The following is a 461,373-nucleotide window of genomic DNA, read 5'->3' on the forward strand; positions in this document are numbered from 1 at the left end:
TCAGGCATGGTCAAAATCAAGCGATAGCCCTTAGCCGCAGCCACCATAGCTAAGGCAATTCCTGTATTACCCGAGGTTGGCTCTACCAAGATTGTTTTGGCAGGACTAATCAAGCCTTGCGCCTCTGCATCTTCAATCATCGCTAAACCGATACGATCCTTAACTGATGAAGAAGGATTAAGACTCTCCAATTTCAAAACAATTTTGGCAAGAGAACCATCTTTTTTCGGGATATTATTTAGGGCGACGAGGGGTGTACCACCGATGAGTTGCGTGATATTTTGAGCAATTTTCATAAAACTTTATTTAGGGTTGTTTGGGGTTGTTTGGGGTGAGGATACCGTAGAGAGCCAAAAGTGGAGATTAACAAAATACGGTAACTTCGCGGGAATACCGTACTTAGTAAGATACAATACTTTTCAACGTAATACAAATAAAATCTACTGTTTGTCGATAGGGTATGTGATGATTTATCTTGAAAAGACCACTGGCATTACCTATAAGCGTCGTGACATGCTGCCCCGCAAAACTAACTATCTCTGGAAAATTGATTCGGGGGTAGTGCGATCGCTCACATGGAATGAGGATGGTCAAGTAATTTGCTCAGGGTTATGGGCTGAGGGCGATCTCATTGGCAGTGAATTATCTAACTTGCATCCCTATGAAATGGAATGCTTAACTGATGTGCAGTTAACCGAAATCCCGCGATCGCAGTGGGGAGATCATGTCGATACAATCATTCGCCGCAATCAAACCAGTGAGTTTTTGTTAAAGATTTCCCATAGCAGAGCTAAGGATGAGGCTTTAAGGTTGTTATTAGCTTGGTTAACTGATCGCTTTGGTGAAGATGATCAACGGCATGGCAAGTTGATTAGTCTGCAACTAACCCATCAAGAAATCGCGGAATTAATTGGTTCTACTCGTGTCACGGTCACGCGCATTATTAATGATCTTGAGAAGATTGGTTTCTTATCTCGCAAAGGTCGCAAGCTCAGATTTTTGGCAGAGTCTACTGAACAATGGCACTATGAGATTTAAACAGGAAGAATGGCGCTCTACTCACTATTCTCAGATTGCCGTTCCACTGATCATAGCTGTACTCAGCCAAAATCAGGGAGAGTTGCGGCGCGAAGCGCTGCAACTCTCTGTTGTCATTACAGGGTTGGGATACTAATTTAGGGCAGTCTGTCTGTATCATTCCAATTCCCAAACATTTTATTAATTGCAGTTTTATTCACAAAATTCTGAAGTCTTCGCTCAAACTCAGTTCTATTTTTACGCACTTCTTCAATATAGCCAATACGCACCCGACGATATAGATCGGGAAATTTAAGAAAGTTAGACCAGACATCAGGGTTTTCTCTCAAGACTTCTAGGATATCTTCAGCGATAACAAACTCAGCATTTAGGTCTGGAAGTACTGCTCTTCCAGCCTCAGTCATCAATCCTAAATTAATCAGGCGGCGAGCGCGTGCTTTATTTAACTCTGTCCAGTTACTTCGTTTCTTTCGTGGGGTAAATCTTTGCGCAAGTTCATAAGATGAGAATCTTTTTTGGATGCCATCAATCCATCCAAAGCAAATCGCCTCTTCTACTGCGTCAAGATAGTTGACTGTTGGATGTTCGGGACGATTGTCGAATAATAACCAAATTTCTGTAAGGGATTGATGGTTTTTGTTCAACCAATCTCTCCACGTAGATCTGTCTTGTAACTTTATAGTTTTGGTAATTTCCATTCTTGCTAAACTATTTGCTGCATAAGTAGCTCAACTTAATTAAAACCCAAAACCGAGAAGTTTGTTCCGCCCGCTACGCGGGCGGAACAAACTTCTCGGTTTTTAGTTTACTTACTGATGTTACGTGGAAGAAATTCCTGTTATAGCAAAGGTCTAGGGCTGGCACGGGGGCCCAGCCCCTACAGTAACCTCTAAATTTTGAGGTAGGGGCAATGCCCCCGTGCTTGCCCTGCTTCGCTAGCAGCAAGAGGTCTACCATCTAAGTTCCACGTAACATCAGTTACTTATGTCTAGCTACTTAATACCAATTCACAAAAGAGTGTCAACACTTTTGTGAATTAGAAATCAAACCCGATAAAGATTTGAAGAACACACAATAGCTATGCCATTTTGTGTTTTAGTGCATGATAAGGTTCTGATCTGTTTAAGCAACTTCGGCAAAGATCTTAGTTTTTAGAGGTTTGACATAGACTTCTTTTTGAGGATAGAGGGAGAGGCTGTCAAAGCGATCACGCTCTAACTTCACGATTAACTTTTGGTTGTCAGGCAAAACTAATTCTGCTTGACCTTCCCAACCAAGATTAAAGGCATAGCTCACGGTTGCAGGGACAAAGGTTTCTGCTGGCTCAGATCTAATTGCAACATCATGAGGACGCAAGAATACTTGAAGATGATCGGCGATGTCCAGATCGGGGAAGTGGCGCTTGGCTCTGGAGATAACATTGGTTTCCCCGATAAAACGCATCACAAATTCGGATGCTGGTTGATCATAAATTTCAGCAGGTGTGCCAATCTGTTCCACTCTGCCATTGTTCATAATCACCACACGATCGGCAACTTCCATCGCTTCCTCTTGGTCATGGGTGACAAAAATAGTGGTCACATGGACTTGTTCATGAAGTTGACGGAGCCATGTGCGGAGTTCCTTACGAACTTTGGCATCTAACGCTCCGAAGGGTTCATCGAGTAGAAGCGTCTTGGGTTGGGCGGCTAGCGATCGCGCAAGGGCTACCCGTTGACGCTGACCGCCTGATAGCTGCGATGGATAGCGATCGCCTAATCCTCTCAGTTGGATTAAATCCAGCAATTCATCAACTTTTTGTTTAACTAAGGCTTTGGATGCTTTCCGAATGTTTAACCCGAAAGCAATATTGTCACGCACGGTCAAATGTTTAAACAAGGCATAGTGCTGGAAGACAAAACCGATCTGACGTTCTTGCACAGAGCGAAAAGTTGCGTCTTCATTTTCAATCCAAACCTGACCGCGATCGGGAGCCTCTAAACCAGCCATAATTCTCAAAAGAGTTGACTTACCTGAACCTGATGGTCCTAGCAAAGCCACCAGAGAATCACTCTCTACTTTCAGACTAACGTTATCAACTGCTAAAAAATCGCCAAACTGCTTGGTAATATCTTGAACCAGAATGCTCATTGTGACTCACAGCATCAAAATCATGGAACTTTAGCTGTAACCAGAAGATGAGTGGCGGCGCGAAGTGCCGCCACTCATCTTCTTCGTCCTAAGACAAATGCAGACAGCTATAAAACATTTCTAGCATTAAAAATACGTTATGTCTATGTATTTACCGTAGATTATACGGTAAACTACAGTGAATTAGCCCCGTTTCTACTAGATATTTGCTAAATATTTGCTAAATACCAACATGCAAACTCCTGAACAAACCCCTAAAATCTCCCCAAAACCATTGCAGCTTAATCAACAAATTAATCGTCAACGCGATCGCCAAGTTGCTGATTTTGCCATGTTTCAATTTGTGGCAGGACTTATGATCTTGACGGCATTCGTTTGTTGCTTTTTTGTGGTGATTAATGCAGGAGAGCGCGGGGTTTTGATGCAGTTTGGTCAAGTACAGCCACAGGTATTAGAGGAAGGGATTCATCCCATTATCCCGATCGCCCAAACCGTTAAGAAAATGAGTGTGCGCGTTCAAAAGCAAGAAATTACTGCCGAAGCGTCATCTAAGGATTTGCAAGAGGTTTTTACCGATGTGGCGCTAAATTGGCACATTTCACCGAATCACGCTAATACGATCTATCAACAAATTGGCGATAAGTTAGCAATCATCGATCGCATTATTGATCCTGCTGTCGAAGAGGTTTTGAAGGCAGTGATGGCGAAATATACTGCGGAAGAAATCATCACAAAACGTGGCAATGTCAAGGATGAAGTGGACACTTTGCTCACTAATCGGCTGTCGGGTTACAACATTACTGTTGATGATATTTCCCTAGTGCATGTGCATTTTTCGCCCAAGTTTCGTGATGCAGTCGAAGCGAAGCAAATTGCTGAACAGGAGGCAAAGCGGGCGGATTTTATTGCCCTGAAAGCGATCAAAGAAGCGGAAGCAAAGGTGAATCTCGCACGCGGTGAGGGAGAATCCCAGCGTATTTTGCGGGAGACGTTATCGCCTGAGTTATTACAAAAACAGGCGATCGATAAGTGGAATGGAACTCTCCCCTTAATCGTGGGAGAAAGCAATACTAAATTATTGGATATTAATCGCTTGATAGAAAGTAATCTTCCTAAAGGTTTGCCCTAAAAGAGAAGGTGGCGCGAAGCGCCACTTTCTCTTTTAACTGCCAAAGCTAAGTACAGGACAAAAAATTAATGGAGTTGAAAAAGTCAACAGAATTGAGGTGTAAGTCAAAGACGATAAGACGAAGGAAATCAAAACCAAGACGAAAAATACTCTTAGGTAAGCGACCATGCTTTTTAGGTTTGAGAGGATTGAGTAAGAATTGCCAAAGCCCAGAAGAAAAACACCAACACAAAGCAAGAGCAAGTAAAGCCATGAGTTTAGAAGGCTTCTCTGCGTCCTGAAGATGAGAGGATTCTAGACAAAAGCCACGGGATTTAAAACAACCAAACAAAGTCTCAATGCCCCAATGCTTAGCATAGTCAGCAATAGCAGTATAAGGAGCATGGTCAGTAGCTAAGATCAACAAATCACATCACCATCCTCTAGGCGCATTGCTGCAATATAAAGCCAATGTCCCCAAATTTGCCTACGTTTGCACAACAACCTAAATTCACCAATCTGGAGGTCTTGAAAACAAACTTCAGCCCGCAGTTGTTTTTGCCCATCGTCAAGCAAAGTGTTTTTACGAATGCGGATTCTAAATGGGGTACATGGCTCACACCGCAAATAGTCAAACCATTCTTCCCCCACAAATTCACGATCTGCGGTCAAAAAGTCGATTTTACGGTCTGCAAATATTTCTAGAAATCGATTCCACAGTTCACATCGTTCGCGGGTGTTAGAGTTGCCTTTTTTATCTAGCATTATCCATACCAATGAGAAAGCGATTCCATGATGCACTACTCCTAGAGTCAGCACGTTGAAAACTGTCTTGCCAAACTGCCAATTGGTGCGGTCAATTGAGATTACCCATGGTTCGGGTATCTGCATTACTTTAACGACAGTTACGGCAATGCTTTCATAATCCACTTCAAACTCGCGGAAGAATCTTTGTAGCCTTTTGTAGTGTGATGCAACTTTGGCTGTGCCGTTAAATCCTGTCGCGATTTCGGCTAGGTTTACTGTCCTTACTCGTATTAGCGCGATCAGGAATGTGCACACAAATGCCAGTCTTGCTGCATTCCATTGCAGATGCTGCTGCAACATTTCTCGGAATAGGTTAATCTCTTTGATAGGGGTTTTATGGTTGATGTGCTTATCTTTTATAAAAAACCTTTCTCTCTACTTTTGCAATTTTTTGTCCTGTACTTAGACAATTGATTAAAAAACACTATGAACGAAATCAACGAACCAGAATTAGTTTTTTCTTAAAACTTAGTCACTGTTTAAGTTGGGAAACAGGCGATTAGTCGTTGGGTAGGATTTTAGTTATATAGAGCCGATTCAAGGCTTATAGTCTTAAAATAGGAGAAGTTTTAAATTGGTTGACTAAACCCACAATGAATTTGACTTTTTCTTCATCACAGATATTGTTATACGGTATTGCGATCGCGGCGGGACTAGTATATTTGCCTTATATCCTTGTTGCCTACGGACGAGTGAGTGTTGGCTATGACGTAAACGCACCAAGAGCCATGTTCGATCGCTTACCTGATTATGCCAAACGCGCTACATGGGCGCACCAAAATTCCTTTGAAGTATTTGCCTTATTCGCGGCAGCGGCTCTCACTGCCTATGTTAGTAATGTGGCTTCCGATCAAACTTCGCTTTATGTATTTGTTTTTTTGGCAGCAAGATTTTTGTTTAGTTTGTTTTATGTTCTCGACTTGCCTTGGTTGCGATCGCCGATGTGGGCAGTTAGCATGGTCTGCATTGGTGGATTATTTTCCGCAAGCCTTTTCTAGATAAAATAAAAAAAGCTGCCCAATGGGCAGCTTTTTTTTATTTCTGGAATGCCGAAAGATCTAATCCGTCAACGGGTTGCAAGAAAGCGAATAATCGATTTGTAATCTTGGCAACGCCACCTTGAATATTCGATTCAATATTTAAAGGCATTACAGGATCATGTAATGAGAGTCGTAGTAGAAACCAGCCATTCTCATCATCATCAGTACAGGAAACACGAATACCTTCATAATTATTCGGTACGATCTGCCAATCGGTTTGGCTGGAGGAAAAGTCTTGTAAATCTTTAATGACCTTCTCTCCTAAAGATTTAAAATCCTCTACCAGCATTTTGATACGAAACTCTTCGCTTTCGACTGGCTCTTGTAAGTTGGCAATTAAATCGGTGAGCGATTTTCCTGCTAATTTGGATTTGGCTAATTCAATCAAGAGCTTACTTACCAAATAAGCGCCATCATCAAGGAAATAGTTCTCCTTCATTGCGCCATGCCCTGAAGTCTCGATCGCTAGCCAAGACCCTTGCCCTGACTGATTAAGACGGATTGACTCATTGATCACATTTTTGTACCCACGCTTGAAGCGATGATGCCCACCTTGCAAATCTTCGGTAATGAATTTAGCCAGTCCATCGGAAGTTATGGAATCAGTGACAATAGCTGAGTTAGGATGCTCCTTGAGGACGATCGCAGAAATAAGCGCAATCAAGCGATTACGATTTAGCTCTTTGCCAAATTGATCGACCGCCGCACTGCGATCGACATCAGTATCAAAAATAATTCCAAAATCTGCTTGATGTTTAATAACTGCTTCACAAATGGAAGCCATTGCGACTTTATCTTCAGGATTGGGAACATGATTGGGAAATGTACCATCGGGATCGAGAAATTGGCTGCCTGTAATATCTGCGCCGAGAGGCTCTAAGACTTTACTAGCATAGAATCCGCCAGCACCGTTACCTGCATCGACGATAATTCTTAAGCCCTGAAGTGGTTGTTCGTAATGGTCAGGATGATTGACCGCTTCACGAATTTTGGTGACAAATTGGTTTGCATAGACTGAGATAAAATCATGCTTGGTGATATTTCCTTGAGAGGTGGAAGTCGCAAATTCATTCTTCTCGGCAAGATTAAGAATATCCGTAATATCTTTTTTCTCTAAGCCACCCTGAGCCGTAAAAAACTTTAAGCCATTGCGATTGAAGGGTAGATGACTTGCCGTGAGCATAATTGCGCCATCACAGTTAAAGCCATCGGTAACTGTACTCATAAACATCGCTGGTGTCGATGCGATCGCAAAGTCATACACCTGACTGCCGAGGGAGGTTATTCCTTCCATTACTGCTTGCATTAACTCCGCGCCTGATAGCCGACTATCGCGCCCTACGGAAATAAGTAAGTCTGAGGTAGGTTTGTCTAGTTTCTGAGATAGCCAAATTGCAAAAGATTGTCCGAGGATTTTGGCAATGGCAGGAGTTAGGTTTACATCTTCATTGGGTACGCCTGCGATCGCTACGCCACGAATATCTGAGCCATTTTGCAGCTTTTTCCAATTGAAATCTTGCATCGTTATCTTGCTTTCATACGCTACTACTAAGTAGTTCAGCATAAGTAAACTAAAAACTTGCTTGTGTCGCCCACATAGTGGGCGACACAAGCTCTGTTTTTTTGTTTAACGATGCCGAACTAATTAAGTAGTCTAAGGTTCTAATCCCAAGACTATATAGATCGATATTATTTATCCATATTTCGAGCTAGCTTTAGCAATATGGGATTGTGTGCCCGCTTTGGGAATGTATTTAAGCCCCCTAAATTTCCCAATTCTGGGGGACTTTGAAAATTCTTGTTCCCCCAGAATTGGGGGCTAGGGGGCGATTAATTGTTGACTTAGTTAGGTTTTATGACTTGAGTGTCATAGCTTTATGGAGGTGGGGATGAGGGTTCCACGTAACGACAGTAGGAATTGTAGTGCGATCCGCTGTCATTCCTTAATTATAATATTACTAATCAAAATAGTTCTAATGAGAATCAAATGACCTCAACGCAGAATAAATCTGTTCAAGCTGCCCATGAAGCCTTTATCCCCACAATGCGCGAGTTAGTTAGAACCTATCAAGCATTGTCGGCTTATTCTGAAACACATATCCGCCAATTTGATCTTACGCCTGCTCAGTTTGATGTTATTGCTTCCCTTGGTAATACCAATGGCATGAATATGGGGGAGTTAGGCGAAAAAACTTTAATTACTAAAGGGACTTTGACTGGGGTAATCGATCGCCTAATTCAAAAAGAATTAGTAACCAGAGAAACACCCTTAGATAACCGTCGCTGTGTGAACGTGCAATTAACGACAAAGGGACAAGAGGTTTTCGAGCAGGTCTTTCCAGCTCATATTGCTCATATTAAAGAAAGGTTCGAGAAACTTGAACCTTCAGAACTAGAGTTACTTAAGGTTTTACTCAGTCGTCTTAGACAGGCTTTTTAAAGATGAGTTGCTGGGCGAAGTGCAGCAACTCATCTTTTTGAGCTATTGACAACCTAAATTACAGGCACTAATCTATGAATATAGTTCTAGCTAGAACTATTCTATATAAAACAAATATATGGATAGCTTACCCGCAATTTTCTTATCCCACGGTGCGCCAGATTTGCCGATTCGAGATGGTGCTGTTAGTGATTTTTTGCGATCGCTGCATCAGCAATTTCCAAAGCCCAAAGCAATTTTAGTGATCTCGGCACATTGGCACTCTGATCCCCCGATGGTGAGCGCTGCGACTCATCCTAGAACTATCTATGACTTTTCAGGATTTCCCAGTCAACTCTATGAATTGAGCTATCCTGCATTGGGATCGACCGAACTTAGCGATCGCGTAGTTACATTACTGACGCAAGCGGGTATTCCCTGTGCAACGCATCCCACAAGAGGCTTGGATCATGGAGCTTGGACTCCGTTGTTTCTTTCCTATCCAGCCGCCGATATTCCTGTGACGCAGCTATCGATGCAGTACTACCGCGATCCCCTCCATCATTGGCAAATAGGCAAAGCCCTAGAACCCTTACGCCATGAAGGTGTTCTTATTATTGGCAGTGGAAACGCCACTCACAATATGTATGCTTTTGGTGAATCCTACAATGCCGAACCTCCCGATTGGGTGCGTGTTTTTGATCAATGGCTTGCCCAAAACATTACTGAAGGAAATCAAGAAGCGTTACTGCAATATCGACAACGCGCTCCCTATGCCAAAGAAAACCACCCGACAGATGAGCATCTAATGCCTTTATTTGTGGTGATGGGGGCAGGAGGGACGAAAGGGAAGCAACTGCATAGTAGCTATATCTATGGCGTTTTCAGTATGGCAGCTTACGCATTTACAAATTAAAGTGCTTGTCTTGCAAGTACTTTACAGTGCTTTGCACTTACTTAAAACCCAGAAATATTTTTGAAAGCGGCGCAAAGCGCCGCTTTCAAAAATATTTCTGTACTACTCAAAGCCTCAACAGGCTGTAATACAAATTCAGGAGTAAATAAAATGGCGCTTGGTCAATTAGTCAATGGTAAATGGACAACGGAGTGGACAGAACGCAATGAGAAGGGGCAATTTCAGCGTATGTCCACGCAGTTCCGTCAATGGATTACAGCAGATGGCTCTAGTGGCTTTAAGGCAGAATCTGGACGCTATCATCTCTACATTTCCTTGGGATGTCCTTGGGCGCATCGCACGGTGTTGCTATGGAAGTTAAAGGGATTAGAGAATATCATTAGTCTCTCGATAGTCGATCCAGTGATTAGCGAGCAAGGTTGGCAATTCTCCGACTATGCAGGATCTATTCGCGATACTGTGAATAATGCCGATTATCTATGGCAAGTATATGTCAAGTCTAATCCAACCTACACAGGAAGGGTGACAGTGCCTATATTGTGGGATAAGCAGACCAATCAGATCGTCAACAATGAATCGCGGCAAATCATCCAAATGTTTAATTCTGAATTCAACGAATTCTTAGATTCAGAATTTCAGGATATAGATTTTTATGCACCACATCTGCGTGATGAGATCGATCGCATTATTGATGATATCTATCAGCCCATCAACAATGGTGTATATCGTTGCGGATTTGCCACTTCGCAAGTAGCCTATGATGAAGCTGTTACTGAGTTGTTTCAAGCCTTAGAAAAATATGAAGATCTCCTCGGACAACAGAAATATTTATGTGGCACGCAAATAACCCTTGCAGATTGGTGTTTATTTACAACGCTATTTCGATTTGACTTGGCTTATTATGGACTGTTCAAGTGTAATCTTAAGCGCTTAATAGACTTCCCAAATCTGTGGAACCATTGCTGCGATTTATACCAATATGCTGAGGCTCAATCCGTTTGCAGTATCGACCATGTGAAGCGGCTCTATTATGCGGGGCTACCCGAACTCAATCCATCTCGCATTGTTCCTAAAGGACCTGCGATCGCTTTTGGATAATTAATTGCATAAGGGAGTTACGATTAATTAAAGTACCTACGGCTTCGACTTCGCTCAGCCAACGTTGGCTGAGCGAAGTCGAAGCCATACAAACTCGGTGGTACCTTTTTTCTCGTCAAGTCTCTAATTGTCATTTGTAGCCTGCTGCTTGCAAAGAAAAAAGATGGGCATAGCGTCCATCGGTAGCCAATAACTGCTCATGACTGCCCTGCTCAATAATTATGCCATCAGCCATCACGATAATTTTATCTGCCATACGGACAGTGGAAAATCGATGGGAAATGAGAACTACCATCTGATCCTTGGTGAGCGAACGGAAATGATTGAAAATATTCATCTCTGCCTCCGCATCCATAGCCGCAGTTGGTTCATCAAGGACGAGTATATCCGCTTGCGATCGCATAAATGCTCTAGACAAAGCAATCTTTTGCCATTGACCTCCCGATAGCTCTTGACCACCCTTAAACCATTTGCCTAGCTGGGTACTAAATCCCTGCGGCATATTGTTTATAAAGGGTTTTGCCATGCCTTTCTCGGTGGCAACTTCCCATTCTTGATGCTCATTTAGCCGTTCTACATCACCGACACCGACGTTCTCTCCCACGGTAAACTGATACTGCACAAAGTTCTGAAAAATTACGCCAATTCTCTTTCGCAAAACATCAATATCCCAATCATTGAGATCAACGCCATCTAGTAAAATCCTGCCACTTGTAGGCACGTATAACCGCGTCAGGAGCTTAATCAAAGTAGTTTTGCCAGAACCATTTTCACCGACGATCGCTAGCTTTTCGCCATGTTGGAGATGCAGTGAAATATTCTTTAAAACTGGTTCTTGGCTTTCGGGATAGCAAAAAGACACATTTTCAAATCTAATGCCATCAGGCTCAATCCCTCTAGTAATGATCCCATCAGATTGGGGAATCGGTTGTTCGAGAAATTCATAGAGATTCGCCAAATAGAGATTGTCCTCGTACATGCCACCGATAGAGGTTAGCGCTGAGGCAAAAGTAGACTGACCTTGACGGAATACGACTAAATACATTGTCATTTCCCCTAAGCTGATTTTGCCAGCGATCGCCTCGATCACAATCCATGCATAGGCGGCATAAAATGCGCCCGTACTCAGCAACCCCAACAGGTAGCCCCAAAATCCCTTTTGAATTGTAAGATTGCGATCTTCGTCAAATAGGCGATCAAAAATATCGCGATAACGCTGTAGCAGCATTCCACCTAATTGATAAAGCTGAACTTCCTTTGCATAGTCTTCTCGCGCCAGTAATGTTTCTAGATAATGCTGCTGTCGTGTTTCAGGCGATCGCCATTTAAAGAGACGGAATGAATGCTCCGAAAACTTGGTTTCAGCAATAAAAGAAGGAATCGCCGCTAATACTAAGACAATCACAGCCCAAACCGAAAAATTTAGTAGCAAGCCGCTAAAGGTCAATAGAGTCAGCGCTGATTGACCTAAACCAAAGATACGACTGATCAGCGATAACGGACGACTAGAGGCTTGTGATCGCGCCTGAGACATCTTGTCATAAAATTCTGAATCCTCAAAATGTGCTAGGTCGAGGGTGAGCGCTTTTTCTAAAATCAAGACATTCACTCTTTGCCCAAGTAGCACGCGCAGCAAAGATTGAGATACAGTTAATCCCTTTTGTGCCGCCGCCAAAATCACAATCAAGATTGCTTCAAATCCCACATAACTAAGTGCCAAATTGCGATCGCTTAATAATCCATTCCGCGAAGCCAACACGACGCTATCGACAATCAACTTGCCCACATAGGCGATCGCTGCTGGTAATAGCCCACTCATGATCGTGAAGATCGCGATCGCCACAGTTAAAACTCGGCTAGTTGTCCACACAAGTCCTAGGGCTTTAATTCCGTAACGAAATATCGATAAAGACTTGCGTAAAGTCTTTTTTAGGGATCTACTTCCCTTTGATTCACTTTTTTTCTTTTTTGCCATATTGCCATTTTAAATACTTGTGCAAAATAAATTACCAAAACCCGTAAAGTTGCGCCCCTGCGGGGCGCAACTTTACGGGTTTTGGTTTGCAATTCATGAATTGTCTCTACCTATTGAAAGATCTTGTAATTGAGCGCCAGTAAGCGCCGATGGGAAACTGGGTGTAGTCGCGAGTAATTGATAGCAGCACAAATAAATGACCGCAAAATGTGGCGATCGCCCAAAACTTGGGAAACCATGCTAAGGGAACATCGGGTTCTGGTGCAAAAAAATAAGCCGCAAGGGATGCGATCGCAGTGGGGATGATTACTAACAAAATGCCTAAAATGCTCAACCAACGACTGTTATAAACCTGCACAGCGTTTGCATTTTCCCAACGCTTACCTGTCCAAGCCCATCGCAATGTGGAGATGGTATCTGCCATTCGTAAAAACTGCTGACGCTGATCCTCACTTTGCTCAAGCAGGAAAATATGACTACAAAAGTCGCAAGCCAGAGAGTCCATCATCGGCATGGGGGCAATCTGCCCACGCATACAGACAGGGCAAGGTGCAGCAGGCGAGTGCGAACTAAAATAACTCATGGCTTCAGCAATTAATGATAGAGGTGACACTTCGTGTCACCTCTATCATTATTCAACAGCAAAGGTAATCGCAACCACAGCCCGAATATCTTTGTCAATGGAGGTGGTGTTATAGGAGCCACTGTTGCTCACTTCGGTAGAATATCGCGCCGTAATTTGAAAGACATCGGTTTCCGCCTTGCGAATTGTGCCAAGACGACTACCAGAGACATTGACGATCGCATCACCTCTAGCCTTAGCATCTTTGGTCGCTTCCGAAATCATTTCCACCCGCAACTGGCTAAGCTGCGTATAGAGATATTCCGCAGGGTCTGAGGTGAAGGGAATACCTTCGTTAATCAAATCAGTGCTTGATTGGGCGATCGCACTAATACCATCAACATCCTTAGACCGAATCTCAAAGCGTTGTATTAGTCGATAGGCAATGGTTTTGCCTGTTTGCACCCCGTTACTATTGGTTTCAGGAATAGGCTGGGTTTCGATCGCACTCACGGTGATCGCGTCATCAGGAATATTTTTGCTCTTGAGGTAGGCACGCACGCGCTCGTTATAGCGTTTGAGTTCTTGGAAGGCAAGAGGCAATGTTGTCTGTTGACTAGAAACGGAGCTACGCCAGATCACAAAGTCAGCACGGATGGGACGGGTCGATGAACCAATTACGGTCAACACGTCGTTAGATCTAAGCGATCGCAGGGCATTGCCAGCGAGATAGGCACTACCGACAAGGGCGATGGATAGGGCAAGCATTCCGCTAAATAGTTGGGGAAATGGTGCGACTGGTTTGGGGAGGTTGGATTCTGGTTGCATGGCTTTGTGGGGAATGGAGGCTACATTAGCTGACGTAAAGTAGCTTGTGTAGTTACTGCTTGCAATAAAACGCAAAACTATAGCTAGCGATCACCTTTTTCATTTTTACTTCCAGCAAGCACAGGTTTTACATTTTGCTTTTTGGGGTGCAAGTGTTTGATAACTTCTTGCTGTACTGATACGAATAAGCTCTTGCGAAGAATATCCGATAAACCATCCCAATTTGGAAGGGAGCCTTGAGTAGGGGCAGTAGTTACAATCGCGATCGCGGAGTTGATGACAACTTTGTAGGCAAGGCGCTTGGTAAAGTTGCAAACAGCCTTTGTAGAGAATTTAGACATTTGAGAAACACATTGAAATCAATGAGTTAATTCAACAGGGTTTCCTCAAAGGCTTGTACCCAGGGATTTTCTAGCTTTGTCCTTATATTTCCTAATATTCCCGAAGTTGCCCTATTATTTCCTAGATTGCCCTTATCATTGAAATTAATGTTTTGCTAACGCTCTATAAAAACATAATTTTGCAAGATGAAATTAGCCGATCGCGATCTTGAAATCGTAAATGCAAATAGTACGGTGTTGTCTTGTGAAGAGGCGATCGCATTGTTGCAAGAACACCGTGAGGCGATCGCGCAGTTTCATGTTTCAGCTTTGTTTTTGTTTGGCTCGGTGAGTAGAAATGAGGCAAATGTCAAAAGTGATGTAGATTTGTTGGTGGAATTTGAGAAGCCTGTAGGTTTGTTTACATTTGCACGGTTGCAGCGTTATTTGGAAAGGGTTTTAGGGTGTGCGATCGATTTAGGGACACCAGATTCTTTGCAGCCATATTTGCGTGATATTGTGATGGGAGAAGCTAAGCGTGTCTTCTAATGTGATTGAGCAAATTCGTGAATATTGCCAAGATTGAAATAGGGTGAACTATGGAGTGGCGGGAGTTTTTAACACAACTTGCTGATGAGAATATTAGAAATCTTAAAGCTTTAAGCTCTAACGCACCTACAGAGTCAATTGTGCGAAAAACTTTTATTGAGTCATTCCCTGAACATCATGGAGTTGCAGATAATCCTTTTAAAGATAATAAGACTAAGGAAGCACAGCAAACCTTGGTTTATAAGTGTTTTGAGCAAGTTTGCCATGATTTGAAAGATAAGAGTAAAGGTAAGTGGCAAATTTTAAGAGATTGGCTTAATGATGAGTTTACAAAACTAAACTCACCTAAAAAGAAAGACAGATTTCGTGCTAATGAGCCTTTGCCTTCGATTCCAGTGTGGCATGGGCGGGAGGTGTTGCTCACTCAGTTACAAAATTTTCTAAAAGAGTCTACTTTGCGGGTGTTGGTGTTATTGGGGCAGGGGGGAATTGGCAAGACGAGTTTGGCGATCAAACTAATGGAAAAGATTGTGCCGCAGTATAAGCAAGTGTTTTATTTTCGGGTGCGGGAAGGGACGAGTTTTGATGATTTGGCGAATTTGTTATTGGGGAATTTACAAGCCAATTTCCCCAAGGTTGAGGACAAGATTTATGGGATATTGCAATGCTTGGAGAAAGAGCGGTGTTTGTTGGTGTTGGATAATTTAGAGGAAATTTTGCAGCCAGCTTGTGAAGACAATGGCTCTGGTAATGGGGGCAGTCAGCCCAGAAAGTCGCGATTAGAACCTGTGGGCGATTTGTTGAATGCGTTGGTTTATTGGCGACATAATTCCCATGTTTTGCTAACTAGTCGGGAGATGCCCTATGACTTGGCAGAACGGCGCAGTGATGGGGAAATCGATCCGCTTTTGGTGCGTGTGGAGAGGATAGTGGGGGTATCTCAGTCAAATAGTGTCCAAATCTTGAAGGATTTAAAGTCGCCAGATAGTGAGGCGGATTTGGCTTGGGTTGCGGAGCAGGTGGATGGTCATGTGTTGTTGCTCAAGCTATTGGTGGGGGCTAGCCAAGGAAGGCGAGGATATTTGCGGCAAAATCCCCAACTGGTGACGACAAAAGCAGCACCAATCCTACGGGAGCAAATAGGAAGGCTCAGTGAAGCGGCAAAGGAACTGTTGGTGAGGATGTGTGTGTTGCGGATGGGGATTGATGTGCATGGATTAACTTTTTTGCGTTTGTATACCGACAATTGGGAAAAGGATAATCGACTTGAGATGGCAGTAGAAATTGAGAAACCCGTGGAATTGACTTCTGCGGAACTTGAGGAAACGGAATTACTGATCGGTCAGTTGGTGGCGGCAAGTTTGTTACAGAGCCGTTATGATGAAACGTGCTATCGAGATTTTTACGATCTGCATTCTGTAATCATGCAGTTTTTGCAACGGGAATATGCGGACAAGATTCCTGAACTGATGAGGATTGTGTATAAGTTCTACTGTACTGGCAAAGCCCTAGACAATCCGAAAACTCTTGAAGACTTGCGCCCTGCTTTAGAAGCCCAGTATTTTGCCTTTCAGCTAGGTAATTATGATAAAGCTAATGATTTAATTTATCAAATAGAAAAATACTTGGAGTTTTGGGGTTATTGGTCGCTCCTATTGGAACTTTGCGAACAGGTTTTACCATATCTAGAAAAGTCTAGACAGCCTTATATTATGGGACGTATTGGCTCTAGACATAAAGCTTGGGGCAATTGGAATGAGGCAGAAAAATATTATCAAGATGGTTTATCTATTGCTAAGGAGCTAAACGATCAGAGGTTAATCGCAAATTTAACTGGACAATTGGGAGCCATCGAGCGTAATCGAGGTAACTGGGATGCGGCAGAATCTCTTATCAGGCTATGTTTAGCAGTTGAAGAAGAATTAGGTGATCGCACGGGTATGGCAAGTTCTTGGGGCGTATTGGGAGACATTGAGCGCAATCGAGGCAACTGGGATGGGGCGGAATCTCTCTACAAATTAAAACTTGAAACTTGCACTGAATTAGACGATAAGCAGGGAATGTCACAAGTTATCGGTACATTAGGAGACATCGAGCGCAATCGTGGTAACTGGGATGGGGCAAAATCTCTCTACAGGCAATCTTTGCAATTGCGTACTGAATTAGGCGATCACGCGGGTGTGGCTATGATTTGGGGTCAATGGGGAGGAATTGAGCAAATCCGTGGCAACTGGGATGCAGCGGAATCTCTTTACAGGCAATCTTTGCAATTAAGAACTGAATTAGGCGATCGCGCGGGTATGGCAAGGTCTATCGGTTCGCTGGGCGAAGTTGAATTAAGTAGAGAAAATCTGGATTTAGCAGAAACACTCTTAAATGATGCGTTACAACGTTTTACTGAGTTAGGGGATTTGCAATTTATGGCTGAATGCAATTTCCGATTAGCCCAAGTTTGGCAAAAGCGCGAAGACATCCCCCTTGCTCAGCAATACTACGACAAAGCCAAAACTGTCTATCAACAACTCGGCGCAATCAAAGACTTAGAACGTATGGAAAAAGAGTGGCTGATATAAAATAGAAACAAACCGAAATCATAAAATACAACATGCTCACCGCAATTAACCCCATCGAAACCATCTCGTTATTGCAACAAATTCAATGGGTCGCTGATCCTGTGGGTTACATGGAGAAAGCAGTACGAAAATATCCAGATATTTTTACAGCAAAAATTGTTGGTTTCGGCGGCTCGATTGTATTCGTGAACGAACCACAAGCCATACAGCAAATCCTCACCAACGATCGCAAACAATTTAGCGCCCCAGGGGAACTGAACGGGATTTTAAAACCAATATTAGGCGACGCATCGGTAATAATGCTAGACGGCGATCGCCACAAAAAGCGGCGACAACTAGTGATGCCCTCCTTTCATGGCTCACGGATGCAAAACTATGGACAGCTAGTCTTTGAAATAACCACCAAAGTATTCAAAAATTTAGATATCAATAAAACTCAAAATAGGAGCTTTACTGTCCGCGATGCAATGCAGGACATCTCGCTACAAATTATCCTCCAAGCAGTATTTGGTCTATATGAAGGCGATCGCTGTCAGCAACTAAAAAAACTGATGAGCCAAATGACCGAGCTATTCAACTCACCATTCACCTCAGCAGCCCTCTTCTTTCCATCTCTACAAAAAGATTTCGGTGCTTGGAGTCCTTGGGGCAACTTTGTCCGACAAAAAGAACAAATCGATAAATTAATCTATTTAGAAATCGCCGAACGTCGCGCTCATCCCGATCCAAGTCGCACTGATATTCTGGCAATGCTCCTATCCGCCAGTGACGAAGAAGGAAAGGGGATGACCGATCTGGAATTGCATGACGAACTACTTGCCTTGTTACTCGCAGGACATGAAACCACAGCAACAGCAATGTCTTGGGCTTTATATTGGATTCATCACTTGCCAGATATCAAAGAGAAACTATGGCAAGAGTTAAAGAGCGTCACCGATCCAACGGATTGGATGAGTATTTTTCGATTGCCATACCTGACCGCAGTTTGCAATGAAACTTTGCGAATTCATCCTGTAGCGATGCTAACCTTCCCTAGAGTTGTCCAAGAGCCTATGGAACTATTGGGGTACAAATTGGAGTCAAATACGATTGTGCTTGGTTGCATCTATCTCTTACATCATCGTGAAGAATTGTATCCTAATGCCGAACTATTTAAACCAGAGCGGTTTCTTGATCGCCAATTCTCTCCCTATGAGTTTATGCCCTTTGGTGGCGGTGTGCGTCGCTGTGTGGGTGAAGCTCTAGCCCAGTTTGAAATGAAGATTGTTTTAGCAACAATTCTTGCGAACTATGATTTGGAGTTAGCCGAGCATAAGCCAGTTAAGCCACAACGCCGAGGTGTTACCCTTGCCCCTGCTGGTGGCATTAAAATGAATTTAAAATAAAATCTTGGATGATAAGTCCCCTATCGGCTATAAGTCTGAGGAGTAGAACTAACATGACAACCACAGCTGTTCAGTTACCAATGGAACAAATTGTTGTATTTTGTCATAAGTGGCAAGTAACTGAGTTTGCCCTATTTGGTTCCGTTCTGCGCGATGACTTTCGCCACGATAGTGACATTGATGTATTGCTAACCATTTCCCCCTCTAGCAAACGTGGATTAACTGAAACTCTGCAAATGCGTGATGAACTGCAACACATATTTGGACGTAAAGTAGACATGATCATTAAATCTGCGATCGAACGGAGTGAAAATTGGCTCAGGCGTAAAAACATTTTAGAATCAGCAAAAACAATCTATGTCACGCGATCAAGAATCCCTAATTGATATTTCAACTGCTATCAAACGCATCCAGCGCTACACAGACAAAATAAGTCGGTTAGACCTAGAATCAAATGACGAAAAACTATCAGCAGTCCTTTACCAAATTGCAATTATTGGCGAAGCCACCAAACGGCTATCGCAAACTTTTCGTCAGCAGCATCCAGAAATTGCGTGGCGAGAAATGGCAGGGATGCGGGATGTAATTGTGCATGAATACGATCAGCTTGATTTTGATGTGGTATGGGATATCGTTGAAAATAAATTATCTTCACTTCAGTACCATATCGAACCTTTGCTTTAGGAGAAACATTCGCTAGAAATTGCTAAAATTGGAATATAGTAATCACAGATTGTACTGCTTACTACAAATCACTTAAGCCACAACGCTGAATAGGTAAATCAAAATTACTGCATAGAACTCTAAGAAAATTTGGGAGCAAACTCATATGCGATATTTTCTGTTATGGTTTCTTTCCTTGACGTTTGCGATATTGTCGTTGAGTATTCCCAAATCGGTGCGATCGCAATCTAATTATCCTTCTCGAGATCCCAACAATTCTGATAACCCTTCCAGAAATCCTTCTGGAAATGGCTTTAATCCATTAATACTTTTAAATCTGATCAATTCCTTAAGTCGTTCGGGCAATAGCGATCAACAGCAGGTTGACTTGTCCCCTGACATAGCAGAAATTCGTGGACAAATTGGGCGACTGTACTTCCTCTTAGCAAGACAATATGCAGCTCAAAATCAATTGCCAGAAGCTTGTAATGCCCTCGAAAAAGGATATAGCGCCGAACTAGAGGCTTATTTACACAAACGACTGCGATCACTTCATCCCGACAGTAATGACTGCTATGCCTCAGAAGTGGAGCGCATCTCAAAATTGACAGGTAGCCCGACCGCTCTAATTTATGTCACCACTTCTAAAGGTGGTTTAGAACTAATTGGCGTACCACCTTCCAGTCCCAATCGACCTGCGGGAATATTTTCACGGACTCGGATTGGTGCTAAATCCTTAGAGGAGAAAATGGGAATTCCGTTAGTTCAAAGCAATCAAGCTAGTGGAACTCCGTTTCGGAAAGTTGCCTATAACGTCACCTCCGAAGAAGTCGATCGCGTGATCATTGATTTTCGCAATAATTTACGTGATACCAGTTCCGAAGACTTTTTACCGCAGTCACAACAGCTTTATGATTGGGTAGTGCGCCCAATGGAACCTGAGCTAGAAAAAGCTCAAATAAAAACTCTCGTATTTGTGATGAATGGCAATTTGCGCGTCGTCCCACCAGCCGCATTCCATGATGGTAAGCGTTATTTAGTTGAGAAATATGCAGTCACGACGATTCCCTCATGGCAGTTAACAGAAGCCAACCATCCCGATCGCGCTCTGACTCCCCAAATCCTAGCGATGGGCTTATCTGAGTCCGTTGAAGGTTGGTCACCATTACCTGCTACCAAAGTAGAAGTTGAAACGATTTCCTCGCAGGTGTTAGTTGGCAAAAACTTTATGAACAGCGCCTTTACCAAGGATAATTTGCGATCGCAAACCAGTAGTCAAAATTTTGGAATTATCCATCTAGCTACCCATGCCAAATTTGTCAAACAGTCACCAGAGGAATCTTTTATTCAATTTTGGGGCGATCGCTTACAAATGAATCAAATCTCCAAAATGAATCTAGTGACGGATTTACTTACTCTTAGCGCTTGTGAAACCGCAGTGGGACAAAATCTCGGCTTAGCAGGTTTAGCAGTAGATTCAGGGGCGAAGAGTGTCTTAGCTTCTCTCTGGGCAGTCAGTGATGCAGGTACGGCTCCATTAATGATTCGTTTCTATCGTGGATTGTCCACAGCACCCAGTAAAGCGATCGCCCTGCAAGAAGCTCAATTAGCATTTTTGCGTGGTGAAGTAACTGTTAAGAATAACCAAATATTTGGTATCAAAGGATTTCCCAATATTCCATTCCAAGTCGATACTAGAGGCGTTGACCTAAAACATCCTTACTTTTGGTCTTCATTTATCTTGGTTGGCAATTGGCTGTAAGCAACAAACCCAAAAAGCTTTGGCGCACGCGCAGCGTACACCAAAGCTTTTGGAGTTTGCTGGAGACGGGCTTTTCGGTTTTAAAGCATGATTGTAAATCTACACGAAGTAAATTTTGCTGAAAACTAAGGTGATGGCATACTAGCGATCGCAAGTTTATTAGAGAGAACCATGCAAAAATCGGATTATGACGAGGGCTTAACTTGGACTGCCGAAGCAAAAGTCAAGTACAAAAATATTCCCTACTTTGTACGATCTCAGGCACGTCAAAGAATCGAGCAACTGGCTCAAGCCGCAGGTAGTGATACGATTACCGCAGAAATTGTCGAAAAAGCAAGAGTTGAGTTTGGACAGTGAATAGCCCCATAAATAGCCCCATAAACAATGCAGTGAACAGTGCAATGAACAATGGCGATCGCGGTTATTTGCTAACCGAGCAAGCAAATCCCCATAGCCAAAATTTGGATCGGCTCAGTGCTTTAGAAATTGTCGAACTGTTTAACCAAGAGGATGCTAAAGCAGTTGCCGCAGTCGGTATCGAAAAAGAAGCGATCGCCGCAGCAATTATGACTATTGCTTCAGCGATCGCCAGTGGTGGTCGATTGTTTTATGTTGGTGCTGGTACGAGTGGTCGGCTTGGTGTCCTCGATGCTGCTGAATGTCCACCCACTTTTTGCAGTGATCCTGATCTGATTCAAGGTATCTTGGCGGGTGGGATGAATGCTATGGTACGCAGTTCTGAAGCCCTCGAAGATCGCGAAGATGACGGCAAAGATGCGATCGCCGAAAGAAATATATGCGATCTCGATGTTGTCTTTGGCATTACCGCAGGCGGAACTACACCCTATGTCCATGGAGCGCTCAAGGAAGCCAATCATCGGGGTGCAAAAACAATCTTTTTTTGTTGTGTGCCACCTGATCAATTTCCTAGCCAATACGATATCGAGATCCGTCCGTTAGTGGGAGCCGAAGTTTTGACAGGATCAACCAGACTCAAGGCTGGGACAGCTACAAAACTTGTACTAAATACAATCTCGACTGGTGTGATGGTGCAGCTAGGAAAGGTTTATGGCAATCGAATGATCGATGTCGCTGTCACCAATAGCAAGCTCGAAGATCGTGCCATTCGGATTATTCGCGATCTCACATCAAGTAGTCGTGATGATGCCGCACAACTATTAGAGCGATCAGGTAAGCGGGTGAAACTAGCTTTGTTAATGCATTGGAAAAATTTAGATATGGCTACTGCCGAGAAATTATTGCAAGATGCTCAAGGTCATTTGGGTAAGGCGATGATGTAGGTTGTTTTTATAGCTATAGCTCAAAACCCAAATAGCGTGAGGCGGCGCGAAGCGCCGCCTCACGCTATTTGGGTTTTATATCCTAACAAGAATGGCGATAGCTATAAAACCCTTACTGGCTTTAGGTTCTAATTCACATAAGTGTGCCGACACTTTTGTGAATTGGTATAAGATGTTTTACAGCGCTTTGCGCTGTAAGCAAAAAAATGTAGAAACTATGACAGGCGCAGAACTCCGTCAGGCGATCGCCAATAAATGGGACTATTCCTATGACGTACAATTACGCAAAACACAGGGTAAAATTTTCTTGCAAGTAATGTGGCGCTATCAAGAGCAGCAATCCTTTTCGATGAACGAAGCCGAATTTATTCAACATCTGGACACGATCGCCTCCTATCTCAGTGATTGGGGCGTAGTCGAGCAAGTCCAAAAATTTATTGAAATCACGAAGGAACGTCCCAGACTTGGCAAAGCTGTGAGTATTCCTTTGCAAATCGGTGAGCGATCGCTAGAGTGGCTTATAGGTAATTAATCATCTAATAGCGTATGTTGTGGCGCTTTGCGCCACAACATACGCTATTAGACCAATTCACGAAAGTGTGACAACACTTTTGTGAATTAAACCCCAAACCCAGTCAGGGTTTTTAAAACTAAAAATGGCGTAGCCATTTTTAGTTTTGGTATTAGATGGGAAATAAATAAATGCTAAGTAGATGAAAGTGATTAACGTAATTAATTACAAACCCAAACCCATAAAGTTGCGACCCGCAGGGTCGCGACTTTATGGGTTTGGGTAATTTATTTTGGACAAGTGCTTATAAAAGTTAATAAAATCAATAAAAGTATGGCGTGTTGCTGACTTTCTAAGCTAAAGATTGTACGATTGTGTTGAAATACTTTTTATAATCTTAATTTCTAAAAATTTCCATTTTATTTCGCTACGTCGCTCTAACCATACCTAAGTCTAAAAACGTCAGGGCAAAAATATGAGTCAAGCAGGAGCTAACCCATGGGATCGCCAATTTGTTAACCTTGGGCGAATCATGCAGTTCTTGCGTGATGAGGACAGTATTGACAACCTATTGACTGCAACCCTCGATTATCTTCGAGACAATTTTGAGTACAAACTTCTCTGGATTGGGCTGTATGATGCAGAAAACCACCGACTAACAGGCAAAGGTGGGACGACACCTGCGGGTGAAATCAAATTCTTAAAAGAGAGATTTAATCTTAATGCAGGTGATCTGCTTGATCAGGTGATTTTGCAACGTAAGCCAGTCCCGATCGCCGATTTGCGTCAAGAGAAGCGTAGTGGCGAATGGCAAAAATTAGCCCAAAAATTTGATATTCAAGGCACATTGCTCTGGCCGATCTACCATCGCGATCGCAGTTTTGGCGTAGTTCTCTTAGGCTCAAACCTATGGAATGTTACACCACGTAACGAAGAAAGAGCTAGACTATCGGTTGTTCTTGGTAGTCTTGGTTCAACCCTCAGCCGTCTAGATGACGAATGGCATCATCACAATACCAAACGTCCTGACGAGCCATTACTGCAAATTCTCTCAAAAATCCGCAATATTCCTGCACTCAATGAGCGCCTTGAAGAGATTGTGCAGGAAACTCATAGCTTCGTCATGCCCGATCACACCAGCATCTATTGGTTTGAACGCGAGCATCAATATTTCTGGCGACGAATTGTCAATCGCCAGCCAGGTCCAAAATCTAAGCAAGCTGTTGACAATACGGCTGGAGTAACTGTCCAAAACGCGCCTACCCTTTATCAGGCTCTATCGAAAGATCAGATAGTGGTGGTAGTTGATGCGAAATCCATGACCAAGGGCGAAGTTAGCAATCGAGTCATGGAACAATTTGGAGCAGTTTCCATTATTATTGCGCCGATATTTTTTCAATCTGAACTCTTAGGCTTTTTGTCAGTAGAAGGTGATGAACCCCGACTCTGGACTGATGATGAGCGTAATTTTGTGCGCGGTGCGGCGCAACTCGCTGCCATTACCGCACCCCTAGAAGAAATGGAAGTCACTCTTGATCGTATTGCTTCCGATCAGATTCTCACCGCAGGGATTGCAAGGGCGATCTATTCAGATAATGATTGGCAGAGCGCTCTCGATCAAGCTGCTGAACAGCTATGTCAGCGCCTAGGGCTAGAACGCTTTTGGGTAGCAACCTATGACAAAGATAATGATGTATTTAAGATTGATTTTCAGTATCATCCTAAAAATCGTCGTCCGCTCCCTACGTTTTTACCAGGATTAGCTCCCGTTGATGTGCAGATGATGGAGCAGTCCCCCGATGCGGCTACAGTCGAGAATCTTGATAGCGATTTTAAATTTCTTTCATGGCGAACTCCCTTACTTGATCTAGATGTGCGATCGATGATTGTCAGTAGTACTTCGATTGGGAAGTCCCTCGAAGGTATTCTCGCTGTTGCCCACGAAGCACCACGCACATGGTCACGTCCAGAACGAGAAATGGTGCAAGCAGTTGCTCAACAGATTGGGTTAATTGTTCACCAAAATGAATTACAGCGCTTGTCCGATGAACGTCAAAAGTCGCATCAGGCCGTTCAGTTTGGTCTAGTTGCATTACAGCAATGTAATGCCCTTGAGAAACTGCATCATACCGCAACGCAGTTAATGGCTCAAGTTACACAGTCGCCGCTAGCTGTACTAGTAGTATGGCTTCCAGGTCGGCAAGGTGGACAGATCGCCTCAGTATTTGCGAGTCGTGACGAATATCAGCTCACAATTACTGAAACTCTGATCGCGATCGAAGAAGATCCACTTGCTCAATGGGCGATCCAAAGTGAAGGAATTCTGCCTCTGAGTATTCACGATTTACCAGAACAGACTAAAGCTTGGCTGAATGCACCTGCTCTTGGTCACTTGATGTTAACTGCATTGCGTACAACTCCTGATCACCAGCCTACAGGGATGATTTTGGTAGCCGATCGCGTGGGAAGACGTTGGATTGATCGCCAATTGCAAGCATTTAATATGTTGGCAAATCAGTTAGCTTGGTCACGCCGCCATTTATTACTAGTTGATCATCTCAAGCACAATCGTCAGGAATTGGAACGTCTCAACTGGTACAAGCATCGTCGTCTAGAAGATATCTATCGCACTGTTAGTACAGGAGTACAGCGCTTGTTAGATACTGATGCTCGTGCCAATGGAACTGGCGGCATCAATAACATTACTTTGCAAAGTTCTCTCAAGCAATTACAGGGTTCTCTATCGCCACTGCCACAAATTATCCGTAAGGAGCAATGGCGGTTACGTCCCAACTATGAGACTGCTCCCCTTGCAGGTATGCTCAAACGAGCTTTGGAGCGCGTTGATTCGTTGGTAAAACAACGTCAAATTTGGTCACAGGTACATAACCAAGCCAATGTGGTCGTGGGTGGTGACATCGCTAAGATGGAGATGATTTTAAACGAGTTGTTGTTGTTTGCTTGTGGGCGATCGGATGTTGGTGGTCGTATCGATCTTTGGTGTCGTCAGATTGACGAAAAGCTGCTAGAACTATCAATTACTGATTACGGTGTGGTTGATGCGTCTTTACTACAGGAGCTACATCAAGGCAGAGCGATCGATCCGCTTTCACCTTCGTTATTAGACCAGCCCCCTGGGTTACATCTGGCGATTTGTCAAAGTCTCATGCTAGAGGCGGGCGGTGAGCTATCTCTCTATCAACTAGAAGATAATCGTATTCTCAGTCGTCTTATCCTGCCTCTTTCTAGTTCATAAATGATGATACATCTGTATTGACCTTACAGTAATCTTCGATCAAATGAACTACAAGAAAAACCTTGAAAGTTTTTCTTGGCAAAACTTTCAAGGTTTTTCTTGGTTTGAGCTTGAGCGCAAATCGCGGTATCGAACTCACATTGAATTAACGTCAGTTCGACGAAAGCGAAAAATGGTAAGAATCGCTAAGCGATTCTTACCATTTTTCGCCATTTGCGTCGTGCGAAGCACGACGCAAATGGCGATATCGAACTCACGTTGAATTAATCAGCGTGTTTGAGAAGTTTTGCTCTAGCCCCCTAATTCTGGGGGCTAGGGGGGCAAAAACTACAATTCTTAAATGGATTTTTAGGCGATCGGGAGCGTCTCTGCAAAATGTCTCTTTGAAAACAAAAAAAGGATTTTGAGCAATGCTCAAAATCCTTTTTTTGTTTTCAAACAAGCTGCCAAGCAACTTATTAGAATTAACTACCGATATTACGTGAAAGGGATTCCTGCGATCCTCAAGATTGGTGGCTGGCACGGGGGCACAGCCCCTACAGATTCTAAAATTGTACAGGTAGGGGCAATGCCCCAGTGCTTGCCCTGTCACGCTAGCAGTAGGAGTTCATCATCTGCGTTCCGCGCAACATCAGTTAACTAGAACAAGCCTAAAGTCAAAGACTTGTCGATAGGCATGGTAGAGCCAATTCCCAACCAAAGAGTAACAGCAGTACCAAATAGAAATACAGCCATTGCTACAGGACGACGGAAAGGATTTTGGAACTTGTTTACATTCTCAATGAAAGGAATGAGAATCAAACCAACAGGAATCAAACTTTGAAGCAGTACGCCCAAAAGCTTGTTAGGAACAATCCGCAAAATTTGGAATGCAGGATAGAGGAACCACTCTGGCAAAATTTCCAAAGGAGTTGCGAAAGGATTAGCAGGTTCGCCGACCATTGTAGGGTCAAGCACTGCCAAACCAGTAATCAAAGCGATCGTGCCAGTAATTACTACAGGGAACATGTACAACAGATCATTTGGCCAAGCTGGTTCGCCATAGTAGTTGTGACCCATGTTCTTTTCCAACTTTGCACGCAAAATTGGATCATTTAAATCAGGGAGCTTTTCAGTCTTTGCCATGTTATTGCTTTATTTATTGCGTTATGGTTTTCTAAAATTATCTAATAGGAAAATCCTATACGAGTTTCTAAGATAAGAAACCTTACAAAGGACCAGAAATACCTTGCTTACGGATCATCAAGAAGTGAGCCAGCATGAATACGGCAATCAACCAAGGCAATACAAAGGTATGCAAGCTGTAGAAACGGGTAAGAGTTGCTTGACCAACGCTTTGTCCGCCACGCAATAGCTCAACCAAAGTTCCACCAACAACAGGAATTGCATCAGGTACACCAGATACAATCTTAACTGCCCAGTATCCAACTTGATCCCAAGGTAGGGAGTATCCAGTTACACCGAAGGTAACGGTGATCACAGCAAGAATGACACCAGTGATCCAAGTCAATTCGCGGGGCTTTTTGAAACCGCCAGTTAGATACACACGGAAAACGTGCAGGATCATCATCAAGACCATCATGCTTGCAGACCAACGGTGGACTGAGCGGATCAACCAACCGAAATTAACGTCGGTCATGATGTAGCGTACTGATTCAAATGCTTCAGTGACCGAGGGTTTGTAATAAAAGGTCATCGCGAAACCTGTCGCGAACTGAATTAGGAAGCAGGTGAGGGTGATGCCACCTAAACAATAAAAAATATTGACATGGGGGGGGACGTACTTACTCGTAACGTCCTCAGCGAGCGCCCCGACTTCAAGGCGATCGTTAAACCAATCGTAAACTTTACTCATGTAATTGAAAGACCCAAGATTGCTGAACTAGTTAACAATTTTTTGATAGCTGTAACTTATTTTAATACTTATGACCGAGTGTAGGCAAACCTAAAGACGGTTTTTAACAAGTTTCACTAAATTTATAGAAAAATATAGCAACCCTATTTCATTTATGAGATTAAATATGTTGTGAGAGTGCGCCCTAAAGGGTGCACTCTCACAACATATTTCTAGGATGCATGAAAATATATTTGCGTTTCAGATTAGCAGTTTTTGTGATTTCTCTGTCCAGTACTTGTGTAGCTCCTGTATTGGCTCAAGTTTGCCCCAAGGAATATTCGCTTCCAAATTTGGAAAATGCTCACGAAGAATATCCGCCGACACAGCGTGTTGCTTCTGTTCGTAGCGATCGCGACTTAACATTAGCTTGGGCTTTACCCGCAGAATTTACCGAAATCGAGCCATTTATAGGTAAAGAATATCAGCTTGCGGAGCATGAAGGGCTTGATTTTATTCATAGCAACCCGTTAATTGCCCAAGTACCTGTGCGATCGGTCGCCGATGGCACAGTTGTGTATATTCGTCGTGATTGTCCGCAATCAGGTTCATTTGCGCCAAATAGTTTACAGCGCGACTGTGGCGGTGATTGGGGAAACCATATTGTGATTCGGCATCCTAATGGACTATTCACCCGTTATGCTCATCTCTATCCCGATAGCATTCAAGTAAAAGTTGGGCAGAAAATCATTCGTGGTCAAGAGCTTGGCTATATGGGCAATTCAGGACGCAGTGATACTAGACATTTACATTTTGAGTTAGGCGTGGCAATTAAGATTAAGCCCTGTGCGCCTGCGCAATCTTTTCACTATGTTTACAATCCAGCTATTTATTTACAATGGGCTAATTTGCAATAGAGATTTACGAATTAAATCTCTATTGCAAATTACAGCTAAGCAACCTAGCAAAACTTAAATGTATGAATGATTTACCCGATAAATCTCTTGAGAAAGATAGCGATCGCGATCGCCAAGACACTAACAGTGTTGATATTCGAGAGATGAATATTGATGATATTGCGCCAATTTTTCACTTGGGTGAGCAATTATTTACCAGTGACTTATATCCATACCTCTATCGCACATGGGACGAGTGGGAAGTGATCGGGATGTACAACACTGATTCGGAATATTGCCTAGTTGCCGAAATCGATGATCAGCTTGCAGGCTTTATTCTCGGTACGATCATCAATAAAGCTTCATGGAAATATGGCTATATCACTTGGCTAGGCGTAAATCCCAATTTCCAACGGCGCGGAGTAGCCGATCGCCTAGTTGATAAGATCATTGAACGGATGATTGAAGATAATGTCCGCCTCATGCTGGTTGATACCGATCCCGCGAATACGCCCGCCATTAATTTCTTTAACCGCAAAGGCTTCGGCAATGCTAGAGAACACGTTTTTCTATCATTAAATCTTGCTAAGCATGAATATTACGGCAGATTGATTAATTACGAGCGTGACAAAGCTGAGCGGAATCGTCCACGCTTACGGCGGCGCACTTAAATACTTAAATATATTTAAGAGTTGCAACGATTTTTGTTAGACTAGGAAAAGTGTTTGAAGGCAATTGACAATAAATCTTCCAAACTACATCTAAAAAACTAATCACCCCATCTTTTGTCTCGGAGATAACCACACTATGGCTCGGATGTACTACGACACGGACGCAAATCTTGAATTTCTAGCAGGTAAGACAGTTGCAATTATCGGCTATGGTTCTCAGGGTCACGCCCATGCCCTTAACCTAAAAGAAAGCGGCGTGGATGTCATCGTGGGGTTATATCAAGGCAGTCCCTCATGGCAAAAAGCAGAATCTGAAGGTCTAACTGTTAAGACTGTTGCCGACGCATCGGCTGCTGCTGACCTAATTATGATTTTATTGCCTGACGAAACTCAAAAAGCAATCTACGCTACCGAAATTGCTCCAAATCTTAAAGCTGGAGATACTCTAGCTTTCGCCCATGGTTTCAATATTCACTTCGCACAAGTTGTTCCTCCTGCTGATGTCGATGTGATCATGGTCGCACCTAAAGGACCTGGACACTTGGTACGTCGTACCTATACTCAAGGGCAAGGCGTTCCTGCTTTATTTGCAGTTTATCAAGATGCTACTGGACACGCCCGCGATCGCGCGATGGCATATGCTAAGGGAATCGGCGGCACACGTGGCGGTATTCTCGAAACTACTTTCCGTGAAGAGACTGAAACTGACCTATTCGGTGAACAAGCGGTACTTTGCGGTGGTCTCTGCGCTCTCATCAAAGCAGGTTTTGAAACCCTTGTTGAAGCTGGCTATCAGCCCGAACTTGCCTACTTCGAGTGCTTGCATGAAGTAAAGCTAATTGTGGACTTAGTTGTTGAAGGTGGTATGTCGAATATGCGCTATAGCATCTCGAATACGGCTGAATATGGGGATTATACTCGTGGTCCTCGTGTGGTTAATGAGCAAACCAAAGCTGAAATGAAGAAAATTCTTTCAGAAATTCAATCTGGTCAATTTGCCCGTGAGTTTGTTCTTGAAAATCAAGCTGGCAAACCTGGATTCACCGCAATGCGTCGTCAAGAAGCAGAGCATCAAATCGAGTCAGTCGGTAAAGATCTCCGAGCTATGTTTAGCTGGTTGAAGAAAATCTAATTAAAAAAAGCGGTGCTTAGCACCGCTTTTTTTTAATTGTTAATCACAGGAACTGGTGGATTATTGGGTGAGTTGGGCTTATTTTTGATTTGCATATAGGCTTCGATCGTCTGCACTGCCAAAGGAGCAGCGATAGCACTACCACCGCCACCACCTGCATTTTCACCAAAAACGGTCACCACAATTTCTGGCTTTTCGTAGGGTGCATAGGCTGTAAACCATGCATGGTTTGGACGAGGTGGATCTTGAGCCGTACCAGACTTACCAGCCATGGCAATTTCCGCCGAATTTAGAGGCGCGGCTGTCCCATACTCAAATACAGATCGCAAAGACTTTTGCAGAGCTGCCAGATTTGTAGGCGAGATATTCAAAGACTGCCGCCACTCCCTTGCATCATTATCTTCTAGCAACAAATGTGGTCTAATCTTAAACCCACCATTGGCAACAGCAGCAGTCATCATTGAAACTTGAACAAGATTAGCTTGAACATCACCCTGTCCAATGGACATATTTAAAGTATTACCAACATACCAAGGTTCACCGATGACACGCTTTTTCCACTCTTCATCGGGAACAGTGCCTTTAGTTTCTTCCTCCTTAATTTCGATGCCTGAATATTCGCCATAGCCATATTTATGTGACCATAGGGCGAGATCTTTTTCCCCCACACGCATACCTACTTGTCCGAAGAAAGTATTACTGCTATAAGCCATCGCCTCAGAAAATCCAATCGTGCCAAATCCTGCCTTATTGTGATCCCAGAATTGAAAGCCACCCAAATCGAGATAGGGGTATGTCGCAAGGACATCATTGATACCAAATTTGTTGGTTTCTAAACCAGCGGTCATGGTTACAACCTTAAAGGTACTAGCGGGCGGATATACCTGCAAAACTCGATTTACAAAAGGATGGTCTTTTTCTTGTAACCGTTTCCATGTTGCCTCAGAAATCTTTCCCGAAAACAGGTTAGGATCAAAGGCGGGATGGCTAACCATAGCAAGGATTTCGCCATTATTAGGATTCATAGCAATAATCCCGCCTTGTTGATCACCTAAAATCTTTTCAACCGCTTTTTCTAGATCTAGGTCAATCGTCATTTTGACAGCATTGCCTGCTTTCGGTGGTTTTTGACCTAAAACTCGCAGTACCTTTCCGAAAGCATCGACCTCTACCTGCTGACCACCCCACTCACCACGCAACTGATTCTCAAAGGCATATTCCACACCAGCCTTGCCGATTACATCTCCTGGGCGATAACCTTTTTCGCGTAATTTAGGTAATTCTTCAGCAGTTAGCTCCCCTGTATATCCCAACACATGAGCCGCGATATCGCCATTGGGATAATAGCGCACAGCTTCAGGCTCTACCTTGACCCCTGGCAATTCGAGGCTATGCTCAGAAAGCACAGTTACTAGCTTGGGGCTAATTGATGTAGAGACTCTGACTAGGTTGGGCGAGTTGTAGCCTTCCTGTTCAAGTTTGTCTGTAATCGTTTGCGCTGAAACTCCGATTAACCCAGCTAAACGATTAATAATTGGTTCCCATTTGTCCTTAGTTTGAGCGATCGGCCAGAGATAAACCACATGTGCTAATCGGCTTGAGGCAAGAATGTTACCTTTGCGATCAAAAAGCCGTCCTCTTTCTGGAGGCTTAGCAATTAATCTAATCCGATTGTTTTCTGCAAGCTGTTGGTTGCGATCGCCTTCAATTAGCTGCAAATAAAAAAGCCGCCCACCTAAAATCCCGATTAATACCAATACGCTTAACAAAAATAAAATAGCGGCTCGCATCCCCTTCCCCATGGTGCGGGTGTTTTCAGTGGGATTAAAAGGGGAATTTTGTCGTTGCGTAAAAGTCATACTGCTTAGGAAAGATTTTAAGAAAGATTTTTTCGCTAGAATAATAGATATATCTATTGTATGGCGATCGTGAATTTAATTAATTCCATTGCATGTTTCGTGAATATCTTTACTGTTCACAAGGTACAAAAGCAAGCTACAGCAGTCTTTCAGAGGAGTTAAAAGTCCGTGATTGTGACCCCTGTGCGTTCAGTAGGACGAAAGTGGAGTAATCTCAGTTTTACTTCAACCCTCTATCTTGCCCCAGTATTAGACTTGTTGCTTGACGAAGTACCGTCAGAATGGCAGCCAGAGTTGAGATTGGGTTTGCAAGAAGCCTTAGTTAATGCCGTCAAACATGGCAATTCTCTCGACCCAAGCAAGCAAATTACTGTCAAGTTTTCGATTGTGTCACAAATGTACTGGTGGGTGATCACCGATCAGGGGAATGATTTGCAATCCTCTGGCGGCTCAAAAGACGATCCTACTCCCTGTCATGACTTGGAATGCGGTAGGGGATTTTATATATTGCGAAAAATTTTTGAACATGTGCATTGGGATGTTGCTACACATCGTTTGACTTTGTGCAAACGTATTGATCGATTTAGCAAGCCAATAATTGTTTGATGAATTAAACTTTAAAACCAACAAAAAAGGTGGTGCTTCGCGCCGCCTTTTTTGTTGGCGATCGCTATAATAGTGAGAATTAATCAAGATCAAACTAGCAACTTTTATTGCCGCATCTAATGCATAAAAAAACATCAAAATTTGTTTTCCTAGAGACAAAATCGCATATTTGACATATAAGTTTAAAATAAGATTATGGAAATCTTAACAACTATCTTTGCTAAGGCGAAATTAAACGTATGACTCCGATGACATTATTAGCTGAAGCTCCAGTAGAACGTGTAGGTCATATCGATGGTGAAATAGATTGTGAAAACTTGCAGCAATGTGATGCGATCGTAGATGCGTGGATTCCAGACTGGCTGAGAAGTAGTTGGGAGAAGTCGCAAAGGGGTGAAGATTTAGAGAATGAAGATATTGTTGGGCGGGCTTTAGACTTCGCCTATAAACTACATGATGGTCAATGCCGTGCGTCAGGGGAACCATATATACTGCATCCAATTGCGGTGGCGGCAATCCTAAAAGATTTAGGTGGCAGTAATGCGATGATCGCCGCAGGATTTCTACACGATGTCGTTGAGGACACTGATGTATCTTGCGATCAGATCGAAGAAATGTTTGGTAAAGAAGTTGGGCAATTGGTGGAAGGGGTAACCAAGTTATCGAAACTGAGTTTTGAGAGTAAGACTGAAAGTCAAGCCGAAAATTTTCGCCGCATGTTTCTGGCGATGGCTCAAGATATTCGCGTGATTATCGTCAAGCTTGCCGATCGCCTGCACAATATGCGAACGCTGCAACATCTGCGACCTGAGAAGCAAGTTCTAATTTCTAGAGAAACGAGAGAGATTTTTGCTCCTTTAGCAAACCGATTGGGGTTAGGGCAAATCAAATGGGAACTCGAAGATATTGCCTTTAAATATATTGAGCCAGAACAGTATCAAATGATGGAGTCTCTGGTTGCCGAGACCCATGAGAGTCGTCACGAGCAATTGGTAGAAGTGACGCGGGTATTAGCTGAACGACTAGAGACTATGGGTATTGATGATTTTGATATTAGTGGTAGACCCAAGCATTTGTATGGCATTTATCGCAAGATGGAACGCCAAAAGAAACAATACAACGAGATTTATGACATTCAAGCTGTCAGGGTGATCGTCAATACTAAAGAAGAATGTTATCGAGTTCTCGCAGTTGTTCACGATCATTTCTGCCCGATTCCTGGGCGCTTTAAAGACTACATTGGTCTGCCCAAACCTAATCGCTATCAATCGCTACATACGGCGGTAATTGGACCAAAAGGGCAACCTGTAGAAGTACAGATTCGCACATGGGAAATGCATCACATTGCTGACTATGGGATTGCAGCCCATTGGAAATACAAAGAAAGTAATTCGACTAGCAAGCCTCTCAAAGGCGACGATCAGAAATTTACTTGGTTGCGTCAGTTGGTGGAATGGCAACGTGAATTGAAAGATCCTCAAGAATATCTTGATAGCGTCAAAGAAGATTTATTTGATAGTGAAGTTTATGTATTTAGCCCCAAAGGGGATGTTTACTGTTTACCTCGTGGCGCAACACCTGTAGATTTTGCCTATCGTGTGCATACGGAAGTTGGTAATCACTGCTCAGGTGCATTGGTAAATAATGTGATGGTTCCTTTGCATCGTCCTCTCAAGCATGGTGATATTGTCACGATTCTCACCCAAAACAATGCCCATCCCAGTACCGATTGGATTAATTTTGTGGCAACAAGTTCGGCAAAAAGTCGGATTCGCCAATGGTTTAAGCGATCGCGTCGTGACGAAAACCTTGCCTTAGGACGCAGTGCCTTAGAACGTGAACTTGGTAAGAATGGTTTAGAGACACTGCTTAAATCCGATCAGATGCAGAAGCTAGCTGAGCGATGTAACTATCACAACGTTGAGGATCTGCTGGCAGGTATTGGCTATGGTGAAACTTCAGTCAATACCGTAGTTAATAAACTGCGTGAACATCAGCACCATGATCGTGATTTAAATCCTCAAAAGTATGAAGCACGACATGAACCTAACCATAGCAATAGCAATAGCTCCAAATCACCAATTTTGGGTTTAGAGGGAATGGTTTACTCGATCGCAGGTTGCTGTGCGCCTCTGCCTGGGGAACCAATTACGGGAGTTGTGGCGTTAGGCAGCAATCGTGGTATCACCATCCATCGCCATGATTGCCATAATTTAGCGAATATTCCTAGCGATCGCCTGTTGCATGTGGGCTGGAATCAGCAGAAAGAAAATGATCAGACTCAAACCTATCCTATTGATATTCGGGTGGAAGCGATTGATCGGGTTGGGATATTGCGCGATATTTTGACTCGTCTCTCCGACAACAAAATCAATGTGCGAAGGGCAAATGTGCAGACCAAAAAAGGTAAGGCAGCAATTATTGATTTAAGTATTGATATTAGCGATCGCCACCAGTTTGATCGCGTTTGCAGTCAAATCAACAAACTATGTGACACGCTTTCGGTTTCGCGCCTTGTTGCTGAATAGGAACAATTCACAAAAGTATAGATACACTTTCGTGAATTGCTGACTAACCATTGTAAGGGTTTTGAAAAGACAAAATAGCGTAGCTATTTTGTCTTTTGGTATTAGAGGTATTAGAGAAGGAGCAAAAATCATGAACTTTCAAACTATTGATCTTAGTCCAGTCATTACTCTAACTCGCGAAGAGTTCATCAAGCTCTGTGCAGCAAACCCTGAAATGAAACTTGAACGTACCGCTAAAGGAGAATTGATCGTTATGTCCCCAACGGGTGGTGAAAATGGTAGTTTTAATTCTGACCTCAATTATGAGCTATCTGCATGGAATCGCTCTTCTACAGAAAGAAAAATCATTGGCAAAACCTTCGATTCATCAACAGGGTTTAGTTTGCCGAAGGGTAGCGATCGCTCTCCCGATGCTGCATGGATATCTCTCGCAAAATGGGAATCGCTTACTCCTGAGCAACGCAAAGGTTTTTTGCCCCTCTGTCCTGACTTTCTGATTGAGCTTTTGTCTCCTAGCGATTCATGGAAACAAGGACAGTTGAAGATGGAAGAATATATGGACAATGGCTGTCTTTTGGCATGGTTGATCGATCCGAAACATAAGCATGTTGCCATCTATCGCCAAGGACGATCCGTTGAAATTTTGGATAATCCCAAAATACTCTCAGGGGAAGAAGTACTGCCAAATTTTGTTTTAGATGTTAGTAGCATATTTGGCTGGGGATAGAGTCTCAACCAAAACGCTAAAGAGAATTGTGTAATCTCCTGAAAATGAAAATCTATTAGGGCAGTTAGAAGTGAAGTCAATATTTGGGGAATCACTGTAAATTTATATTTATATCTCTTTACATTGACAATAGACCTCTTGCAGAACTGAAAATTAATCCAGAGCAGAGAAAGTTTTAGAAGCAACAAGAGCGACTTCAAAGTTATAAATGGCAGCAATCAAATTACAACGCAAACCAAAACGACGACGACGATTACGATAAGGTAAAGAGAGAATCTTAAAAATCTTCAAGCGACGATTAACATGCTCAATCGCAATACGTTGACGTGCAAGTTGGCGATTACAACGCTTATCTTCCTTGGATAATGAGCCATTTTGAGGCTTTTTGATAGGAATTTGCGAGTTAGGATGCAACTTTTGTAAGCCTTGATAACCCTTGTCTGCCAAACCTTGTGTCTGTGCGTGAAAATGAACTCCACTTGCCTTGAATAATGAGAAATCATGCTGCTTGCCCTTACCGTAAGCGGTACAAACTATCTTGAAATTAGTCAGATCGACCACCAATTGGGCTTTGAGGGCATGATGCTTTTTCTTACCGCTATAAAAATGTTTCTGGTGATATTTAGGGCGCTCAACCTTTGTCTCAGTTACATCAATGGCAATTATGGCTGGAGCCTTCTCCTGCCACAATGACTTTTTTCCTGCTAACCGAAACTTTTTCGATTTAATTAAGACATTTTCTACTTTTTTGACGATGCGGCAAATCGTCGATTCTGACACTTCCCAGTCGCTAGCAATATGAAAATAGGTGCGATATTCACGCCAATACTGCAAAGTAACCAATATTTGGTCTTCTAGACTTAGCTTTGGTTCTACACCACCTTGTCCTTTGCTTTGGGCTGCTTGTTGCATTAGCTCCGTCATTTGCGCAAATGTTTCTCTTCTTACCCCAAATAACCGTTTAAATTCTGTCGCTGATAGATTTTGACTGGCTTCGTATTTCATCGCTTAATTTGAGATCTGATAAAAAGCTTATAAATCTAACATGTTTTTGGTTCTGCAAGAGGTCTAATAGTTGTACAATTTTTCGTATTAGTAATTTTGTCATCTTTGTCAGCAGCTATGTCCCAAGTCGAAATGGTTTTGAATATGTTGCGCCCAGTCGTGGCTTCGATGTCGGCGGCTGATAAGTCTGATTTACTTGCAAAAGTAAGCCAATTGTTAGAAGGATCTGACGGCAAATCTGCGGCTTCAGGACAAAGCCAAAGCAACACTTTGAGCGGCATTAATTTTAGTGGTGGTGCTAATAACGCCCTCAACTTTGCACCTGTCCAAAATCAAGGCGGCAATGTCAATGTTTCGTCTAACTTTAATCAGAGTTATACGGTCAATCCAGAAGTCAAAAAGGTTCTGGAAGACCTGAGTCAACTTAAGGCAAGCATTGCTGAAAGCCCAGAAGTGAATCCTTTGTTAAAGGAACCCGTCACACAGCAAGTCCAAAAACTGGAAGAGGAATTGCAGAAACCTGAACCAGATCCCAGCTTTGTGGAAAGTACAGTTGCCACAATCAAAAAAGGCTTGGAAGGGGTGCTGACCTTAGCGGAGCCCACAGTGAAAATTGCTTCTTTTGTTGCCAAGCTATACGGCTTTCCTGTGCCATAGCATTTATCTAAAAAAGCGCGGCGAAGCCGCGCTTTTTTAATAGTGGGTTTATTTTTATAAATATCTGGAAATCAATGACTGAAAGCAAAGGAACCTATAACGTCTCTCAGAGCCAAGAAAATGTCCTGAAGGATATTAATATCCAAGGCAGCAGCAATATTATTACCTTCGCGCCTACTCAAAATACGGTTATTGAAACGCAAGTTATCCAAATTTCCGTCCAAAAGGTTACGCAACAACAACTGATTAAAGCATCTCCCTACAAAGGTTTAAATCGGTTTAATGCCGCCGATCGCGATCGCTTTTATGGGCGTGACAAGTTAATTAAGAGAATCTTAGAAGCGATTAATGCCAGTGGCTTAACCCTAGTTACAGGCGCATCGGGAAGTGGCAAATCTTCGGTGATCCGTGCAGGCGTAATTCCAGAGCTGAAGCAGTCTTTATCGAGTCAGGCGATTAAAGATTTCATTTTTACACCTAGCCAAGATCCCTTTGAATCTCTCTATCGATGCTTATTGAATGAAGAAAAGGATTATCAATTTAGTGAAAGTGATGCTCAAGTTGTCTTGACCAAAAAAGCAGAGGCGATCACACAGGTAATTGATCGCCTCAAGGACAAGGATGAACGCTGGTTATGGTTTATCGATCAGTTTGAAGAATTATTCACTAACTGCGGCGATGAGAATATTAGGCAGAATTTTATTGATGGTATCGTCAAAATCGTGAAGTCGGGCGATGGCTCCGTCAGGATTATTTTGGGAATGCGGGCAGATTTTCTAGAACAATTTAGCTTCTATCCTGCCTTGGGAACGATTTTAGACAAGGATAATATTCATCTGGTGACAGAGATGCACCCCGATGAATTGCGGCAAGCGATCGAGCAGCCCGCCGCTAAACATGGTGTGGTCTTTGAAACAGGGCTGGTTGAACAAATTATTCAGGATGTGCAAGGACAGAGGGGATACTTGCCTTTGTTGCAATATAGCCTAAATCTGCTCTGGGAAACGGAATGTAAAACCCTAGCCGCCGATGGTCGCGCAGAAATTGAAAATCGCGTTCTCAATATTTCCACCTATAACCTTTTGGAAGGTGTGAGAGGTGCTTTGCAAACCCGCGTTGACAAGCTTTATCGGAATCTATCTTCAGACCAGCGATCGCTAACTAAGCAAATATTTTTAAAATTAGTAAATATCGTTGATACCGATGGTGGAAGCCGTCCCGTTAGCCGTAGAGCCAATCAGAGTGAATTTGAAGGTAAAGACTTTGAGAAAGCGCTCCTAACCACCTTTGTAAAAGAGAATCTCTTAGTCAGCAGTACCGAATATCAAAATGAACAGGGGCTAGATTTTCAAGGTACTGCTGGCAAAAAACAATATGCAACGGTGGAGATCGCCCATGAAGTTCTCTTAAGTTCTTGGGATGAGCTAAAGCGTTGGCTAGAGGAAGAGAAGGAAACAATTATCTTAAAAAATTATCTGGCTGATGAAACTAATCGTTGGCAAAGGATTAGACAGGAAAGTAATGAGGCAAAGGCAAAAACGGAATTACTGAAAGGGGCACGGCTAGAGCAGTTATATACGCTCAGGGAGGCAAAGGCTTTTGATAAATTAGGCGGCTTGAGCAATTTAGAAAATGAATTTATTGATATCAGTTTTGCATGGAGCAAACAACAGGAAGCACAGGTCAAACGCCGCCGCCAGATTACTGTTGGTGCTCTCACATTCTTTTTGGCGATCGTGTCGGGATTAGCACTAATCGCTCAGAAAAATGCCGATGAAGCGAACCGAGCCAATGTCAATCAGAGCTTTATTTCCGCCAGTTACAAGATGACCTCACTGCTCTACGACAACCTTCAACTTGAGGCTTTAGTGGAAGCAGTGGAAACAGGCGATCGCTTACAACGTAGCCCTAATGATTCCCTTGCCTCTAGTGATGTCAAAATGCGCTTGGCGCTTGCTACAGGCGAAGTCATCTATAACGTTAAAGAAAAGAATCGCCTGATCGCTCACAGCCGCGATGTTTCGGCTGTTGCCTATTCTGCGGACGGAAAATATATCGCGTCAGGTAGCTATGACACCACCGTAAAACTTTGGGATGTCACGGGCAAAAAATTACATACCTTCTCAGGACATCGAGATGTCATCACTAGCATCGCTTTTTCCAAAGATAGTAAATTCCTCGCCTCATCCAGCATCGATCGCACCGTCAAGATTTGGAATATCGACAATAAGGAAGTCAAAAATCTCGATTTTGCTGAGGGTATTAATAGCGTTGCTTTCTCCCCTGATGGGAAGCAATTGGCGATCGCTAGTGGTAAAACCGCTACGATTATTGCCGTTGATAGTGGCGCGAAAGTGCAAATCCTGACTGGACACATCGGCGATGTCGTCAAAGTCGTTTTTTCGCCCGATGGCAAGCTCTTAGCTACCGCCAGTGCTGACCAGACCGTTAAAATTTGGAGTGAGGGCAAAGAATTACAAACCCTCAGAGGACATAGCGGTGCGATCGCCAGTGTGATTTTTTCGCCCGATGGTAAGTTCTTAGCCTCAGCGAGCGCAGATAGTACGGCTAAACTCTGGAGTATCGATGGGAAAGAACTGCAAACTCTAAGAGGGCATCGCAACAAGGTGACAGATATCGCTTTCTCCCCCGATGGCAAAAGTTTAGCAACTGCCAGTGATGATCGCACGATTAAGATCTGGACTATCGCAGGGCAAGAGATGGAAACTCTGCAAGGACATAGTGATATTGTGCGAAGTATTGCTTTTGCTAGTGACGGTAAAAGTTTGGCATCAGCAAGCGCGGATAAAACTATTAAAATCTGGAACTTGGAACGCTTGCAACGCTTAGTTCTCAGAGGTCATAGCAGTGGCATTCGCAGTATCGCCTTTTCTCCAGACAATCAAACAATTGCTTCAGCGAGTGCCGATAAAACGATCAAAATCTGGAATCTTGAGGGCAAAGAATTAAAAACTCTCTCTGGTCATGCCCAAGTCGTTACTTCGATCGCATTTTCACCAGATGGTAAGAAGATTGCATCGGGTAGTTCTGACGATACGATCAAAATTTGGGATAGTGAAGGGAAGGAATTGCAAACTCTCACAGGACATAACAGCATTGTCTATAGTGTGGCTTTCTCAACTGATGGTAAATATTTAGCCTCAGCCAGTTTAGATAAAACCGTCAAAATCTGGAGCGCCGAGGGGCAAGAATTACAGACAATTAGTGAAGGGATTGGCGAAGTTCTCAGTATTGCTTTCTCTCCCGATCGCAAACAATTGGCTCTGGCGAGTAGAGATAAAACGGTGAAACTCTGGAATATCGAAGCTAAAAAATTACAAACCCTTGGACAGCATACGGAGCAGGTTACTAGCGTTGTTTTTTCTCCCGATGGCAAATATATTGCCTCCGCTAGTAGCGATCGCACGATCAAAATTTGGAGCAGTGAGGGCAAGGAGTTGCGAACCCTTACAGGACATACTGACGCGATCTCCAGTGTCGCCTTTGCGCCCAATAGTCAGCAATTAGCTTCCGCTAGTGCCGATAGAATTATTAAAGTCTGGAGCATCACTGGTAACGAATTATTTACGCTCAAGGGAGGTCACCAAGATGCGATCTCCTCCGTTGCTTTTTCCCCTGATGGAAATTACTTAGGATCAGCAAGTAATGATCAAACAATTATTCTTTGGAATATTAATTTAGAGAATTTAAAGCAATTGGGTTGTCAATCACTTAATGATTACATTTTTACTCAAATTGATTTAGATCCAAAAAATTCCAATCTCAGGACAATTTGTAAATCATGATATAACTTAAAACTAGAGTTGGAGTTGTCCGCGTAGCGGACAACTCCAACTCTAGTTTTGGGTTTCAACTATATTGAATATGAAAATTAAAACAAGCATTACAAAACTTAGCCCCATTGCTCTCATCGCAACTTTGCTCATCAGTTGCGAATCGAAACCACCTGAAGCTAATGTCGCATCTAATGCAAGTCCCACACCAGCCGCCACTGTAAACAATAAGGGAGAAGCATCGCGATCAGGCAAGTTTGTGTCTGTTTCTAATCCCACTAGCGGTCAAGCAACACTCTCAACCAAGGGTGATAAAAATATTTTGGAACTTGACGAAAATTTTAAAACTGATGGTGGACCTGATCTAAGAATTGTTTTTCATAAAGCGCCTGATCTTTCCAGTATTGCGGCTCCTCCCAGCTTCGGTATAGATGCAGCCGATTACATTGTGATTGAAAAACTAAAAAGTACCAGTGGCAAGCAAGTTTATGAAATTCCTAAAGAGACGAAACTAACAAGTTTTAAATCGGTCGCTGTTTGGTGTGCCAAAATGAATAAAACCTATGGTTTTGCCATATTGCCATAACCCCATTTCATGAGTTGCTAGAGCGCCATAATGCAAGTCCCCCAATTAACCCTAAATCATTGGAAACGATCGCCACATTTGCTGGTAAATCAGTAGAAATTAATCGAGCATTACCACCGCCGATATAAAGTTTGTCGTAATTAAATAATTTATAGAGCGTGGCGATCGCCTCTAACAATCTTACATTCCACAATTCCACACCAATTTGATCTAGAGCTGCTTGTCCTAAACGATCTTCATAGGTTTCTCTGCCAACAAAAATATGTTGACCTAGTTCTAGATTTGGCAACAGCTTACCATTGAGAAAAAGTGATGATCCAAATCCAGTACCTAGAGTAACTACTAACTCTACCCCCTTACCTGCGATCGCCCCACATCCCTGCACATCTGCATCATTAGCAATTCTGATCGGCTTACCTAGTTGACTGTGCAGTACTTCCTCCAAAGGAAATCCATCCCAATCAGCATGTAAATTAATAGCCCCTCTTGTCACCCCATGCTCGACCACACTTGGAAATCCAATCGAAACATGATCGTATTCCCCCTGTTTGGCAATCAAGTCGATTAATGTCGCCACGATGACATCAGGAGTAGCTGGATGGGGAGTATGAATAAGTGATCGCTTAGAAATTGGAGTGCCATCATCTTGCAAGATGATCGCTTTGATACTACTTCCACCCACATCAATCGCTAATGTTAAAAAACTCACAGTAATAGACTTCTCGTATTAGATAATAAGTTAGTAATGATATGGCGAGCGCTAAGCGCTCACAACTAATAGAATTGATTAAAGCAATTTTTTGATAAAGTTGGCAAAGTAGGGTTTAAAAATATGGTTGCAGCCTTAATGCTAAGAGCGTCTTCCGATATCCTTAGCAAAGCACAGGAAGAACTCACGCTTAGAGAATACACGCCTTTGCAATTAGCAAGTGAGCTTAGTTTGGCTGTGCAACTAGTCGAAAACTTCTTGAATGGAGAAATAGTTGATCGCAATACCTATAACTTAGTTTGTGAAAAGCTAAATATTTCTATAAACACAATTCAGGATTTGACAATAGAAAAGTCGGTAGAGAGCAAAGATATCTCAACTCTTCAACCCTCTACTGTATCTACTAATAACAGTGTTGCCGATAATAAAACCGTAGCGATCACCAATTCAAATAATAATCTAACTATAGAGAACACCTTTCAAAGTTCAAGTGACAACTTGCCTACAAGTGTTGAATTTGGACTAGATGAATCATTACAGAGCATCCGAAAAAGCATCTCTTCTGCCTTGATCCGTCAATGCGATCGCCTCAGAGTAATTGATATAAATACACCACTCTATTTGCATAATTTATATACAGAGATTAATGTTTTTGCTACTTTGCCAAGCAGTCAGTATCTTGATTTAAATGAAGCTTTTGCCAATGTATCTCCTGAACAATACGATCGCTTTTACCTAGAAAAACTCCAACCCCCTACAATTCCAGCAAATCAGGCTCTAGAAGAATCCAAACAAATTTTGTTGGTCGGCGGTTTAGGAGCAGGCAAGACAACATTACTTAAATATTGGGCAATAGCATGTATCTCAGGCAATATTTTGCCTAAATATTTACCTGTGTTTTTGCCCTTGCGATCGCTGATTACGTTACATGATATTGGAGATCCAATTTTATGGTTAAAGCAACAACTGATTAACTATGGACTATCAGATGAATTTTTAGATCACAAAGTCGAGCAATTATTAAATCAAGGAAACTTGTTATTGATTTGGGATGAGTTAGATGATCTACCCGAAATACATCGTGCAGAAGTTGCTCAAAAAATCCTGAGGCTTAGCGATCGCTATCCCAAGAATCGTCTAGTAGTTGCTACACGCAATCCGATCTATGGTCATATCTTAGAGTCATTTTCGATAGTAGGAATAGCACCTTTTGAAGAATCTCAAATCACTACATTTGCTAGCAAATGGTTCCAAACTATTTGTGCTGACAAACCGAAAAAAAATGAAAAGTTTCAACAATTAATCACCACAAATAAACCATTAGCAGAAATAGCTAGCAACCCTCTATTGCTAACACATCTTTGTACTGTCTTTAACAGTTGTGAGTATCTTAAACCCAACTTTTATCAGGAAATATTAAATCTACTATTAACCAAATGGGAGCAGACTAAATGCTTGCCTAGTTTCTCGAATCAAACATTATCAACTGCTCAAAAACTAGATTTGCTGTCCTATGTGGCGATCGTGTCACTCGATCGCCATGGTTATGTGTGGCAAAACAACCAACTGGAGGAGGACTTTCAGGCTTGTATTGCAGCTAGTCACAACTTGTCCAAGTTGGCAATTAATTATGATCAGCTTTTTGAGATTTTCAAGTGGCAACATAGTCTATTGATTGAATGTGCGAAAGGGATTTACTCACTTGCCCACACCACATTGCACGATTATCTTGCAGCCTATCGAATTGCCAATAGTATGCCGAGTGCTGCTCAAAAATATTTGCTCGAACGTATATACCTCAACCGTTGGCATGGTGTCATCGTAATGACTGTAAGTATTTCCCAGCAAGCCGATAGTATGTTGAAGATGATGAAACGTAAAATTGATGACTTGGTGAGCCAAGATCCACAATTGCAGTCATTCTTGACATGGGTTAATCAACAGTCAATCCAAATCCAAACCCCTTACAAAGCCGTGACAATTCGGGCTTTATATTTAGATATTGATTTAGAAAATACGCGATCGCTTGATCGCGCTCGAGCCTTAGATATAGCTCATTCTCGGTCTTTAGAACGCGCTCGCACTAAAGCCTTGGGCAATGAAAACACAATGGAAACAGAGTTAGATATCGATTACACAATTAATCTGGCTCTCAATCTGGACTTGGCTTTATATTTTGCTAATCACCCTGTTTTAGAGTTGGCTTGCATACTTGAACCAGATCTCCAGAGAGGCTTACAGTTTTTACGTCAAAAATTTCCTGATCCTTCTAAAAATCGAGAAGCTTTTGCCAAGTGGTGGCAGTCTAAGGGGTTAGATTGGTCAAAAAAATTACGTAGCTTGATTGTTCAACACCGTAAAAGTTCGCAAGAGTGGCAATTCAGCGACAATCAACTCAAAGTATTGCGGACATATCATGATGCTAATAAGCTTTTGATCGAGTGCTTAAATAATGCTGAATATGTCAGCCCCTTAGTTAAGAGTCAAATAGAGTCTACATTGCTACTTCCTCAGGGCGAGTACAGCATATTACAGTACTAATACCAACATCCAAAATGGCGTAGCCATTTTGGATGTTGGTAAGTAGCTAGGCATAATTAATTACAAACCAAAACCCATAGAGTTGCGCCCCTGCGGGGCGCAACTCTATGGGTTTTGGTAATTTATTTTGCACAGGTACTTATATAGCAATCCTTGACAATCAAAACCCAAAAGAGTAATGGCGGCGCTTCACGCCGCCATTACTCTTTTGGGTTGGCTGTTTCTTCTTTGATGTTTTCTAATCGTGATTGCTATACTTTAAGCATTACTTTAAAGAGATAGATATTCTGTGCTAGAAGTTCGCAAAATCTGTAAATCTTATGGGAAGAAGCAAGTTTTACAGGACTTAAGTTTTGCTATTCAAGCAGGCGAAGTCTATGGGTTATTAGGTCCAAATGGTGCTGGAAAAACCACTACGATTAGTATTCTATGTGGTTTGATTCAAGCAGATCGCGGACTTGTCACAATGAATGGTCTACATGCATCAGGTGCAACGCGATCGCTGATTGGTGTGGCTCCTCAAGAAAATATTTTTTATAAGAGCTTAACCTGCGAAGAAAATTTGCGTTTTTTTGGGCAGCTTTATGGGCTGAGTAATGAAGCCTGTCGCAAGCAGGCTCAGTACTGCTTAGAACTAGTGGGGCTAGGCGATCGTTCAAAAAGTATTGCTGATACTCTCAGTGGTGGAATGCAGCGTCGGCTGAGCATGGCGATCGCCCTTGTGCATCAGCCACAATTGGTGGTACTTGATGAACCGACCACAGGACTAGATATTGAAGCTCGTTATGAAGTTTGGGAATTAATTCGTAAACTGAGAAGTCAAGATACAGCCATTTTGTTGACTACCCATATGCTCGACGAAGCCGAACGGCTCTGTCAGCGAATTGGTATTATCAAGCAAGGTAGTTTGCTGGCAGAAGGCAGTCTCGAAGAACTGAGTAAACATGTCCCTGCTAAAGAAATTGCGATTATTTGTACACCCACTGAAGATTTGGCGATCGCTAGAGCGATCGAATTGGGCTTTGACTATCGTTACTACGGACGTGATCTAGCTTTTTGGCTACCCAAGATTATGGAACTAAAAGAAATTTTGGAATGTTTTGAAGGCATCACAATTGACTCAATTATGCGTCAACCCGTCCGTCTTGAAAATATCTACGTAGAAGTTACTCAAGGCTCCAAATAGTCACAATAGTCGCAGGAGTAGCGGCGCAAAGCGCCGCCACTTACCTTTTGAGTAATTGTTAGCGCCGCAGACGCTAACAATGCTCAAAAGCATGAAAGCTTTTAGACTTGTATACTTTGAGCATGAGTAAAGACTGCATTAGTAAAAGCCAATAAATTTTGCTGCATTTGCTTAGAATCTGATGCGACAAGACGATCCAGTGATGTGTAATATGTCGCCGCTAGTTTGGGGCGACTACCAGTTTTGATCATCCATAGGCCATCGGCAAGACTGGCTCTAATCTCGACCATAATATGATTACTATCTGGTAGCGTAAAGCGATCAGAAATGCCATGAAAAGCCTGAATCTGAGTTTTTGCATCCCCCTTAATCCAAATTGTTGCGACAAGATAAGGACTCACAGATTGGAGATCACTATGACTTACAGATCTTGCAGCATAGATATAAAGCAATTGCAACCAAGGTAAAGGATAAATAACCTCTAAGGCACTATAACCACTTGGTTTTGCTTCAATCTTCATTTCTTGGAAATAATTGATTGTTTTAGCCCATTGCTGACTAAAAATTTTTGCCACATCAGGATTAATAAATAGCTCACCCCATTGACTATGCTGCCAAGGCTGCATATCCATGAAATGCATATATTCGGAAAACTCATGGGCAAGGCGATCATGCTTTTGAGCTACCAAAGCATATACATCTTGCCAACAAAAATATGGCATGGATGAATTAACTTCATCATGAGGCTTTAGATAATGCTGCTTTGCTGAATTACTATCTAAAATTTCAGGTTCGATTAGACAATAACTGTTACTAATTACTGCTATGTAAGTCTGTTTAGTTTGAGACTTAGCCAAAACAAATAATGAGTCTAAAGAAAGCTTGCTTAACTCACTTTCCAAACGATGATCGCAAAGAATATCAAAATCTTGACACTCTAAAATTATGTCAGGTTGGATATCTGACATAAAAGAAGGATAGCTAACAGCTTTAACAAAGGTTGAACTTGGCTTGCCCGATCGCTGTGTTAAAAAGTCAACAAAATCCTGACCTAAATCTTGAATATTTTCTAGCAAATATTCCCAAGAAGCAGCAAAACGCTCTTTCTTGTCTAGGTTTGGTGGCAGCAAAAAAATATTACTCATAGCTGGGCGCTATCTAGCCTTGTTTCATTACATTGTATAGGTTATCTATTAATCATCTCTATTAGTAAAGTAACGATTTTTATCTTTACCATCAAATTCAGCATATAGCAGTCCTATATCATTATGTAGATTTTTTTGTTTGTGGAAGGACACCCCGATGGGGTGTCCTTCCACAAAACATTTAGGATTACTATATTTAGAAATTCTAAATCATTTAGGGGCTCAAAGCTGAATTTAAGCTGTAAACATCAAGATTACCCCCATTTTTAAATTAGCCCGAACTGACGTTAAAATAGTGTTTCAAAGCATGAACTTTGCAGCTTTAGATCGGTAGCCATGGTAGAAGTATTGACTAATGAATCCCAGCAACAGATTATTCAGAGCAACGCTATTGTAGCGGATGGCTTGAGCAAGATTTATCGTACTGGCTTTTGGTTAAATCAAAAAATTAGTTCTTTACAGGATTTTTCATTAACCATTCGCCAAGGCGAAACCTTTGGTGTACTTGGTCCTAATGGAGCAGGCAAAACTACATTATTAAAGATTTTATTGGGTATCGTAAAACCCACATCGGGAACTGGTGAAATTTTAGGATATCCCCTTGGCGATCGCACGGCGAAGCAGTCAATCGGTTATTTACCTGAAAATGCTTACTATTACGACTACTTGACAGGCTGGGAACTGCTTGATTTTATTGGTAGTCTGTTTGGGGTTGCGCCATCTTTACGCCGCCAGCGCATTGCTGATTTGCTAGATCTTGTCGGTTTATCTCAATCCGTAGCAAGGAAAAAGCAATTGCGCCAATATTCTAAAGGTATGGTGCAGAGAATTGGGGTCGCCCAAGCTCTGATCAACGATCCCGAAATTGTGTTTCTCGATGAGCCAATGTCTGGACTTGATCCTGTTGGACGCTATCAGGTACGCGAAATTATTTTGATGCTCAAAAATCAGGGCAAAACCGTATTTTTTAACAGTCATATTTTGTCTGATGTGGAGCTAATTTGCGATCGCATTGGTATCCTCAACAAGGGGGAACTAGTGGCAATGGGGACATTAAATGAGTTACTGGGTACTGAGCAGTCCTATCAGGTCAGTGGACATGGCGGCTCTGAAGAAGAGTTGAAACCTTGGTTAGATCATTTAATTTTCCAGAATGATACTTGGCACGGTCAATTAGCCAAGGATCTGCCAGAATTTTTGACTTATATTGCTAGTATCGGGGCAAAGGCGATCACGATCGAGCTAGCCCGCCAAACTCTCGAAGAATTTTTTATCGATCAAATCAAGGCTTCACGCTACAAAGATTAAAGTCGTTATTGCCCCATTATATAAAAACCTATCAAGCCCCAATAATAGAAGAGCGGCGCGAAGCGCCGCTCTTCTATTATTGGATTCCCTAAATCTGAATCATGTTGCTATATTCCGTCAGCAGTTCATCGTAGGTGAGGCTATCAGTATCGGCTTGAGGACTCCATAGCAATTCAAACACTAACAAATGACTAGCTGGAATCGAAGCGATCGCCTCTAATGCTTGGCGTAATTCTTGGATATTTCTGATTTCACCAAACAGAGGTTGATCATGTTCAGTACCTATCAATAGAGTTACCACAATATAAGCAGATGGATCTTTATCTGGAGAGGCGATCGCCGTTGAGCGCTGGGTAACTCTACCACTGACATTAACCAAGGTTTCTTCGCTAAACTTAGTGCGCTCTTCTAATGAAAGTTTGTTAAAAACTTCTTCAGCTTGATCGCGATGGGCTGGTTGCGAACTGGCAGAAACATGTGTCCAATTTTCTGGGGTACGCATTAAAGCAAGCGCAGACTCTTGCATCAACGTCATTAACCCTTCTGGCGTGTCTGTATCAACTTCAAGAGTTAACTCAGTTAATCTGGTTTGCACCTCACGTGCCTGAGCCAAAAGCGCAACTTGTAGCTTGCTAACGGTAAATGTATCATTCTCCAAATCGTTCCCTGCCCCACTCTGTTTAGAGAGTATGATGAACGACCAAATAATAAAGTAGACAACCATCCCACCCGCCAGTAAGATAATCGCCCAAACATACCAAGGCACACCACTCGAAGATGCTGAAGTTGTAGTTTGGTAAGGATTTGATGGTGAGTTATTCGATGAATTGTTGATAATTACGGGAGCAACTATAGTTGAGTGGCTATTTGATGATGGTTGGCTAGGGCGAGATAATGAGTCGCGATCGCTAGAAGGGCTAGATGTTTTTGTGGGAGATGGGCTAGAAGGAGTTGATGATTTAGAAGGGGTTGATGATCTGGAACTACTAGAACTAGAAGGGGATGAACGGGTAAAAGAACCACCACTACTGCGACCAGCGCTACTTTTTGCGTAGGCTTGTTGATCTTTAAATAGAGACGTATTGAGTTGGCGATCGCTTTTGTAATCGCTAAAACCCAACTCGATCACCTGAACGCTCAAGAATGTGAGTAGAGATGCAGTAAAAAACTGAAATTTGGTTCTACGCATAAAATAACTAGCCAGATATTTCAATGTAGTCTCGATCTCCACCAGATTTTTGTGCATGGAGCAAAGAATGCTGAGCGAGGTCAACTAGATTGCTAAAACTAATGCTCTTGAACTGTTGATGCTGATTTTCTAAAGCTGCTACTACCCCGCCAATACTAATTGTTAATGGAAATAATAATCCTGAAGAAACCGCGATCGGATGCTTCCGAATACTGGTAAGCAAATTGAGAGATAGTTGGATACAACTATCAGTGTCATGATGGGGCGTAACACAAGCAAATGAAGCTGATCCATTGCGGTAAATCAAGCTATTAGCAGCACAAGCATGACTCAATCGCCCAGCGATCGCCTTAATTGTTTCATCTCCAATACTCGCGCCATAATCATTAACGATAGGCTGGAAATGGTCAATCTCAATGAACAGCACACTCAGAAAGCCAAAGCTTTTGTAAGTACCAAATTCACTGAATTGCTGCATGATATTTGGCATTACTCGATCAAAAGCTTGCTCACTTAAAACCCTAGTTAAAGGATCAGACAAGCTAAGTGCATCTAGTAATTCATTTTGGGATAGTAATCGCTGATTTGTCCAAGTTAGGGACTGCATCAAAGCAGTAAGACGCAGCCCTGTCCGCAGTCTTGTTTTGAGTTCAGCACTATCTATAGGACTAGTGAGAAATTCATCTACTCCCGTCTCTAGCGCTATTTGGCGTTGCTGAGAATTACTAGCTTTCACAATCAACATAAAGTAGGTTGCTACTAATTCGGGATGCTCAAGACTTGCCTTGCAACGATGACAAAGAGCTAGTCCTGATACATCTGGAATTGTCCAATCAGCGATAACCACTGCGGGTTTCTTTTGTTGGATTATTTCCCATGCTCTTTCACCACTGGTTTCTGTAATGAAATTATATTTATCGGTTGTTAAAACTTCAGCGATTGCCGATAGAATCTGGCGATCGCCACTAGTAACTAGAATCAGGGAGTGATGACGGTAGTATTTTAGTCTGCGGAAATCCAAGATAATTGCCTCGCCATGTCTTGAGTCTGCGGAAATCCAGTCTTAGCGAGAAATGCTAGGGACTACTTTTTACCCCAACCAAACAGCCCACCTTTTTTTTCTGGGGGCTTTTCTGGTGGTTTAGTTGCAGCACTTACCTGATTGATGTATTTCAGAGCTGTAGGTTCTTTAGGATCGAGTTTAAGTGCTTTTTGGAAGCTAGCCTTAGCGATCGCCGCTGCATTTTGGTTCATCTGCACTAAGCCTTTGAGTGCATAGACCTTGGCATTATTGGGATCGATTTTTTCAGCGCTGAGCAGTTCTTTGAGTGCATCAGTCCATTGCTTCTTACTGATAAATAGCTCAGCCATATTTAGATTACGCAGCGCAGGTGACTGGGCAGGTTTAGCCGCAGGCGTTGCCTCAGCGCTAGCAGTTGCATTGTTAGGCTGAAACTCAGATGCCGATGCCGCGCTACTACCCGAAGTAAAGGTAAGACTGGTTTGGGTAAGTAAATATACGAGATTTAACTCACTGAGAGTAGCGGTATATTCTAAGATTGAGTCGAGAGTTTCATACTGCTTTGGTGCAATTTGCTCGACATACTGCTTGTAGGTAATTTCATGGGGAATCCGATACAGTTTTTGAGCAATTTCAGAGCTGAGAGTCGGTAATTCTTCCTTTTGTTTTTTGTTTTGGGCAAACATTCTCAAAGTTGCTAGATATTCACCACGTTCGCGATCGCTATTTAGCAATTGATATGCTGGACTAACCATCTTTGAGAAATATTTGGTAGCTGTCTCTTTCTCTTCGGGAGTTCGACCAAACACGTCAGGATGCAAAATCTTTGCAAGCTTGAGAAATTTTTTGCGAATTTGCGCGGCATCAGTGGTCATTGGTAAACCGAGTATGGCGTAATGATCGCTAATACCGTAACTGGCAAGACCTTTGTTGATTTTAAAGTTTTCTGGCTTTCCCACAGGTTCCACCTCTTAAGTATCTGTTCGAGTTTACCCTCTTGACGCATCTCTGTTAAAGCCTTATCGACGGCTTTTTTGAGCGAGATATCATCTTTGTTGACGATCGCCACAAGGCGGATTGGAATTAACGGTTCCCCAACAATTATAAAGTTGGGATTGTTGCGTACTTGCCATACAGCCACGGGTTCATCAAGGATCATCGCATCAAGTTGGCGATCGCGTAATTGGATCACCATACGATCAAGATCCCGTGATGAAAAAAGGCGAATGGCGTTGCCTCTGTTTTTATTATAGGTTTCGGCGATCGCTGCGCCTCCACTATTTGCGACAACCCCAACGCGCTTGCCGATCATATCGCGCAAGGATTTGATTTGTGTCCCATCGGCTCTGATTAGCAAACGTTGAGTACTACGATAGTAAGGCGCAGTTTCAATAAATTTACCTTTGGTGTCGCCTGTTTCTAAGGCTCCTTCTTCCCTTGCACTGAGCAGGATATCGACCTGTCGCGAAGCTAAATTTTCAGGTTGGTTTGCCCAAGGGATATTAATGGGACGTGGCTCAATATTTAGTCTTGCGGCAATTTCTTGGATAATTTCTAGCTCAAACCCATCATAAAACTGGGTCTTGGCATTCCAAAACATGTAGGGACCACCGATCGCTGCATCGATGCCCACCCGCAAATGTCCGCGCCGCATGACAATACCAAGGCTGCTATCTTCAGCAAATACGGGTGAAGTGGTGGGTGATATGGTGCTAGCGATTCCTAGACACAGCCCTGTATAAATTGCTAAGCCAGCAAGTTTATGAGCAAACTTAAACATTTATTCTCTAATCAAGCGATCGCTATAAATATAGCAATATCTCCATCATTCTTGTATGGCGATCGATGATTGCAGTCCATTGTTAAAGACTTTTTTGTTATATAAAAGCTAAAAAATATCTGATATAGTTCATATAGAAATCCAAAACAATGAGGTATCAATGTCAAGTGGGTCAGGTGGAGTATTAATATTTAAGGGAATGAAGGTTTCTATCTTGGCTGGTGATCTGAGCATTGGGATAAGTGATAATGGAGAATTTAGCTCACATTGTATTCTGTCAACTTCATATAATGTTATTCCTATTTGGATGAAAATTGCTCATGACAACTTGAGGCAATCTAGAATAGCATCTGAAGCAATACTAGAAAAATGGAGTGAAGATGCTGATTTTCAAAAACAATTATTGATGGGTGAACTTGCTCCATCTATGCAGGTAATTGTAGCTTGTGGTATTGCTTTAGATGCGCTTTATGACACATTACGTCCTTATGCCAAAATTACGCCTGAAGAAATTGAAAGTTGGAAGAAAAACAAAACAGCAAGAGCCAAGCAAATTGTTGAGATTATAAAGAGAGCTTATAAGCTAAAGCCCGATATATTCAACAATTTTAAAGAATGTATTAGCGAGATTATTAAGTTAAGAGATAAAGCAGTACACCCATCGCTGGAATTGCAAAATGTATGTGGCAGATCTGATATAGATGTTGCTGTTGATTGGAAGTTTGCTGTATACCGATATGAGAATGCTAAAAGAGTTTTTATTAATACAGGCAACATAATTGCATATTTATACGAACATAAATCCAATATTAATGAGTTAGATGAAGCCTTATTTAATATTATTGAAGCATTAAAGGAATTAGGAATTATCTCATCTAAAAGCGATTGATATACCTTTAGTTGATTGATTTTCTTCAAATTTTTAAAGAAGAGTAGTAATTAAAACCACTATGCCTCCTCCACCACCAACCTCAACCCCAACGCGATCGCACCCCAATCACCCTCGATCAATACCTCGAATACACCCCTGAAAAACTAGAGCTAATGGATGGCTTCTATGACTACGGCGACCCAGAGGATTTCAAAGGCTTTTACCTTGCCATACTCACCAATATGGGACTACGCGCCGCCGTTAGCCATGTCCCGATCGCACAATGGTTAGCCGCCATCCAAGAGGTAGCATTGCAAAATCCCAAACTTGACGATGCTTTGCGCGATCGGCTAGTGCGTGCGATCGCTGAGTTGAATGCGATCGCTGAATGTTTAGATGAGAGATAAAGCGATCGCTGTTTAGCAATTTCTAAGAGACTTGCTGATGAACTAAATGTGGAAGTTTTGACCTATCACAGTTATCTTCGCTGGTGTTGCTCAGTGAGAAGGTAATTATGATGTGCGATCGGGATTTTCCACTAAGAATTTACAAGAGGTGGATCTTGGTTAATTGGAATTGTTTTCATAGAACTAGCGATCTTCAGCAACATTCGCAGAGCTTCATTAACAGAGGCAGAATCGCGAAATACACTTGCGACATCTGGATCGAGAACAATGGTGTTTTGAGGAATATTTTGAGCTTGTTTGTATGCCTCGTAATATTTACCTCGAACACCTCCTGAGAAATCATATTCAGGAAGCATTTCATCATTGTCTATTTGAGTTTCAGGATTCATATTCTTTCCTCTCTTGGCGAGTTGCTAATCGCACACTAATTAATCGAACTTGTCCATCTCTCTCTGTATGGGATACAACAACAAGTCGATAGCGATCGCTCATGCCAATAGTCAAAAAACGAAACTCTCGCTCTGAATGGACAGGATCGTTAATTGTCAATGCTAAAGGATCGCTAAACACAGTCATCCCTTCTTCAAAGGATACACCATGCTTTTGTAGGTTAGAAGTTGCTTTAACTGGATCGAAATCAAATTTCATGTAATTTCTAGGAGATAAATTTGGCTAAGAAAATCTCTCAGCAAATATCTTTAATACCTCATGTATTGACGGGTGATGTGGTGGGCGATATTGTGCTGACGAATCCTAGAATAGCCCTGTATAAATTGCTAAGCTAGCAAGTCTGTGAGCAAACTTAAACATTTATTCTCTAATCAAGCGATCGCTACAAATACACCAATATCTTCATCACTCATGATGCAGTCCATTGCGAAAAGCTCTCATTGCTTCTAATCTTGATGGCATCTGCACACAACTTACTAACAGATCAATATCGAGATCAGGTAAAAGTTGGCTACGGGGGACAAGATGGTATTCCGAAGAAATGAAAGCATACACTTGCAGTTGATTATTTTCCCAAAGCCAGACCTCAGGAATCTCAAAGCGACGATATTTCTCTAGCTTTTCCAAACTGCCGCTAGTCAAAATCACCTCGATCGCTAGATCAGGATTAGCTTTCTTCTCACCCAAATAATAAGACTCATCAGGCTCAAAGGATGTCCCCTTTTCTTCACCGCGACGAGTTGCACTGCCCACAGGTATAAACTCAATTCCTTGAATAATGAAATAGGCTTCTAACAAAATTGCTAGAGATTTCTTAATCAATTCGTGGGGTTCACCAACAGTCATCAGTTCAATCCAGCCATCAAGATAAGTAATGCGAAAGCCGCCTGTGGCTAACAGATTTTCTAACACCTCAAATTCTTGCCAACTGTAGATCCTTGGCAATAGTAACTTTTGCTCTAGCTGAATATGAGTTGATTTAGATAAAGTGGTGCTCATATGCTATGACTGCTAATACTTAGCAAATACTTAATAGCCATTTTACGCGCATGGCTCCGAAATTTATGAGATGTAAAGTACCTCTTCCCCAAAGTAATTATTTAACAGCTATAACTAACAAGTTGTCTTTTCGTACTTATCTCAGTAGTGCTTTTACAATTCTGATCTGTTCTTTGTCGAGTTTGGCAGTACCTAGCGATTTATTACGATTAGATGCGATCGCCCAAACTTGGCTAGTAGCACAATTTAACCGCACTAATTATGGATTGGGTTTACCGAAAACTGCAAGCACAGGGGGCGGAACACGCCTTTTTAATCCAGACTTCGGCACTATGAGATCAGTCCCTATCAATCCCCCCACAACGAGAGGTGGCGCTTCATCTGCCCCCATCGATAGTCAACAGCAACTATTGAGAGAGCAGCAACTACCTTTACTTATCTTGATTACACCTGAAGATGGCGCAAGAACTGCGGTTTCACAACCTACGCTTTATTGGCATTTACACGATCAAAATGCTCAAGCTTCTTCATCAGAAATTGATAACCTCGAAAATAATTCATCTAAAGTAAACGCGAAAAATACTTTTATAGGGAAGTTTAGCCTCACGACATCAAAGGAAGATAAATCGATTACGATTTTTCAAACTGATCTAAAAATGTCTAGCGGTTTATCGAGCTTCAAATTACCGATCGCTGCTTCTTTGCAACCCTCTAAAACCTATCGTTGGCAAATTACTGTGCAGGATAAACGTGCCAAGGAAGTTACAGCAAGCGGCTGGATTGTTTATACGCCCCCTGATGATAATCTCCAAAAATCCTTGGTGCGTGCCTTGACTATTCGCGATCGCGCCAAGATTTATGCTGAAGCAGGATATTGGTTTGAGGCGATCGATGGCTATACCCGTTGGCTAGACTTTAAACCCAAAGATCTAAAAGCTAGAACAGCCAGAAATGAAATTTTGAAATCAGGATTTGCCACTAATAAAAACCTTGATTTTGAAGATTTCATTGGGTTGCTAAATACTGATACACCAAAATCATCTGACTGATTTACTGTAAATATTAGCAAATAATAGAAAACAACATGAAGTTAAGTGATGGAACCCAGAATTTTTGGTCGCAAATGAGAGGATATGCTCTTTCTTCTGCCTTGACTATTGCTATTGCTTTTCACTTTTATGGATGGAAAATAGCTAGTATAATTGCTCTTTTTCTGTTTGTTTGTTTCATATGGTTACTGTCTGATATTAAGGAAAAGCTAATCAGAACCCAACCCGATCTATTTAATTATGAAACTACTACTATTGAAGATTATCCACTCTTAAATTTTAATTGGTTTCAAAATCAAACTGATCAATTAAAGCTTCTCGGATTTGTACAGATTATGGATTATAAAATCCCACAATCTCCAGGTTTTGCGAGATGTTTTGCTCATCCAGTCAATTATTGTTATGCAGAAGTAAACGAAGTTTTTAAAGCGACTGGAGAATCATTAGACCTCTTGCAGAACCAAAAACATGTTAGATTTATAAGCTTTTTATCAGATCTCAAATTAAGCGATGAAATACGAAGCCAGTCAAAATCTATCAGCGACAGAATTTAAACGGTTATTTGGGGTAAGAAGAGAAACATTTGCGCAAATGACGGAGCTAATGCAACAAGCAGCCCAAAGCAAAGGACAAGGTGGTGTAGAACCAAAGCTAAGTCTAGAAGACCAAATATTGGTTACTTTGCAGTATTGGCGTGAATATCGCACCTATTTTCATATTGCTAGCGACTGGGAAGTGTCAGAATCGACGATTTGCCGCATCGTCAAAAAAGTAGAAAATGTCTTAATTAAATCGAAAAAGTTTCGGTTAGCAGGAAAAAAGTCATTGTGGCAGGAGAAGGCTCCAGCCATAATTGCCATTGATGTAACTGAGACAAAGGTTGAGCGCCCTAAATATCACCAGAAACATTTTTATAGCGGTAAGAAAAAGCATCATGCCCTCAAAGCCCAATTGGTGGTCGATCTGACTAATTTCAAGATAGTTTGTACCGCTTACGGTAAGGGCAAGCAGCATGATTTCTCATTATTCAAGGCAAGTGGAGTTCATTTTCACGCACAGACACAAGGTTTGGCAGACAAGGGTTATCAAGGCTTACAAAAGTTGCATCCTAACTCGCAAATTCCTATCAAAAAGCCTCAAAATGGCTCATTATCCAAGGAAGATAAGCGTTGTAATCGCCAACTTGCACGTCAACGTATTGCGATTGAGCATGTTAATCGTCGCTTGAAGATTTTTAAGATTCTCTCTTTACCTTATCGTAATCGTCGTCGTCGTTTTGGTTTGCGTTGTAATTTGATTGCTGCCATTTATAACTTTGAAGTCGCTCTTGTTGCTTCTAAAACTTTCTCTGCTCTGGATTAATTTTCAGTTCTGCAAGAGGTCTATTTGCTAGAAACACCTCGATCACGAGTAGCCTAGAGCAAGACTGGATATTAAGTAGTATTAATCAGGAGGTAAATATTACAGCTAGTATTGCTTACGGTTTCTGGCGTAAACCTAGAAGTGTGCGTATTTATTATCCTACTCTAAGTCTAGAGGAACTGTTTCATAAGCATTTACAAATGAGACAGCAAATGATTACTAATATCGGTGTATCGGTATTAACAGATGTTTCTTGGGATAATTATGTGAACAAACAGCAGGAAGGAACTATCTACCGTAAAAAGGCGATGAAACAAAAATCATTGCTATTAGCAATGATAGAAGTGACGAAATTTGAGTTAAATCCTAAATCAGAATGGCTGGAAGATTATGCCAAATTTATCAGATAAGGCTAAACTTCTATCAGTAGTATAGCTGTCGCCATTTGTACTAGGACTAATCAAAACCCCGAAGGCGAGTTGCGGAGCTTCGCTCCGCAACTCGCCTTCGGGGTTTATGTCCTAACAAGACTGGCGACAACTTTAATTCTACTGGCTGATTTGCCTATGATTATATTGACACTAAACTAATCTTTTACAGCTTTCTGGACAATTCGATAAAAAGTAGTTTTACCTGGAAATTGATCAAAAGCTCCGTCAAAATTTGAGTTTGTTAGCCAAGAAAATTCTGATTTGAAAGGAGAGTTGGACAGCACCAAGCTGCAACCATCATTCATACAAATGCCTATATGCCAAAGTCCCTTTTCATAGTCTGTACCATTGGAAATGGCTATATCGCCTCGTACAGCTTGATTTTGGTCAATACGTTTGCCCTTACCCTTGTCTAGATCTTCGACCATAGAAGGTACATAAAGAGTATTTTGTCCCACCTGATAGCCCAAAGCACGATTGATCGCCATATTTACCATACGGGCACAAGCAAGCGTACCGTTACTTGTATAGGGTTCATAACGACTACTTCTACCTAAAATGTCAGGTAATAAAGCTGCCTGAAAAATTTTTTCGGAAATTGTTGAGCCATTAGTTGATAAGGTTTTCACAGATTTATTCGGCTGATTTGCTTCAATGCTCTGGAGTAATTCTTTATATTTGTTCTCACTAGCTGTTAGAACAGTGTTATTAGCCTGATAAGTATCATATTGAGCTTTAACCCAACGTGCTGAGGGTCTGGCAATAGCGGCGATTACTGCGAGAATTCCCAAGGTCACTAGAAATCCTCTATTTAGTATGGTTTTAGAGGTAGACTGAGATGCAGATTTATCCATGATAAAGCGGTCAACTGAAAATAACTAAATATAAGAAGATTTGCAGAATAGTTTATTAATTAAGCGATCAGCTTCATACAATCGCTTCATACAATCACCCAATAATGTATTCATAGATTATTGTTTTAAATTTATTGTTCCGTCTAAACAAGTATGAACAAAAAAATTTTGTTTGTTAGTTATACCGCAGTCTTAGGTGGGGGAGAGCTTTGTTTACTCGACTTTGCCCATGCTTATCGCGAGACTAGTCAAGTAGTGCTATTAACTGACGGGATCTTAAAAAATCGACTGGAAGATTTAGGCGTAAAGGTTGAGGTTTTACAAGCATCGCGATCGCTTGCCGAGGTGAAAGTATCAAGCGGGTTAGCTTCACTCAAATCTATTGGCGATCTATGGAGACTGGGTAGACAAGTTGCCAAAAAAAGCAAAGATTTTGATTTGATCCATGCCAATAACCAAAAAGGATTTGTGGTTGCGGCGATCGCTCGGTTATTTGGTGGTGCGCCTGTGGTTTGGCACTTGCACGATATCTTGACAGCGGATATTTTTAGCGCCACAAATCGCAAGATTGCCGTCACGTTGGCTAATTGGTTTGCCACTAGAGTCATCGTCAACTCTCAAGCCACAGGAGAAGCTTTTCTTGCCGCAGGAGGTAATCGTAAATTACTCCGCACGGTTTATAACGGATTTGATAGTGAAAAATTTGACCAAATTAATGATAATCAAGCAACTTTGCGTGAAGAATTAGGTATTCCCTGCGATCGCCCTTTGATTGGCATGTTTAGCCGTCTTTCCTATTGGAAAGGACAACATATCTTGCTAGAGGCTGCTAGTAGACTCCCCGATGTCCATGTGTTATTAGTTGGTGATGCACTCTTTGGGGAAGCAGAATATACTGAGAAGCTCAAAAATATTGCTGCCCAAGAAAGCCTCAAAGGTCGTGTCCATTGGCTCGGTTTTCGACAAGATATTCCCGCTTTGATGAAAGCTTGTGATGCGATCGCCCATTGCTCAACGGCTCCTGAACCCTTTGGTCGAGTCATTGTGGAGGCGCAATTATCCAAACGTCCTGCGATCGCGACCATTGGGGGTGGCACTAGCGAAATTATCGAAAATGGAGTTACAGGTTTACTGATTCCACCTAACGATCCGCAATTACTCGCTGATGCGATGCATCTAATTTTTAGCGATCTCCCTGCCACTCAGAGGATCGTTGAAACTGCCTATACTCAAGCACAAGCTAAGTTCTCAATTATCTCGGTTTGTCAGGCTTTTGAAATGGCGATCGCCTAAACAATTAAGGGTGTGTGACTAAGCCACACACCCTTAATTATTCTCTGCTGTGAAGACAGATAATCGTAAAAGTCATCAAATAACAATATGCAACCTAAATCGCTTATCTATTGGTGTATTTGAGGTTGTAAGGTTTATAAAAGTATTTTTTTTAAGAGTAGTCGAGGCGTTAAATGCTAACAGACAGCGATCGCGTTCAGGTTCTAAGTGAAGCTTTGCCCTACATGCAGCAATTCGCGGGGCGTACCATTGTCGTCAAGTACGGTGGCGCGGCAATGAAAGAAGAAAATCTTCGGCAGGACGTGATCCGCGATGTCGTTACGATGTCATTTATGGGATTGCGCCCAGTCTTAGTACATGGTGGGGGACCTGAAATCAATACATGGCTCACCAAACTGAACATCGAGCCACAATTTATCAATGGATTGCGGGTTACCGATGCCGCCACCATGGAAGTTGTGGAAATGGTGCTAGTTGGTCGCGTCAACAAGCAGATCGTAGAAATGATTAACCTTGCAGGTGGCTCTGGCGTAGGACTATGCGGTAAGGATGGCAATCTGATCCGTGCGCGTCCTCAAGGCAATGATGCGATCGGCTTTGTGGGTGAAGTCAGTGGCATTAATATCGGTCTGCTCTCAACCCTACTCGAAGCAGGACATATTCCCGTTGTATCCAGCGTAGCGACCGATGAAACAGGTCAATCTTACAACATCAATGCGGATACCGTCGCTGGTGAACTTGCCGCCGCCTTGGGTGCGGAGAAATTGATTCTCCTCACCGACATTGCAGGTATTCTCCATAATTACAAAGATCCCAGTACGCTCTATCGCAGTTTGACGATCAGCAAAGCTAGAGAACTGATGAATGAAAATGTCGTCAGTGGTGGCATGATTCCTAAAGTCCAATGCTGTGTGCGATCGCTGGCTCAAGGCGTAAAAGCAGCCCACATTGTTGATGGACGAGTCCCCCATTCACTACTGCTTGAAATTTTTACAAATAGTGGTGTAGGCTCAATGATTGTAGCCTCAGAAACATCCTTTTAGACAGTAGGGCTTGCTTTGTGCGCCCTATCATTTGTATGAAATTATGGCAGATACTGATGATGCAGAAAATCAAAGAATTGCGGCGGAGCAATCACCAAACACATCTGATCCGTCAAAATTTGATGCGAAAAAACCCAATACATTAAAGAGTCTAATCGCACCTAGATTCGGGAAAGTTAAATGGGGCTTACCTAAACTTGGCTTTCCCAAATTTAAGTTGAAAATACCAAAGTTGACTTTCAAAAAAATTCAACCTTTCTGGTTATGGGTGGCGGTGGCAATCATTCTGATCAGTTATGCTTCCATGGGATATTTAGTGTCCATATGGCTGAATATTCCTTGGAATTTAGAACTCGTAGGTCTCATCATCCTAGCTACAACTATTACAGTTATTATTGATTATCTACTCTGGCTACTGGAAGTCATTCTGATCAGCTATGCCTGTATGGGATATTTCCTGTCAGTACTGATAACCATCCCAGCCAGACGTGATTTAGCGATCGCAGGCTTCATCATATTGAGTCTATTACCAACTATTACCGCCTTTGCTGATTATGCCCTGATGAAATGGAGCTACTTAATCAGTGGTTTTTTAATTATTGGTGGTTTAGTTTTTTTTGTTCGATTGAAGCCTGATATGACGATTTTAGCGATAATTGTATGGGTAGGATTAACGGTGATCGCTTTTGTTGGTGATGTCCTAAGTAAAAGTCGTAAATTATGGATGGCGATTGCTATATTGACTGCCCCTTGTTTAATCGGATTAGGAATTGGTCATCAAATGTGGCGGCTAGCTGCATCATGGAGTTAAATTTGTATTACTTTTTCAGGATTTTCCACTTATTTACAAGAGAATTAAAGGTGATGCGCTAACGCAATGAGAGAAACTATATGCAAAGATTTGAATGGTCTGATTCCTTGAGTACTGGTGTGCCAATGATCGACAGCCAGCATCGTGAACTAATTGCGGCGACTAACGAAATTGGGGAAGCACTCGAAAAAGGCAATGGTACAAATGCTATTAAGAAATTGCTAGTATTTCTCAAGTTTTACGCAGAATGGCACTTTGGTAACGAAGAAACCTGTGCAGCAAAACATAATTGCCCAATGGCTGGAATCAATCAAGAAGCCCACAAGAAATTTATTGAGACCTTTGGCAACCTCCATGAGCAATATCGTCAGAGTGATGCAAGTGAAGAGATTGCGCTCAAAATTTATAATGAATTATGCGAATGGTTGGTCAGCCATATTTTAAAGATTGATACTCAGATTGGTACTTGTATCAAAGAAAGCCTAGCTCAATCAGCTTAAACAAACCATCAAAAAAGGCGAGCTTAGCTCGCCTTTTTTATTAAGATTACTCTTCAGTCTCAGCCTCTTCAGCCATTGGATAGACAAAACCATCATTTTTGCCTGAGAGGATGGACTTACCTAAGGAAATCGCTCTTTGGGCATGAACTGCGGCTTTCCGCTTCCATACAGCTTTACGGCTGTCTCTCTTAGATTTAGAAGTTTTCTTCTTGGGTACTGCCATGACGTGATCCCTATAATAAATACGATAATTTTCTAATTAGAAAAATTTTGACAACCTTTCTATCATATGCGAAATCACGGATATTGCGATCGCAATTTTCAGTTAAATCCGCAATTCTGATTATAAAATCGATTTTTGTGTTTCCAGCACCTTCGGTGCTGGAAACACAAAAATCGATTTCTTTGAAAGCACGCCAACGGCGTGCTTTCAAAGAAATCGATTTTTATAATGAGAATTACTGCTATCGTCGGCACTTCGTGCTAGCGACCGTGCGAATTGATATAACATTTTAGTCTAGCCGCCTATTTACGTCACGTTGCAAAACTATGCCCGAAGCCAGACTTTCCTTCGCCGAACATTACCACGAACGTACGAAGTATGCGCCTGCAACCCTTGCCAGCAAAAGTCAAGGACTAGACTGGAGTACCCAGCCGTCACCTTATAAAGATTATAAAATTGGCACGGTTTATGATCTCAAGCCTTTTCTAACTGAAGAAATTCAGTCCGATCGCGATGGATTATTGGCAAGTCGTTGGCGGCGGTTATCACGATTGCTATTTTGCAGCTATGGATTAACCGCAAGAGTCCCAACCGTAACGGGTGATGCTTTTTATCTAAGAGCTGCTCCTTCAGCAGGTGGGTTATATCCTGCGGAGTTATATCTGATTTCAGCAGGGACACCTCTTTTATCCGCAGGAATTTATAACTATCAAGTTCGTACTCATAGCTTGATTCATTTTTGGCAAGACAATCATGTTTGGTCTGGTTTGCAGCAGGCTTGTTTTAGTCATCCCACTTTGCAAAATACCCGTATGGCGATCGCGATTACGGCGGTATTTCATCGATCAGCTTGGCGATATCAAGATCGCGCTTATCGTCGCATTTTTCTAGATACTGGGCATTTATTAGGAAATATTGAGCTAGCAAGTTCGATTGAGGATTATCAAGCATCACTAATTGGTGGCTTTGCCGATGAGTCTATCAATGAACTGTTGTTTTTAGATAAAGAGGTCGAAGGGGCGATCGCGATCGTGCCAATTCTGGATTTACAAGACGAAGAGCGCATTGGTCGCGGGCAAGAATCAAGAGAACCAATGCAGCGATCGCTAAATATTTCTAGAGGAGTGATGACAGCACTACCTTCAGGAACTGTGCATAGTTACCCAAAACTTCCCGATGGTAAACTTTTGGAATATCTACATCAATCTACCCAGATTACTGAAAAGCCAAATATGCAGAAACTTTGGGAAAAGTTGGATGTCAAAAAATCCGATCAAACCGCAAACAATTCTGAACCAGATCTAGATAAGTACAACTTCCCATTCTGTACAAAAGTCAGTACCATCACCGAAAGCATTCATTGGGGTGATGATTTGGAACTGTTGGAGAATACCATTTTACAACGACGATCAACCCGTGAATATAGTGGAGCGAAGTTAGAGCTAGCAGAACTCAAAGCAATTCTTGATTTTACTTATCAGCCCCAAAACTATACCGATCAAGGCATTGATGGTAATCCCGATTATTTCGATCTCAGCTTAATCGAAACCTTTGTAGCCGTAACAGGGGTAGTGGGATTGGAAGAAGGATGTTATTACTACGCACCCAAATCACAAGAGCTACGTCAAATTCGCTTTAAGAACTTCCGTGATGAACTACATTATCTCTGTCTAGGACAAGAGCTTGGGCGTGATGCAGGAGCCGTAATTTTCCATACTGCCGATCTCCAAAAAGCTGTTGAGAAATATGGCGATCGCGTTTATCGCTATTTACATATGGACGCAGGACATTTAGGACAAAGGTTAAATCTCGCCGCGATCGGCTTAGGTGTGGGCGTAAGTGGCATCGCAGGCTTCTTTGATGACCTAGTCAATGATGTTCTCGGCATTCCTAATGATGAAGCAGTTTTATACATCACGACTTTAGGTCGCCCCCGTTAGGTAAATGTAAACGCAAGCCCTTAAAAGCGTTAGCTCACAACGCTTTTAAGGGCTTGCGCATTTAATCCTCAATTGACTACTGAGCTATACTTATAGCAAAAGTTTTGCTTAGGACATAACACCAGAAGATGAGTTGCGGTGCTTTGCGCCGCAACTCGCTTCTTGATTTTTGGGTTGTACTAGCTCTTTTTTTGCTATAGCCTAAGCAACAAAAAGTTAACTCAACGAAAGTGAATAGACTTGTGAATCAATCCGAAGCCAAAATATTACAGCCTCAGACAAAAATATCCAATCAACTATTCCAGCCAGCAGGTGCATGGATAAGCATCTTAGCTTTTTGTTTTTTAACAGTTTTAATGATTGCCCTTGGAGGATTTGGCTCAAGAATCCTTAATATTTTATTTCCATTGGGAGCATTAATCGTTGGTTGGATACTGTACTTTCGTTATCCTATTCTTTATAACGGATTTGTGTGGTGGCTATTTTTTGTCACTCCATTTATACGTCGAATTAGTGACTGGAGGATAGGTGCATTTACTGATCCTAAAAGTAGCTACATCATGCTAGCTCCATTTATAGCATGTATGATTTGTGCCCATACAATCCATCTCAAACTATTTAAGAGTCGCGACAAATATTCTTCGATTTTTATTTTGGCAATCAGTGCTGTTCTTTACAGCTATTTCATTGGCATGATTTACCGTGGCTTCTTACCATCAACCATTTCTCTATTGGAATGGATTACTCCTTTACTATTTGGTTATCACATGGCAATTAATTGGCAAAGATATCCCATGTATGCTGAGAATATAAAGCGAGTTTTCCTCTGGGGAGGACTAGTGATGGGAATATATGGAGTCTATCAGTTTATGGTTGCTCCTGAATGGGATCGGCTATGGATGATTGGTTCGGGAATGATTAGTAGTGGTGGTAGTCCAGTTCCTTTTGGAATGAGGATTTGGAGTACTATGAACTCTCAAGGACCCTTTGCAGACTACATCGTAACAAGTCTATTAATATTGCTCTGTAGCCAAGGTGCTTTAGTGATGCCTGCGGCAGGGTTTACTGCATTTAGCCTATTGCTAACCCTAGTACGAGTGGCTTGGATTGGATGGATATTGGCAATGCTATCTTTATTGACTTCCCTAACTCCAAAGCAAAAGTTTCGTTTGGTAGCGGCTGTGGTGATTATGGCAATAATTTTGATTCCATTAATCAATATGGAACCATTCTCAACTGTAATTTTTAAGCGGTTAGAAACACTAACTAACTTACAAAATGATGGCAGTGGTCAAGCTCGGCAGGGTACATATGCAGCTATCTTAGAAAATATTATAACTAATTTTCTGGGTGATGGTCTTGGCGCTCTTGAGGGAGATAGTGCACTTATCGTAATCGTTAACTTAGGATGGATAGGGGGAATCCCTTACGTGGGAAGCCTCATTTTTGGTACTCTTTTAGTGTTAATGGAACCTCATAAGAGTGATGATTTAATGATTTCTGTTATTCGGGGCATATTGATTAAATCTTTTATATTTCTGCTATCTAGCATAACCATTAAAGGAGCGCATGGAATGCTGATGTGGGGCTTTTTAGGGTTAGGTTTAGCAGGAATACATTATTATCGAGATTATCATTTACAGCAATTTTTGGTGATAAAGTCTAGGGATAAGCTGCCGACTAATTAGTTTTTCCTATGAAAATATGTATTATTACTTCTAATGTAAAAAAAGGTGATGGTCAAGCAAGAGTTAATTATGAAATTGTGAATCAAGCGATCGCCAGAAATCATCAAATCACTCTGGTAGTTAGGCATGTGGCTAATGAGATCGCCCAAAACAAACTAGTTAGCTGTGTTTATTTTGCTGTAGAAAAGATTCCAACTGAGCTAATGCGAGGTTTTGTATTTACCCGCAATAGCGATCGTTGGTTACAGAAACACAAACATGAGTTTGATGTAGTTATTTCTTGTGGAGCAGTAACATCTAGAGAAACTGATGTTAATGTAGTTCATTTTGTGCATAGTGCTTGGTTAAAGTCCCCATTTCACACTATCCGTATGGATAGGAATTTGTATGGTATTTATCAATGGACTTATAGCTTTCTAAATGCCTACTGGGAAAAATTTGCTTTTCAAAAAGCCAAAATCCTGATTGCCGTCTCAGAAACCATCAAAAGAGAACTAATTGAAATAGGAGTTCCTGAAAAGAGGATTCAGGTGATTGCTAACGGTGTTGATGTTGATGAGTTTCGTCCTGCTATTACCGTCAATCAATCGCGTCAGCAGTTTGGACTACCTGAAAAAGTTAGTCTAGCCCTATTTGTTGGTGAATTTAAAACCAATCGCAAAAATTTAGATACGGTACTCAAAGCTTTAGTTAATGTTCCTAGTTTACATTTAGCTGTAGTTGGAAGTATTGACAACAGTCCCTATCCAGAACTAGCCAAACAATTAGGTGTAAATGAAAGAGTGCATTTTTTAGGGTATCGTTCGGATATTGCCAAAATTATGCAGAATGTCGATTTTTTTGTGTTTCCATCACGCTATGAGCCATTTGGAATGGTGGTTAGTGAAGCTATGGCATCTGGGTTACCTGTAATTACTACAGCAGTTTCGGGAGTTGCCGCAATCATCACGCCTGAATGTGGGATCGTTTTGCCTGATTCAGAAGATATTTTGGCTGTGACTAATGCGATGATCTTTCTAGCCACTAATTTGGAGATGAGGAAGCAAATGGGGCAGGCTGCGAGAGCGATCGCTGAGCAACATAGCTGGACAAGTAAAGCGACAACTTATCTTGATCTATTTGAAAGCTTTGCCAGCGCCAAAGTCTAACACCAACTCAAGAAAGTGTTATTACACTTTCTTGAGTTAAAAACAAAGCCTAGCAATGGTTTTAAAAGCATAAAATGGCATAGCCATTTTGTACTTTGGTATAAGATAAGCATGACTTGAGATCATCCCAAAAAGTTTTACCAACATCTTGTAAGAGAAAATTGTAAGAGCAAAGTACATGTCAAAAATTGCAAAAGTTTTGTGCCTGAATACTGGCGGCGAGGGGAGTCTTGATTCTAGACGATCAAGAAGCCTTGGCTCGAAATTGCAAGCCGAAGTTACTTACCACGATCTGAATCTTAAAGTAGGTAAGATCGCTGCTAGTCAGGAAGTTTGGCAAATCATTTCTGCATCTAAATGGGATTTAATCTATCAAGAAGGTTCAGGCATTGCGGGTGGCATCAATTTGATTAGGGCAGCAAAATCTTGGCAACAGCCCTATGTGATCTCTACTGGTGACCCAATTGGTGGTTTTTTTCGGGTGACGAAGGGATTGTTGATCGGTAATATGATGGAGATCTATGAGCGATCGCTTTACAAGAATTGCACGGCTTTTTTGGGGTGGACTCCATATCTGACAGGTGCGGCGATTAAACTTGGCGCAAAGCGAGCAATTACCATTGAAGGAGGAGCGGACTTTGAGCTATTTCAGCCAAAATCTGCTGCTGAACGTCTTAGTTTCCGCAAAAAGTTTGGTATTCCTGAACATCATTTAGTCTGTGGCGTGGTAGGCAGTTTGTTGTGGAATAATCGTCAATCCTACAGCTATGGCTATGAATTGATTGAAGCTTTGAAACTGGTCAAACGTGATGATATTACAGTTTTAATCGTAGGAGATGGAAGTGCGAAAGAACGTCTTCGGTCTTTAGTTCCAGAAGCCTTGCGATCGCGGGTTATCTTTACAGGAAGATTGCTCCCAATGGAAGTTGTGGAGGCGATGAATGTGATGAATATTGGTTTTGTCACCCAAACCCTTGATGAGTTAGGAAGTTTTCGATTAACTACGAAATTACCCGAATATCTAGCCTGTGGTGTACCTGTTGCTATGAGTCCTATTCCTGGATTTTATGATTATGCCGCTTCCGCAGGTTGGGCTTTACCTGCATATCATCCTGCAAGTAAAGAGTTCCATCTTCGTTGTGCGCGGTGGTTAGACAATTTGCCATGGCAAGATCTTGAGGCAAAGGCAAAAATTGCCCCTGAGGTCGCGAAGAAACATTTTGACTATGATGTTATCAGCGATCGCTTTGCGGATTTTATGCATGAGCTATTGGAGATTGAAGGATATAAAAAACAATGAAGATCTCTGTGGTTGTTCCAACTTATCAACGTCCAGCAGACTTAGCCCGCTGCTTAGCTGCTCTCAAAGCACAAAGTCGTCCTGTCGATGAACTGTGGGTAATTGTGCGTGATACCGATCGCCAAACTTGGCAATTCTTAGAAACTTTTGATCGTGCAACTTTGCCTTTACATACAGCGACAGTGATAGCTTCTGGAGTAATTGCGGCGATGAATATCGGTCTAGAGTCAGTGACTGGTGATATTGTGGCTTTTACGGATGATGATGCTGCTCCCCATCCTGATTGGCTAGAAAGGATAGAAACTTACTATTTAGCTGATAAGCAAGTTGGTGGAGTTGGTGGACGTGATTGGGTCTATCACGGTACAAAATTGGAAGATGGCTCTCAGCCTGTAGTGGGTAAATTACAATGGTTTGGGCGCTTGATTGGCAATCATCATATTGGCATCGGCACAGGACGCGAAGTGGATGTTCTGAAGGGCGTGAATATGAGTTTTCGACGTGAGGCGATCGCGGATTTACGCTTCGATCAAAGAATGCGCGGAACAGGTGCACAGGTGCATTTTGAGGTAGTTTTTTCCTTGACTTTGAGGCAGCAGGGATGGAAATTAATTTACGATCCGCAAATTGCCGTAGATCACTTTCCTGCACAGCGTTTTGATGAGGATCAGCGCAATTCTTTTAATCCTCAAGCTTCGATTAATGCTGTGCATAATGAGACGGTAGCATTATTGGGATATTTGTCCCCTTTACAAAAATTGGTGTTTGCGATCTGGGCGATCGCGATCGGTACATCAGAAGCCTTTGGGTTATTGCAAGCTCTAAGATTTTTACCTAAAGATGGGAATGTGGCAAGACAAAAATTATGGGCTTGTTGGCTTGGGCGTTGGCAAGGATGGCAGACTTACAGACTCAGTAAATAATTAAGGGTGTGTGGTTTCACCACACACCCTTAAGCCATTCTTTTACTCCCTTCCCACTCAAGCAATATACATTAAACCCAAGAATTAGACATTGCGGCGCTTCGCGCCGCAATGTCTAATTCTTGGGTGGGAAGGGAGTAGGTGAAGCGGCGCTTCACCTAAAAAGAACGAAAATATGGATAACCCTTGGGTACGCCCAATTCCTTGTCTAATTCAAAGTTGATAATGCCCCAACGTGGTTCTTGCTCCTCTGGAGGGCTAAATTCTACGGTTAAGCCATACAAGCTTTGAACATTGGAAATAATAGATGTATTTTCAAGATAAGGTTTCACTAAATCCATGTAGCGCAGAGCGATAGTAACTTTAATCGCTCGATAGCCTTGGGTATAGAGACGATCAATACTTTCATGAATTTCAAACCGAATTCCATCGGGGTGAGTATGCTGCCGATACCATTCGTCGTTCCATAGCCGCCATTGGCGATCGGATTGCAGATGGACTAAATCTTTGCAATTGGGCTGAACTTCAAAAGCTCCATGACGCGGACAAAGATAAGTGTCAGTCAAAATCAAGGCAGGAATAACTTGCCGACAATGAGGGCATTTAATTTCAGAACCAAAAATCGGATATTGCTGCACCGAGGTGACTATCCTCATGATTTATGTAAATGGAAAGATCCTTACTGCTGATCTTAACATGCTCATACTATAGCAATCCTAAATGATTTGGGAGAGTTCACCCCTTCAGAATGAACTCCCCCAAATCATTTTTCTATGTGGCTTTTCAAGCCCAAAAACAAACCCAGAATCAAATTTGGTGCATCATTTAGCAATCTAATTAATCTTTTAGGACAAGAATTACTGTTTATGGTTCAGATAACACACTCTAAAAATCTGGAACCCGTTACAATCTTGGAGTTAAGTTTTAAAATTGTCAAAATAAGTAAGGTTAGGATGGCAAAAGCCAACCCAAAAGCCCAGTGGGGATCAGTTTTAAGCCGTGCAAACCATGCAGAAAAATATCTGCGGTGGTTCGTTGATTTTTGTCCTGTTCCGATCGCTATGTTCGATAGCAATCTCCATTACATATTGGTAAGTCAACCTTGGGTCAAAATGCTGGGTATCCCTCGCTTAAAGTTAGTTGGCACAAGTCTCTACGAATCATTGCCGAGAGCGATCGCCCATAGACATGGACTAGAGCGATGCTTAAGCGGTGGACAGATGCATTACACGGCAGAAATTGAGATTGCGGTTCGGGGTGAGACATCAAACAATTTTCAGTGGGATGTTCAACCTTGGTATACCGATGATGGATCAACGGGTGGAATCATTGTCTCTAGCCATGCTCTAGCTGAGCAGCAAACAAAACTGCTAAAGAGCCAGCTTGCCGAAGAAATTGCTGAACGTCAGTATCTTGAAGATGCTTTTACCAAAATTGGCACAGCAATTGAAAGTGCCAATGATGCAATTTGTATCACTGACGGGACTGGACAACCGATTTATATCAATCTTGCCTTTAGTGATCTATTTGCTTATAACTTATCTGCTTTACAGAAATCGACCAATTTACAGCCTCTATTTACAGATGTGCAAGCCGCTAAAGTAATCCATTCAGCAGTGATGCATGGGGGAACTTGGACAAGTGAATTGGAAATGCTTGATCACGATCAACAGCGTATCCCCATTTCCTTAAAAGTAAATCCAGTCAAAAGTCCATCGGGTGAAGTGATTGGCACAACTTATATTTGTACCAATATCCGCGATCGCAAAGCTGCTGAAGCCGAAATCAACAAAAGTTTTGCGGCACTTGGCGCGACCCTTGAAGCTACAGCCGATGGCATTTTGGTACTAGATGCGATCGGTAATATTATTATCTGCAATCAAAAATTTGTAGATCTATGGCGAATTCCTGATCGTATTTTTCGTTCCCATGATGACTCACATATCCTCCAATATGTAGCTAAGCGAATTAGCTCAGCAAAATATTTGCAGAACTTTGGCAAAGGACTCAGTACTGACGAAAATAGCTTTGAGATTGTCGAGTTAGATGATGGCAGAACTCTCGAATGTTATTCCCAGCCACAAAATGTTTTAGATAGTTGTGCAGGTCGGGTTTGGAGTTTACGCGACATTACCGAAAGACTTGCATCTGAGGCTCTAGTCCGTGCGTCCGAAGAAAAATATCGATTGCAAGCCGAAAAGCTCGAACAGGCTTTGCAAGAGCTAAAAAGTACACAGTCACAATTGATTCAGGCTGAAAAGATGTCGGGTTTGGGTCAGCTAGTAGCAGGCATAGCCCATGAAATTAACAATCCAGTGAATTTCATCTATGGAAATCTCTCCTATGCTGATACCTATACATCTGAGTTATTAAGTCTTGTGGAAATGTACCGCGCTTACTACCCAGAACCCGTTGAAGCAGTACAGGCAAAGCTAGAAGAAATCGACATTGATTTTCTCGCTAGTGATTTTGTGAAGTTGGTCGGTTCAATTCGGATTGGCGCAGAAAGAATACAAAAGATTGTGCAATCACTAAATAAATTTTCGCGCAGTGATGAAGAAGGATGTAAATCTGTCGATATCCACGAGGGAATTGATAGTACTTTGATGATTTTGCAAAGCCGCCTTAAGGCTACACCGTATCGTCCTGAGATTCAGATTGAAAAAAAATATGCAAAGCTTCCTGAAGTGGAATGCTATGCGGGACAGCTAAATCAGGTGTTTATGAATCTACTGACCAATGCGATCGATGCCCTTGAAGAAGATGCTCAAGCCAATGGAATTTGGCAGATCATAAATGAGAAACCGCAGTGGACTAGAAAAGATGGCAAAGTCTCTAAAATCTTGATTCAAACGGAAATTCTTAATGATGCACAAATCACGGATACGCAGAGAGGCGATCGCCTGATCATTAAAATTTCTGATAATGGCAATGGCATTCCCGACGAGTTACGCAATCGCTTGTTTGATTTGTTTTTCACTACTAAGCCTGTGGGTAAGGGTACAGGTTTAGGGCTATCGATCGCCTATCAGATCATCACAGAAAATCATGGTGGTAAGCTGTACTTTAGCTCAGAAGTGGGCAAAGGTACAGAGTTTACGATTGAGATTCCTTTGAACCAAACAAGATAGTAGCCCTGCACTCACGCTCTTGGCTCATTTTCGTAAGTTCTATATCTTTGGGATATACTTCAGTACAAAGTGCTGTGATAAAAGCTATGCGATCGCAATGGGAATGTTTGCTGCAAAACCTTGGCTGTTGGCAAGGTTCATTTACACGGTTATCAACAAAGGGTGAAATATTAGAAGATATTCCCAGCGAAACTAGTCTGGAACTTAAGTCTGACAATCAAACAGTCCGTCAAGTTGTGCGTCGTTTTTATGACGGTCAGCCCCAAGATTTAGTTTTGGAATATCGTACCCTCAATCGCAGCACCACCTTTTTTGAGAATGGTGCTTTTTCGCAGGGAGCATTGCAATTTGCACCCTATACAGAATTTGGGGCAGAGTTGGGCTTGATTTATGGCGATCGCCGTTTGCGTGTGGTTTTGCTCTATGACAAATCCAGTCAACTTGATCGCCTTACCTTCATTCGCGAACATTTACCCAATAGCACCACACCAGAACGACCAGCTTTGACTCTAAATGATTTGCTTGGCAAATGGGAAGGTGAGGCAATTACGATCGCTGCTGATTGGTTAGAACCAGAAGTCATATCAACAGTTACTGAATGGCAACAGGAAGGCGATCGCATAATCATGTCTTTACAAATGCAAACACCAATGGGAGCAAAGACGATTACCTCGATTGCGAGGATTAATCCATATAACCCCCAAATCCTCAACTTTGATCAGGATACTTTGCCAATCCAAACCTTGTTTTTACCAGATGGTGCGTCGATAACTTGTCCTGTGGCGATCTCTACTTGTCAGCAATTTCGCCTATCTATTTCTTGGCTACTAGAGCCAAACCTGCACCAGCGCATGATTCGCAGTTATGATCACAAAGGAGGATGGGCTAGTCTGACATTAGTGACTGAGCGCAAAGTGGGGTAGTCTGATTAGTGATTTGCTATGCAAATTATTACTCTCTACACGAAATTATATGGCAGACACCAGTCGCAAGCTTCTAATTAAGCGCATCATCATCATGCTGCTTTTTCTAACGCTTTTTATTGGCGCATTTTCGGGTGCACTCTACTTTTACCAAAATGATCGCACGCAGCGATCAGCGGATCTGTCATTTGGTGATGACAAAGAACCAAATCGGCTTGATGTTGAAATTAGTTTATTAGGGGTAGATCCGATTAAATCAGATATCAGTCTTAGGTTTGTTCCGATCCCACAAGGCACTTATGCCAAAGACGCACGCCTCACTAAAGATCTAAAATTCTTTACAGGTATCGAAAGTGGTAAAGCTGAAGTTACCCTTGAAAAAAATCGTATCCCTGATGCTGTGTCAGGCTCCTTATCTATAGCTAAAGGTCGAGTTAGTGACTATCCTTTTGATGTGCATAGTTCAGACTTCTATCTCTTTTTTACTAACCCTAAGGACGAGAAAGAAGAAATTCCTATGTCAGTTGATTTCTATGGAGCAATCTCTGGCTATAACATCGATGTCGATTACATTCCTAAAGCTGAATTTGAGTCCTCTGACAGTTATATTGGCTTGCGTGTAACAGTATCAAGATCGGTCATCACTAAGTCGTTCTCCATCTTTTTGATGGTAGCGATGTGGTTGATTGGCTTGGTAATCTTTACGATGACGATGATTGTGGTTTGGCAACCGCGTCCAATTGAATTTGGGATGTTTACTCTCATTGCAGGTATGTTGTTTGCCCTACCTGCGGTGCGAAATCTTCAGCCCAATGTCCCTCCCCTTGGTGGTTTGTCAGACTTCCTCTCATTTTTCTGGGCTGAGTCGCTAGTAGCTATATCAATGCCAATTCTCTTTTTTACATGGTTAACACGCTATAAAAAGCCGAGTTAGTAGCCATCAGTTATCAGCAATTTCTAAAAACTATTAGCTGATAAATAGATCATCAAAATAAACTTATAAATATGCAGATCCCCGACTTTTTTGTAAATTTACAAATTGTCTTTGCTTGCTTAGAAAAAGTCGGGGATCTTGGCCTGTGCTTTTTAAGTTTTCTTGTGCTTCGCTACTTAGCTGAAAGCCAATCACTAAACCCCAATCACCAATTACCAAGCACTAATCCTTATGACATTACCGCCAATCATTAAGCAAATGCTCTCGCCAGACTTTTACGAACATCCAGTCACAGAACCAATTCAACTTCTACAAACACATATTTCCTTTGTATTATTAACAGGGCAGTACGCTTACAAGGTCAAGAAACCAATGAACTTTGGATTCTTAGATTTCTCTACTTTAGAAAAGCGTAAATATTTCTGTGAAGAAGAACTACGGCTGAATCGTCGTCTAGCTCCTGATCTATATCTGTCGGTTTTGCCGATTATCGAAACAGAAGGCAAATACCATTTTGATCTGATAGGAACAGGGACACCCGTAGAATATGCGATCGCTATGCCAGAATTCTCGCAGGAGGATCTGCTCATTGAAATGTTTGGTTCGGGTCGATTAACCACCGATCATGTCAAACAAATTGGCGAACAATTGGCAGCTTTTCATCAACAGGCGTTAACTAACGAGCATATTAATACTTTTGGGACAGCCGAAGCCGTGCGAGCCGTTGCCAATGATAACTATGCTTCTACCGAGAAGTACATTGGGCTAGCGCAAACCGCCGAGTATTTCGAGCAAACTCGCGCCTATACTGAGAAATTCTTTGCCGAAAATGCTGACTTATTTAGCGATCGCATTGCTAAGGGCAAAGTCCGTGAATGTCATGGCGATGTCCATTTAAAAAATATTTGTCTCTATCAAGATAAAATCCAGATTTTTGATTGCATTGAATTTAATGAGCCATTTCGCAATAGCGATGTGCTGTACGATGCTGCCTTCCTATTGATGGATTTGCAATTTCGCGGCAGAAGCGATCTCGCTAATATCTTTTTGAATACCTATTTAGAACGTACTGGCGATTATGAAGGAGCTGTGCTATTACCTCTGCATTGCAGTATGCGTGCCTATGTGCGGGCAAAGGTAACATCCTTCCTTCTCGATGATCCAAATATTCCTGCGGATGTAAAAGCGAATGCCCAAACGGAAGCGGCGGCATATTACAAACTGGCGTGGGAATATACTCAACCTAAACATGGCAAAGTGATCATCATGTCTGGAGTATCTGGCTCTGGTAAAAGTACGACCGCTAAGGCGATCGCTTCGGAAAAGGATGCCATTTATCTGCGATCGGATGCCATTCGCAAGCAAATTGCAGGAATTGGCTTAATGGAACGGGGCAGTGACGACATTTACACTCCAGAGATGACTGCAAAAACCTACACCAAATTGGCGGAGTTAGGTTCTCTATTAGCTAGCAAAGGCTTTACGGTAATTCTCGATGCAAAGTACGATCACGTTAGTTTACGCAGTCAAGCGATCGCTGCTGCCCAAGCCCAAAACATCCCTGTAGAGATCATTTACTGTACTGCGCCTGTGGAAGTTTTGCAGCAACGTTTGCGCGATCGCGCTGCTGCTAACAATGACATTGCTGATGCGACGGTTGAGTTATTAGCCAGTCAGCAAGCCGCCTTTGAAGATTTCACGGCTGAGGAATTGGTCTTAGTGAAGAAAAGCTAGTTACGTTCACACAATTAAGATGTATATGCTGTAGGGGCTTAGCATTCCCGCCACAACTTATAAATCATCTGAATTTGGGAATGCTAAGCCCAAACCTCACAACGCAGGGACAATTTTTCTGTGAAAGCATAGAGGGCTTAGCATTTGCAGAGCGAGGTTGCTATGGTGAGTTTAAAATTGTGGCGCAAATGATAAGCCCCTACAAGCGCTATAAATTCTCTGCGATTTCAGTTCATTCAATCTTCTGTACTTATCGAACTATGGTGAAGACGAAATGCTCTAGCGATCGCAGGGGTAAGCAAAATGGCAAGGGCGATCGCACTGCCAAGAGCAATATATGGATTGAGAGTAATCAGACGAGAGGATGGCACTGAGGCATTTACACTAAAAACATCATCAAAAACTGTAGGGATTTCCAATAGCTTGTCCGCCGATGGCGGTGAAATCCAATGCAGAGAAGCAGCGATCGCAGGAAACATAATGGAACTAAAAAGACACAAACTCAGAAATCTTGCCCAAGATTTTAAATACCACAATCCGAGCGCCAATAAAATTGGCACGATGCTAAACCCTAGAAAAGCAATATCTGAAACTAATTGTAAATTAATAGAATTGCTATCGACTAAAGGAGTATTACTCTCCAATAAACGATAGATATAAAAATTAAGGATGCGATCGCAAATCAAAACAAGACTCATTCCCAACATCGTAGTTGCGAGGATAGTAATAGCGATCGGACGTTTGACAGTTCTAGATTTCATCATGCTCATAGTATGAATTTTAGATTGAGAAAGAACATCGTGTAGGAATGTCCTTTCTATTAAGGTTGACTGAGATAGCGAGGCAAATGACGAAACAACTTGCTAGATTGCATCATGCGGAATGTGTAATAACTAGCAGTTGGCAAAAAGATAATCATCGACCAGCCAAACTGATCGGGAACTTCTAGTTGAAAGAATGTCGGGAAAGTTAACATCAAAACTGCTGAAATGCCAACCGATAAAAAACCCAGAATCGCAGCTGTAGCATTTTTAAAAAGAGTATGCACTTTCCATATCGATATATTAGTAATACTCCAAAATACAAATAGACAGAAAAGCATTCCAATAAAAGTACTAACACATTGCGCTTGACCTCTAGCAATATCTTGAAAAGCTTCCGAATTAATCACAGTTGAACTATAGGGAACCTTGAGCAATGCCCAACCGCTAATGTAATAGGAAAAGACATAGCCTATCGTCATCGAGATCGCCCCAAAAATACCAGCAATGCAACTGTAGCCCAAGACATTGCGTAAGAAGTTCTCAAGTCTTACGGGCTTTAGCCAGCCAAAGGCAATCCAAATTGTCGGGAACCCCACTACTGCCATTGTTAAAACCGTCATATGGCGAGGCTCAACTGGAAATGGAAGTTGTACAAATCCTGCAAAAGAAATCGTCAGAATCACCATAATATTTTTGGTGAGATAGAGTAGTGCCGTAGAGAGAATCTTCTGTTTAATGTCATCTCCTGCAGTAAAAGCTTGCGGTAGAGCGGAGAGATTGTTATCCAACAACACGATATCCGCCACATCTTTACTGATCTGTGCGCCATCATTCATGGCGATCGCTAGTTGCGCTTCCTTAAAGGCTGGTACATCATTGACCCCATCACCGACCATCCCCACATAGCCACCACGCTTGACCATTGCCGAAATTAGGCGGCGCTTCATGTCGGGGGTAATTCTGCCAAAGACTGCGCCAGAAGCAGCGGCTCGGCTAAAGGTGGGTGCATCCATCGACTCTAAAGTCTTTTGGGTAAACACCGCATCGTCAGGAACCGCAATTCCTGCTTGACGTGCAATCGAGGCAACGGTTTCGACACTATCTCCTGAAATGACTTTGAGACGAATATTTTTGTTTTGTAGCTCGGCGATTGTTTCAATCACATCAGGACGCAGACTGTCTTCAAGTAAAACCAATCCGCGATCGCGTCGATTAGTTGGTAAGGCAGGATTTTTTTCAGAAGCATCAAAGCTATCTTCACTGGTAACCACAGCGATCGCCCGCAATCCCTGTCTTCCATATTGTTTAGCTTTTTCCTGCATTTCAGGACTGGTAAATAAGATTTCAGGCGCACCGACCATAATCGTTGTGCCGATATCGATCGCGATCGCGCCCCATTTGCGACCAGAGCTAAAGGGAACTTCGCTGACAAACTTGGCTGGCGATCTGGGCTTATCCGTAAAAGTTGCCATCGCCTTGGCACTGCTATTCTGAGAACCCATTAGATTTGTATAGAGTGCAATTAGCTCGCGAAGTGAATCTTCATCAGTATCACCTAAAGGCACAATCTCTTTGACGACAAGCTTATTTTGAGTCAGCGTTCCTGTTTTATCAGTACAGAGAATCCGCACACTATTCATCGAATCAACGGCATTGATCTTTTGAATCAAGGTACGCCGCTTACTGATTTCCACTGCCCCGATCGCAAAGGCTACGCTAATCGATAGGATTAAACCTGCTGGCACAAAGCTATTGATAATTACCGAAGCATAGCGAATCGTATCTACCATCGTTCGCCCAGAATTGAGACTAGATGCAACATGCAAAAAAGCAGCCACAATCAGCACCAGTACAAAAATCTCGACGAGAAGATCAATCTTTTTCTGTAAAGGTGTAAAGACTCGCTTATATACTCGTGATGACTGCGATAGTTTCACCGCATAGCTTTCATTGCCAATTTTGTCGGCGCGAAATACACAACTTCCTGCTAAACAGAAGGAACCTGATAGCACAATATCGTCAATTTGCTTTGCCACGGGATCAGATTCCCCTGTGAGCAGTGATTCATCCATTTCCACATTTTGGGATACCAACACTGCGCCATCCACAGGAGCGCGATCGCCTGGATTTAGTTCGATCAGGTCATCACGCACAACCTCACCCACAGGAATCTCGCGCGATTCCCCGTCACGCCGCACTTTTACCTTCTGCACTGACAACAGCGCTAGTTTATCCAGCGTCAGCTTGGCTTGAATTTCTTGGGCAACACCCACAAGAATATTCATAAATACCGAAAACCCTGAAAAGATCGCATCGGTAATTTGTCCAAGCGCCATCATCAAGATTAAGACCACCCCAAAGGTAACGTTAAATAATGTAAAAACGTTTTCTTGGAAAATATCTTTATAGGTGCGACTTGATCGCATCACCACGACATTGATATCACCACGCCGCTTTCGCTCAGCGACTTCAGCTTCACTCAGTCCTATTTCAGGATTTATTTCGACATTGGGCGAGGCGATCGCAGGCAAGTCTGGTGTATTGTCTGGTGTAGGTTGTGGCATAGACACACAGGTATCATTTTTAGTAAGCAGTATAAGATCTCTAAGTCAATATTGAAAATCAGAGTTTAAACTTAATATCTATGATTACGTTGCAAGTCAATGGTGACGATCGCACCTGTGAGTCAAATCTCACGATGATCGAATTACTAAAATATTTAGGAATGAATCCTCGTCTAGTAGCTGTGGAATATAACGGCGAGATTCTACATCGTCAACTTTGGGAAAATACGATTATCCAAAATAGCGATCGCTTAGAAATCGTCACCATTGTTGGCGGCGGTTAGAAGCCTCGACAAATTAAGAGCGCTATAATTTGGTCAGTACATCTTTAATTAATTAGCATCACAGGCAATTGGCATCGGCTATGATCGCAACATCACAAATTCCCGCTACTGTCCTTACAGGATTCCTCGGCGCAGGCAAAACTACATTACTTAATCACATCCTCACGGCTGAGCATGGCAAGAAAGTTGCCGTGATTGTCAATGAATTCGGCGAAGTAGGTATCGATCAGCAACTGGTAATCGGTGCTGATGAAGAAATTTTTGAGATGAATAATGGTTGCATTTGCTGCACAGTACGTGGCGATCTGATTCGGATTATCGGCAATCTGATGCGTCGCCGCAATAAATTCGATCATCTCCTAATCGAAACTACGGGATTAGCCGATCCTGGTCCTGTGATTCAGACTTTCTTTATGGATGAAGATATACATAAGCAAGTTGAGCTTGATGCCGTGGTGACAGTAGTTGATGCTAAGCATGTCCAACAACATTGGGGCGATCGCGAAGTTCTCGAACAAATCGGTTTTGCTGATGTGATTTTGCTGAATAAAACTGATTTGGTGACTGAAGCTGAATTAGTAGAATTGGAAGCAAAAATTAAACACCTCAATGTTTTGGCAAGAGTTGATCGTGTGCAGCTAAATCAAACCAATACTGAGAATATTGAGGGCAGCATCAATAAAGTTCTCAATGTCGGCGGCTTTGACCTCAATCGCATTCTTGAGAAGAATCCAGAATTCCTCGCGGCTCAGGTTAAGGAAGAACATGGTCATGACCACGATCACGATCATGACCATGCTCACGATCATCACGACCACGACCATGATCATCATGAGCACGAACATCATCACCATATCCATGATGAGGAAGTTGGCTCGGTCAGCATTTTAGAAGCAGGTGCAGTCAATCCTTACAAGTTCCAAGCATGGATTAGCGAGTTATTGAAAACTCAAGGTCAAGATATTTTTCGTTCCAAGGGAATTATTAATCTTTCTGGTTCTGAGGAACGCTTGGTATTTCAAGGCGTGCATATGCAGTTTGATGCAACTCGCGATCGCCCTTGGAAGGACAATGAACTCCGCAAGAATCAATTAGTCTTTATTGGTAGACATCTAGAGAGCGAGAAGCTACGCGAAGGTTTTATGGGTTGCTTGGTTTAAGCAATTATTTAAAAAGCCCTTGAAGTTGCGCCCCGCAGGGGCGCAACTTCAAGGGCTTTAGTAATTTATCTCCGTCTGGGACGACGAGCCGATCGCTTAACTGGTGGTTCATCTTCATAAGGCTTCTCGTAATTATTACCGTAGGACTTAGGGCGATCGCGCAGATCATCACGATAGTCATCACGAAAATCATCCTTATCCCAATCATCGAAGCCATCCACATCACCTTTGTAGACATTTCTAGGCGGATCTAAAGGCTCAGCATAGGGATCGTTGTAACTATCTTGATAAGACCGATTAAATTTACTGTCGCGATCAAAATTAAAATCTTGGGGTGGACGGGATTTGGTGCGGGGGCGGCGCTTAGGTTTGGGACGAGGAGCGCTATATTCATCTTCATATAAATCACGCTCTTGCCGACTTTGATAGAGCTTAGTTGCTTGTTGCCCTGCTTGGTTAAAGAGTTTGCCTAGCTTTTCATCGATCGCAAAGCCTTTACGGGTTTGAATGGAAATCGTGCCACTGATGCGATCGTGGAAGGCTTGACGCTTTTCATTATCGACGATCGCAAAGGCAGCATCGGCAACAAAGGGAATCCATGCAAAGACGATCAGGGTCGAGGTAATGGTCTTAATCAGAAAAATGGCGCAGATAAATACAAATATCTCGCGCTTCATAAATGCGCCGAGTCCAGCCGTTTTGCCATATTCCGCATCAATCACGCGAATGCTGATTAGCCATCTGCCAAAGCTCTGTCCCTGTGCGCGGGCGGCGATGAATACGCGAAAGACAAACCATGTCGAGATAAATATAAATAGATGCAGAGGATTAGCAGGGTCAATCGATAATATTGAGACGGTTAATTCGGAAATAAACCAACAACTTAAAAAGTCTACGATGAGCGCTCCGAGGCGTTGATTGACCGTAGCAAGGGGATAGCGGCTGTAGGCTGGCTCGAAGTCCATTGTAATTGCTTGATTCGTGATGAAGACACAGAGTTATATTCTATGCCTTTATAATTACACTTACAGTGCTTTGCGCTGAAGCAAAGTCCAAAGAAATTTTTGAAAGCGACGCTTTCAAAAATTTCTTTGGACTTTATAGCAAAGGAGCTAAATCAAAATGACACAGGCGATAACTCGTAAATCTCTCAATACTTCTCTATATGAGACAGACTTTTTGCTATGGACTGAAGAAACTGTAGCCAAGCTCAAGGCTAGGGATTTTGACCATGTAGACTTGGAAAATTTGATAGAGGAGATCGAATCATTGGGGCGTTCTGAAAAAAAGGAGGTTAGAAATCGGCTCAAAACTTTGCTAGAACATCTAATCAAGCGGATCTATGTTGATATGCCTCAAGAGTTCAATGGATGGGAACGAACTATTAGAGAACAACGTGCTGAAATTAGAGTCGAACTCAATGATATGCCAAGCCTAAAAAGTTTTTGGGATGAATTATTTGATGTGGCTTGGGGACTTGCATTGCTCAAAGTAAAGGGTGAGTATGAGCAAAAAGGCTATCAAATTCCTGTGCAATGGCAGTTTAGCCGCGACATTGAGGCGATGTTGAGCGTTAAGTTTTGGGATGAGTAATTTGTCTAATTACTTAGCGATCGCCATTGGCAACACCAGAATTAAGGCGGTTATTTTTGGTAGCGATCGCCAAATTTTTGAGGAATATGCCTTTACCCATGATCAATTACCAATTTTAGAAGCAAAGCTTGCGGATCGAGATTTTGCAAACATTGCGATCGCTTCAGTAGTTCCTGAATTGCTCACCAGTTGGCATGAGTTACCGCAAACCCAAATTATTAAGACTGCTGATGTGCCTTTGCATGGTTTGTACGCAACGATGGGATGCGATCGCGCTTTGGCGGCTTATGGTGCAGGGGAAGTCTATGGCTATCCTGTGTTAGTGATTGATGCGGGGACAGCGATTACTTTAACGGGAATTGATGCGGATAAGACTTTAGTTGGTGGGGCAATTGTGGCGGGATTGCGATCGCAGTTTTTAAGTTTGTATCAAAACACGTCAGCTTTGCCCGATGTGCATATTCCCGAAACATTGCCAAATCGTTGGGGCATGGATACTGCTAGCTCAATTCAAGCAGGAATTGCTCACATGTTTTTATCAGGTTTACAAGCTTATATCGCTGATTGGCGATCGCTATTTCCCGATAGCAAGGTGATAATTACTGGGGGAGATGGCGAACATTTAGTGAAATGGGGACTACAAGTAGATATAATTGATAAGAATCTAATTTTTTGGGGATTATGGCGCTGCTGTGAGTTTCAATCCAAAGCTTTGTCGCAATGAGAGCGAAGTCGAAAGTAAATTAATTGTCCAGTATCTTTTGCCTACACTTGGTTATGACGCAAGTAAATGGCATCAGGAAGTTGCTTTAGGGAGTATTCGTTTAGATTTTTTAGCACTGACTTCTCAAGTATTTCCGAGCATTACTGATGCTGCACCCAAGGTTTGTGTGGTGATGGAAGCGAAGCACCCAAAGCACAATCTTGATTCCCATGTGCGGCGGTTGAGTCGTTATTTAACGCGCTTACATGTTGTGTATGGAGTATTAACTAATGGTAAGGATTTTCGGATCTATGAGCTTGTAGGTGATCAGGTCAAGCTAAATTTTCAATGTCAAGGTGCAGAAATTACCGACAATATCGAAAAAATCAAGGATATTATTGGCAGAGACAAATTAGCTGAAATTAAACCTAAAAATGCTAATTCCGCAGATAAATCTAGTCCACCTCTAAAGCAATCAGTTGATATTACGCCGCCACAATCTCTACAAACTACAGTTAATATTCCTAACCCCAAAGTAAAAATCATGAAAACGATCGCGATCTATCACAACAAAGGTGGTGTAGGCAAAACCACGACCACCATTAATCTTGCTGCTGCTATTAGTCGCAAAGGCTTAAAAGTTCTCATTATTGATCTCGATAGTCAGGCAAATACTACCTATGCCGCAGGTTTAATGAAGTTTGATACCGAAGAAGAAGATACGCTCAAAGATAGTAATATTTACAATGTTGTCTTCTATCCCAAATCCAACTATATTCCTGAAATTGCACTCAAGAGTACCTTCACTTATCCCCCAGTCGATGTCATTCCCGCACACATTAATTTGATTTGGCAAGAAGCAAGATTGGTTGATAAAGATAGCTCTAAAACACATCTAGTCAAGAAATTAGAACTGGTAAAAGATGACTATGATGTGGTGTTGATCGATACACCGCCATCTCTGAATCTCTACGCCAAAATTGCGCTAATTGCCTGTGATTATTTAATTATTCCCTCTGACCTCAAGCCTTTTGCTAATGAAGGCTTACGCAATGTCAAAAACTTTATTGAGGAAATTGATGAGTTTCGTACTTTCATCAATAAACCTGCGATTGAGGTTTTAGGTGTATTACCTTCCAAAATCTTGACCAATGCCAATTACATCAAAGCAACTTTGCCTAAACAAGAAAAAGTTGTTGAAGAGCGCTATGGATTTCCTGTGTTGGAAACCAGAATCTTCCAACGTGAAGACTTATCAAGAGCAATTGATAATTTTATATTTGAAGGCGATCTCCAAATTCCTGATCCTAAGTCTATTTTTGACTTTAAACCAGATTCCATATCTGCTGCCGAGTTTGAAGAATTAGCTAATGAAGTTCTTGAAAAAGTAGGATTAAGTGCATGAGTTTATTAACTTCTTCCATTGACCTAGATACAATCACGCCGCCAGCAATATCTAATTCTCAGTTTCCGTCTCATCAAGTTGAGAACCTTGCGAATTTATTTTTAAAAGCAGGTGATACCGTTAGTCCGATCCTTGTGCGCAAAATCTCACCGATCGCCTTTGAAGTTTTAGAAGGGCATTTTGAATATTACGCCGCAATTAAAGCTCAGGAAATTGATGAGCAATTCACAGCAATCCGAGCTTACGTTGTGCCACCTGATTTAGAATCCACAATTCTTGAACAGTATCAATTTTTGCGATCGCATTCTGCGCCAACACCTATTCCCAATCCTCCACCAGTGAATTATGAAACTCCTCTAGATTTAGCCAATATCGAAGAAGCGATCGCCAATCGATTAGAGCAAAAACTAACTGCGGCGATTGTGAAAACCATTGAAGAACGAATCAGTGCTAGTTTGCAAACAATTGTAGGTCAAGTGACCAAACAACTGGATGCTCATTTAACCGATTTTCGTCAGTCATTATCCCTAGTTCCTATTCATACAGTCCTTGGCACTAATAATCAACCTACTAATCTAGTTCCAGAACCGTTACCAGAAAAAATTAGTAAATCTAAGACCACACCCAAATCTAAAACTACTCCTAAAACTAATAAACCCAAGACCGAGACTTCTAAAACAACAAGTAAAGCTAAAAATATTGACAATACCGATCCAAAAGTCTTACAGGTACTTGATGACTTGAATAACCTTAATTTTGCTGAATTGCAGAATAAGTTAGCAAAATCCGCGAAAACTAACATCAAGTTTGCTCGTCCTATTGATGAACTAAGATTACAGCAACCAAATCAGAAATTTCTGTCAATTCAAGATGTAATTATTAATGTTCAGGGGCTTGCGGAAAAGACTATGCAGAAAATTGTTGATGCATGGTAGCTAAATCAAAAAAAGAGACTACTGTGCAAAACACAGTAGTCTCTTTTTTTGATTTAGAAAGTATTGCTTCGCAATACTCTTGATCGTAAACCGATCTTATGAAGTGGGGGTAAAGGGACTTGAACCCTTACGACCTTACGATCAACGGATTTTAAGTCCGTAGCGTCTACCATTCCGCCATACCCCCAAAGGGCTTTGATATTCTAACGCGAAATGGGTGAATTTATGATCATAATTTTAAAATTATTGCGATCGCTCAAAAAACTACAGCCAGCAACTAGTTGCTGGCTGTAGTTTTTTGAGCAATTACCAATCAAACAAATCATGAAATTTTTTAAAAGGCTTGCAAAGCAAGCCTTTTAAAAAATTTCATGATTTGTTTGTGAGCGCAAAGCGCCATAAGATTTACTCGGTTTCCTCGTCATCCCATTTTTCAGGGGTATAGCCAAGCTCTGTGGCGGCTGCTTGTTCTTCACTGGTCAGATCTTCCCAGAGTTTTTCGGCTGATTCAGGAATGTCATCTTCTCCTTCCCAGCTAGCCTGACTCCAACCGAGGATACCCCACAATTTTTTATCTTCGCTAGACAAGTCATCCCATTCAGGAAAATCCTCATCATCATCCCAGCTTTCCTCAGTCCAGCCTAATTGAGTCCAAATTGCTTGCTCGTCACTGGTGAGATCAGCCCAGCTTAGTTCACTCCAAAATTCATTTGGGTCACCTGTTACTTCACGAATATCAGCCATGGAAATTTTCTCGCAAATTAGAACTTATATAGATTTCATCATAGGTTTGTCTAGGTTTGAGAAGCAACAGCTAAAATTTAACCTTTCAAAAGCCAAATAAAAGCGGTGCAATGCACCGCTTTTATTTGATTAAGTCTATACCGCCTTTCAAGTAAGCGAGGTACAAAGGTTTGTTTCTCCACCTTCGGTGGAGAAACAAACCTTTGTACCTCATTTCATATTTATTCTTAAGAGAATTTTTTTGCCTATTATTGAGAGTCTATGTCTTATTCTTAGACTCAATAAAAGACAGGATATCTCACTACTAGACTAGTTTTGCTGTCAGGACAGACAAAAAATCTTGTTTTTAGGCTTGATTATAAATACCGTAGTGTTAAAGTTAAATTAAAGCTTACGAATTTACTTAAAATCCTTGCTGGATAGGTGTGCTTACGATAATGGTTATTTACGCAAGCAAAGGCAATTTCGTAACCTAATTCTCAATAGTAAAAGTCACCTTTACTCACATGCAAAACATCAGACCTTTGTATAGTCCATGTTTTACCAGTAACCTCGTTTGACACTTCGATCGCATCACCATCAATCTTATTGACAATTCCCGCCCCTTTTTTGCCTCTTTTCAGCGCAAAAATGACATGAACGCCCACTTTTATCTCAAGCTTTTCTGCTTCTGAGTTTACGATAATGGGGTTGTTTTTTGAGTTGGCATTAGATAGCTCACAAGCTGCACTCAGCAAGGCATCTGAGAGATGCTTAAGAATTATCACAGCAATTTCCTTAAGCTCACTCATTTAGTAACCTCCAACTGGTCAAGCTTAAAATGCTGCTCTACAGCCCAGTCATCCCCACCAACTACAGCGAACTCATTGCCAAGTCGCAAAACCGCCCCTTTTTTGCCAGCAAGAAAGTGGGGAGATTTTATCCGAACACGATCGCCAACTTTTAAAGAAAAGACTTTGGGAGGCGTTTTTGGTGTCTCTGGTGTCACTGCCTGCCCTGTAGCGCTCTCCTGATATGGCTTAGATGCCAGTGACACATCATTATTAGCATGTGTCACTGTATTTGGTGTCACTGAAGAATTTACAAATTGAGAATTAGTGCCACCAATTAAAGGTGTCTCTGTGGTGTCACTGGAGGTGTCACTGTTATTTGATCCTTCTGTAGTGTCACTTTTATTATTATTTTTATCAAAAGTGACACTTAGACACCATAAAACCTTGCCATTAGTTTTCTTTCTTGTATATTTTAAGACGCGCAAAATATCACCGATTCGCATTTGGTCGGCTTTGCCTTGTTTTGATAGCTCCAACTTGATAACGTTGGTCATGATTTCCGATACTGAAACCTGATTACGCCCTTCGCAATAAAATTCGATCGCATCTTTCCAAGGATCTTCGCGTTGGAATTGGGCGTTAATGATGGCGCGTTCTACTTCTTCCTCACGGGATAATTCCCATGATTGTTTTTGGTTGTATAGAGCAACAGCCGCCGCCCAAATTGCATCACGGTCTGCTTGCAATAGGTCTGTGTCAATTCTTTTCTGGATAGGGATAATCCAATAACGGCGATCGCCTGTCGCATCATTGAGAAAGTCATCACGATTACTTGACCCAACAATGATCGAGTGTCTGGGATAAGATTCGACTGTTTTCCCCCAAGGTCTGCGATACATATCGCTGGTAGAAGTCAGAAATGACTTGATCGAGCTTGCGTCACGTTGGTTAAAAATTCGCTCTAGTTCTCCCCACTCTAGAAACCATGCAGCACTTAGTTTCATTTTTTCATTTGGATCGGCAACGTTTGAGCCAAGGTCATCGTTAAACCAATCACCTGCTAATACTTTGAAAAATGTTGATTTTCGGTAACCCTGTCCACCATGCAAAATCAAAACCGTATCCACTTTGCATCCAGGGTTAAATGCTCTGGCGACTGCTGATATCAACGTCTTTCTGAGCATGGCATCGTAAATCGGATCGGTTGTGCCTAAATATTTCTGAGATGGTTTATCAAGTAGATGGGTTGTGGTTGCTCCAAATTTATCAAGACATTTTGATAAATACGTAGTGAGGGGATTGTATTGGTTCTCGCTGGCAAATTTGGCGACGCAATCAATCACAAAATCCTTTGATGAAATAATGCCGTATTGCATCAAGTCTAGGTACAGATAATCAGGTGTGAGCTTTACCCCGTCCAGTTCTACATCCTTGGACATGGTGTTGAGCCTTAATCGTGCTTGCCACATTTTGCGGATGTGGTTAAGGACTGCTGGTTTAGATACGATCGGCTTGAGATCTTCAAACTCAGCCCCCGCATCTTGCAGTTGAAATAAGGCATCGTCAGGGTCAATATTTTTCTCAACTGGTAGCCTGTCCCAGCTTTTTACCTGTTTATCTTTACTTTCTGGTGTGCCATCACAGAAAGGGCTGTAATTTTTGTATCCCCAATCATACCAAGCTCGATATAGATCGCCGCATTGTTTGAGGCATGAGCCGATGTGAGCAAAAGTATCGCTTTTGTGACAAAAACTTTTAGGCAATTTCCAGAGAATATCAATGGCTTTCTTTTCGACTTCGGTATATTCACGATGTTTGACTTTCTCAAAATCGGCAATAGTAAAGCCATTGAGCAAAGCGTCACCAACATCCCAGCCGTCTTTGTGGTTTTCGGGATGGGGAACTGTGCATGAAATGGCGCGATCGCCAATTTTGGCGGCTAACTTTGCGGAACCATCTGGTCCCGGACGCTTACCTTTGGAGTTGACATAGTCGAGGTCGTACCAAATATAAATATGTTGGTACGAATCCAAAGGAGACATATCAATGGGGATAGTGCCACAGCCAGCCGTACCAGTACAGATATCAATATGGGTGATGTTATTTGCAATGAAGATTGCAGCTAAGACCATTGCATCCCATTCACCTTCGACGATCCAAAGTTCAGTTGCGTTCTCGTTTTTGAGGGTAAAGTACCAGTCAGCTTTTGAGCCTGTGTCTTGCATGGCTCTAGTTTCTTCGCCTTCACCGTCTAGCCTTTCGGCTTTGGGTATCCAAGGAGCAGGAAAATATTTGTTTTGCCATCCGCCTTTACGGTTGTACGGGATGGTAATGCATGGGTAAATTTTGCCTTTAAAACTATATTTGGCGATGCCCAATTTGTGGCGGATGATTGCCTGTTCATCAATGCCGCGCTTTGCTAACCATTCTTTAGCGATCGTGAAGGTCGATCTTTTGGTTAGTAAGGTTTGGTGATTTTCTTCAATCTGTTGCAGTGATTGATATACGGGTTTTTTATCAGCAACACTTGTCTTAGTGGTGGTGATTCTCTTCGCTACGGGTGCTTTGTTTTCGGGTGATTTGGGGTCAATCCCTAGAGCGTTGAGAATGTCGGGGAAACTGCAATCCCTATGACATTTGATTTTCCCCTCTGGACTCATGGCAATATTGCGATTTTTCTTGCCATCAGCTAAGCACACAGGGCATTGCGCCCGATTGCTTGAGTTGAAGTCAAGATATTTAGTGAAATCTATTAGTTCTTCGGTTGCTGTTGGCATGATTTTATAACAGAGTCATTTGACCTAGACGCTCGGCTTTAAGCCGTTTTTTGAGCTTCATTTGTGATGTGTCATATCTGGCATGACACGGAAAGCAGAGAGCTTTTAAGTTTTCGGGTCTGCAATCTTCAGGCTGGTGGTTGAGATGTGCAACGGTGAGAGTAAATCTGTGGGGGCGTTCTTTATATCCCCATTCACCTGTTTCATCACAAGAGATGTAGTCTGAGGTGTCGTCATACCATCCTGAGCCTTGGTCTAATAGCCACACTGGATAAATTTATTGCTTTGGGCTTTTGCCATAGTTTTGATTTGGTTGGATCGCCTAATCTCATCGGTGGGAATTAGGCGATCGCGTGATTGGTTAAAGCTTGGTTACACGGGAAATGTGTACATTGCCTTCCCACATTTGGACAAGGATGTTGCCGTCTATGAGTAGAGGCGCGTATTCATTGGGCTGAATTAGTTGAGTGCGAATATTAAACTCAAGATCGTCTCTTTCAGCCTTGGCTTGCTCTAATTGGGCGGATAAAGAACTCACTAGGGTTTTGGCTTCAAGATAAGAGTGAATCAACTCAGCAGGCGTTAGGGTGTTTTCCATAGGTTTGATAAGTGGTAGATGGGCGATCGCGTGATTGGTTAGGCTTGAAATTTGCCAATTGCTAGATCTAGTCCGTCTAGCAGTTTTGAAATTAGAGGATCGTTTTTGTCTGAAACTTGTGAAAGGACTGCGCTGATTGTGTTAATCATTCCAATAAGTTTTTTATTGTCTGATTCAAGTTTTGTGAGCCGTTCGGTGTCAGTTTTCATAAGGGCTTTTGATGTTTGGGTTATAGCGTTTGAGGTATTTCAGGAGCTTGACTAGACTGATTTGCACATAGTTTTCTGTGAAATAAATCTCGCCATCTTCTTCAATTTGGATTTCTTCAAGCAATACGGGCATATTTCGGGTGAGCTTGCCTCGTAGAAAGCGCTGCTCGTCTAGCCTGTATCTGGGCATTAGAAGTCATCCTCATAGTTGGGAATCTTGCGATCGCCAAATCGATCAACTTCATTCGTGATGATTTGGTGGACATGGCGCATCCGAAAGTTTCGGGCGCGGTGGGTGAGAAACTGTTTCTCAGTGCAGAGTGAGGCAAGGATACACAGGTCGATCGCTCTCAGACTGGTGATGATTTCGGCTTTTAAGCAACGGAATTCTTGCTCTGATGATTTTTTGTAATCAGCGTGAGTGCGTTGTAGTGAGGTTTTGAGGCTGTCATAGTCTCCCTGCAAGTTGGCAAGCTGTTTCTTTAGCTCAACAGACTCTTTAGTCAAGGTTTCATTGATGCTCAACTGTCGCTCGTATTGAGCCTCCCAGTTAATTACGGTGTCTTCGTCTTGGCTGGTGGTTATTTCTGACATGGTGGATTTGAGGGGAATTGTGTACGAGGATCGGCGCAACTGCGAGGATCTTGGCTGTAGCTTTGGGCCGGTCCGTAGTGGGCGGATAGGATGAGCAGTGCTAGCAAGATTGATTTCATCTTTTAACCTCTGTCATTAGTTGCAATGAGAGGTTTTCGACTACTTGGAGGGATTCACGGACGGTGAGGGATTTTAGCCATTGGGTTGATGTGGCGCTGAGGTTGGGAACATCAAAGCCTTCAATCTTTTCGGCTATTTCGTCGGTGAGTTCGTTCATGAGTAATGCTTTAGCACTGGGGGGAAGTTGGCAGATTTCCTCGGCAACATCGGGAGGTAAGGCGGCTGATAGGCGTTGTGTCGTTGTCATGGCTGTTTGATTTGTTCAATTAGTTCTATGCATTGGTTCCAGATTTCTGTAGGCAGAAATATTTGGATAGGCGATCGCTCTATAAATCCTGCGGTAATGGCAACGTGAATTAATGCAGCTTCGCGGATGACATCCAGTTCGATGAATCGCTGGATTGTGGTGTGTGGTTTGCGCTGGTTTTCGGTTGCTGCTAGATAGGTATCTATGTGAAAAGTCAGCGCTGGGTTTTCGGTACGAGTTTTAAGATTGAGCATCGTTCGCTTTCTCCTGAGATTTAAGCCATGCAAGCCGCTCGGCAAGCCAACGAAGCAAGGCAATCTTGTTTTTGGTACTGAAAGCGTCGATCTCATCTTCAAACCACTTCACCAACTGCATATGCATGGCAAAAAACTGGCTTTCTCTAAGGTCTGTCGATAGATGTGAGGCAAGATCAAAAATCAAGTCTGCTAGCTCGTCATAGCTGAGGCTGCATATGAGGTTTTCTGTGGATTCTGATAGCTGCAAGCCGTAATAGCCAACGGGGTGGGGGAATGTCATGGCTGATCCTCTGGGGATAGTGGGGTGATGTTGTCGGCTAGAACTTTGATGAGTTCTAGGATTTCGGACTGTGGCATGGAGGTAAGCCGAGGCAAAAGCCCCCAATTGTCTTTGTTGAAAGGTTGCAACAGTTGATAAGCCAAATCGTTTAGTAGTTCGATTCGTTTATGTCGTGATGCTTCAGCGATCGCTGAGTTTTCTTGCTCAGTTAGAAATGAAATGGTTGGCATGGGATTAGGAAACGACATAAATTTGATTTTCTCCTAAAGGTTTACTTGTGTTGTATATTCTTACAACTCTATTTCAAACTAGCACAAGATTGTAAATTTATACAACTCTTTTTTCTTCTGATCACAATAGCCTCTAAAACCCTATAGCTAGGCATGTCTAAACCCTTTGCTAGTCTATTTAAGGTTTTCTCTGTTAATGGCTGTCCATTGAGGTATCGCCAAAGGTTTTCTTTAGCAATTCCTGAAGCCTTTGCTAATTCAGAGATAGGCGTTTCCAAAAATTCTTCGATTGTCATGTAAATTTTTACAACTTATAGATCGCCTCTAAGATATCTTGCTTTGGTTGTAAAAATCAACATTGTAAAAAACTACAACTCTAAGCAATAATTGACCTATTACTAAGGGCAAAAATATGAATCACAGAGAGGCTCTCACTGAGGTCATAGAAAAATTTGCAATTAAGTCCTCTGAAATCGCTCAAAAAGCTGATATTGACGAGGCACAATTTAGCCGCTTCAAGTCTGGGAAAGCAGGGTTAAACCTTTTGACTTGGGAACACATCGTCAGTGCATTACCCCAAAAAGCTAGAGCCTATCTGTATTTCTTGTTGGCGACAAATAACGATGAAAGTAAACCAGCTGCTTAACGAATATATAAATGTCTGAATTTAAACCCCTGCCACCAGACAGCGTAATTTCTAGAAATGAGCCTATACCAGGTCGAGCAGACCTTATGTTTCAGTGCCAAAGTTACTTAAAGGGAGCATATAGGCGACTAAATCTTGACGATGAAAACACTCAAAAGATATGGACTGAAGAGGGGGCTGAGTGTGAAGTACTAATGGTTGGATCAACTTGGAAGAAAGGCAAAGTCAGAATTAAGATTGCGGTTGAATTTTGTGAGGATTTCCCAGAGCCAACATTTGACACACTCTTGCCGCATCCTGAAATAGTTGAAGATGATTGGCGAAAAATTTGATGGTGTAATTTTAGCGAGCTTAACTTATGGATTTTCTAACAGCTTTCTGGGATTCAATGACCAATCAACTAGCTCAAATGCTAGGAAGTGTGACAGGGGCTATTGTTCAAGTCTTGCTTTATCTGTTGCTTGCTTATCTATGCTGGGGTTTTCTGTGGGATAGGATTTTGACTAAAGCGGGGTATAAGGGGAAAGATTTTATATGGCGATTTGGGTTACTGTTTAGCCCTGCATTAATCGCCCCACTTGATAAGGTTTTGTCAAAAGATCTCTATCAATGGTTCGCAGGATTTACGGTACTACTTTTTTATTTAGGAGTAGTGATTTTAGCGATCGTGCCTTGGAATAGGATTAAAACTGAAGAAGTAAAACTTTTTTAAATCGAATAACAAACAGGGAAGGCGATCGCATAAGTTGCGATCGCCTTCCCTGTTTGAAATAGAAAGTATTTTAATTAACGTATTGCGTTAATTAAAATACTCTGCTATCCTGATATTCATGAGGCAAGGGCAGCCACCCAAGCCTCACTCAAACCCACTAAACAAAAGGATTTTACCATCATGTCTAAGTCATTAAAAGATCTTATTTCTACTATCCAATATGATTCCTCTTGGGGGATCTGGGCAGAATTGATCGACGGCAAATTCACCCCCGAATCTAAAGCGCGTTATGGTCAAAGCCAATTTGAAAATGGCGGCGTTTTAGATGAGTTTGCATTCTTTGCTCATGGCGAAAAGATTGGCGATCATTACTCCGATTGGTGTGGCGAATTTGAACTGCATGACTACTCTCAATGGGATGCGATCGTCATTGAGTTTGAAAAAGCTCATGATTGCGAGTGGGGCGGAAATCGCAAAGAGGTTGAAGATTGGGCTAAAGATTCAGAAGATCCCGATGTAATCACTCTTGTAGAAGCAGCTAGATCGGAATTCAATTCTCAGTGTGCAGAAAATAGAGATGAATGGCTTTCAGAGCTAATCTCGGACATGAATGAAGACTTAGAGCAGCGCTTGGAGTACTAATGCCAGCACCTACCCCCCGCAATCCCAAAGGGGCAGGGCGCAAGCCTAGCCCCGGTCCTACAAAGAAAATGGAAAGCTTTCGGTGCGATGCCGATCTAGCCCAAGAGCTTGAAAACTGGGAGCAATACGGCTTCAAAACCAAAGCCGCCATGCTCAACTTTGCCCTCAGAAACTTCATCCAAACATTCAAAGATCCCAACGGAGAAGCCCCATGAAGTACACATCAAAAAACCACCAGATCATGGAGCGCCCACCAATCTGGGAAGCATCTGATTTTAAAAACTCTCAAGCCTATTGCGAGATCGTAATCGGGCTTGATGACGGCATCACAGCCAAAGGATGGATACCGCTATCAGATCTAGTGCAATGCGATGAGCCGCTTTATCAGCAAATTACCGCAAAGCACTTCAAGCAAGCAAGATAAAAAAATATCCACAATCTGTGGACAAAAAAAGCCGCTAAACTAGCGGCTTTTTTTGTCCCTCAAAAACTAGATCTAAAAATGAAGATCACAAAATTACCAATCACAAACCAAAATCTCGATCATCAGTTTTTGCATTTTCAATTTCACGATCTAAATTCAAAACTAAAATCCCCAAACTGAGATCGCATTCACCAACTCGCCCGAAACCTTTTCACAATCAATCATCCCGCCCGATCTCAATTCATCTCATCTAGTCTCATTAGATCTAGAAATGATTAATAAATTACAATCGCCTCAACGGACAAAGAACGAAGCCCAAATCATCCGTAGTCCACCAGATAGCAACGACAGAGCAAAACCACCGATCAGCCAATCGGAAAATCCAATATCAGGAAGATTTTTAGCGATCGGTTTGAGTAGGACCAGGGCGATCGCCACAAAAGCAAACCCTAAAAACAATAAAAGTAACTTCATAAATCAACTCACTGAGAACTCTAAATTTTCTAAATCACCACGAACCACGCCCAAATTTTCATCTGCAAGCCATTGAAAATATCGGCGAATCTCCAAAACTGAGCTATCTCTAAATAGCCTAGCCCCTGCCTTAACCTGTGAGGCCGTCACAAATTTATCTTGCTTCCTTGCATAGTCCAAAATCACTTGAGCAGGTTTTGACAAATTGACAGTTGACGGATTGACATCAGATTTTAGGGTTTTTAGCCCATCAATAGGGCTGTCAATCCTTGTCAATTCGTCAATTTCTGTCAATTTGTCAACTTGTGTCAATTCCGCAAAATCAGCAGGAATTGACATCACAGGCATAGCAACGCGATCGCTTAACTGGGGAATATTGCAAGGCAAGTTCCCCAACATTGCGGGGCGATCGCATGACTCAACAGCCAATTTAATCGCATCATCCTTAAGAGACTTAGCATGATCGAGAGCAAACTCACCCAACTTAATGAAGCAAAAGTTATCTCTCACACTGCCCTCACCTTCAAGCCCAATTGCTTTGACTTCAGGTGATTGAGTTAAGACAACCAGCCTAATCGCGACTTTTCTGGCTTCTCGGCTGATTAATTTCATCCATGAACTTGCAACTTTACCAGCTACAGAACTAGCAATAATTGCGGGATATTCATCGCAAATTATCACGATTGGTTCAAATTGCTTTACACCTTGATCGCGAGCATCAAAGCGCTTTTGCAGTAATTGCAAGGTTACTTGCATAATCTCGGCAATCTGTTCATATTTCCGACCAGCGCCATAGACAGGCAAATTACCCCAATCATCGGGGGCAGCGTGTGGATCGATAACGATTGTGTAAGCTGTGCAATTTGCTGCTAAATGCTTAGCCAGTGTTGATTTACCATCACCAGTTGAGCCAAGCAACATCACATGAGGTTTAGCAAGAGCTTGTCTCACATCAGCAAATTTAACAGGTGTAGGCAATTCCGCAGGTGCTGCGATTGCGACTTCACGCGCTGGCGGTTTCATTGAATGACTAAGCCAATTTCCATAGGCGGCAACACTTTGCTGATGTGCGATCGCCTCGTAGGGAGATAGCATGTTTTCAAGTTTGTCCAGTCGATGCGAAACATAAACCAAGCTAGAAGCGATCGCCATCGAGGTGATTTTAGTCAAAGGATGGCTAGGTATTAGAGTGCTGGCATAGAGAGCCATCGCACCAACAAAAACAGACATACTCGCTTTGCGAACCACTCGCGGCGCTTCATTTGTGGCTAGTACCTGTGAAGTGTGAAATTGATTATTTGTATAACTCATAGTAAAAAGCCCTCGCATCGAGGGCTAATGATTAACTGTTTTCTGAGCAGACTTTCCAAACCAAATCATTGAGAGCTTTATCGTCAAACCTAGCTAGGGTTTTTTCAGGCTGAGAATTAGTACAGAGAGCATATTTAAGCTCTAGTTCAGAACGCTTGGGGATAGGTTTGAGGCTAACTTGCTTGGCTTTAGATTCGGGGGCAGGTGCAGCGATTGCATTTTGTGAATTAGCGATCGCATTGCTTTGTAAATCCCACTTAGCCAAGTAATACCCAGTAATAGAGCCAAATCCAAGCATTAACCCCATTGCAGCACCAATAGCTTTATTCATCGGGTTCCGCCTCTTCACCGTCTGACTCATCCTCTTCATCATCATCCTTGTCCCACCAATCGGGATTTGCATTTGTCAGCGCATCCCAAAAAGTCCAAGTCTTTTCAGGGTTACTCACGCAGCCACCTCCTCAACAGCCGCCTCAATTGCATCCATTTCGCTTACAGGCACATGGGCGGATACATCCGCAGAGAGCCATTCAATAGCCCTCGTTCTAAGTTTCTTTCCAAGATGCACAAACATCAATTTTGCAAGCTTCGCCATGTCCACCTCTGCAATGAGGTCATCTGCAAGCCTTGGTGCAAGCAATTCTTCTAAATCGGTCTGTTTGGGTAGTGATGGTACTACCTCTAAATTCTTCTTTGCTGCCATAATCTTATTGCTCTTGGTAAAAGGGTAAGCACGGTGTGAGCGTCCAAACTTTGCACCGTGCTTTTGATTTATATTAGCGTATTAGTTACTAAACAGTTACGCTATACACATCGTTTAGTAACTAATTTGTATGGCTAGAGATTCTAAAAGGGTTAATTTATCCGTCCCCGATAATATTTATGCAGTTATCGAATCAATGTGTGAGGCAAGCGGCGAAAGTATCACGGAGTATTGTGCGCGAGCAGTTGTGACCAAGGCAGAGCATGACTTAATGGTTAAATTGCCTGAAAAGTGGCAAGCCTTCACAGCCAACATTGAGCCAAAGCAGGAATAAAGAAGAGAGGCGATCGCTAATTAGCGATCGCCTCTCTTCTTTATGCATCTGCGATTGTTATTCGCACATCAAAGGCAATTTGCCCAACAAAGCCAAATGTTGTTTGCCACCAGTAGCTAGGTATCCATAGATATTTCTTACCGATGGGGATAATGTCGCCACCGTCATCGATAAACAGGTTGTTGGGGGATTCTCTAACCTCAAATTTTGATGATGCATTAGTGCCTGTGTAGGCGCTTTCAGCATCAATAGTTATTAATTCTGGAGCAACTGAACCAATATTTGTAGGGATAAGTGCGATCGCTCCTCTCCCTTGTGGGTAAACCAGATCGCTTATTGGTGTCTGTCCTAATACTGATACATCACCCAAGGAATTAGTAAAGGTAAAATCAGCGCTTTCAATCTCTGAAGTGTCTGTTACATCGGCATAGAAAACCCTGAAATCTGAGCTTAGTGATTGACTAGAAATATTGTTAAAGGAAGTAAACAGATTTTGAGGGATAGGGCTAAGCTCAACCCATCCATTTAGGCTACCAGCCCGAACTGATACCCACTGGATACGCCCAATAAAATCAAAATATAGCTGTCCAATTTCGATAGGCGCAATTGATGGGCTTCCACCACCGACAGAGATTAATGATGGCAGTCCATCACTCCCCCCGATTAGCTCCAACCAATCCCCAATATCTAGCCCAATTGCTCGATATACCCTGTTTGTATCGGTGTCGATCAGCAATTGCTCAAGGTTGGCAGGGGCGATCGCTATGCCAGCATTAAAAATTACATTGGATGCACCCGATCCACCATCCCCCCCGTTATCGGTAGGAGCAAGCTCAACTAAATTACCGATAGATGTACCTGTGGCGCGGTACACCTTATTGGTATCAGTTGCTGTGAGTAGTTGATCGGCAAAGTCAGGAGTAATCCCGTTAGGATTTCCCGTGAAAGTGCGGATTTTTGAATAGTGCAAATCGCTAGGATTTGTCAAAGTCGAGTGTCTGGTCATGATTAATCCTGAAAAATTACGTGGTCATCAGTGGTCAATACCTGTCCATCCTGAACAAGAATCTTATTTAGGATGGTTGCTACGTCTATCGCACCCGCTTGATCGGATGCGATCGCTCTCCAATCAGAAGGCGAATTAGTGGCGATCGCAACCCAGAGCTTGTTAGTAGTGGTGTTAAGCCAAAAAACGCGATCGCGTTCTGGTACAACGAGAGGATCGGTACTTTGCACAAGAACCACAGGCAAAGGCGGGGGATTGGTGATTAGATTAACGATTGGATTAGAAATTGGCATGTTTTTTTATTTAAGCGGGGGGATTCCTTGTGGAGCCTGATTTGGGTAAAGATCTAGCCTGATGCTATCCTCTTCTACCTTAGAACCATCAGCTAGATTTCGCCCTTCTCCCGTTGTGGGGCGGCGGACTAGTAAATGCGCGTGTGCGGGGTATACCTGCATAGGTTTCTTTTTAAGATTCTGATTCTTCTTTTCTACTTCCTCCGTAACATTTAGATTCAAGATTTTCGCTGTTGAAAGCTCAGCGAGGCGGCGGAGCGTTTTTTCAGCCTCGCTTTTGGATGCACCATAAACCGCCATTTGTCTTCCATTATCTAGATGTGCAGTGGCTCGAAATTTCCCCCAAGTATAGGGCTTAGCCGCTAGCTTGATTTTGTTCCAAGTCAGCCCCAAATCTGCATCAGGGATCGTCACCGTTCGCTGTTTTGCTGGCTTACCATCTGGCATTCTCCAAGGTGGGTCTTTTTTTTCCTTAAAAACAATTGTTAGCTGTCTACGCAAGGGTTTAGCTGATAAATAATCCTCGGCGGGCATTCCGACGATTTGTCCAACGTCGCGATTAGAAATTATTCGGTAATTGTTGAGGGTTTCGAGTACAGATTCTTGCAAATCTGTCTCACCAGCGCTCAATATCAAGGTCTCCTTCTTCTCCTTATCGGGCTGAAGCCGTACCACTCGCTTTTTCCCTTTGGTAGTTTCCTGCGCTCGTTTGGCTTGGGCGTACGCCGCATCAATTTCGTAAGCAACGATCATTCCCGCCTCTGCAAAGGAGTCCCATGATTCCTCTAAGAAAGCCTCAGTAAATGCTCTCAGTTTGTTGTCTTTGATGGACTCAACAAACTCTTCCATCTTGGAATTAAACGAGACAACAGGCTGTCCCTCGTTTCCCCAGTGACTTTTGATAAATCCTGCGGTATTTGCTCCATAAATGCTGGTAAGTACGTTATTGGGCAATGATTTCAGCAATTTCCTGTAATTGATATAGCCAGAAATCAAAGTGTTGTTAGCTAAAGCCCCAACAGTTTGAGATATCGCGCCGCTAATGCCTCTAGTTACTTCGCCGATCGCTTCTCTGCCCACATTAGTAGCTACGGTTTTTGCTAGCGCTGCGCCGCCAATCACAGGACAAAGGAAGCTAATCCCGTAGCCAATCCCTACCCCTGCTAGCCAGCCAAAAGAACTACCTAATGCTGAACCCCAAGCTGAGGCGATTCTTACATTTTGGCTTTCCATCAAGCCCTCTAGCTCTTTATCTGATGCATTCCAATTAAAAGCCTTGATTTGTTCGGTGCGGTCGCGTAGCCAGCTAAAAATACCTGTAACCAGTCCACCCCCAGCCCATCCAAGCATATTCAATGTCCCAGATAAAAAGCCTGTCAGTCCCGAATTGTTGAAAAAATCCCCAATTCTGTCCAGTACATTCTTTTCATCAGGTCTAGTGATTGCGTGCTTGAGGTCTAGCGATCGCTTACCTTTGTTTGGGTTAAGCTTTGCCCGAATTTGGCGGCTAGTCAGGGTTTGTTTAACAATTTTAAGTGCGCTCATCTTGCCCCCTTGCTATCTGGTGGTGTTTCGTCTTTGATTTCTGGCTTGTCTACACTGTCTTTGTTAAATCGCGAATTCGGATCATTTATCTCTTTAATAAATGCTTCAAACTTTGCCTCTTGAGCCTTTTCATCATTTGCCATTGAGTTTATTTCCCGTTGCAACTCTTTCTGTTGTCCTTTGCCTCGGAAAAATACAGCTTTGATAATTCCCGCCGAAAACATCAATTTTTGAAGGAATCCAACGACAGTTTCTTTGTCTTCTAATTGCCAGCCCTGCACGTATCCCTTAACGGTTCTCAGCAATTTCTCTAAGACAATTGGCTCTTTAGATCGAGGGTCTAAATTTGCATTTGTAAAGTCAAAGTTGTATTGCAATTCTCTGGGTTTGAAATTTGCCTTGTACCCTAAAAATAGAGCATTTGCCCTTGCATAATCCTGAGTTACCACAGCCGCGTTTTTAGTGGCGATCGCTTCAGCCGCAAGCCTCAAAAGCATATTTAGCTCTACTTCTTGATTAACAGAGCTTTTAATTACCAGTCCGTAAATTTCGGCGATCGCTTCGGCAAGGTTGGGCAATTGAATAGTTTTATTTTGATCGCCTTCTTTCAAAGGATCGATGTCTTTCACCTCTACATCGATTGGGAATTGTCCAACCAACCCATCAAACTGATAGGTTAGCCAGTGCAGAAATTCGGCGTTTGATTCTAGTTTTTTTACCTTGTCGCCTGTTCCTTGCAAAAGGCTTTCGGGTACTTCAATGGGATAACTGTTTGTCCCCAGTCGTTTAGCTAATAGATTTGCGATTGTAGTGATATTGCTTTCATCACCAATACCCACAGCCGCATTAAGAGCTTTATCAAGTTTGCCACTCCCTAAGACTTTTTTAATCTCTTTGATTTCTTTAAGCAGTTTGTCCGTATTGTCCTTAGCATCGGCGCATTCGTTACAGCAACTCATTTTTTTACCTCTTCCTGTGGGTAAGGGTCTGGGTGGGGGTGGTGTGACTTTTTTCGGGCGGGGGCGATCTGGACATGGGATTGGTTTCCATCTGACAAAATAATAAACACGGCTTTGCGGTATCCATTCCACATTGCCTCTTTCAGCCTTTACCTCAAAGGATTTCATCATGTAAATCCGTTCATGCAAATCACCAACATAGTGATAAACGTAATTGGGAGAATTTGGGATTTCAAACGGATAGCCTAAATCAAATTCCAATGAGTTATCGTTGACGATTTCCCCTACCCCTGCTGTCATGCGAATCGCGCCAAGGTAGCTTACACTCAAATTTCTGTATTCAGATTGATTTCCTGATGGTTCTTCGCTCAAAAGCCTTCCCACTTCATTGTTTAGCCAGTTGTAATAACGATTTATGATGCCTTCTCTGAAGGCACACTCAGGCGATCTAAAAGGGGTGATCGGTGGGTTTTCATCGTATGGCTTGGGCTTATTCTTGGTAATTGGATCTTTATTGAGCGAGGGCTTAGCCTCTACGCCACAATTCGGATCGCGCCGACAAACAATTGTTGGCTGTAATTTCATCCACATGATGATCGGATAAACATAAAAGCAAGTCTCGCAACCATTACTTCTAAGTTCAGGCTCAACCCCAAACGGCGATCCAAACGGATCGATCCATTCATTCTCACAGTAGGGAGACGCTGGATACTTGGCGCAGTCTTTCGCGTCAACGGGTTCATTAAAATTTGAAATTGACCATTCATCATTGATGGGTTCCAGTGCTGGAGCTACTGGCAAATCACCAATAGACGGGATCATCTCAAAAGGGTCAAAATCAAAAGGGTTTGTCCTTTCTTCAACTTCTTGGGGAACTCTCCAAGCTCTCCCCCCAACTCTAGCCGCTCCTCTCATAGCACCCTCACCCCATTGGGTTGCAAAATCATGTAACTACTAGGCTTCTCATGGTTGAGAAACCTAGTAGCTATAATTTCGGCTTCAACCTTGCCGCATTTATAAGGCAAGGCGATCGCCTCTATTTGCTTTTGGCGATTTCCACGATTTTCAGGCATAAACCAAGAATCTAAGTCAAACATTAGACAGCCTCTATACCAGTTAAGGTTAGAGATGTTGCCGAAATTGCCGAAATTGCACCCCGATACAAATTTGAACCAAGGTTAATTTCATAGCTACCACCTCCACGCATAAGGGTGATTCCTTTGCCTAGTTCAGCCATACCGCCATAATTGATATATGCCTCATCAGTCAGGCTTGTGTTAACTAAAGTCACCTGTTGACGATTGGGATTAGCAGGCAGAATTAATCGTGATTCATCGTTAATAGTCCAACTGTGAGGCGTTGCAAAGCTAATTTCTTTGCTGTCTGTGGGAAGTGTGGTGATTTCTTCGCGCACTGAACCATACAAAGTAACCCGATCTTCTCCCTCTAATAACCCGTAACCAGCATCAGTAATTTGCGCTCCTATCAGACAATCGTTTGAAGTGTCAAAACTAATGTTGTCTGTCAAATATGGCAACAGATTCACTGAGTAGTAAGGCAAGCGATTTAGCAAAGAAACATCAAAAATCGCTTGCCAAGGACAGGTTGCAGTCCTCAGATAAAAAGTTATTTGTTTGCGGGGTGATTTCCATTCCATATTCCGCATAGCTGTAAGCCGTTCAAGCCTAGAAGCATCTGCCTCTAGGTTTGGTATATCTGCTTCTTTGATGCTGCGTATATCCACCTTCATTCGTAAGGAGGTAATAAACCCGTAAAAGCGCAAAGTTTGCACCCTGTCATATGGCGAAATTGCTGACGGTTGGTAAATGATTCTCATGGAAGCGTCATCAGCACCAAAAGGGGTCAATATTTGCTGTGTTCGGCTGTAAGTCTGTTGCAGTTCAGTCATTTTTGTTGGCTTAGTAAATATTCTCTTTCTTCCATTAGCAGGCTGTAAGCAGCACTCTTACTCAATCCAAGTGTTTTTCCTACTCTCTCTAAAAGGTCACCTCTTGGGCTGTAGTAGTACGCTCTACCAAACCTTGTCGTTTTTCGGGAAATCGCTCGTTTGCTTGTAGTCCCTAGCAGTGGATAGGCTCGTAAAACCATCTTTACAATTATTCACAAAAGACTTCTAGAAGGCTGTAATTGTTTTCGTACTTAGATAAGACCCAATGGGTTTTATTCAAACTCCGATGCTTCATTCTAGCATTTTCTAGGGTTTCACAGCCCTGTATGTAGTGTTGCTTTTTTGCTCAAATTCGCTAGACTCGTTATGCAGTGACTACATATAGTGTAAATCTTATGCCTGACTTAACCTTTGGTGACTTGAATGATGCTCTTGAAGAAACAGCTTTTTCTGTTTCTGGATCTGAATTGACGATCGACTTAAATCTCTTGATGGGTGAGTCTTCAATCTCTCTCTCTGATCAAAAAGTAGCGGAATTTTTAACAAATTTGCTCGATGTTGCTTCGGCTGCTCAGGAAGCCTATAACGCGAATAATGCAAACACCACAAAGCTCGCTAGCTATCCTCAACCTGTTTCTGGTATTCCTTTTGTGGACGTGGCTTCGGGCAATTTCTTTGTAAGCTCGACCTACTCATTTAGCAGCCAAGCACCTCTAAATAAAGCTGCAACAACGGCTGTAACTGCCTAGAGCTTTTTTTCTAGAGCTTTTTCTAGTTAGCCTTTCTAGCAAACCTTTATTTTTAGGTAATTAACAACATGACAAGCCGTTTAGTTTATGTGGGGCTTGATGCCCCTTACGCGGATCATAAGTATGGTTTCCGCACAACTCTCGAAGCCTCTAAGGGGACTGTGCTAGGGCATCAAACTCTCGATGCTACTACGCCAGTGACTGGCTTGATTTTCAAAGCCAATCATCCAAAGCCCAAGAGAGCCAGCAAAACTTTTGCTACTGGTACTAACTCCAGCTTTATTGCTCCCTCTGCGGTTACTGCGGCGATCGCGGCAGGGTGGAATATCGTCAAAGCAAAATCAAATGGTAGAAAATCAAAATCTACCTTCCAAATCCCTGTCTACGTGACGATCAACGGGATTAAATATGCTTGGGGTATGAAAAAATCGCAAAAGGCAAAGTTAGGAACTAATTTTGCTGCATTGGGAATTATTGAAGCGACTGGGCAAGAACAAGACTTAGTATTTGGTGCGAGTTTTCCTAAGCCTCCTCAAGTTCAATCTATTACTACCAGCGGAAGGGGTGCAACTGCCTCCTCGGTTTCTTCAACTACTTTCTTTGACCCTTCTAAGGATGGCTCTATCCCTGATACCTTCAGGCGATATGCAGGGCTTGTCACGGCTGGGGACTGGGCGACAATCGTATGATCGAACGCCGCCTTATTATGATTCCTTGTGATGAGGGCTTTTACGAGATTCTTAATAGTTCCTTGCCTCTAGATTTTGACGGCTCTCAATGTGTGGTTCAGCGTGCAGGATCGGGTTTACTCGAAACTGTTCCTTTTGAGGCGGCGATCGAGTATGCCCTTGGCGGAGAGTATGACGAAATTGATGATGAGGATCTAGAGGATGGCTTGGATTAGCGTAACTAGTTTTAATGTTGGTGCTAATCGCATTGATGCAATCCTCTTGCCTTTTCTCTTAGATTCCTCTCACGTTGCGATCAAAGTTCGTCACCTTGTTCCTAATAAATGGCGCAAAAGTGGCGACCTTTGGCAACAATTTACAGGAGGAGTTAGAGGAGAGTCTCAGTTTGTCGGCTTTAACGAACAGATGGCGATCGCTATGGATAACGCCCTTGGTAAGTATTACCTACGGTTTCAACCAGTCGCTTATCACAAAGGGTTGTTTGTTGAGCTATGGCGATGGGCTGACAATGCTTTCGGAGCTTTTTGGACTGATGACGGTTCTTGGGATGATTTAGAGGTGTGGCGTGATTGAGCTAATTCAAAATGGTGATACTGGCTTATCTATTCGATCAAAATTGAATCATTTGATTGAGATAACGAACGTCCCGCCAAGCGCTATAAATCCAAACTATTTAATTAATAGTGCATTTCAAGTTGCACAAGCAGCAACTTCTGCAACAATTACTGCTGGAACAGCAACACCAACCGCATCTTTAGGTTATCCAGTTGTTGATAGTTGGTTTTGTTATTCAGTTGGTGGTAATCCAACTTTAGCTCAAGTAGCTGGTTCTAATACTACTGCTAATAGACTTCAATTAACTGGTGCAGCATCTATTACATCAGTTGGTATTGGTCAAAGATTAGAAGCTATAAATACAACATCATTAGCAAATAAAACTGTTACATTGTCATTTGAATGTAGTAATTCTTTACTTACATCTTTAACTGTAGTAGCTAATAGACCCACAACAACTGCTAATACATTTGGCACAATTGCAACACCTACAAAGACTTTAATAAACTCTACTAATGTTGCAATTAATTCAACTTTAACTAGATATTCTCTTACTTTTACTTGTCCACAAGATGTTAATAAAGGGCTGGAAATACTATTTGTTTTAGGTGCTCAAACTAGTGGTACTTTTGTTTTAGCTAATGTAAAGCTAGAAGAAGGTAGTGTTGCAACACCTTATGTAAGTTCTGATTTTGCAAGTGAATTGGCAAGGTGTCAAAGATATTTCTTTGCTGGTGACACTGGAGCATCTTATAACCCTGGACCGGCGGGAGGCAATGACTTTATTAGTGTTGCAGTGCATTTCCCTGTGCAAATGCGAAGTGCGCCTACAATAACTGGTGTTTTAGGAGTAGTTGTTTCAAAAAATGTTATGTCTTGTGCACAATATTCTGTACCAGGATCTTGGAATAATGGAAGCCCCTTCATAGCTTCTGCTTATATACCTTAACTTTAAACAATACAAATAAAAACAATGGAATTTACATATAAACTAATACAAAATCAACCAAACTCCATCATAAGACTTGAAGATGGTGCAATTATCCCAAAAGGACTTAATGGTGATTGGCAATTATATGAAGCTTGGTTAGCAGAGGGTAATACACCTGAAGCAGCCGAACAAATCGAATGGGATTTGCGACAGATATTAAAGAGAACTACCCATTAGTTGAGGCTCTGGCTACAGAATTAAATTTAGATACTGAAGCAATATTTACTTTAGCGAGTTCTTTAGAATAATTATGCAATTAATCCCTTTCTCAGTAGATTGACATGGCGATCGCTAAATTAAATCTTCCTAGTGAATTAAGTTTGTGAGTACTATGCTGGACAAAATTCTTAGAGTTTGTAGAAAATTTCTCGCAAGCGCCGAACGCGATCGGCTAGATGATAAATTTTTGCGGGTGGAAGCCAAAGTGGATGATCTAGACACACGTATGGACAATCTAGCTTGCTCTCAAGCCGCCCAAAGCGAAAAATTAAGCGCGATCCACGCTGTCACCTTGGCTAATAACGAAGCTTTAGAGCAAAAATTAAATCGTAATTCAGTGACGACAGAAGGCGTTAGACAGATTGTTGATGCACGTCTGGAAACTTTCCAGTTGAGCCTTAAACAAATTCAATCGCTGATTGAGCAAGTAATTAAGCGCGATTACACTCCTTAACTGTTTAGCGATCGCCAAATCAAAAAAGCACAGATGAGTATCTGTGCTTTTTTTGATTTTTGAACAAAATACTAAAAGTCTTACTGAGCAAGGCTTTTCGGCGAATCGTTGGTTATTTACGCAAGCTTATATATTTAGTAAGCTTGCTATGGGTTTGAGATAAATACCAAACCCATAGACTCAATCCTTTCGTTATGGAACGAGTCTATGGGCTCTCAGTGATTAACAGATTTGCTTACAACAATTACCAATGTTCGTGCAGAAGGATCAATTTATTTGTCATCATCATCCCTGTCATCATCATCCCTATTGTCATCATCTCTGTCGTTATCATCCCTTTTAACATCTGCATCTTTGGGGCTGTCCAGATTATCTTGAATTCTTTGGGTCTCTTGATTACCTTGACTTTCTTGGATATCTTCAACTTTAGGTTGTTTGGCTGGAGGACTTTGATCAAGGCTAGCCTGTCCCGGAACAAGGTTATCAATAATCTTTTGGGTGGGTAAGGGAGAAGCAAAGCTTCTCAACAACGGACTTGTTTTAGAGATTTCTTTCCACTCATTGAGATCCATTCGTCTGACAACAGGCAGAGTTGTGGAGTTAGGCGTAACGATTACTTCTTCACCAGTTAACAAAATAATTTCTTTCGACTGATTGGCTAGCTTGACTACCACCGTGCCTTCCCAAGAGAAAAACCTAATACCTTTGTTGAGGTCTTTAGGAATTTCGACATAGGCTGTTGTCCCTCGAATTGTAGCTGTGGCATAGGCTGTAGATATTTCAGTTGGAACTTTTAAACCTGGTTTTACCCAAGTGAGCATCTCGCCCTCGGTAAGATTAAGTCGATTGTTTGGTTTAATCTGTACAGTTGAGTTACCACCAATCCGCAATCCTACCCCATTATCGAATTCGATTTGAGTTCTTCCTTTTCCTTGTGTCCGCACTTTATCAGCTACATGTAGACCCATTCCAAGATTCGCATCAGTTTCTTTGTTATCTTTCTTTGATATTACTGACACTGGCTTTTCTTCAACCAATGATACTTTCGCGATCGCCTTCTCTTGAATTACTTTAGGCTGAGGCGTAGCAATAGCTGAAGGTGCTGAAGTTGGTTGAGATTTGCAGCTAACTAGCGCGATCGCCACAACAGAAATCAACACAGAAATTTTCATTAAAATATCTTAACCCAAGGTTTACTGTATTCTCACAGATATTGACAGAGTTACGACAAGAAGGTTGCAAGTGAACTTTATATTTAAAGTCAAAATATCTAAGGTCAAATCTTTATTTCGATTTTGCCAGAGCCATAGCAAAATGAACAATTTTCTTCGCGTTGAACTTCACCAGAGCAATCTCGGATTGATATATAGCCCTTGCCTTCACAATGGTGACAAGGTTTAGTGGGTTGGAGAGAAGAGCGATCGCTTTCTAATTTTGGGAAATGATTGTGCATAGTTTTAGCATCATAGCTCAACAAGATAACAGGAATCAGCGAATATAGTCATATTGTGGTGGCACAGGTCGCACAGAAATCTCATCACTCCATTGGAATTGTTCTTTATCTCTATAAGCAACCCAATACACATGATAAATTTCTAACCAATCATCTCGATCGCGTACCCAAGTTTGTAATAATGCATCTCCCAGATAATCACCAGAAAAATGCGATCGCATTTTTCCATAGGCTTCATCATCAGCAATAGGTATAGATTGGTCATCTTGCCAATCATAAAGTCTCGCTTCCTTTTCATCTAGCCATAATAGCCCTGATACAAAAAATACCTCATCGGTTTTCACCTTATACTTTTTGCGCTTAATAAAGTCTCTTACAGAAAGCGTTATCGTCACGGTATTTCACATTCTGATGTAGTTTTTTAATTTATGGAGTTAATTCATGAAGTTTTGAGTTTCAGTCTTTGTAGAGTAAGTTTCCCAAATTAGAGCTATTAAGTACAGCAACCCAAATAATCCTGCCCCGAAAATTAAGCATTTTGAAATTAGTGAGTTAAAAGTATATAGGGGATGATTTTCGAGAGCTTTATGTAATCCTGCATGAATAATCAAAAATAAGCTAAAGATAATTCTTGTCCATTTCCTAACTTTCAGATTTTCATTAAATCCCAACCAAAAAATAATCGTAAATAATGGAACATGGGCAACTACAAAAGTATTTGCTGCAATTTGTTCTGGGAGGTTGTTCAAAATATAGAGAAGATGCCACTCTGACTGAGTAACAGCATCTAATTCATGGGTAGAGAGCGTTGCTAAGCCTAGATTAAAAAGCAGATTTTTCATATTTGAGAACCTTCAAGTTAACTCAATATCATCAAGCAGTTCCTTACAAAGCTCAATGATATGTGTTGACTTGTTTTCAGTTGTCATTTTATTACAAGCTAAGACGAATTAATATGGATGATACAATGAAAAATGTATGTAACTGGAGATAGTCATGGTTCAAGCAACAGAATATCTTTATGTTGTCCGAGATGATGAGATTCTTCACGGAGAACCAATTATTCGAGGTGCTCGTACACCCGTTAGAGCAATTGTCGAGACTTGGCGTTTAGGAATTGCACCAGAAGAAATCCCTAAGGGAATGCCTCACCTTACTCTAGGTCAGGTATTTGGAGCTTTGACTTACTATAGCGATAATAGAGATGAAATCAATCGATATATTGAGCGAAACCGTATCCCTAACGAATTAATTGACCCATTGGTTAGAGATCTGTGAGCAACTTATTAATTTGTTTGTATTTTGATTTTGCTGTTCGTCGCTCACCACAGGAGATCGCACGGAGACTAATGGTAATTCTCAATCAAGTTACTTCAGAAGAGATGCAAAATCAGGTTCGATATATTTGATAATTGTTCATTTTAATGTGCTAAAAAAGAACTATTCCAAATCAACTAGACTTAACCTTGAAGTTTGTTCTTTCCTGCCTAGAGAGACTTCTAGCTTTTTCAAAAGCTCGACAGTTACTTCAGCAAAGGCTTTTGCGCCGCCTGAGTTGGGATTAGATAGAGATGCGGGGATGAAATTATCTACAGCTTTGGCAATATTTACATCATTGGGAATTTTAGTTTTAAAAATCTTGGCAGTACTAAAGTCCGCCGCTACGCGATCCATTACTTTTTGGTAATATCTGCTCAGGGTAAAGCCAGCCGACATGCTGAAGACAATTCCTAAAAGTTGGATATTAACCGAATTGTCTTCTCGATAGACTTCACGTAGTCGCTCAATACGTCTTTCCAATAGCTGAATCCCGACTACAGACAGAGGCTCAGGTCTTGCAGGCATTAGGTAAAAATCACTTGCCACAATACTACTGCGCGTAATTAAGTTATATCCAGGGGCACAATCTAGAATGATGAAATCATAACTTTTCAGAGCAGGAGCAAGAATTCCTTTAATTAAGGTTTGCTCGAACTTACTCCAAGTTTGCTGAAAGGTCTGCTTTTCTTCATATAGGAGCGATCTGTTATAGAGCATTTCTGATACGAGAAACTCATCGTATAGATCGATATCGCCAACTAAGAGATCTAAGCCTTGTACTTTGCAGACATGGGGAATTACAAGATCTTTGATTTGGTAGACTTTTTCTTCTGGATCATTAATCTGAACACCATAACGCGCGATCGCCTGACTAACTAAATTTCGCAATGTGCGATTTTCTTTACGGCATTTAGCAAACTCGGCTGGTGAAATCATGCTGAGCGTAGCGCTGATTTGGGTATCTAAATCGACAACTAAAACCTTTTTGCGGTGGATTTTCGCCAAGCAGGTGGCAATATTGACAGTCAAGGTGGTTTTACCGACTCCACCTTTCATATTTACTGTTGCTATTACTTTTCCCATTACTTTCAATATCCACACAAATATAGTTTTAAAGAGTTTTAAAGTGAGGCTGTCTGAGCCTAAAACCTGAGCCTAGACTATATAAGCCTTTACTCTTCAATCATTTTAAGTGAATTAACAATACACTATTAGACCGCCAAGTAATCGGTAAAAAATCATCACTATATCTAGATTTATTCCCAGAGTTGCCTCTATTTGTTTTCTAGTAGTTCTAGTTTAAATTTGGGTTAACCACCTGTCCTCTAGTAGGGTCAGGAATAAATAAGCCTAACCGTAGCGATCGCAATACTACTTCCCAGACTTGGCGCATCTGTTCTTCGCCCTCTGTCCAATAGTCAAAAGTGAAGAGGACTTGGACATTGCCACCAATACCAATCAGAATGCGAGAGGTAGCTTCCCGCTTTTCGGTTGCATCAATGTAGCGCAAATCTGTCCATACGAGCTTCATGCCATCTCGGTTAGCGCTAGTGATTTTACCTTTAGCAAGAATTTCGCGATCGTCATCATCAAGGATTTGTTGTAGAGCTTTTTTGAGGGGAAATGTGTTCCAATCGTGAGGAGGTAAGCGATTAAAGGACATTTCTAATGCGCCAGTATCGTCGGTTGGCTCAAAGTCATGGAAGCTAACGGACTTTTCTTTAAACTTGACAATCCAATCCTTGGGAAAATCAAATCTCACCGCTCCACGATCAGCAACAAAGATTTTGTATCCTTCTTCTGACTCCCAGCTATGATCGCTGCGTAAAGTTAAGTCTTTTTTTCTCATGTTTTTTCATAAAAGTAGAGGAGGACGCTTTGCATCCTCCTCTACTTTATTTTATTTTTGGGAGAATGCGGGTAAAACAAAGGCGATCGCAATACCACCAATAACTAAAATCTCAAAGATAAGTAGAATCGTGCTAGAGGGTTTGATTTGAAATCCTTTAAACCAAGAATTTGGCATGTCTTCAGCACGTACTTTCCAATTGTAGATAGATAGCAAGAGAGGGAATCCACCCACCTTAGCACTCATCAATAGATGCATTGCTATACCAACAATCATTAATACCCATGAAATCAAATGTCCGATATACCAAGCATGGTTCAATTCGTCATTAGGTAGCCAAGCCTCTTGCATCATTCGACCTGTAATCACCGCAAAGGTCGCAGATAGAAGAATCAGAGTATTGGTGAGACGCTGTAGAGATATCCACCAAACTGGTTTACCCACTTCTGCAAGCTGTTTAAATGATTGGGCTTGAACTAAGCGTCGTGAGCCTAGATGGAAGCAATATATAGCAAAAATTGGTAAGAGAATTAAAAATGTTAAAGCGATCGTGCCGTGAATCCCTTGGGTATTGGGAACTATCGGTAAATTCAGAGTCCCAAACCGCTTGTCGTATCGGTCATAGACCATAAAGCCTGTAACTAGGGCAGCAAAGACTAAGATGGCGATCGCACTATGCAATAACCGCAAAAGAACGGGCTGGTATGGGGCGGTACGCGACATAAACTTTTTGTTATGATTATGTGTGAATTACAGATAAAGCAAGAATGAATAAAAGCCTAACAAGCAAAATTTTAGCTATTGGTTTTACTCATCTTGTATTTAATATTACGATGAGTTTTGCTAGCGGTGCTGTTGGTAGTGGTTCATCCATTGCTCAATCTCTAAAATGGCTAAGTTTTGGTAGTGGTGAGCAATATGGAGTAATCACACTGATCTGTATTGCATTTGTAACAGACTCATTTTTAAAGGTGCGATCGCCTACAAAGTTTTTAGCAGTAAGTCATGATACAACATGATAGATAACCTAGAGCGAATTCTCATGGCTTGCGATCGCCACACATTGGCAGGTCAACGTGATTATGCAATTTTGCAATTATTGATCGAGAATTCGTTAAAACGACAACAGATAGCAGCAATTAGTATTAAGGATTTTGATTGTCAAGGGCGATCGCTTCAGGTGCAACGGCGCTATAAACGTCAAGGTGAACAAAATCAGTCGGAAATTATTAGTCTCAGTTTAGACACAGCCAACGCATTACAAGACTGGCTGAATTTGATTCATCTTGAAACTGAGAATGAAGAAGATGCTCAAGCTCCACTATTTATATCTCTGGATCGTGCGAGTTATGGTCATAGACTGACAGGAACTGCCATCTATGGCATTGTCAAACGTGCCGCAGCTAATGCAGGGCTGAGCGACGCGATCGCCCCCGAACAATTGAGATTTAGCCAAGCAAAATATGCCTTAAATCAAGACTTCGAGACACCGAATAAGACTATAGTTGCGACAAATGAGACCCAATTAAGACTAAGCAATGTATTAAATTTAGAATACGAGAACCAAAATAGGACTCATTCAGATACTGATGAGACTCAAATAAGCAGAGTTCCTTATGGTCTGACGGCATTTAATCCAGACCTTCTCACTTCTCTACTAGCCGACAAGCGAAGTCTTAATACTAGACGCGCCTATGAGAAGGATTTGCGTTACTTTTTTCTTGCTGCCTATGGACAAAAGCCGACAGAGCCAGTGATTGCCCAGTTTTTGCAGTTAAATCGCTTTGAAGCGATCGCGATCGTGTTGCGATACAAGTCCGACTTAATAGCTCAAGGCTTAAAGGAATCGACAATTAACCGTCGTCTATCTGCTCTCAAATCCTTGGTAAATTTCGCCACCAAGTTAGGGAAATGCAATTGGAATCTCGATGATATCCAAACTGAGACAGTGCAAACCTATCGCGATACGACTGGAATCAAGCCCGATGGAATTCGTACAATGCTGTTACGAATAGATAGAACTACGATCAAAGGCATACGTGATTTTGCAATTTTGCGACTACTTTGGGACAATGCCCTGCGTCGCAATGAAGTCGTTAGCGCGAATATCGGTGATTTTAACTATGAAGCGCGATCGCTCCAGATTTTAGGTAAGGGACGTGGCTCTCAAAAGAGTCTCATTAGTCTTAGTATGGGAACAGCGAACGCAATTCAAGACTGGTTATCTCAACTTAAGACAAAAAATAGCGATCGCCCTTTATTCCAATCACTCGATCCCGTTAATCACGGGCATCGACTGACTGGCACAGCGATTTACCAAATTGTTGATCAACTTGCCCGAGACTCAGGCATTACCAAAAAAATGTCTCCCCACCGTATTCGACATTCTGCAATTACCGCCGCCCTTGATGCAACTAATGGCAATGTGCGTAAAGTTCAGAAGCTATCCCGACACAAAAAACTGGATACCCTCATGCTCTACGACGATAATCGTACCAATATGCAAGGTGAAGTATCGAGTTTGTTAGGTGATTTGATCTAGCCTAAGTTACTAGGCGCAATTAAATATAAAACCCAAAAACCTGTGGCGCACGCGCAGCGTGCGCCACAGGTTTTGAATCTGGTTTTTAATCCAGCTACCTAGGGTTTGTATTAAGGCTATCTGTATCAACTCCCAAAAACAAAGTAATATTACTTACGGTCTTCGTCTAGAGATGTATAAAATATGATGCGAATACTGGCCTTGGTTCCTGGTGGAACTGGCGATCAGTTACTATTTTTCCCGACACTGGATACACTCAAACAACAGTATCCCAATGCCGAGATTGATGTGGTAGTCGAGCCACGTGCAATGGCAGCTTATCGCGTTTGCCAATCTGTGAACCGAGTCCTCAAGTTTGATTTCAAAGATCGCAACTCTTTGGCTGATTTTGGTAACTTGCTTGGGACAATCCGCGATCGCGAATATGATGCCGCGATCATTACTCAGCCTAGTTTCTCAGTTAATATCTTGTTATGGTTAAGCGGTATTCCCAAGCGAATATCTTTTGCAGGACAGGGTGACTTTTTGCTAACGGATATTATTACTGCCGATCCTGAAGAATATGCCGCAGTCCAAAAGCATAACTTGCTAATGGCAATCAATATCCAGAAGCTTTGTCCACCCATTAAGGTCACTCTGCCGAAAAATGATTTGGATTGGGCAGCTAGCGAGCAAAAGCGTCTTGGCATTCAAAAAAGTGGTTTTATTTTGCTGAATTGTGGTGCTTATGCCAATTATCCTGCGGATAGTTGGGCAACGATCGCGCTCGATATGCAAGCAAAACTACCTAACTTACCAATTGTGGCGATCGATAGCGTTAATAATGCCGATTTATTGAAAAATTTAACCGCTAAAGTTCCTAATCTCTTAATTACGAGTCCGACCGATATCGGCAAGCTCACCGCTTTTATTGCTGCTGCAAATCTATTTATTTGTGCTGAAGGTGATGCTATGCAACTAGGAGTTGCAGTTGGCACGGCTTTAGTTGCCATTTTAGGAGCAAATACGCCTGCTGGCTCATTACTGCCGATCGCCGAAAAGCGCATCAAATACGTGCAAGCGATCGCAGGTAAGCCACTCAAGGAAATCTCACCACAAACAGTCCTAGCCAAAATTTGGGAAGGCTGATTCATCAAAAAAGGCTCGCGTTGCGAGCCTTTTTTGATTTTAACGTTTGACATTTTCTAAGAGTGCGCCATCAAGTTTAGCGGCATGAAGATCGGTATGTCTGAGATCGGCTTCTTTTAGTCTTGAGCCATTGAAGTCAGTTTTTCGCAAAACTGAACCACTGAGATTTGCCTTAGTTAAATTTGCTCCGCTTAAGATCGCCCCACTTAACTCAGTTTCGCACAACGAAGCATTACTCAAATTTGCACCATTGAGATTTGCACCACTCAGATTCGCATCACTTAGATCGGCATTAGTTAAATCTGCACCACTCAAATTTACTCCCATCAAATTAGCATTGCGTAATACTGCCCCACTCAGGTTTGCGCCACTCAGATTGGCTAGGCTAAGGTTGACAGCACTAAGATTTGCCAAACTTAAGTTTGTGCCACTAAGATTAGTCATACATAGTGTGACATCTTGGAATGTTGCTAAACTAAGATTTGCTCCACTGAGATTTGCTAATGTCAGATTTGCTTCCCGCAAATTCGCCCCGATCAAATTCGCTCCCCCTAAATTTGCCAAACTCAAATCAGCACCGCTAAAGTCAGCTTTACTAACTTCAGAATAGGCAAGATTTGCTTCAATAAGATCGATTTGGGTACGGTATTCTTGCGATCGCCAGAAATTCCAACTACTTACCCCTTTTTGCAGTTGCATTAGATGTTCTTTATTTGCCACGACCTTGACTCCGTTGTTAGTACGGCTATTTTCAGTCAGTCATTTACACAGTAAGCCAAGACTGAGAAAGTTTGCGACGGATATGACAATTCGCAACATATAGTGGTATATCTCAACTATTGATGACAAATTGGTGATCGAAGATGATCAAAGTGCTGACCAATATCGCGGCTCTAGAAAGAATAGGTCTATCAATATGAAATCTTTAGGACTTAGAACCAAAAGCCGATCTTCATGGGCGATCGCCGTCAATTGCATCGCTAGCAGTATTTTTATCAATGGTTGGGGCTTGGCATACAGTTTAAGCATTCCATCAACTGCGATCGCTCAGACCGCACTCACTTGCCCCCAGCTCACAAATCGGCGCTATGTTGTCATACTGGATCGTCCTGCCAACCTACTGCCCCAGTTGCCAGAATTTTTAGCGATCGCCGCCGTACCTTGCAATTATCTCAATGCCTCCATGACCTTTTTTGGTGGTTTTGACAATGCCCAAGCTTCAACATTTCGCGCCAATCAACTACGAGCATTAGGGTTAGATGCAGTTGTGCATTCTTTCTCTGCGAAAGTGAATGATATTCCCGCAAACTTACAAGCATCTGTAATTTTAGTGGAACTGAACAAAGAGCCAAATATGGCAATTCAACAGGTGCAATCTCTATCTGGAAAGAGTGCAGTTCTTGCCACGTTTAGTAATCGTTCAGTGATCTTGGCAGCACCACTAGCAAGTCAACAGAGTGCCAATGCGATCGCCACAAAGCTACGCGGTCAAGGATTGGCGGCTCAGGTAATTGGCGCTTCATTAATTGCGTCTCCCGTTGCGTCATCAAATAGTTCTGTTCCTACAAATTCTGTCCCAACTCCCACAAATACTAAGCCCAGTTCTACTAACACAATTTATCGGGTGCTAGTTCCCAATACAAATGCTAATACCTTAAAACAAGTTCGTGAACTTGCCCCCGATGCTTTTGTGACTATTTTTAAGGGGAAATCCTATATTCAAGTGCGGACTTATAGCAATCGTAGTAATGCTCACCGCGAGCGAGATCGCTTAAATGCGCGCTTTGCAGGCACGATTTTAATTCAAGATTAAAACTCAGGATTAAACCTATGGCATCTGGTTCCAAATCTTTAATTAATAATGCCGATTTACCAGCCTACACTGTGCGTGTCAGCGATCGCGCCAAGTCTGTGCGTCTTTCACTTTCCGTAGAATCAGGTTTAGAAGTAGTTATTCCTGCTGATTATGATCATCACAAGATTCCTGAACTAATCCAGAAAAAGCGTGATTGGATTGTTCGCAATCAGCTCAAACTCAATCAGCGTGAAGCTTTTTTTCAGTCACAGGCTCCCCATGAGTTGCCTGACCGCATTAACCTGCGATCGCTTGGCGAAGAATGGCAAATTGAGTATCAACAGGTTTCGACAAAATCTAAGGCGATCGCCATTCAAGAAGAAAAATCTGAACTAAAGCTAGTCGTCAAAGGTCATATTACCGATATCGAAGCCTGCAAATTTTTTCTGAAGCAATGGTTAATGAAAAAGGCGGAAAAACACTTATTCAGTTGGTTACGCAAGGTCAGCATCCGTGCTAAGTTGCCCTATCGCACTACCGCCGTGCGTAGTCAAAAGACTTTATGGGGTAGCTGCTCTGGCAATCGGAATATTAGTCTCAACTACAAGCTACTCTTTCTTGAATCTAATGTTGTGGAATATGTACTAATTCATGAACTATGTCACACAGTTCATATGAACCATTCGGATAAGTTTTGGAAATTAGTCAGTAAGTTTGAGCCAAATTACAAAATATTAGACAAATCTCTTAATCAAGCATGGCAAATTATTCCAGCATGGCTGGATTTTTAACCAGCAAAGAACTCGCGTAGAGAGTTCTTTGCTGGCTCGCCCAAGAATAAGGGTGCGGCGCTTTGCGCCGCACCCTTATTCTTGGATGCTAAGGGAGTAGATATTTTTTAAAGTTGCTGAATTTTTAAGGCTCATCCTTTAGGGAGATTTTCTGTTTATTTACTCTTATTTAGTTAGCGATCAGAATACTTACTTAAAAGGGTTACTCCACAAGTAAATAGGGGATTTAGTACCTGCGCTGAAGTGTTCCTTAAATAAGTTTGGTGTGAGCGAACTCACAAGACATAGGTGAATCGCGTCTATGGGGATTTTAAGTTAAGCACTATACTGTCATATTGAAATTGACAAGTGTGAGGTATGCATTTATGTCTGAAACAAAACCAAATTTACTACCGATTATTGGTGGCGCGGCTGTAGTAGTAGCAGGGGGCGTAGGTGCTTATTTCTTCTTGAATAAGCCAACGATTCTTCCCACGACAAGTAGTACATCGGGAACGCTTACGGTTGTACCTAAACAGTCATTGATGGCGATGTCCATCTCCACCGACGAATCAGCCTTGTCCAAAATAGAGCAGTTCCTGTCTCCAGAAACCAAAAAACTCTACGATCAAGCGATCGCTGAGGTAAGGAAAAATCTCTCTTCAGGTGACGTAGACTACGACAAAGATATTAAGCCTTGGGTTGGTAAAAATATAACTTTCGCAATTTTACCTGCTGGGAAAACCGCTAGCCTTGTACCAAGCAAATCACAAGCCACTTTTCAAAATCGCTATGTACCCATGAGCGATACAGGTTCGATTCAGTTTGTACAGGACAAAGCTGCTCCTGAAGCAAAGACTGTACCAAATATTTTGATCGTGGTTGAGGTTAAAGACAAAGCTGGTGCTGAGAAGTTTTTGACTGAGAAGATCAAAACTAAGGCAGGTGGTAAAGAAAAGCAGTCTGACTATAAAGGTGTGAAGATCACCCAATATGGTGAAGGCAGTCAGGGTAGTGTAACCGCTATGGTTGGAAACTACTTGATTGTCACCCCTCAAGAACAGACAACGCAAAAAGCGATCGATACTTTTAAAGGTGAAGCTTCGTTAGCAAGTGCAGCAAGTGCTGATGACCTCAAGATTCAAAACCCTGTTGCTCAAGTTTACATTCCTAACTTCGGCACATCAATTGTGGAGCTAGCAGCACTAAATCCTGAAGCTCAGACCATTCCCCCAGAGTCACTGGAACAATTGAAGCAGATCAAATCTCTGAATATGGGATTTGGCATTGATGATGCAGGTATTCGCTTTAAAGCCCTTGGTAAGTTTGATCCTGCGGCAATTGCTGCCCTCAAAAACTCACCTAACAAGGTTATGAGTCAGATTCCTTCCCAAGCGTTTATGGTAACCACGGGCTTTAATATCAAGAGTTCATGGGAGCAATTTGTAAAGTCGGCAGATAAAAATCCTGAAATCAAGAAAGGGCTTGATGAAGTGAGAGCACAACTGAAGTCTTCACCATTGGCTCTTGATCTTGACAAAGATATCTTTGGATGGATGGATGGCGAGTTTGCCCTAGCTTCTGTAGCTGGTAAGACTGAAGGAATCTTGGCGCAAACCCAAGGGCTTGCACCTTTACTAATGTTGCAAACTACAAACCGTGCTGCTGCTGAATCTTTGTTCAAGAAACTGGATGATTTTGCGAAGCAGAATGGTGCAACGGTCGCCAAAAAAGATGTTGGTGGAGTCTCTGTTACTGAATGGTCGGCGGCTGGTGCTGGAGCGATCGTGGCTCATGGGTGGAGTCAACCAGATACGATTTTCCTCACCGCTTCTCCGATTGTGTCACTGTTTGTACCCAAACCTGCAACTGCACTCGATGCTGATGCTACCTATAAGTCAGTAATTAGTACTTTACCTACTAACAATGTTGGCTATTTCTATATTGATGCCGATCGCACATGGAGTATTGTTCAAAGCTTCATGCCTCCTGCGGAGAAAGAAAAGACTCCTCCTGAAGCAAAAGCTTTGATCGAGTCTATCCGAGGTATTGCGGCAACTGCGGCTTATCCAAATCCAGAAACTGCTGAAGTCGAAGTAATCTTGGCTCTCAAGAAAGGTGGTAAATAAAGCACCAAGTGCTTCCTAAGCAATAAAAAAGATGCACCTAGTGCATCTTTTTTATTGCTTTTCTAAGTTTCAAGGAAGTGGATCGGAGAATATCCTTTTATAATCAACATACATGCTTTTTAGAGGGTATGTACTTTTCAGTAAGTACATGCGAGATGATATGAACCAAGTGACTGATATTCCTACTGATACGTTTGTTGAGCCTGCTGATAAGGTTGATTGTGGTGCAGTCTATCAGGGCGATCGCACTAGTTGTCCTGTTGAAGCTACTCTTGATGCGATCGGTGGACGCTGGAAAGTTTTGATTTTACATGAGTTGTTTAACGGGACAAGTCGCTTTGGGGAGCTACATCGCTGTTTACGGGGAATTACTCAGAAGATGCTGACGCAGCAATTGCGTGAAATGGAGCATGATGGCTTAGTGCATCGTGAGATATATATGCAGGTTCCGCCCAAGGTGGAGTATTCACTTACTGAGTTGGGGAAAACCTTACAGCCTGTTCTAGATGCAATGCATGTTTGGGGTAAGCGGTATATAGATCAGAAATAGCCAAACATACCTTGCAAACCTTTTGTCAATATTTGTAGACTGTAAGTTGACATGCTTGATTGAGTGAAGAGGCTGTAGTAGGCTAGCTTAGCAAGGTTTATTTAACTAGTATGTCTTCAACCAAGGTGACTTCAAACTTCTTTATTGCTTCAGGTGTAAACTTACAAAATACGCCTGCTGACTTAATAGAGTTACAGACTATTGTTAAGTTAAATAAAAAACAATTAACAGATAGGTGGAAATCTCAGGAAGGACAGCAAATCTTTACTACATGGAAAAACAACAATTTTGATATAGGTGTATTGGATTCTATTGTTGGTAAATATTATGACCAATACGATTTGCGTGGAATTGATTTAAGCAATATTGATTTAAGTGGTAAAAATTTCCAAAACATTGATTTCTTTGGTTCAAACCTAATAAATACTAACTTTTCAAGATCTATTCTAGATAACAGTTGGTTCTCAGAATGTAAGATATGTGGTACAAAGTTTGACTGGGCGCAAATGAACGGAGTTTTGATAGATAACACTAAATTCGATAATAAGACAAGCTTTTTAGGTATCAATTTAAATTCAGTTAATTTTAATCTGGCTGTGCTTTTGCAAGACTTAGCTTTGAGTCAGCAGAGAATAGATAATCTTGAAAGTACAAAGCCAATAACAGCAGCAGTATTAAGATATACCAGTGATTATGGTCGATCTTTTAAAAGGTTTTTCTTATGGTGCTTTGGTATAGTTAACTCTTTTGCGATACTCTACTTCTTCATTCCTAATTCTTTAACTTCTCATGATATTTGGGATACTTTGTATTTTTCTGCGCTAACTTTTATTACTGGTTCTTTTGTTATTCAACCAGTTTCAGTTATTGGTAAAGCATTAGCTCTAATGGAGGCGGGAATGGGATATTTAATGACTGGCTTACTTGTTGCAATATTGGTAAAAAAGATAGTTGGCAACTAAGTCTTCTGATTAATTAAAATTTGCTGCAACCTATATATTTTCCTATAGTATCTTTTTGGTATGTACCTTACAAAAAAGTGCATACTTTACTTAAAGAGTGTGAGTCAATTATATTTGATTTGTCGGTAATCAATGCATTTGGACAGAATTCATGAGTGAACCTAAGATTGTTGATAAGAAACCTGTTGTATTGGAACTAGAGCCTAAAACTTATTACTGGTGTACCTGTGGCGAATCTACCAACCAACCCTATTGTAACGGCGCACATAAAGGAACAGAATTTACACCTCTTGCCTTTGAAGTGACCGAAACTAAGAAAGTTGCACTTTGTCTATGTAAACACACAGGTAAAGCTCCATTCTGTGACGGAGCGCATACAAAACTTTAATTCAACTCATAACTGATGTTATGTGGAACCCTCATCCCCCAACCCCTTCTCCCGCAGGAGAAGGGGAGCAAAACCCATATTATTTTCTTGTTCCCCTCTCCTACGGGAGAGGGGCTAGGGGTGAGGGCAAATCATCAAAAACAACTACCAGAGGTAAAAAATTATGTTGACTATTCGTAAATCAGAAGAAAGAGGACATGCCAATCACGGTTGGCTCGATAGCTATCACACCTTCTCCTTCGCTAACTATTACGATCCGCAGCATATGGCTTTTCGCTCATTACGGGTGATTAACCAAGATCAGATTGCTGGTGGTAAAGGCTTTGGAACCCATCCCCATCGCGATATGGAAATTATTACCTATATGCTCGATGGAGCTTTAGAGCATAAAGACAGCATGGGCAATGGCTCAGTGATTCGTGTGGGTGATGTGCAAAGAATGAGCGCAGGTACTGGAATTACCCATAGTGAGTTTAATCCTTCCGCAACGGAATCTGCTCATTTATTACAAATATGGATTTTACCGAATCAAGAAGGTGTTAAGCCTAGTTATGAACAAGTTTCTTTCTCAAGGGAAGAAAAACTTAATCAATTAAAGTTGATCGTTTCACCCGATGGGCGCGATCGCTCAGTTAAAATCTATCAAGATGCCTATGTTTATGCTTCCATTCTCGAAGATGGGGCAGAAGTAACCCATACAGTTAGCCAAAATCGCTATGCATGGGTACAAGTAGCCAAGGGTAGCGTGTTGGTAGACGATCGCTTGCTAAATGCTGGTGATGCTATTTCAAGCGATCGGGTTGGCGATTTAAAATTGATTGGTAAAGGTGATGCGGAAATTCTAGTTTTTGATTTGGCTTAATCTAACTCCATAAGACAAAAAGCGGCGTGTTGCGCCGCCTTTTGTTATGACTTTACGCAGGGCTGATAATGGCTAACAGCCTCATAATTACGTTGCCATGTAGATGATGGCTCTAATTCGTTTTTGCTATAGCGCGAAGTTTCCACAATCCAACCTGATAGATACTGTGGATTTGGTGGATGTAATTGCTTAAGGATTTGAGACTCCACTCTGATCTGCCAAGGTTTTGGCGCAGCCCCCCAAAGACTAGACTCAACTTTACCTTCGTTCTCTAATACTTTACATCTTAGTTGTAAAGGGATTTGACTATGATTACGAACGATTAGATCCTTATATCCATTTGCAACTGCGGCATCTTGTCCTAATTCGTAAAATCTTGATTCTCCGTAGGCATCAATACTATGGCAATGCCGTTCTAAAATCTCACAGCCCGCATACAGAAAAGTATTAAAAACATTAGTAGCTATCAAACACAAGCCTCCCCCCACATCAGTTAGCACTTGACCGCGCACAAATACAGGAGCTTCTCGAAACCCATTGGCTTCTGTTGGCACACCAATGCGATCGCTAAAACTAAAAATCTTTTGAGGAGAAATATGAAGACAATGAATCCTTTGAGCCGCAAGTCGTAAGTTCCAAATTCGATTAGCACGAATCTCTGATGTGCCGCGATCGGGAATAGGCGTAATAGATTCTATCCATTTGTGCAGATATTGGTCAGCAGCATCAGGATTTTGGCGATTAGCATAATGGAATGGATATCCTTTAACTAAAGCTTTGGCATATTTGAGCCCATTACGAATTGGCTTTTTGAAATTTTGCCAGACTTGGTTCATGTCCTAAACTCTTTAGATTTGAGTTTTATGTGTCCTAACCAATTTTCACATAAAATCTATTCAAAACTTGTATTTATATAGCAAAGCAAGTTTTGCTGAGAACATAAAACCCAAGAAGTGAGTGGCGGCGCTTCGCGCCGCCACTCACTTCTTGGGTTTTGGTTTGTACTAGCTAACTCTTTTTTTGCTATAGCGCTTTGCGCTCAAATCAAAACCCAGAAATTTTTTAAAAGTGTTGCTTTGCAACACTTTTAAAAAATTTCTGGGTTTTGATTAATCTATAATTGCTATAAAAATCCAATATTCTCAACATCTAGAGACAAATAATAACTGTGGGCGCAAATAATCAGACCAAAGATCAGCCAAACTTACCATCAGACCATCAACAATTAGCAAAGAAACCCAAAATTGTATTAACAGGTGGTGGTACTGCTGGTCATGTTAGCCCTAATCTTGCACTGCTATCGAGTTTGAAAGCTGATGGCTGGGAGGTTGTATATATTGGCTCTAATAATGGGCTTGAGAAACAACTTGTTGCCGAAGTTGGTATTCCCTACCACGGTATTTCGTCGGGTAAATTGCGCCGCTACTTTTCTTGGCAGAACTTTATCGATCCTTTTAAAGTAATTAAGGGCATATTTGATGCTTTTTTTGCGATCGCCAAAATCAAGCCTCAAGTGGTATTTTCTAAGGGTGGGTTTGTTACTGTCCCTGTCATTTTTGCGAGTTGGCTACAACGGATTCCTGTAATTATTCATGAGTCAGATTTTTCTTCGGGTTTAGCCAATCGCCTATCAATTCCTTTTGCAACTACAGTCTGTGTCACTTTCCCCGAAACTGTTAAGCATTTAGCCAAATATGCTCCCAAGGTTATCCATACAGGCTTACCAATTCGTCCTGATATTCTCCAAGGAAATGTAGAAAGAGGAAGAGCGCTTTGTGGATTTAATGCTGATGCTCCAGTTCTATTTGTGGTCGGTGGTAGTACAGGTTCTGCAAAAATCAATCAATCTGTCCGTGCTGTTTTAGCTGAGCTTACACAAAAGTATCAAGTTGTTCATGCTTGTGGCAAAGGCAATCTTGATATCAATCTCAATGTAAATCCCCGCTATCAACAATTTGAGTATTTAGGAACGGAACTTGCCGATATTTTAGCGATCGCTGATTTAGTCGTATCACGTTCAGGAGCAAACGCTGTATTTGAGTTTCTGACTTTACGCAAGCCAAATTTGCTAATTCCTCTATCAAAATTATCTAGTCGTGGCGACCAGATCCTCAATGCCAAGTCTTTTCAAGCTCGTGGTTACAGTGCTGTTCTTTTTGAAGAAGATTTGACCAGTGAGAGTTTATTAAAGGCGATCGCTGATCTTGATCAGCGCCGTGATGAGTATATCCAGAATATGCATCAAAGCGAAGATGCCAATGCGATCGCCCAAATCGTAAAGATTATTAAAAGTGTGGCTTTGCCACACTTTTAATAATCAATCTTTCATTCGCGGCGTGTTGGTAAATGCCCTTTTTTAAGAACATCGATTACCGCCGTATGGCGCTTTAGATCTTTGTGGACTTGTTCATAAATTCGGCGATCGCTACCTTTAAGCCCAATTACACCATATAAGCGTACATTTCCAACTCGTCCCTTAAGTGCATGTTCTCCAAAATCAACAGCTTCGATTTCGTCCTTGACAATTTCGTAAAGTGACTCCGTAATGACGATATCTGTTTCCAATTCCTTGGTCATACCTTCAACACGACTTGCTACGTTGACCGTATCACCAATAACAGCATATTCAAGACGACGAGAGGAACCAATATTGCCAACAGTTACTTCACCATAGTTAATGCCAATGCCATTTGAGAAAGGGATCATGTTTTCAGTTTGCCAGACTTTACGGAGTTCCATTAACACCAGTCGCATATTTAGAGCAGCATTAATTGCATTCATTGCATCGGCTTTTTCTCCTCGCGAAACAGGTGAGCCAAACTCCGCCATAATCGCATCCCCAATAAACTTATCAATTGTGCCTTGATACTCTAAAATCGCATCCACCATGCCAGCCAAATAGGTATTTAGTTGTTTGATGAGTACTTTTGCGGGTAGACGACTGGAAAGAGTTGTAAAGCCACGAATATCAGAAAAGAGAACCGCAGCTTTGAGGGTGTGACCTTCTAATAAATCACGAAATCCTTCAGGCTGATTGATAATTTCTTCAACAATTGGCGCAGCAACATAACGTTCTAGAGTGCGCCGAAGCAAAATTTTATCAATTTGGGCAGCAATGGAACCCGTAGTCAAAAGGGCTATCCCATTTAAACCAATCGCGATTGTAGGAATTGCCACAGGCAAAATCGTACTGGTGTAAATAAAGCAAACATACCCAAGTCCAAACCAAGCGATCGCAATGCCAAAAGCCGTTAATATCTGCGTAGGTGGATGCTTAAATCGGCAGAGAATACCGCCTGAGATGCCTACAAGTAGGAGGATGAAAATACCTTTTTGGATCGGATTAGCGAATAGCTCAGCAATACTTTTGTTTTGCATGAGTGTGGCGATCGAATTGGCGTGAATCTCAATTCCCGGCATTCGCCCCATCGCTGAGTTTTGGATATCCTGTTTCGATGCTGCCGTTGCCCCGATCAAAACAATTTTGTCTTTAAAGAATTTACCGCCCTGAAGTTGTTCACTGTTCCAATTGTATGGATCAACTACATAATAAAATGGAATTTGTTGTTGAGCATTTGCCCATGTATCTGCACCACCAAAAAAATAAATTCCATCGCCTTTAGGTTGGGGATAACTAATTTTGGCAACATTCAGAATTGCAGCCGCAAAAGTTGGCACAATTGGTAACCCACTATCTTCTGGTGGTAGCACACCTAAACGATGAATATTGCCTGTAACTTCAGGTTGAAAATTAATTAGTCCTAAAGTATTCGGTTTTATTTGAAAAATTCCATCAGGTGAGGCAAGCTGCATAACATTTGCTTCACCAATTTGCGTAAATTCGTAACTAGCCGCAAATACGGCGCGTTCTCCATACTTAGAGATTGCTGCTTGAAACTTATCATCATCAGCAGTGCCATGATCTCCAGGGGTTACAAATAAAATATCAAAGGCAACTACTTTTGCGCCTGCTTTAACCAGTTTCTCTAGGACTTGGGCATAGACTACGCGCTTCCATGTGGTTGTGCGAAATGGTTCTAAAAATGGACGAGTTTTAGGATCATAAAATTCACCTTGACGTAAGGAAAGATCATCGATTGCCAAAATCACAATATCTTTAGGAGGTGCGATCGTTCCACGCCAGTTAAAAAATGCTGATTGGGTCTGACGTTCGAGGTTCTGGACTTCGCTGAGTTCTAAACCCGTAGCGATTGCGCTTAATAAAGCGATCGCCCCAACTAATGCATAGCCAATAAACTTGGGGCTTGATAATGCTTTGAATTTCTTTGTGATATTGGCTTTCATTACATTTTTTCGATCTACTCCCTCAAAATCTTAATACTAATTTTCAAAAACACTAAAATATTTATCAACCCCAAGCCACTGTAATTTAGCGATCATTCATAGCATGTATTAGCACAGCGCAAAAGTCGCGATGGTTAGGGGAAAGGAATGAAAATAACTTGACTTTCATACTCTTCGGGCTGACTGCAACAAATAAATATCTCTAAATCATCAATGATCTTCCCAATGGGTGCTGTTGCAATCACCTCAATGACTCCAGCCATAGATAAGTTTTGATTGATACGCTCATAGGCATACATCGTAATGGTGGCAACATCATGGGTCAGCAAGATTCGCTCTTCGTTGGCTGCCCATTCCAAAATTACTGGATCATCAGTGTTCTTCAGTCCTACATCTTGAACCCGAACTATATCTAATTCGGGTAACCGCCTCACTAGACCACGCAATATGGCTCCGTTAAAATTTTCGTCAGCTAGAAAGCGCATTTTATCTCGATTCCTTTTGTGCCTGACGAGTAAGCAATCGCCGTCTCAAATCGGCTAGGTTATGCTTTTGAGTAAGTTGTTGTCTGTGTTGTTGAGCTTGTTGATTGCGTTGCTCTAAATAATTATCAATTTCCTGTCGATGGTTGAGATAATAAGCGATCGCACTGTATATGTCTTCTACACTCAAAACCGAATATTGAATGGCAATTTCTTCAGGTGTAGAACCGTTGTGGTATGCAGCAAGTAGGCTATCTAGAGTTACCCGACTGGAGCCAATACGGATTCCTCCTGCTTCGTCCCAACGAAATGGAGGAGAGGTTACTTGAAATCTGATTGGGGCGCTTATTTGGGACATATTGCACCTGAGTTGAACTATATGAAAATATTGTAACAAGAAGCATAACAAGATCGCAGATCGCATTAAAAAAATTGGCGATCGCACTCAAGAAATTTGAAATAAAGGTAGTGCTAAACAGGTAAGGATAGGCGGCGCGAAGCGCCGCCTATCCTTACCTGTTTAAATCTTTTCCTTTTTAGGACTACCGAAAATAAATAACCAACCTCGTAGTGGACTGTTTCATCTAAAATAGTGCAATAGATACGGTTATTCTTCTTGCTCAAATACTGGATAAAGATGTTTCAGTTTGACTCTGGCATCGCTTGTCGAAAACCTCCATATTACTTTGGATGCATTCTGATTTCGAGACTTTTGCCAAGCGTCTATCTCCTCTTTGAGTTTGTCCTTGCTAGGAATCCGTCTATCTAAACATTGTTTTGATAAGACACTCAATTCGGTTTCGGCTACATTCAACCAACTACCATTACGCGGCGTATGATAAATTTCTAGTCTTCTTGCTAAACGATGAGCTTCTGGTGCAGGAAATGCTTCATACAGCGAAGCTATATTATGGGTATTCAGATTATCACTGAGTAGCTTTACTTTTCGTGCATTCGGATAGTCCTCATCCAACAATTGACGTATTTCCTCAGCCCAATCTATCCTTGTTCGACTATCTCGGCTACTCACCCGTCTCCATCCTCGATGAGGGTCAACAAACATGAATAGGGCTTGAACACCTTCACGCTCATAGTGGTAGTCTTCTTTTTTATCTTGTCCAGGTTGCATCGCTATTGGTGGATAAACCTCTCCGAGTAGTTGCTTTGATGCTTCATCCATTGCAATCAACGGTTCTTCTTCGCATGGCTCCGTGCTATACAAGTCAAGGACGACTTCCATTTCTGCCACAAATCTTGCTAAATCTCTTTCGGGAATACAAAATCTCTGGGTTTTCCAAGGTCGTAATTCGTTTTTTTTAGAGTACGCCACACCGTTGATGCGGAAATTTCGGTAATAACTTGTCTTTGCTTGAGTTCTGACGTTAATAGTCTGATTGTCCACTCAGCACGTCCTTCTGGTGGGTCTGCACAACACAGAGCAATTATGTGGGCTTCGCTAGAGCCATCGACCTTGGGCGGTGTGGGGGGCGTTTTCCTTAATTGTCTCTCTAGTGCAGGTTTTTCACCTTTTTGCAGAAATCTTTGGCGAATTCGACCTACGGTGTTTCTATGCACCTGCAATGCTTCTGCTATTTCTTCATCAGTCCATGTTCTCTTGCTGTATTTTCCTTCATCACACATCAGTAAAATTCTGGCGTGCAAGATCTTTTTTGCAGGTGCATAGCCATTTCGACTAATTTGTTCTAAGTTTTCTCTATCCTCTACTGTTAAATAGACTTTATCTCGCCTTCCTCTTCCCATGATTAGGGCTCTCCAAACCAATATCTATTGCACTATTTTAGATGAAACAGTCCAGTAGCGTGTGTTAGCGGAGCGTAACGCACAAACAGTTAGCATTAAGGTACGTGCGTTAAATTGTATGAATGCACTGACAAGATCGGCGATCGCACTCATCCTAAATCTCTTAGCTACTTAGAATGGGATGGACATTATTTGATTAATCCATTCTTCAGCAGTAGAGGCTTCCCAAAAGAGGATGATTGCATCAATTGCGTCACTAACTGGCAATTTCTGGGAGAGAATCCAAAAATCTGAACTTTTTTTGAGCAGTTTTTAACTTCTGATACAGAAGTGGATTCTTTTGTCTACAGGACTTTTGCAGTTTCTCAAATTCTTCTTCACCTTCCTTGAGATATGCGTCAATTAACTCTCGACTGCCCAGATAAAAGGCGATCGCACCATAAACCTTTTCTAGTGAGAGTAATGGAAAGTCTTGAGCAATGCTTTCAGGTGACTGACCATTCAAAAAGGCATAAACAACTGAATCAAGAGAAATACGGGTTCCTTCGATCCAGTATCCTTGATCGCGTTGCTCGATATATCGTTTTGCTAAGGTTGGTGCTGCGGTCATAAAGCTGCTGGCTATTCTTTATGTAACTATATTAAGCGATCGCTTGCCAGTCTAGAAGTTAAGATGCAGAGACAATGATCACTGACTTTTTCGTCGCTCTCGCAGATAGCTTTTGCTAGCCATACAAAAAGTTGGAGATCTGAGAATTTACAATAAGGTGCGTTAATTTTTATGAATGCATTCTCAGAGAGTATCGATCACAATATATTGTCATGAATTGTACTGATTATTCGATCTATTCACTGTTCAGAAACGAATCCAATTGAAAATCAGCACAAACCCCCATCCTGAAATAAATATAAAAGGAAGTAAACGCCACGGGCGTAGTCTTTCAGAACCTTTACCAAAAGCTCGTATACCTATAACATCAGGACCTTGATAATCAGGGGGCTTATTCGTGTCCCACCACTTTACTAGTTCATGCCTAGCCTGATTTGAAATGTTGAGTGATGTCCATGCTGATAAAGAAACCATCATACCCAATAGACTGAAAATTGTAATCAATCCTCTTGTATCCTTTTTATCCCAAGCGAATCCAAGAGCTGCAAATAAAAGACCTTGAATTGTAACTAACCAGTTGATCCGATCATTAAGTAAATGGTTTTCACACTCAATCATTGACCGAATAATTGCAGCATACTCAGATTTATCTTTGCCAGAAGTATTCATTACAGGATCTCAAAGCACTTTTGAATCTATTATAGCCATCACTATTCAAGTTCAAATCTAGTTTCCAAAACTCACTAAAAAACGAGATTCAGATTTCATAAGGATTAATGCCAAGCGATCGCAGATAAGCGGCAAGTTTTTATTTTTCTTGACACTCCTGTTGCGAAATTAACTTTGCTTGCTCAGCGATCGCCTTTTTGATTATTCAGAGATATCACCGAAGCGATTGCGATACTTTTGTAACAACGCCTCAGCCTCAAGTCTCGCCTGACGCTCTAGGTTCGCACGTTCTTGAGTAGTTATATATCTCTTGCCTGAGCGATCGTACCAATAGACCCATTCACGTTGCCAACCATCATAAATACCCTGCTCACAACCAATTCCCAAACCAATCTCAGGGAGCCATACCATTCTTCCACCCTCCGCTAAAAGCGTCACTGTAGGCAAAAGTTGATATTTTCCATCAACTAATTTGTATACTTCTAATGATTGATGCTCCTGATACAATCGGCGACCAGTTATGGAATTGTAAACCACATAATAGAGAATTCCGATCTCGGCATACTTGGCTAACTTTGTGTCGTATTCACCATTATATTTTTTGGAAACAACCTCCAAAACCAGAATTGGCACTACTTTTTCCTGCCAAACCACATAGCTCAAACGTCCACCTTCACCAGTTTGTTTCGGTACACCCAAAGCGAGAAATCCATCGGGAACGATCGCTTTAGACTTGGCTGGCTCCTCAATATTTGGTTCGTAATACACTCCCATATCCACACCCCAAAACCAATCAGAGCGATCGCTCCAAATTTCTCGCAATAGATTCAATAGAAGATTGGGAATGTCATTTTGGAGTTCATTATCCACAGGCGTTTCATCGGAATCGGGTAGGTCTTCCGCCGTTGGCAAACGGTATTGAGAGGGTACAGTAACCATAGTGTTTTGGTACTTTACATTGTTACTATTTTGACATGTTTTTTTTGAGCTTTACCGTAGCGATCGCATCATGTCCAAAAACATCAAACAAGATCAGATTTCATCAGGATTGATGCCAAGCGATCGCAGATAAGCGGCAAGTTTTTCTTTCTCCTGACGCTCCTGCTGCGAAATTAATTTTTCTTGCTCAGCGATCGCCTCAGCCTGCAATCTTGCCTGTTGCTCAAAAGAACGTTCTAACTCAGCCTGAAATCTCGCTCTTTCTGCCTCAGCATAGGACAGCAGAACTTGATTAGAAACTGGATCGTAAAAACGAAAACCTCGATCTGGATATAACTGTAAATCTAATCCTAAGACTTCACTACGCAGCGATAATATATTGTCTGGCAAAACAGAAACTGCGATCGCTACATACTTGCCTTGTTCTAAACGCATACCCTGCAAGGACTCAGGCTTTAGATACTCTCCTGTCGGATCATACTGAAAATATTCCTTCACTCCCAACTTACGATAAATTAACGGATTCTCTTCTCGGTCTTTGGTTACCGTTCCCTTTGAAGTAATTTCTAAAACAAAATCTGGAGCTTTTCCACCTTCTTCATAGATTTTGTAACTTACACGGTCTTCCTGACTCATCCCAAATACCACAAATGTATCAGGCGCAATTCTTTTTTCAATATTATTATCTAGATAACGGATAAATAGATTCCCAGACACATAAACATTTTTCCGTTTCTCAAACCATAACTGCAATGCTTCAGTTGTATAGCTAAGATTGCGTCTTTGTTTATCGCCCTCTGGCATTGGCTCAAAATCCTCGTCGGGAGCATCAATAAAAATTATCTTGCTGCGGGTTGCATCCTGAAGGGAATCGCTAGAAACTGTCATAACGTCTCTCCAAATCACTAACCACTAACCTAGCATACTGTCCGTTGAGACTTAAAAAAATCAGTAAACTTTCACTGTATACCTGACAAGAGTAGCGATCGCACTCAAGAAATTTGAAACAAATAACCAACCTCGTAGTGGACTGTTTCATCTAAAATAGTGCAATAGATACGGTTATTCTTCTTGCTCAAATACTGGATAAAGATGTTTCAGTTTGACTCTGGCATCGCTTGTCGAAAACCTCCATATTACTTTGGATGCATTCTGATTTCGAGACTTTTGCCAAGCGTCTATCTCCTCTTTGAGTTTGTCCTTGCTAGGAATCCGTCTATCTAAACATTGTTTTGATAAGACACTCAATTCGGTTTCGGCTACATTCAACCAACTACCATTACGCGGCGTATGATAAATTTCTAGTCTTCTTGCTAAACGATGAGCTTCTGGTGCAGGAAATGCTTCATACAGCGAAGCTATATTATGGGTATTCAGATTATCACTGAGTAGCTTTACTTTTCGTGCATTCGGATAGTCCTCATCCAACAATTGACGTATTTCCTCAGCCCAATCTATCCTTGTTCGACTATCTCGGCTACTCACCCGTCTCCATCCTCGATGAGGGTCAACAAACATGAATAGGGCTTGAACACCTTCACGCTCATAGTGGTAGTCTTCTTTTTTATCTTGTCCAGGTTGCATCGCTATTGGTGGATAAACCTCTCCGAGTAGTTGCTTTGATGCTTCATCCATTGCAATCAACGGTTCTTCTTCGCATGGCTCCGTGCTATACAAGTCAAGGACGACTTCCATTTCTGCCACAAATCTTGCTAAATCTCTTTCGGGAATACAAAATCTCTGGGTTTTCCAAGGTCGTAATTCGTTTTTTTTAGAGTACGCCACACCGTTGATGCGGAAATTTCGGTAATAACTTGTCTTTGCTTGAGTTCTGACGTTAATAGTCTGATTGTCCACTCAGCACGTCCTTCTGGTGGGTCTGCACAACACAGAGCAATTATGTGGGCTTCGCTAGAGCCATCGACCTTGGGCGGTGTGGGGGGCGTTTTCCTTAATTGTCTCTCTAGTGCAGGTTTTTCACCTTTTTGCAGAAATCTTTGGCGAATTCGACCTACGGTGTTTCTATGCACCTGCAATGCTTCTGCTATTTCTTCATCAGTCCATGTTCTCTTGCTGTATTTTCCTTCATCACACATCAGTAAAATTCTGGCGTGCAAGATCTTTTTTGCAGGTGCATAGCCATTTCGACTAATTTGTTCTAAGTTTTCTCTATCCTCTACTGTTAAATAGACTTTATCTCGCCTTCCTCTTCCCATGATTAGGGCTCTCCAAACCAATATCTATTGCACTATTTTAGATGAAACAGTCCAGTAGCGTGTGTTAGCGGAGCGTAACGCAAAACATTTGTTATGGCAAAGGTTGTAAAAGGTTTATTTAATTGATATTAAAAGGTTGCGTTTCATTTCATGAACGCACCCTATGCGATCAGCTTTATAAAATTGGCGATTGTACAACAAGATTGGCGGATCGCATCACACGATTGGGCTGACAAAAAGTAACACGATGCACAATACTAGCATTACAGACCAAAAACCAATAAATAAAATTGGAGTAAGTGGGTAATAAAACTTATATTTCCTACGATCAGTCCATCCTTGTAAAGGGGGGTGTTTGTCAATATAGCTAATCACTAATTCATCTCTTTCTTTTTTGTCCTTCCAACAGAATTTTTCCAAGTCTTTATTCAAGTCTTTATAATATTCATCTCTTTTTCCCTTAGGTTCAAGTTGCAAATACCACCATCGATCTAGCTGCTCAAGATGATTTTCTGCTGCATTAATTGAATTTATCATAATGACGCAAAAGAATATTAACAATATAGGAATACAAGCAATAACTAGGAAAAACATGTTAGGAATATGTTTATCAATTGAATTAAATAACAATTGAATAAAACCACTTATTAAAAATCCTTGAGGTAAAATCAACCAAGTTTGTCGGTAATTAATTAAATTATTTTCGTGTTCTATAACTGAACGAATCCGTTTCCAATCTTCATATTCCTTGTAATCAGCTTTCTCAAAAGATGCTTTAGCGTCTCCGTTAGATGCTTTAGTGTTTTCTTTTTTATCATTATCTGACATTTTCAACCTCTAGCACTAAAAAAGTTATAGTGATTAATGTTTTAAAAGTATTTGATCGATTAATCTCACTCTTCAATCAGAAACTTCACATGATCGCATAGTATCAAAAAACATCAAGCAAGATCAAATTTCATCAGGATTGATGCCAAGCGATCGCAAATAAGCGGCAAGTTTTTCTTTCTTTTGACGCTCCTGTTGCGAAATTAATTTTTCTTGCTCAGCGATCACTTTTTGATCATTCAGAGATATCACCGAAGCGATCGCGGTACTTTTGTAATAACGCCTCAGCCTTCATCGCCCGTTCGTCACCTGTGAGCAGCAAATTACCTGACTCGTCCCACCAGCGCAACCAATATAATCCAGCCTCTTGCTTAAGTCCAATCTCTACTGCCATTGGGGCAATTGAATAATGTCCGCGATCATTAGGTTGCATTTTTACATACTTGCGATCAATGAGGTGATAAACATCGATTAAAGCTTTACTAGCTTCAAAAATGACATAAAACGGAATACCGATCGCCTGCTCGTAAACCCAGAACTTTCCTGCTTTTTCACCTTCGTGAGGAGATGTATAATCTCTCTCTTCCTTACCACTACCAGATACAAACTCAATCGCAATTAAGGGAACGACAAATTCTTTCCACAATACATAGGAACGTCGAAACTCTCCATTTAAAAGTGGTGGCACATTAGGAACATAAAACCAATCAGGTGCTTCTGCTCCCTTTTCTGGAGGCTCAGTCATCCGCCAGTAAATACCGCTATCTTGACCAATGCAATAACGTCCATCGGGGTGTAGTTTCTGTAAAATTGGTTCGATGGAACTCGTTAAAACAATGCTTTGCGGATGTTCTTGAAAATTCTTCACGAAAGTACCATCAGACTCTGGTAGTTGAGTATGATCAGGGACATTGATTTTAGGTAAGTGAACTACATTTGGGTTAGCCGATGGCTCAAGTGTTTGAGTACTTTCCATTGCAATACCGAGATACACATTAGTTTACTTTAACATAATCTGAATATGGCGATTACTACAGTCTATAGGATACGAAATAGCTAGCGATCGCATTACAAAATTGGCGATCGCACTCATCCTAAATCTTTTAGTTCCTCAGAATGGGATAGACATTATTTGATTAATCCATTCTTCAGCAGTAGATGCTTCCGAGGATAAGCGCATCAATTGCGTCACTAACTAGCAATTTTTGAGAAAGAATTAAAACCCCTGAACTGTTTTTTGAGCAGTTTTTAACTTCTGATACAGAAGTGGATTCTTTTGTCTACAGGATTTTTGCAATTTCTCAAATTCTTCTTCACCTTCCTTGAGATATGCGTCAATTAACTCGCGGCTACCAAGATAAAAGGCGATCGCTCCATAAACCTGTTCTAGTGAGATTAATGGAAAGTCTTGGGCAATGCTTTCAGGTGACTTACCATTCAAAAAAGCATAAACAACTGAATCAAGAGAAATACGGGTTCCTTCGATCCAGTATCCTCGATCGCGTTGCTCGATATATCGTTTTGCTAAGGTTGGTGCTGCGGTCATAAAGTTGTTGGCTACTCTTTATGTAAATATTTTAAGCGATCGCTTCACCCCATCATCAACAAGGTAATCACGATCCTTCCTCAACGCACCTTACAAATTGGCGATCGCACTATAAAATTACTTGCTCTTCAAAATTGCTTCTAAATCTGATATCGAAAGCCAAGGTCTTTTTCGGTGAATCATCTTGTGACAATTCGAGCATACTAGTGCTATATCTTCAACTTTGGTTTCTATTTCTTCTGTAATTTCCGACAAAGGTTTAGTATGATGTGCTTCTATAAAATCTTCTCCTATAGCACCGTAAGCTTTAGAAAAAGAGAAATCACAGACTGAGCAACATAGCAGAGGATCAGAGTCTTTTGCCCTCTTTTTAGCCAAATTGATTACAGACTTATTTCTCTCTTTTGACCTATGTAATCGATAAACTTCTTTTCCTTCGGGGAACACGAGTTCATCATCATCTTCCTTAAAAGGAGTAGGATCGGGTACTACGCTATCAAAATTTTCATCCACATGATCAGGAGAAGTTACTTTCACTATATCATTATCATTCGCTTTAGGTAAGTCAGCATATTTCACACTCCATATGTAATCATTGTTTTGAAGAATCCAGTTTAAAACCTTACGCGGCTGAGAAGTGCCAGCTTTCGGCAAATTAACACCTAGATTACTCAAGATTCTATTAGCCTCAACCCCAGTAATGGCTTGGTTATCAATAAAAGGCATCAACTTTCGGCTAATTACATTAACGATGATTTTTATCTCTCTTTCTCTATATCGTCGCAAGAAGCTGTATTCATAGCCGAACTCAGCAGGACGTAAATTTACACCAAATCTAAGCTTTACTTCTTTGTCTCCTGCCACTGTAAGTTTGTAATAACCTTCTCCAATTCCTTGCCAAAAAATGCTCTTTTCTACTACTGTTTGCAAGGATTCATCACCCTTATTTGCTATATGTGACTGAATAAAAGAAAATATAGCCAAACGATGGACAACACTATCCAATTTAATTCCATGTAGCCATGCTGCATATAAAAGCATTTCTTCCGCATTCATATTTTCTGGAATGCCATATTGTGGAGATGATTCTCCCTGAATCAGTGGAAGATTAAATGAGTTCATTAGCCTTCTCGCAAATGGAATTTATTCAAAATTCATACTAAAGTATAGCATTCAATTATCTTAAATTTATCATCTTGCTTATATTTGAAGTAGGCTTATGTATCGACTTTACGTGCTCAGAGATCACCCTTTTTAATTATTTTCTTGATTATTCAGAGATATCACCGAAGCGATCGCGATACTTTTGTAATAATGCCTCAGCCTCAAGTCTAGCCTGACGCTCTAGGTTCGCACTTTCTTGAGCTGTGAGATATCTCTTCCCAGAGCGATCGTACCAATAGACCCATTCCCGTTGCCAACCATCATAAATACCCTGCTCACAACCGATTCCCAAACCAATCTCAGGGAGCCATACCATTCTTCCGCCTTCTGCTAAAAGCGTCACCGTAGGTAAAAGTTGATATTTGCCATCGACTAACTTGTACACCTCTAAAGATTGATGATCCTTATACAATCGGCGACCAGACGTGGAATTGTACACCACATAATAGAGAATTCCCACCTCTGCATACTTGGCTAACTTTGTGTCGTATTCACCATTATATTTTTTAGAAACAACTTCTAAAGCCAGAATTGGCATTACTTTTTCCTGCCAAACCACATAGCTCAAACGTCCACCTTCACCAGTTTGCTTCGGTACGCCCAAAGCGAGAAATCCATCGGGAACGATCGCCTTAGACTTGGCTGGCTCCTCAATATTTGGCTCGTAATACACTCCCATATCCACACCCCAAAACCAATCAGAGCGATCGCTCCAAATCTCTCGTAATAGGTTCAATAGAATATTGGGAATGTCATTTTGGAGTTCATTATCCACAGGCGTTTCATCGGAATCGGGTAGGTCTTCCGCCGTTAGCAAACGGTATTGAGAAGGTACAGTAACCATAGTTTTTTGGTACTTTACGTTATTACTATTCTGACACGGTTTTTTGAGCTTTACCGTGGCAAGTTGTTGTTCTTTATTACTGACTCTCCTGTTGTCAAATTAACTTTGCTTATAAAAAGATACAAAAAGATATTTTTATTTACATATATAATAATTTTTTAAAGATGCCACCAGCAAAAACATCACACCCAACTTAAAAACTTGCCATGTCTCTAAGTACTCAAAATGAAAGCGCACCCCATCATGTTGTTATTATTGGCGGCGGCTTTGGGGGACTATATGCCGCCCAAAAGCTAGGCAAATCAAAGGTTCCCCTTAAAGTCACCCTCATCGACAAACGTAACTTTCACCTCTTCCAGCCGCTACTTTACCAAGTCGCCACAGGCAGCCTCTCCCCCGCCGATATCGCCTCACCATTGCGGGCAGTCCTCGCCGAATACAAAAATATCAGTGTCGTCATGGGCGAAGTGCTAGATATTGATCCTCAAGAGCAGGTAGTTAAATTAAAAAATCACTTAGACATAAGCTATGACTCGCTGATCGTGGCAACAGGAGTTAGTCACCATTACTTTGGTAACGATCAATGGTCAGAGCAAGCCCCTGGATTAAAAACCATTGAAGATGCGATTAATATGCGTCGTCGCATCCTGAGTGCCTTTGAAGCTGCCGAAAAGACCCATGATCCTAAGTTTAAAGAAGCATTGATGAACTTCGTGGTCATTGGTGGAGGTCCAACGGGAGTAGAACTTGCGGGAACCTTAGCAGAACTTGCCCATCGCACCCTCAGTGATGAATTCACGAATATTGATACGAAGAAAGCGCGAATCATCTTGATAGAAGGAACCGATCGCGTATTACCTCCATACCATGCCGATCTATCCGAGGCGGCGAAACAATCCTTGCTGAAGCTTGGCGTGGAAGTCAAAACTAGTGCGATGGTAACGAATATTGAAGATCATGTTGTCACCTTCAAATGTGGTGAGCAAGTTGAGCAAATCCAAGCGCAAACGATCCTCTGGGCGGCGGGTGTGAAGGCTTCACCGATGGGCAAAGTCTTAGGAGAGAGACTGAATGCTGAACTAGATCGCGTTGGTCGCGTGATTGTCCAGCCTGATATGTCGATCGCCAATTTTCCTAATGTCTATGTCATTGGTGACTTAGCGAACTATCCCCACCAAGGCGATCGCCCACTTCCGGGGGTTGCGCCTGTAGCAATGCAGCAGGGTGAATATGTCGCGCATCATATCGAAGCGAAGGTACAAGCGAAAGAACCTGCAAAATTCAAGTATTGGGATTTTGGAAGTCTTGCTGTAATTGGTCGCCATGAGGCGGTTGTGGACTTTAAGTTTATCCGTCTGAAGGGTTGGTTAGCGTGGTTTATTTGGACATTTGTACATGTTTATTATCTAATTGAATTTGATAATAAACTCCTTGTAATGGTTCAATGGGGATGGAACTATTTCACCCATCGTCGTGGCGCGAGAATTATTACAGGCAGGTATTTGCAGGTATTAGAGGAAATGGAAGGAATCCGTGCAGGTGGGCTTTCCTTGGAAACAAGGGAACCAGCCGAGGTTGCCTAATTGATGTTATGCGCAACCTAGATTAGGGATTTCTTGCTGCTAGCCGAGAGGGGCAACCACGGGGGGATTGCCCCTACATAAGAAATTCAAATTTAAATTGTGTGGACGTAGGGGCTGCGCCCCCGTGCCAGCCCTAGCCTGCAAACATCGCAGGAATTCCCAAACACAAAAAAAGGAGTCGCAAAGCGACTCCTTTTTTTAGACTTCACCCATTGCTACCATTTGGATCGCACGGGGCATTGCGGGATCGAAACCTCCCATATCCCAAGAATTCGGATCTTTGGGATCGACTAGCGAAAGCTTGTAGGGAGCCAAAGTCACATAGATTGCCTTCGCATTAGCATTCACCTTGCGGCGATATTCAGCCAAGGCTTCGCTAGGATGACGACGACCTGCCCAAGATTCGGAATCAGTCCAGAAGCAGAACACATCCGCATAGAACTTATTCTTAATCGCCCAGTCGTAAGCCACCGATGCATCAGTACCACCGAAGTTTTGGCTTGATGCCTTCTGCATTGCCGATGTGAAGGAATCCTTTTTGGTGATTCCCAAATCGCGGAAGTCGGTGGCAAATCCACGAATCGCATAGTTGGTTTCCGCCTTCACCGTTGCCAAAGCCATCGTTGCCGCAATTTCGCAGCAGGTCAAACCAATGGAACTAACGGTGTAGTAAGCCATCGAACCCGACACATCGATCGCATGGAGGAAAGTCGCACCCGTAGGCGCGATCGCATCGAAGGACATTTCCAGAGCAGTTTCCAGAATATCGACAATGCGCGGAATTGGTTGCCAAGTCTTTTGGCTACGTCCGAGTGCACCACCAGACTGATAGGTCTTGAGAGCTTTCAAAACATCAATGGGGTGAATGCGTCCCTTCTTGAGGCGATCGCGATTATTCAACACATTAGCGACATGCTTCAAGTTATCCTTGTTTTTTGCAGTCAAAACACCAAGTTCGGTCAAGGAGCCAAGGTTCCGCAATAGCGCACCGATAGGCATTTCGTTAAAGAGCAACTGCCATGCACGCACATCCATCTGTCCGATGGGAGCTGCCATTTCATGGGTGAGTTTACCCTTCGCGATCGCTTCATGGGTCTTGTCAGGATTGCGCTTTAGCCATTCATACCACCAGATTTGCGCTAACGCATCCGATGGGATCTGCGAAGGAAGTTCATCCCAACCCTTGACCACCCATTGATAGAGCGCTTGTTGGTCGTCGGTTTCAGGCTTAACGTGAAACAAACGTAGCGCATCACGGTGCGAGAAGCCTTGCCGTTGTTGGTACTTCAGCAATTGATAGGCTAGCGCCTTGGTGTCGGGATTGGAGAGCCATGCCTTACCGCTTTCACGAATGACTTTACCGAAGCCACGCATGGACTTGGTGTAGTTCATCCATTCATAGAAGTGGCTACCCGTGCGAACAACTTGCGGAAAGATTTCCATGAAGTTCCGCTTGGCAGCTTGGCTGTCACCCATCGATAGCAAGACTAGAGCCAGAATGGGAGCGCTGTTATTTACCGCACGACCATCGCTAGCATAGAGAATTTCGCTTGCCACGCGATCGGCATCTTCGGCGACACATTTCTGCACCGTATCGATGAAATCGGCAGACAGTTCGTGCTTACCAGCGTAGTAGGTGCTTTGAGCCGTACCAATCAGCAAGCAACGACGCAACATGCGCCAGATACCCGCATCAAAGGCAAAGCCACCCGATCGCCCTTGGATCATTTCGGCTTCACGACCTGCGATCGCTTGAGTTTGAGGAGTACCTTTGGGTTTCTGAAATAAGAATTTATAAGACATGACATTCTCCGTCCCGTAAGGGAAAGTTAAAGAGAACTTCCTTCACCTCGACCAAAGAGAAGGAATCGGCAGGGTAGGACTCGAACCTACAGGATCTTGCGATCGATTGAACCTAGATAACCCTCTACAGTTCGGTCTTTACAGACAAGGGTTCCCATAAAGGCATTAAATCAACTGCGTCTACCAATTTTCGCCACCTGCCGAAAATGTGAACATCTAAAAGCTAATTGCTAAAAGCTAAGGGTTTTGTGATTTTTTGTAGTGCGGCTTTGCCGCGCTACAAAAAATCAGTTCTTCCTAATTGCTAAAAGCTAAAAACTTTTAGAGGGGGTGGAATGGGACTCGAACCCACATCTCGCGACATAAAGGGGGGAATCGTTAAAAGCGATAACCTTAAAGTCTGCGTCCCTTTCGGGCAAAAGTGCGTTCTACCAGTTGAACTATCCACCCCAAGATTGGGGTAGAGCTAAAGAAGTAGCGATTTTGAGTAATGCAGTGCCACACTACGCGCAACACTGTATTAATTCTTTAGAACTACCGATTTGGAACTTTGATTTTTTACTTTGTTAAGGAAAGATGGCAACCCGCAGGCAAAACATCTAGTTTAGGAAGGGATGGGAATTGAACCCAATCACCTCATGGAGGTGATGCAACCAAAGCGATAACCCTAGCCAATTCGTCCCTTTAATTACTGTGTGGCGCGAAGCGCCACACAGTAATCTAGGGCAAAGAGAAGTTTCGATTGCGATCGCATAACTATCTCTCCAAAACATTACTCAGAATCAAACTCCCAATTGACGGAGAGGGACTCGAACCCTCGACACTTGGCGTTTCAGGCGATAACCCTAAATCTGCGACCTTTGCAGGTAAGGAACGAAAAAGGATGTTTTCAATGCTCTACCACTGAGCTACCCGTCAATATATCGAATTTAAATTTTGCCTATAGCAAAATTTAAATTGAGAGTTTTATCGAATTTGAATTTTGCCATAGGCAGAATTCAAATTGAGAGTTTTGGTTTGGGGATAGATGCCACTTGCGAACAAGCAGCACCTATCTGGTAGCAATAACCCTGAATGCTTCAGCCCAAATAGGCAAGTCATTGCATAAAGGAATTCAGCAGTTTGCGAGGCTGCATCTCCTTTTCTAATTGCTACACAAATACTTGAGTAGTACATGTAATGGCAATTAGACTAGGCGTTCTACGCGCTTGAACTACGCTGCACTACATTTATACTACACGTACTACAAGAATGCAATAGCGATCGCCAATTTATTTACAGTTTTATTTACAACACTCTGCGCTCAAACCCAAACCAAGAGAATTTTTGAAAGTTTTGCTTCGCAAAACTTTCAAAAATTCTCTTGTATAGCAACGTAAAGATAGCTAGGACAAATCAAAAACCAAAAGATGGGTGGCGGCGCTTCGCGCCGCCACCCATCTTTTGGTTTTTATGTCCTAAGCAAAACTTACATTGCTATAGTTCATGTGGACAGTAATATGTAAACCGCTATATCGCAGTAGTATGGACAAGGACTATATGCGATCGCCTAAGCGAATGAATCGTAAATTTTGGATTATTGCTCTCATTTCTTTTATTAACTCCCTGAGTTTTACGATTCTGATCCCTGTTTTGTACCAATATGGTAGACAGTTCAAATTAGATGATTTTCAGACCAGCTTACTATTTGCAATTTATGCGATCGCCCAATTTTTTGCGACCCCAATCATTGGTAAACTCTCAGACCGCTTTGGACGCAAGCCTCTATTGATCATCAGTTTAGCGGGAACGGTGGTTGCCAATCTGATGGCAGGAACAGCAGGGAGTGCCACAGTTTTGTTCTTTGCAAGATTTATTGATGGAATCACAGGTGGTAATGCTTCCGTTGCCCAAGCTGTCATCTCCGATGTCACTAGCCCAGAAAACCGTGCTAAAGCTTTTGGAATTAATGGAGCTGCCTTTGGGCTAGGGTTTATTCTGGGGCCAGCAATCAGTTTACTTGCCCAAAAAGTTGCACTTAATACACCGTTAGGAAAATCCTTTGGCGCTTCTTTTTTGGTATCAGGAACAATTGCAGCGATCGCCTTAGTCCTCACAATTTTCCTTCTGCCAGAAACCCTCAAAAACAAAGCTCAAAAAGCTCAAAACATTTTCGATCTTGGCTTAGAGAATTTGATCAAAGGCTTATTTATGCCAAAAATTGGCATCTTACTAGTCATTAATTTCCTTACAGGACTAACATTTAATATCTTTACCTTTGCTTTTCAACCTTACTTTTTGACAGTTATCAAACAGAATAGTGATGCACTTACTCTAATGTTTTTGCTATTTGGAGTCCTAGGCGTAATTATGCAGACCTTGGGCATTTCTCTGATGACTAAACGTCTACAACTAGTACAGATTCTCTTTTTAGGATTATTAATCCGTAGCATTTCTTTCGCTTTAATGCCTATTTGGGAAAATGTATATTACTTTGTCGCCGTATGTATTCTATTTTCATTATTGAACTCCGTCGTCCAACCAATGATTAGTGCCTTGCTCTCTCTCAATACTAGCGCTGAAGAACAAGGTACAATCCTCGGTCTCAATTCTTCCTATCTGAGCATATCCAATGGTTTTGGACCAATAATTGCAGGATTAGTTGTCAATCAAAATAATCCTAGCTCCTATGGTTATCCACTCTATCTAGCAGGAATTTGTACATTTCTAGTGCTAATTTTTGCATTTGTAAAACGTAAAAGCTATGCAGTGAGAGTAATTCAGTAATATCGATTAAAATCAGAGACTTGGGCTTGGAGACCAAGCCCCTACCGATCCAAAAGATGTAGGGGTTTGATTCCCAAATCCTCTTTCAACCCTCTTTTATGCTAGTGACAACTCACCAACAGCTTCTAAGCGACTATATTTACCAACTGAAAGAAAAGATTCTTCGAGACTTTGAGCAACTGTCGGATTAATCCATCCTAATTGCTTTAACAAATGAATAGAAACCGCATTTTTTGCTCTTTTAGAGCCATCCATTACCTTGATGGCTAACCCTAATCCTTCGCCAATTCTTCCAATACATTGCACTCCTTCTGCACCAGACTTACTGACAACTTCTCCATTACTGAGACGCATTAGCTCTGTGTCAAATTGTCCATTTCCAGACACCATATCAGGATGTCTAGTCATCGCACGGGTAATACGTTCTAGATGCAATTGATCATGAGCTGATAGCAAAGCGTAGAGTCGAGCTAATTGCCCAATCTCTAATAAATAGGTCGGAACACCACAATCATCATGGGCGCAAATAAATTCAGCAGCAGGCATATGTAAGAGATCAGCCATTGTATTGAGCGCCAGTTGCTGTACAGGATGATGGCGATCCATATAGGAAGAAATCTGCCACCCTTGTTGTTTGCAGATAGCAATCATGCCTGCGTGCTTTCCAGAACAATTATGCTGGAGCGGGCTTTTTTGACATTCTGGGAGTGGACATTGTAAAGCGCTTGGCTCTACATCACATCGCCAAAGAATGCTAAAAACTTGTCGGGCTTGGGCGATCGTCCCTTGGTGCGAGCCGCAAATAATGGCAAGATCTGTTTCTGAAAGGTTAAACCGCTCCTGTGCGCCAGTGATCGAGACGGGTAGCGCTTGAATAGGTTTGAGGCTAGAACGGGCAAAGGTAGTTGTCTGGGGATCACCTGCTGCTGAGAGGATTCGACCTCTAGTATCAACGACGGCAGCTTGGCAAGAGTGGATTGACTCGACAATGCCCTCACGTAGCAATTGGACGGTAATTTTGTTAGCGGAGAAACGATTACGCTTGCCAAGGTTCATATATTAATGCTTTAGGATCGCCATTAACATCTTACGGTAATTCAAAAGCCAAAAACTAGAGACTACGCTAAGTGTAGTCTCTAGTTTTTGGCTTTTTTGCTGAGAGTATAGTTTGACAACATGCTTAACAAAAAATATTGGGGTCATTAGTATGGTTATAAATCGCAAGATTTTGCCATGACACTGAAGGTGTGAAGTTTGACGAGAGTTTAGGGACAATGAAAATACCTAAATTTGGAAGTGGGGGAACATTTACTTTGCCAACATATACAAAAGAAGCATTAACTGTCGAAGATCCCAATGGTTACAAATCTCCCTATTTTTGGGCTTCTTTTGGCTTAACTGGTAATCCTTGGTAACTATTATTTAAAAAAAGCTATCTTTAGTTGATTTTGGGTAATCTAAATTCGCATTCCCTTATTTAAAAACTTAGTCTATCTATATCAATTTAAATTATTTCAATCCATGAAACCTTATTTTAAAATCCTTCGCAAATGTATTGTCTTTAGTATTGTTTTTGGTGTCAACTTCTCTCTCTTGACAGCACAAATGCAAGCAACTACGGAAAAAACTTTTTTTGATCTTTGTAAAGACAAAGCTGGCTTAACACCTGAAACTCAGTATACGATAAATCTTCTACTGAAAAGAACGGGTACTTTTAACTGTGCTATAGCTCATACAAAATTGATGAATTTAAAATCGCTCTCCTTGTCTGATAATCAGATCACTGATATTAGTCCACTGAGTACCTTAGTTAATCTGAGAGGGCTTTCACTGAAGAATAATAAAATCTCTGACATCAGCTCACTCAAATCGCTGGAAAGATTAGAGAGTCTTTCTCTTTCCGATAATCAGATCGTCGATATTAAGCCATTAACAAAGCTAACAAAATTAACTAAACTAGGTATTACTGGTAATCGTGTTTCTGACATTAGCCCTCTTAAAAATATGATAAATTTAGTTGCTCTTAGTGCCAATCGTAATCAAATCTCTGATGTGAGTCCTTTACAATTTCTTACTAATCTTGAAATGCTATTTCTAAAAGATAATAAGATTACAGATATTATGCCGTTACAATCTTTGAAAAGATTACGAGTCGTTACGTTTAGTCGCAACCCAATTATCAAAAAAACTTGTCCTTTTATTAATAAAGAGTTTTGTAAATTCCTTGATTTGTAAGTATCCATTTTGATAGAGAGGCATTTGAAAGACAAATTATCTCTTTTGAGTCCTATAAGATTTGGGCGATCGCATACACAATACAAAAATAGCGATCACCCCTTGCTTTTGGATTTAAGACTTAGGCGATCGCATGTTCAGATTTTTGTCTTGGGGCTTTGTAATGCAAATTGCTGATTTAGAGTTTTTTTAGGAAAAGTTTCTGAAAAAATGTTAGTTTTTGGTAGAGCGAATTTTTCAATCAGAAATACATGTCGATGGAGCCAGTCCGATCTCTGACCAAAAATAGTAGCAATGTGGTCACACCATTGCTAGAACTGCGTGATATTCATAAAAGTTTTGGATCTAATGCTGTATTAAATGGTGTTGATCTCACTGTACATACAGGTGAAGCGATCGCCATCATTGGCCCCTCTGGTACTGGCAAATCGACAATCTTACGCATTATTTGCGGACTCCTTGCCCCTGACCAAGGTGAGCTATACATCAATGGCAACCTTGTTTCTTCTGAAGATGATATCCAAGAAGGAGGTTACGGCTTAAGTATTGGGATGGTATTTCAAAATGCCGCTCTCTTTGACTCACTCACGGTTGCCGAAAATGTGGGATTCTCTTTATTTGAGCATTCCCGCCTGTCACGCCGCGAGATTTATCGGCTGGTTGAACATAAGCTAGCTATGGTGGGTTTAGAAAATATTTGCGATCGCTATCCGAGCCAACTATCAGGCGGGATGCGAAAACGGGTGAGTTTTGCCCGTGCGATTATGGATGACCCCACCGCCAAAACGCAAACAAAAAAAGTGTTGCTCTATGATGAACCCACCGCAGGACTTGACCCTGTGGCTTCGACGATTATCGAAGACTTGATGCGATCGCTCCGAGAGCAACAGGTCTGTGATAGCTATATTGTTGTTACTCACCAAGACAGCACGATCCGCCGTACAGCCGATCGCTTGATCGTTCTTTATCGCGGATCGGTGCGCTATGCAGGAAACGTGAGTACAATTGATACTGCCGACAATCCGTATGTCAGACAATTTTTTAGTGGCAGTACTGAAGGTCCAATTCAACTTTTGACTAGGGAGGTATAAGGCTCGTGCAGCGAAAAACATTACGCGACGGTGCGCTTGGCTTATTTATCATTGGTGGAGTAGTGGCTCTTGGGGGCGCATTGCTATGGCTGCGCGGGTTACAACTCAGTAGTTCTAAGTTTACGTTTACGATCAAAATAGCTGATGCGAGCGGACTAAATGCTGGCTCAGTGGTTCGATTTCGTGGTGTGGAAGTGGGACGGGTAACGGCTCTGACTGCCCAAACAGAAGGCGTTGATGTACAAGTAAGTATTGAAAATCCTAGGCTGATTATTCCGAAACAATCGGTTGCCGAAACTAATCAAAGTGGTTTTTTGGGCAATACCAATATTGATATTTTCCCGCCGCAAGATAAATTAGCCATTGACCCCAAAATGAATCCGACCGCGAAGGATTGCAATGCTGATCTGATCATTTGTCAGGGTGGAGAAATTGAAGGTGTGCGTGGTGTGAGCTTCATCGCCTTACTTAAGGATTCGAGTGCTGCATTACGCAAAATCAACGATCAAAATTTAATCGATAACCTCAACGACACCTTAGTTGCTGCCAAAACAACGGCTAAAAGCATCCAAAAGCTAACGGATTCCGCCAATCGTGTAGTTGGTACATTTGAGAATCAGCTTGCGAAATTTGGTGATACTGCTGATGCAATTAGTGGTGCAGCGACTAAGGTTGGCAATGTGGCAAATAGCGCCCAAGACTTAATTGAAGTCAATCGCGAAAAACTAGCCCAAACCCTTGATGGGATTGCGGCTACTTCCAGAGAAGCGAGATCGCTGCTCGCCAGTGCGAAACCTTTATTAAGTGATGGCAAGTTAATCGCTAATTTACAGCAACTCGCGGAAAATGCTGCCGAAACCTCGGCAAACCTTCGCAAAGTATCGGGAGAACTCAATGATCCTGCTACCATCACCGCATTACGCGAAACATTAGACTCCGCTAGGGCGACTTTTGCCAATGCTAAAAAAATTACCGCCGATCTCGATGAACTAACAGGAGATCCCAAGCTGCGTAACAATATTCGCAATTTAATTAATGGTTTAGGTGGTTTGCTATCCAATGCGCCAAATTTGGACTCAATTGCACCAACAGCAACTAATTCACGCCCTAGTGAACCGACAGCAGGCGATCGCCCTAAATTACCAGCAACCGTAGAAGTCGCTCGCAATAAAGTGATTAAATCTGCCACTGAAGACGATCGCTTCAAACGTGAAAAAGCTTTGGAACCTCAAAAAATAAAAATCAATAGCCCCAAACCCAACAGCACGATTGTTAAATCAGAAATAGTCCCTGCGACAGAGGCTACAGGCGAGAATTAGTAGTGCGCGGTAAAGCTACGTATTACTTAGCTATAGCCACTCTTGTTAGGACACAAAACCCAATAAGCGAAGGGCGACATGAAGCGCCGCCCCTCGCTTATTGGGTTTTGGCTTTTCCTATTGAAAATGACTACAGCTATAATAGACCTCTTGCAGAACTGAAAATTAATCCAGAGCAGAGAAAGTTTTAGAAGCAACAAGAGCGACTTCAAAGTTATAAATGGCAGCAATCAAATTACAACGCAAACCAAAACGACGACGACGATTACGATAAGGTAAAGAGAGAATCTTAAAAATCTTCAAGCGACGATTAACATGCTCAATCGCAATACGTTGACGTGCAAGTTGGCGATTACAACGCTTATCTTCCTTGGATAATGAGCCATTTTGAGGCTTTTTGATAGGAATTTGCGAGTTAGGATGCAACTTTTGTAAGCCTTGATAACCCTTGTCTGCCAAACCTTGTGTCTGTGCGTGAAAATGAACTCCACTTGCCTTGAATAATGAGAAATCATGCTGCTTGCCCTTACCGTAAGCGGTACAAACTATCTTGAAATTAGTCAGATCGACCACCAATTGGGCTTTGAGGGCATGATGCTTTTTCTTACCGCTATAAAAATGTTTCTGGTGATATTTAGGGCGCTCAACCTTTGTCTCAGTTACATCAATGGCAATTATGGCTGGAGCCTTCTCCTGCCACAATGACTTTTTTCCTGCTAACCGAAACTTTTTCGATTTAATTAAGACATTTTCTACTTTTTTGACGATGCGGCAAATCGTCGATTCTGACACTTCCCAGTCGCTAGCAATATGAAAATAGGTGCGATATTCACGCCAATACTGCAAAGTAACCAATATTTGGTCTTCTAGACTTAGCTTTGGTTCTACACCACCTTGTCCTTTGCTTTGGGCTGCTTGTTGCATTAGCTCCGTCATTTGCGCAAATGTTTCTCTTCTTACCCCAAATAACCGTTTAAATTCTGTCGCTGATAGATTTTGACTGGCTTCGTATTTCATCGCTTAATTTGAGATCTGATAAAAAGCTTATAAATCTAACATGTTTTTGGTTCTGCAAGAGGTCTAATACCAAAACTCAAAATGGCGTAGCCATTTCGAGTTTTAAAAACCCTTACTGGGTTTGGTTTTTAATTCGCAAAAGTGTTGCCACACTTTCGTGAATTGGTATAACTCCTGTGGTAGGAAGAAAGTAAAATAAAACACAGCTTTTGTAGCGCAACTTCGTTGCGCTACAAAAGCTGTGTTTTGGGATAATTCTGATAAATCAGGTGTGCAATGAATTTACTACCTAGTCAAGTCTGGCTACTGATCGGTATTGCCCTTTGCATTATTGAGTTACTAGTGCCATTGCCAACCTTTTTGATTGCTGGGGCAATGGGTGTAGCTGCGTTACTAGTAGGTTTGATTGCGCTGATTTTGCCGATTCCTGCCTTGCAAATCCTTGCTTGGATGCTGATCTCGGCAATGTTAGCAGTGGCTTCACGGCGGTTTATTCCCAAGGATTCACATCAACTAAAAGAATCGAGTGAAGGGGTTACGCTTACGGAAATCCCCGCAGGAGAAACGGGAAGAGTCCATTATGAAGGCGGTTCTTGGAAAGCAAAATGTGATAATCCTCAAATCGCGATCGCGGCTCAACAAAAAGTCATTATTCTGAGGCGGCAAGGCACAACATTGATCGTAGTTCCCGAAAATTGGCTGAGTCATTAGCAATACAAAAACGTAAATTAACGTAAAGTGTCGTTTTTTGCTGATTTAGAAATCACCATAAATATTAAGAAAAAAATAATTTTCAACTTAGATCCTCAAAAGTTTTCCACAGACTTTTCCACAGATATTGTGGCTTTTTCCACAGATAACTATTAGTTTTCCACAGGTGCTTTTTAAGACAAAAATACTGCCGCCTTACGGGTTAAGGATTCGTTAATAGAATGAGCATTTCACTTGGGAAAACTTTTGAAACCCCTCTATTATTAAGATAAGTAAACTAAATCGCTTGAAAATGCTGATTACATCAAACTAGTTTCATTCATTTATCATCAACACTTAACACTTCGTTACGTTGACAAGAACAGCTAGTTGCACGCACAATTAAAGCCCGACCTCTGAAAAATGGTTGCGCCACTTCTATCAAACTTGTTTAAGAGTTGAGGTTTCAGCATGAGTACGACCGTCAGTATATTGGCAGAGATTCCTGAAGAATTGCACGAAACCCTCAAAAGTTACCTAGAGTCACATCCTGACTGGGATCAGGATCGTGTATTTGCTGCCGCTTTGTCTTTGTTTTTGTTGCAAAACGGTGGTAGCGATCGCCACGGCACATCTCACAATGCATCCCATAGCTATCGCAGTACTGCCAAAGTGTATTTGAACGCTTTATTTCAGCATTCTGTATAAACAGGTCGTGCAGCGCTATAGGTGCAGCATAAAACTCAGTAAAGCAATAATTCATGTTGTGAAACCAATTTTGGTGATTCCAGTGCCTTTGGCACTGGAATCACCAAAATTGGTTTTTTAGAAGCCAGCCATAGGCTGGCTTCTAAAAAACCAATTTTTATAACTTGATGTAGCTTTAAATAAAGCTTGTACTGAGCTATAGGATCTTTGTTGTACTAGACTGAAAATTGCTCATTGCCTTTAAGTCCTTTTAGCTATGTCCCTAACACCCTCCTCTGAAACCACCAATCAACCCTTAGATGTTCTTGTCGTTGGCGCAGGAATATCAGGGCTAACGATCGCCCATGAACTAGCGATAACCAAAAAATATCGCGTCTTGGTTGCAGAAGCACAGGATCGGGTGGGTGGTGCGATCACTAGCGCTAAAAATAATGAAGGTTATCTATGGGAAGAGGGTCCAAATAGTTTTCAGCCTGCACCTGAGCTATTGCGTCTAGCAGTGCAAGTGGGACTAAAGGACGAATTGGTATTAGCTGATGGCAAATTGCCCCGTTTTGTCTTTCTCAATGGCAAGTTAAACGCTTTACCCATGAGTCCACCAACAGCGATCACCTCCAAAATTTTGACTTGGGGCGGCAAAATTCGTCTGGCTTTAGGTGCGATCGGCTTTGCGCGTCCCGCTATGGCTGGCGAAGAATCCGTTGATCAATTCTTTTCGCGCCTATTGGGTAAACAAGCGGTTGAAAGATTAGTTGCCCCGTTTATCTCAGGTGTATATGCAGGAGATCCCAAACGACTCAGTGCTAAGGCAGCTTTTTCTAAAATTTTTCGCTTAGAGAATAGCTATAACGGTTTGCTCGCAGGTGCAATCCTTTCGGCAAAGGAACGTAAAGCCCAAAAGCTGAATGATCCCAATATCCCTAAAGTTAAAGCTGGTGAATTGGGTTCATTTCGGCAGGGGATTAAGATGTTGCCTGAGGAGATCGCCACGAAATTGCGAGATCAAGGTACAGCCGTCAAGCAGCAATGGACTTTGCGATCGCTAGAAAAGCAAGATGAAATCTATATTTCTAAGTTTGATACGCCCACGGGTGAAGAAACGGTGCGATCGCGATCGGTAGTACTCAGTACTCCCGCCTATGTCACTGCCAAACTATTGCAAGACTATTTACCAGCAGCTAGCCAAGCCTTAAACGAGATTTTTTATCCAACTGTAGCTTGCGTGGTGCTTGCTTACCCTAGGAGCGAATTTGTCTGTGACATGAAAGGCTTTGGCAATCTCATTCCGCGCACGCAGGGAGTGAGAACCCTAGGCACAATCTGGTCTTCCAGTCTATTTGCAGGACGAGCCCCTGAAGGTTGGCAACTGTTATTAAACTTTATCGGTGGTACGCTCGATCCTGCTTTAGCTAAGCTTTCAGAACCTGAAATCATTACCGCTGTTCATCAAGATCTTAAGAAAACCATCCTGCGTCCTGATACAAAAGCCGAACCGAAGGCGATCGCAGTCCATGTTTGGGATAAAGCAATTCCTCAATACGAGCTGGGACATTTAGATCGCCTTGCGACGGTAGAAAAAGAATTACAAACATCTCAAGGCTTGTATATCAGTGCCAACTTTATTGGCGGTGTGGCTTTAGGTGATTGCATCAAGCGGAGTTTGCAAGAAGCTACTAAAATTGATGCATTCTTAAAATAAAGAGCAATTTTTTGTGGTTAGGCTTAGCCGAACCACAAAAAATTGCTCCACATATTCTAGTTGTTCAACATGACCATTTTTGAAGTTTCCGTTCCCGCCACCACTGCTAATATTGGTCCCGGATTTGATTGCCTTGGGGCAGCCCTATCGCTCTATAACCGTTTTGAATTTTCCCTCGCCGATCGCTTAACCATTACAGCATCAGGTGAAGGCGCAGACAAGGTGGAACGCGACGAAACTAACCTTGTATATCAAAGCATAGCTAAGTTTTATCAGCATATTGATCGCCCCATTCCAGCGATCGCCTTTCATACAGATACAGCCATTCCACTATCGCGAGGGTTGGGCAGTTCGGCAACCGCGATTGTAGGCGGTATTTTTGGCGCGAATCTGTTAGCAGGATCGCCCCTTGATCGCATGGCTTTATTAGATCTTGCGATCGCGATGGAAGGACATCCTGATAACGTGGCTCCTGCAATGTTGGGCGGATGTCAACTGATGGCTTCCAATCAAGCGGGGGGATGGGAATTTTGTGATTTGCAATGGCATCAAGATGTAGCGATCGCCGTTGCTATACCTGACTTTGAGTTATCGACCGCCGAAGCACGCAAGGTCTTACCAAAACAATTTTCTATGCATGACGCAGTTTTTAATGCTTCCCATTTAGCATTGTTAACACACGGAATACAAACAGGGAAAACTAGTTGGATCAAGGCGGGACTACAGGATCACTTACATCAACCCTATCGCCAAAGTTTGATAACAGGTATGGCAGATGTGCAGGAAGCCGCGATCGCGGCAGGAGCCTATGGCACAGTAATCAGTGGCGCAGGTCCAACACTACTTTCTTTAGCCCCAATGGGTACAATAGAGTCAGTCGCCCAAGCTATGCAACAAGCATGGCAATCAATTGGTGTTACGGCTATAACTAAATGCCTAGCGATCGCTAAAGATGGTACAACGTTTAAAACTCGTTAGAATTAGCTGTTAGCAATTAGCTGTTAGCTGTTAGCTCAGAACCCATTTCGATACTTAATTTCGTTTAAAGTTCTAGGTATCTAGCCCCCTAAATCCCCCAATTCTGGGGGACTTAAATATGGTTCTAGTTCCCCCCAGAATTGGGGGGCTAGGGGGGCAAAAACTACAATTCTTAAATGGTTTCTCAAGTACATTTAACAGCTAAAAGCTAACGGCTAAAAGCTAAAAGCCAATCCCCAATAAACGCATAATTCAGGAAATATATGTCTAAATTTCAATTTTTACTGATCTCTGCAATGATTTCCGCAGTTGTGCTGCTATTTGTGGGTAGCCGCGATGGTAATCCCTTTGATTCAGTATTTCCGATCGCTGTCGTTATTGGTCTAGCGATCGTTGCTCAGAAATACTTATCTGAAAAAGTGTGGAGTCGCTTTGCCCGTTGGGTAAATGAGACGACAGGACGCAAAATCTTTTATGTGCGATCGCCAAGGCAAAAAGTTGCCCCAGAACGCAAACTATTGCCACCGTCTAAACTGCATCGCCTCAAGTAAAAAGGCGGCGCAATGCGCCGCCTTTTTTTATAAAGTGAAAAAAATAAAAGCGGTACATCACGCCGCCTTTATTATGTATTTACATAATCAGAGAACTTCCAAATCATGACTAGTTACGCGATCTCTCATCAACCTTTGCGAGTTGGTATTGTTGGGTCTGGCTTTGTTGCCAAATTACGGGCTGAAATCCTCAGTCAAGATCCACGTATGACGCTGGTGGCGATCGCAGGTAATCCCGAAAAAACAAAGGCGATCGCCCAAGAACTTGCAATTCCCAATGTGCATCAATATTGGTCAGAACTAGTTGTGCGTCCTGATATTGACTTAGTTGTAATCTGTAATGTCAATCGCGATCATGGGGCTGTAGTGGGACAAGCTCTGCGATCGGGCAAGCATGTGATTGTCGAATATCCGCTTTCTTTTAATCTGGCAGAAGGTGAGGAGTTAGTAAAACTTGCCCAGCAGCAAAATTTAATGCTCCATGTCGAACATATTGAACTATTGGGCGGTGTGCATCAACTAGTAATGGAGCATCTAGCTAAAGTTGGTAAGCCTTTTTATGCTCGATATTCCACCAAAAGTCCACAGCGTCCTGTCCCAGACAAATGGACATACAAGCCAGATTTGTTTGGATTTCCTCTAACCGCAGCAGTTTCACGGCTGAATCGAATAATTGTTCTGTTTGGGAAGGTGAGGGCTGTATCTTGTCAGTTGCGCTATAGGGGTGATCATCTACCACATCATTTTACTTCCTGTGTCTGCAATGCCCAACTTCAATTTGAGAATGGAGTTCTAGCTGATGTTAGCTATAGTAAAGGTGAAGACTTTTGGCAACCAGAGAGAATTATGGAGTTGCAGGGTAGTCAAGGAGCGCTAATTTTTTCTGGTGACAAGGGGAAATTAGTTACAGCGGATGGAGAAATGGAACTTGATGCAGGAACAACGCGAGGTTTATTTAAGAAGGATACCGAAAATGTTCTCTCGCATCTGTTTACGGGTACGCCACTTTACACTAATCATGAGAGTATTTTGCATTCCCTTGCGGTTGCTAATGCTGCCGAAAAGTCAGCTACCACCAATCAAATAGTCACTCTCTAAACATCAATTTTTACTTTATACTGACATTACGTGGAAGTTTCTAAAGTAGGGGCAGGTTTTGCAGATAGATCCTGCATTCAGTTCAGAATTATCAACTAAACCTGCCCCTACAAAATCTAAATTATTGGGGTAGGGGTTATCCCCCCCGTAGTTGCCCCTCAAAGAAGTTACTCTCGATTAACTAGCACAAGCAAAGATAATTACTATGAGTTTAAAAGCCTTACGTGATGATTATCGTTTAGCAATTGTGAATTTGGCTGCACAGTATGGAGCTTACAATGTGCGGGTATTTGGCTCAGTGGCTAGGGGGGAGGCAGATTTGGATAGTGATGTGGATTTTTTGGTGGATTTAGAAATGGGGCGGAATTTATTGGATTTAGGAGGATTGTTGATGGATTTGCAGGAACTTTTGGGTTGTCGGGTGGATGTGGTGACGGAAAAGGGTTTAAGGCAAAGGATTAGGGATCGCGTTTTGCGGGAGGCTGTGGTGCTATGAGGGAAGATAATGAAAAGTTAAGAGATATGCTTGAGGCGATCGCTCGAATCAATAAGTATGTGGGACTTGGTAGAGATGCCTTTGAAGAAAGTGAGTTGATTCAGACTTGGTATGTGCGCCATCTAGAAATTGTTGGTGAGGCGGCTCGTACTTTGTCAGATTAAGCGAGAAAGGCGGCTCCCGATGTGCCTTGGAAAGAAATTATTGGAATGCGGAATATTTTGGCGCATAATTATTTTGAGATTGATTTAGATATTGTTTGGGTTGTTGTTTCTGATAAGCTACCTGCTTTAGAAACTGCGGTGCAAAATTTACTCTCTAAAATTGATGAAACCTAGCTCTAACTAAGCATCGCCCCAACCCCAATCCAATTTTTTCCTTTTACCCTTTTACTTTTTCCTTGAAATTATGTTGCAATCAGAATTAGAAGAACTTATTGAACGGGCGGCGCGGGAGGAGTGGGAAGAACTCGATCTGGCGGGAAAGGGGATTGAGGTATTGCCAGCGACAATTGCTAAGTGCAAAAGTTTGCAGAGGTTGATTTTAGGAAAAATTACTGAGAGAAAATATTACAATATTTACGATGGTTGGACAACAGAATATAAAAATTTTGGCAATCTCCTCAAGACCTTACCACCTGAAATTGCAGAATTAACCAATCTCCAATCCCTTAACCTTAGCAACAACAGTCTCAGCGAGATTCCCGACTCGATTACAAGGTTAACCAATCTCCAATCCCTTAACCTTAGCTATAACAGTCTCAGCGAGATCCCCGACTCGATTACAAGGTTAACCAATCTCCATTCCCTTAACCTTAGCTATAACAGTCTCAGCGAGATTCCCGACTCGATTACAAGGTTAACCAATCTCCATTCCCTTAACCTTAGCTATAACCATCTCAGCGAGATCCCCGACTCGATTACAAGGTTAACCAATCTCCATTCCCTTAACCTTAGCTATAACAGTCTCAGCGAGATTCCTGACTCGATTACAAGGTTAACCAATCTCCATTCCCTTAACCTTAGCTACAACAATAAGTACAACAGTATCAGCAGGATTCCCGACTTTCTTACAGAGTTAACCAATTACCAATCCCTTGACCTTAGCTACGACAGTCACCGCTACAACAGTCTCAACAACGGTCTCAGAGAGATTCCCGACTCGATTACAAGGTTAACCAATCTCCAATCCCTTGACCTTAGCTACAACGGTCTCAGAGAGATTCCCGACTCGATTACAAGGTTAACCAATCTCCAATCCCTTGACCTTAGCTACAACCATCTCAGAGAGATTCCCGACTCGATTACAAGGTTAACCAATCTCCATTCCCTTAACCTTAGCTACAACAGTATCAGCGAAATTCCCGAATCGATTGCAAGGTTAACCAATCTCCAACACCTTTACCTTATCAGTCATCGTCTCGGCGAGATTCCCGACTCGATTACAAGGTTAACCAATCTCCAATCCCTTGACCTTAGCTACAACAGTATCACCGAGATTCCCGACTCGATTACAAGGTTAACCAATCTCCAATACCTTTACCTTAGTAATCATCGTCTCGGCAAGATTCCCGACTCGATTACAAGGTTAACCAATCTTCAATACCTTGGTCTTAGCTCCAACCGTAAAAACAACAGTCTCAGCGAGATTCCCGACTCGATTACAAGGTTAACCAATCTCCAATACCTTGACCTTAGCTCCAACGGTCTCAGCGAGATTCCCGACTCGATTACAAGGTTAACCAATCTCCAATACCTTGACCTTAGCTCCAACGGTCTCAGCGAGATTCCCGACTCGATTACAAGGTTAACCAATCTCCAATACCTTGACCTTAGCTCCAACGGTCTCAGCGAGATTCCCGACTCGATTACAAGGTTAACCAATCTCCAACACCTTTCCCTTAACTCCAACAGTATCAGCGAGATTCCCGACTCGATTACAAGGTTAACCAATCTCCAACACCTTTCCCTTAACTACAACCGTCTCAGCGAGATTCCCGACTCGATTACAAGGTTAACCAATCTCCAATACCTTTACCTTAGTAATCATCGTCTCGGCAAGATTCCCGACTCGATTACAAGATTAACCAATCTCCAACACCTTGTTCTTAGCTCCGACCGTAAATACAACTATATCAGCGAGATTCCCGACTCGATTACAAGGTTAACCAATCTCCAATTCCTTGACCTTAGTTTCAACCGTCTCAGCGAGATTCCCGACTCGATTACAAGGTTAACCAACCTCCAATACCTTTACCTTAGATTCAACCATCTCAGCAAGATTCCTGACTCGATTTCAAGGTTAGCCCATCTCCAATACCTTGACCTTTGCGCCAATGGGCTCAGCGAGATTCCCGAATCGATTACAAGGTTAACCCATCTCCAATTCCTTGAACTTTTTAACAAGAACCGTATCAACGAGATTCCCAACTCGATTACAAGGTTAACCCATCTTTCTTATGTAAATTAGATTCAAATCCAATCCCCCCGCTTCCTAGTTGTATTTTAATTAAATGTGAATTCGATATAGCCATTTGTTCCGCGCGAAGCGCGGCACAAATGGCGCAAAATGGTAAAAATCGCTCTGCGATTTTTACCATTTTGCGCGTTCGTCGAATTGACTTTAATGAAACCTGTTATTGCCCAACTTCCATTAATCGCTAATAGGAGTAGCTAACTCAAGGATGGTTATAGCTAAGTATAGGCACGGAGGATTAAATATTTAATTTTTAAGAATCTCAACGTTTTGCAGCGATCGCCTTGTAATTAAGCTTTACTCAAGATATAGCAAATTTTTAAAGATCCAAAATTATGTTCCAACAAGTTTTATTAGCCGTCGATGGTTCGGGGCGATCGCGCGAAATGATGAACATGCTACTAGCCCTGCCTAGTATGCAGAGTTTACAAATTAATGTACTACATGTCATCCCCAACTCCACTAACTCGGAAGCGGTTACGGAATATCGTCTTGCGGGTGAAAAGATTGTCGAAAGAGAAGTCAAAAATTTGCGCTTGTCTTCAGGTAATACCACCGTATCAATGCTCAAAGAAGGTGAGCCTAAAGATGTTGTCTGCAAAGTAGCCGAAGATCTTAAGCCCGACTTATTGATCATGGGATCTCGCGGGATGGGACGATTGCAAGCAATTTTGGCAAACTCGGTCAGTCAGTATGTTTTTCAATTATCTGACGCACCCATGTTACTGATTAAAGATGACGTATACATCAAAACTATTCGCAGCGTTATGGTTTCCGTAGATGGCTCTGCCTCAGCCAATAATTGCCTTGATCTAGCGATTAAACTTGTTAGTGGCGCAAAGGATGTAGAGATTTTCTTAGCAAGGGTAGTCAAGCGCAAGGAAGATGCCAATGCTAACACCGATCCAGTACTGGTGGAGACTGCCGCTAAACTGAAACGGATGAATATTCCATCTCGCTCCTTCATCAGTTCTGGTGATGTGGGCAAAGAAATCTGTAAACTAGCCGATGAGTCTAACGCTAGTCTGCTGATGATTGGCTCACCCGATCGCCGCCCCTCGATCGCCCGTAGTTTACCTGACCTCGATCGCTTGTTAGGCTCATCAGTATCTGACTATGTGCGTGTTAATGCCACAGTTCCCGTATTGCTAACACGCACTATAGAAGCATAAAAAATATTGAAATATGCTGAGAAGAGCAACGCTAAGCGTTGCTCTTCTTTATTTAAGTGCATAATTAAATTTGAGAGCATAATCGGAAACCACGCCCTCAAATTTAGCGTCCTAGCTACCTATGAAATCGCCACAATCGCCACAACCACCATCACAGCCTAAGCCACCTAAATCTAAGTTGATGACCCAGATCCATCAGCTTACACAGGTGGTTAATGGTGTTTTAAAAATTAATCCCAAAGAGCGTGTCCCCAAACTCGAAGTACGCCGATCGCAAAAAGATAAGCCTGAAATTTATGAATTAGTGGGTGATCGCTACATATTAGGACGTAGTACGGGCAAATGCGATATTGTCGTGCAAACTCCCTTAGTTAGCCAAGTTCACGCGCAACTAGTCCGCGATCGCACCCAAAAGAAAGCCCAATTTATTCTGCAAGACCAAGACTCGACCAATGGCATTTATCGTCAAAAGCAGCGCCTTAAGTCCGTGCCACTGCGTCACAAAATGACGATTACTTTAGGTCCTCCTGAACTAGCCGAAGCCGCCACAATTCGCTATATTGACCCGCCACCTTGGTATATTCGCACGGTGCAATATACGGGAATCGGTATTGGCGCGATCGCAGGAATGCTGGTATTAGCGATCGGCTATGAACTTAGTCGGGTTCCTGATCTTAAGCCTTTACCTGTAACGCAACAGGGACCTGTAGAAGTTTTAGCAGGTGACAATATCAAGCGCCTTGATCCCACGGATATTGCTAATCATACAGAATATGCCAGTCTTGGTGAATTTGGAAAATTCATTCCGCAAGCGGTAATCGCCTCCGAAGATACTTCCTTCTATTGGAATATTGGTGTTGATCCTGTGGGTGTAGCGAGGGCGATCGTCACCAATGTGCGTAGTCGGGGTGAGCGCTTAGAAGGCGCTAGCACCATCACTCAGCAGTTAGCGAGAAACTTACTAGGCAAAACCTATGTGGGGACAGATGACTCCGCAGGACGCAAATGGCGTGAGGCGGCGGCGGCGATTAAACTCACATTTACCTATAACAAAGAAGAAATCCTGCGGCTATATCTCAATCGAGCCTATACGGGCTATGGCGTTTATGGCTTTAAGGATGCAGCCAAACTTTATTTTGGCAAAGAAGCTTCAGAATTATCTCTCTCGGAAGCCGCAACCCTAGTCGGGCTGTTGCCTTCCCCCGAAACGATTAATCCCTTTAAAAACAAAAACTTAGCGATCGAATATCGCGATCGCATTCTCAATCGGATGGCGGAATTGGGGATGATTACCGATAAAGATGCCGAACGGGCAAGGCGATCGGTATTGATTCTCAATGAAGCAGCCAAAACTAAGCTGCAAGGCTCAGTTGCGCCCTATTACTACAGCTATGTGTTTGAAGAGTTACAGGATATCCTCGGCGATAACTTTGCGCGGGAAGGAAATCTAATCGTAGAGACAAACCTCGATCTCGCCATGCAAAAGGCTTCCGATGAGGCTTTACGTGACGCTGTTGCCCGTGATGGTAGCAGTTACGGATTTAGCCAAGGAGCAATTGTAACCGTGAATAGTAGTGATGGTTCACTACTAACGATGACAGGTGGTGTTGACTATAAGGCAAGCCAGTTTAACCGTGCTTCCCAATCCCTACGCCAACCAGGTTCAACTTTTAAATTATTTAGCTATGCGGCGGCGATTGATCGCGGCATTTCCCCTAGCACTACATTTTCTTGCAGCGCCCTCTCAGGGATTATTGGCTGTCACAATGGCGGTAGCGGTGCGATCGACATGTATCGTGGCTTTGCCCTATCAGAAAACGTCGTAGCGATCAGGGTTGCTGATAGCGCAGGCTTAGATAATGTGGTGAAAATGGCAAAGAACTTAGGGATCACCGCCAAACTCGATGAAACGAGCAACATGGTTTTAGGGGGTAATGAAGTCAAAATCTTAGAGATGGCAGGAGCCTATGCCACCGTTGTCAACGAAGGTAAGTACATCAAACCCCACGCCATCAAACGTATTCTCGACAGTACTGACTGTCAAAATCCTAAAGATCGCAGTACCTGTCGCGTCATTTTTGATGCGAATACCTTTGTAAAGCCACGTCAGGCGATCGATGCTGGTGTCGCTAGCACAATGGTGGATATGATGCGCGGTGTTGTCCAATTTGGTACGGGGCGATCGGCGGCGATTCCTCAAGGTACTGTGGTTGGCAAAACGGGAACCACTGACGAAGGTCGAGACCTTTGGTTTATTGGTGCTGTACCAAGGCGAAACTTAGTTACAGCCGTTTGGCTTGGTAATGATGAGGGGGTTACAAGTGGCTCAAGTGCAGTTGCCGCGCAGGTTTGGGGTGATTATATGCGGCAAGCTGTACGCTAAACCAGTAGAGATTATGCAAACCATAATCTCTACTGGTTTAAAAACTTTTGCGAAACTTTTGTCAAAAGCGCTTGACGACTGCCATAGGTGCTGTAGTATTGATTCCGTCTTATGGATTGTGCAGAGGAGTTTCGCACCACTGCAATCCTGATAGCAATCCTGAAAAAATTACGTCTTAATCTCAAGCGACATAGGAGCTATATCTGTGAATAAAGGTGAATTAGTAGATGCGATCGCCGAAAAGGTATCCGTATCCAAGAAAAATATTGAAGTGATCGTTACTGCTGCCCTCGAATCAATTGTTGATGCTGTGGCTGAAGGTGATCGCGTCACTTTAGTTGGCTTTGGTTCATTCGAGCCACGCGATCGCCAAGAGCGCGAAGGTCGTAACCCTCGCACTGGTGAAAAAATGGTGATTGCCGCCACTCGTGTTCCTGCCTTTTCGGCTGGTAAGCAATTTAAAGAAAAAGTTGTTGAGTAATGCAATTTCTCAAAATTCAAGAAAAGGGCGCAATCCCTTTTTCTGAATTATTTTTTCGCTCCCAAACCCAAAAATGCGGCGCAAAGCGCCGCATTTTTTGTTACTACTTTGTACTAGGACTAATCAAAACCCAGAAGGCGAGTTGCAGCGCAAAGCGCTGCAACTCGCCTTCTGGGTTTAAGACTGGCGACAACTATAAAACCCAAGAATCGATTAGCGGCGCAAAGCGCCGCCAATCGACTCTTGGGTTTTAGTTTGTACTAGCTAACTCTTTTTTTACTACAACAGTCAAAACATTTTTGCCATGACGATAAGCATAATCCACTTGCTCGGCTAGTTCCTGCACCAAGAAAAAACCAAATCCACCCAGCGATCGCGCGTCATCATCTTTATCTAAATCAGGCGTAGCAACCTCAGTAAGAGGATTAAAAGGTCTTGCGTTATCTTCAAAGGTCATGGTTAGATGCTGGTCATTGATTTCTATTCGTAAGTCAATATGACCATCACTTCGATTTTCATACCCATACTGAATAATATTGACTAAGATCTCTTCTGTAATCAACTGAGCATCTTCAATGATTTCTACAGTCAAATTCGCAGCGTGTAGAATTTTACCTAAGGCTTGCTTAACTTCTTCCAATTCTGTTAACACACTATTGAGAGTCAGTTTCCATTCCATAACATTGGTCACTTGCAAAAAAGGATTTGACGGTAGATATTGCACAGCTAATAGAGTTATGTCATCTGATTGTGGAGCATCAGCAACAAACTCCTGACAAAAATGCTGAATTGTGCGAACGGCTCTAGCTGTATTTGTTGGTGGATAAGAAGCAATCATCTCGATTAACCGAGATTCAGAAAATATCTCCCCATCAGCATTCATCGCTTCGGTAATGCCATCAGTATAAAATATGATCAAATCATTAGGAAGAAGGGTGAATTCATGCTGTTCAAATATAGAATCTTCATACAGACCCAATGGTGGCATTGTTTCTAAATCTAGACATTGCACAAGGCGATCGCGTACTAAGATAGGTGCATCATGCCCACCGCTAGTATAGGTAAACTTGCCACTGCTGAGTTCCAATACACCACAAAAAACCGTCACAAACAAGCAATCTTCATTTTCTGCACATAGTTCCCGATTGACTGTACTCAAGATCTCGCTGGGCGTACTGCTTATTTTAGTGAGCGTGCGAATTAAAGTGATGGTTCTTGCCATTTGTAGCGCCGATGGGAACCCCTTGTCAGCGACATCACCAATAATTAAACAAAGGCGATCGCTTCCTAATAGAAAGAAGTCATAAAGATCCCCACCGACAATTCGCGCTGGTCTTAATACTGCCGAGATATCGTAGGGCAGATTTGAATTTTTAATCACACCAATGCGTGGCAACATCGTTCGCTGAATCTGAGCCGCGATCGATAGTTCACTTTCCAGTTTCTGCTTTGCTGCGGTAGTTTCTTGCAAATCTTGGATATGCAGCACCAATGAGTCGCGCATTCGCCGAAAGGAATGGGTTAGTCGCCCTACTTCATCATTGGAAGTAGCTTCTGGCAAAGTTGTATCGAGATTGCCCTTTGCCATTTCTTCGGTACTCACGTTCAAAGCCCGTAAGGGTTTGGTAGTCAGTTGCGAAATCAGAGCCACCACCACACACATCAATACCATGTCCTTTGACATCGAAAAGATGATCGACCAGAGGTATTTCTGCTGGAATTGCTCTAACTTGTCAGCAGGAAATATAGTACCAACAATCCAATCTGAGGAAGGAACAGTTTTAGCAATTAGAGTTCCTTGAGGATTAACTTTGGTATGAATCAAGCTAAGTTGCAATTCGCTCCCTTGAGTGTTTTGGGGAAATAGCCATGATTGAACTTGTTGAGATCTATTAGGTTTGACGAGCCACTGTTGTCCTGATGCAGTGACCACAAATGGGTCGCCTAGCTCACGGTAATTTATTTCTTCAGTATCGGTGAATTGTTCGTTAATTAAGAGAGGTAACCAATCCAAATTGATTTCAACAGCCAGATAGCGACTTGTTTTACTGCTAGAAGTATTGATAATATTCGGTTCTGGCGATAAAGGAACGCAATAGGTAATCTTCGGTTTACTTAATCCATTGCCAATTGACACATTTAAAGAATGCGGTTGTGACCAAAAGGATTGATTAGAAATTTGATTAGGAGTTTGGTTAGAGGCAACAGCACGATCGCATTGATTCAACCACGTTTTTGCTTCATTAACATTGAGGTTACTAAATTTTCCTTGCCGATTGTAACTCCAACCTATGGGCAAGTTTTCTATAGGGTTATTTGGTAATTCGATTAGGGCGATCGCTTGGACTTCAGACTGTTGTTCAACCAACGATTTAAGCTGTCGCAATAACTCATCTTTGGGAACATTATTAAAATTCTGCTCTGTTTGGAGAATGTTTGTCATTAATAACAATACATTCCTTTCTACACCTCGCAGCTTTGATTCTACATTATGGGTAGCGTTGTCAATCCGTGACTGAGTAAGATCAATGATCCAAGTACCAGCAGTTTTCTGCATGAGTTGGCGGGCGTGCCAATATGAAACCCCATAAATAGCGATCGCCGCAACTACACAACCAAAGATCAAGCGATGGGTAATACTCTTGAATTGAAATAACGCTAACTTTTTCATAAAGTATAGTTGTCATAAAAAATAAAACTTAGAGCGGAAGCTTCACTCTGTCTCTAGTTTTTAGATTGCTTATATTTCCAGATAATACCTGAAAGCGAATTGGTGAGAATATGAGCAATGATCGCTGATAACAGGTTACCTGTATACATCGTGACTGCACCAAGCATCATGCCGACGGCGATCGCCCAAACCGTATATGACAAATGCTTAGTACTTGCCATATGCAGTGCTCCAAATACAACACTGGTAATAATCAGCGCAATTCCATTCATGCCGAGTGCTGGCAGAGCCACACCCCGAAATAGCATTTCTTCGCTCAATCCTGGTAACAACCCTAGCCAAATTAGATCGATGGGTTCTAAGGGTTTGAGTACCATTTCTAAATATTCTTGAGCAGCAATACGGTAACTTTCCCATATTTCATAAATTAAACTGCTAAGTAGAGCGACACCGATGCCAATGCCTGCACCGATCGCAGCATGTTCTGGCTGCCAATTTAACGGAACCATGGGAATACCTGTTAAGTAGACCCAACCTTTAGAGATTCCCAAAAAGATAATTGCGGTTACAGCCATCGCAATGAGTACCTGCGATCGCGATAGAGTTTGTTCTTTTTTGTCGGGAGTTTGTTGAGGTGCTTGAGAAAATAGAGACATAGTAGAGACTTGGGGGATTTAACTGAAGGATTTAACTGAAGTTGACAATTCTCGTTGTTTTAGAAAGAAGACGTTAGGGAAGAGAATTTTAATTTATAGTGGCAAAGACTGAGATCAGCCGCTCTATATCAGCGATAGAAGTCAAATAATGAACTGAAGCCCTTAAACAATCAGGATCGGGAAGTGCACGGATCAAGATTTGATGTTCTGATTCCAAGTGTTTGGCAATTAAAGCATGGGATTTGTTGGCGATCACACTCGGAGATGAGCTTGGGATTAATTCCTGATTAACTTTAAAGGAGATCAGTCCTGACTCTGGAGGTAGTTGCCTTATGCAATCAATATGGGGTAAAGCATCTAGCTGTTCCCAGACAATTTTGCTTAATTGACAAATGCGTTGATAGCGTTGCAGTTGAGTTCCCCAACTATTAGCATGGGCGATCGCAATTCGCATTGACTCATAGAGTGCATAGGTGGAGCTAGCCACTTCAAACTTTGCCCCATCTTGCCGCCATTGCGGAATAGGGAGTTTGCCTGTGAGACCACGCCAACCCACAAATACTGGTTCGATCACCTCAAAAATCTCTGGACGAATATACAAAGCGCCCAAACCTAGAGGCGCACACCACCATTTGTGGGTAGTAAAAGCATAAAAATCCGCCGCGATATCCGCCAGATTTAAGGGCAACACACCCACAGACTGAGCAGCATCAACGGCAACTAACACATTTTGATCGTGGCAAGCCTTAGCGATCGCCTTTAATGGCAAAACTTGTCCTGTATTCCAACAAATATGGCTAAGCATTACCATCCGCGTTTGAGGTTGCAAATGCTGTACTAATAACTCCACAACGGTTTCACTATCGTTGCCGTCAGCACTAGCATTGCGAGTATTAGTCAAAGGGAAATAGTCAATTTCGATGCCAAATCGTTTTTGAATTTGGACAGCCGCCGCAATAATACCGGGGTGTTCGCAGTCTGAGAGCAATAAGCGATCTCCTTGTTTCCAATCCACAGCCCACAGAGCAATATTGCAACCAACAGTCGTATTTTCGGTGAGGGTAATTGTGGTGGGGCTGACTTGAAATTCCTTGGCGATCGCAGTTTTCGTTGCATTATATTCAGACACCATCCAATCCCCAGCAGCATTAGAAAAGCAACCCAGTGACTCGATATGACGAAAGTTTTGGTTGATTGCATCTAGGGCAACCCCACACATCACCCCCTGTCCGCCATAGTTAAAGTAAGTGCGGTTTTCAACTCCTAAAGCAGGAAAATGAGATCGATGCACGAATAGGTCTTCTTCGCGATCGCGCTCCAAAGTGTCAGAATCCAAACTATCAGAAAGTCCTGCTGAAGAAATCAAAGCCAACTCCTACAAAATATTCAGCTATTACCTATTCTATAGCTACTTGCAGCCAAGTAAAAATAAGGCAAGTTATGCCAAAGCACAAAATGGCTAAGCCATTTTGTGCTTTTAAAACCCTTACTAGGTTTGTTTTTAAATTCACAAAAATGTTGGTATAGCTGTCGCCAAGTGTATAAAACCCAAGAGAGAGTTGCCGCGCTCCGCGCGGCAACTCTCTCTTGGGTTCTAACATTGCGTGCGTTGTCATCTCCATCCATGCTCGGCTATGGCGCTAGAATATCAATGTTGTCTTTCAGTTACAACTCCATGATTGCCACCATTCAGCGCCATTACAGTCTCGATGAATATCGCGCGATCGCCGATACCTCTGAAGAAAAATGTGAATACCACGATGGAGAAATTATTACAGTGAATGGTGGAACTGTTAAACATAGCCGTCTTAGTCGAAATATACTCAGTCTTCTAGATACAAAGTTGCAAAATACGAACTTTGAAGCAATCAACAATAATTTACGTCTGTGGATTCCTGACTATCGACGCGGTGTATATCCAGATGCGATGGTTTTTGAAGGGGCTTTACAATTTAATGGCGAGTCCCAAGGGGATGCGTCCCGCCGCGAGGATGAAGTTTTAAATCCAGTTCTAATTGTAGAAGTGCTTTCGCCATCGACAGAGGAATACGATCGCACAGATAAGTTTCGGATGTATCGGTCTATTCCTAGTTTCTGTGAATATCTCTTAATTCGCCAAAACAAAATTTTTGTGGAACATTATAGTAAGCAAGCACAAGTCTGGACTTACAGTGATTTTGATGGTTTAGATCAGTCAATTGTATTGAAATCTTTAAATATTGAACTAGCGATCGCAGAAATCTATCGAGGTGTTGAGTTTTAAATATAAATAGGGCATGATCTTAAAGACCGCTCTTGCATAGAGAAAGCAATGATATTTGATTTTAAAAATTTGAGCGTGCAACCCATAGTCAAAAACTTGAGATTTTTACCCTTGGCTTTCGTAGGGCTAGCTGTGTTTGCCCTTAACGCCAATCCCGATATGCATCCTTATCTGCAAATTTCCATAGTTTTACTAGAGGCAAAATTGGGAATCCTCATAGTATATTTACTAGCTAAGAAGATTTCCAAGCCTGTAAGATAAGCCTGTAGTTACACATTAACCAAGTTTTAAGAGGGAGATAGTAATGAGAACCAGAACTAATGCCATTCTTTGGTGTTTCTTTTTGGGAGCATTTGGAGCGCACAAATTTTATCTAGGACAATCTGGTTGGGGAATCGTTTACCTCCTGTTTTGCTGGACAGGCATCCCCTCTCTTGCGGCATTTATTGAGTTTATTATGCTGTTGTTAATGGCTGATACTGAATTTAACCGTAGATTTAACGGTATGACAAATCAAGCGACAGCATCGGTTAGAGACTCTACCGCAGCACTGGGTGATCTCAAAAGACTTTATGATGACGGTATAATCACAGCTGAAGAGTACGAAGAAAAACGAAAAAAGCTACTTAAAAATATTTAGAAAAAATATTTAAGATTATGTCTCAACCTTCATGGTTTGATCAAACGCCATCATGGGTTTGGTGGTCTTTTGTACCAGCATTGGGTGGTGGTGCGATCGCCTATGCTGGTGTCAAGTCTGGCTCGAATGTTTGGATTGGTATCGGTGCAGGCTTTGTCACTGCTGGAATTGTTTTCTACTCATCCCCGTATCTTTCTGGCTTTGCGACGATCATTTGGTTTGCCCAAATTGCAACCGCCTTTGCCCTAAAACGTGAGTATTTAACCAAGACTTATCCAAAGCATTTACCATTGCCTGAAGATGAAAAACTATTTAAGGCGATCGCCGCTACCCGTCCCAAGATTGATATCAATAGCTGCTCCAAAAATGACTTGGTAAACGTTTTAGGATTACCAATTGTTTATGCTAACGATATTGATTCATTAAGGGCTGAAGGGCATATCTTCACTAGTTTAGAAGAACTACATGACATTCTCGAAATTCCTAACGCAACCCTCAACAAAATTGAATCGATGGTTGTTTTTAGCTATGATTATCGCCAAGAATCAGGCTATTCATGGAAGCGAGTTAACTCCATGACTGCTGACGACTTGATGGCGATTGGGATGGAACCCAATGTAGCGATCGCGATCGCTGAGGAGCGAAAACGACGGGGTGAATTTAAATCGATTATGGATATCAAAAAGCGTACTGGCATTCCCTTTAGTGCGTATCGCCAACTCACTTAAAACTTACTTAAATAGAATTAGGAGCGGTGCTTTGCGCCGCTCCTAATTGTTTAATTGTTAGAGGCTTATTTATGTTGATTTTTAGAACATCTTTGAAAGAAAATTTAGCCAAGCATCAAATATGGTTAGAAAGTCAAGGCGAGAAAGGTCACAGATTTAGTGCGGCTGGAGCTAACTTAGAGAAATCTGATCTCAGTGGCGCAAATCTGCGTAAAGCTAATCTCAGCGGCTCTAACCTCAGCGAAGTCAATCTCAGCAATGCTAATCTCAGTGAAGCAACTTTATTTGGCACAAAGTTGAGTGGTGCAAATCTTAATGCAGCGAATCTGAGTGGTGCATCGCTGAGTGGTGCTGAACTTCAAAATGCAACGCTCCAGAATGCAGATTTAACCGAAGTACTTCTTTGCGAAGCGAACCTTAGCAATACGAATCTTAGCAATGCTAATTTACATAAAGCTAATCTCAGTCTCGGTATACCAGAATTTGTCAAAGCCAAAAATATTCAGGCAATCTTGTCTGGAAACACCATTCCTTTTGTGAATGTCAACCAAACCAATCTCAAAGAAGCAAATCTCAGCGGTGCGAATCTCAGTGAAGCAAATTTGGATTTTGCAAATCTTTTTGAGGCAAATCTCAGTGGAGCAAATTTACAGAAAGCAAGATTATTTTCGGTAAATCTTAGTAAGGCGAATCTCTCTCATGCAAGTCTTGAGGGTGCTGATCTATTTCGATCGCAGGCTCTAGGATCTGACTTTAGTTTTGCAAATCTGACGGGAGCCTGTATTGAAGAATGGATTATTGACCGTGATACTAAGTTGGATCAGGTGATCTGTGATTCTATCTATTTAAAGCATCTCTTGAGAAGCTTGCCTGATTACATTCTCAGGAAATATAGCGATCGCCGCCCATTTAATCCTAAGGCAAAATTTGCTCAAGGTGATTTTGTCAAATTAGTGGGCAAGGTAAATCAAGGTTCTGAATTAGAGAAGTATGGTTCTGAGGTTTTACAAGAACATATTCTCGTTGAAGAACTGCATCAAATTTTTGAACAGCTTTCTGAGCAATATTCACAACGTTATACTGATGCATCAGAAAGCGATCGCCTTGCCATCCTCAAATTAGAAATTCGCTATCAAGCCAAGGAAAATATCGCTTTTAGAGAAAGGCTATTAGAGGCGATTAATTTACCAAGTCAAGCATTAACTGATCTATTACAAAATAATTCTTTTGTAACCCTGTCTCCTCAAGTCATCACAACTTTCTTGTAGCATAACTAATCTTACGTGGATGGAATGAATGCCTGCAATCATCTAAGTTTAGGGCTTGCCCTGTAGCGTAGCCCCTACAAAATCAAATTATTAGGGTAGGGGCAATCCCCCCGTGGTTGCCCTGTCGTGCTAGCAGCAAGAGATTCATTCTCTGAGTTTCACGTAACATCAGGTGTTACCAATTCACGAAAGTGTGACAACACTTTTGCGAATTAAAAACCAAACCCAGTAAGGGTTTTTAAAACTCGAAATGGCTACGCCATTTTGAGGTTTGGTATATGACTAACTGTTGTTACGCAGAAAAAAGATAGTCACCATGTTTCGATATCATCTTGAAAGAGAATTTGGCGACCAAATCCCTACCTGTTTGTAAAGGTCAGGGCTTGGTGTCTAAGCCCCAATCTTTGCTTCTTTGCGGATTAAGAACCAAACCCAGTCAGGGTTTTAAACATATAAAATAGCTAGACCACTTTATATAGCAATCCTAAATGGTTTGTGGAAGGACACCCCTTCGGGGTGTCCTTCCACAAACAAAAAAAATCCACAAATGATATAGGACTGCTATATGTAGGTATAGAAAGTAAAGGCAGTGTATAATCGCATCCTTTACTTTCTAGGTCTTATAACCTAACTTTACTGACAGCTATATTTTATACAGATTTAATAAATAGAATGGCAACTTGGCAAGCAATAGTGTCGCTAGTTACCTTTATCAGTGTGATTTTTCTACTGATTACTGAGTGGCTACATTTTACGATCGCTGCTTTTTTGGGCGCTTTAATCTTGATCGTTGCTAACGTGATGACCATGCCTGAAGCCCTTGCATATATTGGTAAAAGTCATGGCACATTAGGGCTTTTCTTTGGTGTGATGGTGATGGTACGCGCCTTTGAGCCAACTAAAGTTTTTGATTATCTTGCTACAAAAATGGTGATTTGGGCAAAAGGAAGAGGCGATCGCTTGCTACTAGGAATTGTGGCTTTAACTACGCCAATCTGTGCGATCTTACCCAATGCTACAACCGTAATGTTGCTTGCCCCGTTAATCCCCCCAATCGCACAGGAAATCGGCGTGGATTTCGTGCCATTACTCATTTTGATGGTATTTGTAGCAAATAGCGCAGGCTTATTGACCATCGTTGGTGATCCCGTCACCTATATCGTTGGTGATGCCATCAATATGAGCTTTATGGATTATTTGTTACAGCTAAGTCTCGGTGGGGTAATCGCCTTAGTAGTGATCGTCGCAACTTTACCATTTCTATTTCGCAAAATCTGGCACAAGAAGTTAGAAAATCTGGAAAGTCTTCCGCATCCTAAGATCAACCACCCACGGACTCTCTTTGTTGGGGCAATTATCACTGCCTTTGTGCTGATATTTTTTGTAATTGGTGAATCATTACCGATTCCTGTATCCCCAGCAACTGTGGCTCTTCTAGGCGCTGCTCTTGCAATGCTGCTGTCACACCATAGCAAAATTGACTCAGTACAGAATATTCTGCGAGACGTAGATTGGAGTACTTTAATTTTCTTTATGTGCTTTTTTGTGCTGATTGGAGGTCTGGAAAAAACAGGAGTAATCGGCAGTATGTCGGGAATTTTGGGAGTAATTTTAGGGAAAAATATTGCTCTTGGTTCGATTGTTCTGATCTTTTTTGTGGGGTTAATTTCCAGCGTTGTCCCCAATATTCCCCTTGTGGTGGCGATGGTTCCCCTACTCAAGCAGTATGTGGTTAATGTCGGTTTAGCTGGTTCGGAGATTATCTCTCCAGATTTTGCAGGACAATTACCAGCGATCGTGTTGCCTCTGTTTTACGCGATGATGTATGGTGCAACCCTTGGCGGAAATGGAACTTTAGTAGGAGCTTCGGCAAATATTGTCGCCGCAGGTGTTGCAGAGCAACATGGGCGGAGAATATCATTTAGAACGTTTTTGCGTTATGGCATTCCTGTAATGATTTTGCAACTTGTAGTTGCGGCGCTCTATGTCACCTTGCGATTTTTGATTTTTTGATGACCAATATAAATGAAGGCTGCGCTTCGCGCAGCCTTCATTTATATTGCTATAAAGGATAGATCTTAATTGGCAGTAATCGCATGAGAGCTTGTCCTAGGCGATAAGCCTGCGTGTCATACATTGGTAACTCGATCGCCGCAGGGAGGCTTTGCATAAAGCGCCGCGCAATCTCCAGATCACAACCTGAAATATTTTTGAGCTTATTGCCAGCATCCAGCAAGACACTAGAATTGAGAGGAGGTTTAGCGCGTAGCTGCCAACGCTTTGGTAAATGGAGGTTACCTAGCTCAATGCGCCTCAGCCCTGAAATTGAAGCTAATAACGTCAGGCGATCGCCTACTTTCATCACCTCATCATCAGATGGCATATAGAACTCACTATGTCCATCAGCTTTAGGAGCGCTAGTCTTTAGATAAACTGGCACAACGATATAACCATAGGCAATTTGCGAAAGATTTTTGCCGATTAATGTATCGTTCTCGGAAATGATATATTCTGCAACTAAAACTGTGCGCTGATTGAGGCGAAATAGACTTAACATATTCTCGCCAAATGCTGCTCCTGCAAAAGCTTCAGCAGATAGAGCATAGGCACAAAAAGATTGAGAACTGGGCAGAAGTTCGGCTAGATTTTCACTGAAGTAGCGATCGTAGGTACGAATAGCGAGATTCATTTGACGATTAATTCTTTTGGCGGCATCACGGGCTAGCAAAGCAGTTTCGAGATTGAGCATCTGATCGTCAGTGACCGAGAGAATACTCCTAGCTGTGGCTAGATTTGTTTTTGATAACTCTTCGATGATATTGCCTGTAAACCAAGGTACTCTGTCCGCCAGATCGCAGTCGTGGGGATTTTCACTAACGATCACAAAGGGAAGTTGTAATTTGAATAGAATATCTGCAATTCTCTGACCTAGCCGACCAAATCCAATCAGGATAATATGATCGCGACTAGGTATAGGTAGCGATCGCTTAAAAAACTCAAATTTGGAACTGAGAATGCTATCGGCAATCAATCCGACTACTCCCAAAACAAATAGTAGACTGATCAAGGTAATGGACAAGCAAAATATCACCACCCACAGAGGTACTTGATCTTCACCTAGTCCTCCAAATACATCCCCAAATCCTCCTAATAACAAAATCATGCTTGCCGAAATCGCCTTTTGCCATGAAATATTCGGCACGTTAAAGAATAAGACTACGGAGCTAATTCCCCATAGGGTAATTGCTGTGATCACGCCCCATAGAATGAGCCGACGCGATCGCACCGCTTGAAACCAAGAGCTAATCTGATGCCATTTCGACTTCCAAAATGCGGAACCTGTAATTTTGAGTAATAGTTGATCAATCTTTTGCAAAGCTGAAGAACTGGGATGAACAGAAAAATCAGTTAGTTGCGAAAGTCGGCTAGGTGAGGAGAAATCATTTTCCACAAATTCAATGAAGGCAACTCGATCGTCAACTTGGACAACTGTATCAGGCTCCCATTGAAAGAAGAGGCGATCGGAGTTATGGTCAGTAATACTCAATAGGCGAGAATTCTTTTTATGTAAGAGATAAGCAGGTGTTCTCAGAAAACGATAGTCATTTGCCTCTACCCAACGTTCTACTACTCGTAATTTGCGATCGCCAAGTTGAAATAATCCTAATGTCCCTCCGCCTAAGCCTGCCACGGCAAAGGAGGCAGCAGGGAGATCTACAGGATCAAGGGCGACAAAGTTTCCTAATTGATCTTTCAGTAACTGGTTGAGATTTTGACGGGAGGAGCGAACGACAATATGCACATTGGGATTGAGCCGACGGGCAGCGATCGCTGTTTCAATGTTTACATTCTCGTTGCTGGTGACTAGTAAAATCGCTCGACAGTTATCGATTCCTGCTTTGATTAAAACCTCAGAGCGCCGACAATCTCCCAAAATTATCGATTGATCGAGGAATTCTGAGAAGTTATCAAACTCCATAATTTCTGGTTGGACTTTATCGATCGCACAAATTTTTACTTCATATTCGCGATAGGCAAATTTCTTTAAGTTAAAGACTGAATGCTGTCCTAGACTGCCTAAGCCACAAACGATAAAGCGATCGCATACACTTTCACTCTCTGCGCCTACATTAGTCTCTAAATTGATAGTTGGCTTTGGAGTTTCTTTTTCTTCGTTGTTTGCTAACTGTTGATCCTGATCAAACTCTATGGTTTCGATCCATTGTGGTAATGGCTGTCCAAACCAAAATGCATAAATTCGTGCTGCCTTAAAATTACGATAGTCAAAATCATGACAACATTTAGCGATCGCCTCCACTAACACTCGGCGATCGCCAAAATAAGTAGACTCTAATAAAATATGTAGCTCTTGAGGCTTTTGTCTGACTGTGACATTTACTTTGATTTCTAGGTCAAGTAAGCAAGTTTTAATTAATACAGCAAGCGATCGCATTCTTTATTCACGTTCTCAAACTAGTAACTTTGCAAACCTTTAATCTTAAACCATGAACATTAATAGCAGGTTATCTTAGCTCTTTGCTTTATATCCTGTAAGTAGATGACCTCTGCTAAGATTTTTTCTTTGATTTGGGGTTTGAGTCCATCTTTTGTGACTAGATCTACTTTCATTTGGAGGCGATCGCTTAAGTAGTCTTTTAGTTCGATTAAGTCAAATAAGCTTGGTTTCTGAGCATATTCCACCAGTATATCTATACCACTGGCTGAATTGTAATCGCCTCTAGCATAGGAACCAAAGATTCCTAGTTGCTTAACATGATATTTATCTATTAGTTCGGATTTTAGATCAGTGAGTATGTTTTGGATTTCTATTAGAGTTTTGAGTGGTGTGCCTATGGAATGATTAGGAACTTCCGCAGCACGATCGAGAACGCCGAGAATGAAGCTTTCAAAGGTGACATTGCTTTGATTGGCGATTTCAATCAGCTTTTGTTGCAATGATTCAGGAATTTCTATAGTTAATGGTTTCTGCATAACATACCTCTGCTTCGGCTAGGATGCGATCGCGTAAGCGATGATTGATTGATTTTAGGGTAACAAGGTCGATCGCTCTACCGTCAAATATTTTCGATAGTTCTTGTTCTAGTTGATGAAGTTTTAAGAATCCGATGGTTTTACCTGTTTGAAATTCGATAAGTATGTCTATGTCACTGGTAGGGCTGAAGTCATCACGAAGTACTGAACCAAATAATGAAAGCTTTTGGATGTTCCATTTTTGGCAGATTAGAGCAATTTCTTGTTTAGGTACTATTATATTCTGAGTTTTCATACATCAAGTTTTCAGGCAACGATTTGATAAATTATGGGGCGATAACGAGGTGCTGGGATAGTCTTATTTTCTGACTTTGCTGCTTCTAGCCATGCGGTTTTAGCAAGAATTACTTCATTGAGGGCTTGCTGTGGAGTTTCACCGATCGCTGAGCAATATTTCAAGTCAGGGATATCGGCAATATAAGCTTCGTCTTCTTCGCTGTAGAAAATGTTGATGTGATAATCTTTCATTACGATGTCACCCAGTTTTCAAGTGCTAGATCTTGAACTCGATTAAATTCTTTGGTGTTGTTGGTGACTAGGGTTAGGTTTAAACTCAGAGCATGAGCGGCTATGAGCAAGTCCATTGCGCCGATGATTTTGCCCGATCGCTCTAGGGTTGCGCGGATATTTCCGTAAATGGTTGCGGCTTGTTCGTCAAATTGGACAATTTCTAATGGGATTAGGAATTGGTTAAGGGCGGCGCGATTGCGATCGGGAAATTGGCTTTTGGCGGCTCCATATTCTAGTTCGGCTACGGTGATAGATGAGATGCCAATATCAAAGGGTGCGATGGTTTGAAATTTCTCTAAAACGTCTTTGGGCTTGCGTTTGATGATGTAAATACAAGTATTGGTGTCGAGCATATATCTCATGAGAATAGCTCCTCTCTTTCTTGTAATGGAGGTTGTTCTCTAGTTTCCATAAAGTCATCTGTGAAGAGATCGAGGCTATTCCAGAGGGTTTGCCAAGGGTTGTTTTTGGGGATAAGTATGATCGCGTTGCCAACTTTTTTGATATAGACTTCTTCGCCGACTAGTTGAAATCCGTCTGGTAATACGGCTAGTTGTTCGTTGCCTTGCATTCTGAGTTTGGCGGTGTTCATGGGTTTGTTCTCCTAGTTGTATTCTAAGTTAATTCTTCTAAGCCAAGCTTTGACTTCATTTGTGAGTTGTTCACTGGTTTGTTCTCCTGTGAATAGGCGTATTTGAATTGGTGCTAGGGTTTTGGCAGAGTTGATTAATCGCCTCATTAGCACTTTTGCCATAAAGGGCGATCGCTAATTTCTTGAATTCAGGCTCTAACTTTAGATTAAGTAATTCACGCTCTAAACAAGAGACATCTTGAACTACTGGAATCCTACGACCGATAGAATTAAAAATTTTGTTGGTTAATTTCTTTGCGATTACATTAGGATCGCTTTCTTGTTCGAGTTGGCGGATATCGACAACTAAACAGCGTATTTCGGGGTGGTCAGTATTGCGATCGAGTCCTTTTTGGATTGCTTCACAATCTATAAGTTGACTTTCTAAGGTTTGAATTTTGTTTGTGTTGTTTGAAGGGATGGTATCTGCAATTTCGGGGTGGGTAGATGTGGGCTGAGAATGCCATGCTTCATAAAAGTCTGGATAGCTCATATTTTCAGCACAGTGATGAAGGACTTTATAACAATTGATTGTATTGGTTGGTATCACTTGCTTATCATTATCAAAATTATTGTTATGAGAATAATTATTGATGAATTTACTCAATGACAAAACCACTTTTCTCATTGTTTTTTTGCTTTTTATGCCGTGAAGTAAAAATTTTGAATTAACAAAAGAATCTTCTTCTGTGTCTCTTTGAATTGCAATTATTAATTGATTAATTGCTATCGAATTATCTAAGTCAATTTTTGCTAGTATTTCAGCAAATACATTTTTTTCTTTTTCATTCTTAGAATTTAATATAATTTGAGAAAATGCTTCAATTAATTTTGAATCATTACTAATCGAACTCAGAAGTTTCGCAAAACTAGCTTTTTCATCATAATTTTTTGATTTCAAAAAATTGGCATACAATATCTCCTCTAATTGTTTCACTAATTTTTGGTTACTCCTAAAAATTTGTATAGTATATTCCATGAATGGTGCTTGATATTTAATATTTCCTATAATATTAGATATATCATTTGCAATTCTTGGATTATTAGGGCTAATTCTTTCTATAGATTGAGTAATATCCAAACGAATCTCATCATCATCAAACAAATTCAGTATAGATATAAGCTTATCTATAACCTCTTCACTATTTCTTTTGTTTACAATATTAGAAAGGCAATTGCAAATATTACTAACTGAAGCTTCTACATCTTCAATTTGTCTTAAATATTCATTTATATCATCTAATTTTAAAAGATCTTTTTCTATATCTATAGCTATTTGCAATTTGTCAAATAAAATGTTGACAACTCTCTCGTCTCCTTCAGAAATATTGCTTAAACATTCAACAGCTAGAAAACTTGCATTTGTTTGTATATGATTATTTAAAACAATCTCTACCAGTAAATCTATAGCTTGCTTATTTCCTACAGCAAATTTTTTGAGGATTTCAGATATACCATCTATCCATTCATTCTGTTTTAAAGGCTCTATTAATTTAAATATGGCTAATTCATTGTTATTATCAATGTTACATATATTTTCTGCTACACTCCAGTGTAATGTCTTATATTTAATATCTTTTAGGATAATAGTTAACTCATAAATAACTTCATTTTTACAAACATTTGTCTTACCTAAGCATAGAATTAGAAAACCAATAGTATTTAAACAATTTTCATCTTTTGAATTTTCATATTCTTGTTTTTGAGCCAATAAAATCCCTAGAAGTTTTTTGACATTTTTTTTGTTTTCTATAATTCCAATGAGTTCTTCAAATATTAAACGATCATATGGATACTCTTTGTTAATACAATTTTCTATTGCCGTTTCAAGAAACAACGAACTATTTTTAGTAAAGTTAGATATATATCTTGTTATCTTAAAAATCTTATTTGGTATTGAATTAACTTGTCGATATATGTCATCAAAAATATCTGTATGAATTTTTGAAAAATGTAGATTGTAATACTCTAAAATTTGATACCTCAATGTATTCAGATTGGAAAATAGTATGTTAATCAATCTTTGGCTATACGTTTTCTCTAAAAATAAATCATCTTTAAATGGAATTATCTTTGAATATGTACGCCATTCTAGATTCTTTTGATCGTACCAACCAAATTGCCATACTATTATTTGATTTACTATTTTATCGATCAAAATACTTAAAGAATTAACATTGATAATTTGTGGAGTAAGTAATGCTGCTAAATAATATGCTCGATAGTAGTAAAAGTCACCGCAACCATCTTTAAATGAAGTAATAGCTTTAAAAAAAGCTGTCTTTTTAGCTTCTGAAATACACTCTCTTCCTACCCAAAGTCTTATTGTTTCTTCCCACTCAGGCTCAAATATTCGATACTTCCCTTTTACAAGTCGATCTATGTGTTCACGAGGGACAAAGAAATTCCAGTCATCGATCGCTAAAGCAGCAAAATACTCTTGAAAAGAAGCATGATAAAAAGCATAAACTTCTTGGTCTTGTTCATCACGTTCGATCAAAGTTAACCAACCAACATCACTAGCCAACTTAAATAAGCGATCGCCCATCTCCTTAACCGCCAAACTACGCGACAGCCGAAAACCTGCATCACCATCAATACCAGCGATCGCTAGTTTTCCTAAAGCAAGATGCAATTCTTCTCGTAATGCGTCCTGAGTTAAATCTTCATCAACAATATTAGGCTTCCATTCATAAAAATAACGAACAAATAGCTCATATAATCCCGCTTTCGTTTCAGGAAGTTCGGTATTCAGATCGCGATAAAAAGCCTGACACAACAAAGCTAACCGTAAAGGATGCCTTACCATATCCCGAATGCGATCGCGATTAGGTTCCTTGAGCTTAGCTTGCAAAATTGGCGCACTTTCAGGCTTTCCAGCCTCAACAAACCAATCACTAATAAATTGATCCACTTGCTCAGGCGAAAAATCTCCCATTCTGAACGTATCAAAACCTGACAATCCATTCAGAGAGGCATCCCAAACATTTAACCGAGAAGTTAACACCACTCGCGATTGACCAATCACCTCTTTAATTTCGTATTTAATCTTCTCTAACGCATCCGCAGAAGACTTAGCCCTCATTTCATCCAAACCATCCAACAGCAACCAAATCGCACCAGATTGAAACTGTTGAAATAGATCGTTTTTTTGCTCTGGATTTATAGAATCTTTTTGAATACCTAGCGCCTCAGATAGCCATTTCCCATAGATATGATCATCTAGCGATCGCCCTTGCAGATCTGCCAAACTCACAAAAATTTGTAACTTCTGTTTTTTATTCAACTCATCAGCAATTCTTGCTAATAACGTAGTTTTACCAGCCCCCGCCTCACCCACGATCGCAATATGCTTATTTTTACTCTGCCGATCAGTCAGCGATCGTAAGAAATTATCATGCTCATAAGTTTTTACAACCTTTCGTTCTTGATACTGATTGCGCTGATCTGAATCTGCTTTATCTTGCTTACTACGAGTCTGTTCTTTATGTTCCAAAAGATCGAGTGGCACATAAACATTCACCTCCGCACCAATAGCAGTCGCCTCTTTCCGCAATTGCCTAGCCTCTTTCTGTTTAGCCAACATCCCCCCACAAATCGCGATCCAATTTACTATGCTTGCCTCTGTTTCATTCAAAGGCGCATCAATTACATCTTCAGGCTTTAAACCTACAGCCTCCGTAATCCAAACCAGTGAATCAAACCTAACTGGTCTTCCGTTCAAAAATCTTTTTACCGTACTTTCACCCGCGCCCGAACGTTCGGCTAAGTCAGGTATCGTCCAGCCTTTTTCATCACGATTATTTGGTCTTATTAGTTCAGCCATACATTGCCGAACTTTTTGAATACCTTCAGAAGATGCTTTTACGCTCATAGTCTGATTAATGTATGCCATTAACTTATCAATACCCTACCAGTTACAAGCACAAGCTTACGGAAACCAGCAAAAATTTAAAAGGTCAGAAAAGGTCACTTACTACTGAACTGGTCTGGTCTGGTGTGACAGCAATATTCTAGCTAATCTGCAAGTGTTCAAATTATTTCACTAGGCAATGAACACACACAAACAAATCCAACAGATCGCTGCCACCGATGAACTCCTCGATCAAGCGATCGCCCTAACCCCCATTCGCAACCCCAAAGACCACAACCACCTCCAACGCCGCCAACAACAACGCGCCATCAGCAACGACATGATCCGCGTCGCCATCGCCTACGGACAACAACGCAGCGATCGCCACGGCGCGATCGTCTACACCTTAAGCGATCGCCAACTCAAAACCAGTCCCTACGCCAAATTCACCGACACCCTTAGAGGCTTGCAAGTCATCTGTTTACCAGACCTGCAAACCCTCCAAATCCTCACCACCTATTGGAACTTCAACAGCAAACGCAAAGCCAGAAAATAAACCTATGCAAAACGCCAAAGACCTCAGAGCCGCCTCCCAACTGCTCAAACAAGCCCAAATCATGATCGACAAATACAACCTTCCACCGCAAAAGTTTCTCGAACAATTGGGACTGCTGCAAACTCAACCCGAAACCGAAATCGTCTTTGAGAAAACTGGCGGACGGTTCCATCTCTTCAAAGCACTCGAAGAAGCCAAAGAACGAGTCGTAATCAAATGTCCTTGGGCAAGCGATCGCGCGATCGACAACGACCTGATGCTACGGCTCAACTATGCCCTCGACCAAGGCGTACAAATCGATCTCGGCTGGGGCTACCAATACGACCTCGGCACTGTCATCAAAAAAGACCGTCACGGCAACCTCACCTTCGCCGCCGAAGCCCAATATCGCTATAGCGCCATGTCCAAACTCTTCCAACTACAAAAACGCTACAGCGATCGCCTCCACCTCAAACTCACAGGCGGACATAGCAAATACTTTGTCTGCGATCGCAAGTTTGCCTACGTCGGCAGTCACAACATCCTCAGTTCCACCATTCCCAATCTCAAGATCGCCTATCCCGACCTCAAAGGCGATGAAACAGGCACAATTCACCGAAATCAAGAAATCATCCAAAAACTGATTAATCGCTACGACCAAGCGATCGATCTCACAGGCTCTGATTTGTTCTCAACCGCAAGATTGACAGCATGAATTTTATGTTGCAAAGCGATCAAGATCTCCGACTTTTTCTTTGCTATCACCGAACAATTCTACTAATCACAAAAAAAGTCGGAGATCTGAGCCTTTACACTTGCAGCTTTATTTAGCCACCGTTGCGTGATATGAAGGATAATTGGATTTTATAACGTTTACAAATTCATGTCTGTTCGAGTTCGTATTGCACCAAGCCCAACGGGTAACTTACACATCGGCACAGCCCGCACCGCCGTATTTAACTGGCTGTATGCCCGTAACCAAGGCGGGACATTTATCCTCAGAGTCGAAGACACCGATCGCGAAAGATCTAAGGATGAATATACTCAAAATATCTTAGAAGGCTTGGCATGGTTGGGGATCGACTTTGACGAGGGACCATTTTTTCAAACACAACGCAGCGATCGCTATATTGCCACCGTACATAAACTTTTAGCCGAGAAAAAAGCCTACTTTTGCTACTGCACCGAAGCTGAACTAGAGGAAATGCGGGAAACGCAAAAAGCCAACAAACAAGCACCACGCTACGACAATCGCCATCGCAACCTTACCGATGAACAACGCCAAGCCTTTGAAGCCGAAGGTCGTCGCCCCGTAGTTCGCTTCATCATTGAGGAACCACGCACAGTTGCATGGAATGACCTAGTACGCGGCAATGTCTCATGGAGCAGCAGCGATCTTGGTGGTGATATGGTGATTGCCCGTGTTGATGAGCAAGGCAATATCGGCTTACCACTGTATAACTTTGCCGTAGTTGTCGATGACATCGATATGCAGATCACCCAAGTTATTCGTGGAGAAGATCATATTGCCAACACCGCCAAGCAAATTCTCATTTACGAAGCATTAGGCGCAACACCACCACAGTTTGGACATACACCCCTAATTCTCAATCAGCAAGGCGCAAAAATCTCCAAACGGGATGGCGCAACTTCCGTTTGGGAATTTCGGAATATGGGCTATATTCCCGAAGCTTTCAATAACTACATGGCGCTATTAGGTTGGTCGCCTAGCGATGGCAAGGAACTCTTCACCCTCCAAGAAGCATCCCAAATCTTCAGCTTCGATCGCGTCAATAAGGCAGGGGCAAAATTTGATTGGGATAAATTAAATTGGATTAATAGCCAATATTTGCATTCTTTACCAACAGAAGATGTATGCGATCGCCTAACTCCATTTCTCAAGGAAACTGGCTATGATCTGGAATCTGTCGATCGTCAATGGTTACTCGACTTGACCAAACTAATCGCCCCAAGTTTAACTCTATTGACCGATGCCGCGACGATTAGCAAGTTCTTCTTCACTGAGTTTGAAGACTATACCGATGAAGCGAAGACTACTCTCCAAGGCGATGCGATCGCAGGTATCATTACAGCCCTGATTGAAGCGCTAAAAGAAACTACTGATTTAGATGCTGATAGTGCTGGCGAAGTAATTAAAACAGTCACTAAGTCTCAAGGTGTCAAGAAAGGAGCCGTGATGAAGTCTCTACGGGCAGCCCTCACAGGCGATCTGCATGGGCCAGAAATCTTGCCCTCATTTGTACTACTTCATCGTAAAGGTTTAGCATTGTCCCGTTTACAACGCGCCTTAACTGTATAACTGATGTTACGTGGAAGGAATTCTTGTGAGCACGTAAGTCTAAGGCTGGCACGGGGGCGCAGCCCCTACAAGATCTAAAATTTATAGGTAGGGGCAATCCCCCCGTGGTTGCCCTGTCATGCTAGCAGCAAGAGATTCATCATTTGAGTTCCACGTAACATCAGTTTTTAAGTAGTAGGTAATAACAAACTTTGCTCGATCGCTTGTCTAACAGATTGACGCACATAGCAATCACTTTCGAGACATTCGACTAATAGACGGTTAGCATTACAGTATTGACGTAGAAGTTCTATTTGATGGGGGGTGAAGTCCCAGCTTTGACCAATGTTACGATGATTGACGGTCTGTAGACGTAGATCATTTGCCCAATTCTGCCATTGCACATCACTATCAGCATCATCAGGACAGTTGGCGATCAATTCTGTTAAAGCATTAGCTAAGTGAGGTTCTTGCATTTCTTGGGCGTACTCTAGAGCAAGACTAAGATCAAGATCAAGATCAAGTCCGAGATCTTCTCCATCTTTAGTTTCTAACGCCCTCGCCAAATCAAAGGCAAGATCAAGGTTTAGATTGCGATTCTGACAAAGATCAAGGTCAAGTACGAGAGTTCTCGCTAATACGTTTGCCAAATTAATCGGATCGCTCTGAGCGATCGCTCTCCCCAGAGTCAAATAGAAAGCACGTACCGACTGAATGCGATCGGGAACTTGAGCAGATTCGGCTTTTTGGTTGACCCATTGCAATAGGGTTTGTAATTGCGAATCTCCTATTAACAAGCGATCGCAGTAGTCTTTCATTAACTGCAATAAGTCATCAGCTGATCGCATCATCCCCACCGCCAGACGCAAAATGTCATGCCAACGGTGATCAGTAATTTTACTAGCTAGCAAAGTCAGCGTATCTTGATTGCCGTTATAAACAAGCTCCCGCGCCGCTAGATATTCCTGAAAAGTTAAATGCGAAAAAGAATAAATTCCCTTGGCGCGTTCCACAAACAACCCATGTTGAGATTCTATCGCTTTAATAATTGCTTCACTATCTAGTTGTAACGCCTCCTCATCGGTATGCGCCTTAGGTAAATTGCGAATGTAATCGGTGATATAGCGTTCCAGATCGACTTGCCGAAAGAAATAATCTCCTTGATAAAAGGTTGTACAGGCAACCTGCGCCAAGAGATCTTCTTTACGTTGCATCGATAGATTTTTGTAAATCTGATGTCGTTCAATATTGCGTTTGGCATCCCATTTTTTGAGTAATACATCTAATCCCTCGCGATAGAGTTCCGAACGATTGGTGGGAAAATCACCAAATTCATCAAATACTAAACATAGGAGTGTGAGCAGTAAAGGATTAGTAGCCAATTCTTGAATAGGACGATTATCTTCTACTTTTCGCAAAAAAAGCTCAGTATGTCGGGAATTACCAGCAAACCATCGCTGAGCAAACTGAGAAATCTGCAATGGACGGAAGTTCGCCACCTCAACTTCCGTAAACTTCTCAAATACATATTCCTGCGCTCCCAATCGACTTGTAATTACAAAGCGATTGCTATAGTACTGCTCTGAGAAACTCCGCAGATCTTCGAGAACACGATGCAAATCATCTTCGCGGACTTCATCCAGTCCATCCCAAAATAGAATCGCTCGTCCATGTTGTAAAAGTTGTTTAATCGTTAGCTCATCACCAATGTTGTAAGCATGAAAGTCTTGAGCAATATAATCTAGTAACCTTGGCTGAGTTTCAACACCTGCATACTGACGCAATGTCACAAAAATCGGCACTAAATCGCTAAAAATCTCACCTTGCGAACATTTCAAGGCGGTATATTTTAACAGCGTCGTTTTGCCAGCCCCTGGTTTGCCTAGCAACATCAGTTTGCGATAACGATTTAAAGCCTCTATGCTCGACACCCGATCTTCATTCAGCAATCCCATTTCAATGCGATCGCGCCCGTGATAAGTAGCCAGTAAATCAGCAATTCCCAAACGCCGACGGCTCGTAATTTTTTCGAGAACATCTGTTCCTGTATAGATATTTTCCAGATCAATCGGGTGCGACATATCCAAAACTCGCATGGTGGCACAGCGCTCTTGGATAATCTGGCGACTGCGATAGCGCAGTTGCTGCACCAGTTCTTCAATATCAATATTTAAGGAAACAACCCCCTGATTAGATGGAGATTGGTTAGCAATCAATGAGGTTGGTTCACTCTGTGGACTTTCGGCATCTAGATAATTTTGCAAAATATGCAAGAGACGATTATTTTTACCAGGTCCCTTACCACTGATGTCAAACTTCCGATAAATTTCTCCCATCCGCTTGCGATAGGCTTCTTCAGAAATACCCAAAAAGCTAGCAACTTCGCGATCATCACGATTTTCCCCAAATCTCAATAGGAAAACACTTTCCTGATCGGCGGAAAGCTGATGGGTTTGCGCCATTCGCATCAGAAATTTTTGGGGAAACATAGTTGACATAACTTATCATAAGGAAAGTGGCGCAAATTGCCACTTTCCTTATGATAAATGCCGATCGCACCATGTATCAATATCTGTTAATAAGCGATCGCCAATTTCCCAAGGCAATAAGTGAGCCGTATTTGGATAGCAAATAAATTCGCAATTAGGTAATAATTTTGCGGTCTCTAGGGTTGATGCAACTGTAATATGTCGATCTTGATCGGCGGCGATCGCTAGACAAGGAACTTGAATTTTACATAAATCATCTGTGCGATCGTATCCCTGCCGCAGCGCTTGCATCAAAGCTCTTTGGGCATAGCGCGAGGTTTGCAAATAAGCCTTTGCACCAGTACGAGAAATCTGATCGTAAGCGCCTCGCGTATGCTGCTGAATCAAATATTTGATCAGCGATCGCTTACCAAACCATTCAATATGCCAACGCTGCTCTGGCACAATCCAATGCAACCCAACGGCGATTACTAAATTGACATATTCCCACCAAGCGATTTTAGGTAAGCTGCTGCGTGGCTTGGCAGCAGTAGCAATTAAAATTAAACCGACAATTTTAGGACGGAAACCATTTTGCGGTGAATTTTGGAACTCCACCACACGCAGCGCCAACTCCATCGCCAAGATACCACCCAAAGACCATCCCAAAATCAGATATTCCGTAGATGGCTGATCAGGCTGGTCAGGCTGATCATTTGATACATCTTGCAGTTCTGATTGATAATCTCGTTCCAAAAGATCCCAAAGATCTTGTATGTGATCTAACATTGTGAAGCTCGTAGTTGCCTTACAATTTCCATAACCACGCAAATCAGGCGCAATCGCTCTAATACCTTGATCATGAAAGTGTTGGGCAAATATTTGCATTGCTTCACTACTTCCAGGGTGTCCGTGCAAGCATAAAACTTTTAGTCTGCGATCGCTACTCATCAGAAATATATTTGAAACTATTTGCATTTGAAATCAATCAAGTCTTATTTACCTTAACTTGACAATGACGCAGACTTCACAAGAGAACGACGCTTCCAAGCTCCCAATAGATAAAAGCGTTAGTCAAACCATCAATCAAAGAATCAATATCATCCCAGTTGGTGAAGTTATCGCCAACTTGTCCTATGACAGTCTCATGGGAATGCTGCGATTACTCAAGACCCACACGGGAATTGTCAATATTCAAACGCCTCATTTCAGTTGGAAAATTTTTGTTCATCATGGAAGTATCGCTTTTATCGAAAATAAAAATGACTTTTTACCAACATTAATCCGCAAATTAAAAATTAAAAAAGTTCAAATTTCACAGGATCTCTTGCTTAGTAGTAACTCCAAGCCGCTTAATAGTATTGAGACTTGTCGTCTCCTAGGTGAAATTTATGCCCAAGATCGTGAAAATAGCCTACAGATTTTTAAAGAAATATTATTAGAAAACCTTTTGGCAATTTCTTTAGAGAAAAAGTTCTCTCTACTATGGAAACAATTCACCCTAGATCCACAAATTATTTTGCCGATCTGGCAATTACCTGATCTGGAAAAGGCGATCGTCAAAGCCACTAATCAATGGCGTACTTTTACCTATGTTCGTCATCCCTATCAAACAGTACAACTACTAGATCTCGAATGTAGCATCGCCCAAGTACCACTGTTTACCCAAGTCACCAATGGGAAATGTCGAATTAGTGAAATTGCCGATCGCTTTCAACAACATATCACTCGCACCGCCCTCAAACTCGATAAACTAGCTGAAAACCGCACCGTTGCTATCTTGCCACTACCATTAAGTGCATCCGATATGCTTGAGAGTCTGACTCTCAATGAAACGATAGAAATGCGCCCCAAAGTAATGATCGTTGATGATTCACCTGTATTGCTTAAACAATTTGGTAGTTTACTCACAAGTTGGGGATATCAATTAAGCCTAGTCAGTGACTCCGTCAACGCAACTAAGCAAATTTTGACAGAAAAACCCAACATCGTATTTATGGATATAAATATGCCTAACTTAAACGGGTTTGATCTAATTAAGCAAATTCGTCGTCAGCCCTCATTAGCCAGCATACCCTTAGTTTTAGTCACCTCCGAAAATACAATTACCAACAACTTTCGTGCAAAATGGGCAAATTGTCGGTTTTTAAGTAAGCCGCACACCACCAATGATATTCAAGAATTTCGTGAACAAGTTCGGACGATTTTGCAAGATTTGCTCGCCCCACCATCATAGATACATAAGAGTTGCGGTGCAAAGCACTGCTACTCTTATGTGGGATTTGAAGTGAATGGCAAGCTCTAACTAATTGCTGTTACGTAGAACGCAGATGATAAAACCCTTGCTGCTAGCGATACAGGGCAACCACGGGGGGATTGCCCCTACCCGTAAATTCCAGATCTTGTAGGGGCTGAGCCCCCGTGCCATCCCTAAACTTACGCAATTGTAGAAACTCCTTCCATGTAACATCAGTAACTAAGTAGAATTGCTTACATACGATTCAGTGCTAACCTGATTACAATTTGGGATAATGTATCTGAGACAACCAATCGAATTTATCTCTAGTTGCTACGATCTATGATGAAGTGATCCGTTTTTTGTAATATTTATAGTATTTTTCCTATCCAAGTGCCTCCCAGTCAAAAAACATGATTGCTATGACAGGTTCCTTGCCTAACTCAGACCTTGTGTCTAATAACTTGACAGACGGACAGGTAGTGAGGAATGCCACATTACACATCCTGTTAGCAGCTATGCGCGTCATGAGTCGTTCTACAGGAGTAATCCGTGTGGAGACAAAATATCATCGGTGGAAATTATTGCTCACGGGTGGAGGATTAGTATTAGCAGAAGAAGAAGGTCAAGTCATACCCACATTAGTTCGCAAATACAACAGCAAAGGCATTAACTTTTCGCGCATTCCTGAATGGGAGCAACGCCAAAGTAATCGTCCCTACTGCTACCCTTTTGTGAACAATGTTTATAAGAAACATCCTGAAATCACTAAAGAAGTTTTAAAAGAGGTGATCTTAGAAAATCTGCTGTCGTTGCACCTAGAAGATAGTTTTTCGTTTGTGTGGAAACCAGCCAATGATCTGCAAATAAATCTACCGATTTGGCAACTATCAGTACTGGAAAATACCATCGCTAACGAAGTGAAACAATGGCAAAAATTTGATTGTGTCAAACATCCTTATCAATTAGTCCAACTCGTTGATGCGGCAAATTTACTAGCAAGGGTGGGCAATGACAATTTTCCACTGTTTGCCAAGGTAACAACTGGACAGGATCGCATCTGTGCGATCGCCGATACTTTTAAGCAACCGATTTATCGTACAGCTCTATTGCTGGACAAGTTAGCTCAAAAAAATATTGTGTCAATTGTGCCACTACAGGAGCGCAAATCAGACAGTGACATTGGTGCACGTCTCCAAACAAATGCACCAACTGCACCTAAAGACGAGCCTAGAGTCTTCATTGTGGATGACTCACCTGTTTTACTGCAACAAATGCAACGTTTGCTCATTAGCTGGGGGTATCAAGTTGACTTTACTGATGATGCAGAAGCCGCTACCGACAAAATCTTAGATTACAAACCGACGATTGTATTTATTGATATCAATATGCCAAGTTTAAATGGATTTGATTTGATTAAACAAATTCGTCGTCAGCGTGAATTAGCTGCACTATCTTTAGTGTTAGTTACTGCTGAAAATAGTATGACCAATAACTTTAGAGCAAGGTGGGCAAATTGTCGATTTCTAGCCAAGCCAAGATCGTCGTCAGATACACCAAAATTTCGCGACGAATTGCGTAACTTACTGAGAGAACTTGCTCCTTTATCAACGGATACACTAGTCTAGGAAAGCGATTTGCATCAGTTTGATAAAGTTAAACTTGAGATTAATGAGGAATGTGGGGGGTTGCATTCATTCTCAATTCAGCGTAAGTAGCAGCACTTAATTAATTAGATAAAGTTTAGGGTAAAAATCATGAGTGAGCATTTTCTAATAATTGACGATTCCGCGATTCAAAGACATTTATTGACTTCTTTCTTGAAGGATCTTGGACATTCTGTAGACTTTTGCGAGTCAACTATTGGTGCTTTGGATAAAATCATCAACAATTCCTACACAGCGATTTTTTTGGATATTGTGTTGCCAGAACAAGATGGCTATAAGTTTTTGCGAGAACTGCGATCACATCAGCAACTTGCCGATCAGTATGTGATTTTATGCTCCACCAAAAGCACCAAATTGGAAATAGATTATGGGCTAAGACGCGCTAAGGCTAATGACTATTTACCTAAGCCCGTTAGTCGTGAGTCACTATCCGAAGTCTTGAAGAAATTACCACAACATGTGAAATGAGTATTTCTGAGATGAGTCGAGATCACCGAGACGATACAGACAATTTACTTGATCACCAAGATCATCTTGTTGCACCAAGTAATAGGTATATTGTGGCAAAAGTCGGCGATCGATCGGTTACTTTCCCAGACGTTTTAATATCAGAAATTATTATTCTTGAACGCAATGCCATCTTAGCTTTGCCCTTTTACGAAACAGCAATTATTGGTGTAACGCATCATCAAGCAACTGTGATGCCTTTACTGTTATTACGATTGTTAATGGGGGAACAACGCACTTTAATCACTGAATCTCTGACTGTGGTGAGGCTGAGTAAAATTGCCGATGATTTGGGTAACCAAAATCTAGGTGGGGTCGGTATAATCGTGGATCGCGTAGTTGGCAGCCTCACTATTAATGAGTTTCAAGAGCTAGATATATCTGCGTCAGATAATAACTCTCCAAAAAAAATACCCCAAACAGTAGCGAATATTAAAGAGAACGAGTATACTCCCATTGAAATTATCCTATCGAGTATTCCTACTCATATTTGGCAACCGCAACGCTGGCAGATTTCTAGCTAATGCTTTGCGCCCATAAGTTAAGTAAGGATTAAGACATACCTATTTGGCTACATGATTTACATGATTGTGGCAGGTATAGTGTAGGATGATTCTCACAAAAATGCTACGATCCTTTCCCTATAGCGAATGCATATGGCAAGCACATCCAACAAAAATCGAGCGACTTCTCTAGGCAAGAGCAATCAGTCACCTTCAAAGCGATCGCCTAAGTCGCCGACCGCCTCCAAATCAAATAAGCCTAAAGGTTCGATGGGGCTGGGTTTGTTGTTGATTGCGATCGGGACATCTCTAATTGGGCTAGGTGGTTTAGGATATTTTGTCTATCAAGAATTACTAAGTAGCTCGCGGCGGGAAGTTGATCGATCTGCCGAAGCTCAGACTCGTCAGCTTGAAGCTAAACTCACCAACGTGCAGCAGGCAGTCGATGGAGTTGCCAGTACTTCAACAATTTTATTACAACAGCAGCCTCGTCCAAAAGTAGCTGCTCCTTTTCAAAAACTAATAGTAGATAGTCTACAAAATGCAAACTCTGTTTCAGGTATGGGGATCGCATCAAATGGCAATTTGCTATTCTCACCTGCCAAACCACTTGTACCCTATGTTTGGAAAGAACAGTCTGGCTTAAAGCCTGAAATCACTGGTCAAAAACTGCCTGCTCCCAATGACAAGTTATTGGCAGGCGATCGCCCCGATATTTTAAAAGCTTCCTTTTATCAAGAAACGCTGAAGGGAACAGCCTCTTGGTCACAGCCATATAGTGCCGTAGGCAAGACGATTATTACCTATAGCGCTCCCATCAGTGATGGACAGAAAGTAGTAGGTATCGTTAATGCTGATGCGATCGCCAGTGAGATTTTGTCAGTCGTCGATACATCTACCAAAAAGCCTACTGAAGAAACCAAAATTGGTTTTGTCGTGGCTAGTAGTAGTGGCAAAGTAATTTCCGCCTCCTACCAGTTTCAGGCAATAGAAACTCAAAATCCATCGATTACACAGGTTCTGGCTAGCCTTGCTCAACAAGCGAAAACTGAACCGTCGGGAATTGTCCAGACTGGAGGCAATCTCTGGGCATATCGCAAAATCGCAGGTAGCGACTTGCTCGTTGCTGCACAGTTACCTGAATCAGAAATCACCAACAAGCTCATCGTTTCAGTTGGTGGTGCTGCTGTTGGCATCAGTGTAATTTTAGCGATCGCCATATTAGGATTTGTCAATTCTCTTAAAAAGCGACTTCAGCCACTTACGGAAGAGTGTAATCGTTTCTTAAGTCAACAAGGAAATTCAAGTGTCAACATTGCAGGCAAAGATGAAATCGATCATCTTGGACTCACACTCAAAAGTACCTTCCAACAAGTCAAAGCCAATGAAATTCGCTTACGTGGAGAATTAAGTCAAGAATCTTCCTCCGATGACATCTCAACAGCAGCACAAATTCAGCAGAATTTAGCAGAAACTGAGCTAATGGAGGCGGAAGTTGGGGATCTCCTTGATGTGGTCTCATCAATGGAAGAAGGCGATCTCACCATCGAAGCCCAAGTAAATGATCGCGCCACAGGACTAGTTGCCGACACACTCAATCGCTTACGCGAAAAACTGGTGGAGATTATCTCTAGCGTTTTGGGGACAGCACAACAAGTAGCACAGGGAGCAGCCGATCTCGAAGAGTTAGCCAAAACCGTAGTGCTAAACACTGCCGAGCAAGCGCAATCAGTTACCCAAGGTCAAGCCTTAACGGAACAAGTAGCGGCGATCGCTGAGCGATCGGCTGCACAGGTCAATGATGCTAACCAATCACTACAGGAAGTCCGTGACACAGTTGCTTCTGGACAAACCGCAATTAATACTTTGACTGAAAGTATTAGCGTCTTACAGACAGGTTCAGCCCAGATCGTGCAGAGAATGAAAACACTGGGTGAGTTCGTTGGCTTAGCAGAACAGTTTGTACAAGATCAAGGGCAAATTGCTTCGTTAACCCAAGTTTTAGCACTCAATGCTACCCTTGTCGCCGCCCGCGCTGCTGAACAAAAAGATCCTAAGCAATTCGCTAGCGTAGCTCGTGAATTTGAATCGATCGCAGGACAAGTTAATGATTTGGCAACCCAAACCAATGACGGATTGACGGTACTACAACAGCGCACATCTCAAATCCAAACCGTAGTAACGGCGATCGATGCTGAAGTGCAGAATTTAAGTGGACTGGTTGCTGGCTTCACATCAGGCGTAGAGTCATCGCAATCTGCCTTCAATAGCATTCAAATCGCTACTGAAGAAGTTGTGCAAATTGGGCAAGCTATTACTGAGTCTAGTGCTGAAATCGCTGATGCCGCAGGCTCTACAGCAAGTTATATCAGTGAAATTGCCCAACTAGCGGATCGCACCGCTGACCTCACGCGATCGGCTAGACAACAAGCCGAAGCAATGGGAAATCAGGCTCAGCAACTATTACAAGGTATTCAGTTTTTCCGTTTACCAGAATCATCAAGTGTTATCAATTCTACGGATAAGGCGATCGCTTCAGAAGCTTTTGCTAGTTCTGATCCATCTGTTAACAATTTATTTGATTCATCAACAGAATCGAGAAGCACTGATACCAATGGTAATTTAGGGCTAGTTGTACCTGCGATCGCAGTAGCTGCGACCGCAGTCACTTTATCTCAATCCTTACAGAGAGCATCTACCAAATCTTCCTCACCTGATGAGGAAGATAACACTGCTACTGATAGTAGGTATCTTGAAAATCTACTCGACGATGGTATTAGCAGTGAGTTTGCCGAAGATAATTTCGCCGAATCACTGCCTGAACAGAGTTTTGATTCTGCTCCAGAAAACTTCATTTCAGAAAACGTTGCGGATGACCAACATCAATCTTCAGCAGTATATTCTGATCTCACAGATATATCTTTAATTGAAGAATCACTTCTTGCTGATCTCAAACAAGAAGTCTATGATGAATCCTCAATTGATGAGGTTGCTAACACTGAAGCAACGTTCAAAAATCCCATGGAGGGAGTTAACGAGTTTGCAATCAATGAGGCAGCCAGTGATCCAATGATTGCCTCAGCTACTTCTTCATTTTTGGAAAATACAGCTTTTGGTACTCCATCACCTCTTGCGGAAGATGCAAATCTTCATTTACCAACCTTTATCGATTTCACAATTCCCGATCTCGATGATGAGGATTTTCATATCCCCAAAATGAATATAGAGTCTACATTAGATGATTCAAATTCATTCTTTGACAGTAGCACTTTAATCCAAGAAACAGAAATAGGCACAGGAGTAGATGTTGACCCATTTGCGATGGATGATCAGACATCTATGCAGTCATTAGTGGAGACAGATGATTTTGCGATCGTAGATAATGAGAATGTTATTTCAACTCCGTCAGATGAAAGCTTTTTCGTAGATATTCCTGTAAATGCTCCAGAGAACATTGCCGACAATTTTGAATTTACCGAGTTTGAAGATTACAGCCAATATGCATCTAATGATGCAATCAATGAATCATTAGAGCATTCGATATCAAGTCCTTCTAACGAAGCTTTCAGTGATACCTTCGATACATCTTTCGATGAGTCCCCATTTGACAGAGCCTTGAATGAAGCTCTTAACGATTCTCTGGAGCAGCCATTTGCGGCTGATAGTACTTTTGAAGAGTCAATTCCAGAAGTTTTTGATGACGAGTTTAATTACGAATTGCCTGAACAAGATGCTCAAAATCAGGCTCAAGAAAATAATGATGTATTAGATTTAAATCAGCCAGCAGATAATTATTCTTATGCTGATGAACTTGTAAATCCTGATGAGCTAGCTGATTTACCAGCACAAATCCCTGATGTTTATCTTGATGTATCTTCAGATGATGAATTTGCTGAAGAGTTTACCTTTGAATTGGATGAAAGCCATTTAGCAAATGATACGAGTTCACCTCAAACAGATAGTTTCTTTGATTTGAATCTAAGTCAAGGGGAAGATAATTTTACAGAAGAAACTATCGAAGTTGTTGAAGATCCGACAGACGATTACATGTCTGAAGAGACATCAATTGAGTTCTCCTTAGCAAACGATGAATCATTATCAATGACATCTTCTGATCTAGCTGAGTCAGAGGTCTTTTCTGATGGATTTTTTGACAACATTCCTAGTCAAGAAGATGAACTTATTTCTGATCCATTCAATTTCGCTGCAAATGTTCAAGGTGATGACTCTCATGATTTGGAACCTCTAGATCAAGAGATATCGTTGTTAGAATTATCTGAAGAACAATTATCTGAAGAACAATTAGTAGATGATGATTTATCTTCGTTGTTTAATGTAGGCAACGAGGTTGAAGGAAATCCAGAAGAACAATTTGAGATTGAGCAAAATGTTGCAACTGACAATCTGTCCCAACAAACTAATCAGCTAGACTCAATCTGGCAAACTGACGAGACTGACTCTAATGAACTAGACTCTTATGATAACTTTGAGACAACTACAAGCTCAGCTAGTGAGAATTTAGCTAAGCCATTTGACGTTTCTGGAAACCTGCCAGAAGATTTCTTTGTTCCTGAAGCAGAGATTGCTTTAGAAACAGATATACAAGAAGACATATTGTTGGATTTACCAGAACAACAGTTAGACGATCAAGAGGAGCTTTATGAAGATTTCTCTTTTGAAATAGAAGACAATTTAACAACTGATCATCCTGATATCACCAATGTTGAGCAATTATTTGACGAAGCTGAAGTTATCGAATCTATTGATCAAAGCGTTACTCAATCTATCGATCCCTTTACTATACAAGTTAATCCTCAGGAGAATAATGATAATACATTTATTGCAGAATTTGAGTCATCCTTTTCCTCTGAAGAGGTGGAATCTTCAACTGTCGTAGACTTTGAGCCATTCTCTGTCCCTGAAGATGTGGAAGCTTCAACTCTTCTAGAACAGGGTTTAGAGACCGCTTTTCCTTCATTATTTGATGAAAGTGAAGCGCTAGAAGAGCAGAACTCAGAGCTAATTTGGCAATCTGAAGAGATCGAATCAGGTTTAGTGTCTACACCTGATGGGCTAGAAGATCTCTCTGAAGCCCCAACTTCATTTGAGCCTAGCAATTCTAGTTCAACTTTTGATCTGCCAGATTTATCACAGATAGCAGACATGAACAATGACTTGTCAGATGAAGCATTTAGCTTTGATATATCTGATGATTTTGATGCTTTAACTAATTCTTTAGATGAAGCACCTTCTGTAGATTTTGCTGAAGAACTGTTGTTGACTGGAGAAGAAGATGCTTCCTCTATATTTGACGACAATGGCGACAATTTAGAGCAAGAACCAGAGTTAAGTTATCACGAATTTATAAACAATTCTGAGGCTAATAGCTTAGATATTGATGGAAATGCATCAACCTTCACAGAACTTACTGAAGATGTAGAATCTGATGAAACATCAATTAAGTTTAGTGACATTCTGGAAACGGGAAGCTTAGACCAATCTCTGGATCAACAAGATTCAGCTATTTTTGGCGCGATCGCCGAAAACCTAGCTGAAGAATCTATATCTAGCTTTTCAGAATTTAGTATGTCTGAAAATAGTAATTTACAATTAGATTCAATAGATTCTGAATCCATATCCGATCTTTCTTTGGATTTCTCAGATACTTGGTTTGACGAAGTTACTGACGAAGGTGAAAACAACCAGAAATTTGCTAGTTTAGATGATGAAGATATATCTATTGGATATCCATCTGAAGATGAAGTTGCTAGTCTTTCTGATGATGATGCTTACGGGTTTGCCGATAATTTATTAGACAGTTTAATGGATGAAGCTGATGAGGAATTTGACAATCTATCTATGGATTTACCAGATTTACCGTCATTGCCAGACTTTCCTAACCTTAGCAGCGATCCTTTATTAACTGAAAACAACGACGATGAATTAGGAAATGAGCCTGAGTTTGACTTTTCTGCTTTTGATGCATCAATTGAAGATCCAGTGAATACAGCAAGAGCAGAAATTGATGATTTTCTCTCAGGTGAATTAGGTATACCAGAGATATTTGAAGAAAAGCCTAAACCTAAGCCTCAAGAAATTACTTCTTTAGATGCTGACAATAATCCTCTGCAAATACACAAATCAGATACTTAGTCTAAATGCATAAAAACCAAATAGTGTGAGGCGGCGCTTTGCGCCGCCTCACACTATTTGGTTTTTATACTTTTGTGAATTGATATTGGTCACTAAATAGCTGGGCATAATTAAAAACCTGTAGCGAACGCGCAGCGTTCGCTACAGGTTTTTGCTTTGTTTTTTAATTATGCCACCTAACTTAACGTCAGTTCGACGAAGGCAAAAAATGGTAAGAATTGCTTAGTGATTCTTACCATTTTTTGCCATTTGCGGCGTGCTTTGCACGCTGCTGCTATATCGAACTCACATTAACTTATTGCACAGAAATAAATCCTAATCTTTGGATAATTTGCTGCCCCTGAGAGGAAAGCGCAAACTCAATAAACTGCTTGGAGACAGGACTGGTAGTCTTCTTAACACCTAAAAACAAGCTGCGACTAATTGGATATTTCCCAGCTTTGACAGCATTAACATCCGTTGGCAGAACTCCATCGATCGCCACAATTCTCACGATTTCTTGCTTCTCTACCTGTGAGACGGTGGCATAACTAATGCCATTGTCACCAATATCACGCAAGATTGCAGTTGTCTCATCTTGTTTCCATGTTATGAAGTTAGGGCTATCTGGTGGGAATCCTTGACCAAGCAAGACAATATCTTGAAAAGCTTCTCTAGTTCCACTTGTGGTAGCACGATTGATCACTCTAATTGGTTGGTTTGCGCCTCCAACTTGAGACCAATTAGTGATTTTTCCCTGATAGATATCGCGTACTTGATCTTTGGTTAAATTTCCTTTAAATGGATTATTAATACCAACAACTACCGCGATCGCATCTCTCGCGATCGGCACTAATTGAATTCCCGCTTGAGCTTCAGCGGCTTTGAGAGGACGTGAAGTTGCTGCGATCGCCACATTCCCATCGATTAAATTTTTTAATCCCTGATTTGATCCCGTTGGATTGCCATCGGGAATACCATAGGTAGATGGGATGTTGGGATTAATTTGACTATAAGCATTACGCAAATCCTTGACCAAAGCCACCATCGCCGTACTGCCATCGATCGCCAAAATAGTAGGATTGGGCAAAGATGTATCAAGGTTCAAACTAGTTGTCTGTGTAGGAGTAGTTGTTCCTATGGTTGCTTGTGGGGATGTTTCAGGCGAAGCGGTAGGAGATACTACAGCTGATTTTGGTTGCGAAAAGAACCAATACCCACCTCCTGCAATTCCTGCTGTGACTAGCAATGACAATACTAAAACTGTAGTTTCTTTGCCCTGTGACATGCGTATGTTCCTAAAATCTCTGTAATATTGGCTTAACTTTAGCGCAAATTTAGCTGTATCACTGTATCTCAAGGTCAGATCTAGTTTCTGGCAATCCAAGCTAACGTGAGTTCAATATAGCCATTTGCGGCGTGCAAAGCACGCCGCAAATGGCGGAAAAGGGTAAGAATCGCTTAGCGATTCTTACCCTTTTCCGCTTTCATCGAACTGACGTTAAGCTAAGATCAGAGCTAACTGTAACTATAGATGTGACGTGTTTCAAAAAATCCGATTCCAAGCAAACCAAATTTGGCGACATCAGGTGGTGGCGCTTCTGGCTAACCTCAAAGTAGCGATCGCCCTATTACTAGCGATCGCTGTATTTAGCATCCTCGGCACAGTGATCGAGCAGGGACAAACCATCGATTTTTATCGCGAAAACTATCCTGAACATCCAGCCCTATTTGGATTTTTGTCATACAAAGTAATTTTGGCGATCGGATTAGAGCATGTCTATGGTAGCTGGTGGTTTCTGGCTTTATTAATCCTATTTGGGACAAGCCTCACTGCTTGCACCTTCAACCGTCAATTACCAATTCTCAAAGCTTCCAAACGTTGGTTTTACTATACCAAGCCCCAAAGCTTTGCAAAACTTCCCCTTGCGACAGAAATCATTGGCGGTAGTTTGAATGATTTGGCGCAGTCTCTCAACAGCAGAAACTATAAGGTTTATCAAGCAGACGATCGCCTATATGCGCGAAAAGGGCTAATAGGCAGAATTGGACCAATTGTGGTTCATGCCAGCATGTTGTTGGTCTTAATTGGTTCAATTTGGGGATCTCTGACTGGTTTTATCGCACAGGAAATGGTTCCTAGTGGAGAGACATTTCAGGTTAAAAATATCACTGAGGCAGGTGCTTGGTCAGCCAATCAAGTTCCCAAAGATTGGTCAGTGAGAGTCAATCGCTTTTGGATTGATTACACCCCCAAGGGAAGTATCGATCAGTTTTATTCGGATTTATCTGTTCTTGATCGTGATGGGAAGGAAGTTGACCGCGAAACTATTCATGTTAATAAACCGCTTAAATACAAAGGTGTCAGCTTCTATCAAGCGAACTGGGATATTCACGCGATCAGATTTACATTTAATAACAGTCCTATCCTCCAATTGCCTGTAAGTAAATTAGAATCTCAAAATGGCGGTCGTCAGGTTTGGGGAACATGGATTCCAACCAAGCCCGACCTTAGTGCAGGAATTACTCTGATTACTCCCGATTTGCAAGGTACTTTTTTGATCTACGACGAGAAGGGAAATCTCCTCACTACGGTACGAACCAATCAAAGTGCTGAAGTTAATGGTGTGACCTTTACCTTAAAAGAGGCGATCGGTAGTACTGGACTGCAAATTAAAGCTGATCCTGGAATTCCGATTGTTTACGCAGGATTTGGCTTATTAATGTTGGGCGTAATCATGAGCTACGTCAGTCACTCACAGGTATGGGCGTTGCAAGTGGGCGATCGCCTCTACGTCGGCGGTAAAACTAATCGCGCTCAAGTGAGCTTTGAGTCAGAATTAATCGATGTCACCAATGTAGTTGATCAAGGTGCGATCGCTTCAGGTGTAGCTGCATAAGCCTTTAACGTTAACTTCACGATTTATTCGATTCCTCCAATGATTTATCGCAACAAAATCGTAGGGGCTTAGCATTTGCGCCACAATTATAAAACTCCTCACAAAAATCCTGATCCGCAAATGCTAAGCCCTCTTTGCTTTTAAAACAATTTGTCCCTGCATTGTGAGTTTTTGAGTAAAATTTTTCAGAGAGAGAAGCAAAAAAAAGAGTAGGTGCTTTGCACCTACTCTTTTTTTTGCTTGACTGACCAATGCCTCGTAAAATGAAAACAAGCCTAAAGGTATGGGCGTTTCAGTATTTACAGCGCTTTGCGCTCAAACCCGAACCAATAATTTTTTGAAAGTGTTGCTTTGCAACACTTTCAAAAAATTATTGTGGTTCGTTTGATCGGAAATTGCTGTTAGAGCATTTATTCAGAGCATTTTTAGCCAGCAATTTTAATGAGCATCACAGTCGTTACCACCTCCCCTTTTTCTGACCAGAAGCCCGGCACTTCAGGACTGAGAAAAAAAGTTACCGTTTTTCAAACCCTTAACTATCTCGAAAACTTCGTTCAATCAATATTTGATAGCCTCGAAGGATTTCAGGGACAAACCCTTGTTGTCGGCGGCGACGGACGCTATTACAACCGCCACGCGATCCAAGTGATTCTGAAAATGGCTGCGGCGAATGGCTTTGGCAAAATTTTAGTTGGACGTGGCGGCATCTTATCAACACCTGCGGCTTCATGTATCATTCGCAAACATAAGGCTTTTGGTGGCATTATTCTCTCAGCTAGTCATAACCCCGCAGGTAAAGATGGCGACTTTGGGATCAAATACAACACAGGTAACGGTGGACCCGCACCTGAGAAAATCACCGATGCGATTTATAACATTACTAAGAGCATCACTGAATATAAGATTCTGGAAGCTGATGATCTTAATCTTGACCAAATCGGTGAAACCAAATTGGGCGATACCACGATCGCTGTGATCGATTCCGTTGCTGACTATGCGGAACTGATGGGCGAGCTATTTGACTTCGATCGCATCAAATTATTACTTGCATCACCAAAATTTCGGATGTGCTTCGATGGAATGCACGCGGTAACTGGTCCCTATGCCCAAGAAATTTTAGTTAATCGGCTTGGCGCACCTGCGAGTGCTTTACAAAGCTGCGTCCCTCTCGAAGACTTTGGCGATGGACATCCAGATCCGAACCTGGTCTATGCCCATGATCTGGTGGATGTACTTTATGGAGAAGATGCTCCTGACTTTGGTGCAGCATCTGATGGCGATGGCGATCGCAATATGATTTTAGGACGTAAGTTCTTTGTCACTCCTAGCGACAGCTTAGCAATTCTCGCCGCCAATGCTCACCATGTTCCAGCCTATAAAAGTGGACTGGCAGGCATTGCCCGTTCCATGCCCACCAGCCAAGCTCCCGATCGCGTAGCCGCCCGTTTAGGAATCGAATGCTACGAAACGCCTACGGGTTGGAAGTTCTTCGGCAATTTGTTGGATGCTGGCAAAGCAACCCTCTGCGGCGAAGAAAGCTTTGGTACTGGTTCCAATCATGTCCGTGAAAAAGACGGACTCTGGGCGGTGCTATTCTGGCTTAATGTTTTGGCAGCACGTCAGCAATCGGTTGAGGCGATTGTTAAGGAACATTGGCAGCTTTATGGACGCAATTTCTATTCACGCCATGATTATGAAGGTGTAGACAGCGATCGCGCCAACACCCTAATCAATAATCTCCGCGCAAAATTTGCTGATTTACCCAGTCAAAAGTTTGGCAACTATGAAGTCGCGTTCTGCGATGACTTTAGCTACACCGATCCCGTTGATGGCAGTGTCAGCAGCAAGCAAGGTGTAAGAATCGGCTTCACCGATGATTCACGCATAGTATTCCGTCTGTCTGGTACTGGCACTGAAGGCGCAACTTTAAGACTCTATGTTGAGAGTTACGAACCAAATATTGCGAAACACAATCTTGATACTCAAGAGGCTCTAAAAGAGTTGATTGAAATTGCCGATCAAATCGCGCAGATCAAGACTTTAACAGGACGCGATCGCCCAACAGTAATTACATAACTGAATGTTACGTGGAACGCAGATGATAAATCTCTTACTGCTAGCGAAGCAGGGCAACCACGGGGGGATTGCCCCTACCTGTAAATTGCAGATTTTGTAGGGGGCTGCGCCCCCGTGCCAGCCCTATACTTCCGCCATCGAAGGAATTCTTTCCACGTAACATCAGCACAATAAAATAAAGGTTCACCCTTTGGGTGCGCCTTTATTTTATTGTGTGAAAATCTTCTGGAGTATTGCAGTTAAACAGCATCTCAAAAGGGACGTTTACAATCTCAGCAACTTCTTGATTAGTTAACCATTTCTGAAATGATCGCCCACCATTGCTGATAAATTCCCTGAGAGAATCTTGACATGACCAACGGTAGAAGCCACATAGAGGCTCCCATTGCTTACGCGAATGTTCATCTACATAACGCGGTAAATAGGCGATCGCCGTTTTAGGTAAATTCTCTAACTGGCTAGCCCAAATTTGAAGAAGATCACCTTGCAGATTTGGCAAATCACAGGCAAGTAATAAAATCCAATCAACAGGACTAGCGATTGCCTGAAGCCCTTGCCAAAAGCCAACTAATGCACCATCAAGTTGCTGATCCAATACCACTGACAATTGCGATAAATCTGGGGCGATCGCTTTCTGATATTGCTCTTGACTTCGCGTCACTACATAAACATTATCAGCAACTTGTAGAGCCGTTCGACAGGTTCTAGATAACAGAGTTTCGCCATTAATTTCTAATAAAGCCTTATCCTTCCCCATCCTTGAGCTTTTACCACCCGAAAGCACGATCACAATCATATTCATAGAATTTTTCTTGTTCCCATCTCCTTTGCAAGGAGATGGGCTAGGGGTGAGGTTAGATAAACTTGAGAATCTGTTGGGCTGTGATTTCAGGCTGTTCTAGATGCGGAACATGTCCGCTATTTTCAATCCAAACGAGTTTGTTATTGGGAATAATTGATTGGAACTTAGCAGCATCTTTTGTGCCGAGAATGCGATCGCGATCGCCCCAGAGAATTAGAGTTTCTGTTGACAAATACTTTAGTTGATCGGCAAAGGAACCATAGCCGCCGCTTTTAGTAAATGAGATTAGAGATTCACTCCAACGGGGCATGGCTAAATGTAACGATGCACAAACCTCAGCATCGGTTGTCACAAAACTGGGATCAGCATAAGCCTTGAGACTAACTTCACGACGAACTTTGGGACTACGTAAGAAATCTGTTGCCATCCGATCTAACGGTGGCACAAGAAATTTACCAGCCGCTGTTCCCTTCCGCATTCCTGCACTGCCAATCAGAATCAACTTTTTCACCACATCGGGATAGGTGAGTGTAAAGTCGATCGCGGCTGCACCGCCCATCGATGCACCGACAAGAATAATTGGTTTGGCGATCGCCGTTTTCCAAAAATAGTAGAGATGATCCTTAATGAGTTCGGGGCTGACTGGACTATCAACTAGACGCTCGGTTAAGCCAAAACCAAATAAATCCATCGCCCAAGTTTGCCGTGAAGTTGCCAGTTTCGGAAGTAGTCGGCGAAACTCTAATAGAGAACTGTCAAAACCATGCAGCAGCAAAATAGGAGAACCTTGATCATCTTTGCTAACACCATCTTTGCTCAGACCTTCACAGACATAGCTAGTCAATACTACTTCGCTAGTAAAGCTAGTGGAGACCAGACAAAATTGGATATTATCGACGATGGCAATCGAAGTTGCTTCGGTGAGTTGCGATCGCAGCTTAGTAACTTCAGGCGGTAAATTCGACATTAATTTTCTATTTTAACGTGAGTTCGATATCGCCATTTGCGCTGTGCAAAGCACAGCGCAAATGGCAGAAAATGACAAGCAAAAATCGTTCTGTGTGCTTAGGGCTGTGCCGAAACAGATTTTTGATAGTACGGCTAAGTCTTGCTATCAAAAATCTGATTCCTTAATTCCCTCACTTGAAGGTAATGGATAGTTAGCATCCACTTTTTCATTGACTTTGGGTAGATGGTGTAGATGCATTTTCACAAGGGTTGCTCCCGTAATCGTGGCATAAAAAGGAGTAAACCCTAAGAAGAATAGTAGGATTCCGTAGAGACTACCTTGACCGCGAAAAGTGGTGATGATTGCTACTGCCATGCAGGTTACTAAAACCACATTAACCACAATCCACAGAAGAGATCGCCCCTTTAAGAATTTGGCATCAGGAAGCTTAGGATTGCGACCATTCCAAAGAACTAGCCATTGCAAAACGCCTAGCATAGTTCCTGCTAAAACTAGCCATAGAGAATTAACTGCTAATAATGGGATGCGATCAACAATATTACTGGCTGTAAAAGAACCGTCAGGATTGATGGCAAATCCAAATTGGGCGGTAAACGCTAAACTAGTGGCTGCAAAACCAATCCAAGTCCAACCAAAGGTACTTACTAAAATCCACCATACAGGAGATTTAAAAAATCGACGTAGGACGAGATATTGCATCAAGCTCACCAATGCCCCAACGACGATCGCACCACTGACAATACCAGTTGATACAGGGCAGTTGAGACTTCCAAATCCTGTATCGCAAATGCGGATATCCATCAGGCGATCGCTGAGGTAATAAACTCCCGCTAAACAAGCAGCAATCCCAAATATATTGCCGATCGCTGCACCGATTAGGGTCGCCAGTACCCATCGCCACCATAACCCGACAGCAGATAAAGCACGTTGTTTTTGCATTGTATGTTTCAATCCTGCGTGACCTGCGAACTCAAAGATTTTGATCGCCGTACTAAATACAAATTCACAAAAGTATCTTCATACTTTTGTGAATTAAAAACCAAACCCACTAAGGGTTTTAAAAACACGAAATGGCGTAGCCATTTTGTGTTTTGGTATAAAGCTAATATTTTAGCCCCCTAAATCCCCCAATTCTGGGGGACTTTAATCTGCTTCCCCGCAGAATTGGGGGGCTAGGGGGGGCTAAAATATTAGCTTCTCAAACAGGCTCTTAGGGTTTTAAAAGCAGAAAATGGCGTAGCCATTTTCTGCTTTTGTATAAATTTTCTAGACTAGCTCTTCTGTTACAATCCTACGCAAAATCTCGGCAACTGTAGCAGCCATTCTCGCATCAATTTCTAAAGCTTCGCGTACAGGATCTTGAAGATTGAGGACAGCGCGTAAAGTCATATTCACCGATCGCAACTTTGGTAAGGGCAAATCATGGGATTTGGCAAGGCGATCAACAAACTGGATACAAGCTGTATAGGTCAGTTCTGTTTGTTTACGTTGATCGCTGTATCCAAAGCCCATTTTGGAGATCACCACAGGATTGTCAATAAAATATGACAATCCCAAGGATATAATTGCTGCCTCAACATATCGAGCCGTATCTTGCGCCATCGCACCAATCAAAGCACTGAGACTATGCCACTGAGCAGCTGGTAAACGATTAGCAGGGGCTATATGCCGATGCCATGCAATTTGCGAAACAATTCGCGTTAGGTCGTATGCCGAAATTAAATTGTCGCCACGATGTTGCTCTTTTACGCCACTAATTATATTTCTACCCGTTGGATCTCGCAAAATCGGCTGTTCTATATAAGGAACTTCACCGTATCGTCCTTGAAAAGAGAGCTTTTGATTACCTGTGATTTTTTTGAGCCAATCCTGTAAACCTAGAGGGGTCGTAAATTGCTTAAACATTGCCGACAAGCCGTTAGAGGTCATGCCATTGGACTCCTCATAAGCACAAATGCGTTGTGCCATTTCCGCAAAGGTGCGCGGTGTTTTATTACCTTGGGAATCGGCGATCGCCAACTGTGCGATCGCTTGATTTGGTTGTACTTGATTAGCGGTACAGATGGTGTAAAGCAATGGCACAATCTTGGTAGAACTCCAAAACTGCACATTGCGTAAGGGATTACGCCCGATCCAACGCGACAGCATTTGTCCATTGACAATACTACCGATACAAATACAAGCTTCTTGGATACTGCTATGGAGAAACTCCAGTCCAATGTTCTCAATATTGGGAATTACCCCAAGGGCAGGATATGGACGAAAGCGCACGCGCACCTGAGTACCTGCCAGCATAGCAACATCCCCGTAGGACACAATGTTTACCCCGTCAGGCAAACTGGCAAGACGTTCAGGATAGGCGGGAATATGACTTAACAATGGTGACGGTGCAAAGTTACGGTTTGGCAAACCTTTCTTAGAACCTGCAATACAGCCATTGATCCCCCGATCAAGAAACCCTAGATAGTTAGAGTCTGCTTGCCCCATATTCACAAAAATGCGCTGAGCATTGGTAAATTTTGGAAATAGGCGATCGCCATTGCCAATAATTTTGAGCAAATGTCTCACTACTTCTGGCATCTGTAATAGTTCATTGGTAATTAAGCGTGAATTAGCATCCAAAATCGTATCAATGCTCAGGGCATTGGCAAACTGCACAAAAGCCGCTTCCGATAATCTGCCATAGATGCCATCCACTTCTCCGTCATACAGCCCTAACTTTTGCAAATATGTCTGTGCTTTGATTAGTTCCTCAAACGAAAGCTTTACCTCTACGACTGCCATGAAATCCCTCTACAAAAAAGCCTTAATTTAATAGTGTATCGATTAGTTAGGCGATCGCAATGTATTCCAGATCTCAATAGCAGATCAAAAATTGGGCAATGTTAGGCAATCAATAGCCAAATAAATGAAGGCGGCGCAAAGCGCCACCTTCATTTATTTGGCTATATGACGCAAAGCGTCACATATTCACAAAAGTGTGACGACCTTTTTTGTGAATTAAATACTAAACCCAGTCATGGTTTTAAAACACAAAATTGGCGTAGCCAATTTTGTGTTTTGGTATTAGGAAATATCCTTAGGAATGAAAATTAATTAACTTGTGCAATTAAAACCAGAATTTGTTGTGGCGGGCTTCGCCCGCCACAACAAATTTTGGTTTTAATTAATTTTCATTCCTTAGGTGTTTTGTCAAAATGTCCCATTCCCAAATACAACTCAGCAACTTCGGGATCATTCAATAAATCTGTACCTTTACCCGTAAACTCATCTTTGCCCAAATGCATTACATAACCACGATCAGCGATCGCTAGAGCCTTACGGGCATTCTGCTCCACCAAAATTATTGATGTTCCCGTTTGATTAATCTGCTGAATTAAATTAAAAATATCCTGAACCAATATTGGTGATAGTGCTGCCGAAGGCTCATCTAAGATCAATAACTTCGGCTCCAGCATCATCGCTCGTCCCATCGCAAGCATTTGCCGCTCACCGCCAGAAAGTGTCCCTGCTCTCTGGTTACGGCGCTTTGCTAATACAGGAAAAGTTGTATAAATCTTATCTTTAACTGCTGTGATATTGCCTTCGCGAGTATAAGCGCCCATGTCAAGATTGTCCGATACACTCAGGGATGGGAAGACATTCGCAATTTGCGGTACATAGCTAATCCCATAGCGCACAATTTGTTCAGGACTAAGCCCCACCAAAGCGCGATCGCCAAATAATATTTCCCCCGATCGCACTGGTACTAAACCAAAAATTGCTTTGGCTAAGGTTGATTTGCCTGCGCCATTGGAGCCAATCACGGTGACAAGTTCGCCTTCATATACTGACAAATTTGCACCTTGCAAGATATCAACTCCATCCACATATCCCGCAAAAATGTTACGCGCTTCAAGGATAAGTTGACTGGAAATTTGGCGATCAGTTGGTTCAGCAGATTGACTAGCATTCATATTTGGGATTTAATCGTTCCGAGCTTAATATTACGTTAAGGTTAAGCTTAATCGCGTTCAATCGACTATCTATGAGTAAATTTATACGAAACTCATACTTTCTGAGTTGATACTCATGTTCTAATACCCATTCACGAAAGAGTGGCAACACTTTTGTGAATTGAAAACCAAACCCAGAGAGGGTTTTAAAAGCACAAAATGGCGTAGCCATTTTGTGCTTTGGTATAACTTGGTTTATCGCAGAAGATAAACGATATTTCTAAGTATGTTAGCTTTATATTATGTAATTTTATGACTAGAACTACTACTCACATCTAGGGATAAATAATGCTAGAAGTTACTTTGTCGCAGCAGTATCAGATTTCTATCCCACAGGAAATTAGGGATTTGTTAAATTTACAAGTGGGACAAAAGTTTTCAGTTGTTCTAAAAAATGATTCAATTACGCTTGTCCCTCAACCTTCTATACAATCATTTCGAGGTGTTTTAAAGGGAGCAAATATTCACAATGTACGCGATCGCAGTGAAAGAGTATGAAGTTTCTTGTGGATACTTGTGGATGGTTAGAATGGTTGACTGATGGTGTTTTAGCTGATGAGTTTTCTCCCTATTTAAACGATCTCGATAATTTAATTATTCCTACTTCAATACAATATGAACTGCATAAATGGATATGCCGTGAACGCGACGTGATATTGGCTATGGAAATTATTGAACTCACTCAGCAATCTACTGTAATACCAAAACACAAAGAAGAGGCAACAGATGATATAAGAGAAAAAGGAGAAAGAGGATAACAAAATGGCAGGGGTATATAGATTAGAAATAAGTGAAAGCGAAGAAGAGCTAAAAGAGATGCTAGGGCGGCAGAAAACAGGCTCAGATAAAGAACGAGTGCAAGTATTGTACTTACTGAAAAGCAAGCAAGCTGGCACAGTGCAAGCCGCCGCTCAACTAATCGGGAGAAACCGTAGCACAGTGCAAGAGTGGATCAGAGGATATCGAGAGGGAGGAATAGCAGGAATACTAAGCCATAAACCAAGAGTAGGCAGAATACCCAAAATCCCAGATTGGGCGCAAAAAGCACTGGACAAACAACTGCAACAGGAAAAAGGATTTAATAGCTACGGAGAGATACGACAATGGCTACAGGAAAAACTAGGAATCGAAAGTACCTATAAAAATGTGCATGACTTGGTGCATTACCGAATGAAGGCAAAACCAAAGGTAGCCCGTCCCTATAGCGCCAGTCAAAACCAAGGGCAACGCGAGGAATATAAAAAAAACTCTCGGATAACCTAGCCATGGTGGCATGGTATGCCGTGACCGTGTTGGGATTAACGGGAAAAGTCCGATTCTTTTGTCAAGACGAAACAAGGATTGGTTTGAAAACCATCAGTGGTCGTAAAATAACGGCTCGTGGGGTCAAACCCAAGGCAAAAGTCCAGTGGCAGTTTCAGGCTACATGGTTATACGGCATCGTCGAACCTGCGACGGGAGAAAGCTTTTTCTATGAATTTAGTCATCTCAACACTGACTGTTTTCAAATATTTCTAGACCTTGTATCAGAGAAATTTGCAGACAGCATAATTATCTTGCAAGTTGATCAGGCTGGTTGTCATCGGGCTAAGCGTTTACGATTACCTCACAATATCATTTTGATATTTCAGCCTGCTCATTCTCCAGAATTAAACCCAATTGAGCGGGTTTGGCTACATTTGAAGCAAGGGTTGAGATTTTCTTTACCCAAAAATATGGATGAGTTGCGGCTTTTGGTCAAGAATCGTCTCTCCGAAATGACTAAATCTGTAATTGCTTCTCTTGTCGGTAGAGATTCCATACTGGATGCTCTATCTGTTGCCTCTCTTTTGTGATTTGGTATAATTCCGTTGACTCAATCTTTGGCGTTACTTGCTTCGGAATTGTCACAAAAGCATAAATTAAGTTTTGCAGATTCGATTATCTATGCAACAGCCCAACAAGAAAATGTCAAGCTTATTACATCAGATAACCATTTTGAAGGGTTACCTGATGTAATTTATTTCTCTAAAAAGTCTTGACTCTAAATATTGAATTATTGTTAATGATAACGCACCGTAATTATGCGGAAATAACTACGCGAAAGCCGATGTCGTTGTACCGATCGCTTTGCCAATGCCATTCCCGACTTGCGGCGCGACATAACCTCGCTTCGTTGCTCCATGAGCCACCTTTACGCACACGCCGACTACTATAGCCATCGCTTACCCATGCTGAACCATCCGCAGGTGCGCCATTAAAATTATCGTGCCACACATCCTCGCACCATTCCCAAACACCACCATGCATCTCGTATAGCCCCCAAGAATTTGGCACTTTCTGCCCGACAGGATGCGATCGCTTATTGGCATTGTCGGCAAACCATGCATAATCAGCAAGTTGCGTAGGTATATCGCCAAAGTGGTATGCAGTATTTGTGCCAGCGCGACAGGCATATTCCCATTCTGACTCACTCGGTAAGCGGTAAAGATGTTGCGATCGCTCGGCTAATTTACGGCAGAAATCTTGAGCTTCTAACCAAGAGACATTTTCGACAGGGGATTGCAGATTTTCGCGAAACATGGCGGGATTAATCCCCATAATTGCGACCCATTGCTCTTGGGTAACAGCAAACTTTGCCATGTAAAAATCAGGGACTTGCACCTCAGATATAGGAGATTCATTTTCGCGTCTGCCGATTTCATTGGGCGGTGAACCTAGCGCAAATCTTCCTGAAGGAATTCGCACCATTTCCATATAGATACCATTACCCAAATCATCACGAAAGGCTTTGTCTCGTCTCTTGATCGGATCTTTTGGTGGCTCAGGCACTGGTCTCGGTTCCGCAATAATGATTGGTGCTGGTTGTGGTTTCAGCTTTTCGAGCAATATGGCTAAAGTAAAACCTGCGATCGCTGAACTAGCGCTAATTATTAGCTGGCGACGATTAATCTTAACGGGGATTTTGACAAGCGATTTTGCCCATGCTTGCCCGATCTCTAAAGCTTTAACCGTAGAAACTTCTGAGGGCTTTTTTATTTCTGAATCATTTGCTTCTGGATCAGTAAAATCATTAACTATTCGGCTAAATTCTTCTAGATATTCATAACCTTCCAAATACTCGCGCACCAGATAGCAATTATCTTCTTCCGTAAAAAAAGCTTGGACTTTGGGAGCTAGCGTATAGTTTTGTCCGATTTCATAGAGCTTTGTGGCGATCGCTTCATGATCTAGGGTGCTTTCTCCTGACACTTGCCAGAAATAAACCACACAAAAAGGTTTGGGTGCGATCGGTATTTCTAAATTTTCGGCTAGATAGACGGATAAGGCGATCGCGCCAACTTGTTTAAGTCCAATGGTTTTAACTATGCGATAGCGATTGCTGAGAATGGTGTCTACATCCATTGATATCTAGGTTCATTAAATATAGCGAACGCTACTTAATATTAAATCCCAAAAAGCAAAAGGCGGCGCTTCGCGCCGCCTTTTGCTTTAGATGAAAAGAGAGTTGCGGCGCGAAGCGCCGCAACTCTCTTTTGGGTTTTAGTAGAAATTTCAAAAAAGGGCTTGTGTAAATGCACAAGTCAGTATTATTATAAATAACGGTTAAATGGCGAGTGTAGCCAAGTGGTTAAGGCAGTGGTTTGTGGTACCACCATTCGTGGGTTCAATTCCCATCATTCGCCCTTAAAATTAAAAATCACAAAAGAAAAGAGGTCACTTTGTGACCTCTTTTCTTTTTGGGTGTTTTGACGGTATCTCAAAGCCATAAAATTGCGAGACAGTTTAATTTACGCCTTAGCAATTTTCAAATAGGACGGTTGCAATTTCATGGGTAAGACAGTTGTAAGGTTCTGTGCGATCGCTTTGACCAGCCTCTTGATCGTAGTATCACTCGGCGGCTTATATCCGCAGGGTTTGAGGGCTGAGGGCAATACGATCTCGATCGCCGTAGCGGCATCTCTGAGCGGAGACGCAGCCAGTGGTGGGCAGGAAATCGTCGATAGCATCAAGCTATATATTGATACGACCAATCGTGAGGGGGGCATTAATGGTCGTCAACTTAAATTAAATGTTTTTGATGATAAGGGGAATGCGGATGGGGCAACTCAGGTTGCTAACGACATTGCTAAAAGTGATGCGCTAGTGGTGTTGGGGCATCGATCTTCCGATGCTTCGATCGCTGCTGGTAACATTTACCAAGAACGCAAATTACCAGCAATTACGGGTACAGCGAATAATCCTAAAGTTACCAGCGATCGCCCGTACTATTTTCGGATTATTTATACTAATCCTGATCTCGCAAAAACCTTGTCAATCTACGCACAGCAGGTACTCCAGTTCAAGACTGCTAGTGTAATTTATGACAAAGCTAGTAAAAATGAACAGACTCAATCGGAAGTAATTAAGTCAGCCTTTGAAGCCAATGGTAACGGCAAAATTCAAAAGACTTGGGCGATCGATTCTGATCCAGCCAATCGCAAAGCCTCAGTGCAGCAAATCGTCAATGAATTAGCATCTGAGCCTGAAGCAGGAATTTTATTTTTAACCATGTCCAAAGAGGAGGTTGCCGAAGACTTTTTGGTGGCGCTCAAGCAAAAAGGGCTGAAAAATCCTGTTTTAGGAGAGCAAGCGCTGGGAAGGGAATCCTTTGCGAAGCGATTTGAGAAATATGATGAAGAGAAGAAAACGGCGGGATTCTTTACCGATGGCATGTATGTACCATTGCCGATCCTGTTTGATAGTGCAGGAGCCGATGCCCAAGACTTTCTAGCTGCTTATCAAAAAGCCTACAACAAAACTCCTTCCTATTTAGGGGCAAAGTTTTATGAGGCAGCGATCGCGGCAGTGGATGCGATTCGGAAGGCTAATCCTAAGTTAACAACGGGAAGCTTAGAAGCCGATCGCGAACAGGTGCGCGATGCTCTGGCTAAACTGAACAATCGTAAGGTGGGGATCAGAGGCTTAACGGGGTTGCTTTATTTCAACAGCGATCGCAATAGCGATCAGCCCGTGCGTCTTGCTCAATTCCAAAACCAAAAATTGATTTCTGCATCCCAGCAATTTACGCCGATCGCTAATCCTGAGCGCTTGAATTTACCAAAAGAAATCCAGTCTGGAAGCATTGTGCAATCGGGTGAACAATATTTTTGGCGACAGCGCGTAGTTTATGCGGGGATGGATATCAATAAGCTGAATCGTATTGATAAGGCAACTTTTACCGCCGATTTTTATGTGTGGTTCCGCTATAACGGCAATGATGAACCTACGGAGATTCAGTTTCCTGATGCTGTCAGTAATAGTGTTAATCCCACTGCGCCTGTATTTGATGGTAAAGCCCCAATCAAATCCCAAGTTGTCAATGGCTTAAACTATCGGCTCTATCGGGTACGTGGTGAATTTCGGAATGCTTTTGATTTTCGTGACTATCCCTTTGATTCACAAAGATTAAACTTGCGTTTTGATAATCCCAATCTATCGACTGAGAGATTGATCTATGCGATCGATAAGGTTGGCTTAAGATTACCAAGACCTGAAGCCGAAGAACGTAAACCATTTCAAGGACTTCAGCTTTGGAATTTTAAAAGTATTACCTATTTCCAAGACTCATCACGCAGTACTTCCACTCAAGGCGACCCTGATTTATTTCAGTCAAATGCTCAAGTGGAATACCCTGGGTTAAGCATTAGGATGACTTTTCAACGCAAAACCTTAGTATTTCTATCTAAGAATGTGTTGCCGTTGATTTTGCTTTCGCTTTTAACCTATTGCTGCCTGTTCTTCCCTTATTCGATGTTTGTGCCACGCACGATGGCTCCTGCCTCGGCACTACTATCAGGAATTGTGTTGTTACTTTCTTTTAACAATCAACTGCCTGAAGTTGGCTACACCGTAGCGATGGAATATGTGTTTTATGTCTATTTCTGTTTATGTTTACTACCGATTCTGGTCACAGTAATCGGCACAAAACTGGATAAAGATGGGCATAAAAAAGCGTTTCAATACTTAAATATCGCTTCTTGGATTGTCTATCCATTGATTTTGATCATCACTGTTTCGACTTTTGCGATCGCCTATAGCGATCGCTTGGCTTAATTTGGAACTCAAGGTATGAATTTCTTGCTGCTATTCTTAGCTGTAAGAAGTGCAATATTTATACTGAGTTCTAAATTTTTACTCACCTACTGCTTTCCCACTAAAGAAATAGACATATAAAACCAAGAAATAGCGGTGCTGGGCTTCACCCAGCACCGCTATTTCTTGACTGGAAAAGGCGTATCTAAATTCGCATTTGGCTAATCAGATACCAAGATATAATGAACATCGGTGGATAAATGCGCCACGGGGCAAGTAACCCAACAAAAGGCAATCCTCTAAACCCAATCACATCTACATCACTATCATACTTTGACGGCATAGGGGATAAACGAATTATAGCTGCATCTGCTGCATCAAGTACTATGCTAGCCGAAGCAGCCAAAAGAATACCAACAAAGGACAAAATAGGAATTAAATGCGTTGCAATTGTAGAATTATCTTTTGAGAGAGCAAATCCCAATGCTGTGAACAACAAACCTTCAGCCGTCATAAGCCAAGTTAACCTATGATTCATGAGATCATTTTCGTGCCGAATCATTTCACGATTAACATCTTTTTTACTGTTGGGTATTTGCTTATATTGCCATGTCTTGGGAAGACACCACGATGATCGGCGGTATAGTCGAATCGCTTGAATTATCCAAAGTAGAGTGCAGAATACAAGAGATCCAGTGGTCAGATATGGTAGGAGCGATCGTAGTACTGATATGTTTAAGAAATTATCTAACATCGGTTTAATGAGAGAGAAAGCTTACAAGGGGGTATGATATCCATGAGAAATTCCTGTTAAAAATTAATTGATTCATTAGAAAACTGTAATTGCCCAGATCCCCGACTTTTTTAATGACTAGTATAACTAATCTATGATTGCCAAGAAAAAGTCGGGGATCTTAAATGCTGCATTTAAAAGTTTTTTATGCCGAGCTACCTAGTAATTCACTAAGGAAACAATGGGAACTTCTGGTAAAGCTTTTCTACCATTGAGAAAATCTAGCTCGATCAAAAATCCATACCCAAGTAGTTCCGCACCAGCATCCTTAATCAATTTCGCCGTAGCAGCCGCAGTCCCACCTGTAGCGATCACATCATCGATGATAATTACCCTCCCACCCACAGCGATCGCATCTTGATGCATCTCTAAGGTATCGGTTCCATATTCCAAAGAATATTCAACCCGAAATACTGCCGATGGTAACTTTTTTGGTTTACGAACTGGCACAAAGCCACAACCTAAAGACATAGCAAGCGCTGCACCAAGGATAAATCCTCTCGACTCAATCCCGACAATGCAATCGATCCCCCCAACATTCAATTCTGAAAATTTTGTTTTAAAACCTTGGATAATTGCTGTTAAGCCCTCACGATGCGCTAACAATGGCGTAATATCTCGAAAAATGATACCTTGCTGTGGAAAATCGGGTATATCGCGAATAATGCTTTTAAAGTCCATAGAATATTTGACCATCGTCGATCGCTAGAGAACTTCACAATCTTATCTGCATCCGCGATCGCATTGAACACAACAATATTGCGGTTTGATAACCTATACAACCAGAAGACGAGTGGCGGCGCGAAGCGCCGCCACTCGTCTTCTGGTTGTATATATAGAAGTGCCCCTTAGGGACGCACAATATAAATTAAAGAACCATTTTTTGTGGCGCGGCTTCGCCGCGCCACAAAAAATCGGGTTCTTTATTGAAATTTTGATGTGCATCAAAAAATGTGCATGTATACTGTATACAAAATATATGGGTTTGTTGCGATGTATGGCTTAAAAGCAATTGTCATCGGTGCGGGTATTGGTGGTCTCACCACAGGCATTGCCTTGCGACAAGCTGGTTATGAAGTGGAAATCTATGATCGGGTCAGGGATCTGCGTCCGATTGGGGCAGGGATCTCGCTCTGGTCAAATGGGGTCAAAGTCCTCAATCGTCTTGGCTTAAGTCAACAGCTAGCGGCGATCGGCGGGCAAATGCATTATATGGAATACCGCCATCTTTCGGGAGATGTCCTCAATCATATTTCCTTGCAACCATTAGTCGAAGAAGTTGGGCAGCGTCCCTATCCTGTGGCAAGGCGAGACTTACAAAATGTGCTATTGGAAGCCTTTGAGTCTGCGGGTGGTAAGTTAACTCTTGGTGCTAAATGTATTGGAATTCTCGATGGCTTTCGTGATGTCACAGCAAAGTTTGAAGATGGTAGCACTGCCACAGGCGATCTATTGGTAGCAGCCGATGGAGTACGCTCTCTTCTTCGTCAGTATATTCTCAATGATGCAGTCGAGCCTAAATATGCGGGCTATGTTAATTGGAATGGCTTAGTTCCCATTAGTACCGATCTTGCACCTGCGGATACTTGGTCAATCTATGTAGGTGAACATAAACGCGCTTCGCTGATGCCCTTAGCAGGCGATCGCTTCTATTTCTTTTTTGATGTGCCTTTACCTAAGGGAACCGTTAATGATGTTGCTAATTATAGAAATGAATTAAAACAACATTTTCAAGGTTGGGCAAAACCCGTACAGCTATTAATTGATCGCCTTGAACCTGAATCTGTCGCCCGTTTAGAAATTCATGATGTTGGTCCAATCTCCAAGATGGTCAAAGGTCGAGTAGCTTTACTGGGTGATGCTGCTCACGCAACTTGTCCCGACCTCGGTCAAGGTGGATGCCAAGCGATCGAAGATGGATGGGTGTTAGCCAATTATTTATCTTCCACAAATTTGAGTGTTCCCGATGCCCTAAGACGCTACGAAACAGAACGCAAGGTTCGCACTACCGAAATCGTCAACAAAGCAAGAAATCGGGCGGAAACCATTCACGGTAAAGATCCTGAAGTTACCCAAAAGTGGTATGACCAACTAGCTCAAGAAAATCCTTTAGATGTCACCAAAGCGATCGCCAAAATTATTAGTGGAGGACCCTTACATTGAGTAATTCAAGTTATACGATCGCGATGCTCAATCAAATGAGCCAATCAGAATTTACCGAAGCGATCGGTTCGATTTTTGAACATACCCCAGAAATAGCCGCCGAAGCTTGGCGATCGCGTCCTTTTACTGATGTCCAAAATTTGCATCAAATCATGGCAGCGATCGTTCTGAAAATGAGTGATGCTGAGAAATTAAAACTAATTTGCGCTCACCCCGATCTGGGTAGTAAGTTCAAAATGGCAGAAGCATCTGAACAGGAGCAATCCACTGTTGGGCTAGATCAACTCTCGGCAACAGAATATGCTCACTTTCAAAAGCTTAATCAAGATTACAAAGAGAAGTTCTCGTTCCCTTTTATCATCGCCGTTCGCAACCATACCAAAGATAGCATTCTCGCTGCTTTTGAAAAAAGACTTCAGAACAATCTAGAAGTAGAAAAACAGCAAGCGATCGTAGAAATCATTGAAATTGCTAGATGGAGGTTAACTTTGGCTATTGAGTAGTTTACTGCAATACTGGCGCATTCGGTGCGCTCGCAGGAACGCAATTTTATTATTAAAAGTGATCGCCATGGCTGCCATTAAGGATCAGCGCTTGTGGATTTTAACTAGCATTTGGGTTTGGGCAAGGTGGGGGCAACTTCGCGCTATTATGGCTTGTCCCTATCTCAAAGTGATCGACAAAGGCAAATTTCATTAAGAAGATTTGCATCACTGGCAAGTGTGGCTAATGGCGATTTTATTAGCGGCTGGTAATTTAGCGATCAGCTTTTACAATTCCCTTTATTTACGTGATGTGCAACTAAAAGTCTGCAAGCCCTGATTTCTCGTACTGCACTGATAAGCAATTTACATTTCAGGTAGCTCAAACAACCTAAGAGCAATAGCTCAAAAATAGTTGCACATCGCGTTTTATTTGGGAATTGGTTTAACGGTAATTGGCTTTAGCTTGGCATGGCTGCTAAATCGTCAACTTGGCGGACAGACTGGCGATACCTACGGCGCGATCATGGAGTGGAGTGAGATGTTGAGTTTAGTGGTGATCGCTTACTTAATTACTTAGAGACTTGCCGTATCTTTCTCATAACCCGATCCCGAATTCAGTTTCAGCTTGTTTTGATCAGGAAACACAAAACTTGTCAAGTTTTGTGTTTCCTGATTGAGTTCATTCATTTATAAGTTGTATAAAGAATATGTTTTAGTATGTAGGGGATGGGAAACATGCATACATTAATTGGTAAAAGCTCGGATTCACAAAATTCTTCTAATGCTCCAATCAAATCCTTATTTCAACCACACCCTTTTGCACCACAAGTGCAAACTGAATCAGCTACTCCACTGGCTGAAAGACTAGAATTTCAATCAGAGGAAAAAAGGAACCTAAACTCTGACTACAATCTCGCTGACATTTTAATGGCTTCTGGCAGCCCTAGCGAACCACCGAAGATTCAGCCAAAACTCAAGCTCGGAGAAGTGGGGGATGAATACGAACAGGAAGATGATCGCGTAGCGTCACAGGTTGTCAGTCAAATCAATAAGCCAATCCAAAAAAAATTACAGCGAGTATCTGAAGCTGAGGCGATCCAGCGTAAACAGGAATTTGCGGCTCAGCAAAAAGCATCAAAGCCATTTATCAAACCATTTAATATCAAATCGCAGGATCAAACTGTCCAAAGGCAAGAGGAGATCGGGGGTGGTAAGGCTTCGGCGGATCTCGAATCTTCAATTCAAGGGGCAAGGGGTGGCGGGCAGTCTTTGGATGCGAATCTGCAACAGTCGATGGGGCAAGCGATGGGGGCAGATTTTAGTAGTGTGAAGGTACATACCGATTCGCAGTCTGACCAGTTAAATAAATCAATTCAGGCTAAAGCCTTTACCACGGGGCAGGATGTGTTTTTTAGGCAAGGGGCTTATGAGCCATCTAGTCGAGGTGGACAGGAGTTGATTGCCCATGAGTTGACTCATGTGGTGCAGCAAAATGGTGGGGCGGTGCAGCGTAAACAATTAGAGATTGAATCACTCTCCGAAGATACAGATATTGCCCTTTCGTCCTCAGATAATTTAGTTCAACGTCACGGAAATTTACCAACACCAACCACAACTACAACACCAACCACAACTACAACACCGACCACAACTACAACACCGACCACAACTACAACACCGACCACAACTACAACACCGACCACAACTACAACACCGACCACAACTACAACACCGACTACTAATAGTCCTTTTTACGTTGTGATAAACAAATCACAAATGTATGAGAAGACGACTAGTAACAAGTTTTTCGGTGGCACTGAAGAATCGTTAAAAGGTAAAGGAGTCGCATCCGTTGGAGATATTCTCCAAACAGTTGACGACACAGAAGAAACTTATGCCAAGAAAAAGTTGTACCCCAGTGTTATAAATCTGAATATTGGAGGATCACCAGCCGCAGTAGAGCAGGAAAAAGTAAGACCCTTGAGTGAAAAGCCGAAAGTAACACCAGAAACGAATCAAAACATGATTACTACAGCAGACACCAAACTGTATTTCGATCATGAGAAAGGTCGTGGCGCAAATATTGGTCTGGGTAAAGAATATAAACCGATTAGACGCAACACCAAAGTTTTAGTTGATAAGGGAATGATCGGGGTCAATAGTTCTGGTCAAGATACTTACTACCGCGTTCAACATGAAGGTAAGTACTTATACCAAGAAATGTCGTCTCTAGGTGAGACAGCAGGATTAGCACCAGGAAAATCTGCGGCAACGGCTGATATCAATGATGCTTCTGGCTATATGCCTGGATACATCAGAACGAATGGTAATATTTTCAGAAAAGTGGGCAATAAGTTTGTAAAAGCTGACTCTGTAGAATCAGGAACTTTGGTTATGGTCAACTTCATGGCTTATACAGAAAAAGATGGGCTGAACCATGTTGCCATTAAAGTAATCAATGATGATGGTAATTATGGCGAACCGCTTTATATCCAAGAGTATAAAGTTACGATCTCTGCTCAGCAGACAAAAGTCGAAAATCCAGAAGAAGATACAGAAAGTACATTAGATGCCATATTGGAAGGTGGGTCTGGTGTCTTAGAGGGCGGTAAAGCTCCTATGGAAGAAGTTAGTGATGGTCTCGACGCAGGAATTTTGCAAGAGAACCAAGATGGTAGAATGCAAGGCATTGAGAGTCAGAAAGGAGGAACAATTGAAAGAGATAAGAATAGAATGGATGCGATCGCTGGTAGCGCCGACATTCTGCTTGGCATCTTCGGATTTGTTCAGAGCCTCAAGAAACTTTATAGTGAGGGTGATGGTTGGGAGAAATTCTTTGCCACGTTAGAAGGACTATCATCATTAGCAACCGCAGGTTCGGGAGTTACGAAAGCGGTTGATTCTATCTATAAAGCCAAAGGTTCTCCTAGTGAAGATAATACGGGATGGGATTTGGCTGGCAAAGTTGGTGGCGCGATCGCTGATGGTCTTAACTCTGTCAAAGATGCGGCTATGGCAATTATTGGGCTAGTTCGGATGGACAAAAAAAGCACCCAAAAAGCTGGAACTGCAAGTAAGTTAGGCGTACAAATGCTGGGGGCTGTCCAGTCAGGTCTCAAATGTGCCAAAGGTTTCTTCGATGCGTTTGATCGCGGTGGAGTACCAACGAGTCTGTTTAATGCGATTCCAGGAATCGGGATTGCGATCAATGCAGCTAGTGCGATCATTTCCTTTGGTACGGCTTATGTCGCGAGTAAGCAGGAAGGAACAATGCAAGAGTCGGAGCAAGGAATGCACCAACAGCTTTATGATGTTATCCAATGGAGTCTTCGTGTTGACGAGCAAGGGAATCCACAAGTCTCTACTGCTGGGCTATTCAATCCTGACGAATGGATGGTAGATGACAAACGCGGAGTCTTTGGCTTCAGAAACGTTTATAAACGAGTCAATCCTTATGTATTAAAACAATTAGAAGGATTTGACGGAACTTCCATCATAATTAAACTATCAGGCACGACCAGAGTTAAATTAGGGAAGCAAGAAGTTGAGGCAATCAAAGAATACGAATTAGCCAGCAAGTTGCGTGAAATCAACCAAAAACGCAAAGTCAAGAATAACATTAGTGGATCTGCGGCTTTGGTGAGTATGGCAGGTGATATTGCTACGGTTACTGGCGTTGGTGCGGTCATTGGTGGAGCAATTAAAGGAGCCTTAGCTAGCGGTAAACTATTGTATGCTGGAGGTCGATTTGTTCAGCAATATTCCCGCGATAAAGCTAGCGCGGGTATCCAACAAGCCGTTGAAGGTGCAACTAGCTTAGAAGACTTCAAAACAAAAAATGTAGACACAGATAAATCACAGCAGAAAAAAGAGAAAGAATATTTAAATCATGCTAGATTCATCTTTACAATGGTAGGACAATTACCTGATGTTGCATCAATGGCTAATACTGTCGCAAAAGAGGACAGGGCAAAAATGGTTCAGAAGTATCGACGGACGGAAGCCTATATCAAAGCAACTGGAGTGGATGTCGGAATTTTATATTCCAAAAATGGCAACCCTCAAGAACAGATGAAATTGATAGTAAATGCTATCAAAGAGAGATAAGTTTTACAAATTAAAAGGATGATAAACTTTATGGTTTCTGAAGAGACAAATGCCAAGACTTATATGGAATTGGCGCGATTAGAAGAATGCTTGGCTGAGATGGATTTTCGCACCCAGTTAATCGAAAGATCGGCGGAGTATGAAATCAATGTTTTGCTCGCATCTATTGAGCCAGATTACAAAAACAGAGAAAGAATGGTGAATTTTACTTTCGTTCCTGTGGGCGACGACCAGTTAGATTACATCAGTTTGTTGCAGTTTTATACTAACTATCCCTTTGAGTTAGATAACGCTTACAAAGATGAGCTAATTAAGTTGTTGTGTTTTCTCAATACTAAAATGCCGATGGGTTGTCTCAGTATCAATAAAGACAATCAAGTATTTTTTAAATATATTTACGCAATCAAAAAACATGAATTTCTAGAGAAAGACAGCACCCAAGAATTAGTAGCCCTGTTCCAATATGCAATGAGCATCTTCGCCCAGCCTATTGAAGAAGTTGCTATAGGTACAATGACCTGCGCTAAAGCACTTGAGGATTTATAAAAAATTGCAAAAGAGTAGTGGCAATTCATAAATTGCCACTACTCTTTTCTTGATTGCCTGACCGCAAACTGTGAAAAAACAAACTCAGTTGGCATTGTCCAAAATTATGAGTTTATCTGTTCCCTTATCCATTTTCTAACCTCCCTCATCAATTTATTATCATTATTAGCCGACTATTGCAAAAACTGATTAAAAACCTCGCTAGAAACCATCATGAAAGCAAGGCTGAACTCATTCTCTAAGTATTCTTTAAATTGTCATTTATAAATATAAATATTGGAAGCACTATATTTACATCTTTCGGGTATACCTAGATCCCGATAAATTGCAAATCTACGATCGCTAGGACTAGTAATATTCACTTCAACGACCAATTTGTAGCATCTTTCTATTGCTGAATATTAGCTGACACAGATTTCCGTGTATCCTAGGACTACCTAGATGCGTGAAGCGTTTTAGAGCATTTGTCAGCCAATCAGGCTAACAGCTAACAGCCAAAATTCATCCAATCCACTTATATGTAACCTCCTATGACATACCCAAGAGACATGATTGGCTACGGGCGATTTGTTCCCGATGCGAAATGGAAAGATAATGCCCGTGTTGCTGTCCAGTTTGTGATTAATTATGAAGAAGGCGGCGAAACTTCTATCCTGCATGGAGACACTGCCTCAGAAACTTTTCTGTCAGAAATTGTAGGTGCAGTTCCCTTTAATGGATTGCGCCATATGAATATGGAATCTTGCTATGAATATGGAAGCCGCGCAGGATTTTGGCGCTTGTATCGCATGTTCTGCGATCGCAATATTCCTGTAACTATTTACGGTATTGCGATGGCTCTCGCTCGTAATCCTGAAGCCGTCGCCGCCATGCTGGAGGCCGATTGGGAAATTGCGAGTCATGGCTATCGTTGGATTGATTACAAATATTTTTCGCCTGAACAAGAGCGCGAACATTTGCAAAAGGCGATCGCTATTCATACACAAGTGACAGGAGAACGTCCCCTCGGTTGGTATACGGGGCGCACTAGTGAGCATACACGCCGTTTAGTTGTGGAAGAAGGTGGATTTCTCTATGATTCCGACAGCTATGCCGATGACCTGCCCTATTGGAATTATGAATATGGCAAGCCGCACCTAGTTATTCCCTATACCCTCGACAATAACGATATGCGCTTTGCTACACCCCAAGGCTTTAATTCAGGCGATCAGTTTTTTGCTTATTTGCGTGATGCCTTTGATGTTCTCTACGCTGAAGGCGACACTTCTCCAAAAATGATGAGCATCGGTTTACATTGTCGCCTAGTCGGTCGCCCAGGGAGAGCGGCGGCTTTGGCGAGATTTTTGGATTATATCCAGAGTCACGATCGCGTTTGGATTTGTCGCCGTATTGACATTGCTCGTCATTGGCACAAGCATCATAAACCAGCCTAAGAATCGGCGGCGCAAAACGCTGCCGATGACAAAACCCTATCTCAAATAAAAAAATGAAAGTTGATGTATATAAGCTTCCTCAAAATAGTCCTGATGATCTCACGGCTCTAGAGGCGGCGATCGCTTCAGGCAAGATTAATCCTCAGCAAATTGTGGCGATTATGGGGAAGACCGAAGGCAATGGCTGTGTTAATGATTTTACACGCGGTTTTGCGGTGCAAACATTAAAGAACTACCTCGCGAATTTTGTAGGACAGGACAAATCGGCAGCAATTGTTTATGTCATGTCTGGGGGAACTGAGGGAGCCTTAAGCCCCCATTTAACAATTTTTACAAGTCAACCTTCGCAGCCAGACATACCGACTCGTATGGCTTTAGCCTTGGGAGTGATTCATACCCGTGATTTTACCCCTGCGGAAATTGGCTCGTTAATCATGGTCAAAGAAGTTGCCCTAGCGGTAAATCAAGCGATCGCTGCCGCAGGAATTGCCAAAGATGATGTGCATTTTATCCAGATTAAATGCCCACTTGTCACCAGTCGCGATCGTTTGCTAGATGAAGATCATGATGCGAAATCAGTCAGTAAATCGATAACTAGCTATCAGTCAATGGGTTACTCGCGTGGAGCCTCAGCACTGGGCGTAGCGGTTGCCCTAGGTGAAGTTCAACTAGAAGATCTCACAGAAGCAGATATTTGCCAAAATTATGCTTTATATTCCACGGTTGCATCCACATCCGCGGGGGTAGAGTTACGCAACTGTGAGATTTTGGTATTAGGGAATGCACCAACATCCACTAGTAATTTTGTGATTGGTCATAGTGTGATGCAACATGCTCTAGATGCTGAAGCAGTGATCAAGGCGATTGCATCCACAGGGCAAACCAGCGATCGGGTTGTAAATATATTTGCCAAAGCTGAAGCTGACCCATCGGGAGAGCTTTTGGGCAGAAGACACACGATGATGGATGACTCCGATATCAACCATACGCGCATGGCAAGGGCTGTGGTTGGTGCAGTAGTGGCTTCTATCGTGCAAGATCCGATGGTTTATGTCTCAGGCGGTGCTGAACATCAAGGACCTTCAGGTGGGGGGCCAGTTGCCGCGATCGCTCGCATAGATTAAAAAAAGGGGGGGCACTTTATGCCCCCCTTTTTTTAATCTATGCATTTTTATAAGCAGCCCAACCACCAAGATGAGAGATATCTTTCCAATTAAACTTCTCAATTAGTTCTTGAGGATAGAGAAAAGCAGTTAAAACTTCTCCATCTTCTAAATAAACATCCGCAGGGTACATATTTGGAGGTTCATTACTAGCAAGATAGTCAAATTCATCAGCTTGCATCTCATAAACTTCTCCTGGGATCGAAATTCCACCTGTTTCCACTTCATAAATCGCAGGATGCCAGCCATCGCCAGCAGCATGAAGTCGATAGCGAGTTTGGGTGCGTGCAGGACGGATAAACTTTGCACCTTGCAAGTTCCCATGATCTGGCTGTCCACGTAGAGCCGAACCACAAATGAATACTCGTCTTGTCCCGTTGGATGCTGTCATATATAAGGCTTGTGAATTTATAGATTAGTTTCGTATATTGCAATCCTAAATTGTTTGAAAGAGTTCGCCCTTCGGGCGAACTCTTTCAAACAATTTAATCTCACAAATGAAATAGGATCGCTATACAAGCTTAATGTATACAGTATGCAGTTGTGAAGTAAAATATTTTAATAGGCAGCGCAAAGCGCTGCCTATTAAAATACGGGTTTGTGAAATTATGTCTGGAAAACTCTCAACTCACGTCCTTGATACAGTGCATGGATGTCCCGCGAGAAATATGCAACTTGAATTATGGGCGATCGCTAGCATTGGTCAAAAACAATTAGTCAAAACTTTATATACCAATAATGATGGTAGAACAGATGAACTTTTGTTAAATGAAAGTGAGATTAAAGTCGGCATATACGAAATTTGTTTTTACGTTGGCGACTATTTTAAGGGCTATGCTTTATCTCTACCTCAGCCTAGTTTTTTGACAGTTGTTCCTGTGCGCTTTGGTATTGCAGATGCAAGCAATCGCTACCATGTCCCTCTGCTAGTTTCACCTTGGGCTTACAGCACTTATCGCGGTAGTTAGTCCTTGTGTAGAGTGGCAAAGCCACCTCCACAAAAATTTGGCTTTGTTAACGGGCAAATTCTTTGTAATCTGCAATACAGAAAGCGATCGCAAATCTAAAGTTTAATCGCAGTAATTTGGATACTGTATACAGTATCCAAATTACTGCGAGTTTTCGTTCGTCGCTCATGTAATTGGTTTGAGGAGTTATGTCAAAGGCTTTCAACAGTTCGCTTTCCTGTCTGGCGATGTTTGTCGCTCTATCTAGTTTGTACGATGCCCCTGCAAAGGCTGCGCCTCAAGCTTCAGATGATTTATCTAAAGATTTATCAACTAATGTATCGACAGTAAATTTATCAAAAAATACCTCTCCAGAGGCTAACACATCGATTAGCAATTTAATCGATCGCCAAGAGAATGCTGTCACTCTCCAACCCAGTTTGTCCACAAGTTCACCAGTTAGTAATTTAGAAGTGGATAAACTGGCAGAAACTACAGATGTTTCGCAAGTAACTTCTGTTTCCCAGCTATCTGATGTACGTCCAACTGATTGGGCTTTTACTGCTCTTCAGTCTTTAGTAGAGCGTTATGGCTGTATTGCAGGTTATCCAGACAGCACTTTTCGAGGTGGTAAAGCTTTAGCAAGATACGAGTTTGCGGCTGGACTAAATGCTTGTTTGGATAAGATCAATGAAATCATTTCCGCAGGACTAGCTGATAAAGTATCTAAGGAAGATCTTGCCACTTTACAGAAACTTCAAGAAGAATTTGCGGCGGAATTGGCGACCCTACGTGGCCGCGTAGATGCACTTGATGCCAAGACTGCCAAACTCGAAGCACAGCAGTTCTCAACAACAACTAAGCTCAGTGGTCTTGCCTTCTTTAACCTTACTGGAGCTACGGCATCTGCACCTGTGAGAGCTGAGCGCAGTCTAACTGCACCTGCTAGTGCTTTTGCCGCACCTACTCGTGTTGGTGGTGTACCAACTACAGTTAATAGAAGTAATCCTAACCTTACATTTGGTTACTATCTGTTCTTAAACCTGACAACATCTTTCACAGGTAAAGATGCTTTGGTTACCCAACTGGTAACTGGTAATGGTAACTCCCCAGCCAATAACTTTGTATCTGCTGGCTATACCAACTCTTGGGGAACTCCATTTCTTGATCAGACAGGTGTACCGAGTGCCAATGTATTTAATATTCGTGAGTTGTTCTATAGTTTCCCTGTCTCTAGTAACGTTAATGTTGCGATCGGTCCTCGTTTGAATTTCTATCGCTATTTTGATGGCAATCGTTTTACTAGTTTCTTAACAGGTGCAACCAGTTTTAACTCGAATGGAAGCACTTTATCGAATGCCGTTGATCGCGGATCAGGCGCTGTTGTAACTTGGACGCTTAATCCGCAGTTTAGATTTACAGCAGGCTATCTTGGTGAAAACACAGAGTTTCTTAGTGCTCCTAACAATACCTCCAGCGATCCGCAAAAAGGACTATTTGGTGGAACCAATACTCTAAGTGCCGAGTTAGTCTATTCACCAAGTCGCGATGCTAACATTCGGTTCTTGTATACCCGATCCAATATTCAAGCTAATGGCGGTCGCATCAGTGGCGCAATTGCTGAACCTCTGCCATACGGTTTTGCGGATGATGGTCAGGGTGGCGCAATTAACAATGCTACTGCCGATACGTTTATCTTGAACTTTGATTGGTTGATTACTAAAGGATTTGGGGTGTTTGGTCGCTACTCATATGGCAGTACCAATATTTCGCCAATCAATCCTGCGGTACAAGGCGGTAGCGTTAACGTTAATGCATTTCAATTTGGCTTAGCATTCCCCGATCTATTTAAGGAAAGTGCCTTGGCAGTGCTTTCTTTTGTTGTGCCTCATAGCTACAGCAGTGGACGTAATTTCTTGCTCTCTGGTGGTGGAGATGGAGCTACTCAATACGATTTAGAGCTTTCTTACTATTACCCAATCAGCAAAAATATTGCGATCGTTCCTGCGTTCTACGCAATTTTCAATCCCAATAGCTTCTCGACTAACCCAACTGTATTTGTAGGTAATCTACGAACTCAGTTTAGTTTCTAAGTATCGAAGATTTTAGAATTAGCGGCGCTATGCACCACTGATTCTAAATAAGACCTAAATAAGAGAGGTGGTGCTAAGCACTGTCTCTCTTATTTTTTGTGTTTCAGGATGCTGGAGCAAATATACCCAAATAAGTGAAGGTGACGCTTCGCGTCACCTTCACTTATTTGGGTTTAAAGGAAAAGGACGACTAAATTTTACTTAGATCTATCGCCTTAGGGATACCATGTAAGTAGCTAGACATAAGTAAACTAAAAACCGAGAAGTTTGTTCCGCCCGCTACGCGGGCGGAACAAACTTTGGTTTTGGGTTTTAATTAAGTTGAGCTACTTATTAGAAGTAAGAATGTGTGGTGCAAAGTGTCGCATATCCTTAATTAATTTGATTAAACGTGAGTTCGATATAGCCATTTACGTCGTGCGAAGCACGACATAAATGGCGGAAAATGGTAAGAATCGCTAGCGATTCTTACCATTTTCCGCTTTCGTCGAATTGACGTTAATTACTCTAAGGTTGAGTGCTGATAAAAACTAATGAATTCGCATCTCCAGCAGGTTTTCAACCTCATAGGTCAGTTTCTCCAAGCTCCCATTTTTAAAATTGGCGATGAACCAATTTCTTTAATCTGGTTGCTCAAACTAGTTCTATCATTCCTGACAGTGTTGCTGTTCTCAGCAATTTGTAAACGCCTACTCAAAAATCGATTGCTGCCAAAACTTGGTGCAAGCCAAGGACAGAGAGAGGCGATCGCAACTCTTGGAACCTATGGTATAGGCGCACTGGGATTTGTGATTGTTTTACAAGTAAATGGATTGAATATTGCCCCTCTAGTCGTGACTTTGGGAGGGTTAGGGATTGGCGTTGGTTTTGGCTTTCAGGAAATCACCAAAAACTTAATCAGTGGATTAACGTTACTGATCGAGGGCAAGCTGCAAGTGGGCGACTATATCGAATTTGATAATTTATCAGGGCATATCAAGGAAATTGCATTACGTTCCACAGTCATCCGTACTTTTGATGGTGGTGATGTCGTAGTTCCGAATAGCAACTTAACAAGTAATCGCGTTCTTAATTGGAGCTACAAAAGCCTCACAGGTAAACTCCATTTACCTGTGAAAGTAGCTTACAATAGCGATCCTATTTTAGTAACTGAAACCTTATTGAATTCAGCTTACATGGAAGCATCGGTACTACATGAACCACCGCCAAGAGTTATCTTTAAAGGCTTTGGGGAAAGTGCTTTAGAGTTTGAATTGTGGGCATGGATCGCCCAAATTGATGAGGGTGTTTTGGTGAGAAGTTCTCTGAATTTCATTATCGAACATAATCTTCGTCAAGTGGGCATCAAAATACCTTTGCCGCAAAGAGATCTGTGGTTGCGAAATATCAATGAACTCCAGCAGATCTTCCCTCAATATCAAGACCTTCAATTATCAAGCAATGGCAAGGGTTCAGACCAATCCATTAATTTGAATCCACAGCCATCGCTTGCGAAAAGTTTACGTCAATCTATTTCCATTCGAGATTCTCTTCGACAATTACCTCATTTCAATGTTTGCTCAGATATTCATCTCCGCGAACTCATCGAAACAGGTTACCGTAAGTTTTTTGAGGAATCATCAATCATTTTTAATGAAAATGATGTAGGAACCCATTTCTATTTGATACTATCTGGCTCTATTGAAACTGTAGTAAAAAGACTGAATCACCATATCAAAGTTTACCAATCGGGAGATATCCTTGGTGAGGTTGCAATCATGCTCAATTTACCCTATACAAGTACAGCGATCGCTTTAGAGGATACGAGTGTATTTGTGATTAATAAGCATAGCTTTGAGCGCTTGTTACGCCTACATCCAGACTTAGCAGAAACCTTTACACAAGAACTAACCAAGGAAAAGAAAATCTACCAAGATATCCGCCAACAATTGCAAGATCTTGGGCTTCTGGGTATGACTGAACAGAATAAGCGATTTACTGACTGGGTAAAATCAAGACTGAAAGGCATTTTTGCTAATGAATAGCCCAGAATGATAAATATAGTTGTCGTCAGTCTTGTTAGAACACAAACCCAGAAGACGAGTTGCGGCGCTTCGCGCCGCAACTCGTCTTCTGGGTTTTGATCCTATTACAAATGGCGACAGCTATAAGACCAAAACACAAAATGGCTAAGCCATTTTGTGTTTTGGTACTATTTGCTCCAATTTTGTTCGGTTTCCTCATCTGCTGGAAATAGACATTCAACTCTGATCTCCTGAAGAGTAATATCATAGGGAGTGCCTAGGGTGGCGATCGTCGAGAAAAATCGTAAATTCAGATCATTGTGCTTAAAGTGTGTTGTGAGAATTAAATCATTGTGAGTGGATCGGCTCGAAGTATTCCAAAGCTCAAAAGCCTCTGGGTAACTCATGAGTTCGTCAAACAATAATGCGGACTGTTCACTCTCAATCGATGAATTTGCTTCACCATACACTCGTTGAAGTAAATGTCCAGCAACTTCTTCCCAATTAGCAACAAATGGACGTAGCCCCTGTGGATCGAAAGTGACTCTCATCAAATTAATTTTCCCGTCAATGTAGAAGAGCTTTTGTATCTTTTCGGGATCGATGAAAGTGTTGAGCAGTCGGGTTGCACCTTGATTGGCTAGGAGTAAATTCCAATAGCGATCAATCACGATCGCAGGATAAGGCTCTTGCTGACGTAACATAAAGGAGATCGCCTTACTAATCGATGTCATTTCAGGAGCCGACAAATCTGTTTCCGCATGAATAGGAGCAAATCCAGCCGCACTCAACATCAGATTTTGGTGTCTGAGCGGAACTTCTAAAACAGTTGCCAATTGTAAGATCATCTCTTGGCTAGGTTTTGCCCGACCTGATTCTAGAAAGCTGATGTGACGTTGGGAGACTTGGCTAGTAAGGGCGAGATCAAGCTGACTAAGACTACGGCGATCGCGCCATTGTTTAAGCATAATTCCAAAGGTAGTTGGTTTATGGCTACTGCTACCAGCCGAAGTATGGTCGATCATCCGATGCTGCATGACAAAGCTCCAGAGACAATGACTGAGATTACTTGGGTATTAATGGCTCTAATGATTGGAGGCGTAACTTTGGCTAGAACGATAGATGTTCTTGCCCGTTTACTTTTCCCCATTCGCACATGAGTTCCATAATCGGTTTTAAGGTCAAGCCATGAGCCGATAGCGAATATTCTACACGCGGCGGCGATTCTGCAAAAACTTGTCGTTCGATCAGTCCATCAGCCTCTAATTCTCGCAATTGCGAAGTCAATACTTTTTGACTGATGTCTGGCATCAACTGCATTAGCTCGCCAAATCTTTTACTACCACCTCTCAGCCACCATAGGATCACCACCTTCCATTTACCTCCAATGCGATCGAGCGTTAACTCTACGGGACAGTTATATTTCTTGGCAGCCATAACTTTCAGGTATAAACTCAAAAATAATCGTAATAGTATCTATTTGGTAACTAATAACCTTTGATGTTATTGCTTATTAAGAATAATGTATATCCCAATTATTGAAAAAATAATGATTAAAAAGTAACCAATCTTATATGCGCAATCGCTGAATTTGGAGCAGGTGTTAAGTAGCTAGGCATAAGTAAACTAAAAACCAAAAAGGTTGTTCCGCCAGCTACGCGGGCGGAACAACCTCTGGTTTTAGATTTTAATTAAGCACAGCTACTTAGCATGGACTTATCCAGAGCTTTTGCGAAGAACGGCTACTGATTTTGAAACTAATTAGCCTACAGAATGGGACAGACCAATGAAATTTGGATATACGATCATTTATGTTTCCGATGTGTCTAATTCGATCGCTTTTTTTGAAAATGCCTTCGGACTTCGCAAGAAGTTTGTAGATGATTCGGGAACCTATGGCGAACTCGATACTGGCGAAACGATATTATCTTTTGCCGCCCATTCATTGGGAGAAGCCAATCTTCCTCATGGTTATGTTGCCGCAGATTCCTCAGAAATGCCTTTAGGCATGGAAATTGCCTTGATAACCGATGAAATTGAAACTGCCCACAAAAAAGCGGTTGCTGCTGGAGCGATCGAAATAGCAGCCCCTAAAGCCAAACCTTGGGGACAGATTGTTTCCTATGTCCGATGTCCCGATGGAACTCTTGTCGAACTATGTACTCCTATCACTTAAAGGTAAAAAATCATGATAGAAACGCTAACCGACCTAGTCCCCGCCCAAGAGATCGCCGAATTTCCCGTTAATACATTTCTAGAGAGCATTGTTGTCGATGCAGATAATACTTTATTTATCACTAGTCATTATGAAGGCAAGGTCTTTCGCATTAGTGCTGATGGAGCGATCTCAACCCACGCAGCGATCGCTGGCAAAGCGACAGGCTTAGCATTGACACCAAATGGAGAAATACTGCTGTCAGGTTGGGATGAAAAGGAAACTTCTGTAGTATGGCTTATTGCTGGCGATGGAACGGTTGAGCTTTTGACGGAATTGCCCGAAGCCATATTTTTGAATGGATTGACTGCATTAGACGGGGATAATTACTTAATTGCCGATTCCTATCGCGGTGCAATCTGGAAATTGAACGTGCCAACGAAAACAGCTACTATCTGGCTAGAACACCCCGATCTTGCACGTACTTCTCCCGAAGAAGGCACTCCTGCCGTCAATGGTTTAAAAATTTACGACAATTTTCTCTATGCCTCTAATACACAAAAACAGCAGATTGTGAAGATTCCCATTCTTGCCGATCGCTTGGCAGGAGAACCAAAGATATTCCTCACTGGAGTTAATATCGACGACTTTGCCTTTGATATCGAAGGGAATCTCTACGGTACAACTCACATTTTTAATAGTGTGGTGAAGATTGCTCCAGATGGGATTGTCACTACTATTGCTCAACTAGAGCAGGGCATGGCAGGCAGCACGGCTTTAGCTTTCGGGACATCTGAAAGCGATCGCACCAGCATCCATGTCACGACCAACGGCGGCATGTCTTTCCCTCCTGCTACAGGGATTGAATCGGGAAAGGTGGTAAGACTTGAAGTTGGCATTGCTGGACTGCCATTGGTTTAAATCTTGTTATGCAAAACCCGCCCCTACTTCAGAAACTTCCACATAACGTCAGTGACGAAACAAATGAATCAAAGCGATCGCATGGAATCGGATGATGCCCCCGTAACTGTTGATGTCGCTCTCAATGTTAAGCCCTCTTGCGAGCAAGAATTTGAGAGCATCTTAACAGAAATGATTTCTGCTGCTGAAATGTTTGAGGGTCATCTGGGAGTAAATATCTTTCGTCCAGATGATACGTCAAATCTTCAGTATCGGATTGTATTCAAATTTGATCGCCTTAGTAATTATCGGCTATGGGAAAGTTCGGAAATCCGCAAAGGCTATCTCGAAAAGCTCAATCGATTGCTTGTAGATGAAAGTAAGCTTCAGGTTCTCACTGGGTTGGAAACTTGGTTTACTCTGTCCACCAATAAAGCAATATTACCGCCGCCGCGCTATAAGATGTTCCTTCTCACTTGGGGAGTTATCTTTGTCTTAATTAATTTCATGAATAGATTGGTAATCCCCAACCTCTCTTTTTTGCCATTGCCCCTAGTGACTTTGCTGGTTTCAGGGCTGATGGTGTTTGCGATGACTTACATTATCATGCCAAGAGTTACTAAACTTTTTGCTAAATGGCTCTATCCAAAAGCTTAGTAACAAATTCGATCTTTATGTGTAGGGTAAAATCCGCTAAAACACTCTATGAGGCTTCATTTAGCTAGATAAAACTCTATTCGGGTAATTAACCTGCAAAAATCTTGTTGTTACACTCATTTGTTGCTTTATGTGAAAAGTTATGAAATATTTATCTGTTTATACTGTAATCTGCAAGATAATATATTGTTAGGCAATAGGACTAAGCAGTATGCTTATTGATGAAAAAGTTAAAGCACGTCTGAATGAACTTATAGACATGGGAGAGAAGTTGCTTTCCACAAAACGCAGCCCTGGACAAAACGTCATAGGCGATTCAAGAGTTGATTCTCAGATGGCTTATCAATGGGCTACGAGTGTACAGAATTTACTTTCTAGAGCTTTTGGGGAAGACAGTGAGCACTATAAAAACTTCATAATACAGGTGAACAGTCATCTTACCTACTCTCCGACTTTTCGTGCTCAGGGCATTCTGAAGGCGGCGAAGGATGATTATGAGAATGGGTATCTATTTGATGTAAAGCAATTGATCGAAGCTGAACTTTTTGATGATTTTCTTGAACAGGCAATCTATCTGTATGATTCGGGCTACCATCAACCTGCTGCCGTCATTGCTGGCTGCGTTCTTGAAGATGGACTACGCAAGCTTTGCCTGACCAATGGAATACCCATTCCAGACAAACCTAAACTGGATCAGATGAATGCTGAATTAGCCAAGTCTGGCACTTACAATAAGCTGACTCAGAAGAGGATTACGGCGCTTGCTGACTTGAGGAATCGAGCCGCGCACGGCCACTGGGATCAATTCACCAAAGATGATGTTGATGAAATGATCCGTTCAGTAAGAAAGTTCATGGAAGAGCACTTTGCCTAAAAACCCATTGCACCATATTACCGCCCACTTGCGGTTCGGTGTTAACGTGAAATATCTTGGTTTGGGCGGCAAACGTTGACAGAGGAAGTTATACAAAACCTATACGACTGTTAAGGTTGTCTGCTTTTAGCCAAGTTTAGGTAAGAAAAAATGGTCAATTTTGTTGTTTAGTTTCGAGAAGTTATTGGCGATCGCAAAGTTAGAAAATTGATAGGCGATTCGGCTTAAATACATTAGGGCGATCGCACTAGATTTTCAAAAGTGCGATCGCCACTGAGCCAAGTGCGATCTGCTAAATTAGAGAAGCTCGCTACGAACATGATGATGCTTATGCTTACTACAATGCCTTGCTAAATAGCCTCAACAGCTTTTGTGCAGCACTTGAACCAAAATCCAAATATTAATGAACTGGAGTTTGAACAACGCTGTATATTTTCCGAACTTAAGTACAGGATTTTATTGAACCTAGGGATAATTCAAGAAATAGAGATCGCCTTAAAACAGAAAACTCAGCTATTTTTTAATATAAAGTTAATTGAGACCTCATCATTCCCCCAAAGATGTCCCATGCTCAAGCCTGTAATACTTACCGTTGATGATGACCCCGCAGTATTGCAAGCGGTGGCTAGAGACTTACGACAGCAATATGGCGATCTCTTTCGGATTGTACGAGCGGACTCTGGAGAATCGGCACTATATACCACCCAGCAACTCAAGCTTCGTAATGAGGCGATCGCACTGTTCCTAGTGGATCAACGGATGCCACAAATGAGCGGCGTAGAATTTTTAGAACAGGCGAGTGACATCTTTCCCGAAGCTAAGCGAGTGCTGCTGACTGCCAAAGCATAAAATGGCATAGCTATTTTGTGCTTTGGCATTATGAGGGTGATTCTGTTGCAAGAATGAATTTCAGAAATGCGTAGGTTTCAACTTCCGAAAGTCTCAGCATTTCACCTAAATGGTCAATGATATACTCACCTAATACTTCTCCACAGGCTGTACAGGTATATGTACCAAGCACGAGAATATCAATACTCAACTGACGAATTTGTTCTTTTAGCCATTGACTACGATGTTTCATCAAATCTTCAAAATAAGCTGATTCCATTTCTATCTCTAAATTGTTAGCTAAAGGTCACATATGCGGTACTTTACACCACACATATCATCAATAAAGTGTGTCAAGCCTATGGTTTGATACTCAACGCTTGTTCTAATTGATCTTCTGGAAAAGAAGTCACTAGATTTAATGGTAAAGGATCTCGGCTAATAGTTTTCGCATAAGCAGCCGTTAGATAAGCTTGGAATTCGGGTTGGTTTGAGAGATAGGTTTGAAAAAACGCAACACTTAGAGACTTAACGTAGGGATGAGCAAAGCTAGGATCGACTCCAATTAACGATAAAGGAATATTAAGTACCCCTTTTTCACTTTTCTCTAAAAACGAGAAATGAGTTGCTTGGGGAACGATCGCTAAATACTTGTCAGAACCCTTGATCCAAGTAAAAGGAAAAAGTTGCTCAGTTACAGTTGGTGCGATCATATCATCGCCACTAGCAAAGATCATCACTGGTAAATTTAAAGGGCGCAGTCCCTCACGATTAAACATCGTACTTCCACCAATGGGATTGAGAGTGAAAATTGCTTTGACACGAGGATCTTTTAAATCATAGTCTTTCGGTTCCAAATTGATGGCTCGACATTGAATTAATTTAGAAAGATTAAAAGAGGTTACATTTGGCTCAGGAACATCACAACTAGCTTTGATGCTATCAAAATTTAACCGCGCACCACCCAATGTCAAAACCGTATAGCCGCCGAGGGAATGTCCAATCAAACCAACATTTTGCAGATCGAGGCGATCGCTCATATTAGGCATATTCTTCGATTGGCGTTCGAGATCATCCAGCAAATATTTAATATCACGGGGTCTGAGGTAATGATCGCGAGGATTAGGAGTTCTTCCAAAACCTTTTAAAAACGCTCCAAAATCTTTACTGCCTGTCCCTGGATGCTCCAGTACGGCTACTGCATAACCGTGGGATGCTAAATGCTGCGATAAATAGATAAATGTATCGCGATTGGAAGCGAGTCCGTGGGAAATGACAATTACAGGCGCAGGTTTTGCAGTTCCTTGAGGAGTATATAGGGTAGCGCTGATTGTCATTTCCCGCTCTGGGTTCTGAAAGGTAAATTCTCGTGTTTGCCAAGAAAATTCGCCTTTGGTGGCAAGTTCTTGAGTCGGGATCGGAGTTTTACTGATCGCGATCTCATTCTCAGATTGCTTTTTTAAAGCAGCGATCGCTAATTCTTTTCGATACCAAAGTAGTGATAGTTCTCTATAGGCTTCTAATCCTAAGTTTAAATCCAACTCAATTGTTGGTAAGGGGAAACGCCGCAAAACATTAATTGGAGTCAACCCTTCAGGACTTGCGGCTGAAAGAATAATTGCAGATCGTAATGCTAGTAAACCATTTTGATAGCCATCACCTTGCAAAATTCTACCCAATCGATTCATTAGCACAAGTCCAATTGGCGAATAGGTAAACTGACTAATTGTGATATGGCTAATATCGTAGCGAGTGTTTAGAGCTTGTCTAAGTTCAGCCTGTTGGCTTGATGATAGATTATCCAGATAAAAGGCAAGACGTTTGCTAAGTTGCCCAGTTTTCGCAAAGGTTTCAAGATCAGAAATCGGAATAACAAACTGTCCAAAGGGTGGATACCAAAATGATATCTTTTCCGCGCTCATTGCAGGGGCTTGTTTAGGGATAGCAGAACCCAAAGCGATCACCACTGCCAAAGTAATCGCCGAGAATAACCGATTTCTTTGCATGAAGATACGTTGTATGTGTTGGCCAATATAGCAATCCTAAATGGTTTGTGGAAGGACACCCCGAAGGGGTGTCCTTCCACAAACCAAAAAAATCCACAAATGATATAGGACTGCTATATCTATAATTTTAGGTTTTGATTCAATACAAGTCAACCCTAGAAATTAGGCTAGACAATACTTCGAGCCACTTCTTCCATAAGTATTACATCTTCTTTCACATCACAAATTTTGATAGTTCTATAGCATCGCAAAAGATAGCTAGGACAAATCAAAACGAAAAAGATGAGTGGCGGTGCAAAGCACCGTCATTCATCTTTTTCGTTTTAAGTAGCTCAACTTAATTAAAACCCAAAACCAGAGTTTGTTCCGCCCGCTACGCGGGCGGAACAAACTTCGCGGTTTTTAGTTTACTTATGTCTAGCTACTTATATTGCTATGAAAGGTAAAGATAGGTGGCGCAAAGCAACATCTATCTTTACCTTTTTAGGTTTTGCATATCAAGTTTAAGGAAGCGATCCACTGCTTGATACATCCAATACAGAGGCATTTTAGGATCAGCGCTAGTTTTTTGAAATCCTAAAGCTCCTGCTAAAGCTGCATAATCAGGATGAATGATTAATGTGTACATATCCCATAGGTTCGGAAAATCTTGCTGCATTCTCTGGAGAGTTTTTTGAGAATCCAGCAAAAGACTAGGTTGAGAGATTTGACGATATTCAGCATCAATTACCCAACTTCGCACAAAAATGGACCGACAGGTTTCATCGCCAGCCAAAGCCATTTGAAATGGGTCAACATCAGCAACTTGACTCAAATGTAGCCCTCGACTGGGAGGTTCAAAAAACTTAATTTCGGATTCTCGTTTAGTGGGATAGAAAGCATAAAACCCAACGGGATTATGATTGTCACTGCGACGTAGTACCCGCAAGCCTTTTGCATACTGACTTGCCCAATCACGGAGAATATTGGCTATCCGATAGGTGACTGCATCATTATTGCGATTGAGCCAGTTGTAATTACTAGCTAACAAATTAGCGATCGGAATCGCATCGCTTCTCGGATCAAAGGCATCGATCGTAAAATCAACTTTGCTCTCCACACCATCAACCTTGAGCAACTCTGATAGAGGTTGAATTTTGATTTGGGTGCAGTTGCCATCAAATTGTTTTTGGATAAGTCCCAGATCAACCAACTTATTGAGCATCATCCCTGCTGAGCGATCGCCTCCACGATCTTTGTCGCTATAAAATACATCTGAAGCTTCCAGACAACTACATTCCACCCATCCTTGCGGAAAAGATAGTTCTGTAAGCGGTGGTTTTGGGAGTGCTTGTCGAGATTGGCAATCTTTCAAAAACAAATAGATCGATAGGCGTACAAAACATTCAGCTCTACGCCTTGTCATCCCAATCCGTCGCAGCAGCATTTCCACATAACGATGTTGGATGGTTTTGGGAAGCCATTGCTCAAGGGCTTCAGGACGAAATGTTTGTGATACCGACATATATAAAGCTACCAATGGAAACAGCACTGTCTTACAGCGCTTTGCGCTCAAACCCAAATCAAGAAAAATTTTAAAAACGTTGCTTTGCAACGTTTTTAAAATTTTTCTTGCGGCTCGTTTGATCGGCAATTGCTGTAACAAGGGGCTTAAGCCCTTTGTCTACTCTCATCTAATACCAATTCACTGAAGTGAGCCAACACTTTAGTGAATTAAAAAACAAACCCAGTAGGGTTTTAAGATTCCAAAAATGGCGTTGCCATTTTTGGAATTGGTATAACTATAGCAAGTTTTTTAAAAAAACTTCGCCCTACTTCGATTTACTTCTTTGAGATTCGAGGCGATCACTGCCTACTCGGTCAAGTCATTCTCATTACAGAGGTACAGGCTGCATGATTAGTTCATGAGTTTTCGGAGCAGCCAATGATTTCCGTCTATCAATGCAAGTCAGCATTTCAAAATCTACTCCGTCCATTAGTCCAACAATTGGCAACATGGCAAATTTCTCCTAATCAAGTTACAGTATCCGCAATTTTGTTGTCAGGATTGACAGGGCTAGCACTTGCGCAAAGTACACAATTCACTAGTTCTTTCCTACCCACAACCCCACAGGTTCTATGCTCTGTGCCGATCGCCTTATTAGTCCGTATGGCTCTCAATGCGATCGATGGAATGCTTGCTCGCGAACATAATCAGAAATCAGCATTAGGATGCATTCTCAATGAGATGGGAGATGTCATTTCGGACATTTTTTTATATCTACCATTTGCTCTAATTGTAGGTGTTTCTGCCCCCTTGATTGTCGGTATTGTAATTTTAGCGATCACCTCAGAAATGGTCGGGGTGTTGGGCTATGAGATTGACCATAAGCGTCACTATGAAGGACCAATGGGTAAAAGCGATCGCGCCCTAGTTTTCGGTGTCATTGGCTTGATATTAGGACTAGGAATTGAGCCTAGTCAATGGCTAACCTTCCTTTTAGTTGCAATTATCTTTCTTCAGATTTGGACAATTACTAATCGTATTCAAGGAATGCTACAGGAGGTAGAAGTATGGAAATAAATATGGGGCTAAACATTGCAACACCAGTGCTATATACACTTACAGGAATTTTTGGACTTCTAGCGATCGCCACAATGATCACCTTCGGTTTAGCTTTGAGTCATTGGGATACAGACTATAGCGAATTGAATGCTCGGATTAAATCTTGGTGGGTGATGGTCACAATTTTCAGTCTTGCCATATTACTCAAGCACCCTGTTTCCATTATTTTCTTCATGTTTCTAAGCTTCATTGCCCTGCGCGAATACCTTTCTCTAATCCCGATACGCTTTAGCGATCGCCGTGTTTTACTCTGGGCCTATCTTGCCATAATCATCCAATATTTCTGGATTTATATCGGTTGGTATGGCATGTTTCTAATCTTCATTCCTATTTACATGTTTTTGTTTTTGCCAATTAGAATGTTGCTCAATGGTGAAACTGAGGGCTTTTTAAATGCGATTGGAACACTCCACTGGGGACTAATGCTAAATGTCTATACAATTAGTCATCTCTCCTATTTAATCATGCTTCCAATTGGGGGAAATCCAATCGCAGGTGGCACAGGGTTACTAGTTTATCTATTACTGCTAACCGAAATCAACGATATCGCTCAATACATCTTTGGAAAGATGTTCGGTCGTCACAAAATCATTCCCAAAGTTAGCCCCAATAAAACTGTTGAAGGTTTACTAGGCGGAGTTTTGACGACTACAGGACTAGCGATCGCCTTAGCGCCTTGGTTAACTCCCTTTAATTTAATCCATTCAGCTTGCCTAGGACTATTACTCAGCCTGATGGGATTCATTGGCGATGTGAACATTTCGGCAGTGAAGAGAGATTTAGGGATTAAAGATAGTGGCACAATTCTCCCTGGACATGGCGGCATTTTGGATCGCATTGATAGCCTAACCTACACTGCTCCTCTATTTTTCCACTTCACCGTTTATTTCTACTATCAAGGGCAATTGCTATGAAGCGAATTCTGAGGATCATTTTCTTTCTGACCACAAAAATCATCGTTTTGATTCTTTTGGGATTACGCATTCAGCATCGTGAGAGATTACCCACATCAGGAGCAGCAATTCTCGTCGCTAATCACAATAGTCATTTAGACACGCTCGTTCTCTTGTCACTATTTCCATTATCAAAGGTGCTGCACCTCCGCCCCGTGGCAAATGAGCAGTATTTCCTCCAACAAAACCTCTGTTTAGCATGGTTTGCGCGTCACATTCTGAATATCATTCCTGTTGCAACTGATGCGGGTAACTGCCGCGAAAATAGTTGTCATCATCGCAACTTCTTTAAACATTGTGCTGAGGCGATCGCGCAAAATCAGATCCTGATTCTCTATCCCGAAGGCACGAGAGGCACACCTGAAAGCCTTGGTGAATTTAGAAGTGGCATCGCCCATCTAGCAAAACAACATCCTGATGTACCGATTATTCCCATCTTTCTCCATGGGCTTGGCAAATCACTGCCCAAAGGTGACTTTCTGCCTATTCCCTTAGTGTGCTGGATCTGTATCGGTAAATCACTGTACTGGAATGGGCAGAAGCAAATTTTCCTCCAGCAACTGACAGAAAGTATCCAGAAATTATCAGAAGAGAGAAAACTCTCTTTCTAAATAGCGTTACTAAAAAAGTATTCATAATGTTTCGGTGTCCTCTTACAAGAGGATTTGGAAACCAAATCCCTACATTTTTATACAAGTAGAGGCTTGGTCTCCAAGCCCTTGCCTCTGCTTTTACTCAATTTCTTTCCTTTTTTCAGGAGTTCAAAATGTTACTACAAAAATCATCCCCCACCTACGAGCAACTTCTCCGCCCTCTACCAATCTGGAATCCTAAAGCTTGGTACTACGGATTGATGAATCTCTCACTCCAAACGCTTGGAAAACTATCAAAAGGAATTCAGATCGGCTTTCAGTATGGCTTTGATTCGGGTGTGATGTTGGAGTATGTTTACAATAATCAGCCAAATGGAATTACGCCTCTGGGACTTCTCATTGACTGGTTCTATCTCAATTCTCAGGGATGGCGCGGCATCAGAGAGCGATCGCAGTTAATGAAAAACACCCTCCGTCGCGTATTGCAGTCTTATCAACAGCAAAATGTCCCTTGTCATTTGTTGGATGTTGCTTGCGGTGGTGGACGCTATGATTTAGAAGTGTTACGGGAGTTTGAGACTGGGGCGATCGCGGCAACCCTACGCGATTACAAACTAGAGAATGTCTCTAAGGCAAATCAGTTAGCGACTCAATTGGGAGTTACTGCCCAGATCGAGCAAGCCGATGCTTTTAATGATCAAGATCTTGATCGAGTACAGCCTAGACCGAATGTAGTAATTGTTTCAGGATTACATGAGATTTTGCCCAATGACGCACTAATCAAGCATCACTTTCAGCAACTCTATCGAATTCTCGATAAATCAGGCACATTGATTTTTACGATTCAGCCGCAGCATCCCCAACTAGAAATGATTGCACGTACTCTGCCTGCCCATACTGGGCTTCCTTGGGTAATGCGTGTACGCTCTTGGGATCTGATTCAACAATGGGCTGAAGCGGCAGGATTTCAAAACTTTCAGGTGCAAATGGAACCCAATGGAATTTTTGGAGTTGTGACTGCTGAAAAACTGTAGCAATGCAATTCTTGCGGCGCTTTGCGCCGCAAGAATTGCTTACAGTTCCATTTGCGCTTTTAGGTAGTTTAAAATTCTATATAGTTGAAAGCTTTTTATAAGATTAATAATTTCCCCTGTAAAAATTTGTAATCTAGCATCAGATCGTTCTAAATGTTGGACACGTTTATGTAGAGACTTTATATCACCGATTTCTGCTAGTTCCATTAACTCCAGTATTATTTCTCGATCAGGCAATGGAATTTTAGTGTTTTTTAAAGAGCAATTGGAAGCGATCACAGAATTACTAGAATCTTGATGGTCTTGTTCTTGACTTGCGACAGGTTTTACTGACTTTACATAGGCAGGCAAATCAATTTCCAACCAAAAATTACTCCCTTTACCCAATGTACTAGCTACATTTAGTTCCCCTCCCATCATTGCAACAAGCCGTTTACTAATCGGCAAACCTAAACCTGTTCCTGATTGTCTTTTTTCATGGTTGCCGACCTGCTCAAAAGATTCAAATATCTTAGGTAAATCCTCTGGCGCAATGCCGACACCGCTATCAATTACATCAAAACGAATTTTGTTATTAGTAGAATTTTGAACTAACAAAGTCACTGTACCTTTTTCCGTAAACTTAATGGCATTACCCACTAGGTTAAATAAAACTTGGCGAAGTCGCTTGGCATCACCATAAACCAGTTTAGGAATTTGACCAATGGTTTGATAGATTATTTCTATGTCTTGACTGCTAGCTTGTACTCGAAATATATCGATTAGTCTATTAAGAAATTCATCCAAATTAAACAAATCAAAATAAAGCTCTAATTTACCTGCTTCAATTTTAGAAAGATCAAGAATATCATTGATTAATGTTAGTAAATGCTCCCCACTACGTTGGATAATATCTAATCCATTTTGATGCATGAGAGGATCTTTACTCAATTTCAGAACTTGAGCATAACCGAGAATTCCATTGAGCGGAGTTCTCAGTTCATGGCTCATATTCGCAAGGAATTGACTTTTTGCTTGATTAGCACTATCTGCGGCTTCTTTGGCAATTTCAAGTTCATGAGTACGCTCTTGTACAAGTTGCTCTAAATTCTGATTAAATTCTTGGAGTTGTGCATTCAGCATAGCTAAGTTTTGATGACTTTCCGCAAGACTAATCATCATGCTATAGGCTCTCAAACTCGAAACTAAAGTTGTAAATAACTTCTGTTCTGTTAGCTCTATTTTTGATCTATAGTCATTAATATCGTAGTCCAAAATCACCGAAGATTCAGGAAAGTCTGCTGGTTGTCCTGTGCGAAGAATAATTCTTACGAATTGATTTTTGAGAACTTCGCGAATATATTTAATCGCCTGCAAACCTGCATCATTAGTTTCCATGATTACATCTTGAAGGATAACGGCGATGTCAGGATTCTGTTCAACAATTTTGATGCCTTCAGCACCAGAAAAAGCAGAGATTATCTCTAATTCTTTACCTGCAAACTTAAAGCCTTCAAGAGCAAACTTAGTAACTGTATGAACGGAGAAATCGTCATCACAGATCAAGACTTTCCATGTCAGTCTATTATGCAATGACGTAACATTCAATAACGTAAATTCATGACTAGCAAGAGATTCATGGTGCTGACTCTCTGGAATAGGAGAATCTTTGTAATCATCATTTAAATCTTCATTTGAATAAGATAATTCTCCATCTTCCGCTATGAAAATTAGTTCATCTGACTCTGTAGACATTTTTCTCTCTGCATAAATAATTTAGCTTAGTTCTTGAGAGATATATCTGCTATAGGTTCTAGGCTAGAGGATTTGAGTAAAGTCTGCCAGTTAGCTTTTAAATCAGGGTTATGGGGTTGCGATAAACGCAAATTTGCTAAGTCAGCGATCGCCTCATGCCAAATCCCAAATTTTGCATATATGTATACTCGCTCGATCGCTGAAGCTTTTTCTAATTGTTTGAGCAAAGCTGCTTCTGGTTGAACGCGACGGACAATCCCTTCTGAGAATGCGTCCTCAGGATCTCCAGTTTCACATACTACAGAGATCAACCATTTATAGTCCTTCCCAACTTCTAATGGTGTTTTTTCAAATTGAACACTAACAATACTCGGAGTGCTTGTCAGAGGAAGTCTTTGGTGAGCAATGCCCTTACCTTGCTGATTTTCAAGGGTAAACTCTACAGCGATCGCCGTAGTTTTAGGAACATAAGCAAAAAATGTTGGGTTAGATGAGACTGTCAGACCAAACCTGTTAGGTGGTAACAAGGGAATGAGTTGTTGTTCTAAAAGCTTTTTATTTTTGTCATTTCTAGGCTGTATGGTTCGATCCTTTAGGCATTGTCCATCACTACCTCTTCTGCCTCCGCCAATCGTCGATGTTGGCGCAGGATTACTGATAGGTGGTTCAAAGGTTTGAGCGCTTGCACCTGATAAAAAAGCTAAAAATGTGCTTATTTCACAGAATGTAGCAATCACCAAGAAAGCGAAGTATCGATAATAAGATTTGGAGAACATAGCCTTATACCTAGGAGCAGTAAACGATCAGAGTCTGGCTTTTCAATATGCCAAAAATGTACAAAATTAGCGGCAGTAAAATCCAAATAATCAATGAAAATCAGATGACATGTTAGTTTTTTTTCTGCACTTATAGCTACCGCCAATACTATTAGGGCTAGCCGAAATCCAAAAGTCTAAGGTCATACTTAAGTGAAGTGTTTACCTTTTGAGTTTTACATCTTAAATTCTTTGGCAAAAGCTATATTGAATAGTATATAACAATCCTAAATAGTTTGTAGAGAAACGCACCTGAATGCTATGTTCCTTCACATTAAAAACAATAGAAAATAAGAGGGCGCTAAGCGCCCTCTTATTTTCTTCACAGCCAATTCCCAACTAGAACAAATGGAGACCAGTAAAAAGGATGAGTAAATTGTGTTTTTTTTAGAAGACTGATCTGCGCCTTGCGGAGAGCATCAGCTTTAGTTGTGCCAAGAGTTGCTAACTCTTGATAAAAATTTTCCATCAATGTAGCTGTAGCACTATCCTCAACTGACCACAAACTCGCGATCGTACTCCTTGCCCCCGATCGCACTGCCATACCAGCTAATCCTAAAGCAGCACGATTATCGCCTTTAGCGGTTTTACAAGCACTAAGTACTAACAACTCTATAGGGTTTCTACCATCTTGATTTCTCGTTTGAAGTAATGCTTCTAGCTGCTTGATCCCAAGACGACTATTCCAAGTCAAAACAAAGGTTTTTTCAGCATTAGAACTAAATTCTCCATGAGTAGCTAAATGAACTACTCTAAAGGGAATTTGACTAATTTGTTTCTGAATAGACTCGCTGATAAACATTTCATTAAGTAGTGGTGACTGGGTTGACACAAGGGTAGCTATTTGCTGAACCTCTCTTTCAACATTTGGCAGAGCCGTAAAATCCTGTGTTTCCTTACTTAAGCCTCCGATGAATACTGTTAGTTGTTGACGCTTGAGTGGCTGAGGATCAATTAGTTGTAACCCAGGTGCGATCGCTAGATTATACTTCTCCATCAAGTAATGCTGTCCGTCATAGAGGACTGCCATCGGCAAGTTTCTCAAAGATCCGTCTAGAACAAATGCTAAGGTTTTAATTTTATTAGCAGCTAGGATCGATTCTATTTCTTTCCCAAGCAATATATTGTAGATTTCCTGTGAGACAGCTTGAATTTCCGTCTCAAGAGATGTACGACGCAGCGATCGCCTCAATTTGCCCAAGAGACTCTCTAGTTTGGCTTGAGAGATTTTAGTAGTATGGTTCTGTAATGAGCCATCAGGTAGCGAAATAATGACTTCTATTCTATCAAATAGAATGATTGGGTAGATTACGGCTGCTAGCGGATCAACTTGATCAATTTGGGTAGTAAGCCTTGTAAGACAAGCCTCTTTAAAGAAGTTGTCTAATTCCGCTACCTGTAAAGATTCGATAACTGTCCGCGCCGCTTTGAGATTTTCTTGGCTGATTGGTTTGTCATCATCATGAGTCAGCAGTAGAGCCACAAGTTGTCGATAGACAGGCTCGACACTATCACGGAAGGAAAATTGAATATCTGCATTACTCGACACAAGATCGCCACGAATTGAATCAAGTGTACTAACAGCTTCACTATAGGCAGCGATCGCTTTAGAAGTTATGCCTTGAGACTTGAGGACTCGTCCGAGTTGCCACTGCCACCGATAGGCAATGTCCGAAGCGTTATTAGTTTGAGCAAGGATAAGCGCCTTTTCGGTTAAACTTTGAGCTTCTGAGAATTGCTGATTTTGTTCGTAGATTTCTCCCAGATAGCCGATCGCATAGGACTCAGCTCTAGGATCTCCCATATCTTTTGCTTGTTGGGCTGCTGTAGCGAGAGTTTGGGCGGCAACTTGGCGATCGCTTGATGTGGGATTAAGTTTAGCGAGACTTTTAACAAAGTTGATTCTTGCATAAACCGATGCGCGACTGGATGGCAGTTTGGTCAGTTGAGTTTGGATATCTGTTAGTAATAGCCTCGCTGATTCAGATTGTTGAGATTCAATCTGGAGTCGTAGTTGGTTGAGTTGGGCTTGCACTTTTTGGATTGGTGAAGTGGAAGCTTGGACTGCTTGCTGATAGTAGCTGATGGCTTCGGCAGTTTGTTGCAAACTATAGGCGGTATTTCCTAAACTCAGCAATGTATCAGCAATCATCGCCGCATCACTGAATTCCTTGGAGATCGCCAGACTTTCTTGCAACACAATTTTAGCATCTTCAAGATAACCGCTCAGTTCTAAGGTATCACCAAGATTGAGCAAACTCGCAGCCTTGAGGGAAGATGCTGGATGTTCTTTTAGTTCTATTTGAACTTGCCGAAGAATATTTATCGCTTTAGGATACAAACCTAGCGATCGCAAGGCTTGACTCTGATTAATCTTGCTACGAATGGCTCCATCTTTGTCCCCTGACATCTCATAATTTACGGTAGCTCTTTGCCAAATTGTTAATGCTTCTTGAGCTTTACCTTGAGCAAGCTGGATATTGCCTTGAATGTTCAGAACCTGTGCTAGTAAGTTTTCCTGTTGTGGCACAGATTGTAGAAGTTCTAAACTGAGAGAGATCGCATGCTCTGCTTCCTTCCATTGACCAAGTTGTTGATATGCTAAGGCGAGATTATTAAGCACAATCGCATGATTGAGGCGATCGCCTTGCTTGGCATACATATCTGAAGCTTGTAGCCAACTAGCGATCGCCGCAGCATATTGCCCTGCATGATAAAGCTGTTTGCCATTTTGGAAAAGAGTTGCAGGATTATTGGATAAAGATTGTGTAAGAACTACATCTGTTGAAGCTTTCGAGGCTATAGATAAGTTTTTGGCAATAATAGGTTGCGGTTTCCATCCTAAAAGCATTACCAAGATGGTCGTACAAGCACCAATAATGACATAGCCCACCAATTTAGAGCTTTTGGACTTTAAATTCATAATAAACTGCCAAAAGAACATAAATTTTCTTTAATACAACTCAAGATTGACTGTATAAGCGGTCATAGATTTTACTCCGAGAAGCAATTTCATATTTTAGGCTATTTCATTTCTTTAGAGTTATTTCCCCACCAAAGGCGGGGAAATAACTCTATTTAAAAGAAAGCTGAGATATGGCAGGACTGAGTGGTTTTGAATCCGCTATCAGTCGCAGTCTGCCATGACTATCTCTAGCGATCGTATTTGCCTCAACAATAGATTTTGAAGATTTCTTTACTAATTCCTGCTTTTGTTCTGGTACAGAATGAGCAGCACTTCGTACTTCCCATTCTGTAGAGATTTGATTAGAGTTACTTGGTACAAGTTCCGCTAACTCCACTAAAGGTTGAATACTAGAAAGCTCATCGCTAGGACTCTTTGGCAAACCACCTTTTCCAGAAATCGTAAAGCGATTTTCGCGATTAGATAACTTCCCGCCAACAGCACAACTTTGATTAACTTGTTTAGACGGATCAGCAAGATTGAGAGGTAAGGTAGTTAGCCCACGACTAGGATCAATTTCAGGAGTAGTCACTAGAACATTTCCCTGTAACCCGAACTGAGAACTAGCCGTAATGTCGCTAGAGGAAGTCAGTTGCTGACGGAACTCTAATCCATAAATACCATTAGTTGTGATGTTAATATTGCCGCCATTGCCTGTAAAAGCATTAGCCGAGATATCGCTATTTTCACCCTTAACTCCAACGATAAAACCCGCCTTAATGGTAATGTTGCCACCATTGCCCCCTGCACTTGCCTTCCCTGCGGTCGTGGTGATATTACTGGCGTAGCGCAAAAGCAGTATTGATGGAACATTCAAATCGATATTTCCACCATTAGTATTGGCAGTTGAAGCGGTAATGGAAGAAGCATTAATAAGAGAGAGATAATTAGCAAATATGCTAATATTGCCGCCCAGACCAGAGCCAAGACTACCTACAGCGATCGTTGCTCCATCTTGAAGAGTAAAATATTGCGGATCGATTGTAATATTGCCACCATCTCCTTTAGAACCTATTGTCGTATTCGCAAACAAGCCTGTGCCCGCAGTAAAGAGAATGGAATATCCTGCTTTAAGATCAATATTACCAGCTTTACCATCGCTACTGGTTTGAGCAGTAACCTGACTATTGTCTCTAAAAGTAATACCTTGACCTGCAGCAATATTGATATTGCCAGCATTACCTATACTATTGGTGTTGCTGAGGATTTGACTGTTGTTTTGGAAATTGATGAAGTTGGGACTAGTAATGGAAATATTACCAGCAGGATCAATTCCTTGGGTTGTACTCAAGATCAGGGTATTGTCAAAGATGAGATTTCTCAAACCTGTAATGACCACGTCTCCCGATCGCCCACTTTGTCCAAAGCCAAAAATCGTGGTGATGAAGGTGTTCGGGTCATTAATATCGTAGGCGCGTTTGGGGAAATTGACAGTCTTACTCGTAATCACCTGAAGATTAGAGATTGCTAAATCATCTAATCCATTAATATTGACGATTCCTGCTCGACCAAAAGCTGACGAAGTAAAAAGACCAAGGTTGCTAATTTGATCTTTAGCGACTAAGCTAATTTCACCACCATTACCACTATTGGCTCCTAATTTAGAAATTGAGAATGACAGTATATAGCTAGTTAAAGCACTAATAATCTTGCCCTTAGGAGCAGATATAGATACCATTCCTCCATTCTGAGAACTTGCCGCAGAAGCAAGTGAATAAGCTGATAATGTAGAACTGTTTAAGTGAATATTTCCAGATCCAGAATATAGAGAAATTGCGCCTCCATTGCGAGAATTGGCAGACTTAGCAAATGAGTATGAGTACAATGTCAAGTCATCCAGCATAATATCGCCAGAGGAAGTAGCTAAGGAAATATCACCACCATTTCCAGCATGTTCTAATTTTGATAATGAATAGGAAGCAGTCGAGGAGTTTAACGGTGCCTTAATCAGCGAAATATTGCCAGAATTGGAAGCTAAAGAAAATGATCCCCCATTACCAGAAGATCGAGCGCCTGAGTAAGTACCAGAGTCCAAATAAGTACCAGTGTCGCCAAAGAAACTTCTGACATCTTTAATCGTAATATCACCCAAATAAGTAGCAAAGGAGACGGCTCCTCCATTACCAGAAGAACCCAATGCTAATGAAACTGATGGAGATTTCCAAATTGGACGAGTGATCGTAATATCACCAGAATAGGAAGTTAGGGAAACGGCTCCTGCATTTGCTGAATTTCCAGAGTACGTGAATGAAGATGACTCAATGTAAATATTATCGAGGATAATATTTCCTGAATAAGTAGAGAATGAAATAGTACCAGCATTACTTGCATTCCCAGATAGCGTGAACGAGTCAGTATATAAATCAGCACCCATCGTAATATTGCCAGAGTAAGACGAAATAGCAACCGATCCGCCCTGTCCTGCATTTCCAAAGGTTGGCTCAGAGTAAGCAATTAAGTCGGAATTCAGCACAATATCACCTCGCCCATAGACCCGAATATCACCAGCCTTAGCTCCGACAACATTTGTACCTGTATTAATTTCTTGAGTTGAGATTTTACCTTGCAAGGTATTGGGCATAAACTGGTTAGTCAATAGTACTAATCCACTAGGCTGACTCACTCGAATATTTCCATTTACAGTAATATCGGCTCTAGTAGGAGGGTTTGTATAGGTAGGTGGAGGAGCGATCGCACCTGAAACTATTGGACTAGTGGGCAAACCACCTAATTGTGTCCAGTCTACACCTGATCTTACATCCAAAGTTGCTTGAGTACTTCCATTAATCGCAATTGGAATTTGCACTGGTACAACATCCTGAATTGAGCCATCACTATTTTTAATCGCCTGATAGTCAGGCAAAGAGAATGTTGCTAGATCTGCATAGCTTTTTGTGGGATTAAATAACGCTGTATTATTAGGGTTAATTGTTGTATTTATAGCGCCTGCACTATTGATTGTGACATTATTGAGCGTTATGCTGCCCCCAGCTAAAATGTGTAATGACGCGCCTGTATAATTCCCTAAAGTGACATTACCACTAGCCAAAATCACAGGATCATTAGGGCTGATTAAATCACCGATAGTTCCATTCAATTTCTCAACATTTAAGTTTCCACCAGCATAAAAATGAGCATCGCCAATCACAGGATTTTGCGATCGCAGTACAATATTTTCACCTGACCAAAAGCCACTATTAATGTTGTTTAAAGCAAAAATATCAACAGATTGGCTACCCTCCATCAGTATGTCTCTACCAGATACTGCCATAGATGGAGTACCAGCAATATCACGAATCACAATATCTTGTGCTTGTAATGTGAGGTCTCTAGCGGCAAGCAATTGTCCCTGCAAATCTAATTTGTCAGCATTTAGGACTAAATCCTGTCCCGCAGAGAGATTCGCACGATTGCTAATCGTCGCCCCTATGTTGCTTGTCCCATACTGTAAACCTGGGGTAATGCTCGTCGTCAATAGAGGCGGAGCTTGAGGATTAGTAGCGCTAAACTCGCTCCCATCAGAAAACTTGAAACTATTTGCCGTACTCCCCACAAAAGTTCCACCAATATCTAACTTCGCATTTGCACCAAACATAATCCCATTCGGATTGAGTAGAAATAGATTAGCATTACCATTAGCTCTAACTATCCCATCAATATTAGACACAGAGTTCCCCGTCACTCGCGTCAAAATATTCTGGATATTAGCTGCATTATTAAAATGAACAGTATTATTTGTGGGAACCGAGAACTCTTGAAAGCTGTGATAAAGATTAACGCCGTTAGTCGTCCCCTGATTAATTGTATATGTTGATCTATCTATAGTTACTATAGAGTTTATAGGCAAAGTTTGATCGGGAACAATCTGGGCTATTGCCGAGATTGTAGCAGTGAAATAGCTTACAGCGAATGCACCAGAAATATAGATATAGTGAATAGTGCGTTTCATAGCTTAAATTCCGCTTAGCGTTCATTTAAGAAATCAAAGATGGACATCAAGCAGGTACAAGTAATATCAAAGATAGCAACCCTGCAAATATTAGCCAGTCTCATAATACATATTTAATGGGCAAAGAAATCGTAAAGTTTTTAATAGTGAAATTTTCAAAAAACTAAGATCAATTAAAATTGTAATGCATCCATTATTTGTACTTAATGTCATTAATTAGGTAGGGTTATAGAGATGAAGATAGGCAATGCTTCGAGTCATCCATCCTAATCTCCTACAACAATTTCAGATCAAGCGAACCAAAAAAAAATTTGAAAGTGTTGACAAGCAACACTTTCAAATTTTTCCTTGGTTCTGACATGAGCGCAAAGCGTTGTAATACCTTTGGTGCAATCCAATAATCAAATAAAAGTCAGTTTAAAAGTTTTTTAGTGATAGTTGGGAGTGATTATTATGAAGATGTTGTATAGGAACATGTCAAACATCTTTAGAGGAAAGACGAACAATATTATGGTCCTCGCGATCGCTCTTAGTTCCTATACCCAATCAATCTTTGCTCAACCTACTTCCACATCTCCCATAATTCCTGACGATCTCACCCCCAAAATCCCGCCAAACAATCTGACTGAACCGTTTAAACTCCCTTCACCCGATTTGCTATTTGCCCCTAACCCACAAGTTCCTGCACCTCCTAGTAATAACAATTCTGAGTCATCCGAACTAATCGTAGTTAAAAAGTTTGAAGTAATTGGCAGCAGTGTTTTTAGCGATCAAGAACTTGAAAAAGTCACTGAGTCTTACACTAACAGATCGCTCTCGATTATTGATCTATTTCAAGTTAGAACCAAAATCACTGAACTTTATTTAAACCGTGGATACATCACCTCTGGTGCATATCTGCCAGAACAGGATTTGCAAACAGGAATAGTCAAAATTCAGATTGTTGAAGGTGGACTGGACGAAATTAGGATCACAGGATTGAATAGGCTCAATTTAGGATATATCCAATCACGAATTGAGATCGCCACCACTAAGCCTCTCAATCGGAATCGATTACTAGAGGCGTTACAACTACTGCAAATCAATCCACTTATTGAGAGCATATCAGCAAATTTATCTCCAAGTTTACAAGCTGGATTAAGCAATTTAGAAGTAAAGGTGACTGAGGCTCCAACCTTTAGCTTGCCAATAACCTTTGATAATAGCCGCACTCCTAGTGTTGGCTCCGATCGCCGCCAAATTCAGCTTATCGAAGCTAACCTCACAGGCTTAGGCGATCGCCTAAGTCTGTCCTACGCAAATACCAATGGTAGTAACGCTTTTGATGTAAGTTATACAGTTCCCTTTAATCCTTATAATGGTATGATTAGCCTTAACTTTGGCAATTCTTCGAGTAATGTGATTGAAACACCCTTTAATCTCCTTGACATTGTCTCTAGCTCTCGTAATTATGAACTATCAATTCGTCAACCTCTACTACAAAACACAGCCCAAGAATTTGCTCTGGGTTTAACCTTAAGTCATCGTCAAAGCACAGCGTCATTGTTGGGAGGAGCAATTCCTTTTCCTTCCCTTGGAGCCGATGCTGATGGACAGACTAAGGTTACAGCCCTACGCTTCTTTCAAGATTACATTCAACGGAGTACGCAAGAAGTACTAGCATTACGCTCTCAATTTAGTTTAGGGATTAATGCTCTCGGATCAACTATTAATAATTTGTCTCCTGATAGTCAATTTTTGGCGTGGCGTGGGCAAACTCAATATGTACGCTTGTTAGCACCCGAAACGCTTTTGTTTCTTAGTGCTGATTTACAACTTAGCGATCGCCCTATGTTGTCGCAGGAGCAGATTAGTTTTGGTGGGCAAGATACCCTGCGCGGATTTCGACAAGATGCCCTCCTAAGTGATAGTGGATTGTTAGTATCCGCCGAAATGCGGATTCCGATCATGCGGATTCCTGAAATTGGTGGACTTTTACAGATTGTGCCATTCTTTGATTTTGGTAAAGCTTGGAATCACCAAGCCTCTAACCAACCAGATCCTAGTACACTTGCTTCGTTAGGGATGGGATTGCGATTTCAAATGAGCGATCGCCTGACGATCCGTCTTGATGTAGGGATTCCCCTGAGCCGCATTTCTGCTGAAAAGAAGACTTTACAAGAAAATGGGATTTATTTTTCAATAGTTGCCAATCCCTTTTAGAATTTGCATTAAAATTTATATATGTGGCTCAATCTAAAAAAGCGAATTTGGAAATGGCGTGGGGTATTTGTCGTTGTCCCTGCAACAACAGGAGTTTTACTATGGCTTCGCTTTTTGGGAATCCTTCAACCAATAGAACTAGCTGTATACGACTTGTTTTTTCAATGGCGACCTTCAGAGCCAATCGACGAGCGTATCGTAATAGTAGCGATCGAGGAACCAGATATTAAGAACTTTGGATCTCCGATTACTGATAATACCCTTGCTAGACTCCTCACTTTAATTAAGCAGCAACAACCTAGAGTCATTGGGCTAGATATCTATCGCGATTTACCAGTTCCTCTAGAATATGGCTCCGAATATCAAGAGCTAGTTAATATATTTGAATCCACACCAAATCTAATTGGCATTCGCAAAGTAGTCGCAAATCAGGAGGGTAGTGATGTGGCTGCTTCTCCAGTTCTCGAAAAGCTTAATCAAGTAGCTGCCAATGACTTTTCCCTAGATGGTGATGGGAAAGTTCGCCGTATACTTCTCTCTCTTAAGAATAAGCAAGGTAAGACAATTCCCAGTTTGAGTGCAGCTCTAGCCATTCGCTACCTTCAAAAGGAAAACATTAATCTTGAAGTTATTGATCCAAAAGTACAGACATACAGATTAGGTAAAGCCGTATTTTCGCCCCTTCAGGAACATGATGGCGGCTATACTCACGAAGCTTTGGGAGGCTATCAAATATTATCGAACTTTCGTAATTTTCAGGGTGGTTTTCGTACAGTTTCCCTAACGAATGTACTCAATGGAAATATTCCTCAGAATATATTTCGCGATCGCCTTGTTGTGATTGGAATTACCGCAGAAAGCAGTAGTGATTATTTTATCACTCCATACAACGGCACAATTGTGAAGGGTTCTTTCGCAGCCACCAGTGGTGTGGAACTTCATGCTAGTATTGCCAGCCAATTAATTGCCAATGCTATTGATGGACAACCAACCTTAAAAGTTTGGGCAAAACCCATAGAGATTTTGTGGATTGCCATATTTGCGATCGCTGGTGGTCTATTGTGCTGGAATAGTCGTTATGCAAGACCAATTAAACAATCAAAAATTACTTTACGTCTACCTTGGATCACGATCGCGATCATCTCTCTGGGAGTAAGTCTATTCACTACAAGCTATATTGTCTTTTTATGGGGATGGTGGATTCCTGTAGTCCCATCTTTGTTAGCATTGGTTAGCTCTGCGATGATAGTCACGGGTTACACAGCCTTCAGTGCGAACGAAGCTCGCAGACGCGCTATTCTCTCGGTTATCCCTGATTTGATGTTCAACGTTAGTGGGGATGGGATTTATCTAGGTATGATTAATTATGAGAGTAAAGTCAAGTTAGTCTATCCTGACTTTGAGAATATTGGAAAGCATCTTTCTCAAATCCTTCCAAGCGAAATTAGCGATCGCCACCTTTTTTATCTGAGGCAAGCCTTAAACACAGGCAAGATCCAAATTTATGAACAGCAAATATGTATTAATGATACTTACCAAGATGAGGAGGTGCGTATTGTTGTGAGTGGTAGCAATGAATTGCTATTTATGGTTCGCAATATTAGCGAACGCAAGCAAGCTGAATTAGCAATTTATAAAAAGAATGCTGAATTAGCTAGTACATTAGATGAACTGAAAACGACCCAAAAACAACTGATTGAGTCCGAAAAGTATGCCGCCCTTGGCAGTATGGTCGCTGGTGTTGCCCATGAAGTGAATACACCCATTGGCAACAGTTTAATGGCAGCTTCTATTCTTGATAATGCGACAAATAAGTTTAAGGAATTTTTTGATCGTGGCGAACTCAAAAAATCGAGTTTAGAGGCTTATTTAGAAAAAACTAAAAGTAGCAGCGAGATTCTACTCGTTAATTTACACCGTGCGGCTGAACTCATCCAAAACTTTAAGCAAGTTGCTGTCGATCAATCAAGTTTAGAACAGCGCAGCTTTCAAGTAAAAAATTATATTGAAACCATTTTGATTAGTTTAGCGCCGCAAATCCAACATACTCAGCATAGGATTAATGTCTGTGGAGACAATGCGATCGTCATCCGCAGTTATCCAGGAGCTTTTTCACAAATTGTCACCAATTTAGTAATGAATTCTTTGACTCATGCTTATACTGATTTAGATAAAGGTGGACAGTTACAATTTGAACTTACTCAACAAAACGATAAAGTTATCATTACCTATGCTGATGATGGCAAAGGCATTCCTTCCAAAAATTTAGCTAGGATTTTTGAACCTTTTTTCACAACAGCTAGAGACAAGGGTGGGAGCGGATTGGGACTGCATATTATCTATAATCTTGTGACTCAGAATCTTAAGGGAACAATTTTTTGTGAAAGTGAAGTTAATGTAGGTACAAAGTTTACGATCGCCTTACCAGTTGATTTAAGTTGTGACTAAGGATAGAGATTAGAAAATGTTTAAAGCTTTATGGATCTCCTTGATAGTTGTCGCCAGTCTTGTTAGGAAGAAGAGTTGCGGCGCTTTGCGCCGCAACTCTTCTTCTGGTTTTTGTGGCGATAACTATAGTTAGAAGATATCGTCCCTAGCGAGTAGGAAATCGCCCTGACATTCCCTTTAAAAATTGCCCAGTTTCGACTTAACGATCAAATCGATATTCTGCCACTCTTCAATATTGGATTGGGACAATGATAGATATTTTTGCGAGCCAAATTTTAATTTGTCTTCAATCTCATAATAGTAGAGATCATGTTGATTTACCGATGGGTCAGTTAAAGAATACTCAACTATAGCAGTGTTGAAAGCAAACCACAGGCAATAGATCAAGTAGCAATAACGATCATTTTCCAATTCCCCTAAAGCATTTTTTATTGCTGATGCAATTCTAGCAAACTCTTCTTCTGCTTTGGTATTAGCCGCTCCCATTTCGCATACCAGATCATAGTTTAGATTAGAGTAGGTATTTTTTGCCTTAGTCCAGAATCTATTAAAGAGTCCGTCGCTATTAACTTTTTTGGAGTTCTCTCGGTTATTAGTGATTCTACAAATCGAGATTATCACATCATCAATCGCAAAATATAAGGTATAAACTTTGGCTAAGTTGTTCATATTTAATTGCGACCAGCTAATTATGAGGCTCAGGCAGTTGCACCACGTTACCTGCAATGAGTTGCCATTGACCATTTAGCTTAGCCCAAGTTCTTCCATATCGATAGCAGCCATGAAAGGATTGACCATTCATAGTGCCACTGATTTCCGCTTTAACGGTTACAGTAGCTAAATTTTCAAAAGTTTGAATGATTTGGTCTGTGAAATTAATGCTGTGGAAAATGACTAACTTATTCCTGTGCGCTTCTAAGTCATCAGATTTGGACGCTACAGATCCGTCTAGAAAAACGAACTGCAACTGATTAGAAATTAATTCATCGAGTGTATTTACATCATTAGAGAGTTGAGCTTGGCGAATGCGCTCTTCCAGATCTTGAATTGTTTTTTCCATAGGTAGCCACAAGTTAGAGATTAAATTAGAGATTTGCGAAACTCTCTTAACATGGTACTTGTACCGATCGCGATCGCTTGATTTAAAAGCTGTGGAATCAGCGTCTTGATTGGTAGATCTGGGAAAAGCAAACTACTCTCCGACTTCAGATAATGTCCATTGTTAAGCAAAAATATCTGTAAATTATTATCACGATAAATCCAAACTTCAGGCACGGCGATCGCTTCGTAAGCAGATAATAAGGTTTTAGAAGTTACATCTGACTCGATCGCCAAATCAGGTGGCGGATAAATATCGACATCAATACGTTCCTGACAATCACGCACTAAGGCTGCATTGGCAACATACAGACAAGTATCAGGTTCCACACCAGCCATTCCTTTTCGATAAAAGGTAGTTGAGCCAAAATCTTCCCAATCTCTACCTTGCGCGTCTAAAATTGCCGTCACAATATATCTCACTAGACGATGGGGGCGCTCATGTCTGGATAATGGGGACATAATTTCTAACGTGCCTTGATAGTAGGCAATACGAGTATGCCGATCTTCACCTAGCTCATTAAGGATGTCTTCACAATCACGCCAACTCAGAGAGTGAATGGCGATCGCACTTCCATGTCGTAGATCAATAGATTTGATGGGAATGGTGACAGCCATGCTCTATTTTCTCCTGATGCATAGGTTTTTAAGTTTGCCTATAACTATCATCAGCTATATTTTATCAGATGTTTTTGATTGTACTTTTCAGGCGATCGCCTGTTCAAGTGAGTAAGGAAATCAACAAAAAAACAGCCTGTTTGATGGACTGCTTTTTTATGAGGCGATCGCATTTTCTAGCAATTAAGTAGCTCGGCATAGTTATAAACCAAACCCAGATTGCTGTGTCGCCCGCTACGCGGGCGACACAGCAATCTGGGTTTTCAGTTTACTTATGCTCAGCTACTTAGGAGCCACAAATTAAAAGCAATCAGGAAAATTTATCTCTTTAACCTAACTGTTCCATAAACCAAGAACCAACTTGGGAATTATCCATTTCATGGCTACGTTGTAAAGCTTCTTCTAATAAACTCAATCGTAATCCTCCTAATACTGAGGATTCTGTAATCCTTTCGCTTCCTAAACCCTGCAAAATGCGGAATGCGGTGATTTTCATATTCTGGACATCGATTACCCAATATTCACCGACATGCACTTCTTCGTATAGCAAGCGCTTTGCACCGAGGTCATAGCCTAATGAGGTATCGGCAATCTCAATCACGATATCAGGGGGTAAACTCTCGTCAAGATCGACGATCGCACTACTTTGAGGTGCGTTCTGAGTGCGATCGCCTACATAATAAGAAATATCTGGCTGACATTCGCGTATTCCCACTTTGCGATAACTACAGTTCGTATAGCCTTTAGTCAAGATATTTCTCTTCATACAGTAAAGTGAAATCAGAATTATTACCACTGTATTTACAAAAGCATGGTCTGCTCCAACACCCATTTCGCTGTAGTAACTCCCTTGAAAATAGTAAAATTTCGCTTTGTCATTGCTTACTGCCTGAGATATCCGCAAGAAATCTTCCCAAGTTGTTGCTATCCATCCTTTCGGAATAATGCTTTGACTTAAAGCTTTTTCTCTCTCAACTATTGCAATCATAATCTCTTGCCTCTCAAGATAAAAAGTAAGATCTAAATTCCTAATTGCTACTTCTATAATATCCCATTCTCTTGAGTAGGGTAGCTTTTTCGTGGCAATGTGAGTTTATTGCGATTTTAGGCGTTCGATTTATTAGCGATCGCCTGTTCGAGTGAGTAAGAAATCAACATTACAAATAAGAAGATTGACAACACTTTTAGAACCCATTTAATACCAATTCACGAAAGTGTGGCAACACTTTTGTGAATTAAAAACCAAACCCAGTAAGGGTTTCAAAAACACAAAATGGCATAGCCATTTTGTGTTTTGGTATAAGAATTGCTTTAGCCCCCCAGCCCCCTTTATTAAGTGGGAAGAATTTGATTTTCCCCACTTAATAAAGGGGAGTTGAGGGGATCTCTTAGATTTTTTGACCACAGAAAGTAATTCTTAAATGGTTTCTTATCAAACAAAAGCTTACCAATCGATTCTTCAAACTACCCATTGGACTCTCCTAAGCTAGTAAAAAGAGTGAGAATAATCGAAAAAAACTGATAACAAATGACTGGAAAGAGCTACTCCTTATAGGGATCGTACTGAGTCAACATCCGTTCTAACTTTGCTTCATCAATGCGATTAATTAGGCGTTTAGATTCTTCGACATCGCGGACAGTTTTTGATAAATTGATGGTTGAACCGACGGTAAATAGTAAGCCCATGCCTAAATAACCTTTAACCCACGGATCTGCTGGCAGATAAACAACTCCTAAAGAAGTGGCAGAAATAGAGATAAGAAAAGATAACCAAGTTTGAAAAATCCATGCTTGAGTATGACTGGGAGCAGTACCGTATTTTTTATCGTTCATGATCGTCTCCTAAATGTTGTTGCACCTATTTTGTCCGTTCTATAGGTGCAACAAGAATGAGTGCTAGCTATTAGGGGGAGAGGTTGAGAAGTTGGGTGAAGTGGGGTGAAGTGGGGTGAAGTAAATCGTTGTCAGATCACAGAAACTCAAGCCCTATTACAGCAATATTGCGATCGCTTTGGTGAGTTGCCAAATGGCTAATACTTTTAGGAGCAATTACTTAGCAACCATAATTACTTGCCTCTAATTTTCAAATTCTTGCTTTTACAAAAAACTGCTCTGCCGCTGCGATGTAACTGTCTCTATCACTGGCGGTTGAATCACTGTAGCCATTTTAGTACTCCTTTTTTGCAAAAAAGTTAATGCATTCCTACTTATTGAGGATATTTTCACAATTATGCCAACTGAGGCTTAGCTATTGAGGCTTAGCTATATTTTATCAGAAGGTTTATCTTACTTTTTTTAGGCGATCGCCTGTTCGAGTGAGTAAGCAAACAAAAAAGCAGCCTGTTTGATGGTTTGCTTTTTGATGAGGCGATCGCTTTTCCTAGAGATACAAAAGTAACCTGTAAGCGCCCAGATCCCCGACTTTTTGTATGACTGGCAAAAGTGATCTGAACTTGCACCGAAAAAGTCGGGGATCTTTATCTCGGCTATTTAGATTGGCGATCGCATCCTCTAACAACTGATGTTACGTGGATAGAATTCCTACGATCATCTAAGGCTATGGCTGGCACGCACCATCCACAGCCCTTACAAAAATCTAAATTATTGGGGTAGGGGCAATCCCCCCGTGGTTGCCCTGTCGTGCTAGCAGCAAAAGATTCATCATCTGAGTTCCACGTAACATCAGTAACAATTGGGATACATGACCTTTCCCTTACCAAGAGAAAAATTGATCGCGTCCCCTAGCGAGTAGGAGAACAATTCTGAATAAGATTGAAGTTATGCTTGAGAAGTTTCCAAGCGATCGCGTCCCCTAGCGAGTAGGAGATTTTTAATTTGGCTTAAGCGCAAAGCGCGGTATATTAAAATTGAGACTTCGGAAATTTGGCTTCCAATAGAAAACTTTATGCCCTTGATCCACAATAAAAATATGTCATCCAAAATATTCTCGTTTTTTGGTTCATTGATTGCTGTTAGCGCCTTTAGTCTTCCCGCTTTTGCCCAAGTTCCTTCGATGTACAACTCTTGGAAGAAAGAGAATGGCACAAGTAAAGTCTGTCTTGAGAAAGCTAATAAGGCTCTCAAAGATTTGAATTTACAACAAGTTAAACCAATTCGTGGAGGGGTTACTGGGCGAACTAATCAATCTGTTGTCTCCATAGCCTGCGTTTCTCAAAATGGCGAATATGTTGTGTTTCTATCTATTGCGAGTAACAATGATGCCCAAGCTCGTGAGTTGCGCGAACAGGTCAGGCAAAAGCTATAACTTAGCCTAAATAAAGGAATGGCTTAGCCATTCCTTTATTTGTTATAGGAAATTTGGTTGCCCGATGTTTGCTACAAATCTAGGACATCTCTAACATTCTTTGCATCGGTTTTAAAAGTGGGGGGGCGCAGGAATAAATTTCTTAGTGGGTGTGGCTCTTTGCATCTGGTGAATTACTCCAGATTCCATGACAACGAGTTTCCAATCGATCGCGTCCCCTAAGTAGGAGAATTAAATATGCCTACAGATAGCACAACTCCCATTGATGGTTTCCAATCGATCGCGTCCCCTAGCGAGTAGGAGATTCCTCCTGACCCTGTTGTAAAGGTACGCAGCTAACGGTTTCCAATCGATCGCGTCCCCTAGCGAGTAGGAGAATTGTAAGTCAGTGGGCTTAAGTTCAACACCATCAATGGGTTTCCAATCGATCGCGTCCCCTAGCGAGTAGGAGATTACCTGACGAAGATTACTACTTGAAAATGGCAAAGGAGTTTCCAATCGATCGCGTCCCCTAGCGAGTAGGAGATACTTTGATGCTCGTACCAACTCGCGTGACAGAAAAGAATAGTTTCCAATCGATCGCGTCCCCTAGCGAGTAGGAGAGCAGATTTGCGAATTGATTTGCTCATATTTATTGTTGTTTCCAATCGATCGCGTCCCCTAGCGAGTAGGAGATATTAACGTGAAAATGATTGTTTTACAAGACTTTTATTTTGTTTCCAATCGATCGCGTCCCCTAGCGAGTAGGAGAGCTGTAACCTCAAATTGCGCGAGGTCGAAGGATGGCTCGTTTCCAATCGATCGCGTCCCCTAGCGAGTAGGAGAGTATTGCTCCATCGCTATATGAGTAGTAGTTTATAGTTTCCAATCGATCGCGTCCCCTAGCGAGTAGGAGAGTTTGGAAAAATCTTGGCTATCCAAAACAGAAGCAGGTTGTTTCCAATCGATCGCGTCCCCTAGCGAGTAGGAGATAACGGTTTAGGTTCTCAAATTGGTTCTACTGTTGGAGGTGTTTCCAATCGATCGCGTCCCCTAGCGAGTAGGAGACAAGGTTTATACAGAGATATTACCCATTTGATCTATCAGTTTCCAATCGATCGCGTCCCCTAGCGAGTAGGAGATAGTAAGTGGTCGAGCAAGATGGTCGAACCGATCGCCGTTTCCAATCGATCGCGTCCCCTAGCGAGTAGGAGAATTAGGCGGCATTTGCACAGAAGAAAATGAAATCAAGTACGGAATAGAGTTTCCAATCGATCGCGTCCCCTAGCGAGTAGGAGACTCATGAAAAAAGCTGAATCTCAGGCAAGACGCAGGTTTCCAATCGATCGCGTCCCCTAGCAAGTAGGAGATTAAATTTTTAAAGATATTAGTTATTTGCACTTAAGTTTCCAATCGATCGCGTCCCCTAGCGAGTAGGAGAGGCAAATCCTTTAACCCTAACTGGTATAGAGGCTGTGTTTCCAATCGATCGCGTCCCCTAGCGAGTAGGAGATCGATCTACTGTCTCAGCATAATTTTTTTGATTCAAGTTTCCAATCGATCGCGTCCCCTAGCGAGTAGGAGATTTAGCCAGACAAACAGCAATAGTTTTAGTTGAAAAACGTTTCCAATCGATCGCGTCCCCTAGCGAGTAGGAGATGCTGAGTGCGCTACTGAATGTATGGATATGTGTGGTGTTTCCAATCGATCGCGTCCCCTAGCGAGTAGGAGACCTCTTGGATTCCGTAAAGATATTCACGCCACTGACTAAAGTTTCCAATCGATCTCGTCCCCTAGCGAGTAGGAGAAACTTCTCAGATGATGTCCCCAGATTTGCCGAGGTACTGTTTCCAATCGATCGCGTCCCCTAGCGAGTAGGAGATGGAATGTTGCCTGCTATACAAGCTGAACTGAATTTGAGTTTCCAATCGATCGCGTCCCCTAGCGAGTAGGAGATATCGACAATCCACCAGTGGGTACGACCTTATCTGAGTTTCCAATCGATCGCGTCCCCTAGCGAGTAGGAGATATTGTGCGAAACTGTGACTCATCAATTGAAAAACTGGCTTGTTTCCAATCGATCGCGTCCCCTAGCGAGTAGGAGAAAAATTAAGGCGATCTCGAAGGCTTTTGTGGTGGGGTTTCCAATCGATCGCGTCCCCTAGCGAGTAGGAGAACGAAGATAACCGCTATTTCAGCATTGACGCTGATTTCGTTTCCAATCGATCGCGTCCCCTAGCGAGTAGGAGATGTACAACCGTCTACAAGCAGCAATCAGCCGTGAGGTTTCCAATCGATCGCGTCCCCTAGCGAGTAGGAGATTTTACTATTGACAACATGCTTACGAAATTACCCTTGTTTCCAATCGATCGCGTCCCCTAGCGAGTAGGAGATGATGGTTGGTGTATTTGGTTTTGAGTCTATGGAAAATATTGTTTCCAATCGATCGCGTCCCCTAGCGAGTAGGAGAAAGCACAGTCAGATTATGAATAAAGGCGGCTTCTTGACCTTGTAGTTTCCAATCGATCGCGTCCCCTAGCGAGTAGGAGAAGAAGTTTGAGCCTATCCCTAGCCGTGGCAATACTCAACTGGTTTCCAATCGATCGCGTCCCCTAGCGAGTAGGAGAGAAAAAGAAGAAGACACTGATGTAGCTCCTACCAATGTTTCCAATCGATCGCGTCCCCTAGCGAGTAGGAGATATCTCAGGCTTAGCTATTGATTTATTTGATGGGCTTTGTTTCCAATCGATCGCGTCCCCTAGCGAGTAGGAGACAACGCCCTTCGCTGGCAAGAAGCCGAATCGATTAAGTTTCCAATCGATCGCGTCCCCTAGCGAGTAGGAGAAGTTAAGCGAGTAGCTTTCACGCGCAAATTTAACCTGTTTCCAATCGATCGCGTCCCCTAGCGAGTAGGAGACCGTTTATGATTCCGTTGGCTGCCGCTGTAATCGGATTGTTTCCAATCGATCGCGTCCCCTAGCGAGTAGGAGATCGATCCCGATCTTTATATAGGCAATGGGATTTTAAGTTTCCAATCGATCGCGTCCCCTAGCGAGTAGGAGATCATCCTCATCAACCTCCGCTTCAGCAGTTTTTTGGTTTCCAATCGATCGCGTCCCCTAGCGAGTAGGAGAGGGGAAGACGACTTACAGTACCCATGCGGTAATACTGTTTCCAATCGATCGCGTCCCCTAGCGAGTAGGAGAAACACCAACCTTCCTGAATATGTTGGTGTAGGTTTGCGGTTTCCAATCGATCGCGTCCCCTAGCGAGTAGGAGAACGACCGCTCAATTAAATCACTGTAAATTTTTAGTAATTGTTTCCAATCGATCGCGTCCCCTAGCGAGTAGGAGATTTGTTTATCGTGAATAAAGAAAATACAAACCCTTTGCGCGTTTCCAATCGATCGCGTCCCCTAGCGAGTAGGAGATTCGTTGCTGAGGTTAATCGCGGTCGTGTTGAACTTCGTTTCCAATCGATCGCGTCCCCTAGCGAGTAGGAGAAGAAGAATTTGGGCTTGACGATCTGCCTAGCTATGTTTCCAATCGATCGCGTCCCCTAGCGAGTAGGAGAGTTGACATTAAATTCAGAAGACAGCTTAGTATCATTGGGTTTCCAATCGATCGCGTCCCCTAGCGAGTAGGAGATTAAAGAAGGGTTTGGGCTTGACGATCTGCCTAGCTGTTTCCAATCGATCGCGTCCCCTAGCGAGTAGGAGATGCTACTTCCGCTCTCTATCTCAGCGTCAGCTTAATGTTTCCAATCGATCGCGTCCCCTAGCGAGTAGGAGACTTGCAGTTTGGTTGTTACAGTCTTCTGGTTTTTTGTTTCCAATCGATCGCGTCCCCTAGCGAGTAGGAGATTGAAAGGGTGCTTGATCCTTGGCAGCGATCGGCTAAGAGTTTCCAATCGATCGCGTCCCCTAGCGAGTAGGAGACTTAGAGTTTGATTTTGGTTCTGATCAGTTTGATGTGTTTCCAATCGATCGCGTCCCCTAGCGAGTAGGAGAACGATATTGCAGACGCTCCTCACGGAATTATTTTTGGTTTCCAATCGATCGCGTCCCCTAGCGAGTAGGAGACTGGTACGTTCCTCTCCAAGAAGCCAAGATCGGCGGTTTCCAATCGATCGCGTCCCCTAGCGAGTAGGAGACATCAATATCGCCTTCCAAGAAAGTAGTAGTCACGAGTTTCCAATCGATCGCGTCCCCTAGCGAGTAGGAGATCGTCAACTAATTTAGTAACTGTACTGTTATGACAGCCGTTTCCAATCGATCGCGTCCCCTAGCGAGTAGGAGACTCAATAAGAAGCAAGCCCCCACCTTTAGGACTATCAGCGGTTTCCAATCGATCGCGTCCCCTAGCGAGTAGGAGAAAAGAGTCTGCAAAAAGAACCGCTAAACGAGAAACTGGTTTCCAATCGATCGCGTCCCCTAGCGAGTAGGAGACAGTGATCGGGTGTAGCTTGATTGGATCTTGGTCAGTTTCCAATCGATCGCGTCCCCTAGCGAGTAGGAGAAGTGAAGCGGATTAAAAGACCTACGGTGGGCTTTGTCTTTGGGATTAGTTTCCAATCGATCGCGTCCCCTAGCGAGTAGGAGATTTACAGTATGGTGATATGCATTCTGTTAAACGTTTAACAGTTTCCAATCGATCGCGTCCCCTAGCGAGTAGGAGACTGTGCATCCAATCGAATTGGAAACGGTAACAGAATAAGCACCGTTTCCAATCGATCGCGTCCCCTAGCGAGTAGGAGATGAAAGGCTTGCAACATTTACTGCTGATGGGTTTGGTTTCCAATCGATCGCGTCCCCTAGCGAGTAGGAGAAGTTAAAGAAGAGTTTGGGCTTGACGATCTGCCTAGCGTTTCCAATCGATCGCGTCCCCTAGCGAGTAGGAGATCAAATTACAAAGAAGCAAATCGAAACCATTGTTTCAGCAGTTTCCAATCGATCGCGTCCCCTAGCGAGTAGGAGAATTCTTAACGCTGTGTACGGGCGCAATACTGCCGCCTTGTTTCCAATCGATCGCGTCCCCTAGCGAGTAGGAGATGGGCGTTGCAATCTAAGAAAAAGAGGGTAAGGGCATGAGGTTTCCAATCGATCGCGTCCCCTAGCGAGTAGGAGAAATTTGTATCGGGGTGCAATTTCGGCAATATCAGCAAATCCTGTTTCCAATCGATCGCGTCCCCTAGCGAGTAGGAGACCAAGTAACCATCAGTCACTCAAGGAATATTGTATATGCAATGTTTCCAATCGATCGCGTCCCCTAGCGAGTAGGAGAGCAATTTGTGGGCGAATTGTTTCCTATATGGAACAGCCTAGTTTCCAATCGATCGCGTCCCCTAGCGAGTAGGAGAATCTTTGCTTCCATAGGCGATCGCCTTGCACCTAACATTGTTTCCAATCGATCGCGTCCCCTAGCGAGTAGGAGACCATGAACGACAAGGCGGTGGAGCATTACAAAAAGGCCGTTTCCAATCGATCGCGTCCCCTAGCGAGTAGGAGAGCTTTTCTGGAAGCAGAACGCAATGCTAACGCTAAGTTTCCAATCGATCGCGTCCCCTAGCGAGTAGGAGACAAAAAGAAATGGATGAAGTGGGACAATGCAGCAGACAAGGTTTCCAATCGATCGCGTCCCCTAGCGAGTAGGAGACAAGTTTGGCAATCCTACAAATATCATTAAATCTTTTAGTTTCCAATCGATCGCGTCCCCTAGCGAGTAGGAGATAGGTCATCGTCACATCGATAGAATGACTGTACTTGGGTTTCCAATCGATCGCGTCCCCTAGCGAGTAGGAGAAGTACAGTGACGGGACAGTAAATAGTCATGACCTTTCGTTTCCAATCGATCGCGTCCCCTAGCGAGTAGGAGAATGGTGCAGCGGTGGATCATTGATCAGTTCAAACATTGTTTCCAATCGATCGCGTCCCCTAGCGAGTAGGAGATTTGGAAATCACATTGGAAGGGTTTTTATATTGTCCGTTTCCAATCGATCGCGTCCCCTAGCGAGTAGGAGATTACATCACCTAGCCATGCTTCCTCCACACTTCCGCCGTTTCCAATCGATCGCGTCCCCTAGCGAGTAGGAGAGCGACCGCGGGTCGGCGGCCGCGCCGCCGCCGCGGTGTTTCCAATCGATCGCGTCCCCTAGCGAGTAGGAGACACTATTGAGGAGGCTGCTAAACTTACGGGCGCTACTAGTTTCCAATCGATCGCGTCCCCTAGCGAGTAGGAGAGCGCACCTTATAAAGAAGGACGCGCAACATTCAAAGAAGTTTCCAATCGATCGCGTCCCCTAGCGAGTAGGAGATTGCTTTATAATCTTACCGGTTCTGGTATCATAACGGTGTTTCCAATCGATCGCGTCCCCTAGCGAGTAGGAGACTTCTCAGCCTTGATGACCTGATTGACCGTCTATCTCGCGTTTCCAATCGATCGCGTCCCCTAGCGAGTAGGAGATCCTAAATATGAAGTCGTGGAAATCCAGAAAGTTGGCAAGTTTCCAATCGATCGCGTCCCCTAGCGAGTAGGAGAAGCATTTTGTTTTCATCCTTTCTAACTCATCAAGCCATGTTTCCAATCGATCGCGTCCCCTAGCGAGTAGGAGATTATATCCATCAACTATTGTTGAATTAGGATGGGTAGTTTCCAATCGATCGCGTCCCCTAGCGAGTAGGAGAATAATAAGCAAAAGACTGAGGCTAAACAGTCTTTAGAAGTTTCCAATCGATCGCGTCCCCTAGCGAGTAGGAGAGCCAAATGTCTAACAACAAGTGGTACTACTCTATCAGTTTCCAATCGATCGCGTCCCCTAGCGAGTAGGAGATTAAGGAGTAAATTATGCCACTGTATTTTTATCTAAGTTTCCAATCGATCGCGTCCCCTAGCGAGTAGGAGAGAGGTGACAAGTGATTGCTTGGAATTTCCTGCTTATTGTTTCCAATCGATCGCGTCCCCTAGCGAGTAGGAGAAAAAATAACCACACAGGATTGATTTATAAAGCTGAGTGGTTTCCAATCGATCGCGTCCCCTAGCGAGTAGGAGAGTCAATCAAGACCATCTACAAAATGCTATCGGAGCAGCTGTTTCCAATCGATCGCGTCCCCTAGCGAGTAGGAGAAAACAGCAAAGCTAGGCTTTATTACAAAACCTAGGTTTCCAATCGATCGCGTCCCCTAGCGAGTAGGAGAACATGTAATTGGCGCTAGTTTGTGTTGGCCTATTGTTTCCAATCGATCGCGTCCCCTAGCGAGTAGGAGATGATGCTCTTAAACTACTTAAGTCATTCAATGACAACAAGTTTCCAATCGATCGCGTCCCCTAGCGAGTAGGAGATAGTAACTCCTTGTTGAGCCTTTCTTTGAGCCTTACGTTTCCAATCGATCGCGTCCCCTAGCGAGTAGGAGAATAAGATTAGAAGGATTAACAATGTTAGAGAAGTGTTTTAGTTTCCAATCGATCGCGTCCCCTAGCGAGTAGGAGACAAATACTTTCTCGTTGGGCATAGCTGCGGTAAGTTCGTTTCCAATCGATCGCGTCCCCTAGCGAGTAGGAGATTTAGACTGTCCATCTTTCAAGAACTTGTTGCTATCATTGTTTCCAATCGATCGCGTCCCCTAGCGAGTAGGAGAAAAGGCTTATAATGAGTCTAAAGATGATATTTTATGTTTCCAATCGATCGCGTCCCCTAGCGAGTAGGAGAGCTGAAGACAAGAAATTGTCTGATGCATTGCTTCTTGTTTCCAATCGATCGCGTCCCCTAGCGAGTAGGAGATAACCTTAGCCCTAGCACCATCAGTGGTTCTACCATGTGAGTTTCCAATCGATCGCGTCCCCTAGCGAGTAGGAGATTTATGTAGTTTTAATGATTATTTGATGGAACGCTGTTTCCAATCGATCGCGTCCCCTAGCGAGTAGGAGAGCGATCATTGAAGTCGCAAGGTCGCAACGCAGCAGTTTCCAATCGATCGCGTCCCCTAGCGAGTAGGAGAAAGACTAGTAATTGAACTACAACCCATCTCAAAAGCAGAGTTTCCAATCGATCGCGTCCCCTAGCGAGTAGGAGAAGTGTCTGTGCTAAGCCAATGGTATCTCTTATCTACAGTTTCCAATCGATCGCGTCCCCTAGCGAGTAGGAGATAATGATGACAACTCTCGCGAGATTGTCGTTTACTTGTTTCCAATCGATCGCGTCCCCTAGCGAGTAGGAGAAGTGCTAGGTCAGATGTTCCCGCCTACGGACACAGAGTTTCCAATCGATCGCGTCCCCTAGCGAGTAGGAGACTAGCAAGTCCTATGAGCAACTAATGATGGGATATCGTTTCCAATCGATCGCGTCCCCTAGCGAGTAGGAGACACCCATGAATGATACTCTTCGGCTACCGATGTGCCCATGTTTCCAATCGATCGCGTCCCCTAGCGAGTAGGAGATAAAAACTATCCTTTGATTTCACAATACATTCCCAGCATTAAAGTTTCCAATCGATCGCGTCCCCTAGCGAGTAGGAGAACCTCAACGGTTGTATCAAAGGAGTGCTTACGCAACACGTTTCCAATCGATCGCGTCCCCTAGCGAGTAGGAGAAGCTGGTGATGATGTTGTGATTGTCTCTGCACCAACTATTGTTTCCAATCGATCGCGTCCCCTAGCGAGTAGGAGAGAGGCTGAGCTTGAGGACATTACTGAGCAGTTTGCCGTTTCCAATCGATCGCGTCCCCTAGCGAGTAGGAGAATGAACTTGTGGACTTACTAGGTGACGAGAACACAGACCGTTTCCAATCGATCGCGTCCCCTAGCGAGTAGGAGAACATCTTTGAGGCAGAGTCGTACGACAAGGTCTTGTTTCCAATCGATCGCGTCCCCTAGCGAGTAGGAGACCAGTACGTCCTAGCCGAGTAGCTAATGGTATCGCTAAGTTTCCAATCGATCGCGTCCCCTAGCGAGTAGGAGAAGCACACTCACTTAGTCACTGCTTATCTACCCAGTTGGTTTCCAATCGATCGCGTCCCCTAGCGAGTAGGAGAATTATACTTCTCATAAACACCAACACTGATTGTCAGTTTGTTTCCAATCGATCGCGTCCCCTAGCGAGTAGGAGAACAGATGGAGAAGGTGTTTCTCCATCTCTTAGATGTTTCCAATCGATCGCGTCCCCTAGCGAGTAGGAGAATAAATTCATCAATGTATTAGTAATGTTTGTTGCGTTTCCAATCGATCGCGTCCCCTAGCGAGTAGGAGATCGAACTATACCTTTTTGATATAACTTTGCCTTCTGTTTCCAATCGATCGCGTCCCCTAGCGAGTAGGAGATTAGATTTATGGCATTCTTTATATAATAAAAACTATGTTTCCAATCGATCGCGTCCCCTAGCGAGTAGGAGATGTTAGTTATGTAACATGTAATGAAGCCTACATTGAGTTTCCAATCGATCGCGTCCCCTAGCGAGTAGGAGATTATTAGATATAGATCTCATAACCTTTCTAAGAAAACCAGTTTCCAATCGATCGCGTCCCCTAGCGAGTAGGAGACTTTTAACAAATACAAAATACAATTATGAAATTATGTTTCCAATCGATCGCGTCCCCTAGCGAGTAGGAGACCTTCTTTATAAATATAAAAGAAGGTGAGATTTTTTATCAAGTTTCCAATCGATCGCGTCCCCTAGCGAGTAGGAGATTATAAAGAGTTTAAGATGGAGATACAACAAGACTTGCAAGTTTCCAATCGATCGCGTCCCCTAGCGAGTAGGAGAATAACCCTAACATCAGGGCATTACATCCCTTTTAAGTTTCCAATCGATCGCGTCCCCTAGCGAGTAGGAGATAATAAGTTGTAGTTTAACATTTTATTACTTCAAGTGTTTCCAATCGATCGCGTCCCCTAGCGAGTAGGAGACTGGTAAACAGTCTGCTAATGCAGCATTGATTGGTGATGTTTCCAATCGATCGCGTCCCCTAGCGAGTAGGAGACTAAGACTGTAACTCCTATCTATCAACCCACACCTGTTTCCAATCGATCGCGTCCCCTAGCGAGTAGGAGATCTGTTGGTTCATTTGAAAGCTATAAAATGAAGGGTTTCAGTTTCCAATCGATCGCGTCCCCTAGCGAGTAGGAGAAGCAAAACAAAGGTCAATTAGCATATGAGTTATGTCCAGTTTCCAATCGATCGCGTCCCCTAGCGAGTAGGAGAAATTATATTAGTTATATAAAAACAGTTTAAACAGCAACGTTTCCAATCGATCGCGTCCCCTAGCGAGTAGGAGATAACTACACTCATGTGGAGGTAGTCGGTATGTAATATAGTTTCCAATCGATCGCGTCCCCTAGCGAGTAGGAGAATGTTTAATGTTGTATTTATGTTGTTAATATAAACTGTTTCCAATCGATCGCGTCCCCTAGCGAGTAGGAGATCCTATTGTTACACTAGAGTTAATATATGTGTTAGATGTGTTTCCAATCGATCGCGTCCCCTAGCGAGTAGGAGAACCTTTCCTATATGCTGAAGCTATTGAGCTTTATGGTAATGGTTTCCAATCGATCGCGTCCCCTAGCGAGTAGGAGATGCCTTGAGTGATGAACCACCTTAGCAGCTCTTCCCGTTTCCAATCGATCGCGTCCCCTAGCGAGTAGGAGAAAACTTAAACGTGAAATGGGATGCTCACACCCACTGGAGTTTCCAATCGATCGCGTCCCCTAGCGAGTAGGAGAAAACAAACGCCCTGGAGTAGCTTTATAGCTAAGGTTTCCAATCGATCGCGTCCCCTAGCGAGTAGGAGAGAGTCAAGGTCGCACTGCTGCACAGAATATTGGAGGGTTTGGTTTCCAATCGATCGCGTCCCCTAGCGAGTAGGAGAAGCATCTACCACACCCCATAACTCACGGGGTACTCTGTTTCCAATCGATCGCGTCCCCTAGCGAGTAGGAGACTCTGTCTACACCAGTGGCAGACATCACTTGCACTTGTTTCCAATCGATCGCGTCCCCTAGCGAGTAGGAGACTAACTTTTGGTATCACACCATAGCTTCTAGGGCTGTTTCCAATCGATCGCGTCCCCTAGCGAGTAGGAGAGCTAAGGCACAAGCTGAAGTTAAACAAGCTAATCTGGATCTTGTTTCCAATCGATCGCGTCCCCTAGCGAGTAGGAGACTATACATTCTAAAAGGTTCTCAAAGAGAAGCCTAAAAGGTTTCCAATCGATCGCGTCCCCTAGCGAGTAGGAGACCTTAAGATAACCGAGTTCAGGTATATCTTTAGTGTTTCCAATCGATCGCGTCCCCTAGCGAGTAGGAGAACCCCGTGCTAGACTGTTGATTGCAGAAGTATCTCCTGGTTTCCAATCGATCGCGTCCCCTAGCGAGTAGGAGATTGTATCGCCGTCATTTGGAGTCTTAGAAACTCATGTTTCCAATCGATCGCGTCCCCTAGCGAGTAGGAGAAAAATTAAAGACGGTTCGGGTTATATTGCTGCCATCTGTTTCCAATCGATCGCGTCCCCTAGCGAGTAGGAGATAAATGCTCCTTGGCCAGTAGACTTAGAGTTTCAAATATGTTTCCAATCGATCGCGTCCCCTAGCGAGTAGGAGACTTTAGTGTCAAAACCACCATAGCGGATAGGTTCACATCGTTTCCAATCGATCGCGTCCCCTAGCGAGTAGGAGAATGATGACGATGACAGCGAAACGCGATACCCTCTCGAATCGTTTCCAATCGATCGCGTCCCCTAGCGAGTAGGAGACTAAACTCACAGGTGCAACCAATGTAGCAAGGGCGCAAGGGTTTCCAATCGATCGCGTCCCCTAGCGAGTAGGAGAATGAGCTTTTCGACATCGATGTACGAGATGTCGATGTTTGTTTCCAATCGATCGCGTCCCCTAGCGAGTAGGAGAATAGAGTACTCCCATTTCCAATGGCACAGTTCATAAAGTTTCCAATCGATCGCGTCCCCTAGCGAGTAGGAGATTTGTACCCTCAGTACGCGTGTGCTGGATAGCAACGATGTTTCCAATCGATCGCGTCCCCTAGCGAGTAGGAGACATAAACAAATCACATATAATCTAACCTTTACAGCATAGTTTCCAATCGATCGCGTCCCCTAGCGAGTAGGAGATAATAGTGAACCACCTAACACATAGTTCTTGAACTCTTTAGTTTCCAATCGATCGCGTCCCCTAGCGAGTAGGAGAACCAAATCGGAATACCCTCTTTGCCAATGTCTTATAGTTTCCAATCGATCGCGTCCCCTAGCGAGTAGGAGACACTCAAATCTTGTACATGACGATAGCTGTCACTTTCGTTTCCAATCGATCGCGTCCCCTAGCGAGTAGGAGAGTTGTCACACCCACTTACACCTACACAGGTTTCATGGGTTTCCAATCGATCGCGTCCCCTAGCGAGTAGGAGACTGTAGAGTGTCGCGCATACGGGATTTCTTCAACACCTGAAGGTGTTTCCAATCGATCGCGTCCCCTAGCGAGTAGGAGAATATCAACACCACTAACATGCGCCAACAGTGAGAGTGTAAGTTTCCAATCGATCGCGTCCCCTAGCGAGTAGGAGATGCGCGATCACAAGGTTCTATTGCTGAAAACATCGTGGTTTCCAATCGATCGCGTCCCCTAGCGAGTAGGAGATTAACTGGTAAACAGATTGTGGCGTGGGCTGACCAAATTGGGATACCAGTTTCCAATCGATCGCGTCCCCTAGCGAGTAGGAGATTCGCTGGTTGTTAGAAACAAAGATGGCTGAATACCTGTTTCCAATCGATCGCGTCCCCTAGCGAGTAGGAGACAGCGTTGGTAAAGCTTTTTACAACCGTGCCAAGGTTTCCAATCGATCGCGTCCCCTAGCGAGTAGGAGACTCAACTTTCGTGTTCGACTCTTGGAAGGTTGCTAATAAGGGTTTCCAATCGATCGCGTCCCCTAGCGAGTAGGAGATGTTGAAGCAGTGCATTGGATTGCAGACAACTTCAGTTTCCAATCGATCGCGTCCCCTAGCGAGTAGGAGAACTCTACAGGTACGCGTGTGTCTTGCACACGTAGGGTTTCCAATCGATCGCGTCCCCTAGCGAGTAGGAGATGCTTTTTAGCAGGTGGCTCTTGGAAATCGATGTTAAGTTTCCAATCGATCGCGTCCCCTAGCGAGTAGGAGACGGAATAAGCTTGAATCAACTGTTTCGCCTTGTTGTTTCCAATCGATCGCGTCCCCTAGCGAGTAGGAGACGGATAGTAACGAAACGAAACTCGCGGCTGATTGCTGGTTTCCAATCGATCGCGTCCCCTAGCGAGTAGGAGACCCATGATTACACCAAAAGAACAGACGGAAGTTTGTAATGGTTTCCAATCGATCGCGTCCCCTAGCGAGTAGGAGAAGCCTTCTTCTTAACTGAGTCAGCTAAGTCAGTACCTAGTTTCCAATCGATCGCGTCCCCTAGCGAGTAGGAGAAATAGCTTTTACAGAGTTACGAAAACCTTTATTGTCAAGTTTCCAATCGATCGCGTCCCCTAGCGAGTAGGAGAAAGGGAAAAGTATGTTGAAGTTAGACCAAGCTTGTGTTTCCAATCGATCGCGTCCCCTAGCGAGTAGGAGATTGGTATAGGTGCAGCTACAAAAGCTTATGTTGTTGCAGTTTCCAATCGATCGCGTCCCCTAGCGAGTAGGAGATGGTCTAACTCTTTACCGAGCGCTTTATCTGCTTTAGGTTTCCAATCGATCGCGTCCCCTAGCGAGTAGGAGATTAGCGAAGTCACGCCTGAAGTCGATAAGTGTCTTGGTTTCCAATCGATCGCGTCCCCTAGCGAGTAGGAGAATGTTAGAGTTGATATTAGCAATTAACTTTGTCTCGTTTCCAATCGATCGCGTCCCCTAGCGAGTAGGAGATCTCTACTGCTCAACCATGTGTATAGTTCGTCAGGTGTTTCCAATCGATCGCGTCCCCTAGCGAGTAGGAGACTCTCTCACAATGAGACGAGTGAGTCTCATGATGAGAGTTTCCAATCGATCGCGTCCCCTAGCGAGTAGGAGATACATTACTTGTCAGACCTCTTGCACCTGTGGTAGTGTTTCCAATCGATCGCGTCCCCTAGCGAGTAGGAGATCTTCTCGTTGAACAGCACAAACTCAGGGCTAACCGTTTCCAATCGATCGCGTCCCCTAGCGAGTAGGAGATCGTCCTCACTTTGGGCATGTCGGTGTGCATAACATTGTTGAGGGTTTCCAATCGATCGCGTCCCCTAGCGAGTAGGAGATTCCATGTGAGGTACTAATACTATCTGTGCACCATGTTTCCAATCGATCGCGTCCCCTAGCGAGTAGGAGATGTGACCTATGTGCCAGCGTAGCGAACCTCTTAACAGTTTCCAATCGATCGCGTCCCCTAGCGAGTAGGAGATGTCACACAAAGGTTTTTTTGTTCTGAAGTTTAGGGTTTCCAATCGATCGCGTCCCCTAGCGAGTAGGAGAACACATATCGATGTATTAGCCAGCGTAGCGAACCAACCCGTTTCCAATCGATCGCGTCCCCTAGCGAGTAGGAGATATAGGTGCTGTCTCATCATGAGACTCACTCGTCTCGTTTCCAATCGATCGCGTCCCCTAGCGAGTAGGAGAGTTGACCTCAAGTGATTCAATCTCTGTCTCCAACTCAGTTTCCAATCGATCGCGTCCCCTAGCGAGTAGGAGAATAGTTAGAGAACTCGTCTTCAACAATTAGGAGCCTCGTTTCCAATCGATCGCGTCCCCTAGCGAGTAGGAGACTAGTCAACTCACCCCAAGGACGCTCAACCTTACTCTTATCCTGTTTCCAATCGATCGCGTCCCCTAGCGAGTAGGAGAATAAATGCTCACTAGTTGCGATAGAGTGCATAGCCTTGGTTTCCAATCGATCGCGTCCCCTAGCGAGTAGGAGATCAACATAAACTCAGCACCTTTAGGCAAGAAATCTAGTTTCCAATCGATCGCGTCCCCTAGCGAGTAGGAGAAGTCTCACGCTGCGGTCAAGAGCCTTAAACTTGCGAGTTTCCAATCGATCGCGTCCCCTAGCGAGTAGGAGATAGACAAGTGACCTAACTAAAGATATATAATGCAGAGTTAGTTTCCAATCGATCGCGTCCCCTAGCGAGTAGGAGATTTCTGAGTGGGAAGACTCTACCATTAGGCATTTTGTTTCCAATCGATCGCGTCCCCTAGCGAGTAGGAGAGATATCACATGGTTATAGCTAAGTCTAGCTTCAAGCTTGTTTCCAATCGATCGCGTCCCCTAGCGAGTAGGAGAAGTACATCGCTACCATCTGAGTCGCCATCCTATCCATGTTTCCAATCGATCGCGTCCCCTAGCGAGTAGGAGATGCTACACCAGTGGCTAGACCTGCCGTACTTAACTGTTTCCAATCGATCGCGTCCCCTAGCGAGTAGGAGAATGACCAGTTAAAGCAAATACCTCCAGGCACAGAGCTTGTTTCCAATCGATCGCGTCCCCTAGCGAGTAGGAGACGGCAATAGTGACCTTAACATTATTCCTAAAGACTTTAGTTTCCAATCGATCGCGTCCCCTAGCGAGTAGGAGAAGTCCATGTATGTCTATCTAAAGTAGCTAAGTACGTTTCCAATCGATCGCGTCCCCTAGCGAGTAGGAGATCGATGTGGCAAGGGTGTTTGGTTTGGGTTTGATTATGTTTCCAATCGATCGCGTCCCCTAGCGAGTAGGAGACTCAGCCTGTTGCTGGTGTGGCGCTAAACGACAAGTTTCCAATCGATCGCGTCCCCTAGCGAGTAGGAGAGTATCTCCCACTATCTCAGCGCGACCTTGCTATCAAGTTTCCAATCGATCGCGTCCCCTAGCGAGTAGGAGATGATTACCGATGACTATAGCGCCTTAACTATTCGGCGTTTCCAATCGATCGCGTCCCCTAGCGAGTAGGAGAAAATAATGAACACAAACTAGATAATCGTAGATATGAAAGTGTTTCCAATCGATCGCGTCCCCTAGCGAGTAGGAGAATAGAGCTGTAGGTATGGTTGAGTCGATGGGTAAGCAATGTTTCCAATCGATCGCGTCCCCTAGCGAGTAGGAGACCATTAAGGACATAAGTGTTGGCTAGGGAATTGTACCTAAGGTTTCCAATCGATCGCGTCCCCTAGCGAGTAGGAGAGTTCCATACAAACAAGCCACTTGCTGAAGTGGATTACAAAGGTTTCCAATCGATCGCGTCCCCTAGCGAGTAGGAGATAAACATTGTGCTGGAAGACCACAGTAAGTACAGGGTTTCCAATCGATCGCGTCCCCTAGCGAGTAGGAGATATGGTTTAAGCCGTAGAAAAGGGGGTATTTTACCTCTAGTTTCCAATCGATCGCGTCCCCTAGCGAGTAGGAGATTGAGAGGTATCTGGGGTGATTACACTGCCCTAGATGTTTCCAATCGATCGCGTCCCCTAGCGAGTAGGAGATCCAATGGAGCAAGTGCAGAAGGATAAGAGCAAGGTGTTTCCAATCGATCGCGTCCCCTAGCGAGTAGGAGATGCTTCTAGTTCAGAGCGATGGGCTTCTGAGTATTCCGTTTCCAATCGATCGCGTCCCCTAGCGAGTAGGAGAGTTAAGCCACTTGCGTCATGAAGTGACCATCCAAGTGTTTCCAATCGATCGCGTCCCCTAGCGAGTAGGAGATTACCTCAGCACTAAGGTTACTGGCTTTAACTCAATGACTGGGTTTCCAATCGATCGCGTCCCCTAGCGAGTAGGAGACTCATCATCAACAATGAGAAGTTTCATCCCCTTGTGAGGTTTCCAATCGATCGCGTCCCCTAGCGAGTAGGAGATGGAAATGGAAATCCGCCAGAACCGGTAAGGATTTTAGTTGTTTCCAATCGATCGCGTCCCCTAGCGAGTAGGAGACATTCCTACGCATCGCAAAGGCTTATCACCACAGGGCCTGTTTCCAATCGATCGCGTCCCCTAGCGAGTAGGAGACTAACACAGCCCAGAAAGGATCGGGTGGGGTTTGCTGTTTCCAATCGATCGCGTCCCCTAGCGAGTAGGAGAACAAATTACCGCCAAACCCAATCCGATATCTACCGTTTCCAATCGATCGCGTCCCCTAGCGAGTAGGAGATGGTTTGGGTTTAACTGTAGTTTATTTATTTAATCGGAGTGTTTCCAATCGATCGCGTCCCCTAGCGAGTAGGAGACACTACTGTCTTTGTTGGTGGTAAAGATGACTTCCTTCGTTTCCAATCGATCGCGTCCCCTAGCGAGTAGGAGAAGTTGAGCTAGCTCCTGTCGTGAACATTACTGATGGTTTCCAATCGATCGCGTCCCCTAGCGAGTAGGAGAAACAGCAGAGGCTCAAAAAGAAATTGCAACTAAACGTAAGTTTCCAATCGATCGCGTCCCCTAGCGAGTAGGAGAACAAGTAACCAGCGCCTGTAAGGCGATCCAATTACAATCGTTTCCAATCGATCGCGTCCCCTAGCGAGTAGGAGACCAATAGACTAGCTCTTTAAGGTCAAACACCATAGACCACGTTTCCAATCGATCGCGTCCCCTAGCGAGTAGGAGATATCACGTCAGTTGGCTCAATACCTAGCAACTAAGGTGTTTCCAATCGATCGCGTCCCCTAGCGAGTAGGAGATTTAAGTTGGGATTCCCCAATATTCCTGAAGGAGTTGAGTTTCCAATCGATCGCGTCCCCTAGCGAGTAGGAGATCTAGTAAGTTAGATAATACAAATATCGTACTATGCTAGTTTCCAATCGATCGCGTCCCCTAGCGAGTAGGAGATACAAAGGGTAAATGCAACTGTAATCAAAATTATGTCTTTCATTGTGGTGGGGCTGGATAAGGGCAAGGTGGCAGTGATGGAATAGTATCTTCATCTTCATCCATTACTTTCTCACTCTCAATCTATCAGTTTGTTCTTTAGTTAAGCATATCTCCCCATAAGGAGTACGCACTTCAATCAGTGGCGATTTACATTCAGAAGACTGAACGATAATAGCAAGTATAAAGTTCTCTAGCATTTGTTTTACCTCGTAGGGTTGTGTTTATTATGATGGGAACAGCTAGAATCGAACTAGCAACGGTTCAATGTTCTGGTGTTTCCAATCGATCGCGTCCCCTAGCGAGTAGGAGACGCCTTCAAGGGCATCGTAAAGGGGCATCGCCATTGCCGTTTCCAATCGATCGCGTCCCCTAGCGAGTAGGAGACAGTACCATAAGCCCTGACATTGGGGTGTGGTTGACCGTTTCCAATCGATCGCGTCCCCTAGCGAGTAGGAGAGTACCTATTTTAGCACCCTTTCACCGCCTTGAGTCCAGACATCATTTGCGAACCCTCTCCAATACAACAGTAAAAAAAGCAAAAACAAGACCATAAGAAAACATTAAAACCAAAGCTCAGTATAATATCGAGGGCTAAAACGCAAAAAAAGTGATTCAGCCATGAACACAAACCAATCGCACAGCCAAGATACAAAGCGGCTCAAACCACTACAGAGCTTGGCATCTGAGTAAGAGGAGGCTCCCCCCACACAATCACTTGACCTAAAGTATGTTTAGAAATCGGATAAAACCGCACACTATCCTCATTCACCTTTACCACCTTTATCAAACGAGATCTTAACTCCTCAAACTTACGATCATTTAGAGCACACTCAAACGCACTAAACTGAACCCTCTGCCCATAACCCTCCAACAGATTAAAAACCCGTCTACGCCGCTTATCATCAGAAATATCATAAATCACCACATACAACATCATCTAATCAAATACGGCTTATAACCACCACTCGGATCATACACATAACGCTTAATTTTTCGCACCTGTTCCATCAACAAATCCCAACGCGGCACATCCTCACCCACATCATTCCTTACCCGATCTTCCATCCGCACCAAAAACGTCTTGAGAAACTTCCGCCGTCCCGACTCATTTAAAAAGCAGCCACCATCTCGAAACTCAAAATCATCCACAGCACTCATCATCCCCTGATTTATCAAATACAAAACCAAAGAATCCACAATTGGCGCACGAAATTCCTCAATGATATCCGAAGCCAAAGCAGGATGACGTTCTGAATCTTGATGCAAAAAAGCATAATAAGGATCGAGTCCCTGTATCTCCACCAAAGACAACAAATGATTCCACAACACCATATACCCAAAACTCAACATCGCATTTACAGGATTCCCTGGAGGACGCTTCACCCTACCACCAAACACAAAATCAGAGCGATTCAAACAACCAGCAAAAGCAGAAAAATAGGAAGCCGCCGCCGCACCCTCTACACCCAACAAAGACTCAACATCCACCACCAGCAAAGCCCGATCCGCCAAATAGTTCAAATTCTGCACCACACCATCCAAACCATCCACCGCCCGATTTCTGGCTTGACGCATTAACAAAGTTCTACCATTTAAAATCTTAGCCCGTACAATCTGCCTTGCCATCAATAACCTTTCCATCAACGACAACTGCTGTTGATACCTTGCCAACTGTCGATAACCACGCCCGATCGCCATCACCCGCCCATAACAAAAGCCCATTCTCGATAAATACGCAATGGGAATATCCCGCCGCAAACATTCCCTAATCGCCTGCGTCGTCACCTGCGACTTCCCAAAAATCAACACCTGCTCCAACAAAGGCAACTGCACCTCTTGCAGCACAGTCTGCCCCTGCTTCACCACCAAAAGCTCCTGCGACAAACCCACATAGCAACCCTGCATCGACACATACAAACTTCTCATAAATCTTCCTCCCCCTTTTTAAGGGGGATTGAGGGGGATCATTAATCCCTCTTTCTTAACTCACTACTATCCCGCGCCGCACCCAAACTATCGCGCCCACGCTCATCCCGCAATAGATAGACCAATATGCGATCGCTCACCGTCAAACACCCATAAGTCGCCGCCACAATCAACAGCGTATTCACAATCACCGCAAACAACCCCATCGGCGCAATCAACAAAATCGTCAAACTAATCGCCCCATTCGCCGCCGACACCGAAATATTCCGCACCCGCGCCACCTTATCCGTCAAAAAATACATAACTAACCTCCTAAATAAAAATACTCACAGCAAAACGAGTTGGATTTTACTTCTGACAAAATCCAACCTCAAATAAACATCTAAGGCTGATAAGCAGCAACCTCCGCCATCGCCCTAGCATGGATTTTGGCAAACAAACTCGCCGCCGCCAAAGACCGATACTGCTTCCCCGAGATCGCATTCAAACAACCCAACAACCGCCGCTCCAAATCATCCCGCGATCGAATATCCTCACCCCAAGCCATCAACACACTCCGCTCCGAAATACCACCCAAACGATGAGCAATCACATTCCGTGCCACCCGCGCACTATCCCAAAACACATTAAAATCTATACTCGTAGCCGTACTAGGGATATGTGCCTCTAACAAATCCCGAAAAATATAACCCCTTACCTCCACCTCACTACTTTTTTGCAACTGCTCATCATACCGCCTCCGCAAAGACGGATAGCGCAACAACATACTCGGCTTCAGCAAAGGATACTTCCCATCCCTCGCCACCACATCATCAGGGAAAGTCACCATCACCCATTCCCACAGTCCCCCCTCCACCGCCCGAAAGCTATGCTGCATCGCCTCACTCGTATTCTCCTGTTGTAACCGCACCAAAGCCGTATAAGCCTGCTCATAAGCCATCCACCACCAACTCTCACCCTGCCTCTTCTCAGCATCACTCAAAAAGCTTTTAGCCAAGCGATAAAACTGATCAAACTGCCCTTGATGCCAAGCAATTCCAGCTTTGAGTAAATTCACCAACATAGGCGATCGCTCCGCCAACCCACTCTCCTCCAAATTTGCCAGCGCCGAACCATAATTAAAACCCTCAATCTGCCCCTTCACCACCTTCAAATCAAACTCCCGACGCAACACACCCACATCCGTCTGAAATACCCGCGTCTGATTTTCCTTAATCTCCGTCGGATTCCTTACCTGCCAAACCTGCCCATTCGCCGCATAGCCCGCCGCCTGCAACAAACTAAACGCCGACTTCATCGCAGGAGTCCCCGACGACGCATTAAACTCAATGCGATCGCCCTTCTCCATACTCAAACGCGCCAAATCCAAACCCCGCCTTGCCTCCTGCGCTGCCTTCAGCAAATCCGTCGGATCATTCGACAACTCCCAACTCGCAGGAACCAACTCCACATCACCACCATCAATTCCCAACTCTGACATCAACCATTCCTTAGTTTCCTTAGCACCCGTCGCTGTTCCCTCCGTATAGATTAATATTGCTCTTTTAATTACAGTTCCTTGACTCACCAAAGCCCTAATCAAAGTCACAATTGACCCCTCACCCGTCTTACTCCCAAAAGGATCTTGCTGACCCACAAAAGACAAAACAATACTAGCCATCTCTTAATACCTCTTAAATTCCTGCTTTTACAAAAAACTGCTCAGCCGTCACCGCCAAATCAGTAAACAACTCATCCGTAATTAGGCGATCGCCTCGATAAGTCTCAGGTGGGCGATCGGCAAAAAACACCGTCAAAGTTCTATGCAATGGATTGATTACCCAAACCCTCAATACACCTGCATTTAGATAATCACTAGCCTTCGCCACAAACTCCCTAAAAGTCTGTCCCTCCGACATAATCTCAATCACCAACTCAGGCGGCACAGGACACATCTCATTACCCACATCCGCAGGTAAACGTTCCATCGAGATATACATCAAGTCAGGTACAGGACACCAATCCTGACCATAGCGAGTCAACATAATTCCCCATTCAGGATAAACAAAACCCTTGCCCTCAAATAGATCGCCCAAGTACCGATATAAAACACCCTGAAGGGCTGCATGAAATCTTTTTGGAGACATTTTTTTCACCACTTGACCATCAACAAACTCATACCTATCGTCCGATTCAGGACTCGCCAAAAACTCCGCCAGAGTCATCTTTTTCACTCCATCCGATGTTTCTCCAACATCTTCTTTAACAACAGTAAAAGTCATAACTTTACCTCCTAATAAAATCTAATCGCTATGGTGTGAATTATGCGATCGCGCTACCCTCTCGCAAGGCGATCGATTTAATGGGAACTGTAATACTCATACGCTGAGTTTATCCAAATATGTCCTTTAGAGTCATCACTATCGCAGGAAAAGCGATCGGCGTAAAAGCGTTATCAGGAGAGTCTATTAGGGTTTGTTTGAGATAAGCCTTGCCATTCGGTTGATGATAAATCTCCACAATCTCTCTTTCTACATTAGCAATCCAATATTCTGAGATTCCATATTCAGCATAAAGTCTAAGTTTATTTGTCTGATCGTATCTCAAGCTAAAATCAGCAATCTCGATCAATAACAACACATCTTCTGCTTCAGGAAATTTACCAGCATAAAAGTCATCTCGAGGGCGCAAAATCGCAATATCTGGTTGTGGCTCAGAATAGTTGCTTAAGCGGATCGAATTTTGGGTACTAATAATTCCATTTTCTTTGATATTGCTATGTAGAAAATAATTCATTCGATTGATGGTGGCAATGTGTTTCAACCCAATTGGTGACATAACGACAATTTCTCCATCGATTAACTCCACTCGGCTTTCAGGATGAAAGATACCGACCTTACCCATTTGTTGATATTGCTCTACATCAAATTTATATGTCAGTAATTGCATAGCGATCGCTCCAATTATTTGATAAATCTAGTCTAGCTGTTGGGAATGTTAGCGATCGCCCCAATCTCATCCACCAATTCCTTATGCACCCGTGCCATCAAACTCGCATCATTCCATGTTTTAAATTCTTTCTCATCAGCAATAAAATTCAAAAATTGCCGAATCTTATCTTGCCATTTACCTACAGAGTCAACGAGCCAAAAGCTTAATAGTTGTTCTTCTGTAATTCCCTGAACTTGATGAAAAATGAAATTCCGTCTAGCTAAAATACGCTTTTCTTTATCGTTATCCCAGAAAGTAATAATGTCTTTACACTTTTGTTTGTAATTCTTTCTCTTTTCTTTGAAAATCTTACATAAAGTGCTTAATTCCAAATCAATTCCACCATCTTTTTGAATTTTGTCTCTCAACTTTTTAAGATCGCTACCAGACAAATAGCTTTGGGGATCATTTAAAACATCTGCCTTTAAATAAGGAATATCCTTACTTAAATCTACATATTCATTTTCATTTCCATTAAAAAAATGGTTGCCCCATGCTGCAAAAATTCCTTCAAAAGCCCTGAAACTGTGAAAAAATGCCTCAACAATATTTCCTTGATTTCTACGAATAATCCCTAAATATGCCTCCTCATAAGCAATCCACCAAGCCCATGACTCCTCAAATCTCCCAGTTGCAACATCTCTCAAACTAGGAATAGGTAGATTTTTCATTGCCTCTTTAAACTCATCAAACTTACTCAAATTCCATAACTTGGCAACTTCAAGCAATTTAATAATCTTGTCTGCTTGATCAGGATTGTCTGCTTTCAAACGCTCTAGCTTACCTTTTAGAACAGAAAGGACACTTACATAGTCATAATTGTCCAAGAATTTTTTTGCTTGTTCAATCTGCATCGCCTCAAAATAAGACGAGGATAGATTTAGAGAAGTAACTCCAGTACGTTCATTACTGGTCAAAAAGCTAACGCGATCGCCAAAATTAGAAAGGCTCGCAAATTGTACCGCCGAAGAAATTGCAGGAGTACCCGCCTGATGACTGACAATTACATCATCATTTTTGTCAATCCCCAAACCTGTAAATTTTTCCTGCACTAGCGTAAGTGTGGCATTCCAGTCATCTAAACCATTTTTTTCAGGGGTTAAGTAAACAAACTCAAGCTTAGATGATTGAATATCTTTCTGTTCACTAAAGTATTTTCTGAAAATTGGCTCTAACTTACAAGTATCTTGCCAAAAAGGACTACTGGAAGAAACCTTCCTTTCATCAAAAATATTTTTCTGATCCGTCAGCAAAATAATGATTTGTGTAGGTTGCTTAAGTTCATCATTCAGCTTAGCAACAAAACCTTTTAACAAAGGAAATCTGAGTGTTTCCCAATACTCATCATCATCTAAAGCATCTTCATAGAAAGTGCCTAAAGCTCTAGCAGGAAGAGCAAAGAGAGTCTCTTCATTATTGTTATTCTTAGGTAACGGAGACACCTCAAACTGATCGTAGACTTGTCCAAGCCTTTTCTCTCGTCTCAAATCTTCCCAATCATTTTTTGATGACATCACAACATCACTATTGCCTGTCGTCACAATCCAAACTACTGCCATAATGCTAATCTCCTAACAGGTTACAAATATTTAGTTACTTTTACTTATAGAAAAGCCTTATTTTGGGCGCAGTTTTGGTTTCGGGATTGGTTGATTAGAAGAAGGCGGTTGATGTGTAGTAGATTTTGGGGCGGGAGTCGAACTTTTTAGAGGCTTTTTTAATGGGTCTTTATTACCCCAAACGTATTCCAAACCTTTCGCAGCTATAGCATCAAGAAATGGTTTGAGTTGATCTTGCCCCTCTTGATCATCTTGATGTTTTTTATGCTTCCACTTATCATGATCGCTATGAAAAATTGTGACAATCTCTAAATACTGCTCATCACCAATCGGTAGCATTCGATGCCAAATATGGCTAAATTTAAGTTGTTCCTTATATTTTTCTTCTTTGGTATTACGATCATATTCTTTAATGGTTATATGTCCTCCAATAGCTTCAGTTTTTTTGAAAATATTCTGATGAAATAGAGCGATCACATCACTTTGTCTTGTCTCTTTAGCATAAACAGTTACTCTGTCAGGATGCCAAGATTCTCGCCATGGCTGATAACCCTCTGGTGAATTAGGATTAAGTCTTCCCTTGCACAAACCATGTAAATCCTCAAGAAACTGTTTTAGAGCTTGAGTAGACTTAATGTCTAACCACTTGAGATCGATTCTAGACAACTCCCATTGACAACCAATCTCAAACTCTTTATAAGACTTAAGAAAAATCTGGTGAGATGCCCTGCGCCATGACTTTCCAAAACCACCCATCACGAAAGCAAATTTGAGAACATTTTCCATGAAGACAATATCTTCTTGATTTTTAGCGTCAAGATGTAAAATCCCTTCAGTCCTAAAAGTTTTAGTTTTTCCATAGTCACCATAAACTACATCTTTCTGTTGCTCCCAAAAGACTTTTAATTTACCAACATCATTAGAACTGCCAAACAGTCGATCAATTTCTTGGTCAATACATTTGTTCTCTCTTGTCACTCCTCCCAACAATCTTTTTATATGACCTCGTAGGGAAGCCTTAAATAAGTTAGGACGAAATTCAGGTTCATCACTGCGGAGGGTTGGGCTGACTCCTTGACCAATCAAAGCAACACTAATCTTAGAACTAGATACAACTGAATGATAATCGTCATTATACCCACCTAATCCATAACCTGTACTAGTTTTCCCACCTACACCTAACTGAATTGATTGCAAAAAAATCCATTCAACTTCTTTCCAATTAGTGTTTTGCGGATCTGCACTACTAAACTCAAATACCATAGTTGGCTGATAAAGACTAACCATTGTATAAGCACTTGCTGAATCTCTAGCTGATTGATCTCCTACTTGTCTAAGTTGTTGTGGATGAATTACGTCAAGCATTCGATAACGAATCTCTTCAACTGTTTTACCATCTTTCTTTTTAACCTTTACCTTTCGCATTCCCGACCAATCCCCAATAGGATATGCACCATGAAAACGAAGCCCTATTTTACTAGGCGAAGAACTATTATCCTGATTAATTTTTTCACCACAATATAACTTTCTTTGCTGTTCACTACAGGCTCGGCTAAATAGACCTTTAACACTACTACCTGACAGATAGGGAATACCATTTTTGCCCATAATTGGACGCAACACACTATCCTGTCCACAATTACTAGATAGTCTAAATGGAAAGTCGATTTTAATACGGTAGAACGAGCCGTCTAGTCCTAGTTTGGGTTCTTGATATTGTTGTCTTGGTTGTGGGTTGCTCTCAGATTTTGGGTAAACCCACTGATTACTCCATTTATCCAAATGTTGCTTATCCTCTTTCTTTCCAGCAAACTGTAAGCTACAACGCCCACTGACCTGTGCACGATACATCATCGGCACTTCTTCAGGATCGATCTCAATTTTTGGTGTTTTCTGGGATTCTGTAGGTTTCATTCCTGCTCTCTCAAATGCTTTAGAAAAAGACATATAGCTCAATCCTCCTCTCCTTTACCTTTTTTATCTTTTTTCTTGTATCGCTGTGTCCACCACACAAGTGAATCGCAAAGCTGTGTCAAAACAGTTAATGCAATACGATAGTCATCAGGAGTTTCAGCAGACATTTTCCAGATTGCAGAGCTTGTCTCTTCAATTTTAGTTGTGTCATCAAACTTGACTGTAGTATCCGCATCTGGAAGCGTAATATCTGACTCATCAAGGATTTTGCCTAAAATCTGCCAAACATCTTTCCAGTACTTGCACTTATCTTTTTTCTTCTCACGTTCAAATCTGAGATGCTCTCCCCAAAATCGCTCTAGCCCATAAGCAACAGCCATTCTCATTTTATGAGACTCATTCAAAACATCATTTTCATCACGATGTTTAATTACCAATGCTTGAGCATGGTGATCGAGATTGTAGGGATACCAGCCAGCTTTTTTTCCTTCTGTTGTAGTCATGTTTTACTCCTAGTTCAATCCTTCATATAAAGTGACATTGGTGCGCCCAAACCCGATCGATTCTAGACCGCCAAAATAAAGCTCTTTAGTCTTCTTGATATCTGCATCAGCAATGTACTCTTGCCAAGAGTTATCATCTTTGCCTTTATTCTTGATTGCCGTTGGAAAAGTTAAGATAGTTCCTTCGGGTAGAGCCTCAACATTAAAGAATGCGCCACCTGTAGCTTTTTTCTCGTTACGATCAAGGGCTATACGGCTTTGACGATATAAAGCCATATCATGAATCATCGAAATCTCTGCGTCACTGACAACTAAAACGAGATCTCTACCTGCTTTCAAATTCTCAAGTTTGTCTGGGATGTATTTACCCAGTTCTTGATCGCGAGAATCAAGGCAAATAAATCCTAAGTTGAAAAAGAGTTTGTCAATATTATCTTTAGCTCCATAGTAAGTGTGGGGTTTGAAATCATAAATAGGTTTACCTGATAACTTTTGATACCGTTTGAGAAGACGAGGACAAGAAACCCAAACTACAGGCTGACTTGGACAGTACACAGGCAACCAAACAATCGAAGCATATTCAAACTTGACCTGTGCTTCAGTTGTATCTTTCTTGTCCTCGTCTGCTTCTCCTTTCTCTGGAGCCTCTTGTCCGTACCAATAATTATAATTTTTATAGCCTTCTTCTTTCTGTCGCGGATCTTGTCGCATATCAGCCCGAAACCGTCCGCGAATAGAACTCCCTGGGATAATCCCCGTTTGAGTAAACTGATCGCGAAATATCAGATTGAGATTGCCTGATTCTTCACCTGCACTTGCTCCAACATGGAGAGGGGCAAGCGTTTCAATGATACCGTAAGCTTTTTTATACATTAGTCCACTCCTTTAATTGTAATTGGCAAACACAAACCACACCCTAAATGCTTTAGAGGTAAAGATCTTTTGTCAAAGTCTTTACCCTCATCGCTTTGTGGGAACCACTTTTTAGGGAACTTCCACCAAGTGTCATGTTCTTGATCTAGTGGATGTTTAAGCACATAAACTGTACCTGCGGGGACAGCATATCGACCAATCCCTAAATTGCTACCCATACGATACCGAAAGGTAACAGGGCGATCTGTTAGCATTTTTGGCGGTTTATCGCATGCTTTAAATGCTTGAGGATAACGGACAGATAAATTGTTGGTTCCCCAAACCGCAGGGCAGATTAGTGCAAAGCTTCTTTTAATTGGAGCAGCAAGCAAACTCAAAATGTTTGGCTCTAGCTTTTGACTTATGATTTCCACCATATGGTTCTCTCCCCCAAATCGATACCAACCATCAGCAATACTATGGGTTGAAAGATAGACTAAACAGCTATCCTCATCCATCTGGACAGCATTTTCTAAAAAAAGACTGCCTCTATCGTCTGCGTCTTTGGGTAAGCGAACATGACGTTGATCATGCTCTAGCGTAGGATGCAGAATCGATACAAACTTCCAAGGAGGTTTAGCTGCACTGTGGATAACATTTTTATCCTTATTAATGTCATTTTGTCTGTTGTTAAATATCGTATCTGCATCTAGTGGCTCATCTCCATCTTGTGGATTTTTCCAGAAATGAATACTCATCCACTTATAGTCAGATTCAACACTTTTATTATGATCTCTGTCCCATTTATCTCCCGACATTTTCCACTCATCAAATTTTTCTTCGCCAATAATGAGCGATCGCGGCATTGGCACATAAAAGTTTTGTGGCTTATTATCCTTAGCCCAAAATGCACCAGCAACCACTAGATTTTTCTTGAGTTCTTGATGCTTAGGAAGTTGTTGTTCGTAGCTATTACGAATGATTAATCCTGAAAGCGTAGCTGCATCAGGTGGAAATTTTGCCCCAGATCTCCCAACTAAATTTTCTGGAGACAGGAAAGCCCCTGCACTACCATAGAGAAATCCCAAAGGACGAACCACAATTAGATATTTGAACATAGTTGCCACCCTACTAGAATCATGCCTTCAATCCATGCAATGACCGCTTGATTTTGTTTATCTCCATCTATGCCAGTCAGATGCTTTCGCCACTTAGATTTGCTAAGCATTTTCTTTTTTTCTTTTTCTTTATCTTTATCAAAATACAAACTTAAAAGTTCAATTGCTATATCATCTTTAGGCTTGTCTGCTGTTGCTGGTGGAATCGCATGACGCGCTTTAAGCTGTCCCAAATCACTATAAACATGATTCCAATTAGCTTTTTGCCATTCCAATTTGTCAGTTGTCTTGTTTTTACAGTAAGCCTTTTTACCATCTCTATCTTTATAGTCTTTCAACCATTCCAAACATTCCCAAGGCGTAGTCCACTGCACATATTGACCATTGTTAAATACAACCCGAATCGTCACGCGATCGCGTCCCAAATTCTTAGCCAACTTCTCAGCTTCTCGGCAATGCTGCAACACATCGCGCTGCGGCACACTATGCCCTGCCCACACAAAACCCACACTGAGACTAACATCAGGCTCATCACCTTCATTTACCCTTAAGCCTTTACTTCGCATATTCTCGCGTAACTTTTCCCATTGATCGCGTAAACCGCATAGCCAATCAACAACCTCTTGTTTGTCTCTTCGTGGTTTGTCCTCAGTGCCATAAATTACACCAAGAAAATCATCCCCACCCGCATAGACCACACGACCGAGATTAAAACTCTTAAAGTCACGTCCCCAATCTCGTAAACAAAGGCTAAACTCTCTAACTTGATCAGCGTTAGACAAGCTGTTGAGATAATTTCCAATTCGATCTCCATCACCCATAAACCAACCAGTCCAATAGGTTTCTTGAGTTTTTTCGTTCTTTCGGAAATACTTTGGAAAGCTCTCTAACTCAAACGCCTTTCGATCTTCCTGTGTGATCACTCTGTAATAGTCAATTTGATTTCTAATATCTTCGTAAGTTACCAAGCGTTTGATTAATTCAGGAATACTTAAACGCTCATTTTCATTGATATAAGCCCGATCATTCTCTTTACCGTTTGGATCAGTTTTTATAGCTAGAGCAGTGTAAAAAGCCTTGATTTCTTCGGATAAATCTTGTTGATTTTGCTTACTTTCACGAGTGATTTGACGATCCATGTTTGGATAGGCGATCGCATCATGCCCCGACAAACTAGAGCTTTCACCATTCCAGTTCGGGATAGTCCAAGCACGGCGCAACTTCCGAGTTTCTAGATCTCGCATTGCACTATGAATAGGGTTGTTTTGGTCATCCTTAGAGTTGTTCTGACCGACAAATATCTCCCATGCGTGCATTTCCCATCTTTTCCATGACATCTTCCAGTCATACTTTTTCCAGTCATATTTATGATTGATATCGTTTTTAACTTTACTTTCCACCCAATCTTTGCAAGCTATGATAATTTCGCTCCAAGCATTATCTAGGGTGTCCCGAAATAGATTAAAAGCCCGATCTCGCTCAATTTCTCCGACAATCAAAATACGATTCGGCATTCCTTGTATGAGGTCAATACTTAGTTCTCCATCTTTAATTGCTGGAGAAATTACTTTGATACCATTAAGTTTTTTTGCCTCTTCGACAATGCGATAGCTCAAATAAGACAAAATTTGTGATGCACCATAGAGATCGCGCAACTTACGAGACTTCTCGATAAAGCCTTGCACAGGTGCAAATGTAATTACCGTGTATTTCACATCTTTAGTTTCTTGGGTTTGTGGCTTTTCATTAATTTGTAATACTGTCGTCACGATCGCCTTACCTCCCACACACATTTACAAAGGCAATTTATCAGATATTTATCATGATAGCTAATTTATGAAAATATTTTTATAATTTATATATACGACTCAAAGTATCTTAATAAACATAAATTCATGGCTAATGATAATTTTTAATAAATATTGTCATTTACTTGACATATCACTATGCCGAAGACTAACAACTTACATCCCTACAGCGATCGCCAAGCCTTTGAGCGGCTCCTTCTCCTCATTGCCACCTTCATTCATCACCCCGGCATCGGCTGCCCAGATCGCATCGGCAATAACTCCCAATCTGCCCATGAATCCTTAGAATCCGTTCAAGCAAAAGTCTATGAAGTTGCCCAACAATACAATATTTCATTAACTAAATATTCCATTCCCACCCTTCGCAAAGACTTAGTTACACTCCGTAAATATGGGCTTTTAGAAAAGCGAATTTATCGTTGGGGCTACTTCCTCGGAACAGGCGTGATGTCCTTTAAAGACTTACAAGTAGCTCTCAATGCCCTCAACTCAATGGCAAAATATCAGCGATCGCCCCAAGCAATCCGTATTTACCAAGAACTCGAAAAAAAACTACGTGGCAAACAAATCTTAGAATCCACAGACTATCTCTATCCCGTGCGATCGCAAATAGATCGAGCAATCATCTACACCGATCTCGATGAAATGCTAGATATCAAGAAAAATCGTCACAATCTTTATCATTGTTTAGAGCAAGTAGAAACAGCGATCGCGATCGGACAAGCAATCACCATCTATCGATATACCGACCCCTATAGTCAGAAAATTGGATATTTACAAGTCTTCCCATTGCAATTGATTTATCACGATATTGCTTGGTATTTGCTCTATGAGTACGTTGATAATGGTCATTTAGAAATTGAACGGATTGACCGCTTCACTGACCAAATCCAATTCGTTAACCAACCCAGAGGAACCGATCTCCAAAAATCAAGTTTAACTGTGGCAATGAATCTATTTAAAAAAGGCTGGGGTCTGTTTCTCGGTGAACCCTCTGAACAAACTAAAGAAATTGCAGGAACCCTAGAATATATTCAAATCAAAATACGTTTTTTCCCGCCCGTAATTGCTTTTATCGAAGAGGGAGAAAAAAGACATATTTCTCAAGTGATTGATCGAAGTGGCAAACCCGACTATATCGATTACAACATTTCCCTACCGCCGCGATCGGTGAATGAGTTTTGTCGTTGGGTGCATCAGTTTGCTCATAATGCTCAGGTACTAGAACCACAAAGTCTACGCGATCGCTTTCGCTCTACAGCGCTGAAGTTAGCAGCTTTATATAAAGTTTCAGAATAATTGTACTGTGGAGCTTAGCAGTCATTTATTTACCCAACCTGCACTCATGGCAACTGCAAGAAATAGCATGATTAACAGATCTTTTCGTGACAAAGCCATGCTGTATAATTACTTCGCGCCTAGATCATCAAAAGACATTCAAATCCATGACCCTTCGCATTTACAACACACTTACACGTCGCAAAGAAGACTTTATTCCCCTCGAAACAGGGATTGTGAAAATGTATGTTTGTGGTGTAACTGTCTATAACTACTGCCACTTAGGTCATGCTAGAGCCTACGTGATTTGGGACATGATTCGGCGCTATTTGGCGACCAAATATCAAATTAAGTATGTCCAGAATATTACGGACATTGATGACAAGATTTTAAAAAAGGCACAGGAAAATAACACCACAATGCAGGCGATCGCAGAGCAGTATATCGCCGCCTATGACGAAGACATGGCAAAGCTGAATATTGCCAAAGCCGATGACTATCCTCGCGCCACAGAGACAATTCCTGAAATTATTGAACTAATTCAACAATTGATTGATCGTGGCTATGCCTATGCATCTGGAGGCGATGTCTATTACGCAGTGCAAAAGTTTCCCAGTTATGGCAAGCTCTCAGGACGTAAGCTGGAAGACATGCAAGCAGGGGCAAGTGGTCGCGTCGATGAGCAGGAAGAGCAAAAGCGCTATCCCTTTGATTTTGCTCTGTGGAAAGCTGCTAAACCGAGTGAACCATTTTGGGAATCTCCTTGGGGAAATGGTCGCCCTGGTTGGCATATTGAATGCTCAGCAATGGTACGGCAGTTAGGTGAAACCATTGATATTCATGCAGGTGGCACAGACTTACAGTTTCCACACCATGAGAATGAAATCGCCCAGTCAGAAGCAGCTTATGCAAAGCCCCTCGCCAAATATTGGATGCACAACGGATTTGTGAATATTGATGGCGAGAAGATGTCGAAATCACTAAATAATTTCACAACGATTCGGGATTTGACTTCTCATTTTGACCCAATGGCAATCCGTTTATTTATCTTGCAAGCTCAGTACCGCCAACCGATAGACTTTACCGAAGAAGCAATTAGTGCCGCAACCAAGGGCTGGGAAACAATTCGCGATGGAATGTTGTTTGCCGCAGATTTTGGTGCAAAGTTAGGCTGGGAAAATCTGGAAATTCCTACTCGAAAAGATGTGGGTGAAGCGATCGCCTGTTTTGAAGAAGCAATGGATGATGATTTTAATACTTCCGTAGCAATGTCCCATGTGTTTGAATTAGCTAAGAAGTTACGCTCAAAACGGAACTCTCTATCCCATGCTGGTAAAACCGCTGCAAGTTCTGACGTTTTATTGAGAGATTGGCAAGCCTTGTATTACATGACCAATGTTTTGGGCTTTGTTGCTGATATTAGCGATCGCCAAGGTGATTCAGATGACATCAGTGAAGCTGAAATAGAATCTTTAATCCAGCAACGGATTGAGGCGAAGAAGGCGAAAAATTATCAAGAAGGCGATCGCATTCGTAATGAACTAAAAGCCTTGGGGATTACCCTCGTTGATCAAAAAGATGGGACAACACGCTGGCTTAAAGCATAATTACTGATGTTACGTGGAAGGAATCCTGCGATCCTCAAGGTTGGGAGCTGGCACGGGGGCGAAGCCCCTACAAAACATAAATTTCTCAGGTAGGGGCAATGCCCCCGTGCTTGCCCTGTTATGCTAGCAGCAAGAGATTCATCATCTGCGTTCCACGTAACATCAGTAATTAGTCACAAACTCGCTAAATCTAGCGCCGTTTGCACAGAATAGCCCAAATGCTTCCATGCCGCCGCCGTAGCCACCCGACCGCGAGGTGTACGATTGATATAGCCAATCTGTAATAAATATGGCTCATAGACTTCTTCAATCGTGTGGGCATCCTCACCTGTCGCCGCCGCCAAGGTGTCCAAACCTGCGGGACCGCCATTAAAGTTCTCAATTAATACCGTTAACAATTTGCGATCAATCCAGTCCAAACCTTTAGGATCGACATTAAATAATTCCAGAGCCGATTCCGCGATCGCCCCTGTAATTTGTTCACCTTTAGCCTTAACTTCAGCATAATCCCGTACTCTCTTTAAGAGACGATTGGCAATCCGAGGCGTACCTCGCGATCTTGCCGCGATCGCGATCGCCCCATCGTCATGGATTGGGGTCTCCAGAATCTTCGCACTACGAGAGACAATCTGTGTTAGTTCATCCTGCTCATAAAAACGGAAATGTTGCACAAAGCCAAAGCGATCGCGCAATGGCGAAGATAAAGCTCCAATTCTCGTTGTTGCCCCAATCAGTGTAAATTTATTTAACTGCACACTGCGAATCCTTGCCCCTTGTCCTTTCCCAATCGTAATATCAAGGCGATAATCTTCCATTGCAGGATAGAGAATCTCTTCTGTCACATTCGGTAAGCGATGGATTTCATCAATAAAGAGAATGTCTCCTTGCTGTAGCGAAACCAGTAAACCAGCGACATCACGGGGACGTTCTAGGGCAGGAGCCGAAGTGATTTTACATTGCACTCCCATTTCCTGCGCAATGATTAGAGCTAGGGAAGTTTTTCCCAAGCCGGGGGGACCATACAAGAGCAAATGATCGAGGGCTGAAGAACGAGATTTTGCCGCCGCGATCGCGATATGGAGTAACTCCTTTAAATCTTTCTGTCCAATGTAGTCTTTGAGATTTTTGGGACGAATATTAATATCAACCGAAACTTGGGCAGGAGAATCTTTGGCTAGTTGATCCTCTAGCTTTTCCTCTGGTGTGGCTTCCGCTTGTAGTAAATCTAATGCCTGTTGCATTTCGGGCGATGTTACTTCTTTCTTCGCAGATTTTTTAGGCGATCGGGAGGTTGACTTTTGACCTGCGGTCTTTGCAGGATTCGCTGCCGATGGATTTTGAGAGTCAAATTGATTAGCAGGGCGATCGCCTTCAGGATTTGGACTTGGTTTAGAGGAGATGATTGCCATATGCTTTCGGTTGCTCAAATTTATAGATATCTTCGATCAGTTGCACCCAACCATCAACTAAAGAATTAAGAATTTTCTCACCTTTTTCTTTGGTCGCAGCCTTAGCATCACCCAAAACCCCACTGCGAGTCAAATCACGCATTACCCATGCAAAGGGGTTTGCTGATTCCATACTCAGTAAACTATTTTCAGGTAAACCATAGGGATATTCGGTAACTGCCTTATCCATTTGGACTTGCTCAGGCAAAAGCGCTAACATCAGGCTAGTTTCGGCATCACCACCATGAATTCCAAATTCTAATTCTTGTTCAGTCAATAAATCCTTAGCCGAATTGGGAACGCGCCAAGTAAAGAGCGGAAAAATTGCCAAGTCAGAATATTGCTCATGGAGATCGCGAGCAACTATCTCCAAAATCTGCGGCTGTCCCCCATGAGAATTCATCAAGGCAAGCTTCCGAAATCCTGCTCGATAGACACTTTCGGCAATATCTGTCAAGACTGCTAGCATCGTCTGCGATCGCATGGTTATCGTGCCTGCAAAAGTACTATGCTCATTCGATTTACCATAATACAGAGGTGGCAAAGCATAGGCAGGAATCGCGGGGTCTAATTTTTCTAAAGCCCTTGCCAACACCCCAATACTAATTGCCGCATCAACAATTAAAGGTAAATGTGCGCCATGCTGCTCGATCGCCCCCATAGGTTGAATAATTACCACGTTTTGCTTATCTGGCATTGAGGCGATCGCTGGTGAAGTAAGGTAAGCAAAATATCGATGATTAGGGAAATAACTCATGTCGATTTTAGGGTTCCGCGATTTATCCTAGAACAATTTCCAAAATTAAAGTTCTTGGATTCAAAGATGAATGAATTTAGCCGCAAAATACATACTTATGTGAAACTTTAAATAAATATGCTGTATGTAATAATTGTTTCAGTATGCAATATAACTCAATTATGCAAACACTCCAACCAGATATATTTGTCAAAAGCCCTGACAGCGAGTACTTAATGCTCGTAGAAGTAAAGCTTAAAGACACGAGAGATTCTGTAAATCGTGCGATCGATTCTCTCAAGAGATCGATGGTCTCTTTTGATTGCTCCCTTGGGCTGCTTGTGGCTGGCGAGCGCGTTATTCTTCTACGAGACACTTTAGAGGAATATAACGGTGCTTCGATTTATACTGTAGGCGAAGCAAAACTTCCAGTATCTTTACTCCCTCCTGCGGATGGTCAGTGGCAAGACGGAGGTGCTTTAGAATTTGAATCGCAGGTTCAAAATTGGCTTGAAAGCTTGAAACTAAGATCTAATGTAGATAAACTTCCAAGTGATTTAAAAACATTACTAAGTGGTGCAGTCACCAACCTTCTGCAATGGGGTGAAGTGAGGGCTGCTGGATTTCGCTCGAAGCAAAGTAAGGCTATCAAGTGAAACCAAGAGCAGTTTTAGTCGAAACAAATTGGGTCGTGGATGTTATAGCTCCAGCCCATTTGCAAAAGCAACAGGCTATCGATTTACTCACACGCGCTCAGGCTGGTGAGTTCGGGTTGTATGTTCCTGCTATATGTCTTACAGAAGCAAGGGAAACTGTACCTCGTCGATTTAACCCACGGTCTCAATCTGCGGATTTACGCAATTTTCTCAAATGGGCAAAAAGTCAAGGCAAAGTGAATCCTGAAGATGCAAAAGCTGCCTTTCGTGTATTTGATCAATTTGACGGATTGGTTGCCAATGAACTCACCAAAGTTTCTGAACGACTGACCGAGTTGGCGAACCTCCCTCATCTCAACGTATTTCCGCTGTCGGAGCCAATGCTAGAGCGCCAAGTGACAATTGGAGCACTAGATTTATCACTAAAACCCTACGATTTAGCTGTATTGGCAGCAGTTCTCGTTAAGGCAGAAGAATTACACCAACAGAATCACTCTTGGGTTGGTTTCTGTGAATTGGATTCTGATCTACTGCCGTGGGACAGATCTGGCGATCGCAAATCCATACTTAGAGATTTATACGATCAAGCTCGAATATGGGTATATGACAATTTTCTTGTAGAAGATACCGAAGCAATTCCCGATCAATGGACTAATGCAAATTAGCAAAGTTTGAAAAGTTTGAATTGTGAAACTGATCCCCACTTCAGATAAACTAATAACTGAAAGTAACTAAAAGTGTTATGACGACTGTTTCTGAGAACCTGAAAATTACCCAAAACGGCACACAAAACTCTAAAGCCGAACCAATTATAGATGGCAGTGAAAATCTTGGTGTAATTGTCAGACGCAAAACTCGACCTGTACAAGTGGGCAATATCACCATTGGCGGTGGCTCTCCTGTCGTAGTGCAGTCGATGATTAATGAAGACACCCTTGATATTGATGGCTCCGTAGCAGGAATTCGCCGCTTGCATGAAATTGGTTGCGAAATTGTGCGCGTCACTGTCCCCAGCATGGCTCACGCTGCGGCTCTCTCAGAAATTCGTCAAAAACTCAAACGTACTTATCTCGATGTGCCTCTGGTTGCTGATGTCCACCACAATGGCATGAAAATTGCCCTCGAAGTTGCCAAGCATATCCACAAAGTCCGCATCAATCCAGGACTATATGTATTCGAGAAACCCAAAGCCAACCGTACCGAATACACCCAATCAGAGTTTGACGAAATTGCTGAAAAAGTCCGTGATACCCTCAAGCCTCTAGTTTTAAGCCTTAAAGAACAGGGCAAAGCAATGCGAATTGGGGTAAATCATGGCTCACTTGCTGAGCGGATGTTATTTACCTATGGTGACACTCCTCAGGGCATGGTCGAATCTGCGATCGAATTTATTCGCATTTGTGAAGATCTAGACTTTAGAAATATCGTGATCTCCATGAAAGCTTCTCGTGTACCTGTGATGATTGCAGCTTACCAGCTAATGGTTAAGCGCATGGATCAACTGGGGATGGACTACCCCCTACACTTAGGTGTAACAGAAGCAGGTGACGGTGAATATGGTCGGATCAAGTCAACTGCAGGTATTGCTACATTATTAGCTCAAGGCATTGGTGATACTATTCGTGTTTCTCTCACCGAAGCTCCCGAAAAGGAAATACCTGTCTGCTACAGTATTTTACAGTCCCTTGGACTACGTAAGACGATGGTGGAGTATGTGGCTTGTCCATCATGTGGACGCACCTTATTTAATCTTGAAGAAGTCTTGCACAAAGTCCGCGAAGCTACTAGCCATCTAGTAGGTCTAGATATAGCAGTAATGGGCTGTATTGTGAATGGTCCCGGTGAAATGGCAGACGCTGACTATGGCTATGTTGGCAAAACTCCTGGAATAATCTCACTCTATCGCGGCAAGGAAGAAATCAAACGTGTACCTGAAGCCGAAGGTGTAGAACAATTAATAGCCCTCATTAAATCTGACGATCGCTGGGTCGACCCTTAAGTAACCTCAGTTCAGATTAATTTAAAATTGTTTCCTATAGAGGGTTCGCTCGCAGCACGCCTAAAATCCAAAACAATAAAAGACCTGCTTCGCAAGTCTTTTATTGTTTTGGATTTTTAAATTTTGTCGCTTATCCCGAACTCACGTTAAATATCTAAAGATCTGTAAAAGAGAAAGCTTATGTACAATTGTCGCAACATAATAAAAGATATTCAATAATACAAGTTCTAATTTGGAGAATCGCTTTTGTTGAATAACTTTAGATTATATTGATTAGCAAAAATGTGACTACACTTTCACTAATCGGTATAATCTGTAAAAAGATGAGAAAGATTTTGTTTAAACTGCTCAAAACCGTATTTCTCAATCACTTTTTGTCTAAGAATCTCAGGTTTATACAGAATTGATAAAGAATGTTTATTCATCAAAATTTGGACTATAGTCTCTCCTATTTCATTTATGCTATCAGGATTAACTAGAGCACCTAAATCTCCATTACACAAAGCATCGAGCGCTCCATCTTGATTGCCACCAATTGTTGGTTTACCAGACGCTAAAGCTTCTAAATAAACAATCCCAAAACCCTCTCCCTTACTAGGCATTGCAAACACATCACAGAGATTGTAGTAATCCGCTAATTCGTAATCTGGAACAAAACCAGTAAAGATTACGCAATCTCTGACATCCATATCATCAACAATTGCTTCAATGCGATCTCGGTCATCCCCCTTCCCAACCAATAGGTAGCAAATATTGGGAATCTGAAGACGAATAGCTGGTAGAGCTTGAATGATCTGGTCATAGCCTTTATAGCGATCTCCCCCAGCCAACCTAGATACAGTTAAAATTATTGGCTGGTCAGGATGCAATTGATGACGGTTTAGTAGATATTGAGGTTTAGGTTTGACAGTAAATTGATCATCATCAAAAGTTACGGGTAGAAGAGAGATAAGCTCATGTGAAATATTTTGTTCAGTGATGATGCGATTACGAGTATAGTCACCTATTGAAATAATCTTTTGTGCTGACTTCAGACCATCTATTTTAGACGAATCTTCAATATTCCATGCATCAATACCATAGACAATTAACCAATATGGGATTTTTAATAGTCTAGAAATCTTTGCTGCAAGTGGTGAAAAATTAATATGACCACAAATAATTAAATCAGGGGAGGCTTTTATTGCAGAAAATAATAATTGAGCAGCAAAGATTGGAGTATGTAAAAAAGTCGATTTCCATCTCCCTGCAAATCTAAGTTTTGTCTGCTTATCAAACTTAATATTTTCTGTTGAGAAAGCATCATTCTTGATAAATACAGAGCGATCACTATTTGGTAGAACTTCCTCTAATGCACGAATCAAAAAAGCAGAATAAACCTGAATACCACCTTTAAATTGAAAGATATCAGGTAGCCAAATATGGATTTTGGGAGTTTTAGTCATCTAGCAGTAAAATAAATGATAATTTGTACGGCGTGACGAAGCCACGCCATACAAATTATCATTTATTTTACTGCTAGTTTTCTTTGCATTGCTTCAACCATAATTTGTATGATTTGATGAACTCCTGTAGTAGCATACCACCCTAGCTTCTGATTAGCTTTACTAGGATTAGCACAACTTATTGTAATGTCAGTTGGTCTATACAAAGATTGATCAGAAATTACATACTCCTCCCAATTTAGCTCCAAAATTCCAAAAGCCTCAGCAATAAAATCTGACAAACTGATTGTTTTTCCTGTGGCGATCACAAAGTCATTAGGTTGTTCTTGTTGGAGCATGAGGTACATAGCTTTTACATAGTCTGGAGCATATCCCCAGTCTCTTTGAATATCAATATTACCTAATATCAACTTTTCTATTTGTCCGTTTGCAATACGACAGGCAGCACCAATAATTTTTTGGGTTACAAAGCGATCATGTCGCAAAGGGGATTCATGGTTAAAAAGGATACCAGAGCAAGCAAATAGTTTATATGCTTCACGGTAGTTAGATACTTGCCAAAAAGCCGTAGACTTAGCTACAGCATAAGGACTGCGAGGACGAAATGAAGTTTCTTCATCGGCAGGTAACCCAAAAGTGTCACCGAAACATTCGCTAGAACCAGCGTTATAAAATTTGATAGGCTTACCAAGAAACCTAATTGATTCGAGTAAATTGAGTGTACCTGTAGCAATACTTTCTAATGTCTCGACAGGTTGTTCAAAGGACAAACTTACTGAACTTTGTCCAGCTAAATTGTATATTTCGTCTGGTTGGACTTGGGTTAAAACTTGTAGTACACTGCGAAAATCAGTAAGAGACATAGATAATGACTTGACGCGATCGCGTATTCCTAAATATTGCAAATTTTGTAAAGTTGATATTTGAGCATCACGAGAAGTTCCATATACTTCATAACCGTGATTTAATAAAAGTTGAGATAGATAAGCGCCATCCTGTCCTGATATACCACAAATTAATGCTTTTTTTTGCATTTTTTTCACTTAAGGTTATTCTATTTAATCTTCTATAATAAATGATGGTTTTATTTAAAATCACTACCTAATATTTTGTCTTTCAGATAGCAAATTATTTTATGAGTAAATTGCTAGGCATTTAACTCTTTGCTTGATCAAGTCCAATACTTTTTGTTTCTTGGCTTTCAAGATTTGGCAATAAGTAAATAAATCCACTAAAAAACCAGAAATACGGTAACATGGTTGGGTCAGTTACTAGCTGTCTACCTATATGAATTAGTTGGAATAAAAATACAGCTAATGCTAATTTTTTGTAAAAAGGATTTTTTAGATTGATAAATACACAGTATAAATATATTAAGATAGCTAATCTAAGTCCATACCATAAAATAAAACCCAATAGCCCTATTTCAATCATGACTCTCCCAGGCTCTTCTTCGTAAGGTGGCAGTTTCTCACCTACAGGTAAATCTAAAAGCTGCCTCAGACTAGCTGATCCACCTTGGGTGGCTCCTACACCATAACCGTCAACTCTATCTTTAGAAAAAACAAAAATATCATTAAAGTATCCAAATGCACGATCAACCACTGAGTCACTAGCTGTATCTGCTCGATTGGTATAAGATTGAATTGCTGGTTGAAAGTAGATTATAGCCATTAATGTTGCTATAACTAAGGGTAAAAACAAACTAAAAACAAAATTGATAGCAGTCTTATAACTATTAAACAATAAACAAATTGCATAGATAATAGTGAATAAGAATATGTAAATCATGACTGCTCTCGAACCACTCATGAAACAATTAACAACGATAAGTGTCAGCTCTAAAATATAAATCAACTGCCACTTAATTGAGTATGTTTGAGAAAGAAAAACTACTAACAATGAAAAACAAACTGCAAGATAAACTTTCAGCCCTTGCAAATACGAAAAAGTTCCTGTGATTCTGACAAACTCACCTGCTGTAGCAATTCCTTCCTCTGAACCAGACACATACATATTTAATGAGCTATCTACAGGGCTAAAAAATTGAACAATACCTAAAATACAAATAGGAATTAGTAAGAATAAATAGTTTCGCAAGAATTTATACAACTCAGACTCTGAGTCAAACAAATGTGGAATTATCCACATAAGAGGAATGTATAATAAGTATGCTCTAATACCTAGTAATCCTATAATTGGAGATCCTAGGCTAGGATTAAAAGACTGTAAACAGCAAACAATAGCTATAGTGATTGTTAATTCTTTGATAAATGGATACCGATCTACTAGTTGTCGAGATCGTCTAGCAAAACCAATGTAAGCGCCAATTAGTATAAAGTCTTTAAGAAAGTAAATCAAATCTCTTGCTTGCGGAAAAAACCATCGCCTTAGAGCACCCTCAAATAAAACGATCACAAGAATGGTTTTAATCGATAGTTTCCAATTCTGTGATGCTCCAAAGATGATCAGTAAAACTAGTATTGATAAGCCTACTATTTCCATTTTCTAATGCTATATTTTTTTACTAGTTGTAGATTAAAATCTATTTTTATACTCCCTCGTAAAATCTAAAGTAGATGATTTAATTGAATCTTTAGCAATCCTAATTTTTATTTTGTTTCAACACTAAAGTTATATTTTTTATTGCAAATTTAACTGCTGGAAAATCTCAAAGAATTTTTTGGATTGAATTGACAAGTTATGGTCAGAATACCAAGCATGAGCATTATCAGCGATTAATTGTAGCATTTTTATATCTTTTACTGAATTTTTACTGGGAACCCAATAGTTTTCTCCTTCTTTTATTTCGTTAGCAAGGGAATTATTACTTTTAGCATTAATGGGTATTAATCTATGGGCACAGTAAGCAGCAAAAACACCTGATTTGCCCAAAAAGTTAGGATTATAACTTAAGAATCCTGCGATTGAGTTTTTCATAATATCACTTATTTTTGCAGATGGTTGCTGTCCTAATTCTAGGATTGGTACATTCCCAATTACAGGGGGAGTTTTTCCAGTCGGAGTTCCTAGATCCAAAATTTCTTGGATACCTAAACTTTGGCACACATCAACTAAAGTTTCTTTGCATTGTTGATAAGCTCTTATCCTCTGGGGAACAAGCCCAAAAAGAATTAGCTGTTTTGAGCGTTTTGATAAAGGAAGTAACAGTCTTGGTTCACCAATATTAGAAAAAACTGGCAAAACGCGTATTTGAGGGTGCTTCCCGTTACTTAGCTTAATAAGAGTATCAGCATAGTTTTGATTATTAGTAATACAGCTATCACTTAATTGAGATAATCTGAAAACCAAATTTTTTTGTAGAGGAGAAAGCCAAAATGAACTTGTCCAAGGTGGAGTTCCAGATGTAAAAACCTCATGAAACATGGTGATCAGAGATCTCTGTGGATATAAACTCTTCCAACGCTGTAAACCCTCAATTAGCCAGATGGGGCAGCCTCGCTTAGCATAGCCATAACCCACATAATGCAATAAAACTGATGATGGACTATCTCCTACCAACAAAGTTGTCAGTTGATTAGAGTCACTATCTAAAACTTGACTAATAGAAAAACCTTCAATTTCTAATTCACCGTTCCATTCAGGATATCCAACAATAAAATGGGTTTGAACATTAAAATCTTTACGAAGTTGACGTGCTAAATTTAACGCATAGTCACCAATGCCATCAATCGATGGCGGAAGTCTAGAAACAATGGAATAAATCATACTGAGGAAACATAAGACTATTATTAGAAAAAATTTCAAGCAGTTCGACTTCTACTTAACTTGCAAGTGATCGGAGAAATTCTTTGCTCATCTGGAGGACTAGGTGAAACCATCTCAATCGGATAGATAGGAGCTTATATTTAAGATGCATACTCTGTAGCAGGAAATCAAGTTTCACTCAAATAATGAGATCTATATTGATCAAGCCATTGTAAATAAGTCATTTCTAATTTATCGATTGCCACATCCCATCTTAGAGCCTGCACTCTTTCATAACCAGTTTGAGCAATCTTCATTCGTAAAGATTCATTGAGCAATAATTTTTTAACTGCTTCATATAAGTATGGGGAAAGTGGTGCATCTATCAACATAGCCTCCTCTCCATGTTTTAGGCTAGCTGCAAACCCAGTTTTGCTGGAAACTAAGGCACAACCACAAGACATTGCTTCGGCGGACACTAAGCCAAAGCTTTCATAAATCGAAGGCATAATAAAAATAGAGACAGTTTTATAAATTTTTTTTAGGTCATCTTTATTTTCAACAAAAGGTATGATGTTAATCCTATTGCATATCTGTATAGGAAAATATTCTTCTTTTTTAAAATCATTACCTACACCAATCAACTTAAAAATCAAACTAGGAAACTCGGTAAGTAGATTTGATACATCATTTATCATGATTTTCGTTCCTTTCCGAGATATCCAACTTCCGCAATAGCCAATTATCGCATCTCTAGAGAAATCCAATTGCAGTCTTAGAAAAGTATTTAACAAACCAGGTTCAATTGTGGTTAAACGATCTACTTGTTGATACTGTTGATTTAACCCATAACTTCTATCATAGTCACTTTGAGTTATTATTCCGTCAACTTTATTAAAGAATATTTCAAATAAACCAGTTTGATCAAATTGATACCATTTCTTCAATTTTGAGCCATAATTTATTGCTTCATTATTTTGAGTCATAACTTTATGAACATTTGTTTCTAAACCATTGGAATGACAAATAATTAAGTAAGGTCGTTTTTTAAATTGTTGCAAAAAAGCCACGGTTAACCATGCTTCAGCACCATAAAACTCAATAATGTCATATTTTTTTTTATTGATTTGAACTAAGCAAAAAAAGAATATCCCTAATGCTTTTCGATATCGACTAGCTCGTCCTCGTAAAAACTGAAGAGGTTCATATTCATTTGGACCAAACAGATCAACTTCATGTCCTCTTTGTTTCAATCCACGAACAAAGTTGACAATTGTATATCCTGACCCCTGAGATTCTATTAAATGACAGTTACTTATAGTTAGAATTTTCATAATCAAACTTAAATATTATAGGTTTATGATTTTAGATAGTTGTCCGTAAATCTTATCTAAAAATCTAAGCATTAAAGTTAATAATAACGGCGGTTTTTGAATAGGGAATTCAGGAATATCTTCTATTCCCTGCTTTTTCATATAAAGCCTACAAGCTTCCCAGTTAAAATACCAAATATCATCTACCCAAAATTTAATTACTCCATATTTTTGAAAATACTTAAGAACCTCCGTATCTTGCCAATAATACTTATAGTTAATAATTGTTTTCATATCAATTCCTATGCTCTCCCATCCATCGAACCATTCTTGAGAAGATTTCTGTAAATTGCCACCTTTAGTCCAATCTTTAAAAGCACAATAGCTTTTCCGTCTCCTAAAGATGGGATTTGTTTTATAAACATTGTCTATAACGGAATACATCCTCCACTTTGAAGATTGTGCTGTTAAGCGAAGAATAGCATAATGAAGAACTTTAACGTCATGAATGTGAAGCTGAGGAGCGCTATCTGGAACAGGGATTCTGATACTATGTAGTTTCTTGGGATTGTGTTCAACTCCATCATCAACATACCCTAAAGGCCAAGGTTGACTGTATCTCACACATTGATCAAGTGTTAAATATAAATCTGGTTTTTCAAAGCATAAAACAGTTCCAGGCTTTGCATTAAGCATTGTTTGCCAACCTAAAGTATGAATAGCATTTGCTGCTAAAATTTCATCTGCATCTAGTGCCAAAATAATTTTATGTTCTGGAACTAATTCTCTAGCTGTTCGTAATAAAAGAAGTTGACGGCTAGATTCATCATATTGATTTGCTTCATTTTCAATTAACTTTACTTTTGAATATTTCTGGCAAATGTTTTTACTACCATCTATTGAGTTTTGATCTGCAACAATAATTAAATCAGCAAATTGACTAGTGACAGATAGAAATCGATCTAAAATCCAATATTCATTTTTAATCGGAGTAACTACAACAATTTTAGGCTTTTGGTTATTCATAAATTATTTTTTTATATTCTTATACATATAAAAATTAATTGTGTTTGACAAATATAATTAATCAATCACCTCTTCGCTTAATTAGTTTGCTTGGTACACCAGCTACTACAGAATAAGGTTCAACGTCTTTAGTAACCACTGAACCTGCACCAATTATCGATCCCTTCCCAATAGTAATCCCATCCAAAATTTGACAGCCAGAACCTATCCATACATCATCTTCAATTATAATTCCTTTTTTTGTGTCACCCTGGCTTCTAATTAATTGTTTTTTATCATTAAAGGTATGATTAGCAGGAATAATTACAGTATGAGCTGAAATCAAAACATTATTGCCAATCTTTAAACCTCCATGTCCGTATAGAATAGCAAAAGGGTTGATATTACAATAATCACCAATTTCTATATAGCCTCCATAGGTTAAAAGCATACAATACTGCTTGACAACAGTATTATTTCCTATATGCACAAAGGAATTGATAGTATCACATTGAATTGTGACGTTGGGACAAATTAGACAATCATTACCTATACATATATTCTGGGAGAGTCCATTTAGGTTAGTAGAAGGATGAATATAAGAATTATTACCAACTGACTTTATGAATAGAGAAAAGTAATAAGAAATAACTTTTTTCATGAGCCTCTTGATATTGTTCATATATTTACCTTGTCAATAACAATAAAAGCCTGCTCAGCAAATCCTCCCTCTGTACCGCAAGGATACTCTACTTGAAAGCCTCTCTCGATTGCCCAGTAATGGACTTCTTTTTTAGATGCGACATAAACTGCATCAATGTCAGTGCCTATAATATCTAGATATGACAGACATATAGGATAAGGGTTTACAAGAAAATCACCTAAATTCATCTGAGTTTTTCGCAATGCTTGAGGAAGCCGGATCCTACTATCATATAAACTTATTAAAGCGTCAATCAATTTACCTTTACGGAGCTTTTCAGATGCGGTGGAGGCAAAAGACCAGCCTAATTGTTGTGAAGCAAAACGGCCAGACTCAACGAAATCTGGAAAAACTAAAACAAGACGACCGTTCGGTTTGATTACTCGCATCATTTCTGTTAATGCACGTTCTGGATATACTAAATGTTCAAGAACATATAGTGAAAAACAAATATCAAAATATGAATCAGGGAAGGGAATATCATAAGCCGTACTACAATGCCAATCAGCTTCAGGGTGTTTATATCTATTCTGTTGAATAATGTAATCAGCTACTTCTACTCCAGAATAGTTCCCTTCATAGCCATATTTTCGGAGTTGACGGTATAAACGACCACTAGCACAACCTATCTCTAAGATGATTTGCGGGTTTAGTGAACAAATATATTTTGGCATTAAATGCCTTACTGAATATAAGTCTGAGGGGATTTCTTCTTGAGTATCTAACATGGATTGATACATTTCACGTCCATCCTGATGAGCGTAAAACCAAGTCATTTGATTATTCAAGGTTGATAATATTTCTGGATCACCATTGGTACTAGACACCCATCTAAATTTGCGATCGCACTGTTTGATTTTCATTTTTTTGTTAAGAAATAGGGACTCAAAAATCAACTTTTGGTAGAGCAAACAAGTGAACATTATTATACTGAGCAATCAATTCTGCTGTTTTATCATTAGGAACATGATGTTGTATATCTCCTTGTGGCAATAGCTGAAGAAAGAAGTCATAAGCAGGAAATGGAATATAGCTTAGAAGTTCTTTTACATCTTCCAAACGATTTTTAAAAGCAGCGCAATGAATCTCAATCTCTAGTTTTGGTTTGGTTTTTAGGATTCCAGACGCTCCTTTAAGTACTTCAATCTCATATCCTTCTACATCTATTTTAATAAATGTTGGGACTAGGTTCTTTATAGAATCATCCAACGTAACTACTGGAACAGTGATTACTCTGAAGCCATCAGTTCTTCCAACAGAACCATTCCCATAATCAGTAAAGTCTACTATTCCTTGAAAAGAGCCAACAGCTTCATTTCTAATTTCAAAATTTTTGACTTGGTTCAGTTTAATGTTTTTACGTACTGTCTCAGCATTAGAGGCTAAAGCCTCAAATCCAATTACTTGACCTGTATTTCCTACGCATTGAGCATAAAAGATTCCTGTAAACCCAATATTAGCACCACAATCAATGGCAATATCTCCTTCTTTTAAAACATTTTCTTTTATCCACAGAAGCTCTGGCCAATAATCAAACTCATGGGGGCGATCATACCAATGTTTGGAAAATAAATCACTGATTATTAGTCTTATAGTCTCTCCTGCTATACTCTTCTCAATCTCATATGGCTTAAAGGTTAATTTTTTATATACATAAACAATTTTGAGCTTAATTTTTTCGGCAAAAACACTAAAAGATTCATGGCGAATTGTATAAAGTGATTTTTTCAAAAGTCTAAACATTTTAAACATCTCCTTTTTCAAAAGAATTAAGCCCTTTATATATCAAATAAAAATTAACTAGTAAAGTGGGCAAAGAAGATATTATCCCAAATAGAAGAACTCCTTTCGTAATAGAAACATCAATAAACATTAACGAAACAATTTGAGTAATAATTGTACTTGGGATTATTAGCCAAGAATCTGTGATCCATCCTCTGGAATGGTTGATTCCCCAATTCAGACTAATCAACAAAGAAATACTTGTAGATACAACAATTAAAAGTAACTCTTGATTAAGATTATTATATTTACTTCCTAAAATCCACAAAAATATTTGCGGTAATTTTAATGAGGTGGCTATAAATACAATAGAAATTGTAATATAAAATAACATTGCTTTAAAATAATATTTTTTTAAGATTTCCATAGACTGACATCTGGCGATTGAAGGAATAAAAATACTACTAACTGCCGCATTTAATGGAGCAAAAATTGCTGCAAAACGCCCCAATGCTCCAACATCAGCAATGCCAGATATATTACCAAAGCTGCTAATAAGCAAAATTGTTATTTGTCCTTGAATACACCAAAATATAGTATAAGAAATTTGATTTTTTACTGCATAGATTATTTGTTTTTCATAAGCCTTGTTAATGAGGTTGTTTTTAAGATATACATCACTATTCCATTTTTTGATCAGAAAAGTCCTAAGCCCCGATGCTATCGTTGAACAAAATAAATATATGAAGGCATTTACAGGCATTAAGCTAGCTATAGCAATTAACACTAGACGAGAACCAGAAAACGTAATATCTAAGTGCTGGATCTGTTTAATTCGAGATTTTAGAAGAGGGATAATATACAAAATTTGTTGACAGAAATAATAATTAAGCTCAATTAAAATTGCTACAATTACAAATAAAGTATAGAATATTGATGCCCCATTGGATATCAACAAATACCCCATAGTGGGAACGATTAAAAAGCTAGCAGATATTCCCATATAATATCGCAGTCGCATTCCAGTATGGAGTAATTGACTTAGGAGGATATCATCTTGCCATATTTTTCCACCAATAGATATTATGGAAGAACTAATTCCAGTATCGGCTAAAACATTAATTACTGATTGCAAAGAATTGGCGATAGTAAAATAAGCATATTCTTCCTTGCTAAGGTTGCGAATTATCAAAATCCCGCTAGCAAATCCTAATAATTGAACAACTAATTGAACTGAAATAAATTTGCTAATTAACTTGAACCAATAAAAAAACTTTGGTGTGGTTTTAAAAATATCTTTGGTGATTACTTTTGTATAAGATTGACTTTTTTGAAGCTTATCATCATTGGTAAAAGTATTTTTTTTTGATTGTTGATTTTCATCCAAAAATTGTTGATTTTCTTGCTCATCCTTCTTTAACAACTGAGCAACAATCTGTTTTGCCCAAAATTTCAAACCAGCAAAAAAATATTGATTTTTTTTCATAGATTTTTCGGGCTTAGACATATCGGACTAGAAATCCATTAATGACCAAGATTCAAGAAATTTTACATTGAACCAATAAATTTTAAAATTATGTTTCTTTACAACATAATTTTAAAATTTATTGCACTGGACTGTTAAAGAGAGATAAGTCTCTCAAAGTATTCTGGGCAAGCTTTTCACGACCTTGATAATCAATCGCCATAAATCTTCGCTGGATAAGCCTTGTAGCTATTCATCACTTCTTTAACAACCAGTGTCGTAAATTGCTATAGAAACTTGCTGAGATAGGAGCTGCGATTTTCTTCATATAGCAGTCCTATATCATTTGTGGATTTTTTTGGTTTGTGGAAGGACACCCCGATGGGGTGTCCTTCCACAAACCATTTAGGATTGCTATAGCAGAGCATCTGGTATCTAGCGAACCCTGCGCTAAATGATTAGGGTATCTAGCTGTATGAGTACGATATAATTATTGTTTAGAGCTGTAAGTACTTCGACATAACTAAACCCCAGATTCAAAATCTGAACTGTTTGCTTCGCGGGCAATACAGGTTTTGAATTTAATGTTTAATTGTGCCTCCCTACTTATACAAACATAAAATATTAGAATTAGGATTGTAAGCTCTGAATAACTTTACCTTTAAATTAGAGTGTCAGTGCAGTAGTACTGATGCCAGAGTTGGACAATTCCATACCCCCCATGGAGTTGTGCATACCCCTCGTTTTATGCCCGTTGGCACATTAGCGAATGTAAAAACTGTCACGCCTGCACAGCTTAAAGACTGCAAGGCTGAAATGGTCTTAGCAAATACCTATCATCTTCATCTCCAGCCAGGTGAAGATATTGTGTCAGAAGCAGGGGGCTTACATAAATTTATGAATTGGGATAGTCCAATCCTGACTGATTCAGGCGGATTTCAGGTTTTCAGTCTGAGTGAGATTCGTTCCATTAGTGAAGATGGAGTCCAGTTCCGATCGCCTCGTGACGGCAATATGATTAATCTGACTCCAGAGAAATCGATTCAAATACAGAATCAATTGGGCGCAGATGTGATCATGGCTTTTGATGAATGCGCTCCTTATCCTTCTACCTATGAAGCAATCAAACTAGCGGGACAACGCACAACCCGATGGCTAGAGCGATGCATTAAAGCACACGATCGTCAGAATGATCAAGCTTTATTTGGTATTGTCCAAGGTGGCGTTTATCTAGATTTACGTCAACAGTCAGCTCGAGAATTAATTGAATTTGATTTACCAGGTTATGCGATCGGCGGCGTAAGTGTTGGCGAACCACCAGAATTAATCGAAAGAATTGTTAGAGCCACAACCCCACTATTGCCAGCAAACAAACCTCGCTATCTCATGGGCGTTGGTACATATAAGGAAATGGCTCAAGCCGTAGCCGCAGGAATAGATCTATTTGATTGCGTCATTCCCACTCGATTTGCACGGCATAGTGTTGCTCTCGTCAAAGGCGAACGCTGGAATCTCAAAAACCAAAAATTTAAGCGTGATTTCACCCCCATAGATAGTGATTGTGATTGCTATGCTTGTCAAAATTTCTCACGGGCTTATATTAGCCATTTAGTGCGATCGCAAGAAATTTTAGGTTATACCCTACTATCAATTCACAATATTACTGAGCTGATTCGATTCACTCAGCAAATGCGCCAAGCAATCATTAACAATAAATTTGTCGAAAAATTTGGTCATTACCTCTCAGAGTCTTCTTCTTTTGCAGAGGAGCGCAGCCCATGATTCGCTTATCTCTCTATATTTTTCTATGGATTACATCAATGGCGATCGCTATTTTTGCAACCCAAAATACTAATTTAGTTAACTTGAGGTTATTCTCCTTTGAGTCTATCAAATTACCTCTAGGACTATTATTAATTTTCTGCGCTGGTTTCGGAGCTACATGTATCACCATTGGACAAACTGTAATAGGTTTTGAATTGCCAACAGTACCGAAATTTTCTGTTTTTTCTGCTGCAAATAATCCTCCAAAACGTCAAACTGTAGCGCACCCATCAACATTTAAAAAAAATATTTCTAGGTCAAATAGTAATATTAAAGATGACTTTGATGATGACTGGGATGATGACTGGGGGTAGATTGTATTCGAGAATACATTTGTGATCAACTGATTTTGTTAGCTTCAAATATATGCATCTTGGCAAGTTTAACTAGGTTTATTAAATACTAAGATTTAGTAAATTACATGGTTATACTTGTTTAAAACATATTTCTTTTATGGTGTGAAGGAATGAAAAAAGTCAGTAATCTCTCAGTGATATTAGGCTTGAGCTTGTTAGCTACGGCTACAGGCGCAAATGCTGAGACGCAAAATTCAGTAACAGTTCAGTCTCAATCGACCACTGCTCCAGTGATGCAGTCATCACTACCTGTAACAGAATCGAAGTTGAGTGAATCAGAAACTATTCGAGCAATTAACACGGATTTAATCCGCCCCAAAGCTGTAGCTCAAAACGTTACTTCTGTATCTCAATTGAGTGATGTGAAGCCTACTGATTGGGCATTTACCGCTTTGCAATCTTTAGTCGAGCGCTATGGTTGTATTGCTGGTTATCCTGACAGTACATTCCGCGGTAAACAAGCAACTAGCCGCTATGAATTTGCTGCTGGTTTGAATGCTTGTTTGGATAAGATCAACGAAATTATCTCCGCAGGTTTGGCTGATAAGGTCAGTAAGGAAGATCTTGCTACACTACAAAAGCTTCAAGAAGAGTTCGCAGCAGAACTCGCTACTCTACGCGGTCGTGTTGATGCTCTAGACGCTAAGGTTGCCAAGCTAGAAGCTCAACAGTTCTCTACAACTACTAAGCTCAGCGGTCTTGCCTTCTTTAATGTTACGACTGGTTCAGGCAGTAACGTTCTTAGAGATGGTGCTGCTCCTGGCAACGCTCCAAATACGACCATGAGTGGGTTAGTATGGCTAACCCTGAACACCTCTTTTACTGGTAAGGATAGCTTAGTAACGCAACTTGCTGTTGGCAATGGTAACTCAGCTTACTCTAATGCCTATGGTTCAGCTGGATTTTTCAACACAACTGCTACCACATTCACGGATCAAACTGCTGGAGCCACAGCTAACACTTTTGTACTGCGTGAACTATCCTATACTTTCCCAGTATTTGAGAAAGCTAGCTTAGTTGTTGGTCCTCGTGTCAACTTCTACAAGTATTTTGACGGTAACCGTTTCATCTATCCTTGGAATACCACATTTAACTCGATCAACAGCACATTGCTGACTAATGCCAAACGTGGTGCTGGTGCAGTATTCATGACTCCATTGGGAGATCAGTTTGACTTTAAGATTGGATATTTGGCTGAAAGTAACGAATTTGGCGATTCGGGAGCATCAGCAGCCAATCCAACTAGAGGAGGATTGTTTGGTGGTAACAACGCTTTGACCGCCGAACTTGGGTTTAAGCCTAGTGATGCATTCAAGCTCCGCTTGCTATACAGCCGTACCAATCTTGCTGGTGCTAATCCTCCTGCAACAATTGGTGGTGCTGGCTTCACTCCATCCTTCCCCGGTACAGCAACAACGGCTGGCGGTTATAACAATGGTCAATCTGATGTCTTTGTAGCTAACTTCGATTGGTTGGTCACAAAAGGATTTGGTATATTCGGACGTTATGGATATGGTTCTACTAATCTAAATAGAGCATTAGGTGGTTCAAACAATGTATCCATGAACACCTTTCAAGCGGGTTTAGCTTTCCCTGACTTATTCAAAGAGGGCGCTCAGGCGATGATTTCCTTCGCAATGCCATTTAAGTTTACTGACAATGACAATGTGATCACGTCTGGCAAGGGAAATGGTGGTACTCAGTATGATCTTGAGTTTTCTTACATCTATCCTGTAACTAAGAATATATCTCTAGTTCCTTCTGCTTATTTCATCTTCAATCCTAATAACTTCTCTGGCAACCCAACCGTATTTATCGGTAACTTGCAAGCAGTGTTTAGCTTCTAATTACGAGGTATAAACTTCCAAAATACAAAAGGGTGTGCGATGCACGCCCTTTTGTATTTGGAATGAGAGATTGCGAAGTAACTCAAGTAGTTAGTGATACATTTGTTACAAATAATGTTTGCTAAGTTCTAATTCAGTGTAGATTTCTGTTAATCAGTTTTTTCTTAACTCGCGGTACATTCAATCTTTCTAAGGTGTGAAGGCATGAGTCCAATCTATATTCCACGTCGCAAGTTTATCAGAGGCGCGATCGCTACAGCCGCTTTTGGCGCAACCTCTCAACTTTGGGTAGGCTGTACTGAACAGGCTCCCACTAACACAGCTACCACAGGATCTCCAGGTGCACCAAGTTCACCTACTGCCGCTTTGTTGAATATTGGTTTTATCTATGTTGGACCAAAAGATGATTTCGGCTATAGTCAAGCTCACTTTGAAGGCGAAACGGCAATTGCCAAGCTTCCTGGTGTTAAAACATACAGTGAAGCAAGTGTTGCAGAAACAGCTGTAGTTCAAGAAACCATGCTCGGCATGATTAACCAAAATGCTGTCACAGCACTATTTCCCACGTCTTTTGGCTACTTCGATCCTCACATTCTCAAATTAGCACCAGAGAATCCTAAGGTGCAATTTTTCCATTGCGGTGGGCTGTACACAGAAGGCAAAACTCCGAAAAACATCGGAAGTTACTATGGCTATATTGATGAAGCGCAATATGTTGCAGGTGTCGTTGCAGGACTATCAACTAAGTCTGGGAAGCTAGGATTTGTGGCTGCCAAGCCAATTCCGCAGGTAGTTCGTAATATCAACAGCTACACCCTAGGCGCTCGTAGCGTTAATCCTAAAGCTACAGTTCAAGTAATCTTCACAGGTGATTGGTCAGTTCCAGTTAAAGAAGCTGAAGCCGCTAACAGCATGATCGATCAGGGTGTAGATGTCTTAACCTGTCACGTAGACAGTCCAAAAGTTGTGATGGAGACGGCAGAAAAACGGAAAATATTCTGCACAGGCTATCACACTAATCAAGCATCACTTGCTCCGAATGGATATCTAACTGGTGCAGAATGGGATTGGACTAATGTTTACACCAAGTATGTAGAGATGCTCAAAGCAGGTAAGACACTTATGGATGGAGGTATTCCTCACATTTTGCGCGGTGGTCTTAAGGAAGGATTCTGTAAGGTGTCGCCATTTGGTAGTGCCGTTAGTGCTGCGGCTAAGAAGGAAGCTGAAACCGTAATGGCTAAGTTCAAAGATGGCAGCATGATTATTTATGCTGGTGAAATGAAAGATAACACTGGCAAAGTTGTAATTGCTAAGGGCAAGGAATACAAACAGACAGATCCAGATCTAGAAAAGATGGATTGGTTTGTTGAAGGTGTAATCGGAAGCGTTAAAGGCTAAACCAAATAAAAGGATTTAAGACTTACTTCGCAAGTCTTAAATCCTTTTATTTGTATATCATTCATTTGAGAACTAACTATATGAATATACGCGATCGCTGGCGTTCAACATCTGAGAATATTCTGCTTCCAATAGGAGCTTTACTTGCTTCATTAGTCATTTTCGGGATTTTTTGTGCCATCCAAGGGAAAAATCCAATTGCAATTTATGGAACGATTTATTCATCTGCGTTTGGTAATAGCTTCTCTTGGCAAGGAACCTTAATTCGTGCAGCTCCTTTAATGCTGACATGTTTATGCACGTCTTTACCAGCAATGCTAGGATTGACGATTATTGGCAATGAAGGAGCTTTAATTGTTGGTGGATTGGGAGCAATCTCTGTTGGTTTATCGCTAGCTTCTTTACCCTCTCTCATGGTGCAGATAGCTATGGCGATGGGTGGCATTATAGCGGGTGGACTGTGGATTATGTTTGTTGGTGCGATTAAGTACTATCGCGGTGTTAATGAAACTATTAGTAGTTTGTTGATGAATTACATTGCGATCGCAGTGCTTAACACCTTAGTAGAAGGACCAATGCGTGATCCTTCTACCTTAAATAAACCCTCTAGCTTTCCACTTTCGGCAATTAATATGCTGCAAAGTATTCCCAATAGCAGAGTTCATTACGGTCTAATTTATGGACTAGTTGCCTGTGTGATCGCTTATTTTTTGATTCATCGCACCACTTTTGGATTTTCAGTACGCACTGTCGGCGGCAATATTCGTGCTGCTAAAATTGCAGGCTTACCAGTTGGCAAACTTACATTAATCGTCAGTTTCTTGGGAGGTTCCTGTGCTGGTCTAGCAGGGATGGTGGAAGTAGCCGCCATTCATGGCAGTGCGAATGCCTCACTAATTTCTGGCTATGGCTATAGCGGTATTTTAGTTGCATTTATAGCCAGACAAAATCCTTTAGTTGCGGTACTTGTTGCTGTATTGATGGGAGGTATTCTGGCAAGTGGAAGCGCTCTACAGAGATCGTTTGGACTTCCAGATGCTACTGTTTTGCTATTTCAAGGCATCGTATTCTTAGCTATTCTCTTTAGTGAATCTCTTTATGGTCGCTTTGACTTCTTTAAAGATAGAGAACCAGAAGTTAAGATTGATGCATCTGCAACTACAGTTTAGGCAATTCCTAAGAATCGATATATTTTTATTGGTGCTTTACAGCTCATTAAATAAAAATATGAGTTTTCTCAATCACAAATTTTTTAAGAATTACCAATTACTATGGCAGATACATCTACAACATTAGGTTGGATGAGTGTTCCTTTAGCAATCGTTGCAGGTACACTCAGAGGAAGCGCACCATTTCTATTTGTTAGTTTAGGTGAATGTCTTACTGAAAAAGCCGGCAAGATTAATCTTGGTCTAGAAGGAACATTGCTCACTGGGGCAATGACCGCATATGCAGTTTCTTTTTTGACCAAATCACCTTGGCTAGGAGTCTTAGCAGCTGGTTTGTCAGGCGTTGGACTGGGATTAATTCATGCATGGTTATCGCAACGTTCTAAGGTAAGCGATGTCGCTGTCGGTATTGCGATGATTATTTTTGGTAGTGGGATTGCATTTTTCTTTGGGAAAGCCTTTATTCAGCCTAAAGCAATCCCTTTGCCTGTACTCGAGTGGGGCAATTGGAGCAGCCTTCCTCAAGTCCAAGCAGCCCTGAAGGTAAGCCCATTGCTATTAATTGGTATTGCGATCGCACCTCTGATGCAATGGTTTTTTAGCTCGACTCGGTGGGGTTTATATGTACGTGCTGTAGGTGATAGCCCCAGTGCTGCAAGAGCAATGGGAATTTCTGTTGTGGGTGTGCGTACCTGCGCGATCGTAGCAGGTAGCTTTCTTGCTGGTATCGGTGGCGCAAGTTTATCGCTGTATTTCCCCGGACTTTGGGCTGAGAATATTTCAAGTGGTCAAGGTTTAATGGCGGTTGCTCTTGTAATTTTTGCCAGATGGCAGCCAATTCATTGTCTATGGGCAGCTTTGCTGTTTGGTGGAGCGCAAGCTATCGGGCCAGCTCTTCAGGCAGTAGGATTTGATTCTTACTATTACTTATTCAATGCCATGCCCTACATTATGACTTTAATCATCACGATCGCTACTTGTTCGCCACGTAGGACATTAACTGGTTCTCCAGGGGCATTAGGTACAAATGAATAATTAAAACTCTAAAATCATTGCAATGCAATGATTTTAGAGTTTTATGACAATTTTTAAAAATGCAAATACACTAAATACCAATTAACAAAAGTGTGACGACACTTTTGTTAGCTAAAAAACAAACCCAGTAAGAATTTCAAAAATACAAATTACTTAGCCATTTTGTATTTTGATATAGAGAACCTAATAGAACGTGAGTTCGATATAGCCATTTGCGTCGTGATTTGCAAGATGCAAATGGGGAAAAATGGTAAGAATCGCTAAGCGATTCTTACCATTTTTTGCTTTCATCGAACTGACGTTATTAGAGATCCTAAATTATACCAATTCACTAAAGTGAGCCAACACTTCAGTGAATTAAAAAACAAACCCAGTAAGGTTTTAAGATTCCAAAAATGGCGTTGCCATTTTTGGAATTGGTATTATTTATAAGATTTGGAGGGTTATGAGAGTGCAACCCTCCATGTCGCACTCTCACAATCCATTTAGAATAGCTATAGCTGTCGCCATGTTTGTTAAGACATAAAAAACAAATAGTGTGAGGCGGCGCTTCGCGCCGCCTCACACTATTTGTTTTTTGATTTGTCCTGACACAGGTGACTATAGCTATAAATAAAAAACCAAAAGATAAGTTGCGGGGCAAAACATCCCTACTTTTCTTTGTTTTTTTATACACTAATCAAAACTTTCATTGCTATACAATAGATTTTCTGTGCTGATATCTAAAAGCTTTGTGGATTATGGGAAATCAACGACCGATCGCTGTCGATTTATTTGCGGGTGTAGGTGGTATGACGCTTGGCTTTGAGCAGGCAGGATTTGATGTACTTGCCTCAGTGGAGATCGATCCCATTCACTGTGCCACCCATGAATATAACTTCCCAATGTGGAAAGTGATTTGTGCCAGTGTTACGGAGATATCAGGTGAAGACATTCGGCAAAGATCAAAAATAGGCGATCGCGAAGTTGATGTGGTGTTTGGAGGACCACCTTGCCAAGGTTTTTCGATGATGGGAAAACGCGCCTTTGACGATCCGCGCAATCAATTGGTTTCACATTTTATGCGTCTAGTTAAAGAACTCAACGCTAAATACTTTGTGATGGAAAATGTTAAAGGTTTAACTTTAGGTAATCATCGACAGTTTTTAGATGAAGTGATCGAGAATTTCCAAGAAAACGGATATGACATTCTCAGTCCTTACAAAGTACTTGATGCCTCTCATTTTGGCGTACCTCAACATCGCGAAAGATTATTTCTAATCGGTTGTCGCCAAGGTTTAAAGCTTCCCAATTATCCATCACCAATTACTAAACCAGCTAAAGCAAAACGTATTCCTAAAGAGATTATTAATTTACCTGATAGTCCAACTGTTCGGGATGCGATCGCAGGTTTACCTGATATTTCTCAATATCCTGAATTAATGCAACAGGATAAGTTCCAAGTGGAATTTGGACAATTCAGCGAATATGTAAAGCTAATCAATAATTTGGACGCATCCAACTTTGCTTATAAAAGGGAATATGACAAAAAATTACTAACTTCTAGTCTGATGTCAAAACATCAGGAAACGTCAATACAACGGTTCAGGGATACGGTTCAGGGGGAAGTAGAAAGCATAAGTAGATTTTATAAACTAGCTTTAGATGGAATTAGTAATACGCTGAGAGCAGGCACTCCAAGTAATCGTGGTGCATTTACAGCTCCTCGTCCCATACATCCGATTACGCCAAGATGTATAACTGTTCGAGAAGCTGCCAGATTACATAGCTACCCAGATTGGTTTCGCTTTCATAAGACAATTTGGCATGGTTTTAGACAAGTTGGTAATTCAGTACCACCGCTTTTAGCTAAAGCTGTCGCTTCCCAAATTATTCAAGTAATTAATCTTTCATGTACTTTAAATGAAGACGTATACATTTTAGGTGAAGAAAAATTATTGCAATTTAATATGACAGCAGCATCTCTACACTATAACGTTAGGTCAAATACTATTGAGCCACGATCAAAAAAACTCTTTAGTAAACACTAAATAAACGTGAGTTCGATATCGCCATTTGCGTCGTGCTTCGCACGACGCAAATGGCGAAAAATGGTAAGAATCGCTAAGCGATTCTTACCATTTTTCGCTTTCGTCGAACTGACGTTAAATAAAAAGCGATCGCCTATTAATTAAAAAATCAATAGGCGATCGCTTTTCAAATCATTAATAAGTCAGAAAGAAATTAAATCGAACTCACGATTACAAAACCGAGAACACCAATAAAAATGACAAGAGCATAGAATTGCGCTTTGCCGTTTTCAAAGTATTTCAAGCCTTCGCCAGTAACTACAGTCACAAAACCAGCTAGGTTAACTACCCCATCAACAATTTTGGCATCGACTTCTAGAACTTGACGAGCTAAGCGGCGAGAACCAACCACAAAGATCGTGTTGTAAATTTCGTCAATGTACCATTTGTTCTTTGAGAGCTTGTACAGAGGTTCGATAGATTTGGCGATCGCACTGGGATCGATTTTCTTTTGCATATACATCAAGATTGCAAGAGAGATCCCAATTAAACCAATACCAATTGAACTTCCACCCATTAATAGGAATTCAGGGGTAAAGCCTTCCACAGGAACTTCAGTGATTTTTTCCGATGGCGCATGGATAAAGTACTCAAAGTAGTTACCCAAGGGTGTTCCAACTAGACCGATGAGCATCGAAGGAATTGCCAAGACCATCAGAGGTAAAGTCATCGTAATTGGCGATTCATGAGGCTTGCTGGCATGATGATGACCATGTCCATCGTCAGCTTGAACTTCTTTACCAACTGAATTTTCAGCCTTGACTATAGCTAACAATTTCTTGTCAGTACCACGAAAATCACCTTCAAAGGTAGTGAAATACATACGGAACATATAGAAAGCTGTGATCCCTGCTGTGGCAAAGCCAATCGCCCAGAGTGCAGGATTTGCCTTGAATGTGGAAGCGAGAATCTCATCCTTTGACCAGAAACCAGCGAAGGGAGGAATTCCGCTAATAGCAAGAGTACCGATAAAGAAAGTAATTGCTGTAATTGGCATGTATTTGCGTAAACCACCCATGACCCTCATGTCTTGAGCAAGGTCGGGATCATGTCCAACTACGTCTTCCATACCGTGAATAACGGAACCAGAACCAAGGAACATCATCGCTTTGAAATATGCGTGAGTCATGAGGTGAAATAGTCCAGCCCCATAAGCTCCTACGCCCATACCCATAACCATATATCCCAACTGGGATACGGTGGAGTAAGCCAAGCCTTTTTTGATGTCGTTTTGAGTAATGGCGATACTTGCCCCTAGAAATGCTGTAAAGGCTCCTGTCCAAGCGATCGTGTTCATTACCGCAGGAATTTCCTCAAATACAGGAAACATCCGTGCAATTAGGAACACCCCAGCCGCAACCATTGTCGCCGCATGGATTAACGCCGAAATGGGTGTAGGACCTTCCATCGCGTCAGGTAACCATACATGGAGGGGGAATTGAGCGGATTTAGCAGCAGGTCCCATGAAAACGAGAATTGCGAATAGGGTGGCAAGAGCAACACTCAATGCTCCTGATTCCACTAATTCGCTGAGACGTTCTCCCATTTCTGTGAATTCAAACGTACCTGTAGCCCAATACAGACCCAGTAAGCCAAGTAGTAAGCCGAAATCACCAACGCGGTTAGTTACAAAGGCTTTTTGGCAAGCATCGGCAGCTCCTTTGCGATCAAACCAAAAGCCAATTAGCAAGTAGGAACACATCCCCACGAGTTCCCAGAAAATATAAATCTGTACCAAGTTGGGGCTAACGACTAAGCCCAACATAGAGGAGGTGAATAAACTTAGGTAAGCATAGAATCTGACATAGCTGGGATCATGAGCCATGTAGCCATCGGTGTAGATCTGCACCAAGAAAGCGACGGTGGTAACGATCACTAACATCAGTGCAGTCAGGTGATCGATCACAAATCCCATATTCAAATGAAATGCACCTGCTTGCGCCCACTCAAAAGTGTAGAGGTAGGGCTCATGCCCTTGGATCTGACTCCAGAGTAAGTTAATTGCCATCACCATTGCCCCGCCTGTGGCGGATACGCTGAGGATAGACCAGAGCGATCGCAGTTTATTGGTGGATTTGTTAAAGGTAATCAGCCCTGTGCCGATAATCAGTGCTGCGGCGAGTGGCAGCAAGGGAATCAGCCATGCGTATTGATATGCAAAGTCCATAGGTCGCGTTTGAACGCAAAGTTTATTGTAGAGACGCTTTTAATAGGTTAGTTTACTACAGGGCGTTCAAGAGCGATGTGTTAAACATGAGCATTGTTACTTATTAATCTAAAAATTTAGAAAAATTTAATCCTTAAGCCAACTAAAAGGGTAAGTGGCGGCGCAAAACGTTGCGACTTATCTCAATTGCCGAACAACCGAGCCACAATAAAAAATTTAAAAGCGTTGCGAAGCAACGCTTTTAAATTTTTTATTGGTTTAGGTTTAAGTGCAAATCACTGTAATCTTTTGGTTATTGATAGTCAAAATTTACTTGTACTTGTTTAAAAATAGGCATTAAAATTCAAGAATTAGTGGTGCGGCGCTTTGCGCCGCACCACTAATTCTTGAGAACATCACTTGTTTGTAAATTCAACATTTCTCTCTGCACATTCATCCCAATTACTAGGGCATCTCTCAATAGAGAACTATACTGATCAGCTTGATTTTGTACTTCTAAGGATTCTAAGGCAATCAGATTCTGCTCAATATTGTCAAAAAGCTGACGATGGCTACTTAAAAAACTTTGATGCTCCCGCAGGATTTTTTCAGTAGTCAAACCACAAATTAGGCTATCCCTAGTTAGGGCTTGCTGAAAAAGAGACTAAGGGAAAAGTAGTGGGCAAAGAGGAAGGGGATAATACTTTGAGTGTCTACAAGGAAATTGCCAAGAAAAAGAATTAAAGTTAAAAAGGGGTTTCCAAGAAGGAAGAACAAAGAGTTGCCAGCAAAAGATAAACCAAGACAAACCGAAAAAAGCAAGCTGCTTGAGCAGCGCTTCCAAATTCATCACCAAGAAAGTGATAGCGATCGCCGTTTCCGATGTATTTGCCAACTTGGACATGACGCGATTTAGACTGAACCGTCGTTTAGCCAGTCCAAACTTACCTTCAATTTGATTGCGAACCTTAGCATCTTCGAGAGTCTGCTTGCGAATAGCCGCCAACTCATCGGGTACAGGTCTGCCCAAAGGCGGAGCCGTAATCCGAATACCGAGATTTCGACAATAGGCGCGATTGCTGCGAGTGCGGTAAATCTGGTCAACGTAAACCGCTTCAGGATAATGTCCAAAGCGAGATTTAAACAATGCTACTTGTTGCTGCAAATCCCCCGATTCATTGAAGTTATCCCAACTGAGATGGTCGAGAAAGGCATGACCATCGACACAACTAACTGAGAGTTTAGCGCCAAACTCCACAGGTGTTCCTGCCTTACCTCTGACAATCGGACGTACATGAGGTTGCGTAATACTGACGATGCGGTCATCTATGCGATGACCACCTTGCTCGTACATCCATTGTTGTTGCCGATATACTTCACTGACGACTAGCAAGTTCCGATAGAGACTCCTCTTCAATTCCGATAGCTTTGCCCCTGCGGCAATTAGAGTGTCAATATGGGCAAGATTGCGACGCACATATCCCAACTGTTGGCGCAATGCTTTGCGAATCCTTTTACGATTGGGTTGGCGTTGTTTGGCAATTTGGAGATACGCTGTCCTTGCTTCACGGCGATAGGTGCGTGGTTTCTTCGCTAATTGTTCTTTCACTTGTTGGTAAAGAGCATCAATCACTATTTCCGTTTGTTCTCTTGCTTCGTTCAACAGTTTGATGTCAGTGGGATAACGGATGTCGGATGGCGCGACTGTTGCATCTAGCAGCAATTTTCCTTGGTTTGCTGGTTCTGGTTCTTTCTGTTCCTTTTCTATATTCTGCTCTTCTAACTTCTCTTCTATCTCTTCTCTTTCTTCTTTCTTGTACTGCTTTGCTTCCTTCTCTTTTTGTCCCGACTCTTTAGGAGGCTTCACAATCCGTTCGTTGATTCTGCCCACGATCTCTAGATTCAATCGCTTGCGGAAATGTACCATCATGCTTGCTTCAAATGGGGCGTTGTCGCTGTACTCTGATAAGCCTAGGAAGTATTGTAAATATGGATTCTCACGAATTTGTTCTACTGTCTCTTCGTCACTTGTTCCTAGCTTCTCTTTGATGATCAGCGCCCCAAGTGCTATCCGAAATGGTTTTGCTGGTGCTCCTTGTCCTTCGCTAAATTGTTCTGCATATTCATTCTCAAATTCTTCCCACGGCACTAGTTCTGCTAATCTTACCCATCGATTTTCTCCTGATAGTTTGCCGCCAAATGGTAAGTAGAAGTTCTCGAATGATAGCTGTCCTGTGGGGGATTGTCGGTACATGCAATTTTATTGGTGCAAGGGTTTTTCTAGCTTTTCTTGCTTTTTCTTGCATTTTATCTGTTTTCGTTCTCCTTAGAAACCTTTGCTTGTATGCTTTTCTTGCTTTTTCAGTAAGCCCTAGTTAGCTCAAGGGCTTGTAAGATACCCTTTCGATAATTGAGATTTACTGATTGATTGCCAACAGACTTTAAGCGATCGCAAATATCAACAGCGACAAGGACTTGATTATATTTATCTACTTCATCAAGAAGATGGGATAAACAAATCATTTTCTTAGATCTTATCCAAGCGAGTAGATTCCAAACCGTAAAGAGAATCAAAGTAAGTGTAAATACAAAAACAGCAAAGCCAACTTGAGACTGACGATTGTCGATGGCTCTACCAAGAGATTGAAAAATCAAAATACTAATTGGCAAACTAAAAATTGAAATTAAGAATAAAGTGATAGCTTCACTTAGCAAGAAAGAAGCTAAGTATTTAGTTTTTTTGAGTCTCGTAATTCTATAAGCACTTCCAATCGATAAAGGACTGATTTCTTTGCCTGTGATCCTTTCTAAATCCTGTTCTGTAATCTGCAAATTTCTGATATCAGGCTGCATAGTTGTTCAAGAAGCTAGATTTACTGGAAAAACAAGTGCCTAATAGAATTCCAAACTGATAGATAGAAATTGCCTTCACGGGGTCGAAACAGGTCGAATTTGGAGCCAAAGGAGCCAAAAAATGGTCTGAGTGTCCAAGCCATCTGACTACCAACAAAAGCATAAAGTCCCAGCCAGAACTTTAAAATTGATATCCGAACTTTGCGATTTTTGTCAATCCCTGTATCTTCTATCATCAGATCTTTATCTGAGGCAATGGTTTCCACCTTTGGCAGCAAAACTTGATAAAGAAAGTAAACCCCAATAATTCCTGTCAATGTGAATATAGCAACATTTAACAACAGAAAAAAGAAGTAGTTATCAGTTGTAATTAAGAAGAACAAAGTGACTGGCGCAAAGCCAAATAGTAAAGTACTAGTAATCGTCACTGCACAAAGCAAAATCGCAGCATATTGACTCAGACGAGTTTTTGCACCGAAGTAAACATTAAAGAAATAGAGTGCAGGTAGGCAAATTGCTAAGGTGATAAGAAATAGAAACGGTAACTTAGCTGCGGATGACAAAACCTGCATCCAAGAGCTAACTGCACCAATTAGTCCACCGTAAATTGCCAAAAATATAGAGCTACAGACTAACAAACCACCTATTTTGGTATTAATCTTAATCCCATCATAGATTTCTTGAATAAACCGATCACGATCGCTGAGTAAATCAATAAGAACTGAAAAAAACGGCATAATTTTTTGGGTCTGAAGTTAAACTTGCTAACTTTGGACAGGTTCAATAAATAAAAGTTCCTAGCTGAATAATTTATAAAAAAAGTGTCTATCTGGATTGCTATTTATTAGATTGAGAAAACTTTAAATACTCAAGAATTATTATAAAAGTTAGTATTAGAGAGGATTTAAGTTACTTATCTTAGATGTAAGATCTCAGCTTGAACCACCTAAACATCATCTGTTAACACAGAGAAAAGTTTTAATTTCGTATGGTTTAAATGTGATTGTAAAATAGTTTAAATTAATCTCATTTGATAAGATCATAGTGATTTTATTTTCCATTAAGTCACATTCCCAAATTTGATCCATTTGCAAAAGGAGATGTGAAACCTCAATATTTGTTTCAGTGGTTCTACCATAGGATTCATAAAATCGGATGATCCAACCAGACTGATCCTGCGATCGCTTAAATGCTGAGAGAATAATATTTGGGGCAGAAACTTGCAAAAAGCTTGATTGGTTTGCTTGAATTGGTGAACTTTGGAGAACAAGCGGATTGTTTAATTCCTGAGCAAGTTGAACAATATTTGCTTCGCGCCAATCACCTTGATGGGGAACTAAGCGATAGGTAAATTCATGCTTACCGCGATCGCTATTTGGTGAAGGCCAGTTAGGACTACGCAGCAACGTTAGACGCAGACAGTCAGGCTTAGCGTCATATCCATACTTACTATCATTGAGAATGCTTAAACCCAAACCCAAAGGACATTCTCCCGCCGAAGGTGGGAGAATGCCCTTTGGGTTTGGAGAAAATGCAATATCTGCCCAATATTGAGCAGGAACTTCCCATTTAGCTTTTGCTTCAGGTGTTTCACCCAGCGTACTACGTTGAATTGTTCCCATAGGAATTTCGTAAGTTGCGTAGGTTGATCGCCAATTCACAGGGAAAGCAACCTTGACTAAGGTATATTCCTCTTGCCAATCAACCCAATTATGTACTGTGATAAATGATTCAAAGGCAGTTAGTTGAATCTCTTGGATAAAGGTAGAACTACGGAATTTCTGAATAATACGTAAGGATATTAATAAACTACAGTTTTCAACGATCTCAATTGATTCAAGGGTTGCAGATTCTAATTTTTTGTTTTCGTAATCTGGAGCAAGATTCCATGCATCCCAATATTGTCCTTTGTCTTCAAAAAACTGCAATTCACTAGCTGATTGTAGGATCAATCTTTGCGATCGCTTATCAAATATTTGTGCGATTGCCCCAGTTTTGAGATCAATCTCAACGTGAAGATATTGATTTTCTAGATAGTATCTATCGCTATCAGAAGTGACCTTTAAAAGTGCATCAGTCTCAGTGATGCCAATATATTCAAGCTCAGCAAATCCAAAACTAGGAACATTTTCTAACCAGCACAAGGAATGATCTGGTTTTCTAATGAGTTGAGATCGCCGCCAATTAAGAAAATTCCAAGCTTGCAGATTTGCATTTCCTAAAGCTTCTTGACTGAAAAGGCGATCGCAGATTTCCCTTACTTCCGACCAAGTGCGATCAGCATCGATAAATACTTCTGGAATCGATGTCCCTGGTAAAATATCATGAAATTGATTGAGTAATAGCCCTTGCCATGCTTGTTCTAACAGATCTTGAGGATAGGGAGTTTTATTGACTAAAAAAGCGATCGCGCTATATTTTTCGGCATTACCTAGGAGAACTTCCACTTGACGATTTTGCTTCTTCTGATCGGCTTTAGTAGTAAAAGTACCGCGATGAAACTCCAGATACAATTCATCTTGCCAAATGGGTAAATCTGCGGGTAGTTTTGCTTTCAAATCCAACAGAAAATCTTCTAATGTACTGGGCTGCATCTCAAAGAAGATTGGTGAATCTACCCACTTACGACCCATATTCAGCATATCCGCAGTTGGTCCACCACCATGATCGCCAACCCCATACAGCCATGCTGTTTCGGGGATGTAGTGTTTTTCTTCTTGGTTCGCAAGATATTTTGCGATCGCTACAGGTTCTAATCCCTGCCCAATCTCATTGCTAAAATAAGTAAAAATTCGACTTCCATCTACCCCTTCCCACCAAAAGATTTGATGAGGAAATTTATTCGAGTCATTCCATAATAATTTTTGGGTAACAAATGTCTCAAATCCACTCTTTAAGAGAATCTGTGGCATTTGCCAATGAAAGCCAAAGGTGTCGGGTAACCATGCGATTTTGACTTCTCGATTAAACTTCGCTCGAAAATATTCCTGACCATAAAGAATCTGTCTAATTAAAGATTCACCACTGGGTAAATTGCCATCTGGCTCCACCCACATACCACCGATGAGTTCCCATTTGCCATTCGCTACTGCTGTTTGAATACGAATAAATAATTCAGGATATTCCTGCTCCATCCATTGATAGGAAACAGCCGTACTTTGGTTAAAAATTAGCTCTGGATAATGCTCCTGTAGATTTAGTGCAGATGTAAATGTGCGCTGCATTGCATTTTTGGTTTCCGCGATCGCCCATAACCAAGCCACATCGATATGCGAATTACCAAGGATATAAATCTGGCGTTGTTTGAGAAATTCTCCATATTGCAAAAGTGGTTCGCGAATTTCGGCTAGTTGCTCAAAGAAGCGATCGCTTGCAATTACCTCAGATTGAGAGAATAAAACAATTAAATTTTTAGTAGCACTTTCTAAAGGTTGTAAATCAATTTGATGTTTAGTAAAAACTGGAATATAGGTTTGGAGAATCTCTAGTTCGGTAGCAACCTGATCGGGATCACAGGCTTTATGGGGATATTCAAAAACCAGTTCTGAAAGCTGCAAAGCGCCAATGTCATGCTTAGGGCTATTAAGCTTTATTTCTAGATTAAATTCATCATTAGGTTCTGCATGATCAGTCAATAAAATTCGACATTTCTGATCAAACAAATCGCCTTCTTGGACTTTGTGATGATTAACCCATATCTCACAAACATCTGCCCACCAAATTAGATTTAAGCGGATAGTCGCTCCTAACGTTGATAATCCTGCATAGATTTCTGGTATTTGCCAAGTTTGTTTTAAATGAATATTTTCTTCCTGTTTTAAGAAAGATAACATCGGTTTATTTTGCTTAGAATTTACCGTTGCTAAATCCTCCCAAACATCTTGTTTCTTTTGTCTTTGCCAATTATTGAGTATTGATAAGTGCGATCGTGATTTTAATTTGTTAATAACTTGAGATAAATTTTCTACTAAAGTAGTCACCGTATAAGCTCCTATGTTCTATGAGATCTAGCCAACTGCAAAATCAGTATACTTGCGTAGGTTAGGTGGATCAAAAGCAAGAACAATATTTTCTTTAGGAACACCTAATTCCACTAATTGATTTGCAATGCCAATTTCTGTTCCATCCTGCTGAATCCAAATTTTGCCATCAATAATGTCAAGATGAAGCACAACACCATAGACTCGTTTGGATGCTCGCCAGCCAACATAAATAAGTTGGTAATGGTCTCGTTCAGCATCAAAAATAGTTTGAGCTTGAATACGTTGATCCCACGCAAGACTAGCTCGTTCAATTAATAGATTTTGAATGTATTGACGGTATTGGGTAATGGTATCCATTTGGAAATAGTCTCCTGATCAATGTCGTAGGTAATTATATAAACAGTATTTTGTTGCATAAGCTCTTGTACTAATGTAGTGTCAAAAAATTTGTCATATAGGTTGTCTGGAACAGCTAGGTATAAAATACGGTCTGGTTCAATTTTTTGTAGTGCTAGGCGATAGGTGATAAATTGTCCTAACGCTCCATAAAATTCAGATATTTTTGATGGACTTAAAAAACTTTTGATTTCTATCGCAATTTTAGTCTCTCCTTGTTCAGCAGCAATGATTTTTTCTGCTCCTAAATCAATTGCGAGATCAAAGCTATCTGCTTGCAAGGCATAAGGATCATGAGTTATTTGCCAGTTTTCTTTCTGTAAAGCAGTTTTTACAATTTGATGGAATAGATCACGGGCTGACATAAATTTACTCCTATATGTTTAATTTTATCTCATGTTGTTAGAAATTAGATAGAGTGATTACTTATACCCTGTGCGGCAATCCAAGCTGTAGTCCAAGCATTTTGAAAATTAAAACCACCCGTCACTCCATCAATATCTAATATCTCTCCCGCAAAATATAACCCTTGGCAAATCTTACTTTCCATCGTCTGAAAATTCACGTCTTGCAAACGAATACCACCGCAAGTGACAAACTCTTCTTTAAATACACCTTTACCCACGATCGCATATTCACTTGCGGTTAATACATTCACAATTTGCTGAATTGCCTTATTAGAAATATCTGCCCAGCGCTTTTCGAGTTCTACTTCTGCTTTATCTAGCAAATATTCCCATAAACGTAGCGAGATATCGACAGGACAATAATTAGAGATAAACTTCTTCGGCTGTTCGTTTTTCGCAGTTAAGAGAATTTGTTTCACAGCTTCGACTTTGAGCGTCGGAATCCAATTAACAGCTAATTTGGCTTGATAATTACAATCATGTAATTCTCGCGCAGCCCATGCCGACAACTTCAAAACGGCGGGACCACTCAATCCCCAATGTGTAATTAGCAAGGCTCCTGACTGTTCTAATTGATTGCGAGCAGATTTTTTCTTGTCAGCACTAGGATTTGCAATTAAAAGTTTAACTGTGGCAGGATTTACGCTCACTCCTGCAAGTTCATGCAGTTTAGAATCTTTGATATTAAAGGTAAAAAGAGAAGGAACAGGAGGCTCTAGTTCATGTCCTAACAATCGCGCGATTGCATAGCCTGATGGACTACTACCTGTAGCAAGTAATAGGCGATCGCAAACTAGATTTTCACCATTTTTAAGAATTATATCAAATTTGCTCTCTCCTTTGCTTTCTCCCAAAAGCTCAACCTTCTGCACCAAAACATTATTGCGAAGAAAAACACCAGCTTTTTTAGCCGCAAACATCAAGGCTTCCACAATCGTTTCTGAATCATCAGTAACTGGAAACATTCGACCATCAGCTTCTGTTTTTAATTTCACTCCTTCGGCATTAAACCAGCGCACTACATCCAACGGCTGAAAGCGAGAAAATGCCCCCCTCAGAGCTTTACCACCTCTGGGATAGTTCTGGACTAATTGTGAAGGTTCAAAACAGTGATGGGTGACATTGCACCTTCCTCCTCCTGAAATTCGCACCTTGGCGAGCGGTTGTCGTCCTGCCTCTAATAAAGTTACTCGCGTGTGTGGTACTTGCGCTGCATGAATTGCCCCAAAAAATCCTGCTGCTCCACCACCAATTACTACAACCTCTGTACTTGCCATGGTTAATTCCTAATAAGATAGACAGCGCAAAGCGCTATCTATCTTAAATTTTACCATTTCGACAAGATTGAAAAATATTGATTACTTCTTGCGGTACTTGCTTGGTTTCTCTAGCGGCTGTGTCAATTTTGAGGAAATCAGCAAAGGTATATTGCGATCGCAGTTTGTCTAAACTACAAGTACAAAACTCTTTACTATTGGTAAATCCACAACCTTTCATAAAAGTTTTGATTACCTCTTGTGGATATTCAAACTTCTCTTGTTTAACGGGTTGACTCTCCTCAGCCCACGAAATAGGGATTCCACTACTAGCTAGGATAAGTGTACTGAGAGATAGGATTAGATGATGACGCATATTTTTACTTGAATGGTAATTTCGATTACGCGCTAGAACTCTGATTTTATAATAAGCGCTACGTAAAACCTATAAATTACAGATGTCACTTTGCGCCAACTCTAAATTTTATTTGGGTAGAGATTTCTATATTTCTATCATCAGGATGACTGCATTGATTGCTGTTTCATGACAACATCTACTATGGATACTCTGTTTTGCTTGAGCGTTTGAATGAAATCTCCTGACCGTTTACTAATTGTTGATGATGTGCCAGACAACCTATTTCTTGTTCGCACAATTCTCGAAGAAGAGGGATATGAGATCATCACATCATCAAATGGTCATGACGCTTTGAAGATTATTGAGTCAAAGCCACCAGACTTGGTCTTGCTAGATGTGATGATGCCCCTGATGGATGGCTATGAGGTGACTCGGCGTATCAGGGCGATGAAAGATCTGCCATTTATTCCGATTTTGCTAATTACAGCTTACGATCGCGCTAATGCGGTCAAAGGTTTAGATCTCGGTGCAGATGAATTTATTCGTAAGCCCATTGAAGCGGATGAGCTACTGGCAAGGGTGCGATCGCTGCTACGTTTAAAACATAGCATTGCGGAGCGCGATCGCATTGATCGCCAAAGACAGGATTTTGTATCACGGCTAACCCATGATCTAAGGACACCATTAGTGGCAGCGGATCGCATGTTAGGGCTTTTGCAAGATGGGGTATTGGGAGAGATATCGCCAGAAATTCGTGAAGCGTTAACGATTATGGGGCGCAGCAATCATAATTTGCTGGAAATGGTCAATAAGCTTTTAGATGTCTATCGTTATGAATCGGGCAGTAAAACCATTAATTTACAGCCGCTAGACTTAAAAGAACTGCTTAATCAAGTAGTGCAAGAACTTAAACCGATCGCTATTTCTAAAAATTTAGAACTTACTGCCGATCTCGATAATATGGTCACGGTCAAAGGTGATCGCCTAGAACTACTGCGCGTATTTAATAATTTGATTGGTAACGCCCTTAAATTTACCGAATCTGGCAGCGTCCATGTTAGCTTAAAATTAGAGGAATCCGAGGCAATTATTGCGATCGCAGATACGGGTGCAGGGATTTCACCAGAGGAGCAACCATTTTTGTTCCAAAGATTTCGCCAAGGCAATCATCAAAAACAAGGTAGTGGCTTAGGTTTATATCTATCGCACTATATTATCAATGCCCATAATGGCAAAATCTTAGTCAAATCTCCTAACCTAGACTCTCAACAAGGTTCCACATTTTTTGTGCATTTGCCAACCATTACGTCATGAGTAACCTTCAACTTCATTATGATACGCTCCTCAGTCATTGCAGTAACCCCCTCGAAGCGATCGCCCTTTTGCGTGAATATCGTCCTTATTTTGAGCTAATTCCTAGCTTACGCCGTCCCAGTGACAGCTTAATTTCAATTCCATTCCCAGTCGTACAGCTTACTAGTCCAAACTTGACGCAAAGTCATGTACAGCTAGAATGCGATCTTGCTTTGATCATGTGTGATCCTGACTGGAAGGTTAAAACTGGACAAGAAATATTTGTATTTATCCATCGTCCTAATGAGGACTACTCGGCTCTATTAAAACGTTGGCGACAAGTGGAAGTCGCGCTTGGGGAAGAATATTACTGGCTATTACCTTGGAAGCATCGCAGTATTATTAGCGATCGCGGTGAATATCATTACCCTCTTTTTGTTACTCTTGACTATTCTCCAGCCCGCATTGCTAAAGGCTTAGCAGGTGCATCATTACCTCACGTTAGAGCCTTAACACCAGAGATCGATCCTCCACCAGATATTGAAGAAAATCAGGAAGATCCTATTTATGATCCCACTCAATAAAAACTCAACCCCATAATTCAAGAGTATTATACTCCCTAGCCTTATTTGAAGCTTATTTCAAATTAATTGCAGGAGTTTTACAAACATCTATTGGATCTAGCTCGGCTACTTTGCCATCATTATATTCAGCTCTAATGTCAAATATACAACCTGCTTCATCACCTTTGTATTCTGAGCGCTTCCACTCAAAATCAGCTTTTTCGCGATCGGGGATTGGTTCATCAAGCTCATTTTCTCCCCAATCTTCCTTTTTAGGAGCAGACATATAAATTGCTTTTAAAACTTTGCCGCTATTGTTAATCACCGCAACACGCACAATATCAGAGGTGGGGTCAGGTTTAGGTGCAGCGGTACTGATAGGAGATTCTGAAGCAGAAATAGAAGGTGTTGCAGATGGTGTGGGGCTATTACTAGGTGAAGTAGAAGGTGAAGCTGAAGCAAATGGTTTTGTTGTTGCCGTACTAGTAGCTGTAGCTGTTGTACTAGGAGTATTTGAAGTTATTGGAGTATTTGAAGTACAAGACACAGCAATGATTGCAAGATTAATGCTGAGGGTCATCTGACAAAATAATGATTTTTTCATAAGAACTTGCTCGATCCTTAAACTGAAAACTTATGCTAGCAGTCTGAATCATTAATAAAAATTAATTTTTATTTACTAGCTCTGAATAGTGTGAGGCGGCGCGAAGAACCGCCTCACACTTGTTTTTTGCAGGTGGCTATAGCTGCTATATCACCATTTAAGATTTACTTTGAAAAGCTTAAATAATGAAAAATGGTAAGAATTGCTCAACGATTCTTACCATTTTTCGCATTCGTCAACCTAACGTTTAATTAGGAAAAAATCAAAGAATTGTCTTTCCCATTTAGTAATCTATTTAGCACTATCGAGCAATTTTTGCTTTCTACATTTTTATGGTAATTGCTACAAACTGAAGCCCAAGGCGCTGTAGGATGTTTAAGCAGTGCAGAAATTTATGCATTACATCTTCAACCCACAACTCACAAATATTAGAAAAATTCAATGGCTTCCCAACTGCGCGTATATGTTCCACCCCATCCCATTATTCGGCATTGGCTCACGATCGCACGGGAGAAACATACTCCAGTTCCCCTATTTCGGACAGCGATGATTGAGATGGGTAAATGGCTAACCTATGAGGCAGTTCGTGAATTTTTACCTGTACAAGAGGTAAATGTAGAAACCCCCTTAGCAACTGCCTCAGGACAGTTGATCGATGGTTCCATTCCTTTAGCGATTGTGCCAATTTTACGCGCAGGGTTATCCATGCTCGAAGGTTGTCAAACTCTATTACCAACAGCAAATATTTACCATCTTGGGTTAGTGCGAAATGAAGAAACCCTTGAGGCTAGTTGTTATCTCAACCGTTTGCCAGAGAGACTTGAACCACAAACACGTATTTTTATCGTTGAGCCAATGATGGCTACAGGCGGCTCGATTATTACTACGCTGAAAATGTTGACAGAGAGAGGAGTCGATGCTTCCTTGATTCGGATTATTAATGCTCTCTGCGCTCCTCCAGCACTACAACTAATCAATCAACAATTTCCTGCCGTACAAATTTATTCAGGTTGTATTGATGAAGTTGTAAATGAGAAAGGATGGATTGTTCCTGGATTAGGAGATGCAGGCGATCGCTCATTTGGAACTGAGTAGTATCAAGTCACAAAAGTGTGATCATTGATCATACTTTTGTGACTTGAAAGCCCAATCCAATAAAGTTTTTAAAAACTAAAAGACCTCACTATGCGAGGTCTTTTAGTTAAACTGTAGCTGGAACTTTAATATTATCTTCCCATTTACGTGGAGGGCTAGCTCTACGAATATTTCTCCAGATTTGGGTTGCTGCTAGAGTCCCATCAGCTACAGCAATAGACACCTGATTCAACCCTTTCTTTAAATCACCTAGAGCAAAAATGCGATCGTGGCTGGTCTTACACATATCATTAGTGACAAGATTCTGACCATCCCATTCTAGCCCTTCGATACCCTTGAGATATTGGTTATGGTATATCGAACCCATGCCAACTAAACCCGTGGTCGCTTCCACAATTGTGCCATCGATAAGTTCTACTCCACTCAATTGATGGTTGTTACCATGAAATTTAGCGATCGGGGATTCATATAATGGATAGCCATGCTCGGCAAGCTTCTGCTTAGTCTTGTCACTCACTTCGCATAAACCATGAGTCAAAACAGAAATATAGGGAGTAAACCAATTTAATACAAAGGCAGCACCAATTTGCCCTTCTGTATTCGCAATCAAAACTGCTTTTTGATCCCACATATCAAAACCATCACAGATCATGCAGACATGAAGCGTGTAACCTGCATAATCATAAACATTCTGCATATCTTCCAATTGAGGCAAGTTATCAATAATTCCTGAAGCGGCAATTACATACTTGCTACGAAATATAGGATAAATACTATTGGTTTTACCGACTTTCACCTTCACTGCAAAGGTTTCGCCTTCATCAGTTACTTCTTCTACATAGCCTCGTAGATGATCGGCTCCCCAATCTAAGGATGTTTTGGTTGCATGATTTAAAATATCTCGACCTGGGGTGTGTGGGTCAAGTCCGACATAATTACGTAAATCTTGCATCCATAGAGATCGCCCTTTACCTTTTTCGATCACTAAGCACTTGAGCCCATAGCGAGCTAAATAGATCGCCGCCGATAAGCCGCCCATACCACCACCAACGACGATCGCATCGTAGACAGTATCAAGGCGTTCATTTAGATTTTTGCTAGAGAGTTTCATAGCCACCCCATTAAATTAAGTATGCCAGAATAGCTATTCTCACGTTGTAAGAATAGCTATTCTTAAAAATTAACCAACAAATGCTAAGCGTGGCGCAGATATACCAGTTGCTTCAGAACCTTTGAGGTAAGCCAACATTGTGTCAGCATCAGAAACTTCAAAAGGATCACTACCAGCATTATCAGAAAAACCTGGTTCTACAAAGATTTTTTCGATTTTGCAATCATTTACAAACATTGAATAGCGCCAAGAACGAAGTCCAAAGCCAATATTCGACTTGTCAACTAGCATCCCCATCTTGCGGGTAAATTCGCCAGAACCATCTGGGAGCAAGAATACATTCTTAGCACCAATTTCTTTGCCCCATTTGAACATGACGAAAGCATCATTAACGGAAATACAGATTACTGCATCAACACCTTGAGCTTTGAATTCTTCATAAAGCTCTTCGTAACGAGGCAAATGATTGGATGAGCAGGTAGGAGTAAATGCACCAGGTAGAGAGAAAACTACTACTTTTTTACCAGCAAAAAGATCTTGAGTGGTTTTGTCTTCCCAACGATAGGGATTAGGTCCTTCTACGGACTCATCACGCACACGAGTTTTAAAAACAACGTTTGGTACGGTTTCAATAACTGCCATATTTTTCTCTGGATTTAATGCTATTCAGAACAGATTTAAGAATAATTCTTATTTAGAAATTAGTCAATACCTATAGTTATTCAATTATTGAAAAAAGTTTAATAAACTTGTAGTTCTTAATTAGGAGTGGTATAGTGACGATCCAAGTAATCAAACAAGTAATTAAACGTACTAGTTACTCAGGAAATTTTTAAAAGCCGATCACTAAGTTTCTAAAAACGCAAATCTAGTCCATAAGAACTAGATTAGAAAATTTAGTGATAATTAGGAGGAGGGTTATATGCAAAAGCAAGCAGATCGGATTGTAGAAATCTTGAAATCTAAAGGGTTGCGGGTCACCCCACAGCGCTTTGCTGTTTATGCAAATTTACTTGAGCGCCAAGATCATCCAACCGCAGAGCAGATATTAAGTGATCTTAATCAAAATGCCCCCACATCATCTCAAGCAACTGTTTATCTTTCGCTTCAGACCTTGCGGGATGCTGGATTAGTGCGTGAAGTTTTATTAGAGCAAGGTGTATGTCGCTATGATGCCAATATAGAGCCACACCACCATTTTCGATGCAGATGTTGCGGTGAGATCGAGGATATTGCATGGAATAGCTTTGAGGGATTAGGCTTTCAACAAGTCCGCTCAGGCTTAAAAATTGATAGCTATGAAGTAACCGTCAATGGTTTGTGCGATCGCTGTCAAAGTTAACGTCAGTTCAACGAAAGCGAAAAAAGGTAAGAATTGCTTGGCGCTTCTTAACTTTTTCGCTATTTGCGGCGTGCAAAGCACGCCGCAAATACAGATGTAAAATCAGGGCTTCGCCGTATTGCGCCCAGTCTTTTAATCTTCCTCTGGTGTCAAATCTCCCATAAACCCCTCAGAGCGCATTTCATCAGGTGTAACTAACCGATCTTGGTTAGAAATATCACCTTCTTCATCTAGATCTTTAGCAGGTAAATTACCAGAGCGTAAATTTTCTTGATATAGCTCCGAAGACGATCGCTTTTTGCGTCGGGGACGACCAAGAGATTTTAAGCCAGCTTTGATACCCGCAAAGGCACTTTTGGTCGCGATGGTCGCATTAGAAGCACCTTGACGTACACCCTTGATGCCTTCATTTACTTGCTTCACTGCCTCACCCGCATTTTTTGCCCCTTGATTGAGTTCATCACTTAGCTCACTTAACTCCAGACCAGTCATACGGATTGCCTCAAGTGTTGCGGGCAACTCCCGCGTCAAGGTGTCAGCCAAGCGAATGATACTATTAGCAGCTTTTGCTAACTCCTGAAAAGTAGGTATTGCCGTTAGCAACAAAATCGTCAGACAAACGACCACCAATAAAAATGATAAACCTAGCAGAAAGATCGCTTCTGACATAATTTCCTATAGGTGCTTACTCTTTAAAGACTGTTTTAAGGACTTACTCTTCATCTTCATCGGCAACATCACGATCGCCTTCCATAAGCGAACTATTTGCTGAACTGCCCATTGATAATGCTAATTCTTCCTGTAACTTGCGACTAGCTTCTTGTCCTGTAGCGATCGCATCCTGTAGACGCACTAACGCCTCATCGATAGTACGTTGTGCTTTTTCAGTAAAGCGATCGGCTTGATACTGCACATTAGAGCCTAATTCTTCAGCTAGCTGAGGTAAATCTTGAGCCGATCTCTTCAAAACTTGACGAGTTTCTTTGCCCGATCGCGGCGCAAATAAAATGCCTACTGCCGCACCGATCACTGTACCTACCATTAATCCACCAAAAAATTTACCTGCGCCGTTTGACATTATGCTTGCTCCCTGACGACTTGCTGCCTGACGACTTTTTATTTGACTTGACGACTGGTTTATTTAGAGAGTTTGACACACCTTTCGATGCGTTTTTTCGCGACTGTTGCCAACGACTCCCTAAAAAGGATACACCACGTACCAGTACAGACAGCAATTTACGGATTTTCTCTAATTGGCTTTGCAATATTTGGTATTGTTTCCGCGCTATATCAACTCCGCCACGAGCAACTTCAATACTAGGGGTAGATACCTGTAAGCCATTTTCACAAGCATCTGTCCATCCATCTACAGTTTTTACGGTCGCTTCGAGCGCATTGCGGAATATCCAGACCTGCCATGAAGCCCACAGCAACGCTGCACTAAGTATTAACTGTATGGCGATCGCAATCCAAATCATTGTTTTTTAGCAAGGAATCATAGAATTTTTAAGATTTGTAATGTCAAGAGAAAAGTAGCATATGCTTCATTTTTTCCCAGTTCACACCTAAATATTGATAAAAGTTTTCACTGCCATGACAATCCTAATTCATTCATGATATTAAATGATTTGTAAGAAATGCTTAGGATTAACCTCTCGCAAACTATTTCGTCTAGCTATAGCAATCCTAAATGGTTTGTGGAAGGACACCCCTTCGGGGTGTCCTTCCACAAACAAAAAAATCCACAAATGATATAGGACTGCTATATATGGGCGAGTATATCAATCATGCAGTAAAGCTAATGCCAAACTAATGCCAAAAAATTGATACCAAAAACATCGTGACAGAATATGTCAGCAAAAGCCATGAATCCAAAAAAGGAACTCAAAATTTATTAAACTCGTCTCACAATATATAAATAAGTTATATTGGCAATTGATTGAGATGCACACAACAAAGTTGTCTAATAGTTCAGTGACACTTCTACACCCACACCCCTACCTGATCGTTCATGCAGATGAGGGGCAGCAAATGATTCCACTTATAAACGCAGATTTCTGGACAATTGGGAGGGGCTATGACAACTCAATTGTACTAACAGATAAATGGGTTTCACGCTACCATGCCACATTGCAAATCGTGGGAGCGTCCAAAAATGATGGCTTTGAATCCTCTATGAAAGGAGATCCTAAGACTCGTAATACTAATAATGAGTCTGGCAGCTTCTATCTCGTGGATTTTGGCAGCCGCAATGGTTCTTTCATGCGTGGACAAAGGATCACCTTTCCCATTTTGTTAAAAAGTGGCGATCGCATGACCATTGGCAAAACGGATATAGACTTTTTCTCACCCCATAAACGTGAGCCACATCGCCCACCTAGTGAGCATATGCGGTTATTCCAACAGCCTACAGCCCCTGTTTCTCGAACAACACTCACCCCTTCCGAAGAGCGAGTTTTTTGGCAAGTTGTCCAAGGCTTTACTAATAAAGAAATTGGCAAACGTCTGCAAATCAGTCCTCGCACTGTGCAGACTCACCTTAGTAGCATTATGACTAAGCTGAATCTGGAGAATCGTTCACAGATTGTGCGCTACGCCTTTGAGCAAAGTTATCGTCCTAGTGGTGGTGATAGCTGTGACAACACCGATGGCAGTAGTAATTAGACCTAAGAAAAGGGTAATACTCCACATTACCCTTTTCTCAAAATAAGACTTGAACTAATTCACAAAACTGCGACAACACCCTTGTGAATTATAGCTACCTACGTATCAGGACAAATCAAAAACCAAATAGTGTGAGGCGGCGTTTTGCGCCGCCTCACACTATTTGGTTTTTAGAATGGCGACAGCTATAAAAGCATAAAACGGCATAGCCGTTTTGTGTTTTGGCATTAAATATTAAGAAAGCCCTTTCAGGTTACCTTCTCAAGCTTTTTTTGTGTCTAGAATATATAAATTAGCGTTATTTTATCCAGACCCATTAAAACATGCTCGATCTCAAAGTAATTCTGCCGATCTTGACCATCTTGTTTACAGTTAGTTGTTTGTTCTTCGGCACTCGTAATGGCTTTTACGACACCGATAAGTATCATGGCAATGGCTCGGCTCATTAAAAAATAAAGCGGCGTGATGCGCCGCTTTATTTTTTATTTGTGTATAAAAACATGCGGTCAATATGTTAGGCTAGACTGTCTAAAAGCTAACACCTTCAGAAAACATGGCGATCGCCATATACTGTACTCAGAGACTACTGAGAAACGGAAACCGCCTATGCAGTCGATCTGTCTAAGAAGTTAAATAAATTTACTTTTTTAGATAAGTGGCGAAATCCCAGCAATGGGGACAACTAGGAATGCCCAATCGTGAGGTTGGGAAGCCCGCACGGTAATGCCTAAATTTAATAATTTGGCATTTAGTGTCGAGTTTATGTCACGTACACTTCAAAACACGTTTAAAGTTTTTATCATGGCACTGTTGCAAGAACGCAAACTAGAAATCTTCTCTGAATATCAAAAGCACCCTACAGACACTGGCTCCTCAGATGTTCAAGTTGCATTATTGACCGAGCGCGTCACCCAGTTGACTACACACCTCAAGCTACACCCTAAAGATTTCTCATCTCGCCGTAGTTTGCTCAAGATCATTGGTCAACGTAAGCGCTTACTCGCTTACGTTCGTAGTCAAGATCGTGCTCATTACAAACAGCTAATCCAAAGTCTAGGTGTGAGAGGCTAGACTTCACAGTCTAGGGGCGACTTGCTTCACACTGTCAAAAAGTGAAAACAAAGAAGCTAAAGTTAAGGAGCAACAGTGAGTAAACCGACCACAGAACGTATTCCTTTTGAGCCAAATAATCGCAATAAGAAAGTAAAAGAAGCTAAAAAGCCTCAACCTACTCCTCCTATAGTTGCGAAAAAAAGTAGTGTTACAACCTCATCAGATGTCAAACGTGGTAATTCTCTGGGCATACCTGATGAGGTAAATCGTCGAATGATTCGACGAGCTGCTCTTTTCTGTGGTATTCCCACAGGTTTGGGACTAACAACTTTTATTGTTAGTTACTTTCTGGTTAGCAAACACATAGTTGATTTACCAACTTCAGCAGTTGTTTTACTCAGTATGTTGTTTCTGGGAATTGGAGTTGTGGGACTCAGCTACGGAGCTATCTCTGCGTCTTGGGATGAAGGACGGGTTGGTAGTTGGTGGGGCAACGAAGAATTCAAGAAAAATTTTGGCTATTTAACTGAAGCTTGGAAAGCTCAGAAACAAATAGTCAAAGCTAATAAAAAATAACAATCAAACAAAAAAGAGACTCGCTTGGCGAGTCTCTTTTTTATTTGAGTACTCGTTGCAAAATTGTCTCGTGGGTTAAACCTTCGGCAAGCAATGAATCAACAATTTGGAGCCTTTCGGGTAAGCCAATGATATAGGTATTGCCTGTAGCACCTAATGACTCGCAGGTTGTTTGGACTGCTAATAATTCTCGACCTGTTAAGCGTGTGAAGAACGAAGTTAGAATCCCCGCCTCTAAATAGCCTGTCGGTAAAGTGTTGCCAGTGATGGCTCGCACATATGGAGAATTATAGGTTTTGATGAGAATAAAACCTTGAGCTTGATATTGAGGGTCGAATTCAAATTTCCCCCAGCCATGGGTTTGCCAACATGCCTTTAAACTTTGAATGAAGGTAATCATATCCATTTCGGCAAGTGACTGTGAATAGTATTCTTCAAGCGACTCGGTAAAGCGTGTATAGAAGTTTTTCCCCCACCACTTGCCACAGTTAAATAGAACTAACCTTGATGCCTGACCAGTTTCTTTAGCTAAACCTGCATAAAGTGACGAGATTAATGTTTCAGGAACTGCTATCAAGCGATCGCCACGTCGATTTTCTAGCAGCCCAATTTCTAGATCCCCTTTGACGTAGGAGTTATAGTCAAAAAAGTTAGAAGGGATGCGATTTTCCTTGATGAGATCGGCGACAGAAATCATAGTGGTTTATCTCTAGTAGATGAGCGTGACTTGGGCGGCGGTAATCAAAGGCTGGATCAAAGCAAGTTGCGTAGGGCTAAACTGTTGGCGCAATCCTTGGTTTAGTAATTTGTAGAGAGTTTCATTGAGGCGACGCATATCACGCATAGACATGATCCCTTCCAACCAATTCAGCAATCTTTGCTTTAAAAAATTTTCATCATTGAGTAGCATAGCCATTGAGCTATAGCGCAATACCAAAATTAAATTTTTAATCCCAGTTTCCAAGTCTGCATCGGTTACATTTGGTAATTCGGCAGGGACTTGGTCAGCAACAGCTTGCAAAAGGTCAATTTCACGATCGCGAATTAGTTTATAAAGTTTTAAGCGATCTGGCAATGAACTAATGTAACTTTCCATCAGTCCTAGCTCATCGGTCGCGAGATAGCGATCTTGTGCTTGGTTAATTAGTTCTTGAATCTTCGGCATCATCATAGTTCTTATATCGCTTTAAAAGAATTTAGAAATATCATCAAGAAAGTCTTCAAGGGTTTCATTACTTTCATCAATAGGATTACTACTAGGCTTGAGTTCTACTGCTGTAGAAGCAATGTCAGGAATTCCTGTCCAAGAAATTGCCCGAAAATACTCTCTAACGGACATTAAAAAGCTTAAAGCTGGAGTGCCTTTACCGTTATTGCTTGATACAGGAGCGATTGCCCGATTATCCCAATTTACACTCTGCCAAAAACTGCGTAATGGCTGTAACCGCCAATCTGAGGTACTCATTTCAGGAATTCTCCATTTCGCAAACGGCCTTCGATGTCACGAGTCGTCGCCCCTTCATTGAGCCAAAAAGAAGCTGCATCAATGCGATTTTTACCGCCAAGTAAAAATTTACAGTAATTTTCTCCCATCGAATAGCATTGAATCTCAATACATTCCAGCTCTTTATTAACTAAGTGCGTAAAGAATCCTGAGAATAAACCTGCATACAAGTGACAAACAGGTTTGCCAACATCACCAAGGCTACGAGCAACAGCCGAGTCAAACACACTGATGAACATAAACCCTTGTTTGCGATCGCTCATGTCTACCTGCCAGCGCCCCCAACCCTGTGATGTAAAGGGCCACCACCAAGTTTCTAGCAAGAAAGGCAAGTTAGTTTGACGAATACTGCGTCCAAAATCACGTTCAAACCATTTTGTAAAAAATAATGCATCTTGCAACCCCCATTCACAACCAATCGAATACATAACAGCCGCCGAAGCGTCTCCCACTTCATCTTCTAATCCTTCCTGTAGCCCAATGATAAAATCTTCACTGGTAAGTATATTTCTTGCCCCATTCCAGTCTTCGATGATTCCTTTCTCCAAATCAGGCTGCAAAAAATCTTGCAAACTATAGTGATTATTTTTTCTTTTCGCTCTGGTTGCGCTATTTGGACGATCTACAGCAACAGTCATAAGTAAATACTCCTATCCAAAAAATTATTGAATTCAAAGCTAGTCTTGAGAATACGTACCTGAGGATCAACAGATTTAACAAATGTTTTTTGGCGTTAATCCAGCTATTTAAAGATATTTAATCTGATGATCTGAAATAATCTGATTTTCTACTCAAAGACATCGGCTCTTTTCGTATTTGCCAATTGTTCACCAACACTGAAATTGGTATTTTCTAGTTGACGAACAACCGATCTGGTAATTAGTTGTCCAACTTCGACTAATGTCTGACCAGTAATCGGGCTAAGAAGCGCTTTTTCACATCGTCGCCCAATTAAAGCTTCGATATCTTGGATAGATTGAACATACATACCTACAGGCAGTTCAACGACAACACCTTCACCCATAACTTTAGCTTGACAAGCAAGTCTAGAGTTAGGTTTGCAAGTGGTAATGACCTCTAAGGTGCGCTGCTCGCGTTTACCCATAGGGCTAAGCGAAGACATACCATCTTGGATATAAACATGGCAGGTCGCACACATGCCACGACCACCACATTCTTTTAAAATACTTAGCTCGTCTCCCATTAAGCCAGATAGTAATGCACCATTCGTTGCAATATCTGCTACTTGGGCAATAGGCTCAATCCTTACACGCTTAGCCATTATTAGCTTGCCTCTACAATTGTTCCCCTTAATATTAAAGATCAGTTTAGCTCATTTAAGGTGTATGCATAGACTAGTTCCCGCCAAATTGCCTACTCTAGTGAAATGTAAAGCATCTCAATTATGTTTATATAATTTATTTCAAATTAAAAAATGGCTATGCCATTTTTTAATTTGAAATAAATTACTGGGTTTAGTTCTTAAATTAGAAAAGAGTTGTCACACTTTTGTGAATTTTCATTAGATTGTTGATGGCGCAGCAAAGTCCCTAAAGTAGGATTTGTCTTTGACGATCGCTAAGACAGTCTTGTTCTAGCATTTGATCGAAATTACGGATTACTTGTTTACAACGCTTTATATAAGCGGATACCCATGCTTGAATTTGTTGAATTTGCTCTGGGGTGCAAGCGATCGCTACTTGTTTTGGATGTGATATTTGCCCACTGCGATCAATTTCAAATTCGGCTAACCAAGATGAAGTAGGGCGACTAGATTTCCAATAATTTGTAACTACGACTTTACCTAAATATTGGGTTGTAAAGTGACTTAGTTTATTTAAAGCAGATAAAAGTTCATCTAACTTATACTCTTGCGGGTCATTTTTCGCTGATACTGGCTTAGTAGGACTATCAGTAACTTTTGTAGGGTTATTGTTAGGTACAGACTTATTCGTAGGTGCTGATCTAGAAGATGTGGCAGCAGATGCAGGAGGTGTTTGAGGTTTATTTGTGTTTGATTGAGTCCGTACTGCATTACTTGCAGTTGAACTAGCTCTTAAGTTGATATTGCTTGCAGTCGTACTTGCTCTTGTACTAGGGGTAGCATTTGGTTGTTTGTCAGGTTGGTGTCTTGAGTTGACTGAGCTAGAGGACGTAGTAGATGCAATTTCCTCAGAATTAGGATGGTCAACGTTAGTAAAGCCCTGTGGTTTTGATGGTTCTTGCCTCGTCGCTTGATTAGTTGCATTAGGCGCTCTGTCATTCCAATTTGAGCTTGGTAAAGAATGCTGAGTTACTGAACCTAATAAGAGCTTAAAGTATGCGACTGTGTTGTATGTATCTGTTTCAATCAAATATTTGATTTTGGTAATACCCCGCCTGTAGTCAACCAATTTAAGGTCGCTATCTGTAAGTACTAGTAGTACTAGCCCATGCGTTAACTTGTAAATAAAAACAACATGACCAGCAAAGTGAAACTCAAAGGATTCAAACCCTTCTGGTACATTCTCAACAACTTGCAGTACTCCTTGACCTAAGGCTTGTTTTGTCCGATCTAATACGGCATCCAATCCGAAGAAATAAGGACGCATACGGCGGTTTGTGAGGGCAATCCCCACAACTCCTGCTAAATGCAAAAAATCTTGAATAACCTCCCGACTCATCTTTTCTCACGCTGCTTCTATGATCGACATACCGTTCACCCTAGACCAATTACGCATTCTCAAGGCGATCGCTGCTGAGGGTAGCTTCAAACGCGCCGCCGATAGTCTTTATGTGTCCCAACCCGCCGTTAGTTTGCAAGTCCAGCACCTAGAGCGTCAGCTAGATGTGCCATTGTTTGATCGCGGGGGGCGAAGAGCACAGTTGACGGAGGCGGGGCAATTATTACTCTCCTATGGCGATCGCATTTTAAGCCTTTGCCAAGAAACCTGTCGCGCCATTGATGATTTACAAAATTTAAATGGTGGGACTCTAATTATAGGTGCTAGTCAAACTACTGGAACCTATCTCATGCCACAAATGATTGGTTTATTTCGTAAGAAATATCCAGAAGTCTCGGTTCAGCTCCATGTCCATTCTACAAGGCGAACGGCTTGGAGTGTAGCCAATGGGCAAGTGGATTTGGCAATAATTGGTGGTGAAATTCCTGCGGATTTACTAGACTCTCTAGAGATTACACCTTATGCCGAAGATGAACTAGCGCTAATTCTACCAACTTCCCATCCTCTAGCTCAGGTGGGATCATTGCCGATTGAAGAGTTGTATAAGTTGCAATTTATTACTCTTGATTCACAGTCAACTATTCGTAAAGCAATTGATCGTGTGCTGTTGGATAGTGGGGTTGATCCACGACAGTTAACGATCGCCATGGAGTTAAATTCAATTGAGGCGATTAAAAATGCAGTACAGGCAGGTTTAGGGGCTGCATTTTTGTCGGTCACAGCGATCGAAAAGGAGCTGCAAATGGGGGCATTGCAGCAGGTTCGGATTGATGGGGTGGTAATCAAGCGAATGTTGTTACAAATTCGTAATCCTAATCGTTATCGCTCTAAGGCAACTGAGGCTTTTTGTAATGAGGTATTACCGTTCTTTCGAGATAAGCCTTAACAAAAGATGGCGCTTTGCGCCATCTTTTGTTTGAAAGCGATCGCGTTACAATAGTAGCCCGCATATATCGCAAGAATCGCAAGAAGCAGCTTCTTGCGATATGCACGTTTTACTTTTTACTTTCTAACTGTCACCATGAGCTACTTCCGCCCCGCTATTGACGCAATGACTGGCTACGTTCCTGGAGAACAACCAAAGTCGGGCATCAAGGTCATTAAACTCAATACTAATGAGAATCCCTATCCTCCATCGCCCAAGGCGATCGCTGCTTTGCAAACTATCGATAGTGATTCATTGCGGCGTTATCCTGATCCCTTTGCCCATGAGTTTTGTCAAGCGGTAAGTGAGGCTCTGGGTGTGCCTAAGGATTGGGTAATTGTGGGCAATGGCAGTGATGATGTTTTAAATATTTTGATCAGGGCTTGTGCGGAAGGTCGCGATCGCAAGGTGGTTTATCCAATGCCGACCTATGTGCTTTATCGCACCCTAGCAGCAATGCAGCCATCAGAGACGGTAGAAATCCCCTATGGTGAAAATTTTCAGTTGCCCATTGATGAACTTGTAGCCGCCAATGGTGCTGTAACTTTTATTGCTTCACCCAATAGTCCGTCAGGACATATCGTACCGCTTGATGATTTACGTCAATTGGCAAAAAGAGTTTCAGGTATTGTGGCGATCGATGAGGCATATGTCGATTTTGCGGAATACTCGGCTTTGCCCTTGGTGCAAGAATTTGACAATGTGATTGTGTTACGCACTTTGTCCAAAGGTTATTCTTTAGCAGGGTTGCGTCTAGGCTTTGGTATTGCCAATCCCAAGCTTTTGTCTGGGCTATTTAAGGTTAAGGACAGCTATAACATTGATGCCGTAGCGATCGCTGTGGGGACTGCGGCGATGCGCGATCAAGAATCCAAAAATGCTAATGCTGAAAAAGTCAAAATCTCACGGACTAAACTTGCTGTAGATCTAAAAAATCTTGACTATACTGTGCTAGAGTCACACGGTAATTTTGTGCTTGCCACTCCACCAAAAGGCAATGCTGAAGAGATTTATTTAAAACTCAAAGAATCTGGCATTTTAGTCCGCTATTTCAATCAAGCTGGACTAGCTGATAAGTTACGCATTACCGTCGGTACTAACGAACAAAATCAATCTCTAATTGATCTGTTATCCATTCTTTAGCCTTTTCTAATTTGCTTATGAGCTACTTCTTATGACAGAGATTAACATTAATATTAAAAATCTAGGTCAAATTAAAAGTGCAAATATAGATCTTAATGATCTAACTCTTTTTGTCGGTGCTCAAGCCACAGGGAAGAGTATCTTATTGCAGCTCATAAAATTAGTATTTGATGGCGAGAATATCGGAAATACTCTTATGAAATATGGATATCATTGGGAACAAGATATATCCAATTTCAATGAGATTTATTTCGGTGAAGGAATGCGTAACCTGTGGAGCGATAAGACAGAAGTAAGTATTGAGGGTAAAGCTAGATATCTAGATGATATATTACTGAATGAACTAGGAATTGATGAACCTGAATGTCTATTTTTTATGCCTGCTCAACGTGTGTTAACTCTTGAAAAGGGATGGCCGCGTTCATTTAATGATTTTGAAACTGGAGATCCCTATGTTGTTCGTAATTTTAGTGAACATCTTCGCCTACTAATGCAACAAGGATTTAGCAAAAAAGACAATGCTATTTTCCCTCAAACAGGACGACTCCAACAAGAGATAAGTGATGCGCTTAATGCCAGTATTTTTCATGGCGCTAAAGTTGAATTAAATACAGTTGAAATGCGTAAACGCATTCAAATTAATGTTAATGGTAATTTGTTGCCATTTATGGCTTGGTCGGCTGGGCAAAGAGAATTTATGCCCTTACTTTTAGGGCTTTATTGGCTAATGCCCATATCAAATTTAAAAAGAGAAAATGTTTATGTTGTTATTGAAGAACCAGAAATGGGTTTACATCCCCGTGCAATTTTATCCGTTATTTTAGTGTGTTTAGAGCTTTTACATCGAGGCTACCGTTTACTTATTTCTACCCATTCACCTGTTCTTTTAGAAGCAGTTTGGGCAATTCGCAACTTACAGAATAATAACTCTGATGTTAAATATCTCTATCAACTGTTTGATTTAAAACCATCACCACCTATTACTGAACTGTTTGAAAATATCCTCAAAAACAAGGAATTTTCTACCTATTACTTCGATCAAAAAGAAGATGGTGTTGAGGTTCGTGATATTTCATCATTAGATCCATTTGATGAAGACTTGTCAACTGCTGATTGGGGTGGTTTAACTAGTTTTAGTAGTAGAGCATCTGAAGTGGTTTCTCAAGCAGTTCAAGACACACTTTAAATTTTAAAAATGAGTTTTAAAGAAGCAATTTCTGCAACACCTTTACTAAAAGATGCTTATAGAAATGGGTTGCAAGCGTTAGGAAATTATAGTAACAAGGTCAGACCATCTGACACAAAAAAGTGTGAAGGTAGTGTCGATATTGATACTGCTGTTAAGGATATTTACCGTAATGCTTCACGTTGGGATTATGCAATTGGCTATGACGGAACAACATATTTTATTGAGGTGCATAGCGCTGATACATCTGAGGTTACATCGGTTTTAAAAAAATTTAGCTGGTTAAAAGAATTTTTAGTGACAGATGCTCCTGAATTAAATCAACAGCCAAAAAAGCGTTTTTATTGGATTAGTTCAGGTGGTAATAATATTTTAAAAGGAAGTCCCCAAGCACGAAAATTAGCCTCATCAGGAATTACGCTTGATCGGCAACTTAGTTTATAAAAAATGGAGAATAGGAGGCTCGAACCCCTGACCTCTGCGGTGCGATCGCAGCACTCTACCAACTGAGCTAATTCCCCAACAGGCTATATATACTAGCATATTTGATAAAAAAGGCGGCGCGTTGCGCCGCCTTTTTTATTTGTTAGATATTGGCGATCGCGCTTCACCGTTCATTAAAAAGCGAGTAATCTTCTGCTCATATCCTGAACCATCGGGAAACTCAACCATTAGTACAGGATTTTTAATATTTTCAGATGGGATCTGGATCATGTACACATAATCACCATTATGAAATTCAAAATAATTTCCTTGGTTCGGATTGTAAGTTTTTGCAGTGACTCTTACCCCCTTAGTGCCATTTTTATTCACACTGCGATAATACCGAGGTTGAGAAATATCTCGAATATCCGCACAAACATATAGCCCAAAGTCTTTAGTTTCTGCATAGGCAAGAATTCCCCCAGTACCTTCACAGGTTTTGTCATTGATTAGCTCATCGGTCAAGCCAGTAGTTAAATTCTCGGCGATCGCCTTGTTACCATCGATCCCAGCATATACGGACAGAGCCAAGCTCAGCAGCAGAGTCGTCAAGGATTTTTGGAAAATAGATTTAATTAAACGCATCTCAAAACCTCATACTTTTGCAATTTGCAAGTGCAGAGATGCTCGTTGCCCAGATATTACTGTAACAATACTGAAAACCTTTGTAATCAGCTACTTTGCCTAACATAGCAATGTAAGTTTTTCTTAGGACATAAAACCCAAAAGATGAGTGGCGGCGCTTCGCGCCGCCACTCATCTTTTGGGTTTTGATTTGTCCTAGCTATAAGACAAAATGACGTATTTTGTCTTTTAAAAACCCTTGTGAAGAAGTAGCGTTGCGGCGCAAAGCGCCGCAACGCTACTTCTTGGTTTTATGTGTCTATTTCTTTGGTGAGAAGGGAGTAAGTAGCTAGGAGTAATTAATTACAAAGCAAACCCCGTAAAGCCTCGCCCCTGCGGGGCGAAACTTTACGGGGTTTGGTAATTTATTTTGCACAGGTATTTCCGCCTCCATTCTGATCGAGAGAAATTGCTATAGTTAATCCCAAAGACTTGACACGCATTCACTTCACTATGACCACGAGCCTCACTAACAACGAATCAACATTTCAAAAGATCGTGCGTCTTTTGCGTTGGCACAAACCCGCAGGAAGATTAATTTTGATGTTGCCTGCACTGTGGGCAACAGTAGCAGCAGCCAAAACCCAACACCAATTACCACCCCTTGATTTATTAGGTGTAGTGATTCTTGGCAGTTTAGCGACCAGTGCCGCAGGCTGTGTAATTAATGATCTCTGGGATCGCGATATTGATCCACAAGTCGATCGTACTAAAACCCGTCCTCTAGCTGAACGCTCTCTGTCAATCCAAGTAGGAATCGCAGTTTTACTAGTTGCAGGACTCTGTGCGTTTTTATTGTCAACCTACCTCAATCCTCTAAGCTTTGGGCTGTGCTTTGCTGCCGTACCTGTAATTGCCATTTATCCTGCTTGCAAGCGCTTTTTTCCATTACCACAGCTAGTACTTTCGATCGCTTGGGGTTTTGCGGTACTAATCCCGTGGAGCGCAGTTACTGGTGGGCTTGATCGTTATGCTTGGGAGCTATGGACAGCCGTGATCGCTTGGACAATGGGCTTTGACACAATCTATGCCATGAGTGATCGATTTGATGATCTTAAGGTTGGAGTTAAGTCTAGCGCCCTCTTTTTTGGAAGATATGTAACATTTGCGATCGGTGTGTTTTTAGCGATCGCCCTTGGATGCTTGATTTGGTTAGGTTGGGAGATCCAACTTGGTTACGCACACTACTTTGCTTGCTTGACGGCAGGAGTAATATGGATATGGCAATGTAACAGACTAAATCAAGCTGAAGTTCCTAGCGAGTTATATCAAAAAGCATTTGGTCAAAATGTCTGGATCGGCTTTATTATCCTAGCGGGAATGCTACCATCAGCTTTAAGCATCGGCTAAGAGAGCATACTACACAGTCTCATACTCCTGACGCATGATGTCTAGCTAGCCTCAGTCTGTTAGTATCTAAGTTATAGATAGTAGAAAAAATACATGAGCAATATTAAAGAGAAAATCCTAGAAGAAGTACAGCAAGCCAGAGAAACCTGCGAAGTTAGCGGTACTGGTTCAAAAGAATGTGCGGCTGCATGGGATGCAGTCGAAGAACTCCAAGCTGAGTCGTCACATCAAAAGCAATCAAAGGGTAAAAATTCCCTAGAAGTTTATTGTGACGATAACCCTGATGCCGCTGAGTGTCGCCTTTACGAAGATTAATTACTAAAAACTTGATAAGTATCTAGAACCTTTGGTTCACGCTGCGCGTGCGCCAGAGGTTCTAGTTTTTTATTTGAACTAAGAGGGTAAATACCCCACCGCTCTGCGGTGTGAGTATATTCTAGTAAAAAAGAATTTGATACCCCGTCCGCTTACGGCGGGGTAATTCATTTAGAAAATGGGACTAAAAGCGCCCCCTTTTCTATGTTTGATATGAAACGCTAAAATTTGTCTCTAAGCACGCAAATTTACAAAATTGTCAGTTACATTTAGAGTAAGGGACGCACGACTAAATAAAGAATCGATTTATAGTGTCACGGTGAACCCTCGTCACTAAAAATTGAGTATTTAATTTAATTTAATTACAGAGCCTTAACTTAGTTTAAGCTCCTGTAAAGTAGCAAAACACTCTGGAGATATGACTATTTTCAATGAGAGAATCGTATTGATGTGGGACATCTATAGTTGCTAGAGAAATTTGTAGCCAATCGGGAATAGGGTATGACACAACTAAGCGTTATGGACTTGGCAAAGCAAGGCGATCCCCATGCGATCGCAGCTTTGATCAATAGATCGCTAGCATCTAAAGGCATCCATGCTGAAGCTGAGCTAGAGGCAGAATGCCTAAAAATTTCCTTACAAGCAACCCAAGTACCGAATCAAAAAGCGGTTGTAACAATTATTCATAGGGGTATGATCGTTTTACAGGTCAAGCAAATCAAGCGTGTCAAAATTTTTACCTACCGCTCTGATAATCACTACTTAGCTTGGCAACATGAAATCGATCTACAGCGTGATCTAGGCGACGAATCTAAACAATCATTACCAACTCCACAGATTGCCAAGGATACTAGCGTCGCACAGGGTCAAAACACAGATCTTGTCAGTAATCCTAAAGGAGTCATCCTCGTGCAGAAGTTGTCTCAAATCCAGAAAAACCTCCAAGAATATCAAGATATTATTGTGCGCTTTACCGACGAACAGGTTGGTACTGTGCGTTGCTTAACTACGCTTACAGAATTAATTCAGGTAATTAGCCAGCCAAGTTTCTTATTTGCAGCTGTGGCTTCTAATCCTAATTTACGAAGCTTACTTGATACGATCGCTGAATCTAGTAAAACCGATCAGCATGGCGATCAAGTAATTACCAATCTATCAATATTACAGCCTGGACAACAATGGCAAAAAGCCAAAATCCGTCTAGTTACTAAGATATTTTTAGAACCTGCTGATCTTGTCCAAGATCTAGATGAGCCAGAAGTTCCACATCAAGGCATAACATTGGACTTGGTAGAAAGCAATCCTGAGCCTACTACTAAAGATCCAGAGATAGATTTAGCCAGTGCTAGTCCAGAAATTACTCAAGATCATTCTACCGATTCAATAGATCATTTAGACGCAGAATCTAATTTGGCAACAATTACAGCTAATTCGTTGTTTGACGATCCAGAAACATCATCACCAACTTTTGAAGAGAATCAGTCAATTCCAGAATCTATCCTAGATAATAATTTAGATTCAATTACAGCAGGTTCTTTATTTGATGATTTTCCAGAGCCATCACGATTAAGTTCTCAACCAGTGCAAATCGTTAATGATATAACTGAAAACTCTAATTTTTCGGATTCTTTATTCGATGACTTTATGAATGTGGATTCAGTAAATAGTTATCATGAGAGTGAAAATCTATCTATTGATCATGATCAAATCAACCAAGAAACAAATTTAGAAAATAAAGATGATGATTTGTTTGATAATTTCTCCGCTAGCGATCGCGCTTCTGATCTATCTATAGAATCAGATATAACCGAATTGGAAAGTGATATTGAGACAATTAAATCAAGAATTCCCAAACAAAATTTAGATAAATTGTTGCAGCTAATGGATGAGGAAGAACAAACTGGACAATCTCAAACTATTAACAACGCTATTGAGAAAGAAAAAATCAAATTAGGCTCAGATCTTGGAGCGACGACCATAGAGAGAATATTAGGCAATATGGAAACTATTTCCCTCAATGGCTCAGATTCAAAAGCTGCGTCACAACCTGCTTCTAATTTTGTCACTTTAGAAGATTTTTCAGAAGATTTAAATTCTATCGGTTTCTAAGAAACAAACTAAGTAACTGATGTTACATGGAAAGCTGAGATTATGGCTTGGAGACCAAGCCTCTACATTTACAAATATGTAGGGATTTGGTCTCCAAATCCTCTTTTAACTGATGTTACGTGGAAGGAATTCCTTTTATAGCAAAGGTTTAGGGCTGGCACGGGGGCCCAGCCCCTACAGTAACCTCTAAAATTTGAGGTAGGGGCAATGCCCCCGTGCTTGCCCTGCTTCGCTAGCAGCAAGAGGTCTACCATCTAAGTTCCACGTAACATCAGTTTTAAGTTGACATGGAAACATGATGACGATCTTCTTTCTACTTAACATCACCGAAAGCTTTTTGGTTTGATTGTTAATTTCCATAAAAGCACAAAATGGCTACGCCATTTTGTGCTTTTTTTATTGTTTCTCTTTTAACTGTTCGCAAATTTCGACTAAACGGAAGTCAGCAGGAAATTTCCCGTCTGCCTTAATTTGTTTGACATATTCTGACGGAATGCGCCAAAGTAATTTGCTATCTAGAGCCTTAATGACATCTCCGTGATCGATTACTCCAGCGACTGAACCCACAGGCGATCGCACAATTATATAACGCAATTGTTTTTGTTCCAGTAAATTTACAACCGTAGAAATTGGTGTTTTAAGCTCAACCGTATCAATTGCATCTAATGGTTTGACGAGAGCTTGCAAGGACTTTGCTTGCCACTCACTACTATCAATATTGCGAATCGCACCAGCCGAAATAATGCCGCGATCGCGACCATTTGATGAAGCGATATAAATTGGATTTGCGTCTTTCTCTTCCATTAACAAGAATTTGTCTGCAAATTCACGCAATGAGATTTCAGCATCAACTAGGCGAAAATCCCTTGTCATAGTAGCTTCAGCATTAATATCAAGTAGAGCCTGTTGTAAATTGTTGAGATAGAGATAGCCACCCGCACTACCAAATAGGAACCATCCGATAAAGATCAAAAACAATCCACCAATAGGACTGCTAAACATGACCAATCCACCCAAAATCATCGTCAAGATTCCGCAAAACTGCCCCGATCGCGCAGCCCATCGGATACCAGTAAAGCGATCGCCTGTGAGTTTCCAAACTACAGCTTTGAGAATATGACCACCTTCAAAAGGTAAAGCAGGAATAAGGCTAAACACCCCAAAGATCAGATTGATGCGAGCAATATTCAGCGCAATCATTGTCCAAATCGTGCGAATACTGCCAATACTATCGGGTAATGTTTCAATAGTTTTAGGATTACTAGAAAAAATCACATCCCCTGCAATTAGCCAAGCTGCCGTAAATCCAATCACACTCAAAACTAAGCTCACCAAAGGTCCAGAGATCGCAATACTAAATACAGAGAAAGGATCTTTGGCTTCTTGTTCAACTGTATTACCCCCACCCATAAATTGAATATTAATCGCGTTGATTTCTACGCCACGAGCCTTAGACATAACCGCATGGGCAATTTTATTGAAGGCGATCGACAAAAAGAAAAGCATGGCGGTGATAGCACCATAACCTAGCGAAAAAGACGGTGATAGCTTCGTATAGGCAGCACTCAGCCAAACAGCTAAAAAGCCGAGGACGAGAAACCATGATGAATCAATATATATGGGAATGCTAGAAATGCTGCCGATGCGGATACCGCCTCTCATGATGTGTCTGTCCTAAATTTTTGTACTGATTGGCGCTGAAAGCTTTTGATTACATTTTATCGCAATCATCAAAATGTTTAAGAATAAAGGCGTGCGAAGCAAGTCTTTATTCTTATTCACCAAAGCGTAGTTACGCTTTGGTGAATTAAAAACCAACCCCAGCAAGAGTAACTCCAAAACAAACAATAGTTCTACCATTTTTTGTTTTGGAGTTATACCAATTCACAAAAGAGTGGCAACACTTTCGTGAATTAAAAACCAAACCCAGTAAGGGTTTTACAGCGCTTTGCGCTTAATTAAACCCCAGATAAATTTTGGGAAGCGGCGCTCCGCGCCGCTTCCCAAAATTTATCTGTATTACTCAAAGCCTCAATAGGCTGTAAAAACACAAAATGGCTATGCCATTTTGTGTTTTGGTATTACTCTTGGGCATGAAGATAGGCGATCGCCTCTTCTTTAGTGTGGATTTCACGATCAATTATGGCAAATCTTAAGCGTTGTAATATTTCGCCCATTTGCTTACCAGTTGGATATCCAAGTTGCTGGAGATCTGCACCTGTTAAAGGAGATTTGACCATTTGCCATTGGCTAAGATAGCACCAGACAATGCGCCGTTGAGCAGATTCACATTTTACACCCACCAAGATTAAGGTCTGAGTGTCAAATTTTTGTAGCCTTTGGGTGATATATGACTTTTTTAAACCAATATTTGCCAAATCTAGCAAATATGTAGTTAAATCTGCTAGCTTCTGCTGCCTTGTTTTTTGTTCAGGGGTTAAACCAAGATCCAGTTGAGTCACGATCTGATGGGGCAAATAGGATAACAATAACTCCAAACCTAGTTGTATCGGTGCATAACTTTTGGTTTCTAATCGATTGAGCAACTTGAGCCAATATTGCGATCGCCGCCATTGATGCTGAAACGAATTAGCTAAATCTGCGGGTAGCTTTAAATCTGGATGAATACATCTCAATGCACCCAATTTTTGCAAGAGTTCAAACATTGCCCCAGACCTAGGCTCAGCAAGCGTATAAAGCAACTCCGATCGCAATCTAGCACCACCGATCGCGTCATGGATGCCACTAGAAGTAGTCTCGATAATTTCCCTGTAGGTTTCTGGAGCGATCACCAAATCTAGGCGCACAGCAAAACGCACAGCCCGAAATAATCGACGCGGATCTTCCTCAAAGCTACCTACACGAATGGCGCGTACCTGTTTATTGACTAAATCTGCTAGCCCATTGAAGCGATCAATTACTTCGCCTTTAATTCCCAATTGTGGATCTAGTTCTATAGCTAGAGCATTCACCGTAAAATCACGTCGCCACAGATCCTCTTCGAGAGTCGTCGCGATTACCTGTGGATTTGCACCTGCATAGGCATAAATCTCTCGCCGTGCTGTCGCCATGTCCATTTCAAAGTCTTGAGCAGCATCTTGCCAAATCAATGCTGCTGTCTGAAATTTTTCATGAATTTGTAATTTTGATGCAGGAAAAAGTTCGTGTAAAGCGATCGCCACTTTTATTCCCGCTTGCTCAGCTCCATCGAAAACTAAATCTAGATCTTTAGGGAAAGTTGGTGTTTTTTGATTTTGCCTAACAATGGCATCGCGCACAATTCCTCCAACCGCAAAAGCCCGTAAATTCAAATCATGGGCGATCTGTGCTGTTTGTAAAATAATTTGCCATTGCAAAAGACTAAAGAAGTCGGCAAAGTTTCGTAAATACATTCTTTTTAATTCTTTTGAACTTCTAACAAACCTATTTAATCTTTAACATTTTCATTAAATTATCTCTTAATTTGCAGAAATGATGACAGCACACATCATAATTCAATCTATAGCGTCTATTTAGTCTAGTGAAGTACGGGTTTGTTTCCCCGCCGAAGGCGGGGAAACAAACCTTTGTACCTCGCTTGCTTGAAAAGCGCTATAGGGTTTATGAAGATACTACTCAAAGATTAGCGGCTAATCTTTAGGTTTTAATGTCTATTTTTAGACTAGGAAGGGAGTAATCTTCAATCCCAATAAGAATTCCTTGTTTTTGATACTTTCTACCTTTTATTTTTTATGCCTAGCTGCTTAAGAGATCTAAATCTCCAAAGTGAATATCGTAGCGATCGCGGCGATCTAGTTCATGATTTTTATATTCCTTGTCTAGAGAATTCTAGGCTTTATAGCCGAGCCGTAGGATTTTTTTCAAGTACGTCGATGGCTTCAGTTGCTAGGGGATTGCTTGCGCTCATTCAGTCGGGGGGAAAGATGCGGCTGCTTCCCCCTGTTTGTCAGAACAGGATGCTGAAGCGATCGCTTTGGGGCTGAAGCAAAGAGAAGAGGTAATTACTCAAAACCTAATCCGAGAGATCGATCAAGAGTTTGCACAGGTAATCCAAAATCGTTTGGCTTGTCTCGCTTGGCTGTTGAGTCATAATCTATTGGAAATAAAACTTGCCATTAGAAAAGATATTCATAATCGAGGTATCTATCATGAGAAGTTGGGCATATTTGAGGATAATGCGGGGAATATTGTCGCTTTTACAGGGTCGGCAAACGAGAGCGCCAGCGCTTTGCTGGATAACTTTGAATGTGTAGATGTGTTCTGTTATTGGGATGAGGGAGTTAGAGAGCGCACATTGAGCAAAGCCGAAAACTTTCGGCGCTTGTGGGAAAATGAAACACCGATGTTAGAAATTATCGACTTTCCTGAAGCTGCAAGGCGATCGCTATTGCGGTTGCGTTCTGACAAGTTCCCCATCGATGAGTTTATTAAAAGATGTAACCAATCAATAATCGTTTCAATAAATTAATGCTTACATCGTTGAAAAGTTCTAGACTTTTTAAGAATTTCGCTCATATAGGGATTTGGGTGAAAGCTCTACTTCACCCAAAAGTCACACTTTGTCGCCGCAACGGTTTAAGTCAGATTGTTTAATTGGCTTCACCTGCTTACCCACATGAGCGAAGAATTTTGGGTTAGGTCGAATTATTACGAGTTAGTTTAGAATAAATATCTACATCAGCAGATATTTATTTTAGCAAGACAGGATTCAGTTGTATAGAGCAACAACTAAGGTAAAGATAAATCTACAATGAGGCTGAGATGGGCATTTATTTAGACACATTAGAAGATAATGATGAGTTGTCTGGATGGAAAATCGAACAAATCAGGCAAAAGCTTGGTATTCAGAGCTTACCTAGCAGAGAGTTACCTTCTATAATATGTCCTATCTGCCAAAGATTTTTCTTCACGGACGCGGAGTTAAACAACCATATATTTGAGGGACATAGACATGAATATGAGAACACAAATTTATTATTTCAACCGTCTAACCATGAAGCCTTTAACGAACTAGATCTTGAGCTACTCAATAACCTAGAAACTGAAATTGAATTATTACAGGTGAGAATAGATAGAAATGATCGGACAGTTGATGATGAATGGTGGCGATATCAAGACTCTATCTACACAAACACAGTCTCATTATCCCAATATCAAGCTGGATTTTTAGAGTATTTGAGGGGACATGATTTAGAGGTGAACCGTCATTCAAGAGATTTTGATGCCATCTCTGTGCATTTTGGCAGAGCTTATGGAAAGCTTCAATCTTTTACCACTTCATTAGCTCAATTAACCTGTAAAGCAATAGCTTTTAAAATGAATTGGTTTGATCAACATTTGAATGTGTCAGAAAATTCTGTGTTTTTCTTGGCATGGCATTTCTTTACCCAATCCTACGACAAAGTAAAAGAGGTTGACGATTTACCCCCCTTTGAAATGAGACAGAGCCAAGGAATTCTACTTGATGCTTTCCATTCTGACTTATTGGAAGCAATCAAAATGTATTATAGTGATCGCTCAAAAATCAATTATAATTGGATATACAGATTAGATAGGCTTCTCGAAGGAATAAGCAACCAAAACTATCTCTACAAGTTCTCTTTATTTAAAGCTAGAATTTATAGGGAATGGGGGGATATTCACAAAGCAAAAGAGGCTTATCGAATGATAAAAAATCATCCTGAATTTGGAAAGGAGGCAAAAGCATTCAATGGTTAATAATATCACTCAAAACTCTAAAGACAATAGCAAGAAAAAATCCTCGAAAGGCAAAAAAGAGCCAAGTTTTCAAATTAATATAAGTGAACCTAAATCGTCACAAGATTTATGTGAAGCAGTAAAGCAAATATCGATTCAACCTAATTGGAATAAATCTTTAGCTGAACGTTTTACAGCCATAATTGCTAATCCTAAACGACAATATCAGCTTGATAGCACACAAAAGCAAACCTTGATAAAATCGATACTCGGTTGTCCTTCAGAATATAAGGCACTAATTCATTTTTTGCTTTTATCAAAAAATTTTACCTCTGTAAATGGACTCCGAACATTAGATGGGATCACAGATGAAATTGTTGATTTTATCCAGAGTGGACTTGACTTAGAGCCTAGAATTAATAGTGTATTGCTCAATAATCAGGGAAATCAGGTTCTATTCAACTGGCTTAAAGAAAAATTAGCTAACAAAGAAGAAACTCTTAACCAAAAACTAGACTTCATTAGAAATTTAATTTCTTACTTAATTTATAAAGCAGATTTTTCTGTTGTATCAACTCGTATTGATATAGTTTTAAGTGCTTTTGCTGATGGTAGTCTTTTGGATAACCAACTTGAAAATACATCTTCACTAGATAAAATTGTTAAAAATAGAGTTAAAGCTATTACTGATTTATTTACTTTGGAAAAGCCTACCACTAATGAGGCAAAGCGTCTTACTTTGTTTGGAGGTTACAGTCAAGCTTTAGCAATTCAAAAGATGGATGAAGTTGATCAACTAGATAAAAGCTATCAAAGAGAGAAAAAAAATCGTCTTAAGGTTGAACAAGAAGTATCACAACTAAAAATATATTGTCAGAAGCTAGAAGATGAACTTATAAAATACAAAAAAGATTTGATCGAAGAACAAGAGAATTTGGAACATCAGAAAAAATTGTATGCTTATCTTAAATCTTCTAGTGAATCAGAGATTAGCCAACAAAAAAACTCAGTGTTAAATCAGTTGCAGAATCGTCTAGAGCATGAGCTTGATAAGCTAGAAAGATGTTTTATCAATCCTGAAAATTTACAGGCTAATGCACGTATTGCTCTAAAAATTATTGGTACAATAAAGAGTGAATTAGCTATATCTGAAGACAACAAATAAAAACATATGGTTGGATTTGGTATTGATTTTGGTACAACTAACTCAGTAGCTGCCGTGTTTGATGGGCAAAAAATTACTGCTTTTGTAGATAATATTAAACGTCCTCATCCATCTGTATTGTGGTATAGAGGCTCGGGGTTTCCTACGGTTGGACGTGAAGCAAAAGATAAAATCAGCCAATTTGGTAATGTACCAGGCAATTATTTCGTTAAATCTATCAAAAGTCGAATAGCAGAAGAAATTGAAGTTCAAATATTTGGCAAGTCGCATCACACATGGGAGATAGCAGGTAATATCTTTAGATTTCTCAAAGATTCTGCGCTAAAACAAAATTCTGAATATCCTGAAATCAAAGAAGCTGTTATTACAATTCCATTATATTTTAATGGCAAACAAAGACAGGCTATTCGCAAGGCATCTGAATATGCGGGTATTTCAGTTAAAAGCTTTATTCATGAGCCTTTCGCGGCTGTAATCGGCTATCTGTTTTCAAATCCTAGATCCGTAGATGATTTAAAAAGTCTTAAAGAGAATATTTTAGTTTTTGACTGGGGTGGTGGAACTCTTGATATTACTCTAGTTAAACTAGATTCAGGAACTATTTGTGAAGTCTGTAACGCTGGGCAGCCCGATCGATCAGGTGACTATTTTGACGAAAAATTGATGGATGATGTGATTGATAGATTCTGCAAGGAAAATAATATTAATCGTGATAGATTCAGATTTGATGATGGTATCCAGAGTATTTTATCTAATGAGATTGAACTTGCCAAAATTAAATTAAGCGATAAAGACAGCTCATCCGTATTAATCCCTGAGTTTTTATCGCTTAACGACCAATCTTATTCTCTAGAATTAGATATTAGTCGAAGTCACTTTGAATCTCTGATTAATCTTGATATTCAAGATGCTATGAGTCTAGTTGATCAAGTTTTGCATAGTTCTCGTATAAATTCCTCACAGATAGGTCAAGTACTACTTATTGGTGGAACTTCTAAAATTCTATTACTTGATCAAATGATGAGAGATAAGTTTGGAACAACCAAAGTTCAACGAATTTCTAATGCTGATACAGTTATTGCTGAAGGTGCGGCTATTATTTCATTTAATAATTGGCAGCCTTATCTAGTAAGACCCATTTGCATTCAACTATCAGATGAAAGTCACTATACGATATTTGACAAAGGTACTATCCTTAAGCCCGAAGTTGCTCAGAAAGAAATCAAGTTCTTTTGTACAGATAATCGAGAAGGGGAAGGTGTTTTAATCATGGCTGACGCTTATGAACTCGGTAGGTATCAAGTCAAAGAGCCAATTATTAGAGTTCCTGTTTCTAAAGTGTTAAGAGACGTATATCAAGAAAAAGTTATGGCTGATATTCGAGTTGATAGAGATATCATTCTGAGAGTTAGTGCTAGAGGCTCAATAAAAGGAGAACCAGTCTATGCTGAGTTTCATGATATTTGTTATGGTCTTCGCTTTGCTTAAATTTATTTTGTAGGAAAATATGCTCCAGTCAAACTTGCAAATAAAATCAAACTTGATGATTGACGATGGAAGAAAACAATCTGTTTATTTTTCTGGTGACTTTGCCTACGAGTTAAGACCAAGTAGCTTTGATACAAGAACTCAGAGGCAATATTGGAGTGAAAAACAAATTAATGAGTATCAGCAAACACTTAAATGCCGAATTTGTAAGCGATCCTGCGCTGGAACTTGTGAATTCCAGTAGAATCAATTCCCCAATTGGCAAATCAGCTTGTGGTGATGGTTTCTAAAACCCAGTGGCGGGTGGAAGTTGCCGAGGAAATGACTCCTCGCGTGGGTAAAGAATATGTGTTTGTATTCAACTCTAATAAGCCTGACACTCAAACCGATGACATCGTTCTCTATGGCAAGAGCTATCCGCTAGTGCGAAAGAGTGCCTATGATTATGAATATACCGAAGTCTTGGAGGTGAATCATGGTTAATACAGTTACTACGGTTTCTAAAGCAGAGATTGTCAGCGATCGCTGGATTAAGGCAACTTGGGACGAGTTTTTAACGCTTGCGGACGATCCTGCTCATGCAGAAATGGCTAGGTTTTATTATGATCGCGATACAATGAGAATTGAGATGGCGGCTAATGGTTCTTTACATGGGCGCAATAATTCGGTTGTTTATGATGTGATTAGTCTATTTGCGATCGCTAAAAATATTCGCATTCTCAAGCTGACAAATACCAGTTTTCGGAAAACAGGTTTGCAAGAATGCCAGCCTGATTGCTCTTTTTATATTGGCGATAGTTTTTTGTTGCCACCTCAAAATAACAGTTCTATCGATCTTGATAGTTTTGAGATTCCTCATTTAGTAGTGGAAATCGCTACAACATCCCTGAATGATGACTTGGGGCGCAAGCGGATTTTGTATGAGCAGTTGGGAGTAAAGGAATATTGGGTAGTGAATGGCGGCGAGTCACAGGTTTATGCTTTTGAAATGTCAGGGGAGCGTAGTGGCACAATTAGAGAGTCACAGGTTTTAGAGGGTTTGAGTATTGCCATAGTTGAAGAGGCACTTAAACGCAGTCTAACAGAAGATGATGGCGCGATCGCGAGATGGTTATTGCAGACTTTTACAGTCTCACCAGCCTAGGTTCTGTTCACATTCTCGAAATATCGATTGCAGCAGTCCTAATACTCTCTCTAAGTCCCCTGTGGCATGGGGCATGGTTTCATAGACAGCACCAGCGATCGCTAGTTTATAGGCTTTCCATGTATCACCATTTGTGACGATCCCAAATACATCTATTTGTTTACCAATTTGATTGTTTCGCCATTGACAAGCTTGCATTTCTACTAAACATTGCGCTAATCCCTGCTCAAAGTCATCTTTTTTTGCTTCGACAATGCAGAGAAATGGAGCTTCTAAATAGGCTTTGCGTTCGGCAATTAGATAGTCGGCTGCACCTGTGGCAATATCTGAAGATAGCGCCGCCCCCTTCCAGATTTTGAGATGTTCAAAGCTAATAATTGCTTCTTCACAAATTGCGTCGATAACTAACTTTTTTGATTCTTCATAATTTTGCAGATCGAAGCATTGTTCTAATCGTTTTAGGCGAATTCGGAGAAAGTCACTGGGTGGACAAGATTGAATATCAATATGCCATCTCTGTAATTCATCTATGTGCAGCAGCTTAAAGGCTTCAGCATAGCGAAAATGCGAAAATCCTTTTTTCTTTTCAGGTTTGATGTTTTTAGTTTTTGTTGGCATAGTTATAAAATTTATAGATGTGACACAAAGGCAGTAATCATAGAGATAGATTGTTGCTGAGTAAGGATTAATATCGATCTTGTAAATTTGTGTAAATGTTAGCATGACATCTAATCACAGCATTTTTCCTGAATCTTATACGGAGTTGCTTGTTGAGGTAAAACAAAGGATTCGGACTGCTCAATATGAGGCTTTGAGGGCGGTTAATCGGGAGCTAGTGATGCTTTATTGGGATCTTGGCAGGATGATTGTCACTCGTCAACAAGGAGAAACTTGGGGAAAGTCGGTGGTGGAGCAGTTGGCTAAAGATTTGCAAGCTGAGTTTCAAGGTGTCAGTGGGTTTTCTGCGCGTAATATCTGGAGAATGCGTGATTTTTACGTGACATATCATCTCAATACAAAACTGTCACCACTGGTGGCAGAAATTGGATGGTCGCATAATTTAGTAATTATGGAGAGATGCAAGGATGATTTGGCGCGTGAGTTTTATTTGCGAATGACGCGCAAATTTGGCTGGACAAAGAATGTGTTGATTCACCAAATCGAGAATCAAACCTATGAAAAGACTTTGCTGAATCAGACAAATTTTGATATGACTCTATCGGAGGATATTCGCGATCACGCTAAGTTGGCAATTAAGGATGAATACACTTTTGATTTTCTAGAATTGGGTGATGAACATAGTGAGAGGCAGCTTGAGACGGCGATTTTGGCTCAGGTTGAGCCATTTTTGCGAGAGATGGGTGGGATGTTTGCGTTTGTGGGTAGTCAGTATCGGTTAGAGGTGGGGGATGATGAGTATTTTATCGATTTGCTGCTTTACCATCGACATTTGCGATGTTTGGTGGCGGTTGAGTTGAAGATTGGGAAATTTAAGCCTGAGTATGTGGGTAAGATGCAGTTTTATTTGGCGGTGTTGGATGATAAGGTACGGATGGATGATGAGAGGCAATCGATTGGGATTATTCTCTGTAAGTCAAAGGATAAGACGATTGTGGAATATGCTCTGAAGGATGCGAGTAAGCCTATTGGGGTGGCGACTTATCGGTTATCAACGCTGCCGAAGGATTTGCGGGATCAGTTGCCTGCGCCTGAGCAGGTGGCGATGTTGTTGAATGGTATTGAGGAGTAATGCTCTATTGTGATGTGGGCGCGATCGCTTGTTGATGATGGCTGGTTTGATGGTGACTGAAGTTAATGAATCGATCGCTTGTGTGTAAGATGTTTTTAGATTGGGTATTGAGGAATAAGTAAGAATGGCTGATGCAAGGGTAAAGATCGCGAAGGATAAGGCGGAATTGGGGGCAAATAATGAGCATTCGTAGAGTTTATATTGCTGAAGACAAAGCTGAATTAGTACGGTCTTTAAGATCTGCCGAAAACCCCACTGCGCCATTTCAGACCTATGCTGATGTGATGACTTTTGCGGCTGTTCTTGGCGCAAAACGAGGAAAAAAGACTCCTCTTGGCAAAACGTCGAGAAAAGAACCCGATCCAATTCCTCAAGATCAGTTCGTAGCTAGAGGTTACGAACCTGTAATCAATTTAATTGCGATCACCCATACCAAAGATCCTAAAAGTCTTGCCCTTGACGAAGAATCTGGAAATATCCGCGTTCAAATTTTTGAAGAGTATGCCAATGGAGGGCTTGAAGTTTTACAGAACACTTTACAAGGAAGTGTGGATTATACAGATGCAATTTTGTTGATGCTGCTAGCGGAAAAAGATCAAGAATCTTTAGAAGATTTCGATTTGAGTAGATTTCTATGAGCAAAGATTTACTGTTCTATTCCAAAAAGTTTGCGAAGTTGCGTGTAGACCGTGTGCGGGGAATTGCACCACATAAACCAATATTGCTTTTATCTGCGATCGCGCTAATCCAACAGGGAATAATCAGACAAAACCGAATATTTTTATCACCTGAATTAATCGCCACCTTTCTCAAATATTGGAGCTTTTTGGGTTCAGAATCGCATCGTGCAGATATTGCTCAGCCGTTCTTCCATCTTCAAAGTGAAGATTTCTGGCATCTCAAAGCAAAGGCTGGATTTGAACCTGTAATTAACTCTAAAGTGAAAATTAAAACCTTGAATGGTTTGAGAGATTCGGTGCAATATGCTTACTTTGATGATGAACTTTTTGAGCTAATTCAGAATCTCTTATCAAGAAATAGTTTGATTGATATCCTTGTAAATACTTGGTTTTCTGATAAATCGTCACAAATTGAACAACTTTTTCAAATCAACTCCTTTCAAGAATTTCAAGATCGCTTACGAGAAAAAGGTGGTGCTGTCTATTCAGTTGATGAAGTAGAAGATGAATCTAAATTAATCGTGCGAGATGCTGCCTTCCGTAGAATAGTTGTCTCAGCTTATGAATATCGATGTGCATTTTGCGAGTTACAGGTTCTCAATTCACTAAATCAACATATTGTCGATGGAGCGCATATTAAGCCGTTCTCACAGTTTCGAGATGATCGCTTTGATAATGGACTTTCACTTTGTAAAAATCATCACTGGGCTTTTGATCGAGGTTGGTTTACCGTTGATGATGATTATAGAATTGTTGTCTCTAACGATCTAAGGGAAGAATCGCCTCACGCACAAACAATGCGAGATTTTCACGGTCAGAATATCGTTTTACCAGCACAACAAAGCTATTTGCCAAGAATCGAAGCTTTGCGATGGCATCAAGAAAATGTTTTTAATCGGGGCGATCAACTCTTTTTAGAGTATTAATCACTCATATATAGATTTTTAAATTCTTTTGCTGCGTTGGGATTAATTTTTTCCAGAGCCGCAACGATCCGCAAAACTGTTTCAGAATTAGGATCTCTAACTTCATTAGTCCAACGATAAATATTTGAACGACCAACGCCTAGAGCATTAGCCAGATTTGTTTGGCTAATACTATATTTTTCAAGAACTTGTCCGAGTGTTTTACCTGCTTTACCCATACCTTTGATCGTGTCAGAGGATGTTTAGCCTGTAAAGAAATGTGTCCAAATGGACTACAAAGATGTATAATTTTGTAGTCCATTTGGATTCGTGCGATCTATTCGTAGACTAATTGGACTACAAAACTTTTACTATTTAATTGCTAATGCCATGAGCTACCAAGAAATGCTTCACCCTTGGGCGATCGCTCGTCCTCTCCCCAATAATATTCAAAGCGTAATTGTCGGCAGATTTCGCCGCAGAGTAGATGCTGAAGAACACTTAAAGTTTTTACGGCGGCGCATCCCTACGGTTAAATTCTTTATCGTTTTTGACTGTCAGACAAATCTGCTGTGATGCAGTGAATTAGAAAGTTGCGCTTAGTGCGTTGCTATATATTGAAAGAGTATATGCCCTGTTAAATAGCTAACATGATGAAGAAATGGTTTAATACCGCAGGTCCTTGTCAAGCTGACATTCACTATATGCTGCCAGCAAGCGATCGCCTTCCTGAATTAGTCGATCTAATCGATCAGCGTAATTACTTCGTCATCCATGCCCCCAGACAAACAGGCAAAACCACAGCGATGATGTCACTAGCCCAATCACTAACCGCCAGTGGCAGATATAACGCCGTCATGGTGTCAGCAGAAGTAGGGTCAGCCTTTCCCGATGAACCCGAAAAAGCAGAACAAGCAATCCTATCAGCATGGCGAGATGCCGCAGATTTTTGGTTGACAGACGAATTAAAACCACCCATTCATAATCCTAATCAACCGCCACAACGCATCGGTAATTTTTTAAAAGTATGGTCAGAATTATCCCCAAGACCATTAGTAATCTTTATCGACGAAATAGATTCTCTCCAAAATCAAACCTTAATTACAGTATTGCGACAACTAAGAGATGGCTTTCCTCGTCGTCCACAGGGATTTCCCCAGTCAGTTGCATTAGTGGGAATGCGAGATGTCCGCGATTATAAATACGCATCAGGAGGAGGCGAGCGCCTAAATACCTCAAGCCCCTTTAACATCAAAGTACGTTCCTTCACACTGAGTAATTTCAGCCTTGCAGAAGTAAGAAATCTCTATCAACAACATACAGAAACCACAGGACAAATATTTACACCAGAATCAATAGATTTAGCTTTTCATCTAACACAGGGACAGCCTTGGCTAGTCAATGCGATCGCCAAAGAAATCACCGAATATATCGCCAAAGATCCTCATATTCCAATTACACCTGAACTCGTTAACCAAGCCAAAGAGATTTTAATTCAAAGACAAGATACCCATTTAGATAGCCTAGCCGAGAGGCTGCGAGAAGATAGAGTAAGGGTGATTATGCAGCCAATTTTATCAGGGCAAGAATTGGTGAATACTCCAGAGGATGATCTGCGCTATGTCTTGGATCTAGGGCTTTGTAATCGGGATAGCCGAGGCGGTATCCAAATTGCTAACCCAATCTATCGGGAAATCATTCCTAAAGTATTGGCAGCAATCACGATCGCCTCATTAACCTCAATATCACCAACATGGTTAGATACTAACGGTAAACTAAATGCTCAAGCACTTTTAGATTCTTTCATCGATTTTTGGCGGCAGCATGGAGAGCCACTATTTAAAAGTACGCCCTATCCAGAAATTGCCCCCCATTTAGTATTAATGGCATTTTTGCATCGTGTCGTCAATGGTGGTGGTAGTTTGGAGCGGGAATATGCAGTTGGCTCAGGACGAATGGATATTTGTTTGCGCTATGGCAAGGTGACTTTGGGAATGGAGCTAAAAGTATGGCGTGATCGCAAGCCAGACCCACTTAATGAAGGCTTAAAGCAATTGGATAAATATCTATCGGGATTGAATTTAGATACAGGTTGGTTAGTAATTTTTGATCGCCGTGAGGGTTTGCCTCCACTTAGCGATCGCACTATCACTGAGAGCGCAATTAGTCCCGCAGGGCGAGATATTACCGTCATTCGGGGATAATTCATTAAGCAGTTGATGCTTAATTAAGTTAATAGCCTTCAGGTATATGCTGATTTACGATTGTTTGCATTATCCTAGGTGAATATGATGAAGAAATGGTTTAACACCGCAGGTCCTTGTAAAGCTGACATTCACTATATGCTGCCAGCAAGCGATCGCCTGCCAGAGCTAGAGCAGTTAATCGCTCAAGAAAATTACTTCGTCATCCATGCCCCAAGACAGACTGGCAAAACCACCGCTATGATGGCATTAGCGCAGGAGCTAACCGCTAGTGGTCGATATACATCGGTGATGCTATCTCTTGAAGTTGGTGCAGTCTTTTCAGACGATGTGGGAGCAGCCGAACTCGCTATTTTAGATGAATGGAAGCAATCGATACGGTTTCGTTTGCCTAGAGAATTACAACCGCAGCAATGGTTAGAAGCAGACGCAGGTGCAAGAATTGGCACAAACCTAAGCAACTGGGCAGAACAATCTTCCCGCCCGTTAGTCGTCTTTTTAGATGAAATTGACGCTTTGAGCAATGAAACATTAGTTTCTGTATTAAGGCAATTAAGATCGGGTTTCCCAAATCGTCCGCAGGGCTTTCCCCAATCAGTTGCATTAGTGGGAATGCGAGATGTCCGCGATTATAAATACGCATCAGGAGGAGGCGAGCGCCTAAATACCTCAAGCCCCTTTAACATCAAAGTACGTTCCTTCACACTGAGTAATTTTAGCCATGCAGAAGTAAGAAATCTCTATCAACAACATACAGAAACCACAGGACAAATATTTACACCAGAATCAATAGATTTAGCTTTTCATCTAACACAGGGACAGCCTTGGCTAGTCAATGCGATCGCCAAAGAAATCACCGAATATATCGCCAAAGATCCTCATATTCCAATTACACCTGAACTCGTTAACCAAGCCAAAGAGATTTTAATTCAAAGACAAGATACCCATTTAGATAGCCTAGCTGAGAGGCTGCGAGAAGATAGAGTCAGAGCGATCATTCAGCCAATCCTTGCAGGTCAAGAATTACCAGATGTGCCACAGGATGACGTGCGCTATGTTTTGGATTTAGGTTTATGTAGTAACGAGAATGGATTGGCGATCGCTAATCCCATTTATCAAGAGGTACTGCCCAGAGTGCTTGCCTATGTGACATCTGCTTCAATGGGATATATTCAACCAATTTGGCTCACTGAACAGGGAGAATTTGTACCTGAATGCTTGTTAGAGTCATTTCTAGAATTTTGGCGACAGCATGGAGAACCATTGTTTAAAAGTACCCCCTATCCAGAGATTGCTCCCCATTTAGTATTGATGGCTTTTTTGCATCGGGTGGTCAATGGTAAGGGGACTTTGGAACGCGAATATGCGATCGGTTCGGGAAGAATGGATTTATGTTTACGTTATGGCAAGGTGACTTTGGGAATGGAGTTAAAAGTATGGCGAGACAAGAAACCAGACCCACTTAATGAAGGTTTAAAGCAATTGGATAAATATCTATCGGGTTTGAATTTAGATACAGGTTGGTTAGTGATCTTTGATCGCCGTGAGGGTTTGCCGCCGCTGAGCGATCGCACTACCACTCAGAGCGCAATCAGTCCTGCAGGGCGAAATATTACCGTGATTCGCGGATAAATAATTTGCTAAGTTTGAATTATATTAAATGGCTGACATGAAGAAAAAATGGTTTAACACCGCAGGTCCTTGTAAAGCTGACATTCACTATATGCTGCCAGCAAGCGATCGCCTGCCCGAATTAGTTGATTTAATCGCCCAAGAAAATTACTTCGTCATCCATGCCCCAAGACAGACAGGCAAAACCACAGCGATGATGACCCTTGCCCAATCACTAACCGCCAGTGGCAGATATAACGCCGTCATGGTGTCAGCAGAAGTAGGGTCAGCCTTTCCTGATGAACCCGAAAAAGCAGAACAAGCAATCCTATCAGCATGGCGAGATGCCGCAGATTTTTGGTTGACAGACGAATTAAAACCACCCATTCACAATCCTAATCAACCGCCACAACGCATCGGTAATTTTTTAAAAGTATGGTCAGAAATTTCGCCCCGACCATTAGTTCTATTTATTGACGAAATAGATTCTCTCCAAAATCAAACTTTAATTACAGTATTACGACAGCTAAGAGATGGCTTTCCTCGTCGTCCACAAGGATTTCCCCAGTCAGTTGCATTAGTGGGAATGCGAGATGTCCGCGATTATAAATACGCATCAGGAGGAGGCGAGCGCCTAAATACCTCAAGCCCCTTTAACATCAAAGTACGTTCCTTCACACTGAGTAATTTTAGCCATGCAGAAGTAAGAAATCTCTATCAACAACATACAGAAACCACAGGACAAATATTTACACCAGAATCAATAGATTTAGCTTTTCATCTAACACAGGGACAGCCTTGGCTAGTCAATGCGATCGCCAAAGAAATCACCGAATATATCGCCAAAGATCCCAATATTCCAATTACACCTGAACTCGTTAACCAAGCCAAAGAGATTTTAATTCAAAGACAAGATACTCATTTAGATAGCCTAGCCGAGAGATTGCGAGAAGAACGAGTCAGAGCGATTATTCAACCAATCCTTGCAGGTCAAGAATTGCCAGATGTGCCACAGGATGATGTGCGCTATGTTTTGGATTTAGGTTTATGTAGCAATGAGAATGGATTAGCGATCGCTAATCCCATTTATCAAGAGGTACTGCCCAGAGTGCTTGCCTATGTGACATCTGCTTCAATGGGATATATTCAACCAATTTGGCTCACTGAACAGGGAGAATTTGTACCTGAATGCTTGTTAGAGTCATTTCTAGAATTTTGGCGACAGCATGGAGAACCATTGTTTAAAAGTACCCCCTATCCAGAGATTGCTCCCCATTTAGTATTGATGGCTTTTTTGCATCGGGTGGTCAATGGTAAGGGGACTTTGGAACGCGAATATGCGATCGGTTCGGGAAGAATGGATTTATGTTTACGTTATGGCAAGGTGACTTTGGGAATGGAGTTAAAAGTATGGCGAGACAAGAAACCAGACCCACTTAATGAAGGTTTAAAGCAATTGGATAAATATCTATCGGGTTTGAATTTAGATACAGGTTGGTTAGTGATCTTTGATCGCCGTGAGGGTTTGCCGCCGCTGAGCGATCGCACTACCACTCAGAGCGCAATCAGTCCTGCAGGGCGAAATATTACCGTGATTCGCGGATAAATAATTTGCTAATTCTAATTTGCCAATTCAAAGGCTTTGGCTTTCATCTTGCCATTTGTAGTCCACTTGGACTACAACAGTAATAGGGATATCCCGAAAAACAAGGCAATCTACCAACCATGACCGAACCACAACGCACTGCACCCCAATTAATCGAAGACATCAAAGCCCTAATAATTGAGATCCAGCAGTTGTATTGCCATGACGAAATCCCTTGGATTATTGGCTATTCAGGCGGCAAAGACTCCACCGCTACCCTCCAACTCGTTTGGCAAGCCCTCCAACAATTACCAAGCGATCGCCGCACCAAACAGATTTACGTGATCACCACCGACACCCGCGTTGAAAACCCCATTGTCGCGGCATGGGTCAAGCGATCGATCGCCAATATGCAAGCCGCCGCCATTGAGCAAGGCTTACCAATTTCTGCAACTTTACTATTTCCCGATGTCAAAGACACCTTCTGGGTGAACCTGATCGGTAAAGGCTATCCCGCACCCCGCAATGGCTTTAGATGGTGTACCGAACGCCTCAAAATCAAACCATCCAACCAATTTGTCCAAAACGTTGTCCGCGCTAAAGGCGAAGTAATCATCGTCCTCGGCACACGCAAAGCCGAAAGCTCTAGGCGATCGCGATCTATGAATGATCGCACTACGACTGAAATGGCGATCAGCCCTGCAGGGCAAAATTTACGGTGATTCGGGGATAGATTGATAACTATAACAAGTGTCAGATCTTTTATAGTCAGGTCTGTTTAACACTTTCTATGTAAACTAGATAGAATATATAAATCTAAAAATCAGAAAACCTAAATCGGTATGAGTCAAGAGCTTGTCTACCAAACGATCAAAAAATTTCAAGATAAATTACTTGATCTGTCGGCTAGGAATAAGCTTTTAAACTTTAAGTTTTCAGAGAAGGCACGTACACAAATTCGGATTGTTAACGATGCGCCAGATCGGATTTACAAGCGTCTAAACGATGGCAGAAAACTGGTCTTAGAGACTTTACCTGAGCCAGATGGTACGCCGCCCGATGAGAATAGTGAGCAGTTTCAACAGATGCTCATAGAAATGCGTAGCACGGATGAGCAGTATCAAAATGAGATCGCTAATGACGATGAAAGCCCAGAAAATTTACAGGCTATTGAAAGATTATTGCGCGACAAGGTAAGAACTAAGCTCAAGTTGCCAAAATTGATCGGTTCTAAGATCGCTCCAACACCTCAACAACAGGCGCAAGGACTTGGGATTAATCCTAGCTATGATCTGCCGTCTTCAGTCACAGAGGTCAGGGGTAGTAATTCGGTTTTACAAACTCTACTTTTTCCGAAAGAGTTTGAACGCAAAGCGTCAGGTCTATCAGCGGGTGCGCGTACATCTATTCAGGAAACAGGACGAAATACGCTTTATCTAGCATTTGGGATGCTGGAATGGTTTGAGTCAGAGTCTTCTGATGTGCGCTTTATTTCGCCTTTACTGCTTTATCCCGTGATTATTGAGCGTGAGTCAAAAAATGGACAATATCGCTATTGTGTTAGCGCACATGAAGATGAGGTTGAGGTAAATCCATGTTTACGGGAAAGACTAAAACGGGATTTTGGGATGGAGTTGCCTGACTTTCAAGAGGCTGATTCACCTGATGCTTATTTTCGGGAAGTTGCACAGTTAATCGAAGTGAAGAAACGATGGCAAGTGCGGCGATTTGTGACTTTGAGCTTGTTTTCGTTTGGAAATTTCGCGCTTTACAAAGATATCGATCCTGAAAATTGGGCTAATGATGGATTAGCAAGTCATCCTATCGTCTCTAGTTTGCTTGGTAGTGGTAATACTGAGACGCATGACACATTTAAAATACCTAGCGATTATGAGGTAGATAAGCCAGATATTAGTCGTCGAGTTCCTTTGATTATTTCTGAAACTGATGCTTCTCAGTTTTCGGCAATTGTTGATGTGATGGATGGTAAAAATCTAGTTATTGAAGGTCCTCCCGGAACTGGGAAAAGTCAGACAATTACAAATTTGATTGCGGCGGCTCTGGCTAAGGGGAAAACAGTACTATTTGTTGCGGAGAAAATGGCAGCAGTGGAGGTAGTACGAGATCGCCTTGATGCCGTAGGTCTAAGAGATTTTTGTCTGGAAATTCATTCAACAAATAAGCCTAAAGTTGATGTCTACAAAGAAATTAAAACTAGATGTGAGAGGGGAGATGTTACACAATCTGCTAATCCTGATGATATCGAACGCGAGTATTTAAAAAATCGTCAACAACTCACTGATTATGTAGAGTTACTCAATCAACCGTTTGGGGCAATGGGAGATGAGAACAAAATTCATACAATTCAAGAAATTTTGTGGAAAGTTAAGAGTTTACAACAGGAATATAAGATGGCAAATATTCCTGACAATTTTCTGGTTCTCAGTATAGCTACCCCCCAATCTCTCACTAGATTTGACTTTGATAAACATCGCACACTATTAAGAAAGTTTACCAGAATTAAAACTGAAGTAGAAGCATCCAATCAAAATATAGATATTTGGAAAGGAGTTAATGCTTTAGATATCGCTCCTATTGAACAAGAACAATTAATAAGATCTTTAGCAGAACTGAGTAAAGTAATTTCTGAGGCATTAAATCTTTATAAGAAACAAGCGGTTATATTTGGGCTTTCTCATAATCCAAATATAGGAAACCTAAATCAGCTAGATGATTTACTTATAAAAATTCCTGAACTACCAACACAGATCGAGACTGCTTTATTGTCATCTTTACGATCTCACTCTTCTGTTCAAATTTGTCGAGAGTTTGTTCAAAAATATTCTGAAACTAAGAAACTATTGAATAATGCAAATAAATTTTTTGACAATGAAAATCCAGAGTCATTTGACCTTGATCAAGTACAAGAATTTGTTTCAAAGTTACATTCCATTAAGCAATCTCGTCAACTTCCTAATGAATGGAATACTGAACCAATTAGAAATCAAGTACATCAGTTATGGAGTAGTGATCGCAATAGTTTAGACCAGTGGCAACGTGTTTTACCTGTTTTTAAGAATCTACAAAACTTGTTTGATTTAAGTTCAGATATTCAACTTGGGGATATTTTGAATATTAATGCTGTTTTTAGTTTTGTGGAAAGCGCACCAGAATATATTCTGCGTTACCGTAATCCTAAATTGTGTAATCCTGCAAATCTTAAAATATTATCTAAAGCTGAATCACTTCAGAAAAAATTTGTATTCTTGAATAATGCTGTTCATCTAAATCGATTTACGGATTCTGCAAAGTTACGACACTACGCAAAAAGAATAGTTAATGCAGGAATTTTCTTTTTTATTGACGGAGAATATCATGCAGCACATAAGACTTGGCATACAATAAAAAACTTTGCTAAGACTAATAGTGATCAAGAAATTTCTCAGATACTTATTCAAGTTGCTGACTTTTGGGATGAATATACTGTCTTAAAAGATCGAGATGGAATAGATGTAATATGCGGGAAACTTTATAGAGGATTTGAGACAGATTACAAAATTTGCTTCGAGATCAATGATTTTGGAAAGAAATTAGAGGAATTAACTGCTGAAATTTCTTGTAAAGATAAAATTAGAAACTTTGTTATAAAATCGTCTTTAGACGATTTAAGGAATGCAGTTAGTTATATTAATTCTTCTGCTTTTCAAGGATTATATAATACCTGTCAAAACTTGATAAATACTGGAGTCTTAACTGTTAGTAGTTCAGATTCAGCTTTGACTATTTTAGAAAATCGAAAACAGGAAATAGAGCAGATATATCAAAATTTATTGCAACTAAAACTTAGACCAGACCTGTCATTGCAGGAACTCCCATTGCTGATGTCGGAAATGGACAATTATCGACGATCACAAGAAGATCTCGATTCTCCATTGTTTACTAGTATTTTAGGAACTTATCCAAAATCAGAATTATTTTCTCTGGAGTCATTGCAAGGTTGTCTTAATTGGGCAGAATTAATACACAAAGCACAATTGCCAGAAAGTATTAGAAATCAATGCCTAAGTCCTAATGTTAGCGAATTTATTGCAGGCACTAAGGAATTTAGAACGCAATACCATTCTTTTATACAGAAACAAGATCAATACTGTGAAGCTGCTATGTCTTTAGGAAAGATTGACAGTCTAACAATGTTTGGCAATGCGAAAATCTTAGATTGTAACGCTGCTAAGCTTAGAGATCGCATACAACAGCTAAATCAATTAGATTCTCTTCAAAGATATCTATCCTATAGCCAAGTCAAAGCGAAAATGAAGTCAGCAAATTTATGGGATTTTGTTGATATTACTAGTGTTTCTAATCTGAATGAAGAACAGTCTGACTGTCTGTACAGAAACATCTTTTACCGTTCTCTTGTAAGTGAAATCCATAAAAAACATAGCAATCTAAGGTTATTTAAGGGAGAAGATCAGCTAATTACACGTCAAAAATTTCAAAAACTGGATCGGGAGATACTGAATTTGTATCAAATTAAGTTAGCTGCACAACTAGCTCACAATCAAATTCCTGAAGGTAATAGAAGAGGGTTAGTAAGCACTTTGACAGAAAATGCTCTAATTCAAAATGAGATTAGGAAGCAATCTAGATTTGCACCTCTACGAAGTCTTTTTCAACGTTCAGGAAATGCTTTACAGTCTCTTCACCCATGCTGGATGATGTCACCTGCAAGCGTGGCACAGTTTCTCCCTTCAAATTCTATTCGTTTTGATCTCATTGTTATTGATGAAGCATCGCAAATGCGCCCAGAAGAAGCATTAGGTGTAATGGCTAGAGGTAAACAGTTAGTAGTTGTAGGCGATCCCAAGCAATTACCACCCACAAGTTTCTTTAGGTCTGCCGATCAAGTTGATGAATCTGAAGATGTTGACTCAGAAACTCTACAAGAAGAGTCAATTCTAGATATGGCAATGAAAACATTCAGTGTACGCCGCCTCAAATGGCACTATCGCTCACGACATGAGAGTTTGATTGCCTTTTCTAACAAACATTTTTACGATAATAGCCTCACTGTTTTCCCCTCACCTAATCGCAAATTTGCCATTAATTATCATCACATCGTAGACGGACTATATCAATCAGGTGTTAATCCCATTGAAGTGAGGAGACTGGCAGAAGCAATATTAGAATTTATGAAAAATTCTCCAGAGCTATCTCTAGGCGTAGTAACACTCAATCAAAAACAAAGAGACTTGCTACAAGATGAGATGAGTTTACTCATCAATAATCATCCTGAAGTTGCCGATTACATTGCTAAATGGGAAACAACCCTTTCATCATTTTTTATCAAAAACTTGGAAAACGTCCAAGGTGATGAACGCGATGTCATTTTTATCTCCACAGTGTATGGTCGTGAACGTCCCGATCTACCTGTTGCTCAAAGATTTGGTCCAATCAATAGCGCTAATGGGCATAGGCGGCTAAACGTACTCTTTACCCGTGCCAAAGAGCGCATTGAAGTATTTTCTTCCATGACTGCTGCCGATATTCGCCCCACCGTATCCTCTAGTCGTGGCGTTAAGGCTCTGCGAGATTATTTAGAATATATTCAGACTCAGCAACTAGAAACTGCAAGGTTAACAGGTCGAGAGCCAGATAGTGACTTTGAAGTATTTGTTGCTAAGGCTATACGAGCTAAGGGCTTTGAAGTTGTGGCACAGGTGGGAGTCGCTAACTACTTTATTGATCTGGCAATAGTTGATCCTAATCGGGCAGGAACATATTTATTAGGTATTGAATGCGATGGCGCTACCTATCACTCATCCAAAGCCGCACGAGATCGCGATCGATACCGCCAAGAAGTTCTTGAGAAATTAGGCTGGAAACTCTATCGAATTTGGTCTACTGATTGGTTTAAAAATCCTGATTTAGAAATAGAAAAGCTCGTGAAGGCTATCAACAAACTGTTAATCTCTGAGGCTCAATAGGTGTTTCGGGGAGGTGCTTTAGCTTAAATGTCTGAAATGCTTGATGTGCATTAGTTTTAGCCTCGGAGGTATTTGATGTCTGAAATACCCATCATTAAAAGCATTGAGCCATTTATTATGTTTGACCTCCCCGAAACACCTAATGAGCCATCTCTGATTGAAGCCCAAGCTTTTGAATGAGAGCCTTTGACTTAGTGTTAATTGAAGATTTATCAATGATGTAGCAATATCAGTCCATCGTCATATCATTTATATCTTTCCTGAAAAGCCAACATTGCTTCTAAATGGGACTCCATCAGCAAACATTGTTCCAAATGAGCAATGTCCAAATCAGACAACCATCCACTTGCTTCAACCTGTGCATATTCTCCGTCCTGTAAGCGATAAATCCTGATCTTGCCATCCTGCCAAAACCAAACTTCAGGAATATTTCTTAACTGGTACTTTCTTAGCTTTTTGACGCTACCACTGGTCACTACAATCTCAATACATAAATCTGTAAGTTCAGGATTGTCACCAAATGCAAAAGATAAATCTGCTTGAAACTCTAACTTAGGCTCAATGGTTTGGGTATAAGCACCTGTACCAGTAAATCGAATCCGTTTAACTAAAAAATAGTAATTAAGCAACGCACCCAACAAGGTAGATACCATTTCATGCAGCAAACCAATGCCCACAATTTCTACTACTCCTTCACAATAATTTAATCTTACTCCGCCAATTTCTGCAAACGCAGATTGCAGAGCCTTGAACTGCTCCCATGTCACAGCCTGCTTGACGAGGTATTGATCAGCCGTTTTAGTTAAAGTTAGAGTCATGGCTTTACCTTAGCAATTACTTGGGTACTGAGGTGCTACTAGTATAATCTAAACATTCAATAAAGCTCTTGTCGCAATGATCGCAGAGTATAGCCACAACCAAGTCATTGCTCTATGCCAAATATTCGCTCAACTAACCAACCAAGAAGAAAGTTGGGGATTGCTAGAAAACATGAATGACATCGCACTCTGGCAGGGTTGGCAACAAGAATTATACCAATTCACGAAAGTGTGACAACACTTTTGTGAATCAAAAAACAAACCCAGTAAAGGTTTTAAAATCAAGAAATACGCCATTTCTTAATTTGGTATAAATTAGCGTTGTTCAGGATGACAAATTAGTGGGTTGCCACTATCACAAGTGTCATTAATCGCGGCGATTAACTCATATAAACGACCAAACCCATGTTGATTGAAGTGCATCGCTAAACGTGGCAAATCAATAATATGTGGCTCATTAGCCTCCTTGGGAAGAGCCGCACTACGTTCGATCTTGCCACGGATTAAAATATCGCTGAAATTATCATTTAGGCGCTCTAAATGTTCATCAGTAATTTCAACATGCAACCGAATTACGAATAAATCCGCAACCCATCGACAAGAATGATAAACACTATAAAACGAAGCAATAAATTGGCAAGCTTCATCAATATCATCAGTAATTTTGTACAAACTGCGGTCTTCTTTAGTAATCAAACCTCTTTCAAGCAAATTATTCTGGACAAATACATCCCAATCATTCCAATAGTCACCATCTTTTTTATCCATTAGTACAATTGGGCGCGGCGTTGTCCGCCCTGTTTGGCAAAGTGTCAAACATTCAAAAAACTCATCTTGTGTACCAAAGCCCCCAGGGAAAAGCGCGATCGCATCACTTTCTTTTATAAAATATAATTTGCGCGTAAAGAAATAACGAAATCTGACTAGTCGTGAGGCTTCAGACAAAAATCCATTACTTGATTGCTCAAAGGGCAGGGTGATATTTAAGCCAAAGGAATTATTACCTGCACCTTCATTACCAGCAGCCATGATGCCACCACCCGCACCAGTAATCACCATAAATCCTTGCTTGGTGATTTTTTCAGAAAACTCAAAAGCCTGACGATATTCAGGCGCATTCACATCAGTACGTGCTGAGCCAAAGATGCTCACTTTTCGATTAAAGCGATGAGGATAAAACATAGCAATCGCTTTTTGCATATCTTGCAAAGATCCCGCTAGGATTTTCCAGTCTAAGCGCTCTGCCTCGGCTTGACTCAGTTGGGTGATCGCTTTTAAGGCACTGTAAATTAGCTCTCCATGCTCAGTTGATTCAAGACTACTAACTAGCTTATGTAAATCATGAGAAAGAGCTTCGATGTCTGAACTTGAAGGAATTTTAGCCATATAGATTAATATTAAGCCGCGTTTGGCATGTGATCGCCCCCCAATATCATAGAGCGTTTACTTCTCCCTTCTTTATCTATGATGGCGAGGCAAAGCCTCACCACCACAAATAGGTTCTTCATTTTACGGCTAATTCCTAATGTTAATTGTTTGCCTTTTGATAGGATAATAAGTAAGTAATAAAAATTAACAAAAAATTAATACTCAGCTATGGCAAACATTACGTTTGTGAATGAAGGAAAAGAGGCGATCGCTATGGACGGCGTAAACCTTCGCATAAAAGCTCTCGAAAACAACATCGACATTTATAAATTTGTTGCGAAGCTCACTAACTGTAATGGTTATGGACAATGTGCTACCTGTGTCGTAGAAATTGTTGAAGGACTCGATAATCTCTCTCCAAAAACAGAATTTGAGCTAAAGAAGCTCAAGAACAAACCTGATAATTACCGTCTAGCCTGTCAAACCTTGGTAAATCAAGGAAACGTAAGTGTAAAGACAAAACCATAGTTTTTAGGTGACACAACTAAAATCTAATGTAAGCAATAGCTAATATAGTAGTTCTATATCATTTGTGGATTTTTTGGGTTGGAGGAAGGACACCCCGAAAGGTCGTCCTTCCTCCAACCATTTAGGATTGCTATAGCTAATGGCTATTAGCTATTGGCTAAAGATGTGCGGTAAAACGTACCCCGTAGCAATATGCATAAGCAGACGATCAGTGCTACGTTAAACTAGAATAATTGTCTATGAATCCTTTAGGCGACAGAGAAACCCCCTATGGCGCGTGATTATTACGAAATCCTCGGAGTTGATCGCAATACTGACAAAGAGGAAATCAAACGAGCATATCGACGTTTAGCTCGAAAATATCACCCCGATGTCAACAAAGAAGCGGGGGCAGATGAACGATTTAAAGAAATTAACCGTGCTTATGAGGTTCTCTCAGAGCCAGAAACCCGTGCAAGATATGATCGCTTTGGCGAAGCTGGCGTATCAAGTGGGGGTGGTGGATCGCCCGATATGGGAGATATGGGTGGATTTGCCGATATCTTTGAGAGCTTCTTTAGTGGCTTTTCTAACACGGGGCAACAACAAGCACGTCGCCGCAGTGGTCCCACTCGCGGAGAAGATCTACGTTTTGATCTGAAATTAGAGTTTCGCGAAGCAGTTTTTGGTGGTGAGAAACAAATCAAAATTTCCCATCTAGAAACCTGTGGAACTTGTAGTGGTACTGGTGCAAAGCCGGGGACTCGTCCTCGCACCTGCGGAACCTGTAGCGGTACTGGGCAAGTGCGCCGAGCGACACGTACACCCTTTGGTAGTTTTACTCAAGTATCTACCTGTCCAACTTGTAACGGCACTGGTCAAACCATTGAGGACAAGTGTGAAAGCTGTAATGGTCTGGGACTAAATCAAGTTACCAAAAAACTTAAAATCACGATTCCCGCAGGTGTCGATAGTGGAACCAGATTAAGGGTATCCAGTGAAGGTGATGCGGGGCAACGTGGTGGTCCATCAGGTGACCTCTATGTTTACTTGTTTGTACAAGCAGACAATGAATTTGAACGTGAAGGCATCAATGTTTTATCAGAGATCAAAATTAGCTATTTACAAGCAATTTTGGGTGACAAAATTGCAATTAATACTGTAGATGGCAAGAAGCCTCTCACGATTCCCGCAGGGACACAACCAGATACAGTCTTGACACTAGAGGGCTTGGGCGTGCCGAAGTTAGGCAATCCTGTCGCTCGTGGAGACCATTTGATTAGAATCAAAATTGATATTCCCACTAAGATCGGTAGTGAAGAACGCGAAGTCCTTGAAAAGCTTAAGGAAAAGCAATTTGGTAACACAGCTAAAGGTGGTATTAGTGACATTTTAGGCGGTATATTCGGTAACCAAAAATAAATACACTTAAAAAAGCCTTGCTTCGCAAGGCTTTTTTAAGTGTATTTATATAATGTTCTTTTAAAGATTACGACAAAGATATATGTGCATTCAGGCAATTAAATCAATCGATTTACGTGGTGTTCCCTGTCCGCTCAGTTTTGTGCGTGCAAAATTGCACCTCGAAAAGCTGGAGACTGGACAATTGATGGAAGTCCTGTTAGATGGTGGTGAGCCGATTGAGCAAGTTCCTAATAGCCTGATCTCTGACGGTCATCAGGTCAAAGGCATTGAAGAGCGCGATCGCTTTTTTGCTGTGACAGTCCAAAAAGCATGATGCAAATTATCTTATGTTGGCTATAACAGGTACAGTCTTGGCTGTACAAGCCAACTATTATCGTGTCATGTTAGATCAAGCTTTCAGTCTAGAGTTGCTTGATGAGTATGGACAAAAGTATAGTCAGGTTATTGATGAACTGCTCTGCACCCGTCGGGCGCGACTCAAAAAAATTGGACAACAGATCTGTGTAGGCGATCGCGTCATTGTTGAGGAGCCAGACTGGCAAGGCAGACGTGGAGCCATATCAGAAGTATCTCCCCGTCGTAATCTACTCGATCGCCCAACTGTAGCAAATGTTGATCGCATTCTATTAGTTTTTGCTTTAGCTGAACCAAGTCTCGATCCACATCAACTAAGTCGCTTTTTAGTAAAAGCCGAAAGTACTCAAGTTGATGTTTTATTGTGTCTCAACAAACGCGATTTGGTTAATGATGCGATATGGATGACATGGTGCGATCGCCTAAAGTCTTGGGGTTATTCACCGATTGCAATTAGCACTTATACCAAAGAAGGGCTTGACGAACTAGCGCAACATTTACAGACTGGTGTAACCGTCGTGGCAGGACAGTCAGGTGTTGGCAAATCTAGCCTAATTAATCTATTAATCCCGAATTTAAAAGTGCGTGTTGGTGAAGTTTCTCAACGATTAGGACATGGAAAACATACGACCCGACATGTCGAGTTATTTACTTTGCCTGCGGGCGGATATCTTGCTGATACTCCGGGTTTTATGCAACCTAATTTGACGGTTACACCACAAAAATTAGCAGATTGTTTTCCTGAAGCAAGACAAAGATTAGCTTCAGGAGATATTTGTCATTTTAATAATTGTTTACATCGCCGCGATGAACCAGATTGCGTGGTGCGCGGAGATTGGGAACGTTACGAGCATTACTTAGCATATTTAGAAGAGGCGATCGCCTATCAACAAAAACTAAAAAATACAGCCAATGCGGATGCTTCTGTCAAAGTCAAAGACACTAGTGATGGTAAGCAACAACAGGAGCCAAGGTTACTGAAAAAGCGCTATCGCCGAGAGTCCCGTCGCAGTGAACATCAAAATTTGGATACAGATGATGATTAAATATAGACGAGCTTAGCTCGTCTATATTTAATCATCACGCGATTACAAGGCACGATATAGTATCTAACGAGCTTCAAGCTTATTGCCCAATCGAAGGTCGTATCTTAATCACACATGAAGAAGTATATTTCCCTTGCTGCTGGTTTAGTCTTATTTGCAGTCAGTTCTTGCACTACGTCTACGCCCATAGCCAATAATGCAACTCCCACAGTAGCTGCAACATCTACAGCTACCCCCTCAGCAAAACCTGATGACAAGCCTTCTGAAAAGCCTAAGGACAGTAAAAGTACGCCTGAAGCCAAAACAGACAATAAGACCACAAGTACTAATGCTTGGCAGGATTACAAATCATCGGCTGGGAAATTTAGTATCCAATTACCTAGTAAGCCGCAAGAGCAATCTCAAGACCAAAAAACTGATGTGGGAACAATCAAGCTGAATATGGTGATTGCTGAAGCCAATGATTCAGGATATTTTGTGGGCTATGCTGATTTCCCTAACAAAATTGCCAATCCTGCTGATATCCAAAAAGGGTTAGCAGATTCTGTCAAAGGTTCAGTTTCTAATCTCAAAGGCGAAATCAAGTCTGAAAAAGAATACTTACTTGGAGATATACCTTGTCGCGATTTTGAGGCAAGTGGCAAAGTTCAAACTACAGATGTGTCAATGAAGGGAAGATTTTGTCTGGCGGACAATCGTTTGTATCAAGTATTTGCATTAGGGGCTGCCGATAAAATTGCCGCATCTGATGTCGATCGCTTTATTACTTCTTTCAAGATTGAGAAATAAATTTTGCTTTAAAAAAGAGGCGACGCAATGCGTCGCCTCTTTTTTGTTGTCTACAGAATGTAAAGCAATAAAAATAATACAATCCAGACAATATCGACAAAGTGCCAATATACAGAGGCAGCTTCGATACCAAAATGACTAGTGTTGCTGTAGTGACCAGTTTTAAGCGATCGCACTAGCACTGCGGCAATTAGCGACAGACCGATAATTACGTGCAAACCGTGAAAGCCTGTTAAGACATAAAAGGTGCTAGCGAACAGGTTTGTGGTCAGTCCAAACTCTAGATGTTGGTACTCATAGATCTGCCCAGCTATGAAGATCGCGCCCATAACGAATGTGGAGAGAAACCATAGTTGAGCCGCTTTGACTTTATTTTCTTTGATTGCGTGATCGGCTTGATGAATTACAAAACTACTTGATACCAGAATAATTGTATTGATCCCTGGTAAGAGAAGTTCGAGTTCGGGAGTACCTTCAGGCGGCCAAGACGTGGCAACTGAGCGAAAAGTCAAATAAGCAGCAAACAAACCAAAAAACAGCATTCCTTCAGAAATCAGGAAAACAATCAAGCCAAAAACCCTTAGATCTGGATGTTCAGCATGACCAGCTTCGGCGGCATGAGCATGAATTGCTTCATCTTGAGTTGTTGTAACTGGAGCGATCGATCCTTGCATAGATTAATGGTTGGATAAATGGATAGGATTAAATACAAGGGGCTTAAAGCCCCTTATTTAGGAAACTGGGAAATTAGGTTGCAGCTTGAGATGCAGCGATCGCCTCTTTGCGAGCATCTTTATATTCTTCACCGTAGTCATAGGGACCATTCAATAAAACAGGCTCACCAACCCAGTTATGGGGAATTGGTGGTGAAGATGTTGTCCATTCTAGAGTCAAAGCATTCCAAGGGTTGTCAGGTGCTTGTTCGCCCTTAAACCAACTATAGACAGCATTGATTACAAAAGGAACTGTAGAAATCGCTAGTACAAAAGCTCCGATAGTACAAATTACATTGATTGGCGCAAATTGAGGATCGTACTGAGCCACGCGGCGCGGCATACCTTGCAAACCAAGAATATGCATCGGACCAAAAGTTAAGTGCATTCCAATAAAGGTCAGCACAAAATGTACCTTGCCCCAAAATTCATTCAACATCCGCCCCGTCATTTTCGGGAACCAGTGATATAGTCCTGCGTAAATGCCAAAAACGCTACCACCAAAGAGAACATAGTGGAAGTGAGCAACTACAAAGTAAGTATCGTGAACATGGATATCAATCGGAGTTGAGCCAAGCATAACCCCACTCAAGCCACCGATTAGGAATGTAGAGATAAAGCCCATTGCAAATAGCAAAGGACTCTCTAAGCGCAACTTACCACCCCAAAGTGTAGCTACCCAACTAAATACCTTAATGCCAGTGGGTACGGCAACTAGCAACGTAGCCACCATAAAGAAGACCCGCAGCCAATCAGGTGTGCCACTGGTAAACATGTGGTGCGCCCATACAAACAAGCCCAAGGCACAAATCATCATGCTGGAATAGGCGATCGCCTTGTAACCAAAAATGGGTTTGCGGCTATGGGGTGGCAAAACTTCAGAAATGATCCCGAATACAGGAAGAACCATTACATATACCGCAGGATGCGAATAGAACCAGAATAAATGTTGGTATACGACGGGATCACCGCCACCTGTGGGATTAAAGAAGTTTGTGCCGATCAACAGATCAAAGCCTAATAGCACCATTGCTCCTGCTAATACAGGTGTTGCCAAGAGAGCAAGTACTGAGGTTGCCATCATCGCCCAACAAAACAGGGGCATACTAAACAGATCCATCTCAGGCATCCGCATCGCCCAGATCGTGACAATGAAATTCACCGCTGCCAAGATCGAGGAGGTTCCCACCAAAATAATGCTGCCAATCCAAATCGCTTGACCAACATGTTCATTGGTCAAAATACTCAATGGAGGATAGGCTGTCCAACCTGTTGAGGCAGGACCAAAGAAGAAGCTGCTCATCAGCAACAGCCCCGCAGGAATCGTCAACCAAAAGGCGATCGCATTTAAGCGAGGGAAAGCCATGTCACGCGCCCCAATCATTAAGGGGATTAGGTAGTTACCAAAACCACCTGTTACCGCAGGCACAATCCACAAAAAGATCATGACCGTGCCATGCATTGTGAACAAGCTGTTATAAAAAGCAGGATCGACTAAATCTGAATCGGGTGTGGCAAGTTCTGCACGCACAACGGAGGCAAGCGCACCACCTACTAAATAAAACACGAAGGAAGTAACAAGATATTGAATCCCAATTACTTTGTGATCAACGCTAAAAGTGAAGAATTCCCACCATGGGGTTTTGGTGGGTTCTGTTCCCGACGCGCCCGAATTTTGGGTTGGGGTGAGGGTTTGGGTCATAGGAGAATGTTTGTAAAATAATTGCTGTTTTGGTGTTTAACAATCTGGACATAACCAAACTGGACTTAGCCAAATTTGTTAATGGTTCATCATCATGTGTTGATGTTCGCCGCCGAGTTGAGCAACTTTTCCAGCTAGATATTCTTGCTCAGACATTTGCGATACTGGCGATCTTGAATTTGTCGCAACGATCGCTTCGGGATCATTACTTGCCACTTCTTGCTGCTCCTTTAACCATGATTGATAGTCTTCAGGGGTATCGATTACCATCGTGGTACGCATACCACCATGATAAGAACCACATAATTCAGCACAGACTACAGGGTATTCGCCAACAACACGGGGCGTAAATTCTAAGAAGGTTTCGCGTCCGGGGATCACATCTTGTTTGATGCGTAATTGGGGAACCCAAAAGGCATGAAGTACATCCACAGCATTCATGTTTAGGCGTACTTTTTTGCCAACTGGTACGTGGAGTTCAGCCGTCGCAATTTCATCGGTATAGTTAAAAATCCATGCAAACTGCATCGCGCTCACATTGATTGCGATAACATCATCCCCACCAGCAGGAATTGTCCCCGCCATTAATGTCCCATCGCTATTTGAGGATGCGAGAGTTGCTTTTGACATCGGCATTCCGCCTCTTTCATGTTTAGCCACAGTCTGATGCATTCCACCGTGAGCCATAGCATCAAGGTTTTGAGATCCTTGCATGGCGGTATACACATCAAAGCTATAAATGGCTACCCACATCACAATCATTGTGGGAATAGCTGTCCAAACTATTTCTAGGCTTAAGTTCTCATGGATAGCAGGTCCATCGGTATCATCACCCTTACGACGGCGAAACTTGATGATCGAATAGATCAAAATGCCTTCAACTATCAGGAAAAATCCGAAGGCGATCGCCAAAATCGTATTAAAAAGCCCGTCATATAAAACTGCTTCGTCACCTGCGGCAACTGGTAGTAATCCATTATTGCGGGCGTACCAAATGCTAGCTGCAAAAATCAGCCCAATGATTACGACCACTGAAATTAAGTTGTTTTTTTTCATGACTAGGTTGCCCTATCTTGCTGCTCCTATAGAGTGGATCTCGGTCAATTGGAGCTTACTAGCAGCTCATTTCTAAATCAGGACAGACTGACATATGGTCTATCTTGTCACTTATTTCTAGAATGAGGGGCAATTGTTTGTAATCTTTTAGCAATTTCTTTGGGATCACTATGAAAATACAGCTATCGCCAAGTCTAACAGGGCATAAAAAGCAAGAATTGAATGGCGGCGCTTCGCGCCACCATTCAATTCTTGCTTGAGTGATCTTAAAAATATACTAATCGCAAATCTAAACAAAGCAAAATCTCTGAATTACAAAGCTTCAGCAAGCAAGATATCAAAAAAATCCTAGAATCATGGACGGATATCCTTTCATTCACCAAACCTGCATACCTTCATGGCTGAGAATTTAAAAGTGTTACTTAGCAACACTTTTAAAAATTTTCTTCGTTCAGGGTTAAGCATCTTCAGATCATAAGAATTTGATATGATTGGACGATGACTGAGCCGCTACTACAAAATCCTGAAAAACTACAGGCGAGATTAAAGGAAATCCCCCTAGAGTCAGGGGTTTACTTTATGCGCGATCGCCATGATGGCGTAATTTATATCGGCAAATCGAAGGCACTACGTAATCGGGTGCGATCATACTTTCGCAGCAGTCAAGACCTATCACCACGCATCGCAATGATGGTGCAGTTGGTACATGAGATAGAATTCATCGTTACCGACTCCGAATCTGAAGCCCTCGCTCTTGAAGCAAACCTGATTAAGCAATATCAACCCTATTACAACGTTCTCCTCAAGGACGATAAAAAATATCCTTACGTTTGTATTACTTGGTCAGAGGACTATCCGCGTATTTTTATTACCCGCAAACGCAAGATGGGCGGCACAAAGGATAAATATTACGGTCCCTATGTTGATGTCTTTAACCTCAAGCGGACTTTGGGAATTATCAAACGAGCTTTCCCACTCCGCCAAAGACCGATACCAATGTTTAAAGATCGCCCCTGTTTGAACTATGACATGGGTTTATGTCCTGCGGTATGTCAGCAACTAATTTCACCAGAAGATTATCGCAAGACAATGTTAAAAGTAGCGATGATTTTTCAAGGGCGATCTAGTGAATTAGTAGAAACCTTCACCGAGAAAATGGAAGCGGCGGCGGAAGCTTTGGAGTTTGAGAGAGCCGCCGATCTACGCGATCGCATCCAAGTTTTGCAAAACCTCAACTCTAATCAAAAGGTTTCTCTGCCAGATGATACAGTTTCTCGCGATGCGATCGCCATGGCACAAGACGAGCAGCATACCTGTATTCAGCTATTTCAAATTAGAGCAGGGCGTTTAGTTGGTCGCTTAGCCTTTGTGGCGGACAGTCAGAGTGATACACCAGAGGCGATTTTACAGCGTACTTTAGAGGCTCATTATCAAAACTGCGATCCTGTGGAAATTCCCAACGAAGTCCACACCCAATTGGAACTTCCTGAATTAGAGATTTTGCAAGCATGGCTGAGCGATCGCAAGGGACGCAAAGTCGCGATCGCCACACCGCAGCGTCAACTCAAGGCTGAACTGATCGAAATGGTGGAACGTAATGCTCAGTATGAGTTAGCCAGAATTCAAAAGCAAAGTGATCGTAATTTACAAGGATTGGAAGACTTAGCCGAAATTCTTAATCTTGATAGTCTGCCCCAACGCATCGAAGGCTATGACATTTCCCATATTCAAGGTTCCGACGCTGTGGCAAGCCAAGTTGTGTTTATTGATGGCATTCCCGCTAAGCAGCATTATCGCCATTACAAAATCCGCAATCCTGATATTCAAACTGGACATTCCGATGACTTTGCCAGCCTTGCCGAAGTAATTGCTAGAAGGTTTAGGAAGTATTCAGCATTTGAATCCTTAGAGGGAGAGGGAGGCAAGAGTGATAGTGATTTCCCCGATGTCGTAATGATTGATGGAGGGAAAGGACAACTTTCATCGGTAATGAAAATTATTGATAAGTTGGGTTTGCGCGATCGCCTAACCGTGATTAGCTTAGCGAAAAAACGTGAGGAAATCTTTTTGCCTGAGCAGTCAGAGCCTTTGGTGAGTGGCGATCCAGAACGAGCAGGCGTGCAGGTGTTGCGGCGGTTGCGTGATGAGGCTCACCGTTTCGCGATTACATTCCATCGTAAAAAACGCAGTCAAAGAATGCAGCGATCGCACCTCGATCAAATTACAGGTTTAGGACATCATCGCCAAAAAATTCTGCTGGAGAAATTCCATTCCGTTGACTATATTCGTCAGGCAACGGTCGAACAGATTGCTGAAACCGATGGTATCGGCAAGAAGTTAGCTCAGCATATTTATAATCATTTTCATTCAACTAATAACTGAGAATAGGCGACGCAAAGCGCCGCCTATTCTCAGTTATTGAAGAGTAACTTACTTTCTTTATCCCAATTGCGATACATCCAAATCACAGTATACCAGTTCATATAAATCCGAAAAATTTCCATCGCAATTTCTGATTTACCTTGATCGCACAGCCATGTTAATAGAGGCTTAAGCGTGCGATCATTAAGCGTACCACCGAGGGTGAGAATCCCCCATAGGGCAAGATGTAGCCAAGTTTTTTGAATCATTAACTTGACTTCCCATGTTGGATGCTTTTGATAAAAAATAATGCTCATTCGACCACGTTGTTCTTCTAAATCAAGCAACCGGGGCATTTTATCAATGGAAAACTTAGCATGGTAATGGAAAGCGATCGCCCCTGCACAGGTCAAACGTTTTAAACCTAATTTTTTAACCCGCATTCCTAACTCAAAATCTTCCCAACCATATTGGAAAAAGCCTGTATCAAATTTTCCTGCTTCTAACAGCCATTTACGAGCGATCGCTAAGTTACAAGTGTCAAATAACGCCGCTGTAAAATATGGCACTGCGGAGACAGGCTCAGAATCAGGTGCTTCCAAATTGCTAGTGTCGATGATCCTGCCATAGCTATAGACTTTTTCACCTTGAGCTAGAGTCTCAGTATGAGCTTGGAGGTATTCAGGATTAACGGTAATATCGCTATCGACAAAGGCAATGTATTTGCCCTTGGCTGAGTCAATACCATAATTGCGGGCTGTGGCGGCGGCAGCATGGTCTTGGGTTAATAGACGCAAGTGTGGATATTGATCACTATTAGCTTTCAAAAACTCTACCGTACCATCGGATGAGCCATCATCTATCACCAAAATTTCGTAAGGCTGGGTTATGGTCTGTTTTTCCAACGCTGCTAGACATTTTTGCAAAATTGGTAGTCGGTTATAAGTGGGTACAACCACTGACCACAACATTTCTGACACAGTGTTTCTCCTAAGCGATTGCAAAAAAAATTATAGCTTAAGCCTCAAGAAACTTAGGGTTCCGCGATCTAAGTTTTGGTGGCGCAGCGAAGCTGCACCACCAAAAAATCTGGTTGTTTAATTTACTGCGCCAAGGGACGCGCGGTAAGTTAGTAATTTTAAGACATAATTTTGTGGTTAATGTCACGCAATATTTGCATGAAAGTTGAAATCACAGCAATTCCTGATGTTTTACTAATTACACCTAAGGTATTTGGTGATGAGCGAGGTTTTTTTTATGAGTCATACAACCATCAAAGTTTTGTTGAAAAAACAGGCTTAGATCTCACCTTTGTCCAAGACAATCATTCGCGATCGCAAAAAAATGTGTTACGGGGATTGCATTATCAAATTGGTAAGCCTCAAGGCAAATTGGTGAGAGCTTTATTAGGAACAATTCAAGATGTTGCCGTAGATTTACGACATAGTTCACCAACATTTGGTAAATCGGTAAGTTATATTCTTAGTGCAGAAAACTATCAACAACTATGGATTCCTGTAGGATTTGCTCACGGCTTTACTGTATTGTCAGACGTTGCCGAAGTAGCCTATAAAACGACAGATTACTACGCTCCCAGTGAAGAGCGCTGTTTATTGTGGAATGATCCTGAGTTAGCGATCGCATGGCAACTCAAAGGACAACCAATTGTGTCGGCTAAAGATGCTGTTGGCAAATTATTAAAAGAAGCGGAGTTATTTGCATGAGTCCAGTCGAAAAATTTCAAAAAATACTGATTACGGGTGGAGCGGGATTTATTGGCTCTAATTATGTACATTACGCGCTCAATCACCACCCCACATGGGAGATTGTAGTTTTAGATAAGCTCACCTATGCAGGAAATTTAGATAATCTGAAAGATGTCAGCGATCGGATTACTTTCATTCAAGGCGATATTGCCAATCCTGAAGATGTGGAAAAAGCTGTGGCTGGTGTGGACGCGATCCTCAACTTTGCTGCCGAAAGCCATGTTGATCGCAGTTTGAGAGATCCACTCCCCTTCATCCGCACCAATATCGAAGGCACATTACTATTATTGGAAGCGGCAAGAAAACATCAAATCAAACGCTTTCTTCATGTTTCCACCGATGAAGTCTACGGAGATCTCGTCGGTAGTGATCGCCATTCCCTAGAGTCAGACACTCTATCACCGCGTAGTCCCTATGCTGCTTCCAAAGCAGGAGCCGAGCATTTGGTCTTCTCCTACGGCATTAGCTATGGTTTAGATGTGGTGATTACTCGTGGCTCGAATACTTATGGGCTGTATCAATATCCTGAAAAAATTATTCCTCTTTTCATCACCAATGCCCTAGAGTCAAAATCCTTACCTATCTATGGTGATGGTTCTGCTGTCCGTGATTATCTCTATGTGGAAGATCATTGCTCAGGCATTGACACAGTGCTGCACACAGGTATAAGTGGTAGAGCCTATAACCTTGGTGCGCGCATGGAAGTCAATGGCATCGAGGTTGCTAAAACTATTTTAGGCTTGCTTGATCGCCCCGAATCCTTGATGCAATCTGTTAGCGATCGCCCAGGACATGACTACCGCTATTCTGTTGATCCTAGTGCAGCCGAATCTCTGGGCTGGCAGCGGCAATGGGACTTTCAACGCGGCATGGCTCAAACCGTGGCTTGGTACAAACACAATTCGGACTGGTGGCAAGCGGTCAAGGATAAGAAAGTATTCCAAGAGCATTACAACCAATGGTATGCCCGATGAGTCAACCTCTTAAAGTGGCTCTGATTGGAGCAAATGGGCAGTTAGGCTCAGATATTAATAGTCACTTTTTGCTGTGCGAGCGCTATCAACTGACGGCTCTAACTCGATCTGACATTGACATTAGACAGGCTGAAATAGTTGATCAAGTATTAACCAGTCAGAAATTTGATGTGGTGATCAATAGTGCTGCCTATGTGCGTGTCGATGACTGTGAGCAAGAAGTGGACACAGCTTTTAATGTCAATGCGATCGGCGCGTTAAATGTGGCTCGAACCTGTCGTGATGTTGGCGCACTCTGCGTTTACATCAGTACCGATTATGTTTTTCATGGCGATCGCCCCCATCCCTACACAGAAGCAGATATTCCTAACCCAATTAACATCTACGGTACATCCAAGCTCACGGGGGAATATCTAGTCCAACAAACCACTGCGCGATCACTAATTTTGCGAATCTCCAGTGTCTTCGGTAAAGCTGGGGCAAGTGGTAAGGGTGGTAATTTTGTTGAAACAATGATTAAAAAAGCCAAGGCTAGCGAACCAATCAAGGTAGTTAATGACATATTTATGTCGCCTACCTATACGCATGATGCAGCTAGATTGCTAGATGTACTTTTACAAGAAGGTGCAACAGGGCTGATTCATGGAGCTAATTCAGGGAGTTGTTCATGGTATGAATTTGCTAGTGCAGCGCTTAGTCTTGCTAATATCCAGTATCCCATTGAAGCTATTCCTGCTTCGGATTTTCCTACTAAAGCAACCAGACCGACGAACTCAGCATTAATTAGTGATCAGTTGCCCAAAATTACTGATTTTCAGATGCGCCCTTGGCAAGAAGCGCTTGCAGCATATATTCAAGCCAGATAAAAAACGCGCAGTGTTTTTTATCTGGCATTTACTATTCAAAACTATGAAAGCTCTAATTCTATCTGGTGGCAAAGGTACAAGGTTACGCCCTCTTACCTATACAGGGGCAAAACAACTCGTTCCCGTTGCCAATAAACCAATCCTCTGGTACTGCATCGAAAGTATTGTCGCCGCAGGTATTACTGATGTAGGTATCGTCATCAGTCCAGAAACTGGCGATGAAGTAAAAAGCAAAACAGGTAATGGCGATCGCTTTGGCGCAAATATTACCTATATTCTGCAAGATAAACCCGCAGGCTTAGCCCATGCCGTTAAGATTGCCCAGTCATTTCTTGGTGAAGACTCTTTCATTATGTTTCTTGGTGACAATCTAATCGAATCACAATTAGATACTTTTTTGACCAGTTTTAACCAAAAACAACTAGATGCTTTGATTTTATTACGCCAAGTCGCTGATCCTAGTGCTTTTGGCGTGGCAACTGTTGACGCTGATGGCAAAGTGATCAAACTAGTCGAAAAACCCAAACAGCCTGAATCAAATCTGGCTTTAGTTGGGGTGTACTTCTTTAAAAAGACAATTCATGAGGCAATCGCTCAAATTGCCCCATCCGCTAGAGGTGAGCTAGAAATCACTGATGCGATCCAAAAACTAATTGACACTGATAAAAAAGTTGAAGCCTCAGAACTAGAAGGCTGGTGGCTCGATACAGGCAAAAAAGACGATATCCTCGCCGCCAATCAAATTGTGCTAGATGCCAGACTCAAATCTAAAAATTTAGGCGAAGTCGATGCTGTTAGCAATATCAGTGGTCGCGTCGAAATTGGCAAAGGGTCCCAAGTGATTAGCTGTAAAATTCGTGGTCCTGTTGTGATCGGCGAAAACTGCTATCTCGAACATGCTTATATCGGTCCCTATACCAGTATTAGCGATCGCGTCAAGATTATCGATACCGATATTGAACATAGCGTCATCCTCAGCGACACCAAAATTACAGGCATCCATCAACGCATTGTCGATAGTGTGATTGGTCAAAGGGTATCAATGAAAGTTTCACCGAAGCGCCCACAGGCTCTAAGGTTTCTTGTCGGCGATGACTCTCAGCTTGAGATTATGTAGAAAGGAGGACTCTGCGAATGGTATTCTCATCCATAGTTTTTAGTCGGACTTCTTGCTGTTAGCAATGAAATGCCATATGTTAGACCAACAAATGGAAGCAGTGCAGAGTTCGTAATTAGCAAAAAATTGGAAAAATCTAAATGAAAGCCGTAATTTTAGCTGGTGGTTTAGGGACTCGGTTAAGTGAAGAAACCCACCTCAAACCAAAGCCAATGGTGGAAATTGGTGGCAAACCGATTTTATGGCACATCATGAAAACTTATTCAGCCTACGGAATCCATGATTTCATAATTTGTTGTGGCTATAAAGGGTATGTAATTAAGGAATATTTCGCTAATTATTTTTTACACATGTCTGATATTACTTTTGACATGCAGTCCAACCAAATGGAAGTGCATCAAAAAAAAGCAGAACCTTGGCGTGTAACCCTAGTAGATACGGGTGAAACTACTCAAACGGGGGGACGGCTCCAAAGAGTAAAAAATTATGTAGGTAGTGAAACTTTCTGTTTTACCTATGGTGATGGGGTAAGTAATGTCAACATCAAAGAATTGATTTCTTTTCATCATAAGCAGAAACATCTAGCTACAGTTACAGCAGTTCAGCCCCCTGGACGCTATGGGAATATTAATATAGAGCAAGGCTTAGTCTTAAATTTTCAAGAGAAACCTCAAGGGGATGGTGGATGGATTAATGGAGGTTATTTTGTTTTGGAACCAGAAGTATTTGATTTATTAGAAAGTGATCAAACTAGTTGGGAGTCACAGACTTTACCAATGATTGCCCATAAACAGGAATTATCTGCTTTTAATCACTATGGTTTTTGGCAAGCAATGGATACGCTTAGAGATAAAAATTATTTGGAAAGTTTATGGGAAACTGCTAGCGCTCCTTGGAAAGTATGGTGATGAATTTAGAGTTTTGGCAAAATAAAAAAGTTTTAGTGACGGGGCATACTGGTTTTAAAGGTAGTTGGCTTTCAATTTGGCTACAGATTTTAGGAGCTAAGGTAATTGGCTATAGTTTGCCGCCCCATACACAGCCTTGTTTATTTGATTTAGCTCAGGTCAGCGATCGCATGACTTCGGTAGTTGGCGATATTCGAGATTTAGATCATCTTGTCAAAACAATCAAAAAACATCAGCCTGAAATTGTAATTCACATGGCAGCCCAAGCGTTAGTCCGTGAATCTTACAAAAATCCTGCTGAAACCTATGCTGTTAATGTTATGGGTACAGTAAATGTGCTAGAAGCATTACGCCAAGTTGGATGTGTAAAAGCTCTAGTTAATGTAACTTCAGATAAATGTTATGAAAATCGGGAATGGGTTTGGGGATATCGTGAGCATGATGCGCTAGGAGGTTATGACCCTTACAGCAACAGTAAAGGCTGCTCTGAATTGGTAACATCGGCTTATCATAATTCTTTCTTCCATCCTAAAGACTACTCACAACATGGAGTCGGCATTGCCACCGCTCGCGCAGGTAATGTCATTGGTGGCGGTGATTGGGCAAGCGATCGCTTGATTCCTGACATTCTCAAGGCTTGGCAGACTGGACAGAAAGTAGTTATCCGCTATCCTCATGCAGTTCGTCCTTGGCAACATGTGCTTGAACCTTTATCTGGCTACCTTACCTTAGCAGAGCATCTATATAGTGATGGCGTAGGTTACGGAGGTGCTTGGAATTTTGGTCCTAATGAATCTGATGCTCAGACTGTTGGCTGGATTGTTGAGCAGATGGCAAATCTGTGGAGTAAGGAAGCAGATTGGGTTCAGGAAACTTCATTACAGCCCCATGAGGCTAACTATTTGAAATTAGATTGCTCTAAAGCACGTAGTCAATTAAAATGGCAACCAAAGTTAGATGTAAAAACTGCTTTGGCTTGGGTTATTGACTGGACAAAATCTTTGCAGTCTGGAGCAAATATGAGAGATATTACTGCTCATCAAATTAATCAATTTATCCTTAAATAATTTTAAGGAAATCCAAATTTCAAAAAATATTAAATAGTTATGACCCAAGGAAAATGTCGATTTTGCAAAGCTGGTTTACAACATACATTTGTCGATTTAGGTATGTCGCCTTTATCTAACTCCTATTTAAAATTAGATCAGTTAAACCAAGCAGAGAAGTTTTACCCTCTTCATACTTACGTCTGTGAGCAATGTCTATTAGTACAGCTGGAGGAATTTGAACCCCCTGATCATATTTTTAGTGATTATGCTTATTTTTCTTCCTATTCAGATAGCTGGTTGAATCATGCTAAAAAGTACACTGATTTGATGATTGACAGATTTCGCCTTAATAAATCTAGTCTAGTCATTGAAATAGCTAGTAATGACGGTTATCTTTTACAGTTTTTTCAAGAACAAAATATCCCTGTCTTAGGGATTGAACCAGCCGCCAATGTTGCTCAGGTTGCGGAGTCTAAGGGTATCCCTACGCTGGTTAAATTTTTTGGGATGCAAACTGCACAAGAATTATTTGATCTTGGCAAATCCTCTGATTTATTACTAGGAAATAATGTCTTAGCTCATGTTCCTGACATTAATGATTTTGTAGCAGGAATGAAGATCATTTTGAAGCCTGAGGGGGTCTTGACCATGGAGTTTCCTCATTTATGGCAATTAATTAACCAAAATCAGTTTGATACTATTTACCATGAACATTTTTCCTATTTGTGTTTTACCACTGTAGAAAAAATATTTGCTTGTCATGGGATAACTTTATTTGATGTCGAAGAGCTATCTACTCACGGTGGCTCATTGCGTATATATGGTATGCATGAACATAATCAAAAATTTATAGTTAGCGATCGCGTTAGATTAATAAAAGAAAAAGAGCATCAAGCTGGACTAGACAAAGTTGATACTTATCTTCAGTTTAGTAATCAAGTAATGTGTACTAAACGCAAGTTACTCAGCTTTCTAATTGAACTCAAAAACAATGGTAAAACTATTGTTGGTTATGGCGCTCCAGCCAAGGGCAATACTCTGCTGAATTATTGTGGTATTCGTACAGATTTACTTGACTATACTTGCGATCGCAGTCCCCATAAACAAGGATTATTCTTGCCAGGAACTCATATTCCGATCTACTCTCCTGATAAGATCGCAGAGACAAAACCCGATTATGTATTCATCTTGCCTTGGAATCTCAAGGATGAGATTTGCTCTCAACTATCTTATATTCGTGAGTGGGGTGGCAAGTTTATCGTGCCAATCCCAGAAGTAGAGGTATTGGAATGAAGTTTATAGAAACTAAGCTCAAAGGAGCTTATGTTATCGAAATCGAGCCAATCTCTGATAATCGAGGTTTTTTTGCACGATCTTGGTGTCAGCAAGAATTTAGCGATCGCGGTTTAAACCCTAACTTAGTGCAGTGCAATATTTCTTTTAATACTAAGCAAGGCACTTTGCGCGGAATGCACTATCAAGCAAAACCCTACGAAGAAGCAAAATTAGTTAGATGTACTAGAGGCTCAATCTATGATGTAATCATTGATATTCGAGACACTTCATCTACTTTTAAGCAATGGTTTGCAGTTGAGCTAGGTGCAGATAATCGTAAAATGCTATATATTCCTGAGGGATTTGCCCATGGATTTTTAACTTTAGAAGATAACACTGAGATCTTTTATCAAATGTCTGATTTTTATCATTCAGATGCCTCTAAAGGCATTAGATGGGATGATCCAGCCTTTGCCATTCAATGGCGTATTACGAGTCAACCGATTATTTCCGTAAAAGATTTGAGCTATTCCCTGTACAGCTTTAATAGCTAAGATTTATTCTCAACCAAAAAAACATAAGTGAAACCGCGAATTTATTACACTAAACCCTCTATCACGGAGCTAGAAGTCGAGTATGCCACTGATGCTGCCCGAAATGGTTGGGGCGATCGCTGTTACGAATACATACATCTTTTTGAAGAAGCTTTTAAATCACACTTAGGTGTGCAATATGCGATCGCTACTTCAAGCTGTACAGGTGCGTTGCACATGGGGATGGCGGCGCTAGGGATTGGTGTAGGTGATGAGGTGATCATGGCTGATACCAACTGGATTGCAACAGCTGCTCCAATAGTACATTTGGGCGCAAAACCGATATTTGTGGATATATTGCCCGATAGTTGGTGCATCGATCCAGATTTAGCGGAAGCAGCAATTACGCCCCGAACCAAGGCAATTGTAGCGGTTCATTTATATGGCAATTTATGTGATATGAATCGGTTGCTGGCGATCGGTGAAAAGTATGACATTCCCGTCATTGAGGATGCGGCTGAAGCGATCGGCTCTGTCTATCATGGTAAACGGGCTGGCAGCATGGGTAAGTTTGGTAGTTTTTCGTTTCATGGTACAAAAACGCTTACTACTGGCGAAGGTGGGATGTTTGTTACCAATGATGCTGACCTCTATGAAACTGTACTTACACTCTCCAATCATGGGCGTGCTAGAGATCAAACCAAACAATTTTGGGCAGATATGGTTGGCTTTAAGTATAAAATGTCTAACATTCAAGCAGCGATCGGCTATGGTCAAATGCAGCGAATTGATGAGCTAGTCAACCGAAAACGCGAGATCCTAAAATTTTATAAAGATTATCTTGAGTGTCTTGATGGTGTATCAATGAATCCTGAGCCAGAGGGAACTATCATTGGGGGATGGATGCCGACAGTTGTGTTTGATAAACAAACTGGTGTTACTCGCGAACAGTTACAATCTCTTTTTAAATCAGAAAATATAGATGCAAGAGTTTTCTTTCATCCTTTATCGAGTTTGCCCATTTTTGAGGATCAGGAAGTAAATGTTAATTCATGGAATATTCCAACTAGATCGATTAACTTACCTAGCTATCATGATTTAAACGATGATATCGAGAGGGTTGTGGACGTTATCCGTAAAACAATCAGTTAATTTATAAGGTAAATGTCAGATATGGAACAAGTAACCAAAACTTTGCATAATCACTATCGTGAAACATTTCTACTTCATGGAGCAACAAGTAAAGGTGTAGATTGGGGAGAAAAAGAATGGGCATCTCTACTGCGTCAATCTAAAATGCTTGAAGTTATCAACAATACAGGAGAAAATAATATCTCACTTCTAGATGTTGGTTGTGGCTATGGAGCCTTAGCTGATATTCTCAAGAAGCAAGAGCTTTCCGTCGACTACACAGGCATAGAAGTGGTTAAAGAAATGCTAGAAGTAGCAAAAACAAATCATCCGAATCACCAATTTATTCATGGTGATATTCTTGAGGTTGAAGTTGGCAGATATGACTATGTAGTGTGCAACGGGATATTGACACAGAAGTTAGATACTTCCATATTAGAGATGAACCAATTTGCTCAAAGACTAATTAGGAAGCTATTTGAGATTTGTAATTGCGGCGTTGCTTTCAATCTAATGACTACATTTGTTAATTTTCAAAGTGACAACCTTTACTATCGAAACCCAGCAGAGTTGATGGCATGGTGTATGTCTGAGCTAACACCACATGTTCGGATCGATTGTGCCTATCAACTTTGGTATGAGTACACTGTCTACCTCTATAAAAAGCCAAATTAAAAAAGGTGCATAATGACTCAAAAAATGAAACTACTCATATTTGGAACTGGAACACTAGGAGAAATTGCAGGATATTACTTCAGTAATGATTCTTCATATGATCTGATTGGATTTGTTGATAGTGCTGATTTTGTTAGCGATAAAACGCTACTGATGGGACTTCCTGTGATGAACTGGGATGATGCCTGTAGAAATTTTTCTAGTAATGATGTTCACTTCTTTGTAGCAATAGGTTATAGAAAAACGAATTCTGTCAGGCAAAATCGTTATGAGCAAATCAAGGCTGCTGGATACACCTGTGCTTCCTATATTAGTAGTCGGGCAACTGTTTTGACTCATAATATTGGTGAGAACTGTTTTATACTAGAAAATAATGTTTTACAACCATTTACAGTGGTTAGCAATAACGTAACCATGTGGTCTGGGAATCACTTGGGTCATCACTCTATCATTGAAGATAACGTGTTCATTGCCTCTCATGCAGTAATCTCTGGAAAGTGTAGGATAGGAGCTAATTCTTTCTTAGGAGTTAATTGTTGCTTGCATGATGGAGTTTCAATTGGTGAAAAGTCTGTTGTGGGTGCAGGTGCAATTGTTACTAGATCATGCGAGCGAAGAAGCATATTTTCTCCTGTGGCTACTCAATCTAAAGTTATTGATCGTGACTTAATATAAGAAATTTATGCTAAAGCTACCAAAGTGGGAAAAACAGGGAAAAATTTTTAGCAGAGAAAATGGCGATTTTTTTAAATCGCACGCGATGCGAGTCATTCCCTATCTCCGAAAAAATGGTGTTCTAAGACTATTTTTCTCTTCGAGATGTATCAATGATATGATGCACCCAACATATATTGACGTAAATCCAGAAAACCCCAAGGAAATCATTGGGATTTGTGAACATTCATTATTAAAAATAGGAAACCCTGGATTGTTTGATGACTCTGGAATTACACTTGCATCAATAGTCAGAAATAAAAATGCAAGTGATAAAGATTATATCTATTACACAGGCTGGAAGAGACGGAGGTATGGTATCCCATTTGAACTTTCGATAGGAGTTGCTTCTATAAAAGAGGATGGAGACATTCTCGAAAAGGTATTTTCAGGACCTATATTAGCCCAAGACATAAGTCACCCTTTTTTAGTAGGTGGTCCGTTTGTCATAAAAAGTAACACAAATGATTATAGAATGTGGTACTGCTCTGGAACTGACTGGAAAGAAATGCCTCATGGTTGGGAACCAATTTATACGGTTTTTCACTCTACTTCTGATGATGGAATTCACTGGACAAATCATTCGACAAAGCCTGTAATACCATACTGTTTTGCTAATGAAGTAGTATCTGCTCCTTGGGTTGTTAGCATTCAAGGTTTATATTTGATGTACTATCCATATCGTGGTAGTGAATCCCCAATAAATAAGCATTACACTATAGGCGTTGCAACTTCAGAAGATGGTATTACTTGGGAAAGGAGAGATTCTGAAGTTGGAATTGAGAAGTCTGCAAATGGATGGGATTCAGAGATGATTTGCTACCCCGCTATTTATAATTATGGTGATAAAACTTACATGTTTTATTCTGGTAATGGAGTAGGTAGAGGCGGAATTGGTTATGCTGTAGCAGATCGAAAATTGGATATTATAGACTTTTAAATGGTAAAAATGCGATATGGACAAGACTGTAGTTATTTCTCAGTCGATGTATTTTCCATGGTGCGGATTAATAGATCAAATACGTCTTGCTAATGTTTTTGTTCACTACAATGATGTCCAGTTGTCACGAGGATTTTATAATCGAGTTCAAGTGAAAACGTCACAAGGAACAACCCTAATCACCGTCCCATTACAAAAAAAACATCAAAATCAATTAATCAACAAGTCATATATTAGTTATGAATCAGATTGGATTGAGAGTCACAGATCTATCCTGATAAATTCTTACCGTAAGACCAAATTTATTGATGATGCCATTGCTATTTTTGACCAAGTTCATTCAGAAAAGCATGAACTGCTTAGTGATTTAGGAAAAGCTTCAGTACAAGCATTGGCTTCTTATTTTCAGGTCGATAAATCTGTTGAATTTCTTGATTCTGACTCTTTAGGTATTGGTGGTTCTAGTTCTAAGCGATTACATGACATCACCAAAAGCTTAGGAGGAAATATTTATTTAACTGGTCACGGTGCGCTTAAATATCTCGATCATGACCTCTTTGAATCAAGTGGGATAGAGGTACGATATATGAAGTATTCTATATTAGGTTACAATCAAGTTTTTGGTCAGTTCACACCTTATGTAACGGCATTAGATGCAATTGCTCACTTAGGTCTAGAGTCTGTGAACACCCTAAATTCAACCTCAATAAATTGGAGAAAAGCGCATGAGCGACCTGAAGAACTTCGAGCTTGAATCGATAGAGAATATTAAAAAACTATCATCTGATCCTGAAGTTAGAAATGTATCCCAAGAGTGGATTAATAAAACAGCCCCTCACAAATATGTTTATAACTGGCGTTGGATGGGCTTACCGATTATTCAGTTGCCTGCTGATATTGTTGTAACTCAAGAAATTATATGGATGGTAAAGCCTACAGTAATTATCGAAACTGGAGTTGCTCGAGGTGGCTCTCTTATTTTTAATGCTTCGCAATTAGTTTTGCTTGATTTGTGTGAAAACGGTGGAGCCACAATTGCAGAGTCAAAGCGTCGCTGTATTGGGATCGACATTGATATACGCAAACACAATAGAGACGCAATTATCTCGCATCCATTATCCCCAATGATTCAACTTGTTGAAGGTTCATCGGTTAGCGCTCAAACACTTGATGCAGTTAGCAAATTTCTCCAGCCAGAGGATAAGGTATTAGTGATTTTAGACTCGAATCATACTCACAATCATGTTAAAGCAGAACTAGAGCAATACTCACCTCTTGTGTCGTGTGGTAGTTATATAATAGTCCATGATACAGGTATAGAATATGCTGTAGAAGATCTTTGTCATAATAGAGAATGGGGTATTGGAAATAATCCATTGACTGCATCCAAAGAATTTCTTTCATCTAATAAAAACTTTCAAGTTGATAAGATTGTGTCAGGAAAGCTTCAAATCACATCAAGCCCAGATGGTTATCTAAAGCGAGTTCAACAATAATTAAAATATTGCAAAAATTCAACTAAAATTTTTGTATATCTAGATCATAATCGCAATCATATCATTGCTGAACTAGAAGCTCATGCACCATTAACCTCTGCGGACAGTTATTCATGATGTTTGACACCTTGATCGAAGACTTACCCAATGATATGTTTAGCGATCGCCCTTGGGGGATAGGAAACAATCCTAAAACAGCAGTATGGGAATACCTGAAGTCTCATCCAGAGTTTGAAATTGATCAAAGTATTCAAAACAAGTTGTTGATTACTGTTGCTCCAGATGGTTATTTGAAGAGAGTGAAATAATGATGCATAACATAGATGGGATAGGAAAAAAGCCTTTAGTCAGTGTTGGTATTCCGACTTATAATCGTTCGGATGGTCTGAGAAGAACGTTGGAATGTATTACTCAACAGACTTATCGAAATATTGAGATTATTGTGTCCGATAACTGCTCTATAGATCCAAATGTGGAAATGGTAGTTAAAGAATTTCAATCAAAGGATAATCGTATTTTTTATTTTCGGCAACTAGAGAATAAAGGAGCAGGAGCTAATTTTTTATTCGTGCTTAAGCAGTCTGTTGGCAAATATTTTATGTGGGCTGCCGATGATGATGAGTGGGAACCTGAATTTATTGAAGTATGTTTAGCTAGTTTTGATGAACACACAACACTTGTTGTCCCCAAAATGAGGCTTTTGTACAGAAAAAGCAATCTTACTGAAGAAATAGTTTTACCGAACATCTCTAAGAGCAACTCAAAGGTAGAAAATGTGAATTCATTTCTAGATTTACCTACACCCAGTATGTTTTATGGGCTGTATCTTAAAGAATCATTAATGCAGAATTATGATAATCTTTGCTTTGATTTTTCTGATTGCTTCTTATTAACTAAAATTTTACTCAACGGACAAGTTGAAGTTTTAAACAGTCTGGACAAAGCGCTTTATACAGCTGGAATAGATAATACGGAGTATGTTATTAAAGCTGTTGATCCAAAATCAGATAGAATGCTTGTGTACAGTCCATATGTTATGCAACAAATTAAATCAGTTTTTGCAAGCTCTATTGGATTAAAAGATAAAGTTAAGCTTGTACGGAAGGTTCTAATCACTACTTTTCGATTATTTCTTTGGCATGAAAAGAAATATAAAAATATCAACGTTTTTAATAGGTTTAAATTTTTTGCTGTTGAATTTTTAATAACACTTGATTCTAATTTAGTTTGGGTGGCAAAAAAGCTTCGTTCGATAAAGTCTGAAAAGGTTAAATTACGCAACAACCACCTTACTAATAGAGCTAAAAACGACTCTGTCAAAGAAGAGGAGAACTACGCTAGAATATCTTACTCTCAATCAGGCGAAGATTTAATTGTTAAGTTTATTTTTGATGCTATTAGAATCTCAACACCTTCCTACATTGACGTTGGGGCTTATCATCCAGAGTATCTTAGCAATACAGCTTTGTTTTATAAAAACGGTAGTAGAGGTGTAAACATAGAGCCTGATCCTACTTTGTTTGAAAGTTTTAAATTAGCGCGTTCAGAAGATATTAACCTAAACGTTGGGGTTGATGATGTGCAAGGAGAAAGAGATTTTTATATCATCTCAACTCCCACGTTAAATACATTTTCTAAAGAAGAAGCAGAAAATTGCACACGAGAAAATAATCATCAAATAGTTTCGATCTCAAGAACTAAAGTAGACGTGATTTCAAATATCATACAGGACTATTGCAAAGGAATCTTTCCAGATTTCTTGTCTTTAGATGTAGAGGGACTTGACCTAAAAATTCTACAATCTATAAATTATGAACAGAGTTCTCCATTGATAATTTGTGTTGAAACTATTTCCTTTTCCGAAACTGGTAACGGAGTGAAAGATATACATATTATTCAGTTTTTAGAGAGTAAAGGGTACATGGTTTATGCCGACACATATATCAATACCATCTTTGTCAAGAAAGATAAGTGGGTACTTTGATAAAAATGTTTGGATTGATAATGATAAACATTTCAAATATTTTGGATAGACTGATGAGGAATTAAGTTTTAATTGAAATCAATGCCTGAAAGTGATCTCAATATTTAATTGAAGAGCATTGTAAGCTAGTATCCTGAGTCAATAAACACACATTAATGGTAAAACACTATTAGCATAGTGCATACGTTAGACTATCTTTTCAATATTATGAGGTCTCGACCGTCAATGAATCTGTCATTAGTTAATAAGTATATTAGCCCTGAATTAAGGCATTTTTGGGAAATACTTCATGTTTTAGTCAGTCGAAACGTCAATGTGCGTTATCGAGGCTCAGTCTTGGGAATATATTGGTCATTATTCAACCCTTTAATCATGACTGCCTTATATTCAGCCATCTTTGGCAGTGCATTTTCTAAATATTATGGTTCAATTTGGAACTATATCTTAGCTGCTTTCACAGGTTTAGTAGTAATCAATTTCTTCTCTTCTTCTACATCACAGGCTCTAGTGAGTGTTGTTGGCAATGGTAGTTTGCTAAATAAAATTCGTTTACCTGTAAGCGTTTTTCCCGTTTCTATGATCGCCGCCAATATTTTTCAGTTTGTGCTGGGACCTTTTCTTCTACTGGCGATCGTTGCATTAATCAAATCAAAAAGCTTGATTAATGTTTTTGCTATATTTTTACCATTCATTGCATTGGTATTATTTTGTATTGGGGTAGGATTTTTTGTAAGTGCCTTGTATGTCTTTTACAGAGACTTGCCCTATTTTTATGAACTATTAGTCTTTATGCTCTGGATTAGTAGTCCTGTATTTTATCCCGCCGAAATTGTGCCAAAATCTGTACAGCCATTTGTGAATTTAAATCCCTTATCTCCAATTATTGAGAGCTTTCGTCAAATAACGCTCTCTGGCAATCTGCCAGATTTCACCCTGATCTTGACCGCACTCTTAAGTGGTATGATTTTTGCAGGACTGGGCTTCTTGTACTTTCAGCGATCTCGATCTCAGTTTATGGATTTACTTTAGATAGGGAATATTTGAATCTTAAGTTGATGCCCTAAAATTCGTCCATTTATTCATTTAGAGTATATAAAGCGTTGACACCACAAGAGTTTAGTTTGCTGCTTATGTCAGTTTTGGCGAGTGTGGGGGGGCAGTTTTTCTTGAAATTAGGCGCAATAAAATTGGGGAAAGTTAGTGCTAGCAATGCTCTTGGTCATATCCTCAGTATTATTACAATACCTGAATTAATTGGAGGGTTAGCATTCTATGGGCTGGGGGCTTTGACCTATATTCTCCTTCTTACTAGAGTTAATCTTAGTATAGCTGCACCCTCTGGCTCACTTATCTATGTTTTTTCTGTAATGCTTGGGTACTTCTTCTTCAAAGAATCAATACCTCCTAGTCGTCTATTTGGTTTGAGCTTTATTATGCTTGGAGTAATACTAGTAGTCTGGAAAAAATAGCTTTGTAATTGCAAAAAATTTCTCAAACTGTATATTCTTTGATATTATGATCTTCACGTTACATTTTCAAGGTTCACAATCGAAAATCATGGATTTACGATAGATGGAAGTTATTCGGCTAGATCAAGTTAGTTTGTGGCGCAGAACTCAAGAAGAGTTTTCCTACGATCTCAAGAAAACTATACTATCTATAGTAGAAGGCAAATATCGTCATCCCGAGAGAAAGCTAGTACTTGATAAAATTGACTTTGTGGTAGAAAAGGGTGAAAAAATCGGAATTATTGGTGGTAACGGTGCAGGTAAATCCACGTTACTAAAAGTGATTTCTGGCATTTTAGAACCCAAAATTGGCACTGTTAGGGTGCGGGGAAACATCGCACCCTTAATTGAATTGGGTGCTGGCTTTGATGCAGAAATTTCGGTCAAACAAAATATTCTCTTGTACGGTGTGCTTCTGGGCTTTTCTAGAGCAGAAATGGCAGAAAGAACAAAATCAATACTTGAGTTTGCAGAGTTAGAAGAATACGAGTATGTCCCAGTTAAAGGTTTATCATCAGGTATGGTGGCTAGGTTAGCATTTGCGATCGCTACAGATGTTCAGCCAGACATACTCATACTGGATGAAGTTCTGTCTGTAGGAGATGAGAGTTTTAAAAACAAATGTAAAAAACGTTTAGATAAGTTTTGGGATTCTCATGTGACTATCTTAGTTGTTTCTCATTCTATGGAGTTTATTCGTGAATCTTGTACTAAAGCAATTTGGATGAATAAAGGCACAATAGAATTAACTGGAGATGCAGATAAAGTGGTTGAGTCATATCTTAGTACTGTTAACCACACTGAATTGATTGTTTAATGATTGCCACTCTTCAAATATTTTATTGCGATAAATACAAACCATAAATTTCTTATCTAAATTAATTTAGTGGATTTGATCGGTTAATACTAAAATAAATTAGGTTAACTAATATATATTTATAATTCAACCTAATGTTTTGCATCAAACATTTAACTAAGTATTTATGACGCAATCAAAACAAATAGAACTGATACAACAACTAGAAGCAGCTCAACAAAGAATTGCGGCTATGGAAAGCAGTAAGTTCTGGAAGTTGAGAAATATTTGGGTTAAATTTAAAAGGTTCTTAAAATCAGAGTCTAATCAACTTGGTGAAGCTACAAAAGTCTTTGATTACCCAGTAATCACCAACTTAGAAGCTCGTGATATTCCTAAACCTATTCAAATAGGCACTATAAACGAGCAACCTCGCAATCAGTGGATTGAGCAACAACTTAGAGCATTACCCGCAGGATTAAGGATACTAGATGCTGGATGTGGGGAACAACAACATCGAAAATTCTGCCAACATTTAAACTATGTTGGTCAAGACTTTGATAGCTATCATGGACAGGGAGATCTCAAAGGATTACAGATGGGGAATTGGGATCAAAGTAATATTGATATCATTAGTGACATAGTCGCTATCCCTGAACCAGATCAATCTTTTGATGTTATTTTGTGTTCAGAGGTTTTTGAGCATCTCCCTGATCCATTAGGCGCTTTAAAAGAGTTTGAGCGTCTGCTTGTTTTAGGTGGAAAACTAATTTTAACAGCTCCATTTTGCAGCTTGACTCATTTTTCTCCGTATCATTTTTATTCAGGATTTAACAAATATTTTTATGAGACAAACTTGAGAAAATATGGTTTTGAGATACTTGAGATTGAAACCAACGGAAACTTCTTTGAGTATGTAGCACAGGAGTTAAGACGTATAAGTTATGTAGCTCAGCGATATGCCAATTATAATTTTTCTGAACTAGAGCATAACACAATTTATCAATCATTATCTCTTTTAGAGATTATTAATCAGGAACCAAATAATTCTGAAGAGTTACTTTGTTTTGGTTATCACGTATTAGCAGAAAAAAGTATTAATCATTAGTATCACTTGATAAAGCCATGTTAAACATAATCATTTTTAGTAAAAATAGATCTTGTCAGTTAGAGCTATTACTAAGAAGTTTAAAAATATACCTTCAAGATTGGCAACTTTATTCTGTAAATATTATCTTCAGTTACACAAACAGAGAATATGAACAGGGATATGAAATAGTAAAAAAACAATTTCCATCATTCAACTATTTCCCAGAGTCTCAGGACCAATTTGTTGCTGATTCATTTAAACAATTAGTTTTAGAATGCTTTAAGAATGATCATCCCTACACAATGTTCCTCGTTGATGACTTAGTATTCAAGTCACCTGTTAATCTTGCAGACAATACATTTCAAACTTTTATTAATGACTCAAATATTCTTTGCTTATCACTGAGGCTTTCTCCTGATATTGAGTATTGTTACACATCAAATATTTTCTCTCCTCCCCCTCCATTCGACACAAATCTTGTATGGGATTGGCAAAAGCAACCTAAAAACTCAGACTGGGGCTATCCCATGTCTCTTGATGGGCATATATTTAGAACTCTTGAAATATACGATCTTATTGAATCCAATCGATCATTTAATAACCCCAACACTTTAGAAACTCAGCTAGCTCTGCGACCGATATCAGCGCATCAGATGATCTGTTACGCTGAGAGTAAGATTGTTAATATACCAGCTAATAAGGTTCAAAATATTTATAGTAATCGTCATGCTCAGATGAGTGATTTAAATGATTTGAATCAACATTTTTTAAATGGCTATCGTCTAAGCTTAAAGCCTATTCTAGAAACTAAAAATATTTCTGTTCATCAAGAAATTCCATTACAACTCTTTAATCCATTTCAAAATATTTCTAATCTTGTAGTTGGCATTTTATGTCGAAACGATATTCTCCGATTGGTCTATCAAATTGAGTCTTTACTCTGCCAATCGATTTTACCTTCAAGCATAATTTGTATAGTTAATGAAGAATCTTCGTGTCTAGAAACCTCAAAAGTTATTGAATTAACAAAAAACTTCTATTACAATATAGAAGTAATAGTCAATTACAATACTGAAGAGGCAGCAGATACAAGTCAAAGTATTAGAAGAGAAAATAATTTTATTTTCCTAGATATTGACAAAAACATCTCATCCACTTTCATTGAAGATTATCTCAATGAAACTCGCAATCTTGAAGGTATAGATTTCTATAATCTGCAACAAATCAAACATAAAAATGAATATCTAACCTCTAATTTAGAACAAGTTGAGTCTCAGTTTCGATACCAACTTGAAATTACTAATTCTCAGTTACAACAAACCAAGTTAAAGCTACAACAAACTGAATCTGAACTACAACAATCCAGATCTCAACTACTCCTAACTGAATCGCGACTACAACAAACTAAATCTCAACTACAACAAGAAAAAATCAACTTAAAGGCTATTCAAAGCAGTAAATTCTGGAAAATTAGAGAGAAATGGTTTGAGATTAGAAAAAAAATAGGTATCAGTAATGAAGATCAGGGCTTTTCATTGCTGACCCTTTATAAGGTTTTTAACAATAAATTCAATGTTAATACTAACGCTAAGAAAGATAATTTAGTGGTCATTGAGCAAAAACAGTGGTCTCGTGACTTACCTCTAGTTAGTGTGATTATCCCTTGTTATAACTATGGCAAATATCTAGAAGAAGCGATTGATTCAGTCTTAGCTCAGACTTACAAGAATTTTGAAATTATAGTTGTTGATGATGGTTCGACCGATCCAGACACAATAATCTTATTAAGAAAGTTAAATAAGCCTAAAACAAAGATAGTTAGGACTAATAATTTCAAGCTTCCAGCCGCTCGTAATAATGGGATTAAAGAAGCGAAAGGAAAATATATTTGCTGTTTAGATGCTGATGATTTGCTTAAGCCTACTTACTTAGAGAAATGCTTGTTTAGGCTCGAAGCTGAAAATGTAGATGTTTGTTATACATGGGTTCAAGAATTTGGTGATAGCCAAGCTGTCATACCAACGAAAGAATTTGATATTGATACTTTAATGATTCAAAATTGCCTACATGTTTCAGCAGTTTTCAAGCGTAGTATGTGGGAGGCTGTAGGAGGCTACAACGAGTCGATGGTTGAGGGCTATGAAGATTGGGATTTTTGGTTAGCGATCGCCAAAACTGGAGGGATAGGAGCTAAAATCGATGAACCATTATTTTTATATCGGAAGCATGGGTCTTCAATGATATCTTCTGCTCTTGCAAAGCATGATGCCTTGTACATGCAAGTAAAAAATAATCACAAAACTCTATATGTTAATAAGAAAGCCATTAAAGAAATTACACGTAATCGGAAGAAGTATATTGTTAATAATAGATTTGTAAATTTACGACATCCTTTTCAAGAAAATCATATTAAAGAGAGTAAGAAAACTCATAATATTTTATTTGCTTTGCCTTGGATGACAACTGGTGGAGTTGACACAGTAATTTTACAACTGATTAAAACATTAAAAATACAAGGTTTTGATGTAACAGTTTGCACAACATCTCAAACAACTCCAGACATGGGTGATAGCACTGCAAGGTACGAGGAGATCACTCCCAAAATATACAATCTATGCAAATTAATTAATTCTGATATCTGGGAAGAGCTAGTTTTTTATCTGATTGAATCTCAAAATATAGAAATCATCTTTCTTTCTGGCTCAAGCTATTTTTACGACATATTACAAGATATTAAAGATAAGTTCCCAGCCATCAAAATTGTTGACCAACTATATAATGAATTCGGACACATCAACAACAATCGTAAATACTCAAGATTCATTGACATAAATATAGCTGAGAATGAATCAGTTGCTAATTGTCTTCTCTTAGAGCATCAAGAACAATCGGATAGAGTTCAGTTAATTAATAACGGAGTCGATACCAACTATTTTGACCCTAACAAAGTTAATAATATTGAGATAATTGATAATTTAGTTCCTAAAGACAAGTTTATTATTTCTTTTTTAGGAAGATTCTCCCAGGAAAAATGTCCTAAGCTATTTGTGGAAATTGCAAATCACTTAAAAAATGATGATGCACTTTATTTTGTTATGGCTGGCAACGGTTATTTATATAACGAAATATTAGAATTAATAAAAAGATATGGATTAGAGAATAAAGTATATTTACCTGGCTTCGTTGATAGTAGAGACTACCTACGAATTTCTAATTTACTTGTCTTACCATCTGAAATTGATGGGAGGCCAAACTCTGTTTTAGAAAGCTTATCGATGGGTGTACCTGTTATTTCCTCATCAGTTGGAGGATTACCGAAAATCATTAAGGATGAATACAATGGATTTCTATGTGCATCTGGTGATATAAAAAGCTTTGTAAGTTGTATCCAAAAAGTGATTACTGACAAAGAACTCTATCTAAGCATGAGAAAAAATGCTAGAAATTATGCTGTGGAATTTCTTGATATTAATATTGTCCAAAGCAAATATATAAGATTATTTGAAGAATTGTTGCTTCAAAATGTTTACGAATAAAGCGAATAACTAATTATTAATTATAGTTAAGGAACAACTTGTTATTTATCAAAGGTCTATGTAGTGAAAATTGGAATTACTGGAGCATCAGGCTTTTTGGGATCATATTTGCTGAATTATCTAGTGCATCTAGAAAAGTACGACCTATATGCTTTAAGCAGGAATATATCATCAGAAAAAATTAAAAACTTTGAAAGTGTAGTTTGGATTGAAGGAGATTTAAACTCTAATCAAGTTTGTGCAAATTTTGTCAAAAATCTTGATCTAATTATCCATCTTGCACATACCAACACACCTCTTACTTCAAACAGGGATATTTCTGGAGACACGTTACTTAACTTAGTTCCCACACTCAATCTATTACAGGCAATCAGAGACTATGGAGCATCTCCGCATATAATTTATGCTAGTAGTGGAGGAGCTATTTATAAGCCATCTCTTAATTACCAATCTTTTAAAGAATCCGATCCCTGCGAACCTTCATCTTCTTATGGAATTCAGAAGCTTACTGTTGAAAACTACTTACGTTTGAGTGCAGAACAAAAATGGTTAACAGCCACCTGCCTTAGGATCGGTAACCCTTACGGAGTCTTGCTACCATCTGAGCGTATGCAAGGTCTAATTGGGGTAGCTTTGAACCAAATTCTTCATCGACAACCAATAAAAATTTATGGTGATCCTAATAACGTGAGAGATTATATTCATTTAGAGGACATGTGTCGTATGTTCGAGTTGGTTATACATAAACATTCCTCATTCGAAGTTTATAATGTGGGAAGTGGAAAAGGCTATTCAGTAAATCAAATCCTAGACTTAATAGAGAAAATTGTTGGTATTTCTATGATAAAAGAAGTATGGCAAACAAGTCAGACTACCAATCAATTACCATCATGGATAGTCCTGAACATAAAAAAATCTTATGAAAATTTATCATGGGAACCTTTAATTGAACTTGAACAAGGTTTAGGAACCTTATGTGAGCAGATACTATGGAATCAGTAAAGGTTTCGGTTTTACTCCCAGTTTATAATGGAGGTTCAACTTTACCTCAGGCGATCGCATCAATCCTTTCTCAGGACATGTCAGAGCTTGAACTAATAATTATTGATGACTGTTCCACTGACAACTCTGCTTCAATTATTCGTCAATACGCGGATAAGGATTCAAGGATTATCCCCATTTTCCATGAGGTCAATATAGGACTAGCTAAAACCTTGAATGAAGGACTTAACTTAGCAAAATCAGATTTTGTTGCAAGAATGGATCAAGATGATGAATCTTTACCCCATCGCCTTAGAATTCAGCTTGATTATATGCTCAGGCATCCAGATTTTGCAGTTGTTGGTAGCTATGTTTATCATATGGGTGCTAAGCAAGAGTTTGATCGTTTAGTTGAACTCCCATCAGATGCTGAACAAATTAAACAAACCCTATTGCAATATAACTGCATGTATCATCCTTCAGTGATGATGAGACGCAATAAAATCTTGGAAATTGGAGGTTATCAACCTGAATTTAAGAATGCAGAGGACTACGATTTATGGTTGCGAGTTAGTAAGTCATCTCTATTAGCTAATATTTCTGAACCATTATTACGGTATAGATTTTCTGTTTCAGGAATGACATTAAGCCGAAAATGGGAACAATTATTTTATGTTTACCTTGCTCAATCAGCTTATAAAAATGAAACTAGTTCAGCAGAGGTGATAAATTCAAAAGCACAAGAAATGTTAAAACAAATTGACAGAACTTACTTTCTTGGAGAAGTAGCCAATGGTACAATATTAGAATTATTAAAACTCAAATTGTGGAAAGATGCGATTTGTTTAACATGGAATTTCTCTACTGATATTGGATTTAAGAAGTCAGTACGTTTACTAATACATATTATTACATCATCCTTATACTAAATTTTCAATGAGTATTATTAGGAAATGCTCTAAAGAATCAATAATGAGTATTGATTTCAAATAAACAATATCTTGATTTTTGGATCACAAATAAGATATTATTTATTTTTAAAGCTTAAATATTTCTATTAAACTCAAATTACCCTATGAAAAGATTAATAAAATCTATTCAAAATCTTTTTTCATCCAAGTCCAATGTTGTCACTACACCAATATCTGATAACAAAGAAGCAATCATGTACAAACAGATTCAAGAATGTAGGGATACACATGATGTTCTTCTTGGTCCAGACGTAACCTACTTCGATCTGGCTGAGCCTGCTATGGATGATCAATGGAATGAATATATCTATCCAAATATTAAAGATTTTGATTTAAGTATTTGTATTGATCTTGCTTCAGGACATGGCCGCAACACAAATAAATTACGAGAATATGCAAAAGAAATCCATCTTATTGATGTCAATAAAAGTTGCATAGATGCCTGCAAGAAAAGGTTTGGGGAGAAAGACGAAAAATGCTCCTTCTTTTATTATGTGAATGATGGTCATACTTTGAAAGAGATCAGTAGTTGCACAATGCAATTCATATATTCTTGGGATGCAATGGTTCACTTTGATAAACTAGTAGTCAAAGAGTATGTTAAAGAGTTCTTTAGAGTTTTGAAATCTGGTGGATATGGATTTGTCCACCATTCTAATTATGGTGTTGTCAATTCAAGCAATGAATGGATGCAAAATCCCGGATGGAGAACCAACATGACATCACAACTGTTTGTTGATTATTGTAATGAAGCTGGACTAAAAATCGTCAAACAACAAATTATCAACAACGATTTAGATTGTATATCGATATTCTGTAAACCATAACAATGAAAATTGTACAATTGACTAAACTAAGTAACTTATATGTTTATTTAGTATTATTCTTATCTATTGTTCCAAGTATTATATGGGTAGCCTTAGATCAGAGGGTTTGGCCTTGGGATCAAGCTTGGTACGGTCAAGTATCAGTAGAGTTATTTTATCGGTTAACTCATTCTCCTTTAGAATGGTTTCAAGATATGATATCTGCCTTTGGTATTAAGGCACCTGCGGTATCTTGGATAGGTCAATTTTTTGTGCCTTTTGGACAGACTATCAGTTCAATAGAATTTGGTTTACTCTTATCAATTCTACTAACTCAGTTCATTGTTTTACTACTCATCTATCATACTATTTTAAAGTTAACAGATAGTCTCTTAATCTCCGTCATTAGTTGTTTTTTTGCTTCTTCTGCGCCTTTATCTGTGGCATTAAGTCACCAGTACCTCGTTGAACCATTACAAACTGCCTCTGTAGCTTGGACTGTCCTAATTATGGTTTTTAGTCCTCAGTGGAAAGTTAGGAGAATATTACTACATTTAATTAGTGCAATTTCACTGGGGATGCTTGCTAAGGTAACTTATCCTTTATATACACTTGGCGCGATACTTGTAATTATCTACCATGTCTATAATAAATTATTTAAAAATAAATCTTTAGATCGGTCAAACTTAAAGGAATTGAAGAAATCAAGTTTTTTGTCAACCTTTAAACCTTTGTATATTTCTACTTTTATTTTATTATCTAGTTTTTTGCTATGGTATGGGAAAAATTTCCAGAACATTCTATCTTTCTCTATCCAAGCATCTTCGGGTGAAGCATCTCTCTTGTATGGGGAAAAAGCTGATTTCTTATATAAACTACATTACTGGTTAGTGGCGTTTCAACAAAGCTTTTTTGTCCCCATCACTCTGTTCTGCCTAGTTGGGGTTTTAATATTAACTTTAGCGAAAAAAATTTATGGTTTTAAGAAGATAACTAAATCACAGAGATTAGCATATTTTTATCTAACAACTATTATTTCATTGTCACAAATAATATTGGTTTTGTCCGTTTTTAGTTTTCAAGTTAATCAGGAGAACAGGTATCTACTACCTTTATTACCTTACTTATCTATATTAATAGCTTGGATGCTGAAAATATCAAAACAAAAGTTATTAGTTTTTTTTACTGGATTTGCACTAGTTTTACAACTATTTATAGTTCAATCACAAGCCCTAGGTATTACTCCAGAAAATCCCAATTTATCATACTGGTTGTATCCAATTGACAGAAGTAGTACAAACAAGAAATTACTATCTAAACTAGTAGATACTACTTGTAAAATTGAAAGCGAGAAAGATAGGTATAACATAATTGGTTTAGAGCTTCCTTGGTTTAATGCTAATTCAGCATCATACTTTTCTGCAAAGCAGCAACTAAAAAAAGACTTTCGTTGTTATTACACTTCATTAGGATATGCTGAAAAAGACATAGATAAAGCATGGTCAAGACTATTTGACTTAAATATCAATTATTTTGCTACTTTAAAACCGCGATCGCAAGCTGAAGCTGCAAATCCACTTAATTTAGTGTCTTTCCCTATTCTTGAGCGCATTCAAAGTAGTCCGAAATTTATAAGAGAAATATTCGTTGACGATCAATCGCATGTACTATTGTATAAGAAAATTAATTCTAGATCTTAGACCTTCATGTTTACCTACAGACAACTTCAGAAATGGCGAAACAGAAACTCATATTACTACCAAGACATAGAGTTCTTTTATCAATTTTGGGTTCAGCCACACACTAAGATACTGGAAGTTGGTAGTGGATTAGGTGATTTGCTAGATAAAGTAAAACCAGATTACGGACTAGGTATAGACGTAAACCCTTTAGCAGTTGAAAATGCTAAAGAAAAGTATAATCACCTTGAATTTGAAGCTATTGATGCTGAAGAATTTATAAGTAACCATTTGTTTGATTACATATTATTAGCAAATACGATCAGTTATGTTGGTGATATTCAGAGGGTTTTTACTAACCTCTCAAAAATGTGTCATTCATCCACCAGAGTAATCTTAACTTTTCACAACCCTGGTTGGGAATTATTCCTTAGATTAGCGACATTCCTTAAGCAGAGAATGCCAGTATCTTCTCTAAATTGGTTAAACTTAGAAGATATTGAAAACTTATTTAATTTGGCTGGTTTTGAAGTAATTAAGCATGGTAAACGTTGTTTATTTCCTAGAAATATTGCTCTAGTTTCATATATTGTTAATAAATTTATTGCACCTTTACCTATATTCAATCAGTTGTGCTTAACTGAATATATTATTGCTAGACCTCGTATTAGCACGTACGAATCTCAAGAGAATGCTAGAGAGTTAACCTGCTCTGTGATTGTTCCAGCCCGTAACGAGTCAGGAAATATCGAAAGCTGTATTACTCGAATGCCAAGGCTTGGTAAACACACAGAGATTATTTTTGTTGAAGGGCATTCTAGTGATGATACTTGGGAGGAAATTCAGAGAGTACAAAATAAGTATCAAGATAAATGGGATATCAAGATTTGTCAGCAAACAGGCAAAGGCAAAGGAAATGCGGTTAGAGAGGGCTTTGCTATGGCTCAAGGAGATATCCTAATTATTTTAGACTCCGATTTGACTGTTCGCCCCGAAGATCTGATCTATTTTTTTGATGCTATTGCCTCAGGTCGGTGTGAATTTGCAAATGGATGTCGTTTAATTTATCCTGTATCCGAAAATACGATGCCGTGGCTCAATCGTATGGCAAATCGCTTTTTTGCATGGTTGCTTTCTTATCTACTAAATACAAAGATCAAAGACTCACTTTGTGGAACTAAAGTTCTAAAAAAAATCCACTATGAAAGAATTGCTCAAAACCGCAGTTACTTTGGGGATTTTGACCCGTTTGGAGACTTTGACTTACTGTTTGGGGCTGCTAAATTAGGGCTACAGATTCAAGATATTCCCGTAAGGTATATGCCTCGTACGTATGGTCAATCAAACATTCAACATATAAAAGAAGGTTTAGTCTTACTGAAAATGTGTCTATACGCAGCTCAAAAGATAAAATTCATTTAAAGTTTTGGTCGTTAATGTTAGCTATGTTAAAAGAATTGATCCGTATTTTAAAACTACCAGAAAACCAGCAGATTAAGAGCTTAGACGATTCAGAAAATATATACATTCTTAGGAAAATCATCCAAAGAAAGACTTTTTTACGTAATATTTATCTATCATTTTATAGAAAGTTTCTTAATATACTGTCAACACTTAAAGTTGAAGGAGAAGTGATTGAGCTAGGGAGTGGCGCTGGATTTATCAAAAGAAAAATACCGCATGTAATAACTTCTGATGTTATTGCATATGAGGGGATAGATAAGGTGTTCTCTGCTTTAGACATACCTTTTACTGATAATAGTGTTAGTGCATTTTTAATGATTGATGTTCTACATCATATTAAAGATTCCCGCTTGTTCTTTCAAGAAATGCAGCGTTGTTTAAAGGTTGGAGGAAAGGTGGTGATGATTGAGCCGGCTAATACAATTTGGTCAAGGTTTATATATACTAGATTTCACCATGAGCCTTTTGATGTCAATGGCGGTTGGGGTTTTGAAGAAGGAGGTCCACTATCTGGGGCAAATATGGCTATACCACATATTATTTTCCAGAGAGATGTCAGACAGTTCATTTACGAATACCCTAACCTTAAGATATGCTCAATCTCATTTCATACACCATTTAGATATTTAATAAGTGGGGGGTTATCATTTCGCCAGCTTCTTCCTTCATTTACTTATCCATTAATAGTTTTTGTTGAATTTATATTGACTCCTTTAAATAATTTTTTGGGAATGTTTATGACTATTGAGCTAGAAAAAATAAGTTAAATTACAAGTTAAATCTGAAAATGATTTTACTGTTTTGATGCTTAACACCTATTTAAGATGTAAGAAGTATCTAATCCAATACAATATTTAGAATATATTTTTGTAAATCGCTGCAAAAAAGTATAATTTCAATCTATTGGATAGTTGAACAAATGAAAAACAAAAACACTTAAGAAGAAAAACACTTTTAGTTAATTGCTAAATTTCAGCCTCCTTTAGGTGGCTGTGAATATAATATAGTTCAAGTTCAAATTTTTTTATAGTCTAGGAGCGTAAAATGAAAGCAATTGTTATAGGTGGTTCAGGATTTATTGGCTCTTATATTACTCAAGAGCTAGTTAAACAAAATATTACTACATTTGTCTATGATAATTTCTCAACAGGTGATGTAAACAACCTTAGTTCAATTAGTTCAAAAATAAATATTATAAGAGGTGATGTCACTGATTTAGAGCAGCTTCGAGCATCAATGGAAGGAGTAAATTATGTATTTCATCTAGCCGCTCAGACATCAGTCACCGAATCTTTAGTAGATCCATTTTTAACGAATCAAATTAATAATACAGGTACATTAAACGTACTGTGGTCTGCATTACAAACAAAAGTTTCACGAGTCATAATTGCTTCAAGCTGTTCAGTATATGGAGATAATCATCAACCTCCGTTACAAGAATCTTATTTGCCTAATCCTAAATCTCCTTATGCTGCTAGTAAATTAATTGCGGAGGCACTAGCTGAGAGCTTTTATCACTCATATGGTCTAGAAACAATATGTTTAAGATACTTTAACGTATACGGATTACGCCAAAGAGCTGATTCAGATTATGCAGCAGTAATTCCTCGCTTTGTAGAGTGTTACCGACAAAAAAAAGCCCCTCAAATATATGGTACTGGACACCAAAGTCGAGATTTTATACATGTTTCTGATGTTGCTAGAGCTAATATTTTAGCTGCAACGCTACCAAGTAATATAGTAAGTAAACATCGAGTCTTTAATATTGGCACTGGTGTTAAAACGAACTTATTAGAATTACTAGAAATACTTTCTAAGCATACAAACTATTATTTAGAACCTAATTTTTTGTCGTCTCGACAAGGAGAAGTGCAACACTCTTGTGCAAGCACAAATCTAGCTCAAGAAGAATTAGATTTCCAAGCTTTAGTTAGTCTAGAAGAGGGAATTAAAACACTAATATGAAGATCGTTTATGTACTTACTACTAATTTACTTTGCGGCGGACATATAATAGTTATACAACATGTTTCTCGTCTAGCTAAAAGGGGACATGATGTCTCTATCTGTATTTTAGATGAAACTGTTCCTGCTACACCAGTTTCGTTCTCTTGGTTTCCCAATTTTAACTATCCAGTAATTCATTCCAAAGATTTCCCAGAAGATGTTGACATTTGTGTTGCTACGTTCTGGGATACATTAATTCAAGTTCTTAAATTACCAGCAAAACATAAAGTTTACTTTGTTCAATCAGATGAAACCCGTTTTTATGATGATCTAATCATGAAGAACTGGGTTGTTTTGACTTATTTATGTAACATTCATTATATGACTGAAGCAAAGTGGATTGTTGATTGGCTGGATTATGAATTTGGTCATCAAGCTGCTTATATCCCCAATGCTATTGATACTAGTATTGTTCATGCTGACAACCCAATTTCTAAAAAGAGAGAAGACAAGTTAAGAATACTAGTAGAAGGTACTATAGATTCTCCTTTTAAAAAAGTAAAAGAAGCAATTAAAGCAAGTGAAGGTTTAGGTTGTGAAATTTGGTGTGTTTCAAATGGGGGCAAACCTTCTTCGGATTGGAAGATTGATCGCTTCTTTTATAAGGTTGATTTTAGTCAAATGAAAAGGATTTATTCTAGTTGTGATATTCTAGTCAAACTTAGCAATGTAGAAGGTTTTTTTGGACCACCTTTAGAAATGATGGCTTGTGGTGGGGTATGCATTGTTAGTGATGTTACGGGATACGATGAATATATTGTTGACGAATATAATGCTTTAGTTATACCTAATGGAGATACTGAGTTAGCTCGTCAAGCATTAAAAAGATTAATTGAAAATAAAGATTTATATAAAAGACTTCAGATAAACGGACGGATAACGGCTGATTCTATGCAGTGGGATCATTCTATTGACAAGCTTGAGTCTTTTTTCTCAAGTCTTTTTTTCCATTCTAGAACATCTCATGTTAAAGGGGAAAGAATTGAAGTTTTACGAAAATTATTGACAGATTATTACTTCTTAAAATGCGAAAATCCAGAAATAATAAATTCATACAAACTATCAAGGCTGGAATATATGATTATTAATACTTTCAAGAAAATCAAACAAATAATACCCTTATCTATAAGGCTAAAAATCAAGGCAAGAGTCAATAGAATCATCAAACAATAGCAAATTACCACGTAATATGCAGACAAAAGTAGCAGCATACATCACATGTTATCAAGATCAAGAATCCGCCAATAGGTGTATTCAATCTATCGGATCTCAATCAGTTCAAGTTAAGACTATTTATATAGTAGATAATTCTAATCTGCCACTGCAATTGGATAATGAAAATGCTCAGTTGTTGATTCATCACTATCCTGATAATATCGGAATTGTTAGTGGGATGATAAAAGCTATTGAATGGGCGATCGCGGAAGGATATGACTTTCTATGGACATTTGATCAAGATAGTGTTCCCTCGCAAACCTGCTTGGAAATATTAATCGCTACATATAATGAAGCAACACAACAAAATAATTACAAAGTTGGTATTGTTGCTCCAACGCCTTCCGATCCTAGGACAGGTAAAATTATTGAAGGTGCAGTTTTTTGTTGTGACCGCTTTCGGGGAATTAAACATAATAATGATGTTGATTTTTATGAATGTGATTCACCTATAACATCAGGTTCATTAATTTCATTAGTTGCGGCTCAAGAGGTCTCTCCTCCTTGCATTGATTTGTTCATCGACGGTATTGACCTCGACTATGGATTTAGACTAAGACAAAAGGGATTTCATAATCTAATTTCCAGTAAAGCTACAATGCATCACAATTACGGGAATCCCATTAGAGTGAAATTCATGCATAAATTTCGTCAAGTTCAACAATATTCTGCTTTACGTCATTACTATATTTGCCGAAACCATACATATTTAGAGATACAATTTTCTCAAGGTTATTATCGTTTCACTAGTCTAATGCAGCGTTTGAAATACATGCTTATTAATATTCTTTGGATCATACTTTATGACTTTAGCGATAAGCAATTAAAAATATGGGCTTGCTTGTTAGGAACTTATCATGGACTATTAGGAAAACTTGGCAAAACTTGGTGATTCAATCAACGTTTTAAGTAGACATTAATATTATTAATTTAGTTGATTTTATTGGAGATTATATTTATCGGGAGCAATTTGTATGAATGTGGATTATTCAATTTAATAAAATGAAAACATTAGAGAAAGTAGGTATTGTTTTAGCTACATATAATCCTAATTTGGAATATTTTCAAAAACAGATTCAGTCAATCAAAAATCAAATTCATGAAAATTGGATCTGTCATATTGTTGATGACTTTTCTTCAATAGATTTACAAGAATCAATCAAGTTGATTGTTAGTGCTGATCCACGATTTGTTTGCCATTTTCATAATCAAAATCTTAATCATTATTATAATTTTGAACGTGGGTTAAAGTATTGTATTGAAGATGATTCAGTTACTGCTATATCTTTATCAGATCAAGATGATATTTGGCATCCTCAAAAACTATCTATATTATTAACAAAACTAAGAGAAAGACAAGCAGTTTTAGCTCATTCTGACTTGGAAATGATAGATTCTAAAGACCAAGTAATTAATCAATCAACTTGGGAGTTTGAAGGTCGGAATCCTGAAAAGCTATCAATAGATTTGCTGTTACTTTGTAATGTAGTAACTGGATGCTCCTTAATATTTTGTAAATCTATAGTAAACGATATACTCCCGTTTCCTGAACAAGATAAAATCTACTGGTATCATGATTGGTGGATCGCTTTAGTTGCAGCACAAAAAGGTAGAATAGAGCATATTCGTCAGCCTTTAGTTATGTATAGAATTCATGGCTTAAATAATGTAGGTGTAACTAAAGATTCTTCAAGACTTTATCGACAAGTAATACTTTTAATCAAAAAGAAATTTAAGCTTTCTCTTAATAGTTACTTAGTTAGAAGAGATTTTAGTAATGTGTTCTATCAAAGATTTAAAAAAGAGCTAGACATTGTAAATTGGAGTAATCCTTTTGAAGATAAAAATTTTGATCTTGGAATAAAAATAATTGAATTATTATATAGAAGTATATTGTCAGGATATAATGCTGAAGGTGTAGCTTTGAGAGTTTGGTTATTGAAAATTTTATTTGATTTGCAAAGGATGAAACAAATATTACTTAATAGATACTTAAAAACTACTAAGAATGGATAATCTATATGACTTCTAATTTTGTGTCAATTATTTTAGTTAACTTTAACGGAGAAGATGTTTTAGTTGACTGCCTAAGCTCTTTAGAAAAATTTATTCCTAAGCATAACGCTGAAATAATTGTTGTTGATAATAACTCTCAGGACAATAGTATCAATATTATTGAGAGTAAGTTTCCTGACATAAGATTAATTAAGTTGACTCAAAATCTTGGATTTGGAGCAGGAAATAATGCTGGAGCTAGAGAAGCTAAGGGAGATTTTTTGTTTTTATTGAACACTGATACAATAGTTACAAGTAATTTTCTGCCCCATCTATTAGAATTAATGTATTCAAATTTAGATGTAGGTATCATTGGTCCCAAACTAGTTTTTCCTGATGGAAAATTTCAGATTTCCTTCTCACCTGCAATTTGTTTTGCAGGGGAAATCAAAGCAAAAAAAATGCATAAAAGTTCTTATGATGAAAATAAATTAGACCTCATTGAAAAAGAATTTCAATCTATTAAAGTTGTAGATATTGTTGTTGGGGCAGCCTTTTTTATTCGGAAAGATTTGTTCGATTTATTAGGGGGATTTGATGAAAGATTTTTTATGTATTTTGAAGAATCTGATTTATGTAAAAGAGTCAGAGATAAAGGATATAAAGTTTTATATACTCCTCATATATCTATTATTCACTTGCGAGGACATTCCGTTAAAAAATCATCAAACAAGATGTCTTTAGAATATAGGAGGAGTCAAATTTATTACTACCATAAGCATTGCCAATCTTGGGAAATCTTATGTTTAAAAATATATTTGCTATTTAAATTTTTATACGAATATCTAAAATCACCCAACTTCTATAATCTAGAAATCATAAAATTAGTTTTTGTCTATAAATAACCTTGTCTGTATTAATTAACTATTCATTTTTATTAACTAAGCCTACAGGCACTACAATCTATGCGCTTAGTATTTTGCCTTTCCTGAAGAAGGTTGAGCCGATAATTTTAAGCTCACGATCTTTGCATAACTATAATTGCTATCAAACACCTGTTAGTCAAACAGCAGAACAAGGATTTAAAGGACATCTACGTCGTTTAATGTGGATACAATTTCAATTGCCAAAAATCTATAGAGAGCTAAAGTCACAACTTTTGTTTTCACCAATATCAGAAGCCCCATTATGGTCTCAATGTTCTACAGTGGTGATGGCTCATGATTTTATTCCTTTGAGATTTCCTAAACGCTTTTCTCCGCTTACACCCTATAACCAATATTATGTACCTCAGGTTTTATCTCAGGCACAACATATTGTTTGCAATTCCCAATCTACTGCTGACGATATTGTTAAGTTTTGCCATATCCCATCGCATAAAATTACGCCTATTCTTTTAGCGTATGATGCGAAGCATTTTCGAGAAATCGGAAACAAGACAGAATCTAGATCATTACATCCTTACTTTTTATATATTGGTAGGCATGATCCGTACAAAAACGTTAGTCGTTTAATTTCAGCTTTTGGAAGTTTACCATCACATCATGAATATCAACTTTGGCTGGCAGGACCTTCGGACGATCGCTACACACCAGCTTTAAAAAAACAAGTAAAAGAGATAGGTATTGCTGATCGAGTTAAATTTCTAGATTATGTACCTTATGACGATTTACCCAAAATTATTAATGGCGCGATCGCTTTAGTTTTTCCGTCACTTTGGGAAGGGTTTGGTTTACCCGTACTTGAAGCAATGGCTTGTGGGACTCCTGTAATTACATCTAATTTGTCATCTTTGCCCGAGGTTGCTGGAGATGCGGCGATCTTGATAGATCCTTATAATGTGGAAGAAATTGCTGATGCAATGCAGGCGATCGCTAGTGATTCAGGATTGAGAGCTACACTATCCGAGCTTGGTCTCGCTAGAGCTAGTTTGTTTAGTTGGGAGAAAACTGGAAAAGCAACTGTAGAGGTTTTACAAAGATTTTTGTAATGCTCTTGATGTAATCCTCTTAAATAGTGACTTCGGGAATATCGGCGATATTACTAGATGCAGAGTTAGTTAACATATCGCCCCGATCGCAGCGATCGCGAAACTCGCAATAGTTACATTCAGAACTATGCAGCGGTAATTTTGGATAATCAATCGCTTGGTTAATTTCTGCCAAAATTTGCTTTAACTTGATTTCTGTACTTATATAGTCATCCTGTGAGTAAGAAATAATCACGGATTCAGCCGTATTGGCAAACCAATAGGTCATTGATAATTGCTCAGGTGAGTAGTTAGTTGTTTTAGCGAGAAGATATAAGTAGAGGCGGGTTTGCCAATTGCTTTTTAGTTTTTCTGCAGCGATCGCTACTTGATGGGTTTTCCAGTCGAGGATTTGGGCTTGGAGATCTCCCAAAATCAAAAAGTCGTAAATTGCAGTTAAGACAAAATACCCTTGACCATGAACACTATTCTGACTATGATGCAGCGACATTTCGATTGGCATTCCCAATGTGCGTCGATGTTCACAAAGGCGATCGCCTGCGATCATCTCTGGAGGTTTCTGGTCAAAAGCCGATAGCCATAATTGCAACTTGGGGTCACTAGTTGCTAGTACTGCTACATCTAGCCCTAGCTCTTTTTGCTGCATTAGCAAGTGAAAATTAGAGCCTAACAGCAAATTTTCTTTGCTCTGCAAATCAGCTTCAGGTAAACTCAATTCCTCTAAAAAACTATATTGATATTTACGCTGACAAATTTCCCAAATATTGAGATGACCTTGTGAAATTGAAGTAATTGGCGGAATAGCTATCATTGCAGATTTGCGTTCTTGTAGTACGATATCGTCAAACGATCGCCATCAACCATGAATACACCCAAATGAATGCACCTGTCATTCCCGACTCCAATTCTTCGATGCGCCGATTTTTAAAAATCGTCAACCTGCGTCCAGATGAAGCTGAACGTACTTTGTTGATGTTTTTATTTTACGGTGCAACCTCGATTGGAGCGGTATGGCTTGAGTATTCTAGCTCTACCTTGTTTCTTCAAGCCTACTCGGCTGAAAATCTCACTTGGGTATATATTGCCACAGCTTTTGTGGTGACTGCTTTAGGCGTATTTTATTCATGGTTGCAGAAGATATTTCCTTTACGTTGGGTCATGCTAGGCATCTCCTGTATGCTGGCTCTGCCACTGCCTTTAGCATGGATGGGACTCATGCAAGAAGGCAAATCATTTATTTACTTGGCTGCCGTATTCGGAATTCGTCTATGGGTTGAGGGGATTTATGTACTTAGCAATATTAATAATGATATTGCGGCAAACCAGTTGTTTAATATTCGGGAAATTAAACGAGCTTTTCCCCTAATTAGTACAGGGATTATTGTTGCGGAAATAGTAGCGGGGTTTTCCTATCCACTGTTGGTAAGTTGGGGTGGGGCAACGAATATGACCCTTGCCACTTGTTTGATGTTAGCGATCGGATCTTGCGTACTGTTTTATTTAAGTACCCGCTATAAACAAGCTTTTCCTAACTCTGTCTATAACAGTGAAGAAGATCGCGAAATTTCTACTCGCACGCTAAAAGGTAACATCCGCAAGTATGTTTGGCTGTTGTTTGGCTTCTTTATTGCGGCTCAAGTTTTATTTTTCATGATTGAGTTTCAGTATCAGTCACAACTGGAAATTCATCTAAAAACAGAAGAAGCGATCGGTAGCTTTCTGGGGATTTTTGGCGGAATTATGGGGGTCTTTAAGCTTGCTCTCCAGCTTTTTGGCTCTAGTCGAATTATTGAAAGAATAGGTGTATTTTTTGCGGTTCTGATGCCACCTGTGGGCATCATCATTACAGGTACGATCGCAGGATTTGCTCCGTTTGGTTTATTGACAGGTTTTGTGGTGCTGAAATTCTTTGATGAATTATTTCGGTTCACCATTGTCGCAGCGACAGCACCCACACTCTTTCAGGCTGTACCAGACATATTTCGTAGCCAGATTCAGTCTTTTGTGAGAGGTATTGCCGATCCTTTGGCTACAGGTGGAGCAGGGGTATTAATTTGGGTTGTAAGTGAAGTTTTTAGACTTAATAATGTCAGTGCTGCTATTTCCGCTCATTGGTTTGCAGGGGTAATTGTTTTTGTTGCAATTGTTTGGGTAATAGTTATTTGGTTATTGCGACGGGGATATTTAGAGCTTTTAATCCAGAGCGTAGAACGTGGGCAATTGAGTTTGTTAACTGTCGATACTCGCGAAGTTCGTCGGGCAGTGTCGGAGTCGATGACTAGAGCCGAAACCCAGACTGAGCAATCAGTTTGTATTGATCTATTGACACAAATTGTACCGCAAGCTGTGGGCGAGACCCTTGCGCCAATGTTGTCGCAGATGACACCAGACTTACAGGCGCAAAGTATTGCCGCGATGCTGGAAAATCCTGAGTCTAAGTATCTGTCCTATATTCGCGAAGTGATGCAGTCTCCTAATGCATCGCCACAGGTACAAGCTCTATGCTTGCGCTATGTGTTGCTTGCCGATGAGAAGAATCGTGATATTGATGGGTTACGCAAATATTTGGGACCAGAGCAAAATCCAATTATTCGGGGTACTGCGGTGGCTTTGATGATGAGGCTTGGGGCTTCTTCACAGGTTGCTGAGGCAACTAATACTTTGCGGCATATGATTACCAGCTCATCACAACCTGAACGGGTGTTAGGTTGTCGGGCTTTAGCTGAAGCAGCTTTTATGCAGTCTCTACGCTTTTATGTTCCGCAGTTGTTGCAAGATCCATCGATTGAAGTGCGTTGTGCATTGCTAAGGGCGATCGCCGCGACGCGTGCTAGTGAATATTTCCCATCGATTATTCGGGGTTTGCATTATAAAGCAACGCGCAAAGCTGCGCATGAGGCTTTAGTAACCCTTGGAGATGACGCGATCCCATCTTTGCTAGAACTATCCTTTAGCGAACGCAGTCCAGACAATGTACGCATACTTGCATGGGACATTTTGGGTGAAATTGGCTCTCAGGCTTCCATTTCAGTACTAGCCAATAATTTGTCTAAATCTTGGGGTAAGCATCGACGACAAATTTTGCGTACTCTCATACGCATACCCCAAGAGCAAGGCATTGAAGCAATCCTTGAACTGATTGGGCGTAGTGGCATTGAGAAAATGGTGATTCAAGAGCTTGGGGTAATGACTGAGGCTTGGGCAGGGGTAGTCGATCTGTCTGTGGATCAAGTCTCCACCACAGAAGCGAGTTTATTGATCGATTCGTTGCAAAATGAAGCGCTCAGTAGCTTGGAACGAATTTTCTTGATGATGAAATTACTTTATTCAGCATCAGCAATTCAAGCGGCAGCTTTTAATATTCTGTCTGACTCTAAGAGCAGTCTCGCTCGCGGCATGGAAATCTTAGACAATACAGTGGACTTGAGTGTTAAACAAATTATCCTATCAGTGGTTGATAATCGCTCGATCGCTGATAAATTAAGTGTCCTTGCCAACATTCATACCTATCAGCCCCTATCACCGTCCAAACGGTTACAGCAGCTTGTGGATTTGCGCTATTGCCTATCAGACTGGACGTTAGCTTGCTGTTTTCATGTGGCGAGGACACAATACTGGAGCTTACCTGCGGAGGCGATGCTGAAATGTCTAGAACATCCCACAGGTTTTGTTAGGGAGTCGGTTATTTCCTATTTGCAGGTTGCTTCGCCGCGATCGCTGCTTAAAGTTTTGCCCCGTCTATTAAAGGATCGCGATTCTTTGGTGCTGGCTCAAGCAAGGGCTATTTCCTATTACTTTCAAAATAATGGCAAAAATATTCTAAATCTAAGTGATAATTTGCATGACAGTAATGATATAGATACTGAGATAAAAGCCAGAATGGGCGGCAAACCAAATGGGTATGGGGAGTCTTAGGCAATGTTAACCAGTATTGATCGATTGCTATTGGTGCGCGGAGTTCCAATTTTCAAGGAATTGCGCGATGACTTCTTGGTGCGCCTTGCTTCGATCATGAACGAGGTTTCCTATCCATCTGGCAAAATGATCTTTGCCCAAGGTCAAGAGGGGCGATCGCTATATATTGTGGTTGCGGGGCGAGTGCGGGTGCATTTGGGGGATAAGGATCTGGTTATTTTAGACAAGGGTAGTTGTTTTGGCGAGATGTCGCTGTTTGATGCAGAACCTCGATCGGCTTCGGTAACGGCTATTTCGAGTTGTGATTGTCTAGTGCTAACGCAGCAGCAGCTATATGAAGCGATCGATGAAACTCCTGATATTGCCGTAAATATTATTCGTTTGCTATCCCGTCGTATTCGCAGCCAAAATATTCAACTCAATGAGTTGCAAGCCGCTAACCCTAAATAAGAGAATAGCGGCGCGAAGCGCCGCCTCACACTATTTGAGAATGGCGACAGCTATAAAAAGCAATAGAGGTGCGTGGCGAAGCCACGCACCTCTATTGCTTTTTATCCATAGGGTCGTGGATAGGGTTTTAACATTGGTGAAGCACGATAGACTGGAAAAATTTGGACTGCTTGACCACCACGTTTAATCGGAATGTCTGCAATTTTTTCTAAAGATTGAAAGTAACCAGCATATTTATCTAAGGGTTGGGGAAATCTTTCATCTTTTAGAAATTGCTCTGAAGTGATGTAAAGCGAAGTCTTACCAACAAAATCTTCAGCTTTGCTCCAATAGGCAAACCCGCGCAAATCTTCATCAAAACAGGTAACTTTTTTGCCCAGTGGTTCGATCGCCATGCCCACTTGCCCTGCCACAAAGAAATTATTGCTAAATACAAAATCGGATTTTGCTAATTCTGCTTTTAGCATGGGTGAATCAACAAAGGCTTGGCGTAACTGTCCAATGTCAATCATCTGGGTAGAGGGATCATCTTTGGCTTCCCAGAAACCACCTGCGATCGCCGCATCCCCACCTTTCTGCGCGATCCCCAAATGCACATGCAGTAAGCCAATTAGCAACAGTGGCAGAATTACCACCCCCGATCCCCAAAGCCAATTGCGAATAAATTGAGGACGCTTTAACTGCACTTGAGCAGCCCGTTCGCCTAGTAAAAGTGTTGCCCCAAAAAATCCTGGCATATGCCATGAGGGCAAAATTTGAATAAATCCGCCCATAAAAGTAAATCCAAAGAAAATTGGTGCTGAAACGCAGAGAATTAGCAATCTTTTGTTACGCAGAATATCTTCGGCGATCGCTAATTCATGATTATTTTCTTCTGTCTTGTTTTGTCTTGTCGCAACTTGTATTAACTCCCCTACTGTCCGAAAACTTGTCCACCATAGGGGAAACCCAAACGTAGGAAACAGATAACCCAGCGCTAATAGAATGGTTACCAACAATCGCTCTAGGTTATAGCCCTGCGAAGGTACAGCCCGCCCACTCTGAAAGCGAAATGAGGCAAATTCATGTTGGGAATTCCAGATCAGCACGGGAGAAATGGTGATCGCAAATAAAGAGATCGCGGCTAAAGTCCAGATTGAGAACAACGCTACGCGATGACGACGGCTGAGCAAGCAAAATAGTACTAATCCGCCACCGAGAAGCACTCCATGATATTTACCTAGAAATGCTAAACCAACTAGCAACCCAATAATTGCAAGGCGATAGGTCGGTTTGTAATCATTAACTTGATTAGAAACTTGATCAGACGGAAAAAATTCTTCGGCAGCAACCCATAAGCAAGCTGACCAGAAAAACATCAAAGCATTATCGGGCAGAGTGAGAATCCCAAAGGCAATCTGGAAAATCGGAATTGTGGTCAAAATCGCCAGAGTTAAAGTGGCTGTGCGATCGCCAAACAGTTTACGACTAGCCAAATAGGAAAAGATTAATGTCCCTGTATAAAGTAAAACGCCCCCAATTCGTAGCGTCAAAGGCGTAACTGCACCCGTTAGCCAGATCCCAATTCCTGCGGTAAAAGCCACTAGTGGTGGATGATCGAAATAACTTAGGTTGAGATTTTGGGTATATAGGTAATAGTAAGCTTCGTCAAAGCCGATGTTGAGATAGATCGCGCATACAGCCCTAAACAGGAAACCCCACAATAATATGGCGATCGCCCACTTATGAATTTTCACTCTAAATTCCTTTAACTAATGTACGAATAATTTTAAACCGCTATAGTTATATTTCCAGCTTGGCTATTTGTCTTATCCACTCCCTCACGCACCTTGCCCAACTTGTCTCACCCATACTCACCGCCTCACTCAGCAAACCCTGCACCGCGATCGCCTTCACCAATGGCAAAGCGATCGAAGTCTCGCAAGACTGATACACACCATCTACCAACACCCAAAACGTCATTACTTTAAAGTCATAACGCCACACCTCAGGCACACCCAGCGCCGCATAGATTCCCATCCGATCCAGTGAACTGCTCGTACTGTCCACCTCGATGGCCAAATCTGGCGGCGGATCGACTAATAAAGTTATTGTTTCTTTACCACGCACCGCCGCCTCATTCTGGATGTAATAACACTCATCAGGCTCCAATCCCTTCCGTAAATCCTCACGGCTCCAAGTACAAGACCCCAAACTCGCGATCTCAATCCTTAACTCCTCTGTGATGATTTCCACCAACCGCCCTAACCATTTTTTGTAACGCTCATGAGGTGGTAGCGACAATCTAATCTCCAAAACTCCATTGTCATAGGTCAAACGTTTGCTAGGCTGCGCTCCCAAATCTCGTACCAAAGATTGATAGGTTTCCCAATGGATGCTCTTTAAAATTATGTGCTCCCTTGGGGGACTTATTACTGCGGTCATAACCTAACTCCCTTATCTCATCAGTTATTAACTAGTCTATTACCGAGTCGCTGTGCAATCGCAAATTCTCAACAATCACGTATGGAAATAAGAGGTAATGCATAATTCATGAAATGCTCCTACTGTGATTTGCTATATAATTCAGCATGATTACGCGAAATTTAGACGGAGTAGATCGAGATGCCGAGAGAACCCAGAAAGCCTAATGAATACATCGTGCATTTAAAGCTAGAAGGCGGACAGGAAGTCACCACAAAATTTACGACTATCGAAGAAGTTAAAACTTGGTATGCATCGCAATTCAAGGCAAAGGCAAATGAGGATGATCTTATGCCTATTCCTGTAAGGGCTGAATTAAACGAAATTTTGTTAGTCCGTCCTAAGCGTGTTATCGCCATTCATGTTGAGCCGATTTACTCTTCTAGTGTCGAAATGTTTGCATAAAATTTTGCATATAGCTGTCGCCAAGTGTATGAGGACATAAAACCCAAGAAGAGAATGGCGGCGCTTCGCGCCGCCATTCTCTTCTTGGGTTTTGCTTTTGTCCTAACACAATCGACGGCAGCTATAAAATTAAAAGGGGCGCAATACGTCCCTTTTAATTTTATGTGACTAAATTTCAATGCTTTTACACCAAGTTTCTGGGCGATCGCGTTTAGGGCTAGCGCTATCGTTGCTCACAGTTTTGTTATGGGGATTTTTGGCGATCGCTCTTAAGATTGTCCTCCAAGAGCTAGATCCCTTTACCGTTACTTGGTTTCGCTTTACTGTTTCAGGGCTTGTTCTGGGACTATACCTAGCGCTACGCCAGCAACTCCCAACATGGCAAAAATTGCAGAAAGTTTCCTTACCATTATTTTTAGTAGCCGTTGGTGGACTTTCGCTCAACTATATTTTGTTTTTAATCGGTGTAGGCAAAACCTCAGCCAATAATGCTCAAGTAATCACCCAAATCGCACCTGTGATGATGGGAATGGCTTCATTGGTCATTTTCAAAGAAAAATACAACTATCGCCAATGGGGTGGAGTGGCAATTCTCGTTTGTGGACTTTTACTGTTTTCCCATGATCAAGTGCGATCGCTCATTACTACCCTCGACACATATCTGTGGGGCAATACGCTTCTAGTCCTAGGAGCGATCGTTTGGGCTTTCTATGGGCTTGCCCAAAAGCAACTATTACTCAATCTGCCTTCAACTTCCGTGTTGTTATGTCTATATCTCAGTGCCTCTATACTATTTGCTCCAATGGCTCATCCCCATAGACTTTTGACTCTATCTGGATTACCCTTAATAGCTCTTATATTTTGCGCTTTCAATACTTTGATTGCCTATGGTGCATTTGCGGCAGCGCTCGAACATTGGGAAGCCTCGCGGGTCAGTGCGGTAATTACTCTTGCACCCCTTGTGACTCTAGCTGCCTCGGCAATCTTGCCCCATTTTGTACCACAATTTTTACCACCATCACCTTTGAGTTTATTGGGCTATACAGGAGCGATCGCCGTGGTAATTGGCTCGATGATTATTTCTTTAGGTTCGACTTCTAAAACTTAAAGAGACGCAATGCGTCTCTTTAAGTTCTTTGTTAATTTACTCGTTAATTTTAAAAGAACCGAGAAAGCGATCGACATCAGTATTAGAGAATTTGGTTGCGGGAGCCAATACAAACATTTGATAGAAACGACGATTGTCATTAAGGCAAATACGCCCTTTGAACAAAGCATCAATAACCTGTATCTTTCCACTAGCTTCAAAATCAAGGCATGAAGCCTTCCCAAGCTTGGACTCCTTTGAAGATTTGACTTTACCTTTCAAACTATCCACAATGCCTTTCATTGCCTCATTCAATCGCGGCTGGATCTCTGAATCAGGAAACTTTTCTGGAAAATCAGCATAGCTAGCAAAGTAAGCCGAGTCATTAAATTCAGAAACTGCCATGTTCATCTTGACTGTAGCAATTTCAGTTTTTTTCTCCTCAGATCTCTCTTCTGGCTTGTTAGGCATCTGTACGCTGAACTTTCCAGCCTCAGAGGTGTAGTCTTGCCAAGTATTTGAACTTTTTATTGGTTTAGTTATGCTAGGAGCTTCACTAGTTGGAGCAGATGGAGGAGTACAAGCGCTTAGAGCCAATAAAACTAAGCCAGCAGCAAAAGAGGCAGATTTTTTCATACTTAATTCAATGCTTCACTTTGTAATATTGATGAAAGCATAAAGCTGACAGATTACACAACACCGAAAAAACAAAATCTAAGAATTGAGGAGAGCTGCTTCGCAAATCTCCTCAATTCTTAGGTTGTAAGATAAAAGTTGGTCTATGGGACATTTTCACTAAGTGATTAAAAAAGTTTTGAAAAAGGTTGCGCGATTGTCACATATATACGCTATAGTTATTAACGCTGAAGTCATTGACACAGTAAAACAACTACATTCCTCAGTAGCTCAGCGGTAGAGCAATCGGCTGTTAACCGATCGGTCGCAGGTTCGAATCCCGCCTGGGGAGTTAACAAAAAAGAGGTAAGCAATACTTACCTCTTTTTTGTGCTTAATCTAAAATTGGATATAAAGCTATACCAAATCACAAGAGTTTGGCTACACTTTTGTGATTTGCAAACTAAACCTAACGTGAATCGATATAGCCATTTACGACGTGCTTCACACGATGTAAATAGCGAAAAATGATAAGAAGCACTAAGTGATTCTTATCATTTTTCGCTTTCATCAAACTGACGTGAAATCCAGTAAGAATTTTAGAAGCACAAAATGGTATAGCCATTTTGTGCTTTGGTACTAGATATTTGATTGAATCCATTGAGTAGCTCTTTCGCTATCTAAAGGATGTGAAATAAAGAAGCCTTGCACTTCAATACTACTGCCACCTAACCCTTCAAAATAATCTAACTCTTGAGCAGTTTCTACACCTTCAACGACGATTCCCATGCCCAGATTGTTTGCTAATCGCAAAATTGACTGAATAATTCTTTGGCTTTTAACATCACTAGAAACTTTGCTTGTAAAGCTACGATCTATTTTTAAAACGTCGATTGGCAGATTTTGTAAATAGCTGAATGAAGAATAACCAGTACCAAAATCGTCAATATATACCTGAACCCCAATTTCTCGAAGCTGCTCCAGTTTTTGGGAAGAAATTTCGATATTATCCATCAAAATTGTTTCGGTAATTTCCAGTTTAATTAAGCTAGGTAAAACTTGATTAGCTACGATAATTTCTTGAATCCGTTCTACAAAATCTGGTTGTATAACTTGAATTGTAGAAACATTAATTCCTAGGGTGAGTAATAGGGTATCAGAAAATTCTTGCTGCCATTGACGTAACTGTCTACAAGCTGTTTCAAGAACCCAATAACCAATCTGAATAATTTCTCCAGTTTCTTCTGCAATTGGTAAAAACTCCTGTGGAGAAATCAGCCCTTGTAATGGATGCATCCAACGCAGTAAAACTTCAAATCCCGTTAACTTATGCTGATGTAATGAAACTATTGGCTGATAGGTTAGATAAAACTCTTCATGGATGATCGCTTGACGCAAATCAGATTCTAGTTGCCAGCGTATTTTCGCACCTTGATTCATTGTATTTCTAAACAATGCCTGCTTCCCTCGACCAAGGTTACGAGCATGATGCATAGCAATATGAGCATCTCGCAAAATTTCATTTGCATAGATATAGTCAACATCACTAATAGCTATACCAATACTGACAGAGATAAAAAATTGATTGTCATCAATCAGAAATGGTTGTTTAATACTTGCAGAAATTTGATCAGCTAAGTCAACAACAAAATTTTCACCGCCAAGATTATCTCTATCAATATTCTCAACTAAAAGCGCAAACTCATCACTATCAATTTTAGCGATAGTGATATTGGCATTACGATATGTAATTAGACGCTTACTGATTTCTTGTAACAACTGATTGCCAATTGAGACACCAAAATCATCATTAATTGACTTGAAGCGATCGCAATCTATAGATAGAACTGCAAAGTTACGAGTAGAGTCAGTTTGTAATTTTGCAAATGCCAGATCTAGAGACTCCATTAATGAGTTTCGATTTGGTAACCCTGTTAATAGGTCATGAAGCTGATTATGATGTAGTTTGGCAATTATTTGATCTCTCTCAAGTCTAATTTCATTAGACTTGGCAAGTAATTGTATTTGATGAATAGAAATTGCTAGTTGAGTTCCTAGCTTTTCAAGTATTTCGATCTCCCAACTATGCCAATAGCGTGGGCTATTATATTGATGAACTATTAAAAATCCCCATAGTTTATTGCCTTTAGGAATAGCAATGACAATTGTTGAATGGATACCTAAAGGAGAAAGTGATGTTAAAACTTGGGGATCAACATCATCATCGTGAATATTGGAAATAACCTGACTAATACATTTTTGAAAACTTTCTAGCCATTGGGAATCAGTATAGATTGATGGGAGTGATTGCCCCTGAAGTGAGTATCGAGGATTACTAACAACCTCGTATTGGACTGGCTGTATATCTTCATCTTGATTGGTTAGTTGATAAACAATAACTTGATCGCTTTGTAATAACTGATATGTTTCTAAAACAACAGAATCAAGCAACTCATCAAGATTTATTGCATGTCTCAGACGAGCAAAAATTAAGGCTAATAAGGTATAACTCTCGTCTTCATATTCATTGTTTAATTCTATGCTGAGGATCGACTGATTAAGTTCTTTGATTTTTTGTCTAAGACTAGCTGTCTCTATATCTAAGTTGTTAAAATAATTAGCTAAATTTGCACTAAGAGATTTAATATTTTGTAAATCATCTTGCTGCTGTTTAGTTAACAATTCAGATTCGCTAACGCGATTTACACAACTTAACAATTCCAATAATGTCTCAGAGAAAAGTTCTCGCATATTTTCAAAAGAAGCTTGCAGGGATAATTTTTAAAATTAAACTATATCTTTCTTAAAACGGATAAAAACTTAGTAGATAGTTAAAAAACTAGAGAGATTACTAAGTATCTCTCTAATTTTTTTATGAAGTTGTATCTTTAGGCAATTCAGCAAATTTCTCGGTAAATATCTCTAATTCTATATTTGGGTCATTACGTAAGCTTAGCGATCGCTTGACACGTCCTAAATATAGTGGTTTGGATACTCCTTCGCGCACATGAACAACTGTTCTGGCATAGATGGTTAACTGTGACTCACCTTGACCATTGCGCCCCGAAGAAAATAAGTTGCTACTAGCTTGTTTTAAAGTTGACTCAAGTTGTTCAGGGGTAATCGTTGGCGCAACGGCGATCGTTGCTTGTGGACCAAAGCGATCATAAACAAGCTTAAATGGGACAGCTCCTTCAATAGATGAGCGGGTAATTGGTTCAAAGCTAAGAGAAAAAAGTCCTACAACCAAGACAACTGAAAATAGAGTTGCACCTACCATTCGATAGCGCCAACTCCAATTAAATGCCAAAGCTAGTCCTGTAATTAAGGCGCAAACTAAGACAAATATGCCCATTGCTTGGGCGAGTTGACCAAATAAAGCAGGCGTTAGCGACATAAATTAATTTTTTGTAAATTGTTAAATAACTACTCACCTCATTTTATAGCGCTTTGCTCTGCAAAAGCCGCGAAAAGTACTGATCAACTTAAAAAGGAGAGATTAGCAGTGCTTAGTGCTGCAAGTTTTAATAATGCGGTGTAATTCTCAATGATTGTTATATATTTACTTTAACTTTTAGAAATTTAATAGAAGAGATCACCCACTAATGGATGTACTTAATAGGAATTGCAGCAAAAAGTTAATGTCACTATTAGCGATCGCTCTGGTGACATTAGCACTACTCACAAAACCTGTTTTAGCCGCAGACTCACCCCATTGGAGCTATGGTGGTGCTGCAAATCCTACTCAATGGGGGAAACTCAGCAACGATTTTACAATGTGTGAATTGGGTAAAGATCAATCTCCGATTAATATTAAAAATGCGATAGAAACTAGTCCTGCAAAAATCAATTTTGACTATAAACCTTCTCCTTTGAGTATTGTTAACAATGGTCATACTATTCAAGTGAACTATGCTCAGGGTAGTACTGTGAGTATTAATGGTGAGCAATACTCATTACTTCAGTTTCATTTCCATACTCCAAGTGAGCATGAAATTAACGATCGCGCCTCAGCAATGGAACTGCATCTTGTCCATCGTAATGAGACAGGAAAACTTGCGGTGGTTGGAATTATGCTCAATGAAGGTAAGTCAAATCCTCTAATCGCCGAAATTTGGGAGCAGATTCCTGATGTTGGCGAAACTAAAACGGTTAGCGATCACTTTGTTAATGCAGCTAATCTCTTACCTAGCAACAAGGCTTATTACAGTTACAAGGGATCTCTTACCACACCACCATGCAGTGAAGATGTAAGTTGGAATATCTTTGTGGAACCAATCACTGTTTCAGCAGAACAGATCGAAACATTTACTAAAATCTATCAAGTTGATGCGCGTCCCCTTCAGCCCATTAATAGTAGAACTGTACAGTTACATCGTTAACCAAAAGAAGAGGTGGTAGCCACCTCTTCTTTTGGAGTTTCCAAAAATCTCTTGTAGTTCGTTTGATCGGTAATTGCTGTAGGATCAAGGGTATTAAAGGAATCATTACTTTTAAGAATCTAAATCAATGAATGCGAATCAATGGCAATGGCGAGACAACGTACTAACTTGCGATCTATTGGCTGACTGGCGACATGGTTTTTTTACGCGATCGCACGCTCCTCAATTACCAACCGATTTGCATAATCATTTGGTCACATCAGGCAAAGCTTATCGGGCAAAACAAGTGCATGGCAATCGCTTAATACATGCCGATGAAATCGAAACTGCACCAAATACAAATTTGCCTGAAGCCGATGGGGTATGGGCTACACGCAATGGTAATAGTCGGTCTGTGTGGGTATGTACTGCTGATTGTGTACCTGTATTAATTGGCGATCGCAAGCTAGGCTCAATTGCTGCTGTCCATGCAGGATGGCGCGGCACTGCTGCGGGGATCGTAACTAAAGCGATCGCGACATTATGCGATCAAGGTAGTGAACTAGAGGATTTGCGTGTGGCGCTTGGTCCAGCAATTTCGGGTCATGTCTATCAAGTATCGCAAGATGTGGCGCAACAGGTTACAGCTACGATTAGTCAATCAGTGGGAGTACAACCTGATGAGCATCCAGAAAGAGTCAAGCTTGATTTACGTCAAGTCCAAGCGCAACAGCTTCAAGAACTAGGAATGCCAGCGAAAAATATGGCGATCGCACCTTACTGCACTTTGCAACATGAGGAAATCTTCTTTTCCTATAGACGTTATTTTTTAAATAACCCCAATCCTCTTCCTAGAGCGCCACAAGTGCAGTGGTCAGGAATTGCGATCGCTTAAATCTTCAGTATTGTTATTCTCATTTAAGGGAGTTCCGTCTAAAAGTGCTTCTAGATCTGCAAACTCATCTATTTCAGTAACAATTTCCGAAGGACTTTCTTGAGGTTTCTCTTTTTCTTGGTTAACTTTATCTGCGTTATTCAATTGTTCTAGTCTTGCGAAAAATTTATCAACCAAAAATTCTTGAACTAAGTACTTAGCATCTTGAATTTTCTGGTCATTACTTGCTATCTCATCAGTACTTTCCTCACCAACTTGATTTTCTATTGCTGGTAGATTTTCGGTAAAAGATTCTATGTTTTCTTGAGCGATCGTTTCTTGGTTGGGGTCAAAAACTATTGATGGATCAATTGGTTCAGCATTTTCCTCATCTAAAGATTCGCTATTGACTAGGCTCTGGTCAACATTACTTTCAATATCTAATTCTGGTGTTGCTTCAATAATCTGCACAGTTTCTAGACTATTGTCAACATCCTCAGATTCTTCGTCATTATCTTCTAAGTATTCTTTGAGAATATTCTCAACATAAGCATTAAAAGCAATTAGCTCATCTAATTCATCATCAAAATCTTGAGTTTCGCTGTCAATGCTTTCTAACTCTGACCCAGTGGGCGCAGCGATCGCTTCTATATTATTCTCTTGTTCAAGCTCATTAATAATCTCTGGCTCAGGTTCCAAAACTTCTGGAATGCTTGCAGGAAGATCAGCTCGCTTGATCGATTTACCAAAACCAAGTTTTTTAGTTGAAACTCCCGTTTTACGCAATTTTTTTAAAAAGTCTATCCCTCTTTTGTCATCATTTGCTGCGGCTGTATTATCAACTACCTCAACGTCTGAATCTTCGACAGTTTCAATGGATTCTAGTTCTTCCTCTGCAAGCTGTTCATCTAGGAAGGTATCAGTTGGATCTAGACTAGCGTCAGCCTGTTCAGTTTCTTCAAGGTTTGCCTCTGAGCTAGAATCTGGAATTCCTAAAAAAGTCAGATCAGGATCTTCATCAGTCTCAAAGGGAACTAATTCGTCAGTTTCTTCAACAATGTTCTTAATCTCAGGATCTTCAATTGTGGACTCAGATGCAGTATCAGCAATCTCTAAACCTGTTTCAACAGGAGCCGCTTGGTCAATGAAATCATCGGAGGCAAAAGGATTTAACTCTTCAGGTTCTTGAGTAATTTCTTGATCTAGTTCTTGATTTAAAACTGACTCGATTTGAGATTCTTCAAAAATCTGTTCAGTTTCAGGCTCAGCAATCGATTCGATTACAGATTCTTCAGCAGCGATCGCACTAATTTCTAATTCTTCACATTCTTCAATAAAATCATTATCTAAACTCACATCAGCAACTTCTAAAACAGGATCATTTTCAGAGGTCACAGATTCCTCAACTTCGGTCTCTGCGATCGCTTCTGGAACATCTAAAAATGTCTCGGCTTCAGATTCTTCAAAGACATCAATAGGGGCTACTTGTTCAGGTTCTTGAACTATCTCTAGATCTAATTCTTGATTTAAAACTGACTCGATTTGAGATTCTTCAAAAATCTGTTCAGTTTCAGGCTCAGCAATCGATTCGATTACAGATTCTTCGGCAACGATCGCACTAATTTCTAATTCTTCAGATTCTTCAACAAGCTGATCATCTGAGCTAATATCAGCAAATTCTAAAACAGTCTCATTTTCAAAGGTTGTAGATTCCTCAATCTGAGTCCCTGAGATCGCTTCTGGCTTATCTAAAAATGTCTCGATTCCAGATTCTTCAAAAGATTCTTCAAAGACTTCAATAGGAGCTACTTGTTCAGGCTCTCGAACAATCTCTGGATCTAATTCTTGATGTAAAACTGACTGAATTTGAGTTTCTTCAAAAATCTGCTCAATTTCAGGCTCAGCAATTGATTCAATTACAGATTCTTCAGCAACAATCGCACTGATTTCTAATTCTTCAGATTCTTCAATACAATCATTGTCTAGGCTAAAATTAGCAACTTCTAAAACAGGCTCATTTGCAAAGTTTGGGGATTCCTCAATCTGAGTCTCTGCGATCGCATCTGGAATATCTAAAAATGTCTCAACCTGCTCAGTCTCAGGCTCGGTAATTGTTTCAAGTACGGATTCCTCAGCAACGATCTCACTGACCTCTAATTCGTCAACTTCTTCAACAGGCTGAGCATCTGGGCTAACATCAGCAACTTCAGATTCTTGAACAATCTCTTCGTCTAAAATTGTTTCGATCTGAGGTTCTAAAACTATCTCGGTAGATTCAAAAGCCAATGCAGTCTCAACAGGTTCTGAGATCGCTTCTTCTATAGTGCTAGCGAGCGTCGCATTCTCAGAAATATTTTCAACAAGAGTATTAATTTCTGGATCTACTTCAGATATGACTTCTGAAGCAATATTGCTAGACTCTGTTTCTTCAGTCTCTTGCTCTTGAGATTCTTGGGATTCTTGTACAACTGGAGACTGATCAGCCACCTCATCAGCAATCTTGCCTTGAGGTAAATCATTTGTGACTTCTCCTATTTCCTCTTCTTCAAAAAACTTTAATAACTGAGGCGATCGCCAACCAATAGTTGTAAAGCTATTTTTGATTTTCTCAACGGCAAAGGGTTGTAAACCTTTGAGATCTGGCTCAGCCGTTAACTTAATTCGCAAAGCTGATATTCCCGCTTGCACCAAAATATTACTCAATAAGAAGAAAATCTCAGCCCAAATAATCCCAAATAAGCGCAAACTGGCAGGAAATGGCGCAATGACTTGAGCTAATGGTGCAGCTAGATAGAGCTTGCAAAATATGGCACTCATAGCGATCGCAACTACTGCTGCAATCCATCCCGTTAGATACCAACCATTGCGCTGTTGCTTAACTAGCGTCAGGATTTGACGCTCTGACTCACTTAGGCTCTCACTTGGCTTAGCGACAAACCATAGACTAAACGGAGAGATGGGCTGTTGCCAATGTACCCAAGCCACTAAGGTGATCGCAGGAAATCCTAGTAGAAATATCTCAAACCACGCAGGGAAGACAGGATCACCCACCGCTAAGCCAGCCATACTTAGCGCCAATAACCAAGGCACACCTGCAAGTAAAGCGATATTTCCCCAGATAAAAGGATGATTACTTAGAGAAATATTGCTGGTTGGGTTAGTGGAAGGTGATGATGTCGTCATATAGTCTTCAGAAATGATTGCGAGATCTTTGAAGGTCATGAGAGTTGAGTGCAACTCTCATGACGAGAATTTTTATCCTAAACCTGTGGTTAAACGTGTCCAGAAACCTTCATATATTTGCAGAACTTCAGGATCAAGCTTGGCAATGCGATCGCTTCTGGCAGTAATCGCTTCCGATGGTTCTAGAGCCTTGATCGCTTTTAGGTCATCAGGAATCATTGTTTTTGCCAATTTATTAGTCGTACCAAAACTATTCGCGTCGCTAATTTTAGCCGCAACTTCAGGACGCATTACATAATTGATCCATTCATGAGCGCCTTCGATATTTGATGCCCCTCTGGGGATAGCCATGGTATCTGTCCATATTGACGTACCGTTATTGGGCAGTAAATATTTAATATTGGGATCTTGTCTTGCTAAGCTAATCGCATCACCCGAAAAAGCCATGCACATCATCAGATCGCCTGAAGCAAGGGGGTCGCGCCATGCGTCAGTGGTGAAGTTGGCGATCGCAGGCATCAATTCCTTAAGTTTTTGGAAAGCTTGCTCAATCTTTTCAGTTTCTTTGGTGTTGTAAGAATGACCAAGAATATGTAAAGCCATGCCGATCACTTCACGCGGATCATTAACAAGGGTAATTCGTAGTTTTTCTTTGTGTTCCCATAGATAACTCCAGTCCATCGGCTCCTCCCCAATCACCGACTTAACCGCTTCGACATTATAGGCAATCCCTGTTGTCCCCAGACTTACAGGAATACTAAATATTGAGCCGCGATCGTGGGGCAGTTCTAAATAATTGGGTGCGATATTTTTGATATTGGGTAATAACTTTTTATTCAAAGGTGCAAGCAGCTTTAAATCCCGCATCTGCGTCACCATATAATCGCTAGGATAAATGACGCTATACCCCGATCGCCCACCAGAAGCCTCTAACTTGGCAAGCATAACTTCATTAGAGTCATAGGCATCTCCAACAACTTTAATCCCAGTTTCCTTTGTGAATTCCTCTAAAACCTCTTGGTTGTTAATGTAGGTAGCCCAACCATAGATATAGAGGGTGCGTTTGTCCTGAGTCACTGGGCGCTTCACATCCTCTTCACCAGCTTCAGTTTCTTGTGGTCCCTTCTCAAAAATGCCACAGGCAGCAAGGGTTGAAGCACTAGCCATCGCCGATGCAGCATAGGCTGTTTGTCTAAGAAATTTTCGCCGAGAGATATGCATAGAAATTTAGGTCGCGACTGTAGTTTTGGGAAGAGCAACACAATCTTCAGGCATCCATGAGACATAGACCTGACTATCAAAGGGAGGAGTCTTTTCGCCTTGGTGATTAGAACGTACTAGCATGATTCTGACGGGCGGCACATTTTCGCTAGCATGTAAATCCACTACAAACTGAGAGTGATCGCCGAGATACAAAACATTATTGAGAATACCGCGATAGGTATTGTAAGGCTGATTAGGATATTCGGTGGAAAGCTTGATTTTTTCGGGACGCACACTGACCACTGCTTCGGGAATCGGCAACCAATGCTTAGGTTTTGCCGCCACGATCGCTAAACCTGTAGATGATCGCAACTCGACAAATGCCCCATCCTGCTCGATCACTCGACATTCAAATAAATTTGTTTCGCCCACAAAATCGGCAACAAATGCTGAAGAGGGACGATCGTAAACTTCCGCAGGTGTGCCAATTTGCTCGATTCGACCTTGATTCATAACCGCAATTCGCGAGGAAATTGCTAGAGCTTCGCCTTGATCGTGGGTAACCATAATGAAGGAAATCCCCAGCTCATACTGCAAGTTGGATAACTCCACCTGCATTTCCTTGCGGAGTTTAAAGTCTAGGGCAGCTAATGGCTCATCTAACAAAATCACTTTGGGGCGATTGACGAGGGCGCGAGCGAGAGCCACCCGTTGCTGCTGACCACCTGATATTTGATTAGGATAGCGATCGCTCATGTGATCAAGTCGGACTTGCTTGAGTGCATCTTTCGCCCTTTGTTGGATTTCTGGCTTAGGCACACCTTTAACTGACAAGCCAAACGCAACATTATCGAAGATGGTCATGTGACCAAAAAGAGCATAGCTCTGGAAAACCGTATTCACAGGTCGCTGATAGGCGGGAATATAGGTCATTGGATTGCCTTGAATCAGCACTTCACCTGCTGATGGTTCTTCAAAGCCTGCAACTAGCCTCAGTAAAGTCGTTTTGCCACAACCTGATGGTCCCAAAATGCTAAAAAGCTCACCGCGTTGGACTTGCAGATCGACACCTTGGACAACAGTATTTGTCCCGAACATTTTAAATACTCGCTGTAGCTCCACATCAGGGACTGTACCCGTTGGCGTGGCGAACTGTTTAGCAGTGGTTGACTGTGCCATGTTATGTTCAAACGTCTACTAATGTGTCACTAAGTCTCTCGCATTTTAGCGCGTTGTAGCTGATAAATGAGTTGTAATGTCAGCGCAATTATTACAGAAATTTGTCCAGCGAATGCCAAAATAATATCGGAAAGTTTGATATTTGACACAACAAACCAAGGATATCCAAAAAACAACCATAGTCCAGCATAGCGATCGGGACTAATTGATAGACTAGCCATAATTAAAATCGGTAGAAAAATTAATGCAGAGATGATCCCTGTCATCCATGCTGACGGGTTGCGTGTCTTCAAAAACAAAACCAACTGGGCGATTAGGGCAAACAAAAACATGGTGAGCGTAAAAGAGGCTAATACCACCATGGCTTTATCTCGCTGGGCTGAGTTGTTCCACGTGTTGACCCAAATTAAAATAGGGACTTGCGTAAATACAAGATTGAGGGCGATCGCGATCGGGGTTGGGCTTTTATCTGACCAAATCAAATCGCGCAGAATATAGCCAATTCCAGTCGGATGCTCCTCTGTCGTCGATAAGGCTCCAAATCTTACCCAATCTAAGAGAGCCTGTCTGTGCGGGGTTAAAGCAGTAATTGCTATAAACAATAAAAAACAATTGGGAATGTAAATAATCAGTAACAAGATGAACTGAAATTCTCCAGAAAAACCCTTATCTGCAAACCCTGTCTGCACACAAAAGCCAAGCATCAAGATCTCTAGATAGGTAGTGGCGACATAGCTTTGAGCTTTACTAACCAAAGTGGCATTGGGATTGTGAAAGCGGCGTTCTAAGATTCGCCAAATGGCAAAGCTCACAATTGCTAAGTTGCTAATCGTAAAAATATGTGAAGTCCAAATATTCGATGTAATTGGCAAATACCACCATTCAGCTTGAATTGGGTCGATCCGTCCACCTACTAAGACTTTGCTAAAGGAACTCCATGTTGTGAAGATATTCCACCACATGAAAGCAGGGGCAATCCAGATAAAGGTAATAAATGAAAATAACAATGCGCCTGCGGATACCTGTCCACCAAATTTGGCTTGCCAACCACTGAGTAGAGCAAGTAACAGAGCAGCACTAAATAGTAGAAATGCTGTCCCAATGATCAGTACGTAAAAGCTGCATAAAAAGGTGATCGGGACATTTGCCCCGATCGCGGATGTTAAGTGATAAGGAATTGATAGTCCGATACTGATATAGGCAAGCAAGGGCACACCCATGATCTTGCCCATGAGAATATTGATGCTCGATCGCGGACTGATGCGAATAAAGTTAAGCGTGCCTTTATAGTCTTCTAAAGAGAGGTCGGCTACGAGGCTATAGACACCTGCTAGAAATAGAACAAACGGCTCAGTCCAAGTAATCACTCGAAACTGCTCTAGCCACCAATCTTGCCAAGATGCGGCACAGCCAAAACCACGGATTTGGGCATAACACTCTTCATTAGGTATGCGTTGGCTATAGAACAAAAGCAACAAGACCTGAAACAGTAACGATAAGCCGATCGCCACGATCAGATTACGCAATTTCAGCTTGCCCCGAATCTCCCGCAATAGTTGCGGATTCCAGTTACCAATGCGATCAAACCAAGATGCTGCTTGTGGGGAATTTGATGAAGAATCATTCATAGGTTTTCTATGTAGGCGATCGCTAATTAATCAGGTTATTTTTCCCGCTTAGCAGCAAGAATAACCTGATTAATTTACGGATTTTCTGAACATCTCAATCAAAGGCTTAGTCAACCAGTGTGAGCCAATCTTCCATTGGTGCTGTAGGGTGGGCATTCTCAATAAATATGCTAATCGCCGCATCACATGGGCAGGTAATCCATCTATACTAAACTTGCCAAAAATGGAAGCAGTTGCGCCGTCAATCCCTAAACTAATAAATTCTCCGAGGGGAATATAGCTAAAGGGAACCAGTGCTTTTTGATTCAGGCTTGCCCAAATGTTCCAAGCACAATATTGGGACTGCTGGAAGGCTACCTGTGCGGTAGCAGGGACAAGGCTAGAATTCGAGTCAAAACAACTTGCTAAGTCACCGATCGCAAATACATCAGGGTAGTCCTTAACTTGTAGGGTTGTCTCCGTGGTGATCGTGCCTTGACGACCATGCTCAAGTGGTAGATTTTGGAGCATTTTCGAGAAGGTGCTACCAACTGTCCACATCACAATGTCAACGGGTAAAGTATCGCTTCCATCGCTGTAGTCGAGGGTAACTTCACCGTCATTTACCTGCAAAACTCGCGTATTGAGATCAGTCCAGACACCACGTTGCGAGAGGGCAAGTTCCGCAATTTTACGATTTGCGTCTGTGGAGTTACTTAAGATTTTGTTATTGCGATCAACTAGACGAACGCGACCACGATCTTTAAGGCGATCAGCAATTTTACAGGCAAGTTCTACGCCACTGCTACCGCCGCCTGCGATACAGACACGAATTTTGTCACGATTGGAGGCTTCTAATAGTTCTAATTTGCTATTAAGGCGATAGAAGTCATTGAGATTACGGAATGGAATTGCATATTCCTCCGCTCCAGCAACAAGGTTCATCGGTGTTTCCCCACCGATCGCTAATACAAGGCGATCATAGGTCAGAATACTACGCTGACCAATATTAATTTCTACTTGCTTAGTGACTAAATCGATATTGGTAACTAAGCCTTGCACAAATTGAATGCCAGTATCGGCAAGTAATTCGGCAAATGTTGGGGCAATCTCCCATTCCTGCATTTCTCCTGTGACTAGCTCATAGAGAAATGGTGTAAAGAGGAAGCGATCGCTTTTATCGATCAGGATAATTTCAGGCATGACCGCCCAAGGTAAGCGAGATAGATTAAGCGCAGTATACAAACCGCCAAAACCACCACCAAGAATACAAATTCGTGTCATGTGAAAATCCAATTTGTTTTTTACATCTTATCGCAAAGGTTAGAAAAGGGGCGCGAAGCTCTCCTTTTCTAACCTTTCCTTACAGGTGTGCGGCTCCGCCGCACACCTGTAAGGAAAGAAGTAGCATATTAACTTTTGGTTAACCCTAGGTTATCTGTTTTCACTTGCTTTCATACACTATCATCCGATATGTTGAAAACGTTGCTATTTTTAGGTTTGGGGGTTGTGTGGTCAAATCTGTGTTACTGGCTCAGCTATCAGAAGAGCAATCCCTGATGTGGCACAATGCCCTATCGTCACATCAATTAGAAGTATGGGCTGCACCTGAAACCGAAGATTTACTTAAATTGCTTGATCAAAAGCGGCAGTCAAAACAGAGTTTACCGCAACTGATTATTTCTGATATTGGCATTCGCTATGGGGGTGGGACTTCGTTACTTGCTACTGAGCTTTGCAAATGGTGTGCCGATCATGCCCCAGAATTAAAGGTTTTATTGGTTAATCCTCGCCAATCCCAGATCAAAGAAGTGGAAAAGCGTTGGGCAATTCGTCGTGGTGCGATCGATTTATTACCAAAGATATCTCTAGAAAACTTAAATTCTGCGTTTAAGGTGGCTGCCCAAGCATTAGCGATCGAGATTAAAACAGAAGCATTAACCTCTGCGATTAGCAATCTAAAGTTGCAACAGTATCAACCTGATCGCGGCGCAGTTAAGGGTAAAAATATTCGGCAAACAGCAACTCAAGAGTTAGCTCGCAAAATTGCAATGATTCCATTGATGGTGATGGCAAGTGAGCCTGAAATGGATTCAGGTATTGATTCATCACCACAAAGTTCAAAGCGTCAATTAGCTCTTGACTCTACTATTGCCGAGTTACATTTGTACAATACTAAGGTTGATTTAGCACAAACAGGGGAATTTGCGCGTCAGCTTTTTAAAGACGATCCTCTGCTACCTGCACTCATTGTTTACGAGCAAGATCAATATGTGGGTATGTTGTCTCGTCGGAGATTTTTAGAATGTTTGAGTCGTCCCTATGCCCTTGAACTATTTACTAAAAGACCTTTGAGAGTCCTCTATGAGCAAGTTCCGATTGAAGTCCTTAAGTTACATGGAAACACTTCGATCGTAATGGCTGCTCAACTAGCTCTGGGACGTGCTAACGATGAAATTTATGAGCCTGTGATTGTCCATTTAGATACCGATACTTATTCAGTACTGGATGTCCATGATTTGTTGCTGGAGCAGTCACATATTCATGAACTAGCCACCAAGTTGTTGCGCGAACAGACCCAAACAACGATGTTCCAAACTGAAAAGATGGCGAGTTTGGGGCAGATTGTGGCTGAGGTATCTCATGACATTCGCAATCCTGTATCGGCGATTTATGGCAATACTGAATGTCTCTTGACCTACATTGAAGGGGTAATGAAAATTTTAAGAGCCTATGAAAAGGAATATGGAACTTCGGCAACAGTAATTAGTGAAACCCTTGAGGCAGTTGATTGGGACTTTGTGCGTTCTGACTTACCGCAGGTGGTGAAGAGTATCCAGTCTGGGTCAAGATATTTGCGACGACTGGTTGACACTTTACAATCTTTATCACATATGGAGGATCATGCTAATCCAGAGGCGATTAGTTTGATTGACTGTGTGGAAAGCAGTTTGACGATTCTTAGTGGCAGAATTAGGAATGTTCAGATTGTCAAGAATTATATTGATCTACCCAAAATCAATGGATATAGCGATCGCATAATTCAGGTGTTTATGAATCTGATTAGTAATTCTCTTGATGCATTGGTGGATTTAAGGTCTCATCCTGATTTGATCAGACAACGTGATCATCTTATTCTTAAGGAAGAGAGTAGCCATGAGCGGAGTAATGTCCAGACTGAATCAGAAATTACATGGCAGCCTTTAGTGATGATCACATCGGCGATCGCCGAAATTGATAATCGTAATTGGATATCGATTAAAGTTGCGGATAATGGGATGGGAATTCCTAAGGAAATCCAAGATCGTATTTTTGATAATTTCTTTACTACCAAGGGTCAGGGGCATGGTACGGGGCTGGGTTTAGCAATCTGCCACCAAATTATTACGCAGCAGCACAATGGCAAAATCGTTTTGCGATCGCCTTATCTCAATAATCAGGGTGATGTCACGATTGGAACTGAGTTTGAAGTATTGTTACCAATTAGTTAATGGAACCACAAGATATTTTTAAAAGTGTTGCAGAGAAGCACTTTTAAAAATATCTTGGATTTTGTTTAGGCGCAAAGCTCTGAGTTAGTCTGTTGAGCAAGGTGAGTGCTAAGCTATAGCTGAAGTGATGCTCGCTATAAACCTATGTTTACTGAAGTTCAAATCGAGAACTACAAGTCAATCCAAAGCCTCAAGATCGGTTTGGGTCGGGTTAATGTGTTCATCGGTGAGAATGGTTGCGGTAAGAGCAATATTTTAGAAGCGATCGCTTTAGCTGGTGCAGCAGCAGGTAATAAGTTAGATAATGAGTTTTTAGCTCCTAGAGGAATTAGGGTTACTGAACCCGAATTTATGCGATCAGCTTTTGACAAAGAGAATATTACAAAAGAAATCAAAGTCAATTTAAGAACAATAGATCAAGCTGCATTTAATTATGAAATAAAGAACGATAACAAGCCATTTTCTAAATGGTATAGCACTAGATTGTTTCACTTTTCTAAGCAACAAGTAGAAGATATCATTAAAGATACAGATAGCCATCAAAAGTTACTAGATTCAATAACAAAACTTCTTAATAATCAAAACGATGAATATGAAGAAACATATAATCCAAATGCTTTTAGACTAAGAGACTTTTTGATTTATTCGCCAGAAAACTCAATGTTACGAACTTTTGAAAAAGAAGGACAGATCCAGCCTTTAGGCATTAATGGAGAAGGCTTATTCAAACTAATAAAAGTTTTAAGTTATAGTCCAAGAAAGCTTGATACTATCAAACAAAAGCTTCAAACAATTGATTGGTTTGATAATTTCAAAATACATCAAAATTCTGATATAGAGAGAAATATTCAGATTAAAGATAGATATTTGGATAAAGAACTACCTTACTTTAATCAAAGAAGTTCTAATGAAGGTTTTTTATTTTTGATGTTTTATTTTGCTTTATTCGTCAGTGATGATACACCCAAGTTTTTTGCGATTGACAACATCGAAAATGCTCTAAATCCTAAACTATGTACAAGATTAATCCAAGAATTAGTAGAGCTTGCAAAAAAATATGATAAGCAAGTTATATTCACAACACATAACCCTGCGGTCTTAGATGGATTAGATTTACAAGATGATGAACAAAGGCTTTTCACGATTTATCGCAATATTGATGGACATACAAAAGCTAAAAGAGTTTACGCACCTGAGTCATTAGATGATGACGAGCCTGTACCATTATCAGAAGCATTTATGAATGGCTACATTGGAGGACTGCCTAATAACTTTTAATATGAATAATCCAAAGAATCCATTTGCAGGAATTGCAGAAGGCATAACCGATCAGAAAGTAATTGATAATATCTTAGTAGGATATTTCAATAATCGTGATATTAGTATTAACTGGCTCCAGCCAGCTAGAGCTGGTAAGAGTGGAGGTCATGGAGAAGTAACTAACTATTGTCGCTCAAGAAAATTTAAAGCTGTATTTGATAGAAATGAATATGTGATTATTCATATAGATACTGATATTTCCCTAGAATTAGGTGTGCCTCACAACAATGAAAATGGTCATCCATTTTCACCAGAACATCTAATTGAAAGGGTTATAGCTAAGTTCAGAGAAAAAATCGGTGAAGATATCTATAACCAGTTTGCTAACAATATTATTTTTGCGATCGCAGTTCATTCGATAGAATGCTGGCTACTTCCTCTACATTCTAAAAAGGCAAAATCAGAAACTAATGATTGTCTAAGCATTTTAAGTAAAGTTTTTCCTGAGATGAAGAAAGAAAAAGACTATAAACATTATCAGAAAATCTCAATGGAATATTCCAAAAATGAATCTTTGTTAAACCTTTATTCAGAAAATCCTAGCTTGAAAATTTTTATTGAAGAACTTCAAAAGCGACCAATTGTAATCTCAGAAGAATCATAACTTCTATCAATTTATTAGCCTTGTAGGTCACTAGTCACAGCTCCCACTTGCGAAAATAGAGAATAAACTGCATCCATTAATTGTCCAGCACTTGATATAACTACTTGCCCAAAATCCGTCAGACTTAGCCAAATATCCACCCCAACATAAACCTTTAAGTAAATTGCTACTAATACTAGTGATATTGCAGCGATCGCAAATTTACCGACTAACTTCGCTAGAAGTTCTAAAATTGCAGAAGTTGCCCAGATTGCTGCCCCAAGTGCGATCGCCCCAAGAATCAAGCTTAGAGTTTGATTTGTTTCCATGTAAAAATGATCTCCTGTTTAGACAAGTATAGCGCTCTTGAATTTATCTTAGACCTAGGCAAAAAAGCCGTATCTAAATAAACAAAGAAAGTAAATCAACTAAGTAGCTAGACATAAGTAAACTAAAAACCGAGAAGTTTGTTCCGCCCGCTACGCGGGCGGAACAAACCCTGGTTTTGGGTTTTAATTAAGTTGAGCTACTTATTCTATTTGCATGTAAAAATTTGTATAGATATTGAATCTTTATTAAGCATAAATTGGACGATATCTCAGCTATATCCATATAATTGAGTCGCTGAAATTAGCAATATATAACAGGTGTGAGGGAAAAATCATGCAAATCTACTGGACAATCAATCAAATTCCAGAGTTACAAGGTCTATCACCCGAACAAACAAAACAAGCATGGCAATTTTGCTACAAGAAATATGCTTTCAAACATTGGCAAAGCTTGGTAAGTCTATTGGTGGTAGGAATTCTTGCTGGCGTTGGTTCAAGATTTGGAGTGATTGGTGCTGCAATTGGTGGTGGGCTAGGAGGTGGAATTTTTGGTCTCACCGCCACAAATGTACTTCGCCCTCATTTACAAGACTATGTGAATACACACTTCAAAAATACTAGTTCTTCAACAGACTCATCTCCTGATAATCCATCAAATCTCGATCAATCAAGTAAGTAGCTCAACTTAATTAAAACCCAAAACCAGAGTTTGTTCCGCCCGCTACGCGGGCGGAACAAACTTCTCGGTTTTTAGTTTACTTATGTCTAGCTACTTAGTGATTTCTAGTTCGCAACTTTATTAGCAGAATTACAAAATTTCTCCCAGAGAAAAGAAAGAAAGCGCATAGCACTTTCTTTCTTTTAACAACAAAGAGTGTGAGGCGGCGCTTCGCGCCGCCTCACACTCTTTATTCTTTGATTTGAGTAATGGAGGAATACCTTCTACATATCATCAGTTAATAATTACTAGCCGTCTTACGGTGATGAATTGCCGTTAAACCGTTAGCTTGTAACAGCTTGCCATTCTCCACGATCGCATAGACAATCCAATGATCGCCACATTCCATCCGTTGGGCAACACGACATTCTAAATAAGCCAATCCATCAGGCAAAACCAGACCACCTTCTGTTGGCTCCACCTCTACATCCTTAAAACGATCTTCCCCAGGTGCAAATTTTTTCATGAAGTGCTTGCGGAGTTGCTTGCCCTGTTCAAGGATATTCAAGACAAAGCGATCGCCTTCATATAAATAAGATTCGATCGCCCGATCTTTCGCAACTGCGATCGTCAGTCCTGGGGGATTAAAAGTTGCTTGCGAAACCCAAGAAGCGAGCATAGCTGTCGAGATTTCGCCACGCTTCACTGTTAAAACACACAAGGAGCCAACAATACGTCCCACCGCTTGTTCAACGGTGCTACCAGGATTGAGCGTAGTCCGCACTTTTTTCGCTTTTTTCAGGGCTTGAGCAAAATCCGTACCTGTCTCTTCACAGACCTGTAATGTCGCCTCAGTGGGTGTGAATTTAATCCGAATCGGCTCAAAGGCAAGAGTATAGCCAGCGTCCTTTAACTTGCCAGCAATAATATCTACGGCTTCACCACTCCAGCCATAGGAACCAAACACACCTGCCTGATAACTTTTTGTAGCTGTAGATAAAACTATGCCCAGAGCCGTTTGTACCTGCGTTGGTAAATGACCACCAAGAGTTGGCGAACCAATCAAGAAGCCAGAAGATTTTTCGATCGCTGTCTTGATTTCCTCTGGTTCCGCATTTTCACAATTGATTAACTCAACCGCAACCCCTGCCTTAGTGATACCTCTTGCTAAAGCATTAGCGATCGTGGTGGTGTTGCCATATGCCGAGGCAAATAGCAATGCTACAGAAATATTTTGCTGCTTCTGGGCTTCACTCCATTGACGATAGAGATTTACCAATTCATGCAAGCCATTTTTTAACATTGGTCCATGTCCGGGGGCATAGAAAACCGCAGGATAATCGCTTAACTTATCAAGGGCTGCCTCAACTTGGCGGACTTGGTTCGCCATCGTACTATCGAAATAGTAGCGACGATCGCCTAATAGATAACTCCACCCCTCATCAAATACCTGATCGCCGCAAATATGCGCCCCAAATAATTTATCAGTATATAAAACCTGCGTTTTTGAGTCGTAAGTACAAAGCTCGTCAGGATGGCGTGGTGTAGAAGTGGGAATAAACTTGAGAATATGACCTTTGCCCAGATCAAGGGTTTCTTCGCCCCGCACGACCTGAATTTTAAGATCTTTGCCAAATGTCTCTTCTAGACTTTGACGTAAAGCGATCGCCCCTGGATTAGTACAAATAAAAGTGATGCGACGATTTATTTCTAGTAAAGCCTTAAGTGTCTCAATACGGTTTTGGTTGACATGTCCAAGAATAACGTAACTAATATCACCAATATTGATGCGTTGGCGTAACTCGTTTAAGTAAATCTCTGTAAATGTCCCACCAGGCGGATCAATCAAAGCTAACATAGTCCCTTGAATTAAGAAAGAGTTAGCAGTAGTGCCTTTTTCAAGAGCATATTCAATTTCAAAGCGTAAGCGATTCCAACTGCGCGATCGCAAAGCAAAGGTTTCTGCGGCAATATAAATCGCTTGTACATCGCGGGGTTTATTTCTAGGCACGATCGCTGTCTCCAAACTATTAAGCTGACGACTTTGCCATAGGGCTATGAGCAAATTTCGTTATCTCAATCATAGCGATCAAGTGATCGCAGGTGTTGAATTATTTAATTCGCGATTCTTATCAAGTAGATGAGAAATATTTAACTAGAGTAATGATGATCGTAGCAGCCATAAATCGTTACAGTTATTTGCTCTTAGATCAGGCAAGATCTATATTCTAGGGACTTTGCAATGTGTTGTATCAAAATCAAAATAAATCACCAGTCTTTTTAAGTGTTTCTTCACAACAAATTTAAATATCAATTAAATATCAATGGAGAAAAGTATCATGGCAACTCAAGACAAAGGCTGTTCAATTGTTCCATATTTCAAAATTGCTACGGGAAAAATGGAAGAGTTTAAGGCAATATGCGATCGCTTTGTAGCACAGACTAAAACTGAGCCAAAATGTCTTTACTATGGATTCAGCTTTTGTGATGACATTGCTCATTGCCGCGAAGCCTATGCAGATGCTGAGGCTCTACTGTTTCATCTGCAAAATGTAGATAGCATTTTGCAGGAAGCCCTTCAAGTTGCCGAGCTTTTTCGTTTGGAAATTCATGGATGCGAATCAGAGCTAGCTAAACTCCGAGAACCATTAGCTCCTTTTAATGCGCAATTTTTTGTCCTCGAATATGGATTTCGCAACTAAGTAGCACTACAGTATTTTGTGCTTTCTCAAAAAACAAGAAATTCTTTAAAAGTGTTGCTTTACAACACTTTTAAAGAATTTCTTATACTCTATAAAGCTCAAAGATCCTGCAATGAGAATTATCTATAGCAGTCTTATATCATTTGTGGATTTTTTTTGTTTGTGGAAGGACACCCCGAAGGGGTGTCCTTCCACAAACAATTTAGGATTGCTATATAAATATTGCTATTCTTATTGGTTCAAAATATCAGTTAAAAACACGAGATAATTTATTAGAATAACCTAGAAAAATCAATAACTAATCTCTACATATTCTAGATCTACTAACTAATGTCAATCTTTGCGAAGCTTGGTGAACAAATGTAATGACGAGTATATTTGGCGCTTCTATAGTAGATATAATTAGAAAGTGTCAAAGGCTTCAGCAGTGTCTATATCGAGTATAAGGTCTTGATTATAGAACTTAACAAATGAGTTGTTTGTCAAAATTTTCTTGATTAAGTTTTTTAACTAATATTTAAGTCTTTAAACTTAATCCTTATTGATACCAGAATCGATCTAATCATTAATTTGATTAGGGAGTTAAATCATCATGACTAGCTCAACTTTTGTTTCAGAAACATCTAGAACTGTTCCTAAAGAACAGGCTCTAATACTTTGGTTTGAAGAAGTGGGAATTGCTGATATTCCCCTTGTGGGTGGGAAAAATGCGTCTCTAGGGGAAATGATTCGCCAGCTTCAACCCAAAGGTGTGAATGTTCCCAATGGATTTGCGACCACTGCCTATGCTTTCCGTCACTTTATCGAGAAGGCTGGATTGGAAGTCAAATTACGCGAACTCTTCGCCGATCTCAATATTGAGGATATGAATAACCTGCGCGATCGCGGTCGCATGGCACGCGCATTAGTCCTCAGCACGCCATTCCCCGACGATCTGCAAATGGCGATCGCTATGTCCTATCAGAAGCTATGCGATTGCTACGAATGCGGCAAAGAATCTGATGTTGCCGTCCGTTCTAGCGCCACTGCCGAAGACTTACCCGATGCCAGCTTCGCAGGACAACAGGAAACCTATCTCAATGTCTATGGTGCGAATGAAGTTGTCGATGCTTGCCATCGCTGCTTTGCCTCACTATTCACCGATCGCGCCATTTCTTACCGCACGATCAACGGTTTCGATCATTTCGATATAGCCCTTTCTGTCGGCGTGCAGAAGATGGTACGTTCCGATCTCGCATCCTCTGGCGTGATGTTCTCCATCGACACAGAGACAGGCTTTAAAAATGCAGCATTAATCACCGCCGCCTATGGCTTAGGTGAAAATGTAGTGCAGGGTGCAGTCAACCCCGATGAGTATTTCGTTTTCAAACCAACTCTCAAACAAGGCTTCCGTCCGATTCTCGAAAAACGCCTCGGTACAAAAGAAATCAAGATGGTCTATGACATTGGCGGCGGTAAGCTGACCAAGAATATTCCTGTCCCAGTTTCCGAACGAGTCAAGTTCGCGATTACCGATGACGAGATTCTCAAACTAGCAGAATGGGCTTGTATCATCGAAGATCACTATTCAGAAGTACGCGGCAAGCTGTCACCGATGGATATTGAATGGGCGAAAGATGGACGCACAGGGGAATTATTCATCGTGCAAGCAAGACCTGAAACCGTACAGTCGCAAAAGTCAGGCAACATTCTCAAGAATTACAAACTGAATGGCTCCAGCAATGTCTTGATCACAGGTCGTGCTGTGGGCGAGATGATCGGTCAAGGCAAAGCGAATGTAATTTTGGAAGTCCATAACATCGAAGATTTCCAAGCGGGTCAAGTACTAGTTACCAACAAGACTGACCCTGACTGGGAACCAATCATGAAAAAAGCAAGTGCGATCGTCACTAACCAAGGTGGACGCACCTGCCACGCCGCCATCATTGCAAGAGAAATGGGTATTCCTGCGATCGTTGGTTGCGGCAATGCTACAGGCGTTCTCAAAACTGGTCAGGAAGTCACGATATCCTGCGCTGAAGGTGAAGAAGGCAAAGTTTACGAAGGGCTAGTTCCCTTTGAAGTAATCGAAACTTCTCTCGATAATTTGCCTACACTTTCTACCAAAATCTTGATGAACGTGGGCAATCCCGAAGAAGCGTTTGGCTTATCTTCCATTCCCTGCGATGGTGTTGGCTTAGCCCGTATGGAATTCATCATTGCTAACCATATCAAGGCTCATCCTCTTGCCCTGATGAACTTCGACACCCTCGAAGATAAAGCGGCTAAATGGGAAATTTCCCAATTGACGGCACGCTATGAAAACAAGGCTGACTTCTTTGTAGACAAGCTGGCTCACGGTATCGGCACGATCGCAGCAGCGTTTTATCCCAAACCTGTTGTAGTCAGAATGTCCGACTTCAAGAGCAACGAGTACGCCAATCTACTCGGTGGTCGCGCCTTTGAACCTACCGAAGAAAACCCGATGATCGGCTGGCGTGGTGCATCTCGCTACTACGATCCGAAATACCGCGAAGCCTACGGTTTGGAATGTCAAGCTCTGAAGCGCGTCCGCGATGACATGGGCTTAACCAATGTGATTCCGATGATTCCTTTCTGTCGCACTCCTGAAGAAGGTCGCAAGGTGCTTGCGGAAATGGAAAAACATGGATTGAAGCGTGGCGAAAATGGTTTGGAAGTCTATGTGATGTGCGAAATCCCCAGTAACGTGATCTTGGCGGATGAGTTCTCCCAAGTCTTTGATGGCTTCTCCATTGGTTCCAATGATCTCACCCAGTTGACTCTCGGCTTGGATCGCGATTCTTCGCTCGTTGCCCATATCTTTGATGAACGCAATGAAGCGGTTAAGTCAATGGTTCGCACGGTTATTCAAAAGGCTAAGGCAAACCACCGCAAGATCGGCATTTGTGGTCAAGCACCTAGCGATTATCCTGAGTTTGCCAAGTTCCTTGTCGAGCAAGGCATTGACTCGATCAGTCTCAATCCTGATTCTGTCTTGAAAACGATGCTCGAACTTGCAAAAATGTAAATAAAAAAGCGGCGCTAAGCGC

417 protein-coding genes, 7 tRNA genes, 5 pseudogenes and 1 CRISPR repeat array (1 of these 430 only partly in view) are annotated in these 461,373 nt (G+C 41.1%); of the genes and pseudogenes, 238 read left to right on the forward strand and 191 right to left on the reverse strand.

What is annotated here, in order from left to right:
* On the reverse strand, positions 1-296 hold the 5' portion of the coding sequence (cysK, locus tag ABM313_RS06235) for a cysteine synthase A (RefSeq protein ID WP_434686810.1). Its footprint begins 673 nt before the window's first position; 296 of the gene's 969 nt are visible here — the first part of the coding sequence; the start codon lies at positions 294-296; its stop codon lies beyond the left edge, outside the window.
* 169 nt (positions 297-465) lie between these two features.
* Between cysK and ABM313_RS06240 the strand changes: the two genes are divergently transcribed.
* Positions 466-1,038, forward strand: a complete 573-nt coding sequence (locus tag ABM313_RS06240; protein WP_434686811.1) for a Crp/Fnr family transcriptional regulator — start codon at positions 466-468, stop codon at positions 1,036-1,038.
* Positions 1,028-1,174, forward strand: coding sequence for a hypothetical protein (locus tag ABM313_RS06245; RefSeq protein ID WP_434686812.1), 147 nt, complete (start codon positions 1,028-1,030; stop codon positions 1,172-1,174). Before ABM313_RS06240 ends, ABM313_RS06245 begins: the two co-directional genes overlap by 11 nt.
* 1 nt (position 1,175) lies before the next feature.
* Here the strand turns inward: ABM313_RS06245 and ABM313_RS06250 are convergent, their stop codons facing one another.
* Complete coding sequence (locus ABM313_RS06250; RefSeq protein ID WP_434686813.1) at positions 1,176-1,682, reverse strand: YdeI/OmpD-associated family protein; 507 nt, start codon at positions 1,680-1,682, stop codon at positions 1,176-1,178.
* Positions 1,683-2,160: 478 nt separating this feature from the next.
* Entirely contained in the window at positions 2,161-3,168 is a 1,008-nt protein-coding gene (locus ABM313_RS06255; protein WP_434686814.1) for a sulfate/molybdate ABC transporter ATP-binding protein, read from the reverse strand.
* A 355-nt stretch (positions 3,169-3,523) separates the two neighbouring features.
* Between ABM313_RS06255 and ABM313_RS06260 the strand changes: the two genes are divergently transcribed.
* On the forward strand, positions 3,524-4,297 hold the full coding sequence (locus ABM313_RS06260) for a prohibitin family protein (RefSeq protein WP_434688389.1): 774 nt from the start codon (positions 3,524-3,526) through the stop codon (positions 4,295-4,297).
* A 46-nt stretch (positions 4,298-4,343) separates the two neighbouring features.
* On the opposite strand, the pseudogene ABM313_RS06265 reads toward ABM313_RS06260, so the two are convergent.
* Positions 4,344-5,410, reverse strand: a pseudogene (locus tag ABM313_RS06265) (IS4 family transposase).
* A 266-nt stretch (positions 5,411-5,676) separates the two neighbouring features.
* On the opposite strand from ABM313_RS06265, the gene ABM313_RS06270 reads away from it, so the two are divergent.
* Positions 5,677-6,081 (forward strand): MAPEG family protein, encoded by a 405-nt coding sequence (locus ABM313_RS06270; protein ID WP_434686815.1) that lies wholly within the window; start codon positions 5,677-5,679, stop codon positions 6,079-6,081.
* 37 nt (positions 6,082-6,118) lie between these two features.
* On the opposite strand, the gene ABM313_RS06275 is transcribed toward ABM313_RS06270, so the two are convergent.
* Entirely contained in the window at positions 6,119-7,645 is a 1,527-nt protein-coding gene (locus ABM313_RS06275) for a phosphomannomutase/phosphoglucomutase (RefSeq protein WP_434686816.1), read from the reverse strand.
* A gap of 465 nt (positions 7,646-8,110) precedes the next feature.
* On the opposite strand from ABM313_RS06275, the gene ABM313_RS06280 reads away from it, so the two are divergent.
* The 3 genes from ABM313_RS06280 (at position 8,111) to ABM313_RS06290 (ending at position 10,556) form a co-directional block, all read left to right on the forward strand.
* Entirely contained in the window at positions 8,111-8,563 is a 453-nt protein-coding gene (locus tag ABM313_RS06280) for a MarR family winged helix-turn-helix transcriptional regulator (protein ID WP_434686817.1), read from the forward strand.
* A gap of 118 nt (positions 8,564-8,681) precedes the next feature.
* On the forward strand, positions 8,682-9,458 hold the full coding sequence (locus ABM313_RS06285) for a DODA-type extradiol aromatic ring-opening family dioxygenase (RefSeq protein WP_434686818.1): 777 nt from the start codon (positions 8,682-8,684) through the stop codon (positions 9,456-9,458).
* A gap of 150 nt (positions 9,459-9,608) precedes the next feature.
* Entirely contained in the window at positions 9,609-10,556 is a 948-nt protein-coding gene (locus tag ABM313_RS06290; protein ID WP_434688391.1) for a glutathione S-transferase family protein, read from the forward strand.
* Between the two features lie 130 nt (positions 10,557-10,686).
* Here the strand turns inward: ABM313_RS06290 and ABM313_RS06295 are convergent, their stop codons facing one another.
* The 4 genes from ABM313_RS06295 to ABM313_RS06310 all read right to left on the reverse strand — a co-directional run bounded on the left by ABM313_RS06295 (position 10,687) and on the right by ABM313_RS06310 (position 14,262).
* On the reverse strand, positions 10,687-12,531 hold the full coding sequence (locus ABM313_RS06295) for an ABC transporter ATP-binding protein (RefSeq protein ID WP_434686819.1): 1,845 nt from the start codon (positions 12,529-12,531) through the stop codon (positions 10,687-10,689).
* 106 nt (positions 12,532-12,637) lie between these two features.
* Positions 12,638-13,144: a hypothetical protein gene (locus tag ABM313_RS06300; protein WP_434686820.1), complete on the reverse strand. Its 507-nt coding sequence runs from the start codon at positions 13,142-13,144 to the stop codon at positions 12,638-12,640.
* An 18-nt stretch (positions 13,145-13,162) separates the two neighbouring features.
* A complete protein-coding gene (locus ABM313_RS06305; RefSeq protein ID WP_434686821.1) occupies positions 13,163-13,921 on the reverse strand; it encodes an SIMPL domain-containing protein in 759 nt (252 codons plus the stop codon).
* A gap of 83 nt (positions 13,922-14,004) precedes the next feature.
* On the reverse strand, positions 14,005-14,262 hold the full coding sequence (locus ABM313_RS06310; RefSeq protein WP_434686822.1) for a hypothetical protein: 258 nt from the start codon (positions 14,260-14,262) through the stop codon (positions 14,005-14,007).
* Positions 14,263-14,448: 186 nt separating this feature from the next.
* Here ABM313_RS06310 and ABM313_RS06315 point away from each other — a divergent pair, with 186 nt between their 5' ends.
* The 10 genes from ABM313_RS06315 (at position 14,449) to ABM313_RS06360 (ending at position 26,241) form a co-directional block, all read left to right on the forward strand.
* The gene (locus tag ABM313_RS06315; protein WP_434686823.1) at positions 14,449-14,790 is read left to right on the forward strand and encodes a nucleotidyltransferase family protein; all 342 of its coding nucleotides are present in this window, start codon (positions 14,449-14,451) and stop codon (positions 14,788-14,790) included.
* A gap of 50 nt (positions 14,791-14,840) precedes the next feature.
* On the forward strand, positions 14,841-17,363 hold the full coding sequence (locus tag ABM313_RS06320; RefSeq protein ID WP_434686824.1) for a tetratricopeptide repeat protein: 2,523 nt from the start codon (positions 14,841-14,843) through the stop codon (positions 17,361-17,363).
* Positions 17,364-17,395: 32 nt separating this feature from the next.
* Positions 17,396-18,748, forward strand: a complete 1,353-nt coding sequence (locus ABM313_RS06325; protein ID WP_434686825.1) for a cytochrome P450 — start codon at positions 17,396-17,398, stop codon at positions 18,746-18,748.
* Between the two features lie 53 nt (positions 18,749-18,801).
* Positions 18,802-19,134 carry a nucleotidyltransferase family protein gene (locus ABM313_RS06330; protein WP_434686826.1) on the forward strand — a complete coding sequence of 111 codons (333 nt, stop codon included), beginning with the start codon at positions 18,802-18,804 and terminating at the stop codon, positions 19,132-19,134.
* On the forward strand, positions 19,106-19,432 hold the full coding sequence (locus ABM313_RS06335; RefSeq protein WP_434686827.1) for a HepT-like ribonuclease domain-containing protein: 327 nt from the start codon (positions 19,106-19,108) through the stop codon (positions 19,430-19,432). The genes ABM313_RS06330 and ABM313_RS06335 overlap by 29 nt, the downstream gene beginning before the upstream one ends.
* A 145-nt stretch (positions 19,433-19,577) precedes the next feature.
* The gene (locus ABM313_RS06340) at positions 19,578-21,173 is read left to right on the forward strand and encodes a CHAT domain-containing protein (protein WP_434686828.1); all 1,596 of its coding nucleotides are present in this window, start codon (positions 19,578-19,580) and stop codon (positions 21,171-21,173) included.
* Positions 21,174-21,344: 171 nt separating this feature from the next.
* On the forward strand, positions 21,345-21,530 hold the full coding sequence (locus ABM313_RS06345) for a PCP reductase family protein (protein ID WP_094535522.1): 186 nt from the start codon (positions 21,345-21,347) through the stop codon (positions 21,528-21,530).
* A 44-nt stretch (positions 21,531-21,574) separates the two neighbouring features.
* Entirely contained in the window at positions 21,575-22,474 is a 900-nt protein-coding gene (gene murQ, locus ABM313_RS06350) for an N-acetylmuramic acid 6-phosphate etherase (protein WP_434688393.1), read from the forward strand.
* A 217-nt stretch (positions 22,475-22,691) separates the two neighbouring features.
* The gene (locus ABM313_RS06355) at positions 22,692-23,006 is read left to right on the forward strand and encodes a DUF3067 family protein (RefSeq protein WP_434686829.1); all 315 of its coding nucleotides are present in this window, start codon (positions 22,692-22,694) and stop codon (positions 23,004-23,006) included.
* Between the two features lie 454 nt (positions 23,007-23,460).
* Entirely contained in the window at positions 23,461-26,241 is a 2,781-nt protein-coding gene (locus ABM313_RS06360) for a GAF domain-containing protein (RefSeq protein ID WP_434686830.1), read from the forward strand.
* A 639-nt stretch (positions 26,242-26,880) separates the two neighbouring features.
* Here ABM313_RS06360 and petD read toward each other — a convergent pair.
* Complete coding sequence (gene petD / locus ABM313_RS06365; RefSeq protein WP_094528536.1) at positions 26,881-27,366, reverse strand: cytochrome b6-f complex subunit IV; 486 nt, start codon at positions 27,364-27,366, stop codon at positions 26,881-26,883.
* Between the two features lie 82 nt (positions 27,367-27,448).
* Positions 27,449-28,096 (reverse strand): cytochrome b6, encoded by a 648-nt coding sequence (gene petB, locus ABM313_RS06370; RefSeq protein ID WP_094528535.1) that lies wholly within the window; start codon positions 28,094-28,096, stop codon positions 27,449-27,451.
* Between the two features lie 221 nt (positions 28,097-28,317).
* On the opposite strand from petB, the gene ABM313_RS06375 reads away from it, so the two are divergent.
* The 3 genes from ABM313_RS06375 (at position 28,318) to ilvC (ending at position 30,774) form a co-directional block, all read left to right on the forward strand.
* Positions 28,318-28,992: a M23 family metallopeptidase gene (locus ABM313_RS06375; RefSeq protein WP_434686831.1), complete on the forward strand. Its 675-nt coding sequence runs from the start codon at positions 28,318-28,320 to the stop codon at positions 28,990-28,992.
* A 62-nt stretch (positions 28,993-29,054) separates the two neighbouring features.
* Positions 29,055-29,642 carry a GNAT family N-acetyltransferase gene (locus ABM313_RS06380; RefSeq protein ID WP_434686832.1) on the forward strand — a complete coding sequence of 196 codons (588 nt, stop codon included), beginning with the start codon at positions 29,055-29,057 and terminating at the stop codon, positions 29,640-29,642.
* A 136-nt stretch (positions 29,643-29,778) separates the two neighbouring features.
* On the forward strand, positions 29,779-30,774 hold the full coding sequence (gene ilvC, locus ABM313_RS06385) for a ketol-acid reductoisomerase (protein WP_434686833.1): 996 nt from the start codon (positions 29,779-29,781) through the stop codon (positions 30,772-30,774).
* A gap of 32 nt (positions 30,775-30,806) precedes the next feature.
* On the opposite strand, the gene mrdA is transcribed toward ilvC, so the two are convergent.
* Entirely contained in the window at positions 30,807-32,633 is a 1,827-nt protein-coding gene (mrdA, locus tag ABM313_RS06390; RefSeq protein ID WP_434686834.1) for a penicillin-binding protein 2, read from the reverse strand.
* A 168-nt stretch (positions 32,634-32,801) separates the two neighbouring features.
* On the opposite strand from mrdA, the gene ABM313_RS06395 reads away from it, so the two are divergent.
* The 3 genes from ABM313_RS06395 (at position 32,802) to ABM313_RS06405 (ending at position 36,494) form a co-directional block, all read left to right on the forward strand.
* A complete protein-coding gene (locus tag ABM313_RS06395; protein WP_434686835.1) occupies positions 32,802-33,239 on the forward strand; it encodes an ATP-binding protein in 438 nt (145 codons plus the stop codon).
* A gap of 239 nt (positions 33,240-33,478) precedes the next feature.
* Entirely contained in the window at positions 33,479-35,767 is a 2,289-nt protein-coding gene (locus ABM313_RS06400) for a RelA/SpoT family protein (protein WP_434686836.1), read from the forward strand.
* Positions 35,768-35,897: 130 nt separating this feature from the next.
* Complete coding sequence (locus ABM313_RS06405; protein ID WP_434686837.1) at positions 35,898-36,494, forward strand: Uma2 family endonuclease; 597 nt, start codon at positions 35,898-35,900, stop codon at positions 36,492-36,494.
* 153 nt (positions 36,495-36,647) lie between these two features.
* Here ABM313_RS06405 and ABM313_RS06410 read toward each other — a convergent pair whose 3' ends face one another.
* A complete protein-coding gene (locus ABM313_RS06410; protein WP_434684046.1) occupies positions 36,648-37,499 on the reverse strand; it encodes an IS5 family transposase in 852 nt (283 codons plus the stop codon).
* A gap of 117 nt (positions 37,500-37,616) precedes the next feature.
* Here ABM313_RS06410 and ABM313_RS06415 point away from each other — a divergent pair, with 117 nt between their 5' ends.
* From ABM313_RS06415 to ABM313_RS06425, 3 genes are all read left to right on the forward strand, one after another.
* Positions 37,617-38,156, forward strand: coding sequence for a hypothetical protein (locus ABM313_RS06415; RefSeq protein ID WP_434686838.1), 540 nt, complete (start codon positions 37,617-37,619; stop codon positions 38,154-38,156).
* 74 nt (positions 38,157-38,230) lie between these two features.
* Complete coding sequence (locus tag ABM313_RS06420; RefSeq protein WP_434686839.1) at positions 38,231-41,962, forward strand: nSTAND1 domain-containing NTPase; 3,732 nt, start codon at positions 38,231-38,233, stop codon at positions 41,960-41,962.
* A gap of 79 nt (positions 41,963-42,041) precedes the next feature.
* Positions 42,042-42,536: a DM13 domain-containing protein gene (locus tag ABM313_RS06425; RefSeq protein ID WP_434686840.1), complete on the forward strand. Its 495-nt coding sequence runs from the start codon at positions 42,042-42,044 to the stop codon at positions 42,534-42,536.
* A gap of 7 nt (positions 42,537-42,543) precedes the next feature.
* Here the strand turns inward: ABM313_RS06425 and ABM313_RS06430 are convergent, their stop codons facing one another.
* Positions 42,544-43,245, reverse strand: coding sequence for an ROK family protein (locus ABM313_RS06430; RefSeq protein ID WP_434686841.1), 702 nt, complete (start codon positions 43,243-43,245; stop codon positions 42,544-42,546).
* A 123-nt stretch (positions 43,246-43,368) separates the two neighbouring features.
* Here ABM313_RS06430 and ABM313_RS06435 point away from each other — a divergent pair, with 123 nt between their 5' ends.
* Entirely contained in the window at positions 43,369-45,786 is a 2,418-nt protein-coding gene (locus tag ABM313_RS06435) for an NACHT domain-containing protein (protein ID WP_434686842.1), read from the forward strand.
* Between the two features lie 289 nt (positions 45,787-46,075).
* A complete protein-coding gene (locus ABM313_RS06440; protein ID WP_434686843.1) occupies positions 46,076-46,972 on the forward strand; it encodes an ABC transporter ATP-binding protein in 897 nt (298 codons plus the stop codon).
* Between the two features lie 101 nt (positions 46,973-47,073).
* Here ABM313_RS06440 and ABM313_RS06445 read toward each other — a convergent pair whose 3' ends face one another.
* Positions 47,074-48,117 (reverse strand): hypothetical protein, encoded by a 1,044-nt coding sequence (locus ABM313_RS06445; RefSeq protein ID WP_434686844.1) that lies wholly within the window; start codon positions 48,115-48,117, stop codon positions 47,074-47,076.
* Between the two features lie 336 nt (positions 48,118-48,453).
* Between ABM313_RS06445 and ABM313_RS06450 the strand changes: the two genes are divergently transcribed.
* The gene (locus ABM313_RS06450) at positions 48,454-49,425 is read left to right on the forward strand and encodes an ABC transporter ATP-binding protein (RefSeq protein WP_434686845.1); all 972 of its coding nucleotides are present in this window, start codon (positions 48,454-48,456) and stop codon (positions 49,423-49,425) included.
* A gap of 88 nt (positions 49,426-49,513) precedes the next feature.
* Here the strand turns inward: ABM313_RS06450 and ABM313_RS06455 are convergent, their stop codons facing one another.
* From ABM313_RS06455 to ABM313_RS06470, 4 genes are all read right to left on the reverse strand, one after another.
* Positions 49,514-50,614, reverse strand: a complete 1,101-nt coding sequence (locus ABM313_RS06455; protein ID WP_434686846.1) for a DUF1517 domain-containing protein — start codon at positions 50,612-50,614, stop codon at positions 49,514-49,516.
* A gap of 7 nt (positions 50,615-50,621) precedes the next feature.
* A complete protein-coding gene (locus tag ABM313_RS06460) occupies positions 50,622-51,635 on the reverse strand; it encodes a GGDEF domain-containing response regulator (RefSeq protein ID WP_434686847.1) in 1,014 nt (337 codons plus the stop codon).
* Between the two features lie 62 nt (positions 51,636-51,697).
* Positions 51,698-52,594, reverse strand: a complete 897-nt coding sequence (locus ABM313_RS06465; RefSeq protein ID WP_434686848.1) for a DnaJ domain-containing protein — start codon at positions 52,592-52,594, stop codon at positions 51,698-51,700.
* Positions 52,507-53,415: a substrate-binding periplasmic protein gene (locus tag ABM313_RS06470; protein WP_434686849.1), complete on the reverse strand. Its 909-nt coding sequence runs from the start codon at positions 53,413-53,415 to the stop codon at positions 52,507-52,509. Before ABM313_RS06470 ends, ABM313_RS06465 begins: the two co-directional genes overlap by 88 nt.
* Before the next feature lie 160 nt (positions 53,416-53,575).
* Between ABM313_RS06470 and ABM313_RS06475 the strand changes: the two genes are divergently transcribed.
* A complete protein-coding gene (locus ABM313_RS06475; RefSeq protein WP_434686850.1) occupies positions 53,576-54,304 on the forward strand; it encodes a hypothetical protein in 729 nt (242 codons plus the stop codon).
* Between the two features lie 155 nt (positions 54,305-54,459).
* Entirely contained in the window at positions 54,460-54,693 is a 234-nt protein-coding gene (locus ABM313_RS06480) for a hypothetical protein (protein WP_434686851.1), read from the forward strand.
* Positions 54,694-54,824: 131 nt separating this feature from the next.
* Here ABM313_RS06480 and ABM313_RS06485 read toward each other — a convergent pair whose 3' ends face one another.
* The 3 genes from ABM313_RS06485 to ABM313_RS06495 all read right to left on the reverse strand — a co-directional run bounded on the left by ABM313_RS06485 (position 54,825) and on the right by ABM313_RS06495 (position 56,142).
* Positions 54,825-55,082 carry a hypothetical protein gene (locus ABM313_RS06485; RefSeq protein ID WP_434686852.1) on the reverse strand — a complete coding sequence of 86 codons (258 nt, stop codon included), beginning with the start codon at positions 55,080-55,082 and terminating at the stop codon, positions 54,825-54,827.
* Positions 55,072-55,341 (reverse strand): BrnT family toxin, encoded by a 270-nt coding sequence (locus tag ABM313_RS06490; protein ID WP_434686853.1) that lies wholly within the window; start codon positions 55,339-55,341, stop codon positions 55,072-55,074. Before ABM313_RS06490 ends, ABM313_RS06485 begins: the two co-directional genes overlap by 11 nt.
* A gap of 207 nt (positions 55,342-55,548) precedes the next feature.
* Positions 55,549-56,142 (reverse strand): Uma2 family endonuclease, encoded by a 594-nt coding sequence (locus ABM313_RS06495; protein WP_434686854.1) that lies wholly within the window; start codon positions 56,140-56,142, stop codon positions 55,549-55,551.
* Positions 56,143-56,207: 65 nt separating this feature from the next.
* On the opposite strand from ABM313_RS06495, the gene ABM313_RS06500 reads away from it, so the two are divergent.
* The 4 genes from ABM313_RS06500 to ABM313_RS06515 all read left to right on the forward strand — a co-directional run bounded on the left by ABM313_RS06500 (position 56,208) and on the right by ABM313_RS06515 (position 58,963).
* A complete protein-coding gene (locus ABM313_RS06500) occupies positions 56,208-57,191 on the forward strand; it encodes a DUF928 domain-containing protein (protein ID WP_434686855.1) in 984 nt (327 codons plus the stop codon).
* Between the two features lie 35 nt (positions 57,192-57,226).
* Entirely contained in the window at positions 57,227-57,745 is a 519-nt protein-coding gene (locus ABM313_RS06505; protein WP_434686856.1) for a hypothetical protein, read from the forward strand.
* A complete protein-coding gene (locus tag ABM313_RS06510) occupies positions 57,702-58,553 on the forward strand; it encodes an IS5 family transposase (protein ID WP_434684046.1) in 852 nt (283 codons plus the stop codon). Before ABM313_RS06505 ends, ABM313_RS06510 begins: the two co-directional genes overlap by 44 nt.
* A 212-nt stretch (positions 58,554-58,765) precedes the next feature.
* Positions 58,766-58,963 (forward strand): hypothetical protein, encoded by a 198-nt coding sequence (locus tag ABM313_RS06515; RefSeq protein WP_434686857.1) that lies wholly within the window; start codon positions 58,766-58,768, stop codon positions 58,961-58,963.
* 176 nt (positions 58,964-59,139) lie between these two features.
* Here the strand turns inward: ABM313_RS06515 and ABM313_RS06520 are convergent, their stop codons facing one another.
* Entirely contained in the window at positions 59,140-59,838 is a 699-nt protein-coding gene (locus tag ABM313_RS06520) for a hypothetical protein (protein WP_434686858.1), read from the reverse strand.
* A gap of 153 nt (positions 59,839-59,991) precedes the next feature.
* Here ABM313_RS06520 and ABM313_RS06525 point away from each other — a divergent pair, with 153 nt between their 5' ends.
* The 4 genes from ABM313_RS06525 (at position 59,992) to ABM313_RS06540 (ending at position 63,485) form a co-directional block, all read left to right on the forward strand.
* Complete coding sequence (locus tag ABM313_RS06525) at positions 59,992-61,131, forward strand: glycosyltransferase family 4 protein (RefSeq protein WP_434686859.1); 1,140 nt, start codon at positions 59,992-59,994, stop codon at positions 61,129-61,131.
* A gap of 173 nt (positions 61,132-61,304) precedes the next feature.
* Positions 61,305-62,174: an acetylglutamate kinase gene (argB, locus tag ABM313_RS06530; protein ID WP_434686860.1), complete on the forward strand. Its 870-nt coding sequence runs from the start codon at positions 61,305-61,307 to the stop codon at positions 62,172-62,174.
* Positions 62,175-62,217: 43 nt separating this feature from the next.
* Positions 62,218-62,985, forward strand: coding sequence for a hypothetical protein (locus ABM313_RS06535; RefSeq protein WP_434686861.1), 768 nt, complete (start codon positions 62,218-62,220; stop codon positions 62,983-62,985).
* 80 nt (positions 62,986-63,065) lie between these two features.
* Positions 63,066-63,485, forward strand: a complete 420-nt coding sequence (locus ABM313_RS06540; RefSeq protein WP_434686862.1) for a bacteriohemerythrin — start codon at positions 63,066-63,068, stop codon at positions 63,483-63,485.
* 46 nt (positions 63,486-63,531) lie between these two features.
* On the opposite strand, the gene rpmF is transcribed toward ABM313_RS06540, so the two are convergent.
* Complete coding sequence (rpmF, locus tag ABM313_RS06545; protein ID WP_094528850.1) at positions 63,532-63,708, reverse strand: 50S ribosomal protein L32; 177 nt, start codon at positions 63,706-63,708, stop codon at positions 63,532-63,534.
* A gap of 326 nt (positions 63,709-64,034) precedes the next feature.
* On the opposite strand from rpmF, the gene ABM313_RS06550 reads away from it, so the two are divergent.
* From ABM313_RS06550 to ABM313_RS06570, 5 genes are all read left to right on the forward strand, one after another.
* Entirely contained in the window at positions 64,035-65,648 is a 1,614-nt protein-coding gene (locus tag ABM313_RS06550; RefSeq protein WP_434686863.1) for a SagB/ThcOx family dehydrogenase, read from the forward strand.
* A gap of 242 nt (positions 65,649-65,890) precedes the next feature.
* Positions 65,891-67,336: an O-antigen ligase domain-containing protein gene (locus ABM313_RS06555; RefSeq protein ID WP_434686864.1), complete on the forward strand. Its 1,446-nt coding sequence runs from the start codon at positions 65,891-65,893 to the stop codon at positions 67,334-67,336.
* 8 nt (positions 67,337-67,344) lie between these two features.
* Complete coding sequence (locus ABM313_RS06560; protein ID WP_434686865.1) at positions 67,345-68,484, forward strand: glycosyltransferase family 4 protein; 1,140 nt, start codon at positions 67,345-67,347, stop codon at positions 68,482-68,484.
* A gap of 178 nt (positions 68,485-68,662) precedes the next feature.
* Positions 68,663-69,784, forward strand: coding sequence for a glycosyltransferase (locus ABM313_RS06565; protein WP_434686866.1), 1,122 nt, complete (start codon positions 68,663-68,665; stop codon positions 69,782-69,784).
* Entirely contained in the window at positions 69,781-70,707 is a 927-nt protein-coding gene (locus ABM313_RS06570) for a glycosyltransferase family 2 protein (RefSeq protein ID WP_434686867.1), read from the forward strand. The genes ABM313_RS06565 and ABM313_RS06570 overlap by 4 nt, the downstream gene beginning before the upstream one ends.
* A gap of 158 nt (positions 70,708-70,865) precedes the next feature.
* Here the strand turns inward: ABM313_RS06570 and ABM313_RS06575 are convergent, their stop codons facing one another.
* Positions 70,866-71,363 carry a TIGR02652 family protein gene (locus ABM313_RS06575; protein WP_190575547.1) on the reverse strand — a complete coding sequence of 166 codons (498 nt, stop codon included), beginning with the start codon at positions 71,361-71,363 and terminating at the stop codon, positions 70,866-70,868.
* A gap of 297 nt (positions 71,364-71,660) precedes the next feature.
* Between ABM313_RS06575 and ABM313_RS06580 the strand changes: the two genes are divergently transcribed.
* The 4 genes from ABM313_RS06580 (at position 71,661) to ABM313_RS06595 (ending at position 77,429) form a co-directional block, all read left to right on the forward strand.
* Positions 71,661-73,838, forward strand: a complete 2,178-nt coding sequence (locus tag ABM313_RS06580; protein ID WP_434686868.1) for an ATP-binding protein — start codon at positions 71,661-71,663, stop codon at positions 73,836-73,838.
* A gap of 74 nt (positions 73,839-73,912) precedes the next feature.
* The gene (locus ABM313_RS06585) at positions 73,913-74,761 is read left to right on the forward strand and encodes a DUF3598 family protein (RefSeq protein ID WP_434686869.1); all 849 of its coding nucleotides are present in this window, start codon (positions 73,913-73,915) and stop codon (positions 74,759-74,761) included.
* A gap of 49 nt (positions 74,762-74,810) precedes the next feature.
* Complete coding sequence (locus ABM313_RS06590) at positions 74,811-75,695, forward strand: DUF4436 family protein (protein WP_434686870.1); 885 nt, start codon at positions 74,811-74,813, stop codon at positions 75,693-75,695.
* 231 nt (positions 75,696-75,926) lie between these two features.
* Complete coding sequence (locus ABM313_RS06595; RefSeq protein WP_434686871.1) at positions 75,927-77,429, forward strand: AAA family ATPase; 1,503 nt, start codon at positions 75,927-75,929, stop codon at positions 77,427-77,429.
* A 236-nt stretch (positions 77,430-77,665) separates the two neighbouring features.
* Here the strand turns inward: ABM313_RS06595 and ABM313_RS06600 are convergent, their stop codons facing one another.
* Both ABM313_RS06600 and ABM313_RS06605 read right to left on the reverse strand, forming a co-directional pair.
* Positions 77,666-78,199: a hypothetical protein gene (locus ABM313_RS06600; RefSeq protein ID WP_434686872.1), complete on the reverse strand. Its 534-nt coding sequence runs from the start codon at positions 78,197-78,199 to the stop codon at positions 77,666-77,668.
* Positions 78,200-78,249: 50 nt separating this feature from the next.
* A complete protein-coding gene (locus ABM313_RS06605; protein ID WP_434686873.1) occupies positions 78,250-80,757 on the reverse strand; it encodes an HAD-IC family P-type ATPase in 2,508 nt (835 codons plus the stop codon).
* 80 nt (positions 80,758-80,837) lie between these two features.
* On the opposite strand from ABM313_RS06605, the gene thiS reads away from it, so the two are divergent.
* Positions 80,838-81,041: a sulfur carrier protein ThiS gene (gene thiS, locus ABM313_RS06610; RefSeq protein WP_217901508.1), complete on the forward strand. Its 204-nt coding sequence runs from the start codon at positions 80,838-80,840 to the stop codon at positions 81,039-81,041.
* A gap of 80 nt (positions 81,042-81,121) precedes the next feature.
* Positions 81,122-82,201, forward strand: a complete 1,080-nt coding sequence (locus ABM313_RS06615; RefSeq protein ID WP_434686874.1) for a CobW family GTP-binding protein — start codon at positions 81,122-81,124, stop codon at positions 82,199-82,201.
* A 65-nt stretch (positions 82,202-82,266) separates the two neighbouring features.
* Here ABM313_RS06615 and ABM313_RS06620 read toward each other — a convergent pair whose 3' ends face one another.
* A complete protein-coding gene (locus ABM313_RS06620; RefSeq protein ID WP_434686875.1) occupies positions 82,267-83,166 on the reverse strand; it encodes an RDD family protein in 900 nt (299 codons plus the stop codon).
* 157 nt (positions 83,167-83,323) lie between these two features.
* Here ABM313_RS06620 and ABM313_RS06625 point away from each other — a divergent pair, with 157 nt between their 5' ends.
* From ABM313_RS06625 to ABM313_RS06640, 4 genes are read left to right on the forward strand one after another with little or no spacing between them, the layout of a single operon-like run.
* Positions 83,324-83,794 (forward strand): DUF29 domain-containing protein, encoded by a 471-nt coding sequence (locus ABM313_RS06625; protein WP_434686876.1) that lies wholly within the window; start codon positions 83,324-83,326, stop codon positions 83,792-83,794.
* The gene (locus ABM313_RS06630) at positions 83,787-84,518 is read left to right on the forward strand and encodes a type III pantothenate kinase (RefSeq protein WP_434686877.1); all 732 of its coding nucleotides are present in this window, start codon (positions 83,787-83,789) and stop codon (positions 84,516-84,518) included. Before ABM313_RS06625 ends, ABM313_RS06630 begins: the two co-directional genes overlap by 8 nt.
* Entirely contained in the window at positions 84,487-85,902 is a 1,416-nt protein-coding gene (locus ABM313_RS06635; protein ID WP_434686878.1) for an AAA family ATPase, read from the forward strand. The genes ABM313_RS06630 and ABM313_RS06635 overlap by 32 nt, the downstream gene beginning before the upstream one ends.
* Entirely contained in the window at positions 85,899-86,837 is a 939-nt protein-coding gene (locus ABM313_RS06640) for a hypothetical protein (RefSeq protein ID WP_434686879.1), read from the forward strand. Before ABM313_RS06635 ends, ABM313_RS06640 begins: the two co-directional genes overlap by 4 nt.
* A gap of 104 nt (positions 86,838-86,941) precedes the next feature.
* On the opposite strand, the gene ABM313_RS06645 is transcribed toward ABM313_RS06640, so the two are convergent.
* The 14 genes from ABM313_RS06645 to ABM313_RS06710 all read right to left on the reverse strand — a co-directional run bounded on the left by ABM313_RS06645 (position 86,942) and on the right by ABM313_RS06710 (position 93,962).
* Positions 86,942-87,024, reverse strand: a tRNA-Leu gene (locus ABM313_RS06645).
* Positions 87,025-87,242: 218 nt separating this feature from the next.
* Positions 87,243-87,581 (reverse strand): hypothetical protein, encoded by a 339-nt coding sequence (locus tag ABM313_RS06650; RefSeq protein WP_434686880.1) that lies wholly within the window; start codon positions 87,579-87,581, stop codon positions 87,243-87,245.
* Positions 87,582-88,060: 479 nt separating this feature from the next.
* A complete protein-coding gene (locus tag ABM313_RS06655; protein WP_434686881.1) occupies positions 88,061-88,372 on the reverse strand; it encodes a hypothetical protein in 312 nt (103 codons plus the stop codon).
* Positions 88,369-91,131 (reverse strand): VapE domain-containing protein, encoded by a 2,763-nt coding sequence (locus ABM313_RS06660; protein WP_434686882.1) that lies wholly within the window; start codon positions 91,129-91,131, stop codon positions 88,369-88,371. Before ABM313_RS06660 ends, ABM313_RS06655 begins: the two co-directional genes overlap by 4 nt.
* A 4-nt stretch (positions 91,132-91,135) precedes the next feature.
* Positions 91,136-91,399: an HNH endonuclease gene (locus ABM313_RS06665; protein WP_434686883.1), complete on the reverse strand. Its 264-nt coding sequence runs from the start codon at positions 91,397-91,399 to the stop codon at positions 91,136-91,138.
* Positions 91,400-91,492: 93 nt separating this feature from the next.
* The gene (locus tag ABM313_RS06670) at positions 91,493-91,729 is read right to left on the reverse strand and encodes a hypothetical protein (RefSeq protein WP_434686884.1); all 237 of its coding nucleotides are present in this window, start codon (positions 91,727-91,729) and stop codon (positions 91,493-91,495) included.
* 38 nt (positions 91,730-91,767) lie between these two features.
* A complete protein-coding gene (locus ABM313_RS06675; protein WP_434686885.1) occupies positions 91,768-91,938 on the reverse strand; it encodes a hypothetical protein in 171 nt (56 codons plus the stop codon).
* On the reverse strand, positions 91,928-92,128 hold the full coding sequence (locus ABM313_RS06680; protein WP_434686886.1) for a hypothetical protein: 201 nt from the start codon (positions 92,126-92,128) through the stop codon (positions 91,928-91,930). The genes ABM313_RS06675 and ABM313_RS06680 overlap by 11 nt, the downstream gene beginning before the upstream one ends.
* Positions 92,128-92,532 carry a hypothetical protein gene (locus ABM313_RS06685; protein WP_434686887.1) on the reverse strand — a complete coding sequence of 135 codons (405 nt, stop codon included), beginning with the start codon at positions 92,530-92,532 and terminating at the stop codon, positions 92,128-92,130. The genes ABM313_RS06680 and ABM313_RS06685 overlap by 1 nt, the downstream gene beginning before the upstream one ends.
* Positions 92,533-92,647: 115 nt before the next feature.
* Positions 92,648-92,899: a hypothetical protein gene (locus tag ABM313_RS06690; RefSeq protein ID WP_434686888.1), complete on the reverse strand. Its 252-nt coding sequence runs from the start codon at positions 92,897-92,899 to the stop codon at positions 92,648-92,650.
* Positions 92,896-93,153, reverse strand: a complete 258-nt coding sequence (locus ABM313_RS06695) for a hypothetical protein (RefSeq protein WP_434686889.1) — start codon at positions 93,151-93,153, stop codon at positions 92,896-92,898. Before ABM313_RS06695 ends, ABM313_RS06690 begins: the two co-directional genes overlap by 4 nt.
* Positions 93,140-93,436, reverse strand: coding sequence for a hypothetical protein (locus ABM313_RS06700; RefSeq protein WP_434686890.1), 297 nt, complete (start codon positions 93,434-93,436; stop codon positions 93,140-93,142). Before ABM313_RS06700 ends, ABM313_RS06695 begins: the two co-directional genes overlap by 14 nt.
* Complete coding sequence (locus tag ABM313_RS06705) at positions 93,433-93,684, reverse strand: hypothetical protein (protein WP_434686891.1); 252 nt, start codon at positions 93,682-93,684, stop codon at positions 93,433-93,435. The genes ABM313_RS06700 and ABM313_RS06705 overlap by 4 nt, the downstream gene beginning before the upstream one ends.
* A gap of 50 nt (positions 93,685-93,734) precedes the next feature.
* Positions 93,735-93,962, reverse strand: a complete 228-nt coding sequence (locus ABM313_RS06710; protein ID WP_434686892.1) for a hypothetical protein — start codon at positions 93,960-93,962, stop codon at positions 93,735-93,737.
* A gap of 116 nt (positions 93,963-94,078) precedes the next feature.
* Between ABM313_RS06710 and ABM313_RS06715 the strand changes: the two genes are divergently transcribed.
* The 6 genes from ABM313_RS06715 (at position 94,079) to ABM313_RS06740 (ending at position 96,090) form a co-directional block, all read left to right on the forward strand.
* Positions 94,079-94,312 carry a hypothetical protein gene (locus ABM313_RS06715; RefSeq protein ID WP_434686893.1) on the forward strand — a complete coding sequence of 78 codons (234 nt, stop codon included), beginning with the start codon at positions 94,079-94,081 and terminating at the stop codon, positions 94,310-94,312.
* Between the two features lie 11 nt (positions 94,313-94,323).
* Positions 94,324-94,644, forward strand: coding sequence for a KGK domain-containing protein (locus ABM313_RS06720; protein ID WP_434686894.1), 321 nt, complete (start codon positions 94,324-94,326; stop codon positions 94,642-94,644).
* Positions 94,645-94,670: 26 nt separating this feature from the next.
* Positions 94,671-95,024: a hypothetical protein gene (locus ABM313_RS06725; RefSeq protein WP_434686895.1), complete on the forward strand. Its 354-nt coding sequence runs from the start codon at positions 94,671-94,673 to the stop codon at positions 95,022-95,024.
* Between the two features lie 180 nt (positions 95,025-95,204).
* A complete protein-coding gene (locus tag ABM313_RS06730; protein ID WP_434686896.1) occupies positions 95,205-95,666 on the forward strand; it encodes a hypothetical protein in 462 nt (153 codons plus the stop codon).
* Positions 95,666-95,881, forward strand: a complete 216-nt coding sequence (locus ABM313_RS06735; RefSeq protein ID WP_434686897.1) for a hypothetical protein — start codon at positions 95,666-95,668, stop codon at positions 95,879-95,881. Before ABM313_RS06730 ends, ABM313_RS06735 begins: the two co-directional genes overlap by 1 nt.
* Positions 95,878-96,090: a hypothetical protein gene (locus ABM313_RS06740; protein WP_434686898.1), complete on the forward strand. Its 213-nt coding sequence runs from the start codon at positions 95,878-95,880 to the stop codon at positions 96,088-96,090. Before ABM313_RS06735 ends, ABM313_RS06740 begins: the two co-directional genes overlap by 4 nt.
* A gap of 294 nt (positions 96,091-96,384) precedes the next feature.
* Here ABM313_RS06740 and ABM313_RS06745 read toward each other — a convergent pair whose 3' ends face one another.
* Genes ABM313_RS06745 through ABM313_RS06765 form a run of 5 tightly spaced genes read right to left on the reverse strand, consistent with a single transcriptional unit; the run spans position 96,385 to position 98,578 of the window.
* On the reverse strand, positions 96,385-96,564 hold the full coding sequence (locus tag ABM313_RS06745) for a hypothetical protein (RefSeq protein WP_434686899.1): 180 nt from the start codon (positions 96,562-96,564) through the stop codon (positions 96,385-96,387).
* 3 nt (positions 96,565-96,567) lie between these two features.
* On the reverse strand, positions 96,568-97,875 hold the full coding sequence (locus ABM313_RS06750; RefSeq protein WP_434686900.1) for a type IV secretory system conjugative DNA transfer family protein: 1,308 nt from the start codon (positions 97,873-97,875) through the stop codon (positions 96,568-96,570).
* Positions 97,876-97,906: 31 nt separating this feature from the next.
* The gene (locus ABM313_RS06755) at positions 97,907-98,206 is read right to left on the reverse strand and encodes a hypothetical protein (RefSeq protein ID WP_434686901.1); all 300 of its coding nucleotides are present in this window, start codon (positions 98,204-98,206) and stop codon (positions 97,907-97,909) included.
* Positions 98,199-98,324 carry a hypothetical protein gene (locus ABM313_RS06760; RefSeq protein ID WP_434686902.1) on the reverse strand — a complete coding sequence of 42 codons (126 nt, stop codon included), beginning with the start codon at positions 98,322-98,324 and terminating at the stop codon, positions 98,199-98,201. The genes ABM313_RS06755 and ABM313_RS06760 overlap by 8 nt, the downstream gene beginning before the upstream one ends.
* Positions 98,321-98,578 carry a hypothetical protein gene (locus tag ABM313_RS06765; protein WP_434686903.1) on the reverse strand — a complete coding sequence of 86 codons (258 nt, stop codon included), beginning with the start codon at positions 98,576-98,578 and terminating at the stop codon, positions 98,321-98,323. Before ABM313_RS06765 ends, ABM313_RS06760 begins: the two co-directional genes overlap by 4 nt.
* 130 nt (positions 98,579-98,708) lie before the next feature.
* Here ABM313_RS06765 and ABM313_RS06770 point away from each other — a divergent pair, with 130 nt between their 5' ends.
* The gene (locus ABM313_RS06770; RefSeq protein ID WP_434686904.1) at positions 98,709-98,912 is read left to right on the forward strand and encodes a hypothetical protein; all 204 of its coding nucleotides are present in this window, start codon (positions 98,709-98,711) and stop codon (positions 98,910-98,912) included.
* A 40-nt stretch (positions 98,913-98,952) separates the two neighbouring features.
* Here the strand turns inward: ABM313_RS06770 and ABM313_RS06775 are convergent, their stop codons facing one another.
* The 6 genes from ABM313_RS06775 to ABM313_RS06800 are packed head-to-tail and all read right to left on the reverse strand — an operon-like array spanning position 98,953 to position 104,624.
* Positions 98,953-99,918: a hypothetical protein gene (locus tag ABM313_RS06775; RefSeq protein WP_434686905.1), complete on the reverse strand. Its 966-nt coding sequence runs from the start codon at positions 99,916-99,918 to the stop codon at positions 98,953-98,955.
* Positions 99,919-99,920: 2 nt separating this feature from the next.
* Entirely contained in the window at positions 99,921-100,211 is a 291-nt protein-coding gene (locus ABM313_RS06780; RefSeq protein ID WP_434686906.1) for a hypothetical protein, read from the reverse strand.
* A 6-nt stretch (positions 100,212-100,217) separates the two neighbouring features.
* Positions 100,218-101,756 carry a hypothetical protein gene (locus ABM313_RS06785; protein ID WP_434686907.1) on the reverse strand — a complete coding sequence of 513 codons (1,539 nt, stop codon included), beginning with the start codon at positions 101,754-101,756 and terminating at the stop codon, positions 100,218-100,220.
* Positions 101,753-103,630 carry a hypothetical protein gene (locus tag ABM313_RS06790; protein WP_434686908.1) on the reverse strand — a complete coding sequence of 626 codons (1,878 nt, stop codon included), beginning with the start codon at positions 103,628-103,630 and terminating at the stop codon, positions 101,753-101,755. The genes ABM313_RS06785 and ABM313_RS06790 overlap by 4 nt, the downstream gene beginning before the upstream one ends.
* Positions 103,627-103,812: a hypothetical protein gene (locus ABM313_RS06795; RefSeq protein ID WP_434686909.1), complete on the reverse strand. Its 186-nt coding sequence runs from the start codon at positions 103,810-103,812 to the stop codon at positions 103,627-103,629. Before ABM313_RS06795 ends, ABM313_RS06790 begins: the two co-directional genes overlap by 4 nt.
* On the reverse strand, positions 103,812-104,624 hold the full coding sequence (locus ABM313_RS06800; RefSeq protein ID WP_434686910.1) for a hypothetical protein: 813 nt from the start codon (positions 104,622-104,624) through the stop codon (positions 103,812-103,814). Before ABM313_RS06800 ends, ABM313_RS06795 begins: the two co-directional genes overlap by 1 nt.
* A 395-nt stretch (positions 104,625-105,019) precedes the next feature.
* On the opposite strand from ABM313_RS06800, the gene ABM313_RS06805 reads away from it, so the two are divergent.
* From ABM313_RS06805 to ABM313_RS06835, 7 genes are all read left to right on the forward strand, one after another.
* Positions 105,020-105,373, forward strand: a complete 354-nt coding sequence (locus tag ABM313_RS06805) for a hypothetical protein (RefSeq protein ID WP_434686911.1) — start codon at positions 105,020-105,022, stop codon at positions 105,371-105,373.
* A 68-nt stretch (positions 105,374-105,441) separates the two neighbouring features.
* Positions 105,442-106,062, forward strand: a complete 621-nt coding sequence (locus tag ABM313_RS06810; protein ID WP_434686912.1) for a hypothetical protein — start codon at positions 105,442-105,444, stop codon at positions 106,060-106,062.
* A complete protein-coding gene (locus tag ABM313_RS06815) occupies positions 106,059-106,277 on the forward strand; it encodes a hypothetical protein (protein ID WP_434686913.1) in 219 nt (72 codons plus the stop codon). The genes ABM313_RS06810 and ABM313_RS06815 overlap by 4 nt, the downstream gene beginning before the upstream one ends.
* On the forward strand, positions 106,264-106,635 hold the full coding sequence (locus ABM313_RS06820; protein ID WP_434686914.1) for a hypothetical protein: 372 nt from the start codon (positions 106,264-106,266) through the stop codon (positions 106,633-106,635). Before ABM313_RS06815 ends, ABM313_RS06820 begins: the two co-directional genes overlap by 14 nt.
* On the forward strand, positions 106,628-107,566 hold the full coding sequence (locus ABM313_RS06825) for a hypothetical protein (RefSeq protein ID WP_434686915.1): 939 nt from the start codon (positions 106,628-106,630) through the stop codon (positions 107,564-107,566). Before ABM313_RS06820 ends, ABM313_RS06825 begins: the two co-directional genes overlap by 8 nt.
* Positions 107,567-107,590: 24 nt before the next feature.
* Positions 107,591-107,785: a hypothetical protein gene (locus ABM313_RS06830; RefSeq protein WP_434686916.1), complete on the forward strand. Its 195-nt coding sequence runs from the start codon at positions 107,591-107,593 to the stop codon at positions 107,783-107,785.
* 154 nt (positions 107,786-107,939) lie between these two features.
* Positions 107,940-108,281: a hypothetical protein gene (locus ABM313_RS06835; RefSeq protein WP_434686917.1), complete on the forward strand. Its 342-nt coding sequence runs from the start codon at positions 107,940-107,942 to the stop codon at positions 108,279-108,281.
* A 272-nt stretch (positions 108,282-108,553) separates the two neighbouring features.
* Here the strand turns inward: ABM313_RS06835 and ABM313_RS06840 are convergent, their stop codons facing one another.
* The 4 genes from ABM313_RS06840 to ABM313_RS06855 form a co-directional block, all read right to left on the reverse strand.
* Complete coding sequence (locus ABM313_RS06840) at positions 108,554-109,453, reverse strand: FecR domain-containing protein (protein WP_434686918.1); 900 nt, start codon at positions 109,451-109,453, stop codon at positions 108,554-108,556.
* Between the two features lie 104 nt (positions 109,454-109,557).
* Entirely contained in the window at positions 109,558-109,734 is a 177-nt protein-coding gene (locus tag ABM313_RS06845) for a hypothetical protein (protein WP_434688603.1), read from the reverse strand.
* A 35-nt stretch (positions 109,735-109,769) separates the two neighbouring features.
* Positions 109,770-110,078, reverse strand: a complete 309-nt coding sequence (locus ABM313_RS06850; RefSeq protein ID WP_434686919.1) for a hypothetical protein — start codon at positions 110,076-110,078, stop codon at positions 109,770-109,772.
* Between the two features lie 90 nt (positions 110,079-110,168).
* Positions 110,169-110,576, reverse strand: coding sequence for a DUF6713 family protein (locus ABM313_RS06855; protein WP_434686920.1), 408 nt, complete (start codon positions 110,574-110,576; stop codon positions 110,169-110,171).
* A 154-nt stretch (positions 110,577-110,730) separates the two neighbouring features.
* On the opposite strand from ABM313_RS06855, the gene ABM313_RS06860 reads away from it, so the two are divergent.
* Positions 110,731-111,012: a DUF433 domain-containing protein gene (locus ABM313_RS06860; protein ID WP_434686921.1), complete on the forward strand. Its 282-nt coding sequence runs from the start codon at positions 110,731-110,733 to the stop codon at positions 111,010-111,012.
* A complete protein-coding gene (locus ABM313_RS06865) occupies positions 111,009-111,143 on the forward strand; it encodes a hypothetical protein (RefSeq protein WP_434686922.1) in 135 nt (44 codons plus the stop codon). Before ABM313_RS06860 ends, ABM313_RS06865 begins: the two co-directional genes overlap by 4 nt.
* A 31-nt stretch (positions 111,144-111,174) precedes the next feature.
* Here ABM313_RS06865 and ABM313_RS06870 read toward each other — a convergent pair whose 3' ends face one another.
* From ABM313_RS06870 to ABM313_RS06880, 3 genes are all read right to left on the reverse strand, one after another.
* Positions 111,175-112,137 (reverse strand): ParA family protein, encoded by a 963-nt coding sequence (locus ABM313_RS06870; RefSeq protein ID WP_190575305.1) that lies wholly within the window; start codon positions 112,135-112,137, stop codon positions 111,175-111,177.
* Positions 112,138-112,348: 211 nt separating this feature from the next.
* Positions 112,349-112,903, reverse strand: a complete 555-nt coding sequence (locus ABM313_RS06875) for a hypothetical protein (RefSeq protein ID WP_434686923.1) — start codon at positions 112,901-112,903, stop codon at positions 112,349-112,351.
* A 51-nt stretch (positions 112,904-112,954) separates the two neighbouring features.
* Entirely contained in the window at positions 112,955-113,626 is a 672-nt protein-coding gene (locus tag ABM313_RS06880) for a cytochrome b/b6 domain-containing protein (RefSeq protein WP_434686924.1), read from the reverse strand.
* Between the two features lie 44 nt (positions 113,627-113,670).
* Here ABM313_RS06880 and ABM313_RS06885 point away from each other — a divergent pair, with 44 nt between their 5' ends.
* From ABM313_RS06885 to ABM313_RS06895, 3 genes are all read left to right on the forward strand, one after another.
* Positions 113,671-113,922: a hypothetical protein gene (locus tag ABM313_RS06885; protein ID WP_434686925.1), complete on the forward strand. Its 252-nt coding sequence runs from the start codon at positions 113,671-113,673 to the stop codon at positions 113,920-113,922.
* Positions 113,919-115,445: a tyrosine-type recombinase/integrase gene (locus tag ABM313_RS06890; protein WP_434686926.1), complete on the forward strand. Its 1,527-nt coding sequence runs from the start codon at positions 113,919-113,921 to the stop codon at positions 115,443-115,445. The genes ABM313_RS06885 and ABM313_RS06890 overlap by 4 nt, the downstream gene beginning before the upstream one ends.
* A 183-nt stretch (positions 115,446-115,628) precedes the next feature.
* Positions 115,629-116,573, forward strand: coding sequence for a glycosyltransferase family 9 protein (locus ABM313_RS06895; protein ID WP_434686927.1), 945 nt, complete (start codon positions 115,629-115,631; stop codon positions 116,571-116,573).
* Between the two features lie 39 nt (positions 116,574-116,612).
* Here ABM313_RS06895 and ABM313_RS06900 read toward each other — a convergent pair whose 3' ends face one another.
* Complete coding sequence (locus ABM313_RS06900; RefSeq protein WP_434686928.1) at positions 116,613-117,293, reverse strand: pentapeptide repeat-containing protein; 681 nt, start codon at positions 117,291-117,293, stop codon at positions 116,613-116,615.
* A gap of 196 nt (positions 117,294-117,489) precedes the next feature.
* Between ABM313_RS06900 and ABM313_RS06905 the strand changes: the two genes are divergently transcribed.
* From ABM313_RS06905 to ABM313_RS06935, 7 genes are all read left to right on the forward strand, one after another.
* Positions 117,490-118,386 (forward strand): hypothetical protein, encoded by an 897-nt coding sequence (locus ABM313_RS06905; RefSeq protein ID WP_434686929.1) that lies wholly within the window; start codon positions 117,490-117,492, stop codon positions 118,384-118,386.
* A 17-nt stretch (positions 118,387-118,403) separates the two neighbouring features.
* Positions 118,404-119,159: a M48 family metallopeptidase gene (locus tag ABM313_RS06910; RefSeq protein ID WP_434686930.1), complete on the forward strand. Its 756-nt coding sequence runs from the start codon at positions 118,404-118,406 to the stop codon at positions 119,157-119,159.
* A gap of 365 nt (positions 119,160-119,524) precedes the next feature.
* Entirely contained in the window at positions 119,525-121,267 is a 1,743-nt protein-coding gene (locus tag ABM313_RS06915) for a DUF3352 domain-containing protein (RefSeq protein ID WP_434686931.1), read from the forward strand.
* Positions 121,268-121,427: 160 nt separating this feature from the next.
* Positions 121,428-121,817 (forward strand): winged helix-turn-helix transcriptional regulator, encoded by a 390-nt coding sequence (locus ABM313_RS06920; RefSeq protein ID WP_434686932.1) that lies wholly within the window; start codon positions 121,428-121,430, stop codon positions 121,815-121,817.
* A gap of 110 nt (positions 121,818-121,927) precedes the next feature.
* Entirely contained in the window at positions 121,928-122,779 is an 852-nt protein-coding gene (locus tag ABM313_RS06925; protein ID WP_434686933.1) for a pentapeptide repeat-containing protein, read from the forward strand.
* 151 nt (positions 122,780-122,930) lie between these two features.
* Positions 122,931-123,167: a CDGSH iron-sulfur domain-containing protein gene (locus tag ABM313_RS06930; protein ID WP_434686934.1), complete on the forward strand. Its 237-nt coding sequence runs from the start codon at positions 122,931-122,933 to the stop codon at positions 123,165-123,167.
* A gap of 163 nt (positions 123,168-123,330) precedes the next feature.
* Positions 123,331-124,029, forward strand: a complete 699-nt coding sequence (locus ABM313_RS06935; RefSeq protein WP_434686935.1) for a pirin family protein — start codon at positions 123,331-123,333, stop codon at positions 124,027-124,029.
* Between the two features lie 44 nt (positions 124,030-124,073).
* Here the strand turns inward: ABM313_RS06935 and ABM313_RS06940 are convergent, their stop codons facing one another.
* Positions 124,074-124,865 carry a VanW family protein gene (locus tag ABM313_RS06940; RefSeq protein WP_434686936.1) on the reverse strand — a complete coding sequence of 264 codons (792 nt, stop codon included), beginning with the start codon at positions 124,863-124,865 and terminating at the stop codon, positions 124,074-124,076.
* A 407-nt stretch (positions 124,866-125,272) separates the two neighbouring features.
* Between ABM313_RS06940 and ABM313_RS06945 the strand changes: the two genes are divergently transcribed.
* Positions 125,273-126,343, forward strand: coding sequence for an undecaprenyldiphospho-muramoylpentapeptide beta-N-acetylglucosaminyltransferase (locus ABM313_RS06945; protein ID WP_434688395.1), 1,071 nt, complete (start codon positions 125,273-125,275; stop codon positions 126,341-126,343).
* A gap of 11 nt (positions 126,344-126,354) precedes the next feature.
* On the opposite strand, the gene ABM313_RS06950 is transcribed toward ABM313_RS06945, so the two are convergent.
* From ABM313_RS06950 to ABM313_RS07020, 15 genes are all read right to left on the reverse strand, one after another.
* The gene (locus tag ABM313_RS06950; protein ID WP_434686937.1) at positions 126,355-128,334 is read right to left on the reverse strand and encodes a CHASE2 domain-containing protein; all 1,980 of its coding nucleotides are present in this window, start codon (positions 128,332-128,334) and stop codon (positions 126,355-126,357) included.
* A 134-nt stretch (positions 128,335-128,468) separates the two neighbouring features.
* Positions 128,469-128,819 (reverse strand): DUF5615 family PIN-like protein, encoded by a 351-nt coding sequence (locus ABM313_RS06955; RefSeq protein WP_434686938.1) that lies wholly within the window; start codon positions 128,817-128,819, stop codon positions 128,469-128,471.
* 1 nt (position 128,820) lies between these two features.
* Complete coding sequence (locus tag ABM313_RS06960; RefSeq protein ID WP_434686939.1) at positions 128,821-129,174, reverse strand: DUF433 domain-containing protein; 354 nt, start codon at positions 129,172-129,174, stop codon at positions 128,821-128,823.
* A gap of 249 nt (positions 129,175-129,423) precedes the next feature.
* Positions 129,424-130,577 (reverse strand): IS630 family transposase gene (locus tag ABM313_RS06965; RefSeq protein ID WP_434683792.1). Its coding sequence is split into 2 segments (ribosomal slippage): positions 129,424-130,136 and positions 130,136-130,577, totalling 1,155 coding nucleotides; the frame shifts between segments, so codons are not numbered across the junction.
* Between the two features lie 256 nt (positions 130,578-130,833).
* On the reverse strand, positions 130,834-131,187 hold the full coding sequence (locus tag ABM313_RS06970; protein ID WP_434686940.1) for a DUF433 domain-containing protein: 354 nt from the start codon (positions 131,185-131,187) through the stop codon (positions 130,834-130,836).
* Between the two features lie 246 nt (positions 131,188-131,433).
* Positions 131,434-131,856, reverse strand: a complete 423-nt coding sequence (locus ABM313_RS06975) for a hypothetical protein (RefSeq protein WP_434686941.1) — start codon at positions 131,854-131,856, stop codon at positions 131,434-131,436.
* 201 nt (positions 131,857-132,057) lie between these two features.
* A complete protein-coding gene (locus tag ABM313_RS06980) occupies positions 132,058-132,795 on the reverse strand; it encodes a Uma2 family endonuclease (RefSeq protein WP_434686942.1) in 738 nt (245 codons plus the stop codon).
* A gap of 93 nt (positions 132,796-132,888) precedes the next feature.
* Positions 132,889-133,683: a Uma2 family endonuclease gene (locus ABM313_RS06985; RefSeq protein WP_434686943.1), complete on the reverse strand. Its 795-nt coding sequence runs from the start codon at positions 133,681-133,683 to the stop codon at positions 132,889-132,891.
* Between the two features lie 174 nt (positions 133,684-133,857).
* Positions 133,858-135,011 (reverse strand): IS630 family transposase gene (locus ABM313_RS06990; protein ID WP_434683792.1). Its coding sequence is split into 2 segments (ribosomal slippage): positions 133,858-134,570 and positions 134,570-135,011, totalling 1,155 coding nucleotides; the frame shifts between segments, so codons are not numbered across the junction.
* A gap of 216 nt (positions 135,012-135,227) precedes the next feature.
* Positions 135,228-135,839, reverse strand: a complete 612-nt coding sequence (locus ABM313_RS06995; protein ID WP_434686944.1) for a hypothetical protein — start codon at positions 135,837-135,839, stop codon at positions 135,228-135,230.
* Between the two features lie 123 nt (positions 135,840-135,962).
* Entirely contained in the window at positions 135,963-136,091 is a 129-nt protein-coding gene (locus tag ABM313_RS07000; protein ID WP_434686945.1) for a hypothetical protein, read from the reverse strand.
* Positions 136,075-136,815 (reverse strand): Uma2 family endonuclease, encoded by a 741-nt coding sequence (locus tag ABM313_RS07005; RefSeq protein WP_434686946.1) that lies wholly within the window; start codon positions 136,813-136,815, stop codon positions 136,075-136,077. Before ABM313_RS07005 ends, ABM313_RS07000 begins: the two co-directional genes overlap by 17 nt.
* A gap of 240 nt (positions 136,816-137,055) precedes the next feature.
* A complete protein-coding gene (locus ABM313_RS07010) occupies positions 137,056-137,385 on the reverse strand; it encodes a DUF433 domain-containing protein (RefSeq protein ID WP_434686947.1) in 330 nt (109 codons plus the stop codon).
* Positions 137,386-137,502: 117 nt separating this feature from the next.
* On the reverse strand, positions 137,503-138,507 hold the full coding sequence (locus ABM313_RS07015) for an HNH endonuclease (protein ID WP_434686948.1): 1,005 nt from the start codon (positions 138,505-138,507) through the stop codon (positions 137,503-137,505).
* A gap of 148 nt (positions 138,508-138,655) precedes the next feature.
* Positions 138,656-139,393 (reverse strand): Uma2 family endonuclease, encoded by a 738-nt coding sequence (locus ABM313_RS07020; protein ID WP_434686949.1) that lies wholly within the window; start codon positions 139,391-139,393, stop codon positions 138,656-138,658.
* 206 nt (positions 139,394-139,599) lie between these two features.
* Here ABM313_RS07020 and ABM313_RS07025 point away from each other — a divergent pair, with 206 nt between their 5' ends.
* Positions 139,600-140,976 carry an NAD(P)/FAD-dependent oxidoreductase gene (locus ABM313_RS07025; RefSeq protein ID WP_434686950.1) on the forward strand — a complete coding sequence of 459 codons (1,377 nt, stop codon included), beginning with the start codon at positions 139,600-139,602 and terminating at the stop codon, positions 140,974-140,976.
* A 198-nt stretch (positions 140,977-141,174) separates the two neighbouring features.
* Here the strand turns inward: ABM313_RS07025 and ABM313_RS07030 are convergent, their stop codons facing one another.
* The 4 genes from ABM313_RS07030 to ABM313_RS07045 all read right to left on the reverse strand — a co-directional run bounded on the left by ABM313_RS07030 (position 141,175) and on the right by ABM313_RS07045 (position 143,697).
* Complete coding sequence (locus ABM313_RS07030) at positions 141,175-142,779, reverse strand: TROVE domain-containing protein (RefSeq protein WP_434686951.1); 1,605 nt, start codon at positions 142,777-142,779, stop codon at positions 141,175-141,177.
* A gap of 65 nt (positions 142,780-142,844) precedes the next feature.
* Positions 142,845-142,982: transfer RNA gene (locus ABM313_RS07035), tRNA-OTHER, on the reverse strand.
* Positions 142,983-143,106: 124 nt separating this feature from the next.
* A tRNA-OTHER gene (locus ABM313_RS07040) sits at positions 143,107-143,229 on the reverse strand.
* 344 nt (positions 143,230-143,573) lie between these two features.
* Positions 143,574-143,697: transfer RNA gene (locus tag ABM313_RS07045), tRNA-OTHER, on the reverse strand.
* A gap of 639 nt (positions 143,698-144,336) precedes the next feature.
* Between ABM313_RS07045 and ABM313_RS07050 the strand changes: the two genes are divergently transcribed.
* Complete coding sequence (locus ABM313_RS07050) at positions 144,337-145,545, forward strand: MFS transporter (protein ID WP_434688397.1); 1,209 nt, start codon at positions 144,337-144,339, stop codon at positions 145,543-145,545.
* Between the two features lie 96 nt (positions 145,546-145,641).
* Here the strand turns inward: ABM313_RS07050 and ABM313_RS07055 are convergent, their stop codons facing one another.
* Complete coding sequence (locus tag ABM313_RS07055) at positions 145,642-146,601, reverse strand: asparaginase (RefSeq protein ID WP_434686952.1); 960 nt, start codon at positions 146,599-146,601, stop codon at positions 145,642-145,644.
* Between the two features lie 218 nt (positions 146,602-146,819).
* Here ABM313_RS07055 and ABM313_RS07060 point away from each other — a divergent pair, with 218 nt between their 5' ends.
* From ABM313_RS07060 to ABM313_RS07075, 4 genes are all read left to right on the forward strand, one after another.
* Positions 146,820-146,960, forward strand: a complete 141-nt coding sequence (locus ABM313_RS07060; protein WP_434686953.1) for a hypothetical protein — start codon at positions 146,820-146,822, stop codon at positions 146,958-146,960.
* 106 nt (positions 146,961-147,066) lie between these two features.
* The gene (locus ABM313_RS07065) at positions 147,067-147,780 is read left to right on the forward strand and encodes a leucine-rich repeat domain-containing protein (RefSeq protein WP_434686954.1); all 714 of its coding nucleotides are present in this window, start codon (positions 147,067-147,069) and stop codon (positions 147,778-147,780) included.
* A gap of 257 nt (positions 147,781-148,037) precedes the next feature.
* The gene (locus tag ABM313_RS07070; protein ID WP_434688399.1) at positions 148,038-148,871 is read left to right on the forward strand and encodes an ABC transporter ATP-binding protein; all 834 of its coding nucleotides are present in this window, start codon (positions 148,038-148,040) and stop codon (positions 148,869-148,871) included.
* Between the two features lie 5 nt (positions 148,872-148,876).
* A complete protein-coding gene (locus ABM313_RS07075) occupies positions 148,877-150,190 on the forward strand; it encodes an MlaD family protein (protein ID WP_434686955.1) in 1,314 nt (437 codons plus the stop codon).
* A gap of 165 nt (positions 150,191-150,355) precedes the next feature.
* Here ABM313_RS07075 and ABM313_RS07080 read toward each other — a convergent pair whose 3' ends face one another.
* On the reverse strand, positions 150,356-151,207 hold the full coding sequence (locus tag ABM313_RS07080) for an IS5 family transposase (RefSeq protein WP_434684046.1): 852 nt from the start codon (positions 151,205-151,207) through the stop codon (positions 150,356-150,358).
* 276 nt (positions 151,208-151,483) lie between these two features.
* Between ABM313_RS07080 and ABM313_RS07085 the strand changes: the two genes are divergently transcribed.
* The 12 genes and pseudogenes from ABM313_RS07085 to ABM313_RS07140 all read left to right on the forward strand — a co-directional run bounded on the left by ABM313_RS07085 (position 151,484) and on the right by ABM313_RS07140 (position 163,938).
* Positions 151,484-151,918, forward strand: a complete 435-nt coding sequence (locus tag ABM313_RS07085; protein WP_434686956.1) for an NfeD family protein — start codon at positions 151,484-151,486, stop codon at positions 151,916-151,918.
* A gap of 450 nt (positions 151,919-152,368) precedes the next feature.
* The gene (locus ABM313_RS07090; RefSeq protein WP_094530675.1) at positions 152,369-152,605 is read left to right on the forward strand and encodes a DUF2811 domain-containing protein; all 237 of its coding nucleotides are present in this window, start codon (positions 152,369-152,371) and stop codon (positions 152,603-152,605) included.
* A 256-nt stretch (positions 152,606-152,861) separates the two neighbouring features.
* The gene (gene hemG, locus ABM313_RS07095; RefSeq protein WP_434686957.1) at positions 152,862-154,304 is read left to right on the forward strand and encodes a protoporphyrinogen oxidase; all 1,443 of its coding nucleotides are present in this window, start codon (positions 152,862-152,864) and stop codon (positions 154,302-154,304) included.
* A gap of 69 nt (positions 154,305-154,373) precedes the next feature.
* On the forward strand, positions 154,374-155,282 hold the full coding sequence (gene thrB / locus ABM313_RS07100; RefSeq protein ID WP_434686958.1) for a homoserine kinase: 909 nt from the start codon (positions 154,374-154,376) through the stop codon (positions 155,280-155,282).
* A gap of 263 nt (positions 155,283-155,545) precedes the next feature.
* Entirely contained in the window at positions 155,546-155,833 is a 288-nt protein-coding gene (locus ABM313_RS07105; protein ID WP_434686959.1) for a hypothetical protein, read from the forward strand.
* 105 nt (positions 155,834-155,938) lie between these two features.
* Positions 155,939-156,931 carry a Gfo/Idh/MocA family protein gene (locus ABM313_RS07110; protein ID WP_434686960.1) on the forward strand — a complete coding sequence of 331 codons (993 nt, stop codon included), beginning with the start codon at positions 155,939-155,941 and terminating at the stop codon, positions 156,929-156,931.
* A 205-nt stretch (positions 156,932-157,136) separates the two neighbouring features.
* Positions 157,137-157,427, forward strand: coding sequence for a nucleotidyltransferase family protein (locus ABM313_RS07115; protein WP_434686961.1), 291 nt, complete (start codon positions 157,137-157,139; stop codon positions 157,425-157,427).
* Between the two features lie 26 nt (positions 157,428-157,453).
* Positions 157,454-157,765, forward strand: a pseudogene (locus ABM313_RS07120) (HepT-like ribonuclease domain-containing protein).
* 70 nt (positions 157,766-157,835) lie between these two features.
* Positions 157,836-159,896 carry a leucine-rich repeat domain-containing protein gene (locus ABM313_RS07125; protein ID WP_434686962.1) on the forward strand — a complete coding sequence of 687 codons (2,061 nt, stop codon included), beginning with the start codon at positions 157,836-157,838 and terminating at the stop codon, positions 159,894-159,896.
* 341 nt (positions 159,897-160,237) lie between these two features.
* Complete coding sequence (locus tag ABM313_RS07130) at positions 160,238-161,074, forward strand: universal stress protein (protein ID WP_434686963.1); 837 nt, start codon at positions 160,238-160,240, stop codon at positions 161,072-161,074.
* Between the two features lie 121 nt (positions 161,075-161,195).
* On the forward strand, positions 161,196-163,457 hold the full coding sequence (locus ABM313_RS07135; protein WP_434686964.1) for a transglycosylase domain-containing protein: 2,262 nt from the start codon (positions 161,196-161,198) through the stop codon (positions 163,455-163,457).
* A gap of 205 nt (positions 163,458-163,662) precedes the next feature.
* The gene (locus ABM313_RS07140; protein ID WP_094531843.1) at positions 163,663-163,938 is read left to right on the forward strand and encodes an HU family DNA-binding protein; all 276 of its coding nucleotides are present in this window, start codon (positions 163,663-163,665) and stop codon (positions 163,936-163,938) included.
* A gap of 250 nt (positions 163,939-164,188) precedes the next feature.
* Here ABM313_RS07140 and ABM313_RS07145 read toward each other — a convergent pair whose 3' ends face one another.
* From ABM313_RS07145 to ABM313_RS07155, 3 genes are all read right to left on the reverse strand, one after another.
* The gene (locus tag ABM313_RS07145; protein ID WP_434686965.1) at positions 164,189-166,609 is read right to left on the reverse strand and encodes a SpoIIE family protein phosphatase; all 2,421 of its coding nucleotides are present in this window, start codon (positions 166,607-166,609) and stop codon (positions 164,189-164,191) included.
* A 53-nt stretch (positions 166,610-166,662) separates the two neighbouring features.
* Positions 166,663-167,265, reverse strand: a complete 603-nt coding sequence (locus ABM313_RS07150) for a lysostaphin resistance A-like protein (protein ID WP_434686966.1) — start codon at positions 167,263-167,265, stop codon at positions 166,663-166,665.
* An 88-nt stretch (positions 167,266-167,353) separates the two neighbouring features.
* The gene (locus ABM313_RS07155) at positions 167,354-168,628 is read right to left on the reverse strand and encodes an aminotransferase class V-fold PLP-dependent enzyme (RefSeq protein ID WP_434688400.1); all 1,275 of its coding nucleotides are present in this window, start codon (positions 168,626-168,628) and stop codon (positions 167,354-167,356) included.
* A 312-nt stretch (positions 168,629-168,940) separates the two neighbouring features.
* On the opposite strand from ABM313_RS07155, the gene ABM313_RS07160 reads away from it, so the two are divergent.
* The 5 genes from ABM313_RS07160 (at position 168,941) to ABM313_RS07180 (ending at position 174,177) form a co-directional block, all read left to right on the forward strand.
* The gene (locus ABM313_RS07160; RefSeq protein ID WP_434688402.1) at positions 168,941-169,528 is read left to right on the forward strand and encodes a Uma2 family endonuclease; all 588 of its coding nucleotides are present in this window, start codon (positions 168,941-168,943) and stop codon (positions 169,526-169,528) included.
* 304 nt (positions 169,529-169,832) lie between these two features.
* Entirely contained in the window at positions 169,833-170,168 is a 336-nt protein-coding gene (locus ABM313_RS07165) for an NINE protein (RefSeq protein WP_434686967.1), read from the forward strand.
* Positions 170,169-170,185: 17 nt separating this feature from the next.
* Positions 170,186-170,896, forward strand: a complete 711-nt coding sequence (locus tag ABM313_RS07170; protein WP_434686968.1) for a helix-hairpin-helix domain-containing protein — start codon at positions 170,186-170,188, stop codon at positions 170,894-170,896.
* Between the two features lie 92 nt (positions 170,897-170,988).
* On the forward strand, positions 170,989-172,164 hold the full coding sequence (locus ABM313_RS07175; RefSeq protein ID WP_434686969.1) for a pentapeptide repeat-containing protein: 1,176 nt from the start codon (positions 170,989-170,991) through the stop codon (positions 172,162-172,164).
* A gap of 672 nt (positions 172,165-172,836) precedes the next feature.
* A complete protein-coding gene (locus ABM313_RS07180; protein WP_434686970.1) occupies positions 172,837-174,177 on the forward strand; it encodes an SLC13 family permease in 1,341 nt (446 codons plus the stop codon).
* Positions 174,178-174,226: 49 nt separating this feature from the next.
* On the opposite strand, the gene ABM313_RS07185 is transcribed toward ABM313_RS07180, so the two are convergent.
* From ABM313_RS07185 to ABM313_RS07215, 7 genes are all read right to left on the reverse strand, one after another.
* Positions 174,227-176,617, reverse strand: coding sequence for an NAD-binding protein (locus ABM313_RS07185; protein ID WP_434686971.1), 2,391 nt, complete (start codon positions 176,615-176,617; stop codon positions 174,227-174,229).
* A gap of 59 nt (positions 176,618-176,676) precedes the next feature.
* The gene (locus tag ABM313_RS07190; protein ID WP_434686972.1) at positions 176,677-177,156 is read right to left on the reverse strand and encodes a nucleotidyltransferase family protein; all 480 of its coding nucleotides are present in this window, start codon (positions 177,154-177,156) and stop codon (positions 176,677-176,679) included.
* On the reverse strand, positions 177,125-177,451 hold the full coding sequence (locus tag ABM313_RS07195; protein ID WP_434686973.1) for a nucleotidyltransferase family protein: 327 nt from the start codon (positions 177,449-177,451) through the stop codon (positions 177,125-177,127). The genes ABM313_RS07190 and ABM313_RS07195 overlap by 32 nt, the downstream gene beginning before the upstream one ends.
* 11 nt (positions 177,452-177,462) lie before the next feature.
* Positions 177,463-177,684, reverse strand: a complete 222-nt coding sequence (locus ABM313_RS07200) for a type II toxin-antitoxin system HicB family antitoxin (protein ID WP_434686974.1) — start codon at positions 177,682-177,684, stop codon at positions 177,463-177,465.
* On the reverse strand, positions 177,684-178,088 hold the full coding sequence (gene vapC, locus ABM313_RS07205) for a type II toxin-antitoxin system tRNA(fMet)-specific endonuclease VapC (protein ID WP_434686975.1): 405 nt from the start codon (positions 178,086-178,088) through the stop codon (positions 177,684-177,686). The genes ABM313_RS07200 and vapC overlap by 1 nt, the downstream gene beginning before the upstream one ends.
* Positions 178,085-178,318 (reverse strand): antitoxin, encoded by a 234-nt coding sequence (locus ABM313_RS07210; RefSeq protein WP_434686976.1) that lies wholly within the window; start codon positions 178,316-178,318, stop codon positions 178,085-178,087. Before ABM313_RS07210 ends, vapC begins: the two co-directional genes overlap by 4 nt.
* Before the next feature lie 70 nt (positions 178,319-178,388).
* Entirely contained in the window at positions 178,389-182,252 is a 3,864-nt protein-coding gene (locus tag ABM313_RS07215; RefSeq protein ID WP_434686977.1) for an NACHT domain-containing protein, read from the reverse strand.
* A gap of 157 nt (positions 182,253-182,409) precedes the next feature.
* On the opposite strand from ABM313_RS07215, the gene ABM313_RS07220 reads away from it, so the two are divergent.
* The 3 genes from ABM313_RS07220 (at position 182,410) to gltX (ending at position 185,065) form a co-directional block, all read left to right on the forward strand.
* On the forward strand, positions 182,410-182,766 hold the full coding sequence (locus ABM313_RS07220; protein WP_434686978.1) for a hypothetical protein: 357 nt from the start codon (positions 182,410-182,412) through the stop codon (positions 182,764-182,766).
* 4 nt (positions 182,767-182,770) lie between these two features.
* Positions 182,771-183,460: a phospholipase D-like domain-containing protein gene (locus ABM313_RS07225; RefSeq protein WP_434686979.1), complete on the forward strand. Its 690-nt coding sequence runs from the start codon at positions 182,771-182,773 to the stop codon at positions 183,458-183,460.
* A gap of 168 nt (positions 183,461-183,628) precedes the next feature.
* Positions 183,629-185,065, forward strand: coding sequence for a glutamate--tRNA ligase (gene gltX / locus ABM313_RS07230; protein WP_434686980.1), 1,437 nt, complete (start codon positions 183,629-183,631; stop codon positions 185,063-185,065).
* A gap of 167 nt (positions 185,066-185,232) precedes the next feature.
* On the opposite strand, the gene ABM313_RS07235 is transcribed toward gltX, so the two are convergent.
* Together ABM313_RS07235 and ABM313_RS07240 are read right to left on the reverse strand one after the other, a co-directional pair.
* Positions 185,233-187,542 (reverse strand): NACHT C-terminal helical domain 2-containing protein, encoded by a 2,310-nt coding sequence (locus ABM313_RS07235; RefSeq protein WP_434686981.1) that lies wholly within the window; start codon positions 187,540-187,542, stop codon positions 185,233-185,235.
* Positions 187,543-187,581: 39 nt separating this feature from the next.
* Positions 187,582-188,490, reverse strand: a complete 909-nt coding sequence (locus ABM313_RS07240) for an alpha/beta fold hydrolase (RefSeq protein WP_434686982.1) — start codon at positions 188,488-188,490, stop codon at positions 187,582-187,584.
* Between the two features lie 37 nt (positions 188,491-188,527).
* Here ABM313_RS07240 and ABM313_RS07245 point away from each other — a divergent pair, with 37 nt between their 5' ends.
* The 5 genes from ABM313_RS07245 (at position 188,528) to ABM313_RS07265 (ending at position 198,578) form a co-directional block, all read left to right on the forward strand.
* Positions 188,528-189,748 carry a response regulator gene (locus ABM313_RS07245; RefSeq protein WP_434686983.1) on the forward strand — a complete coding sequence of 407 codons (1,221 nt, stop codon included), beginning with the start codon at positions 188,528-188,530 and terminating at the stop codon, positions 189,746-189,748.
* A gap of 413 nt (positions 189,749-190,161) precedes the next feature.
* Complete coding sequence (locus ABM313_RS07250) at positions 190,162-191,376, forward strand: response regulator (protein WP_434686984.1); 1,215 nt, start codon at positions 190,162-190,164, stop codon at positions 191,374-191,376.
* A 129-nt stretch (positions 191,377-191,505) separates the two neighbouring features.
* On the forward strand, positions 191,506-191,883 hold the full coding sequence (locus tag ABM313_RS07255; RefSeq protein WP_434686985.1) for a response regulator: 378 nt from the start codon (positions 191,506-191,508) through the stop codon (positions 191,881-191,883).
* Entirely contained in the window at positions 191,880-192,446 is a 567-nt protein-coding gene (locus ABM313_RS07260; RefSeq protein WP_434686986.1) for a chemotaxis protein CheW, read from the forward strand. Before ABM313_RS07255 ends, ABM313_RS07260 begins: the two co-directional genes overlap by 4 nt.
* Before the next feature lie 132 nt (positions 192,447-192,578).
* Positions 192,579-198,578, forward strand: a complete 6,000-nt coding sequence (locus ABM313_RS07265; protein ID WP_434686987.1) for a PDC sensor domain-containing protein — start codon at positions 192,579-192,581, stop codon at positions 198,576-198,578.
* A gap of 295 nt (positions 198,579-198,873) precedes the next feature.
* Here the strand turns inward: ABM313_RS07265 and ABM313_RS07270 are convergent, their stop codons facing one another.
* Positions 198,874-199,845 carry a phosphate ABC transporter substrate-binding protein gene (locus tag ABM313_RS07270; RefSeq protein WP_434686988.1) on the reverse strand — a complete coding sequence of 324 codons (972 nt, stop codon included), beginning with the start codon at positions 199,843-199,845 and terminating at the stop codon, positions 198,874-198,876.
* A 253-nt stretch (positions 199,846-200,098) separates the two neighbouring features.
* On the opposite strand from ABM313_RS07270, the gene ABM313_RS07275 reads away from it, so the two are divergent.
* Together ABM313_RS07275 and ABM313_RS07280 are read left to right on the forward strand one after the other, a co-directional pair.
* The gene (locus ABM313_RS07275; protein ID WP_434686989.1) at positions 200,099-201,457 is read left to right on the forward strand and encodes a cytochrome c biogenesis protein; all 1,359 of its coding nucleotides are present in this window, start codon (positions 200,099-200,101) and stop codon (positions 201,455-201,457) included.
* A 441-nt stretch (positions 201,458-201,898) separates the two neighbouring features.
* On the forward strand, positions 201,899-203,533 hold the full coding sequence (locus ABM313_RS07280; protein ID WP_434686990.1) for an alpha-D-glucose phosphate-specific phosphoglucomutase: 1,635 nt from the start codon (positions 201,899-201,901) through the stop codon (positions 203,531-203,533).
* Between the two features lie 202 nt (positions 203,534-203,735).
* On the opposite strand, the gene ABM313_RS07285 is transcribed toward ABM313_RS07280, so the two are convergent.
* The 5 genes from ABM313_RS07285 to ABM313_RS07305 all read right to left on the reverse strand — a co-directional run bounded on the left by ABM313_RS07285 (position 203,736) and on the right by ABM313_RS07305 (position 209,261).
* Positions 203,736-204,335, reverse strand: a complete 600-nt coding sequence (locus ABM313_RS07285) for a molybdenum cofactor guanylyltransferase (RefSeq protein WP_434686991.1) — start codon at positions 204,333-204,335, stop codon at positions 203,736-203,738.
* Between the two features lie 52 nt (positions 204,336-204,387).
* Positions 204,388-205,302 carry an alpha/beta fold hydrolase gene (locus tag ABM313_RS07290; RefSeq protein WP_434686992.1) on the reverse strand — a complete coding sequence of 305 codons (915 nt, stop codon included), beginning with the start codon at positions 205,300-205,302 and terminating at the stop codon, positions 204,388-204,390.
* Between the two features lie 147 nt (positions 205,303-205,449).
* Entirely contained in the window at positions 205,450-206,244 is a 795-nt protein-coding gene (locus tag ABM313_RS07295; protein ID WP_434686993.1) for a hypothetical protein, read from the reverse strand.
* A 327-nt stretch (positions 206,245-206,571) separates the two neighbouring features.
* Entirely contained in the window at positions 206,572-208,089 is a 1,518-nt protein-coding gene (locus ABM313_RS07300) for a peptidoglycan-binding domain-containing protein (RefSeq protein ID WP_434686994.1), read from the reverse strand.
* A 389-nt stretch (positions 208,090-208,478) separates the two neighbouring features.
* Complete coding sequence (locus tag ABM313_RS07305) at positions 208,479-209,261, reverse strand: ABC transporter ATP-binding protein (RefSeq protein ID WP_434686995.1); 783 nt, start codon at positions 209,259-209,261, stop codon at positions 208,479-208,481.
* Positions 209,262-209,588: 327 nt separating this feature from the next.
* Between ABM313_RS07305 and ABM313_RS07310 the strand changes: the two genes are divergently transcribed.
* Genes ABM313_RS07310 through ABM313_RS07330 form a run of 5 tightly spaced genes read left to right on the forward strand, consistent with a single transcriptional unit; the run spans position 209,589 to position 211,321 of the window.
* Positions 209,589-209,798: an AbrB/MazE/SpoVT family DNA-binding domain-containing protein gene (locus ABM313_RS07310; protein WP_434686996.1), complete on the forward strand. Its 210-nt coding sequence runs from the start codon at positions 209,589-209,591 to the stop codon at positions 209,796-209,798.
* Positions 209,795-210,058, forward strand: coding sequence for a hypothetical protein (locus ABM313_RS07315; protein ID WP_434686997.1), 264 nt, complete (start codon positions 209,795-209,797; stop codon positions 210,056-210,058). Before ABM313_RS07310 ends, ABM313_RS07315 begins: the two co-directional genes overlap by 4 nt.
* A 4-nt stretch (positions 210,059-210,062) precedes the next feature.
* Entirely contained in the window at positions 210,063-210,563 is a 501-nt protein-coding gene (locus tag ABM313_RS07320; RefSeq protein WP_434683803.1) for a helix-turn-helix domain-containing protein, read from the forward strand.
* Between the two features lie 2 nt (positions 210,564-210,565).
* Positions 210,566-211,135 carry an IS630 family transposase gene (locus ABM313_RS07325; RefSeq protein ID WP_434683804.1) on the forward strand — a complete coding sequence of 190 codons (570 nt, stop codon included), beginning with the start codon at positions 210,566-210,568 and terminating at the stop codon, positions 211,133-211,135.
* A gap of 15 nt (positions 211,136-211,150) precedes the next feature.
* Positions 211,151-211,321: a PIN domain-containing protein gene (locus ABM313_RS07330; RefSeq protein ID WP_434686998.1), complete on the forward strand. Its 171-nt coding sequence runs from the start codon at positions 211,151-211,153 to the stop codon at positions 211,319-211,321.
* A 40-nt stretch (positions 211,322-211,361) separates the two neighbouring features.
* Here ABM313_RS07330 and ABM313_RS07335 read toward each other — a convergent pair whose 3' ends face one another.
* On the reverse strand, positions 211,362-212,684 hold the full coding sequence (locus ABM313_RS07335; protein WP_434686999.1) for a formylglycine-generating enzyme family protein: 1,323 nt from the start codon (positions 212,682-212,684) through the stop codon (positions 211,362-211,364).
* 208 nt (positions 212,685-212,892) lie between these two features.
* Between ABM313_RS07335 and ABM313_RS07340 the strand changes: the two genes are divergently transcribed.
* Positions 212,893-212,965: transfer RNA gene (locus ABM313_RS07340), tRNA-His, on the forward strand.
* 145 nt (positions 212,966-213,110) lie between these two features.
* The gene (locus tag ABM313_RS07345; RefSeq protein ID WP_434687000.1) at positions 213,111-215,375 is read left to right on the forward strand and encodes an ABC transporter substrate-binding protein; all 2,265 of its coding nucleotides are present in this window, start codon (positions 213,111-213,113) and stop codon (positions 215,373-215,375) included.
* A gap of 184 nt (positions 215,376-215,559) precedes the next feature.
* Here the strand turns inward: ABM313_RS07345 and ABM313_RS07350 are convergent, their stop codons facing one another.
* Both ABM313_RS07350 and ABM313_RS07355 read right to left on the reverse strand, forming a co-directional pair.
* Entirely contained in the window at positions 215,560-215,868 is a 309-nt protein-coding gene (locus ABM313_RS07350) for a hypothetical protein (protein WP_434687001.1), read from the reverse strand.
* A gap of 438 nt (positions 215,869-216,306) precedes the next feature.
* Positions 216,307-216,828 (reverse strand): adenine phosphoribosyltransferase, encoded by a 522-nt coding sequence (locus ABM313_RS07355; RefSeq protein WP_434687002.1) that lies wholly within the window; start codon positions 216,826-216,828, stop codon positions 216,307-216,309.
* Positions 216,829-217,140: 312 nt separating this feature from the next.
* Here ABM313_RS07355 and hpxO point away from each other — a divergent pair, with 312 nt between their 5' ends.
* The 7 genes from hpxO to ABM313_RS07390 all read left to right on the forward strand — a co-directional run bounded on the left by hpxO (position 217,141) and on the right by ABM313_RS07390 (position 226,005).
* Positions 217,141-218,310, forward strand: coding sequence for an FAD-dependent urate hydroxylase HpxO (gene hpxO, locus ABM313_RS07360; protein ID WP_434688403.1), 1,170 nt, complete (start codon positions 217,141-217,143; stop codon positions 218,308-218,310).
* 35 nt (positions 218,311-218,345) lie between these two features.
* Positions 218,346-218,813, forward strand: coding sequence for a 2-oxo-4-hydroxy-4-carboxy-5-ureidoimidazoline decarboxylase (gene uraD / locus ABM313_RS07365; RefSeq protein ID WP_434688405.1), 468 nt, complete (start codon positions 218,346-218,348; stop codon positions 218,811-218,813).
* Positions 218,814-219,207: 394 nt separating this feature from the next.
* Entirely contained in the window at positions 219,208-219,372 is a 165-nt protein-coding gene (locus ABM313_RS07370) for an adenosylcobinamide-GDP ribazoletransferase (RefSeq protein WP_434687003.1), read from the forward strand.
* Positions 219,373-219,530: 158 nt separating this feature from the next.
* Positions 219,531-222,902, forward strand: coding sequence for an eCIS core domain-containing protein (locus tag ABM313_RS07375; protein ID WP_434687004.1), 3,372 nt, complete (start codon positions 219,531-219,533; stop codon positions 222,900-222,902).
* Positions 222,903-222,932: 30 nt separating this feature from the next.
* A complete protein-coding gene (locus tag ABM313_RS07380; protein WP_434687005.1) occupies positions 222,933-223,448 on the forward strand; it encodes a hypothetical protein in 516 nt (171 codons plus the stop codon).
* 530 nt (positions 223,449-223,978) lie between these two features.
* On the forward strand, positions 223,979-224,881 hold the full coding sequence (gene puuE / locus ABM313_RS07385; protein ID WP_434687006.1) for an allantoinase PuuE: 903 nt from the start codon (positions 223,979-223,981) through the stop codon (positions 224,879-224,881).
* A gap of 53 nt (positions 224,882-224,934) precedes the next feature.
* Positions 224,935-226,005: a ring-opening amidohydrolase gene (locus ABM313_RS07390; RefSeq protein ID WP_434687007.1), complete on the forward strand. Its 1,071-nt coding sequence runs from the start codon at positions 224,935-224,937 to the stop codon at positions 226,003-226,005.
* Positions 226,006-226,042: 37 nt separating this feature from the next.
* On the opposite strand, the gene ABM313_RS07395 is transcribed toward ABM313_RS07390, so the two are convergent.
* Positions 226,043-226,435: an allophanate hydrolase-related protein gene (locus tag ABM313_RS07395; protein ID WP_434687008.1), complete on the reverse strand. Its 393-nt coding sequence runs from the start codon at positions 226,433-226,435 to the stop codon at positions 226,043-226,045.
* Positions 226,436-226,652: 217 nt separating this feature from the next.
* Here ABM313_RS07395 and uraH point away from each other — a divergent pair, with 217 nt between their 5' ends.
* A complete protein-coding gene (gene uraH, locus ABM313_RS07400; RefSeq protein WP_434687009.1) occupies positions 226,653-227,012 on the forward strand; it encodes a hydroxyisourate hydrolase in 360 nt (119 codons plus the stop codon).
* Positions 227,013-227,058: 46 nt separating this feature from the next.
* On the opposite strand, the gene ABM313_RS07405 is transcribed toward uraH, so the two are convergent.
* The gene (locus ABM313_RS07405) at positions 227,059-227,181 is read right to left on the reverse strand and encodes a hypothetical protein (protein WP_434687010.1); all 123 of its coding nucleotides are present in this window, start codon (positions 227,179-227,181) and stop codon (positions 227,059-227,061) included.
* Positions 227,182-227,200: 19 nt separating this feature from the next.
* On the opposite strand from ABM313_RS07405, the gene ABM313_RS07410 reads away from it, so the two are divergent.
* Both ABM313_RS07410 and ABM313_RS07415 read left to right on the forward strand, forming a co-directional pair.
* Positions 227,201-229,084, forward strand: coding sequence for an iron uptake porin (locus ABM313_RS07410; protein ID WP_434687011.1), 1,884 nt, complete (start codon positions 227,201-227,203; stop codon positions 229,082-229,084).
* Between the two features lie 533 nt (positions 229,085-229,617).
* Entirely contained in the window at positions 229,618-231,108 is a 1,491-nt protein-coding gene (locus tag ABM313_RS07415; RefSeq protein ID WP_434687012.1) for a mechanosensitive ion channel domain-containing protein, read from the forward strand.
* A gap of 167 nt (positions 231,109-231,275) precedes the next feature.
* On the opposite strand, the gene ABM313_RS07420 is transcribed toward ABM313_RS07415, so the two are convergent.
* Together ABM313_RS07420 and ABM313_RS07425 are read right to left on the reverse strand one after the other, a co-directional pair.
* On the reverse strand, positions 231,276-232,124 hold the full coding sequence (locus tag ABM313_RS07420; protein ID WP_434687013.1) for a helix-turn-helix domain-containing protein: 849 nt from the start codon (positions 232,122-232,124) through the stop codon (positions 231,276-231,278).
* Between the two features lie 73 nt (positions 232,125-232,197).
* Positions 232,198-232,524, reverse strand: coding sequence for a winged helix-turn-helix transcriptional regulator (locus ABM313_RS07425; RefSeq protein WP_434687014.1), 327 nt, complete (start codon positions 232,522-232,524; stop codon positions 232,198-232,200).
* Between the two features lie 349 nt (positions 232,525-232,873).
* Between ABM313_RS07425 and ABM313_RS07430 the strand changes: the two genes are divergently transcribed.
* The 5 genes and pseudogenes from ABM313_RS07430 to ABM313_RS07450 all read left to right on the forward strand — a co-directional run.
* Positions 232,874-233,263 carry a VOC family protein gene (locus ABM313_RS07430; RefSeq protein WP_434687015.1) on the forward strand — a complete coding sequence of 130 codons (390 nt, stop codon included), beginning with the start codon at positions 232,874-232,876 and terminating at the stop codon, positions 233,261-233,263.
* Positions 233,264-233,275: 12 nt separating this feature from the next.
* Entirely contained in the window at positions 233,276-234,163 is an 888-nt protein-coding gene (locus tag ABM313_RS07435; RefSeq protein ID WP_434687016.1) for an SMP-30/gluconolactonase/LRE family protein, read from the forward strand.
* Between the two features lie 51 nt (positions 234,164-234,214).
* A complete protein-coding gene (locus tag ABM313_RS07440) occupies positions 234,215-234,799 on the forward strand; it encodes an antibiotic biosynthesis monooxygenase (RefSeq protein WP_434687017.1) in 585 nt (194 codons plus the stop codon).
* A 211-nt stretch (positions 234,800-235,010) separates the two neighbouring features.
* Positions 235,011-235,673 (forward strand): HEPN domain-containing protein, encoded by a 663-nt coding sequence (locus tag ABM313_RS07445; RefSeq protein WP_434687018.1) that lies wholly within the window; start codon positions 235,011-235,013, stop codon positions 235,671-235,673.
* 567 nt (positions 235,674-236,240) lie between these two features.
* Positions 236,241-236,519: pseudogene (locus tag ABM313_RS07450) on the forward strand (response regulator); the annotation flags it as partial.
* A 31-nt stretch (positions 236,520-236,550) separates the two neighbouring features.
* Here the strand turns inward: ABM313_RS07450 and ABM313_RS07455 are convergent.
* From ABM313_RS07455 to ABM313_RS07465, 3 genes are all read right to left on the reverse strand, one after another.
* Complete coding sequence (locus tag ABM313_RS07455) at positions 236,551-236,781, reverse strand: hypothetical protein (protein WP_434687019.1); 231 nt, start codon at positions 236,779-236,781, stop codon at positions 236,551-236,553.
* A 79-nt stretch (positions 236,782-236,860) separates the two neighbouring features.
* Positions 236,861-238,507: an alpha/beta hydrolase gene (locus tag ABM313_RS07460; protein WP_434687020.1), complete on the reverse strand. Its 1,647-nt coding sequence runs from the start codon at positions 238,505-238,507 to the stop codon at positions 236,861-236,863.
* 475 nt (positions 238,508-238,982) lie between these two features.
* The gene (locus ABM313_RS07465) at positions 238,983-240,011 is read right to left on the reverse strand and encodes a hypothetical protein (protein ID WP_434687021.1); all 1,029 of its coding nucleotides are present in this window, start codon (positions 240,009-240,011) and stop codon (positions 238,983-238,985) included.
* A 420-nt stretch (positions 240,012-240,431) separates the two neighbouring features.
* Here ABM313_RS07465 and ABM313_RS07470 point away from each other — a divergent pair, with 420 nt between their 5' ends.
* The 4 genes from ABM313_RS07470 to ABM313_RS07485 all read left to right on the forward strand — a co-directional run bounded on the left by ABM313_RS07470 (position 240,432) and on the right by ABM313_RS07485 (position 243,692).
* Complete coding sequence (locus ABM313_RS07470; protein ID WP_434687022.1) at positions 240,432-241,070, forward strand: CDP-alcohol phosphatidyltransferase family protein; 639 nt, start codon at positions 240,432-240,434, stop codon at positions 241,068-241,070.
* Positions 241,061-242,026: a phosphatidate cytidylyltransferase gene (locus tag ABM313_RS07475; protein WP_434687023.1), complete on the forward strand. Its 966-nt coding sequence runs from the start codon at positions 241,061-241,063 to the stop codon at positions 242,024-242,026. Before ABM313_RS07470 ends, ABM313_RS07475 begins: the two co-directional genes overlap by 10 nt.
* Positions 242,023-242,676 (forward strand): lysophospholipid acyltransferase family protein, encoded by a 654-nt coding sequence (locus ABM313_RS07480; RefSeq protein ID WP_434687024.1) that lies wholly within the window; start codon positions 242,023-242,025, stop codon positions 242,674-242,676. Before ABM313_RS07475 ends, ABM313_RS07480 begins: the two co-directional genes overlap by 4 nt.
* 155 nt (positions 242,677-242,831) lie before the next feature.
* Positions 242,832-243,692: a class I SAM-dependent methyltransferase family protein gene (locus ABM313_RS07485; protein WP_434687025.1), complete on the forward strand. Its 861-nt coding sequence runs from the start codon at positions 242,832-242,834 to the stop codon at positions 243,690-243,692.
* A 39-nt stretch (positions 243,693-243,731) separates the two neighbouring features.
* Here the strand turns inward: ABM313_RS07485 and ABM313_RS07490 are convergent, their stop codons facing one another.
* From ABM313_RS07490 to ABM313_RS07505, 4 genes are all read right to left on the reverse strand, one after another.
* Positions 243,732-245,426, reverse strand: a complete 1,695-nt coding sequence (locus ABM313_RS07490; protein WP_434687026.1) for an ATP-binding response regulator — start codon at positions 245,424-245,426, stop codon at positions 243,732-243,734.
* Positions 245,427-245,452: 26 nt separating this feature from the next.
* The gene (locus ABM313_RS07495) at positions 245,453-246,202 is read right to left on the reverse strand and encodes a DUF928 domain-containing protein (RefSeq protein ID WP_434687027.1); all 750 of its coding nucleotides are present in this window, start codon (positions 246,200-246,202) and stop codon (positions 245,453-245,455) included.
* A gap of 361 nt (positions 246,203-246,563) precedes the next feature.
* The gene (locus ABM313_RS07500) at positions 246,564-249,164 is read right to left on the reverse strand and encodes a CHAT domain-containing protein (RefSeq protein ID WP_434687028.1); all 2,601 of its coding nucleotides are present in this window, start codon (positions 249,162-249,164) and stop codon (positions 246,564-246,566) included.
* 151 nt (positions 249,165-249,315) lie between these two features.
* Positions 249,316-253,155: a filamentous hemagglutinin N-terminal domain-containing protein gene (locus ABM313_RS07505; RefSeq protein ID WP_434687029.1), complete on the reverse strand. Its 3,840-nt coding sequence runs from the start codon at positions 253,153-253,155 to the stop codon at positions 249,316-249,318.
* A 510-nt stretch (positions 253,156-253,665) separates the two neighbouring features.
* Between ABM313_RS07505 and ABM313_RS07510 the strand changes: the two genes are divergently transcribed.
* Together ABM313_RS07510 and ABM313_RS07515 are read left to right on the forward strand one after the other, a co-directional pair.
* Positions 253,666-255,357, forward strand: a complete 1,692-nt coding sequence (locus ABM313_RS07510) for a ShlB/FhaC/HecB family hemolysin secretion/activation protein (RefSeq protein WP_434687030.1) — start codon at positions 253,666-253,668, stop codon at positions 255,355-255,357.
* Positions 255,358-255,378: 21 nt separating this feature from the next.
* Complete coding sequence (locus ABM313_RS07515) at positions 255,379-257,805, forward strand: CHASE2 domain-containing protein (RefSeq protein ID WP_434687031.1); 2,427 nt, start codon at positions 255,379-255,381, stop codon at positions 257,803-257,805.
* A gap of 177 nt (positions 257,806-257,982) precedes the next feature.
* On the opposite strand, the gene ABM313_RS07520 is transcribed toward ABM313_RS07515, so the two are convergent.
* The 5 genes from ABM313_RS07520 to ABM313_RS07540 all read right to left on the reverse strand — a co-directional run bounded on the left by ABM313_RS07520 (position 257,983) and on the right by ABM313_RS07540 (position 261,354).
* Entirely contained in the window at positions 257,983-258,474 is a 492-nt protein-coding gene (locus tag ABM313_RS07520) for a hypothetical protein (protein ID WP_434687032.1), read from the reverse strand.
* Between the two features lie 16 nt (positions 258,475-258,490).
* Entirely contained in the window at positions 258,491-258,865 is a 375-nt protein-coding gene (locus ABM313_RS07525; RefSeq protein ID WP_434687033.1) for a nuclear transport factor 2 family protein, read from the reverse strand.
* 20 nt (positions 258,866-258,885) lie between these two features.
* On the reverse strand, positions 258,886-259,521 hold the full coding sequence (locus tag ABM313_RS07530) for a Uma2 family endonuclease (RefSeq protein WP_434687034.1): 636 nt from the start codon (positions 259,519-259,521) through the stop codon (positions 258,886-258,888).
* A 328-nt stretch (positions 259,522-259,849) separates the two neighbouring features.
* Positions 259,850-260,509 carry a Uma2 family endonuclease gene (locus ABM313_RS07535; protein ID WP_434687035.1) on the reverse strand — a complete coding sequence of 220 codons (660 nt, stop codon included), beginning with the start codon at positions 260,507-260,509 and terminating at the stop codon, positions 259,850-259,852.
* A 554-nt stretch (positions 260,510-261,063) separates the two neighbouring features.
* Positions 261,064-261,354: a YiaA/YiaB family inner membrane protein gene (locus tag ABM313_RS07540; RefSeq protein WP_434687036.1), complete on the reverse strand. Its 291-nt coding sequence runs from the start codon at positions 261,352-261,354 to the stop codon at positions 261,064-261,066.
* 1,096 nt (positions 261,355-262,450) lie between these two features.
* Between ABM313_RS07540 and ABM313_RS07545 the strand changes: the two genes are divergently transcribed.
* Positions 262,451-262,786, forward strand: coding sequence for a hypothetical protein (locus tag ABM313_RS07545; protein WP_434687037.1), 336 nt, complete (start codon positions 262,451-262,453; stop codon positions 262,784-262,786).
* Between the two features lie 197 nt (positions 262,787-262,983).
* Positions 262,984-280,542: direct repeats of the CRISPR family, unit length 36 nt; unit sequence GTTTCCAATCGATCGCGTCCCCTAGCGAGTAGGAGA.
* A gap of 699 nt (positions 280,543-281,241) precedes the next feature.
* Here ABM313_RS07545 and cas2 read toward each other — a convergent pair.
* The 12 genes from cas2 to ABM313_RS07605 form a co-directional block, all read right to left on the reverse strand.
* Positions 281,242-281,520 carry a CRISPR-associated endonuclease Cas2 gene (gene cas2 / locus ABM313_RS07550; protein WP_434687038.1) on the reverse strand — a complete coding sequence of 93 codons (279 nt, stop codon included), beginning with the start codon at positions 281,518-281,520 and terminating at the stop codon, positions 281,242-281,244.
* Positions 281,517-282,509: a CRISPR-associated endonuclease Cas1 gene (gene cas1, locus ABM313_RS07555; RefSeq protein ID WP_434687039.1), complete on the reverse strand. Its 993-nt coding sequence runs from the start codon at positions 282,507-282,509 to the stop codon at positions 281,517-281,519. Before cas1 ends, cas2 begins: the two co-directional genes overlap by 4 nt.
* A gap of 41 nt (positions 282,510-282,550) precedes the next feature.
* Entirely contained in the window at positions 282,551-282,811 is a 261-nt protein-coding gene (gene csx18 / locus ABM313_RS07560) for a CRISPR-associated protein Csx18 (protein ID WP_434687040.1), read from the reverse strand.
* A gap of 80 nt (positions 282,812-282,891) precedes the next feature.
* Positions 282,892-284,169 (reverse strand): hypothetical protein, encoded by a 1,278-nt coding sequence (locus ABM313_RS07565; protein ID WP_434687041.1) that lies wholly within the window; start codon positions 284,167-284,169, stop codon positions 282,892-282,894.
* A gap of 13 nt (positions 284,170-284,182) precedes the next feature.
* Entirely contained in the window at positions 284,183-284,770 is a 588-nt protein-coding gene (locus ABM313_RS07570; protein WP_434687042.1) for a Uma2 family endonuclease, read from the reverse strand.
* Between the two features lie 109 nt (positions 284,771-284,879).
* The gene (locus ABM313_RS07575) at positions 284,880-285,437 is read right to left on the reverse strand and encodes a Uma2 family endonuclease (protein ID WP_434687043.1); all 558 of its coding nucleotides are present in this window, start codon (positions 285,435-285,437) and stop codon (positions 284,880-284,882) included.
* A 32-nt stretch (positions 285,438-285,469) separates the two neighbouring features.
* On the reverse strand, positions 285,470-287,038 hold the full coding sequence (locus ABM313_RS07580; RefSeq protein ID WP_434687044.1) for a hypothetical protein: 1,569 nt from the start codon (positions 287,036-287,038) through the stop codon (positions 285,470-285,472).
* Between the two features lie 57 nt (positions 287,039-287,095).
* Positions 287,096-288,985 carry a hypothetical protein gene (locus tag ABM313_RS07585; RefSeq protein ID WP_434687045.1) on the reverse strand — a complete coding sequence of 630 codons (1,890 nt, stop codon included), beginning with the start codon at positions 288,983-288,985 and terminating at the stop codon, positions 287,096-287,098.
* A gap of 5 nt (positions 288,986-288,990) precedes the next feature.
* Positions 288,991-289,455, reverse strand: coding sequence for a hypothetical protein (locus tag ABM313_RS07590; protein ID WP_434687046.1), 465 nt, complete (start codon positions 289,453-289,455; stop codon positions 288,991-288,993).
* A 9-nt stretch (positions 289,456-289,464) separates the two neighbouring features.
* A complete protein-coding gene (locus ABM313_RS07595) occupies positions 289,465-290,328 on the reverse strand; it encodes an RAMP superfamily CRISPR-associated protein (protein ID WP_434687047.1) in 864 nt (287 codons plus the stop codon).
* Positions 290,328-291,425 (reverse strand): CRISPR-associated protein, encoded by a 1,098-nt coding sequence (locus ABM313_RS07600; RefSeq protein WP_434687048.1) that lies wholly within the window; start codon positions 291,423-291,425, stop codon positions 290,328-290,330. The genes ABM313_RS07595 and ABM313_RS07600 overlap by 1 nt, the downstream gene beginning before the upstream one ends.
* Positions 291,410-293,194 carry a type III-B CRISPR-associated protein Cas10/Cmr2 gene (locus tag ABM313_RS07605; RefSeq protein ID WP_434687049.1) on the reverse strand — a complete coding sequence of 595 codons (1,785 nt, stop codon included), beginning with the start codon at positions 293,192-293,194 and terminating at the stop codon, positions 291,410-291,412. The genes ABM313_RS07600 and ABM313_RS07605 overlap by 16 nt, the downstream gene beginning before the upstream one ends.
* Positions 293,195-293,371: 177 nt before the next feature.
* On the opposite strand from ABM313_RS07605, the gene ABM313_RS07610 reads away from it, so the two are divergent.
* Both ABM313_RS07610 and cysS read left to right on the forward strand, forming a co-directional pair.
* A complete protein-coding gene (locus tag ABM313_RS07610) occupies positions 293,372-294,532 on the forward strand; it encodes a helix-turn-helix transcriptional regulator (RefSeq protein WP_434687050.1) in 1,161 nt (386 codons plus the stop codon).
* 146 nt (positions 294,533-294,678) lie between these two features.
* Positions 294,679-296,118 (forward strand): cysteine--tRNA ligase, encoded by a 1,440-nt coding sequence (gene cysS, locus ABM313_RS07615; protein WP_434687051.1) that lies wholly within the window; start codon positions 294,679-294,681, stop codon positions 296,116-296,118.
* A 173-nt stretch (positions 296,119-296,291) separates the two neighbouring features.
* On the opposite strand, the gene ruvB is transcribed toward cysS, so the two are convergent.
* Together ruvB and ABM313_RS07625 are read right to left on the reverse strand one after the other, a co-directional pair.
* Positions 296,292-297,527 (reverse strand): Holliday junction branch migration DNA helicase RuvB, encoded by a 1,236-nt coding sequence (gene ruvB, locus ABM313_RS07620; RefSeq protein WP_434687052.1) that lies wholly within the window; start codon positions 297,525-297,527, stop codon positions 296,292-296,294.
* On the reverse strand, positions 297,508-298,323 hold the full coding sequence (locus tag ABM313_RS07625) for a creatininase family protein (protein WP_434687053.1): 816 nt from the start codon (positions 298,321-298,323) through the stop codon (positions 297,508-297,510). Before ABM313_RS07625 ends, ruvB begins: the two co-directional genes overlap by 20 nt.
* 161 nt (positions 298,324-298,484) lie before the next feature.
* Here ABM313_RS07625 and ABM313_RS07630 point away from each other — a divergent pair, with 161 nt between their 5' ends.
* From ABM313_RS07630 to ispG, 3 genes are all read left to right on the forward strand, one after another.
* Entirely contained in the window at positions 298,485-298,958 is a 474-nt protein-coding gene (locus ABM313_RS07630) for a hypothetical protein (RefSeq protein ID WP_434687054.1), read from the forward strand.
* Positions 298,955-299,623 (forward strand): hypothetical protein, encoded by a 669-nt coding sequence (locus ABM313_RS07635; RefSeq protein WP_434687055.1) that lies wholly within the window; start codon positions 298,955-298,957, stop codon positions 299,621-299,623. The genes ABM313_RS07630 and ABM313_RS07635 overlap by 4 nt, the downstream gene beginning before the upstream one ends.
* A gap of 77 nt (positions 299,624-299,700) precedes the next feature.
* The gene (gene ispG, locus ABM313_RS07640; protein WP_434687056.1) at positions 299,701-300,957 is read left to right on the forward strand and encodes a (E)-4-hydroxy-3-methylbut-2-enyl-diphosphate synthase; all 1,257 of its coding nucleotides are present in this window, start codon (positions 299,701-299,703) and stop codon (positions 300,955-300,957) included.
* Positions 300,958-301,256: 299 nt separating this feature from the next.
* Here the strand turns inward: ispG and ABM313_RS07645 are convergent, their stop codons facing one another.
* The 10 genes from ABM313_RS07645 to ABM313_RS07690 all read right to left on the reverse strand — a co-directional run bounded on the left by ABM313_RS07645 (position 301,257) and on the right by ABM313_RS07690 (position 312,339).
* The gene (locus ABM313_RS07645) at positions 301,257-302,402 is read right to left on the reverse strand and encodes a glycosyltransferase family 4 protein (RefSeq protein WP_434687057.1); all 1,146 of its coding nucleotides are present in this window, start codon (positions 302,400-302,402) and stop codon (positions 301,257-301,259) included.
* A 62-nt stretch (positions 302,403-302,464) separates the two neighbouring features.
* On the reverse strand, positions 302,465-303,436 hold the full coding sequence (locus tag ABM313_RS07650; RefSeq protein ID WP_434687058.1) for a GDP-mannose 4,6-dehydratase: 972 nt from the start codon (positions 303,434-303,436) through the stop codon (positions 302,465-302,467).
* 121 nt (positions 303,437-303,557) lie between these two features.
* A complete protein-coding gene (locus tag ABM313_RS07655) occupies positions 303,558-304,907 on the reverse strand; it encodes a hypothetical protein (RefSeq protein WP_434687059.1) in 1,350 nt (449 codons plus the stop codon).
* 138 nt (positions 304,908-305,045) lie between these two features.
* Positions 305,046-306,131: a glycosyltransferase family 1 protein gene (locus tag ABM313_RS07660; RefSeq protein WP_434687060.1), complete on the reverse strand. Its 1,086-nt coding sequence runs from the start codon at positions 306,129-306,131 to the stop codon at positions 305,046-305,048.
* Between the two features lie 167 nt (positions 306,132-306,298).
* Entirely contained in the window at positions 306,299-307,444 is a 1,146-nt protein-coding gene (locus ABM313_RS07665; protein ID WP_434687061.1) for a glycosyltransferase family 4 protein, read from the reverse strand.
* A 15-nt stretch (positions 307,445-307,459) separates the two neighbouring features.
* Positions 307,460-308,449: a glycosyltransferase family 2 protein gene (locus ABM313_RS07670; protein ID WP_434687062.1), complete on the reverse strand. Its 990-nt coding sequence runs from the start codon at positions 308,447-308,449 to the stop codon at positions 307,460-307,462.
* Between the two features lie 61 nt (positions 308,450-308,510).
* Positions 308,511-309,089: an acyltransferase gene (locus tag ABM313_RS07675; protein ID WP_434687063.1), complete on the reverse strand. Its 579-nt coding sequence runs from the start codon at positions 309,087-309,089 to the stop codon at positions 308,511-308,513.
* Between the two features lie 17 nt (positions 309,090-309,106).
* Positions 309,107-309,994, reverse strand: a complete 888-nt coding sequence (locus tag ABM313_RS07680; protein WP_434687064.1) for a class I SAM-dependent methyltransferase — start codon at positions 309,992-309,994, stop codon at positions 309,107-309,109.
* A 22-nt stretch (positions 309,995-310,016) separates the two neighbouring features.
* Complete coding sequence (locus ABM313_RS07685) at positions 310,017-310,874, reverse strand: FkbM family methyltransferase (RefSeq protein WP_434687065.1); 858 nt, start codon at positions 310,872-310,874, stop codon at positions 310,017-310,019.
* Position 310,875: 1 nt separating this feature from the next.
* Positions 310,876-312,339, reverse strand: a complete 1,464-nt coding sequence (locus ABM313_RS07690) for a polysaccharide biosynthesis protein (RefSeq protein ID WP_434687066.1) — start codon at positions 312,337-312,339, stop codon at positions 310,876-310,878.
* Between the two features lie 624 nt (positions 312,340-312,963).
* On the opposite strand from ABM313_RS07690, the gene tgt reads away from it, so the two are divergent.
* From tgt to ABM313_RS07725, 7 genes are all read left to right on the forward strand, one after another.
* Positions 312,964-314,100, forward strand: coding sequence for a tRNA guanosine(34) transglycosylase Tgt (gene tgt, locus ABM313_RS07695; protein WP_434688407.1), 1,137 nt, complete (start codon positions 312,964-312,966; stop codon positions 314,098-314,100).
* A 38-nt stretch (positions 314,101-314,138) separates the two neighbouring features.
* On the forward strand, positions 314,139-314,456 hold the full coding sequence (locus ABM313_RS07700; RefSeq protein ID WP_434687067.1) for a hypothetical protein: 318 nt from the start codon (positions 314,139-314,141) through the stop codon (positions 314,454-314,456).
* Positions 314,457-314,608: 152 nt separating this feature from the next.
* Positions 314,609-316,345, forward strand: a complete 1,737-nt coding sequence (locus ABM313_RS07705; RefSeq protein ID WP_434687068.1) for an iron uptake porin — start codon at positions 314,609-314,611, stop codon at positions 316,343-316,345.
* A 204-nt stretch (positions 316,346-316,549) separates the two neighbouring features.
* On the forward strand, positions 316,550-317,746 hold the full coding sequence (locus ABM313_RS07710) for a BMP family ABC transporter substrate-binding protein (RefSeq protein ID WP_434687069.1): 1,197 nt from the start codon (positions 316,550-316,552) through the stop codon (positions 317,744-317,746).
* 80 nt (positions 317,747-317,826) lie between these two features.
* On the forward strand, positions 317,827-318,915 hold the full coding sequence (locus ABM313_RS07715; RefSeq protein WP_434687070.1) for an ABC transporter permease: 1,089 nt from the start codon (positions 317,827-317,829) through the stop codon (positions 318,913-318,915).
* A 102-nt stretch (positions 318,916-319,017) separates the two neighbouring features.
* Positions 319,018-319,950 (forward strand): ABC transporter permease, encoded by a 933-nt coding sequence (locus tag ABM313_RS07720; protein WP_434687071.1) that lies wholly within the window; start codon positions 319,018-319,020, stop codon positions 319,948-319,950.
* 740 nt (positions 319,951-320,690) lie between these two features.
* Positions 320,691-321,980, forward strand: coding sequence for a DNA cytosine methyltransferase (locus tag ABM313_RS07725; protein WP_434687072.1), 1,290 nt, complete (start codon positions 320,691-320,693; stop codon positions 321,978-321,980).
* A gap of 193 nt (positions 321,981-322,173) precedes the next feature.
* Here ABM313_RS07725 and ABM313_RS07730 read toward each other — a convergent pair whose 3' ends face one another.
* From ABM313_RS07730 to ABM313_RS07775, 10 genes are all read right to left on the reverse strand, one after another.
* A complete protein-coding gene (locus tag ABM313_RS07730; protein WP_434687073.1) occupies positions 322,174-324,186 on the reverse strand; it encodes an NAD(P)H-quinone oxidoreductase subunit 5 in 2,013 nt (670 codons plus the stop codon).
* A 379-nt stretch (positions 324,187-324,565) separates the two neighbouring features.
* Positions 324,566-324,784, reverse strand: coding sequence for a hypothetical protein (locus tag ABM313_RS07735; RefSeq protein ID WP_434687074.1), 219 nt, complete (start codon positions 324,782-324,784; stop codon positions 324,566-324,568).
* A 45-nt stretch (positions 324,785-324,829) separates the two neighbouring features.
* Positions 324,830-326,419 (reverse strand): IS5 family transposase, encoded by a 1,590-nt coding sequence (locus ABM313_RS07740; RefSeq protein WP_434683668.1) that lies wholly within the window; start codon positions 326,417-326,419, stop codon positions 324,830-324,832.
* A 107-nt stretch (positions 326,420-326,526) separates the two neighbouring features.
* Positions 326,527-327,018: a hypothetical protein gene (locus tag ABM313_RS07745; protein WP_434687075.1), complete on the reverse strand. Its 492-nt coding sequence runs from the start codon at positions 327,016-327,018 to the stop codon at positions 326,527-326,529.
* Positions 327,019-327,038: 20 nt separating this feature from the next.
* Positions 327,039-327,755: an actin-binding WH2 domain-containing protein gene (locus ABM313_RS07750; RefSeq protein ID WP_434687076.1), complete on the reverse strand. Its 717-nt coding sequence runs from the start codon at positions 327,753-327,755 to the stop codon at positions 327,039-327,041.
* Positions 327,756-327,971: 216 nt separating this feature from the next.
* Positions 327,972-330,998 carry an alpha-mannosidase gene (locus ABM313_RS07755; protein WP_434687077.1) on the reverse strand — a complete coding sequence of 1,009 codons (3,027 nt, stop codon included), beginning with the start codon at positions 330,996-330,998 and terminating at the stop codon, positions 327,972-327,974.
* A gap of 27 nt (positions 330,999-331,025) precedes the next feature.
* The gene (locus ABM313_RS07760) at positions 331,026-331,358 is read right to left on the reverse strand and encodes a XisI protein (RefSeq protein WP_434687078.1); all 333 of its coding nucleotides are present in this window, start codon (positions 331,356-331,358) and stop codon (positions 331,026-331,028) included.
* The gene (locus ABM313_RS07765; RefSeq protein ID WP_434687079.1) at positions 331,313-331,762 is read right to left on the reverse strand and encodes an element excision factor XisH family protein; all 450 of its coding nucleotides are present in this window, start codon (positions 331,760-331,762) and stop codon (positions 331,313-331,315) included. The genes ABM313_RS07760 and ABM313_RS07765 overlap by 46 nt, the downstream gene beginning before the upstream one ends.
* 44 nt (positions 331,763-331,806) lie before the next feature.
* Positions 331,807-333,081, reverse strand: coding sequence for an NAD(P)/FAD-dependent oxidoreductase (locus ABM313_RS07770; protein ID WP_434687080.1), 1,275 nt, complete (start codon positions 333,079-333,081; stop codon positions 331,807-331,809).
* Between the two features lie 43 nt (positions 333,082-333,124).
* Complete coding sequence (locus ABM313_RS07775; protein ID WP_434687081.1) at positions 333,125-333,436, reverse strand: hypothetical protein; 312 nt, start codon at positions 333,434-333,436, stop codon at positions 333,125-333,127.
* Positions 333,437-333,649: 213 nt separating this feature from the next.
* Here ABM313_RS07775 and ABM313_RS07780 point away from each other — a divergent pair, with 213 nt between their 5' ends.
* Entirely contained in the window at positions 333,650-334,732 is a 1,083-nt protein-coding gene (locus ABM313_RS07780; RefSeq protein ID WP_434687082.1) for a sensor histidine kinase, read from the forward strand.
* Positions 334,729-335,295: a hypothetical protein gene (locus ABM313_RS07785; RefSeq protein WP_434687083.1), complete on the forward strand. Its 567-nt coding sequence runs from the start codon at positions 334,729-334,731 to the stop codon at positions 335,293-335,295. Before ABM313_RS07780 ends, ABM313_RS07785 begins: the two co-directional genes overlap by 4 nt.
* A 52-nt stretch (positions 335,296-335,347) precedes the next feature.
* Here the strand turns inward: ABM313_RS07785 and ABM313_RS07790 are convergent, their stop codons facing one another.
* On the reverse strand, positions 335,348-335,878 hold the full coding sequence (locus tag ABM313_RS07790; protein WP_434687084.1) for a hypothetical protein: 531 nt from the start codon (positions 335,876-335,878) through the stop codon (positions 335,348-335,350).
* 441 nt (positions 335,879-336,319) lie between these two features.
* Here ABM313_RS07790 and upp point away from each other — a divergent pair, with 441 nt between their 5' ends.
* On the forward strand, positions 336,320-336,973 hold the full coding sequence (gene upp / locus ABM313_RS07795) for a uracil phosphoribosyltransferase (protein ID WP_434687085.1): 654 nt from the start codon (positions 336,320-336,322) through the stop codon (positions 336,971-336,973).
* A gap of 106 nt (positions 336,974-337,079) precedes the next feature.
* On the opposite strand, the gene ABM313_RS07800 is transcribed toward upp, so the two are convergent.
* On the reverse strand, positions 337,080-338,084 hold the full coding sequence (locus ABM313_RS07800; RefSeq protein ID WP_434687086.1) for an NAD(P)/FAD-dependent oxidoreductase: 1,005 nt from the start codon (positions 338,082-338,084) through the stop codon (positions 337,080-337,082).
* A gap of 69 nt (positions 338,085-338,153) precedes the next feature.
* Positions 338,154-338,726 carry a peroxiredoxin gene (locus ABM313_RS07805; protein WP_434687087.1) on the reverse strand — a complete coding sequence of 191 codons (573 nt, stop codon included), beginning with the start codon at positions 338,724-338,726 and terminating at the stop codon, positions 338,154-338,156.
* A 280-nt stretch (positions 338,727-339,006) separates the two neighbouring features.
* Between ABM313_RS07805 and ABM313_RS07810 the strand changes: the two genes are divergently transcribed.
* Positions 339,007-339,426 carry a Fur family transcriptional regulator gene (locus ABM313_RS07810; RefSeq protein WP_434687088.1) on the forward strand — a complete coding sequence of 140 codons (420 nt, stop codon included), beginning with the start codon at positions 339,007-339,009 and terminating at the stop codon, positions 339,424-339,426.
* Positions 339,427-339,558: 132 nt separating this feature from the next.
* On the opposite strand, the gene ABM313_RS07815 is transcribed toward ABM313_RS07810, so the two are convergent.
* The 3 genes from ABM313_RS07815 to ABM313_RS07825 are packed head-to-tail and all read right to left on the reverse strand — an operon-like array spanning position 339,559 to position 340,904.
* Positions 339,559-340,095 carry a DUF948 domain-containing protein gene (locus tag ABM313_RS07815; RefSeq protein WP_434687089.1) on the reverse strand — a complete coding sequence of 179 codons (537 nt, stop codon included), beginning with the start codon at positions 340,093-340,095 and terminating at the stop codon, positions 339,559-339,561.
* 43 nt (positions 340,096-340,138) lie between these two features.
* A complete protein-coding gene (locus ABM313_RS07820; protein ID WP_434687090.1) occupies positions 340,139-340,504 on the reverse strand; it encodes a YtxH domain-containing protein in 366 nt (121 codons plus the stop codon).
* A complete protein-coding gene (locus tag ABM313_RS07825; protein ID WP_434687091.1) occupies positions 340,485-340,904 on the reverse strand; it encodes a hypothetical protein in 420 nt (139 codons plus the stop codon). Before ABM313_RS07825 ends, ABM313_RS07820 begins: the two co-directional genes overlap by 20 nt.
* A gap of 466 nt (positions 340,905-341,370) precedes the next feature.
* On the opposite strand from ABM313_RS07825, the gene ABM313_RS07830 reads away from it, so the two are divergent.
* The 4 genes from ABM313_RS07830 (at position 341,371) to ABM313_RS07845 (ending at position 343,719) form a co-directional block, all read left to right on the forward strand.
* Positions 341,371-342,090 (forward strand): LuxR C-terminal-related transcriptional regulator, encoded by a 720-nt coding sequence (locus tag ABM313_RS07830; protein WP_434687092.1) that lies wholly within the window; start codon positions 341,371-341,373, stop codon positions 342,088-342,090.
* 323 nt (positions 342,091-342,413) lie between these two features.
* Positions 342,414-342,539: a hypothetical protein gene (locus tag ABM313_RS07835; protein WP_094532164.1), complete on the forward strand. Its 126-nt coding sequence runs from the start codon at positions 342,414-342,416 to the stop codon at positions 342,537-342,539.
* A 352-nt stretch (positions 342,540-342,891) separates the two neighbouring features.
* A complete protein-coding gene (gene rpsO, locus ABM313_RS07840; RefSeq protein WP_094532188.1) occupies positions 342,892-343,161 on the forward strand; it encodes a 30S ribosomal protein S15 in 270 nt (89 codons plus the stop codon).
* Between the two features lie 75 nt (positions 343,162-343,236).
* Positions 343,237-343,719 carry a PAM68 family protein gene (locus ABM313_RS07845; RefSeq protein ID WP_434687093.1) on the forward strand — a complete coding sequence of 161 codons (483 nt, stop codon included), beginning with the start codon at positions 343,237-343,239 and terminating at the stop codon, positions 343,717-343,719.
* A gap of 40 nt (positions 343,720-343,759) precedes the next feature.
* Here ABM313_RS07845 and ABM313_RS07850 read toward each other — a convergent pair whose 3' ends face one another.
* The 6 genes from ABM313_RS07850 to ABM313_RS07875 all read right to left on the reverse strand — a co-directional run bounded on the left by ABM313_RS07850 (position 343,760) and on the right by ABM313_RS07875 (position 347,886).
* The gene (locus tag ABM313_RS07850) at positions 343,760-344,416 is read right to left on the reverse strand and encodes a V4R domain-containing protein (protein WP_434687094.1); all 657 of its coding nucleotides are present in this window, start codon (positions 344,414-344,416) and stop codon (positions 343,760-343,762) included.
* Positions 344,417-344,428: 12 nt separating this feature from the next.
* Positions 344,429-344,890 carry a hypothetical protein gene (locus tag ABM313_RS07855; protein WP_434687096.1) on the reverse strand — a complete coding sequence of 154 codons (462 nt, stop codon included), beginning with the start codon at positions 344,888-344,890 and terminating at the stop codon, positions 344,429-344,431.
* 15 nt (positions 344,891-344,905) lie between these two features.
* Positions 344,906-345,184, reverse strand: coding sequence for a hypothetical protein (locus tag ABM313_RS07860; protein WP_434687097.1), 279 nt, complete (start codon positions 345,182-345,184; stop codon positions 344,906-344,908).
* Positions 345,181-345,861 (reverse strand): V4R domain-containing protein, encoded by a 681-nt coding sequence (locus tag ABM313_RS07865; protein ID WP_434687098.1) that lies wholly within the window; start codon positions 345,859-345,861, stop codon positions 345,181-345,183. Before ABM313_RS07865 ends, ABM313_RS07860 begins: the two co-directional genes overlap by 4 nt.
* A 149-nt stretch (positions 345,862-346,010) precedes the next feature.
* Positions 346,011-346,505, reverse strand: coding sequence for a 2Fe-2S iron-sulfur cluster-binding protein (locus ABM313_RS07870; protein WP_190576025.1), 495 nt, complete (start codon positions 346,503-346,505; stop codon positions 346,011-346,013).
* A gap of 268 nt (positions 346,506-346,773) precedes the next feature.
* The gene (locus ABM313_RS07875; RefSeq protein ID WP_434687099.1) at positions 346,774-347,886 is read right to left on the reverse strand and encodes a hypothetical protein; all 1,113 of its coding nucleotides are present in this window, start codon (positions 347,884-347,886) and stop codon (positions 346,774-346,776) included.
* Between the two features lie 19 nt (positions 347,887-347,905).
* Here ABM313_RS07875 and ABM313_RS07880 point away from each other — a divergent pair, with 19 nt between their 5' ends.
* The 4 genes from ABM313_RS07880 to ABM313_RS07895 all read left to right on the forward strand — a co-directional run bounded on the left by ABM313_RS07880 (position 347,906) and on the right by ABM313_RS07895 (position 351,644).
* Positions 347,906-348,832, forward strand: coding sequence for a LysR family transcriptional regulator (locus ABM313_RS07880; RefSeq protein ID WP_190576029.1), 927 nt, complete (start codon positions 347,906-347,908; stop codon positions 348,830-348,832).
* A gap of 135 nt (positions 348,833-348,967) precedes the next feature.
* Complete coding sequence (gene hisC, locus ABM313_RS07885) at positions 348,968-350,014, forward strand: histidinol-phosphate transaminase (RefSeq protein ID WP_434687100.1); 1,047 nt, start codon at positions 348,968-348,970, stop codon at positions 350,012-350,014.
* A 31-nt stretch (positions 350,015-350,045) separates the two neighbouring features.
* The gene (locus tag ABM313_RS07890) at positions 350,046-351,200 is read left to right on the forward strand and encodes an AAA family ATPase (RefSeq protein ID WP_434687101.1); all 1,155 of its coding nucleotides are present in this window, start codon (positions 350,046-350,048) and stop codon (positions 351,198-351,200) included.
* A gap of 9 nt (positions 351,201-351,209) precedes the next feature.
* Positions 351,210-351,644 (forward strand): hypothetical protein, encoded by a 435-nt coding sequence (locus tag ABM313_RS07895; RefSeq protein ID WP_434687102.1) that lies wholly within the window; start codon positions 351,210-351,212, stop codon positions 351,642-351,644.
* Positions 351,645-351,648: 4 nt separating this feature from the next.
* On the opposite strand, the gene ABM313_RS07900 is transcribed toward ABM313_RS07895, so the two are convergent.
* Together ABM313_RS07900 and ABM313_RS07905 are read right to left on the reverse strand one after the other, a co-directional pair.
* Positions 351,649-351,721, reverse strand: a tRNA-Ala gene (locus ABM313_RS07900).
* Positions 351,722-351,779: 58 nt separating this feature from the next.
* Positions 351,780-352,268: a hypothetical protein gene (locus ABM313_RS07905; RefSeq protein WP_434687103.1), complete on the reverse strand. Its 489-nt coding sequence runs from the start codon at positions 352,266-352,268 to the stop codon at positions 351,780-351,782.
* A 492-nt stretch (positions 352,269-352,760) separates the two neighbouring features.
* On the opposite strand from ABM313_RS07905, the gene ABM313_RS07910 reads away from it, so the two are divergent.
* The 3 genes from ABM313_RS07910 to ABM313_RS07920 all read left to right on the forward strand — a co-directional run bounded on the left by ABM313_RS07910 (position 352,761) and on the right by ABM313_RS07920 (position 356,081).
* Complete coding sequence (locus tag ABM313_RS07910) at positions 352,761-353,657, forward strand: 4-hydroxybenzoate solanesyltransferase (protein WP_434687104.1); 897 nt, start codon at positions 352,761-352,763, stop codon at positions 353,655-353,657.
* A gap of 93 nt (positions 353,658-353,750) precedes the next feature.
* On the forward strand, positions 353,751-353,972 hold the full coding sequence (locus ABM313_RS07915) for a Calvin cycle protein CP12 (RefSeq protein ID WP_094532186.1): 222 nt from the start codon (positions 353,751-353,753) through the stop codon (positions 353,970-353,972).
* Between the two features lie 501 nt (positions 353,973-354,473).
* Positions 354,474-356,081 (forward strand): hypothetical protein, encoded by a 1,608-nt coding sequence (locus ABM313_RS07920; protein WP_434687105.1) that lies wholly within the window; start codon positions 354,474-354,476, stop codon positions 356,079-356,081.
* A 396-nt stretch (positions 356,082-356,477) separates the two neighbouring features.
* On the opposite strand, the gene ABM313_RS07925 is transcribed toward ABM313_RS07920, so the two are convergent.
* Both ABM313_RS07925 and ABM313_RS07930 read right to left on the reverse strand, forming a co-directional pair.
* Positions 356,478-357,743 carry a site-2 protease family protein gene (locus ABM313_RS07925; RefSeq protein WP_434687106.1) on the reverse strand — a complete coding sequence of 422 codons (1,266 nt, stop codon included), beginning with the start codon at positions 357,741-357,743 and terminating at the stop codon, positions 356,478-356,480.
* A gap of 419 nt (positions 357,744-358,162) precedes the next feature.
* The gene (locus ABM313_RS07930; RefSeq protein ID WP_434687107.1) at positions 358,163-359,473 is read right to left on the reverse strand and encodes a CCA tRNA nucleotidyltransferase; all 1,311 of its coding nucleotides are present in this window, start codon (positions 359,471-359,473) and stop codon (positions 358,163-358,165) included.
* Positions 359,474-359,812: 339 nt separating this feature from the next.
* Between ABM313_RS07930 and ABM313_RS07935 the strand changes: the two genes are divergently transcribed.
* The 7 genes from ABM313_RS07935 (at position 359,813) to ABM313_RS07965 (ending at position 365,575) form a co-directional block, all read left to right on the forward strand.
* Positions 359,813-360,064: a hypothetical protein gene (locus ABM313_RS07935; protein ID WP_434687108.1), complete on the forward strand. Its 252-nt coding sequence runs from the start codon at positions 359,813-359,815 to the stop codon at positions 360,062-360,064.
* Positions 360,025-360,549, forward strand: coding sequence for a hypothetical protein (locus ABM313_RS07940; RefSeq protein WP_434687109.1), 525 nt, complete (start codon positions 360,025-360,027; stop codon positions 360,547-360,549). The genes ABM313_RS07935 and ABM313_RS07940 overlap by 40 nt, the downstream gene beginning before the upstream one ends.
* A gap of 293 nt (positions 360,550-360,842) precedes the next feature.
* A complete protein-coding gene (locus tag ABM313_RS07945) occupies positions 360,843-361,799 on the forward strand; it encodes a hypothetical protein (protein WP_434687110.1) in 957 nt (318 codons plus the stop codon).
* Complete coding sequence (locus ABM313_RS07950) at positions 361,792-362,943, forward strand: hypothetical protein (RefSeq protein WP_434687111.1); 1,152 nt, start codon at positions 361,792-361,794, stop codon at positions 362,941-362,943. Before ABM313_RS07945 ends, ABM313_RS07950 begins: the two co-directional genes overlap by 8 nt.
* Before the next feature lie 6 nt (positions 362,944-362,949).
* Complete coding sequence (locus tag ABM313_RS07955) at positions 362,950-364,431, forward strand: Hsp70 family protein (RefSeq protein ID WP_434687112.1); 1,482 nt, start codon at positions 362,950-362,952, stop codon at positions 364,429-364,431.
* Between the two features lie 279 nt (positions 364,432-364,710).
* Positions 364,711-364,914, forward strand: a complete 204-nt coding sequence (locus tag ABM313_RS07960; protein WP_434687113.1) for a hypothetical protein — start codon at positions 364,711-364,713, stop codon at positions 364,912-364,914.
* Positions 364,907-365,575, forward strand: coding sequence for a Uma2 family endonuclease (locus tag ABM313_RS07965; protein WP_434687114.1), 669 nt, complete (start codon positions 364,907-364,909; stop codon positions 365,573-365,575). The genes ABM313_RS07960 and ABM313_RS07965 overlap by 8 nt, the downstream gene beginning before the upstream one ends.
* Here ABM313_RS07965 and ABM313_RS07970 read toward each other — a convergent pair.
* Positions 365,564-366,193, reverse strand: coding sequence for a hypothetical protein (locus ABM313_RS07970; protein ID WP_434687115.1), 630 nt, complete (start codon positions 366,191-366,193; stop codon positions 365,564-365,566). The genes ABM313_RS07965 and ABM313_RS07970 overlap by 12 nt on opposite strands.
* 103 nt (positions 366,194-366,296) lie before the next feature.
* Here ABM313_RS07970 and ABM313_RS07975 point away from each other — a divergent pair, with 103 nt between their 5' ends.
* The 3 genes from ABM313_RS07975 to ABM313_RS07985 all read left to right on the forward strand — a co-directional run bounded on the left by ABM313_RS07975 (position 366,297) and on the right by ABM313_RS07985 (position 368,931).
* Entirely contained in the window at positions 366,297-367,325 is a 1,029-nt protein-coding gene (locus ABM313_RS07975; protein ID WP_434687116.1) for a PDDEXK nuclease domain-containing protein, read from the forward strand.
* Between the two features lie 179 nt (positions 367,326-367,504).
* Positions 367,505-367,963: a DNA phosphorothioation-associated protein 4 gene (locus ABM313_RS07980; protein ID WP_434687117.1), complete on the forward strand. Its 459-nt coding sequence runs from the start codon at positions 367,505-367,507 to the stop codon at positions 367,961-367,963.
* Entirely contained in the window at positions 367,960-368,931 is a 972-nt protein-coding gene (locus ABM313_RS07985; RefSeq protein WP_434687118.1) for an HNH endonuclease, read from the forward strand. Before ABM313_RS07980 ends, ABM313_RS07985 begins: the two co-directional genes overlap by 4 nt.
* Here the strand turns inward: ABM313_RS07985 and ABM313_RS07990 are convergent.
* The gene (locus tag ABM313_RS07990; RefSeq protein WP_434687119.1) at positions 368,928-369,149 is read right to left on the reverse strand and encodes a helix-turn-helix domain-containing protein; all 222 of its coding nucleotides are present in this window, start codon (positions 369,147-369,149) and stop codon (positions 368,928-368,930) included. The two genes, ABM313_RS07985 and ABM313_RS07990, sit on opposite strands and share 4 nt — an antisense overlap.
* A gap of 91 nt (positions 369,150-369,240) precedes the next feature.
* Between ABM313_RS07990 and ABM313_RS07995 the strand changes: the two genes are divergently transcribed.
* The 6 genes and pseudogenes from ABM313_RS07995 (at position 369,241) to ABM313_RS08020 (ending at position 380,294) form a co-directional block, all read left to right on the forward strand.
* Complete coding sequence (locus ABM313_RS07995) at positions 369,241-369,486, forward strand: hypothetical protein (protein ID WP_434687120.1); 246 nt, start codon at positions 369,241-369,243, stop codon at positions 369,484-369,486.
* A 77-nt stretch (positions 369,487-369,563) separates the two neighbouring features.
* Positions 369,564-371,114 carry an ATP-binding protein gene (locus ABM313_RS08000; RefSeq protein WP_434688409.1) on the forward strand — a complete coding sequence of 517 codons (1,551 nt, stop codon included), beginning with the start codon at positions 369,564-369,566 and terminating at the stop codon, positions 371,112-371,114.
* 87 nt (positions 371,115-371,201) lie between these two features.
* Positions 371,202-372,746 carry an ATP-binding protein gene (locus ABM313_RS08005; RefSeq protein ID WP_434688410.1) on the forward strand — a complete coding sequence of 515 codons (1,545 nt, stop codon included), beginning with the start codon at positions 371,202-371,204 and terminating at the stop codon, positions 372,744-372,746.
* 37 nt (positions 372,747-372,783) lie between these two features.
* Positions 372,784-374,331, forward strand: a complete 1,548-nt coding sequence (locus tag ABM313_RS08010; RefSeq protein ID WP_434688412.1) for an ATP-binding protein — start codon at positions 372,784-372,786, stop codon at positions 374,329-374,331.
* A gap of 119 nt (positions 374,332-374,450) precedes the next feature.
* Positions 374,451-374,975 (forward strand): annotated as a pseudogene (locus tag ABM313_RS08015) (phosphoadenosine phosphosulfate reductase family protein); the annotation flags it as partial.
* Between the two features lie 177 nt (positions 374,976-375,152).
* Positions 375,153-380,294, forward strand: coding sequence for a DUF4011 domain-containing protein (locus tag ABM313_RS08020; protein WP_434687122.1), 5,142 nt, complete (start codon positions 375,153-375,155; stop codon positions 380,292-380,294).
* A gap of 245 nt (positions 380,295-380,539) precedes the next feature.
* Here the strand turns inward: ABM313_RS08020 and ABM313_RS08025 are convergent, their stop codons facing one another.
* Both ABM313_RS08025 and ABM313_RS08030 read right to left on the reverse strand, forming a co-directional pair.
* Complete coding sequence (locus tag ABM313_RS08025; RefSeq protein WP_434687123.1) at positions 380,540-381,112, reverse strand: Uma2 family endonuclease; 573 nt, start codon at positions 381,110-381,112, stop codon at positions 380,540-380,542.
* Between the two features lie 315 nt (positions 381,113-381,427).
* On the reverse strand, positions 381,428-382,498 hold the full coding sequence (locus ABM313_RS08030; RefSeq protein ID WP_434687125.1) for an LOG family protein: 1,071 nt from the start codon (positions 382,496-382,498) through the stop codon (positions 381,428-381,430).
* 210 nt (positions 382,499-382,708) lie between these two features.
* On the opposite strand from ABM313_RS08030, the gene ABM313_RS08035 reads away from it, so the two are divergent.
* The 5 genes from ABM313_RS08035 to ABM313_RS08055 all read left to right on the forward strand — a co-directional run bounded on the left by ABM313_RS08035 (position 382,709) and on the right by ABM313_RS08055 (position 386,601).
* Positions 382,709-383,008, forward strand: a complete 300-nt coding sequence (locus ABM313_RS08035) for a 2Fe-2S iron-sulfur cluster-binding protein (RefSeq protein WP_434687126.1) — start codon at positions 382,709-382,711, stop codon at positions 383,006-383,008.
* 270 nt (positions 383,009-383,278) lie between these two features.
* Positions 383,279-384,409: a molecular chaperone DnaJ gene (gene dnaJ, locus ABM313_RS08040; RefSeq protein ID WP_434687128.1), complete on the forward strand. Its 1,131-nt coding sequence runs from the start codon at positions 383,279-383,281 to the stop codon at positions 384,407-384,409.
* Between the two features lie 82 nt (positions 384,410-384,491).
* Positions 384,492-384,725, forward strand: a complete 234-nt coding sequence (locus tag ABM313_RS08045) for a sulfurtransferase TusA family protein (RefSeq protein ID WP_434687129.1) — start codon at positions 384,492-384,494, stop codon at positions 384,723-384,725.
* A gap of 13 nt (positions 384,726-384,738) precedes the next feature.
* The gene (rsgA, locus tag ABM313_RS08050; protein WP_434687130.1) at positions 384,739-385,812 is read left to right on the forward strand and encodes a small ribosomal subunit biogenesis GTPase RsgA; all 1,074 of its coding nucleotides are present in this window, start codon (positions 384,739-384,741) and stop codon (positions 385,810-385,812) included.
* A 114-nt stretch (positions 385,813-385,926) separates the two neighbouring features.
* Positions 385,927-386,601, forward strand: a complete 675-nt coding sequence (locus ABM313_RS08055) for a hypothetical protein (RefSeq protein ID WP_434687132.1) — start codon at positions 385,927-385,929, stop codon at positions 386,599-386,601.
* A 50-nt stretch (positions 386,602-386,651) separates the two neighbouring features.
* Here the strand turns inward: ABM313_RS08055 and ABM313_RS08060 are convergent, their stop codons facing one another.
* The 3 genes from ABM313_RS08060 to ABM313_RS08070 all read right to left on the reverse strand — a co-directional run bounded on the left by ABM313_RS08060 (position 386,652) and on the right by ABM313_RS08070 (position 390,072).
* Complete coding sequence (locus tag ABM313_RS08060; protein ID WP_434687134.1) at positions 386,652-387,275, reverse strand: cytochrome c oxidase subunit 3; 624 nt, start codon at positions 387,273-387,275, stop codon at positions 386,652-386,654.
* A 73-nt stretch (positions 387,276-387,348) separates the two neighbouring features.
* Positions 387,349-389,016 carry a cytochrome c oxidase subunit I gene (gene ctaD, locus ABM313_RS08065; protein ID WP_434687136.1) on the reverse strand — a complete coding sequence of 556 codons (1,668 nt, stop codon included), beginning with the start codon at positions 389,014-389,016 and terminating at the stop codon, positions 387,349-387,351.
* A gap of 78 nt (positions 389,017-389,094) precedes the next feature.
* Positions 389,095-390,072: a cytochrome c oxidase subunit II gene (locus ABM313_RS08070; RefSeq protein ID WP_434687138.1), complete on the reverse strand. Its 978-nt coding sequence runs from the start codon at positions 390,070-390,072 to the stop codon at positions 389,095-389,097.
* Between the two features lie 498 nt (positions 390,073-390,570).
* Here ABM313_RS08070 and uvrC point away from each other — a divergent pair, with 498 nt between their 5' ends.
* Positions 390,571-392,454, forward strand: a complete 1,884-nt coding sequence (gene uvrC / locus ABM313_RS08075) for an excinuclease ABC subunit UvrC (protein ID WP_434687139.1) — start codon at positions 390,571-390,573, stop codon at positions 392,452-392,454.
* A 29-nt stretch (positions 392,455-392,483) separates the two neighbouring features.
* Here the strand turns inward: uvrC and ABM313_RS08080 are convergent, their stop codons facing one another.
* Positions 392,484-393,404, reverse strand: coding sequence for a glycosyltransferase family 2 protein (locus ABM313_RS08080; RefSeq protein ID WP_434688414.1), 921 nt, complete (start codon positions 393,402-393,404; stop codon positions 392,484-392,486).
* A gap of 207 nt (positions 393,405-393,611) precedes the next feature.
* On the opposite strand from ABM313_RS08080, the gene rfbC (ABM313_RS08085) reads away from it, so the two are divergent.
* From rfbC (ABM313_RS08085) to ABM313_RS08245, 33 genes and pseudogenes are all read left to right on the forward strand, one after another.
* Positions 393,612-394,157 carry a dTDP-4-dehydrorhamnose 3,5-epimerase gene (gene rfbC, locus ABM313_RS08085; RefSeq protein ID WP_434687140.1) on the forward strand — a complete coding sequence of 182 codons (546 nt, stop codon included), beginning with the start codon at positions 393,612-393,614 and terminating at the stop codon, positions 394,155-394,157.
* Positions 394,154-395,173 carry a dTDP-glucose 4,6-dehydratase gene (rfbB, locus tag ABM313_RS08090; protein WP_434687141.1) on the forward strand — a complete coding sequence of 340 codons (1,020 nt, stop codon included), beginning with the start codon at positions 394,154-394,156 and terminating at the stop codon, positions 395,171-395,173. The genes rfbC (ABM313_RS08085) and rfbB overlap by 4 nt, the downstream gene beginning before the upstream one ends.
* Positions 395,170-396,039, forward strand: a complete 870-nt coding sequence (gene rfbD, locus ABM313_RS08095) for a dTDP-4-dehydrorhamnose reductase (protein ID WP_434687143.1) — start codon at positions 395,170-395,172, stop codon at positions 396,037-396,039. The genes rfbB and rfbD overlap by 4 nt, the downstream gene beginning before the upstream one ends.
* Before the next feature lie 43 nt (positions 396,040-396,082).
* On the forward strand, positions 396,083-397,156 hold the full coding sequence (locus tag ABM313_RS08100; protein ID WP_434687145.1) for a glucose-1-phosphate thymidylyltransferase: 1,074 nt from the start codon (positions 396,083-396,085) through the stop codon (positions 397,154-397,156).
* 140 nt (positions 397,157-397,296) lie between these two features.
* Positions 397,297-398,064 (forward strand): glucose-1-phosphate cytidylyltransferase, encoded by a 768-nt coding sequence (gene rfbF / locus ABM313_RS08105; protein WP_434687146.1) that lies wholly within the window; start codon positions 397,297-397,299, stop codon positions 398,062-398,064.
* Positions 398,064-399,131, forward strand: a complete 1,068-nt coding sequence (gene rfbG, locus ABM313_RS08110) for a CDP-glucose 4,6-dehydratase (protein ID WP_434688416.1) — start codon at positions 398,064-398,066, stop codon at positions 399,129-399,131. Before rfbF ends, rfbG begins: the two co-directional genes overlap by 1 nt.
* 39 nt (positions 399,132-399,170) lie before the next feature.
* Complete coding sequence (locus ABM313_RS08115; protein WP_434687148.1) at positions 399,171-400,406, forward strand: methyltransferase domain-containing protein; 1,236 nt, start codon at positions 399,171-399,173, stop codon at positions 400,404-400,406.
* A complete protein-coding gene (rfbC, locus tag ABM313_RS08120) occupies positions 400,403-400,942 on the forward strand; it encodes a dTDP-4-dehydrorhamnose 3,5-epimerase (RefSeq protein WP_434687150.1) in 540 nt (179 codons plus the stop codon). The genes ABM313_RS08115 and rfbC (ABM313_RS08120) overlap by 4 nt, the downstream gene beginning before the upstream one ends.
* Before the next feature lie 27 nt (positions 400,943-400,969).
* Positions 400,970-402,073 (forward strand): DegT/DnrJ/EryC1/StrS family aminotransferase, encoded by a 1,104-nt coding sequence (locus ABM313_RS08125; protein ID WP_434687151.1) that lies wholly within the window; start codon positions 400,970-400,972, stop codon positions 402,071-402,073.
* A 21-nt stretch (positions 402,074-402,094) separates the two neighbouring features.
* Positions 402,095-402,727 carry a class I SAM-dependent methyltransferase gene (locus ABM313_RS08130; protein ID WP_434687153.1) on the forward strand — a complete coding sequence of 211 codons (633 nt, stop codon included), beginning with the start codon at positions 402,095-402,097 and terminating at the stop codon, positions 402,725-402,727.
* 12 nt (positions 402,728-402,739) lie between these two features.
* Positions 402,740-403,402, forward strand: coding sequence for an acetyltransferase (locus ABM313_RS08135; RefSeq protein WP_434687155.1), 663 nt, complete (start codon positions 402,740-402,742; stop codon positions 403,400-403,402).
* 7 nt (positions 403,403-403,409) lie between these two features.
* Positions 403,410-404,381: a hypothetical protein gene (locus tag ABM313_RS08140; protein WP_434687157.1), complete on the forward strand. Its 972-nt coding sequence runs from the start codon at positions 403,410-403,412 to the stop codon at positions 404,379-404,381.
* A gap of 16 nt (positions 404,382-404,397) precedes the next feature.
* Positions 404,398-405,135, forward strand: coding sequence for a WbqC family protein (locus ABM313_RS08145; RefSeq protein WP_434687159.1), 738 nt, complete (start codon positions 404,398-404,400; stop codon positions 405,133-405,135).
* Complete coding sequence (locus ABM313_RS08150; protein WP_434687161.1) at positions 405,107-405,877, forward strand: cephalosporin hydroxylase family protein; 771 nt, start codon at positions 405,107-405,109, stop codon at positions 405,875-405,877. Before ABM313_RS08145 ends, ABM313_RS08150 begins: the two co-directional genes overlap by 29 nt.
* 57 nt (positions 405,878-405,934) lie before the next feature.
* Positions 405,935-406,185 (forward strand): annotated as a pseudogene (locus ABM313_RS08155) (CmcI family methyltransferase); the annotation flags it as partial.
* Positions 406,185-407,861, forward strand: coding sequence for a glycosyltransferase (locus ABM313_RS08160; RefSeq protein ID WP_434687163.1), 1,677 nt, complete (start codon positions 406,185-406,187; stop codon positions 407,859-407,861). The pseudogene ABM313_RS08155 and the gene ABM313_RS08160, both read left to right, overlap by 1 nt.
* Positions 407,862-408,086: 225 nt before the next feature.
* Entirely contained in the window at positions 408,087-408,890 is an 804-nt protein-coding gene (locus tag ABM313_RS08165) for an ABC transporter permease (protein ID WP_434688418.1), read from the forward strand.
* Between the two features lie 71 nt (positions 408,891-408,961).
* Positions 408,962-409,330 carry an EamA family transporter gene (locus ABM313_RS08170; RefSeq protein ID WP_190575448.1) on the forward strand — a complete coding sequence of 123 codons (369 nt, stop codon included), beginning with the start codon at positions 408,962-408,964 and terminating at the stop codon, positions 409,328-409,330.
* A 103-nt stretch (positions 409,331-409,433) separates the two neighbouring features.
* Positions 409,434-410,186, forward strand: a complete 753-nt coding sequence (locus ABM313_RS08175; protein ID WP_190575449.1) for an ABC transporter ATP-binding protein — start codon at positions 409,434-409,436, stop codon at positions 410,184-410,186.
* Positions 410,187-410,352: 166 nt separating this feature from the next.
* Complete coding sequence (locus tag ABM313_RS08180) at positions 410,353-411,273, forward strand: class I SAM-dependent methyltransferase (protein WP_434687165.1); 921 nt, start codon at positions 410,353-410,355, stop codon at positions 411,271-411,273.
* A gap of 17 nt (positions 411,274-411,290) precedes the next feature.
* Positions 411,291-414,791, forward strand: coding sequence for a glycosyltransferase (locus ABM313_RS08185; protein ID WP_434687167.1), 3,501 nt, complete (start codon positions 411,291-411,293; stop codon positions 414,789-414,791).
* Between the two features lie 63 nt (positions 414,792-414,854).
* Complete coding sequence (locus ABM313_RS08190; RefSeq protein ID WP_434687169.1) at positions 414,855-415,793, forward strand: NAD-dependent epimerase/dehydratase family protein; 939 nt, start codon at positions 414,855-414,857, stop codon at positions 415,791-415,793.
* Positions 415,781-416,701: a glycosyltransferase family 2 protein gene (locus ABM313_RS08195; protein ID WP_434687170.1), complete on the forward strand. Its 921-nt coding sequence runs from the start codon at positions 415,781-415,783 to the stop codon at positions 416,699-416,701. Before ABM313_RS08190 ends, ABM313_RS08195 begins: the two co-directional genes overlap by 13 nt.
* Positions 416,702-416,847: 146 nt before the next feature.
* Positions 416,848-417,570, forward strand: a complete 723-nt coding sequence (locus tag ABM313_RS08200) for a class I SAM-dependent methyltransferase (protein WP_434687172.1) — start codon at positions 416,848-416,850, stop codon at positions 417,568-417,570.
* Between the two features lie 2 nt (positions 417,571-417,572).
* Positions 417,573-419,249 carry a hypothetical protein gene (locus tag ABM313_RS08205; protein ID WP_434687174.1) on the forward strand — a complete coding sequence of 559 codons (1,677 nt, stop codon included), beginning with the start codon at positions 417,573-417,575 and terminating at the stop codon, positions 419,247-419,249.
* A 6-nt stretch (positions 419,250-419,255) separates the two neighbouring features.
* A complete protein-coding gene (locus ABM313_RS08210) occupies positions 419,256-420,650 on the forward strand; it encodes a glycosyltransferase (protein WP_434687175.1) in 1,395 nt (464 codons plus the stop codon).
* A 23-nt stretch (positions 420,651-420,673) separates the two neighbouring features.
* A complete protein-coding gene (locus ABM313_RS08215) occupies positions 420,674-421,459 on the forward strand; it encodes a class I SAM-dependent methyltransferase (RefSeq protein WP_434687177.1) in 786 nt (261 codons plus the stop codon).
* 277 nt (positions 421,460-421,736) lie between these two features.
* A complete protein-coding gene (locus tag ABM313_RS08220) occupies positions 421,737-422,657 on the forward strand; it encodes an NAD-dependent epimerase/dehydratase family protein (RefSeq protein WP_434687179.1) in 921 nt (306 codons plus the stop codon).
* The gene (locus tag ABM313_RS08225) at positions 422,654-423,871 is read left to right on the forward strand and encodes a glycosyltransferase family 4 protein (RefSeq protein ID WP_434687181.1); all 1,218 of its coding nucleotides are present in this window, start codon (positions 422,654-422,656) and stop codon (positions 423,869-423,871) included. Before ABM313_RS08220 ends, ABM313_RS08225 begins: the two co-directional genes overlap by 4 nt.
* Positions 423,872-423,887: 16 nt before the next feature.
* Positions 423,888-424,805: a glycosyltransferase family 2 protein gene (locus tag ABM313_RS08230; protein WP_434687183.1), complete on the forward strand. Its 918-nt coding sequence runs from the start codon at positions 423,888-423,890 to the stop codon at positions 424,803-424,805.
* Between the two features lie 86 nt (positions 424,806-424,891).
* Positions 424,892-425,929, forward strand: coding sequence for a glycosyltransferase (locus ABM313_RS08235; protein ID WP_434687185.1), 1,038 nt, complete (start codon positions 424,892-424,894; stop codon positions 425,927-425,929).
* A gap of 5 nt (positions 425,930-425,934) precedes the next feature.
* Entirely contained in the window at positions 425,935-426,813 is an 879-nt protein-coding gene (locus tag ABM313_RS08240; protein ID WP_434687187.1) for a glycosyltransferase family 2 protein, read from the forward strand.
* A gap of 2 nt (positions 426,814-426,815) precedes the next feature.
* Positions 426,816-427,898, forward strand: a complete 1,083-nt coding sequence (locus tag ABM313_RS08245) for a glycosyltransferase family 4 protein (protein ID WP_434687189.1) — start codon at positions 426,816-426,818, stop codon at positions 427,896-427,898.
* 19 nt (positions 427,899-427,917) lie between these two features.
* Here the strand turns inward: ABM313_RS08245 and ABM313_RS08250 are convergent, their stop codons facing one another.
* Positions 427,918-428,709, reverse strand: coding sequence for a PD-(D/E)XK nuclease family protein (locus ABM313_RS08250; RefSeq protein WP_434687191.1), 792 nt, complete (start codon positions 428,707-428,709; stop codon positions 427,918-427,920).
* Between ABM313_RS08250 and ABM313_RS08255 the strand changes: the two genes are divergently transcribed.
* Together ABM313_RS08255 and ABM313_RS08260 are read left to right on the forward strand one after the other, a co-directional pair.
* On the forward strand, positions 428,709-431,813 hold the full coding sequence (locus ABM313_RS08255; RefSeq protein WP_434687193.1) for a hypothetical protein: 3,105 nt from the start codon (positions 428,709-428,711) through the stop codon (positions 431,811-431,813). The two genes, ABM313_RS08250 and ABM313_RS08255, sit on opposite strands and share 1 nt — an antisense overlap.
* 3 nt (positions 431,814-431,816) lie before the next feature.
* Positions 431,817-432,263, forward strand: coding sequence for a Crp/Fnr family transcriptional regulator (locus ABM313_RS08260; protein ID WP_323259212.1), 447 nt, complete (start codon positions 431,817-431,819; stop codon positions 432,261-432,263).
* A gap of 101 nt (positions 432,264-432,364) precedes the next feature.
* Here the strand turns inward: ABM313_RS08260 and ABM313_RS08265 are convergent, their stop codons facing one another.
* The gene (locus ABM313_RS08265) at positions 432,365-433,999 is read right to left on the reverse strand and encodes an ArnT family glycosyltransferase (protein WP_434687195.1); all 1,635 of its coding nucleotides are present in this window, start codon (positions 433,997-433,999) and stop codon (positions 432,365-432,367) included.
* A 46-nt stretch (positions 434,000-434,045) separates the two neighbouring features.
* A complete protein-coding gene (locus ABM313_RS08270) occupies positions 434,046-434,687 on the reverse strand; it encodes a Uma2 family endonuclease (RefSeq protein WP_434687196.1) in 642 nt (213 codons plus the stop codon).
* A 180-nt stretch (positions 434,688-434,867) separates the two neighbouring features.
* Between ABM313_RS08270 and ABM313_RS08275 the strand changes: the two genes are divergently transcribed.
* Positions 434,868-435,131, forward strand: a complete 264-nt coding sequence (locus ABM313_RS08275; protein ID WP_094535344.1) for a hypothetical protein — start codon at positions 434,868-434,870, stop codon at positions 435,129-435,131.
* A gap of 178 nt (positions 435,132-435,309) precedes the next feature.
* A complete protein-coding gene (locus tag ABM313_RS08280) occupies positions 435,310-436,239 on the forward strand; it encodes a DMT family transporter (protein ID WP_434687198.1) in 930 nt (309 codons plus the stop codon).
* A gap of 36 nt (positions 436,240-436,275) precedes the next feature.
* Here ABM313_RS08280 and ABM313_RS08285 read toward each other — a convergent pair whose 3' ends face one another.
* A complete protein-coding gene (locus ABM313_RS08285) occupies positions 436,276-436,854 on the reverse strand; it encodes a hypothetical protein (protein WP_434687199.1) in 579 nt (192 codons plus the stop codon).
* A gap of 259 nt (positions 436,855-437,113) precedes the next feature.
* Between ABM313_RS08285 and ABM313_RS08290 the strand changes: the two genes are divergently transcribed.
* Positions 437,114-437,185: transfer RNA gene (locus ABM313_RS08290), tRNA-Asn, on the forward strand.
* A gap of 287 nt (positions 437,186-437,472) precedes the next feature.
* Here the strand turns inward: ABM313_RS08290 and ABM313_RS08295 are convergent.
* On the reverse strand, positions 437,473-439,584 hold the full coding sequence (locus tag ABM313_RS08295; protein ID WP_434687201.1) for a putative bifunctional diguanylate cyclase/phosphodiesterase: 2,112 nt from the start codon (positions 439,582-439,584) through the stop codon (positions 437,473-437,475).
* Positions 439,585-439,705: 121 nt separating this feature from the next.
* Complete coding sequence (locus ABM313_RS08300; RefSeq protein WP_434687203.1) at positions 439,706-440,230, reverse strand: Ycf51 family protein; 525 nt, start codon at positions 440,228-440,230, stop codon at positions 439,706-439,708.
* Positions 440,231-440,438: 208 nt separating this feature from the next.
* On the opposite strand from ABM313_RS08300, the gene ABM313_RS08305 reads away from it, so the two are divergent.
* Together ABM313_RS08305 and pgeF are read left to right on the forward strand one after the other, a co-directional pair.
* Complete coding sequence (locus ABM313_RS08305; protein WP_434687204.1) at positions 440,439-441,215, forward strand: carbonic anhydrase; 777 nt, start codon at positions 440,439-440,441, stop codon at positions 441,213-441,215.
* Positions 441,216-441,342: 127 nt separating this feature from the next.
* Positions 441,343-442,089: a peptidoglycan editing factor PgeF gene (gene pgeF / locus ABM313_RS08310; protein WP_434687205.1), complete on the forward strand. Its 747-nt coding sequence runs from the start codon at positions 441,343-441,345 to the stop codon at positions 442,087-442,089.
* Here the strand turns inward: pgeF and ABM313_RS08315 are convergent.
* From ABM313_RS08315 to ABM313_RS08335, 5 genes are all read right to left on the reverse strand, one after another.
* A complete protein-coding gene (locus tag ABM313_RS08315; RefSeq protein WP_434687207.1) occupies positions 442,069-445,290 on the reverse strand; it encodes a low-complexity tail membrane protein in 3,222 nt (1,073 codons plus the stop codon). The genes pgeF and ABM313_RS08315 overlap by 21 nt on opposite strands.
* Before the next feature lie 33 nt (positions 445,291-445,323).
* Entirely contained in the window at positions 445,324-446,472 is a 1,149-nt protein-coding gene (locus ABM313_RS08320; protein WP_434687209.1) for an ABC transporter substrate-binding protein, read from the reverse strand.
* 6 nt (positions 446,473-446,478) lie between these two features.
* A complete protein-coding gene (locus ABM313_RS08325; protein ID WP_434687211.1) occupies positions 446,479-447,633 on the reverse strand; it encodes an ABC transporter ATP-binding protein in 1,155 nt (384 codons plus the stop codon).
* A gap of 29 nt (positions 447,634-447,662) precedes the next feature.
* The gene (locus ABM313_RS08330; RefSeq protein ID WP_434687213.1) at positions 447,663-449,261 is read right to left on the reverse strand and encodes a hypothetical protein; all 1,599 of its coding nucleotides are present in this window, start codon (positions 449,259-449,261) and stop codon (positions 447,663-447,665) included.
* A 69-nt stretch (positions 449,262-449,330) separates the two neighbouring features.
* Positions 449,331-450,524 (reverse strand): NAD(P)/FAD-dependent oxidoreductase, encoded by a 1,194-nt coding sequence (locus ABM313_RS08335; protein ID WP_434687215.1) that lies wholly within the window; start codon positions 450,522-450,524, stop codon positions 449,331-449,333.
* A 227-nt stretch (positions 450,525-450,751) separates the two neighbouring features.
* Between ABM313_RS08335 and ABM313_RS08340 the strand changes: the two genes are divergently transcribed.
* From ABM313_RS08340 to ABM313_RS08350, 3 genes are all read left to right on the forward strand, one after another.
* Complete coding sequence (locus tag ABM313_RS08340; RefSeq protein WP_434687216.1) at positions 450,752-452,731, forward strand: ATP-binding protein; 1,980 nt, start codon at positions 450,752-450,754, stop codon at positions 452,729-452,731.
* Positions 452,732-452,875: 144 nt separating this feature from the next.
* Positions 452,876-454,009 (forward strand): AAA family ATPase, encoded by a 1,134-nt coding sequence (locus ABM313_RS08345; protein ID WP_434687218.1) that lies wholly within the window; start codon positions 452,876-452,878, stop codon positions 454,007-454,009.
* A 1-nt stretch (position 454,010) separates the two neighbouring features.
* Positions 454,011-454,655: a phage tail protein gene (locus tag ABM313_RS08350; protein WP_434687220.1), complete on the forward strand. Its 645-nt coding sequence runs from the start codon at positions 454,011-454,013 to the stop codon at positions 454,653-454,655.
* Positions 454,656-454,669: 14 nt separating this feature from the next.
* Here the strand turns inward: ABM313_RS08350 and ABM313_RS08355 are convergent, their stop codons facing one another.
* On the reverse strand, positions 454,670-454,963 hold the full coding sequence (locus tag ABM313_RS08355; RefSeq protein WP_434687222.1) for a hypothetical protein: 294 nt from the start codon (positions 454,961-454,963) through the stop codon (positions 454,670-454,672).
* Between the two features lie 334 nt (positions 454,964-455,297).
* Here ABM313_RS08355 and ABM313_RS08360 point away from each other — a divergent pair, with 334 nt between their 5' ends.
* Complete coding sequence (locus tag ABM313_RS08360; RefSeq protein ID WP_434687224.1) at positions 455,298-455,642, forward strand: hypothetical protein; 345 nt, start codon at positions 455,298-455,300, stop codon at positions 455,640-455,642.
* 277 nt (positions 455,643-455,919) lie between these two features.
* Here ABM313_RS08360 and ABM313_RS08365 read toward each other — a convergent pair whose 3' ends face one another.
* Positions 455,920-457,632, reverse strand: a complete 1,713-nt coding sequence (locus tag ABM313_RS08365; RefSeq protein ID WP_434688420.1) for a diflavin flavoprotein — start codon at positions 457,630-457,632, stop codon at positions 455,920-455,922.
* A 328-nt stretch (positions 457,633-457,960) separates the two neighbouring features.
* Between ABM313_RS08365 and ABM313_RS08370 the strand changes: the two genes are divergently transcribed.
* Complete coding sequence (locus ABM313_RS08370; RefSeq protein WP_434687225.1) at positions 457,961-458,323, forward strand: putative quinol monooxygenase; 363 nt, start codon at positions 457,961-457,963, stop codon at positions 458,321-458,323.
* A gap of 592 nt (positions 458,324-458,915) precedes the next feature.
* Complete coding sequence (gene ppsA, locus ABM313_RS08375) at positions 458,916-461,351, forward strand: phosphoenolpyruvate synthase (protein ID WP_434687227.1); 2,436 nt, start codon at positions 458,916-458,918, stop codon at positions 461,349-461,351.
* The last annotated feature ends 22 nt before the right edge of the window (positions 461,352-461,373 follow it).

Source organism: Pseudanabaena minima str. Chao 2107, from assembly GCF_051131155.1.
In the GTDB taxonomy this organism is placed as follows: Bacteria; Cyanobacteriota; Cyanobacteriia; order Pseudanabaenales; family Pseudanabaenaceae; genus Pseudanabaena; species Pseudanabaena minima.

Coding starts and splice junctions, on each gene's coding strand:
- ABM313_RS06525 (WP_434686859.1), top strand. CDS start 59,992: ATGAACAAAAAAATTTTGTTTGTTAGTTATACCGCAGTCTTAGGTGGG.
- ABM313_RS08080 (WP_434688414.1), bottom strand. CDS start 393,404: ATGTTGTGGTCAGTGGTTGTACCCACTTATAACCGACTACCAATTTTG.
- ABM313_RS06625 (WP_434686876.1), top strand. CDS start 83,324: ATGACACAGGCGATAACTCGTAAATCTCTCAATACTTCTCTATATGAG.
- ABM313_RS08035 (WP_434687126.1), top strand. CDS start 382,709: ATGGCAAACATTACGTTTGTGAATGAAGGAAAAGAGGCGATCGCTATG.
- ABM313_RS06320 (WP_434686824.1), top strand. CDS start 14,841: ATGGAGTGGCGGGAGTTTTTAACACAACTTGCTGATGAGAATATTAGA.
- ABM313_RS07970 (WP_434687115.1), bottom strand. CDS start 366,193: ATGCCAACAAAAACTAAAAACATCAAACCTGAAAAGAAAAAAGGATTT.
- ABM313_RS07415 (WP_434687012.1), top strand. CDS start 229,618: ATGAATTCGCATCTCCAGCAGGTTTTCAACCTCATAGGTCAGTTTCTC.
- hisC (WP_434687100.1), top strand. CDS start 348,968: ATGAGCTACTTCCGCCCCGCTATTGACGCAATGACTGGCTACGTTCCT.
- ABM313_RS06895 (WP_434686927.1), top strand. CDS start 115,629: ATGATGCGAATACTGGCCTTGGTTCCTGGTGGAACTGGCGATCAGTTA.
- rpsO (WP_094532188.1), top strand. CDS start 342,892: ATGGCACTGTTGCAAGAACGCAAACTAGAAATCTTCTCTGAATATCAA.
- ABM313_RS08140 (WP_434687157.1), top strand. CDS start 403,410: ATGCTAAAGCTACCAAAGTGGGAAAAACAGGGAAAAATTTTTAGCAGA.
- ABM313_RS08240 (WP_434687187.1), top strand. CDS start 425,935: ATGACTTCTAATTTTGTGTCAATTATTTTAGTTAACTTTAACGGAGAA.
- ABM313_RS07590 (WP_434687046.1), bottom strand. CDS start 289,455: ATGACTACAACAGAAGGAAAAAAAGCTGGCTGGTATCCCTACAATCTC.
- ABM313_RS07320 (WP_434683803.1), top strand. CDS start 210,063: ATGGCAGGGGTATATAGATTAGAAATAAGTGAAAGCGAAGAAGAGCTA.
- ABM313_RS06745 (WP_434686899.1), bottom strand. CDS start 96,564: ATGAAGTTACTTTTATTGTTTTTAGGGTTTGCTTTTGTGGCGATCGCC.
- ABM313_RS06700 (WP_434686890.1), bottom strand. CDS start 93,436: ATGACATTCCCCCACCCCGTTGGCTATTACGGCTTGCAGCTATCAGAA.
- ABM313_RS06245 (WP_434686812.1), top strand. CDS start 1,028: ATGAGATTTAAACAGGAAGAATGGCGCTCTACTCACTATTCTCAGATT.
- ABM313_RS06780 (WP_434686906.1), bottom strand. CDS start 100,211: ATGCCAATTTCTAATCCAATCGTTAATCTAATCACCAATCCCCCGCCT.
- ABM313_RS07580 (WP_434687044.1), bottom strand. CDS start 287,038: ATGGCAGTAGTTTGGATTGTGACGACAGGCAATAGTGATGTTGTGATG.
- ABM313_RS06710 (WP_434686892.1), bottom strand. CDS start 93,962: ATGACAATCGAAGAATTTTTGGAAACGCCTATCTCTGAATTAGCAAAG.
- ABM313_RS07880 (WP_190576029.1), top strand. CDS start 347,906: ATGATCGACATACCGTTCACCCTAGACCAATTACGCATTCTCAAGGCG.
- ABM313_RS06860 (WP_434686921.1), top strand. CDS start 110,731: ATGGTTCAAGCAACAGAATATCTTTATGTTGTCCGAGATGATGAGATT.
- ABM313_RS07765 (WP_434687079.1), bottom strand. CDS start 331,762: ATGTCAGCCCGTGATCTATTCCATCAAATTGTAAAAACTGCTTTACAG.
- cas2 (WP_434687038.1), bottom strand. CDS start 281,520: ATGATGTTGTATGTGGTGATTTATGATATTTCTGATGATAAGCGGCGT.
- ABM313_RS07240 (WP_434686982.1), bottom strand. CDS start 188,490: ATGCAAATAGTTTCAAATATATTTCTGATGAGTAGCGATCGCAGACTA.
- ABM313_RS07975 (WP_434687116.1), top strand. CDS start 366,297: ATGACATCTAATCACAGCATTTTTCCTGAATCTTATACGGAGTTGCTT.
- ABM313_RS07990 (WP_434687119.1), bottom strand. CDS start 369,149: ATGGGTAAAGCAGGTAAAACACTCGGACAAGTTCTTGAAAAATATAGT.
- ABM313_RS07380 (WP_434687005.1), top strand. CDS start 222,933: ATGGTTTCTGAAGAGACAAATGCCAAGACTTATATGGAATTGGCGCGA.
- ABM313_RS06495 (WP_434686854.1), bottom strand. CDS start 56,142: ATGAGCACCACTTTATCTAAATCAACTCATATTCAGCTAGAGCAAAAG.
- ABM313_RS07265 (WP_434686987.1), top strand. CDS start 192,579: ATGGCAAGCACATCCAACAAAAATCGAGCGACTTCTCTAGGCAAGAGC.
- ABM313_RS07270 (WP_434686988.1), bottom strand. CDS start 199,845: ATGTCACAGGGCAAAGAAACTACAGTTTTAGTATTGTCATTGCTAGTC.
- ABM313_RS06595 (WP_434686871.1), top strand. CDS start 75,927: ATGACATTACCGCCAATCATTAAGCAAATGCTCTCGCCAGACTTTTAC.
- ABM313_RS06375 (WP_434686831.1), top strand. CDS start 28,318: ATGAAAATATATTTGCGTTTCAGATTAGCAGTTTTTGTGATTTCTCTG.
- ABM313_RS06765 (WP_434686903.1), bottom strand. CDS start 98,578: ATGGCAGCAAAGAAGAATTTAGAGGTAGTACCATCACTACCCAAACAG.
- ABM313_RS06540 (WP_434686862.1), top strand. CDS start 63,066: ATGCAAAGATTTGAATGGTCTGATTCCTTGAGTACTGGTGTGCCAATG.
- ABM313_RS07285 (WP_434686991.1), bottom strand. CDS start 204,335: ATGAATATGATTGTGATCGTGCTTTCGGGTGGTAAAAGCTCAAGGATG.
- ABM313_RS06570 (WP_434686867.1), top strand. CDS start 69,781: ATGAAGATCTCTGTGGTTGTTCCAACTTATCAACGTCCAGCAGACTTA.
- ABM313_RS06950 (WP_434686937.1), bottom strand. CDS start 128,334: ATGAAAGCCAATATCACAAAGAAATTCAAAGCATTATCAAGCCCCAAG.
- ctaD (WP_434687136.1), bottom strand. CDS start 389,016: ATGACCCAAACCCTCACCCCAACCCAAAATTCGGGCGCGTCGGGAACA.
- ABM313_RS06380 (WP_434686832.1), top strand. CDS start 29,055: ATGAATGATTTACCCGATAAATCTCTTGAGAAAGATAGCGATCGCGAT.
- ABM313_RS06975 (WP_434686941.1), bottom strand. CDS start 131,856: ATGAATACTTCTGGCAAAGATAAATCTGAGTATGCTGCAATTATTCGG.
- ABM313_RS06485 (WP_434686852.1), bottom strand. CDS start 55,082: ATGAATCCTGAAACTCAAATAGACAATGATGAAATGCTTCCTGAATAT.
- ABM313_RS07215 (WP_434686977.1), bottom strand. CDS start 182,252: ATGGCATACATTAATCAGACTATGAGCGTAAAAGCATCTTCTGAAGGT.
- ABM313_RS07780 (WP_434687082.1), top strand. CDS start 333,650: ATGAAATCTCCTGACCGTTTACTAATTGTTGATGATGTGCCAGACAAC.
- ABM313_RS07235 (WP_434686981.1), bottom strand. CDS start 187,542: ATGTCAACTATGTTTCCCCAAAAATTTCTGATGCGAATGGCGCAAACC.
- ABM313_RS06940 (WP_434686936.1), bottom strand. CDS start 124,865: ATGAACCAAGTCTGGCAAAATTTCAAAAAGCCAATTCGTAATGGGCTC.
- ABM313_RS07915 (WP_094532186.1), top strand. CDS start 353,751: ATGAGCAATATTAAAGAGAAAATCCTAGAAGAAGTACAGCAAGCCAGA.
- argB (WP_434686860.1), top strand. CDS start 61,305: ATGCTAACAGACAGCGATCGCGTTCAGGTTCTAAGTGAAGCTTTGCCC.
- ABM313_RS06650 (WP_434686880.1), bottom strand. CDS start 87,581: ATGGCTGATATTCGTGAAGTAACAGGTGACCCAAATGAATTTTGGAGT.
- ABM313_RS06445 (WP_434686844.1), bottom strand. CDS start 48,117: ATGAGTAATATTTTTTTGCTGCCACCAAACCTAGACAAGAAAGAGCGT.
- ABM313_RS06885 (WP_434686925.1), top strand. CDS start 113,671: ATGAATAAAAGCCTAACAAGCAAAATTTTAGCTATTGGTTTTACTCAT.
- ABM313_RS07815 (WP_434687089.1), bottom strand. CDS start 340,095: ATGTCAGAAGCGATCTTTCTGCTAGGTTTATCATTTTTATTGGTGGTC.
- ABM313_RS07985 (WP_434687118.1), top strand. CDS start 367,960: ATGAGCAAAGATTTACTGTTCTATTCCAAAAAGTTTGCGAAGTTGCGT.
- ABM313_RS06925 (WP_434686933.1), top strand. CDS start 121,928: ATGTCTTCAACCAAGGTGACTTCAAACTTCTTTATTGCTTCAGGTGTA.
- ABM313_RS08345 (WP_434687218.1), top strand. CDS start 452,876: ATGTTTACTGAAGTTCAAATCGAGAACTACAAGTCAATCCAAAGCCTC.
- ABM313_RS06880 (WP_434686924.1), bottom strand. CDS start 113,626: ATGTCGCGTACCGCCCCATACCAGCCCGTTCTTTTGCGGTTATTGCAT.
- ABM313_RS07515 (WP_434687031.1), top strand. CDS start 255,379: ATGTGGCTCAATCTAAAAAAGCGAATTTGGAAATGGCGTGGGGTATTT.
- ABM313_RS08230 (WP_434687183.1), top strand. CDS start 423,888: ATGCAGACAAAAGTAGCAGCATACATCACATGTTATCAAGATCAAGAA.
- ABM313_RS08235 (WP_434687185.1), top strand. CDS start 424,892: ATGTGGATTATTCAATTTAATAAAATGAAAACATTAGAGAAAGTAGGT.
- ABM313_RS06985 (WP_434686943.1), bottom strand. CDS start 133,683: ATGACAGTTTCTAGCGATTCCCTTCAGGATGCAACCCGCAGCAAGATA.
- ABM313_RS07050 (WP_434688397.1), top strand. CDS start 144,337: ATGAATCGTAAATTTTGGATTATTGCTCTCATTTCTTTTATTAACTCC.
- ABM313_RS06750 (WP_434686900.1), bottom strand. CDS start 97,875: ATGAGTTATACAAATAATCAATTTCACACTTCACAGGTACTAGCCACA.
- ppsA (WP_434687227.1), top strand. CDS start 458,916: ATGACTAGCTCAACTTTTGTTTCAGAAACATCTAGAACTGTTCCTAAA.
- ABM313_RS07565 (WP_434687041.1), bottom strand. CDS start 284,169: ATGGCTAGTATTGTTTTGTCTTTTGTGGGTCAGCAAGATCCTTTTGGG.
- ABM313_RS07875 (WP_434687099.1), bottom strand. CDS start 347,886: ATGAGTCGGGAGGTTATTCAAGATTTTTTGCATTTAGCAGGAGTTGTG.
- ABM313_RS06830 (WP_434686916.1), top strand. CDS start 107,591: ATGGAATTTACATATAAACTAATACAAAATCAACCAAACTCCATCATA.
- ABM313_RS07490 (WP_434687026.1), bottom strand. CDS start 245,426: ATGTCTACAGAGTCAGATGAACTAATTTTCATAGCGGAAGATGGAGAA.
- ABM313_RS06355 (WP_434686829.1), top strand. CDS start 22,692: ATGACAGGCGCAGAACTCCGTCAGGCGATCGCCAATAAATGGGACTAT.
- ABM313_RS06520 (WP_434686858.1), bottom strand. CDS start 59,838: ATGGATAAATCTGCATCTCAGTCTACCTCTAAAACCATACTAAATAGA.
- ABM313_RS06640 (WP_434686879.1), top strand. CDS start 85,899: ATGAGTTTATTAACTTCTTCCATTGACCTAGATACAATCACGCCGCCA.
- ABM313_RS07160 (WP_434688402.1), top strand. CDS start 168,941: ATGATTGCCACCATTCAGCGCCATTACAGTCTCGATGAATATCGCGCG.
- ABM313_RS07290 (WP_434686992.1), bottom strand. CDS start 205,302: ATGTCGAATTTACCGCCTGAAGTTACTAAGCTGCGATCGCAACTCACC.
- ABM313_RS07130 (WP_434686963.1), top strand. CDS start 160,238: ATGTTCCAACAAGTTTTATTAGCCGTCGATGGTTCGGGGCGATCGCGC.
- ABM313_RS08330 (WP_434687213.1), bottom strand. CDS start 449,261: ATGAATGATTCTTCATCAAATTCCCCACAAGCAGCATCTTGGTTTGAT.
- ABM313_RS06435 (WP_434686842.1), top strand. CDS start 43,369: ATGGTTGCAGCCTTAATGCTAAGAGCGTCTTCCGATATCCTTAGCAAA.
- ABM313_RS07210 (WP_434686976.1), bottom strand. CDS start 178,318: ATGAACACCGCCAAACTCAGAATGCAAGGCAACGAACAACTAGCCGTA.
- ABM313_RS07015 (WP_434686948.1), bottom strand. CDS start 138,507: ATGAACTCATTTAATCTTCCACTGATTCAGGGAGAATCATCTCCACAA.
- ABM313_RS06455 (WP_434686846.1), bottom strand. CDS start 50,614: ATGCGTAGAACCAAATTTCAGTTTTTTACTGCATCTCTACTCACATTC.
- ABM313_RS06720 (WP_434686894.1), top strand. CDS start 94,324: ATGTCTGAATTTAAACCCCTGCCACCAGACAGCGTAATTTCTAGAAAT.
- ABM313_RS06505 (WP_434686856.1), top strand. CDS start 57,227: ATGAAGTTAAGTGATGGAACCCAGAATTTTTGGTCGCAAATGAGAGGA.
- ABM313_RS08315 (WP_434687207.1), bottom strand. CDS start 445,290: ATGACCTTCAAAGATCTCGCAATCATTTCTGAAGACTATATGACGACA.
- uraD (WP_434688405.1), top strand. CDS start 218,346: ATGAGCCAATCAGAATTTACCGAAGCGATCGGTTCGATTTTTGAACAT.
- ABM313_RS06575 (WP_190575547.1), bottom strand. CDS start 71,363: ATGAGGATAGTCACCTCGGTGCAGCAATATCCGATTTTTGGTTCTGAA.
- ABM313_RS08205 (WP_434687174.1), top strand. CDS start 417,573: ATGAAAATTGTACAATTGACTAAACTAAGTAACTTATATGTTTATTTA.
- ABM313_RS07905 (WP_434687103.1), bottom strand. CDS start 352,268: ATGCGTTTAATTAAATCTATTTTCCAAAAATCCTTGACGACTCTGCTG.
- ABM313_RS06840 (WP_434686918.1), bottom strand. CDS start 109,453: ATGAAAATTTCTGTGTTGATTTCTGTTGTGGCGATCGCGCTAGTTAGC.
- ABM313_RS06340 (WP_434686828.1), top strand. CDS start 19,578: ATGCGATATTTTCTGTTATGGTTTCTTTCCTTGACGTTTGCGATATTG.
- ABM313_RS08225 (WP_434687181.1), top strand. CDS start 422,654: ATGAAGATCGTTTATGTACTTACTACTAATTTACTTTGCGGCGGACAT.
- thiS (WP_217901508.1), top strand. CDS start 80,838: ATGATTACGTTGCAAGTCAATGGTGACGATCGCACCTGTGAGTCAAAT.
- ABM313_RS06875 (WP_434686923.1), bottom strand. CDS start 112,903: ATGAGAAAAAAAGACTTAACTTTACGCAGCGATCATAGCTGGGAGTCA.
- ABM313_RS06310 (WP_434686822.1), bottom strand. CDS start 14,262: ATGTCTAAATTCTCTACAAAGGCTGTTTGCAACTTTACCAAGCGCCTT.
- ABM313_RS06690 (WP_434686888.1), bottom strand. CDS start 92,899: ATGACAACGACACAACGCCTATCAGCCGCCTTACCTCCCGATGTTGCC.
- ABM313_RS07810 (WP_434687088.1), top strand. CDS start 339,007: ATGCAAAAGCAAGCAGATCGGATTGTAGAAATCTTGAAATCTAAAGGG.
- ABM313_RS06255 (WP_434686814.1), bottom strand. CDS start 3,168: ATGAGCATTCTGGTTCAAGATATTACCAAGCAGTTTGGCGATTTTTTA.
- ABM313_RS07670 (WP_434687062.1), bottom strand. CDS start 308,449: ATGAATAACCAAAAGCCTAAAATTGTTGTAGTTACTCCGATTAAAAAT.
- ABM313_RS07965 (WP_434687114.1), top strand. CDS start 364,907: ATGGTTAATACAGTTACTACGGTTTCTAAAGCAGAGATTGTCAGCGAT.
- ABM313_RS07575 (WP_434687043.1), bottom strand. CDS start 285,437: ATGCAATTACTGACATATAAATTTGATGTAGAGCAATATCAACAAATG.
- ABM313_RS06335 (WP_434686827.1), top strand. CDS start 19,106: ATGTCACGCGATCAAGAATCCCTAATTGATATTTCAACTGCTATCAAA.
- ABM313_RS07585 (WP_434687045.1), bottom strand. CDS start 288,985: ATGTCTTTTTCTAAAGCATTTGAGAGAGCAGGAATGAAACCTACAGAA.
- ABM313_RS07710 (WP_434687069.1), top strand. CDS start 316,550: ATGAGTCCAATCTATATTCCACGTCGCAAGTTTATCAGAGGCGCGATC.
- ABM313_RS06470 (WP_434686849.1), bottom strand. CDS start 53,415: ATGTTTAAGTTTGCTCATAAACTTGCTGGCTTAGCAATTTATACAGGG.
- ABM313_RS06705 (WP_434686891.1), bottom strand. CDS start 93,684: ATGTCGTTTCCTAATCCCATGCCAACCATTTCATTTCTAACTGAGCAA.
- ABM313_RS06960 (WP_434686939.1), bottom strand. CDS start 129,174: ATGTCCCAAATAAGCGCCCCAATCAGATTTCAAGTAACCTCTCCTCCA.
- ABM313_RS08150 (WP_434687161.1), top strand. CDS start 405,107: ATGAGCGACCTGAAGAACTTCGAGCTTGAATCGATAGAGAATATTAAA.
- ABM313_RS07570 (WP_434687042.1), bottom strand. CDS start 284,770: ATGACTTTTACTGTTGTTAAAGAAGATGTTGGAGAAACATCGGATGGA.
- ABM313_RS08280 (WP_434687198.1), top strand. CDS start 435,310: ATGCTTTTACACCAAGTTTCTGGGCGATCGCGTTTAGGGCTAGCGCTA.
- ABM313_RS07255 (WP_434686985.1), top strand. CDS start 191,506: ATGAGTGAGCATTTTCTAATAATTGACGATTCCGCGATTCAAAGACAT.
- ABM313_RS06905 (WP_434686929.1), top strand. CDS start 117,490: ATGAAATCTTTAGGACTTAGAACCAAAAGCCGATCTTCATGGGCGATC.
- ABM313_RS07505 (WP_434687029.1), bottom strand. CDS start 253,155: ATGAAACGCACTATTCACTATATCTATATTTCTGGTGCATTCGCTGTA.
- ABM313_RS07530 (WP_434687034.1), bottom strand. CDS start 259,521: ATGGCTGTCACCATTCCCATCAAATCTATTGATCTACGACATGGAAGT.
- ABM313_RS08185 (WP_434687167.1), top strand. CDS start 411,291: ATGTTAAACATAATCATTTTTAGTAAAAATAGATCTTGTCAGTTAGAG.
- ABM313_RS06615 (WP_434686874.1), top strand. CDS start 81,122: ATGATCGCAACATCACAAATTCCCGCTACTGTCCTTACAGGATTCCTC.
- ABM313_RS07540 (WP_434687036.1), bottom strand. CDS start 261,354: ATGAACGATAAAAAATACGGTACTGCTCCCAGTCATACTCAAGCATGG.
- ABM313_RS06715 (WP_434686893.1), top strand. CDS start 94,079: ATGAATCACAGAGAGGCTCTCACTGAGGTCATAGAAAAATTTGCAATT.
- ABM313_RS07785 (WP_434687083.1), top strand. CDS start 334,729: ATGAGTAACCTTCAACTTCATTATGATACGCTCCTCAGTCATTGCAGT.
- ABM313_RS06425 (WP_434686840.1), top strand. CDS start 42,042: ATGAAAATTAAAACAAGCATTACAAAACTTAGCCCCATTGCTCTCATC.
- ABM313_RS08200 (WP_434687172.1), top strand. CDS start 416,848: ATGAAAAGATTAATAAAATCTATTCAAAATCTTTTTTCATCCAAGTCC.
- ABM313_RS07185 (WP_434686971.1), bottom strand. CDS start 176,617: ATGCGATCGCTTGCTGTATTAATTAAAACTTGCTTACTTGACCTAGAA.
- ABM313_RS06920 (WP_434686932.1), top strand. CDS start 121,428: ATGAACCAAGTGACTGATATTCCTACTGATACGTTTGTTGAGCCTGCT.
- cas1 (WP_434687039.1), bottom strand. CDS start 282,509: ATGAGAAGTTTGTATGTGTCGATGCAGGGTTGCTATGTGGGTTTGTCG.
- ABM313_RS07750 (WP_434687076.1), bottom strand. CDS start 327,755: ATGCCGTTTTTTTCAGTTCTTATTGATTTACTCAGCGATCGTGATCGG.
- ABM313_RS07430 (WP_434687015.1), top strand. CDS start 232,874: ATGAAATTTGGATATACGATCATTTATGTTTCCGATGTGTCTAATTCG.
- ABM313_RS06695 (WP_434686889.1), bottom strand. CDS start 93,153: ATGCTCAATCTTAAAACTCGTACCGAAAACCCAGCGCTGACTTTTCAC.
- ABM313_RS06305 (WP_434686821.1), bottom strand. CDS start 13,921: ATGCAACCAGAATCCAACCTCCCCAAACCAGTCGCACCATTTCCCCAA.
- ABM313_RS07395 (WP_434687008.1), bottom strand. CDS start 226,435: ATGACAGCATCCAACGGGACAAGACGAGTATTCATTTGTGGTTCGGCT.
- ABM313_RS07820 (WP_434687090.1), bottom strand. CDS start 340,504: ATGTCAAACGGCGCAGGTAAATTTTTTGGTGGATTAATGGTAGGTACA.
- ABM313_RS06770 (WP_434686904.1), top strand. CDS start 98,709: ATGGCTAGAGATTCTAAAAGGGTTAATTTATCCGTCCCCGATAATATT.
- ABM313_RS08180 (WP_434687165.1), top strand. CDS start 410,353: ATGACGCAATCAAAACAAATAGAACTGATACAACAACTAGAAGCAGCT.
- ABM313_RS07685 (WP_434687065.1), bottom strand. CDS start 310,874: ATGTTTAGACTTTTGAAAAAATCACTTTATACAATTCGCCATGAATCT.
- ABM313_RS07850 (WP_434687094.1), bottom strand. CDS start 344,416: ATGATTTCTGTCGCCGATCTCATCAAGGAAAATCGCATCCCTTCTAAC.
- ABM313_RS06845 (WP_434688603.1), bottom strand. CDS start 109,734: ATGCACAATCATTTCCCAAAATTAGAAAGCGATCGCTCTTCTCTCCAA.
- ABM313_RS07375 (WP_434687004.1), top strand. CDS start 219,531: ATGCATACATTAATTGGTAAAAGCTCGGATTCACAAAATTCTTCTAAT.
- ABM313_RS07865 (WP_434687098.1), bottom strand. CDS start 345,861: ATGACTGTTGCTGTAGATCGTCCAAATAGCGCAACCAGAGCGAAAAGA.
- ABM313_RS08195 (WP_434687170.1), top strand. CDS start 415,781: ATGGAATCAGTAAAGGTTTCGGTTTTACTCCCAGTTTATAATGGAGGT.
- ilvC (WP_434686833.1), top strand. CDS start 29,779: ATGGCTCGGATGTACTACGACACGGACGCAAATCTTGAATTTCTAGCA.
- ABM313_RS07425 (WP_434687014.1), bottom strand. CDS start 232,524: ATGGCTGCCAAGAAATATAACTGTCCCGTAGAGTTAACGCTCGATCGC.
- ABM313_RS07470 (WP_434687022.1), top strand. CDS start 240,432: ATGATTTCCGTCTATCAATGCAAGTCAGCATTTCAAAATCTACTCCGT.
- ABM313_RS08060 (WP_434687134.1), bottom strand. CDS start 387,275: ATGCAAGGATCGATCGCTCCAGTTACAACAACTCAAGATGAAGCAATT.
- csx18 (WP_434687040.1), bottom strand. CDS start 282,811: ATGTATTTTTTGACGGATAAGGTGGCGCGGGTGCGGAATATTTCGGTG.
- ABM313_RS06405 (WP_434686837.1), top strand. CDS start 35,898: ATGAACTTTCAAACTATTGATCTTAGTCCAGTCATTACTCTAACTCGC.
- ABM313_RS07705 (WP_434687068.1), top strand. CDS start 314,609: ATGAAAAAAGTCAGTAATCTCTCAGTGATATTAGGCTTGAGCTTGTTA.
- ABM313_RS07020 (WP_434686949.1), bottom strand. CDS start 139,393: ATGGTTACTGTACCTTCTCAATACCGTTTGCTAACGGCGGAAGACCTA.
- ABM313_RS06685 (WP_434686887.1), bottom strand. CDS start 92,532: ATGTCAGAAATAACCACCAGCCAAGACGAAGACACCGTAATTAACTGG.
- ABM313_RS06565 (WP_434686866.1), top strand. CDS start 68,663: ATGTCAAAAATTGCAAAAGTTTTGTGCCTGAATACTGGCGGCGAGGGG.
- rfbB (WP_434687141.1), top strand. CDS start 394,154: ATGAGTCCAGTCGAAAAATTTCAAAAAATACTGATTACGGGTGGAGCG.
- ABM313_RS07245 (WP_434686983.1), top strand. CDS start 188,528: ATGACGCAGACTTCACAAGAGAACGACGCTTCCAAGCTCCCAATAGAT.
- pgeF (WP_434687205.1), top strand. CDS start 441,343: ATGAATGCGAATCAATGGCAATGGCGAGACAACGTACTAACTTGCGAT.
- ABM313_RS07520 (WP_434687032.1), bottom strand. CDS start 258,474: ATGAACAACTTAGCCAAAGTTTATACCTTATATTTTGCGATTGATGAT.
- ABM313_RS07950 (WP_434687111.1), top strand. CDS start 361,792: ATGGTTAATAATATCACTCAAAACTCTAAAGACAATAGCAAGAAAAAA.
- ABM313_RS06620 (WP_434686875.1), bottom strand. CDS start 83,166: ATGGACTTCGAGCCAGCCTACAGCCGCTATCCCCTTGCTACGGTCAAT.
- ABM313_RS06590 (WP_434686870.1), top strand. CDS start 74,811: ATGGCAGACACCAGTCGCAAGCTTCTAATTAAGCGCATCATCATCATG.
- hemG (WP_434686957.1), top strand. CDS start 152,862: ATGTCCCTAACACCCTCCTCTGAAACCACCAATCAACCCTTAGATGTT.
- ABM313_RS07535 (WP_434687035.1), bottom strand. CDS start 260,509: ATGATTGCAATAGTTGAGAGAGAAAAAGCTTTAAGTCAAAGCATTATT.
- ABM313_RS06835 (WP_434686917.1), top strand. CDS start 107,940: ATGCTGGACAAAATTCTTAGAGTTTGTAGAAAATTTCTCGCAAGCGCC.
- ABM313_RS08010 (WP_434688412.1), top strand. CDS start 372,784: ATGAAGAAAAAATGGTTTAACACCGCAGGTCCTTGTAAAGCTGACATT.
- vapC (WP_434686975.1), bottom strand. CDS start 178,088: ATGAGATATATGCTCGACACCAATACTTGTATTTACATCATCAAACGC.
- ABM313_RS07105 (WP_434686959.1), top strand. CDS start 155,546: ATGTCTAAATTTCAATTTTTACTGATCTCTGCAATGATTTCCGCAGTT.
- ABM313_RS08000 (WP_434688409.1), top strand. CDS start 369,564: ATGAAGAAATGGTTTAATACCGCAGGTCCTTGTCAAGCTGACATTCAC.
- ABM313_RS08215 (WP_434687177.1), top strand. CDS start 420,674: ATGTTAAAAGAATTGATCCGTATTTTAAAACTACCAGAAAACCAGCAG.
- ABM313_RS07835 (WP_094532164.1), top strand. CDS start 342,414: ATGCTCGATCTCAAAGTAATTCTGCCGATCTTGACCATCTTGTTTACA.
- ABM313_RS08355 (WP_434687222.1), bottom strand. CDS start 454,963: ATGGAAACAAATCAAACTCTAAGCTTGATTCTTGGGGCGATCGCACTT.
- ABM313_RS06655 (WP_434686881.1), bottom strand. CDS start 88,372: ATGAGTGAGCTTAAGGAAATTGCTGTGATAATTCTTAAGCATCTCTCA.
- ABM313_RS06785 (WP_434686907.1), bottom strand. CDS start 101,756: ATGAGCGCACTTAAAATTGTTAAACAAACCCTGACTAGCCGCCAAATT.
- ABM313_RS06740 (WP_434686898.1), top strand. CDS start 95,878: ATGAAGTACACATCAAAAAACCACCAGATCATGGAGCGCCCACCAATC.
- ABM313_RS06535 (WP_434686861.1), top strand. CDS start 62,218: ATGGCAGATACTGATGATGCAGAAAATCAAAGAATTGCGGCGGAGCAA.
- ABM313_RS07740 (WP_434683668.1), bottom strand. CDS start 326,419: ATGTACCGACAATCCCCCACAGGACAGCTATCATTCGAGAACTTCTAC.
- ABM313_RS06360 (WP_434686830.1), top strand. CDS start 23,461: ATGAGTCAAGCAGGAGCTAACCCATGGGATCGCCAATTTGTTAACCTT.
- ABM313_RS08020 (WP_434687122.1), top strand. CDS start 375,153: ATGAGTCAAGAGCTTGTCTACCAAACGATCAAAAAATTTCAAGATAAA.
- ABM313_RS06330 (WP_434686826.1), top strand. CDS start 18,802: ATGACAACCACAGCTGTTCAGTTACCAATGGAACAAATTGTTGTATTT.
- ABM313_RS07055 (WP_434686952.1), bottom strand. CDS start 146,601: ATGAACCTTGGCAAGCGTAATCGTTTCTCCGCTAACAAAATTACCGTC.
- ABM313_RS07420 (WP_434687013.1), bottom strand. CDS start 232,124: ATGCAGCATCGGATGATCGACCATACTTCGGCTGGTAGCAGTAGCCAT.
- ABM313_RS06500 (WP_434686855.1), top strand. CDS start 56,208: ATGAGATGTAAAGTACCTCTTCCCCAAAGTAATTATTTAACAGCTATA.
- ABM313_RS08175 (WP_190575449.1), top strand. CDS start 409,434: ATGGAAGTTATTCGGCTAGATCAAGTTAGTTTGTGGCGCAGAACTCAA.
- ABM313_RS06890 (WP_434686926.1), top strand. CDS start 113,919: ATGATAGATAACCTAGAGCGAATTCTCATGGCTTGCGATCGCCACACA.
- ABM313_RS07085 (WP_434686956.1), top strand. CDS start 151,484: ATGAATTTACTACCTAGTCAAGTCTGGCTACTGATCGGTATTGCCCTT.
- ABM313_RS07790 (WP_434687084.1), bottom strand. CDS start 335,878: ATGAAAAAATCATTATTTTGTCAGATGACCCTCAGCATTAATCTTGCA.
- ABM313_RS08160 (WP_434687163.1), top strand. CDS start 406,185: ATGATGCATAACATAGATGGGATAGGAAAAAAGCCTTTAGTCAGTGTT.
- murQ (WP_434688393.1), top strand. CDS start 21,575: ATGAACAATGGCGATCGCGGTTATTTGCTAACCGAGCAAGCAAATCCC.
- ABM313_RS07250 (WP_434686984.1), top strand. CDS start 190,162: ATGATTGCTATGACAGGTTCCTTGCCTAACTCAGACCTTGTGTCTAAT.
- ABM313_RS07455 (WP_434687019.1), bottom strand. CDS start 236,781: ATGGAATCAGCTTATTTTGAAGATTTGATGAAACATCGTAGTCAATGG.
- rfbC (WP_434687150.1), top strand. CDS start 400,403: ATGAAGTTTATAGAAACTAAGCTCAAAGGAGCTTATGTTATCGAAATC.
- ABM313_RS07025 (WP_434686950.1), top strand. CDS start 139,600: ATGTCTCTAAGTACTCAAAATGAAAGCGCACCCCATCATGTTGTTATT.
- ABM313_RS06490 (WP_434686853.1), bottom strand. CDS start 55,341: ATGAAATTTGATTTCGATCCAGTTAAAGCAACTTCTAACCTACAAAAG.
- ABM313_RS07690 (WP_434687066.1), bottom strand. CDS start 312,339: ATGAAAAAAAATCAATATTTTTTTGCTGGTTTGAAATTTTGGGCAAAA.
- ABM313_RS06280 (WP_434686817.1), top strand. CDS start 8,111: ATGACCTCAACGCAGAATAAATCTGTTCAAGCTGCCCATGAAGCCTTT.
- ABM313_RS07080 (WP_434684046.1), bottom strand. CDS start 151,207: ATGAAATACGAAGCCAGTCAAAATCTATCAGCGACAGAATTTAAACGG.
- ABM313_RS08295 (WP_434687201.1), bottom strand. CDS start 439,584: ATGCGAGAACTTTTCTCTGAGACATTATTGGAATTGTTAAGTTGTGTA.
- mrdA (WP_434686834.1), bottom strand. CDS start 32,633: ATGACTTTTACGCAACGACAAAATTCCCCTTTTAATCCCACTGAAAAC.
- ABM313_RS07660 (WP_434687060.1), bottom strand. CDS start 306,131: ATGATTTATTCCATTGTTTCTAGACTTCCGCCATCGATTGATGGCATT.
- ABM313_RS07955 (WP_434687112.1), top strand. CDS start 362,950: ATGGTTGGATTTGGTATTGATTTTGGTACAACTAACTCAGTAGCTGCC.
- ABM313_RS08055 (WP_434687132.1), top strand. CDS start 385,927: ATGAAGAAGTATATTTCCCTTGCTGCTGGTTTAGTCTTATTTGCAGTC.
- ABM313_RS08305 (WP_434687204.1), top strand. CDS start 440,439: ATGGATGTACTTAATAGGAATTGCAGCAAAAAGTTAATGTCACTATTA.
- ABM313_RS07895 (WP_434687102.1), top strand. CDS start 351,210: ATGAGTTTTAAAGAAGCAATTTCTGCAACACCTTTACTAAAAGATGCT.
- ABM313_RS07760 (WP_434687078.1), bottom strand. CDS start 331,358: ATGGATACCATTACCCAATACCGTCAATACATTCAAAATCTATTAATT.
- ABM313_RS07510 (WP_434687030.1), top strand. CDS start 253,666: ATGGTCCTCGCGATCGCTCTTAGTTCCTATACCCAATCAATCTTTGCT.
- cysS (WP_434687051.1), top strand. CDS start 294,679: ATGACCCTTCGCATTTACAACACACTTACACGTCGCAAAGAAGACTTT.
- ABM313_RS08300 (WP_434687203.1), bottom strand. CDS start 440,230: ATGTCGCTAACGCCTGCTTTATTTGGTCAACTCGCCCAAGCAATGGGC.
- ABM313_RS06560 (WP_434686865.1), top strand. CDS start 67,345: ATGAAAATATGTATTATTACTTCTAATGTAAAAAAAGGTGATGGTCAA.
- ABM313_RS07855 (WP_434687096.1), bottom strand. CDS start 344,890: ATGATGATGCCGAAGATTCAAGAACTAATTAACCAAGCACAAGATCGC.
- ABM313_RS07005 (WP_434686946.1), bottom strand. CDS start 136,815: ATGGAAAGTACTCAAACACTTGAGCCATCGGCTAACCCAAATGTAGTT.
- ABM313_RS06480 (WP_434686851.1), top strand. CDS start 54,460: ATGGATGGCTTCTATGACTACGGCGACCCAGAGGATTTCAAAGGCTTT.
- ruvB (WP_434687052.1), bottom strand. CDS start 297,527: ATGGCAATCATCTCCTCTAAACCAAGTCCAAATCCTGAAGGCGATCGC.
- ABM313_RS06995 (WP_434686944.1), bottom strand. CDS start 135,839: ATGTCAGATAATGATAAAAAAGAAAACACTAAAGCATCTAACGGAGAC.
- ABM313_RS06955 (WP_434686938.1), bottom strand. CDS start 128,819: ATGCGCTTTCTAGCTGACGAAAATTTTAACGGAGCCATATTGCGTGGT.
- ABM313_RS07475 (WP_434687023.1), top strand. CDS start 241,061: ATGGAAATAAATATGGGGCTAAACATTGCAACACCAGTGCTATATACA.
- ABM313_RS08030 (WP_434687125.1), bottom strand. CDS start 382,498: ATGGCTAAAATTCCTTCAAGTTCAGACATCGAAGCTCTTTCTCATGAT.
- ABM313_RS08370 (WP_434687225.1), top strand. CDS start 457,961: ATGGCAACTCAAGACAAAGGCTGTTCAATTGTTCCATATTTCAAAATT.
- ABM313_RS07930 (WP_434687107.1), bottom strand. CDS start 359,473: ATGTATTTACGAAACTTTGCCGACTTCTTTAGTCTTTTGCAATGGCAA.
- ABM313_RS06510 (WP_434684046.1), top strand. CDS start 57,702: ATGAAATACGAAGCCAGTCAAAATCTATCAGCGACAGAATTTAAACGG.
- ABM313_RS06805 (WP_434686911.1), top strand. CDS start 105,020: ATGCCTGACTTAACCTTTGGTGACTTGAATGATGCTCTTGAAGAAACA.
- ABM313_RS06730 (WP_434686896.1), top strand. CDS start 95,205: ATGTCTAAGTCATTAAAAGATCTTATTTCTACTATCCAATATGATTCC.
- ABM313_RS06735 (WP_434686897.1), top strand. CDS start 95,666: ATGCCAGCACCTACCCCCCGCAATCCCAAAGGGGCAGGGCGCAAGCCT.
- ABM313_RS07030 (WP_434686951.1), bottom strand. CDS start 142,779: ATGTCTTATAAATTCTTATTTCAGAAACCCAAAGGTACTCCTCAAACT.
- ABM313_RS07465 (WP_434687021.1), bottom strand. CDS start 240,011: ATGTCGGTATCACAAACATTTCGTCCTGAAGCCCTTGAGCAATGGCTT.
- ABM313_RS07165 (WP_434686967.1), top strand. CDS start 169,833: ATGAGAACCAGAACTAATGCCATTCTTTGGTGTTTCTTTTTGGGAGCA.
- ABM313_RS07170 (WP_434686968.1), top strand. CDS start 170,186: ATGTCTCAACCTTCATGGTTTGATCAAACGCCATCATGGGTTTGGTGG.
- ABM313_RS07125 (WP_434686962.1), top strand. CDS start 157,836: ATGTTGCAATCAGAATTAGAAGAACTTATTGAACGGGCGGCGCGGGAG.
- ABM313_RS07805 (WP_434687087.1), bottom strand. CDS start 338,726: ATGGCAGTTATTGAAACCGTACCAAACGTTGTTTTTAAAACTCGTGTG.
- ABM313_RS06670 (WP_434686884.1), bottom strand. CDS start 91,729: ATGGAAAACACCCTAACGCCTGCTGAGTTGATTCACTCTTATCTTGAA.
- ispG (WP_434687056.1), top strand. CDS start 299,701: ATGACGACTGTTTCTGAGAACCTGAAAATTACCCAAAACGGCACACAA.
- ABM313_RS07650 (WP_434687058.1), bottom strand. CDS start 303,436: ATGCAAAAAAAAGCATTAATTTGTGGTATATCAGGACAGGATGGCGCT.
- ABM313_RS07345 (WP_434687000.1), top strand. CDS start 213,111: ATGGGTAAGACAGTTGTAAGGTTCTGTGCGATCGCTTTGACCAGCCTC.
- ABM313_RS06450 (WP_434686845.1), top strand. CDS start 48,454: ATGGTAGAAGTATTGACTAATGAATCCCAGCAACAGATTATTCAGAGC.
- ABM313_RS07960 (WP_434687113.1), top strand. CDS start 364,711: ATGGTTTCTAAAACCCAGTGGCGGGTGGAAGTTGCCGAGGAAATGACT.
- ABM313_RS07335 (WP_434686999.1), bottom strand. CDS start 212,684: ATGGATGTAGACACCATTCTCAGCAATCGCTATCGCATAGTTAAAACC.
- ABM313_RS06400 (WP_434686836.1), top strand. CDS start 33,479: ATGACTCCGATGACATTATTAGCTGAAGCTCCAGTAGAACGTGTAGGT.
- ABM313_RS07525 (WP_434687033.1), bottom strand. CDS start 258,865: ATGGAAAAAACAATTCAAGATCTGGAAGAGCGCATTCGCCAAGCTCAA.
- ABM313_RS06415 (WP_434686838.1), top strand. CDS start 37,617: ATGTCCCAAGTCGAAATGGTTTTGAATATGTTGCGCCCAGTCGTGGCT.
- ABM313_RS07890 (WP_434687101.1), top strand. CDS start 350,046: ATGACAGAGATTAACATTAATATTAAAAATCTAGGTCAAATTAAAAGT.
- ABM313_RS06855 (WP_434686920.1), bottom strand. CDS start 110,576: ATGAAAAATCTGCTTTTTAATCTAGGCTTAGCAACGCTCTCTACCCAT.
- ABM313_RS08210 (WP_434687175.1), top strand. CDS start 419,256: ATGTTTACCTACAGACAACTTCAGAAATGGCGAAACAGAAACTCATAT.
- ABM313_RS06675 (WP_434686885.1), bottom strand. CDS start 91,938: ATGAAAACTGACACCGAACGGCTCACAAAACTTGAATCAGACAATAAA.
- ABM313_RS06970 (WP_434686940.1), bottom strand. CDS start 131,187: ATGACCGCAGCACCAACCTTAGCAAAACGATATATCGAGCAACGCGAT.
- ABM313_RS08005 (WP_434688410.1), top strand. CDS start 371,202: ATGAAGAAATGGTTTAACACCGCAGGTCCTTGTAAAGCTGACATTCAC.
- ABM313_RS08220 (WP_434687179.1), top strand. CDS start 421,737: ATGAAAGCAATTGTTATAGGTGGTTCAGGATTTATTGGCTCTTATATT.
- ABM313_RS07435 (WP_434687016.1), top strand. CDS start 233,276: ATGATAGAAACGCTAACCGACCTAGTCCCCGCCCAAGAGATCGCCGAA.
- ABM313_RS06420 (WP_434686839.1), top strand. CDS start 38,231: ATGACTGAAAGCAAAGGAACCTATAACGTCTCTCAGAGCCAAGAAAAT.
- ABM313_RS06820 (WP_434686914.1), top strand. CDS start 106,264: ATGGCTTGGATTAGCGTAACTAGTTTTAATGTTGGTGCTAATCGCATT.
- ABM313_RS06270 (WP_434686815.1), top strand. CDS start 5,677: ATGAATTTGACTTTTTCTTCATCACAGATATTGTTATACGGTATTGCG.
- ABM313_RS07775 (WP_434687081.1), bottom strand. CDS start 333,436: ATGCGTCATCATCTAATCCTATCTCTCAGTACACTTATCCTAGCTAGT.
- ABM313_RS07725 (WP_434687072.1), top strand. CDS start 320,691: ATGGGAAATCAACGACCGATCGCTGTCGATTTATTTGCGGGTGTAGGT.
- ABM313_RS07625 (WP_434687053.1), bottom strand. CDS start 298,323: ATGAGTTATTTCCCTAATCATCGATATTTTGCTTACCTTACTTCACCA.
- ABM313_RS06550 (WP_434686863.1), top strand. CDS start 64,035: ATGCCCGAAGCCAGACTTTCCTTCGCCGAACATTACCACGAACGTACG.
- ABM313_RS06275 (WP_434686816.1), bottom strand. CDS start 7,645: ATGCAAGATTTCAATTGGAAAAAGCTGCAAAATGGCTCAGATATTCGT.
- petB (WP_094528535.1), bottom strand. CDS start 28,096: ATGAGTAAAGTTTACGATTGGTTTAACGATCGCCTTGAAGTCGGGGCG.
- ABM313_RS07870 (WP_190576025.1), bottom strand. CDS start 346,505: ATGGCTAAGCGTGTAAGGATTGAGCCTATTGCCCAAGTAGCAGATATT.
- puuE (WP_434687006.1), top strand. CDS start 223,979: ATGACATACCCAAGAGACATGATTGGCTACGGGCGATTTGTTCCCGAT.
- ABM313_RS06580 (WP_434686868.1), top strand. CDS start 71,661: ATGGCAAAAGCCAACCCAAAAGCCCAGTGGGGATCAGTTTTAAGCCGT.
- upp (WP_434687085.1), top strand. CDS start 336,320: ATGGCTTCCCAACTGCGCGTATATGTTCCACCCCATCCCATTATTCGG.
- ABM313_RS06660 (WP_434686882.1), bottom strand. CDS start 91,131: ATGCCAACAGCAACCGAAGAACTAATAGATTTCACTAAATATCTTGAC.
- gltX (WP_434686980.1), top strand. CDS start 183,629: ATGTCTGTTCGAGTTCGTATTGCACCAAGCCCAACGGGTAACTTACAC.
- ABM313_RS07980 (WP_434687117.1), top strand. CDS start 367,505: ATGAGCATTCGTAGAGTTTATATTGCTGAAGACAAAGCTGAATTAGTA.
- ABM313_RS08165 (WP_434688418.1), top strand. CDS start 408,087: ATGAATCTGTCATTAGTTAATAAGTATATTAGCCCTGAATTAAGGCAT.
- ABM313_RS07600 (WP_434687048.1), bottom strand. CDS start 291,425: ATGTTCAAATATCTAATTGTGGTTCGTCCTTTGGGATTTCTCTATGGT.
- ABM313_RS08045 (WP_434687129.1), top strand. CDS start 384,492: ATGTGCATTCAGGCAATTAAATCAATCGATTTACGTGGTGTTCCCTGT.
- ABM313_RS06630 (WP_434686877.1), top strand. CDS start 83,787: ATGAGTAATTTGTCTAATTACTTAGCGATCGCCATTGGCAACACCAGA.
- rfbG (WP_434688416.1), top strand. CDS start 398,064: ATGAATTTAGAGTTTTGGCAAAATAAAAAAGTTTTAGTGACGGGGCAT.
- ABM313_RS06810 (WP_434686912.1), top strand. CDS start 105,442: ATGACAAGCCGTTTAGTTTATGTGGGGCTTGATGCCCCTTACGCGGAT.
- ABM313_RS07485 (WP_434687025.1), top strand. CDS start 242,832: ATGTTACTACAAAAATCATCCCCCACCTACGAGCAACTTCTCCGCCCT.
- ABM313_RS06295 (WP_434686819.1), bottom strand. CDS start 12,531: ATGGCAAAAAAGAAAAAAAGTGAATCAAAGGGAAGTAGATCCCTAAAA.
- ABM313_RS06930 (WP_434686934.1), top strand. CDS start 122,931: ATGAGTGAACCTAAGATTGTTGATAAGAAACCTGTTGTATTGGAACTA.
- ABM313_RS06915 (WP_434686931.1), top strand. CDS start 119,525: ATGTCTGAAACAAAACCAAATTTACTACCGATTATTGGTGGCGCGGCT.
- ABM313_RS06935 (WP_434686935.1), top strand. CDS start 123,331: ATGTTGACTATTCGTAAATCAGAAGAAAGAGGACATGCCAATCACGGT.
- ABM313_RS06260 (WP_434688389.1), top strand. CDS start 3,524: ATGATCTTGACGGCATTCGTTTGTTGCTTTTTTGTGGTGATTAATGCA.
- ABM313_RS07305 (WP_434686995.1), bottom strand. CDS start 209,261: ATGAATGCTAGTCAATCTGCTGAACCAACTGATCGCCAAATTTCCAGT.
- rpmF (WP_094528850.1), bottom strand. CDS start 63,708: ATGGCAGTACCCAAGAAGAAAACTTCTAAATCTAAGAGAGACAGCCGT.
- ABM313_RS06725 (WP_434686895.1), top strand. CDS start 94,671: ATGGATTTTCTAACAGCTTTCTGGGATTCAATGACCAATCAACTAGCT.
- ABM313_RS07300 (WP_434686994.1), bottom strand. CDS start 208,089: ATGGCAGTCGTAGAGGTAAAGCTTTCGTTTGAGGAACTAATCAAAGCA.
- hpxO (WP_434688403.1), top strand. CDS start 217,141: ATGTATGGCTTAAAAGCAATTGTCATCGGTGCGGGTATTGGTGGTCTC.
- ABM313_RS07220 (WP_434686978.1), top strand. CDS start 182,410: ATGAACACACACAAACAAATCCAACAGATCGCTGCCACCGATGAACTC.
- ABM313_RS07145 (WP_434686965.1), bottom strand. CDS start 166,609: ATGAAAAAGTTAGCGTTATTTCAATTCAAGAGTATTACCCATCGCTTG.
- uvrC (WP_434687139.1), top strand. CDS start 390,571: ATGACTGAGCCGCTACTACAAAATCCTGAAAAACTACAGGCGAGATTA.
- ABM313_RS07200 (WP_434686974.1), bottom strand. CDS start 177,684: ATGAAAGATTATCACATCAACATTTTCTACAGCGAAGAAGACGAAGCT.
- ABM313_RS06795 (WP_434686909.1), bottom strand. CDS start 103,812: ATGTTTGACTTAGATTCTTGGTTTATGCCTGAAAATCGTGGAAATCGC.
- ABM313_RS08025 (WP_434687123.1), bottom strand. CDS start 381,112: ATGACTCTAACTTTAACTAAAACGGCTGATCAATACCTCGTCAAGCAG.
- ABM313_RS06345 (WP_094535522.1), top strand. CDS start 21,345: ATGCAAAAATCGGATTATGACGAGGGCTTAACTTGGACTGCCGAAGCA.
- ABM313_RS06605 (WP_434686873.1), bottom strand. CDS start 80,757: ATGCCACAACCTACACCAGACAATACACCAGACTTGCCTGCGATCGCC.
- ABM313_RS08145 (WP_434687159.1), top strand. CDS start 404,398: ATGGACAAGACTGTAGTTATTTCTCAGTCGATGTATTTTCCATGGTGC.
- ABM313_RS07545 (WP_434687037.1), top strand. CDS start 262,451: ATGTCATCCAAAATATTCTCGTTTTTTGGTTCATTGATTGCTGTTAGC.
- ABM313_RS06515 (WP_434686857.1), top strand. CDS start 58,766: ATGATTACTAATATCGGTGTATCGGTATTAACAGATGTTTCTTGGGAT.
- uraH (WP_434687009.1), top strand. CDS start 226,653: ATGTCTGGAAAACTCTCAACTCACGTCCTTGATACAGTGCATGGATGT.
- ABM313_RS07655 (WP_434687059.1), bottom strand. CDS start 304,907: ATGGAAATAGTAGGCTTATCAATACTAGTTTTACTGATCATCTTTGGA.
- thrB (WP_434686958.1), top strand. CDS start 154,374: ATGACCATTTTTGAAGTTTCCGTTCCCGCCACCACTGCTAATATTGGT.
- ABM313_RS07675 (WP_434687063.1), bottom strand. CDS start 309,089: ATGAAAAAAGTTATTTCTTATTACTTTTCTCTATTCATAAAGTCAGTT.
- ABM313_RS07260 (WP_434686986.1), top strand. CDS start 191,880: ATGAGTATTTCTGAGATGAGTCGAGATCACCGAGACGATACAGACAAT.
- dnaJ (WP_434687128.1), top strand. CDS start 383,279: ATGGCGCGTGATTATTACGAAATCCTCGGAGTTGATCGCAATACTGAC.
- rsgA (WP_434687130.1), top strand. CDS start 384,739: ATGTTGGCTATAACAGGTACAGTCTTGGCTGTACAAGCCAACTATTAT.
- ABM313_RS07405 (WP_434687010.1), bottom strand. CDS start 227,181: ATGAGCGACGAACGAAAACTCGCAGTAATTTGGATACTGTATACAGTA.
- ABM313_RS06410 (WP_434684046.1), bottom strand. CDS start 37,499: ATGAAATACGAAGCCAGTCAAAATCTATCAGCGACAGAATTTAAACGG.
- ABM313_RS08260 (WP_323259212.1), top strand. CDS start 431,817: ATGTTAACCAGTATTGATCGATTGCTATTGGTGCGCGGAGTTCCAATT.
- ABM313_RS08250 (WP_434687191.1), bottom strand. CDS start 428,709: ATGATAGCTATTCCGCCAATTACTTCAATTTCACAAGGTCATCTCAAT.
- ABM313_RS07110 (WP_434686960.1), top strand. CDS start 155,939: ATGACTAGTTACGCGATCTCTCATCAACCTTTGCGAGTTGGTATTGTT.
- ABM313_RS07150 (WP_434686966.1), bottom strand. CDS start 167,265: ATGTCTCTATTTTCTCAAGCACCTCAACAAACTCCCGACAAAAAAGAA.
- ABM313_RS07390 (WP_434687007.1), top strand. CDS start 224,935: ATGAAAGTTGATGTATATAAGCTTCCTCAAAATAGTCCTGATGATCTC.
- ABM313_RS07065 (WP_434686954.1), top strand. CDS start 147,067: ATGAAACCTTATTTTAAAATCCTTCGCAAATGTATTGTCTTTAGTATT.
- ABM313_RS07595 (WP_434687047.1), bottom strand. CDS start 290,328: ATGTATAAAAAAGCTTACGGTATCATTGAAACGCTTGCCCCTCTCCAT.
- ABM313_RS08350 (WP_434687220.1), top strand. CDS start 454,011: ATGAATAATCCAAAGAATCCATTTGCAGGAATTGCAGAAGGCATAACC.
- ABM313_RS08325 (WP_434687211.1), bottom strand. CDS start 447,633: ATGGCACAGTCAACCACTGCTAAACAGTTCGCCACGCCAACGGGTACA.
- rfbD (WP_434687143.1), top strand. CDS start 395,170: ATGAGTCAACCTCTTAAAGTGGCTCTGATTGGAGCAAATGGGCAGTTA.
- ABM313_RS07410 (WP_434687011.1), top strand. CDS start 227,201: ATGTCAAAGGCTTTCAACAGTTCGCTTTCCTGTCTGGCGATGTTTGTC.
- ABM313_RS07630 (WP_434687054.1), top strand. CDS start 298,485: ATGCAAACACTCCAACCAGATATATTTGTCAAAAGCCCTGACAGCGAG.
- ABM313_RS07350 (WP_434687001.1), bottom strand. CDS start 215,868: ATGACGGCTGAAGGTTTGTTGTTCACAGCATTGGGATTTGCTCTCTCA.
- ABM313_RS08275 (WP_094535344.1), top strand. CDS start 434,868: ATGCCGAGAGAACCCAGAAAGCCTAATGAATACATCGTGCATTTAAAG.
- ABM313_RS07325 (WP_434683804.1), top strand. CDS start 210,566: ATGGTGGCATGGTATGCCGTGACCGTGTTGGGATTAACGGGAAAAGTC.
- ABM313_RS07115 (WP_434686961.1), top strand. CDS start 157,137: ATGAGTTTAAAAGCCTTACGTGATGATTATCGTTTAGCAATTGTGAAT.
- ABM313_RS08100 (WP_434687145.1), top strand. CDS start 396,083: ATGAAAGCTCTAATTCTATCTGGTGGCAAAGGTACAAGGTTACGCCCT.
- ABM313_RS07315 (WP_434686997.1), top strand. CDS start 209,795: ATGAAGTTTCTTGTGGATACTTGTGGATGGTTAGAATGGTTGACTGAT.
- ABM313_RS07010 (WP_434686947.1), bottom strand. CDS start 137,385: ATGACCGCAGCACCAACCTTAGCAAAACGATATATCGAGCAACGCGAT.
- ABM313_RS06240 (WP_434686811.1), top strand. CDS start 466: ATGATTTATCTTGAAAAGACCACTGGCATTACCTATAAGCGTCGTGAC.
- ABM313_RS07445 (WP_434687018.1), top strand. CDS start 235,011: ATGCTTATTGATGAAAAAGTTAAAGCACGTCTGAATGAACTTATAGAC.
- ABM313_RS07700 (WP_434687067.1), top strand. CDS start 314,139: ATGGCGATCGCTATTTTTGCAACCCAAAATACTAATTTAGTTAACTTG.
- ABM313_RS06755 (WP_434686901.1), bottom strand. CDS start 98,206: ATGAATAAAGCTATTGGTGCTGCAATGGGGTTAATGCTTGGATTTGGC.
- ABM313_RS07720 (WP_434687071.1), top strand. CDS start 319,018: ATGGCAGATACATCTACAACATTAGGTTGGATGAGTGTTCCTTTAGCA.
- ABM313_RS08335 (WP_434687215.1), bottom strand. CDS start 450,524: ATGACACGAATTTGTATTCTTGGTGGTGGTTTTGGCGGTTTGTATACT.
- ABM313_RS06475 (WP_434686850.1), top strand. CDS start 53,576: ATGTCAAGTGGGTCAGGTGGAGTATTAATATTTAAGGGAATGAAGGTT.
- ABM313_RS07500 (WP_434687028.1), bottom strand. CDS start 249,164: ATGAATTTAAAGTCCAAAAGCTCTAAATTGGTGGGCTATGTCATTATT.
- ABM313_RS07860 (WP_434687097.1), bottom strand. CDS start 345,184: ATGAGTACCTCAGATTGGCGGTTACAGCCATTACGCAGTTTTTGGCAG.
- ABM313_RS06800 (WP_434686910.1), bottom strand. CDS start 104,624: ATGACTGAACTGCAACAGACTTACAGCCGAACACAGCAAATATTGACC.
- ABM313_RS07310 (WP_434686996.1), top strand. CDS start 209,589: ATGCTAGAAGTTACTTTGTCGCAGCAGTATCAGATTTCTATCCCACAG.
- ABM313_RS06325 (WP_434686825.1), top strand. CDS start 17,396: ATGCTCACCGCAATTAACCCCATCGAAACCATCTCGTTATTGCAACAA.
- ABM313_RS06315 (WP_434686823.1), top strand. CDS start 14,449: ATGAAATTAGCCGATCGCGATCTTGAAATCGTAAATGCAAATAGTACG.
- ABM313_RS06910 (WP_434686930.1), top strand. CDS start 118,404: ATGGCATCTGGTTCCAAATCTTTAATTAATAATGCCGATTTACCAGCC.
- ABM313_RS07665 (WP_434687061.1), bottom strand. CDS start 307,444: ATGAAAATTCTAACTATAAGTAACTGTCATTTAATAGAATCTCAGGGG.
- ABM313_RS07180 (WP_434686970.1), top strand. CDS start 172,837: ATGGCAACTTGGCAAGCAATAGTGTCGCTAGTTACCTTTATCAGTGTG.
- ABM313_RS07280 (WP_434686990.1), top strand. CDS start 201,899: ATGAGCATCACAGTCGTTACCACCTCCCCTTTTTCTGACCAGAAGCCC.
- ABM313_RS07680 (WP_434687064.1), bottom strand. CDS start 309,994: ATGAAAATCAAACAGTGCGATCGCAAATTTAGATGGGTGTCTAGTACC.
- ABM313_RS07135 (WP_434686964.1), top strand. CDS start 161,196: ATGAAATCGCCACAATCGCCACAACCACCATCACAGCCTAAGCCACCT.
- ABM313_RS06775 (WP_434686905.1), bottom strand. CDS start 99,918: ATGACCAGACACTCGACTTTGACAAATCCTAGCGATTTGCACTATTCA.
- ABM313_RS08115 (WP_434687148.1), top strand. CDS start 399,171: ATGACCCAAGGAAAATGTCGATTTTGCAAAGCTGGTTTACAACATACA.
- ABM313_RS08270 (WP_434687196.1), bottom strand. CDS start 434,687: ATGACCGCAGTAATAAGTCCCCCAAGGGAGCACATAATTTTAAAGAGC.
- ABM313_RS07910 (WP_434687104.1), top strand. CDS start 352,761: ATGACCACGAGCCTCACTAACAACGAATCAACATTTCAAAAGATCGTG.
- ABM313_RS07195 (WP_434686973.1), bottom strand. CDS start 177,451: ATGAAAACTCAGAATATAATAGTACCTAAACAAGAAATTGCTCTAATC.
- ABM313_RS07090 (WP_094530675.1), top strand. CDS start 152,369: ATGAGTACGACCGTCAGTATATTGGCAGAGATTCCTGAAGAATTGCAC.
- ABM313_RS06680 (WP_434686886.1), bottom strand. CDS start 92,128: ATGCCCAGATACAGGCTAGACGAGCAGCGCTTTCTACGAGGCAAGCTC.
- rfbF (WP_434687146.1), top strand. CDS start 397,297: ATGAAAGCCGTAATTTTAGCTGGTGGTTTAGGGACTCGGTTAAGTGAA.
- ABM313_RS07190 (WP_434686972.1), bottom strand. CDS start 177,156: ATGCAGAAACCATTAACTATAGAAATTCCTGAATCATTGCAACAAAAG.
- ABM313_RS07925 (WP_434687106.1), bottom strand. CDS start 357,743: ATGAGAGGCGGTATCCGCATCGGCAGCATTTCTAGCATTCCCATATAT.
- ABM313_RS07800 (WP_434687086.1), bottom strand. CDS start 338,084: ATGAAACTCTCTAGCAAAAATCTAAATGAACGCCTTGATACTGTCTAC.
- ABM313_RS07645 (WP_434687057.1), bottom strand. CDS start 302,402: ATGACTAAAACTCCCAAAATCCATATTTGGCTACCTGATATCTTTCAA.
- ABM313_RS07935 (WP_434687108.1), top strand. CDS start 359,813: ATGCCTAGCTGCTTAAGAGATCTAAATCTCCAAAGTGAATATCGTAGC.
- ABM313_RS07495 (WP_434687027.1), bottom strand. CDS start 246,202: ATGTTCTCCAAATCTTATTATCGATACTTCGCTTTCTTGGTGATTGCT.
- ABM313_RS07715 (WP_434687070.1), top strand. CDS start 317,827: ATGAATATACGCGATCGCTGGCGTTCAACATCTGAGAATATTCTGCTT.
- ABM313_RS07480 (WP_434687024.1), top strand. CDS start 242,023: ATGAAGCGAATTCTGAGGATCATTTTCTTTCTGACCACAAAAATCATC.
- ABM313_RS07355 (WP_434687002.1), bottom strand. CDS start 216,828: ATGGACTTTAAAAGCATTATTCGCGATATACCCGATTTTCCACAGCAA.
- ABM313_RS06980 (WP_434686942.1), bottom strand. CDS start 132,795: ATGGTTACTGTACCCTCTCAATACCGTTTGCCAACGGCGGAAGACCTA.
- ABM313_RS07770 (WP_434687080.1), bottom strand. CDS start 333,081: ATGGCAAGTACAGAGGTTGTAGTAATTGGTGGTGGAGCAGCAGGATTT.
- ABM313_RS07070 (WP_434688399.1), top strand. CDS start 148,038: ATGGAGCCAGTCCGATCTCTGACCAAAAATAGTAGCAATGTGGTCACA.
- ABM313_RS07610 (WP_434687050.1), top strand. CDS start 293,372: ATGCCGAAGACTAACAACTTACATCCCTACAGCGATCGCCAAGCCTTT.
- ABM313_RS07730 (WP_434687073.1), bottom strand. CDS start 324,186: ATGGACTTTGCATATCAATACGCATGGCTGATTCCCTTGCTGCCACTC.
- rfbC (WP_434687140.1), top strand. CDS start 393,612: ATGAAAGTTGAAATCACAGCAATTCCTGATGTTTTACTAATTACACCT.
- ABM313_RS06290 (WP_434688391.1), top strand. CDS start 9,609: ATGGCGCTTGGTCAATTAGTCAATGGTAAATGGACAACGGAGTGGACA.
- ABM313_RS08285 (WP_434687199.1), bottom strand. CDS start 436,854: ATGAAAAAATCTGCCTCTTTTGCTGCTGGCTTAGTTTTATTGGCTCTA.
- ABM313_RS07920 (WP_434687105.1), top strand. CDS start 354,474: ATGACACAACTAAGCGTTATGGACTTGGCAAAGCAAGGCGATCCCCAT.
- ABM313_RS06285 (WP_434686818.1), top strand. CDS start 8,682: ATGGATAGCTTACCCGCAATTTTCTTATCCCACGGTGCGCCAGATTTG.
- ABM313_RS08070 (WP_434687138.1), bottom strand. CDS start 390,072: ATGAAAAAAAACAACTTAATTTCAGTGGTCGTAATCATTGGGCTGATT.
- ABM313_RS08135 (WP_434687155.1), top strand. CDS start 402,740: ATGACTCAAAAAATGAAACTACTCATATTTGGAACTGGAACACTAGGA.
- ABM313_RS07945 (WP_434687110.1), top strand. CDS start 360,843: ATGGGCATTTATTTAGACACATTAGAAGATAATGATGAGTTGTCTGGA.
- ABM313_RS07295 (WP_434686993.1), bottom strand. CDS start 206,244: ATGCAAAAACAACGTGCTTTATCTGCTGTCGGGTTATGGTGGCGATGG.
- ABM313_RS07460 (WP_434687020.1), bottom strand. CDS start 238,507: ATGCAAAGAAATCGGTTATTCTCGGCGATTACTTTGGCAGTGGTGATC.
- ABM313_RS06790 (WP_434686908.1), bottom strand. CDS start 103,630: ATGAGAGGAGCGGCTAGAGTTGGGGGGAGAGCTTGGAGAGTTCCCCAA.
- ABM313_RS08360 (WP_434687224.1), top strand. CDS start 455,298: ATGCAAATCTACTGGACAATCAATCAAATTCCAGAGTTACAAGGTCTA.
- ABM313_RS07060 (WP_434686953.1), top strand. CDS start 146,820: ATGAAAATACCTAAATTTGGAAGTGGGGGAACATTTACTTTGCCAACA.
- ABM313_RS07830 (WP_434687092.1), top strand. CDS start 341,371: ATGCACACAACAAAGTTGTCTAATAGTTCAGTGACACTTCTACACCCA.
- ABM313_RS08130 (WP_434687153.1), top strand. CDS start 402,095: ATGGAACAAGTAACCAAAACTTTGCATAATCACTATCGTGAAACATTT.
- ABM313_RS07745 (WP_434687075.1), bottom strand. CDS start 327,018: ATGCAGCCTGATATCAGAAATTTGCAGATTACAGAACAGGATTTAGAA.
- ABM313_RS06600 (WP_434686872.1), bottom strand. CDS start 78,199: ATGAGCATGATGAAATCTAGAACTGTCAAACGTCCGATCGCTATTACT.
- ABM313_RS06815 (WP_434686913.1), top strand. CDS start 106,059: ATGATCGAACGCCGCCTTATTATGATTCCTTGTGATGAGGGCTTTTAC.
- ABM313_RS06870 (WP_190575305.1), bottom strand. CDS start 112,137: ATGGGAAAAGTAATAGCAACAGTAAATATGAAAGGTGGAGTCGGTAAA.
- ABM313_RS07825 (WP_434687091.1), bottom strand. CDS start 340,904: ATGATTTGGATTGCGATCGCCATACAGTTAATACTTAGTGCAGCGTTG.
- ABM313_RS07225 (WP_434686979.1), top strand. CDS start 182,771: ATGCAAAACGCCAAAGACCTCAGAGCCGCCTCCCAACTGCTCAAACAA.
- ABM313_RS08320 (WP_434687209.1), bottom strand. CDS start 446,472: ATGCATATCTCTCGGCGAAAATTTCTTAGACAAACAGCCTATGCTGCA.
- petD (WP_094528536.1), bottom strand. CDS start 27,366: ATGGCAAAGACTGAAAAGCTCCCTGATTTAAATGATCCAATTTTGCGT.